Annotated in this window: 382 protein-coding genes, 5 tRNA genes, 1 other RNA gene, 2 pseudogenes and 1 riboswitch; of the genes and pseudogenes, 194 read left to right on the top strand and 196 right to left on the bottom strand. The window is 66.4% G+C overall.

What is annotated here, in order from left to right; translation table 11 throughout:
- Positions 1-76 precede the first annotated feature (76 nt).
- From AC3FJ6_RS06800 to AC3FJ6_RS06785, 4 genes are all read right to left on the bottom strand, one after another.
- Positions 77-1,081: an NAD(P)H-quinone oxidoreductase gene (locus AC3FJ6_RS06800; protein ID WP_488771224.1), complete on the bottom strand. Its 1,005-nt coding sequence runs from the start codon at positions 1,079-1,081 to the stop codon at positions 77-79.
- A gap of 157 nt (positions 1,082-1,238) precedes the next feature.
- Complete coding sequence (pnp, locus tag AC3FJ6_RS06795; RefSeq protein WP_488771223.1) at positions 1,239-3,407, bottom strand: polyribonucleotide nucleotidyltransferase; 2,169 nt, start codon at positions 3,405-3,407, stop codon at positions 1,239-1,241.
- Between the two features lie 444 nt (positions 3,408-3,851).
- Entirely contained in the window at positions 3,852-4,115 is a 264-nt protein-coding gene (gene rpsO, locus AC3FJ6_RS06790; protein WP_153947581.1) for a 30S ribosomal protein S15, read from the bottom strand.
- Between the two features lie 166 nt (positions 4,116-4,281).
- Positions 4,282-5,550, bottom strand: coding sequence for a branched-chain amino acid ABC transporter substrate-binding protein (locus tag AC3FJ6_RS06785; protein ID WP_488771222.1), 1,269 nt, complete (start codon positions 5,548-5,550; stop codon positions 4,282-4,284).
- Between the two features lie 126 nt (positions 5,551-5,676).
- Here AC3FJ6_RS06785 and AC3FJ6_RS06780 point away from each other — a divergent pair, with 126 nt between their 5' ends.
- Entirely contained in the window at positions 5,677-6,216 is a 540-nt protein-coding gene (locus AC3FJ6_RS06780; RefSeq protein ID WP_488771221.1) for a hypothetical protein, read from the top strand.
- A 118-nt stretch (positions 6,217-6,334) separates the two neighbouring features.
- Here the strand turns inward: AC3FJ6_RS06780 and AC3FJ6_RS06775 are convergent, their stop codons facing one another.
- The 7 genes from AC3FJ6_RS06775 to AC3FJ6_RS06745 form a co-directional block, all read right to left on the bottom strand.
- Positions 6,335-7,876: a 2-isopropylmalate synthase gene (locus AC3FJ6_RS06775; RefSeq protein ID WP_488771220.1), complete on the bottom strand. Its 1,542-nt coding sequence runs from the start codon at positions 7,874-7,876 to the stop codon at positions 6,335-6,337.
- A 288-nt stretch (positions 7,877-8,164) separates the two neighbouring features.
- Positions 8,165-8,668 (bottom strand): peptidoglycan-binding protein LysM, encoded by a 504-nt coding sequence (gene lysM, locus AC3FJ6_RS06770; protein WP_400393471.1) that lies wholly within the window; start codon positions 8,666-8,668, stop codon positions 8,165-8,167.
- Positions 8,669-8,739: 71 nt separating this feature from the next.
- Positions 8,740-9,642: a CDP-diacylglycerol--serine O-phosphatidyltransferase gene (pssA, locus tag AC3FJ6_RS06765; protein ID WP_488771219.1), complete on the bottom strand. Its 903-nt coding sequence runs from the start codon at positions 9,640-9,642 to the stop codon at positions 8,740-8,742.
- A gap of 31 nt (positions 9,643-9,673) precedes the next feature.
- Positions 9,674-10,327 carry a phosphatidylserine decarboxylase gene (locus AC3FJ6_RS06760; RefSeq protein ID WP_066738990.1) on the bottom strand — a complete coding sequence of 218 codons (654 nt, stop codon included), beginning with the start codon at positions 10,325-10,327 and terminating at the stop codon, positions 9,674-9,676.
- 277 nt (positions 10,328-10,604) lie between these two features.
- Positions 10,605-11,621, bottom strand: coding sequence for a ketol-acid reductoisomerase (gene ilvC, locus AC3FJ6_RS06755; RefSeq protein ID WP_029050863.1), 1,017 nt, complete (start codon positions 11,619-11,621; stop codon positions 10,605-10,607).
- A 129-nt stretch (positions 11,622-11,750) separates the two neighbouring features.
- A complete protein-coding gene (gene ilvN / locus AC3FJ6_RS06750) occupies positions 11,751-12,242 on the bottom strand; it encodes an acetolactate synthase small subunit (protein WP_008643328.1) in 492 nt (163 codons plus the stop codon).
- The gene (locus tag AC3FJ6_RS06745; RefSeq protein WP_029050864.1) at positions 12,242-14,005 is read right to left on the bottom strand and encodes an acetolactate synthase 3 catalytic subunit; all 1,764 of its coding nucleotides are present in this window, start codon (positions 14,003-14,005) and stop codon (positions 12,242-12,244) included. Before AC3FJ6_RS06745 ends, ilvN begins: the two co-directional genes overlap by 1 nt.
- Positions 14,006-14,391: 386 nt before the next feature.
- Here AC3FJ6_RS06745 and AC3FJ6_RS06740 point away from each other — a divergent pair, with 386 nt between their 5' ends.
- From AC3FJ6_RS06740 to AC3FJ6_RS06705, 8 genes are all read left to right on the top strand, one after another.
- Positions 14,392-14,958, top strand: a complete 567-nt coding sequence (locus AC3FJ6_RS06740; RefSeq protein ID WP_153947577.1) for an RNA polymerase sigma factor — start codon at positions 14,392-14,394, stop codon at positions 14,956-14,958.
- A complete protein-coding gene (locus tag AC3FJ6_RS06735) occupies positions 14,955-15,398 on the top strand; it encodes a DUF3619 family protein (RefSeq protein ID WP_153947576.1) in 444 nt (147 codons plus the stop codon). The genes AC3FJ6_RS06740 and AC3FJ6_RS06735 overlap by 4 nt, the downstream gene beginning before the upstream one ends.
- A gap of 1 nt (position 15,399) precedes the next feature.
- A complete protein-coding gene (locus AC3FJ6_RS06730) occupies positions 15,400-16,197 on the top strand; it encodes a DUF3106 domain-containing protein (protein WP_488771218.1) in 798 nt (265 codons plus the stop codon).
- Between the two features lie 169 nt (positions 16,198-16,366).
- A complete protein-coding gene (locus AC3FJ6_RS06725; RefSeq protein WP_488771367.1) occupies positions 16,367-16,906 on the top strand; it encodes an RDD family protein in 540 nt (179 codons plus the stop codon).
- The gene (locus AC3FJ6_RS06720) at positions 16,903-17,901 is read left to right on the top strand and encodes an esterase/lipase family protein (protein WP_488771217.1); all 999 of its coding nucleotides are present in this window, start codon (positions 16,903-16,905) and stop codon (positions 17,899-17,901) included. The genes AC3FJ6_RS06725 and AC3FJ6_RS06720 overlap by 4 nt, the downstream gene beginning before the upstream one ends.
- Before the next feature lie 109 nt (positions 17,902-18,010).
- On the top strand, positions 18,011-19,006 hold the full coding sequence (locus AC3FJ6_RS06715) for a UDP-2,3-diacylglucosamine diphosphatase (RefSeq protein WP_488771216.1): 996 nt from the start codon (positions 18,011-18,013) through the stop codon (positions 19,004-19,006).
- 128 nt (positions 19,007-19,134) lie between these two features.
- Positions 19,135-20,253 carry a glycosyltransferase family 4 protein gene (locus AC3FJ6_RS06710; RefSeq protein WP_488771215.1) on the top strand — a complete coding sequence of 373 codons (1,119 nt, stop codon included), beginning with the start codon at positions 19,135-19,137 and terminating at the stop codon, positions 20,251-20,253.
- Positions 20,180-20,677, top strand: a complete 498-nt coding sequence (locus tag AC3FJ6_RS06705) for a diacylglycerol kinase (protein WP_488771214.1) — start codon at positions 20,180-20,182, stop codon at positions 20,675-20,677. The genes AC3FJ6_RS06710 and AC3FJ6_RS06705 overlap by 74 nt, the downstream gene beginning before the upstream one ends.
- A gap of 106 nt (positions 20,678-20,783) precedes the next feature.
- Here the strand turns inward: AC3FJ6_RS06705 and AC3FJ6_RS06700 are convergent, their stop codons facing one another.
- The 7 genes from AC3FJ6_RS06700 to AC3FJ6_RS06670 all read right to left on the bottom strand — a co-directional run bounded on the left by AC3FJ6_RS06700 (position 20,784) and on the right by AC3FJ6_RS06670 (position 27,487).
- Positions 20,784-21,368 carry an LOG family protein gene (locus AC3FJ6_RS06700; RefSeq protein WP_488771213.1) on the bottom strand — a complete coding sequence of 195 codons (585 nt, stop codon included), beginning with the start codon at positions 21,366-21,368 and terminating at the stop codon, positions 20,784-20,786.
- Positions 21,365-22,075, bottom strand: coding sequence for a TetR/AcrR family transcriptional regulator (locus AC3FJ6_RS06695; protein ID WP_029050993.1), 711 nt, complete (start codon positions 22,073-22,075; stop codon positions 21,365-21,367). Before AC3FJ6_RS06695 ends, AC3FJ6_RS06700 begins: the two co-directional genes overlap by 4 nt.
- Before the next feature lie 96 nt (positions 22,076-22,171).
- The gene (locus AC3FJ6_RS06690; protein WP_488771212.1) at positions 22,172-22,774 is read right to left on the bottom strand and encodes a DUF924 family protein; all 603 of its coding nucleotides are present in this window, start codon (positions 22,772-22,774) and stop codon (positions 22,172-22,174) included.
- Positions 22,761-23,180: a group II truncated hemoglobin gene (locus AC3FJ6_RS06685; protein ID WP_153947570.1), complete on the bottom strand. Its 420-nt coding sequence runs from the start codon at positions 23,178-23,180 to the stop codon at positions 22,761-22,763. The genes AC3FJ6_RS06690 and AC3FJ6_RS06685 overlap by 14 nt, the downstream gene beginning before the upstream one ends.
- A gap of 6 nt (positions 23,181-23,186) precedes the next feature.
- Entirely contained in the window at positions 23,187-25,742 is a 2,556-nt protein-coding gene (locus AC3FJ6_RS06680; protein ID WP_488771211.1) for an ABC transporter permease, read from the bottom strand.
- Positions 25,743-25,787: 45 nt separating this feature from the next.
- Positions 25,788-26,396, bottom strand: a complete 609-nt coding sequence (locus tag AC3FJ6_RS06675; RefSeq protein WP_488771210.1) for a DUF4126 domain-containing protein — start codon at positions 26,394-26,396, stop codon at positions 25,788-25,790.
- 134 nt (positions 26,397-26,530) lie between these two features.
- Positions 26,531-27,487, bottom strand: a complete 957-nt coding sequence (locus tag AC3FJ6_RS06670) for a LysR substrate-binding domain-containing protein (RefSeq protein WP_488771209.1) — start codon at positions 27,485-27,487, stop codon at positions 26,531-26,533.
- 278 nt (positions 27,488-27,765) lie between these two features.
- Here AC3FJ6_RS06670 and xdhA point away from each other — a divergent pair, with 278 nt between their 5' ends.
- The 7 genes from xdhA to AC3FJ6_RS06635 all read left to right on the top strand — a co-directional run bounded on the left by xdhA (position 27,766) and on the right by AC3FJ6_RS06635 (position 37,477).
- Positions 27,766-29,262: a xanthine dehydrogenase small subunit gene (gene xdhA, locus AC3FJ6_RS06665; protein WP_488771208.1), complete on the top strand. Its 1,497-nt coding sequence runs from the start codon at positions 27,766-27,768 to the stop codon at positions 29,260-29,262.
- A gap of 11 nt (positions 29,263-29,273) precedes the next feature.
- Entirely contained in the window at positions 29,274-31,652 is a 2,379-nt protein-coding gene (gene xdhB / locus AC3FJ6_RS06660) for a xanthine dehydrogenase molybdopterin binding subunit (protein ID WP_488771207.1), read from the top strand.
- A gap of 33 nt (positions 31,653-31,685) precedes the next feature.
- The gene (xdhC, locus tag AC3FJ6_RS06655) at positions 31,686-32,690 is read left to right on the top strand and encodes a xanthine dehydrogenase accessory protein XdhC (RefSeq protein ID WP_488771206.1); all 1,005 of its coding nucleotides are present in this window, start codon (positions 31,686-31,688) and stop codon (positions 32,688-32,690) included.
- Between the two features lie 43 nt (positions 32,691-32,733).
- Entirely contained in the window at positions 32,734-33,798 is a 1,065-nt protein-coding gene (locus tag AC3FJ6_RS06650; protein ID WP_400391574.1) for an adenosine deaminase, read from the top strand.
- Positions 33,799-33,882: 84 nt separating this feature from the next.
- The gene (guaD, locus tag AC3FJ6_RS06645) at positions 33,883-35,226 is read left to right on the top strand and encodes a guanine deaminase (protein WP_488771204.1); all 1,344 of its coding nucleotides are present in this window, start codon (positions 33,883-33,885) and stop codon (positions 35,224-35,226) included.
- 174 nt (positions 35,227-35,400) lie between these two features.
- A complete protein-coding gene (locus AC3FJ6_RS06640) occupies positions 35,401-36,582 on the top strand; it encodes a fatty acid desaturase (RefSeq protein WP_488771203.1) in 1,182 nt (393 codons plus the stop codon).
- A gap of 67 nt (positions 36,583-36,649) precedes the next feature.
- Positions 36,650-36,871: riboswitch (yybP-ykoY riboswitch) on the top strand.
- Between the two features lie 30 nt (positions 36,872-36,901).
- Complete coding sequence (locus AC3FJ6_RS06635) at positions 36,902-37,477, top strand: TMEM165/GDT1 family protein (RefSeq protein WP_153947560.1); 576 nt, start codon at positions 36,902-36,904, stop codon at positions 37,475-37,477.
- Positions 37,478-37,599: 122 nt separating this feature from the next.
- Here AC3FJ6_RS06635 and AC3FJ6_RS06630 read toward each other — a convergent pair whose 3' ends face one another.
- Both AC3FJ6_RS06630 and uraH read right to left on the bottom strand, forming a co-directional pair.
- Positions 37,600-38,811 (bottom strand): urate hydroxylase PuuD, encoded by a 1,212-nt coding sequence (locus AC3FJ6_RS06630; RefSeq protein WP_153947559.1) that lies wholly within the window; start codon positions 38,809-38,811, stop codon positions 37,600-37,602.
- 31 nt (positions 38,812-38,842) lie between these two features.
- Positions 38,843-39,196 (bottom strand): hydroxyisourate hydrolase, encoded by a 354-nt coding sequence (gene uraH / locus AC3FJ6_RS06625; protein WP_153947558.1) that lies wholly within the window; start codon positions 39,194-39,196, stop codon positions 38,843-38,845.
- Between the two features lie 346 nt (positions 39,197-39,542).
- Here uraH and AC3FJ6_RS06620 point away from each other — a divergent pair, with 346 nt between their 5' ends.
- The 6 genes from AC3FJ6_RS06620 to AC3FJ6_RS06595 all read left to right on the top strand — a co-directional run bounded on the left by AC3FJ6_RS06620 (position 39,543) and on the right by AC3FJ6_RS06595 (position 45,351).
- Entirely contained in the window at positions 39,543-40,286 is a 744-nt protein-coding gene (locus AC3FJ6_RS06620; RefSeq protein WP_153947557.1) for a GntR family transcriptional regulator, read from the top strand.
- 208 nt (positions 40,287-40,494) lie between these two features.
- Positions 40,495-41,901, top strand: coding sequence for a nucleobase:cation symporter-2 family protein (locus AC3FJ6_RS06615; protein WP_488771201.1), 1,407 nt, complete (start codon positions 40,495-40,497; stop codon positions 41,899-41,901).
- Between the two features lie 219 nt (positions 41,902-42,120).
- Positions 42,121-43,065 (top strand): allantoinase PuuE, encoded by a 945-nt coding sequence (gene puuE / locus AC3FJ6_RS06610; protein ID WP_488771200.1) that lies wholly within the window; start codon positions 42,121-42,123, stop codon positions 43,063-43,065.
- Entirely contained in the window at positions 43,062-43,583 is a 522-nt protein-coding gene (gene uraD, locus AC3FJ6_RS06605) for a 2-oxo-4-hydroxy-4-carboxy-5-ureidoimidazoline decarboxylase (RefSeq protein WP_488771198.1), read from the top strand. Before puuE ends, uraD begins: the two co-directional genes overlap by 4 nt.
- Positions 43,584-43,787: 204 nt before the next feature.
- A complete protein-coding gene (locus AC3FJ6_RS06600) occupies positions 43,788-44,864 on the top strand; it encodes a porin (protein ID WP_488771197.1) in 1,077 nt (358 codons plus the stop codon).
- A 241-nt stretch (positions 44,865-45,105) separates the two neighbouring features.
- Positions 45,106-45,351, top strand: a complete 246-nt coding sequence (locus tag AC3FJ6_RS06595) for a hypothetical protein (protein WP_029051014.1) — start codon at positions 45,106-45,108, stop codon at positions 45,349-45,351.
- A 172-nt stretch (positions 45,352-45,523) separates the two neighbouring features.
- On the opposite strand, the gene AC3FJ6_RS06590 is transcribed toward AC3FJ6_RS06595, so the two are convergent.
- Positions 45,524-47,845: an NADP-dependent malic enzyme gene (locus AC3FJ6_RS06590; RefSeq protein WP_400395114.1), complete on the bottom strand. Its 2,322-nt coding sequence runs from the start codon at positions 47,843-47,845 to the stop codon at positions 45,524-45,526.
- Between the two features lie 210 nt (positions 47,846-48,055).
- Positions 48,056-48,727, bottom strand: coding sequence for a DUF4136 domain-containing protein (locus tag AC3FJ6_RS06585; protein WP_488771196.1), 672 nt, complete (start codon positions 48,725-48,727; stop codon positions 48,056-48,058).
- Between the two features lie 182 nt (positions 48,728-48,909).
- Between AC3FJ6_RS06585 and pepN the strand changes: the two genes are divergently transcribed.
- Together pepN and AC3FJ6_RS06575 are read left to right on the top strand one after the other, a co-directional pair.
- On the top strand, positions 48,910-51,603 hold the full coding sequence (gene pepN, locus AC3FJ6_RS06580) for an aminopeptidase N (RefSeq protein ID WP_488771195.1): 2,694 nt from the start codon (positions 48,910-48,912) through the stop codon (positions 51,601-51,603).
- An 88-nt stretch (positions 51,604-51,691) separates the two neighbouring features.
- On the top strand, positions 51,692-52,708 hold the full coding sequence (locus tag AC3FJ6_RS06575; RefSeq protein WP_400395670.1) for a class 1 fructose-bisphosphatase: 1,017 nt from the start codon (positions 51,692-51,694) through the stop codon (positions 52,706-52,708).
- 102 nt (positions 52,709-52,810) lie between these two features.
- On the opposite strand, the gene AC3FJ6_RS06570 is transcribed toward AC3FJ6_RS06575, so the two are convergent.
- From AC3FJ6_RS06570 to AC3FJ6_RS06545, 6 genes are all read right to left on the bottom strand, one after another.
- Positions 52,811-53,734 (bottom strand): aldose 1-epimerase, encoded by a 924-nt coding sequence (locus AC3FJ6_RS06570; protein ID WP_488771194.1) that lies wholly within the window; start codon positions 53,732-53,734, stop codon positions 52,811-52,813.
- Positions 53,735-53,791: 57 nt separating this feature from the next.
- A complete protein-coding gene (locus tag AC3FJ6_RS06565) occupies positions 53,792-55,075 on the bottom strand; it encodes a TRAP transporter large permease (protein ID WP_488771193.1) in 1,284 nt (427 codons plus the stop codon).
- Positions 55,066-55,638, bottom strand: coding sequence for a TRAP transporter small permease (locus AC3FJ6_RS06560; RefSeq protein ID WP_488771192.1), 573 nt, complete (start codon positions 55,636-55,638; stop codon positions 55,066-55,068). The genes AC3FJ6_RS06565 and AC3FJ6_RS06560 overlap by 10 nt, the downstream gene beginning before the upstream one ends.
- Before the next feature lie 31 nt (positions 55,639-55,669).
- Complete coding sequence (locus AC3FJ6_RS06555) at positions 55,670-56,620, bottom strand: TRAP transporter substrate-binding protein (RefSeq protein WP_488771366.1); 951 nt, start codon at positions 56,618-56,620, stop codon at positions 55,670-55,672.
- A gap of 127 nt (positions 56,621-56,747) precedes the next feature.
- The gene (locus AC3FJ6_RS06550; protein WP_488771191.1) at positions 56,748-57,641 is read right to left on the bottom strand and encodes an SMP-30/gluconolactonase/LRE family protein; all 894 of its coding nucleotides are present in this window, start codon (positions 57,639-57,641) and stop codon (positions 56,748-56,750) included.
- A gap of 15 nt (positions 57,642-57,656) precedes the next feature.
- The gene (locus AC3FJ6_RS06545; protein WP_488771190.1) at positions 57,657-58,493 is read right to left on the bottom strand and encodes an NAD-dependent epimerase/dehydratase family protein; all 837 of its coding nucleotides are present in this window, start codon (positions 58,491-58,493) and stop codon (positions 57,657-57,659) included.
- A gap of 689 nt (positions 58,494-59,182) precedes the next feature.
- On the opposite strand from AC3FJ6_RS06545, the gene AC3FJ6_RS06540 reads away from it, so the two are divergent.
- Entirely contained in the window at positions 59,183-60,244 is a 1,062-nt protein-coding gene (locus AC3FJ6_RS06540; protein ID WP_488771188.1) for a porin, read from the top strand.
- Positions 60,245-60,552: 308 nt separating this feature from the next.
- A tRNA-Thr gene (locus tag AC3FJ6_RS06535) sits at positions 60,553-60,628 on the top strand.
- A 79-nt stretch (positions 60,629-60,707) separates the two neighbouring features.
- Here AC3FJ6_RS06535 and AC3FJ6_RS06530 read toward each other — a convergent pair.
- The 4 genes from AC3FJ6_RS06530 to AC3FJ6_RS06515 all read right to left on the bottom strand — a co-directional run bounded on the left by AC3FJ6_RS06530 (position 60,708) and on the right by AC3FJ6_RS06515 (position 63,961).
- The gene (locus tag AC3FJ6_RS06530; protein WP_488771187.1) at positions 60,708-61,091 is read right to left on the bottom strand and encodes a hypothetical protein; all 384 of its coding nucleotides are present in this window, start codon (positions 61,089-61,091) and stop codon (positions 60,708-60,710) included.
- A 2-nt stretch (positions 61,092-61,093) separates the two neighbouring features.
- Positions 61,094-61,480 (bottom strand): hypothetical protein, encoded by a 387-nt coding sequence (locus tag AC3FJ6_RS06525; protein ID WP_488771186.1) that lies wholly within the window; start codon positions 61,478-61,480, stop codon positions 61,094-61,096.
- A 129-nt stretch (positions 61,481-61,609) separates the two neighbouring features.
- On the bottom strand, positions 61,610-62,041 hold the full coding sequence (locus AC3FJ6_RS06520; RefSeq protein ID WP_488771184.1) for a response regulator: 432 nt from the start codon (positions 62,039-62,041) through the stop codon (positions 61,610-61,612).
- A 306-nt stretch (positions 62,042-62,347) separates the two neighbouring features.
- A complete protein-coding gene (locus AC3FJ6_RS06515) occupies positions 62,348-63,961 on the bottom strand; it encodes a flagellar assembly protein A (protein ID WP_488771183.1) in 1,614 nt (537 codons plus the stop codon).
- Between the two features lie 227 nt (positions 63,962-64,188).
- On the opposite strand from AC3FJ6_RS06515, the gene AC3FJ6_RS06510 reads away from it, so the two are divergent.
- Positions 64,189-65,046, top strand: a complete 858-nt coding sequence (locus AC3FJ6_RS06510; RefSeq protein ID WP_488771182.1) for a class I SAM-dependent methyltransferase — start codon at positions 64,189-64,191, stop codon at positions 65,044-65,046.
- Between the two features lie 33 nt (positions 65,047-65,079).
- On the opposite strand, the gene AC3FJ6_RS06505 is transcribed toward AC3FJ6_RS06510, so the two are convergent.
- The 3 genes from AC3FJ6_RS06505 to AC3FJ6_RS06495 are packed head-to-tail and all read right to left on the bottom strand — an operon-like array spanning position 65,080 to position 67,653.
- Positions 65,080-65,652, bottom strand: coding sequence for a DUF1415 domain-containing protein (locus AC3FJ6_RS06505; RefSeq protein WP_488771181.1), 573 nt, complete (start codon positions 65,650-65,652; stop codon positions 65,080-65,082).
- A gap of 2 nt (positions 65,653-65,654) precedes the next feature.
- On the bottom strand, positions 65,655-67,277 hold the full coding sequence (locus AC3FJ6_RS06500; RefSeq protein WP_488771179.1) for an NAD(P)/FAD-dependent oxidoreductase: 1,623 nt from the start codon (positions 67,275-67,277) through the stop codon (positions 65,655-65,657).
- On the bottom strand, positions 67,261-67,653 hold the full coding sequence (locus AC3FJ6_RS06495; RefSeq protein WP_488771178.1) for a hypothetical protein: 393 nt from the start codon (positions 67,651-67,653) through the stop codon (positions 67,261-67,263). The genes AC3FJ6_RS06500 and AC3FJ6_RS06495 overlap by 17 nt, the downstream gene beginning before the upstream one ends.
- Positions 67,654-67,832: 179 nt before the next feature.
- Between AC3FJ6_RS06495 and AC3FJ6_RS06490 the strand changes: the two genes are divergently transcribed.
- Positions 67,833-69,320, top strand: coding sequence for an aminotransferase-like domain-containing protein (locus AC3FJ6_RS06490; RefSeq protein WP_488771177.1), 1,488 nt, complete (start codon positions 67,833-67,835; stop codon positions 69,318-69,320).
- 121 nt (positions 69,321-69,441) lie between these two features.
- Positions 69,442-70,974, top strand: coding sequence for a sensor domain-containing diguanylate cyclase (locus AC3FJ6_RS06485; protein WP_488771176.1), 1,533 nt, complete (start codon positions 69,442-69,444; stop codon positions 70,972-70,974).
- A 127-nt stretch (positions 70,975-71,101) separates the two neighbouring features.
- On the opposite strand, the gene lpxO is transcribed toward AC3FJ6_RS06485, so the two are convergent.
- The 3 genes from lpxO to AC3FJ6_RS06470 form a co-directional block, all read right to left on the bottom strand.
- On the bottom strand, positions 71,102-72,004 hold the full coding sequence (gene lpxO, locus AC3FJ6_RS06480) for a lipid A hydroxylase LpxO (protein WP_400395854.1): 903 nt from the start codon (positions 72,002-72,004) through the stop codon (positions 71,102-71,104).
- Between the two features lie 146 nt (positions 72,005-72,150).
- Complete coding sequence (locus AC3FJ6_RS06475) at positions 72,151-72,462, bottom strand: hypothetical protein (protein WP_488771174.1); 312 nt, start codon at positions 72,460-72,462, stop codon at positions 72,151-72,153.
- Positions 72,463-72,508: 46 nt separating this feature from the next.
- Entirely contained in the window at positions 72,509-73,939 is a 1,431-nt protein-coding gene (locus AC3FJ6_RS06470; protein WP_488771173.1) for a DUF2252 domain-containing protein, read from the bottom strand.
- A 237-nt stretch (positions 73,940-74,176) separates the two neighbouring features.
- Here AC3FJ6_RS06470 and AC3FJ6_RS06465 point away from each other — a divergent pair, with 237 nt between their 5' ends.
- A complete protein-coding gene (locus tag AC3FJ6_RS06465; RefSeq protein WP_153947534.1) occupies positions 74,177-74,464 on the top strand; it encodes a hypothetical protein in 288 nt (95 codons plus the stop codon).
- 75 nt (positions 74,465-74,539) lie between these two features.
- On the top strand, positions 74,540-74,803 hold the full coding sequence (locus AC3FJ6_RS06460) for a hypothetical protein (protein WP_153947533.1): 264 nt from the start codon (positions 74,540-74,542) through the stop codon (positions 74,801-74,803).
- A 231-nt stretch (positions 74,804-75,034) separates the two neighbouring features.
- On the opposite strand, the gene AC3FJ6_RS06455 is transcribed toward AC3FJ6_RS06460, so the two are convergent.
- From AC3FJ6_RS06455 to AC3FJ6_RS06440, 4 genes are all read right to left on the bottom strand, one after another.
- Positions 75,035-75,111, bottom strand: a tRNA-Met gene (locus AC3FJ6_RS06455).
- Between the two features lie 127 nt (positions 75,112-75,238).
- Positions 75,239-75,484: a hypothetical protein gene (locus AC3FJ6_RS06450; protein ID WP_487523198.1), complete on the bottom strand. Its 246-nt coding sequence runs from the start codon at positions 75,482-75,484 to the stop codon at positions 75,239-75,241.
- A gap of 188 nt (positions 75,485-75,672) precedes the next feature.
- The gene (locus AC3FJ6_RS06445; RefSeq protein WP_487523199.1) at positions 75,673-75,951 is read right to left on the bottom strand and encodes a hypothetical protein; all 279 of its coding nucleotides are present in this window, start codon (positions 75,949-75,951) and stop codon (positions 75,673-75,675) included.
- A gap of 193 nt (positions 75,952-76,144) precedes the next feature.
- Positions 76,145-76,221: transfer RNA gene (locus AC3FJ6_RS06440), tRNA-Arg, on the bottom strand.
- 124 nt (positions 76,222-76,345) lie between these two features.
- Between AC3FJ6_RS06440 and greB the strand changes: the two genes are divergently transcribed.
- Positions 76,346-76,903: a transcription elongation factor GreB gene (gene greB, locus AC3FJ6_RS06435; RefSeq protein WP_153947530.1), complete on the top strand. Its 558-nt coding sequence runs from the start codon at positions 76,346-76,348 to the stop codon at positions 76,901-76,903.
- A gap of 51 nt (positions 76,904-76,954) precedes the next feature.
- Here greB and AC3FJ6_RS06430 read toward each other — a convergent pair whose 3' ends face one another.
- The 4 genes from AC3FJ6_RS06430 to AC3FJ6_RS06415 form a co-directional block, all read right to left on the bottom strand.
- Positions 76,955-79,378, bottom strand: coding sequence for a RelA/SpoT family protein (locus AC3FJ6_RS06430; protein WP_488771171.1), 2,424 nt, complete (start codon positions 79,376-79,378; stop codon positions 76,955-76,957).
- A 313-nt stretch (positions 79,379-79,691) separates the two neighbouring features.
- Positions 79,692-79,895, bottom strand: coding sequence for a DNA-directed RNA polymerase subunit omega (rpoZ, locus tag AC3FJ6_RS06425; RefSeq protein ID WP_092594707.1), 204 nt, complete (start codon positions 79,893-79,895; stop codon positions 79,692-79,694).
- 85 nt (positions 79,896-79,980) lie between these two features.
- Entirely contained in the window at positions 79,981-80,631 is a 651-nt protein-coding gene (gmk, locus tag AC3FJ6_RS06420; protein WP_153947529.1) for a guanylate kinase, read from the bottom strand.
- Between the two features lie 4 nt (positions 80,632-80,635).
- A complete protein-coding gene (locus AC3FJ6_RS06415) occupies positions 80,636-81,571 on the bottom strand; it encodes a YicC/YloC family endoribonuclease (RefSeq protein WP_153947528.1) in 936 nt (311 codons plus the stop codon).
- Positions 81,572-81,793: 222 nt separating this feature from the next.
- Here AC3FJ6_RS06415 and AC3FJ6_RS06410 point away from each other — a divergent pair, with 222 nt between their 5' ends.
- From AC3FJ6_RS06410 to hemW, 5 genes are all read left to right on the top strand, one after another.
- Positions 81,794-82,882: a serine/threonine protein kinase gene (locus AC3FJ6_RS06410; RefSeq protein WP_153947527.1), complete on the top strand. Its 1,089-nt coding sequence runs from the start codon at positions 81,794-81,796 to the stop codon at positions 82,880-82,882.
- 27 nt (positions 82,883-82,909) lie between these two features.
- Positions 82,910-83,824: a PP2C family protein-serine/threonine phosphatase gene (locus AC3FJ6_RS06405; RefSeq protein WP_153947526.1), complete on the top strand. Its 915-nt coding sequence runs from the start codon at positions 82,910-82,912 to the stop codon at positions 83,822-83,824.
- A gap of 84 nt (positions 83,825-83,908) precedes the next feature.
- Complete coding sequence (rph, locus tag AC3FJ6_RS06400; protein WP_488771170.1) at positions 83,909-84,625, top strand: ribonuclease PH; 717 nt, start codon at positions 83,909-83,911, stop codon at positions 84,623-84,625.
- A 19-nt stretch (positions 84,626-84,644) separates the two neighbouring features.
- The gene (gene rdgB, locus AC3FJ6_RS06395; protein ID WP_400393133.1) at positions 84,645-85,259 is read left to right on the top strand and encodes an RdgB/HAM1 family non-canonical purine NTP pyrophosphatase; all 615 of its coding nucleotides are present in this window, start codon (positions 84,645-84,647) and stop codon (positions 85,257-85,259) included.
- Complete coding sequence (gene hemW / locus AC3FJ6_RS06390; protein ID WP_153947523.1) at positions 85,256-86,506, top strand: radical SAM family heme chaperone HemW; 1,251 nt, start codon at positions 85,256-85,258, stop codon at positions 86,504-86,506. The genes rdgB and hemW overlap by 4 nt, the downstream gene beginning before the upstream one ends.
- A 106-nt stretch (positions 86,507-86,612) precedes the next feature.
- On the opposite strand, the gene AC3FJ6_RS06385 is transcribed toward hemW, so the two are convergent.
- Positions 86,613-87,152 (bottom strand): outer membrane lipoprotein, encoded by a 540-nt coding sequence (locus AC3FJ6_RS06385; protein WP_488771169.1) that lies wholly within the window; start codon positions 87,150-87,152, stop codon positions 86,613-86,615.
- Positions 87,153-87,448: 296 nt separating this feature from the next.
- Here AC3FJ6_RS06385 and AC3FJ6_RS06380 point away from each other — a divergent pair.
- A tRNA-Ser gene (locus tag AC3FJ6_RS06380) sits at positions 87,449-87,538 on the top strand.
- A 103-nt stretch (positions 87,539-87,641) separates the two neighbouring features.
- Here AC3FJ6_RS06380 and AC3FJ6_RS06375 read toward each other — a convergent pair.
- The 5 genes from AC3FJ6_RS06375 to gudD form a co-directional block, all read right to left on the bottom strand.
- The gene (locus AC3FJ6_RS06375) at positions 87,642-88,298 is read right to left on the bottom strand and encodes a DUF799 domain-containing protein (protein WP_488771168.1); all 657 of its coding nucleotides are present in this window, start codon (positions 88,296-88,298) and stop codon (positions 87,642-87,644) included.
- Positions 88,295-88,741 (bottom strand): DUF4810 domain-containing protein, encoded by a 447-nt coding sequence (locus tag AC3FJ6_RS06370; RefSeq protein WP_400397123.1) that lies wholly within the window; start codon positions 88,739-88,741, stop codon positions 88,295-88,297. Before AC3FJ6_RS06370 ends, AC3FJ6_RS06375 begins: the two co-directional genes overlap by 4 nt.
- A gap of 30 nt (positions 88,742-88,771) precedes the next feature.
- Complete coding sequence (locus tag AC3FJ6_RS06365; RefSeq protein WP_488771167.1) at positions 88,772-89,455, bottom strand: CsgG/HfaB family protein; 684 nt, start codon at positions 89,453-89,455, stop codon at positions 88,772-88,774.
- A gap of 305 nt (positions 89,456-89,760) precedes the next feature.
- Complete coding sequence (locus tag AC3FJ6_RS06360) at positions 89,761-90,789, bottom strand: Bug family tripartite tricarboxylate transporter substrate binding protein (protein ID WP_488771166.1); 1,029 nt, start codon at positions 90,787-90,789, stop codon at positions 89,761-89,763.
- A gap of 64 nt (positions 90,790-90,853) precedes the next feature.
- Complete coding sequence (gene gudD / locus AC3FJ6_RS06355) at positions 90,854-92,230, bottom strand: glucarate dehydratase (protein WP_488771164.1); 1,377 nt, start codon at positions 92,228-92,230, stop codon at positions 90,854-90,856.
- Positions 92,231-92,507: 277 nt separating this feature from the next.
- Between gudD and AC3FJ6_RS06350 the strand changes: the two genes are divergently transcribed.
- Both AC3FJ6_RS06350 and AC3FJ6_RS06345 read left to right on the top strand, forming a co-directional pair.
- Entirely contained in the window at positions 92,508-93,257 is a 750-nt protein-coding gene (locus AC3FJ6_RS06350) for a FadR/GntR family transcriptional regulator (protein WP_488771163.1), read from the top strand.
- Positions 93,258-93,402: 145 nt separating this feature from the next.
- Complete coding sequence (locus AC3FJ6_RS06345; RefSeq protein WP_488771162.1) at positions 93,403-94,980, top strand: aldehyde dehydrogenase (NADP(+)); 1,578 nt, start codon at positions 93,403-93,405, stop codon at positions 94,978-94,980.
- Between the two features lie 87 nt (positions 94,981-95,067).
- On the opposite strand, the gene AC3FJ6_RS06340 is transcribed toward AC3FJ6_RS06345, so the two are convergent.
- The 4 genes from AC3FJ6_RS06340 to AC3FJ6_RS06325 are packed head-to-tail and all read right to left on the bottom strand — an operon-like array spanning position 95,068 to position 98,612.
- On the bottom strand, positions 95,068-96,288 hold the full coding sequence (locus tag AC3FJ6_RS06340) for an osmoprotectant ABC transporter ATP-binding protein OsmV (protein ID WP_488771161.1): 1,221 nt from the start codon (positions 96,286-96,288) through the stop codon (positions 95,068-95,070).
- A complete protein-coding gene (locus AC3FJ6_RS06335) occupies positions 96,285-96,935 on the bottom strand; it encodes an ABC transporter permease (RefSeq protein ID WP_153947516.1) in 651 nt (216 codons plus the stop codon). Before AC3FJ6_RS06335 ends, AC3FJ6_RS06340 begins: the two co-directional genes overlap by 4 nt.
- Positions 96,936-96,945: 10 nt before the next feature.
- Positions 96,946-97,887: a glycine betaine ABC transporter substrate-binding protein gene (locus AC3FJ6_RS06330; RefSeq protein ID WP_488771160.1), complete on the bottom strand. Its 942-nt coding sequence runs from the start codon at positions 97,885-97,887 to the stop codon at positions 96,946-96,948.
- A gap of 8 nt (positions 97,888-97,895) precedes the next feature.
- Entirely contained in the window at positions 97,896-98,612 is a 717-nt protein-coding gene (locus tag AC3FJ6_RS06325; RefSeq protein ID WP_400393768.1) for an ABC transporter permease, read from the bottom strand.
- A gap of 673 nt (positions 98,613-99,285) precedes the next feature.
- Here AC3FJ6_RS06325 and AC3FJ6_RS06320 point away from each other — a divergent pair.
- From AC3FJ6_RS06320 to AC3FJ6_RS06295, 6 genes are all read left to right on the top strand, one after another.
- Positions 99,286-100,194: a pirin family protein gene (locus tag AC3FJ6_RS06320; protein ID WP_488771158.1), complete on the top strand. Its 909-nt coding sequence runs from the start codon at positions 99,286-99,288 to the stop codon at positions 100,192-100,194.
- A 301-nt stretch (positions 100,195-100,495) separates the two neighbouring features.
- The gene (locus AC3FJ6_RS06315) at positions 100,496-102,064 is read left to right on the top strand and encodes an ABC transporter ATP-binding protein (RefSeq protein ID WP_488771157.1); all 1,569 of its coding nucleotides are present in this window, start codon (positions 100,496-100,498) and stop codon (positions 102,062-102,064) included.
- Positions 102,057-103,151: an ABC transporter permease gene (locus AC3FJ6_RS06310; RefSeq protein ID WP_488771156.1), complete on the top strand. Its 1,095-nt coding sequence runs from the start codon at positions 102,057-102,059 to the stop codon at positions 103,149-103,151. Before AC3FJ6_RS06315 ends, AC3FJ6_RS06310 begins: the two co-directional genes overlap by 8 nt.
- Positions 103,152-103,169: 18 nt before the next feature.
- Positions 103,170-104,090 (top strand): ABC transporter permease, encoded by a 921-nt coding sequence (locus AC3FJ6_RS06305; protein ID WP_488771155.1) that lies wholly within the window; start codon positions 103,170-103,172, stop codon positions 104,088-104,090.
- 92 nt (positions 104,091-104,182) lie between these two features.
- Positions 104,183-105,325 carry a BMP family ABC transporter substrate-binding protein gene (locus AC3FJ6_RS06300; RefSeq protein WP_153947509.1) on the top strand — a complete coding sequence of 381 codons (1,143 nt, stop codon included), beginning with the start codon at positions 104,183-104,185 and terminating at the stop codon, positions 105,323-105,325.
- A 137-nt stretch (positions 105,326-105,462) separates the two neighbouring features.
- Entirely contained in the window at positions 105,463-105,756 is a 294-nt protein-coding gene (locus AC3FJ6_RS06295; protein ID WP_153947508.1) for a YkvA family protein, read from the top strand.
- Positions 105,757-105,846: 90 nt separating this feature from the next.
- On the opposite strand, the gene AC3FJ6_RS06290 is transcribed toward AC3FJ6_RS06295, so the two are convergent.
- From AC3FJ6_RS06290 to AC3FJ6_RS06280, 3 genes are read right to left on the bottom strand one after another with little or no spacing between them, the layout of a single operon-like run.
- Positions 105,847-106,266, bottom strand: a complete 420-nt coding sequence (locus tag AC3FJ6_RS06290; RefSeq protein ID WP_488771154.1) for a methylglyoxal synthase — start codon at positions 106,264-106,266, stop codon at positions 105,847-105,849.
- On the bottom strand, positions 106,266-107,054 hold the full coding sequence (locus AC3FJ6_RS06285) for an SDR family oxidoreductase (RefSeq protein WP_488771152.1): 789 nt from the start codon (positions 107,052-107,054) through the stop codon (positions 106,266-106,268). The genes AC3FJ6_RS06290 and AC3FJ6_RS06285 overlap by 1 nt, the downstream gene beginning before the upstream one ends.
- Positions 107,055-107,099: 45 nt before the next feature.
- Entirely contained in the window at positions 107,100-107,987 is an 888-nt protein-coding gene (locus AC3FJ6_RS06280) for a DMT family transporter (protein WP_249640954.1), read from the bottom strand.
- Between the two features lie 263 nt (positions 107,988-108,250).
- Here AC3FJ6_RS06280 and AC3FJ6_RS06275 point away from each other — a divergent pair, with 263 nt between their 5' ends.
- The 3 genes from AC3FJ6_RS06275 (at position 108,251) to AC3FJ6_RS06265 (ending at position 110,314) form a co-directional block, all read left to right on the top strand.
- Positions 108,251-109,267 carry a Bug family tripartite tricarboxylate transporter substrate binding protein gene (locus AC3FJ6_RS06275; protein ID WP_488771150.1) on the top strand — a complete coding sequence of 339 codons (1,017 nt, stop codon included), beginning with the start codon at positions 108,251-108,253 and terminating at the stop codon, positions 109,265-109,267.
- Positions 109,268-109,368: 101 nt separating this feature from the next.
- Positions 109,369-110,019 (top strand): uracil phosphoribosyltransferase, encoded by a 651-nt coding sequence (upp, locus tag AC3FJ6_RS06270; RefSeq protein WP_153947501.1) that lies wholly within the window; start codon positions 109,369-109,371, stop codon positions 110,017-110,019.
- Positions 110,020-110,143: 124 nt separating this feature from the next.
- The gene (locus tag AC3FJ6_RS06265) at positions 110,144-110,314 is read left to right on the top strand and encodes a DUF3149 domain-containing protein (protein ID WP_092594764.1); all 171 of its coding nucleotides are present in this window, start codon (positions 110,144-110,146) and stop codon (positions 110,312-110,314) included.
- Positions 110,315-110,364: 50 nt separating this feature from the next.
- On the opposite strand, the gene AC3FJ6_RS06260 is transcribed toward AC3FJ6_RS06265, so the two are convergent.
- Positions 110,365-111,903: a helicase HerA-like C-terminal domain-containing protein gene (locus AC3FJ6_RS06260; protein ID WP_488771147.1), complete on the bottom strand. Its 1,539-nt coding sequence runs from the start codon at positions 111,901-111,903 to the stop codon at positions 110,365-110,367.
- Between the two features lie 279 nt (positions 111,904-112,182).
- Between AC3FJ6_RS06260 and AC3FJ6_RS06255 the strand changes: the two genes are divergently transcribed.
- From AC3FJ6_RS06255 to phnE, 11 genes are all read left to right on the top strand, one after another.
- The gene (locus tag AC3FJ6_RS06255) at positions 112,183-112,908 is read left to right on the top strand and encodes a YebC/PmpR family DNA-binding transcriptional regulator (protein ID WP_092594768.1); all 726 of its coding nucleotides are present in this window, start codon (positions 112,183-112,185) and stop codon (positions 112,906-112,908) included.
- An 85-nt stretch (positions 112,909-112,993) separates the two neighbouring features.
- Positions 112,994-114,262 carry a phosphoribosylamine--glycine ligase gene (gene purD / locus AC3FJ6_RS06250; protein WP_488771145.1) on the top strand — a complete coding sequence of 423 codons (1,269 nt, stop codon included), beginning with the start codon at positions 112,994-112,996 and terminating at the stop codon, positions 114,260-114,262.
- A 146-nt stretch (positions 114,263-114,408) separates the two neighbouring features.
- Positions 114,409-115,320 (top strand): oxygen-dependent coproporphyrinogen oxidase, encoded by a 912-nt coding sequence (gene hemF / locus AC3FJ6_RS06245; protein ID WP_488771143.1) that lies wholly within the window; start codon positions 114,409-114,411, stop codon positions 115,318-115,320.
- Between the two features lie 5 nt (positions 115,321-115,325).
- Complete coding sequence (locus AC3FJ6_RS06240) at positions 115,326-116,060, top strand: nicotinate-nucleotide adenylyltransferase (protein WP_400392166.1); 735 nt, start codon at positions 115,326-115,328, stop codon at positions 116,058-116,060.
- A gap of 20 nt (positions 116,061-116,080) precedes the next feature.
- Complete coding sequence (rsfS, locus tag AC3FJ6_RS06235; protein ID WP_488771140.1) at positions 116,081-116,872, top strand: ribosome silencing factor; 792 nt, start codon at positions 116,081-116,083, stop codon at positions 116,870-116,872.
- 47 nt (positions 116,873-116,919) lie between these two features.
- Positions 116,920-117,399, top strand: coding sequence for a 23S rRNA (pseudouridine(1915)-N(3))-methyltransferase RlmH (gene rlmH, locus AC3FJ6_RS06230; protein WP_153947490.1), 480 nt, complete (start codon positions 116,920-116,922; stop codon positions 117,397-117,399).
- A gap of 123 nt (positions 117,400-117,522) precedes the next feature.
- A complete protein-coding gene (locus tag AC3FJ6_RS06225) occupies positions 117,523-118,125 on the top strand; it encodes a Maf family protein (protein WP_488771138.1) in 603 nt (200 codons plus the stop codon).
- Between the two features lie 106 nt (positions 118,126-118,231).
- Complete coding sequence (rng, locus tag AC3FJ6_RS06220) at positions 118,232-119,689, top strand: ribonuclease G (RefSeq protein WP_153947648.1); 1,458 nt, start codon at positions 118,232-118,234, stop codon at positions 119,687-119,689.
- Positions 119,690-119,909: 220 nt separating this feature from the next.
- The gene (gene phnC / locus AC3FJ6_RS06215; protein ID WP_488771137.1) at positions 119,910-120,764 is read left to right on the top strand and encodes a phosphonate ABC transporter ATP-binding protein; all 855 of its coding nucleotides are present in this window, start codon (positions 119,910-119,912) and stop codon (positions 120,762-120,764) included.
- 62 nt (positions 120,765-120,826) lie between these two features.
- Positions 120,827-121,816 carry a phosphonate ABC transporter substrate-binding protein gene (phnD, locus tag AC3FJ6_RS06210; protein ID WP_488771135.1) on the top strand — a complete coding sequence of 330 codons (990 nt, stop codon included), beginning with the start codon at positions 120,827-120,829 and terminating at the stop codon, positions 121,814-121,816.
- A gap of 78 nt (positions 121,817-121,894) precedes the next feature.
- Entirely contained in the window at positions 121,895-122,707 is an 813-nt protein-coding gene (gene phnE, locus AC3FJ6_RS06205; protein ID WP_488771133.1) for a phosphonate ABC transporter, permease protein PhnE, read from the top strand.
- A 262-nt stretch (positions 122,708-122,969) separates the two neighbouring features.
- Here phnE and phnN read toward each other — a convergent pair whose 3' ends face one another.
- From phnN to phnF, 4 genes are all read right to left on the bottom strand, one after another.
- Positions 122,970-123,536 carry a phosphonate metabolism protein/1,5-bisphosphokinase (PRPP-forming) PhnN gene (gene phnN / locus AC3FJ6_RS06200; protein ID WP_488771131.1) on the bottom strand — a complete coding sequence of 189 codons (567 nt, stop codon included), beginning with the start codon at positions 123,534-123,536 and terminating at the stop codon, positions 122,970-122,972.
- A complete protein-coding gene (locus AC3FJ6_RS06195; protein ID WP_488771129.1) occupies positions 123,533-124,282 on the bottom strand; it encodes a DUF1045 domain-containing protein in 750 nt (249 codons plus the stop codon). The genes phnN and AC3FJ6_RS06195 overlap by 4 nt, the downstream gene beginning before the upstream one ends.
- Positions 124,279-125,481, bottom strand: coding sequence for an alpha-D-ribose 1-methylphosphonate 5-triphosphate diphosphatase (locus AC3FJ6_RS06190; protein WP_488771127.1), 1,203 nt, complete (start codon positions 125,479-125,481; stop codon positions 124,279-124,281). The genes AC3FJ6_RS06195 and AC3FJ6_RS06190 overlap by 4 nt, the downstream gene beginning before the upstream one ends.
- Before the next feature lie 127 nt (positions 125,482-125,608).
- Complete coding sequence (gene phnF / locus AC3FJ6_RS06185; protein WP_488771125.1) at positions 125,609-126,343, bottom strand: phosphonate metabolism transcriptional regulator PhnF; 735 nt, start codon at positions 126,341-126,343, stop codon at positions 125,609-125,611.
- Positions 126,344-126,526: 183 nt separating this feature from the next.
- On the opposite strand from phnF, the gene phnG reads away from it, so the two are divergent.
- The 8 genes from phnG (at position 126,527) to AC3FJ6_RS06145 (ending at position 133,247) form a co-directional block, all read left to right on the top strand.
- Positions 126,527-127,015, top strand: a complete 489-nt coding sequence (gene phnG / locus AC3FJ6_RS06180; protein WP_488771123.1) for a phosphonate C-P lyase system protein PhnG — start codon at positions 126,527-126,529, stop codon at positions 127,013-127,015.
- Between the two features lies 1 nt (position 127,016).
- Complete coding sequence (phnH, locus tag AC3FJ6_RS06175; RefSeq protein WP_488771122.1) at positions 127,017-127,652, top strand: phosphonate C-P lyase system protein PhnH; 636 nt, start codon at positions 127,017-127,019, stop codon at positions 127,650-127,652.
- A gap of 1 nt (position 127,653) precedes the next feature.
- Complete coding sequence (locus AC3FJ6_RS06170) at positions 127,654-128,805, top strand: carbon-phosphorus lyase complex subunit (RefSeq protein ID WP_488771121.1); 1,152 nt, start codon at positions 127,654-127,656, stop codon at positions 128,803-128,805.
- The gene (locus AC3FJ6_RS06165) at positions 128,802-129,713 is read left to right on the top strand and encodes an alpha-D-ribose 1-methylphosphonate 5-phosphate C-P-lyase PhnJ (RefSeq protein ID WP_488771120.1); all 912 of its coding nucleotides are present in this window, start codon (positions 128,802-128,804) and stop codon (positions 129,711-129,713) included. The genes AC3FJ6_RS06170 and AC3FJ6_RS06165 overlap by 4 nt, the downstream gene beginning before the upstream one ends.
- Positions 129,710-130,486: a phosphonate C-P lyase system protein PhnK gene (gene phnK, locus AC3FJ6_RS06160; RefSeq protein ID WP_153947472.1), complete on the top strand. Its 777-nt coding sequence runs from the start codon at positions 129,710-129,712 to the stop codon at positions 130,484-130,486. The genes AC3FJ6_RS06165 and phnK overlap by 4 nt, the downstream gene beginning before the upstream one ends.
- 5 nt (positions 130,487-130,491) lie before the next feature.
- A complete protein-coding gene (gene phnL, locus AC3FJ6_RS06155; protein ID WP_488771119.1) occupies positions 130,492-131,217 on the top strand; it encodes a phosphonate C-P lyase system protein PhnL in 726 nt (241 codons plus the stop codon).
- A gap of 75 nt (positions 131,218-131,292) precedes the next feature.
- Positions 131,293-132,504, top strand: a complete 1,212-nt coding sequence (locus tag AC3FJ6_RS06150; protein WP_488771118.1) for an alpha-D-ribose 1-methylphosphonate 5-triphosphate diphosphatase — start codon at positions 131,293-131,295, stop codon at positions 132,502-132,504.
- Positions 132,505-132,722: 218 nt separating this feature from the next.
- Entirely contained in the window at positions 132,723-133,247 is a 525-nt protein-coding gene (locus tag AC3FJ6_RS06145) for a hypothetical protein (protein WP_488771365.1), read from the top strand.
- A 54-nt stretch (positions 133,248-133,301) separates the two neighbouring features.
- Here AC3FJ6_RS06145 and AC3FJ6_RS06140 read toward each other — a convergent pair whose 3' ends face one another.
- Positions 133,302-133,907, bottom strand: coding sequence for a peroxidase-related enzyme (locus AC3FJ6_RS06140; RefSeq protein WP_488771117.1), 606 nt, complete (start codon positions 133,905-133,907; stop codon positions 133,302-133,304).
- Positions 133,908-133,990: 83 nt separating this feature from the next.
- Complete coding sequence (gene msbA / locus AC3FJ6_RS06135; protein WP_283780787.1) at positions 133,991-135,760, bottom strand: lipid A export permease/ATP-binding protein MsbA; 1,770 nt, start codon at positions 135,758-135,760, stop codon at positions 133,991-133,993.
- An 89-nt stretch (positions 135,761-135,849) separates the two neighbouring features.
- Between msbA and AC3FJ6_RS06130 the strand changes: the two genes are divergently transcribed.
- Entirely contained in the window at positions 135,850-136,620 is a 771-nt protein-coding gene (locus AC3FJ6_RS06130; RefSeq protein ID WP_488771363.1) for a glycosyltransferase family 2 protein, read from the top strand.
- Here AC3FJ6_RS06130 and AC3FJ6_RS06125 read toward each other — a convergent pair.
- Both AC3FJ6_RS06125 and dnaE read right to left on the bottom strand, forming a co-directional pair.
- A complete protein-coding gene (locus tag AC3FJ6_RS06125) occupies positions 136,565-137,809 on the bottom strand; it encodes a glycosyltransferase (RefSeq protein ID WP_488771116.1) in 1,245 nt (414 codons plus the stop codon). The two genes, AC3FJ6_RS06130 and AC3FJ6_RS06125, sit on opposite strands and share 56 nt — an antisense overlap.
- A complete protein-coding gene (gene dnaE, locus AC3FJ6_RS06120) occupies positions 137,802-141,314 on the bottom strand; it encodes a DNA polymerase III subunit alpha (protein WP_488771115.1) in 3,513 nt (1,170 codons plus the stop codon). The genes AC3FJ6_RS06125 and dnaE overlap by 8 nt, the downstream gene beginning before the upstream one ends.
- A 217-nt stretch (positions 141,315-141,531) precedes the next feature.
- Here dnaE and AC3FJ6_RS06115 point away from each other — a divergent pair, with 217 nt between their 5' ends.
- The gene (locus tag AC3FJ6_RS06115) at positions 141,532-142,383 is read left to right on the top strand and encodes a sulfurtransferase (RefSeq protein WP_488771114.1); all 852 of its coding nucleotides are present in this window, start codon (positions 141,532-141,534) and stop codon (positions 142,381-142,383) included.
- A gap of 3 nt (positions 142,384-142,386) precedes the next feature.
- On the opposite strand, the gene AC3FJ6_RS06110 is transcribed toward AC3FJ6_RS06115, so the two are convergent.
- The 5 genes from AC3FJ6_RS06110 to rpsP form a co-directional block, all read right to left on the bottom strand.
- On the bottom strand, positions 142,387-143,067 hold the full coding sequence (locus AC3FJ6_RS06110; protein ID WP_153947463.1) for a CoA pyrophosphatase: 681 nt from the start codon (positions 143,065-143,067) through the stop codon (positions 142,387-142,389).
- Positions 143,068-143,215: 148 nt separating this feature from the next.
- Positions 143,216-143,608, bottom strand: a complete 393-nt coding sequence (rplS, locus tag AC3FJ6_RS06105) for a 50S ribosomal protein L19 (RefSeq protein ID WP_400392921.1) — start codon at positions 143,606-143,608, stop codon at positions 143,216-143,218.
- A 66-nt stretch (positions 143,609-143,674) separates the two neighbouring features.
- Complete coding sequence (gene trmD, locus AC3FJ6_RS06100; protein ID WP_488771362.1) at positions 143,675-144,457, bottom strand: tRNA (guanosine(37)-N1)-methyltransferase TrmD; 783 nt, start codon at positions 144,455-144,457, stop codon at positions 143,675-143,677.
- Between the two features lie 31 nt (positions 144,458-144,488).
- On the bottom strand, positions 144,489-145,157 hold the full coding sequence (gene rimM, locus AC3FJ6_RS06095; RefSeq protein ID WP_488771113.1) for a ribosome maturation factor RimM: 669 nt from the start codon (positions 145,155-145,157) through the stop codon (positions 144,489-144,491).
- 61 nt (positions 145,158-145,218) lie between these two features.
- Positions 145,219-145,473: a 30S ribosomal protein S16 gene (rpsP, locus tag AC3FJ6_RS06090; protein ID WP_092594826.1), complete on the bottom strand. Its 255-nt coding sequence runs from the start codon at positions 145,471-145,473 to the stop codon at positions 145,219-145,221.
- A gap of 463 nt (positions 145,474-145,936) precedes the next feature.
- Between rpsP and AC3FJ6_RS06085 the strand changes: the two genes are divergently transcribed.
- The 3 genes from AC3FJ6_RS06085 to AC3FJ6_RS06075 all read left to right on the top strand — a co-directional run bounded on the left by AC3FJ6_RS06085 (position 145,937) and on the right by AC3FJ6_RS06075 (position 147,306).
- Positions 145,937-146,350 (top strand): hypothetical protein, encoded by a 414-nt coding sequence (locus AC3FJ6_RS06085; protein WP_488771112.1) that lies wholly within the window; start codon positions 145,937-145,939, stop codon positions 146,348-146,350.
- Positions 146,351-146,587: 237 nt separating this feature from the next.
- Complete coding sequence (locus AC3FJ6_RS06080; protein WP_487523206.1) at positions 146,588-146,737, top strand: hypothetical protein; 150 nt, start codon at positions 146,588-146,590, stop codon at positions 146,735-146,737.
- A gap of 65 nt (positions 146,738-146,802) precedes the next feature.
- Positions 146,803-147,306: an NINE protein gene (locus AC3FJ6_RS06075; RefSeq protein WP_487523207.1), complete on the top strand. Its 504-nt coding sequence runs from the start codon at positions 146,803-146,805 to the stop codon at positions 147,304-147,306.
- A 285-nt stretch (positions 147,307-147,591) separates the two neighbouring features.
- Here the strand turns inward: AC3FJ6_RS06075 and AC3FJ6_RS06070 are convergent, their stop codons facing one another.
- Both AC3FJ6_RS06070 and AC3FJ6_RS06065 read right to left on the bottom strand, forming a co-directional pair.
- Entirely contained in the window at positions 147,592-148,734 is a 1,143-nt protein-coding gene (locus AC3FJ6_RS06070; RefSeq protein ID WP_488771111.1) for a PA0069 family radical SAM protein, read from the bottom strand.
- 69 nt (positions 148,735-148,803) lie between these two features.
- Positions 148,804-149,319, bottom strand: a complete 516-nt coding sequence (locus AC3FJ6_RS06065) for an Lrp/AsnC ligand binding domain-containing protein (protein ID WP_153947457.1) — start codon at positions 149,317-149,319, stop codon at positions 148,804-148,806.
- A 108-nt stretch (positions 149,320-149,427) separates the two neighbouring features.
- Between AC3FJ6_RS06065 and AC3FJ6_RS06060 the strand changes: the two genes are divergently transcribed.
- Positions 149,428-150,732 carry a D-amino acid dehydrogenase gene (locus AC3FJ6_RS06060; RefSeq protein ID WP_488771110.1) on the top strand — a complete coding sequence of 435 codons (1,305 nt, stop codon included), beginning with the start codon at positions 149,428-149,430 and terminating at the stop codon, positions 150,730-150,732.
- A 75-nt stretch (positions 150,733-150,807) separates the two neighbouring features.
- On the opposite strand, the gene AC3FJ6_RS06055 is transcribed toward AC3FJ6_RS06060, so the two are convergent.
- From AC3FJ6_RS06055 to AC3FJ6_RS06025, 7 genes are all read right to left on the bottom strand, one after another.
- Entirely contained in the window at positions 150,808-152,592 is a 1,785-nt protein-coding gene (locus tag AC3FJ6_RS06055; RefSeq protein ID WP_488771109.1) for an acyl-CoA dehydrogenase, read from the bottom strand.
- Positions 152,593-152,709: 117 nt separating this feature from the next.
- Complete coding sequence (locus AC3FJ6_RS06050) at positions 152,710-153,645, bottom strand: electron transfer flavoprotein subunit alpha/FixB family protein (RefSeq protein WP_488771108.1); 936 nt, start codon at positions 153,643-153,645, stop codon at positions 152,710-152,712.
- A 19-nt stretch (positions 153,646-153,664) separates the two neighbouring features.
- Positions 153,665-154,414 (bottom strand): electron transfer flavoprotein subunit beta/FixA family protein, encoded by a 750-nt coding sequence (locus AC3FJ6_RS06045; protein ID WP_066739205.1) that lies wholly within the window; start codon positions 154,412-154,414, stop codon positions 153,665-153,667.
- A 209-nt stretch (positions 154,415-154,623) separates the two neighbouring features.
- Positions 154,624-155,418: a MetQ/NlpA family ABC transporter substrate-binding protein gene (locus tag AC3FJ6_RS06040; RefSeq protein WP_488771107.1), complete on the bottom strand. Its 795-nt coding sequence runs from the start codon at positions 155,416-155,418 to the stop codon at positions 154,624-154,626.
- Positions 155,419-155,472: 54 nt separating this feature from the next.
- On the bottom strand, positions 155,473-156,126 hold the full coding sequence (locus tag AC3FJ6_RS06035; protein WP_092594846.1) for a methionine ABC transporter permease: 654 nt from the start codon (positions 156,124-156,126) through the stop codon (positions 155,473-155,475).
- Complete coding sequence (locus AC3FJ6_RS06030; RefSeq protein ID WP_400393254.1) at positions 156,116-157,150, bottom strand: methionine ABC transporter ATP-binding protein; 1,035 nt, start codon at positions 157,148-157,150, stop codon at positions 156,116-156,118. The genes AC3FJ6_RS06035 and AC3FJ6_RS06030 overlap by 11 nt, the downstream gene beginning before the upstream one ends.
- 170 nt (positions 157,151-157,320) lie before the next feature.
- Positions 157,321-158,244 (bottom strand): histone deacetylase family protein, encoded by a 924-nt coding sequence (locus tag AC3FJ6_RS06025; RefSeq protein ID WP_400393256.1) that lies wholly within the window; start codon positions 158,242-158,244, stop codon positions 157,321-157,323.
- A gap of 152 nt (positions 158,245-158,396) precedes the next feature.
- On the opposite strand from AC3FJ6_RS06025, the gene mltB reads away from it, so the two are divergent.
- On the top strand, positions 158,397-159,500 hold the full coding sequence (gene mltB, locus AC3FJ6_RS06020; RefSeq protein WP_153947444.1) for a lytic murein transglycosylase B: 1,104 nt from the start codon (positions 158,397-158,399) through the stop codon (positions 159,498-159,500).
- A gap of 90 nt (positions 159,501-159,590) precedes the next feature.
- Here mltB and cysM read toward each other — a convergent pair whose 3' ends face one another.
- From cysM to cmk, 11 genes are all read right to left on the bottom strand, one after another.
- Entirely contained in the window at positions 159,591-160,493 is a 903-nt protein-coding gene (cysM, locus tag AC3FJ6_RS06015; RefSeq protein ID WP_092594854.1) for a cysteine synthase CysM, read from the bottom strand.
- A 96-nt stretch (positions 160,494-160,589) separates the two neighbouring features.
- Positions 160,590-161,915, bottom strand: coding sequence for a solute carrier family 23 protein (locus AC3FJ6_RS06010; protein WP_488771106.1), 1,326 nt, complete (start codon positions 161,913-161,915; stop codon positions 160,590-160,592).
- A 220-nt stretch (positions 161,916-162,135) separates the two neighbouring features.
- Positions 162,136-162,585 (bottom strand): ComEA family DNA-binding protein, encoded by a 450-nt coding sequence (locus AC3FJ6_RS06005; RefSeq protein WP_488771105.1) that lies wholly within the window; start codon positions 162,583-162,585, stop codon positions 162,136-162,138.
- Between the two features lie 227 nt (positions 162,586-162,812).
- Positions 162,813-163,805, bottom strand: a complete 993-nt coding sequence (gene rfaD, locus AC3FJ6_RS06000; RefSeq protein WP_153947441.1) for an ADP-glyceromanno-heptose 6-epimerase — start codon at positions 163,803-163,805, stop codon at positions 162,813-162,815.
- A 26-nt stretch (positions 163,806-163,831) separates the two neighbouring features.
- Positions 163,832-164,776 (bottom strand): D-glycero-beta-D-manno-heptose-7-phosphate kinase, encoded by a 945-nt coding sequence (gene rfaE1 / locus AC3FJ6_RS05995; RefSeq protein ID WP_400391713.1) that lies wholly within the window; start codon positions 164,774-164,776, stop codon positions 163,832-163,834.
- Positions 164,777-164,846: 70 nt separating this feature from the next.
- Complete coding sequence (locus AC3FJ6_RS05990; protein ID WP_488771104.1) at positions 164,847-166,220, bottom strand: UDP-glucose dehydrogenase family protein; 1,374 nt, start codon at positions 166,218-166,220, stop codon at positions 164,847-164,849.
- 39 nt (positions 166,221-166,259) lie between these two features.
- Positions 166,260-167,492 (bottom strand): lipopolysaccharide assembly protein LapB, encoded by a 1,233-nt coding sequence (lapB, locus tag AC3FJ6_RS05985; RefSeq protein ID WP_488771103.1) that lies wholly within the window; start codon positions 167,490-167,492, stop codon positions 166,260-166,262.
- Between the two features lie 3 nt (positions 167,493-167,495).
- Complete coding sequence (locus AC3FJ6_RS05980; RefSeq protein WP_153946793.1) at positions 167,496-167,819, bottom strand: LapA family protein; 324 nt, start codon at positions 167,817-167,819, stop codon at positions 167,496-167,498.
- Between the two features lie 226 nt (positions 167,820-168,045).
- The gene (locus AC3FJ6_RS05975; protein ID WP_092594867.1) at positions 168,046-168,459 is read right to left on the bottom strand and encodes an integration host factor subunit beta; all 414 of its coding nucleotides are present in this window, start codon (positions 168,457-168,459) and stop codon (positions 168,046-168,048) included.
- A gap of 30 nt (positions 168,460-168,489) precedes the next feature.
- Positions 168,490-170,184 (bottom strand): 30S ribosomal protein S1, encoded by a 1,695-nt coding sequence (gene rpsA, locus AC3FJ6_RS05970; protein ID WP_092594869.1) that lies wholly within the window; start codon positions 170,182-170,184, stop codon positions 168,490-168,492.
- 143 nt (positions 170,185-170,327) lie between these two features.
- Positions 170,328-170,987 (bottom strand): (d)CMP kinase, encoded by a 660-nt coding sequence (gene cmk, locus AC3FJ6_RS05965; protein ID WP_400391700.1) that lies wholly within the window; start codon positions 170,985-170,987, stop codon positions 170,328-170,330.
- Positions 170,988-171,135: 148 nt separating this feature from the next.
- Between cmk and AC3FJ6_RS05960 the strand changes: the two genes are divergently transcribed.
- Positions 171,136-171,372 (top strand): DUF2061 domain-containing protein, encoded by a 237-nt coding sequence (locus AC3FJ6_RS05960; RefSeq protein ID WP_488771102.1) that lies wholly within the window; start codon positions 171,136-171,138, stop codon positions 171,370-171,372.
- A 27-nt stretch (positions 171,373-171,399) separates the two neighbouring features.
- Here AC3FJ6_RS05960 and aroA read toward each other — a convergent pair whose 3' ends face one another.
- From aroA to gyrA, 7 genes are all read right to left on the bottom strand, one after another.
- A complete protein-coding gene (aroA, locus tag AC3FJ6_RS05955; RefSeq protein WP_488771101.1) occupies positions 171,400-172,710 on the bottom strand; it encodes a 3-phosphoshikimate 1-carboxyvinyltransferase in 1,311 nt (436 codons plus the stop codon).
- A 44-nt stretch (positions 172,711-172,754) separates the two neighbouring features.
- Positions 172,755-173,654 (bottom strand): prephenate dehydrogenase, encoded by a 900-nt coding sequence (locus tag AC3FJ6_RS05950; RefSeq protein ID WP_092595513.1) that lies wholly within the window; start codon positions 173,652-173,654, stop codon positions 172,755-172,757.
- A gap of 20 nt (positions 173,655-173,674) precedes the next feature.
- Positions 173,675-174,823 (bottom strand): histidinol-phosphate transaminase, encoded by a 1,149-nt coding sequence (gene hisC / locus AC3FJ6_RS05945; protein WP_488771100.1) that lies wholly within the window; start codon positions 174,821-174,823, stop codon positions 173,675-173,677.
- An 18-nt stretch (positions 174,824-174,841) separates the two neighbouring features.
- On the bottom strand, positions 174,842-175,987 hold the full coding sequence (pheA, locus tag AC3FJ6_RS05940) for a prephenate dehydratase (protein WP_153946789.1): 1,146 nt from the start codon (positions 175,985-175,987) through the stop codon (positions 174,842-174,844).
- 91 nt (positions 175,988-176,078) lie between these two features.
- The gene (serC, locus tag AC3FJ6_RS05935) at positions 176,079-177,242 is read right to left on the bottom strand and encodes a 3-phosphoserine/phosphohydroxythreonine transaminase (protein WP_153946788.1); all 1,164 of its coding nucleotides are present in this window, start codon (positions 177,240-177,242) and stop codon (positions 176,079-176,081) included.
- Between the two features lie 146 nt (positions 177,243-177,388).
- Positions 177,389-177,955: a DUF2059 domain-containing protein gene (locus AC3FJ6_RS05930; RefSeq protein ID WP_092594880.1), complete on the bottom strand. Its 567-nt coding sequence runs from the start codon at positions 177,953-177,955 to the stop codon at positions 177,389-177,391.
- Positions 177,956-178,037: 82 nt separating this feature from the next.
- Positions 178,038-180,752, bottom strand: a complete 2,715-nt coding sequence (gene gyrA, locus AC3FJ6_RS05925) for a DNA gyrase subunit A (RefSeq protein WP_488771098.1) — start codon at positions 180,750-180,752, stop codon at positions 178,038-178,040.
- A gap of 446 nt (positions 180,753-181,198) precedes the next feature.
- Here gyrA and ompA point away from each other — a divergent pair, with 446 nt between their 5' ends.
- From ompA to ssrA, 4 genes are all read left to right on the top strand, one after another.
- Positions 181,199-181,855, top strand: coding sequence for an outer membrane protein OmpA (ompA, locus tag AC3FJ6_RS05920; RefSeq protein WP_066739225.1), 657 nt, complete (start codon positions 181,199-181,201; stop codon positions 181,853-181,855).
- Between the two features lie 173 nt (positions 181,856-182,028).
- The gene (ubiG, locus tag AC3FJ6_RS05915; RefSeq protein ID WP_488771097.1) at positions 182,029-182,766 is read left to right on the top strand and encodes a bifunctional 2-polyprenyl-6-hydroxyphenol methylase/3-demethylubiquinol 3-O-methyltransferase UbiG; all 738 of its coding nucleotides are present in this window, start codon (positions 182,029-182,031) and stop codon (positions 182,764-182,766) included.
- Positions 182,767-182,768: 2 nt separating this feature from the next.
- On the top strand, positions 182,769-183,425 hold the full coding sequence (gene gph / locus AC3FJ6_RS05910) for a phosphoglycolate phosphatase (protein ID WP_400391719.1): 657 nt from the start codon (positions 182,769-182,771) through the stop codon (positions 183,423-183,425).
- Positions 183,426-183,515: 90 nt separating this feature from the next.
- Positions 183,516-183,874: a transfer-messenger RNA gene (ssrA, locus tag AC3FJ6_RS05905) on the top strand.
- Between the two features lie 90 nt (positions 183,875-183,964).
- On the opposite strand, the gene AC3FJ6_RS05900 is transcribed toward ssrA, so the two are convergent.
- Both AC3FJ6_RS05900 and AC3FJ6_RS05895 read right to left on the bottom strand, forming a co-directional pair.
- Positions 183,965-184,300: a hypothetical protein gene (locus AC3FJ6_RS05900; RefSeq protein WP_488771096.1), complete on the bottom strand. Its 336-nt coding sequence runs from the start codon at positions 184,298-184,300 to the stop codon at positions 183,965-183,967.
- A 136-nt stretch (positions 184,301-184,436) separates the two neighbouring features.
- Positions 184,437-185,633 (bottom strand): lytic polysaccharide monooxygenase, encoded by a 1,197-nt coding sequence (locus AC3FJ6_RS05895; RefSeq protein WP_488771095.1) that lies wholly within the window; start codon positions 185,631-185,633, stop codon positions 184,437-184,439.
- A gap of 211 nt (positions 185,634-185,844) precedes the next feature.
- Here AC3FJ6_RS05895 and AC3FJ6_RS05890 point away from each other — a divergent pair, with 211 nt between their 5' ends.
- Positions 185,845-186,252, top strand: coding sequence for a hypothetical protein (locus tag AC3FJ6_RS05890; RefSeq protein ID WP_153946783.1), 408 nt, complete (start codon positions 185,845-185,847; stop codon positions 186,250-186,252).
- Between the two features lie 62 nt (positions 186,253-186,314).
- Here AC3FJ6_RS05890 and AC3FJ6_RS05885 read toward each other — a convergent pair whose 3' ends face one another.
- Both AC3FJ6_RS05885 and AC3FJ6_RS05880 read right to left on the bottom strand, forming a co-directional pair.
- A complete protein-coding gene (locus AC3FJ6_RS05885; protein WP_488771094.1) occupies positions 186,315-186,785 on the bottom strand; it encodes a cyanophycin metabolism-associated DUF1854 family protein in 471 nt (156 codons plus the stop codon).
- 22 nt (positions 186,786-186,807) lie between these two features.
- The gene (locus AC3FJ6_RS05880) at positions 186,808-189,108 is read right to left on the bottom strand and encodes a cyanophycin metabolism-associated ABC transporter (RefSeq protein ID WP_488771093.1); all 2,301 of its coding nucleotides are present in this window, start codon (positions 189,106-189,108) and stop codon (positions 186,808-186,810) included.
- A 274-nt stretch (positions 189,109-189,382) separates the two neighbouring features.
- Between AC3FJ6_RS05880 and cphA (AC3FJ6_RS05875) the strand changes: the two genes are divergently transcribed.
- From cphA (AC3FJ6_RS05875) to AC3FJ6_RS05865, 3 genes are all read left to right on the top strand, one after another.
- Positions 189,383-192,034, top strand: coding sequence for a cyanophycin synthetase (cphA, locus tag AC3FJ6_RS05875; protein WP_488771092.1), 2,652 nt, complete (start codon positions 189,383-189,385; stop codon positions 192,032-192,034).
- Positions 192,035-192,067: 33 nt separating this feature from the next.
- On the top strand, positions 192,068-194,638 hold the full coding sequence (gene cphA / locus AC3FJ6_RS05870) for a cyanophycin synthetase (RefSeq protein ID WP_400393485.1): 2,571 nt from the start codon (positions 192,068-192,070) through the stop codon (positions 194,636-194,638).
- A 161-nt stretch (positions 194,639-194,799) separates the two neighbouring features.
- A complete protein-coding gene (locus tag AC3FJ6_RS05865) occupies positions 194,800-195,300 on the top strand; it encodes an SRPBCC family protein (protein ID WP_488771091.1) in 501 nt (166 codons plus the stop codon).
- Here the strand turns inward: AC3FJ6_RS05865 and AC3FJ6_RS05860 are convergent.
- The gene (locus AC3FJ6_RS05860; RefSeq protein ID WP_092594902.1) at positions 195,294-195,953 is read right to left on the bottom strand and encodes an amino acid ABC transporter permease; all 660 of its coding nucleotides are present in this window, start codon (positions 195,951-195,953) and stop codon (positions 195,294-195,296) included. The genes AC3FJ6_RS05865 and AC3FJ6_RS05860 overlap by 7 nt on opposite strands.
- A gap of 117 nt (positions 195,954-196,070) precedes the next feature.
- On the opposite strand from AC3FJ6_RS05860, the gene AC3FJ6_RS05855 reads away from it, so the two are divergent.
- Together AC3FJ6_RS05855 and AC3FJ6_RS05850 are read left to right on the top strand one after the other, a co-directional pair.
- Positions 196,071-196,538 carry a hypothetical protein gene (locus AC3FJ6_RS05855; protein WP_488771090.1) on the top strand — a complete coding sequence of 156 codons (468 nt, stop codon included), beginning with the start codon at positions 196,071-196,073 and terminating at the stop codon, positions 196,536-196,538.
- Positions 196,535-197,023 (top strand): RES family NAD+ phosphorylase, encoded by a 489-nt coding sequence (locus AC3FJ6_RS05850; RefSeq protein WP_488771089.1) that lies wholly within the window; start codon positions 196,535-196,537, stop codon positions 197,021-197,023. Before AC3FJ6_RS05855 ends, AC3FJ6_RS05850 begins: the two co-directional genes overlap by 4 nt.
- On the opposite strand, the gene AC3FJ6_RS05845 is transcribed toward AC3FJ6_RS05850, so the two are convergent.
- The 3 genes from AC3FJ6_RS05845 to AC3FJ6_RS05835 all read right to left on the bottom strand — a co-directional run bounded on the left by AC3FJ6_RS05845 (position 197,016) and on the right by AC3FJ6_RS05835 (position 200,338).
- Positions 197,016-197,828, bottom strand: coding sequence for a transporter substrate-binding domain-containing protein (locus tag AC3FJ6_RS05845; protein ID WP_488771088.1), 813 nt, complete (start codon positions 197,826-197,828; stop codon positions 197,016-197,018). The two genes, AC3FJ6_RS05850 and AC3FJ6_RS05845, sit on opposite strands and share 8 nt — an antisense overlap.
- A 207-nt stretch (positions 197,829-198,035) precedes the next feature.
- Positions 198,036-198,944, bottom strand: coding sequence for a glutamate/aspartate ABC transporter substrate-binding protein (locus AC3FJ6_RS05840; protein WP_153946775.1), 909 nt, complete (start codon positions 198,942-198,944; stop codon positions 198,036-198,038).
- Positions 198,945-199,060: 116 nt separating this feature from the next.
- Positions 199,061-200,338: a D-amino acid dehydrogenase gene (locus AC3FJ6_RS05835; RefSeq protein ID WP_488771087.1), complete on the bottom strand. Its 1,278-nt coding sequence runs from the start codon at positions 200,336-200,338 to the stop codon at positions 199,061-199,063.
- Positions 200,339-200,521: 183 nt separating this feature from the next.
- On the opposite strand from AC3FJ6_RS05835, the gene AC3FJ6_RS05830 reads away from it, so the two are divergent.
- Both AC3FJ6_RS05830 and paeA read left to right on the top strand, forming a co-directional pair.
- Entirely contained in the window at positions 200,522-201,484 is a 963-nt protein-coding gene (locus AC3FJ6_RS05830; protein WP_488771086.1) for a LysR substrate-binding domain-containing protein, read from the top strand.
- Between the two features lie 97 nt (positions 201,485-201,581).
- Positions 201,582-202,907, top strand: coding sequence for a polyamine export protein PaeA (gene paeA, locus AC3FJ6_RS05825; protein ID WP_488771085.1), 1,326 nt, complete (start codon positions 201,582-201,584; stop codon positions 202,905-202,907).
- Between the two features lie 30 nt (positions 202,908-202,937).
- Here the strand turns inward: paeA and AC3FJ6_RS05820 are convergent, their stop codons facing one another.
- The 4 genes from AC3FJ6_RS05820 to AC3FJ6_RS05805 form a co-directional block, all read right to left on the bottom strand.
- Complete coding sequence (locus AC3FJ6_RS05820; protein WP_488771084.1) at positions 202,938-203,390, bottom strand: hypothetical protein; 453 nt, start codon at positions 203,388-203,390, stop codon at positions 202,938-202,940.
- 153 nt (positions 203,391-203,543) lie between these two features.
- Positions 203,544-203,633 (bottom strand) — tRNA-Ser (locus AC3FJ6_RS05815).
- 85 nt (positions 203,634-203,718) lie between these two features.
- Complete coding sequence (serS, locus tag AC3FJ6_RS05810; protein WP_153946823.1) at positions 203,719-205,026, bottom strand: serine--tRNA ligase; 1,308 nt, start codon at positions 205,024-205,026, stop codon at positions 203,719-203,721.
- Between the two features lie 144 nt (positions 205,027-205,170).
- Positions 205,171-206,526 (bottom strand): replication-associated recombination protein A, encoded by a 1,356-nt coding sequence (locus tag AC3FJ6_RS05805; RefSeq protein ID WP_488771083.1) that lies wholly within the window; start codon positions 206,524-206,526, stop codon positions 205,171-205,173.
- A 230-nt stretch (positions 206,527-206,756) separates the two neighbouring features.
- Between AC3FJ6_RS05805 and AC3FJ6_RS05800 the strand changes: the two genes are divergently transcribed.
- Together AC3FJ6_RS05800 and AC3FJ6_RS05795 are read left to right on the top strand one after the other, a co-directional pair.
- A complete protein-coding gene (locus AC3FJ6_RS05800) occupies positions 206,757-207,440 on the top strand; it encodes a hypothetical protein (protein ID WP_488771082.1) in 684 nt (227 codons plus the stop codon).
- Between the two features lie 160 nt (positions 207,441-207,600).
- Positions 207,601-207,771, top strand: coding sequence for a hypothetical protein (locus tag AC3FJ6_RS05795; RefSeq protein ID WP_194946480.1), 171 nt, complete (start codon positions 207,601-207,603; stop codon positions 207,769-207,771).
- A 49-nt stretch (positions 207,772-207,820) separates the two neighbouring features.
- Here the strand turns inward: AC3FJ6_RS05795 and AC3FJ6_RS05790 are convergent, their stop codons facing one another.
- From AC3FJ6_RS05790 to AC3FJ6_RS05780, 3 genes are all read right to left on the bottom strand, one after another.
- Positions 207,821-208,255 (bottom strand): hypothetical protein, encoded by a 435-nt coding sequence (locus AC3FJ6_RS05790; protein ID WP_488771081.1) that lies wholly within the window; start codon positions 208,253-208,255, stop codon positions 207,821-207,823.
- Positions 208,256-208,316: 61 nt separating this feature from the next.
- Positions 208,317-208,952, bottom strand: a complete 636-nt coding sequence (gene lolA / locus AC3FJ6_RS05785) for an outer membrane lipoprotein chaperone LolA (protein WP_488771080.1) — start codon at positions 208,950-208,952, stop codon at positions 208,317-208,319.
- 128 nt (positions 208,953-209,080) lie between these two features.
- Positions 209,081-211,414 carry a DNA translocase FtsK gene (locus tag AC3FJ6_RS05780; RefSeq protein ID WP_488771079.1) on the bottom strand — a complete coding sequence of 778 codons (2,334 nt, stop codon included), beginning with the start codon at positions 211,412-211,414 and terminating at the stop codon, positions 209,081-209,083.
- Between the two features lie 181 nt (positions 211,415-211,595).
- Between AC3FJ6_RS05780 and trxB the strand changes: the two genes are divergently transcribed.
- From trxB to AC3FJ6_RS05765, 3 genes are all read left to right on the top strand, one after another.
- Positions 211,596-212,549 carry a thioredoxin-disulfide reductase gene (gene trxB, locus AC3FJ6_RS05775; RefSeq protein WP_488771078.1) on the top strand — a complete coding sequence of 318 codons (954 nt, stop codon included), beginning with the start codon at positions 211,596-211,598 and terminating at the stop codon, positions 212,547-212,549.
- 115 nt (positions 212,550-212,664) lie between these two features.
- Entirely contained in the window at positions 212,665-213,330 is a 666-nt protein-coding gene (locus AC3FJ6_RS05770; protein WP_400393241.1) for a Smr/MutS family protein, read from the top strand.
- Positions 213,331-213,338: 8 nt separating this feature from the next.
- Positions 213,339-213,986 carry a trimeric intracellular cation channel family protein gene (locus AC3FJ6_RS05765; RefSeq protein ID WP_153946764.1) on the top strand — a complete coding sequence of 216 codons (648 nt, stop codon included), beginning with the start codon at positions 213,339-213,341 and terminating at the stop codon, positions 213,984-213,986.
- Between the two features lie 60 nt (positions 213,987-214,046).
- Here AC3FJ6_RS05765 and glnK read toward each other — a convergent pair whose 3' ends face one another.
- The gene (gene glnK, locus AC3FJ6_RS05760; protein WP_006162803.1) at positions 214,047-214,385 is read right to left on the bottom strand and encodes a P-II family nitrogen regulator; all 339 of its coding nucleotides are present in this window, start codon (positions 214,383-214,385) and stop codon (positions 214,047-214,049) included.
- Positions 214,386-214,501: 116 nt separating this feature from the next.
- Positions 214,502-216,592, bottom strand: coding sequence for an NAD(+) synthase (locus AC3FJ6_RS05755; protein WP_488771077.1), 2,091 nt, complete (start codon positions 216,590-216,592; stop codon positions 214,502-214,504).
- Between the two features lie 165 nt (positions 216,593-216,757).
- Here AC3FJ6_RS05755 and AC3FJ6_RS05750 point away from each other — a divergent pair, with 165 nt between their 5' ends.
- On the top strand, positions 216,758-217,957 hold the full coding sequence (locus AC3FJ6_RS05750) for a GNAT family N-acetyltransferase (protein WP_488771076.1): 1,200 nt from the start codon (positions 216,758-216,760) through the stop codon (positions 217,955-217,957).
- Between the two features lie 24 nt (positions 217,958-217,981).
- Here the strand turns inward: AC3FJ6_RS05750 and AC3FJ6_RS05745 are convergent, their stop codons facing one another.
- On the bottom strand, positions 217,982-218,557 hold the full coding sequence (locus AC3FJ6_RS05745; RefSeq protein WP_488771074.1) for a cytochrome b: 576 nt from the start codon (positions 218,555-218,557) through the stop codon (positions 217,982-217,984).
- A 137-nt stretch (positions 218,558-218,694) separates the two neighbouring features.
- Entirely contained in the window at positions 218,695-219,222 is a 528-nt protein-coding gene (ppa, locus tag AC3FJ6_RS05740) for an inorganic diphosphatase (RefSeq protein WP_066739261.1), read from the bottom strand.
- 184 nt (positions 219,223-219,406) lie between these two features.
- Between ppa and AC3FJ6_RS05735 the strand changes: the two genes are divergently transcribed.
- The 4 genes from AC3FJ6_RS05735 (at position 219,407) to AC3FJ6_RS05720 (ending at position 223,281) form a co-directional block, all read left to right on the top strand.
- Positions 219,407-220,843 (top strand): aldehyde dehydrogenase family protein, encoded by a 1,437-nt coding sequence (locus AC3FJ6_RS05735; RefSeq protein WP_153946760.1) that lies wholly within the window; start codon positions 219,407-219,409, stop codon positions 220,841-220,843.
- Positions 220,836-221,075 carry a hypothetical protein gene (locus AC3FJ6_RS05730; protein WP_153946759.1) on the top strand — a complete coding sequence of 80 codons (240 nt, stop codon included), beginning with the start codon at positions 220,836-220,838 and terminating at the stop codon, positions 221,073-221,075. The genes AC3FJ6_RS05735 and AC3FJ6_RS05730 overlap by 8 nt, the downstream gene beginning before the upstream one ends.
- Positions 221,076-221,150: 75 nt before the next feature.
- A complete protein-coding gene (locus AC3FJ6_RS05725) occupies positions 221,151-221,912 on the top strand; it encodes an SDR family oxidoreductase (RefSeq protein ID WP_400394205.1) in 762 nt (253 codons plus the stop codon).
- A gap of 55 nt (positions 221,913-221,967) precedes the next feature.
- Positions 221,968-223,281, top strand: a complete 1,314-nt coding sequence (locus tag AC3FJ6_RS05720; protein ID WP_488771073.1) for an MFS transporter — start codon at positions 221,968-221,970, stop codon at positions 223,279-223,281.
- 58 nt (positions 223,282-223,339) lie between these two features.
- Here AC3FJ6_RS05720 and AC3FJ6_RS05715 read toward each other — a convergent pair whose 3' ends face one another.
- The 6 genes from AC3FJ6_RS05715 to AC3FJ6_RS05690 all read right to left on the bottom strand — a co-directional run bounded on the left by AC3FJ6_RS05715 (position 223,340) and on the right by AC3FJ6_RS05690 (position 233,776).
- The gene (locus AC3FJ6_RS05715; protein WP_488771072.1) at positions 223,340-229,390 is read right to left on the bottom strand and encodes an Hpt domain-containing protein; all 6,051 of its coding nucleotides are present in this window, start codon (positions 229,388-229,390) and stop codon (positions 223,340-223,342) included.
- A gap of 38 nt (positions 229,391-229,428) precedes the next feature.
- On the bottom strand, positions 229,429-231,624 hold the full coding sequence (locus AC3FJ6_RS05710; RefSeq protein ID WP_488771071.1) for a methyl-accepting chemotaxis protein: 2,196 nt from the start codon (positions 231,622-231,624) through the stop codon (positions 229,429-229,431).
- Positions 231,625-231,679: 55 nt separating this feature from the next.
- Positions 231,680-232,231 (bottom strand): chemotaxis protein CheW, encoded by a 552-nt coding sequence (locus AC3FJ6_RS05705; RefSeq protein ID WP_488771070.1) that lies wholly within the window; start codon positions 232,229-232,231, stop codon positions 231,680-231,682.
- A gap of 119 nt (positions 232,232-232,350) precedes the next feature.
- Positions 232,351-232,719, bottom strand: coding sequence for a response regulator (locus tag AC3FJ6_RS05700; RefSeq protein WP_092594954.1), 369 nt, complete (start codon positions 232,717-232,719; stop codon positions 232,351-232,353).
- A 33-nt stretch (positions 232,720-232,752) separates the two neighbouring features.
- Positions 232,753-233,247, bottom strand: a complete 495-nt coding sequence (locus tag AC3FJ6_RS05695) for a response regulator (RefSeq protein WP_153946821.1) — start codon at positions 233,245-233,247, stop codon at positions 232,753-232,755.
- Positions 233,248-233,605: 358 nt separating this feature from the next.
- Positions 233,606-233,776: a rubredoxin gene (locus AC3FJ6_RS05690; RefSeq protein ID WP_011298773.1), complete on the bottom strand. Its 171-nt coding sequence runs from the start codon at positions 233,774-233,776 to the stop codon at positions 233,606-233,608.
- Between the two features lie 255 nt (positions 233,777-234,031).
- On the opposite strand from AC3FJ6_RS05690, the gene hemL reads away from it, so the two are divergent.
- A complete protein-coding gene (gene hemL, locus AC3FJ6_RS05685; protein WP_488771068.1) occupies positions 234,032-235,324 on the top strand; it encodes a glutamate-1-semialdehyde 2,1-aminomutase in 1,293 nt (430 codons plus the stop codon).
- A gap of 117 nt (positions 235,325-235,441) precedes the next feature.
- On the opposite strand, the gene dapA is transcribed toward hemL, so the two are convergent.
- A complete protein-coding gene (gene dapA, locus AC3FJ6_RS05680; protein ID WP_488771066.1) occupies positions 235,442-236,320 on the bottom strand; it encodes a 4-hydroxy-tetrahydrodipicolinate synthase in 879 nt (292 codons plus the stop codon).
- 368 nt (positions 236,321-236,688) lie between these two features.
- Here dapA and AC3FJ6_RS05675 point away from each other — a divergent pair, with 368 nt between their 5' ends.
- The 3 genes from AC3FJ6_RS05675 to AC3FJ6_RS05665 are packed head-to-tail and all read left to right on the top strand — an operon-like array spanning position 236,689 to position 238,760.
- A complete protein-coding gene (locus tag AC3FJ6_RS05675; RefSeq protein ID WP_488771065.1) occupies positions 236,689-237,306 on the top strand; it encodes a LemA family protein in 618 nt (205 codons plus the stop codon).
- 37 nt (positions 237,307-237,343) lie between these two features.
- Positions 237,344-238,183: a TPM domain-containing protein gene (locus AC3FJ6_RS05670; protein WP_488771064.1), complete on the top strand. Its 840-nt coding sequence runs from the start codon at positions 237,344-237,346 to the stop codon at positions 238,181-238,183.
- A 40-nt stretch (positions 238,184-238,223) separates the two neighbouring features.
- The gene (locus AC3FJ6_RS05665; RefSeq protein ID WP_488771063.1) at positions 238,224-238,760 is read left to right on the top strand and encodes a TPM domain-containing protein; all 537 of its coding nucleotides are present in this window, start codon (positions 238,224-238,226) and stop codon (positions 238,758-238,760) included.
- Positions 238,761-238,790: 30 nt separating this feature from the next.
- Here the strand turns inward: AC3FJ6_RS05665 and AC3FJ6_RS05660 are convergent, their stop codons facing one another.
- Positions 238,791-240,053 carry an MFS transporter gene (locus AC3FJ6_RS05660; protein WP_488771062.1) on the bottom strand — a complete coding sequence of 421 codons (1,263 nt, stop codon included), beginning with the start codon at positions 240,051-240,053 and terminating at the stop codon, positions 238,791-238,793.
- A gap of 90 nt (positions 240,054-240,143) precedes the next feature.
- On the opposite strand from AC3FJ6_RS05660, the gene AC3FJ6_RS05655 reads away from it, so the two are divergent.
- The 4 genes from AC3FJ6_RS05655 to AC3FJ6_RS05640 all read left to right on the top strand — a co-directional run bounded on the left by AC3FJ6_RS05655 (position 240,144) and on the right by AC3FJ6_RS05640 (position 245,293).
- The gene (locus AC3FJ6_RS05655) at positions 240,144-241,067 is read left to right on the top strand and encodes a LysR substrate-binding domain-containing protein (RefSeq protein WP_488771061.1); all 924 of its coding nucleotides are present in this window, start codon (positions 240,144-240,146) and stop codon (positions 241,065-241,067) included.
- Positions 241,068-242,094: 1,027 nt separating this feature from the next.
- On the top strand, positions 242,095-243,471 hold the full coding sequence (locus tag AC3FJ6_RS05650) for a sigma-54 dependent transcriptional regulator (RefSeq protein WP_488771359.1): 1,377 nt from the start codon (positions 242,095-242,097) through the stop codon (positions 243,469-243,471).
- 168 nt (positions 243,472-243,639) lie between these two features.
- Positions 243,640-244,017 carry a GtrA family protein gene (locus AC3FJ6_RS05645; RefSeq protein WP_488771060.1) on the top strand — a complete coding sequence of 126 codons (378 nt, stop codon included), beginning with the start codon at positions 243,640-243,642 and terminating at the stop codon, positions 244,015-244,017.
- A 55-nt stretch (positions 244,018-244,072) separates the two neighbouring features.
- Positions 244,073-245,293 carry a glycosyltransferase family 87 protein gene (locus tag AC3FJ6_RS05640; RefSeq protein WP_488771059.1) on the top strand — a complete coding sequence of 407 codons (1,221 nt, stop codon included), beginning with the start codon at positions 244,073-244,075 and terminating at the stop codon, positions 245,291-245,293.
- 47 nt (positions 245,294-245,340) lie between these two features.
- On the opposite strand, the gene AC3FJ6_RS05635 is transcribed toward AC3FJ6_RS05640, so the two are convergent.
- From AC3FJ6_RS05635 to AC3FJ6_RS05625, 3 genes are read right to left on the bottom strand one after another with little or no spacing between them, the layout of a single operon-like run.
- A complete protein-coding gene (locus AC3FJ6_RS05635) occupies positions 245,341-246,357 on the bottom strand; it encodes a glycosyltransferase family 2 protein (protein ID WP_488771058.1) in 1,017 nt (338 codons plus the stop codon).
- A complete protein-coding gene (locus AC3FJ6_RS05630) occupies positions 246,350-247,636 on the bottom strand; it encodes a glycosyltransferase family 87 protein (protein WP_488771057.1) in 1,287 nt (428 codons plus the stop codon). The genes AC3FJ6_RS05635 and AC3FJ6_RS05630 overlap by 8 nt, the downstream gene beginning before the upstream one ends.
- Before the next feature lies 1 nt (position 247,637).
- Positions 247,638-248,906 (bottom strand): glycosyltransferase family 87 protein, encoded by a 1,269-nt coding sequence (locus AC3FJ6_RS05625; RefSeq protein WP_488771056.1) that lies wholly within the window; start codon positions 248,904-248,906, stop codon positions 247,638-247,640.
- 1,076 nt (positions 248,907-249,982) lie between these two features.
- On the opposite strand from AC3FJ6_RS05625, the gene AC3FJ6_RS05620 reads away from it, so the two are divergent.
- The 20 genes and pseudogenes from AC3FJ6_RS05620 (at position 249,983) to AC3FJ6_RS05525 (ending at position 266,641) form a co-directional block, all read left to right on the top strand.
- Complete coding sequence (locus tag AC3FJ6_RS05620; protein ID WP_488771054.1) at positions 249,983-250,159, top strand: Flp family type IVb pilin; 177 nt, start codon at positions 249,983-249,985, stop codon at positions 250,157-250,159.
- A gap of 93 nt (positions 250,160-250,252) precedes the next feature.
- The gene (locus tag AC3FJ6_RS05615; protein WP_487523224.1) at positions 250,253-250,429 is read left to right on the top strand and encodes a Flp family type IVb pilin; all 177 of its coding nucleotides are present in this window, start codon (positions 250,253-250,255) and stop codon (positions 250,427-250,429) included.
- Positions 250,430-250,470: 41 nt separating this feature from the next.
- Complete coding sequence (locus AC3FJ6_RS05610; protein ID WP_488771053.1) at positions 250,471-250,644, top strand: Flp family type IVb pilin; 174 nt, start codon at positions 250,471-250,473, stop codon at positions 250,642-250,644.
- Positions 250,645-250,679: 35 nt separating this feature from the next.
- Positions 250,680-251,183: an A24 family peptidase gene (locus tag AC3FJ6_RS05605; RefSeq protein WP_488771051.1), complete on the top strand. Its 504-nt coding sequence runs from the start codon at positions 250,680-250,682 to the stop codon at positions 251,181-251,183.
- A 74-nt stretch (positions 251,184-251,257) separates the two neighbouring features.
- On the top strand, positions 251,258-252,670 hold the full coding sequence (locus AC3FJ6_RS05600) for a DUF8689 domain-containing protein (RefSeq protein WP_488771050.1): 1,413 nt from the start codon (positions 251,258-251,260) through the stop codon (positions 252,668-252,670).
- 45 nt (positions 252,671-252,715) lie between these two features.
- Entirely contained in the window at positions 252,716-253,564 is an 849-nt protein-coding gene (cpaB, locus tag AC3FJ6_RS05595; protein ID WP_487523227.1) for a Flp pilus assembly protein CpaB, read from the top strand.
- A gap of 66 nt (positions 253,565-253,630) precedes the next feature.
- Positions 253,631-255,502 (top strand): type II and III secretion system protein family protein, encoded by a 1,872-nt coding sequence (locus AC3FJ6_RS05590; RefSeq protein WP_488771049.1) that lies wholly within the window; start codon positions 253,631-253,633, stop codon positions 255,500-255,502.
- 26 nt (positions 255,503-255,528) lie between these two features.
- On the top strand, positions 255,529-255,876 hold the full coding sequence (locus AC3FJ6_RS05585) for a hypothetical protein (protein ID WP_488771048.1): 348 nt from the start codon (positions 255,529-255,531) through the stop codon (positions 255,874-255,876).
- Positions 255,877-255,910: 34 nt separating this feature from the next.
- Complete coding sequence (locus AC3FJ6_RS05580; RefSeq protein ID WP_488771046.1) at positions 255,911-257,218, top strand: pilus assembly protein TadG-related protein; 1,308 nt, start codon at positions 255,911-255,913, stop codon at positions 257,216-257,218.
- Positions 257,219-257,227: 9 nt separating this feature from the next.
- The gene (locus AC3FJ6_RS05575; protein WP_488771045.1) at positions 257,228-257,749 is read left to right on the top strand and encodes a TadE/TadG family type IV pilus assembly protein; all 522 of its coding nucleotides are present in this window, start codon (positions 257,228-257,230) and stop codon (positions 257,747-257,749) included.
- Positions 257,746-258,204: a TadE/TadG family type IV pilus assembly protein gene (locus AC3FJ6_RS05570; protein WP_488771044.1), complete on the top strand. Its 459-nt coding sequence runs from the start codon at positions 257,746-257,748 to the stop codon at positions 258,202-258,204. Before AC3FJ6_RS05575 ends, AC3FJ6_RS05570 begins: the two co-directional genes overlap by 4 nt.
- Positions 258,205-258,253: 49 nt before the next feature.
- Complete coding sequence (locus tag AC3FJ6_RS05565) at positions 258,254-259,447, top strand: CpaE/TadZ family protein (protein ID WP_488771042.1); 1,194 nt, start codon at positions 258,254-258,256, stop codon at positions 259,445-259,447.
- A 70-nt stretch (positions 259,448-259,517) separates the two neighbouring features.
- Positions 259,518-260,888 carry a TadA family conjugal transfer-associated ATPase gene (locus tag AC3FJ6_RS05560; RefSeq protein WP_488771041.1) on the top strand — a complete coding sequence of 457 codons (1,371 nt, stop codon included), beginning with the start codon at positions 259,518-259,520 and terminating at the stop codon, positions 260,886-260,888.
- A 42-nt stretch (positions 260,889-260,930) separates the two neighbouring features.
- Positions 260,931-261,908 (top strand): type II secretion system F family protein, encoded by a 978-nt coding sequence (locus tag AC3FJ6_RS05555; protein ID WP_488771039.1) that lies wholly within the window; start codon positions 260,931-260,933, stop codon positions 261,906-261,908.
- A gap of 52 nt (positions 261,909-261,960) precedes the next feature.
- The gene (locus AC3FJ6_RS05550) at positions 261,961-262,932 is read left to right on the top strand and encodes a type II secretion system F family protein (RefSeq protein WP_488771037.1); all 972 of its coding nucleotides are present in this window, start codon (positions 261,961-261,963) and stop codon (positions 262,930-262,932) included.
- Between the two features lie 221 nt (positions 262,933-263,153).
- Positions 263,154-263,942, top strand: coding sequence for a metallophosphoesterase (locus tag AC3FJ6_RS05545; protein ID WP_488771036.1), 789 nt, complete (start codon positions 263,154-263,156; stop codon positions 263,940-263,942).
- 216 nt (positions 263,943-264,158) lie between these two features.
- Positions 264,159-264,470 (top strand): annotated as a pseudogene (locus AC3FJ6_RS05540) (type VI secretion system tip protein VgrG); the annotation flags it as partial.
- 50 nt (positions 264,471-264,520) lie between these two features.
- Positions 264,521-265,420, top strand: coding sequence for a T6SS immunity protein Tli4 family protein (locus tag AC3FJ6_RS05535; protein ID WP_488771034.1), 900 nt, complete (start codon positions 264,521-264,523; stop codon positions 265,418-265,420).
- Positions 265,421-265,550: 130 nt separating this feature from the next.
- Positions 265,551-265,742, top strand: coding sequence for a hypothetical protein (locus AC3FJ6_RS05530; RefSeq protein WP_488771032.1), 192 nt, complete (start codon positions 265,551-265,553; stop codon positions 265,740-265,742).
- Positions 265,739-266,641: a T6SS immunity protein Tli4 family protein gene (locus AC3FJ6_RS05525; protein ID WP_488771030.1), complete on the top strand. Its 903-nt coding sequence runs from the start codon at positions 265,739-265,741 to the stop codon at positions 266,639-266,641. The genes AC3FJ6_RS05530 and AC3FJ6_RS05525 overlap by 4 nt, the downstream gene beginning before the upstream one ends.
- Positions 266,642-266,971: 330 nt before the next feature.
- Here the strand turns inward: AC3FJ6_RS05525 and groL are convergent, their stop codons facing one another.
- Together groL and groES are read right to left on the bottom strand one after the other, a co-directional pair.
- Positions 266,972-268,615 carry a chaperonin GroEL gene (groL, locus tag AC3FJ6_RS05520; protein ID WP_092595012.1) on the bottom strand — a complete coding sequence of 548 codons (1,644 nt, stop codon included), beginning with the start codon at positions 268,613-268,615 and terminating at the stop codon, positions 266,972-266,974.
- Between the two features lie 88 nt (positions 268,616-268,703).
- Positions 268,704-268,994 (bottom strand): co-chaperone GroES, encoded by a 291-nt coding sequence (groES, locus tag AC3FJ6_RS05515; RefSeq protein ID WP_008644494.1) that lies wholly within the window; start codon positions 268,992-268,994, stop codon positions 268,704-268,706.
- A gap of 352 nt (positions 268,995-269,346) precedes the next feature.
- On the opposite strand from groES, the gene AC3FJ6_RS05510 reads away from it, so the two are divergent.
- Positions 269,347-271,674, top strand: coding sequence for a patatin-like phospholipase family protein (locus AC3FJ6_RS05510; RefSeq protein ID WP_488771029.1), 2,328 nt, complete (start codon positions 269,347-269,349; stop codon positions 271,672-271,674).
- Positions 271,675-271,693: 19 nt separating this feature from the next.
- Here AC3FJ6_RS05510 and AC3FJ6_RS05505 read toward each other — a convergent pair whose 3' ends face one another.
- The 5 genes from AC3FJ6_RS05505 to AC3FJ6_RS05485 form a co-directional block, all read right to left on the bottom strand.
- A complete protein-coding gene (locus AC3FJ6_RS05505; protein WP_488771028.1) occupies positions 271,694-272,917 on the bottom strand; it encodes an alpha/beta fold hydrolase in 1,224 nt (407 codons plus the stop codon).
- Positions 272,914-274,203, bottom strand: coding sequence for an MASE1 domain-containing protein (locus AC3FJ6_RS05500; protein ID WP_400395072.1), 1,290 nt, complete (start codon positions 274,201-274,203; stop codon positions 272,914-272,916). Before AC3FJ6_RS05500 ends, AC3FJ6_RS05505 begins: the two co-directional genes overlap by 4 nt.
- A 112-nt stretch (positions 274,204-274,315) precedes the next feature.
- Positions 274,316-274,600: an ArsR family transcriptional regulator gene (locus AC3FJ6_RS05495; RefSeq protein ID WP_400395069.1), complete on the bottom strand. Its 285-nt coding sequence runs from the start codon at positions 274,598-274,600 to the stop codon at positions 274,316-274,318.
- Positions 274,601-274,862: 262 nt separating this feature from the next.
- Entirely contained in the window at positions 274,863-275,207 is a 345-nt protein-coding gene (locus tag AC3FJ6_RS05490) for a cupredoxin domain-containing protein (protein WP_488771358.1), read from the bottom strand.
- 83 nt (positions 275,208-275,290) lie between these two features.
- Positions 275,291-276,184 carry a metallophosphoesterase family protein gene (locus AC3FJ6_RS05485; RefSeq protein ID WP_488771027.1) on the bottom strand — a complete coding sequence of 298 codons (894 nt, stop codon included), beginning with the start codon at positions 276,182-276,184 and terminating at the stop codon, positions 275,291-275,293.
- A gap of 178 nt (positions 276,185-276,362) precedes the next feature.
- Here AC3FJ6_RS05485 and AC3FJ6_RS05480 point away from each other — a divergent pair, with 178 nt between their 5' ends.
- A complete protein-coding gene (locus tag AC3FJ6_RS05480; protein WP_488771026.1) occupies positions 276,363-276,992 on the top strand; it encodes an RNA polymerase sigma factor in 630 nt (209 codons plus the stop codon).
- The gene (locus AC3FJ6_RS05475) at positions 276,979-277,767 is read left to right on the top strand and encodes an anti-sigma factor family protein (protein ID WP_488771024.1); all 789 of its coding nucleotides are present in this window, start codon (positions 276,979-276,981) and stop codon (positions 277,765-277,767) included. Before AC3FJ6_RS05480 ends, AC3FJ6_RS05475 begins: the two co-directional genes overlap by 14 nt.
- A gap of 176 nt (positions 277,768-277,943) precedes the next feature.
- Here the strand turns inward: AC3FJ6_RS05475 and AC3FJ6_RS05470 are convergent, their stop codons facing one another.
- The 4 genes from AC3FJ6_RS05470 to AC3FJ6_RS05455 all read right to left on the bottom strand — a co-directional run bounded on the left by AC3FJ6_RS05470 (position 277,944) and on the right by AC3FJ6_RS05455 (position 282,261).
- Positions 277,944-280,196, bottom strand: coding sequence for a xanthine dehydrogenase family protein molybdopterin-binding subunit (locus tag AC3FJ6_RS05470; RefSeq protein WP_488771023.1), 2,253 nt, complete (start codon positions 280,194-280,196; stop codon positions 277,944-277,946).
- Positions 280,197-280,205: 9 nt separating this feature from the next.
- Positions 280,206-280,673, bottom strand: coding sequence for a (2Fe-2S)-binding protein (locus tag AC3FJ6_RS05465; RefSeq protein ID WP_066739323.1), 468 nt, complete (start codon positions 280,671-280,673; stop codon positions 280,206-280,208).
- 163 nt (positions 280,674-280,836) lie between these two features.
- The gene (locus AC3FJ6_RS05460; protein WP_488771022.1) at positions 280,837-281,715 is read right to left on the bottom strand and encodes a c-type cytochrome; all 879 of its coding nucleotides are present in this window, start codon (positions 281,713-281,715) and stop codon (positions 280,837-280,839) included.
- A gap of 135 nt (positions 281,716-281,850) precedes the next feature.
- Entirely contained in the window at positions 281,851-282,261 is a 411-nt protein-coding gene (locus AC3FJ6_RS05455; protein WP_400395272.1) for a nuclear transport factor 2 family protein, read from the bottom strand.
- A gap of 329 nt (positions 282,262-282,590) precedes the next feature.
- Between AC3FJ6_RS05455 and AC3FJ6_RS05450 the strand changes: the two genes are divergently transcribed.
- The 5 genes from AC3FJ6_RS05450 to AC3FJ6_RS05430 all read left to right on the top strand — a co-directional run bounded on the left by AC3FJ6_RS05450 (position 282,591) and on the right by AC3FJ6_RS05430 (position 292,180).
- Positions 282,591-285,962 (top strand): diguanylate cyclase, encoded by a 3,372-nt coding sequence (locus AC3FJ6_RS05450; RefSeq protein WP_488771020.1) that lies wholly within the window; start codon positions 282,591-282,593, stop codon positions 285,960-285,962.
- Between the two features lie 303 nt (positions 285,963-286,265).
- Positions 286,266-287,570, top strand: coding sequence for a dicarboxylate/amino acid:cation symporter (locus AC3FJ6_RS05445; protein ID WP_400393869.1), 1,305 nt, complete (start codon positions 286,266-286,268; stop codon positions 287,568-287,570).
- 253 nt (positions 287,571-287,823) lie between these two features.
- Positions 287,824-289,716, top strand: coding sequence for a sensor histidine kinase (locus AC3FJ6_RS05440; RefSeq protein WP_488771019.1), 1,893 nt, complete (start codon positions 287,824-287,826; stop codon positions 289,714-289,716).
- Positions 289,706-291,082 (top strand): sigma-54-dependent transcriptional regulator, encoded by a 1,377-nt coding sequence (locus AC3FJ6_RS05435; protein WP_488771018.1) that lies wholly within the window; start codon positions 289,706-289,708, stop codon positions 291,080-291,082. Before AC3FJ6_RS05440 ends, AC3FJ6_RS05435 begins: the two co-directional genes overlap by 11 nt.
- Before the next feature lie 498 nt (positions 291,083-291,580).
- The gene (locus tag AC3FJ6_RS05430; protein WP_153946709.1) at positions 291,581-292,180 is read left to right on the top strand and encodes a helix-turn-helix domain-containing protein; all 600 of its coding nucleotides are present in this window, start codon (positions 291,581-291,583) and stop codon (positions 292,178-292,180) included.
- 71 nt (positions 292,181-292,251) lie between these two features.
- On the opposite strand, the gene ocd is transcribed toward AC3FJ6_RS05430, so the two are convergent.
- Positions 292,252-293,355: an ornithine cyclodeaminase gene (gene ocd, locus AC3FJ6_RS05425; protein ID WP_488771017.1), complete on the bottom strand. Its 1,104-nt coding sequence runs from the start codon at positions 293,353-293,355 to the stop codon at positions 292,252-292,254.
- Positions 293,356-293,367: 12 nt separating this feature from the next.
- Positions 293,368-294,270: a dimethylarginine dimethylaminohydrolase family protein gene (locus AC3FJ6_RS05420; RefSeq protein WP_488771016.1), complete on the bottom strand. Its 903-nt coding sequence runs from the start codon at positions 294,268-294,270 to the stop codon at positions 293,368-293,370.
- A gap of 159 nt (positions 294,271-294,429) precedes the next feature.
- On the opposite strand from AC3FJ6_RS05420, the gene AC3FJ6_RS05415 reads away from it, so the two are divergent.
- The 7 genes from AC3FJ6_RS05415 to AC3FJ6_RS05385 all read left to right on the top strand — a co-directional run bounded on the left by AC3FJ6_RS05415 (position 294,430) and on the right by AC3FJ6_RS05385 (position 301,110).
- Entirely contained in the window at positions 294,430-294,852 is a 423-nt protein-coding gene (locus tag AC3FJ6_RS05415; protein WP_092595042.1) for an Lrp/AsnC family transcriptional regulator, read from the top strand.
- 145 nt (positions 294,853-294,997) lie between these two features.
- Positions 294,998-296,158 carry an HPP family protein gene (locus AC3FJ6_RS05410; protein ID WP_488771015.1) on the top strand — a complete coding sequence of 387 codons (1,161 nt, stop codon included), beginning with the start codon at positions 294,998-295,000 and terminating at the stop codon, positions 296,156-296,158.
- A 121-nt stretch (positions 296,159-296,279) separates the two neighbouring features.
- Positions 296,280-297,383: an AI-2E family transporter gene (locus tag AC3FJ6_RS05405; RefSeq protein WP_488771014.1), complete on the top strand. Its 1,104-nt coding sequence runs from the start codon at positions 296,280-296,282 to the stop codon at positions 297,381-297,383.
- Positions 297,380-298,057, top strand: a complete 678-nt coding sequence (locus tag AC3FJ6_RS05400; RefSeq protein ID WP_488771013.1) for a paraquat-inducible protein A — start codon at positions 297,380-297,382, stop codon at positions 298,055-298,057. Before AC3FJ6_RS05405 ends, AC3FJ6_RS05400 begins: the two co-directional genes overlap by 4 nt.
- 59 nt (positions 298,058-298,116) lie before the next feature.
- On the top strand, positions 298,117-298,824 hold the full coding sequence (locus tag AC3FJ6_RS05395) for a paraquat-inducible protein A (protein WP_488771356.1): 708 nt from the start codon (positions 298,117-298,119) through the stop codon (positions 298,822-298,824).
- On the top strand, positions 298,811-300,442 hold the full coding sequence (locus AC3FJ6_RS05390; protein ID WP_488771012.1) for a PqiB family protein: 1,632 nt from the start codon (positions 298,811-298,813) through the stop codon (positions 300,440-300,442). The genes AC3FJ6_RS05395 and AC3FJ6_RS05390 overlap by 14 nt, the downstream gene beginning before the upstream one ends.
- On the top strand, positions 300,439-301,110 hold the full coding sequence (locus AC3FJ6_RS05385) for a PqiC family protein (RefSeq protein ID WP_488771011.1): 672 nt from the start codon (positions 300,439-300,441) through the stop codon (positions 301,108-301,110). The genes AC3FJ6_RS05390 and AC3FJ6_RS05385 overlap by 4 nt, the downstream gene beginning before the upstream one ends.
- Before the next feature lie 4 nt (positions 301,111-301,114).
- Here the strand turns inward: AC3FJ6_RS05385 and AC3FJ6_RS05380 are convergent, their stop codons facing one another.
- Positions 301,115-301,666 (bottom strand): nucleoside 2-deoxyribosyltransferase, encoded by a 552-nt coding sequence (locus AC3FJ6_RS05380; RefSeq protein WP_488771010.1) that lies wholly within the window; start codon positions 301,664-301,666, stop codon positions 301,115-301,117.
- Positions 301,667-301,763: 97 nt separating this feature from the next.
- Positions 301,764-302,057 (bottom strand): hypothetical protein, encoded by a 294-nt coding sequence (locus tag AC3FJ6_RS05375; protein WP_488771008.1) that lies wholly within the window; start codon positions 302,055-302,057, stop codon positions 301,764-301,766.
- Between the two features lie 78 nt (positions 302,058-302,135).
- Between AC3FJ6_RS05375 and AC3FJ6_RS05370 the strand changes: the two genes are divergently transcribed.
- The 5 genes from AC3FJ6_RS05370 (at position 302,136) to AC3FJ6_RS05350 (ending at position 308,515) form a co-directional block, all read left to right on the top strand.
- Positions 302,136-302,714: a fimbrial protein gene (locus tag AC3FJ6_RS05370; RefSeq protein WP_488771007.1), complete on the top strand. Its 579-nt coding sequence runs from the start codon at positions 302,136-302,138 to the stop codon at positions 302,712-302,714.
- Positions 302,715-302,811: 97 nt separating this feature from the next.
- Complete coding sequence (locus tag AC3FJ6_RS05365; protein WP_488771006.1) at positions 302,812-303,585, top strand: fimbrial biogenesis chaperone; 774 nt, start codon at positions 302,812-302,814, stop codon at positions 303,583-303,585.
- Positions 303,586-303,587: 2 nt separating this feature from the next.
- A complete protein-coding gene (locus tag AC3FJ6_RS05360; protein ID WP_488771005.1) occupies positions 303,588-306,155 on the top strand; it encodes a fimbria/pilus outer membrane usher protein in 2,568 nt (855 codons plus the stop codon).
- 35 nt (positions 306,156-306,190) lie between these two features.
- Positions 306,191-307,207, top strand: coding sequence for a fimbrial protein (locus AC3FJ6_RS05355; RefSeq protein WP_488771004.1), 1,017 nt, complete (start codon positions 306,191-306,193; stop codon positions 307,205-307,207).
- A 255-nt stretch (positions 307,208-307,462) separates the two neighbouring features.
- Positions 307,463-308,515, top strand: coding sequence for a fimbrial protein (locus AC3FJ6_RS05350; protein WP_488771003.1), 1,053 nt, complete (start codon positions 307,463-307,465; stop codon positions 308,513-308,515).
- A 37-nt stretch (positions 308,516-308,552) separates the two neighbouring features.
- Here the strand turns inward: AC3FJ6_RS05350 and AC3FJ6_RS05345 are convergent, their stop codons facing one another.
- Both AC3FJ6_RS05345 and AC3FJ6_RS05340 read right to left on the bottom strand, forming a co-directional pair.
- Complete coding sequence (locus AC3FJ6_RS05345; protein WP_488771002.1) at positions 308,553-309,407, bottom strand: tetratricopeptide repeat protein; 855 nt, start codon at positions 309,405-309,407, stop codon at positions 308,553-308,555.
- 10 nt (positions 309,408-309,417) lie between these two features.
- Positions 309,418-311,490 carry a bifunctional 2',3'-cyclic-nucleotide 2'-phosphodiesterase/3'-nucleotidase gene (locus tag AC3FJ6_RS05340; protein WP_488771001.1) on the bottom strand — a complete coding sequence of 691 codons (2,073 nt, stop codon included), beginning with the start codon at positions 311,488-311,490 and terminating at the stop codon, positions 309,418-309,420.
- Between the two features lie 275 nt (positions 311,491-311,765).
- On the opposite strand from AC3FJ6_RS05340, the gene modA reads away from it, so the two are divergent.
- The 3 genes from modA to AC3FJ6_RS05325 are packed head-to-tail and all read left to right on the top strand — an operon-like array spanning position 311,766 to position 314,052.
- Entirely contained in the window at positions 311,766-312,545 is a 780-nt protein-coding gene (gene modA / locus AC3FJ6_RS05335; RefSeq protein ID WP_488771000.1) for a molybdate ABC transporter substrate-binding protein, read from the top strand.
- Between the two features lie 60 nt (positions 312,546-312,605).
- Complete coding sequence (gene modB / locus AC3FJ6_RS05330) at positions 312,606-313,322, top strand: molybdate ABC transporter permease subunit (RefSeq protein WP_488770999.1); 717 nt, start codon at positions 312,606-312,608, stop codon at positions 313,320-313,322.
- A gap of 7 nt (positions 313,323-313,329) precedes the next feature.
- Positions 313,330-314,052 (top strand): sulfate/molybdate ABC transporter ATP-binding protein, encoded by a 723-nt coding sequence (locus AC3FJ6_RS05325; protein WP_488770998.1) that lies wholly within the window; start codon positions 313,330-313,332, stop codon positions 314,050-314,052.
- A gap of 3 nt (positions 314,053-314,055) precedes the next feature.
- Here the strand turns inward: AC3FJ6_RS05325 and AC3FJ6_RS05320 are convergent, their stop codons facing one another.
- The 5 genes from AC3FJ6_RS05320 to AC3FJ6_RS05300 form a co-directional block, all read right to left on the bottom strand.
- The gene (locus AC3FJ6_RS05320) at positions 314,056-314,574 is read right to left on the bottom strand and encodes a class IV adenylate cyclase (RefSeq protein WP_488770997.1); all 519 of its coding nucleotides are present in this window, start codon (positions 314,572-314,574) and stop codon (positions 314,056-314,058) included.
- A gap of 3 nt (positions 314,575-314,577) precedes the next feature.
- Positions 314,578-315,381 carry a TOBE domain-containing protein gene (locus AC3FJ6_RS05315; RefSeq protein ID WP_488770996.1) on the bottom strand — a complete coding sequence of 268 codons (804 nt, stop codon included), beginning with the start codon at positions 315,379-315,381 and terminating at the stop codon, positions 314,578-314,580.
- Positions 315,382-315,458: 77 nt separating this feature from the next.
- Positions 315,459-315,701: an RNA recognition motif domain-containing protein gene (locus AC3FJ6_RS05310; RefSeq protein WP_153946688.1), complete on the bottom strand. Its 243-nt coding sequence runs from the start codon at positions 315,699-315,701 to the stop codon at positions 315,459-315,461.
- Between the two features lie 91 nt (positions 315,702-315,792).
- The gene (gene fabI, locus AC3FJ6_RS05305) at positions 315,793-316,572 is read right to left on the bottom strand and encodes an enoyl-ACP reductase FabI (protein WP_488770995.1); all 780 of its coding nucleotides are present in this window, start codon (positions 316,570-316,572) and stop codon (positions 315,793-315,795) included.
- 84 nt (positions 316,573-316,656) lie between these two features.
- On the bottom strand, positions 316,657-318,993 hold the full coding sequence (locus AC3FJ6_RS05300) for a DUF3141 domain-containing protein (protein ID WP_488770994.1): 2,337 nt from the start codon (positions 318,991-318,993) through the stop codon (positions 316,657-316,659).
- A 270-nt stretch (positions 318,994-319,263) separates the two neighbouring features.
- Between AC3FJ6_RS05300 and AC3FJ6_RS05295 the strand changes: the two genes are divergently transcribed.
- Both AC3FJ6_RS05295 and AC3FJ6_RS05290 read left to right on the top strand, forming a co-directional pair.
- Positions 319,264-320,211 carry a bifunctional enoyl-CoA hydratase/phosphate acetyltransferase gene (locus AC3FJ6_RS05295; RefSeq protein WP_487523258.1) on the top strand — a complete coding sequence of 316 codons (948 nt, stop codon included), beginning with the start codon at positions 319,264-319,266 and terminating at the stop codon, positions 320,209-320,211.
- Between the two features lie 12 nt (positions 320,212-320,223).
- Entirely contained in the window at positions 320,224-321,447 is a 1,224-nt protein-coding gene (locus AC3FJ6_RS05290; protein WP_488770992.1) for an acetate/propionate family kinase, read from the top strand.
- 15 nt (positions 321,448-321,462) lie between these two features.
- On the opposite strand, the gene AC3FJ6_RS05285 is transcribed toward AC3FJ6_RS05290, so the two are convergent.
- Positions 321,463-322,239, bottom strand: coding sequence for a tyrosine-protein phosphatase (locus AC3FJ6_RS05285; RefSeq protein WP_488770990.1), 777 nt, complete (start codon positions 322,237-322,239; stop codon positions 321,463-321,465).
- Positions 322,240-322,408: 169 nt separating this feature from the next.
- Between AC3FJ6_RS05285 and AC3FJ6_RS05280 the strand changes: the two genes are divergently transcribed.
- Positions 322,409-323,104, top strand: a complete 696-nt coding sequence (locus AC3FJ6_RS05280) for a transglycosylase domain-containing protein (protein ID WP_488770989.1) — start codon at positions 322,409-322,411, stop codon at positions 323,102-323,104.
- A gap of 86 nt (positions 323,105-323,190) precedes the next feature.
- Positions 323,191-323,661 carry an MgtC/SapB family protein gene (locus AC3FJ6_RS05275; RefSeq protein WP_488770988.1) on the top strand — a complete coding sequence of 157 codons (471 nt, stop codon included), beginning with the start codon at positions 323,191-323,193 and terminating at the stop codon, positions 323,659-323,661.
- 21 nt (positions 323,662-323,682) lie between these two features.
- On the opposite strand, the gene AC3FJ6_RS05270 is transcribed toward AC3FJ6_RS05275, so the two are convergent.
- The 5 genes from AC3FJ6_RS05270 to AC3FJ6_RS05250 form a co-directional block, all read right to left on the bottom strand.
- A complete protein-coding gene (locus AC3FJ6_RS05270) occupies positions 323,683-323,925 on the bottom strand; it encodes a formate dehydrogenase subunit delta (protein WP_488770987.1) in 243 nt (80 codons plus the stop codon).
- 9 nt (positions 323,926-323,934) lie between these two features.
- The gene (gene fdhD / locus AC3FJ6_RS05265; protein ID WP_488770985.1) at positions 323,935-324,783 is read right to left on the bottom strand and encodes a formate dehydrogenase accessory sulfurtransferase FdhD; all 849 of its coding nucleotides are present in this window, start codon (positions 324,781-324,783) and stop codon (positions 323,935-323,937) included.
- A gap of 13 nt (positions 324,784-324,796) precedes the next feature.
- Positions 324,797-327,670 (bottom strand): formate dehydrogenase subunit alpha, encoded by a 2,874-nt coding sequence (fdhF, locus tag AC3FJ6_RS05260; protein ID WP_488770983.1) that lies wholly within the window; start codon positions 327,668-327,670, stop codon positions 324,797-324,799.
- 73 nt (positions 327,671-327,743) lie between these two features.
- A complete protein-coding gene (locus tag AC3FJ6_RS05255; protein ID WP_488770981.1) occupies positions 327,744-329,300 on the bottom strand; it encodes a formate dehydrogenase beta subunit in 1,557 nt (518 codons plus the stop codon).
- The gene (locus AC3FJ6_RS05250; RefSeq protein ID WP_488770979.1) at positions 329,297-329,815 is read right to left on the bottom strand and encodes a formate dehydrogenase subunit gamma; all 519 of its coding nucleotides are present in this window, start codon (positions 329,813-329,815) and stop codon (positions 329,297-329,299) included. Before AC3FJ6_RS05250 ends, AC3FJ6_RS05255 begins: the two co-directional genes overlap by 4 nt.
- A gap of 136 nt (positions 329,816-329,951) precedes the next feature.
- Between AC3FJ6_RS05250 and AC3FJ6_RS05245 the strand changes: the two genes are divergently transcribed.
- Positions 329,952-331,043 carry a substrate-binding domain-containing protein gene (locus AC3FJ6_RS05245; RefSeq protein ID WP_488770978.1) on the top strand — a complete coding sequence of 364 codons (1,092 nt, stop codon included), beginning with the start codon at positions 329,952-329,954 and terminating at the stop codon, positions 331,041-331,043.
- Between the two features lie 45 nt (positions 331,044-331,088).
- Here AC3FJ6_RS05245 and AC3FJ6_RS05240 read toward each other — a convergent pair whose 3' ends face one another.
- The 3 genes from AC3FJ6_RS05240 to AC3FJ6_RS05230 all read right to left on the bottom strand — a co-directional run bounded on the left by AC3FJ6_RS05240 (position 331,089) and on the right by AC3FJ6_RS05230 (position 335,098).
- Positions 331,089-332,795 (bottom strand): M30 family zinc metallopeptidase, encoded by a 1,707-nt coding sequence (locus AC3FJ6_RS05240; protein ID WP_488770976.1) that lies wholly within the window; start codon positions 332,793-332,795, stop codon positions 331,089-331,091.
- Positions 332,796-332,991: 196 nt separating this feature from the next.
- The gene (gene ppk2, locus AC3FJ6_RS05235) at positions 332,992-333,942 is read right to left on the bottom strand and encodes a polyphosphate kinase 2 (RefSeq protein ID WP_488770975.1); all 951 of its coding nucleotides are present in this window, start codon (positions 333,940-333,942) and stop codon (positions 332,992-332,994) included.
- Positions 333,943-334,042: 100 nt separating this feature from the next.
- Positions 334,043-335,098 carry a transporter gene (locus AC3FJ6_RS05230; RefSeq protein ID WP_488770974.1) on the bottom strand — a complete coding sequence of 352 codons (1,056 nt, stop codon included), beginning with the start codon at positions 335,096-335,098 and terminating at the stop codon, positions 334,043-334,045.
- A gap of 245 nt (positions 335,099-335,343) precedes the next feature.
- Here AC3FJ6_RS05230 and adh point away from each other — a divergent pair, with 245 nt between their 5' ends.
- On the top strand, positions 335,344-336,864 hold the full coding sequence (gene adh, locus AC3FJ6_RS05225) for an aldehyde dehydrogenase (RefSeq protein ID WP_488770973.1): 1,521 nt from the start codon (positions 335,344-335,346) through the stop codon (positions 336,862-336,864).
- A 34-nt stretch (positions 336,865-336,898) separates the two neighbouring features.
- Here adh and AC3FJ6_RS05220 read toward each other — a convergent pair whose 3' ends face one another.
- Positions 336,899-338,797 (bottom strand): sigma-54-dependent Fis family transcriptional regulator, encoded by a 1,899-nt coding sequence (locus AC3FJ6_RS05220; protein ID WP_488770971.1) that lies wholly within the window; start codon positions 338,795-338,797, stop codon positions 336,899-336,901.
- Between the two features lie 69 nt (positions 338,798-338,866).
- The gene (locus tag AC3FJ6_RS05215; RefSeq protein ID WP_488770969.1) at positions 338,867-340,375 is read right to left on the bottom strand and encodes a sigma-54 interaction domain-containing protein; all 1,509 of its coding nucleotides are present in this window, start codon (positions 340,373-340,375) and stop codon (positions 338,867-338,869) included.
- Positions 340,376-340,649: 274 nt separating this feature from the next.
- Between AC3FJ6_RS05215 and AC3FJ6_RS05210 the strand changes: the two genes are divergently transcribed.
- From AC3FJ6_RS05210 to AC3FJ6_RS05200, 3 genes are all read left to right on the top strand, one after another.
- On the top strand, positions 340,650-342,041 hold the full coding sequence (locus AC3FJ6_RS05210) for a GntP family permease (RefSeq protein ID WP_488770967.1): 1,392 nt from the start codon (positions 340,650-340,652) through the stop codon (positions 342,039-342,041).
- Positions 342,042-342,060: 19 nt separating this feature from the next.
- Entirely contained in the window at positions 342,061-342,837 is a 777-nt protein-coding gene (locus AC3FJ6_RS05205; RefSeq protein WP_488770966.1) for a 3-hydroxybutyrate dehydrogenase, read from the top strand.
- A 173-nt stretch (positions 342,838-343,010) separates the two neighbouring features.
- Entirely contained in the window at positions 343,011-344,579 is a 1,569-nt protein-coding gene (locus AC3FJ6_RS05200) for a diguanylate cyclase (protein WP_488770965.1), read from the top strand.
- Between the two features lie 10 nt (positions 344,580-344,589).
- On the opposite strand, the gene AC3FJ6_RS05195 is transcribed toward AC3FJ6_RS05200, so the two are convergent.
- The 6 genes from AC3FJ6_RS05195 to AC3FJ6_RS05170 all read right to left on the bottom strand — a co-directional run bounded on the left by AC3FJ6_RS05195 (position 344,590) and on the right by AC3FJ6_RS05170 (position 348,967).
- Positions 344,590-345,333, bottom strand: coding sequence for a response regulator transcription factor (locus AC3FJ6_RS05195; protein ID WP_488771355.1), 744 nt, complete (start codon positions 345,331-345,333; stop codon positions 344,590-344,592).
- A gap of 153 nt (positions 345,334-345,486) precedes the next feature.
- A complete protein-coding gene (locus AC3FJ6_RS05190) occupies positions 345,487-345,894 on the bottom strand; it encodes a cupin domain-containing protein (RefSeq protein WP_488770964.1) in 408 nt (135 codons plus the stop codon).
- A gap of 4 nt (positions 345,895-345,898) precedes the next feature.
- A complete protein-coding gene (locus AC3FJ6_RS05185; RefSeq protein WP_487523267.1) occupies positions 345,899-346,378 on the bottom strand; it encodes a carboxymuconolactone decarboxylase family protein in 480 nt (159 codons plus the stop codon).
- Between the two features lie 196 nt (positions 346,379-346,574).
- Positions 346,575-347,075, bottom strand: a complete 501-nt coding sequence (locus AC3FJ6_RS05180) for an Ohr family peroxiredoxin (RefSeq protein WP_487523035.1) — start codon at positions 347,073-347,075, stop codon at positions 346,575-346,577.
- 15 nt (positions 347,076-347,090) lie between these two features.
- On the bottom strand, positions 347,091-347,840 hold the full coding sequence (locus AC3FJ6_RS05175; RefSeq protein WP_488770962.1) for an SDR family oxidoreductase: 750 nt from the start codon (positions 347,838-347,840) through the stop codon (positions 347,091-347,093).
- Positions 347,841-347,995: 155 nt separating this feature from the next.
- Positions 347,996-348,967 (bottom strand): GlxA family transcriptional regulator, encoded by a 972-nt coding sequence (locus AC3FJ6_RS05170; RefSeq protein WP_488770960.1) that lies wholly within the window; start codon positions 348,965-348,967, stop codon positions 347,996-347,998.
- Between the two features lie 521 nt (positions 348,968-349,488).
- Between AC3FJ6_RS05170 and AC3FJ6_RS05165 the strand changes: the two genes are divergently transcribed.
- The 3 genes from AC3FJ6_RS05165 to AC3FJ6_RS05155 are packed head-to-tail and all read left to right on the top strand — an operon-like array spanning position 349,489 to position 352,282.
- A complete protein-coding gene (locus tag AC3FJ6_RS05165) occupies positions 349,489-350,316 on the top strand; it encodes a sensor histidine kinase (RefSeq protein ID WP_488770958.1) in 828 nt (275 codons plus the stop codon).
- A 23-nt stretch (positions 350,317-350,339) separates the two neighbouring features.
- A complete protein-coding gene (locus AC3FJ6_RS05160) occupies positions 350,340-351,389 on the top strand; it encodes a LysR family transcriptional regulator (protein ID WP_488770956.1) in 1,050 nt (349 codons plus the stop codon).
- Positions 351,386-352,282 carry a DMT family transporter gene (locus AC3FJ6_RS05155; protein ID WP_488770955.1) on the top strand — a complete coding sequence of 299 codons (897 nt, stop codon included), beginning with the start codon at positions 351,386-351,388 and terminating at the stop codon, positions 352,280-352,282. Before AC3FJ6_RS05160 ends, AC3FJ6_RS05155 begins: the two co-directional genes overlap by 4 nt.
- Positions 352,283-352,382: 100 nt before the next feature.
- Here AC3FJ6_RS05155 and sodB read toward each other — a convergent pair whose 3' ends face one another.
- Entirely contained in the window at positions 352,383-352,961 is a 579-nt protein-coding gene (sodB, locus tag AC3FJ6_RS05150; protein WP_066739371.1) for a superoxide dismutase [Fe], read from the bottom strand.
- 184 nt (positions 352,962-353,145) lie between these two features.
- Entirely contained in the window at positions 353,146-354,531 is a 1,386-nt protein-coding gene (gene xseA / locus AC3FJ6_RS05145; protein WP_488770954.1) for an exodeoxyribonuclease VII large subunit, read from the bottom strand.
- 1,006 nt (positions 354,532-355,537) lie between these two features.
- Between xseA and AC3FJ6_RS05140 the strand changes: the two genes are divergently transcribed.
- From AC3FJ6_RS05140 to AC3FJ6_RS05110, 7 genes are all read left to right on the top strand, one after another.
- Complete coding sequence (locus AC3FJ6_RS05140) at positions 355,538-356,158, top strand: MotA/TolQ/ExbB proton channel family protein (protein ID WP_400395938.1); 621 nt, start codon at positions 355,538-355,540, stop codon at positions 356,156-356,158.
- 18 nt (positions 356,159-356,176) lie between these two features.
- The gene (locus AC3FJ6_RS05135; RefSeq protein WP_400395937.1) at positions 356,177-356,608 is read left to right on the top strand and encodes an ExbD/TolR family protein; all 432 of its coding nucleotides are present in this window, start codon (positions 356,177-356,179) and stop codon (positions 356,606-356,608) included.
- A gap of 128 nt (positions 356,609-356,736) precedes the next feature.
- Positions 356,737-357,852, top strand: a complete 1,116-nt coding sequence (gene lpxK, locus AC3FJ6_RS05130; RefSeq protein WP_153946656.1) for a tetraacyldisaccharide 4'-kinase — start codon at positions 356,737-356,739, stop codon at positions 357,850-357,852.
- Complete coding sequence (locus AC3FJ6_RS05125) at positions 357,833-358,033, top strand: Trm112 family protein (RefSeq protein ID WP_153946655.1); 201 nt, start codon at positions 357,833-357,835, stop codon at positions 358,031-358,033. The genes lpxK and AC3FJ6_RS05125 overlap by 20 nt, the downstream gene beginning before the upstream one ends.
- A 44-nt stretch (positions 358,034-358,077) precedes the next feature.
- Complete coding sequence (gene kdsB / locus AC3FJ6_RS05120; protein WP_487523275.1) at positions 358,078-358,887, top strand: 3-deoxy-manno-octulosonate cytidylyltransferase; 810 nt, start codon at positions 358,078-358,080, stop codon at positions 358,885-358,887.
- 398 nt (positions 358,888-359,285) lie between these two features.
- Positions 359,286-359,951: an adenylate kinase gene (gene adk / locus AC3FJ6_RS05115; RefSeq protein WP_488770952.1), complete on the top strand. Its 666-nt coding sequence runs from the start codon at positions 359,286-359,288 to the stop codon at positions 359,949-359,951.
- A gap of 190 nt (positions 359,952-360,141) precedes the next feature.
- The gene (locus tag AC3FJ6_RS05110) at positions 360,142-360,900 is read left to right on the top strand and encodes a 3-hydroxyacyl-CoA dehydrogenase (RefSeq protein WP_066739379.1); all 759 of its coding nucleotides are present in this window, start codon (positions 360,142-360,144) and stop codon (positions 360,898-360,900) included.
- A 12-nt stretch (positions 360,901-360,912) separates the two neighbouring features.
- Here the strand turns inward: AC3FJ6_RS05110 and AC3FJ6_RS05105 are convergent, their stop codons facing one another.
- Complete coding sequence (locus tag AC3FJ6_RS05105; protein WP_488770950.1) at positions 360,913-361,707, bottom strand: helix-turn-helix transcriptional regulator; 795 nt, start codon at positions 361,705-361,707, stop codon at positions 360,913-360,915.
- 132 nt (positions 361,708-361,839) lie between these two features.
- On the opposite strand from AC3FJ6_RS05105, the gene AC3FJ6_RS05100 reads away from it, so the two are divergent.
- On the top strand, positions 361,840-362,610 hold the full coding sequence (locus AC3FJ6_RS05100) for a class I SAM-dependent methyltransferase (protein WP_488770948.1): 771 nt from the start codon (positions 361,840-361,842) through the stop codon (positions 362,608-362,610).
- Positions 362,611-362,646: 36 nt separating this feature from the next.
- Here AC3FJ6_RS05100 and AC3FJ6_RS05095 read toward each other — a convergent pair whose 3' ends face one another.
- The gene (locus tag AC3FJ6_RS05095) at positions 362,647-363,552 is read right to left on the bottom strand and encodes a LysR family transcriptional regulator (protein WP_400393042.1); all 906 of its coding nucleotides are present in this window, start codon (positions 363,550-363,552) and stop codon (positions 362,647-362,649) included.
- Between the two features lie 94 nt (positions 363,553-363,646).
- Here AC3FJ6_RS05095 and AC3FJ6_RS05090 point away from each other — a divergent pair, with 94 nt between their 5' ends.
- Complete coding sequence (locus AC3FJ6_RS05090) at positions 363,647-364,672, top strand: bile acid:sodium symporter family protein (RefSeq protein ID WP_153946648.1); 1,026 nt, start codon at positions 363,647-363,649, stop codon at positions 364,670-364,672.
- A gap of 66 nt (positions 364,673-364,738) precedes the next feature.
- Here the strand turns inward: AC3FJ6_RS05090 and AC3FJ6_RS05085 are convergent, their stop codons facing one another.
- Positions 364,739-366,250, bottom strand: coding sequence for an N-acetylmuramoyl-L-alanine amidase (locus tag AC3FJ6_RS05085; RefSeq protein WP_488770946.1), 1,512 nt, complete (start codon positions 366,248-366,250; stop codon positions 364,739-364,741).
- On the bottom strand, positions 366,244-366,777 hold the full coding sequence (gene tsaE / locus AC3FJ6_RS05080) for a tRNA (adenosine(37)-N6)-threonylcarbamoyltransferase complex ATPase subunit type 1 TsaE (RefSeq protein ID WP_488770944.1): 534 nt from the start codon (positions 366,775-366,777) through the stop codon (positions 366,244-366,246). The genes AC3FJ6_RS05085 and tsaE overlap by 7 nt, the downstream gene beginning before the upstream one ends.
- A gap of 16 nt (positions 366,778-366,793) precedes the next feature.
- On the opposite strand from tsaE, the gene queG reads away from it, so the two are divergent.
- Positions 366,794-367,987, top strand: a complete 1,194-nt coding sequence (gene queG, locus AC3FJ6_RS05075; protein ID WP_488770942.1) for a tRNA epoxyqueuosine(34) reductase QueG — start codon at positions 366,794-366,796, stop codon at positions 367,985-367,987.
- Between the two features lie 46 nt (positions 367,988-368,033).
- Here queG and AC3FJ6_RS05070 read toward each other — a convergent pair whose 3' ends face one another.
- Complete coding sequence (locus AC3FJ6_RS05070; protein WP_488770940.1) at positions 368,034-368,927, bottom strand: AEC family transporter; 894 nt, start codon at positions 368,925-368,927, stop codon at positions 368,034-368,036.
- Between the two features lie 153 nt (positions 368,928-369,080).
- Here AC3FJ6_RS05070 and AC3FJ6_RS05065 point away from each other — a divergent pair, with 153 nt between their 5' ends.
- The 6 genes from AC3FJ6_RS05065 (at position 369,081) to plsY (ending at position 373,686) form a co-directional block, all read left to right on the top strand.
- Positions 369,081-369,698 (top strand): chalcone isomerase family protein, encoded by a 618-nt coding sequence (locus AC3FJ6_RS05065; RefSeq protein WP_400393052.1) that lies wholly within the window; start codon positions 369,081-369,083, stop codon positions 369,696-369,698.
- Positions 369,699-369,803: 105 nt separating this feature from the next.
- The gene (locus AC3FJ6_RS05060; RefSeq protein WP_488770937.1) at positions 369,804-370,793 is read left to right on the top strand and encodes a tripartite tricarboxylate transporter substrate binding protein BugE; all 990 of its coding nucleotides are present in this window, start codon (positions 369,804-369,806) and stop codon (positions 370,791-370,793) included.
- A 270-nt stretch (positions 370,794-371,063) separates the two neighbouring features.
- On the top strand, positions 371,064-371,543 hold the full coding sequence (locus tag AC3FJ6_RS05055; RefSeq protein ID WP_488770935.1) for a methylated-DNA--[protein]-cysteine S-methyltransferase: 480 nt from the start codon (positions 371,064-371,066) through the stop codon (positions 371,541-371,543).
- Complete coding sequence (gene xerD, locus AC3FJ6_RS05050) at positions 371,540-372,448, top strand: site-specific tyrosine recombinase XerD (RefSeq protein WP_488770933.1); 909 nt, start codon at positions 371,540-371,542, stop codon at positions 372,446-372,448. Before AC3FJ6_RS05055 ends, xerD begins: the two co-directional genes overlap by 4 nt.
- Before the next feature lie 22 nt (positions 372,449-372,470).
- Positions 372,471-372,962: an aminoacyl-tRNA deacylase gene (locus AC3FJ6_RS05045; protein ID WP_488770931.1), complete on the top strand. Its 492-nt coding sequence runs from the start codon at positions 372,471-372,473 to the stop codon at positions 372,960-372,962.
- A 115-nt stretch (positions 372,963-373,077) separates the two neighbouring features.
- Entirely contained in the window at positions 373,078-373,686 is a 609-nt protein-coding gene (gene plsY / locus AC3FJ6_RS05040) for a glycerol-3-phosphate 1-O-acyltransferase PlsY (protein ID WP_153946639.1), read from the top strand.
- Positions 373,687-373,692: 6 nt separating this feature from the next.
- Here plsY and AC3FJ6_RS05035 read toward each other — a convergent pair whose 3' ends face one another.
- Positions 373,693-374,976, bottom strand: coding sequence for an ATP-binding protein (locus tag AC3FJ6_RS05035; protein WP_488770929.1), 1,284 nt, complete (start codon positions 374,974-374,976; stop codon positions 373,693-373,695).
- Between the two features lie 36 nt (positions 374,977-375,012).
- Complete coding sequence (locus AC3FJ6_RS05030; RefSeq protein ID WP_066739401.1) at positions 375,013-375,747, bottom strand: response regulator; 735 nt, start codon at positions 375,745-375,747, stop codon at positions 375,013-375,015.
- 308 nt (positions 375,748-376,055) lie between these two features.
- Between AC3FJ6_RS05030 and AC3FJ6_RS05025 the strand changes: the two genes are divergently transcribed.
- Genes AC3FJ6_RS05025 through AC3FJ6_RS05010 form a run of 4 tightly spaced genes read left to right on the top strand, consistent with a single transcriptional unit; the run spans position 376,056 to position 385,582 of the window.
- On the top strand, positions 376,056-377,585 hold the full coding sequence (locus AC3FJ6_RS05025) for an MdtA/MuxA family multidrug efflux RND transporter periplasmic adaptor subunit (protein ID WP_488770927.1): 1,530 nt from the start codon (positions 376,056-376,058) through the stop codon (positions 377,583-377,585).
- A gap of 22 nt (positions 377,586-377,607) precedes the next feature.
- Entirely contained in the window at positions 377,608-380,787 is a 3,180-nt protein-coding gene (locus tag AC3FJ6_RS05020) for an MdtB/MuxB family multidrug efflux RND transporter permease subunit (RefSeq protein WP_488770926.1), read from the top strand.
- Positions 380,787-384,083: an efflux RND transporter permease subunit gene (locus tag AC3FJ6_RS05015; protein WP_488770925.1), complete on the top strand. Its 3,297-nt coding sequence runs from the start codon at positions 380,787-380,789 to the stop codon at positions 384,081-384,083. Before AC3FJ6_RS05020 ends, AC3FJ6_RS05015 begins: the two co-directional genes overlap by 1 nt.
- Positions 384,084-384,097: 14 nt before the next feature.
- Positions 384,098-385,582 (top strand): efflux transporter outer membrane subunit, encoded by a 1,485-nt coding sequence (locus tag AC3FJ6_RS05010; RefSeq protein ID WP_488770924.1) that lies wholly within the window; start codon positions 384,098-384,100, stop codon positions 385,580-385,582.
- Here AC3FJ6_RS05010 and AC3FJ6_RS05005 read toward each other — a convergent pair.
- Both AC3FJ6_RS05005 and AC3FJ6_RS05000 read right to left on the bottom strand, forming a co-directional pair.
- The gene (locus AC3FJ6_RS05005) at positions 385,567-387,210 is read right to left on the bottom strand and encodes a hypothetical protein (protein WP_488770923.1); all 1,644 of its coding nucleotides are present in this window, start codon (positions 387,208-387,210) and stop codon (positions 385,567-385,569) included. The genes AC3FJ6_RS05010 and AC3FJ6_RS05005 overlap by 16 nt on opposite strands.
- 137 nt (positions 387,211-387,347) lie before the next feature.
- Positions 387,348-388,247 (bottom strand): LysR family transcriptional regulator, encoded by a 900-nt coding sequence (locus AC3FJ6_RS05000; RefSeq protein ID WP_153946632.1) that lies wholly within the window; start codon positions 388,245-388,247, stop codon positions 387,348-387,350.
- Positions 388,248-388,369: 122 nt separating this feature from the next.
- Between AC3FJ6_RS05000 and AC3FJ6_RS04995 the strand changes: the two genes are divergently transcribed.
- Positions 388,370-388,831: a PACE efflux transporter gene (locus AC3FJ6_RS04995; protein WP_488770922.1), complete on the top strand. Its 462-nt coding sequence runs from the start codon at positions 388,370-388,372 to the stop codon at positions 388,829-388,831.
- Between the two features lie 93 nt (positions 388,832-388,924).
- Complete coding sequence (gene dacB / locus AC3FJ6_RS04990; protein ID WP_488770921.1) at positions 388,925-390,514, top strand: D-alanyl-D-alanine carboxypeptidase/D-alanyl-D-alanine endopeptidase; 1,590 nt, start codon at positions 388,925-388,927, stop codon at positions 390,512-390,514.
- Between the two features lie 141 nt (positions 390,515-390,655).
- Here dacB and AC3FJ6_RS04985 read toward each other — a convergent pair whose 3' ends face one another.
- From AC3FJ6_RS04985 to AC3FJ6_RS04955, 7 genes are all read right to left on the bottom strand, one after another.
- Positions 390,656-391,648, bottom strand: a complete 993-nt coding sequence (locus AC3FJ6_RS04985; protein ID WP_488770920.1) for an L-threonylcarbamoyladenylate synthase — start codon at positions 391,646-391,648, stop codon at positions 390,656-390,658.
- A 6-nt stretch (positions 391,649-391,654) separates the two neighbouring features.
- A complete protein-coding gene (locus tag AC3FJ6_RS04980; RefSeq protein WP_488770919.1) occupies positions 391,655-392,899 on the bottom strand; it encodes a 5-(carboxyamino)imidazole ribonucleotide synthase in 1,245 nt (414 codons plus the stop codon).
- A 27-nt stretch (positions 392,900-392,926) separates the two neighbouring features.
- A complete protein-coding gene (purE, locus tag AC3FJ6_RS04975) occupies positions 392,927-393,424 on the bottom strand; it encodes a 5-(carboxyamino)imidazole ribonucleotide mutase (RefSeq protein ID WP_400393818.1) in 498 nt (165 codons plus the stop codon).
- Between the two features lie 18 nt (positions 393,425-393,442).
- Positions 393,443-394,351: a phosphoribosylaminoimidazolesuccinocarboxamide synthase gene (locus tag AC3FJ6_RS04970; RefSeq protein ID WP_153946626.1), complete on the bottom strand. Its 909-nt coding sequence runs from the start codon at positions 394,349-394,351 to the stop codon at positions 393,443-393,445.
- 107 nt (positions 394,352-394,458) lie between these two features.
- Positions 394,459-395,523, bottom strand: coding sequence for a class II fructose-bisphosphate aldolase (fba, locus tag AC3FJ6_RS04965; RefSeq protein WP_488770918.1), 1,065 nt, complete (start codon positions 395,521-395,523; stop codon positions 394,459-394,461).
- Between the two features lie 112 nt (positions 395,524-395,635).
- Positions 395,636-397,081, bottom strand: a complete 1,446-nt coding sequence (gene pyk / locus AC3FJ6_RS04960; RefSeq protein WP_153946624.1) for a pyruvate kinase — start codon at positions 397,079-397,081, stop codon at positions 395,636-395,638.
- A 102-nt stretch (positions 397,082-397,183) separates the two neighbouring features.
- Entirely contained in the window at positions 397,184-398,380 is a 1,197-nt protein-coding gene (locus tag AC3FJ6_RS04955) for a phosphoglycerate kinase (protein ID WP_488770917.1), read from the bottom strand.
- A gap of 370 nt (positions 398,381-398,750) precedes the next feature.
- On the opposite strand from AC3FJ6_RS04955, the gene AC3FJ6_RS04950 reads away from it, so the two are divergent.
- Both AC3FJ6_RS04950 and AC3FJ6_RS04945 read left to right on the top strand, forming a co-directional pair.
- Positions 398,751-399,860 (top strand): helix-turn-helix transcriptional regulator, encoded by a 1,110-nt coding sequence (locus tag AC3FJ6_RS04950; protein WP_488770916.1) that lies wholly within the window; start codon positions 398,751-398,753, stop codon positions 399,858-399,860.
- A gap of 146 nt (positions 399,861-400,006) precedes the next feature.
- On the top strand, positions 400,007-401,164 hold the full coding sequence (locus AC3FJ6_RS04945) for a helix-turn-helix transcriptional regulator (RefSeq protein WP_488770915.1): 1,158 nt from the start codon (positions 400,007-400,009) through the stop codon (positions 401,162-401,164).
- Here the strand turns inward: AC3FJ6_RS04945 and AC3FJ6_RS04940 are convergent.
- From AC3FJ6_RS04940 to AC3FJ6_RS04920, 5 genes are all read right to left on the bottom strand, one after another.
- Positions 401,161-401,484: an AzlD domain-containing protein gene (locus tag AC3FJ6_RS04940; RefSeq protein WP_092595218.1), complete on the bottom strand. Its 324-nt coding sequence runs from the start codon at positions 401,482-401,484 to the stop codon at positions 401,161-401,163. The genes AC3FJ6_RS04945 and AC3FJ6_RS04940 overlap by 4 nt on opposite strands.
- Positions 401,481-402,278, bottom strand: a complete 798-nt coding sequence (locus AC3FJ6_RS04935; protein WP_153946620.1) for an AzlC family ABC transporter permease — start codon at positions 402,276-402,278, stop codon at positions 401,481-401,483. The genes AC3FJ6_RS04940 and AC3FJ6_RS04935 overlap by 4 nt, the downstream gene beginning before the upstream one ends.
- A 240-nt stretch (positions 402,279-402,518) precedes the next feature.
- Positions 402,519-403,850, bottom strand: coding sequence for an MFS transporter (locus tag AC3FJ6_RS04930; RefSeq protein ID WP_488770914.1), 1,332 nt, complete (start codon positions 403,848-403,850; stop codon positions 402,519-402,521).
- 66 nt (positions 403,851-403,916) lie between these two features.
- A complete protein-coding gene (locus AC3FJ6_RS04925) occupies positions 403,917-405,368 on the bottom strand; it encodes an amidase (protein WP_488770912.1) in 1,452 nt (483 codons plus the stop codon).
- Positions 405,369-405,808: 440 nt separating this feature from the next.
- A complete protein-coding gene (locus tag AC3FJ6_RS04920) occupies positions 405,809-408,739 on the bottom strand; it encodes a DEAD/DEAH box helicase (RefSeq protein WP_488770910.1) in 2,931 nt (976 codons plus the stop codon).
- 243 nt (positions 408,740-408,982) lie between these two features.
- On the opposite strand from AC3FJ6_RS04920, the gene AC3FJ6_RS04915 reads away from it, so the two are divergent.
- The 5 genes from AC3FJ6_RS04915 to AC3FJ6_RS04895 all read left to right on the top strand — a co-directional run bounded on the left by AC3FJ6_RS04915 (position 408,983) and on the right by AC3FJ6_RS04895 (position 412,391).
- Positions 408,983-409,177: a zinc-finger domain-containing protein gene (locus tag AC3FJ6_RS04915; RefSeq protein WP_029051276.1), complete on the top strand. Its 195-nt coding sequence runs from the start codon at positions 408,983-408,985 to the stop codon at positions 409,175-409,177.
- A gap of 129 nt (positions 409,178-409,306) precedes the next feature.
- The gene (gene waaF, locus AC3FJ6_RS04910) at positions 409,307-410,329 is read left to right on the top strand and encodes a lipopolysaccharide heptosyltransferase II (protein WP_153946617.1); all 1,023 of its coding nucleotides are present in this window, start codon (positions 409,307-409,309) and stop codon (positions 410,327-410,329) included.
- A gap of 10 nt (positions 410,330-410,339) precedes the next feature.
- Positions 410,340-410,780 carry a YybH family protein gene (locus AC3FJ6_RS04905; protein WP_153946616.1) on the top strand — a complete coding sequence of 147 codons (441 nt, stop codon included), beginning with the start codon at positions 410,340-410,342 and terminating at the stop codon, positions 410,778-410,780.
- Positions 410,781-410,794: 14 nt separating this feature from the next.
- Complete coding sequence (locus AC3FJ6_RS04900; protein ID WP_488770908.1) at positions 410,795-411,811, top strand: YheT family hydrolase; 1,017 nt, start codon at positions 410,795-410,797, stop codon at positions 411,809-411,811.
- Positions 411,812-411,821: 10 nt separating this feature from the next.
- Positions 411,822-412,391 (top strand): DUF2946 family protein, encoded by a 570-nt coding sequence (locus AC3FJ6_RS04895; protein WP_488770906.1) that lies wholly within the window; start codon positions 411,822-411,824, stop codon positions 412,389-412,391.
- A gap of 37 nt (positions 412,392-412,428) precedes the next feature.
- Here AC3FJ6_RS04895 and AC3FJ6_RS04890 read toward each other — a convergent pair whose 3' ends face one another.
- Positions 412,429-414,177 carry a beta-barrel assembly-enhancing protease gene (locus AC3FJ6_RS04890; RefSeq protein WP_488771353.1) on the bottom strand — a complete coding sequence of 583 codons (1,749 nt, stop codon included), beginning with the start codon at positions 414,175-414,177 and terminating at the stop codon, positions 412,429-412,431.
- A 263-nt stretch (positions 414,178-414,440) separates the two neighbouring features.
- Between AC3FJ6_RS04890 and moaC the strand changes: the two genes are divergently transcribed.
- The 4 genes and pseudogenes from moaC to AC3FJ6_RS04870 all read left to right on the top strand — a co-directional run bounded on the left by moaC (position 414,441) and on the right by AC3FJ6_RS04870 (position 417,556).
- Positions 414,441-414,923, top strand: a complete 483-nt coding sequence (gene moaC, locus AC3FJ6_RS04885) for a cyclic pyranopterin monophosphate synthase MoaC (protein ID WP_488770904.1) — start codon at positions 414,441-414,443, stop codon at positions 414,921-414,923.
- Between the two features lie 140 nt (positions 414,924-415,063).
- Positions 415,064-415,876, top strand: coding sequence for a tyrosine-type recombinase/integrase (locus tag AC3FJ6_RS04880; RefSeq protein WP_488770902.1), 813 nt, complete (start codon positions 415,064-415,066; stop codon positions 415,874-415,876).
- A gap of 254 nt (positions 415,877-416,130) precedes the next feature.
- Positions 416,131-416,334: pseudogene (locus AC3FJ6_RS04875) on the top strand (cyclic pyranopterin monophosphate synthase MoaC); the annotation flags it as partial.
- Between the two features lie 697 nt (positions 416,335-417,031).
- Positions 417,032-417,556, top strand: a complete 525-nt coding sequence (locus AC3FJ6_RS04870) for a hypothetical protein (protein ID WP_488770900.1) — start codon at positions 417,032-417,034, stop codon at positions 417,554-417,556.
- 8 nt (positions 417,557-417,564) lie between these two features.
- Here the strand turns inward: AC3FJ6_RS04870 and AC3FJ6_RS04865 are convergent, their stop codons facing one another.
- From AC3FJ6_RS04865 to AC3FJ6_RS04855, 3 genes are all read right to left on the bottom strand, one after another.
- Complete coding sequence (locus tag AC3FJ6_RS04865) at positions 417,565-419,403, bottom strand: PglL family O-oligosaccharyltransferase (RefSeq protein ID WP_488770898.1); 1,839 nt, start codon at positions 419,401-419,403, stop codon at positions 417,565-417,567.
- Positions 419,404-419,546: 143 nt separating this feature from the next.
- Entirely contained in the window at positions 419,547-420,032 is a 486-nt protein-coding gene (locus AC3FJ6_RS04860; protein WP_488771351.1) for a pilin, read from the bottom strand.
- 266 nt (positions 420,033-420,298) lie between these two features.
- On the bottom strand, positions 420,299-420,739 hold the full coding sequence (locus tag AC3FJ6_RS04855) for a pilin (RefSeq protein WP_228770830.1): 441 nt from the start codon (positions 420,737-420,739) through the stop codon (positions 420,299-420,301).
- Positions 420,740-420,922 lie beyond the last annotated feature (183 nt).

Genomic DNA, 420,922 nt, shown 5'->3' with positions numbered 1-420,922 from the left:
TCCTTTGGCCCACCTCTTTGGGTCGCCCCCCAACTTTTGCCTCCGGTTGGGTGGTTTGGGGCCCCCACGAAACCCGTTACCAGGTCAGCACGATCTTGCCGGTGTGCTCGCTCGATTCCATCAGGCGATGGGCATCGGCGGCCTGCGCGGCAGGGAAGACCTTGTAGATCACGGGCTTGATCTTGCCCGAAGCCAGCAGCGGCCAGACGTTCTGGTGCAGCGCCTGCGCAATCGCGCCCTTGAACGATGCCGGACGCGGACGCAGTGTCGAACCTGTCACGGTGATGCGCCGGCGCAGGATATCGCCCAGCGGAATTTCGGCCTTGCCGCCGCCCAGCAGCGCGATGATGACGATGCGGCCGTCGTCAGCGATGCACGACAGTTCCCGGGCCAGGTACGAACCGGCCACCATGTCGAGAATCACATCAACACCCTTGCCTTCGGTCAAAGCCTTGACCTCGGCGACGAAGTCCTGCGTCTTGTAGTTGATCGCACGGTCGGCGCCCAACGCCTCGCAGGCCTTGCACTTGTCGTCGCTGCCCGCCGTCACGAACACCTTGAAGCCCATCGCCTTGGCGATCTGGATGGCCGTGGTACCGATGCCGCTCGACCCGCCCTGGATCAGCAGCGTCTCCGCCGCTCCGCGCGGGCCCTTGCCCAATTGGCCACGATCAAACACGTTGCTCCACACGGTGAAGAATGTCTCCGGCAGCGCGGCAGCTTCGATATCGCTGAGGCCGTCGGGCACCGGCAGGCATTGTTCGATCGGTGCCGTGCAAAGCTCGGCGTAGCCGCCGCCCTGCACCAGCGCGCAAACCCGGTCGCCCACTTTCAAGCCAAAACGGTTCGCCGGATTCGACAGGTCGCCGCCCACCACCACGCCGGCCACCTCCAGGCCCGGCAAGTCGGACGCACCCGGCGGCACCGGATAATTGCCGGTACGCTGGAACACATCGGGGCGATTGATGCCCGCTGCCGCCACGCGGATCAGGATCTCTCCGGCCTTCGGCTCCGGGTCGGGACGCTGCGTTTCCTGCAGGACTTCAGGGCCGCCGTATTCACGGATTTCGATGGCTTTCATGATCGCTCCTCATCAATGTCGTATGTCGCATGGCGCGCGGCAAGCATGCGCGCGCCCAAGGCAGGTAAAAGACTGACCGGCAGTGTAAACAAAAAAGCGGCTGGACATCGCCAGCCGCTTTTGCAGGTACTGCTATCGGTACCGCCTGCCGTTCAGCTTACTGCTGCTGTTCCGGCGAGGTCGATGCCGCCGGCGCATCGCCTTGCGGGGCGATCGGGCTGATGCTGCCGCCCTCTTCAGCCAGCGCAGCCTTCAGCGACAGACGCAGACGACCCTTCTCGTCGGCCTGGATCAGCTTCACGCGCACCTGCTGGCCTTCCTTCAGCCAGTCCTTGATGTCCTTCACGCGCTCGTTGACGATCTCGGAGATATGCAGCAGACCGTCCTTGCCCGGCAGGATGTTCACGATGGCACCGAAGTCCAGCAGCTTCAGCACGGTACCGGCGTAGATCTTGCCCACTTCGGCTTCGGCGGTGATGCCTTCGATGCGGCGCTTGGCTTCGGCCATGCCATCCGTCGAGGTCGAGGCGATCGTGATCGTGCCGTCTTCCTGGATGTCGATGGTCGTGCCCGTTTCCTTGGTCAGCGCCTGGATGGTCGAACCGCCCTTGCCGATCACTTCACGAATCTTGTCCGGATGGATCTTCATCGTGATCATGCGCGGCGCGTGCTCCGACAGCTCGGTGCGGGCGTGGCCCATCGCTTCCTGCATCTTGCCCAGGATGTGCATACGGCCTTCACGGGCTTGCGCCAGTGCCACCTGCATGATTTCCTTGGTGATGCCCTGCACCTTGATGTCCATCTGCAGTGCCGTGATACCCGTATCGGTACCCGCCACCTTGAAGTCCATGTCGCCCAGGTGATCTTCGTCGCCCAGGATGTCGGTCAGCACGGCAAACTTGTTGCCTTCCAGGATCAGGCCCATGGCCACGCCGGCCACGTGCGCCTTCACCGGCACGCCAGCGTCCATCAGTGCCAGGCAGCCGCCGCACACCGATGCCATCGACGACGAGCCGTTGGATTCGGTGATTTCCGAAACCAGGCGGATCGTGTAGGCGAATTCGTCTTCCTTCGGCAGCACCGGGATCAGTGCGCGCTTGGCCAGACGGCCGTGGCCGATTTCACGGCGCTTCGGGCTGCCCACGCGGCCCGTTTCGCCGGTGGCGAACGGGGGCATGTTGTAGTGGAGCATGAAGCGGTCGCGGTACTCGCCGGCCAGCGCGTCGATGATCTGCTCGTCGCTCTTGGTGCCCAGCGTGGCCACTGCCAGCGCCTGGGTTTCGCCACGCGTGAACAGCGACGAACCGTGGGCGCGCGGCAGCACCGACGAACGGATCTCGATCGGGCGCACGGTGCGCGTGTCGCGGCCGTCGATACGCGGCTCGCCGGCCAGGATCTGGCCACGCACGATCTTGGCTTCCAGGTCGAACAGGACGTTACCCACTTCCACCTTGTCGGCTTCCACGCCGGCTTCGGCCAGCTGGGCCTGCACGGTTGCGTAGATTTCCTTGAGCTTGGTGCTGCGTGCCGACTTCTGGCGCAGTTGGTAGGCTTGCTGCAGCAGCGGCAGGCCGATCTCGCTGACCTTGGCGATCAGTGCCTCGTTCTTGGCGGCAGGCGCCCAGTCCCATTCCGGCTTGCCGCCTTCACGGACCAGTTCGTGGATCGCGTTGATGGCGGTCTGCATCTGCTCGTGGCCATACACCACGGCGCCCAGCATCACGTCTTCCGACAGCTGGTTGGCTTCCGATTCCACCATCAGCACGGCACGCTCGGTACCGGCGACGACGAGGTCCAGTTCCGACGCGGCGATCTGCGAACGGTTCGGGTTCAGCAGGTACTGGCCGTCCTTGTAGCCAACGCGGGCGGCGCCCACCGGGCCGCTGAACGGGATGCCCGACACGGCCAGCGCGGCCGACGAGGCGATCAGGGCCGGGATGTCGGCCGGCACTTCCGGGTTGATCGACAGGACGTGGATGACCACCTGCACGTCGTTGTAGAAGCCTTCCGGGAACAGCGGGCGCAGCGGACGATCGATCAGGCGCGAGGTCAGCGTCTCGTTTTCCGACGGACGGCCTTCACGCTTGAAGAAGCCACCCGGGATCTTGCCGGCGGCGTAGGTCTTTTCGATGTAGTCGACGGTCAGCGGGAAGAAGTCCTGGCCCGCCTTCGGGCTCTTGGCTGCCACCACGGTGGCCAGCACCACGGTGTCTTCCACGTCGACGATCACGGCACCCGATGCCTGACGGGCGATTTCGCCGGTTTCCATGCGGACCGTGTGCTGGCCCCACTGGAATTCCTTGACGATCTTGTTGAACATGGTCATGAGCGTTCCTTGATTCATGCTTGCCTGCCGTAAACAGATACAGCGGGCCGACGCCTGCGCTCGCAGCGGCAGGCGGACTGCCGGAAATTTGCCCGGTCCGCAGTCTCAGGGAAGTGCTATGCCATTCCATCGCGCCACCGTCCGGCCCACATGAGGACGATGCGATACGCGATGGAATGACACAAAACCCCGTTTCCTTGGCCAGTTCCGGTGTCAGAAAGAGCGAGGTAACTTACTCCGTCGCACGGCGTGGCGCAACGGCGTACGGGCAAATTCGCCCGCGTTTAGTGTGAAACAAACATCACATCCATCACTGCCCGGCTAAAATTCGCCGGTGCAGAAAAGCAAAATGCCTGCCCCAGCAGTGCTGGCGCAGGCATCGTGGCCTCACGTGAAATCGTGCTTGAACAACGCTTGCAGGACCCGTGCTGCCATCCGCAGACCTTACTTGCGCAGGCCCAGGGCTTCGATCAGGGCGCGGTAACGGTCAGCGTCGTTGGACTTGAGGTAGTCCAGCAGGCGACGACGACGGCTCACCATGCGCAGCAGACCGCGGCGGCTGTGGTGATCCTTCATGTTGGCCTTGAAGTGCGGGGTCAGTTCGTTGATGCGGGTGGTCAGCAGTGCGACCTGGACTTCGGGGCTACCCGTGTCGTTGGCGCCGCGGGCGAACTTCTGGATGACTTCGGACTTGTTGGCAATTGCCATGATGTTTTCCTTTCACTTGCGAACGCTGCAGCACGGGATGCGCCGCCTGCGTCGTGCCTTGCTTTTTGACTCGGCATCCGCCGTCCGCAGCCAGATGACTTGCGGACGACAGCCGCGGATTATAGCCGAATTCCGTCCGGCGGCGAAGCCCATCCCCGGCATTGGCTCAATTTCGCGCCGGGCGCTCCATCCGGCACGTGGTGGGCAGCGTGGTCTGGGCCGTCTTGAGCTTCTTGATGGTCCGGAAGCCGTAGCCCGAACCCTCGTTGTCGAAACGCACCTCGCCGCCCTGCCTGGCCATCATCGAGACATAGAGCGGCTGCAGCACCTGGTGGTCGTCCGCCCGCACCGTGGCCTCGTGGAAACCGTTCGTGAAACGCATGTTTTCGAGCGCGTAGGCCACCGCCACGGCGTCGGTGCTGCCAGCCTGCTCGATCGCGCGAGCCAGCATTTCGACCATCATCTGCATGCGCAGATGCACGTAGTCGTCGCGCGGATCGGGATAGCGGGTGCGGAACGCCTGGTAGAACGCGTCGGACGCCGCGCCGCCCACGTTCGGATGCCATTCCGCCACGGCCAGCACCCGGCCCACGCCGGCATCGCCCATGGCAGCGGGCGCGCCCAGGCCGTTGCCATAGAACGTGTAGAAGCGCGCGTTAAGGCCGCCCTCGCGCGCGGCCTTGACCATCAGCGTCAGGTCGTTGCCCCAGTTGCCGGTAATCACGGCGTCGGCGCCGCTGGCCTTGATCTTGGCGATATACGGGGCAAAGTCCTTGATCTTGCCGATGGGATGGAATTCGTCGCCCACCACCTGGATATCGGGCCGCTTGGCCGCTAGCATTTCGCGCGCGGACCGGGCCACCTGATGCCCGAAGCTGTAATCCTGGTCGATCAGGTAGACCTTGCGCACCGCGTGTTCGCTGCGGATGGCCTCGGTCAGCGCCTGCATGCGCATATCGGCACTGGCGTCGAAGCGAAAATGCCAGAAACTGCAATTCTCGTTGGTCAGCGTGGGGTCCACCGCCGAATAGTTCAGGAACAGCACGCGCGCGTCGGGCTGGCGCTGGTTCTGGCGATTGATCGCGGCCACCAGCGCGCTGGCCACGGCCGAACTGTTGCCCTGCAGGACGAACGGAATGCGTTTGTCGACCAGGCTGCGGAACTGGATCAGGCTCTCGTCGACATTGCCCTTGCTGTCGAACGTCACCAGTTCCATCGGATGGGCGCCATCGGGCAGTTTCACTCCACCCCGGGCATTGATGCGATCGATCGCGATCCGCAGGTTGCGCACCACGGCCTCGCCTGCATTGGCGAAGGGGCCGGACAACCCGTCGATCATCCCGAGCCGGATCGGCGCGCCAACCGGCTGCTGTGCCGCAGCGGCCGTCGCCACGCAGCACAGCGTCGCGGCCAGCCACGCCCGCAGCCGGGCCATGCGCCCGCTTGTTCGGATTCCGCCCATTCGACTTCCCTTCTCTGCGCAAAAGCCGCGATGGTACACACATTGCGCCGGGGCCCGCTACACTACGACTCGTGCACTTTTTGCTGCAAATCACTGAACATGACGACATTTCCGACAGTCGCCCGGCACTGGATCGCCGCCGCGACACTGGCTGCCGGGGCCCTGGCCGGCTGCAGCAGCCTCGGGCCCGCCCTGACCCCCGTCAACACCGGCCTGAAGCTCGTAGGTCAACCGCAAAGCGCCGTGGCGGCAACCTTCGGCAAACCCACCGATGTGTACCGGCTCGACGAAGGCACCACCCGCTGGTTCTACTCGAAACAACCGCTTGGCGAATATTCCTATGCCGCCGATTTCGATCGCGACGGCAAGCTGACCAATTTCCGGCAGATGCTGACCACGACCGAGCTCTACAAGGCCAAGGTCGACGCGTGGACGAAGAAGGATGTGCTGGAACACTTCGGTGCCCCGCGCGAGCCGATCGAGTACTACCCGCGCCTGAAACAGGAAGCGTGGAGCTACCGCTTCCTGCATGAAGACCAGTGGTACTCGATGTTCAACTTCATGTTCGACGACGCGGGCGTGCTGCGCCGCACGCTGATCACCCCCGATCCGCTGCGCGACCGCCCGGACCCCCGCTGAACGCGCACAAACGACAAACCGCCCGGCCCTGCGGGATACGCATCGGGGCGGGCGGTTCATGACAGCCGGGGCCTTGTGAGCCCCGCCATCGCATCGCAGGAATCAGGTCAGATAAAGGTCAGATCTGCGGATTGATCTTCTGCACGGCCTTGTCGTGCAGCTTGTTCAGTGCAGCCAGGTAGGCCTTGGCCGATGCGGCGACGATGTCCGGATCGGTACCCACGCCGTTGACGATGCGGCCGGCCTTGGACAGGCGCACGGTCACTTCGCCCTGGGCCTGCGTACCGGCCGTGATGGCGTTCACCGAATACAGCACCAGTTCGGCACCGCTGTTCACGCGCCCTTCGATGGCGTGCAGCGTCGCATCCACCGGACCATTGCCTTCGGCCTCACCAGCCTGCTCGGCGCCATCGATGTTGAACACCACGCGGGCGTGCGGACGCTCGCCGGTTTCCGAGCGTTGCGACAGCGACACGAAGCGATAGTGCTCGTTGGCGTTTTCCTGCTCTTCGTCGGAAACGATCGCCAGGATGTCTTCGTCGAAGATCTCGGCCTTCTGGTCGGCCAGTTCCTTGAAGCGGGTGAACGCGGCGTTGATTTCGGCTTCGCTTTCGAGCTCGATGCCCAGTTCCTGCAGGCGCTGCTTGAATGCGTTGCGGCCCGAGAGCTTGCCCAGGACGATCTTGTTGGCGGTCCAGCCCACATCTTCCGCGCGCATGATCTCGTAGGTGTCGCGCGCCTTGAGCACGCCATCCTGGTGGATGCCCGAGGCGTGGGCAAACGCATTGGCGCCCACCACGGCCTTGTTCGGCTGCACCACGAATCCGGTGACTTGCGACACGAGCTTGGAGGCCGGCACGATCTGCGTGGTATCGATGCCAACGTCCATATTGAAGTAGTCGCGGCGCGTCTTCACGGCCATCACCACTTCTTCCAGGCTCGTGTTGCCGGCGCGCTCGCCCAGACCGTTGATCGTGCACTCGATCTGGCGCGCGCCGCCCAGCTTCACCGCCGCCAGCGAGTTGGCCACGGCCATGCCCAGGTCGTTATGACAATGCACCGACCAGACCGCCTTGTCCGAATTCGGAATCCGCTCGCGCACCGAACGGATCAGCTCCGCATAGCCTTCCGGCACGGCGTAGCCCACGGTATCCGGCAGGTTGATCGTGGTTGCGCCCTCGGCAATCACGCCTTCGAGCACGCGGCACAGGAAGTCCATGTCCGAACGGCTGCCGTCTTCGGGCGAGAACTCGATATCGTCCGTGAACTGACGCGCAAAGCGCACGGCCAGGCGGGCCTGCTCGTAGACCTGGTCCGGCGTCATGCGGAGCTTCTTCTCCATATGCAGCGCGGACGTGGCGATGAACGTGTGGATACGGAACGAGTTGGCCGGCTTCAGGGCCTCGGCGGCACGCGCGATGTCCTTGTCGTTGGCGCGGGCCAGCGAGCAGATCGTAGAATCCTTAACAACCTGGGCAATGGAGCGGATCGCTTCGAAATCGCCATTGGAGCTGGCCGCGAAACCGGCCTCGATCACATCGACCTTCAGACGCTCCAGCTGACGCGCAATGCGGATCTTCTCCTCGCGGGTCATGGACGCACCGGGCGACTGCTCGCCGTCGCGCAAGGTGGTGTCGAAAATGATGAGTTTGTCAGACATTTTGTGGAGCTCCTGGGCTGTGCCTTATGTACTGGTCCGCCGTCCCGCAATCGCGACACCGGGCATTCGGATCGGAATGCAAAACGCCCCGGCGTGCATGAATGCAGGCCGGGGCGTTTTCAAAAATCCTGGTGATTTCCGCGCCAGGGGGAGGTAACCGAGTCCCTTAGCGCGCGCGCGTCCCGACCTGATGGCCTAGTAGGCCACCTAGGGTGGTGCGGGCGATCTGGGTCTGGTGCGAAATCATGTCGGCGACTATAGCTCGTTTGCTGCGGCGGCGCAACCGGGTTATTTCGGAGGAATGCGCAGTTTTTGCCCCGGGTAGATCTTGTCCGGGTGCGTCAGCATCGGCTTGTTGGCCTCGAAGATCTTGTTGTATTCGGCGCCATTGCCGTACGCGGCCTGGGAAATCGCCCAGAGCGTGTCGCCCTTCACCACGGTGTGCCACTGCGACTCGTCGCTCTCCACGTTGACCGACATCTTGTCCTCGACCGAATCGACCCCCTCCACATTGCCGCAGCACAGGATGATCTTCTCGCGCGTGGCCTGGTCGGGCGCCACACCGAATACGGTGACCTTGCCCTGCGATCCGTCCACGGTCACGGTCAGGCCCGTGGCGGACAGTCCCATCTGGGCGATATAGGCCTCGATCGCGTCGCCGGCCGCGCGGTTGGCCGCCTCGGCCTTGTCGCTTGCGGACGGATCGGCCGCGGCAGCCTCCTGTGCCGCCTTCGCCTCGCCCTTGCCGAACAGTTTCTCTCCCGCTTCCTTGATGAAGTCGAACATGCCCATGACACTCTCCTGAGGTTGTGGAACGGAAAAACAAAGGGCGCCCGATGAGCGCCCTTTTCTTCAAGATCCGGTCAATTGCCGCTGCCCGCGCCGTTGCCGTTGCCGCCGGCACGCGCCTTGGCCACCCCGCCGGGCTGACCATGCACCGCACGCCAGGCCCATAGCACGTAGCCCGAGATCGCATAGGCCACGAACAGGCCAAACAGTGCAACCGGCGGGTCGGACGACACGATGACGAACAGCACCAGCACCAGCACCATCATGCCGAACGGCACGCGGTAGCGCACGTCGAGCGCCTTGCCGCTGTAGAACGGCGCGTTCGACACCATCGACAGGCCCGCATAGAGCGTGATCGCAAAGGCAACCCACGGCATCCACAGCTCCTTCACGGGCAGCTTGTTGTCGATGGCCAGCCAGACAAAGCCGGCCACCAGCGCGGCCGCGGCCGGGCTCGGCAAACCCTGGAAGAAGCGTTTGTCGACCACGCCGATATTGGCGTTGAAACGCGCCAGCCGCAGCGCGGCACAGGTGCAATAGACAAAGGCTGCAATCCAGCCCCACTTGCCCAGGTCGTGCAAGATCCACTCGTACATCACCAGCGCCGGCGCCACGCCGAACGATGTCATGTCCGACAGCGAATCGTACTGTTCGCCAAACGCGCTCTGCGTATTGGTGATGCGCGCGACGCGGCCGTCCATGCCATCGAGCACCATGGCCGCGAAGATGGCGATGGCCGCCACGTCGAAGCGCATGTTCATGGCCTGCACGATCGCGAAGAACCCCGCGAACAGCGCCGCCGTGGTGAACGCGTTGGGCAGCAGGTAGATGCCGCGCCGGCGCGGACGCACGTACTCGATGTCGTGCTCGTCGGCCTCGTAGGCGGCGTCGTTGCGCAGCTGGTTATGGCGGAACGGACGCAGATGCGTCACGTTGCCATTGCTCACGCGCTTGTTGCGTCGGTTGAAGGCACCCATGCCAGGTCTCCTGTCGCTGACCGATCCGGCCTCAGGCCTGGACGTCCAGCTCGGCGAGCACGGTGGACGAGGCCGACACCTTCTCGCCGATCGTCACGCGCGGGCGGGCATCGACGGGCAGATACACGTCGACACGCGAACCAAAACGGATGAAGCCGTAACGCTGGCCGCGCGACAGCGTGTCGCCGACCCGCGTGTAGCACAGGATGCGGCGAGCCACCAGGCCGGCCACCTGCACCAGCGTGACCAGCTGGCCGTCCGCCGCGCGACGGATCACCACCGCGTTGCGCTCGTTTTCCAGCGATGCCTTGTCCAGATCGGCATTGACGAACTTGCCCGGGAAATACTCGAGCTTCTCGACCTTGCCATCCAGCGAAGCGCGGTTCGAATGCACGTTGAACACGTTCATGAACACGCTGATCTTCAGCGCCTCGCGGCCGGCATACGGGTCCTGGGTCTTTTCTACCACGACGATGCGGCCGTCGGCCGGCGCCAGAATGGCATTGGGGGCCGACGGAATCGGCCGCGGCGGGTCGCGGAAGAACTGCAGCACGAAGATCGTGATGATCCACAACGGCAACGCCCACCAGAAGCCCGCGCTGACATGCACCAGCAGCGAGATGATGAAAGCGCCGGCCAGGAACGGCCAGCCTTCACGGGCGATAAGCGGATGAGGATAGTTCATGCAAGCGTTGTTCTGTTGTTCGCGCAGACGGTGCACATCATGTCGAATAGCCAGCCCGCAGCGTACCGCGTGGCATGCCTTCAGGATATGTCGGCGCGAGAGATAAGAAAAAATTCAGGCCAGCGCCTGAAAAAGTCCGACAAGGATAACAAAAAGCCGCCCAGTCACCGCCGAAATGTCTTGTGCAATCACAAAAGACCGGCGGCCGACTGGGCGGCTGCGGCACTGGCGAGGCACCTGGCCGCATCGGCCCGGTGCCCGCTTCTGCCCGTACTGCTTAGTTCTTCGACTGGTCGACCAGCTTGTTCTTGGCGATCCACGGCATCATCGCGCGCAGCTTCGCACCCACTTCCTCGATCTGGTGCTCAGCCGTCAGGCGGCGGCGCGAGATCAGCGTCGGGGCGCCCGCCTTGTTTTCCAGCAGGAAGCTCTTGGCGTATTCGCCGGTCTGGATGTCGGTCAGGCACTGCTTCATGGCCTTCTTCGTCTCTTCCGTCACGACGCGCGGGCCAGTGACGTACTCGCCATATTCGGCGTTGTTCGAGATCGAGTAGTTCATGTTGGCGATACCGCCTTCATAGATCAGGTCGACGATCAGCTTCAGCTCGTGCAGGCACTCGAAGTAGGCCATTTCCGGCGCGTAGCCGGCTTCCACCAGCGTCTCGAAGCCAGCCTTGATCAGCTCGACGGTACCGCCGCACAGCACGGCCTGCTCGCCGAACAGGTCGGTTTCGGTTTCTTCGCGGAAGTTCGTCTCGATGATGCCGGCACGGCCGCCGCCGTTGGCGGTGGCGTACGACAGCGCGATGTCACGGGCGGCGCCGGACTTGTTCTGGTGCACGGCGATCAGGTGCGGCACGCCGCCACCTTGCGAGTACGTCGAACGCACCGTGTGGCCCGGCGCCTTCGGGGCGATCATGATCACGTCCAGGTCGGCACGCGGAATCACGGCACCGTAGTGCACGTTGAAGCCGTGGGCGAAGGCCAGGGCGGCGCCTTCCTTGATGTTGGCGTGCACTTCGTTCTTGTACACGTCGGCGATCTGCTCGTCCGGCAGCAGGATCATGACCACGTCGGCGCCCTTCACGGCTTCGGCCACTTCCTTGACCGTCAGGCCGGCGTTGACGGCCTTGTTCCACGACGCGCCGCTCTTGCGCAGACCGACCGTCACGTTCACGCCCGATTCCTTCAGGTTCAGCGCGTGGGCGTGGCCTTGCGAGCCGTAGCCGATGATGGTGACATTCTTGCCCTTGATGAGGGAGAGGTCGGCGTCCTTGTCGTAAAACACTTTCATGATATTTCCTTCAATTTCTCAAATCTTCGTATTGGGGTGGCGGCGCAACACCTGACTGTTGGGGTCGTCGCGCCGCTTCGGGATACTGCGTGTCGGCTTGTGGCCGTGCTCTGTTGCCGGGGGCGCCGGTCAGACCTTCAGGATGCGCTCGCCACGGCCGATGCCGGAGCCGCCCGTACGGACGGTTTCCAGGATCGCGGTGCGGTCGATGGCATCGAGGAACGCATCCAGCTTGCCGCCGTTGCCGGTCAGCTCGATGGTGTACGTCTTTTCGGTCACATCGATAATGCGGCCACGGAAGATGTCGGCGGTGCGCTTCATTTCCTCGCGCTCCTTGCCCACGGCACGGACCTTGACCAGCATCAACTCACGCTCGATATGCGCGCCTTCGGTCAGGTCCACCACCTTGACCACCTCCACCAGGCGGTTCAGGTGCTTGGTGATCTGTTCGATCACGTCGTCCGAGCCGGTGGTGACGATGGTCATCCGCGACAGCGACGCATCTTCGGTGGGAGCCACCGTCAGCGTCTCGATGTTGTATCCACGGGCCGAGAACAGGCCCACCACGCGCGACAGCGCGCCGGGTTCGTTTTCCAGCAGGACCGAGATGATGTGACGCATTACAGGTCCTCCGCGCCGAGCAGCATTTCGGAGATCCCCTTGCCGGCCTGGACCATCGGCCACACGTTTTCAGTGGGGTCGGTCTGGAAGTCCAGGAACACGGTACGGTCCTTCAGGCGGAATGCCTCGCGCAGGGCCGGCTCGACATCGGAAGACTTCTCAATGCGCATGCCCACGTGGCCATACGATTCGGCCAGCTTCACGAAGTCGGGTAGTGCCTGCATGTAGGAATGCGAATACCGGTTGTCGTATTCGATTTCCTGCCACTGGCGCACCATGCCCAGGTAGCCGTTGTTCAGCGAACAGATCTTGACCGGGGTGTCGTACTGCAGGCAGGTCGACAGTTCCTGGATGCACATCTGGATCGAGCCTTCACCCGTGATGGTGACGACTTCCTTGTCCGGGAACGCCTTCTTGATGCCCATCGCGTACGGCAGGCCCACGCCCATCGTGCCCAGGCCGCCCGAGTTGATCCAGCGGCGCGGTTCGTCGAACTTGTAGAACTGCGCGGCCCACATCTGGTGCTGGCCCACGTCGGAGCAGATGAACGCGTCGCCCTTGGTCAGTTCCCAGATCTTTTCCACCACGTACTGCGGCTTGATGATCTCGGAACTGCGGTCGTACTTGAGGCAGTCCACCGAACGCCATTGTTCGATCTGGTCCCACCACTTCGCCAGCGCCTCGCGCTTGGGCTTGACGTCGCTGGCCTTGATCTGGGCGATCAGTTCCTGCAGCACGTCCTTGACGTTGCCGACGATGGGGATGTCCACCTTGACGCGCTTCGAGATCGACGACGGGTCGATGTCGATATGGATGATCTTGCGCGCCTGCGCCGTGAAGTGCGACGGATTGCCGATCACGCGGTCGTCGAACCGGGCGCCGATGGCGATCAGCACGTCGCAGTTCTGCATGGCCATGTTGGCTTCATACGTGCCGTGCATGCCGAGCATGCCGACGAACTGCTTGTGCGTGCCGGGGAATGCACCCAGGCCCATCAGCGTGTTGGTCACCGGATGGCCGGTCAGCGCGGCCAGCTCGCGCAGCTCGTCGCTGGCGTTGGCCAGCACCACGCCGCCACCCGAATAGATATACGGACGCTCCGCGGCCTGCAGCAGCGCCACGGCCTTGCGGATCTGGCCCGAGTGCCCCTTGTTCACCGGGTTGTACGACCGCATGTCGACGGCCTTCGGGTACTCGAATTTGCAGGCGTTGCGCGACACGTCCTTCGGGATGTCGACCACCACGGGGCCGGGACGGCCGGTGGCGGCAATGAAGAACGCCTTCTTGATCGTCGCGGCCAGGTCGCGCACGTCCTTCACGAGGAAGTTGTGCTTGACGATCGGGCGCGTGATGCCGACGGTGTCGCATTCCTGGAACGCATCCTGGCCAATGGCGTGGGTCGGCACGTTGCCGGTGATCACCACCATCGGGATCGAATCCAGGTAAGCGGTGGCGATGCCGGTCACGGCGTTGGTCACGCCCGGGCCCGAAGTCACCAGTGCCACGCCCACCTTGCCGGTCGCGCGGGCATAGCCGTCAGCGGCATGCACGGCGGCCTGTTCGTGGCGCACCAGGATATGTTCGAATTTCGTTTGCTTGTGAAGCTCGTCGTAGATATAGAGCACTGCGCCGCCGGGATAGCCCCAGACGTATTCGACGCCTTCTTCGGCAAGTGCGTTGACGAGGATTTCCGCTCCGATCATTTCCCGACCGGAGGATGAATTGCTGTCTGCGTGGGAGAATTCCGCGCTGGGCATGTTCATTTCTGTCCTTTGCAATTTTCGGCAAAAAATTGTTTGGATGCTCTCTGCCGGGCTTGTGGCTCGGGTTCAAGCGGTGCGCGTCTGCATGAAGAGACCGCCTTATAAGCGGTCTGATGAGACAACCACTGATGTCGTGAACCGTCGATGATACTGCAATGCACCAGCGCGGTAAATGTATCAGCGGAACTTTTTGCACGGTCGCCCCGGTCCAGGTCATCCGCGCGACGATCGTGCGTTGCGCAGTCAAGCGAGCATGTCTGCACTTGAATACAGGAGTGGCAGAGGGCAGGTGTTTTTTGTTAGGATCGCAGACATTTCCGGGGTGCCACAGGACGAGTCCGGCACATTCGGCCTGGCCTGACCGCCCAACTGCTGTTTTCGCCTGCATGGCCACCGACAAGGAACTCTCAGACTTTCTCGCCAGCGTCGAACGCCGCGCCTTCAAACAGGCCGTGTTCGCCGTGCGTGACGACGAAGCTGCGCTGGACATCGTGCAGGACGCCATGATCAAGCTGGCGGAAAAGTACGGCGACAAGGGGCCGAACGAACTGCCGCCCCTGTTCCAGCGCATCCTGCAGAACACCATTCACGACTGGTTCCGGCGCCAGAAGGTGCGGAACACCTGGGTCACCCTGTTCTCCAACCTGCGCGACGACCGCGAAGGCGACGACAGCGACCTGCTGGACACCCTGGAAGCCGAAAGCGGCACGGAGATGGCCGAAAGCAGCGCCGACAAGGTCGAGCGGGCCCAGGTCATGCATATCATCGAGCAGGAAATCCAGCGATTGCCCACGCGTCAACGCGAGGCTTTCCTGATGCGTTACTGGGAGGATATGGACGTAGCCGAAACCGCAGCCGTGATGGGCTGTTCGGAAGGCAGCGTCAAGACGCACTGTTCCCGCGCCACGCATACGCTGGCGCAAGCGTTGCGTGCGCGGGGAGTCCGACTATGAGCAGAAACGAACGAGATATCCAGGAACGGCGCTTCGCCCATGAGATCCGGGTGGCACTCGATGCCTCCGCGGAGGCGCTGCCGCGGGACATTTCCGAACGGCTGGCCGCCGCGCGGCGCATGGCGCTGGCCGCCAAGAAGGCTGAAGTGCGTGCTCACGTGCCGCAGCTCGTGCTGCCCAATGCACCGCACGGCTACGCCTTCGACGACGAGGATGACACCCCGCTGCACCGCGCCGGTGCGTGGCTGCGCAAGCTCGCCCTGGTGTGGACGCTGGTCGCGCTGGGTGCCGGCCTGATGGGCATCTACCACTGGCAGCAGCAGAAGCGCGTCGAGGAACTGGCCGATGTCGATGCCGCGATGCTGCTCGACGACCTGCCCCCGACGGCCTATGCCGACCAGGGCTTTCACGTGTTCCTGAAGCGGGACCGCGACCAATAAGATGGCCTGCGCACCTTCCCGTACCGACGCACTCCGTCGCCGGCTTGCCGCGCTTTGCGCCGCCGGCGCAACCCTGGCTGCACTTTCGATCGATGTCGCGACGGAAGAGGCGCACGCCCAGGGCCAGCAAGCGCAGTCGGCCAGCCAGCCGGCAGCGCGGCCCGTCATCAACGCCCATCCCACCTGGCAGGAACTGTCTGCGCCGCATCGTCAGATTCTGGCGCCGCTGCAGCCGCTCTGGGACACCATCCCGGAACTGAACCGCCGCAAGTGGCAGCGCATTGCCGACCTGTACCCCACGCTCAAGCCCGAGGAACAGCAGCGCCTGCAGGAGCGGATGGCCGAGTGGGTCAAGATGACGCCGCAGCAACGCCGTCTGGCCCGCGAGAACTACCAGATCACGCGCCAGTTGCCGCCGGAAAAGAAAGCGGAAGCGTGGGATCGCTACCAGCAGCTGCCGGAAGAGCAGAAGAAGAAGCTGGCGGCCGCCGAAAAGGTACCGCGCCGTCCGGGTGCTGTCAGCGCGCTGCCTTCGGGCAAGCGCCCGCCGGCCGATACGAGCCGGCAGCTCCACCATCAGGGCCGCCCGGCCAGCGCACCGGAAGCCTCGCCGGCATCCGCGCCCGGGGCGCCCGCCTTGGCGGGTAGTGCGGCAGCCACCGCCCCGGTGGCCCCGGCACCTGCGCCGGCCGCGCCGGCTGCGGCAATGCCGGCCTCGCCCGCCCAGGCACCGACGCTGTCGCCGCCGGTGACGGGCGAAGCGGCCACTGACTTCAACCAGACCGAAACGCGTCCGTAACACCCCCTCCGGCAGAGCCACCTCTGCCCACCCGATCTTCGGCAGCCTTGCCGGATTGCCCCACCGGAACGTCAGCGATCCACCGCGACCCCGCATCCCGGGAATTCCGGCAATGGCCCCCTGTGCGCCGTTTGGCATAATGGCCGCTTCCCCCGATCCGCCACGCGCCATGCCTGCCGCCACGCCAGCCGCCTCCGCCCAGAATCCCGCCACGCCGCCGCGCGCCCCCACGCTGGGCCGTCGCCTGCTTTGCATGCTCTACGAAGGCGTACTGCTGTTTGGCGTGCTGATGCTCGCCAGCGCCGTCTCGGTCCTGGCCCGTCCGCTGATCCAGCAGCTTGGGCTTCCCCACGTGTACGTGGATCAGGTATGGATGTTCATCGTGCTTGGCGTCTATTTCTCGTGGTTCTGGCAGCGTAACGGCCAGACGCTGGCGATGCAGACCTGGCGTATCCGCCTGGAGACGACCGCCGGCCAGCCGCCGGGCTGGTCCAAGGCGCTGCTGCGCTACGTGCTGGCCTGGCTGTGGCTGCCGCCTGCGGCCGCCGTGGGGCACGCGATGGGCCTCACGCTGTGGCCGTTTATCGGCGTGTTGACCGTCGGGCTGCTGATCTGGATGTCGCTGGCATGGCTCGATCCGCGCCGCCAGTTCCTGCATGACCGACTGGCCGGCACCCGCCTGACCGACCTGCGCCCGCAGCAGCCATGAGCCTGACGGCCGCCGCCCTGCGTCGCGTCGCCGTGCTGGTACAGACGGCGGCGGCGGGCGGATTGGCGGCCTGGCTGGCGCTGGGCCACGGTTGGGCATGGATGCCGGCACTGGCCGCAGGCCTGGCCATCGTGCTCCTGACCTTCGGCGCCAGCGTCGCCTGGGCGTTCGGCGCGACACTTGGCGGTCTGGGCATCCCGCGCCGGAACCGGCCGCCGCTTCCCGATCAAGCGCCATCCCGGCAACGTCTTGACGCCGGCGCAGCACTGCGCTGCTTTCTGGCCGAATGCCGCGCCGTCTTCCGGATGTTCAACTGGCTGCAGCCATTCCGGTCACGGCTGAGCCTTGCCCAGCCCACACGTCCGCTGCCCGATGCCCCTCCCGTACTGCTGGTACACGGCTACGGCTGCAACCACGCGGTCTGGCTCGACATGGCGCCGGCGTTGGCCGCCGCCGGCTACCGTTGCGAAGCCATCGACCTGACACCGGTGCTTGGCGACATCGACGACTACGCCCCGCAACTGCTGGCGCGCATGCGCGAGATGCAGGCGCGTACGGGCCGGGCCCCGCTACTGGTGTGCCACAGCATGGGCGGACTGGCCGCGCGCGCCGCGCAGGCGCTGGCCGCGCAGGCTGGCGACACGCTCTGCGCGGGCATCGTTACGCTGGGCAGCCCGCACCAGGGGTGCGCGCTCGCGCGCTTCGGCAGTGGACGCAATGCAGCGCAGATGCGATGGCAGAGCCCGTGGCTCGCCGCGCTGGCCGCCGCGGAGACTCCGCCGATGCGCGCGCGCATCGTATCGGTCTTCAGCTGGCATGACTCCATCGCCGGCCCGCCGGGCACGTCGTGGCTTGACGGCGCACAGCATCTGGCGCTCGACGGCATCGGCCATGTGTCGCTGCTGCGCGACCCGCGTGCCGTGCAGGCCACGCTCACGGCGCTGGCCATGCTCCAGCGACAGCCCGCCTCCCCCGCCATCGTCACGCCCCACTAGCCATCGCGCCGCGCCGCGGCCGGCAACCTTCATGTGACATTCATGTTTCCGTCACGGCTCCGTCATGCGGCACTGGCTCAATGCAGCCATCGCCGATACCGGGGCCACCATGGTTCAAGCCATCCGATCTGCACGCGTGAGTTTGTCGCGGGTTGCGCAGCGCCTGCGCGGCAAGCCTGACACGACGCTCTCGATGTCTGCCGCCTACGCGGCGTTCATGCCACCGCAGGCCGATCTGTCCCCTGCCCGGGCCATCCCCCCGCGCGACCCCGCCGACGCCGGCCAACGCCCGCCGGCCTCCGCCGAACCTTCTGCGCAACGCTACCGCGCCATCTGGCTGTCCGATATCCACCTGGGCACGCCGGGCTGCCAGGCCACCTACCTGCTCGACTTCCTCAAGCACAACGATTCCGACGTGCTTTACCTGGTTGGCGACATCATCGACGGCTGGCAACTGCGCCGTGGCTGGTACTGGCCGCAGAGCCATAACGACGTGGTGCAGAAGCTGCTGCGCAAGGCGCGCAAGGGCACCGAGGTGATCTACATCCCCGGCAACCACGACGAAGGTGCCCGCCAGTTCGACGGCCTGGCCTTCGGCGACGTCAGCGTGCGTGAGGACGCCGTGCACGTCACCGCCACCGGCAAGCGCCTGTGGGTCGTGCATGGCGACCTGTTCGACGGGGTGGTGCAGCATGCCAGATGGCTGGCCTACCTTGGCGATTCGCTCTACACGATGATCCTGGCGCTGAACCGCCACTTCAACCGCGTACGCGCCCGACTCGGATTCGACTACTGGTCGCTGTCCCAGTACCTGAAGCACCAGGTCAAGAACGCGGTGAGCTACATCAATTCCTTCGAACACGCGATGGTGGACGAGGCGCGCCGCCGTGGCTGCGACGGCGTGGTCTGCGGCCACATCCACAAGGCCGAGATCCGCGAGGTGGACGGCCAGCTCTACTGCAACGACGGCGACTGGGTGGAAAGCCTGTCGGCGCTGGTGGAAACCATGGAAGGCGAGTTGAAGATCGTCTACTGGACCACGCTGATCGATCCGCCAGTGCCTGCCACCCGCCGGCGCCGCCGCACCGCCGAGATCGCGGCCTGAGAAGGCCCGGGCCACCGCCTGGCCGGGCCCGCGAGCCAACGCCCATCGGCTGGGCCCGCCCCGGCCCGCCCGGCGCGGACCCGCCCCTCCCCCACAACACCACGGCGCTGCCGTCCCAAGGAGCCTCAATGAGAGTCATGATTGTCACCGACGCATGGGAACCGCAGGTCAACGGCGTGGTTCGCACGCTGAAGTCGACCCGCCGCGAACTCGAAGCCATGGGTCACACGGTGGATCTGCTCACCCCGCTGGAATTCCGCACGGTGCCGTGCCCGACCTATCCGGAGATCCGCCTGTCGATCCTGCCGGCCGCCAAGGTGCGCCGCCGCATCGATACGTTCCGGCCGGACGCCCTGCATATCGCGACCGAAGGCCCGCTGGGGCTGGCCGCGCGCGCCTATGCCCTGAAACACAAGCTGCCCTTCACCACCGCCTACCACACGCGATTTCCGGAATACGTGCAGGCGCGCTTCGGCGTGCCGCTGGCCTGGACCTATCGCTTCCTGCGCTGGTTCCACGGCCCGGCGCGCGCCGTCATGGCCCCTACCCCGGTGGTGCTGAAGGACCTGCACGACTACGGCATCACGCACGGCGTGCTGTGGACGCGCGGCGTGGACCTCGACGTCTTCACCGCGCAGCGAGCGAACGTTTTAAACACCGCCCATCCGATCTTCCTGTACGTGGGCCGCGTGGCCGTCGAGAAGAACGTCGAAGCGTTCCTGCAGCTCGACCTGCCCGGCTCCAGGTGGGTTGTTGGCGATGGCCCGGCACTGGCCACGCTGAAGGCGCGCTATCCGACGGCCAACTACCTCGGGGTGCTCAAGCAGCCGGAACTGGCGAAGGTGTATGCTTCGGCAGACGTCTTCGTGTTTCCCAGCAAGACCGATACCTTCGGGCTGGTCCTGCTGGAAGCACTGGCCAGTGGGCTGCCGGTGGCAGCATACCCGGTGACGGGTCCGATCGACGTGCTTGGCGACAGCCCGGCCGGCGTGATGCACGAAGACTTGCGGGAGGCCTGCCTGGAGGCGCTGCGCATCGACCGCGCCACCGCCCGTGCCCACGCGGAGAAATTCTCGTGGCGCGCGGCATCCGAGCAGTTCCTTGCGCATCTGCGTCCGCTGCCCAGCGCGGCTGGCGGATCCGATCATCCGGAATCTTCCGTCGCACCCGATCATGGCCAAGCCCCAACCCACGCTACCGCCCGATCCGTCGCTGCACCGGTCGACCGCCACCCGGGTGGCGGCTGAGGTGGAAACCGATTACTCGATCGCCAACAATCCGCACAAGGGCAACCGTGGCCTGACGCGCGCCTGGCACGCGGCGATCAACTCGCTGTCGGGCCTGCGCTATGCCGTGCTGGAAGAAAGCGCGTTTCGCCAGGAACTGACGCTGGTCGTTATCCTGACGCCCTGTGCGTTCATCCTGCCCGTGTCCGTGGTCGAGCGCGTGATGCTGCTGGGCACGCTGTTGCTGGTGCTGATCGTGGAACTGCTCAATTCGAGTGTGGAAGCGGCCATCGACCGGATTTCGCTGGAACGCCACAGCCTGTCCAAGCGCGCCAAGGATTTCGGCAGTGCGGCGGTGATGCTGGCGCTGATTCTCTGCGGCGGCACATGGATGGCGATCGGCGGCCCGCACGTCCTCCGGTGGATCGGGATGCTGATGAACTAGGCCCCTGAACTTGCCGCTTCGACTCGCCCGTTCGGCTAGTCGTTTCGCCAGAAAGCAGAACGCCGCCATCGCTGGCGGCGTTTTCCATCGCGGCAGGCTTTCCGGCTTACGTCTTCTCGCGGCCTTGCTGCCACTTGTCCACGCGCACGCGCGGCGCGGCGGCCAGCTGGCCGAGCAGGTCCTGCGGCGACGTCGATACGTGCAGCATGTCGGCGTGTACCTGCTTCAGGAACCCCTCGCCCACGGCGTGATGCAGGAACGCCAGCATGCCGTCGTAGAAGCCGGCCACGTTGAGCAGGCCCACCGGTTTGTCGTGATAGCCAAGCTGCGCCCACGTGAACGTCTCGAACAGTTCCTCGAACGTGCCCACGCCGCCGGGCATGGCGATGAAGGCGTCGGACCGGTCAGCCATCATCTGCTTGCGTTCGTGCATGTTGCGCACCACGTGCAGTTCGGTCAGACCGCGATGACCCACTTCCTTCTGCATCAGCGCGTCGGGAATCACGCCGATGGCCGTGCCGCCGTGCGCCAGCACGCTATCGGCCACGATCCCCATCAACCCCACCTTGCCGCCGCCATAGACCAGCGCCAGGCCCTGCTCGGCCATGGTCTGGCCCAATGCCTTGGCCGCTTCGGCGTATTCCGGCCGGAAGCCGGGACTCGAACCGCAGTACACGCAAACCGATTTCACTTTTTGTCCTTTTCGGCCTTGGCCGCCTCGGCCGCCGCCTTTTCCGCGGCGTACTCGCGCGCCAGCTGGTCGAACGCCTCGCGCGCCTTGCCGCGCAGGTAGGGCGCCAGGATCGAGAAGATGTGATAGCTCGACCCATGCAGATAGCCGCGGATCTGCTCGGGATCGTTGTACTGGCGCGGATGCTGCACGAACTGGAACGACAGCCAGTAGGTGGCAATGACAACAATATTGGTACACACCGCATCGACCTGCTCGGGCGTGGCTTCCATGTCGCCGTCTTCCTGGAACTGGCGGCAGATTTCCAGCGCGAACCGCTTCTTCTGGTCGACGATGCGCTTGAAGTTGGTCTCCAGCATCCGGTTGCGCGCCAGCAGGTCGTTGATGTCGCGATACAGGAAACGGTAGTTCCACAGGAACTCGGACATGTACTGCAGGTAGCCCCAGCTCTCCCCCAGCGTGGCCTTGTGGTCTTCCGGCATCTTCAGGCGGCGCTCCATCTCCTGCTCGAAGCGCACGAAGATCGAGTTGATGATGTCGTCCTTGTTGCGGAAGTGGTAGTACAGGTTGCCAGGGCTGATTTCCATGGCTTCCGCAATCGTCGTGGTGGTGACGTTGGGCTCGCCAAGTTCATTGAACAGGCGCAGCGACACGTCGAGGATGCGGTCTCGGGTACGGCGCGGACCGGCTTGCGGTTTGGCTTCCATGGGTATCGGAAAGACTGTGTAACGGCAGGATTGCGATTATAAGCACACCGGGCCGGGCACCCCGGCCCCAAGCGGCGTTTTCGGCACAGGAAGTGCCTAGAAGCGCGATCCGGGCTGTTTCAGGAAGGCCAGTTCTTCGGCGCTGCTCGCGCGGCCCAGCACCGCATTCCGGTGCGGGAAGCGGCCAAAGCGCGCGATGATCTCGTGATGCTTGATGGCCCATTCCACGACATCGACCCGGCCGGCCGTGTCCTGGCGCAGCGCCGTGGTTTCGCGCACGGAGATATCCTGGTCGGCCAGCGACTCGGCATGCTCGAACGGCAGATAGCAGAACACGCGATGCCAGGCCGTCGGCAGTTGCCGGTCCCAACCTTCGGCCAGCATGCGCCGCGCCACGGCCAGCGCCTGCGCATCGGTGGCAAAGCTGCGCGCATCGCCGCGGAACATGTTGCGGGGGAACTGGTCCAGCAGCACGATGCGCGCGCAGGCGCCCTCGGGCGTCACGGACCAGTCATCGTCGGCGCCGTCGTGCGCGGCCTGCCAGAGCGGCAGGAACTGTTCGCGGATGCTGGCATCGAAGTCGTCCGACTTGGCGAACCACTCGCGCCGTGACCCATCCCATTCGGGCGATCCCGGCGTGCCGAACCAGAACGCGAGCACGGCCTGCGCCGCCGCCGGCAACAGCTTAGCGCTGGACATTGCGCATCCAGTCGGCGGTCTGGAACAGCGCCTGCATCAGGCGCATCTGCAGCGACTCGGGCAGCCCCACGTCCTGCATGGCCAGCGCCATGCAGCGCATCCACTGGTCGCGCTCGCTGGTGCCGATTTCGAACGGCAGGTGACGCGCCCGCAGGCGCGGATGCCCGAATCGCTCGATAAAGTAGTTCGGGCCGCCCAGCCAGCCGCACAGGAACCAGAACAGCTTGTCGCGCGAGCCGTCCAGTGTGGGCGGGTGCAGCGCACGCAGCCCGGCGAATTCGGCTTCCAGGTCCATCAGGTCGTAGAAGCGGTCGACCAGCTCGCGCACGCGCCCTTCCCCGCCAATCAGTTCGTAGGCGGTGATGTCGTCGCGGTTGTCTTCGGGTTCTGCAGGTTCGGTAATCATGGCCAATCAGTTCACATCGCGCAGCGTGGCCAGCGCCGGCTGCCGCAGCACCTCGCGCAAGCCGAGCCAGCCGCCGGCAAAAGCGCACAGCATGCCAGAAACCACGCCGACCGGCACAATCCACGCATTGAAGCGATACGGAAAGTCGAACACGAACTGCGACAGCCCCCAGCCCACGCCGATCGCGCCCAGGCCGGCCAGGAACCCGGCCAGCCCGCCCACCACCAGGAATTCCGCATACTGGGTCTGCCGCACCAGCGACGCCGGCGCGCCCAGCGCCTTGAGCAGGCCGGCATCGCGCTTGCGCTCGTCGCGCGCACCCGACAGTGCAGCATAGAGCACTGTCACGCCGGCCAGCAGCGTGAAGACGAACAGAAACTCCACCGCCGCGATCACCTGGTCCAGCACGTTCTGGATCTGGCGCAGGATCAGGTCGGTGTTGACCACGGTGATGTTCGGGAACGCGGCGGTCAGCTGGTTGCCCAGCGCCGCCTTGGCCGGCGGCAGGTAGAACGACGTGATGTAGGTCTCGGGCAGCCCCTGCATCTTTGCCACCGGGAGGATCACGAAGAAGTTGACGCGCATCGAGCCCCATTCGAGCTTGCGCAGCGATGTCACCGGCGCCTCGACGATCTGGCCGGCCACGTCGAAGCGCAGCGTATCGCCCAGCCGGATATGCAGCGTCTTGGCGATGCCTTCCTCCACCGACGCGCCGCCTTCCCACCGGCCAGCCACCACCTCGTTGCCGTCAGGCATCTTGTCCATGTACGACAGGTTGAACTCGCGCTCCACCAGGTTGCGCGCGCGCCCGTCGGGGTAGCTGCTGGCCTGCACCGGCCGGTCGCCGATCTGGATCAGGCGTCCGCGCACCATCGGGAACAGCAGGTCATCGACCCCGCTCCTGGCCAGCATGGTTCGCAGCGGTTCGCGCTGGTCGGGCTGGATATTGATGATGAAGCGGTTCGGCGCGTCGGCCGGCGTGGCGTTGCGCCAGGAATCGATCAGGTCGTTGCGCGTCATGCCCAGCAGCAGCAAGGCCATCAGCCCCACCGCCAGCGCCACGGTCTGCAACACGGTCACCCCGCGGCGCCGCTCCAGCACCGCCAGCGCAAAGCGCCAGCCCACGCTGCCGCTGGCGCGCCCGCGCATGGTGCGCGACAGCGCCATCAGCAGCCCCAGGGCCAGCAGCGCAAACACCACGCCGGCGCCAGCAAATCCGCCCGCCGTGGTCAGCCCGAGCTTGAGATCGCGGGCCGCCACCATCAGCAGCGCAACGAACGCCCCCAGGCCCAAGGCATATGCCACCCAGGCGGAAATGGGCGGCACGCCCACGTCGCGCCGCAACACGCGCAGCGGCGCGATGCGCGTCAGCGCCAGCAGCGGCGGCAGCGCAAACCCGGTCAGCAGCACCAGCCCGGCCGCCACGCCCACCACCGCCGGCACCCACGACGGATGCGGCAGCGACACCTGCAGCAGGCCGCCCAGCGACATCAGCAGCCCGTAGTGCGCCGCGTAGCCCAGCGCCACGCCCACGAGCGCGCCCCCCAGGCCCAGCAGCAGGAACTCGATGCCGAAGGCCGCCAGGATCTGGCCGCGCGACAGTCCCATGCACTTGTAGACCGCGCACGCATCGGTGTGGCGCTGCATGTAGCGGCGCGCGGACATCGCAATGGCCACCGCCGCGATCATCGACGACAGCACCGCCACCAGCGACAGGAACCGCTCGGCGCGGTCCAGCGTCGCCCGCATCTGGGGCTGCCCCGACTCCAGCGATTCCACGCGGGTATTGCGCAGGTGGCGCTGTTCGATTTCGGCCGTGGCCCATTTGCGGTAGGCCTCGCCGGCGGCATCGGGGCCCGCCACCAACAGGCGGTAGGTCACGCGGCTACCCCAGCCGATCAGCTTCGTGGCATCGAGATCCGACATCGGCAGCAGCACGCGCGGCGCGAAGTTCATGAAGCCGGCGCCGCGATCCAGTTCCTGGGTGATGATCCTGTCGATACGGAACGTCTTGCTGCCAAGCTGCAGCCCGTCGCCGACCCGCAGGTTCAGGGCGGTCAGCAGCGCCTCGTCCACCCACACCGTGCCGGGGGCCGGAATGCCTTCGGCGTTCGATTCCGGCCCGCCGGGCGTCTGCGCGACCTTGAGCCGGCCGCGCAGCGGATAGCCGTCCGTCACGGCCTTCAGCGCGCCAAGCTGGCTGGGCGCCTCGCCCTGCGCCGGCGCGCCATGGGCCCGCGCCGTGGCCATGCTCGGAAAGGTCACCGTCTGCGCCACTTGCAGGCCATCGCGCCGGGCGCGGTCGCTGAAGGCGGCGTCGAACGGCTGGTCGGAGATCAGCAGCACGTCGGCGGCAATCATCTGCCTCGCGTCGCGCTCCAGCCCCAGGCGCATGCGGTCGGCCAGGAAGCCCACGCTGGTCAGCGCGGCCACGGCCAGCACCAGCGCAAACAGCAGCAGCGTCAGCTCGCCGGCCAGCCAGTCGCGGCGCGCCATGCGAAGGGCCTGGCGCCACGCGGAAAACCTTGCTTGGGGAACAACGGGATCGGAGGCAGTCGACATGTTCGGCTGACGGTTGGCAAAAGGGTCTCAGGGACGATGCGGCGGCTACTTTGCCGGCGGCCGGGACGCCGGCTGTGTCTTGTCGCGCAGGCTGGCATGCAGCCGTCGCGCGCCGCGCCACAGTTTGGGCACCAGCCACGCGGCAAGCACCAGGAACAGCACCAGCAGGATCAGGAACACGACCGGCAGGAAGAACGCCAGCAACAGCCCGCCCACCGTGCCGATATCCTCGGTGAATGAGGCCACCCAGTTCGAAAAAGGTTCGGGCGACACATTGATCAGCGCCCGCGTGCCCGCCTTGGCGGCATGGGCGGTGCCGGCCAGCGTCCCGCCGATCAGGCCGGCCGCCACGGTCCACTGCGGGTCCATGTGGCCAAACGCGGCGGCGGCCAGGATCGCCCCGGCCGGAATGCGGATAAAGGTCTGGATGCCGTCCCAGACGGTGTCGAAGCCGGGCACCTTGTCGGCCACGAATTCGGCCACCGTCATCGCCGCGGCCACACCGATCACCCACCACGACGACAGCACCTGCAGCCCCGATGGCAGGTCAAGCCAGCCCAGGCGGGCCAGCACGCCCGCCGTCAGCACGGCCAGGTACAGGCGCAGGCCACTGGCCCAGGACATGCCCGCAGCCAGCGCAGCGGTTTCCAGCATGGGAGCTCCTCGCGACCGAGCGCGCGTTCAACGTCCGGTGAGTGTACCGCCAGCGGCGGTCAAGGGGCCTCCCGGGGCGTCAGGACGGCGGTCGGCGCAAGTACGGCGCGCAAGTAAAGCGCACGACACATCGGTCAGGCCTGGCTGGCCGGTGCCGGTTCCAGGCGGGGAAGCTGAGGCAGGTCGGAGGCCACTTCGGCGATCATGCGGCGCAGCCACATCACGTCCGGGGCGGCATGGCAGCGTTCGTGCCAGAGCTGGTAGAAGCGCATGCGCGGGAACGTCACCGGCGACGGCACCATGCGGATGGGCAGGTACTGCGCATAGTGGGCGGCAAACTGGCGGCCCGTGGTGAATACCATGTCGGTCTTCATCAGCACGTAGGGCACCAGGCCGAAATACGGCAGGGTGACCTGGATATTGCGCTTGTAGCCCTGCTCGGCCAGCGCCTGGTCGATCATGCTGCGCTGCATCGACGCATACGGCGCGGGCGCCAGATGCGGCATTTCCAGGTAGTGGCGCAGGGTCAGGCCATGGCGGGCCAGCGGGTGCTGGGCGCCCAGCATGCAGACCACCTCGTCGTCGAACAGCGGCGAGATGTGCAGGTGCTCGGGCGGCGACAGCCAGTTGCCGACCACGATGTCCAGATGGCCCTGCTCCAGCGCGTCCAGGAAATCCGTGGACTGCGTCATCGGATGCACGAACAGCTTGGCGCCCGGCGCCAGCCGGCGCACGCGCTCGACGATATTGGGCAGGAAGAAGGCGTCCAGGTAGTCGGGCGCGCCCAGGTGGAACGTCCGCGTGGTGGTGGCCGGATCGAACTGCTGCGGCGGACGGGCGATGCGATCCATCGCCGCCAGGCTCTGTTCGGCCAGCAGCAGCAGTTCGCGGCCGCGCTCGGTTGGCACCATGCCGCTCTTGCCGCGCACCAGGATGGCGTCTCCGGTGATTTCGCGCAGCCGCTTGAGCGTGTTGCTGATGGCCGGCTGCGACTGGCCCAGGCGGACGGCGGTGCGGGTCACGCTCTGCTCGGTCAGCAGGGTGTGCAGTACCCGCAGCAAATAGGTATCGAGATGGTCGCGTCCGTGCATGGCAGGTGCCACCTGGCTCTTTTGGCGGGCGTGGGTGGCGTGGGGGAAGGGAACGGCGCATAGTGTAAGACAGCCACCGGGGATGCGGTCAAATCCGGCCAGTCGTCCCGATGCACTACGGGTAGACCCGTAGATCGGCGCTAGGCCGCCCCGGGGCAGCGATGGCGGGCACGGGCCGCCCACTGGCACGCGCCTTGATGGGGCATATCACATGGGCCAAATATTGCAGGAAAAGGCCTGATGCTATGTTTGCAGCCATCCCCGAAAGAGAGAAGACCATGGAGACGCAAACCATCCGCTTTTTCCACCGCGGCCAGGTCCAGGAAGTATCCGACGCCCCCGTAACCCGTACCGTGCTGCAGTACCTGCGTGAAGACGTGCGCTGCACGGGCACCAAGGAAGGCTGCGCCGAAGGCGACTGCGGTGCCTGCACCGTGGTGATCGGCGACCTGCAGGCCGACGGCAACGTCGAATTCAAGGCGGTCAACGCCTGCATCCAGTTCCTGCCCACGCTCGATGGAAAGGCCCTCATCACGGTCGAAGACCTGCGCCAGGCCGACGGCGCCCTGCACCCGGTGCAGGAAGCGATGGTCGAGTGCCATGGCTCGCAGTGCGGCTTCTGCACGCCCGGCTTCGTGATGTCGCTGTGGGCGCTCTACCAGCAGCACACGCCCGGCGGCGAACCGCCCGCGCGCCAGGACATTTGCGACGCACTGACCGGCAACCTGTGCCGCTGCACCGGCTACCGCCCGATCGTCGATGCCGGCCAGCGCATGATGGCCCTGCCCGCCCCGACCGCCAGCCGCCTGAACCCGAAGCAGATCGCCGACACCCTGCGCAACCTGAAGCGTGGCGAGACGTTCCATTACATCGCGGGCGGCCAGCACTTCTACGCCCCGCGCACCGCCGCCGAGTTCGCCGCGATCAAGGCCGCCGAGCCGAATATCCGCATCCTGGCCGGCAGCACCGACGTGGGCCTGTGGGTGACCAAGCAGTTCCGCGAACTGGGGAACCTGCTCTACGTCGGCCAGGTGGAAGACCTGAACACGGTCACCGAGCGCGATGGCTTTATCGAGATTGGCGCCGCCGTGACGCTGGAAAAGGCTTATGCCGCCCTGAATGCCGTCCATCCCGAGCTCGAAGAGCTGTGGAAACGCTTTGCGTCGCTGCCGATCCGCAATGCCGGCACCCTGGGCGGCAACGTCGCCAACGGGTCGCCCATCGGCGATTCCATGCCCGCGCTGATTGCGCTGGGCACCGAAGTGGTGCTGCAGCACGGGAACGTGCGCCGCGCGATGCCGCTGGAGGATCTCTATCTGGCCTACCAGAAGACAGCCATGGCCGAAGGCGAATTCGTGGCCGCGCTGCGCGTGCCGGTGAAGGGGCCGCAGCATTTCCGCACCTACAAGCTGTCGAAGCGGTTCGACGAGGACATTTCCGCCGTGTGCGCCGCCTTCGGCATCACGGTCGAGAACGGCATCGTCACGGCCGCGTGCATCGCCTTCGGCGGCATGGCCGCCACGCCCAGGCGCGCCGCGCTGGCCGAGGCCGCGCTGACCGGGCAGCCCTGGAACGAGACCACCGCGCGCGCCGGCATGGCCGCGCTGGGCCAGGACTACACGCCGCTGACCGATATGCGGGCCACTGCCGCCTACCGCAGCCGTGGCGCCGCCAACCTGCTCTATCGCTTCTGGCTGGAAACGCGTGATGGCGCGCTGCCCGCCGCCATGGTCAACGTCCGCGCCGTGGGCGCCGGTGAAACCGTGAGCGCCTGAGGAGAGCCCCCATGAACAAGCAAACCGAACCCTTCCTGCTCGACGCCAGCGTGGCCGCCGAATCCACCCCGGTGGTCGGCATTTCGCGCCCGCACGAATCGGCCCACCTGCACGTGGCCGGCACCGCCACCTATACCGACGACATCCCCGAGCTGGCCGGCACGCTGCACGCCGCCCTGGGCATGAGCACCAAGGCCCATGCACGGCTGAAAAACGTCAACCTGGACCGCGTGCGCAAGGCGCCCGGCGTGGTGGCCGTGCTGACCGTGGACGACATTCCCGGTGTCAACGACTGCGGCCCGATCATCCACGACGATCCGATCCTGGCGAAGGACGTGGTGCAGTTCATCGGCCAGCCGATCTTCGTGGTGGTGGCGTCGTCCCACGACGCCGCGCGCCGCGCCGCCCGCCTGGCCGATATCGACTACGAAGACCTGCCCCCGGTGCTGACGCCCGAGGCCGCGCACGCGGCCGGCAGCTACGTACTGCCGCCGATGCACCTGACGCGCGGCGAACCGGCCAGGCACATCGGCGCCGCGCGGCACCGCGACCACGCGAAGATCCAGCTCGGGGGCCAGGAACAGTTCTATCTGGAAGGCCAGATCGCCTACGCCGCCCCACGCGAAAACGACGGCATGCATGTCTGGTGCTCGACCCAGCACCCGACCGAGATGCAGCACGCCGTGGCCCACATGCTGGGCTGGCATGCGCACCAGGTGCTGGTGGAATGCCGCCGCATGGGTGGCGGCTTTGGCGGCAAGGAATCGCAGTCGGCCATGTTCGCGTGCTGCGCGTCGCTGGCGGCCTGGAAGCTGCTGTGCCCGGTCAAGCTGCGTCCGGACCGCGACGACGACATGATGATCACCGGCAAGCGCCACGACTTCACGTTCGATTTCGACGTGGGCCATGACGACGATGGCCGCATCGAGGGCGTGCGCGTGGAAATGGTGTCGCGCGCCGGCTTCTCGGCCGACCTCTCCGGCCCGGTGATGACGCGCGCCATCTGCCACTTCGACAACGCCTACTGGCTGCCGAACGTGCAGATCGACGGCTATTGCGCCAAGACCAACACGCAGAGCAATACCGCCTTCCGCGGCTTTGGCGGCCCGCAGGGGGCGTTCGCGATCGAGTACATCCTCGACAACGTGGCGCGCAACGTGGGCAAGGATTCGCTCGACGTGCGCCGCGCCAACTTCTACGGCAAGGGCGAGCGCAATGTCACGCCGTATGGCCAGACCGTGGAAGACAACGTCATCCACGAGCTGATCGACGAACTCGTGGCCACGTCCGAATACCAGGCCCGCCGCGCCGCCACGCGCGAATTCAACGCCAGGAGCCCGGTGCTGAAGAAGGGCATCGCCATCACGCCTGTCAAGTTCGGCATCTCGTTCAACGTGGCGCACTACAACCAGGCCGGCGCGCTGGTGCACGTCTACAACGACGGGTCGGTGCTGGTGAACCACGGCGGCACCGAAATGGGCCAGGGCCTGAACACCAAGGTGGCGATGGTGGTGGCGCACGAACTGGGTATCCGCATGGAGCGCGTGCGCGTGACGGCGACCGATACCAGCAAGGTGGCCAACACGTCGGCGACTGCGGCATCCACGGGCGCCGACCTGAACGGCAAGGCCGCGCAGGACGCCGCGCGGCAGATCCGCGAGCGCCTGGCCACATTCGCCGCCCGCAAGGCCGGCGTGGAGCCCGATGCGGTGCGCTTCAACGACGATCTGGTGATCGCCGGCGAACTGCGCCTGCCGTTTGGCGACCTGGCCCGCGAGGCCTATGTGGCGCGCGTGCAGCTGTGGTCGGACGGCTTCTACACCACGCCGAAGCTGTACTGGGACCAGAAGGCGCTGCACGGCCGGCCGTTCTACTACTACGCCTACGGTGCCGCGTGCGCCGAGGTGATCGTCGACACGCTGACCGGCGAATGGAAGCTGCTGCGCGCCGATGCGCTGCATGACGCGGGCAAGTCGCTGAATCCGGCCATCGACATTGGCCAGGTGGAAGGGGCTTTCATCCAGGGCATGGGCTGGCTGACCACCGAGGAACTGTGGTGGAACCAGAACGGCAAGCTGATGACGCACGCACCGTCCACGTACAAGATCCCGACGATCAACGACTGCCCGGAGGACTTCCACGTGCGGCTGTTCCAGAACAGCAACGTCGAGGACAGCATCCACCGGTCGAAGGCCGTGGGCGAGCCGCCGCTGCTGCTGCCGTTCTCGGTGTTCTTCGCGATCCGCGACGCGATTGCCGCCGTGGGTGACTACCGGGTCAACCCGCCGCTGCGCGCGCCCGCCACCAGCGAAGCCATCCTCGATGCGGTGGAAGCCGTGCAGGCCGCGATGGCCACGCAGGCCGCCGGCACCGAAGCCGTACCCGCCTGACGCCAGGCACGCAAGACAGCAAGAGAGACCACCATGCAGGACGCCCCGCTCAAACCGTTCCGCTTCGCCGATGCCGCCCGCTGGGTGCGCGCCGGCGTGCCCGTGGCGATGGTCACCATCGTCGACGTCAAGGGTTCCGCGCCGCGCGAGCCCGGCATCCGCATGCTGGTCACGGCCACCGACCTGGTGGGCACCATCGGCGGCGGCCATCTGGAATGGCGCGGCATGGATATCGCGCGGGCGATGCTGGCCAACCGTCATGTGCGCGGCAATCCCCATCGTCGTATCGAGCGCATTCCGCTGGGCCCGGCCCTGGGCCAGTGCTGCGGCGGCGTGGTGAAGCTGGCCTTCGAGGTACTGGGCGAAGCCGACCTGGCGTGGCTCGATGCCGTCGAGACCGTGTTCCGGGCCGGTCGGGCGTTGCAACGCACGGTGCCGCCGGACGGCGCGATCACGGTCGAAGCCAGCCGCGCGATGCTGCATACCGCTGTGCTGCACGCAGACGGTACGTGGACCGACACGCTGGTGCCGGACGACATGCACGTGGTGCTGTTCGGCGCCGGGCACGTGGGCCACGCGCTGGTCAAGGTGCTGTCGACGCTGCCGTGCCGCGTGCACTGGGTGGACGAACGCGACACGCTGTTCCCGGGCGGACTGCCCGACAGCGTGGAGGCCGAGGCCACCGATACGCCCGAGTCCGTGGTCGACCAGGCGCCGCCCGGCGCGTACTTCATCGTCATGACGCACAGCCACGCGCTGGACCAGCAGCTTTGCGAGCGGATCTTCCGGCGCACCGATTTTGCCTATTTCGGCCTGATCGGATCGAAGACCAAGCGCGCCAGGTTCGAGCACCGTATGGTGGAACACGGCGTGGACCCGGCGCGCCTGCCGGAAATGACGTGTCCGATGGGGGTGGCGGGCATCACCGACAAGGCTCCGGCTATGATTGCGGTTGCCATCGTCGCCCAGCTGTTGCAGGTTCGCGAGCAGCGCATCGCCGCGCTGCGTGCCAACCGGCTGGAGGCGGTGCTTCCGTAACAGCACAGCCGTGATCCGGCTGTCAGCATAGAAAAGAGGCCCCATGACCATCGATGCCGCGCTGGCGGACAAGATCCGCCGTACCCCCAAGGCCGAACTGCACGTGCATATCGAAGGCACGCTCGAACCCGAGCTGATCTTCCGGCTGGCCCAGCGCAACCACGTCAAGCTGGCCTACGCCGACGTGGAGGCGCTGCGCGCGGCCTACGCGTTCACCGACCTGCAATCGTTCCTGGACATCTACTACGCCGGCGCCAGCGTGCTGCTGACCGAGGAAGATTTCTTCGACATGACGATGGACTACGTCAAGCGCGCCGTGGCCGACAACGTGCGCCATGCCGAGATCTTCTTCGATCCGCAGACCCATACCGAGCGCGGCGTGCCGATCGGCACCGTGATCGACGGCATTTCCGACGCACTGGCGCAGGCCCGCACCGAATACGATTTTTCCAGCAGCCTGATCCTGTGCTTCCTGCGCCACCTTTCGGAGGAAGACGCGTTTGCCACGCTGGAGGCCGCACTGCCCTACCGCGACCGCTTTGTCGGCGTGGGCCTGGATTCGTCCGAACGCGGCAACCCGCCCGAGAAGTTCGCGCGCGTGTTCGCCAAGGCGAAGACGCTGGGCCTGCACCTGGTGGCGCACGCCGGCGAAGAAGGCCCGGCCCAGTACGTGACCGACGCGCTGGACATCCTCAAGGTCGAGCGCATCGACCATGGCGTGCGTGCCATCGACGATGCCGCGCTGGTAGCGCGGCTGGCGCGCGAACGCATTGCGCTGACCGTGTGCCCGCTGTCGAACCAGAAGCTGAAGGTGTATCCGGACCTGCGCGACCATTCGCTCAAGCAGCTGCTCGATGCCGGCGTGGCCGTGACGCTGCACTCGGACGATCCGGCCTACTTTGGCGGCTACATGAACGCCAACTGGGAAGCCACGTTCGACGCGCTGCCGCTGGATGCGGCCGACGCCCACAAGCTGGCGCGCAACAGTTTTGAAGCGGCCTTCCTGCCTGCCGTGCAGAAGGCCGAATTCCTGGCGGAGGTCGACCATTTCTGGTCGGCCGCGCCCATGACCCCGCCCGCGACGGCCCACGTGACTTCCACGAGCTAAAGCGGGCGCATACCCAGAACGCCGGATGCCGCGCCCGCTGCCAGCCAGGCACGGGCGGGGCGCCGGCCGCCCCGAGACAAGACGATGACGACGACTTCCCCCGCCTCCGGCACCCATGGTGCCGTCACCCGCGCCATCCGCGGCCGCATCCTTCATTTCCTGCGCGACCCGCAGTTTCATGACGATGCCTATCAGTATTGGGAAGACGGCCTGCTGATCGTGACGGCCGGCCACGTTGCCGCCGCCGGATCGTACGACAGCCTGGCGGGCGAGATTCCCGCCGGTGCCGAGGTGATCGACCATCGCGGCAAGCTGATCGTGCCGGGCTTCATCGACACGCACATCCACTATCCGCAGACCGACATCATCGCGTCGCCGTCGCCGGGCCTGCTGCACTGGCTCGACACCTACACGTTCCCCGAGGAACGCCGCTTCAGCGACGCCGCCTATGCGCGCGGCGTGGCCGACTTCTTCACCGACGAACTGCTGCGCAACGGCACCACCACGGCCATGGTCTGGAGCACCGTGCACGCCGCCTCGGCCGACGGCCTGTTCGCGGCCAGCCAGGCGCGCAACATGCGCATGATCACGGGCAAGGTGCTGATGGATCGCAACTGCCCCGACTTCCTGCGCGACACCGCCGAGTCCGGCGCGCGCGAATCGGCCGACCTGATCTCGAAGTGGCACGGCAAGGACCGCCTGGCCTATGCCATCACGCCGCGCTTTGCGCCGACATCGACCGAAGCGCAACTGGCCGCCTGCGGCGAACTGGCCCGCGCCCACGACGACGTGTTTATCCAGACGCACGTGGCCGAGAACCGCGACGAGGTGAAATGGGTGGGCGAGCTGTTTCCCGACGCCCGCAGCTACCTGGACGTCTACGACCGCTACAACCTGCTGCGTCCGGGTGCGTTCTACGGCCACGCAATCTACCTGGACCCCGAGGACCGCCGCCGGCTGGCCGACAGCGGCGCGGCCGTGGCGCACTGCCCCACGTCGAACCTGTTCCTGGGCAGCGGGTTCTATGACTTCCACCAGTCCGACGCCAACCGCCTGAACGTGACGCTGGCCACCGACGTGGGCGGCGGCACGTCGTTCTCGATGTTCCGCACGATGAACGCGGCCCACAAGGTGGCCCGCATGGGCGGCTATCACCTGACCGCGCTGCGCATGTTCTACCTGGCCACGCGCGCCGCCGCCGAGGCGCTGGGCTGGCAGGACCGTATCGGCAGCTTCGAGCCGGGCTGCGAGGCGGACTTCGTGGTGCTGGACCCCGAGGCCACGCCGCTGATCGCGCGCCGCAGCCATCGCTCTGCATCGCTGGAGGAGCAACTGTTCGCGTTTGCGATGCTGGGCGACGACCGCGTGATCGACAGCGTCTACATCATGGGCGAGCAGGCTACGGCCGATGCGCCACTGGCAGCCTGACGACGGCTCGCCACTTCGACAAGGGGCTTTTCGGTCGCATGCGAACGAAAAGCCCCTTTTAGAGGTCTTGTATTGACTGGAATCAACACAACCGTCATCAAACCCTTCTAGCCTGTCGCATCCGTGCGCCCTCGAAGACTGGGCGCCACCGCATTCCGACTCGCTGGACCATCGATGACTGCCCGATCCGACACCATTTCCCCTGCCGATGCCCAAGACATCGGCACGGCGGCCGCACCCGGCCCCTCCCGACAGACCCGCCCTTCCGGCGACGTTCCCCTGCCGGAACCGATCGCCTTCGAGGCACCATTTCCCAATCGCAAGACCATCCGCGGCTGGCTGATCCCGCTGGGCCGGCGCAGCACGTCGCGCGCGCTGTGCCTGTTCGCGTTCGACTACGCGCTGTTCGCGGCCGTGCTGGCCGGCGTGGTGCTGCTGTCGGCATGGTGGGCCAAGGTGGGCCTGGGCGTGCTGGCCGGCCTGATCATCGCGCGGCTGTTCATCATCGGCCACGATGCCTGCCACCAGAGCCTGACGGACCATCGCGGCCTGAACAAATGGCTGGGCCGGCTGACCTTCCTGCCGTCGCTGACGCCATACAGCCTGTGGGAAGTGGGCCATAACGTCGTGCATCACGGCTACACGAACCTGAAGGGCTTCGACTTCGTCTGGGCGCCCTACTCGCTCGAGGAATTCCGCGCGCTGCCGCGCCGTCGCCGCGTGATGGAACGCATCTACCGCAACGGCTTCGGCGCCGGGCTGTACTACCTGATCGAAATCTGGTGGTTCAAGCTGTTCTTCCCGAGCAAGCGCCAGATGGCCACGCGCCGGGCGGTCTTCATGTGGGACTGCGCGCTCGTCGCGGCCTTCGGCGCGCTGTGGATCGGCGCGCTGGCGTGGCTGGCCATTGCCACGGACCAGTCCGTGCTGCTGATGATCGGCACCGGCTTCGTGCTGCCCTTCCTGGTCTGGAACACCACGGTCGGCTTCGTGCTCTATGTCCACCACACGCATACGAGCGTGGCTTGGTACGACACCAAGCCGATGTGGGCCAAGGCCCAGCCGTTCGTGTCGACCACCGTGCATCTGCGCTTCGGCATGGGGATTGGCGCGGCACTGCATCACATCATGGAGCACACGGCACACCACGTGGACATGAGCGTGCCGCTGTACCAGCTCAAGCGCGCCCAGGCGCTGCTGGAGCACGCGCTGCCGGGACGCATCATCATCGAGAACTTCTCGTGGCGCTGGTACTTCCAGACCGCGCGGCGCTGCAAGCTCTATGACTTCAAGGCACTGTGCTGGACCGATTTCCGCGGTCGGCAGACCAGCGAGAACAGCCCGGTCCCGACCTGAGAATCATTCGCAAAGTATCGTAAAAACGCCAGATTGATGGACATCATCCTTCGGTCTGGCTACAATGCGGGCTTCCATTGGGGAGTAGCCGCCCTGATCTCACCGCGCCGCGCAATGCGGCACCCGGAAGACAGGGGCGTACGTCAACAGACTTGACCAAATGCCGACATGGCAGGCGGTTATGGCGTGCGCAGCCAAGGACCTTGTGTCCGACGCCTGGCGAGACCGATGACCATACCTTTCTGGCCGGGCCGGGAAAGGTGTGTGTCATTGGCATCTCGCGAGATGCGTTTGCGGCCCGGTTCATGCACCAATAAAAATGGAATCGTTCCTCGTCTCCACAGGTATCGTCGCGCTCGCCGAAATGGGTGACAAGACGCAGCTGCTGTCGCTCGTGCTGGCCGCACGGTATCGCAAGCCCCTTCCCATCATTCTCGGCATCCTGATCGCCACGCTGGTCAACCACGGCTTTGCCGGCGCGCTGGGCGGCTGGATCACCGGCATGCTGGGCGCCAACCTGCTGCGCTGGATCCTTGGCCTTGGCTTTATTGCGATGGCAGGCTGGATGCTGATTCCGGACAAGCTCGACGACGCCGAGGAAGCCAAGCCGGTCAAGGGCGCGCTGGGCATCCTGGGCACGACGATCGTGGCGTTCTTCTTCGCCGAGATGGGCGACAAGACGCAGATCGCCACGGTGGCCCTGGCGGCGCGCTTCCATGGTGAAGTGCTGGCTGTGGTGGCGGGCACGACGTTCGGCATGATGCTGGCCAACGCGCCGGCCGTGCTGCTGGGCGACCGCTTTGCCAACAAGATGCCAATCGCGCTGGTGCACAAGATTGCCGCGGCGATCTTCCTGGTGCTGGGCCTGCTGGCGCTGTTCAACGTGGGCGGCTGACCCACATCGGCAGCAGACATAAAAAAACGGGGCCGAAGCCCCGCTCAAACCCTCGCCGGTCCGGTACAGCCGGCTGCCGACTGCGCAGCCTCCGGACCGTCGATCACCGATGCCCGGTCAAATCAGTTGGTCGTCTTGGCGCCGCCCTCGAACCACTGGCCCAGCAGCGCGCGTTCGTCGTCCGTAATCTGGGTCACGTTGCCCAGCGGCATGGCCTTCTGCTGCACGGCCTGCTGGTAGATCAGCTGGGCGTGCGACTTGATACCGTCGACGCTGTCGAGCTTGATACCCTTGGCGGCCGTCGGCATCATCTTCGGCTGCTCGGCGTGGCACTGCACGCAGCGCGTGTTCATGATTTCCTGAACCTTCACGAAGCTCACGGCCGTGGCAGCGGCGTCGCCGTCGGCGCCCTTCGCCACTTGCTGGCGCGGCTGCGGGGCGATCAGGAATGCCACCAGGCCCAGGCACGCCACACCGGCCGTCGGCCACGCGAAGTTGATCTTGCCCTTGTGCTTCAGGATGAAGAACTGACGGATCAGTACACCGGCCAGCATGACCAGGATCAGCACCAGCCAGTTGTTCTTGGCCGCATACGTCATGCTGTAGTGGTTCGACAGCATCGCGAACAGCACCGGCAGCGTGAAGTAGGTGTTGTGCACGCTGCGCTGCTTGCCGCGCTTGCCGTGGATCGGGTCCACCGGCTGGCCGGCCTTCAGTGCCGCCACCACCTTGCGCTGGCCCGGGATGATCCAGAACAGCACGTTCGCGCTCATGATCGTGGCGATCATCGCGCCGGTCAGCAGGAATGCCGCGCGGCCCGAGAAGATATGGCAGGCCGCGAAGGCTGCCACGGCCACATACACCGCCACCAGAATGCCCACGGTCCGGTCGCTCTTGCCGAAGATGCGGCAGATCGCGTCGTAGACCACCCAGCCGACGATCAGGTACGTCACCGCAAAGCCGACGGCTGCGCCAGGCGACATGTCGTAGACGTTCTTGTCGATCAGGAACGTGCTGGCGTTGAACAGGTACAGCACCACCAGCAGCGCAAAGCCGCTCATCCACGTGGAATACGACTCCCAGTAGAACCAGTGCAGGTTCTCGGGCAGCGACTTGGGCGCGGTCAGGTACTTCTGCGGATTGTAGAAGCCGCCACCGTGCACGGCCCACAGCTCGCCGTCCACGCCCTTGTCCTTCAGGCCGGCATCGGTGGGGCGCGTCAGGCTGTTATCGAGCCAGACGAAGTAGAACGACGAACCGATCCAGGCGATCGCCGTGATGACGTGCAGCCAGCGCAACAGCAGATTGGCCCAGTCGAGAATGTAGCCTTCCATGACTTGTCTCCTTGTTCCCGTCCGCCTTGACTCAGCTGCCGCGGTAGGTCGAATACGACCACGGCGACACCAGCAGGGGCACGTGGTAGTGCGCGTTCGTGTCGGCAATGCCGAAACGCAGCGTCACCACATCAAGGAATGCCGGCTCGGGCAGCTTCACGCCCTGGGCACGGAAGTAGGCGCCAGCGCCGAAATCGAGTTCGTAGACCCCGGGCTGCAGGTCGGCGCCTTCCAGCAGGGGCTGGTCGGCACGGCCGTCGTGGTTGGTCTGGATCGACTTCAGGGTCTCGCGACGATTGTCGACAATTTTATGCAGGGTAACCGACATGCCGGCACCGGGCGTACCGGCGGCAGTGTCGAGAACGTGAGTGGTCAAGCGTCCCATCCTGTTCTTCCTTTGGAGTGTGGGTTGTGAGGGGCGCCGCTGCCTTCACTAGCACCATTTGTGGGAAATGGTGCCCGCTCGGTACGTGTTTCAACGCATCCCGGCGCTGGATTGGTGCGAGGCGACAATGCGCCCGCCCTATCCTGATGACAACTCGGTAAATACCCGTAGTTGTCGAAAACCTGAGTTGGTTTTGTTGACAATGGTGCTTGCATATCCAAATAATTGTCAACAATTTTTAGATCGGCGAAGCCAAATGATCGATATCAAGACCCTTGATGTTGATGCCTGCACGGCTCGCTACGATCGCTGACCATCGCCTGTCCCGCTTCCACGAGTGCCCAGCATGTCCAAGAATCTCAAGCTGATTGCCGCCGCCGACGCCCTGCCCGCGTCCACCGATAACAAGCCCGCCCGCAAGGGGTCGGTGGAAGAGCGCATGTATCACGAGATCTACGACGCGATCATGGAGCACCGGCTGCCGCCCCGGACGAAGCTGACCGAGCATTCGCTTTGCGAAATCTATGCCACCGCACGTCACACGGTGCGCAAGGTGCTGTCGCGCCTGGCCGCCGACGGCATGGTCGATCTGGAGCCGAATCGCGGCGCGTTCATCGCCAGCCCGTCCACCGACGAGGCCCATGACATGTTCGAACTGCGCCAGATGCTGGAGCGCGCGGTGCTGGAAAAGCTGGCCGCCATGCCGAACGTGCGCACCGTGATCGCTCCGCTGCGCAAGATGGTCAACGACGAGCGCCAGGCCTTCCTGACCCACGAGCGTCCCACCTGGATCCGCCTGTCCGCCGAATTCCACACCGCACTGGCCGACCTTTCCGGCAACGAACTGCTGGTGACGATGATGCGCCGGCTGGTGTCGCGCACCACGCTGATGATTGCCAGCGTCGAAGCCCCCGGCCACAACGCCTGCTCGTTCGACGAGCACGACGACATTCTCGACGCACTGGAACAGGGCGATGCCGCACTGGCCCAGTCGCGCATGGCGCACCACCTTGGCGCCTGCGCGGACCGCGTACAGCCGGACGAACCCGGCAACTTCGATCTTCGCACCGTGCTGGGCCGCTCCACCTAGCACGATGTTCCCGCCGCCGGGCAACAGAGACCCCCTGTTGCCGATGCCATCCCGCCGGTTTTCCGTCGCTGATCAAGCCCGCCAGAGGCGCGACTGAAACCGGACAAGAACCGCCAACAAACGCCCTCGACAAAAGGCGACGACAAGGCGGTCAAGGGTGGAACCCGGCGTGCGTTCCCATCGAAACCAAAGGAGAGGAGACACACCCATGAATTCCGCAAGCACCACGGTCCCCACGGATCTGACAAACGAGCGGCTGCCCTCCGGGCGGTTGCTGGCGCTGGGCCTGCAGCACGTGCTGGTGATGTATGCCGGCACGGTTGCCGTCCCGCTGATCGTTGGCGGGGCGCTCAAGCTCCCGAAGGACCAGCTGGCCTTCCTGATCAACGCCGACCTCTTCGCGGCCGGCCTGGCCACGCTGATCCAGGCCATCGGCTTCTGGAAGTTCGGTATCCGCATGCCGGTGATGATGGGCGTCACGTTTGCGTCGGTAGCGCCGATGATCGCCATCGGCAACGATCCCAACGTCGGCCTGCTGGGCATCTACGGCGCGGTGATCGCTTCCGGGGTGTTCGGCATACTGATTGCGCCCATGATGGGGCGCATGCTCGGACTCTTCCCACCCGTGGTCACGGGCACGGTGATCACCCTGATCGGCGTGTCGCTGATGCGCGTGGGCATCAACTGGGCGGGGGGCGGCCAGCCCACCACGCGCGCGGTGATCGACGGCGTGGTCAAGGACGTGCCGAACCTGGCGTATGGCGACCTGGGCAACCTGGCCATCGCCGGCCTGACGCTGCTGGTCATCCTGGCGCTCACCCGCTATGGCCGTGGTCTGGTGGCCAACTGCGCCGTGCTGCTCGGCATCATCATCGGCACCTTCGTGTCCATGGCGTTCGGCAAGGTATCGTTCGACGGGCTCCATGACGCCAGCTTCGTGGCCGTCATCACGCCGCTGCACTTCGGCATGCCGACGTTCCAGCTGACCGCCGTGCTGTCGATGTGCATCGTCATGCTGATCACGCTGGTGGAATCGACCGGCATGTTCCTGGCCTTGTCCGACATCACCGGCCGCAAGCTGAGCACGAAGGACCTGACGGCCGGCCTGCGCGCCGACGGCCTGGGCACGGTGATCGGCGGGGTGTTCAACACGTTCCCGTACACGTCGTTCTCGCAGAACGTGGGCCTGGTCACGGTGACCGGCGTGCGCTCGCGCTACGTGGCGGCGGCCGGCGGCCTGATCCTGATCGCGTTCGGCCTGTTCCCGAAGATGGCGCACGTGGTGGCCTCGGTGCCGCAGTTCGTGCTGGGCGGCGCCGGCATCGTGATGTTCGGCATGGTGGCGGCCACCGGCATCCGCATCCTGGGCGGGTGCGATTTCAACCGCAACCGCCACAACCTGTTCATCGTGGCGATCTCGATCGGCTTCGGCATGATCCCGACCCTGTCGCCCACGCTGTTCCAGTACCTGCCCAAGTGGACCGACCCGTTCACGCACAGCGGCATCGTGCTGGGCACCATCGTGGCGGTGGCGCTGAACCTGTTCTTCAACGGCATCCAGTCGGCCGAGGAAGCCATGCGCAACGCCGCCGCGAACAGCCACGGCACGGAGTAACGCCACACGCCAACGACGAACAATCGACGCTGACAATCGGACTCGACAATTGCGCACGGACAATCCACGGCACGTTGCGCACGGTTGTCAAGTCTTTCGCCGGAAATCTGGCACGCGCTTTGCGTAAGCCAGTGCGCTCCAGGTTCCGGCCAGGCCCTCGCCCGAACAGCGGGTCGGGGGCAGCAGTTTGGATTTCTCTCCTGAAGCAGACACAACGAGATGACACACGATAACTATCCACGCGATCTCATCGGCTATGGCGCCCAGCCACCGCACGCCCGCTGGCCGGGCGGTGCGCGTATCGCGCTGCAGTTCGTGCTCAATTACGAAGAAGGCGGCGAGAACTGCGTGCTGCACGGCGACGCCGCGTCGGAGCAGTTCCTGTCCGAGATCGTCGGTGCCGCGGCTTACCCCGCGCGGCACATGAGCATGGAAGGCATCTACGAGTATGGTTCGCGCGCCGGCGTCTGGCGCATCCTGCGCGAGTTCGAGCAACGCAAGCTGCCGCTGACCATCTTTGGCGTGTCGATGGCCCTGCAGCGCCATCCCGAACTGACGCGCGCCTTCGTGGAACTGGGCCACGAGATCGCCTGCCACGGCTGGCGCTGGATCCACTACCAGAACATCGACGAGGCTACCGAGCGCGAGCACATGCGCATCGGCATGCAGATCATCAAGGAACTGACCGGCGACATGCCGCTGGGCTGGTACACCGGCCGCGACAGTCCCAACACGCGCAAGCTGGTGGTCGAACACGGCGGCCTGCTGTACGACGCCGACTATTACGGCGACGACCTGCCCTTCTGGACCGAGGTGGAAGTCACCGGGGGCGAGAAGAAGCCACACCTGGTGGTGCCGTACACCCTCGACTCCAACGACATGCGCTTTGCCACGCCGCAGGGCTTCAACACGGGCGAGCAGTTCTTCCAGTACCTGAAGGACGCGTTCGACGTGCTGTACGCCGAAGGCGATCCGCGCGGGCTCGATCAGCCGAAGATGCTGTCGGTGGGCATGCACTGCCGCCTGCTGGGGCGCCCGGGACGCTTCCGCGCACTGCAGCGGTTCCTGGACTACGTGCAGTCGCACGACAAGGTATGGATCTGCCGGCGCGTGGACATCGCGCGCCACTGGATCGACACCCACCCGTACCGGAGCCAGGCATGAGCCAGAACCCCTACACCATCACCCAGCTGAATGCGATGCCCGAAGCCGAGTTCGTCCAGGTACTCGGCGGCATCTACGAACACTCGCCGTGGTTTGCCGAAGCGGCCGCGAAGCAGCGCCCGTTTGCCAACGCGGCCGAACTGGCTGCCGCGCTGCGCGGCGCCGTTGACGCGGCGGGCCAGGAAGCCCAGATCAAGCTGGTGCGCGCCCACCCGGAGCTGGCCGGCCGCGCCGCCGTCCGGGGCGAGCTGACCGCCGAATCCACGCGCGAACAGGCCGGAGCCGGCCTGGACCAGTGCACGGCCGAGGAATTCCAGCGCCTGCAGGACCTGAACGCGGCCTACAACCGCAAGTTCGGCTTCCCGTTCATCCTGGCCGTGCGCGGCTACGACCGGCACGGGATCATCGACGCTTTTGCAAGACGTATCGAAAACGAGCCGGCGGTGGAGTTGCAAACATGCATCAACCAGATTCATCGCATTGCGCAGTTCCGCCTGAACGACTTAGTATCCGCCTGAAAAAAATCCACGGCAGTCAAGAGAGAGAAATTCAGGAACGTTCAGCGACGCAGCATCGCTGTAAAAAAGGACCCGGCCGCGCCGGTGCCAACTGCCACTGGCAGATACCGTGCGCGGCCGAGGGACAAAGCAGAAGAAGACCCCGCCAGGGTCCCGGCACACAAGAAAACGTTCTGAGCAGCATCACAACCACGGAGGTCTTACATGACGAAGCAGTACAAGCCGGCTCTCAAGCTGGCGGCAATCGCGGCCACCCTTTTCTCCGGCGCAGCCATGGCCCAGTCCAGCGTGACGCTGTACGGCATGGCCGACGCTTTTGTCGGAGGTGTCAAGGCACCGGGCTCGGGCGACCGTGCCTACGTTGTCAATTCTGGTGGCATGCAAACCTCGTACTGGGGCATCAAGGGTACCGAGGACCTGGGCATGGGCACGAAGGCCATCTTCGACCTGAACGGCTTTTTCCGCCCGGACACCGGCAGCACGGGCCGCTTCACCGGCGACTCGATGTTCAGCCGCAACGCGTTCGTCGGCCTGACGAACGACAAGTACGGCACGCTGAAGCTGGGCCGCAACACGACGCCGTACTTCGTGTCGACGATCCTGTTCAACCCGCTGGTGGACTCGTACACCTTCAGCCCGATGATCTTCCATACGTACTTCGGTACGCCGGGCACGGGCCTGTACGATCCGGGCATCATCGGTGACTCGGGCTGGAACAACTCGCTGGTCTACTCGACGCCGACCTTCGGCGGCCTGACCGCCAACCTGATCTACGGCATGGGCGAGTCGGCTGGCAGCAACAGCAAGAACAAGTGGGGCGGCAACCTGACCTACTTCTCGGGCAACTTCGCCGCCACGGTGGCGTTCCAGCAGGTCAAGTTCGACGTGGCACCGTTCGACCCGCAGAACCCGGCGCTGGCCAACCTCGACAAGCAGTCGGCCGTCCAGGCTGGCGTGACGTACGACTTCAAGTTCGTGAAGGCGTACCTGCAAGGCCAGTACATCAAGACGAACTTCACGACCAGCACCACGGGCGACATCAAGCACATCGACGGCCAGGCCGGTGTGTCGGTGCCGGTCGGCGCGGGTAACGTGCTGGCGTCGTACACGTTCGGCCGCGTGCTGAACGAAGTGACCAGCATCAAGCGCAATACGTTAGGCGTGGCCTACGACTACAACCTGTCGAAGCGCACCGACGTGTACGCCGCGTACTACTACGACAAGGTCACGGGCGTAGAGCACGGCGACACCTTCGGCGTCGGCGTTCGCCACCGCTTCTGATCACGGCAGTCGGCTACACCCGCAGCACTGAAGCCTGCCCGCGCGGCAGGCTTTTTTCTTGCGCGCGGCAGTCACCGTTGCGCCACAATGCTGCGCCGCAGCGCGATCTTGCGCCAATGCAGCAGGATCGGAAGCCATTGCTCCATAGGGCGATTCAATTGGCGGCGCCCCCCTGTTCTACCTAGATTGGTCTTCCGGACTGTGTGCCGGACCACGTAAACCAGGACGAGTGAGGTGACGCATGCGGCGCTATGTGAAATCCCGATCGGAACTGATGGCCATCCTGAGCCAGTGCCTGGACAACAACCCGGAATGCGGCGAGGTGGAGTTGCATGCGATGCGCGTGCATTCGCCGGACCACACAGGTTGCAACTGGAGTGCTGAGGTCGATTTTCGCCAGGACACCTTCGACGATTTGGCACAGCAGATGGCCGCGGCCCGTTCGATCATCGTGGTGATGCGGGAGCAGTACAACGTGCTGCAATAGCCAAGGTCTTGGCTGGGCACACGCCACCCGTGCGTACTGACCCGCCGACGCGCTGACACCCCGGCAGACGTGCCAGCGCACCGACAAAAAACCGGGCCGCGAGAATCTCTCGCGGCCCGGTTTCCTTTTGCGACCATCAGATCTGCAAAACTCTCAGATCGGGTGCAGGTGCTTAGCGGATCGCGCCAGCCTCCGCAACGGCCACGGCCGTCATGTTGACGATGCGGCGGGTGGTGGCCTGCGGATTCAGGATGTGAACCGGCTTGGCGGCGCCCAGCAGGATCGGGCCCACCGTCACGCCCTGGCCGCCCGTCATCTTGAGCAGGTTGAACGCGATGTTGGCCGAATCCAGCGTCGGCATGACCAGCAGGTTGGCGCTGCCGGCCAGCTTGGTGCCCGGCAGGAAGTGGCGGCGCACGTCTTCATCGAGGGCGGCGTCGCCCTGCATTTCGCCTTCCACTTCGAGTTCCGGTGCCACGCGGGCCAGGATCTCCGCCGCTTCGCGCATCTTGCGCGCCGACGGACGGTTCGACGAACCGAACATCGAGTGCGACATCATGGCCACCTTCGGATGCAGCCCGAAGCGGCCGATTTCCTTGGCCGCCAGTTGCGCGATCGCGGCCAGTTCCTCGGCGCTCGGATCATCGTTGACGAACGTGTCGGTGATGAACAGCGTATGTTTTTCCAGCATCAGCGCGTTCATCGCGGCAAAGACCTTGGCGTCCGGCGCCAGGCCGATCACGTCACGCACGTGTTCGAGATGAGCCTCGAAGCGGCCGACCGTGCCGCACAGCAGCGCGTCGGCATCGCCCATGTGCATCAGCATCGTGCCGATCAGCGTGTTGGAGCGGCGCAGCGCCACCTTGGCCATGTCCGGCGTCACGCCATCACGGCCACGCAGCGCGTGGTATTCCTCGTGATAGGCGCGGTAGCGCGGATCGTCTTCCGGGTTGATCAGTTCGAAGTCCGCACCGGCGCGCAGGCGCAGGCCGGCCTTTTCGATGCGCATCTGGATCACGTGCGGGCGGCCGATCAGGATCGGACGGGCCAGGCCTTCGTCCACCACACCCTGCACGGCGCGCAGCACGCGCTCTTCCTCGCCTTCGGCGTAGGCCACGCGCTTCGGCGCGGCCTTGGCGGCCGAGAACACCGGCTTCATGATCAGGCCGGTGTGGTAGACGTAGCTCGACAGCTGCTGGCGGTAGGCTTCCAGGTCCTTGATCGGACGCGTGGCCACGCCCGACTCTTCCGCAGCCTTGGCCACGGCCGGCGCGATCTTCTCGATCAGGCGCTGGTCGAACGGCGTCGGGATGATGTAGTCGGGGCCGAACTTCAGTTCGCGGCCGCCGTAGGCCGCGGCAACGGCATCGTTCAGTTCGGCTTCGGCCAGCTCGGCGATGGCCTTCACGCACGCCAGCTTCATTTCCTCCGTGATCTTCGTGGCGCCGCAATCGAGCGCGCCACGGAAGATGTACGGGAAGCACAGCACGTTGTTCACCTGGTTCGGATAGTCCGAACGGCCGGTGGCGATGATGCAGTCCGGACGGGCGGCCTTGGCCACTTCCGGGCGGATTTCCGGTTCCGGGTTGGCCAGCGCCAGGATGATCGGCTTGTCGGCCATGGTCTTGACCATGTCGCCGGTCAGCACGCCCGCGGTGGAGCAGCCCAGGAAGACGTCGGCATGCTTGACGATGTCGGCCAGCGTGCGGTCCGCCGTGTCCTGCGCGTAACGGGCCTTGTTGGCTTCCATGTTCGCGTCGCGGCCCTGGAAGATCACGCCCTTCGAGTCGACCACATACACGTTCTCGCGCTTCACGCCCAGGCTGACCATCGTGTCCAGGCAGGCAATGGCTGCAGCGCCCGCGCCCGACACGGCCACCTTGACCTTGCCGATTTCCTTGCCCACCACCTTCAGGCCGTTCAGCAGTGCCGCGGCCGAGATGATGGCGGTGCCGTGCTGGTCGTCATGGAAGACGGGGATGTTCATGCGCTCGCGCAGCTTCTTCTCGATGTAGAAGCACTCGGGCGCCTTGATGTCTTCGAGGTTCACGCCGCCCAGCGTGGGTTCCAGCGCGGCGACGATCTCGACGATCTTGTCCGGGTCGCGCGCATCGAGTTCGATGTCGAACACGTCGATGCCGGCGAACTTCTTGAACAGGCAGCCCTTGCCTTCCATCACCGGCTTGCCGGCCAGCGGACCGATGTCGCCCAGGCCCAGCACCGCCGTCCCGTTGGTGATCACCGCCACCAGGTTGGCGCGCGAGGTGTACTCGGCGGCCATCGCGGGGTCCTTGTGGATCTCTTCACAGGCGTAGGCCACGCCCGGCGAATAGGCCAGCGACAGGTCGCGCTGGTTCGACAGCGCCTTGGTGGCCGTTACCTGGATCTTGCCCTTGGTCGGGCTGCGGTGGTATTCCAGCGCGGCCAGACGCAGTTGCGCTTCGGGGCTGTTCGGGGCGTGTTGCGGTGCATCACCGCTGGTCTTGCTGCTCATTCTGCTTGTCCGGGAAGAGAAGGCGAAAAAAATCGAGCAGCCATTCTATGCCCACCCATCCCCTGCCGGAAGGGCTTTGCCTGGGTCCGGACAGTGTTTTTACGGCGCAGCGTCGAAAAAACTCCTTTTACTTCACGGTAGCCAGTGCGATTCGTCCACCCGCGAAACAAGCCGGTGGACGAATGTCGACGAATGCATGCCGGTTTTTCGCTACTTCTGGTCCTTCTGGACTTCCAGCGTGATGCGCCGCGGTCGTCCGCTTTCGCCCGGGAAATCAGTGAACGCGCTGCGGATCATGTAGGGCATCACGGCCGCCAGGTCGCCGCCCTCGGTGGTATTGCGCGCCGTCACCTGGTAGACCCGCTTGCCGCTGGCGGCATCCTTGAAGAAGACCCGCAGGTTCGAGAACGTCACCGGCACATCGCGCACCACGGTCTGCGGCGGCCAGTAGCCCGGGCCCCAGCCATACGGGCCCCACGGGCGATACCCGCCGTACGGCCCCCAGTACGGGCCCCACGGGCCATACCAGGGATCGGGATAGACGGTTTCCGCCACCCGCACGAAGCCGGGCGCGGCGTCATAGTCCATCGTCACCAGGTACCGGGCCTGTCTGGGGGGCGCCTGCTCGAAGCCGACGCCGGACAGGGCCTGGGACAGCCACAGTTCGTAAGTCTGGCGATCGAGCTGCGCATCCTGCTGCGGTGCGTGGTCGAATGCGTAGGTACGCGGCGCGTCATTGGTCCAGGCCGCGTCGCGGAACGCGGTCACCTCGGTGGTGACGGTACTGGCGCAACCGGCCAGCCATAGCGCGGCGAGCGCCGCCAGCACCCCCAGGCCCCCCCGCCCACGCCGTTTTCCCCATGAAACCGCTGCTTGCCACATCGTCACACCTCGTTATTCTTGATTCGGTCACGTTTCCTCAGACACGATCGGGGCAGCCGAATTCCCACGCCGGCACCAACGCGACGCAGGCCTGAAACCGCTTGGCTACAATGGGGGCTTCAGGGCCGGTTGTCACCGTTCACGGCCCGCCGCCCCCGGTCACCCGAAGACAGGATCTCCCCATGCTGCGTACCGACACGCCCGTTACCGTCTATCGCAAGGACTATACTCCGCCCGCGTTTGCCATCGATCATGTCGATCTGGTGCTCGACCTCGACCCGCAGCGCACCCTCGTCACCAGCACGCTGAAGCTGCAGCGCACCGGCGCCGCCGATGCCCCGCTGGTACTCAGCGGCGAAGCACTGGAACTGATCGGTATCACCCTGGACGGCCAGCCGCTTGCCACCTACCACGCCGAAGCCGACACGCTCACGCTGACCGGCCTGCCGGCGCAGGGCACGCTGCAGATCACGGTGGCCTGCAACCCGGCCGCCAACACCACGCTATCGGGACTCTACGTCTCCAATGGCAATTTCTTTACGCAGTGCGAAGCCGAAGGGTTCCGCCGCATCACGTATTTCCTTGATCGCCCGGACGTGATGACCACGTACCGCGTGACGCTGCGCGCCGACCGCGCCGCCTGCCCGGTGCTGCTGTCCAACGGCAACCTGCTGTCGCAGGCCGACCTGCCGGACGGCCGCCACGAAGCCGTCTGGGAAGACCCGTTCCGCAAGCCGTCCTATCTGTTTGCGCTGGTGGCGGGCAAGCTCGAACGCATCGAAGAGAAGATCGTGTCGGCGTCGGGCAAGGAGAAGCTGCTGCAGGTCTGGGTGGAGCCCCAGGACCTGGACAAGACGCGCCACGCCATGGATTCGCTGATCCATTCGATCCGCTGGGACGAGCGCCGCTTTGGCCTGGAACTGGATCTCGACCGTTTCATGATCGTCGCCGTCAGCGACTTCAACATGGGCGCGATGGAGAACAAGGGTCTGAACATCTTCAACACGAAGTACGTGCTGGCCAATGCGCAGACCGCCACCGACGTGGATTTCGCCAATATCGAATCGGTGGTGGCGCACGAATACTTCCACAACTGGACCGGCAACCGCGTGACCTGCCGCGACTGGTTCCAGCTGTCGCTCAAGGAAGGCCTGACCGTGTTCCGCGACCAGGAGTTCTCGGCCGACATGATGGGCTCGGAATCGGGCCGCGCGGTCAAGCGTATCGAGGACGTGCGCGTGCTGCGCCAGGTGCAGTTCCCCGAGGATGCCGGCCCGATGGCCCATCCGGTGCGTCCCGACAGCTACGAGGAAATCAACAACTTCTACACGGTCACGGTCTATGAGAAAGGCGCCGAGGTCGTGCGCATGTATCAGACCCTGCTGGGTCGCGACGGCTTCCGCCGCGGCATGGACCTGTACTTCCAGCGCCATGACGGCCAGGCCGTGACCTGCGACGACTTCCGCGCCGCCATGGCCGACGCCAACGGCCGCGACCTCACGCAGTTCGGCCTCTGGTACAGCCAGGCCGGCACACCGGTGGTGACCGCCCGGACGCAATGGGATGGCGCCGCCGGCACGCTGGCGCTGACGCTGACGCAGAGCTGCCCGAAGGTGGGCATCGAAACCAAGGCCGGCACGCCGGACAAGCAGCCGTTTCACATCCCGTTCGCACTGGGCCTGATCGACGCCCAGGGCAACGACCTGCCGCTGCAGCTCGACGGCGAAACCCAGGCGGCCGGCACCACGCGCGTGCTCGATTTCACCCAGGCCGAGCAGACCTTCCGCTTCGTCGGCCTGCCCAAGGGCGCCAGGCCCCCGCTGCCGTCGCTGCTGCGCAATTTTTCGGCCCCGGTGATCGTCGACTACGAATATTCCGATGCCGAGTTGACCTTCCTGCTGGCGCACGACAGTGACGCGTTCAACCGCTGGGAAGCCGGCCAGCGCCTGGCCACGCGCGCCCTGCTGCAACTGGTGGGCGACGTGCAGGCCCAGCGCGAACTGAAGCTGGATCCGGCGCTGGTGGCGGCCTTCCGGACCGTGCTGACCGATGGATCGCTGAACCCCGCATTCCGCGAGCAAGCCCTGATGCTGCCGGCCGAAGCCTATCTGGCCGAGCGCATGGGCGTGGCCGATCCGGCCGCGATCCATCGCGCCCGCCTGTTCATGCGCGAAGGCCTGGCCCGCGCGCTCAAGGCCGAATGGCTGGCTGCGTACCAGGCCAATGCCACGCCAGGCGACTACAGCCCCGATGCCGCGTCCATGGCCAAGCGGGCACTGCGCAACCTGGCGCTGGGCTACCTGGCCGACAGCGGCGACGCCGACATGCAGGCGCTGGCCGACCGGCACTACCAGCAGAGCGACAACATGACCGACCGCTTTGCCGCGCTCTCGGCGCTGGTCAACAGCTTCGCGCCGGGCCGCGAGCACGCCCTGGCCGATTTCTACGAGCGGTTCGAGGACGACGCGCTGGTCATCGACAAGTGGTTCTCGCTGCAGGGCATGCAGCGCGGCGAGGTGGGCCCGCACGCCGGCAAGCGCACGATCGACACGGTGCGTGCGCTGATGGAGCATCCGGCCTTCAACCTGCGCAACCCGAACCGGGCACGGTCGCTGATCTTCAGCTTCTGCTCGGGCAATCCGGCCCAGTTCCATGCCGCCGATGGCTCGGGCTACGCGTTCTGGGCCGACCAGGTGCTGGCGCTCGACGCGATCAACCCGCAGGTGGCCGCTCGGCTGGCGCGGGTGATGGACCGCTGGCAAAAGTACGAGATCCCGCTGCGCGACCGCATGCGCGCGGCGCTGGAACGGGTGGCGGCGGCGCCCACGCTGTCGCGCGACGTGCGCGAGATCGTCGGCAAGGCGCTGGCAAGCTGATGTGCCTGCGAAGGCGCTCGACGGGCCGAAAACGGCCTGTTCGCAGCGCCGGCCCTGTAGAATGGCGGCCATCCAAGGAGAACCCACCATGACACGCATCAGCCTCACCCGCTATCTGGTCGAGGAGCAGCGCAAGCACAACACGATCCAGCCGGAACTCCGGCTGCTGATCGAGGTGGTTGCGCGCGCCTGCAAGGCCATTTCCAACGCCGTCAGCAAGGGCGCCCTCGCCGGCGTGCTGGGCTCGGCCGGCACCGGCAACGTCCAGGGCGAAACGCAGCAGAAGCTCGACGTGATCGCCAACGAAGTGCTGCTGGACGCCAACGAATGGGGCGGCCACCTGGCGGCCATGGCATCCGAGGAAATGGATTCGTTCTACGAGATCCCGAACCGCTACCCGAAGGGCGAATACCTGCTGCTGTTCGATCCGCTAGACGGCTCGTCGAACATTGACGTGAATGTGTCGATCGGCACGATCTTCTCGGTGCTGCACATGCACAAGCCGGGCGAGACCGTCACCGAGAGCGATTTCATGCAGCCCGGCACCCACCAGGTGGCGGCCGGCTATGCCGTGTACGGCCCGCAGACCACGCTGGTGCTGACCGTGGGCAACGGCGTGCACATGTTCACGCTCGACCGCGAGGCCGGCAGCTTCGTGCTGACGCAATCGGACGTGAAGATCCCGGAAGACACCAAGGAATTCGCGATCAACATGTCCAACATGCGCCACTGGGCACCGCCGGTGCGCCAGTACATCGACGAATGCCTGGCCGGCGAGGATGGCCCGCGCGGCAAGAACTTCAACATGCGCTGGATCGCGTCGATGGTGGCCGATGTGCACCGCATCCTGACGCGCGGCGGCATCTTCATGTATCCGTGGGACAAGCGCGAGCCCGAGAAGCCGGGCAAGCTGCGCCTGATGTACGAAGCCAACCCGATGGCGTTCCTGGTCGAGCAGGCCGGCGGCGCGGCCACCAACGGCCACGAGCGCATCCTGGACGTGACGCCGACCAAGCTGCACCAGCGCGTTTCGGTAATCCTGGGCTCGAAGAACGAAGTGGAGCGCGTGACGCGCTACCACCAGGAAGCGGCCAGCAAGGCCTGATCCGCCGCATCGCGGCGGAAACTTCCACGCAAACTGGGCGCCCCGGCGCCCTGTTTGTCTTTTGCTTTTCCGCACCCCTCTGCCCCTGGCTTCCGGCGGCGGTCAGAGAGCAACCTGCCACTGCATGCGCCATGCGACCGTGTCGCCCGGCGCCAGGCGACGTAGCCCCGTGCCCTCCCAGCCACGCGCTGACAGGTTGACCGCATCTGCCACGTGCGACACCGGCTCCACGCATACGAAATCGCAGCCGCCCGGTGCGTGCAGCACCAGGTGATCGAGCCCATCGCCGGCGCGCAGCGTCAGCGCGGCGCCATCGGGCCGCTTCAGCGTCGCCGCACGCCTCCAGCCACTGTAATAGACGCTCAGATCGGCATCGGGCAGGTGGCGCTCGCGCAGGAACCGTTCGCGATTCCCCACCACGGTACGCCCTGTGGCCACGCCACCGGCATCCGCCGGCCACCTATGCATGGCATCGAACTGCAGCCGCATGCCGGGCAAGCGCGCGAAGAACGGGTGAAAGCCGCCGCCCACCGGCATAGCCGTTTCGCCATCATTACGGATGGCCAGCTCGGCATCGAGGCCATCTTCGGTCAGCCGCAACGTCTGGCAGGCAGTGAGCGCCCAGGGCCAGTCACCGCCCGCTGGCGCATGTACCAGCGCCATGACGATGCGGTCGCGACCCTGTTCGACGACGGTCCAGGGGCGCGCATGACCGAACCCGTGCATCGCATGGGCCTGCCCCGGATGCGCGGGCAGATCGATATCGCGCCCGTCCCAGCGGAAACGGCCCTCACGAATGCGGTTCGAGAACGGCAGCAACGGATAGCTGCCGGCCTTGGGCCACTGGAACCCGTCAAAGCCTTGTTCCAGCGCCTGCCAGGGCATGGGCGCCAGCCAGTCGATGACATGGCCGTCGGCCCGCGCGGTACTGAATGTTGCCATGCGCCCGCCGGCGGCGGGCGCCACCGTCAGCGTATGCGCGCCCGCGTGCAGCGTATGAAGGGGGCCAGGTGCAAGCCAGGGCATGTCAGTCCTCAACGTCTCGACTCCCCACTCCTGCGCGCAGGAGTGGGGAAACACCGCCTACTTCAGCAGCACGTCGGGCAGCCATAGCGAGAACGCCGGCACATAGGTCACCAGCAGCAGCGCAGCCACCAGCGCACCGTAAAACGGCCAGATCGTGCGCATGACCTGCCCCACCGACACCCCGCCGATCGCACAACCCACGAACTGCGTGGTGCCCACGGGCGGCGTGTTGAGCCCCAGCGCGCAGTTGATCAGCATCAGCATGCCGAACTGCACCGGGCTCATGCCGTAGTGCATGCAGATCGGCAGGAAGATCGGCGTACAGATCAGGATGGTGGCCGCCATGTCCAGGAACGTGCCCAGGACGAACAGCATCAGGTTCACCATCAGGAAGATCACCCATGGGCTGGTGGACACCGAACTCAGGAACTGGCCGGTCAGTTCCGCCACGCCGTAGAGGCTGATCATGTACCCGAACGTGGCCGAAATGCCAATCAGCAGCAGCACCACGCCGGTGGTCTTCACCGCCTTGGCCGCGGCCTTGACGAACTGTTCCTTCGTCAGCGAGCGGTACAGGAACACGGTCAGCGTCAGCGCATACAGCACGGCAACCGCGGCCGATTCCGTGGCCGTGAACACGCCCGACAGGATGCCGGCCAGGATCAGCACCACCACGAACAGGCCCGGCAGCGCGGCGGCCAGCGAATGCCCCACGATCTCCCAGCCCGGGAACTTGCCGGACGGATAGCCGCGGCTGCGCGCCACGAAGTACGCGGCGGCCAGGTTGCAGATCGTCAGGATCAGCGCCGGCAGCACGCCCGCCAGGATCAGCGCGGCAATCGACACCTTGCCGCCCGCGGCCAGCGTGTAGATGATCATGTTGTGGCTGGTCGGCATCAGCGCGCCCACCAGCGCCGCGTGGGTGGTCACGTTGACGGCGTAGTCGGCGTGATAGCCCTCGCGCTTCATCATCGGGATCATCACCGCGCCCATGGCCGACACGTCGGCCACCGGCGACCCGGACACCCCGCCGAACAGCGTGCAGGCCACCACGTTGGACATGCCCAGGCCGCCGCGCACATGGCCGGCCATCGACTTGGCGAAGTTGACGATGCGGTCGGCAATGCCGCCGTACAGCATCAGCTCGCCGGCGAAGATGAAGAACGGGATGGCCAGGAACGAGAACGCGTTCATGCCCGAGGTCATCTGCTGGAACACCACCGCCAGCGGCAGGCCTTCGTAGAGGATGGTGGCCACGGCCGACAGGCCGATGGCGAATGCCACCGGCACCCCCAGGATCAGGAAGCCGAAGAAGCAGACGGTAAGAATGATCAGTGCCATGCCGGCTCCACTTCCGTGCCTTTCAGCACTGCAATGATGTGTTCGATCGAAAACAGCACGATCAGCGTGCCGGCAATGACCGGCGGCAGATAGCGCCAGCCTTCGGAAATGCCCAGCGTCGGCAGCTTGTAGTCCGCCACCGAATGCGCCAGGAACGCGCAGTTGTAGGCCATGACGGCACCGAACACGCCCACCAGCACATGGATCAGGATCTCCAGCCTGGTGCGCAGCCGATCGGGCAGCAGGACCAGCAGCGATTCCAGGCCGATGTGGCCGGCATCGCGCACGCCCACGGCGGTGCCCAGCATCGTCACATACAGCACCAGCAGCATGGCGATGGATTCGGCCCAGGTGGGCGTGTCGTTGAGCACGTAGCGGCCGAAGACCTGGTACAGGACGGCGACCACGAGCAGCAGCAGGCCGAACACGCCCAGGCCCAGGCAGGCACGGGCCAGGGCGGCGCAGAACCGGGTGTAAACAGGGGCGCGCACGGCGCCCGCGTCAGCGGCGGGCTCGCGCACGCCATCCGCCGGCGTGGCCGGCGTGGGAGATGGCGAAAGCATGATGGACTCCCTGCAACCTGAGGTCGGCGGTCTACTTCGTTTCCTGCGTGCGGCGCACCAGGTCCTTCATCTGCGCGCTGGTGATGAAGCGGTCGTACACGGGCTTCATCGCGGCCTGGAACGAGGCCTTGTCCACCTGGATGATCTGCACGCCCGAAGCCTCGACGAGCTTGCGCGACTTCTGCTCGCGCTCGTCCCACAGCTTGCGCATGTAAGGCACCGAATCCTTGGCGGCCTGGCGCACCATGGCCTGGTCTTCCTTCGACAGGCGATCCCAGGCGACCTTCGAGAACATCAGCATTTCAGGCGCCATCGAGTGCTCGGTCAGCGAGTAATACTTGGCCACTTCGAACTGGCGCGAGCTTTCGTAGCTGGGCCAGTTGTTCTCGGCGCCATCGACCAGACCGGTCTTCAGCGCGGTGTAGACCTCGCCCCACGGCATCGGCGTGGCATTGGCATGCATGGCTTCGAGCAGCGACACCCAGAGGTCCGACTGCTGCACGCGGATCTTCATGCCCTTGGCGTCGGCCAGGGTCTTGATGGGGCGCTTGGTGGTGTACATCGAGCGCGAGCCGCTGTCGTACCAGGCCAGCCCGATAAAGCCGTTCTTTTCGCACGACTTCAGGATGTCTTCGCCGACCGGGCCGTCCAGCACGTGGCGCATGTGGTCGGTGGACCGGAACAGGAACGGCATCGTCGGCACGATGGTGGCTTCGCAGATGTTGTTCATCGCGGCCGAGTTCACGCGCACCATCGCCAGCGCGCCAATCTTGGTCTGTTCGATGGCGTCCTTCTCGCTGCCCAGCGCGCCCTGCGCGAAGACCTTGATCGACATCTTGCCGTTCGATCGCTGCTTGAGCAGGTCGCCCATGTAGCGCACGGCCTGCACGGTCGGGTAGTCGTCGGGGTGAATGTCGGCGGAGCGGAAATCCGCGGCGTGCGCCCCGACCGGCAACGCCACGGCTGTCGCAAGTGCGGCCATCAGGGTACCCAGGCGGGTACGTGCGAAGTGTTTTTGAAACATGTGTCTTGCCTCCAGCGTTATCAGTTATTTGTCGTTCAAGTCAACACATTGCCCGGCCCGCCCGGCTCGACGCGCCGTCTTCGGATCAGGAGCCGTCACGCAGCACGGGCTCGGGCGTGCCGAGCACGCCAGGGCGCAGCGCCACCACCGCGCCGGACAGCGGATCGGTGTCATCGGTGCGGATCGACGTCACATAGAGCGTATCGAGGCCGCTGCCGCCGAACGCACACATGGCGGGCTTGGCGAACGGCACCGCCAGGCTGCGGTCCAGCCGGCCATCGGGCGTGAAGCGATGCACCTGCCCGGCATCGTTGCCGCAGATCCAGTAGCAGCCATCGGCATCGACAGCCGCGCCATCGGGCCGTCCGGGGTAGCGGTTCATGTCGATGAACACCCGGCCGTTGGACGGCGCGCCGGTGTCGATGTCGTAGTCATAGGCCCACACGGCCTGCCGGGCCGGATGCGAATCCGACACGTACATCGTGCGGCCATCAGGGCTGAAGGCCAGGCCGTTCGGCGTGATCATCTCGTCGCGGATCACGTCCAGCGCGCCGGTGCGGGCGTCGAAGCGATACAGCTTGCCGTCGGTGGCGGCCAGCGACATGTCCATCACCATCGTGCCGGCCCAGAAGCGGCCCTGCCGGTCGCAACGGCCATCGTTGAACCGCATGCCCTCACGCGCATGCGCCACGGCTGCCACGCGCCGGGCCTCGGGTGCAGGCTGCCCCGCCACCAGCCGGCCCATCCGGAAAATGCCGGTCTCCATCGCCAGCAGCCAGCCGCCGTCGGCGGTCATGGCCATGCAGCCGGCCATCTCGGGCACGGCCCACTGGTCGATGCGGCCGCTGGCCGGATCGAAGCGCCACAGCGAGCGATTCGGGATATCGGTCCAGTACAGGGCGGCTTCCGATGCATGCCAGACGGGGCTTTCGCCCACGCCGCAGCGCATGTCGCCAATCCGCTCAAAGGTGTCGGTCATCGCGTGCGGGCCCCCTCAGTCGCCGAACGGGCCGGCCTTGACGAAGGCCCCGCCCTGGTACCAACCGGCCGGATCGTCGGCCGGCAGCGGCGGCACCGATTCCACCTTGGCGCGGAACTGCTCGGAAGACTCCACGGGCTTGAATCCCAGACGCGCGGCCTTGCTGTTGTCCCACCAGCTGTCGCGATTGGCCGAAGCGCCATAGACGATCAGGAAGCCAACCTTCGGCACGAAGATGGCGCGCTTGATCAGCTGTTCCAGGTCGTCGTAGCCCAGCCACGTCACCATCATGCGGCGATCCTTGGCCTCGGGGAACGACGAACCGATGCGCAACGCCACGGTGTCGATGCCGTAGCGGTCGCTGTAGAAGCTGCCCAGCTGCTCGCCGAACGCCTTGCTGACACCGTAGTAGCCATCGGGCCTGGGCGGCGTATCGGCATCGAGCACTTCGCCCTGCCTGTAGTAGCCGATGACGTGATTCGAACTGGCAAACACGATGCGGCGCACGCCGTGGCGGCGTGCCGCTTCGTAGAGGTTGTACGTGCCCTGGATGTTGGCGGGCAGGATTTCCTCGAACGGCCGCTCCACCGACACCCCGCCAAGGTGGACGATCGCATCGACGCCTTCCACCAGCGCATGCACAGCCTTGGAGTCCGAGAGGTCGCACGTCACCACCTCTTCCTGCTCGCGGGCGTCGCCCAGGCTGGCGATATCGGACACGCGCACCACATCGGCATAACGCTTGAGCCGATCACGTAGAACTTTTCCGAGATTTCCAGCGGCGCCGGTCAGCAGAAGGCGATGGCAACGGGTGGTGACGCCGTCGAGCGGGTCTTTGGAGGTCTGAGACATGGTGTCGGGCGGCACAGGTGCGCGGGATCCAACTCAACGCGCGCCAATGACTGATTAGGGTGTTATTGATCTGTCGTCATACAACGCAACTGGAATCTAATCGTCTGCCCGATTGGGGTCAAGGTAATATCGTCTCGGTAAAATCCCTAGAAGTTTTAAGCTCCATACATGCAGACGTTAATTGCTGCTGTGCGGGTTCTTTTCACGCAAACGTGTGAAAACCAGTTTTCCAGCGCATCAATATCGCCCCGCCGGATTTGCCTCGTGCGGCTATAGCAAACGCTTTCCCGTTGAACGTGAATAACTTGCGTGAAACGGACAGCGATTTGCTGCAATGCAAATTAAGCCAATACATAAATCTGGACTGCACCCCCATTGCAACCGATTGAACGGGTATTTGATATGGCGCGCCAGTGTTGCTGATCCACCCAATGTCTGGTCGTATGTCTTGCTTCGTTATTTTTCTGTAAGGTACGATGTCATAGGACATCAGATCACCGATTGCCTTTCCCAATCGATCTGGACTGCCTGTCCCGGCGCCCGGCGCGTGACTTCCCTGCGCGCCTCCCATGCCAGCCGGTGAGGGCAATGCACGAGCCGATCCACTTCGGCCAGAAGTCGAACAAGCATTTGGCACCGGCTCTTCCGCAGCAAAAACGAAATCAATAGCCAGGATGGAGACACACATCATGAAGCGAGCCCTTGCGCCCTTCGTCACGACAGCAGCCCTAGCCGCCATCGGTGCCGCATCACCGGCCCAGGCCCAGTCGAACGTCACGCTTTACGGCATCGTCGACACCACGATCCGCTACACCTCGAACGAAAGTGCTGCCGGCAACGGCAAGGTGCAGATGACCGATGGCGTGCTGACCGGCAGCCGCTGGGGCCTCTACGGCGTGGAAGACCTGGGGCGCGGCTACCAGGCGCTGTTCGTGCTGGAATCGGGCTTCTCGCCCGATGCCGGGCAGAGCCTGCAAGGCAACCGCCTGTTCGGCCGCAAGGCTTATGTCGGCATGCAGGGCGACTTCGGCACCATCACGCTGGGTCGGCAATTCACGGTGATCCACGAGGTCATCGCCAGCTACGACGCCATGGCGCTGGCCAACCTTGCCATCGTTGGCTTCCAGGGCGGCAACTACACCGGCGGCGTCCGTCAGGACAACATGGTCAAGTACGCCGGAAAATTTGGCGGCTTTACGATTGCAGCCCAGCACGCCTTCGGCGAGCAACCGGGCAGCGTGGCGCGGTCGTCGTCGACAGGCGGCAGCCTGACGTACGCGACGGGTCCGTTCATGGTGGCCGGCGGCTACCAGATCATGAAGGACACCACGAGCTACTACGGCGTGACCGTGCCGAACAGCGACCAGAAGGTCTGGACGCTCGGCGGCACCTACACCGCAGGTCCGGCCACGATCTATCTTGGCTACACGAACAGCAACGTCGACAACGCCGGCTACAAGAACCAGGCCGGCTACCTGGGCGCCAAGTACCAGTTCAATCCGGCATGGTCGCTGATCGCCCTCGGCACCTACGACCACCTCAAGCATGCCGGCGATTCGGGCAACCGCTTCACCGGCGCGATGATGCTCGACTGCGCGTTCAGCAAGCGCACCGACGTCTACCTGGAAGCCGACTACACGTCGCTGACCGACGCGTGGCGCACGCTGGGCGCGCAGCCGACGTTCCAGACGCCGTTCTACGGCCACGGCAGCCGCGTGGGCGTGATGGCCGGCCTGCGCCACAAGTTCTGATCGCCCGGTCGCCGCCGGTCGCCGCCGGGTGCCGGGTCAATCGGGAACAGGGGGCAGCTTCGCCCCTTTTTTGCGCCAAGCCATCGGCCGCGCCTGTGCGATCCTTGCGCCTGTTGTCGCCGCGCACTGCCGGCTGCGACAGCGGCGTACCGGGCAGCCCCCGCTGGCAGGATTCGATAAAAAACCTGCACAAGGGGCTTCACAAACCCGGGAGTCGCTGATATTATCGCTGGCTCTATCCGATTCGACGCAAACGCAGCAACAGCGCGAATCGCAGCGATAGGAACAGGTTTTACAAGTCAGGATTCGCCGGTGTAGCTCAGTTGGTAGAGCAGCGCATTCGTAATGCGAAGGTCGTAGGTTCGACTCCTATCTCCGGCACCATCACTTGAAGTAGGAAGGGCAACCCATTCGGGTTGCCCTTTTTGCTTTGGCTTTCGCTTTGGGGCTTGCCGCGCCGCCGTCACCCGCCGCACTGCCTGACGATCATCGACGCGTTGGCCACAGCCCCCATCATCTGCTCACGATCCACATTGGATTCGATCCGGTAGTCCGCCTGCAGGCGCAGCAGCCTGCCGCGATTAAGCATCCGCGCCAAGGCGATCGATCGCCAATAGCCCGGGTGCTCACGGCGCACACCCGGATGGTATAGCTGATTGACCAGCGTCTCGTGCTTGCCAGTCTTGCGGAAGCCGCCGCTACCCGGCGCAGGCAACGCGCAATGCCATGCATAGGCAGCGTGATAGGCCGCGAAGTAGCAGCGGCTGATGGCCGACCGGAAATTGGCTTCGCCATGCGCGGCTTCGGCGATGACACCCGCGCACCGGAGCATGTCGCCCGCCACCACACTTATGGCTGAAATACGACGTCGAGTTGCGCGGAAGGCGTAAGGCCGCGCGCCAGTTGCAGCGCGGTCAGTGTCTCGTTCAGCGTGTAGGTATCAATGCCCTCCCCCACTTGCACCACGTAGAGCACCGCATCGTCTTCCGCGTCCAGGCCGGCGCATTCGCGCGATACCTGACAATCCGACAGCGCGCGCCCGTGTCGGCGCAGCAGTGCATCCGCGGCATCGAGATGCAATGCCTCCAGCGCCGCCGCGTCGCGCGGATTGCCGCGCCGGGGTTCGCGCGGCGCGTCACCATGCAGGTAAGACAATGCGGACGACCGCGTCACGGTGCCGGCCGCATCCACATCCGCTCTTGCAGCCACCGCTGCGTCCCTCACCATTCCCGTCATCGCGTCCTCCTTGTCGCTGGCTATCCGGATTGGATGACCGAAATTCTAGGCACGAAACGCCACGAAAAACCGGGGCGTCAGTGAAATCGGATTCGTCTCAATAACATTTCGAGCGACGCTGCCGGCCTGTTACGACGCCACGCGCGGATGGTAGGCCGGTTGCCATGCGTCACGAAGGCTGCCGCGCATCGGCAGGAATCCATCGCAGCCCAGCATCTGCAACACTACTGCTTCCATGCGCTCGATCGACGCCGACTTGGGCAGGTGCTCCACAACGCCGCACGTTTCCAGCGATGCGGGCACGCGCAGCCACATGTTGTCGGACAGGAGCAGGATGCGCGCGTGGGGCAGCGCCTGATGCAGCTGGCGCAGCAGGTACCAGTTGTCGCTGCTGTCGCCGGACATGCCATAGACCACGATGGACGTCTCCAGGCCTGACTCCAGCGCCAGGATGCCGGCCGGGTCCAGGGCCCGCACGGCGCCGACGCCCGGTATCCGTTCCAGCAATCCCTGCATGCCCAGACGTACCAGCGGCTGGTCTTCGATCACGAGTGCGGTCATGTTGCGTTTCCCCCGGTGTCTAGTTTTGATATGGGAGACCGAGCAAACGGCGTGCCAGACAATATCTGTCCGTCACGGCGCCGCACGTGCAACTGCAAAATTGGCTGAAATGCTACGCGCGGCAAGGATTCGGCGGCAGTGCGCGCCATCGCACGGCATTCAAGGCGCCCTGTGTGATGGCGCCACGATGTTACGGGCAACGTAACGTGTCACGCCTCACCGTAACGACACCCGTCATATCCGGCCCCCGGACCGCAATGCCGAACCGGCGGCCAGCCCTCGGCAACCGGCCCGCTTTCCGCAGGATCAGGTCACCGTGATCCGGTCTTCGATGACCCGCACCTGGCCGCCGGTCTTGTCTTCCATGACCTTCAGCACCTTGTGTCCCACCTGCAGGGTCACGCCGCCATGGATGCGGCGGCCCACGGCGATCACGGCGTCGTCCGACGGCTTGATCTGCTCGGCCAGCCTGGCGATGTCGGCATCGAGTTCGAACAGGTCGCGGTTGATCTTGTACATCGTGGCGCGTGCCTTCTCGCGGACGTCGCCCTGCGCGCGCTCGGGATTCTTGGCAAAGAAGGCCACCAGCTGCTGCAGCTTGGCCTGGTCGTCCAGCACCTTGCGGCGGCGCGCTTCCAGTTCGCCCTTCTGCTGGTCCGCAAACGGGTTCAGGCCAACCTGCACGGCGGTGGCAGATCCTGCCGGGGCGCCCAGCGTGGCCACGCTGACGGACTGCAGCGCGCGCGTGCGGCCGCCGCTGATGCTGCCCTGGGACGTGGGCGTGCCCACCACCACGCGCTGGCCCGCCGACACATCGCTCTGGCGGATGCCGCTTTCGACCACGACCTCGGTCGCGGCCTCGACGATCGCATTCTGGATATAGCGCGCGTGCACCGCACCCCTGGTACGCACGCTGGCCACCTCGTTGGGGTCGCCGCCATGAGCAGAGTCGGCCTTGCCGATGATGCCGCCCTTGACGATCACGTCGCCCCCGGCTTCCACATGGGCCGCCTCGATCGTGCCCTGCACCACCACGTCGCCCGTGACACGCACCGACATGCCGGTGCGGATATCGCCCGACACACGCAGCGAGCCATCGAAATTGACGTTGCCCGAATGCAGGTCCACCGCATCCACATCCACCACCGGGCTGACGATCACGCCATTGGGCAGCACGCGCGGCGATCCGGCGATGACCGCCAGCAGCAGGTTCGGGTCGTTGGGGTCGGCGGCCACACCGGTCAGGTCCGCCGCATAGGGCGTGTCCACCACGGGCTCGGCCGCAATGGGCTTGCCCAGCACGTCCATGCCGTCCTTGCCGGACCTGGCCGGGGTGCGACGCATCAGCGCCGTGCCGGGATTCACCAGCAGCAGGTTGCCAAGGTCGCGCAGATCGACGCGCTCGTCCTCGTTGTCGGCCTGTGCCGGTCGTTTCTGCTGCACCAGGCTGTCGAAGCGCGCCATTTCGCCCTGCACGGGCGCCACGCCGCGTGCGATCTCGCGGCCTTCGCAACTGCCGGCCTCCAGCGCCACGCCAATGGCTGCGGAATCCAGCAGCGCCACCACGCCCATCGATGCCGCAGCGGCGGCGATATCACTTTCCTCGATGCTGCGGCCGCCTTCGGGCGGCATCAGCGTCAGCAGGAGCTGCAGCTTGTCGGCGGAGATCTCCAGTTCGAACGCGCCATCGAGCACCGTGCCGATCACCGCGTCGATTTCGCGGTCGGTCAGCTGGCACTGGGTCAGAAAGCCGGTCACGGCCGCCTGGTCCAGGCGCGCCCCCTGCCAGCCGTGCTCGGCCAGCGATGCTTCCAGCGCCGCCCGGTCGGGCGGCAGCCGGCCCGGTTCCGGCGTAAAGCAGGCCCTCACCTGATCGCCCGGCTGGTTGAGTTCCAGGCGTAATCCCACGTCCGCGTTCATGGCTCCCCGCTTTCTCGTTCTGCATGGCGCCATGCCGGCTGGGTTTCGTGCCCCGGGTCCTTCCGCTTGGACGGCCGTACCTGCGCCAACTCTGCTTGTCGTGATCGAAGGTTTAACGGCAGGCGCGCGAGTGAGCTTTAGCCCACAAAAGTGGGGTGCGGGTGTTTCGACGGTGTTTTCGGTAAACTGTCGGCCTTTCCGCAGCCTCCACAGCCCCAGTTCCCCCGATGTCCAGCACCCACGAAGTCCGTCCCGGCCAGTCCATCGAGCTGCTCAAGGAACTCCATATCCTGACGCGCGACGGCAAGATGAACCAGGACAGCCGCCGCAAGCTCAAGCAGGTCTACCACCTGTTCCAGTTCATCGAGCCCCTGCTGCGCGAGGTAAAGGACGCCAAAGGCGCCGTGTCGCTGGTGGACCACGGCGCCGGCAAGTCTTACCTGGGCTTCATCCTTTACGACCTGTTCTTCAAGGATCTGAAAGACAGCTCGCATATCTACGGCATCGAGACGCGCGAGGAGCTGGTCACCAGTTCGACCGAGCTGGCCAGACGCCTTGGCTTCCCGGGCATGTCGTTCCTGAACCTGTCCGTGGCCGATTCGATCACATCGCCGGCGCTACCGGAGACGGTCGACGTCGTCACGGCGCTGCACGCATGCAATACCGCCACCGACGATGCCATCCGCTTCGCGCTGGCCAAGCGCGCGCAGCATATCGTGCTGGTGCCGTGTTGCCAGGCTGAAGTGGCAGCGGTGCTGCGCAAGCACAAGGGCCGGCTGCTTGCGGGCAATCCGATGACGGAAATCTGGCGCCACCCGCTGCACACGCGCGAATTCGGCAGCCAGCTGACCAACGTGCTGCGCTGTCTGCAGCTGGAAGCGCACGGCTACCAGGTCAGCGTGACGGAGCTGGTGGGCTGGGAACACTCGATGAAGAACGAACTGATCATTGCCCAGTACAAGGACCTGCCGCGCCGCCGGCCGGCCGAGCGGCTGCAGCAGGTGCTGGAGTCCGTCGGGCTGGAGGAACTGAGCGACCGATTCTTCACCCCCGACACGTCCGCCACGCCCGCCACGTCGGAGTAAGCGGGCGCGCGCAACGCCGCGACGATTGCCCGCTCAGAGATCGCTCTGGCCCGCCATCCACTTGAGCCACCCCGCGTGGCCAAGCTGGCGCAGGGTTTCCATGTTGCGCTCGTAGATGTCCTCGGCCTCCGGGAAAGCCTCCGCCGCGCGGGCGATGCTGTCCTCGCGCAGCAGATGCAGAATGGGATACGGCGCCCGGTTCGTGTAGTTCTCGATATCGTCCGGCGCGGTGCCCTCGAACTGGTATTGCGGGTGAAAGCTCGCGATCTGCAGCGTGCCTTCCAGCCGGAGGCTGCCGAGCAGCCGGTCCGCGAAATACAGGAAGTCGTTGTAGGCCAGGAAATCGGCCAGCGCGTGCGGCACGATCAGCAGCGTGGTATCCACCTGCTCCGGATCGGCCTCGGCCAGCGCCCGCAGTTCGCGCTCCAGGTCGTCCAGCACGTCCTCGTCGCGCGTGGCCTGGCTGACCACATACCGCACCTGCCCCTTCACATGCACGCTCTTGGCGAACGGGCACAGGTTCAGGCCGATCACGGCACGCGTGAGCCAGTGGCGCACGTCGGCGACGACGCGCTCGTCTTCGGGGCCGACGGCCTGCCCGGGCATCGTCACTGTCCGTTCTCGATGTGCAGCGCCACGGCCTCGGCCACTTCGATGCCGTCGATGGCCGCCGAATAGATGCCGCCCGCATAGCCGGCGCCCTCGCCGGCCGGATACAGGCCGCGCACGTTGATGCTCTGGTAGTCGTCGCGATTGCGCCGGATGCGCAGCGGCGACGACGTACGCGTCTCCACGCCCGTCAGCACCGCATCGTGCATGGCAAACCCGGCAATTTTCTTGTCCAGCTCGGGCAGCGCCTCGCGGATCGCGTCGATGACGTAGTCCGGCAGCGACGTGCTCAGGTCCGTGGGCGTCACGCCCGGCTTGTACGACGGCTCGACCGATCCCAGCGCCGTGGACGCACGCCCGGCAATGAAGTCGCCCACCAGCTGGCCCGGCGCGCGGTAGTCGCCACCGCCCAGCGCGAACGCGCGCTCTTCCCACTTTCGCTGAAATGCGATGCCAGCCAGCGGGCCGCCCGGGAAATCCTGCTCGGGCGTGATCCCCACCACGATGCCGGCGTTGGCGTTGCGCTCGGCGCGGTAATACTGGCTCATGCCGTTGGTCACCAGGCGCCCCGGCTCGGACGCCGCGGCCACCACGGTGCCGCCCGGGCACATGCAGAAGCTGTACACGGCACGGCCGTTGCTGGCGTGATGCACCACCTTGTAGTCGGCCGCGCCCAGCAGCTTGTTGCCCGCGAACTTGCCGAAGCGGCTGCGGTTGATCAGGCCCTGCGGGTGTTCGATGCGGAATCCCAGCGAGAACGGCTTGGCTTCCATGAACACGCCCCGGTCATGCAGCATGTGGAACGTGTCGCGTGCGCTGTGGCCCACGGCCAGGATCACGTGGTCGCACGGCAGGTAGTCGCCGTTGGACAGCTTGAGCCCGCGCACCTGGCCGTTGTCGATGTCGATATCGTCCACGCGCGTCTCGAAGCGGATTTCCGCGCCCAGTTCCAGCATCTCGGCGCGCATCTTCTCGACCATGCTCACCAGCCGGAACGTGCCGATGTGGGGCCGCGCCTTGTAGAGGATGTCCTCGGGCGCACCGGCACGCACGAATTCCTGCAGCACCTTCCGGCCGTAGTGCTTCGGGTCCTTGATCTGGCTGTACAGCTTGCCGTCGGAAAACGTGCCGGCGCCGCCCTCGCCGAACTGCACGTTCGACTCCGGATTCAGCACGCTCTTGCGCCACAGGCCGAAGGTGTCCTTGGTGCGTTCGCGCACTTCCTTGCCGCGTTCCAGGATGATCGGGCGATAGCCCATCTGCGCCAGCAGCAGTCCGGCCAGCAGCCCGCACGGCCCCAGGCCGATCACCACCGGACGCGACTTCGGGCCGCCTTCGGGCGCCCTGGCCACGAAGTGATACGCCATGTCCGGCGTGACGCTCCAGTTCGGTTTGCGCTGCATGCGCTTGACGGCGGCGGCCTCGTCCTTGACCTCGATGTCGATGATGTAGGTCAGCTTGATATCGTCGCGCTTGCGGGCATCGTGCGCACGGCGGAACACCGTGAATCCGACAAGGCCGTCGCCCTTGACACCGATCTGGGCCAGATGGCTGCGCACGGCAGCCTCGAGGTCGCTCTCGACGTGGTCGAGCGGCAGTTTGACTTCACTGAGACGTAGCATGGGGTACCGATTCTTCTGCGGCCTGGATGTCTGGTGGCCGGGCGTTACCCAGCAGGAGGCCAGAACGGCCGAGCCGCGATTTTAGCAGCGACCATAGGCCCGGGCGCGGCGCCGGCGTCATGATCCGCAACTGCACCGGCCCCTGCGCCACCAGTTGGTGCCAACCTGCCGCATCCGTCACACAGACACCGCCGGGGCACAGATGCCGGGGCACCCGGCACACCTGTTCGGCCAGCCAGCGCGGCGCGCCCGCCATGGCCACCCGGCCTTGCTGGACATGCACCACCGCGCCGGCCTTCAGGTGCAGGCTCAGGCACTGGCCGGCAGCCAGGAAGAGGGTCTGGACGTCTCCGGAAATCGTCTCGGGGGATGACATGGCGGCACTCCTTGGCAAATGAAGAACGTGCCACCAGCGTATCGGCGCGCCTGCCGGGCCAACAGGCACAAGCGTCCGCCCCCTCGACCAGAACAGATGCAAAACTTTGGCGCTGTTACGATACAGCGGCGTACCATCTGTATCTGTTCCAACCGTCGCGCCCGCGCGAAGATGCCGCCATGTCCATCGTTGCCCCTGCCATCGCGCCAGCCTCCGCTGTCCGCCCCGTCCCGCCGCACGCATCCGGCCCGCTCTACCAGCAGCTGGCGGGCCACTATCGCCAGGCGATCTCGGCGGGCACGCTGGTGCCGGGCGATCGCATGCCGTCGGTGCGGGCGCTGATGGGGCTGCACGCGGTCAGCCTGTCCACCGCGCTGCAGGCATGCCGCGAACTGGAGGCGGCCGGCCTGCTCGAAGCGCGGCCCCGGTCGGGCTACTTCGTCTGCGCGCCGGCGCAACCGGCCCTGGCGCCTATCGAGGAGCCGGTGCCCGGCCTGCCCGATCCGGCGCAGTACGTCGGCATCCACCAGCGCATTTCTGCCATCCTGGCCCGCAGCAAGCATCACCGGATCAACCTGGGCGGCGCCTGCGGGGCGCCCGAGCTGTACCCGACCGATGCGCTGCGCAACGCGGCCACGCGGGCCCTGCGCCGCTACCCGGAACTGTTCGGCACATCGGTCGATTCCGATGGGCATCCGGCCTTCCGGGCGGCGCTGGCCCGTCACGCGCTGCGGTCGCGCATCAACGTCTCGCCAGAGGAAATCGTAGTCACGCACGGCGCCACCGAGGCGCTGACGCTGGCCCTGCGCGCGGTGGCCGGCCCCGGCGACGTGATCGCCGTGGAATCGCCCACCTATTACGGTCTATTGCAGATCCTGGAAAGCCTGGGCATGCGCGCGCTGGAGATCCCGTGCAGCCCCCAGACCGGCATCTCGCTCGAGGCGCTGGAACTGGCCGCCCAGACCTATGCCAACATCAAGGCCGTTTGCGTGGTGCCGAACCTGCAGAATCCGCTCGGCTGCGTCATGCCCGACGCGCACAAGCAGCGGCTGGTGGCGTGGTGCGCCGCGCGCGGCATCGCCATGATCGAGGACGACTGCTGTTCGGCCACGTTCGACGACGATGCCCCGCTGCCAGCGGCCAAGGCGTGGGACACCACCGGCACGGTGATCCACTGCGCGTCGCTGCACAAGGTGCTGGCCCCCGGCATGCGGCTGGGCTGGATCACGGCCGGCAAGTGGCAGGCGCGCGTGGAAATGCTGAAATTCGGCCTGTCGCGGCCCAACGAGATGCTGACGCAGATCGCGGTGGCCGAGTACATGGGCACCGGCGCGTTCGACCGCCACCTGCGGCGGCTGCGCACGCAACTGCGCGTGCAGCGCGAATGGATGGCGCAGCGGGTAGCCACCACCTTTCCGGCCGGCACGCGGCTCACGCTGCCGCGTGGCGGCCTGCACCTGTGGGTGGAAATGCCGGGCGGCGTGTCGTCCGAGGCCGTATTCGAGCAGGTGATCGGCGACGGTATCCGCGTGATGCCGGGCGCCATGTTCTCCAATTCGAACCGCTTCAACCATTTTCTGCGGCTGAACTGCGGCAACCTGCGCACGCCGGAACTGGAGCGCGCGCTCGACACCGTGGCCGCGGCGGCGCGCCGGCTGGCGGGCTGACAGCCTGGGTGGCCGACTGGCTGGGCGGCAGCCGCCGGCGCCTGGCGCGCGCCAGCCACATCCACATCGGATACATCGCCGTTTCTTTAGATTTCTCCCCACAAGCGGTGCGCGCTCGCCTATGCTAGTGCGCGGTACGCCATCCATCACAAAAAGGGAGAACAACTTGGGGCACGCAACCGCCGCCTCGCGGCTCGACAACGACTATCAAACCCTGTTCCAGCTGGCGCCCGTGTCGCTCTGGCTGGAAGACTTCAGCGCGGTGCGCCGGGCGTTTGAACAACTGCGAGCCGATGGCGTGACCGACCTGCGTCGCCACCTGCGCGACAACCCCGCCGAAGTGGCGCGCTGCTCGGCGCTGATCCGCGTGCTCGACGTGAACCAGCGCACGCTGGACCTGTTCCGCGCCAGCGACCTGGCCGACCTGGTGGCCAACCTCGACAGCGTGTTCCGCGACGACATGTTCGACCAGCACGTGGAGGAACTGGGCCAGCTCTGGGACGGCGGCAACCACTTTTCCAGCCAGACCGTCAACTACACGCTGGACGGCGAACGGCTCGACATCCGCCTGGAAGCCACGGTCATGCCCGGCCACGAGGCCGACTGGTCGCGCGTGCTGCTGTCGATCGAAGACATCACGGCCCGCGTGCGCACCGAGCGCGACCTGCGCCGCGCCCAGCAATATGCGGTGGGGCTGTTCGAGCATTCGCCCGTGTCGCTGTGGGTGGAAGACTTCAGCGCCGTGAAGATGCTGCTGGACGAAGTGCGCGCGGCCGGCATCACCGATTTCCGCACCTTCCTGAACGTGCATCCCGATTTTGTCTCGCGCTGCATGCAGGAAATCCGCGTGCTCGACGTCAACCAGCAGACGCTGACGATGTTCGGCGCGCCCAGCAAGGAAATCCTGCTGTCGCGCCTGGGAGACGTGTTCCGCGACGACATGCGCATCCACTTTGCCGAGCAGCTGATCGACCTGTGGCACGAAAAGCTCTGGCAGCAGCGCGAGGTCATCAACTACGCGCTGGACGGCCGTTCCGTGGACGTCTTCATGCAGTGGTCGGTGTTCCCGGGCCGCGAGGCCGACTGGGACCAGGTGCTGGTGTCGCTGACCGACATCACTGCGCGCAAGAAGGCCGAGGCGTATGTGGAGTTCCTGGGCAAGCACGACGTGCTGACCAAGCTCTACAACCGTGCCTATTACGAGGACGAACTGGCCCGCCTGGGCCGCAAGGGCCCTTGGCCGGTCAGCGTGGTGGCGGTGGACCTGAACGGCCTGAAGGCCATCAATGACCAGTTTGGCCATGGCGATGGCGACGCGCTGCTGCGCCGCACCGGCGAGGTGCTGAAGAAGGCGGTGGGCGAGCAGGCCTGCGTGGCCCGCACCGGCGGCGACGAATTCATGGTGCTGCTGCCTGGGCGCGACGAACGCGGCGCGGCGACCGTGGTCGAGCAGATCCAGGAAGTGGTGGTCCTGAACAACCAGTTCTACCCCGGTGCGCGGCTGTCGTTCTCGATCGGCACGGCCACGTGCGCCCAGGGCGACCGGCTGACCGACACGGTCAAGCTGGCCGACCATCGCATGTACGAGGCCAAGCGGGCGCACTACGCGGAACTGGGCAACGAGCGGCGGCAGCCCGAATCCGATCTGCACTGACGGCTGCGGACGACAAACCCCAGGACGAAAAAAAACCGGCAGTCATCTGCCGGTTCCTGTTTGCGCGGTTTGCGCGGTTTGCGAGGTTGGCGCGGCCGCCAGTTCGGCGGCAGCGGCAAGCCGGGGATCAGAGGAACACGATCAGTGCCACCCCGCCGATGATCAGGCCGAACTTGGTCACGTAATACAGGTTCTTGTTCCACGACTTGAAGCGGCGGCGATACTGGCCGCCCAGCCACACGAAGCGGAACAGCTTGTTGATCGCGCCGGTCTGGTCGTTTTCGTCGTTCGGCGAGCTGGCGGCCGTCATCACCTTGCGGCCCATCCAGTGGTTGACCGCGGCGGCCCAGCGATAGCGCATCGGGCGCTCGATGTCGCAGAACAGGATCAGGCGGTCTGTCTCACTCTTGTTTTCGGCCCAGTGCAGGTAGGTCTCGTCGAACACCACGCCCTGGCCGTCCCGCCAGCTGTGGCGTTCGCCGTCCACTTCGATGAAGCAGCGGTCGTCGTTCGGCGTGGACAGGCCCAGGTGGTACCGCAGCGAACCGGCGAACGGGTCGCGGTGCGGGTTGAGCTTGCCGCCCGGCGGCAGTTCGGCAAACATCGCCGCCTTGACCGACGGCATCTCGCGCAGCAGCGCCACGGTGTTCGGGCACAGCGTTTCCGCCGACGGATGCTGGGCCTCGTACCACTTGAGATAGAACCGCTTCCAGCCGTACTTGAAGAACGAATTGAAGCCAGCGTCATCGTTCTTGTCGGCGGCCTTGATCTTGCGCATGGCGATCAGGGCGAGGCCCTCGTCGCGAATCTGCGGCCACGCGGCACGCAGTTTCTCCAGTTCAGGAAAGCGGTCGACGTCGATGTACGGCGTGCGCGGCACGCCCGAGAACATGTACATGAAGCAATTGACCGGCGCCACCAGTGCCGAATGGTCAAGCACCTGGCGCATGAACGGCAGCCGTACCTTGCCGCGGAAATGCACATACAGGATGGCACCCACGTAGGCGGCGACGATAATCCATTTGATCACCCGAAATCCCTCCAGGACAAACCCCGCCCCCGGGTGTGACCAGTTGGCCGTCGGGGACGGCCTGAGAGCGGAAAACGCGCTATTTTAGCCAAACGGCGACGCTCACGCATCGTGTGATGCATGAGCCTCGCCGCAGGCTGGTGCGTTCAGGGCGTGCCGCGCGATTGCCGGGCGATCCGGTCGATCAGTACGCGCGCATCCTCGGCCTTGCCTTGCAGGGTCAGCAGCCGGGCATTGAGCACGATGTTCTCCAGCACCAGCTTGGCCGTGGACGCCCACAGCGTGGCCAGCAGCGCCTCGTGGGACAGGCCCGAGGTTTCCAGTTCGGTGGAGCGTTCGGCAATGATCCTGCAGGCCAGGGCGCGCAGCTTTTCGTCATCGAAAGGCAGGTTCGCGTAGTCGATGGGATCGGCCTTTTCCACTTCCACCATCAGTTGCAGCAGCAAATCTTCGGTCATCGGCGCACTCCTGGGGGCAAACGGGTCCGGTCGGGTCCGGACCAGGTCAAACGCGGAAATCGGCGGCCATGTCGGCGTCCGTGCGGGCTTCGAGCCGGCCAGAGCGGCACGCCTTGACGAAGACGTCGTAGTCGCGCTCCACCTGGTCGGCGTAGGCATTCGAATAGGCGATCATCGATTCGGCCATGCGGTCGTTGTTGCCCAGGTAGCCGCTGACCTCGGCGGCCAGCCCGCCGGCCTTGGCATGGGCACGCGCCAGCACCCAGCCGCACACGCGGGCATAGGCGGTCAGCACATTGACGTCCATCAGTTCGATGTCGGCCGAGAACTTCATGTCGCGCAACTGGCGGATGTAGAAATGGCGTCCGAACGGCCCTTTCGACCAGCCCAGGAACAGGTCGCTCGCGGCTTGCATCAGGCGCTGCCCCTCCACCACGCGGCGTCCCTCATGCGCGACCGCCGCCGACTTGAAGTAGCGCGCCACCACCGACCGGGTGGCCTCCTTGACCTGCAGGAACAGCGGCTTGCCATGACTGTCGATCATCAACTGGATCAGGCAGCGCGTGCCGACGCTGCCGACGCCCACCACCTTGAAGGCCATGTCATGCAGCTTGAAATGCGACAGCAGTTCGCGCCGGTCGCGGGCAAGCGTCGAGACGTAGTCGGCAAAGCACTTTTCGACGATCTCGCGCGGATTGTCGACGGCCAGCCAGTCGTCCTCGGCACGGAACAGCGTCTGCGCGCCCCGCACATGGAACACGGCGGGCGGCGCGTCGAGAATGCGCCAGCGCTCGCCATCGTGTTCGGACAGCTTGGGCAGCAGGGTTTCGTGCGTGCGCTCCGCGGCCCGCTCCATGGCGCGCCTGACGCGCTTTTGAATATCGGGATCGTCCGTGCTTTCCAGCAGCCGCTCGAACGTGATGCGGTCGTACCAGGTTTCCAGGATGCCCATCTCCGCGTACTCCGCCATCCGTTCGCGATAGCTGGTCACCACCTCGTAGACCAGGTTGTCGGCAACCTGGGTGCCGTGGCGCAGATGGCGCGCCGCCACCACGAAGCTGGCGGTCAGGCGCTTCAGATCCCATTCCCACGGGCCCGGACTGGTCTCGTCGAAATCGTTGACGTCGAACAGCAGCGCACGCTCGGGCGTCGCGAATCCGCCAAAATTCGACAGATGGCAATCGCCGCAGATCTGGTGGATCAATCCCGTGTTCGCCGTGCCGGCCAGGTCGTGGGCCTGGATGATGGCACTGCCACGGTAGAACGTGAATGGCGACGCGATCATGCGCCCGTAGCGCAGCGGGATCAGACGCTCCACCCGACCGGCGCTGCTTTCCTCCAGCAGACGAACCGGATCGCGATCGACATTGCCGATCGATTCCTGTGTGCGTCGCGGCACCTTCTGACGCAGGGCCTTGCCGCTTTCGAGCCGCTTTTCGAGCTCTGCCACCGTTTCCACACTTGCCTCCACGCCCATCGGGCCCAGGACAACGTTAGATTTTGTGCAGCATATGCAACCACGCTAAGACAACTGTTACAGCTTGTCAATTTGCCAGCGTACATCCCAGAAGCGGCGTCGGTGTCACGATGCATCGCAGCCGTCACATGTCATCGTGCGCGGAAAGAAAATCAGACGCTAGCCTACAAAACCGTCACAACTATCCGTGTAAGCTGTGGTCTCAATTCCGCATCGCCAACGAGAAGAGCAGCATTCATGACCAAGCGATTTCTTGCTGCCATGCGTCAATACGTGTGGTTCAAGGGGGTAAAGCATCATGTGGTCCAAGGCGTCGAAGCCTTGGCCGACCTGCTGAAATCCCCATCTGTCGCGGCCCGTGCAGTGGCCGCCATCGTGTCCGAAACCGAACACGGCGTGCAGGTATGGGTATCGTATTTCGGCAAGCCGATGGATCCGCACACCAACTACGTGCTGTGGCCTTCGCGCGTTCTGAAGCCGGCCCGACGACGCATCGCACCGCCGCAGTTGCCGCCGCGGCATTGATCCGCACGGCCGGCATCGGTCCGGACGTGCCGGCATTCCTATTTCAGTGTTTTCGTTGTTCGCCAAGGAGCCACCATGCCCGAACCGCAACATGATGAAGCACTGGTCAACAGCTTTCTGGAGCGCGTGTCGGCCCTGTCCGTCAGTGCTTTCGATGGCGCCGACGTGAACCAGGAACTGACGCAGCTCATGAACGAGGCCGCACGCGCATGCGGCGGCGGCGGCAACCTTGCCGTACTGACGTCCCGACTCAAGGCCCGCGCCGAAGCCGCCGAACGCGAAGGCCAGCCGCAGGTACGCGATACGTTCCAACGCGCCGCCTCGCTGATCAAGGCCTGATCCCCTGCCCCTGACAAACAACGCCCCCGCCGGCAACATGGCTCGCGGGGGCGTTGCTCGTCCGCATACGTCGCATCATCGTGTGCGAAAAAGACGAGCGCACGCTGCCTCGCGCCGGATGCGGTGCACGGAATAAAAAGGAAACGGGAAGCGAACAGCAGGAGGGGAAAACAGCGGAAACGCAGAGGAAAACAAAAGGGCTACACATCATGTGTAGCCCTTTCGAGTATCTGGTTGCGGGGGCAGGATTTGAACCTGCGACCTTCGGGTTATGAGCCCGACGAGCTGCCAGACTGCTCCACCCCGCGTCTGAAGAAAGAGATTATGCAGCAATCTGGGGCGCGTGGCAAGCGTTTCATGCACCAGCACGAAGAAAAAGGCCTCCAACATCTTGGAGGCCTCTGTTCATCACCGCGCATCCTCCGATGACAACGCCTATGCGCGACGTTGCAACGGCTTCACGTTGTCACCTTCCAGGCCCTTCACGGCCTGCGCGACATAGCGGTTCACATGATCGAGCGCCTCGAGTTTGGTATCGAAGGGCTGGCGCGGAAACGGATTGTGACGCGCCATCAGAACCTCGCCATCCTCGCGACGAATGATCTCGATCATGATGGCCCACTTGTCCTTGGGCAGCATGATCACTTCGTAGACGATCTTTAATCCTTCGTATTCGGGCATGGCGCGCTCCTGGTTTTCTACTGCTGGCGCGCACCGCGGCGCGCCTCAGTACCAGACTAGGAGCCATCCCCCGATCCACGAATGACCTGGATCAAGTCAAAACCAATGAGGCCGGTATCGGCGTGTGATACGCCATTGCACGTATCGCAAGGAACTTTGCGGCCAGGAACCGCCAGACAGGCCCAGCGCTATCGCGCCGGGACCACCAGCTTGTCGATCAGCGCATAGGCTGCGGCGAATGCCGCCACTTCGGCCGCATGGCGGGTGGCATAGACATGCGCGCCACTGGCAAGCCGCTCGGTGTCCCCGGCATCGGCCGGGTCCATGCCCTCCTGCGCCACCCGGACTTCGTAGCCCCATGTCTGCGTATCGCCCACGCTGCCGGCGACAGCATCGTGATGCGAGGTCACCAATACGTATGCGTCCATGCCGCGATAGCCTTCCACGCGCCAGTCGTCCTGTTGCATGTGTTGCCTCCGTGAGTAGCGATCAGGATTGAAATTGGAGCCAGCCAGCGCGCAGGCGTTCCGCGCCGACCATGCATACAGCATAGACAGCGAACGCGGCGCGAACGAAAACAAAGGGGGAAAGGAAGAAGCGGGAGGGGAACGGGAATGAAAAAAGGGCTTCCGTCTCCGGAAGCCCTTCTCTCGTATAGGTTGGCGCGGCTGGCAGGATTCGAACCCACGACCCCTTGGTTCGTAGCCAAGTACTCTATCCAACTGAGCTACAGCCGCAACCGAGAAAAGAGATTATATAGAAGTTTTCAGTTTTGTGAACCCCCTTCGCGCATTTTTTTCATCGACGGGGGTCGATGAGCGCAACTTCCTATAATTGAAGCTTCATGAAGTGATCCGGAACATGAACAAGGCATTTGTCAAAGAGTCGTCCAACGATGACGACGACGATCTTCCCGAGGGCGCGACACCGCTGCCCGCCGGCACCAAGAACTACATCACCGCCGCCGGCTACAAGCGGCTGCGCGACGAATTGATGCACCTGATCGATGTGGACCGTCCAGATGTCGTCCAGATCGTGTCATGGGCCGCGTCCAATGGCGACCGCTCGGAAAACGGCGACTACCTCTACGGCAAGAAGCGCCTGCGCGAGATTGACCGGCGCATCCGCTTCCTGACACGGCGGCTGGACAAGGCCGAGGTGGTGGACCCATCGCTGCAGGGCGATAACGACCAGATTTTCTTCGGCGCCACGGTCACGTACGCGAACCAGTCAGGCGAAGAAACCACGATCACGATCGTCGGCATGGACGAGGTGGACCTGGACAGCAACCACGTCAGCTGGATTTCACCGATCGCCAAGGCCCTGATCAAGGCGCGCGAAGGCGACACCGTGCCGCTGCGCACGCCGGCCGGCATCGAACAGATCGACATTCTGGAAGTGAAATACCCGGCGAAATAACAAGGAGACGCCGCGAAAACGATGCCGGCGTCGTTGCGCGGCCTCGGGTCTCTAACCGTCGTTCCGGTCGCGGAAGATGCGGATCACATCCGGGTTCCGACGCAGTGCGCGCATGACGTTGGCCAGGTGCAGGCGGTTTTGCACCTGGATCACGAACTGCATGTACGTGGCTTCCTGATGCCCCGCCACCTGCTGCTGCTCCATCGCCACGTGGGCCACGTTGGCGTCGGCGGCGGTCAGGTCGGCGGCCACACGCGCGACGATGCCTTTCACGTTGCGCACCATGACCTTGATCGACACATCGAAGGCCCGGGTCGTCTTCTTGGCCCACATGACCTCGATCCAGTGCTCGGGGTCCTTGCTGTGCAGGCGCTTGGCCACCTTGCAGTCCTGCACGTGGATCTGCAGGCCTTCGCCCTTGCCCAGATAGCCAACGATCGAGTCGCCCGGGATCGGACGGCAGCACGCCGAGAAGATCATCGACATGCCTTCGTCGCCGGTGATCGGCACGGCCGGGGCTTCCTCGCCGGCGAATGTCTGCACCGCGGCCAGCAGCGCGCTGTCCACATCACCAGACAGCTCCTGCAGCAGGATCTCCATGCGCCGGGCCACCACGGCCGGCACACGCCGGCCCAGCGCCAGGTCGGCGAAGATGTCCTCGCGCACCTTGTTGCCGGTCCACTGGATCATGCGCTCCCACACCGACTGCGGCACCGCCTTCAGTTCGATGCCGAGCTGGCGCGCGGACTGGTCCAGCAGGCGCTCGCCCAGCTGGATGGCCTCGTCGAGCTTGGTGGTCTTGAGGTAGTGGCGGATCGCCGCGCGCGCCTTGCCGGTCCGCACGAACGCCAGCCAGGCCGGATTCGGCTTCGAGTACGGCGCCGTCACGACTTCGACGATATCGCCGCTCTTGAGCTCCGTGCGCAGGGGCAGCAGCTCGTTGTTGATCTTGACCGCCACGCACTGGTTGCCCAGGTCGCTGTGCACCGCGTACGCAAAGTCCAGCGCCGTGGCGCCACGCGGCAGCGCACGGATATGGCCTTTTGGCGTGAATACGTAGACGGCATCCGGGAACAGGTCGATCTTGACGTGCTCCAGGAATTCCTGCGAATCGCCGGTCTGACTCTGGATATCGAGCAGCGACTGCAGCCACTGGTGGGCCTGCTGCTGGATATCGTTGGCATGGTCGGCCTGGTGCTTGTACATCCAGTGTGCCGCCACGCCGGCCTCGGCAATCTGGTGCATGCCGCGCGTGCGGATCTGAAACTCCACCGGCGTGCCGAACGGACCCACCAGCGTCGTGTGCAGCGACTGGTAGCCGTTGATCTTCGGAATCGCGATGTAGTCCTTGAACTTGCCCGGCATCGGCTTGTACAGCCCGTGCAGCGCGCCCATCGCCATGTAGCAGTGCATCTGCGTTTCCACGACCACGCGGAACCCGTAGACGTCAAGCACCTGCGAGAACGACAGCTGCTTGTCATGCATCTTGCGATAGATGCTGTACAGGGTCTTCTCGCGCCCCGACAGCTCGGCCACGATACCGGCGTCGCCGAGCGCGCCCTGCGCCGCCTCCAGGATGCGGCGAACCACCTCGCGGCGATTGCCGCGCGCGGCCTTGACGGCCTTCTCCAGCGTGGCGTAGCGGAACGGCGAGCCAACCTTGAACGACAGTTCCTGCAGCTCGCGGTAAATCGTGTTGAGACCCAGCCGGTGCGCGATCGGCGCGTAGATCTCCATCGTTTCCAGCGCGATCCGGCGCCGCTTCTCGGGCGGCACGAAATCGAGCGTGCGCATGTTGTGCGTGCGGTCGGCCAGCTTGACCAGAATCACCCGCACATCGCGCGCCATCGCCAGCAGCATCTTGCGGAAGCTTTCCGCCTGCGCCTGCTCGCGGCTCTGGAATTCGAGCTTGTCCAGCTTGGTCAGGCCATCGACCAGTTCCGCAACCTTTGGCCCGAACTTCTCGGCCAGCTCGCTCTTGGTGATGCCCTGGTCTTCCATCACGTCATGCAGCAGCGCCGCCATGATGGATTGCACGTCGAGCTTCCAGTCCGCGCACAGTTCGGCCACGGCCACCGGGTGCGTGATGTACGGCTCGCCGCTCTGGCGGTACTGCCCCAGGTGCGCCTCGTCCGAGAACTGGAAGGCCTCGCGCACCACCGCCTGGTCAGCCGGCTTCAGATAAGCCAGCTTCTCCATCAGCCGCGCGATCGAGATGACCTGCTGCCTTGGCGGCACCGCCGGCTGCGACGTCGGACCAAAGAAATGCCGGTATGACTGCGCCAGCACCGCATCGATGAACAGGTCGCCGCCCGGCGTGGCCGGCACGGTGCCAGCCACGGGTTCGGCTACCAGTTCATTGGCCAGGGCCGCGCGCGCCTTGCCCTGCTGGATCGGCGGCACGACGGCACGCTCGCCGACGACGTTGTCGCCGAGCGGATCGGGCAAATTGGGAGCACCGGTACGGGCTGTCACGGGAAGAATTCCGGGACGCTTACGGCCGGCAGGCGCGGAAGGCGCCGGAGGCAGGGATGTGGAAACCGGTACGACACCGGGCAGCGGTGCGCCGGGCGCCACAGGCGTGGCGACCGCACCGGCCGGAGCCGGCACGGCGCCAGGAGGCTTCGCCGCCGGCAATGCACGCGAATGCCCGACCCCGGCGTTGGCCGGGGGAGCAATGGCGGGATCGGTCGGCGACGAAGGCATGGCAGCCCCTGGAATTCAACCGGATGCGCGGCGGGATGCGTACGCACGCGAAGCATGAATGAACCACGGGCCGCCCTGGCAATCAGGTCGGTACCTTCTTGAGCATCTCGATACCCACCTGGCCAGTCGCGATTTCGCGCAGCGCCACCACGGTGGGCTTGTCCTTCGCCTCGACCTTGGGCGTATGGCCTTGCACGAGCTGACGTGCCCGGTAAGTCGCGGCGAGCGCGAGCTCGAAGCGGTTCGGGATGTGTTTCAGACAATCTTCGACGGTAATACGCGCCATATCAAATCCACCTTGGGATAAAACCTGTTCGACAGGCCGGTATTTTACAGCACGCCGCCGGAACCTTCCGGCGACGGGCCTGCAATCAATGAATGCCGAGCTCGATAAACAGCTCGGCGTGACGGGCCTTCTGCGACGAAAAGCGCAAACGGGTCGCGTGAACGACGTTCTGCAGCTGCTTCAGCGCATCCTCGAAAACCTCGTTGATGATCACGTAATCGGACTCCGAAGCATGGGCCATTTCGCTACCGGCCGCCAGCAGGCGCCGCACGATCACGTTCGGCTCGTCCTGGCCCCGCTTCTTGAGGCGGTCTTCCAGGGCGGTCAGGGACGGCGGCAGGATGAAAATCTCCACCGCATTGGAAAAACGCTTGTGGACCTGCTGCGCGCCCTGCCAGTCGATCTCCAGCAGCACGTCGTTGCCCTGGGCCATCTGTTGCTCGATCCAGACGCGCGAGGTGGCGTAGTAGTTGCCATGCACTTCGGCCCATTCCAGGAATTCGCCGCGATCGCGCGCGGCACGGAATTCCTCGACCGTGGTGAAGTGGTACTCGCGGCCGCTCTGCTCGCCGGGGCGCGGCTTGCGGGTGGTGTGCGAGATCGACAGGCGGATGGACTGGTCCTGCGCCAGCAGCGCATTGACCAGCGTGGATTTGCCGGCCCCTGACGGTGCCACCACCATGAACAGGTTGCCGGGATAGGCGGTATCGATGGCGGTGTGGGTGGTGTCGCTCATGATCTTATTCGAGGTTTTGAATCTGTTCGCGCATCTGCTCGATCAGGAGCTTGAGCTCCATCGACGCATCGGCAAGTTCCTTGGCAGCGGCCTTCGAGCCCAGCGTGTTGGCCTCGCGGTTGAGCTCCTGCATCATGAAATCCAGGCGCTTGCCGACCTGGCCGCCCTTCTTCAGGATATGCCGCGTTTCGTTGAGGTGGGCCTGCAGGCGCGACAGCTCTTCGGCGATGTCGATGCGGATGCCGTAGACCGTGGCTTCCTGGCGGATACGCTCGGCCACTTCTTCGCGGCTCATCGACGGCATGCCGTTCGGCGCGGCCAGGTTGAAGGCCTCCTGCAGGCGCTCGGTCAGCTTTTCCTGATGGTGGGCGATCAGCTGGGGAATCATCGGCGTCAGCCGCTCGACGATGGCCAGCATGGCGTCGATACGCTCCTCCAGCGTGGCCTTGAGCGCGGCGCCCTCGCGGCCGCGGGCCTCCAGCAGTTGCTTCAGGGCGTCGCGCGCGGCACCGGTCACGGCTTCGCGCAGGGCTTCCTGCGACAGTTCGGGTTCCACCAGCACGCCCGGCCAGCGCAGGATCTCGCCCATGCGCATGGTACCCGCGCCGGCGAAGGTGCCGGCCACGGTGGATTCCAGCGCGCGGATCTGGTCCAGCAGGCCCTGGTTCAGCGCCAGCGTGGCGCCGCCGGTGTCGGTGCGCTGCAGGTTGATACGGCATTCGAGCTTGCCGCGCGACAGCTCGCCCATCAGCATTTCGCGCAGCGCCGGCTCGAAGGCGCGGCACTCTTCCGGCGCACGGAACAACAGGTCGAGAAAACGCGAATTGACAGTGCGGAATTCCACGGAAACCGAAGCCGTGCGGCCGCTGGGTTCGCCCTGGGCGTTGGTCAGCGGTGCCTGGCGGGTGGCCAGGCCATAGCCTGTCATGCTGTGGATCATCGTCGTTAATCTCGCGAAAGAGTCGAAAAATCAGGATTCGGCACGAAAACCGGGGCCGGCGGCCCGGCCAGCGCGGCCGTACAGGCGCTAAAACGCCCGAAAAATCAATGGGAAAGCGGCGGTCGGAAAGCGCGGAGTTTTGGCAACACTCCCCGCTAATGATTTCTTTACAAGTGACCGATTAGACCGGAGAATCCGGGAGCAAATGAGGTCCCGAATCCTATGACAGAGTCCAAGGGCGCCAACCAACCCAAGAGCGCGCCGCTCCCTATCGGCACGCTGCTTGCCAACTACCGTATTGTAAAGAAGTTGGCCAGCGGGGGGTTCAGTTTCGTCTACCTCGCCACCGACGAGACCGGCGCCCCGGTTGCCATCAAGGAATACCTGCCGTCTTCGCTGGCGCGCCGCAATCCCGGCGAACTGATTCCGGTCGTCCCCGACGAAAACGCCGCCTCGTTCCGCCTTGGCCTGAAGTATTTCTTCGAGGAAGGCCGCTCGCTGGCGCGTATTTCGCACCCCAGCGTGGTTCGCGTGGTGAACTTCTTCCGCGAGAACTCCACGGTCTACATGGTGATGAACTACGAGCTGGGCAAGACGCTGCAGGAGCATATCCTGCAGGCCCGGCAGCAAGGCAAGTCGAAGGTGCTGCGCGAACGGTTCATCCGCAAGGTCTTCCACGACCTCATGAGCGGCCTGCGTGAAGTGCATATTCACAAACTGCTGCACCTGGACATCAAGCCCGGCAACATCTATCTGCGCGAGGACGAATCGCCGATCCTGCTCGATTTCGGTGCGGCCCGGCAGATCCTGACCATGGAAAACGCGCGCTTCCAGCCGATGTACACCCCCGGCTTCGCGGCGCCCGAACTCTATGGCAAGCATTCCGAGCTGGGCCCGTGGACCGACATCTACAGCCTGGGCGCCACGCTGTACGCGTGCATGGCCGGCATGCCGCCGCAGGAGGCCAACCAGCGCGAGAAGGAAGACCGCATGGCTGAATCCTTCACGCGGCTGCGCGCCACCTACACCAATGGCCTGGTCGACCTGGTCGAGTGGTGTCTGCGCCTGACGCCGTCCGAACGGCCGCAGAGCGTGTTCCGGCTCCAGAAGGAGCTGCGCGACCAGAGCAATGCGCTGGGCGAGCAATCGGCCGCCGCGGCAGCCAGCGCCCCCGCCGCGACGACCGGCGAACGCGTCAATGCCACCAGCCGCTTCATGACGCTGCTGCGCCGCCGCGAAGACAAGAGCATCGACAAGCCGACCGCCGCCAAGCCCGTTCACGCCGAAGAAACCGGCCGAAGCGGCGACTAACGCACGAACCCGACACGAATTACCGCAATGCGATTCTCCGTCTATCAGGAAAGCCGGAAAGGCGGCCGCCGGATCAACCAGGACCGCATGGGCTATTGCTTCACACGCGATGCCCTGCTCATGGTGCTGGCCGATGGCCTGGGCGGCCATGCCTTTGGTGAAGTCGCCGCGCAGCAGGCGCTGCAGACGCTGGCACGCCAGTTCCAGTCGCAGGCCCGCCCGTCGATCCGCAACCCTGCAGACTTCCTGCAGGACACGGTCATGCTGGCGCACCGCGAGATCCATCGCTACGCCGAAGCCAACAAGCTGCCCGATGTGCCCCGCACCACGGTGGTCTGCTGCCTGATCCAGAACGGCCAGATCCACTGGGCCCACGCCGGCGATTCCCGCTTCTACCTGATGCGCAAGGCCGCGCTGCTGACCCGCACACGCGACCACTCGAAGATCGAGAACCTGCTGCAGCAGGAACGGGTGCTGCCCATGGAAGTGGCCAACCACCCGGAGCGCAACAAGCTCTACAACTGCCTCGGGTCGCCCAACCTGCCGCTGATCGATATCGGCGGCCCGGTGCGGCTGGAGCCGGGCGATGTGGCGCTGCTGTGCTCGGACGGACTGTGGGGCGTGCTGGACGAAAAGGTCATCGTCGACAAGGTGACCCACCTGTCGGTCGTCCACGCCATCCCGGACCTGATCGAGCAGGCCCTGGCCAACGCCGGCGAAGGTGCCGACAACACCACAGCGATTGCCATGATGTGGGAAGCGGATGCCACCGTGCCGAACGAGGACGCGGTGCTGACCGACACGCTGCCGCTGAACGCGTTCACCACGTCGATCCTGGAACGCACCGGCACCGACACCGACCTGCTGTCCGAGGAAGAAATCGAACGCTCGATCGCGGAGATCCGCGCGGCCATCGACAAGACCTCGAACCTGATGCGCTGACGCGCCAGGCAGCCCCCAAGGACGCAAGATCGCCCCGCCGGCGTTAGAATCGCGGTCTTACCCGATTCCAACGAAAGACTCCCCATGCGACCCAGCGGACGCGCGGCCGACGCGCTGCGACCCATCAGCCTGACCCGTCACTACACCCGACACGCCGAAGGTTCGGTACTGAGTGCCTTTGGCGATACCAAGGTGCTGTGCACGGCCAGCGTGCTGGCCAAGGTGCCGCCGCACAAGAAGGGCAGCGGCGAAGGCTGGGTCACCGCCGAATACGGCATGCTGCCGCGCGCCACGCATACGCGGTCGGACCGCGAGGCCGCACGCGGCAAGCAGACCGGCCGCACCCAGGAAATCCAGCGCCTGATCGGCCGGGCCATGCGCTCGGTGTTCGATCTGTCCGCGCTTGGCGAATATACGATCCACCTTGATTGCGACGTGCTGCAGGCCGACGGCGGCACGCGCACGGCCGCCATCACCGGCGCCTTCGTGGCCGCCCATGACGCCATCGGCACCATGCTGCGCAGCGGCGTGATCCAGGCCAGCCCGATCCGCGACTTCGTGGCCGCGGTGTCGGTCGGCATGGTCGATGGCGTGCCGGTGCTGGACCTCGATTATGCCGAGGACAGCACGTGCGACACCGACATGAACGTGGTGATGACGGGCAGCGGCGGTTTTGTCGAAGTCCAGGGCACGGCCGAGGGCGCGCCGTTCAGCCGGGCGGACCTCGACGCCATGACGCGTCTGGCCGAAGCCGGCATCGCCGAACTGGTGCGCCACCAGAAGCAGGCGCTTGGGCTCTGACGCGCGGGAGGGAATGACGATGCAACGGCTGGTCCTGGCCTCCAACAACGCCGGCAAGGTGCGCGAATTCAGCGCGCTGCTGTCGCCGCTCGGATTCGACGTCGTGCCGCAGGGCGAGCTGGGCATTCCGGAAGCCGAAGAGCCGTTCGTCACGTTCGTCGAAAACGCGCTGGCCAAGGCCCGCCATGCCAGCCGCCTGTCGGGCATGCCGGCGCTGGCCGACGACTCGGGCATCTGCGTGGACGCCCTCGATGGCGCGCCCGGCGTCTATTCGGCCCGCTACGCGCAGATGGTCGGCAAGCCGAAGTCCGATGCCGCCAACAACGCGCACCTGATTTCGCAGCTGGCGGGCAAGCTGAACCGCCACGCCCACTATTACTGCGTGCTGGTGCTGGTGCGCCATGCCGACGATCCGCGCCCGATCATCGCCGAAGGCACGTGGGCGGGTGAAGTGGTGGACGCCCCGCGCGGCGCGGGCGGCTTTGGCTACGACCCGCACTTCCTGCTGCCCCGGATCGGCAAGACGGCCGCCGAACTGAGCGCGGACGAGAAGAACAGCATCAGCCATCGCGCGCTGGCCCTGCAAGGGCTGGTGGCACGGTTGCAGGCCGCCAGTCTCAAGGTAGGCGCATGATCCCGATCATCCCCGCCGGCAGCGGCAAGCCGGCTGACGTGTCGCCGGCCGGCAATCAGCAGCTCTGGCTCAAACCGGGGCAGATCGCCCTGCCCGGCTCGCCGCCGCTGTCGCTGTATGTCCATATCCCCTGGTGCGTGCGCAAATGTCCGTACTGCGACTTCAACTCGCATGCGGCACCGGGCAAGAACGACAGTCACGACATCCCCGAGGACATGTATCTCGATGCGCTGCGTGCCGACCTGGAGCAGTCGCTGCCGCTGGTGTGGGGCCGCCCGGTGCATACGGTGTTCATCGGCGGCGGCACGCCCAGCCTGCTGTCGGCGGCGGGCATGGACCGCCTGCTGTCCGACATCCGCGCGCTGCTGCCGCTCGATGCCGACGCCGAGATCACGATGGAAGCCAACCCGGGCACGTTCGAGGCCGAACGTTTCGCGAGCTACCGGGCCAGCGGCATCAACCGGCTGTCGATCGGCATCCAGAGCTTTGACGACCGGCACCTGCAGGCGCTGGGGCGTATCCACGGCGAGCGTGAAGCGCGGGCGGCCATCGACATCGCGCTGAAGCACTTCGACAACGTCAATCTGGACCTGATGTACGCCCTGCCCGGCCAGACCATCGACGAATGCGTGCGCGATCTCGAAGCCGCGCTGTCCTATGGCACCACGCACCTGTCGCTGTACCACCTGACGCTGGAGCCCAACACGCTGTTCGCGAAGTATCCGCCGGCCCTGCCGGACGAGGACATCGCCTACGAGATGCAGGACATCATCGAGGCCCGCACGGCACAGGCGGGCTTTCGCCATTACGAAACGTCGGCCTATGCCCGCCCGCATCGCGAGGCCAGGCACAACCTCAATTACTGGCGTTTCGGTGATTACCTGGGGATCGGCGCCGGCGCGCATGGCAAGCTGTCGTTTCCGAACCGTATCCTGCGCCAGATGCGCCACAAGCATCCGGCCACGTATATGGAACAGGCCATGGCCGGCAACGCCGTGCAGGAGGCCCGCGAAGTTGGCGCGGACGAACTGCCGTTCGAGTTCATGCTCAACGCACTGCGGCTGACCGACGGCGTGCCGGCATCGAGCTTCCACGACTACACCGGCCTGCCGCTGCACACGATCGGCAAGCAACTGGCCGCGGCGGAGAAAAAAGGGCTGCTCGAAGCGGACCCCACCACGATCAAGCCGACCGAACTGGGCCGCCGGTTCCTCAACGACCTGCAGGAGATGTTCCTGAAGGATTGAGCCGGCATGGCTCATGGTCGTTCGATGAAGGTGAATCCAAAGCAAAAGCGCCACACCCTGATCAGGTGTGGCGCTTTTGCTATGTACTGCGTTGGCTGACCGACGATCAGTACGGCGTCGCCATGTCGTTGGCCACGCGTGCGCGGTCACCCACGCGCAGATTGCCCAGATTGCTCTGCGTCACCGTGGCCACGCGGCCATCGTCAAGCCGCACGTTCACGCGGTAGGCGGTCGACGTATTGCTGCCGGCGCGCTTTTCGATCTGGTTGCCGGCCACGGCGCCACCCACGGCACCGACGATCGTGGCCGCGGTCTGCCCGCGTCCGCCGCCGACCTGGTGGCCCAGCAGGCCGCCCGCCGCGCCGCCGATCACGGTGCCCAGCAGGCCCGAACTGCCCTGCGTCGTCTGGATCGGCTCGATCGATTCCACGCGTCCGGTAAAGACCGAACCGCTCGGCGCCTGGTAGCTGTTGGTGCCCGGCTGCTGATAAGGCTGCGGAGGCGGGGCCGTGTTGTAGTTGCCGTAGCCGCCGTAACCGGGCTGCGCGCAGCCGGCCAGGCCAGCGGCCAGCGCCAGTGCGCCGAGGCTGCCAAGCGCCAGCCACGACCTGGGCGTGTCCTTGTTGTCCTTGTGTTGTCCCTGCATGATCAATGCTCCTCTGATAGCGGATTGAGGCGTTTGGAAAGGTGGACCTGCGCGGCAAGCGCCCGCAAATCGACCTTTCTAGGAACCTTACAGCCCCAACATGGTTCCGCGCTGTCCGACAAAGACCGACAAATGCGCCAGTGCCCGACCCATTCCGGGCCGAAGCCGTCATGGCCCCGTCAACCATGCGACCTGTCGTGCGCCCATCAAGCCGCACACTGCCAGGCCCTGCGACCTTGTATAATGCGCGGCCGGGCATGACGGATGACACGCCGCGCCCGGTATCCAACCTGAAAGGAAGCGTGGCCGAGTGGTTTAAGGCAGCAGTCTTGAAAACTGCCGATGGGGTGACCCATCCGTGAGTTCGAATCTCACCGCTTCCGCCAGACAAATGAAAAATGCCGCGGCACCGCTCCGATCTGGAGCCAGTGCCGCGGCATTTTTTGTTGGCCGCCCGCAGGCGGCCAGATCGGTCCGACTCAGTCCGCCTCAGTCAGATTGATACTTCGGCGAACGCGGGCCGTACAGGATGCCGTTGGGCATCCCGGCCGACAGCAGGCGTGCGCTCGCGGTGCCGGCCACGGGATAGCTGGCGTCGGTCAGGTGGTTCATCGCCTGGTTGATGGCTGCCGTGACCAGCATGCCGATCAGGCCGCCGCCGCTGCTGCTGCTGTCCTGCGCCGCCACCGCCCTGCCGCTCCAGAGTTCATCGCCGGTCTTCAGGTCCACCAGCGTCGCTTTCGCGGCCACGCGGGTCACGCTGCTCAGCACCTGGTAGCGCGAGCCGTAGTCGGTCACGGTCACATACAGCGCCGCGTCGGCCCCGAAGATCTCGCGCAGCTTGGGCACCGGCACAGTATGGATATCACCGGGCACGGTCAGGCCGTTCTGGCGGAACGTTTCGTCGACCAGCGCCACCGGCAACACGTAGTAGCCCGATTCGGCCAGCGGATACGTGGCCTGCGCCAGCATCGCGTAGGTGGCCTTGATGTCGGGCGACTCGTTCAGCGGCGGCAGCACCACGATCGAACGCGGGCGCGCTTGCTTGAACGCGGCGTAATTCACTTGCGTGGTCGGCACGGCGCAGCCGGCGAACAGCGCGGCCGTGCCCAGGGCGGCGATACAGGTCAGAATGCGGCGCATCATTTGGTGCTCCCTGCGGTGACGTCAGACCTGGCGGCGGCCGTGGTTTCCGCCCTGGCCTGCGGTGCGGTGGCGGCCCCCGCTTCCTTGCGTTCGTCGGTCTTCATGTTGCGCATCAGGAAGTCCATGTACGGCGTGGACTCGGGGAACAGCGTCTTTTCGGTCTGGAATTCCTTGACCGTCTGCTCGCCCTTGCCCACGTTCAGGTAGAGCATGCCAAGCTGGGCGTGATAACCGGGCGGCACCGAACCGCCCTTGGCCTTGATCTTTTCCAGGCCGCTTTCCAGCGCGGTGATCTGCGCTTCCTTCGACTCACCCTTGAAGTACTCGTAGACCTGCGACTGGTAGCCTTCCCACTGGTACATCGACTGCGGACCGGCGCAGCCAGCCAGCAGGCCGGCCGCCGACAAAAACGCCGCGTTGCGCAGCGTGACCCATTGCTTCATGTTTTTCTCGCTTCTTTTGTTGGTAACGACTTACTGCTGAACGGGCTTCCAGGCCCCGCTTTCGATCGCGTTCACCAGGTTGTTCACGGCTTCGCGCATGGCCAGGTCCATTACCTTGCCGTTGAGCGTCGAGTCGAAGCTCGCCGTTCCGCCAAAACCGATCACCTCGCGATTCGACAGCTTGTATTCCCCCGCGCCCTGCGTGGCGTACACGACTTCGGACGTGCTGATATTGACGATATTCAGGTTGACCTTCGCGTAGGCCACCTGCTCGCGGCCGCGGCCCAGGATGCCGAACAGCTGCACGTCGCCCACTTCCTTGCGGCCGAACTCGGTGATATCGCCGGTGACCACGAAATCGGCACCCTTGAGCTTCTGGGCCTGGTTCTTGATGGCGGCTTCGCGCTTGATCTCGTCGAGATTCTCGCGCTCCAGCACGTTGAAGCGGTTGGTCTGCTGCAGGTGCGTCACCAGGCTGGTCTTGGCCTGGCCGCTCAGGCGGTCGATACCGTCCGAGAACACACCGCGCATGTAGTTCGAGCGGTTATCGAACTTGCCCACCGCGATCGGTGTGCGCACGCCGTTGAACGGGCGGCTCGCGCTTTCCACCTTCTGCACCGGCAGGGCCGTCGACGTTTCGGTCGCGCAACCGGCCAGGCCCATGGCGGCCACGATCCCGGCCAGGCAGCAGCTCTTCAGATTCCTCACTTCCATTTCTCCAGATAGCGTCAAGGGTCGGCGATTTGCCGACCCGGCAACATGGACCAGCGGCCCAGATTCATCAATAGCAAAAGGGCGAAATACTACTGACACAGATCAAATTTGTCAGATTTTTGGCATGCCGCTGGCCTGGCACTGCCCAAATCGTTATCGGACATGTCCCGCGATTGTTGAGGCCGAGGCTGGGGTACCCCCACTTCAGGCGGGGCTTGGCGGCAATCCCTCGCCAGCCATCGGGCGCGCAAAGAAAAACCCCGCCATGCAGGCGGGGCCAATGTCCAGCAACTTCCGTGGAGGCATTACTCGGCGGTGATCCTGCCTTGCTCGATCACGGTCTTCCAGCGTTTGAGTTCCTGGTTCTCGAACTCCGCGAACTGTTCCGGCGTGTTGGCGACGACCTCGAAGCCCTGCTCGCTGAGCTTCTTCTGCATGCCAGGGTCCTTGAGCGCGCCGACGATGGCGCCGTGCAGGCGGGTTTTCACGTCAGCCGGGAGCCCCTTGGGCGCGGCCACGCCCTGCCACGAATACACATCCACGTCCTTGACGCCACCCTCGGTCATGGTCGGTACGTTCGGCAGCACCGACGACCGCTTGTCCGAGGTCACGGCGAGTGCCTTGAGCTTGCCGGTACGGATATGCTGCAGCACCGCGTTGATGTTCTGGAACGACACATCGACCTGGCCCGCCAGCAGGTCGGAGATGGCCGGCGCACCCCCCTTGTACGGGACGTGCAGGCCTTCGGTACCGCTCTTCTGCCAGAACAGCGCGGCGGTCAGGTGATCGGACGAGCCCGCACCCGAACTGGCAAACGACACCTTGCCGGGGTTCTTCTTCATGTAGGCCACCAGTTCCTGCAGCGACCTGGCCGGAAAGTTCGGGTTCGCCACCAGCACGTTCGGTGCGCGCACGGCCACCGTCAGCAGGTCGAAATCCTTGGCCGGGTCGTACTGCAGGTTCTTCTGGAGGAACGGATTCACCGCAAAAACGCCAATCGAGGCCACCAGCATCGTGTAGCCATCGGCCGGCGCACGCTTGACGAACGTGGCACCGATGGCGCCGGTGGCGCCCGGCCGGTTATCCACCACGAACGGCTGGCCGAGCTTCTCGTTGAGCGGCTGGGCCAGCAGGCGCGCGATGGTGTCGGTGGACCCGCCAGCCGGGAACGGCACCACGACCGAGACCGCACGTTGCGGCCAGGCGGTGCCCGAAGCCATGGCGGCGGTGCTGACCGTCATGCCGGCCGCCAGCGCAACGGCCACGCCGGCAAGGCGGCGCAGCCACGTGGAAGCGAAAGCCCCGCGCGGGGCGGCCGTGAAGGTGTACTTCATGTTGTTGTCTCCTGCTTTGAACGAAAGCTGTGCGGCTTCTCTGAATAGGTGGCCGATACGTCGATCAGCGCACCATGCAAGGCATCTTGTTGTTGAACTTCCAGTTGGGGATCAGGAACTGCATGGCGACGGCGTCGTCGCGCGCGCCCAGGCCCTTTTCCTGATAGAGCCGGTTGGCGCGCGCCAGCGCGTCCATGTCCAGTTCCACGCCCAGGCCCGGGGTCTTCGGCACCTGCACCAAGCCGCCTTCGATCTTCAGCGGATGGCGCGTCAGGTGTTCGCCGTCCTGCCAGATCCAGTGCGTATCGATGGCAGTGACACGGCCCGGCGCGGCGGCGGCCACGTGCGTGAACATCGCCAGCGAGATGTCGAAGTGGTTGTTCGAATGCGAGCCCCAGGTCAGGCCCCATTCCGAGCACATCTGCGCCACGCGCACCGAACCCTGCATGGTCCAGAAGTGCGGGTCGGCCAGCGGAATGTCCACCGACTGCAGGCGCACCGCATGCCCCATCTGGCGCCAGTCGGTGGCCACCATGTTGGTGGCGGTCGGCAGGCCGGTGGCGGCGCGGAATTCGGCCATGATCTCGCGGCCCGAATAGCCGTCCTCGGCGCCGCAGGGGTCTTCGGCGTAGGCCAGGATGCCGTGCTTGTCGCGGCACAGGCGGATCGCGTCCTTCAGCAGCCAGCCGCCGTTCGGGTCCAGCGTGACGCGGGCCTTGGGGAACCGCTCGTGCAGGGCGATGATCGCTTCCATTTCCTCGTCGCCGCTCAGCACGCCGCCCTTGAGCTTGAAGTCGTTGAAGCCGTATCGCTCATAGGCCGCTTCGGCCAGGCGCACCACGCCCTGGGCATCCATCGCCACTTCGTTGCGGATGCGGAACCACGCGTTGTCGGCGCCGGGTTCGGTGCGGTAGTCGAGCGTGGTCTTCCTGCGGTCGCCCACATAGAACAGGTAGCCCAGCATTTCCACGGCATCGCGTTGCTGGCCTTCGCCCAGCAGCGCGGCCACGGGCACCTGCAGGTGCTTGCCCAGCAGGTCCAGCAGCGCGGCTTCCAGCGCGGTGACGGCGTGGATGGTGATGCGCAGGTCGAACGTCTGCAGGCCGCGCCCGCCGGCATCGCGGCTGGCAAACTGTTCGCGCACCTTGTTCAGGATGGCCAGGTAATGGCCAATGCCCTGCCCCACCACGAGCGGGCGCGCGTCTTCCAGCGTCTGGCGGATGCTTTCGCCGCCGGGCACCTCGCCCACGCCGGTGTTGCCGGCGCTGTCCTTGAGGATCACGATGTTCCTGGTGAAGTACGGGCCATGCGCGCCCGACAGGTTCATCAGCATGCTGTCGTGGCCAGCCACGGGCACCACGGTCAGCTCGGTCACGACGGGCGTGACCGACGTTAGAGGCGTGGCGGGCAAGGCGCCCGGAGCTTGGGAAGTTGCGTTCATGTGGAGGGTCTCCGATTCCTGGTGTCTGGGCCGCCGGGTTCGCGCTTCCTCGTGGGTGTGCGGAAATGCGCCCTGCTGTCTGTTGCTCATACGCTAATATATTAGTCGACCTGTGCGGCGGCGCGGTCGTGCTGCCACAACGGGTTCGTGGCGGCAAGTTCCTGTGCGTTATCGGTCGTCGTATGACTTATGACGCAGTATAATGAGCCCGTACCTGCGCGGTCAACATTGCCGCCGTCAGGGTCATCCCCACAATGGTTCCAACACCTGCCCGCCCATGTCCAACGCTTCGATGACTTCGCCCGCTCCCCTGCGCCGCCGTGGCCGCACGCTTGCTGAAGAAGTAGTCGGCAACCTGACCGAGAGCATCCAGCAAGGCCAGCTCAAGCCGGGCGACAAGCTGCCGACCGAATCCGAAATCATGGCTACCCTCGGCGTGAGCCGCACCGTGGTGCGCGAAGCCCTGTCGCGCCTGCAGGCCAGCGGCCTGGTGGAAACGCGCCACGGCATCGGCACCTTCGTGCTGAACCGGCCCATCGAGACCCATTCGCCGTTCCGCATCGACCCATCGGCGATGGTCACGGCCATGGACGTGCTGGCCATGCTCGAATTCCGCGTGAGCCTGGAAGCCGAGGCTGCCAGCCTGGCCGCCACGCGCCGCAGCGATGACCAGCTGCGCGCCATGCGCCGCGCGCTGGACGACCTGAAGCGCAACGCCGCCGAGGGCAGCGACGCGGTGGGTTCGGATTTCGAATTCCACCTGTCGATTGCCCGCGCCACCGGCAACCGCTATTTCACCGACATCATGGGCCACCTGGGCACCATGGTGATCCCGCGCAGCCGGCTGCAGGTGAGCCAGCCCGAGCGCGAACAGTATCTGGAGCGCGTGAGCTTCGAGCACGAGAGCATTTTCGATGCGATCGAGCGACGTGATCCTGAAGCCGCCAAGGCGGCCATGCGCATGCACCTGACCAACAGCCGCGAACGCCTGCGCAAGGCGTCGGCGGCAGCCGGTTCCTCGACCTGAACCCCATGCGTCGCCTGGCCGCTTCCCCGGCAGGCGACGCGGTTGCGAGGCGCCCCGTGATGTCATATGATGTCTTACGACGATGCTTTGACAACGTGACGGTGTTCTGGCCGTCCTTTCCCAATTTCCCGCAGGACCCAAGATCATGACGATGACTGGCGAAATGCTGATCGGCGCCTCTGCCGTTCGCGGCACCGAATCCACCTTTTACGGCATCAATCCGGCCACGGGCGAAAGCCTCGAACCGGCCTACCAGGGCAGCACGTCGGCCGATGTGGACCGTGCCTGCGCGCTGGCCGAAGCCGCGTTCGACACCTATCGCGCCACGTCCCCCGAGCAGCGCGCCACGTTCCTGGAATCGATCGCCGCCGGGCTGGAAGCCTTGGGCGACGCCCTGATCCAGCGCGCGCATCTGGAAACCGCCCTGCCGATCGCCCGCCTGCAAGGGGAACGCGGCCGCACCGCCGGTCAGCTAAGGCTGTTCGCACGCGTGCTGCGCGATGGCCGCTGGCAAGATGCCACGCTCGACAGCGCCCTGCCCGAGCGCACCCCGCCGCGCCCCGACCTGCGCATGCAGCGCATCGCCGTCGGCCCGGTGGCCGTGTTTGGCGCCAGCAACTTCCCGCTGGCCTTTTCGGTGGCCGGTGGCGACACCGCCTCGGCGCTGGCCGCTGGCTGCCCGGTCGTTGCCAAGGCACACCCTGCACACCCGGGCACGTCGGAACTGGTGGGCCGCGTGATCCAGAAGGCCGTGGCCGATGCTGGCCTGCCCGAAGGCGTGTTCTCGCTGGTGCAAGGGGTGGGCAACGCCATCGGCACGGCGCTGGTGGCGCACCCGGTCATCCAGGCCGTGGGCTTCACGGGTTCGCGCGCCGGCGGCCTGGCCCTGATGAACGTGGCCAACAGCCGCCCGGTGCCGATCCCCGTCTATGCCGAAATGAGCAGCATCAACCCGGTGTACCTGCTGCCCGAGGCGCTGGCCGCCCGCGGGGAGCAAATTGCCCGTGACCTGGTCGATTCGCTGGTGATGGGCGTGGGCCAGTTCTGCACCAACCCCGGCCTGCTGCTGGCCATCGAAGGCCCGGCGCTGGAGACATTCCGCGCCGCGGCGCATGGCGCGCTGACCGGCAAGCCGGCCGCCACCATGCTGACCCCGGGCATCCACGCCGCCTTCGAGCGTGGCGTGGCCCAGCTGTCGGAAATCTCGGGCCTGACTCGCGCCGCCTGCGGCGTGGATGCCACGGGCCCGAACCAGGCCCGCCCGGTGTTCTTCGAAACGTCGGCCGACAAGTTCGTGGCCGACCACCGCATGCATGCCGAAGTGTTCGGCCCGTCCACCGTACTGGTGGTCTGCAAGGACGCCGACGCGCTGGTGGATGTCACCCGCATCCTCGAAGGCCAGCTGACTGCCACGGTCCAGGCCGATGCCGGCGACCATGCCGTTGCCGCCAGGCTGCTGCCGGCCCTGGAGCGCAAGGTGGGCCGTATCCTGTTCAACGGCTTCCCGACCGGCGTGGAAGTGTGCTTTGCGATGGTTCACGGCGGCCCGTTCCCGGCCACCTCGGACACGCGCACCACGTCGGTGGGCACCACGGCGCTGGACCGCTTCCTGCGTCCGGTCTGCTACCAGAACTTCCCGGCCGCCCTGCTGCCGGACGCGCTGAAGGACGGCAATCCGCTGAACGTGTGGCGCCTGAAGGACGGCGAGCTGGGCCACGCGTGATCGGTTTTGCTGGATGAATGAAAAACGGCCGCTCGTCACAGAGCGGCCGTTTTTTATGGTGTCGCGGGGGATGCGCTTGCCAGCCGTTCAAGCCGCAACACGATCCTTCTGCGGCGCCACTACCGGCGCCGGCCCGATCGTCGTCACCGGCGAACTGGCGGGCGGCTGGATCACCGGCGCGGTGCCGCGCGAGCGGCCCGAGCTCAGGTAGTCGGCAATCGATTCCTGCGTGACTTCGCCCAGGTAGACGCCGTCCCCGTCGATCACCGGCAGCCAGCTCGTGTTGTGCTGGTACATGCGAGACAGCACGATGCGCAGGTGCTCGTCGAATGCGGCCGTGGTGGTGAACGGGCGCATCACGTCCGCGCACTGGCCGCCCTTGGCCAGCGCGTTGCGCACGTCGCGGCGCGTCACGTAGCCCAGCGCCCGCTGGGCGTCGTCCACCACGGGCAGGTGGCGCACGTCGGCATCGTCCATCACACCGAACGCTTCGGCCAGCGTCATGTCGGGGCGGCAGCTTGGCGGCAGCGTGGCCGCGTCGCCGGCGCGCACCAGCAGCAGGCGCTTGAGCGTGTTGTCGTGGCCCACGAAGGCCTGCACGAAGTCGTCGGCCGGATGGGCCAGCAGCGCGTCGGGATGGTCGAACTGCACCAGCCGGCCGGCGCGGAACACGGCCACCTTGTCACCCAGCTTGATGGCCTCGTCGATATCGTGCGACACCATGATCACGGTCTTGCCCAGCTGGCGCTGCATCTGGAAGAACTCGTTCTGGATGCTCTCGCGGTTGATCGGATCCACCGCGCCGAACGGCTCGTCCATCAGCAGCACGGGCGCATCGGCGGCCAGCGCGCGAATCACGCCGATCCGCTGCTGTTGCCCGCCGGACAGCTCGCGCGGATAGCGTTTGAGCATCTTGTCCGGGTCCAGCTGCACCATGCGGATCAGCTCGCGCGCCCGTTCGCGGCATTGCTTCTTGTTCCAGCCCAGCAGGCGCGGCACGACCATGATGTTCTCTTCGATGGTCATGTTCGGGAACAGGCCGATCTGCTGGATCACGTAGCCGATCTTGCGGCGCAGCGTGACGCCGTCGATGCCGGTGGTGTCCTCGCCGTCGATGCGCACGGTGCCCGACGTCGGCTGGATCAGCCGGTTGATCATCTTCAGCGTGGTGGTCTTGCCGCAGCCTGACGGGCCCAGGAACACGCAGATCTCGCCGCGCGGCACGGTCATGCTGACCTCGTTGACGGCGCGCACTTCGGTGCCGTCCTTCTGCGGGAAGGCCTTGGTGAGTTTGTCGAGTTCGATCATTGTCGGATTCCTTTCGGTGTCAGGGCACGCTGCAGGCTTTGCAGCGCGACGTCGGCCACGATGGCGAGCAGGCTCACGAGAACGGCGCCCACGGCAAGCTTGCTCATGTTGCTCTGGCTGATGGCCTGCAGGATCAGCACGCCCAGGCCACCGGCGCCGATGATGGCGGCAATGGTGGCCACGCCAATATTCATGACCACCGCCGTGCGCACGCCGCCCAGGATCACGGGCACGGCCAGCGGCAGGTCCACCAGGCGCATGCGCTGCCACGTGGTCATGCCGATGCCGCGCCCCGCTTCCTGGATGCCGTCATCGATATGGGTCAGCGCGGTGTACGTGTTGCGCATGATCGGCAGCAGCGAGTACAGGAACACCGCCGTCACGGCCGGCACGTAGCCCAGCGCGTGGCCGAAGCGCGCGAAGATCGGGATCATCAGCCCGAACAGCGCGATCGACGGCAGCGTCAGCACCACGGTGGCCAGCGCCAGCAACGGCGTGGCCAGGAAACGGTGGCGGGTGATCAGGATGCCCAGCGGCACCCCGATGACGATGGCCATGCCCACCGCCGAGCCCACCAGCGCGAGATGCTCGCCGGTGAGCCGCAGCAGCGTCGGCCAGCTATGGTGAAGGTAAGTCAGCAGATCCATGCGGCGCTCCTCAGATCAGGCCGTGGGTGCGCAGGAAGTCGCCTGCCACCTTGTCCACGGGTTGCTGGTCGATGTCGACCTTGTAGTTCATGTCGGTCATCGCCGCGTTGTCGAGCTTTGCTGCCAGCGCGTTGAGCAGCCCGCCCAGTTGCGGATGCGCGTCGAGCACGGCGCGGCGCACCACGGGCACCGCGTTGTACGGCGGGAAGTAATGCAGGTCGTCCTCCAGCAGTACGAGGTCGAAGCCCTTCACGCGGCCGTCGGTCGTGTAGACCAGTCCCAGGTCCACCTGGTTGTTCTTGAGCGCGGTGTAGACCAGGCCCGGATCGAGCTGGATCACGTCCTTGCGCGTGAACGGCAGCTTGTACGCGGCCTTCAGCGGCTCCAGGCCGTCGGGGCGCGCGGCGAATTCCATGTCCACGGCCAGCGGATGCTTCGTGCTCTCGCCCTCGGCGCGCATTTTTGCGGCATAGGCCGACAGCGTGCGGATATCGCCGGCGCGCTCCTTCGGCATGGCGAATGCGTAGGTGTTGTTGACCTGCGAGGCATCGAGCCAGACCAGGCCCTTCGCGGCATCGAGCGTCTTCACGCGCTTGTAGCTTTCCGGGCCGTCGAGCTTTTCCTCGACCTTGTTGAACACGATCAGCGCGGTGCCGGTGTAATCCCACACCACGTCGAGCTGGCCCGATTCCAGCGCCTGGCGCATCAGCGTGCTGCCCAGCCCCGAGGTCAGCGTCGTGTCGATGCCCTTGGCCTTCAGGTACTGGGTGGTCATCGACGACAGGATCAGCTGCTCGGTGAAGTTCTTGCCGCCCACCCGCACCGGGCCCGCGCCTTCCTGCGCGCGCGCCGGGGCCGTGGTCAGCAGCAGCACGGCCAGCGCGATGCCGATGGCGGCGGCCAGCCAGAACACGCGGCCTTCCACCAGACGATTCACGGATTTGGATTTCATACGATTCCTCACTGCGCCAGACCGCGGCGACGCAGGTAGATCTGGCCGGCGGCGGCGAACAGCGCGTCCAGCACCAGGGCCAGCAACGCGGTAGCGGCGGCGCCCAGCAACAGCAACGGCTGGTTGTTCAGGTAGATGCCCGGGAAAATCAGTTCGCCCAGGCTGTTCGCGCCGATCAGGAACGACAGCGGCACGGTGCCCACATTTATCACCAGGCTGATGCGCACGCCGGCCAGGATCACGGGCAGCGCGTTGGGCAGTTCCACACGCACCAGGCGCTGGCACGGCGTCATGCCGATGCCCCGCGCGGCTTCCTTCAGGGCGGGCGACACGGTGCGCAGCCCTTCGTAGGTGTTGCGCACGATCGGCAGCAGCGAGGCCAGCCACAGTGCCAGGATCGCCGGACGCTCGCCGATGCCCAGCACGGCCAGCGCCAGGGCCAGCACCGCCAGCGACGGCACGGTATTGCCGATGTTGAAGACCTGCATGAGCCGGTCGGCCCAGCGGCGCATGCACGGGCGGCTCAGCGCGATGCCGGCCGGCACGCCGGTCAGCAGGGCCAGTGCCATCGAGATCGCCACCAGGCGCAGATGGTCGGCCACGTCGTAGAACAGGCGGTCCTGGTACTGGTGGATGACGTCAACGCCGATCCACGCGACCAGTCCGGCCAGCGCAACGGCAACGACGCCCCCCCAGGCCAACGCCCGGATGGTTCGTTTTGACATATTTCCCCTCTCCAACCCCGGTGCGGCCAACCATGCCAATGCCAATGCAAATGCATGAATCACCACATCCCGGATGCGGAAAACAAAAGGGCCAGCGGAAATGTCGATGGGGTGCCCGCCGGGGCCCTGGTTCAGATTGCCTTGCCGCCATGACCGGCACGATTGCCAGCGGACGGACTATTGGGTGCGGCACCGGCCTGGAGACCGGCGAAACACCCGATTGATGGGGTCCAGGCATGAAGCCCAAACCCGCAGGAGCGGCGCAACCCGGAAAGGTTGGCCAGTGGCGGCGATTGATGCCCGACAGATGTCGTGTCGGTATGGCGCCGCCGGTCAATCGGCCGTTGCCAGACAACGGATTGCGGGGTTCGGGGTGCAGCCCCGACCACAGCAATTTTTGGCAACGGATGACAAAGAGACCGCTATTCTACACAACTTCTGCGATCCTGTCATCTTCACCGTTTCCGTCTCCGAAATAACCGGGTTTCGCGCGAAATTTCCGAACCCAGCTTCGTTGCATTCATGCGATCGATCGATGCCTCTCCGTTCCATCAGCGGAACAATCTGTTGCCTGTCGGCCCTCTACCGCTTTCTGGCCAAACCCTTACATTGAGGGGGTAGACACGACGGCCGGAAGCCAGGGTTTCCAGGCCGTCCCAACCGGAGATTTCACATGACCACCCGTATCGCCACCGTTCCGGCCACCGCCACGGAAACCGTGCAGCGTTCGCGCGCCGTGGATCGCGTGGTTCGCGGCATCGCCACGTCCGACGGCGCCGGCGTGAAGCTGACCCGCGTGCTGACGCAGAACCTGCAACGCCGGCTCGACCCGTTCCTGATGCTCGACGCCTTTGGCACCGACAACAAGGACGACTACATCGGCGGCTTCCCCGATCACCCGCACCGCGGCTTCGAGACCATCACCTATATGCTGGCCGGCCGCATGCGCCATCGCGACAGCGCCGGCCACGAAGGCCTGCTGGAAAACGGCGGCGCGCAGTGGATGGTGGCCGGCTCCGGCGTCGTGCACTCGGAATTGCCGGAGCAGGAAGACGGCCGGATGGAAGGCTTCCAGCTGTGGCTGAACCTGCCGGCGGCGGACAAGATGACCACGCCCTGGTATCGCGACATGCCGGCGGCGGCAATTCCAACCGTGGCACTGCCGTCGGGCGGCACGGTGCGCGTGCTGGCCGGTGCCTCGCATGGCGTGGCCGGTGCCGTGACGCGTCCGGTCACCGAACCGCTGTACCTGGACGTGCATCTGCCGGCTGGCCAGTCGTTCACGCAGGCCCTGCCGGCCGGGCATAACGCGTTTGTCTACGTCTATCGCGGCGCCGTGACGATCGGCGACGCGGTGGTGGAAGCGCAGCGCATGGGCGTGCTGGACAACGCGGGCGGGTCCGACGGCGTGGTGGTCACCGCGAACGAGGACACCCGCTTCCTGCTGATCGCGGGCCAGCCGCTGAACGAGCCCATCGCGCAGTACGGCCCGTTCGTGATGAACACGCAGGACCAGATCTACCAGACCCTGGCCGATTTCCGAGACGGCCGGTTTGCGACGATCCCCGCCAGCGCCGCCTGACACGCGCAACTGATCCGGGTCAACCCTGACCGCCGCCCTCCCTAGCCGGCAGCGCGGCGGTTTTTCTTTGCGGCTGTGGCCGGCACGCGACTTGCAACCTCCCGGTACCCGTTGTGGGGCATGGCTGGAGGGCCAAAGTGGTCCGCCCAGCCCCCACGCACTTATATAATCCACCCCAAATTCCGGGCATCACGCAATCATGATGATGACGACCTGCCTCGCGGCGATGCTGCGCCACGCACAGCCGTCGTCACGTGCTTAAAAACAGAACGTTGCTGCCACAACAATTCGAGCCGCCTCAGTGACATCACAATCCCCCCCCAGGCTGGCGCTTGCGCATATCACCAAGCGTTATCCCGGCGTGACCGCCAACGACGACGTCAGCCTGACGGTCGCGCCCGGCGAGATCCACGCCGTCCTTGGCGAAAACGGCGCCGGCAAGTCCACCTTGATGAAGATCATTTTTGGCGCGGTACGTCCCGACGCCGGCGAGATGCACTTCAATGGGGCGCCGGTTTCCATCGCCAGCCCCCACGACGCCCGCAACCTGGGCATCGCCATGGTGTTCCAGCATTTTTCGCTGTTCGACACGCTGACCGTGGCCGAGAACATCGCACTGGGCCTGTCGCCCGCCGATGCCGGCAATATGAAGCAGCTATCGGAACGCATCCGCGCCACGGCCGAGCGGTATGGTCTGCCGCTGGAACCGCAACGCCACGTGCATACCCTGTCCGTGGGCGAGCGCCAGCGCGTGGAGATCGTGCGCGCGCTGCTGGCCAACCCGCAGTTGCTGATCCTGGACGAACCCACCTCGGTGCTGACGCCGCAGGCCGTGGAAACGCTGTTTGTCACGCTGCGCCAGCTGGCGTCCGAAGGCACCAGCATCCTCTATATCAGCCACAAACTGGACGAAATCCGAGCTCTCTGCCACCACGCCACCGTGATGCGCATGGGCCGGGTGACCGGCAATTGCGACCCGCGCCAGCAAAGCGCGGCCGAGCTGTCGCGGCTGATGATCGGTGGCGAACCGCCGCGCGAAGCGCGTGTGGCCACCCAGCGCGGCGCGGTGAAGCTGTCGGTGCGCAACCTGTCGATGCCGCGCGCCCACCAGTTCGCCACGGAACTGCAACACATTGCACTGGACGTGCACGCCGGCGAAATCGTCGGCATCGCGGGGGTATCGGGCAATGGCCAGCAGGAGCTGCTGGCTGCGCTGTCCGGCGAGGATGCGCGCACGGCCGGCGCAGCCATCGATCTGGACGGCAAGCCCGTGGGCCGGCTCGATGCCCGCGGCCGCCGCCGTGCGGGGCTGGCGTTCGTGCCCGAGGAACGGCTCGGCCGTGGCGCGGTGCCAGGCATGAGCCTGGCGTCGAATGTGTGGCTGTCGCACCAGACGCCGCCCTACGTGCAGGGCGGCATGGTGTCGCCCAGGGCAGCCGAAGGCCTGGCCGCCAGCATCATCAGCCGGTTCCGCGTCAAGGCCAGCGGGCCTGCGGCACTGGCGCGCAGCCTGTCGGGCGGCAATCTGCAGAAGTTCATCGTCGGCCGCGAGATCGAGGCCGGCCCGAAGGTGCTGATCGTGGCGCAGCCCACGTGGGGTGTGGATGTCGGCGCGGCCGCGCAGATCCACAACGAGATCCTGTCGCTGAAGGCCGCCGGGTGCGCGGTGCTGGTGGTATCCGAAGAACTCGACGAACTGTTCGCCATCTGCGACCGCCTGCACGTGATCGCCAAGGGCCAGCTGTCGCCGTCGATCCCCGTGGATATCGCCACGCGCGAGCAGGTGGGCCTGTGGATGAGCGGGCTGTGGGAAGGCGGGCCGGCCAGCCGGCGCGACAACGCCGACGTGGAGGTGCCGAGCCATGGCTAAAGTGCTATCTCCCGTTGTGCTGGCCCCGCGCGGCGTGCCGTCGCGCCCGATGGCCTATGCCTCGCCCGTGTTCGCGCTGGTGCTGACGCTGCTGTTCGGCGCCCTGCTGTTCGTGGCGCTGGGCAAGGACCCGGTGGCGGGCCTCAAGGTATTCCTGGTCGATCCGCTCAAGGACACGCGCGCGATTGGCGAGGTGCTGCTCAAGACCGTGCCGCTGGTGCTGTGTGCGCTCGGGCTTTCGGTCTGCTATCGCGCCAACGTCTGGAATATCGGCGCCGATGGCCAGCTGATTGCCGGGGGCATCCTGGCCGGCGCCACGGTGCTCTGGTTCGATACGCCCGGCAGCACGTGGAGCGGCCCGGTGGTGCTGGTGCTGGCCGCGCTGGCCGGCTGCGTCGGCGGCATGTTGTGGGCATCGCTGACGGCGCTGCTCAAGGACCGCTGCAATGCCAACGAGATCCTGGTGTCGCTGATGCTGACCTATATCGCCCAGCAGTTGCTGCTGTGGGTGGTCAACGGTCCGCTGAAGGACCCCAACGGCATGAACTTCCCGCAGTCGAAGGTGTTTTCGTCGATGTTCCTGCTGCCCAACCTGCTGCCCGGTTCGCGCCTGCACATGGGCTTTGCCGTGATGCTGGTGCTGGTGGTCGTCATGACCGTGTTCGTGTTCCGCAGCTTTGCCGGCTACCGCCTGCAGGTGGGCGGCACCGCGCCGCTGGCCGCTCGCTATGCCGGGTTCTCGTCGCGCAGCGCGCTGTGGACGGCGTTGATGATCTCGGGCGCCTTCGCGGGCCTGGCCGGCGCGTTCGAGGTGACCGGCCCGATCGGGCAGCTGCTGCCGTCGATCTCGCCCGGCTATGGCTTTACCGCGATCATCGTGGCCTTCGTGGGGCGGCTGCATCCGGTGGGCGCCGTGTTCGGCGGCATCGTGATGTCGCTGTTCTATATCGGCGGCGAAATGGCGCAGTCCCGGCTGGGCCTGCCGTCGGCGCTGGGCTGGGTCTTCCAGGGCATGCTGCTGTTCTTCCTGCTGGCCTGCGACACACTGATCGACAACCACCTGCGCTGGCGCGCGCGTGCCGCCTGATCCGGAGCTGACAACAAAATGGAACAACTTGCTCCCCTGATCGCCACCGCGATCAACGCCGGCACCCCGCTGCTGCTGGCCGCGCTGGGCCTGCTGGTCAACGAGCGCGCCGGCGTGCTGAACCTGGGTGCCGAAGGCATGATGCTGGTGGCCGCCGCCTTCGGCTTCATGGTCGGGTATCAGACCCAATCCCCGCTGCTGGGCTTTGTCGCCGGCGCTGGTGCCGGCATGCTGATGGCCACGCTGTTTTCGTGGCTGGCGCTGGTGCTGGCCACCAACCAGGTAGCCACCGGCCTGGCGCTGTCGATCTTCGGCACCGGCTTGTCCGCGTTCATCGCACAGCGGTTCGTGGGCTACGCCATGCCGGCCAAGGCCAGTGCCGTCCCGGGGCTGGCCGACATCCCGTTCATCGGCCCGGCATTCTTCCAGCATCACTGGATGGTGTACGTCAGCCTGCTGCTGTGCTTTGCCATCATGTGGTTCCTGTTCCGCACGCGCGCCGGCCTGACGCTGCGCGCCATCGGCGAATCGCCAGAATCGGCGAATGCGCTGGGCTATCCGGTGCGCTGGATCCGCTTTGGCGCGCTGCTGTTCGGCGGTGCCTGCTGCGGGCTGGCCGGGGCCTACCTGTCGCTGGTGTACACGCCGATGTGGGTGGAAAACCTCGTGGCAGGCCGTGGCTGGATCGCGCTGGCGCTGACCACGTTCGCCACGTGGCGGCCGGGCCGCGTGCTGGTGGGCGCCTGGCTGTTCGGCGGCGTGACCATCCTTCAGTTCTACCTGCAGGGCATCGGCGTATCGGTGCCGTCGCAATTTCTGTCGATGCTGCCGTACGCCGCCACCATCGTCGTGCTGGCCCTGATCTCGCGCAACCCGGCCTGGATTCGCCTGAACATGCCCGCATCGCTGGGCAAGCCGTTCCGTCCGGGCAACGCCTGAACACCCCTGTACCGCATCACCGAAGTCTTAAAAAAACAGCAGTATCCGAAGTACAACCTCATCACAGAAGACGTCTTACTAGGAGAGATCGAATGATCGTGACACGCAGGACCACGCTGGCTGCCCTGGCCGCCACCGCCGTGCTGGCCCTGGCCGGATGCGGCAAGAAGGAAGCCGAGAAGCCGGCCGGGACCGCCGCGCCGGCATCCGCCCCCGCTGCTGCCGCCAGCGAACCGCTGAAGGTGGCCTTCGTCTACATCGGGCCGGTGGGCGATGCCGGCTGGACGTACGCCCACGACGCGGGCCGCAAGGCCGTGGAAGCGAAGTTCGGCGACAAGGTCAAGACCACGTACGTGGAAAACGTGCCCGAGTCCGCCGCCGACGCCGAGCGCGTGTTCCGCGACCTGGCCAGCCAGGGCAACAAGCTGATCTTCGGCACCACGTTCGGCTACATGGAATCGATGCTGAAGGTGGCCAAGGAATTCCCGGACGTGAAGTTCGAGCACGCCACGGGCTTCAAGACCGCCGACAACCTGGCCCAGTACGACGTGCGCACCTATGAAGGCGCGTACCTGGCGGGCGTGGTGGCTGGCAAGATGAGCAAGACCGGCAAGATGGGCGTGGTGGCATCGGTGCCGATTCCCGAGGTGATCCGCAACATCGATTCGTTCACGCTGGGCGCGCGCTCGGTGAACCCGAAGGCCACGGTCAAGGTGGTGTGGGTCAACAAGTGGTTCGACCCGGGCAAGGAACGTGAAGCCGCCACGACGCTGATCGGCCAGGGCGTGGACATGCTGATGCAGAACACCGACTCCGCCGCCGTGGTGCAGACCGCGCAGGAAAAAGGCGTGTACGCGTTCGGCTGGGACAGCGACATGAGCAAGTTCGGCGAGAAGGCGCACCTGGCGGCATCGGTGATCTCCTGGGGCGTCTACTACACCAAGGTGGTGGACGACGTGCTCAACAACCAGTGGAAGAACAGCACCATCTGGTGGGGCCTCAAGGAAGGCATGATCGACCTGAAGGGCTTCAACGCCGCGGTGCCGGAAGACGTCAAGGCGCTGGTCGAGGAGCGCAAGAAGGGCATCGTCGACGGCAGCGCGCCGATCTGGAAGGGTCCGATCAAGGACAACGCCGGCAAGGAACAGGTCGCCGGCGGCGCCGTGGCCGACGACGCCTTCCTGCACAACGTGAAGTTCTACGTCGAAGGCGTGGAAGGCAACGTGCCGGGCTGATCTTTCAAACCCACCAGCCGGCTCCCCTCTTCCGCCCGCCGGGAGAGGGGAGAAAACCCTCAGGAACTTGAATCCCCCCTGATCGGCCCAAGCTACTCGTTCATGTCCTGCTGAACGTGTGACCAAGGAGGCCCATCATGTGGAAGCGACTGTCAGCCCTGTGGACGCTGGTACGGCGCGACGGCCGGCTGTTCTGGTTTGCCCTGCGCCACCCCGACGCGCCGCCGTGGCTCAAGCCGGCCGCGTTCGGCCTGCTGTGCTACGCGATCTCGCCCATCGACCTGATCCCCGACGTGATTGCCGGCCTTGGCATCGTGGACGACGTGGTCATCATTCCGCTGGCCGTTCATCTGATTCTAAAGCGCCTGCCGCCGCACATCCTGCGCCAGGCCGAGATGCGCGCCACCGCCACCACGGTCAGGCCGCGCTGACGCTGGCGCCCCCCGGCGTCACCCAAAGAGCCAAAGAAAAACCGCTGCGGAAAGCAGCGGTTTTTTCATGGGCGCGTGGCTGGCCGGCGATCAGGCCTTCGGCACGAAGCAGTGCCGCGCCAGTTCCACCACCAGCAACTCGGCCGTGGCCAGATTGGTGGCGCATGGCACATTGTGGACGTCGCACGCACGCACCAGCGCGTTGATGTCCGGTTCGTGCGGCTGCGGGGTCATCGGGTCACGCAGGAAAATCACCGCCGTGACGCGCCCCTCGGCCAGTTGCGCGCCGATCTGCAGGTCGCCGCCCCAAGGGCCCGACAACATGCGGGTGACCTCCAGCCCGACCTCGGCCGCGATACGGCCGCCGGTCGTGCCGGTGGCGAGCAGGTCGCACCGCGCCAGGAAGTCGCGATGGCGGCCGGCAAAGGCCACGATGTCGTCCTTCTTGTGATCGTGGGCAATCAGCGCGATACGCGGCCGGGGCTCCGGCATGATTTCCGATGGTCCCATCAGAACGTCCCCGGGTAGGCGCCGCCGTCCAGCAGCACGTTCTGGCCCGTCATGTAGGCGGCCTGCTTGCTGCACAGGAACGCGCAAGTGGCGCCGAACTCGGCCGGATCGCCGAAGCGGCGGCTCGGGTTGGCGGCAGCGCGACGCTTGGCCATTTCCTCGATGCTGATGCCGGCCTTCTGCGCGCCGCCTTCCATCGTCTTCTTCAGGCGGTCGGTGTCGAACGGCCCCGGCAGCAGGTTGTTCACGGTCACGCCATGCTGCGCCACTTCGCGCGCCAGGCCGGCCACGAAACCGGTCAGGCCCGAACGGGCACCATTGGACAGGCCCAGCACGTCGATCGGCGCCTTCACGGCACCGCTGGTGATGTTGACGATGCGGCCCCAGCGGCGCGCGATCATGCCGTCGATGGTCGACTTGATCAGTTCGATCGGCGTCAGCATGTTGGCGTCCAGCGCGGCGATCCACGCGTCGCGGCCCCAGTCGCGGAAGTTGCCCGGCGGCGGGCCGCCGGCGTTGTTCACCAGGATGTCCAGGTCGCCCAGCTTGGCCACGGCGTCCAGGGCCAGCTTGCGGCCTTCCGGCGTGGTGATGTCGGTGGCCACCGCGATCACGCGGCGGCCATGGCGGGCGCGCAGGTCGGCGGCGGCCTTCTCCAGCGCCTCGGCGCCACGGGCCACGATCACCACATCGACACCTTCCGCCGCGAGCGCATCGGCACACGCCAGCCCAAGCCCCTTGCTGGCGCCGCACACCAGCGCATGCTTACCGCGCAGTCCAAAATCCATGGCTTCCCTCTCCTTCCTTGGTTGGTTCTCTTCGAATGACTTGTTTCAGGCCTTCCGGCTCGACAGCAGATACATACCACCCAGCACCAGCGCGCTACCGGCCAACTGCACGCCCGTGACCGGCTCGCCCAGCAGCCAGAACGCCAGCGCCAGCGTGGACACCGGGCCGATCATGCCGGCCTGCGATGCCAGCGGCGCCCCGATGCGCGACACCGCGATCATCGTCAGCGACACCGGCAGCACGGTACAAAATACCGCGTTGATGACCGACAGCCACAGCACGGGCGCCGGCTGCGCCAGTTCGGCCAGCGGCCGGCCCAGCACCACGTACTGGATCACGCAGCACAGCGTGGAGACGCACATCGCATACGCCACGAGCCGCAGCGACCCCACGCGCTTGACCAGTTCGCCGCTCAGAATCAGATACACACCATACGACATCGCGCTGGCCAGCACCAGCGCGCCGCCCAGCCAGACCTGGCCGCCGCTGACATCGAGGTCGTGCGCGAACACCAGCACGATGCCGGCATAGGCCAGCAGCAGCGAAATCCACTGGCGGGCATGAATATGGCGGCGGAACACCAGCGCCGTGACCAGCAGCACGAACGACGGCGTCAGGAACAGGATCAGCCGCTCCAGCCCGGCCGTGATGTACTGCAGGCCCAGGAAATCCAGAAAGCTCGACAGGTAATAGCCGATGAATCCGAGGAACACCACCCGGCCGCGATCGGCCCATGACAGCGCCGGCAGCTTGCGTGCCTGCCACCACCCGATGGCCATGAACAGCGGCACCGCAAAGAGCATGCGCAGCGTGATGACCATCACGGCATCCACGCTGTAGCGGTACATGAGCTTGGCCACGATGGCCTTGGCGGAAAACAGCACGGCGCCGACGGCCGCGGTGGCAAGTCCGACGCGCTGTGCGACAGGCACTTCGGCGGACGGGGAGAGGGACTTCTGGGAAGCAGGCACGGGGACGCTGGAATCTTGACGCCGGGCCGCGCCCACGCTCAACGCAGGCGGCACGGCGGAACCCGCCGATTGTATGTCAAAAGCCGCCAGTGCTCGGGGCGCCGGCCCGGCGCCGGGGCATCCGGCGGCAATGCCTGCTTTCCCATACAATGGGTCGCGCCGGGCCACGCACCGTCATGGTGCGTGCACTGGCCATATAACAACATTTCGGAGATTCCCGAGCCATGCCGCTCCATCGCCTTGCCGCGCGCCGTCGCGTTTTCCTGTCCGCCACCGTTCGTACCGCACTGGCCGCATCCGTCCTGCCGATGCTGGCCGGCGCCGGCAGTGCCCTGGCCGCCGACGCCTTCCCGAGCAAACCCATCCGCTTCGTCGTGCCCTACGCGGCGGGCGGCACCACCGACCTGGTGGCGCGCACCGTCGGCCAGCGCGTTGCCGAGAAGCTGGGGCAGCCCGTGGTCATCGAGAACCGGCCCGGCGCGGGCGGCAACATCGGCATGGAAGCCGTGGCCAAGGCGCCTGCCGATGGCTACACGATCGGCTTTGGGGCCATTTCGACCAACGCGCTGAACCCGCATATCTACAAGCACGTACCGTTCGATCCGCGCCGCGATTTCACGGCCATCAGCCTGCTGGGCACCTCGACCATCGTGCTGGAAGTGAACAACGACCTGCCCGTGAAGACGGTGCCGGAACTGATCGCCTATGCCAAGGCGCATCCGGGCCTGACCTATGCCACGGCGGGCACCGGCACGTCGATGCACCTGGCCGGCGCGATGTTCTCGCAGATGACGCAGACCGGGCTGGTCCATGTGCCTTACAAGGGCAGCAGCCCGGCCATCAACGACATGCTGGGCGGTCATATCCAGGTGATGTTCGACAACCTGCCCGCGTCGCTGCCCCATATCCAGGCCGGCAAGCTGCGCGCGCTGGCCGTGGCGGGCAAGACGCGCTCGCCGTCGCTGCCCAACGTGCCCACGCTGGCCGAAGCCGGCCTCCCCGGCTACGCCGTGGAACCGTGGTTTGGCGTGTATGGCCCGGCCAACCTGCCCGCGCCGGTGACCCAGGCCCTGAACGCCGCCTTCGTCGAAGCCCTGGCCCGTCCCGACGTGCGCGACAAGCTGGCCCAGGCCGGTTTCAACCCGAAGGGATCGAGCGCCACCGAGCTGCAGGCGCTGACGCAAACCGAGTACGAGCGGTTCGGAAAGGTCGCAAAATCGGCGGCCATCACGGTGGACTGACCGCCGAGCCGCCTCGCTCGGCCCGGCGCGCATCCATTACAATCGCGCTGCATCGGGCCCTCTCGCCTCAGGGAGGGCCCCTACCGTTTGCCGAGCCCGCCATGAAACAGGATCCCCGCTTCCCCAACCTCTTCATCCTCGATCACCCGCTGATCCAGCACAAGCTGTCGCACATGCGCGACAAGGAAACGTCGACACGCACGTTCCGCGAGCTGCTGCGCGAGATCACGCTGCTGATGGGCTACGAGATCACGCGCAACCTGCCGCTGACCACGCGCCGCATCGAGACCCCGCTGGTGGAAGTGGACGCCCCCGTCATCGCCGGCAAGAAGCTGACGATCGTGCCGGTGCTGCGCGCCGGCGTGGGCATGAGCGACGGCCTGGTGGAGCTGATTCCGTCGGCGCGGATCGGCCACATCGGCGTGTACCGCGACGAACAGCACCGCCCGGTGGAGTATCTGGTGCGCCTGCCGGACCTGGAAGACCGCTCGTTCATCCTGTGCGATCCGATGGTGGCCACCGGCTACTCGGCCGCGCATGCGGTGGACGTGCTCAAGCGCCGGGGCGTCCCCGACGAAGCCATCACGTTCGTGGCGCTGGTCGCCGCGCCGGAAGGCGTCGAAGTGTTTCAGAAGGCGCATCCGGGCGTGAAGCTGTTCGTTGCGTCGCTGGACAGCCATCTGGACGCGCACGCCTATATCGTGCCGGGCCTCGGCGATGCGGGCGACCGCCTGTTCGGCACCAAGAACTGAGTGCCTGTGACGCCGGCTGGCGTTGTCCGAGCCGGCGGCATTTGATGCGCCTCAATGTTGATGGGGGCGGGCTGATCCAGACTGGAATGCCGTCTACGGCATATTCCAAGCAAGGAGCCACCCCATGGAAGCACTGAAAATCCTCACCTCCACGGCGACCGGCCTGGCCAGCCTGGCCGTCATCGCATTCATCATCGGCATGGCCGCCTTCTATGCCTGCCTGTTCGCCCGCAAGGCGCGCGAGGATGCGGAAGCGGCCAGGCGCGGCTCGGAATCATCGGGTCGCCCGCAATAAAAGACGCCCGCGCAATGCGGGCGTTTCCACATGGCGGCCCTGGCGGATGATTACTTTTTCTTGCCGCCGCCCAGCAGGCTGCCCAGCACACCGCGAATCAGTTCGCGCCCGACCTGCGACCCCACCGTACGGGCCGCCGACTTGGCCACCGACTCCAGGATCGAATCGCCACGCCCGGTCTTGCCCGTGCCGCGCGTGAGCGAGCCCCAGACTTCACCGACCCAGCCGCCCTCTTCCTGTGCCGGGGCGCCGCCCGGCTGGGCGCCAGGCTTCGGGGGAACCTTCGCATCGGCCGGCGTGCCGTTGGAGGCCTGCGCCACGGCGCCACGCAGTTTTTCGTAGGCCGATTCGCGGTCGATGGTCTGCTCGTACGTGCCGGCCACCAGCGAACTGGCGATCAGCGCCTTGCGTTCGTCGTCGTTGACCGGACCGATCCGGCTGCCCGGCGCCAGCACCCAGGCGCGCTCGGTCACGCCCGGCGTGCCCTTGGCATCGAGGCACGACACCAGCGCCTCGCCCACGCCCAGCTCGCCGATCACCTGTTCCAGATCCAGCTTCGGATTGGCCCGCATGGTCGTGGCCGCCACCTTGACCGCCTTCTGGTCGCGCGGCGTGAAGGCGCGCAGCGCGTGCTGTACGCGGTTGCCCAGCTGGCCCAGCACGGTGTCGGGGATATCCACGGGATTCTGCGTCACGAAATACACCCCCACGCCCTTGGACCGCACCAGCCGCACCACCTGCTCGATCTTGTCGAGCAGCGCCTTGGGGGCGTCGTTGAACAGCAGATGCGCCTCGTCGAAGAAGAACACGAGCTTGGGCTTGTCGAGATCGCCGGCCTCGGGCAGCTTTTCGAACAATTCCGATAGCATCCAGAGCAGGAAGGTGGCATAGAGGCGCGGCGCGTTCATCAGCTTGTCGGCCGCCAGGATATTGACGACGCCCTGGCCCTTCTCGGTCTGGATAAAGTCGTCCAGGTTCAGCATCGGTTCGCCGAAGAACCTGTCGGCGCCCTGCGATTCCAGCGCCACCAGGCCACGCTGGATGGCGCCGATCGACGCCGACGAGATATTGCCGTACTCGGTGGTGAACTGGCTGGCGTTGTCGCCCACGTACTGCAGCATCGCGCGCAGGTCCTTGGCATCGAGCAGCAGCAGGCCGCCGGCATCGGCAATGCGGAACACCAGGTTCAGCACGCCCTGCTGGGTGTCGTTGAGTTCCAGCATGCGCGACAGCAGCAGCGGGCCCATGTGCGACACCGTGGCGCGCACCGGATGGCCTTTTTCGCCGAACACGTCCCACAGCGTGGTCGGGCATCCGCCCCACACCGGCTCGGGCAGGCCGTGTTCCGCCAGGCGGGCCTTCAGCTTGTCCGATGGCTGGCCCGGCTGGGAAATGCCGGTCAGGTCACCTTTGACGTCGGCCATGAAGACCGGCACGCCCAGCCGCGAGAAGCCCTGCGCCAGGGTCTGCAGCGTGACGGTCTTGCCGGTGCCGGTGGCGCCGGTGATCAGGCCGTGCCGGTTGCCCATTTCAGGCAGCAGCACCATTTCGTGGTCGGCGTTCTTGGCGATAAGGATGGGATCGGCCATGGCGGGGTCTCGTCGGTCGGCGGTCGGGGCAGGAAACAGGTGCGCTGCGGATAGGGAACGGGTACGGGCAGGGCAAACAACCCATACATGGCACTGCGGCGGCAGGGGCGCGTGATAAAATCCTGCGCTGATTATAGCCAGCAGATTGGCACATCAATCACATGGCGTGGCCGCCGGATCGTCAGGATTCGTCCCAGAGACCCATCCGGCCCGGCCCCGCCGGCGCAATGCCGCCGGGTTCCCACACCACACGACACGTTTTCCGCTTCGGAGAGAAACATGGCCGGTCATTCCAAATGGGCCAACATCAAACACAAGAAAGCTGCCGCTGACGCCAAGCGCGGCAAGATCTGGACACGCCTGATCAAGGAAATCACCGTGGCCGCCAAGCTCGGCGGCGGTGACATCGATTCGAACCCGCGCCTGCGCCTGGCCATGGAAAAGGCCATGGACGCCAACATGCCCAAGGACAACATCCAGCGGGCGATCCAGCGTGGCGTGGGTGGCCTGGAAGGCGCCAACTACGAAGAAATCCGCTACGAGGGCTACGGCCTGGCCGGCGCCGCCATCATCGTCGACTGCCTGACCGACAACCGCACCCGTACCGTGGCCGAAGTGCGCCACGCGTTCTCGAAGCACGGCGGCAACATGGGCACCGAGGGTTCGGTGGCGTTCATGTTCACGCACTGCGGCCAGTTCCTGTTCGCGCCGGAAACGCCCGAGGACAAGCTGATGGACGCCGCGCTCGAAGCCGGCGCCGACGACGTGGTGACCAACGACGACGGCTCGATCGAAGTCACCTGCCCGCCCAACGATTTCGGCGCGGTCAAGGCTGCCCTGGAAGCGGCCGGCTTCAAGGCCGAACTGGCCGACGTGGTGATGAAGCCGCAGAACGAGGTCAGCTTTACCGGCGACGACGCCGTCAAGATGCAGAAGCTGCTGGACGCGCTGGAAAACCTGGACGACGTACAGGAAGTCTTCACCAACGCGGTGATCGAGGAATAAGCCCTCACGCCGCGCCCCACGGCGGCAGCCCGGATCCCGGTCCAGCTGCCGCTTTTCGCATGCGTTTCTTTTCTGGCAGTGGATCATGAAAGTTTTGGTTGTCGGTTCCGGTGGGCGTGAGCACGCACTGGCCTGGAAATTGGCCCAGTCGCCCAAGGTGCAGGTCGTCTACGTGGCGCCGGGCAACGGCGGCACGGCGCTCGACAAGCGCCTGCAGAACGTGCCGCTGACCGATCCCGAAGTGCTGGCCGCCTTTGTGGAGCGTGAAGGCGTGGCCTTCACCGTGGTGGGCCCCGAGGCCCCGCTGGCCGCCGGTATCGTCGATGTGTTCCGCGCCCGCGGCCTGCGCATCTTCGGGCCGACCAAGGCTGCCGCGCAGCTGGAATCGTCGAAGGACTTCGCCAAGGCGTTCATGCATCGCCACGGCATCCCGACCGCCTTCTACAAGACGTTCTCGGACGCCGCCGGCGCCCACGCCTATATCGACGCGCAGGGCGCGCCGATCGTGATCAAGGCCGATGGCCTGGCCGCGGGCAAGGGCGTGGTGGTGGCGATGACGCTGGAAGAAGCGCACGGCGCCGTGGACATGATGCTGGCCGACAACAAGCTTGGCGATGCCGGCGCCCGCGTGGTGATCGAGGAATTCCTGGAAGGCGAGGAAGCCAGCTTCATCGTGATGGTGGACGGCAAGAACGTGCTGGCCCTGGCCACCAGCCAGGACCACAAGCGGCTGCTGGACGCCGACGCCGGCCCCAATACGGGCGGCATGGGCGCCTATTCGCCGGCCCCGGTGGTGACGCCGGCCCTGCACGCCCGCGCGCTGCGCGAGATCATCCTGCCGACCGTGCGCGGCATGGAAAAGGACGGCATCCCGTTCACGGGCTTCCTCTACGCCGGCCTGATGATCGACAAGGACGGCAACCCGAAGACGCTGGAATTCAACTGCCGCATGGGCGATCCGGAAACGCAGCCGATCATGGCGCGCCTGAAGACCGACCTGGTCGACGTGATGGAAGCCGCCGTGGATGGCAAGCTGGACCAGATCGAGCTGGACTGGGACCGCCGCACCGCGCTGGGCGTGGTCATTGCCGCCTACGACTACCCGGAAAACCCCCGCAAGGGTGACGTCATCACCGGCATCCCGGCCGAAACCGACGACGCCGTGACGTTCCACGCGGGCACCACGCTGCAGGACGGCACGCTGCGCACGTCCGGCGGCCGCGTGCTGTGCGTGGTGGGCCTGGCCGACACGGTCAGGGCCGCGCAGAAGAACGCCTACGCCGCCGTGGAGCAGATCCACTTCGACGGCATGCAGTTCCGGACCGACATCGGCTACCGCGCCATCAAGCGCTGACCGCGCCCACAGCCGTCGTCAGGCCGGTTTTTCCCGGATTCGCCCCGGACCCCGTGGGGCGAATCCAGCCGGTACAATCGTGACACCGCGATGACGGCCGGCCCCGCCCGGCCGTCTTTGCCACCGGCCACCCTCACCCGCCCATCATGATCGATTCCCAGGCAGTCCGTGACTATCTGCTCGGCCTGCAAGACCGCATCACCGACGCCGTTGCCGCCATCGACGGCCAGGCGTTCCTGACCGACAGCTGGGAGAAGCCCCCCACCGAACGCCTGCGCGGAAGCGGCCGCACGCGCATCCTGGAGGGCGGTGCGGTCATGGAACGGGCCGGCGTGGGCTTTTCGCACGTGCGCGGCGACACGCTGCCGCCATCGGCCAGCGCCAACCGGCCCGAACTGGCGGGGCGCAGCTTCGAGGCCCTGGGGGTGTCGCTGGTATTCCATCCGCGCAACCCGCATGTGCCTACCGTGCATATGAACGTGCGCTGCTTCATCGCCGTGAAGCCCGGTGCCGAGCCGGTCTGGTGGTTTGGCGGCGGCATGGACCTGACGCCCTACTACGGCGTCGCCGACGACTGCGCGCACTTCCACCGCACGTGCAAGGCGGCGCTGGCACCGTTTGGCGATGACCTGTACCCGCGCTTCAAGCAGTGGTGCGACGAATATTTCTTCCTCAGGCATCGCGGCGAGGCGCGCGGCATCGGCGGTATCTTCTTTGACGATGTCTCCGCCCCGGGCTTCGACCAGAGCTTTGCGATGATGCGCTCGGTGGGCGATGCCTTCCTGGACGCCTACCTGCCGATCCTGCGCGCGCGCAAGGACACGCCCTATGGCGAACGCGAGCGCGACTTCCAGGCCTATCGTCGCGGGCGCTACGTCGAATTCAACCTGGTGTTCGATCGCGGCACGCTGTTCGGGCTGCAGTCGGGCGGCCGTGCCGAGTCGATCCTGATGTCGATGCCCCCGCAGGTGACCTGGCGCTACGACTGGCAGCCCCAGCCGGGCACGCCGGAAGCGGCGCTCTATACCGATTTCCTGCCGGCGCGCGCGTGGGCCTGAACCTGATGACCGAAGCCCCCCAAGCCGCCGCCCGGCTCGACGACCCGCAGCGCCCCTACCGCCTGGGTATCCTCGGCGGCACCTTCGACCCGCCCCACCGCGGCCATGTCGCGCTGGCGCAACTGTGCATCGACCACCTGGACCTGGACGAACTGGTCTGGATCCCGACCGGCCATTCGTGGCAGAAGGGCGACCATGTGACCCCGGCCGCCGACCGCTTCGCCATGACCGAACTGGCGGCCGCATCGCTGGTGCCGGGCCGCGCCAAGGTACGTGTCAGCCGCATGGAAGTGGACCGCGACGGCCCGAGCTACACGATCGACACCGTACGTCACCTGCGCGACGCATACGGCCCGCATACGTCGATGGCGTGGCTGATGGGTGCCGACCAGTTGCTGCGGCTGCACACCTGGCACGGCTGGGAGGCGCTGTTCGAACAGGTGCACCTGTGCATCGCCACGCGGCCGGGCTTTCACCTGGAAGAACTGGGCGGGCCGGTGCTTGCCGCGCTGCAGGAACGCCTGGCGGACACGCACCTGATACAATGCTCGCCCTCCGGACATATGTGGATCGACCAGACGCTGGCCGTCGACCTGTCGTCCACCGGCCTGCGCGAGCACCTGGCCGAAGGCCTGTTGCCGGACCAGACGGATGACCGACTGCCGGCCGGCGTGGCACACTACATCGCGCGTCACGGGTTGTACCGACACCCCTCGCCCGACGCGCCCCTACCCGAATGAAGCTGAACAAGAAAGACACCATGGATATTCGTAAACTGCAGCGCGCGATCGTCGACGGGCTCGAGGATGTGAAGGCGCAGGACATCAAGGTGTTCGACACCACTCACCTGACCGAACTGTTCGACCGGGTGGTGATCGCCAGCGGCAATTCGAACCGCCAGACCAAGGCCCTGGCGGCATCGGTACGGGAAACGGTCAAGGACGCCGGCGGCCATATCGTGGCCGTGGAAGGCCTGGAGACCGGCGAATGGGTGCTGGTGGACTGCGGCGACGCCGTGGTGCATATCCTGCAGCCCCAACTGCGCCAGTACTACAACCTCGAGGAAATCTGGGGCGACAAGCCGGTCCGCGTGAAGCTGGCCGCTGCCAAGGGCCTGGCCAAGGCCAGCGAGCCGATGGACGACGAGGACGCCGAACCGGCCCCGCGCGTGCGCCGTGCGTCGAACCTGCGCCCGGCACTGGCCCGCCTGCCCGAAGGCATGAAGGAGCCGTCGCCGCCGATGGGCCACGAGGACACCGATCCGGACGCCATCGCCACGATCCGCAAGCCGGTCCGCAAGACCACCAGCACCGGCACCGGCACGGCCGCCAAGGCGCCGGCGCGCAAGACCACCACGGCGCGCAAGACGTCGGCCGGCACGGCCGCGAAGACGCCGGCCCGCAAGACGGCCGCCGGCACCGCCGCCAAGGCCCCGGCACGCAAGACCGCCACCGGCACGGCCACCAAGGCCCCGGCACGCAAGACGGCCGCCACCAAGACCGCAGCCGCGAAGACCGCCGCGCCGCGCAAGCGCGCCACGCGCTCGGCCTGAGCGCAGTCGGCCCGCTGTCCTGAAGGTATTTCCACCGGGCATCGCACATGCAACTCGTGATCGTGGCGGTTGGCCACAAGATGCCCGCGTGGATCGAATCCGGCTTTGCCGAGTACACCAAGCGGATGCCGCCCGAGCTGCGCATCGAGCTTCGCGAGGTCAAGCCCGAAGCGCGGTCGTCCAGCAACAACGCCGCCACGGTGATGCAGCGTGAAGCGGCGCGCATCGAGGCCGTGCTGGGTTCGCTGTCGAAGCAGTTGCGGATCGTCGCGCTTGACGAGCGCGGCAAGGACTGGACCACCGTGCAGCTGGCCGAGCAGTTGACCGGGTGGCAGCGCGAAGGCGGCGACGTCGCCTTCCTGATCGGCGGTGCCGACGGGCTCGATCCCGCGCTCAAGGCGCGCGCCCAGACGCTGGTGCGCCTGTCCAGCCTGACCCTGCCGCACGGCATGGTGCGCGTGCTGCTGGCCGAACAGCTATACCGCGCCTGGTCGGTCACGCAGAACCACCCGTACCACCGCGCCTGATCCAATCCCCCCCTGGTTCGCTCCCCTCTCCCGCTTGCGGGAGAGGGGAACCAGGCCCACACGGGCCGCGGAAGCCGATGCCGAGCCGGTACAATCGTCGCCAACAACTGCTGGCCGATTTCCGTGACCTCCATCCTCTATCTTGCTTCCCAATCTCCCCGCCGCCGCGAACTGCTGACCCAGCTTGGCGTCCAGTACGAACTGCTGCTGGCCGATGCCGGCGAAGACGCCGAGGCGCTCGAAGCCATACTGCCCGGTGAATCGCCCGACGCCTACGTACAGCGGGTCTGCGCGCTCAAGGCCGATGCCGCACTGCAGCGCCGCGTGCGGCGCGGCCTGCCCGATGCGCCGATCCTGACCTCCGATACCACCGTCTGCCGGGGTGGCGACATCCTCGGCAAGCCGATTGACGCCGCCGATGCCGCGCGCATGCTGGCCACGCTGTCCGGCACCACGCACCGCGTGCTGACGGCAGTGACCGTGGTGTCGGCGCTGGGCCCGCGCCATGCGCTGTCGATCTCGCACGTCACATTCCGCGCCATGGGCGCCGCCGAGATCGACCGCTACGTGGCCAGTGGCGAGCCGCTCGGGAAGGCCGGCGCCTATGGCATCCAGGGGCGCGCAGCCGAGTTCGTCGAGCGTATCGACGGGAGCTATTCGGGTATCATGGGCCTGCCCTTGTTCGAGACGGCGGCGCTGTTGCGCGAGGCGGGTCTGCGCTTCTGACCTCGCCCCCTCCGCCGCATCCGGCCAGGGCATGCAGGGGTCAGATGCCCGGTCTCCCCGGGCGACAACAACAAGCGCCGGCAGACCGGCGACGGCATCCATGGCTATGACCGAAGACATCCTCGTCAATATCACGCCGCAAGAGACCCGTGTGGCCATCGTGCAGCAGGCGGCCGTGCAGGAACTGCACGTCGAACGCACGCTCACGCGCGGGCTGGTCGGCAACATCTATCTGGGCAAGGTCGTGCGCGTGCTGCCGGGCATGCAGTCGGCATTCATCGATGTCGGCCTGGAGCGCGCGGCGTTCCTGCACGTGGCCGACATCTGGCATCCGCGCGACGGCGAGAAGAACGGCCACCTGGCCATCGAGAAGACGCTGTTCGAAGGCCAGGCGCTGATGGTGCAGGTGATCAAGGACCCGATCGGCACCAAGGGCGCGCGGCTGTCCACGCAGGTCAGCATCGCGGGCCGCACGCTGGTGTACCTGCCGCAGGACCCGCATATCGGCATCTCGCAGCGCATCGAAGGCGAAATCGACCGCGAGGCGCTGCGCTCACGCGTGCAGGGCCTGGTGCCGGGCGACGAGCGCGGCGGCTTCATCGTGCGGACCATTGCCGAGGAAGCCAGCGACGAGGAACTGAGCAACGACATCGCCTACCTGCGCAAGATCTGGGCGTCGATCCGGCTGAACGCCACCACGCAGCCGGCGCCGAGCCTGCTGTACCAGGACCTGAACCTGGCCCAGCGCGTGCTGCGCGATTTCATCAACGACGCCACGGGCGTGATCCAGGTGGACTCGCGCGAGAATTTCGTGAAGCTCGTCGAGTTTGCCCAGGAATACACGCCGGCGGTGCTGTCGCGCCTGTCGCACTACACCGGCGAGCGCCCGATCTTCGACCTGTTCAATATCGACGCCGAGATCGAGAAGGCGCTGTCGCGCCGGGTGGACCTGAAGTCCGGCGGCTACCTGATGATCGACCAGACCGAGGCGATGACGACGATCGACGTCAATACCGGCGGCTACGTCGGCGCGCGCAACTTCGACGACACGATCTTCAAGACCAACCTCGAAGCGGCGCACACCATCGCGCGCCAGCTGCGCCTGCGCAACCTGGGCGGCATCATCATCATCGACTTCATCGACATGGAGAACGTGGAGCATCGCGACGCGGTGCTCTCGGAGCTCAAGCGCGCGCTGTCGCGCGACCGCACGCGCATCACGGTGAACGGCTTCTCGCAGCTGGGCCTGGTGGAGATGACGCGCAAGCGCACGCGCGAATCGCTGGCGCATGTGCTGTGCGAGCAATGCCCGGTCTGCACCGGCAAGGGCCAGGTCAAGACCGCGCGGACGGTCTGCTACGACGTGCTGCGCGAGATCATGCGCGAATCGCGCCAGTTCAACCCGCGCGAATTCCGCATCCTGGCCTCGCAGGAAGTGATCGACCTGTTCCTCGAAGAGGAAAGCCAGCACATGGCCATGCTGGGCGACTTCATCGGCAAGCCGATTTCGCTGCAGGTGGAATCGACGTTCCACCAGGAACAGTACGACATCATCCTGATGTAAGGCACAGCCCCGGCTCCTGCATGGCGCCGGGCGCTGAACCACGGGCCTGACATCGGTTGCACGGCCTGCCGCGCGCCGCTCGGCCATCTGCCCCGTCCCACCCCCGCCCTGCGCCCCATCGCGCACTCGCCTCCCCGCATCGAAAAACCTCTGCCTCACGTCATCGTTCTGTCATCCGCCCTCGCCAGAATGCGCAGGTCATTCAAGCAAGGGAGTCGACATGACGCATGCAATCGAAGTGCGCGGCCTGAGAAAGTCGTTCCGCGCGGACCGCAAGGCGCTTGACGACGTCACGCTGCACATCGCCCCCGGCGAGATGGTTGCCCTGCTGGGCGCCTCGGGTTCGGGCAAGTCGACGCTGCTGCGCCACATGGCCGGCTTTGTCGCTGGCGACACCGGTTCGGGCGAGATTCTCGTCAACGGCCGCACGGTGCAGCGCAACGGCCGTCTGGCGCGCGATGTCCGCAAGGTGCGCGCAGAGATTGGATTCGTGTTCCAGCAGTTCAACCTGGTGGGCCGCCTGCCGGTGATCACCAACGTGCTGGTCGGCCTGCTGACCCGCGTGCCCAAGTGGCGCAGCCTGATCCGCTATTTCAAGGCGGACGAAGTGCAGACCGGCCTCGATGCATTGGCCCAGGTTGGTATAGACGACTATGCGTTTCAGCGCGCCTCGACGCTGTCGGGTGGCCAGCAGCAGCGCGCCGCCATCGCCCGCACGCTGGTGCAGAACGCCCGCGTGATCCTGGCCGACGAGCCGATTGCGTCGCTGGACCCCGAATCGTCGCGTCGCGTGATGTCGCTGCTTGCCCAGATCAATCGCACCCGCAAGGTAGCCGTGGTGGTGTCGCTGCACCAGGTGGATGTGGCCATGCGCTACTGCCCCCGTGTGGTGGCCCTGCGCCACGGGAAGGTGGTGTACGACGGTCCCTCGGCCGCGCTGACGCCGAAGATGCTGCGCGACCTGTACGGCACCGAGGCCGACGAGCTGCTGCACGACAGCGTGCCCGACGCGCCGGCGCCGGCCGCCGGCGTACCCGTCCCGGCCATGGTCCGGATGGACCTGGCCACCGCCTGATCGCATTTTTACGAATTACCCAGACCGCGTTTCCCCATCAGTCTTTCCAAACGGAGTTTTCGATGCTTCGCAGAACCTTCCTCGCCGTGGTGGCGTCGGGTGTCGTGGCGCTGCCCGCCTTTGCCCAGGATGCCAAGACCCTGAACATCGGCTTCATCTCGACCGAATCGTCGTCGAACCTGAAGAATGCGTGGCAGCCGGTCATCGACGACCTGAGCAAGACGCTGGGCGTGCCGGTCAAGCCGTTCTTTGCCTCGGACTACGCCGGCATCATCGAAGGCATGCGCTTCAACAAGGTGCAGATCGCCTGGTTCGGCAACAAGTCGGCCATGGAAGCCGTGGACCGCGCCAATGGCGAAGTGTTCGCGTCGGTGATCGACAAGGACGGCAACCCGGGCTACTGGTCGCTGCTGATCGTGCGCAAGGACAGCGACCTGAAGTCGGTCGAGGACGTGATCAAGCGCGGCCGCGATCTGTCGTACGGCGCCGGCGACCCGAATTCGACGTCGGGGACGGCCGTACCGGGGTACTACCTGTGGGCCGCCAACAAGGTGGAACCGAAGACGCTGTTCAAGGCCGTGCGCATCAGCAACCACGAAACCAACCTGCTGTCGGTGCTGAACAAGCAGGTGGATGTGGCCGTGAACAACACCGAAAACTTCGAACGCTACCGCATCAACACGGGCAAGAACGCCTATGACGAAGTGCGCGTGCTGTGGAAGTCGCCGCTGATCCCGGCCGATCCGCTGGTCTACCGCAAGGACCTGTCGCCGGAGATGAAGAAGAAGATCCAGACCTTCTTCGTCAACTACGGCAAGGGCGCCAACGCCGCGCGCGAGAAGGAAACGCTGGCCGCGCTGACCTACCAGGGCTTCCGCCCGTCGAGCGATGCCCAGCTGGTGCCGATCCGCCAGATCGAGCTGGCCAAGGAAAAGGCCAGGATCGAGACCGATACCACGCTGGCCGCCGCCGACAAGGAAAAGAAGCTGGCCGACGTGACGCGTCGCCTGGCCGACCTGGACAAGGCGGCCGCCGCCACCGTGCAGCAGTAAGCCGTACCGGAGACCGGCGATGCCCGATGCGGGCGCTGCCGGTCTTCCCTGTTTCCCGCCTTCCCTTCCGGATTCCCCATGACCGCCACCGCCAAGCCTGGCCTGCCCCCTTCGCCCCAAAGCCATGTTCGGCCGCCGCGCACGTCCCTGTCCGTGATGCTGATCTGGGCAGTGCTACTGGCTCTGCTCGCCATGTCGTGGCAGGGCGCCGACATGCGCCCGCTGGACCTGTTGCGCGATGCCGGCAACATGGCAAAGTTCGCCGCCGATTTCTTCCCGCCCAACTTCCGCGACTGGCAGAACTATCTCGACGAGATGCTGGTGACGGTACAGATCGCGCTGTGGGGCACCGCACTGGCCGTGCTGATGGCCGTGCCGCTGGGGCTGCTGTGCTCGGCCAACATCGTGCCGGTATGGGTGTACCAGCCCGCCCGGCGCATCATGGATGCCTGCCGCGCCATCAATGAAATGGTGTTCGCGATGCTGTTCATCGTCGCCGTGGGCCTGGGTCCGTTCGCCGGCGTGCTGGCCATCTGGATCCACACCATGGGCGTGCTGGCAAAGCTGTTTGCCGAAGCCGTCGAGGCCATCGACCCGCGCCCCGTGGAAGGCGTGCGCGCCACCGGCGCCGGCCCGATCGAGGAAATCGTCTACGGCGTGATCCCGCAGGTGCTGCCGCTGTGGCTGTCGTTCGCGCTGTATCGCTTCGAATCGAACGTGCGCTCGGCGTCGGTGGTGGGCATCGTCGGTGCCGGTGGCATCGGCACCGTGCTGTGGGAGATCATTCGCAGCTTCCAGTACGCCCAGACCTGCGCGGTGATGATCATCATCATCCTGTTCGTGGTGGCCATCGACATGATGTCGGCCCAGATCCGCAAGGTGCTGGTATGACATCCGGCGGCGCGCTGCGTGCGCCACGTGTGAGGCGCGATGCCTGACGCGGGGCGCGCCAGGGATTGAGACGCTGGCCCTCTCCCCCGCCCCTCTCCCGCCACGCGGGAGAGGGGAGAAAACCACGGGATATCAGCCGCGCTCTGGTTGCTAACCCCTCCCGCCACGAGGAAGGGGGAGAAAACCACGGGACATCAGCCGCGCTCTGGTAGCTCCCCTCTCCCGCCACGCGGGAGAGGGGCCGGGGGAGAGGGTCAGCCGGTCAACCGGCGATCAGGCTGGCAAACGCGTCAGCCGAATCCTTCAGTTCACCGCTGTTGTCGATTTCGACCAGCCGGCAGCCAGCCGGCACATCGAACGGTTGCGTGGCCCGTGCCAGGCGCCCGGCAATCGCCGCTTCGGTTTCGCGGCCACGATTGCGCAGGCGCACCGCCAGCGTCTCGGGTTTCACGCGCACATGCACGGCACAGAGCTTCGGATAGCGCGCCGCCGCGTCGGGCAGGTATTCGCGCGATCCATTGACGATGACCTTCAGGCCCTGCGCCAGCCACTGCTCGATCTCCACGCCGATACCGTAATGCAAGCCGTGGCTCTGCCAGTGCATGGCCAGGCAGCCCAGCCCGACGCGGCGCGTGAACTCATCGGCGGTCAGCGCCACCGACGCCTCGTTGGCATCGGCGGCGCGCGTGATATAGCGATGGGCGATGACCACCGGGTCGGCCGGCTTCAGCCGTTCGTGCAGGGCCCGCAGCAGTGAATCCTTGCCGCTGCCGGACGGGCCCATCACGTAGAACAGGCCATTGCCGTCGGTCTCAGGGCGGAGACTCATGCCAGCCAGCCCGCGCCGGCACCGTCCACCGTGGTGCCGTCGAAGCGATAGTGACGCGCGGCGACGAAGTCGGCGCCGGCCTCGGGTTGCACATAAAGACTGATGCTGTCCACGTGCAGCGGCTGCTCCAGCAGCCGGGCGCCCGCCGCCGACAGCCTATCGAAGGCCGCGGCCTCGTCGGCCGCGTCGAGCATGCCGGTCAGCGTGATGTGGAAAGTGAACGTGTCGAACACGTACGGATAGCCCCATGCATCGAGATGCCGCCGTTGCGCCGGACTCAGCCGGTCCGGGTTGCGGCGCGCGATCTCGGCTTCGGTGGGCGGCGCGCGGAAACGATCGAACCCGGTGACGCAGGCATCGGCCAGCGCATGCATCCGCCGGCCGCCCTCGCCGTCGGCATCGTCCAGACACCAGGCCAGGAAGCCGCGCAGCGCACGCAGCGTCAGCGGGGCGTCGAACGGCTGGCGCCCCGCAGCGAAGGCGCGCATGGCGCCATCGAGCATGGCCGCGTCCGTGCCTTCGGCCAACCGGAATGGCGGTTTCAAGGTCGCGTGCAGCGCGTAGTGCGCGGGGGCCTTGACCCACTCGGCGGGCCGCTGTGCGATGCCCGGGGGCAGCGGCAGCGCGGCACCCGTATCGGCATCGCGGCCCAGCCATTGCGCGCCGAAGCTGCGGAATGGCTCGGCAGGTGCCAGGTAGATCGCATAGCGATGGGCCGATCGGGAGGGTCGGGTCGCCTGGCTCATGCGGCCAGGCTGGCCTGGTTGGCCAGGTCGATCAGCGGCAGCGCCACGGCGGCGTGGCGCAGTTCGCCATTGACGATGGTGCCGCACACGCGCGGCAGGCCCGGCAGGCTGTCGTCGATCAGCACCGCATCGGCACGCATGCCCGGCACCAGCGCGCCACGGTCGCGCAGGCCGGCCGCGCGTGCCGGGTTACGCGACACCAGATGCCAGGCCTCGGGCAGGCTGCAGACACCCAGTTGCACGAGCTTGAACGCAGCCTGCAGCGGCGCGGGATAGTAATAATCCGAAGCCAGCACGGTACAGAGGCCAGCGGCAATCATTTCGGTGGCATTGGGCGCGCCGGTGTGGCTCTGGCCGCGCAGCACATTGGGGGCACCGAACACGGTCTCGTCGCCGATCTGGCGCGCCAGCCTGGCCACTTCCACGGTCAGCGGAAATTCGGCGATGGCGCAGCCCTGGCGATGGTAGTGCTGGCGCGTGGCCACATCGGGATCGTCGTGCGACGCCACCGGCAGGCCAGCCTCGCGCGCGGCACTGATCAGTTGCGAAACGGCGGCCGGCACGTCCTGCGCGTGGCGGCTGGCCGCGCGCAGGCGGCTGCGGAATGCCTCCATGTCGCACTCGGCGCGCTCGGCGTATTGGGCCAGCTTGCGCTCGTCGTTCATGCGGCGCGCCATGGTCGGCAGATGGTCGTTGATGGCCAGCAGGCTCACGCGGCCATCGGCCATCCATTGCAGGGCCGTCTCCACGCCGGCCAGGTGGTAGGCCTCGAAGCGCAGGTGCACCTTGTGCGACGCACCGAGCACCGGCGCCAGTTGCGACAGCGCCTCGAACATGCGCACCGCGTAGGCTTCACCGCGCAGCCCCCCTTCCCAGGACAGCGTCACGCCGTGGAATTCGGTCGTGATGCCATGCGCCAGCAGCTGGCGGTCCACATCGAGCAGCGCCGGGCCATATGGAAAGCTGACGCCGGGACGCGGCATCACCGACCGTTCGAACGCATCGCCATGGATATCGACGATGCCGGGCAGCACCAGCAGGTCTCCGGCGTCGATGCAGGGGCCGCTGCCGCCGGCCTGCTGCGCGATGTTGCCTTGCTCGAAGCCCAGCGTGGCGGGGGCGATGGTACCGGCACCCAGCACACGGCGGCCAGTGATGCCGTGCAGCGGGAGCGAACAGGTTTGTATTGTCGTTTGCATGATGGGCGTTACGGGTTCGCCAGCAAGTTAGCGCCGGCACATGACATACATATGTCTAGACCAATAGGGTCGCATGCCGGATCAAGCCATGAGGCCGACTGTGCCGCCAGGGCAAGCGGCCCGTCTGTCAGTCGTTGTCGGACACCGTAAGCTGCACCCAGTCGCCAGCGAATCGGGTCATGCTGTACTGCACGGGCACGCCGTCGATATCGACGTTGAGCGCCTCCACCTGCAGCACGGGGCGCGTCTTGGGCTGGTTCAGCAGCCGCGCCACCGGGGCGCTGGGCATGGCCGCGGTGATGCGCGACCACTTGCGCGTGTAGTCGGCAATGCCGAACTGCGCCAGCGCACGCGAAATGGACTGCGTCTCGCGCACGGCATCTTCCAGGCCCGGAAACCGCTTCGGATCGAAATAATGCTCGGCGACGTCGATGGTGCGCGCTTCGGCCTTGCCCACCATCTGGATATGCAGGATATCGGCCGTGCGCGGCAGGCCCAGGTGCCTGGCAATCTCCGGCGCGCGCAGCGTCTGGCTGTCGACGATCTCCAGATGCCCGCGCATGCCCTGCGCGGCCAGGTTCTGCGAAAAGCGCGTGCGGCGGCCGATCGCGTAGTCGATCGCATGCTCCTGCACGAAGGTACCGCGGCCCTGCTCGATGCGAACCAGACCGCTCAGTTCCAGTTCGCCCATCGCGCGGCGGATGGTGTGCCGGTTCACGGCAAAGCGCGTGGCCAGTTCCGGCTCCGGCGGCAGCTGCTCGCCGGGACCATAGAGTTTGTTGCGGATGTCCTCCGCCAGCGCCTCGCCAATCTGGCGCCACACCGCCACGCCGGAGCCCCGTTCCACTTCCCGATCAGACATCTTCGCTCTGCCCTGTGTCATCAAGCCTTAATGGTTGCCGTGCGATTGTGCCCGAGTCCCGGTGCGCCGGTCAGGTGTCCGAGCAAAGTCCCCGACCCGTCACGAAACGTTCATGTGGCTGTGGTCTAGTATCGCCGTGTTGTGGTAGTTTACATCTAAACGTATAGACGTATAGGGGTGATCATGCAAAGTGAAACCGCCAACCAGGCCAATGCGGCACGTGCCGCCTGGCTGCGGGTGCTGGCGCTGGCCCAGTCGGATGCGCTCGATGCGGCGTACACCCGGCTGCAGGAACAGGCCACCCTGCCGGGATATCGCCTGTTGCGCAAGCCCGAATCGGGCATGGCCATGGTGCGCGCCCGGGCGGGCGGCACCGGCGCCCAGTTCAACCTGGGTGAAATGTCGGTCACACGCTGCGCCGTGGTGCTGGACGAATCCGGCGATGTGGCGGCCACGGCCGGCGTCGCGTATGTGCAGGGTCGCGGCCAGCGCCACGCCGAACAGGCCGCCGTGCTCGATGCCCTGCTGCAACGGCCGTCCTGGCACCAGCGCGTGCAGGACGTGGTCGTCGCCCCGCTGGCGCAGGCCCTGACCGAACGCGCCGCGCGGCAGGCCGCCACCGCCGCGCAAACCCGCGTGGAATTCTTCACGATGGCCCGCGGAGAAGATTGAGATGTCGCCCCCCCAGAATACGATGCAGGCCTTCGCTCCCAGCCCCACCCCGGCCACCTCGCTGCTGCCCGGCTTCGACAATCCGGTCGATGATGCACAGGCCGTGTTCCGCGCCACGCTTGAAGCGTTCGCGCATCCGGGCCGCCTGGAAGTGCTGCCCGTCGGCAGCGGCCAGCCCGAAGGCCTGTCCCCGGTACTGGCCGCGCTGCTGCTGACGCTGGCCGATCCGGATACCCCCGTGTGGCTGCCTGCCGGCGTGCCGGCCGCCGCGCGCGCTTTCCTGCGTTTTCACTGCGGCTGCCCGCTGGCCGATGCCCTTGCCGACGCCACCTTCGTGTGCGTGCCCGCCGGGCATGCCATGCCCGCGCTGGCCGACTGCGCGCAAGGCCTGCCTGCCTATCCGGACCGCTCCGCCACGCTGATCGTCGAGGTCGATTCGCTGCGCGACGGCGACGCGCTGACGCTGACCGGCCCCGGCATCGAGACCACGCAGGCGCTGCACGTGCGCGGCCTGCCCGCCGATTTCCGGCCGGCCTGGCGCGCCAACAATGCCCGCTTTCCGCTGGGCGTGGACCTGCTGCTGGCCAGCGGCCAGCAATTCTGCGCCTTGACGCGCACGACACGCGTGGAGGACTGACATGTACGTAGCCGTCAAGGGTGGCGAGCGCGCCATCCTCAATTCGTACCAGATGCTGGACAACTACCGCCGTGGCGACACGTCGGTGCCCGAACTCACGCTGGCGCAGATCCGCGAGCAGATGCCGCTGGCGGTGGCCCGCGTGATGGCCGAGGGCTCGCTCTACGACCCGCACCTGGCCGCGCTGGCCATCAAGCAGGCCGCCGGCGACCAGATCGAGGCCATCTTCCTGCTGCGCGCCTATCGCACCACGCTGGCCCGCTTCGGCTACACCCAGGCGATCGATACCGGCACGATGACGCTGCAGCGCCGCATCTCGTCGACGTTCAAGGACGTGCCGGGCGGCCAGGTGCTGGGCCCGACGTACGACTACACGCAGCGCCTGCTCGACTTCACGCTCGAAGCGGGCCGCGACCCGGCCCCGCTGGCGCCGTCGCCTGAACCGCTGGCGTCGAACATGCCGCGCGTGACCGGCCTGCTCGAAGCCGAATCGCTGGTCGAAGCCGACACGATTCCCGCCGGCGACCCCGCGCCGCCAGACCTCACGCGCGAGCCGCTGACCTTCCCGGCCGAGCGCCCCGCGCGCCTGCAGAACCTGGCCCGCGCCGACGAAGGCTTCCTGCTGGCCATGGGCTACTCGACGCAACGCGGCTACGGCAATTCGCACCCGTTCGCCGCCGAGATCCGCTACGGCAGCACCGAAGTGGAAATGTTCATCGAGGAACTGGGCTTCGCCGTGACCATCGGCGAAGTGGAACTGACCGAATGCCAGATGGTGAGCCAGTTCGCCGGCAACGCCGACGAGGCGCCACGCCTGACGCGCGGCTACGGGCTCACGTTCGGCTACAACGAGCGCAAGGCGATGTCGATGGCGCTGGTGGACCGTGCCATGCGCGCCGAAGAGCTTGGCGAAGCCGCCGACAACCCCGCCAACGACATCGAATTCATGCTGTACCACAGCGACAACGTGGAAGCGTCCGGCTTCGTGCAGCACCTGAAGCTGCCCCACTACGTGGACTTCCAGGCCAACCTGGAACTGCTGCGCCGGCTGCGCGCCGAGCAGGCAGGCCAGGCCACACCGCCCACCGCATCCACCGGCGCGCCGCAGCCGTCGCCTTCGCCATCGCCATCGCAAGAGGAGTCGCTGGCATGACCATCGCCAACGCCAACCCCGGCGCCGCCACCGCAACCATTGCGCGCGACGACCACTACAACTTCGGCTACCTGGACGAATCCACCAAGCGCATGCTGCGCCGCGCGCTGCTGAAAGCGGTGGCCATCCCTGGCTACCAGGTGCCGTTCGGCAGCCGCGAAATGCCGCTGCCGTATGGCTGGGGCACGGGCGGCATCCAGGTGACCGCCGCCATCATCGGCCGCCACGACGTGCTCAAGGTGATCGACCAGGGTTCGGACGACACCACGAACGCCATCAACATCCGCCGCTTCTTCGGCCGCGTGACCGGCGTGCAGACCACGGAGCGCACCGCCGAGGCGACCATCATCCAGACGCGCCATCGCATTCCGGAGACGAAGCTGCGCGCGGGCCAGACCATGGTGTACCAGGTGCCCATCCCCGAGCCGCTGCGCTGGCTGGAGCCGAGCGAGACCGAAACGCGCACGATGCACGCGCTGGCCGAATACGGATCGATGCACGTGAAGCTCTACGAGGACATCGCGCACCACGGCCACATCGCCACCACGTACGACTACCCGGTGATCGTCAACCAGCGATACATGATGCGCCCGTCGCCAATCCCCAAGTTCGACAATCCCAAGCTCGACCGCAGCCCCGCGCTGATGCTGTTCGGCGCCGGCCGCGAGAAGCGCGTCTACGCCGTGCCGCCGTACACGTCCGTCAAGAGCCTGGACTTTGTCGACCACCCGTTCACCGTCGAGAAATGGTCGAGCTGCTGCGCGCAATGCGGCGCCACCGACAGCTATCTGGACGAGATCATCACCGACGATGCCGGCACGCGCATGTTCGTGTGCTCGGACACCGAGTACTGCGCCGACCGCCAGGCGGCCCAGGCCGTCAAGACCGCCGCCGGAGGCCAACCATGAACGCCACGCCACTGCTTTGCGTCCGGCAGCTCACGCACACCTGGGACGGCGTGCACGGCTGCCACGACGTCACTTTCGACCTGTACCCTGGCGAAGTGCTGTGCGTGGTCGGCGAATCGGGCTCGGGCAAGAGCACGCTGCTGCAGGCGCTGTCGATGCAGGTGCGCGCGCAGCGCGGCAGCGTCAGCTACGACATGCGCGAAACCGGCCTGACCGACCTGGCCTCGCTGTCCAGCGCGCGCATGCGCCTGCTGGCGCGCACCGACTGGGGCTTCGTGCGCCAGCATGCCCGCGACGGCCTGCGCATGCAGGTCAGCGCCGGCGCCAACATCGCCGAGCGCCTGATGGCCGTGGGCAACCGCCACTACGGCGACCTGCGCGAGATCGCCGGTGCCTGGCTCGAAAAGATGGAAATCGACCTGGGCCGCCTGGACGATGTGCCCAGCACGTTCTCGGGCGGCATGCAGCAGCGCCTGCAGATCGCACGCAACCTGGTCACGCATCCGCGCCTGGTGTTCATGGACGAACCCACCGCATCGCTGGATGTCTCGGTGCAGGCCCGCCTGCTGGACCTGATGCGCCGGCTGGTGACGGACCTGGGTCTGGCCGCCGTCCTCGTCACGCACGATCTGGCCGTGGCGCGCCTGCTGGCCCACCGCACGTTGGTGATGCAGGGCGGCCGCGTGGTCGAACAAGGCCTGACCGACCAGATCCTCGACGACCCGCAGCATCCGTACACCCAGCTGCTGGTTTCCTCCATCCTGCAGGGCTGATCACGATGCAAGCAGATTCCCGGAAGCTGATCGAGGTCCGTGGCCTCGGCAAGATGTTCACGTTGCACAACCAGGGCGGCATCCGCCTGCCCGTGCTCCAGGCGATCGACTTCGACGCGTCGCGCGGCGAATGCCTGGTGCTGTCGGGCCGCTCGGGCACCGGCAAGAGCACGCTGCTGCGCTGCCTGTACGGCAACTACCTGGCCACCGAAGGCACCATCCGCCTGCGCGATACCAGCGAAGCGGGCGAGCCGTGGGTGGAGCTGACCCATGCGTCCGAACAGCGCGTGCTGAAGCTGCGCCGCGACGTGATCGGCTATGTGTCGCAGTTCCTGCGCGCCATCCCGCGTGTCTCGGCGCTCGATGTGGTGGCCGATCCGATGCAGCAGCGTGGCGCGAGCCACGAGGAAGCCCGCGCCCGCGCCGCCGTGCTGCTCGAACGCCTGAACCTGCCGCGCCGCCTGTGGGACCTGCCCCCGGCCACCTTCTCGGGTGGCGAGCAGCAGCGCGTGAACATCGCGCGCGGCCTGATCGGCGGCCATCCGATCCTGCTGCTCGACGAGCCGACCGCTTCGCTCGATGCCGACAACCGCGCGGTGGTGATCGCACTGATCCGCGAGGCGCTGGCCGAAGGCCGCGCGCTGATCGGCATCTTCCACGACGAAGCCGTGCGCGATGCCGTGGCCACACGTGCGCTGCCGCTGCAGCCGGTGGCGGCCGCCAACGCCTGACACCCGGCGCCCAACGCATGCCAACATCGGCACCGCCCCCGACAAACCTGCCCTGAGCCCGACACGGAACCGGACATGTCCACCACCTACCTGACGCACGCCACGCTCGTTCTGCCCGACGCCGTGCTGCACGACAGCGCCCTGCTGATCGCCGACGGCCAGATCGCCGCCATCGAACCCGAGTCGGTTCCCGCCCATGCCGCGGTGATCGACCTGCGCGGCCATACCGTGATGCCGGGCCTGATCGACGTACATTGCGATGCCATCGAAAAGGAAGCCGAGCCGCGCGCCAACGTCCTGTTCCCGCTCGACTTTGCCGTGGCGCAGGTTGATCGCCGCAATGCCGCCGCCGGCATCACCACGCCGTACCACGCGCTCTCGTTCGCCAGCAACCAGTTCGGCGTGCGCAACAACGACACCGCCGCCACGCTGGTGCGCACGGTGGCCCAGTACCGCAAGCACAGCCTGGTCGACAACCGCATCCACTGCCGCTACGAAGTGACCGATGCGGCTGCCGTGCCGGTGCTGGAAATGCTGATGGCCGAAGGCGTGGTGGACCTGCTGTCGGTGATGGATCACTCGCCCGGCCAGGGCCAGTTCAAGACGCTCGACGCCTACCTGTCGTACATGATGGGCAACCATGGCATGAGCCGCGACGAGGCGGCCAACGCCGCCGCGAAGAAGACAGCCGAACTGGACGGTGCCACCGAGCGCGTCAACCGCCTGGTGTCGAAGGCCCACGCGCTGGGGGTGCCCACGGCCAGCCATGACGACGATTCGCCACAGCGCATCGCCGCCATGCATGCGCTGGGCGTGCGCATGAGCGAATTCCCGATCAACCTGCAAACGGCGCAGGCCGCCGCCGCGCATGCACTACCGACCATCCTGGGCGCGCCCAACGTGCTGCGCGGCAAGAGCCAGAGCGGATCGATGCGGGCCATCGACGCGATCCACGCCCGGGTCGGCAATATTCTCTGCTCGGACTACCAGCCATCGACGCTGATCGCCGCCGCCTTCGCCGCCGCGCGTCTGGCCGAGCTGCCGCTCAACGACGCGCTGGCGCTGGTCAGTGCCAACCCGGCCGACGCGTGCATGCTCGACGACCGTGGCCGGCTGCTGCCCGGCAAGCGCGCCGACGTGATCGCCGTGGCCAGCGTGGCCGGCCAGCCGCTGGTCACGCATACGTGGTCGGCCGGCCGTCTGGTGTTTGCGGCAGGCTATCCGGCCGTCCATCCTGCGGCCTCCCATACCGCCGCGCGCGCGGCCGAAGCGCCTGCCGTGGCCTGACCCTGCGCACCGGCGCGCGATCAAACGCGCGTTCGGCAATGTCGCCCGCCCAGCCATGAAAAAGGCCGCGCATCGTCGCGCGGCCACATTTATTGACTATAGGCGCTACGCGCGGCGCTGGCACGGTAGGACTAGTCCTCATCACTGGCGGCTGGCCTTTGCACCGCTATCCCCTACTCTGGAGATGCAGGTGGCGGGAGCTTGAAGGGGTCGACATGATGTCAATGCGGATCACGGTGCCAGCGATGCTGGCCATTTTTTTATGTGCGGGATGCGCGGACCTGTTGCCGCAGAAGGTCGATCGATCGCCGCCGCTGGCGGGCCCGCAGGTCAATGCCGACACGACTTACCCACCTGCCCCGCTCGCGCGCCCCACGCCAATCCCGCCGCACGAGATCAACATGACAGGCACCTGCAAGCGCACCGAGGAGGACGGCTTCCGGGAAGATGCCGTGGTACGCGTATCCCACAATGCCGTGCAGACGCTGACCTGGAAACTGTGGGTGTCGCGCAAGGGGTCGTGCCACTTCGACCTCGATGAATTCAAACAGGTGCAGCAAACGCCGCATATCGAACTGCATGCCATCGACGGCAGCGGCTGCAAGCTTATGGTGTGGCAGGACCCGCGCCGCATCACGCTAGCCCACGCACGGTGCGAGAAGCACTGCACGCCGGGCATCTACGAGCAGGCCTGGCCGGTGCTGTTCGATCCACGTAACGGCAACTGCGCGCAGATCCGCTGAAGATCGGCGGCCGGGGCACCGCGCCGGCCTGCCTGCCGGCGCGCCTGGGTGCGGCTACTTCGCCTTGGGCACGCGGCCCATCAGGAAGAACTCGTCGTTCGGACGCATGCCGATGGTGTTCGCCATGCGGTTCGACAGGCCAAAGAACGCCGTGATGGCGGCGATGTCCCACGCGTCCTCGTCGTCAAAGCCATGGACGCGCAGCGCGTCGAAATCGGCCTCGCCGATCGTATGCGACGCCTCGCACACTTTCATCGCGAAATCGAGCATGGCGCGCTGCCGCGGCGCGATATCGGCCTTGCGGTAGTTGACCGCCACCTGGTCCGCCACCAGCGGCTTCTTTTCGTAGATGCGCAGGATGGCGCCGTGCGCCACCACGCAGTACAGGCACTGGTTGGCGCCCGAAGTGGCCACGACGATCATCTCGCGGTCGCCCTTGGTCAGGTTGCCGCTCTCCTTGAGCATCAGCGCGTCGTGGTACGCAAAGAAGGCCCGGCATTCGTCGGGCCGGTGCGCCAGCGCCAGAAACACATTGGGAACGAAACCCGCCTTTTCCTGCACTTCCAGCACGCGCTGGCGCAGGTCATCGGGCAAGCCGGCAATCTCCGGGACGGGATAGCGGCTGATCGGGGGTCGGGTGGACGGTGATGCCTGGGTCATGTCTGTCTCCTCCGGGTAGGTTTCCCGTGTGTGTACATGCCCGGCCATGGCAGGGCACCATGGCCGTCGAAACCGTGTGTCGCTTACTCCGCCGCCGTGGCGAACTGAATGCGGTGCAAGCCGGCGTACAGCCCGTTGGCGGCCAGCAGCGCACCGTGGCTGCCCGCCTCGGCCACGCGGCCATGTTCCAGCACCACGATGCGGTCGGCGTTTTCAATCGTAGACAGCCGGTGGGCAATCACCAGCGTGGTACGGCCTACCATCAGCGATTCCAGCGCCGCCTGCACCTGGCGCTCCGATTCGGAGTCCAGCGCCGACGTGGCTTCGTCCAGGATCAGGATCGGGGCGTCCTTGTAGATGGCCCGCGCAATCGCCAACCGCTGGCGCTGGCCACCGGACAACTTCATGCCGTTGTCACCGATATTGGTTTCCAGCCCTTCCGGCAGGCCCTTGACCACATCGGTCAGGTAAGCCGCCGCCAGCGCGCGCTCGACGCGCGCCATGTCGATCTTCTCGCGCGGATGTACGCCATACGCTACATTGGCAGCCACCGTATCGTTGAACAGCACCACGTCCTGGCTCACGAAGGCGATCTGGCGGCGCAGGTCGTTCAGGCCGAACTGGTCGATCGGCTTGCCGTCGAGCATGATGCGGCCTTCGGTCGGGTCGAAGAAGCGCGGTAGCAGGTTCACAAGCGTGGTCTTGCCACTGCCCGACGGCCCCACCAGCGCCACCACCTCGCCCGGTGCGGCGTGGAAGTTCACACGGTTCAGCGCCGGACGGGCGGCATCGCCATAGCGGAAGCCGACGTTTTCGAACACCAGGTCACCCCGGGCGCGCTCCAGCGGCAGCCCGCCGGTCTGCGGCTCGATCGGCTCGTCGATCAGCCCGAAAATCATCTCGGCGGCGGTCAGGCCCCGCTGCAGCGGCTGGTTCAGGTCGGTCAGGTGCTTGAGCGGCGAAATCAGCAGCAGCATGGCCATCACGAAGCCGGTGAACCCGCCGATGGTGGTCTGGTTGCCCTGGGCCTGGATCATCGCGATGGTCAGGATCACCGACAGCGCCAGCGACGCCAGGAACGCCGTCACGGGCTGGTTCAGGCCACCGGCCACGGCCATGCGCATCGAATAGCCGCGCAGGCGCTCGGCCATCGTGGCAAACCGCGCCGTTTCGTATGCCTCGCCGCCGTGCAGCTTGACGACCTTGTAGCCGCCAGCCGCTTCCTCGACCACGTAGGCCGCGGTGTTGGTCAGTGCCTGGTGCTCGCGGTTCAGCCGGCGCAGCCGGCGGTTCACCTTCGACATCACGAAGCCGATGGTCGGCAGCAGCACGGCCACCACCAGCGTCAGGCGCCAGTTCGTGTAGAACAGGTACACCAGCAGCGCCAGCACGGTCAGGGAGTCGCGCACCAGCGTGATCAGCACGCCGGTCAGGATCTGCATGACCTGGTTGACCTCGAAGATCACGGCGTTGATCAGCGAGGCGGCGGTGTTGCGGTGATAGAACAGCGCCGGCGCGTGCAGCATGCGCTCGAACATCTGCATGCGCATCTTGAGCAGCACCTTGTTCGAGATCAGCGACAGCAAATATCCGGACGCGAACTGCGCCACGCCGCGCACCAGCGCCACGCCGACCAGCAGCGCCGGCACGTGCCAGAGCTTGCCGGCGTAGCTGCCGCCAAAGCCCTTGTCGAGCAGGTCGTTGACCACCTTCGGGATAATGCCCTCGCTGGCCGCCACGAGTGCCATGGCCAGAATCGCCAGCACGAAGTTGCGCATTTCGGGCTTCAGGTATGCCCAGACGCGCTTGAGGGTGTCGGTTTCCTGGGGCGTTTGCTTTTTGCTGTCTTTCACGTTGGCTCCACTTGCCGATCGGGGCCCGCACCGACTGCCGCTAGAATGGCGGGCAAATCCGGTCTGCGGGATCCATCGCAAGCATGTCTATGAAAATCTCTGTCGTACTGATTACAAAGAACGAGGCACACAACATCCGGGACTGCCTCGAAAGCGTCTCCTGGTGCGACCGCGCGATTATAGTGGACTCCGGCAGCACGGACGGCACGCTGGAGGTTGCCCGCGCCATGGGTGCCGAAGTTCATGAAACGGCTACCTGGCCCGGTTTCGGCCCCCAGAAGAACCTCGCCCTGTCCAAGGTCCAGAGCGAATGGGTGCTGTCGATCGACGCCGACGAGCGCGTCACGCCCGCCTTGCGCGACGAAATCCTGGCCGCCATCGACTCCGGCCGCGCCGACGCCTACGACATGCCGCGCCTGTCGCGCTTCTGCGGCCGCTTCATGCGCCACAGCGGCTGGTATCCCGACCGCCTGACACGCGTGTTCCGCGCCGGCCGCGCCCGCTTTACCGACGATATCGTCCACGAGAACGTGGTCACCGACGGCCCGGTCGGCCATCTGCAAACCCCGCTGCTGCACTACACCTACGATGATTTCTCGCAGGTGCTGCGCAAGATCGACCAATACTCCACGCTGGGCGCCAGACAGGCATTCCAGCGCGGCAAGCGCGCCACCGTGTTCAGCGCCTGGACCCACGGCAGCTGGGCGTTCCTGCGCACCTGGCTGCTGCGGCGCGGCTTTCTGGATGGCCCGCAGGGGCTGGCCGTCGCGCTGATGAACGGCCAGGCCAGCTATTACAAGTACATCAAGCTCTGGCTGCTGCACCAGCAGGCGAAACATCCGCCTGCGTCAGCCGATTGACCAGCGCGCCGAACGCCTGAGCCGTCGGGCCGAAACCCATCTGTTCGATGTGGCGGGCGGCGTGGGCCAGCAGCGACTGGCGCAGCGCGGCATCGTGCAGGCCACTGCGGATCGCCGCGGCCAGCCCTTCCACATCGCCCACCGGCACCAGCAGGCCGGCGCGGCCATCGTCAAGAATCTCGCGGGGGCCAGTCGGGCAATCGGTGCTCACCACCACCTGGCCCACCGCCAGCCCTTCCAGCAGGACGTTGGGCAGGCCTTCCATCTTCGAACTGAACGCCATCAGGCGCGCCTGGCGAATCCAGGCGTAGGGGTTCGACTGGAAACCGGCGAACGTCACGCGCCCGGCCAGGCCCAGCGATTGCGCCAGGGCTTCGAGCCTGGGTCGTGACGCGCCATCGCCAACCAGCACCAGTCGCTCGTCAATCCCCTGTTCGACCAGCCGCGCATAGGCATGCAGCAGCGAAGTAAAGTCCTTCTGGCTTTCCTCCAGCCGGCCTATCGAGACGATGAACGGCTCGGCGGGCGCCAGCCCCGGCTCCAGCGGCTGCGCGGCCCGGGCGCGAATATTGTCGAGGTCGATGGCGTTGTACAGCCGCACCAGCCTGGGCGCCGCGTCGGGCATCAGTTCGCGGGCATCGGCCAGCATGCTGTCGGTCAGCATGACCACCGCGTCGTAATCGACCTTGCACTGATGCCGCAGCTTGCGCAGCTTGCGGCCATGGCCGCGCGCCAGGTGCGCCACGCTGAAATGCTGGTAGCCGATCATCGGCACGGGTAGCGGCCCGGTAATGCGCGATAGCGACATGTCGTAGTCCACGACCATGTCGAAGCCCTGCTCCAGGATCGCCATGAAGCGGCGCCGGACGATCGGCTTGCGCACCGGGGGCAGCAGGGCTTCCTCGTAGATCTTGCCCAGCACGCCCAGCTTGCGCTGCTTCTTCAGCTGGCGGCAATGCGACAGCCAGCGCTCGGGCGCCAGCACGTGGACATCCACGCTGGCGGGCAGCCGGGCCCGGAAGTGCGACGCCAGCTCCGGCGAGGGATAGGTGACCGTCAACGCCAGATCGAACCTGTCCTGCAGCGATGTCAGCAGCGAGACCAGCGAGGTCTCGATGCCACCATGCAGGAAATGGGTGACGTGAAACAGGATGCGTTGCCTGCGGCCCACCGTCGCTCGCTCAGGCATATAGCATGCGCACACTGTCGCCCAGCGCATCGCGCAGGGTGGTCAGCGCCTCCTCGGAGGGGGTGATCTGCCACTGGTCGCCCAGCGTGGCCTCGCACTGGGCCGACTTGTTGACATAGCGGATGCGCACCGGCACGCCCGGCACCTGGGGCCCCTGGGCCCCATTGGCCAGGAACGGCGTCAGCAGTTCCCGCAGGCGCTCGGTCGAGGCATTGCCGTTGAAACCCAGGCACACCGCATCGGCGTACCGGGCGCGCGCGGTCACCAGGTCCATCACCGACTCGGCCGTGAAGCGCACGCCGCCCGTGAATGTATCGTGCCGCGCATTGCCCTGGGCGATGATCAGCTCGTCCTCGCGGAACATGTGGCGGTTGGCATCGTACAGTTCGTTGAACACGGTCATTTCGATCTGGGCCGTGCCGTCGTCGATCATGACGATGATCAGCTTGCCGCGCTGGGTCATCTGCGTGCGCACGCCCATGATGACGCCGGCGACCACCTTGCCGCGCACGTCGCGGCCGTAGCCGCCGCCGTTGCCCTGCACTTCCTTTTCCAGCGCGGCCAGCGTGCCCTTCACGAACTTGCGCACCTCGTCGCGCGAGGCGTCGAACAGGTGGCCCGAGAAGTAGTAGCCCAGCGCCTGCTTTTCTTCCTGCAGCGTGCGCTTGGCCGTCCAGCGCGGTTCGTCGATCAGTGCCGGGCGATGGGCGTCGCCGGCATCGTCCATGAGATCGAACAGCGACACCTGGTTGGCCGACTCGGCCTTCTGCTCGGCCGCTTCCATCGCGATCGACACCGAGGCCAGCAGCTGGGCGCGGTTGTCATTGAGGCTGTCGAACGCGCCGGCGCGGATCAGCGCCTCGATCGTGCGGCGGTTGACCTGGCGGCGGTCCACGCGCTCGCAGAAATCGAACAGGTCCTCGAACGGCTTTTCTTCGCGCGCGCGCAGGATGTCCTCGATCGCGCCCTGGCCCGATCCCTTGATGCCGCCCAGGCCGTAGCGGATGGTCTTCGCATCGGTCGGGGCAAAGCGATATTCGCTGGCATTGACGTCCGGCGGCAGGACCACGATCTTGTTCAGGCGGCAATCCTCGTAGAGGATCTTGACCTTGTCGGTGTCGTCCATGGCCAGCGACATGTTGGCTGCCATGAATTCGGCCGGATGGTGCGCCTTGAGCCACGCCGTGTAGTACGCCAGCAGCGCGTAGGCGGCCGCGTGCGACTTGTTGAAGCCGTAGCCCGCAAACTTCTCCATCAGGTCGAAGATGTCGTCGGCCTGCTGCGCGCTCAGCCCGTTCCTGGCGGCCCCCTCGCGGAACAGCTCGCGATGCTTGGCCATTTCCTCGGCCTTCTTCTTGCCCATGGCCCGGCGCAGCAGGTCGGCGCCGCCCAGCGAGTAGCCGCCGATGATCTGCGCCATCTGCATCACCTGCTCCTGGTAGACCATGATGCCGTAGGTCTCCTTGAGCACCGGCTCGACGCGCGGGTCCGGATATTCCACCTTCTCGCGGCCGTGCTTGCGGGCGCAGAAGCTGGGGATCAGGTCCATCGGGCCCGGACGGTACAGCGCCACCAGCGCGATGATGTCCTCGAAGCGGTCAGGCTTGGCGTCCTTGAGCATGCCCTGCATGCCGCGGCTTTCCAGCTGGAACACCGCCACCGTGTTGGCGCTCTTGAGGATCTCGAACGCGGGGCCGTCGTCGAGCGGGATCTGGCTGCAGTTCCAGTCGGTCTTGCTCGGGTCCAGGCGGCGGATGTAGCGTTCGGCCCAGTCCAGGATCGTCAGCGTGGTCAGGCCCAGAAAGTCGAACTTGACCAGGCCAGCCGCTTCCACGTCGTCCTTGTCGTACTGGCTCACCACACCGCTCATGCCGTCGGTGCCCTGCGTGTACAGCGGGCAGAAATCGGTCAGGCGGCCCGGCGCGATCAGCACCCCGCCGGCGTGCATGCCGACGTTACGCGTCATGCCTTCCACGCGCTGGGCAAGCTCCAGCAGCTGGCGGACTTCTTCCTCGTTGCGTTCGCGCTCGGCCAGCGCCGGCTCTTCCTTCTTGGCTTCCTCCAGCGTCACCAGCTTGCCCGGCTTGAACGGAATCAGCTTGGCCACGCTGTCGACAAAGCCGTAGCCCAGATCCAGCACGCGGCCCACGTCGCGCACCGCCGCCTTGGCGGCCATCGTGCCGAAGGTGGCGATCTGCGACACGGCTTCCTTGCCGTACTTTTCCTTGACGTACGTGATCACGCGATCGCGGCCGTGCTGGCAGAAGTCGATATCGAAGTCGGGCATCGACACCCGCTCCGGATTCAGGAAACGCTCGAACAGCAGCGCGTACTTGAGCGGGTCCAGGTCGGTGATGCCCAGCGCGTAGGCCACAAGCGAGCCAGCACCCGACCCCCGGCCCGGCCCCACCGGCACGCCGTTGTTCTTGGCCCAGTTGATAAAGTCCGCCACGATCAGGAAGTAGCCCGGGAAGCCCATCTTGATGATGGTGCCGGTCTCGAATTCGAGCCGTGCGTAGTACTCGGGGCGCTTGCTCTCGCGCTCGGCCTCGTCGGGGAACAGCACGGCAAGGCGCTTTTCCAGCCCGTCCTTGGCCATGAACACGAGGTAGTCGTCCAGCGACATGCCATCGGGCGTCGGGAACAGCGGCAGGCGCGGCTTGCCCAGTTCCAGCGTCAGGTTGCATCGCTTGGCGATCTCGACCGAGTTCTGCAGCGCCGACGGGATGTCGGCAAACAGCGCGCACATCTCGTCCTGCGTCTTGAAGTACTGGTCGGTCGTGAACTTGCGGGTGCGGCGCGGGTTGGCCAGCAGCTCGCCTTCGGCGATGCACACGCGTGCCTCGTGCGCGGTGAAATCGTCCGGCGTCATGAACTGCACCGGATGCGTCGCGACCACCGGCAGCTGCAGCGCGGCGGCCAGTTGCACGGCCTGCTGCACATAGGCGTCGGTGCCGGGATGCCCGGCGCGCTGCAGTTCGATATAGAACCGCTGCGGGAACACCGTGGCCCAATGGCGTGCCGCGCGGCGCGCCGCGTCGGGATTGCCGTTCGCCAGCGCCAGGCCGACGTCGCCGCCCATCGCGCCGGACAGCGCGATCAGCCCGGTGGCCAGCGGCAGGCCTTCCTCGCCCGGCTCCTCGAACCAGCCCGGCTCCAGCTCGGCACGGCCGCGATACTGGTTGCTCAACCAGGCGCGCGACAGCAGCGTGCAGAGGTTCAGGTAGCCGATGCGGTCCTGCACCAGCAGCTGCATGCGTGCCGGCTTGTCGCGGTCATCGGCGTTGGTCAGCCACACATCGGCGCCGACCACGGGCTTGATCCCGCTGCCACGGGCTTCCTTGTAGAAGCGGATCAGCCCGAAGGCGTTGGCCAGGTCGGTCAGCGCGAGCGCGCCCATGCCGTCCTTGGCAGCAGCCTTGACGGCGTCATCGAGACGGACGATGCCGTCCACCACCGAGTATTCGGAATGGAGGCGAAGGTGTACAAAGCGGGGTGCAGACATAGGGCGCCATTGTACCGGCTCCCCCCGCCGCTCACTCTGAGAGTTTTCGCAAAGTAACACCTCGGCATGCCCCGCGCGCCACTCACCGGACCCGCACGCGGCGGGTTTCGGGGGCGGCGCCAAGCGGCTATAATTTCGCCTTTCCAATCAGGCAGTTACCAAGCGCGCTGGCGCGCCCTGCAGCCACCCTGCAGCGCCCGGCCGGCGGCATTATTCCATGCAGATCGTCAACATTTCGGCTTACAAGTTCGTCACGCTCGACGATATCGAGACCCTGCGCCCCGCCATGCGCGAGTGCTGCGAGGCGGCGGGACTGAAAGGCACGATCCTGCTGGCGCCGGAAGGCATCAACATGTTCCTGGCCGGCACCCGCGAGCAGATCGACGGTTTCATGGCGTGGCTGCACGCCGATGCCCGCTTCGCCGATATCGTCCCCAAGGAAAGCCTGTCGGAAAACCAGCCCTTCAAGCGCATGCTGGTGCGTGCCAAGAAGGAAATCATCACCATGAAGATGCCGCTGATCCGACCGGAAGCCGGCCGTGCGCCGTCGGTGCGCCCGGTGGATCTCAAACGCTGGCTCGACCAGGGCCATGACGACGAAGGCCGCCCGGTGGTGATGCTCGACACGCGTAACGATTTCGAAGTCGCGGTGGGCACGTTCGACGATGCGGTCGAATACAACATCACGAAATTCAGCGAGTTTCCGTCCGCCGTGGCCGAAAACCGGGCGGCGCTCGACGGCAAGACCGTGGTGTCGTTCTGCACGGGCGGCATCCGCTGCGAAAAGGCAGCCATCCACATGCAGGAAGTGGGTATCGAGCGCGTGTACCAGCTCGAAGGCGGCATCCTCAAGTATTTCGAGGAAGTCGGCGGCAGCCACTACCACGGCGACTGCTTCGTGTTCGACTACCGCACCGCGCTGAACCCGAACCTGGAGCCGGCCGGTCCGGTGCAGTGCTTTGCCTGCCGCGCCGTGGTGACGCCCGAGGAGCAGCAGCACCCGAAGTATGTCGTGGGCCAGAGCTGCCCGCACTGCGCCGACACTGCCGTCGCCCCTGCCGCTGCCTGAGCCTCAGGCGGCCAGCAAGTGGTAGAGATTGCGTAGCATGCCGGCCGTCGCGCCCCAGATGAAGCGATGGCCGCCGCCCTCGCGCGGATACGGCATCGAATAGAACTGGCGCTCGCCGCCTTCCCAGCGCAGCAGGCGGCGCTCGTGGCGGGCAGGGTCCATCAGGAACGCCAGCGGCACCTCGAAGATTTCGGCCACCTCGCCCGCATCGGGCTGCAGCGTAAAGCCGGTATGAACCAGGCCCACCACCGGGCTCACGTGGAAGCCCGTGCCGGTGATGTAGTCCGGCAACGATCCCAGAACCTCGATGAAGTCCCGCTTGAGACCGATTTCCTCCTCGGTCTCGCGCAGGGCCGTGGCGATGCGGTCGGCGTCGAAGGTTTCCTGGCTGCCGCCCGGAAAGCTGATCTGGCCGGCATGTGCGTTCAAATTCGCATTGCGCTGGGTCAGCAGCACGGTCAGGCCGTCCGGGTGTTCGACCAGCGGCACCAGCACCGAAGCTTGCCGCAACCCGCGCGTGCGATCGTAGACGCGCGACTCGTCGGTCAGCTCGGGCTCCCACGCCGGCGGCGACAGCAGCCGGTGCCGGATGAAATCGGGTTGCATGCGCGGCGCACTGAGCGGCGCGCGGCGGCTGTCGGTCTCGATAACCGGCAGCGCCTCGGGATCGAATTTGGGGCGCATAACGTCGTCAAGTATGACAGAACGTCAGAATGTTGCATCGCAGCATACTCGTTCATCGCGCATCGCCGGAAATGCAAAAAGGACACCCGAGGGTGTCCTTCGCAATGCCGGCTGAGCACCGGTTGCCCGGTGCGTGGCGCGGAAAAGCTTATTCTGCGGCGACGGCAGCGGCCTTGGCCTTCGTCACCAGCTTTTCCTTGATACGTGCCGACTTGCCCGAACGCTCGCGCAGGTAGTACAGCTTCGCGCGACGGACGTCACCGCGACGCTTCACTTCGATGCCGGCGATCAGCGGCGAGTACAGCTGGAACGTACGTTCCACGCCTTCACCCGACGAGATCTTGCGCACGATGAAGGAGCTGTTCAGACCACGGTTACGCTTGGCGATCACCACGCCTTCGTAAGCCTGCACGCGCTTGCGGTTACCTTCCACCACGTTCACGTTGACGATCACGGTGTCGCCAGGTGCGAATGCGGGGATGGTCTTGTTCGCGGTCAGACGCGCGATCTCTTCCTGCTCGATTTGCTCGATGAGGTTCATCGTTTTCTCCTTAACCATCTTACCGGCGTTAATACCCATATTCGGGCCCCGGCAGAGGATGGGGTTTCACTTGGCAGGAGCGAACTCCTGCCCTGCTTTCGCCGCCAGGGTCGACAGGTATTTCTCGTCGGCCTTGGACAACAACCCTTGCGCGCGCGCCGCCACGATCAGATCGGGACGCTTGCGCGCGGTATTGGCCAACGCCTGCTGGCGCCGCCATTTTTCAATCTCGGCATGATGGCCCCCGAGCAACACATCGGGCACCCGCACACCTTCATATTCTTCCGGCCGCGTGTAATGCGGACAGTCGAGCAGGCCATTGACGAAGCTGTCCTGCACCGCCGACTGCGCATCGCCCAGCACACCGGGCAGATGCCGCACCACCGCGTCGATCAGCGCCATCGCGGGCAGTTCGCCACCCGACAGCACAAAATCGCCGAGGCTGATTTCCTCGTCCACGCGACGGTCGATCAGGCGCTGATCAATCGCCTCGTAGCGCCCGCACAGCAGCACCAGCCCCGGGCGCTGCGCCAGTTCCATGACCTTGCCATGGCTCAGCGTCGCGCCTTGCGGCGACATCAGCACCACGTGCGGCCGCTCGACACCAGCGTCCGACTGTGCCGCGCTGGCGGCATTGATCGCATCTTCGAGCGGCTTGCCCAGCATCACCATGCCAGGCCCGCCGCCGTAGGGGCGATCGTCGATCGTACGGTAATTGTCGACCGTGAAGTCGCGGGGATTCCAGGTGCGCAGCGCATAACGCTGCTGCTTCGCCGCCCGGCTGGTGATACCCCAGTCGGTCAGCGCGCGAAACATCTCGGGAAACAGCGTGATTACATCGAACTGCATCAGCGCCTCCCTCGACGGCAATTCAGGAACGTCAGTAGTCCAGCCCCCAGTCGACCACGATGCGCCGGGCCGACGTATCGACCGCGCGCAGGAATGCGTCGACAAACGGGATCAGCCGCTCAGCGGCCTTGCCGTCCGGCAGCTGGTATGCCACCTGTAGGATCTGGTGGGCGCCGTTGTCGATCAGCCCGGTCACGTCGCCGAGCGATTCGCCCTGCTCGTTGACCACGGCGCAACCGATCAGGTCGACCCAGTAAAACTCACCTTCTTCCGGCGCGGGAAAATCCGCACGCCGGATCCAGACGCGGCGGCCCTTGAGCATTTCCGCCACATTGCGATCCGAAACGCCGGTGGCTTGCGCCACCACGGTACCGCTATGTTCCCGCGACTGTGAAATCTTGACGCTGACAGCTTCCGCCGCCTCGGCAGGCGCCGTGACCACACCGGCAGCCGGCGCACGCAGCAGCCACCAGCGGCGGGCATGCAGCAATGCGGAGGCGTCGTCCGCATGCGGCTGGACCTTGATCCAGCCCCGGATGCCGTATGCGGCGCCCACGTAGCCAACCTCGACGAGATCGTCGGGCAAGCTATCCGTGAACAGCAGCGAGGCAGGCAGCTTGGCTGGCCGGCCGGCGGCACCACCTTGCGTGGCGGCAGTCGACAGGTTCAGCGGCTTGCGGCCGGTGGCGTTGCCAGTCACGTTGGCGGAGCGTCTTTACGCGTCAGCGCGCACCGCCCGAGCGGTTGCGCCTGAACAACTATCAGGCAGCAGCCTTGACGGCGGCTTGCTTGACCAGGCGGGCAACGGTCGGCGACAGTTGGGCGCCAACGCCTTGCCAGTAGGCCAGACGGTCTTGCGCAACGCGCAGGCCTTCTTCCTTGTCGGAAGCCAGCGGGTTGTAGAAGCCAACGCGCTCGATGAAACGGCCATCGCGACGGTTGCGCGAATCGGTAGCAACGATGTTGAAGAACGGGCGCTTCTTGCTGCCGCCGCGAGCCAGACGGATTACGACCATGTTAATTCCTCGAAAAAACGGGGTGTGCGAACACGAAACGCAAGAGTATAGCCCACTTCCCGAGTCCAAACAAACACTTAGGGCTTTCCAGCACGATACCGTCCCCGCGGAGCGCCGTTGACGCAACAATTGCGGGATGACGTCGTGGCGAAATCGCGAACCGGCGGTATGGCGCGAGCCCGAATCGACACTTTCGTGGCCGGAAGGGGCCTGTACCGCTGTTGATCGCCCTCGCCCTGGCATTTTCGCCTGCTGCTCGCATTCCCGCACGCCTTGAAACAGGCCTCTAATCGCCGTCAGCCGAGGCGCCACGCGGGGTTTCGGCGGACGCGACAAACGTGGCAAAAATGACGAAACAATCCGTTACACCAGTAACGGGTTTCGCATAGGCCATCACAGCCCCGCTGCGTACCATGAACCCAACGCCTGACTCATCACCTGCTACAGGACATTGGGATTCCGCATGCTTACACGCCCCCACCTGCGCCATCTGGTGGCTGGTGCCGTGGCCGTCATCGGCCTGGTTGGCACAGTTGCCACCAGCCACGCACAAGTCGCCTTCTGGCAGCGCGCCTTCGCCGAGCATCCGGTTCGTATGGGCCGGGTGGGCGCCGGGTGGGACGTTGCCAGCGTGCGCGCGGAAAACCGCGATCACGTCCAGGCGCAGATCGACCGGATGGAACAGCGCGCGCGCAACGACGACCGGCTGAGCGGCCGCCCGCCCGGCCCTGGCGGCCAGAGCGATGAACGGTCCGCACGCCAGTCTGGCGGCGCCGATCGCAACAACGGAGGCGACGCGTCGATGCGCGGCAACGAGATGCGCCCCGCCCATGTCGGCCCCGGCTGGCAGGCGCGCGGCCGCGACGGCGGACGCTGACGCACTTCCCGGGGAAGCCCACCCCAAAGGCCGGAACTTCCGGCCTTTTTTCATGGTCAGTCTTGACGTGCGTGCCAGAAAACGCCGCACAGGCTGCCGCCCGGCGCTGTCCGGGATCTCCAGCGTGCCGTTGTTGCGCGGACGGCAATCAAACTGACCTGCCTCTGCCCGGCACCCACTGTCCGGGTCCTGGAGGCTGGGCGCGGCCTCCACAAGAACGATCTGTCGAGGTTCATCATGTCTCCCCTTCTTCACGACCTGGCCCGACACGCGGGCCAGTTGTCATTGTCGCTGCTGTTCATGCTGATGCTGACCCTGGTGCTGTACAGCGAAACGCATATCTCCCAAATGGTGGCCGGCGCCCTGGCGTCGATCTGGCCGTCCTGACGCTACAATGGGCGCCGATGCCGCCGGCATCGAAGGGATTTTCCGTTCGCCTAGTCTCGCCTACGATGCCTGCCGCCAGCCAAGCCCCCGCCATTGCCCGTGAACCCGCCAGCCCACCCACAGCGCGTGGCGGAAAATCCAAACTGATCACCGTCGCGCTGGCCTTCCTGCTTGGCAGCCTCGGGGCACATCGCTTTTATCTGAAGGGTCTGCGTGACCCGTTCGGCTGGGCCCATCTGCTGGCCACGGCAGCGGGTGCCATCGGCGTGACCTCGCTGATCGTGGGCGCCGGCAATCCGGCCCTGAACTGGATGTTTGCCGTGGCGGGTGGCGTATCGGTCATCGGCGCCTTCCTGACCGCCATCGTGTTCGGCCTGCGGCCCGACGACAAATGGGATGCCCGCTATAACGCGCACGGTACGCCCACGCGCTCGGGCTGGCCGGTGGTGATTCTCGTCATCCTGTCGCTGATGATCGGCACGGGCCTGCTGATGGCGGGGCTGGCGATCAGCTTCCAGACCTTCTTCGAATCGCAGGTCGAAGCCGCCAAGGCGCTGTCACAGGAATAGCGCCCCTTGACCGACCGCAAGACTCCACGCAATAAGCCTGTCGATAACTCGTAAAACGACCATACTGCTTAGGTCCAAATGACAGGCGGCACTGCACCGCTGCAGGGCTGCGAAGGAGACGCTGATGGAACATCCCAGCTACGAGGAAGGACGCCTGGCGGCGATTGCCGTGCGCCTGGCCATGTCGTCGGGCTTGCCGCCCGCCAGTGCCCGGACGGCACTGGAACTGGCCTGCCGCATGATCGGCGACAGCCTGGATGCACCGGCGACAGCACGCAAGGAAACTCAGAAGAGCGAGCCTTGCCTGTCTTCGCCGCCGCACGGCCGCATCGATCGCGTCGGTCTGGGCGGTGGCCTGAACCGCGACGTATCGAGCTCGAAGCGGTTATAGCGAAATCCGAGACGATCCGCGGCCTTGTAGAACCGCTGCCGGATCAGATCGGCCCAGATCCCCGTGCCGCGCATGCGCGAAGCGAAATCGGCGTCGTAATCCTTGCCGCCACGCATGTCGCGTACGCGGTTCATGACCCGCTCGGCACGGTCGGGAAAATGCGCCTGCAGCCATTCCTGGAACAGCGGGCGCACTTCCCACGGCAAACGCAACACGACGTAATTGGCGTAGACCGCCCCCGCGTCATGCGCGGCTTCCAGAATTCTTTCCAGATCGGGCTCCGTAATGAACGGGATGACCGGGGCCACACTCACGCCCACCGGAATCCCGGCATCGGTCAGTTCCCGAATCGTGCGCAGCCGGCGCGACGGCGTAGCGGCGCGGGGCTCCAGCGTGCGCGCCACGTCGGCATCGAGCGTGGTGATGGTCACCGCCGCCACCGCCACCCGCTGTGCGGCCATCGGCGCCAGCAGGTCGATGTCGCGCTCGATCAGCGATGACTTGGTGATCAGCGCCACCGGGTGGTCGGTCTCGTGCAGCACTTCCAGAACGCCACGTGTGATGCGCTGCTCGCGCTCGATCGGCTGATAGGCGTCGGTATTCACGCCCAGCGCAATCGTCTCGCAGCGATACGATGGCCGGGACAATTCGTCACGCAGGCGCTCCGCGGCGTTGGCCTTGGCGTACAGCTTCGTCTCGAAATCGAGCCCCGGCGACAGGTCCAGGTAGGCGTGCGTCGGGCGCGCAAAACAGTAGATGCAGCCATGTTCACAGCCGCGATACGGATTCAGCGACGTATCGAACGGAATATCGGGCGATGCATTGCGCGAGAGGATCGACCTGGCCTGCTCGCGCGTCACCTGCGTGACCAGCCGGGGCGGCAGCGCCGCGTCTGCACCCGTCCCGTCGCCGGATGGGGATTCCTCCGGCGCCAGCCACCCATCGTCGAACGCCTCGCGCTGATCGCGCTCGAAGCGTCCCTGCAGGTTGCTGACAGCACCGCGGCCCTTTCGGGGCGGCATGGGAATCGGGGGCATGGGGTGGGTCTTGGGGCGATAGGTACTGTACAAATATACAGTATCGATGACCGTGATCCAAGCCCGAATTCAGGTCGTGCCGGATACGCTACTTTCCTTGGCGTCCACCGCGATCGCCAGCGTTTCCTTGATTTCTTCCATCACGACATAGCTCTTCGACTGCGCGGCGCCGGGCAGTTGCAGCAGGATGTCCCCCAGCAGCCGGCGGTACTCCCCAATCTCCCGGATGCGTGCCTTGATCAGGTAATCGAAATCGCCCGACACCAGATGGCACTCCAGCACCTCGGGGATGCGCAGAACCTCGCGCCGGAACTGTTCGAACATGTTGCCCGACTTGTTGTTCAGCGATATCTCGACGAACACCAGCAGCGCGCTGCCCAGCAGGGCCGGATTCAGCCGCGCGTAGTAGCCCATGATGACGCCGTCGCGCTCCAGCCGCTTCACGCGCTCGATGCAGGGCGTGATCGTCAGCCCCACGGCTTCCGCCAGGTCTTTCATCGATATCCGGCCATCGCCCTGCAGCACCCCAAGGATCTTGCGATCCAGGCGGTCCAGCGAGCGGACCGGCTGGCGGCTTGTTCTCATGAATCTTTCCTGTTTTTATAAGAAATTCGCGAACTAACACTGCTTCGAAGTCAATAGTATAGAAGCGAATTCTTCTATAGCCTTGGTTGGCAGTACGGAGCCCCGAAAATGCGCGTTCTTGTTCTTGGCAGTGGCGTGATTGGCGTCACCAGTGCGTGGTATCTGGCCCGCGCCGGTCACGAAGTGACCGTGGTGGACCGCGAAGGCGGCCCGGCACTGGGCACCAGCTTTGCCAATGCCGGCCAGATCTCGCCGGGCTATGCGTCGCCGTGGGCCGCTCCGGGCGTGCCGCTGAAGGCGATCAAGTGGATGTTCCAGGAACATGCGCCGCTGACCATCAAGCCTGATGGCTCGCTGTTCCAGCTGCAGTGGATGTGGCAGATGCTGCAGAACTGCACGGCCGACCGCTATGCCGTGAACAAGGAACGCATGGTGCGGCTGGCCGAGTACAGCCGTGACTGCATCCGCACGCTGCGCGCCGAGACCGGTATTGCCTACGAAGGCCGCCAGCAGGGCACGCTGCAGGTGTTCCGTACCGATGCGCAGATGGAAGCCGCGTCGCGCGACATCGCCGTGCTGGAAGAAGCCGGCGTGCCCTACGAATTGCTCTCGCGCGACGAACTCGGCGCGAGCGAACCGGCGCTTGCCGCCGCCGGCCAAAAGCTGGCGGGTGGCTTGCGCCTGCCGAACGATGAAACCGGGGACTGCCAGCTGTTTACCGAACGGCTGGCAGCCATGGCTGCGTCGATCGGCGTGCAGTTCCAGTACAACCGGTCGATCGACGGCCTGCTGACCCAGGGCGATGCCGTGACCGGCGCCATCGTCGGCGGCGAGCCGATGCTGGCCGATGCCGTGGTGGTGGCGCTGGGCAGCTGGTCCACGCCGTTCGTGAAGCCGGTGCTGCCGGGCCTGTCGAATCTGCCGGTCTATCCGCTCAAGGGCTTCTCGATTACGGTGCCGCTGCGCGATGCCGACAAGAGCCCGGTGTCGACGGTGCTGGACGAGACCTACAAGGTGGCGATCACGCGCTTCGACGATCGCATCCGCGTGGGCGGCATGGCACAGATCGTCGGCTACGACCGCTCGCTCGATCCGAACAAGCGCCGTACGCTCGAACACGTGTTGACCGACCTGTTCCCGGGTGCCGGCGATGTGAGCCGCGCCACGTTCTGGACCGGCCTGCGTCCGATGACGCCGGACGGCACGCCCGTGGTGGGCCCTGCCGGCATTCGCGGCCTGTGGCTCAACACCGGCCACGGCACGCTGGGCTGGACCATGGCTTGCGGCTCGGGCCGGTTGCTGTCCGACCTGGTATCGGGCACGCGCCCGGCGATTCGCGCCGACGACCTGTCGGTGGATCGCTATCGCAAGCCGCCGCGCACGCACCACGTGCCGCGTCCGGTGGCGGCATGATTGCCAGCGCTGCAGAAACAGGAAGGGCGACCCGCGGGTCGCCCTTTTCGCATTGTTACGATGGCGTGACGCGCATCAGAACTGATCGGCCATCATGGCCTTGACCGGCTCCGCGCCTTCCACGATGGCCGCGCGCAGCGACGAGGCCTGCGACAGGATGTGCTGGCCAAAGAAATACGCGGTCGCGATCTTGGCGTCGTAGAACGCCGGATCTTCCGCACGCTTCGCGTCGGCCACCAGCATGGCGCGGCCCAGTTGCCAGCCCGACAGCACGATGCCGCAGAGCTTCAGGTAAGGCACGCTGCCGGCAAACACGGCGTTCGGATCGCCCTTGGCATTTTCCACCACGAACTGCACCACGGCTTCCAGCGCCTCGCGGCCCAGCTTCAGCTGCGTCTGCACGGCCTTGAACGACGCGCCGCCGTGCTTGCCCAGTTCGGCTTCGGTTTCGGCGATCTTCGCGCAGATGGCACGCGCGACGGCGCCGCCATCGCGCACGGTCTTGCGACCGACCAGGTCGTTGGCCTGGATAGCCGTCGTGCCTTCGTATATGGTCAGGATGCGGGCGTCGCGATAATGCTGCGCCGCGCCCGTTTCCTCGATGAAGCCCATGCCGCCGTGCACCTGCACGCCCAGGCTCGTCACGTCGATCGACAGCTCGGTGCTCCAGCCCTTCACCACTGGCACCAGGAACTCGTAGAGCGCCATGTTCTCGCGGCGCACGGCTTCGTCGGGATGCTGGTGGGCGATGTCGCTGGCCGCGGCGGCCACGTAGGCCACGGCGCGGGCGCCTTCGATCAGCGCGCGCATCGTCATCAGCATGCGCTTGACGTCCGGATGATGGATGATCGTCACCGCCTCGCGCGCCGATCCATCCACGGGCCGGCTCTGCACGCGGTCCTTCGCGTACGCCACGGCCTGCTGGTAAGCGCGCTCGGAAATCGCAATGCCCTGCATGCCCACCGCGAAGCGCGCCGAGTTCATCATGATGAACATGTACTCGAGGCCGCGGTTCTCCTCGCCCACCAGCGTGCCGATGGCACCGCCGTGGTCGCCGAACTGCAGCACCGCCGTGGGACTGGCCTTGATGCCAAGCTTGTGCTCGATCGACACGCACTGCACGTCGTTGCGTTCGCCCAGCGACCCATCGGCGTTCACCTTGAACTTGGGCACGATGAACAGCGAGATGCCCTTCACGCCCTCGGGTGCGGTGGGTGTGCGCGCCAGCACCAGGTGGACGATGTTGTCCGCCATGTCGTGCTCGCCATACGTGATGAAGATCTTGGTGCCGAAAATCTTGAACGTGCCGTCGCCCTGCGGCTCGGCGCGCGTGCGCACCGCAGCCAGGTCCGACCCGGCTTGCGGCTCGGTCAGGTTCATCGTGCCGGTCCACTCACCCGAGATCAGCTTGGGCAGGAAAGTTGCCTTCTGGTCATCGCTGCCCGCCGTCAGCAGGGCCTCGATGGCGCCGTCGGTCAGCAGCGGGCACAGCGCGAACGACAGGTTCGCACTGTTCAGCATCTCGATGCACGGCGTGGCCACCAGCTTGGGCAGGCCCTGGCCTTCGAATTCGGCCGGATGCAGCACACCCTGCCAGCCGCCTTCGCCAAACTGCCGGAACGCATCCTTGAAGCCGGCCGTGGTGGTGACCACGCCATCCTTCCAGCTGCTGGGGCTGAGGTCGCCCGGACGGTTCAGCGGCGCCACCACCTGTTCGTTGAACTTGGCGGCTTCTTCGAGCACGGCCTGCGCCGTATCGGGGGTTGCCTCTTCGTAGCCGGGCAACTGGCTGATCTGTTCAAGCCCTGCCAGTTCGTTCATGACGAACTGCATGTCCTTGAGTGGTGCGCGATAGGTCATCGTATGTCTCCACGATCCTGCAAAAAAGCCGCTCGCGGGAAGCTACCCGGAACGGCTTTATAGTAGTTCTGCGTGCGGCCGGTTCAATGCGATGTCGAACCGGCCGGTCGGGCTTTATCAGCCCAGTGCTGCCACCAGCTCGGGCACCACGGTGTTCAGGTCGCCCACCAGGCCGTAGTCCGCCACCGAGAAGATCGGGGCTTCCGCGTCCTTGTTGATCGCGACGATCACCTTGGAGTCCTTCATGCCGGCCAGATGCTGGATCGCGCCCGAGATACCGACGGCGATGTACAGCTGCGGGGCGACGATCTTGCCGGTCTGGCCCACCTGGTAGTCGTTCGGCACGAAGCCGGCATCGACTGCGGCGCGCGATGCGCCCAGCGCCGCGCCGAGCTTGTCGGCCAGCGGGGTCAGCACCTTGGTGTAGTTCTCGCCCGAACCCACGCCACGGCCACCCGAAACGATGATCTTGGCGGCGGTCAGTTCCGGACGATCGCTCTTGGTCACTTCGCGCGACACGAATTGCGAGATGCCCGCGTCGGCCACGGCCGGCAGCGTTTCCACCGCAGCCGAGCCACCTTCGGCGGCGGCCGGGTCGAATGCCGTGCCACGCACCGTGATCACCTTGATCTTGTCTGCCGACTTGACCGTGGCGATGGCGTTGCCGGCGTAGATCGGACGCTCGAACGTGTCGGGCGAATCCACCTTGGTGATGTCCGACAACTGGGCCACGTCCAGCTTGGCAGCCACGCGCGGCAGGATGTTCTTGCCCGAAGCGGTCGCCGGGGCAACGATGTGCGAATAGTCGCTGGCGATGGCCAGGATCTGTTCGCCCACGTTTTCGGCCAGGCCGTCGGCAAAGTACGGTGCGTCGGCCAGCAGGACCTTCGACACGCCGGCGATCTTCGCGGCGGCATCGGCCGCGGCGCGGGCGTTGGAACCGGCCACCAGCACGTGGACGTCGCCGCCGCACTGGGCAGCAGCCGTCACGGCGTTCAGCGTGGCGGCCTTGATCGATTGATTGTCGTGTTCAGCAATGACAAGTGCAGTCATGTTCTTTTCTCCCCCGCGCTCAGATAACCTTGGCTTCCGACTTCAGCTTTTGCACCAGCGTGGCAACGTCCGGCACCATCACGCCGGCGCTGCGCTTGGCAGGCTCGACAACCTTGACGGTCTGCAGGCGCGGCTTCACGTCGACGCCGAGGTCTTCCGGCTTCACGGTATCCAGCGGCTTCTTCTTCGCCTTCATGATGTTCGGCAGCGTCACGTAGCGCGGCTCGTTCAGGCGCAGGTCGGTGGTCACCACGGCCGGCAGCTTGACCGACAGCGTTTCCAGACCGCCATCCACTTCACGCGTCACCGAAGCCTTGCCGTCGGCCACCACCACCTTCGAGGCGAACGTGGCTTGCGGCAGGCCGGCCAGCGCGGCCACCATCTGGCCGGTCTGGTTCGAGTCGTCGTCGATGGCCTGCTTGCCCAGAATTACCAGGCTCGGCTGTTCCTTGTCGATCAGTGCCTTCAGCAGCTTGGCCACGGCCAGCGGTTGCAGGTCTTCGTTTGACTCCACCAGGATGCCGCGGTCGGCGCCAATGGCCATCGCGGTACGCAGGGTTTCCTGGCACTGGGCCACGCCGCACGACACGGCGATGACCTCGGTGACGACGCCGGCTTCCTTCAGGCGCACGGCCTCTTCGACGGCGATTTCGTCGAACGGGTTCATGCTCATCTTGACGTTGGCCAGGTCAACGCCCGTGCCATCCGACTTCACGCGGACCTTGACGTTGTAGTCCACCACCCGCTTGACTGCGACGAGTACTTTCATGCGCTCACTCCACTGATAGCTGATAGTTCCAAAGTTTTTGAATCGCTCGCCATTATAACCACCGGGGTGGCGACTCTCTTGTTTTTCGAACGATCGTACTATTTTATCGACAAAGAATTGCCGGGCATAGCCGGCAATCCAAAAAAATTATCGCGATTGTGCCGCAGGATGCCCTGCCGGCGCACGGTTTGGATGAAAACCTCCAGAAATTACCAGGCGGTAATCACGGATTCCTTAAAAGTGCTCTGCACGTACTGCTTGATTTCAGGCGAGTGATACGCCTTCACCAGCTTGGCCACCCAGGGCTTGTCCTTGTCGGCGGTACGGATGGCGATCAGGTTGGCGTAAGGACCCTTCGGGCCTTCCATGGCGATGGCGTCACGCGTAGGCGACAGGCCGGCCGATTCGGCGTAGTTGCCGTTGATGGCAGCGGCGTCCAGGTCGTCGAGCGAACGCGGCAGCTGTGCGGCGTCCAGTTCCACGATCTTGATCTTCTTCGGGTTCTCGACGATGTCCAGCGGCGTGGCCTTCAGGCCGGCGTCCGGGCGCAGCTTGATCAGACCCTTGGCCTGCAGCAGCAGCAGACCGCGGCCACCGTTGGTGGGGTCGTTCGGCACACCCACGCGGGCGCCCTGCTTGATCTGGTCGAGCGACTTGATCTTCTTCGAGTAGACGCCCATCGGGAACGTCACCGTGAAGCCGACATGCGTGAACTTGTAGCCGCGATCCTTGATCTGGGCTTCCAGATACGGCAGATGCTGGTAGCTGTTGGCGTCGAGATCGCCGGCGGCCAGCGCCGCGTTGGGCTGGATGTAGTCGCTGAATTCCACCACCTGGATATTCAGGCCGTCCTTGGCCGCCACCTTCTTCACCTGCTCCATGATCTGGGCGTGCGGCCCCCCCGTGACGCCGATCTTGATCGGCTTGTCCTGCGCAAACGCGCCGGCCGACACCACCACACCCAGCGCGACGATGGCGCTCTTGATCACACTACGACGTTGCATTGCGATTTACCCCTGAGTTTCCCTGCGTAGAAATTGTTATGGCTCAACGATGGCTCACCGATGGCTGATCCGGCGCACCAGCCAGTCACCAAAGCTCTGCACTGCCTGGACGAACACGATCAGGATCAGCACCACGGCCACCATGATCTCGGTGATGTACCGCTGGTAGCCATAGCGAATGCCCAAATCCCCGAGTCCGCCGCCGCCGATGGCGCCGGCCATGGCCGAATAGCCAACCAGGCTCACGAACGTGATCGTCAAACCCGCCACGATGCCGGGCATGGCTTCCGGCAGCAGCACCTTCCAGACAATCTGGCCGGTGGTGGCGCCCATCGATTGCGCGGCCTCCACCAGGCCCTTGTCCACCTCGCGCAGCGCGGCTTCCACCAGGCGCGCGATGAACGGCACGGCGGCGATCGTCAGCGGCACGATGGCCGCCGTGGTGCCGATCGACGACCCGACGATAAAGCGCGTGAACGGGATCACCACCACCAGCAGGATGATGAACGGGATCGAGCGCACCGCGTTCACGACCACGCCAATCGTGCGGTTGAACAGCGGATGCGACAGCACGCCGCCACGATTGGTCAGGTGCAGCAGCACGCCCAGCGGCACGCCCAGCAGCGATCCGACCACGCCCGAGATGGCCACCATCAGCAAGGTCTCGCCGAACGACGACAGGAACAGGTCAAACATTTCAGACCACATGTTCGATCTCCTCCACGACCACGCCCTGCGTCTGCAGATAGTCCATCGCCGCGCGCACCGCGGCAGGTTCGCCCGTGGCCATGATCGCCAGCGAGCCAAATGCCTGGCCCTGGATCTCGTCGATATGGCCGTGCAGGATGTTGAAGTCCAGACCGTGCTGGCGAATGGCTTGCGCCAGCACCGGCTGGTCCACGTTGTCGCCGGTGAATGCCAGGCGGTAGACATGGTCGCGGCCATTGCCCAGGCGGCTTTCCACACGCTTGAGCACGCTGGCCGGCAATTCCTGCGCAATCACGTCGCCGATCATCGCGCGGGTGACCTCATGCTGCGGGCGCAGGAATACGTCGATCACGCGCCCCGATTCCACGACCTGCCCGGCTTCGAGCACGGCCACGCGGTCGCAGACCTGCTTGATGACCTCCATCTGGTGCGTGATCATCACGATGGTCAGGCCCAGTTCCCGGTTGATCTGCTTGAGCAGTTCCAGGATCGAGCGCGTGGTCTCCGGGTCCAGCGCCGACGTGGCTTCGTCCGACAGCAGCACCTTGGGCTTGCTGGCCAAGGCGCGGGCGATGCCCACACGCTGCTTCTGCCCGCCGCTGATCTGCGCGGGATAGCGGTCGCGCAGCTTCGACAGGCCGACCAGTTCCAGCAACGGCTCGACGGTCGCGGCGATGTCCTGCTTCGACTTGCCCGCCAGTTCGAGCGGCAGCGCCACGTTGTCATACACGGTGCGCGACGACAGCAGGTTGAAGTGCTGGAAGATCATGCCGATCTCGCGACGCGCCTCGCGCAGCGCGCCGTTGTTCAGCGCGGTGAGATCCTGGCCGTCGACGATCACGCGGCCGCTGGAAGGCCGGTTCAGCAGGTTGATGGCACGCACCAGCGTGCTCTTGCCGGCGCCGCTTCGGCCGATGATGCCGAAGATCTCGCCGGCGGCGATGGAGAGGCTGACATCGCGCAGGGCATGCACTTCCCCCGACCCGCCGGGGAACCGCTGCGAGAGTCCTTGCAGTTCGATCATGAAGAGAAAAGAAAACGGCAACAGCGCGGGGTCTCCTGCGGTGTTGCCGGGTCTTATTTTTGTGAAGCCCGCATTTTATGCGATCCGCTTCATACCTCAAACGAGATTTTTCCGATGCCTTTATGCGCTCACGTCATATAGGGCGTCATTTTGGGCCGAATAAAGCATATTCAGGCTTCCATTAGCACCTTGAGATGGGCGAAGACACTACGCGCGAGCGCGCTGAGGTTATAGCCGCCCTCCAGACAACTGACGATGCGGCCCTGCGCGTGGGTCTTGGCCACCTGCACCAGTTGCTCGGTGATCCAGGTGTAGTCCTGCTCGACCAGCCCCATCTGGCCCAGGTCGTCCTCGCGGTGCGCGTCGAAGCCCGCCGAGATGAAAATCATCTCTGGCTTGAACTCGTTCAGACGCGGCAGCCAGATGGTTTCCACCACCTCGCGCACGGCCATGCCGTTGGTGTACGCCGGCAGCGGAATATTCGACATGTTCGCCGCCAGGTGCTCGGTGCCGCTGTACGGATAGAACGGATGCTGGAAGAAGCTGCACATCATGACCTGCGGGTCGTCGCGGAAGGCCGCTTCGGTGCCGTTGCCGTGATGTACGTCAAAATCGACAACCGCCACGCGCTGCAGGCCGTGGGCCGCGATGGCGTGCCTGGCCGCAATGGCCACGTTGTTGAAGAAACAGAAACCCATCGCATGGTCGGGCTCGGCGTGATGGCCCGGTGGACGCACGCAGCAGAATGCGTTTTCGAGCTGGCCCGCGATCACCGCGTCGGTGGCGGCCACGGCTGCACCGGCCGCATGGGTGGCGGCGGTGAGGGTGTGGCAGTTCATGGACGTGTCGGGGTCGATCGGGTAGTAGCCGGTCGATGGACTGTTGGCGCTCAGGCTGGCAACGTAGTCGTGCCGATGCACGCGCTCGATCTGCTCGTCGGTGGCGGCCGGGGCATCGCGCCGGTCGAGCAGGCCGTCCATCCCGTGCGAAATCAGATGGTCTTCGATGGCCTGCAGGCGTTCCGGGCATTCGGGATGGAAAAACCCCATCTCGTGCTGCAGGAACGACGGATGCGTGTAATAACCCGTTGGCATTTTGGATTGTGGGTCAAGTTTGTCTCCAGCCATTACGTTAGCACAGGACGTACCCGGACTCGGCGACGCCCGAACTTCGTAACCAATCCCCCCGGAACGGGGCGTCGCGTGTATCGCATCCGCTATACTCGGTGCGACTTGCAAAGGACATCATGACCGACCAACAGCGTTCCTTGCGCCGCCCGCTATTGGGCGCCGCACTCACCGCTGCCGCATTGGGCCTGTGCGGCGTTTCTCCAGGACTCCTGGCCGCCGGCCGACGCGTAAGTGTCCGGGAAGAGGAAATCGAACCGGGCCGCTACCGGAATCATCCGAAGACGCAGGCATTCATCGACGAGATGGTGGCGCGCAATGGCTTTCAGCGGGCCGAACTGGAATCGTATTTCAGCCAGGCCGTGTATTCGGCCACGGTCTCGCGGCTGATCATGCCGCCGACCACGCCGGGCAAGAAGAGCTGGCGTGCGTACCGGTCGCGCTTTATCGAGCCGATCCGCATCAATGCCGGTGTCCGCTTCTGGCAACAGAACCGCGAGGCGCTGCGCCGCGCGGAGGCCGAGTTCGGCGTGCCGGCATCGGTCATCGTCGGCATCATTGGCGTGGAAACGATCTACGGCCGCGACATGGGCACATTCCGCGTGCTCGACTCGCTGTCCACCCTGGCGTTCGACTACCCCGACACGCCGAATCGCGACGCCCGCACGACGCTGTTCCGCAACCAGCTTGCCGATTACCTGGTCTGGTGCCGCGACACCAGGACCGACGTGTACTCGGTCCTGGGCTCCTACGCCGGTGCCGTGGGCATCCCGCAATTCATGCCGACCAGCCTGCGCGAATACGCCATCGACTACGACGGCGACGGCCATGTCGATCTGCGCAACAGCCCCACCGACGCCATCGGCAGCGTTGGCCGATTCCTGCAACTGCATGGCTGGGAACAGGGCCGGCCCGTGGTCTGGCGGATCGCCGGCGACGCCGGCAGCCTTGGCGTGGCCACGGCCGCGGCCGACGGCGAACCCTGGCCGACGCGCACGCTGAACCAGCTGACCAAGGCCGGGCTGCGCGTGGACGAACCGATCGACGTGCAGCGCGAAGGCGAAACAGGGGTGCTGGTCGTCGATTTGCCGACGCCGGACCAGCCGACCGAGTACATGATCGGCCTGCGCAACTTTTATGTCCTGACGCGCTACAACCGCAGCTTCTTCTATGCGCTGGCGGTGTATCAGCTGGGCGAAGCCGTCAAGGCCGCCATGGGTTGAGCGCCAAGGCCCCTGTCAGGCAAAAAGCCCCGCGGCGATGCCGGCGGGGCTTTTTGTTGGGTGGCGAGTCCCTGGGGTCAGGCGCTGGATTCAGGCCGGGAAGACCCCGGTCGACAGGTAGCGGTCGCCACGATCGCACACCACGAAGACGATCGTCGCATTCTCCACTTCCTCGGCAATGCGCAGCGCCACGCACAGGGCGCCAGCGGCCGAGATTCCACAGAAAATGCCTTCCTCGCGGGCCATCCGGCGTGCCATGTGTTCCGCATCGGCCTGCGTGACAGGCTCCTGGCGATCAATGAACTTCGGATCGTAGATCTTCGGCAGATACGCTTCGGGCCACTTGCGTATCCCCGGAATGCGCGACCCTTCAGCGGGCTGGGCACCGATGATCTGGATGGCGGGGTTCTTTTCCTTGAGGAAGCGCGAAACACCGGTGATGGTGCCGGTCGTGCCCATGGCCGAGACGAAGTGGGTAATACGGCCCTCGGTGTCCTGCCAGAGCTCCGGTCCCGTGGACTCGTAGTGTGCCAGCGGATTGTCCGGGTTGGCGAACTGGTCCAGGATCACGCCCTTGCCCTCGCGCTCCATGGCATCGGCCAGGTCGCGCGCATACTCCATGCCGCCCTTGACCGGGGTCAGGATGATTTCCGCGCCATAGGCCGCCATGCTCTGGCGACGCTCCAGGCTCAGGTCCTCGGGCATGATCAGCACCATGCGATAGCCGCGGATGGCGGCTGCCATGGCCAGTGCGATGCCCGTGTTACCCGACGTGGCTTCGATCAGCGTGTCGCCAGGCTTGATGCGGCCACGCTCTTCTGCGCGGCGGATCATCGACAGCGCGGGGCGGTCCTTGACCGAGCCGGCCGGGTTGTTGCCCTCGAGCTTGCCAAGGATCACGTTGCCGCGCGCTTCGATGGCAGCGCCGGGAATACGCTGCAGTCGTACCAGCGGCGTGTTGCCAATGGTGTCTTCAATCGTTTTGTAGGCCATGGTGCGGGGAGGTCGGTTTTCGTCGGCCATTGTAATGCACCAACCTTACCCGCACCGGCGGCCGGGCCATTCCGCCCCGTGCCGGCGCGCGCCGGTTCAGTGCGTCAGACCCTGGTCTTCCGGATGACGGCTGCCCAGCAGGTGGTACAGCAGGATCGCGCCGAACGTGGCCGTCCCGATGCCGCCCAGCGTCATGCCGCCGAATTTCAGCGTCAGGTCGCCAGCGGCCACGGTCAGCGTCGCACCGACCGTGATCAGGTTGCGCGAGCTGGAAAAATCCACGTGGTTCTGCACCCAGATGCGCCCCGCCGTGGCCGAGATCAGGCCGAACACGACGATGGTCAGCCCCCCGATGACCGGACCGGGAATCGTCAGGATCAGCGCGCCGAACTTGGGCGAGAAACCGAGCAGGATCGCCACCGCCGCGGCCACCACGAAGATCAGCGTCGAGTAGATGCGCGTGACAGCCATCACGCCCATGTTTTCGGCGTACGTGGTCACGCCGGTGCCGCCGCCGGATGCCGACAGCATCGTGGCCACGCCATCGCCGATGAATGCGCGGCCGATGTACGGATCGAGATTGCGACCCGTCATCACGCCAATGGCCTTGATATGGCCCAGGTTCTCGGCCACCAGCACGATGGCCACCGGCGCGATCAGCAGCATCGCGTTGGCCTGGAAGACCGGCGTGGTGAACGCCGGCATGCCGAACCAGCTGGCTGCGGCCACGCCGGAAAAGTCGATGGGGTGGCCCAGGCCCATCAGGTTGGTCGCCACGAAATACGCGAGGTAGCCCGCCAGGCCGCCAAGCAGGACCGGCAGGCGCCCCAGCATGCCCGGCGCCCGTACCGCGATCAGCCCCACGGCCAGCACCGTCAGCAGGCCCACCCAGGTATCGAGCGCCGCCCCGCTGACCGCCTTGACGGCCACCGGCGCCAGGTTCAGGCCGATGGCAGCGACGATGGCACCCGTCACCACCGGCGGCATCAGTTTTTCCACCCACGCATAGCCCACGGTCTGCACGATCAGTCCGATGATGGTGTACACGGCGCCCGCGGCGATGATGCCACCAAGGGCGACCGGGATATTCGCGTTCGGGCCGCTACCGCTGTAGCCGGTCGCCGCGATCACCACCGCGATGAACGCGAAGCTCGATCCCAGGTAGCTGGGCACGCGGCCGCGCACGCACAGGAAGAACAGCAAGGTGCCGATGCCGGAGAACAGGATCGCGATATTGGGAGGAAAGCCCATCAGGATCGGGGCAATCGCCGTGGAGCCGAACATCGCCACCACGTGCTGAATGCCCGCCAGAATCGTCTGACCTGCCGGCAGGCGTTCGTCGGGAGCGATCACCCCCTCGGTCTTGAGCCGCCATTTCGGCAGGAAACTCCCGTCGTCAATGCTGTCCTGGCCATTCGCCATGTTGTTCTCTCCCTGTCAGCGGCACGGCTGCGTTGCCGGTTGAATGATCGGTATGGAATCTCGGGTTGCGGGCCGGCGCCAGGCGTCGGGCCGCAACGGCGATGCGCATGATACCCCGCACCCCCGGTGGTGCAAATCGGGGCTGCGGCGCGCATGCCACGCCAGCGAAGCACAACGCATACCAGCCCCGGGCTGTTGACCCGGGGCGCGAGCGCCGGCCTCAGCGCGCTGGCGTGGTCTTCGGCGCGGCCTGCGGCGACGGCTTCGGCGCGGGCTTGCCATCCTTGCGGGCGCCCGCCGTGTTAGCGGACGGCTTGCCGAACGTCAGGCCCGCTTCCTGGAGATTGGCCGCCGATTTCGCCCCTACTCCCGGCACGCGGTCTGCAAGGTCAGCCGCGTCCTGGAACGCCCCGTTCTTGTCGCGCTCCGCCAGAATCCGCTTGGCCGTTGCCGGGCCAATGCCCTTGATCGTGGTCAGCGCCACCTCGTCGGCGCTATTCACGTCGACCTCGGCGTGCGCCGGCCCCATGCCAGCCATGGCCAGCGTGAACGCAAGGGCCAGGCTGGCGCGCCGCCACGCGCGGTGCGCGCTTCGGGATGTGCTGGTCAGAAAGTTGCCGGTCCGGGCCGCCGGCGCATTTGCCTGGGCAGCGTCGTACGTCTTGTGCATCGATGAAACTCCTTTCCTTTCGGGTTGCTGTCCGCCGCCGGATGGCAACGGAAGCGGTCAGGATAGGAGTCCGATCGGACGTCAGAAATGGCTGGACACATGAGTTCACAATATCCGCGCGTTTGTGTGTCCAAGCGCAATATTGGTGATGTACTGCCGGACTTCTACGAGTCCGGCCAGGTTGGACCGTGGCGCGGGCGCGACACGGCCATGCGCGGCCGCGCGCTTCAGCTACGGTCGAGCAACCACTTGCAGTAGCGGCTCACGCCTTCCTGCACCGTCAGGAACGGCGCCTCGTAGCCGGCCGAGCGCAGGCGCGAGACGTCGGACTGCGTGAAGCACTGGTACTTGCCGCGCAATGCATCGGGAAACTTCACGTATTCGACCAGCCCTTCCTGCACCATGTCTTCCAGCGACAGGGGTGGCTTGTCCTCGGACTCGCGCAATGCATTCACCACCGACACCGCAATATCGTTAAACGGCTGCGAGCGGCCGGTGCCAAGGTTGAAGATGCCGGACTTTTCCGGATGATCGAGGAAGTACAGGTTGACCTTGACCACGTCTTCCACCGACACGAAGTCGCGGCTTTGCGTGCCCGGCGCGTAGCCGTTGTACTCGCCGAACAGCTTGACCGAGCCTTCGGCGCGGAACTGGTTGAAATGGTGGAACGCCACCGACGCCATGCGGCCCTTGTGGAATTCGCGCGGGCCGTAGACGTTGAAGTAGCGGAAGCCGACGATCTGGGAATGCGCGGACGGCAGCCGGCGGCGCACCACCTGGTCGAACAGGAATTTCGAATAGCCGTAGACGTTCAACGGTTTTTCGTACTCGCGATCCTCGCGGAACATCGTAGAAGCGCCATAAGTGGCGGCCGACGACGCATAGAGGAACTGGGTGCCCTGCTCCAGGCAGGCTTCCATCAGCGCCAGCGTGTAGCGGTAGTTGTTCTCCATCATGTAGCGGCCGTCCGTTTCCATGGTGTCGGAGCAGGCGCCCTCATGGAATACCGCGCGCACATGGCCGAAATCGCCGCGCTTGAAACGCTCGACGAACTCGGCCTTGTCCAGGTAGTCGGCAATCTCGCAGTCCACGAGATTGTTGAATTTCTCGGCTCGCGTCAGGTTGTCGACGGCGACGATATGCGATTCGCCGCGTTCGTTCAGGCCCTTGACGATGTTGCTGCCGATAAAGCCGGCAGCGCCGGTCACGATGATGGTCATGGCGGATTCAGGCTGGCAGGCGCGCCTCAGGCAGCGCCAAACAATTCGGGATAAGTGACAACAGCGGTACCCAGCTTGCCGACGACGATGCTGCCGGCGCGGTTGGCATGCTGCACGGCTTCCTTGAGCGGCACACCGGCGCCCAGCATGGTGGCCAGCGTGGCAATTACCGTGTCGCCGGCCCCCGATACATCATAGACTTCGCGCGCCTGGGCCGAGACATGCAGCACTTCGGCCTCGGTATAGAGCGTCATGCCCTCTTCCGAGCGCGTCAGCAGCAACGCTTCGAGCTGAAGCGCGCGGCGCAGGTTCTGGGCGCGGATGGTCAGGTCGGCCTCGGTCTTCCAGGCACCGACCACGGCGCGCATTTCGGCGCGGTTCGGCGTGATCAGCGTGGCGCCGCGGTAGCGCGAGTAATCGTCGCCCTTGGGGTCGATCAGCACGGTGCGGCCGGCCGCGCGGCCCGCGTCGACCATGCGGCCGACATGGGTCAGGCCGCCCTTGCCGTAGTCCGACAGCACCAGCACCTGGTAGTCGTTGACCAGGGTCTGGTAGCGGTCCTGTACCGAAGCCAGCACTTCGCTGGCCGGCGCGTTCTCGAAATCCACCCGCAACAGCTGCTGCTGGTGTGCCACCACACGCAGCTTGATGGTGGTGTTCAGGCTGGCGTCGCGATGCAGGTACGGCTGGACGTGGCTCTCGTTGAGCAGCGCCTCCAGCGTGCGGCCGGGCTCGTCGTCGCCCACCACGCCGAGCATGCCCACGCGGGCGCCCAGCGCGGCGGCGTTGCGGGCCACGTTGGCGGCGCCGCCCAGGCGCTCGTCGCTGCGCTTGATCTGCACCACGGGCACGGGCGCTTCCGGCGAGATGCGCTCCACATCGCCGAACCAGTAGCGGTCCAGCATCATGTCGCCCACCACCAGCACCTGAGACTGGCGGATCTGGTCCTGCGGAATCGTGTTCTTGCTCATGAACTTCCCTTTGCGACGCGCCGTGCCGGGACGGTGCGGCGGGTCGGTCTGGTTACGCGGTTGAAACGAATCAGTGCGCGGCGGTGGAGCGCCCGATCGCGTGATATTCGATGCCGGCCTGCGCCATGGCATCCGGTTCATAGAGGTTACGGCCGTCGATGATGACCGGCGTCCTGAGCAACGCGCGGATCTGCGTGAAATCGGGGCTGCGGAACACTTTCCACTCCGTCACGATCACCAGCGCATCGGCGTCCTTCAGCACGTCCATCTGGGCGTCGCAGAATTGCACGCGATCCATGCCGCCGGGGATGTCGGCCAGGTCGGTCTCCAGCACGCGGCGGGCCTCGTGCATCGCCACGGGGTCGTGCACGCGCAGCGACGCGCCGCGCGATACCAGTTCACGGGCCAGCACGCGGGCCGGCGCCTCGCGCATGTCGTCGGTATTGGGCTTGAATGCCAGGCCCCAGATGCCGAAAGTCTTGCCGCTCAGATCCTCACCAAAGCGATTGACCACCTTGCGGCCCAGCACCTGCTTCTGTGCATCGTTGACGGCCTCCACGGCCTCCAGCACCCGCATCGGCTTGCCGTAGGCGCTGGCCGTGCGCATCAACGCCTGCACGTCCTTGGGAAAGCAGGAGCCACCGTAGCCGGCGCCCGCGTACAGGAAGCTGTAGCCAATGCGAGGGTCCGAGCCGATGCCCATCCGCACCAGTTCGATGTCGGCGCCCACTTCGTCGGCCAGGTTGGCCAGTTCGTTCATGAACGAGATACGCGTGGCCAGCATCGAATTGGCCGCGTACTTCGTGAACTCGGCCGAGCGCACGTCCATGTAGAACGTGCGCTCGTGGTTGCGGTTGAACGGCGAGTACAGCTGACGCATGATGGCCTGCGCGTGGCGGCCGGCGACGTCGGGCGCGCAGCCCAGCACGATGCGGTCCGGACGCATGAAGTCTTCCACGGCCGCGCCTTCCTTCAGGAACTCGGGGTTGGATACCACCGAGTACTGCAGGTCTTCCAGCCCGCGCGCCGTCAGTTCCTCGCGGATCACGGCGGCCACGCGGTCGCCGGTGCCCACGGGCACGGTCGACTTGTCCACCACCACCTTGAAACCGGTCATATGGCGGCCGATGTTGCGCGCGGCGGCCAGCACGTACTGCAGGTCGGCCGAGCCGTCCTCGTCGGGCGGGGTGCCCACGGCGATGAACTGGACGTCGGCATGTTCGACGCTGGCGGCGACATCGGTGGAAAACGTCAGCCGGCCCGCCGCGCGATTGCGGTCGATCAGTTCCTTCAGGCCCGGTTCGTAGATGGGCACGCCACCGGCGTTCAGCAGGGCGATCTTCTTTTCGTCGACATCGAGGCAGAACACGGAATTGCCGAGTTCGGCCAGACAGGCACCGGTCACCAGGCCAACATAGCCGCTGCCGATAATCGTAACTTTCATTGCGGAAGCTCCAGGGAATTCAGGGTCGCTTGAGATGGATTAGCCAAGCGCTTCGGAGCGGCGCGGCGCATAGGTCTCCCAGCGGTTGCAGCCGGGGCACTGCCAGTAGAAGAGCCGGGCGCGGAAGCCGCATTCGCGGCAGGTATAGCGCGCCAGGTTACGGGTGCGAAGTTGCAGCAGATCGCGGATCGCCTCGATTTCCTTCGTCTGGTCGTCCGGATCGGTGTCTGCATCCGCGCCATCGGCCGGCGCCGCGCCATCGGCACCGACAGGCTGCTGCGCCTTGGTCTCGGCCGCCTGCGCCTCGAAATACCGGGTCAGGGCCAGCAGCGTCGGCTGGCGGCGCAACTGGTCGCGCATCAGCGCGGTGGCGGCCACCGGGCCGTTCGCTTCGAGTTCGGTGCGATAGGCGGTATCGAGCAATTCCGGCGCCAGCTTGGTCTTGAGCAGGTCGCGCAGCCACTGCAGGGCCTTGCCCTGCTCGCCCAGCGTCGCGTAGGCCTTGACCACCCGGTCAGCCACCAGCGGCAGATAGGCCGCATCCTGGCTTTCGATGCCGAGCCAGTGCTCCAGCGCGCCGGTCTGGTCGCCGGCCGCGGCGGCCACATCGCCCAGCAGGATCGGCGCACGTACGTTGGCCGGGTTTTCCTCGCGGGCACGACGCAGCCATTCGACGGCTTCCTCGGGCTTCTTCTTCTGCAGCGCGTCCTGCGCCAGTTCACAGCAGAACTGAGCAATCTGCACGCGGTAGTCCTTCTGGTCCAGCGTCTGCAGTTCGCGTGCGGCGTCGATGGCCTTGGACCATTCCTTCTCGACTTCGTACAGTTCCAGCAGCACGCGCTTGGCCGATGCCGCGTATGGGCCCGACATCAGCCGGCGCAGCGACTCCTCGGCACGGTCCAGCAGGCCGGCACGCAGGAAGTCCTGCCCCAGTTCATAGAGTGCGTGCTCACGTTCGGGCTCGGGGAGGTCTGGCCGGGTGGCCAGGTTCTGATGCACGCGGATCGCGCGTTCGGTCTCGCCGCGTCGGCGGAACAGCGCGCCCAGCGCAAAGTGCAGCTCGGTGGTCTCGGGGTCGAGACGCGCCACCTCGACAAAGGCGTCGATGGCCTTGTCGGGTTGCTCGTTGAGCAGGAAATTAAGGCCCTTGAAATACGAACGCGGCAACGCGCCCTGTTCGCTCATCAGCTGGCGCAGGTCGAAGCGCGCAGCCATCCAGCCAAGGCCAAATACAAGTGGCAGCGCCAGCAGCCACCAGGTTTCAAACATCATGGGTCAGACTTTCGGACCGACTACGTTATAAGGTACGCCCGGCTTGGCCTCGGGCGGCACGACATCCACCGCCGGCGTGGCCCGCACCGCGCCCAGGGCACGACGCAGGCGCGACGCTTCCATGCGCTGGCGCATCAGCCCCGGCGCCACGGCAGCCAAGGCAGCCACGATGCCCAGCCCGAACGCGGCCAGCAGGATCAGGATCAGCGGGGCATGCCAGACCGCCCCGAAGAACAGCTGCAGGTCGGCATCGCCGGTATTGCGCAGTGCCAGCACGAACAGCAGCACGAACAGGACGATGCGGAAGATCCAGGTGATGAGTTTCATGCGGTGAATGCCATCGGATCAGGGGTGCACAACCGGTCACACAGCAGCGATCCGGCGCACCCGGCCAAGGATTCCCGGCATTGTAGCGGAATCACTTCTCGCAAACGGTAACGATTGGTCGCTTGGGCGCGCCGCCCACCGCGGGAGGCGGCCGTCATCCGCGCGCAAACAAAAACGCCCCCGAAGGGGCGTTTTTGCACAAACTTGCCAGTATGGCGAGCATGCATCAGGAACGGACCAGATTGAGCTGATTGTCCTCGTGCAGGCCGGCCGGAGCCGGTTGCGACGGGGCCAGCGACTGCCCTGCCTTGCCGTGCGGCGCCTGACCGTTGACGGTCGCGACGCCACCCTGTGGCGATACAGGGCGGTCTACCCGCTCCCGCAACTCCTTGCCCGCCTTGAAATGCGGCACCCGTTTTTCGGGCACCAGCACACGTTCGCCGGACTTGGGGTTGCGGCCCACGCGAGGCGGCCGCCGGTTCAGACCAAAGCTGCCGAAGCCACGGATCTCGATGCGATGGCCATCGGCCAGGGCTTCGGACATCGCGTCGAGTATCGTTTTTACCGAGATGTCCGCATCCCGCAGCAGCAACTGCGGAAAACGGGCAGCCAGTTTTTCGACGAGCTCGGACTTGGTCATGGGCGGTCTCGCTTCGCGCGGCGCTCTAAATTACTGGTTTTCCTGGCCCAGCTTGGCCTTCAGCAGCGCGCCCAGGTTGGTCGTGCCAGCCGTGCCGGTGTCAGCCTGGAACTTCTGCATCGCTTCCTGCTGCTCTGCGCTGTCCTTGGCCTTGATCGACAGGTTGATGTTGCGCGACTTGCGGTCGACGTTCACCACCAGGGCGGTGATCTGCTCGCCTTCCTTCAGCACGTTGCGGGCATCTTCCACGCGGTCAGCGGAGATTTCCGATGCGCGCAGGTAGCCTTCGACGTCGTCAGCCAGTTGCACCACGGCGCCCTTGGCATCCACAGCCTTGATCGTGCCGTTGACGAGCGAACCCTTGTCGTTGGCCGAGATGAAGTTGTTGAACGGATCGCCCGACAGCTGCTTGATACCCAGCGAGATGCGTTCCTTGTCGACGTCGATGCCCAGGACGACAGCTTCCACTTCGTCGCCCTTCTTGTACTTGCGCACGGCTTCTTCGCCCGACTCTTGCCACGACAGGTCCGACAGGTGCACCAGGCCGTCGATGCCGCCCGGCAGACCGATGAACACGCCGAAGTCGGTGATCGACTTGATCTGGCCCGTCAGCTTGTCGCCCTTCTTGTGGTTGCGGCTGAAATCGTCCCACGGATTGGCCTTGCACTGCTTCATGCCCAGGCTGATACGACGCTTGTCTTCGTCGATATCCAGAACCATGACTTCGACTTCGTCGCCCAGCTGGACAACCTTCGACGGGGCCACGTTCTTGTTGGTCCAGTCCATTTCCGACACGTGGACCAGGCCTTCGATACCGGCTTCGATTTCCACGAATGCGCCGTAGTCGGTCAGGTTCGTCACCTTGCCGAACAGACGCGTGCCTTGCGGGTAGCGGCGCGAGATGCCCACCCACGGATCTTCGCCCAGTTGCTTCACGCCCAGCGAGACGCGGTTCTTTTCCTGGTCGAACTTGAGGATCTTGGCGGTGATTTCCTGGCCAACCGACAGCACTTCGCTCGGGTGACGCACACGACGCCATGCCAGGTCGGTGATGTGCAGCAGGCCGTCGATACCACCCAGGTCCACGAACGCGCCGTAGTCGGTGATGTTCTTGACGATACCGTTGACGATCGCGCCTTCCTTCAGCGTTTCCATCAGCTTCTGACGCTCTTCGCCCAGCGTGGCTTCCACCACGGCGCGGCGCGACAGCACGACGTTGTTACGCTTGCGGTCGAGCTTGATGACCTTGAATTCGAGGGTCTTGCCTTCGTACGGCGTGGTGTCCTTGATCGGACGCACGTCGACGAGCGAACCGGGCAGGAAGGCACGGATGCCATTGACCATGACAGTCAGGCCGCCCTTGACCTTGCCGGTCACGGTACCCGAGATGATCTCGCCGTCTTCCAGCGCCTTCTCGAGGTTCAGCCACGATGCCAGGCGCTTGGCCTTGTCGCGGGACAGGATGGTGTCGCCATAGCCGTTCTCGAGCGCATCGATGGCCACGGAGACATAGTCGCCGGCCTGCACTTCGAGCTCGCCCTGGTCGTTCAGGAACTCCTCCACCGGCACAAATGCTTCGGACTTGAGGCCGGCGTTGACGACCACGAAATTGTGGTCGATGCGCACGACTTCAGCGGAAATCACTTCGCCAGCTTTCATATTGGAGCGGGCGATCGATTCCTCGAACAGTGCGGCAAAGGATTCGTTAGTTTGCAGGTCGGACATAAACGTAAAGTAGCAATCCGCAGTACGTAGGCCGGCACGCGTATCGTGCACAGTCTGCCTTACGCAGCGGGGTCAGGTTGAACAACCTGTACCGGACGGGTTGGGTTCCGATACAGGCCCGGTTCGGCGCCTCATGGTTTTACTCACCGCACCGCGGCGAACCACTCCAGCACCTGCGCCACCGCCTCGTCCACCGTCATTTCGGAGGTGTCCAGGCGTTGCGCGTCTTCCGCGGGACGCAACGGTGCGGCGGCACGGGAACGGTCCCGCGCGTCGCGCGCCTCGAGGTCACGCAAAAGGTCTTCGATATTAGCAGAAATTCCCTTATCAATCAATTGTTTATAGCGCCTGCGGGCGCGCGCCTCGACACTCGCCGTCAGGAACACCTTGAGGCGGGCCTCCGGGAAGATCACCGTGCCCATGTCGCGGCCGTCCGCCACGAGGCCAGGCAGCTTGCGAAAGCCGCGCTGAAGTGCGGTCAACGCATCACGCACGGGCTGATGGACGGCCAGCGCCGACGCCCGGTTGCCGATCGCCTCCTGGCGAATCAACTGGCTGACCTCTTCGCCTTCGAGCCAGACCCGGTCCGGGCCGAACTTCACATCGAGGCGCAAGGCGATCTTTGCAAGGGTATCGACGTCGCCGATGTCCACGTCGGCACGGTCGCTGGCCAGCGCCACCAGCCGATACAGCGCGCCGCTGTCCAGCAAATGGAAGCTCAGGGCATCTGCCACCTTGTGGGCCACCGTTCCCTTGCCGGAAGCGGTTGGTCCATCTATGGTGATGACGTCAATGATAGTCATTCTTAATTGGTTAGCTTGAAACTATTGATTTTCGACTTTGATTGAGAGTCGTTATCATTTGATCCATGGTTGCGCGGCTGCAGCGTTCCCGTTCCCCACAAAAGGCGCTGCGCGACCATCCCGACATTTTTCGAGCGAGCAATCCACCATGGCCAAAACCCTGACCTTCGGCATCATGCACCTGGGCATCGCCTTCAGCGTGACCTACGCGCTGACCGGCAGCCTGGCCATCAGCGGCGCCATCACCTTCATCGAACCGGCCGTCAACACGGTAGCCCACTATTTCTTCGACAAGTACTGGGAGCGCCGTGAACGTCGCGGAAATCCCGCAACGGCCGAAGCCAGCCATGAAGCGCCGGCGGCGCCCCACCTGGCCGCCGCCTGAACACTGCTATTGAACCGGAGTGGCCGCTTACCGCGCCACCCCGGCAAACACCGAGAAATACTCCGGGAACGTCTTCGCCACGCAGCCCGGATCGTTGATCCGCACCGGCAGCGGCCCAAAAGCGGCCAACGAGAAACACATGGCCATCCGGTGATCATCATAGGTGCCAATGCCTTCGGCCGGGGTCTGCCACGCGTTTGATGCCGGAGGCGTCACTTTGAGGTAGTCGGCGCCTTCTTCCACCGTGGCGCCCAGTTTGCGCAGCTCCGCCGCCATGGCGGTAATACGATCGGTTTCCTTGACGCGCCAGCTGGCGATATTGGTCAGCGTGGTCGTGCCTTCGGCGAACAGTGCCGCCACGGCCAGCGTCATCGCGGCGTCGGGAATATGGTTGCAGTCGAGTTCGATGCCATTGAGCCGGCCGTCGTCGCGCTCGGTGCCGCGAACCTCGATCCAGTTGTCGCCGGCCATCACGTTGGCGCCCATCCGGTTCAGCGCATCGGCAAAGCGCACATCGCCCTGGATGCTCGACAAACCCACGCCTTCGACCCGCACCGGACCGCCGCCAATCGCACCGGCAGCCAGGAAATACGATGCGGTCGAGGCATCCCCCTCGACGTAGATCTCGCCCGGCGAGCGGTACTGGGCGCCGGCCGGCAGGATGAATCGTTCCCAGCCCTGCCGCTCGACCACGATGCCGAAGCGCGCCAGCAGGTTCAGCGTGATCTCGATGTACGGCTTCGAGATCAGCTCACCCACCACTTCGATCTCGATCCGCCCCGACGGCGCCGACGCCATCGGCAGCGTCATCAGCAGCGCGGTCAGGAACTGGCTCGACACATCGCCACGCACGCGGATCGGCGTTTCGATGCGGATCTGCGCGGGCTTGATCTCCAGCGGCGGATAGCCGGGTGTGCCCAGGTATTCGATCGCGGCGCCAACCTGCCGCAGGCCGTCCACCAGATCGCCGATCGGCCGCTCGTGCATGCGCGCCACGCCGCTGAGCTTGTAGGCGCCGCCCTGCAGCGCCAGCGCCGCTGTCAGCGGACGAATCGCCGTACCGGCATTGCCCATGAACAGGTCGGCGGCCTTGTTCGGAAAATGGCCACCCACGCCGGTCACGATGCAGTCGCCGCCTTCACGGCGCCAGGTCACGCCCAGCACCTTCAGTGCTTCGAGCATGACCTGGGTGTCGTCGGAATCGAGCAGATCGCGAACGCGTGTCTCGCCGGTTGCCAGTGCGGACAGCAGCAGCACGCGGTTGGAGATGCTCTTCGAGCCGGGCAGGCGCACGGTGCCCGATGCGCGGGTCAGCGGGCCGAGGGTCAGATGTTCCATGGTCTTTGCAGCGTCGGCCTGGCGCCCGGAAAGGCGCCACGGCATCAGGGTTCTACGTTATGGGTGGCGGCGCGCGCCGCGCCCCACTTCAGGCGCGTGTCGCTGGCGCGCGCGAAGATCCGCTCCAGCGCGGCACCATCGCCCGCCTTGATCTGGGCCTTCAGGTGACCCAGCACGGCTTCGTACGTGTTGATCTCGCGCAGCAGCGCCTCCTTGTTGGCGATGCAGATGTCGCGCCACATCTCCGGCGACGACGCGGCAATGCGCGTGAAGTCGCGGAAGCCACCGCCGGCGAAATCGAGCTTCAGCGCCGCGTCCTCGGCATTGGCCACCTGCGCCACCAGCGCATACGACAGCACGTGCGGCAGATGGCTGACCGATGCGAACACGGCGTCATGCTGCACGGCCGACATCACGTGGACATCGGCACCCGTGGACTCCCACATGGCGCGCACCGCCGCCACATCGACGCGGCTGTTTTCCTGCAGCGGGCACATCACCACCTTCTTGCCCAGGTACAGGTCGTTCAGCGCGGCCTCCACGCCGTGCAGCTCGCGGCCGGCAATCGGGTGGGCGGGCACGAACTGCGCCACCTTGTCACCGAGCGCCGTCTTGGCGGCCATGATCACGTCGGACTTGGTGCTGCCGGCATCCGTCACGATGGTGCCGGGCTGCAGATGCGGCTCCAGCGCATGGAGCAGCGCAAAGTTCTGCGCCACCGGCGCGCACAGCACGATCAGGCTGGCGCCGCGCGCGGCTTCGGCCAGCGATTCGGCGGCCTCGTCGATGACGCCCAGCATCTTGGCCTTTTCGAGCGACGCCGCCGACCGGCCCACCCCCACCACGGTGCCGACCACGCCGGCACGCTTGAGCGACAACGCCAGCGATCCGCCAATCAGGCCGACGCCGACAATCACAACACGGGAAAAATGCAGAGCACTCACGGCTTCAGATCGATTCGGTTTCACATCAATGCCTGTTCGAGCGCCGCGATGCAGGCGGCGTTCTCGTCAGGCAGGCCAATCGTGATACGCAGCCACTGCGGCAGACCGTAGTTCGCCACCGGGCGCACGATCACGCCCTGCCTGAGCATGGCCAGGTTCACACGAGCGCCGGCACCGTCGTCCGTGCCCACGCGGACCATGACGAAGTTGCCCGACGACTTCACGTACTCCAGCCCCATGCGTTCGAAAGCGGCCACCAGCTGGGCCTTGCCGGCACGATTGAGTTCGGCGCTGCGCTGCAGGAATGCCGCGTCGCCCAGCGCCGCCACGGCTGCGGCCTGCGCCAGGCTGTTGACGTTGAACGGCTGCCGCACGCGGTTGAGCAGGTCCGTCAGCGGCAGCTGGGCCACGCCATACCCGACCCGCAGCCCGGCCAGCCCGTAAGCCTTCGAGAACGTGCGCGACACCATCAGGTTCGGATACTTGCGCACCCAGGCAATCGATTCGTACTGCTGGCCGGCGTCCAGATATTCGTTGTACGCCTCGTCCAGCACCACCACCACGTGCGGCGGCACCTTGGCCAGGAACGCCTCGATCTCGGCGGCCGACACGAAGGTGCCGGTCGGGTTGTTCGGATTGGCGATAAACACGAGCTTCGTGTCCGGCGCAATCGCGGCGGCCATCGCGTCGAGGTCATGGCCGTACTGGCGCGACTTCACCTCGATGGCGCGCGCGCCCACTTCCTGCGTGGCCAGCGCGTAGACCGCGAACGAGTATTCGGCGTAGACGATCGACTCGCCGGCACGCACCAGCGCATGCGCGGCCAGCTCCAGAATGTCGTTGCTGCCGTTGCCCAGTGTCAGCCACTCGGCCGGGACATCGAATTTTTCCGAAAGCTTGGCCTTCAGTTCGAAGCCGTTGCTGTCCGGATAGCGCCCCAGGTCTGCCGTGGCCGCCGCGATGGCGGCCCTGGCCGATGCCGGCATGCCGAGCGGATTCTCATTCGAGGCCAGCTTGACGATGCGTGCTTCGTCGAGCCCGAACTCGCGTGCCACTTCCGAAATTGGCTTTCCTGCGATGTACGGAGAAATCTTGCGGACGTAGGTCGGGCCGAAATAATCGGCCACATTGGCCGCCATATTCGCCGCCCCGCTTTCCTGTTGTGCCATGCGTGTCTCCTGCCTGCGTTATTTGCTCGACGGGTAGGACCCGAGCACCTTCAGGTACGCGGCGTTGGCGCGCAGCGCCTGGATTGCGCGTGCCACGGACGGGTCGTGCTGATGGCCTTCCACATCGACATAGAAGTAGTACTCCCACGCGCCGCTACGCGCCGGCCGCGACTCGAACCGGCACATCGACACGCCGTTGTCCGCCAGCGGCGCCAGCAGCTGGTACACGGCACCGGCCTTGTTCGGCACGGACAAGATCATCGACGTCTGGTCGCTGCCCGACGGCTCGGTCTCGTAGCGGCCGATCACGGCAAAGCGCGTGCGGTTGTGCGGATCGTCCTGGATGTTCGCCCGCACGATATGCAGGTGATAGCGGTTGGCGGCCGTTTCGCCGGCAATCGCCGCCACCGTGGGGTCCTCGCTGGCCATGCGCGCGGCCTCGGCATTGCTGGACACGGCCTGGCGCTCCAGATGCGGATAGTTGGCGGTCAGCCAGTGCTGGCACTGCGCCAGCGCCTGCGCATGCGCGCGCACCACGGTCACGCCCTTCATGTCGGGCGACGATGCCATCAGGTTGTGATGGACCTTCAGCGCGATCTCGCCGCTGATCTTCAGCGACGTCTGGAGGAACAGGTCCAGCGTGCGCGACACGGCGCCCTCGGTCGAATTCTCGACCGGCACCACGCCGTATTCCACCGTCCCGGATTCCACCGACCGGAACACCTCGTCGATGCTCGGGCACGGCACGCCCGAGACCTCGTGGCCGAAGTGCGCGTACAGCGCCTGCTCGGAAAACGTGCCGGCCGGGCCGAGGAAGGCAATCTCCAGCGGCTTTTCCAGCCCGCGACAGGCGGACATCACCTCGCGCCAGATCGACGCCACGCTTTCGCCAAGCAGCGGGCCCGGATTGGCGCCCTGCACCTTGCGGATTACCTGCAGCTCACGTTCGGGGCGAAACACCGGCGCGCCGTACTTCTTCTTGACCTCGCCCACGTCGAGCGCCAGCTGCGCGCGACGGTTCAGCAGGGCCAGCAGTTCGCGGTCGACGGCATCGATCTGGTCGCGCAGCGGCGCCAGGTCGGCGGACAGCGCCTGCTCCTGAGGGCTTGGTGCGGCATTGTCATGGCCGGAGGCGGCCACCCCCGGCTTGTCTTGCTGTGTCATAGGCCTGTGGGCCGCGCATCGCGCAGCCGCGAAAAGTCTGGGCTGATGCCGGGCCCCAGCGCTGCAAGGGCCGCGACAGAAAGCACCACCGTCAGGCGGCGGTGCGCTCGAACTCGCGCATGAATTCCACCAGCGCGGTCACACCTTCGAGTGGCATCGCGTTATAGATGCTGGCGCGCATGCCGCCCACGGACTTGTGGCCCTTGAGCTGTACCAGGCCATTCGCGCGCGCCTGGGTCAGGAACGCTTCGTTGCGCGATTCATCGCGCAGGAAGAACGGTACGTTCATGCGCGAGCGGCTGCCGGGATCGATTTCGTTACGGTAGTAGTCGCTTTGGTCCAGGAAGCTGTACAGCGCGCGCGCCTTGGCAATATTGCGCTGTTCGATCCCGGCCACGCCGCCCTGGGCCTTGAGCCACTGGAACACCAGCCCGGCGATGTAGATCGCATAGGTGGGCGGCGTGTTGTACATCGAGTCGTGCTCGGCCACCAGGCGCCAGTTGAACGCCGAAGGGCAAAGCGGATGCGCGAAACCGATCAGGTCTTCGCGCACGATGACGATCGTCACGCCGGCCGGGCCGATGTTCTTCTGTGCGCCGCCGTACACCACCTGCACGCGCGACCAGTCGATGGGGCGCGACAGGATATGGCTCGACGCGTCGGCCACGACGATGCGGCCCTTGTCATGCGTGCCGGTCTGGCCGATGTCGGGAATGTCCTGGAATTCCACGCCGACGATGGTCTCGTTCGTGCACAGGTGCACATAGGCGGCATCGTCCGACAGATTCCACGTCTTCACGTCGGGAATCTTGTGCCACTTCTGGTCCTTGCTGGACGCGGCGATATTCACCTCGCCATAGCGGCGCGCTTCCTGCTCGGTCTTGACCGACCACGTGCCGGTCACCACGAAGTCGGTCTTCGGCTTGGCGGCATTGACGCGATTGGCCAGGTTCAGCGGCACGATGCCGTTCTCGCCGATGGCGCCACCCTGGAGGAACAGAATCTTGAAGTTCTTCGGCACATGCAGCAGTTCGCGCAGATCCGTCATCGCTTGATGATGGATGCTCTCGAATTCCTTGCTGCGGTGGCTCATCTCCATCACCGAAACGCCAGTTCCGCGCCATGACAGCATTTCCTCGGCGGCCTGCTGCAGGACTTCGGTCGGCAACGCGGCCGGGCCAGGCGAGAAATTGAAGACGCGCTCGGCCAGGGAACGTTGCAGGCCGGCGAGGGCGGGGTTCTGGGGATCGTTCATGGAGGGAGAAAAGAAAAATGGCTGCCGGATGGAACCAGGCAGCCATTATCGCCCAAAACCCGCGCCCCTTGGACACCCAGGGCATCCGGAGCGGGTCTGGACCTGCGACCTCCCCGGCACGAAGGGCCCGAGAGGTCAGCCGTCGATCACTTCGAAGCGGCGGCGATTTCCTTCTCGGCGGCGTCGCGCATCGACTTGCCAACCTGCGGGCCGTACTTCTGCATCATCGAACCCCAGATTTCCTGGGTGGCCTTGCCCTGGTTGGCCATGAACTTCTGGCCCGTCGGCGACTTCAGGAACGTGGTCAGATCCTTGATTTCCTGAGTCGAGTAGTACTTGCCGAAGGCATCGTAGTGCGCCTTGATGGCGTCCTGACGGAAGCCGTCGGTGTTGAACGCCGTACCGGCGCCGTCGACCATGCGCTGCACGGCACCGTTCTTCTTGAGCTTGTCGACAGCGGCCTGCTTCTGCTTGTCGTTCAGCGTCTTGTTCTCGACAAGAACCTGCTCCAGCACCAGCGGCGCTTCCTGCTTGGCGCCCTGTTGCCAGTTGTCGGCCTGACCCTTGACAGCCTGGTCGGCCTGCATGACGGTCAGCAGTTCCTTGATGGCCGCGGTCTTGTCCTTGTCTTCCTGAGCGTGCGCGCCTTGCGCCAGCATCATCATCGGAGCGAAAGCAGCCAGAACAGCGATACGTCGATAGGTTTTGAGCATTATGACTCCCTGGTAAATACGTCCGGATTAGTCCGAACGGCCGTCTGGCGAGTTCCGGCCGTCGTCCCGTTGTTGCAACAAATTACGAATTCGCGTCCGCGTCGGCGGCGCCCGCTCCGGTATCGCCATCGGCATTGGCCGCGCCGCTGGCATGGTCCGCCACGTCTTCGTCTTCGCCGTTGCTGCTGTTATCAGCATCTGATTCGACGATGCGCTGCAGGCCCGACAGCTTCGTACCCTCGTCCACGTTGATCAGCGTCACGCCCTGGGTGGCCCGACCCATCTCGCGAATCTCGGCCACGCGGGTGCGGATCAGCACGCCACCCGTGGTGATCAGCATGATCTCGTCTTCGGGCGAAACCAGCGCCGCGGCCACCACCCGGCCATTGCGCTCGCTCGTCTGGATCGCAATCATGCCCTTGGTGCCACGGCCGTGTCGAGTGTACTCGGAGATCGGCGTGCGCTTGCCGTAGCCATTCTCGGTGGCGGTCAGCACGCTGCCCACCGCGCTGATCGAAACGCCGTCGGCCGCCGCGCCCTCGCCCTCTGCCGTTTCGGCCGGGGCCACGAGCATGGCGATCACAGCCTGGCCTTCGTCGAGGTTCATGCCACGCACGCCACGCGCCTGACGGCCCATCGGACGCACGTCGTTCTCGTCGAAACGCACCGCCTTGCCGGCATCGGAGAACAGCATCACGTCGTGCTGGCCATCGGTGATGGCGGCGCCGATCAGGAAGTCGCCCTCGTCGAGGTCGACCGCAATGATGCCGGCCTTGCGCGGATTCGAGAAATCGGTCAGCACCGTCTTCTTGACCGTGCCGCGAGCGGTAGCCATGAAGATGAAGTGCTCGGCGTCGAACTGGCGCACCGGCAGGATCACGTTGATCTTCTCGCCGTCGGCCAGCGGGAACATGTTCACGATCGGACGGCCACGCGAATTACGCGACCCTTGCGGCACTTCGTAGACCTTGAGCCAGTACAGGCGGCCGCGATTCGAGAAGCACAGGATGTAGTCGTGCGTGTTGGCCACGAACAGCGTGTCGATCCAGTCGTCTTCCTTGGTCGCCGTGGCCAGCTTGCCGCGGCCGCCGCGCTTCTGCGCGCGATATTCGGAAATCGGCTGGCTCTTCATGTAGCCCGAGTGAGACAGCGTCACCACCATGTCCTGCGGGGTGATCAGGTCTTCCGTGTCGAGTTCGGTCGCGTTGTGCTCGATCTGCGAGCGGCGCTCGTCGCCGAACTCGGCGCGGATGGCGCCCAGTTCCTCGGTGATGATCGTGGTGATGCGCTCCGGGCGGGCCAGGATGTCGAGCAGGTCGGCAATCAGGCCCATCACTTCGCGGTATTCCTGGACGATCTTGTCCTGCTCCAGGCCCGTGAGGCGTTGCAGGCGCATTTGCAGGATTTCCTGCGCCTGGCCGTCGGACAGGCGATACAGGCCATCGGGCTGCATGCCGAACACGGCCGGCAGGCCATCCGGGCGATACGAGGCGCGGCCGCCTGCAGTGTCGCTCTCGGCACGCGACAGCATTTCGCGCACCAGGCCCGAATCCCAGGGCTTGGCCATCAGTTCCTGCTTGGCCAGCGGCGGCGTCGGCGCAGCCTTGATGATCGCGATGAACTCGTCGATGTTCGCCAGCGCCACGGCCAGGCCTTCCAGCACGTGCCCGCGCTCGCGCGCCTTGCGCAGCTCGAACACCGTGCGGCGCGTCACCACTTCGCGGCGATGCGACAGGAAGGCATCCAGCATCTGCTTCAGGTTCAGCAGGCGCGGCTGGCCATCGACCAGCGCCACCATGTTCATGCCGAACGTGTCCTGCAGCTGGGTGTTCTTATATAGGTTGTTCAGCACAACCTCGGGCACTTCGTTGCGCTTGAGCTCGATCACCACGCGCATGCCTGACTTGTCAGACTCGTCGCGGATGTCCGAGATGCCCTCGATCTTCTTCTCGGTCACCAGCTCGGCAATGCGCTCGAGCAGGGTCCGCTTGTTCACCTGGTACGGCAGTTCGTCGACGATGATCGCCTGGCGCGCGCCACGGTCGATATCCTCAAAGTGCGTGCGCGCGCGCATGACCACGCGGCCCCGGCCCGTTCGGTAACCCTCACGTACGCCCTGGATACCATAGATAATGCCGGCCGTCGGAAAATCAGGCGCCGGTACCAGTTCGATCAGTTCGTCGATCGTGGTATCGGGATTACGGAGCAGATGCAGACAGGCGTCGACAACCTCATTGAGGTTATGCGGCGGGATATTGGTTGCCATACCCACGGCAATACCCGACGAACCATTGATCAGCAAATTCGGGATTCGCGCCGGCAAAATACCGGGCTCTTTCTCCGAACCGTCATAGTTCGGTTCGAAATCGACAGTTTCCTTGTCGATATCGTGAAGCATTTCATGGGCGATCTTCGCCAGGCGGATTTCGGTATAACGCATCGCCGCAGCGTTATCTCCATCCACCGAACCGAAGTTACCCTGGCCGTCGACCAGCATATAGCGCAGCGAGAAATTCTGCGCCATGCGGACGATCGTGTCGTAGACAGCAGTATCACCGTGCGGGTGATACTTACCAATCACATCACCGACGATACGCGCCGATTTCTTGTAGGCCCGGTTCCAGTCGTTATTCAGCTCATGCATCGCAAAGAGCACGCGCCGGTGTACCGGCTTCAGGCCGTCCCGGACGTCGGGAAGCGCGCGCCCCACGATAACGCTCATTGCGTAATCGAGGTAAGAGCGGCGCATTTCCTCTTCCAGCGAGACCGGAAGGGTTTCTTTGGCGAATTGATCCATTGCGGCGTGGTTTATGCGGCGGGTTTAAGCAAATGAAGCCCGTGAATCTGACGGCATGAAGTGACCATGCCGGCGACGGGCGAACATGGCATTCTATCACGCGCGGAACCCCTTCCCGCCCCCGCCGGAACCACCCCTCCACCGCCCCCGCCGACGCACCACCCGTCCACCCCCGATGCCCTGCAACCCATACAGGACAAGGGTTTGCAGGCGCCGCAAGACCGATGTTGCACAAACACCACAGGCCTAAAACCACGTGGTTGAATCGAATATATTTACTTCTTAGGAAACGAGCCTTGTGGCACAATTCCCCAGCGAAGAGCCAGACATTGTTCGAAGTGGAGCATCCACCACATCGAGAATGTTATACTCCGAAGAATGTATGACTTGTTTTCGTCCATTTGCTCGCAGTAACCCTGCGGTGATCTCATCCTGAGAGGAGAAATATGAAAAAATTTGCCAAGCTCGCGCTCGTTGCAGCTACCGCAGTAATGGCTGCATCCGCTCAAGCCCAGTCCGTCCCCTACGAAAAGAAGGCCGTGAACGATAACTGGGGCAACGGTACGAGCGAGTACGTGTGGAAGAATGGCACGAACGAGCTCTGCTGGCGCGACAGCTCCTGGACCCCGGCAACGGCCAATGCCCTGTGCGATGGCGCACTGGCTCCGGCTGCTGCTCCGGCTCCGGCACCGACCCCGGTCGCTCCGCCGGTTGTGTCCAGCGAGAAGGTCACTTTTGCTGCTGACACCCTGTTCGACTTCGACAAGGCTGTTCTGAAGCCCGAAGGCAAGGCCAAGCTGGACGACCTGGTCTCGAAGCTGCAAGGCATCACGCTGGAAGTCATCATCGCCGTTGGCCACACCGACTCGTTCGGTTCGGACAAGTACAACGATCGCCTGTCGATCCGTCGTGCCGAATCGGTCAAGGCTTACCTGGTGAGCAAGGGCGTCGAAGCCAACCGCGTGTACACGGAAGGCAAGGGCAAGCGTCAGCTGAAGGTGGATCCGAAGTCGTGCAAGGGCAACCGCACCGCTCAGATCGCCTGCCAGCAGCCGAACCGCCGCGTGGAAGTCGAAGTGGTCGGCACCCGCAGCGCACGTTAATCGGATCCTCTCCGATGAAGAAAAGCCCAGCGTATGCTGGGCTTTTTTTTCGCCCGGCCTCCGGCGGTTTTCGCCGGCAGCGCGTCAGACCCGCCATATTCGGCGCGGCACCGTTTTTTTGGTAAAGTTGCCGCAGCCTTCTCATCAGACCTGCCGCCTGCGCGGCGCCAACGATGTCGCATTCGACCACCCTCAACGTCTCGCCCCAAACCGGCCGCAATGCCGATCCGAAAGAGATCGACAAGTTCAGCGAGCTGGCCCACCGCTGGTGGGATCCCAACAGTGAATTCAAGCCGTTGCATGATCTGAATCCGCTCCGCCTGGGCTGGATCGACGGTATCGCGCACCTGTCGGGCAAGCAGGTCGTCGATGTGGGTTGCGGCGGCGGCATCCTGTCGGAAAGCATGGCGCGCCTTGGCGCCACGGTCAGGGGCATCGACCTGTCCAGCAAGGCCCTGAAGGTGGCCGACCTGCACAGCCTGGAATCGGGCGTGGCAGTGACCTACGAGGAAATCGCCGTGGAAGACCTGGCGGCCCGCATGCCAGCCAGCGTCGACGTGGTGACCTGTATGGAAATGCTCGAGCATGTGCCCGATCCGCAATCGATCGTTCGCGCCTGCATGACGCTGGTCAAACCGGGCGGACACGTGTTTTTCTCGACGATCAACCGCAACCTGAAAGCCTACCTGCTGGCTATCGTCGGCGCGGAGTACGTACTGAACATGCTGCCGCGCGGCACGCACGACTATCAGAAATTCATCACGCCCTCGGAGATGGCACGCTTCGCGCGCAACGTCGGCCTGGAGATGGTCGAGATGCGCGGCATGACCTTCAATCCTTTGACGCAGATCTATTCGCTTAGCCGCGATACCGACGTCAACTACATGATGGCGTTCCGGAAGGTGGCATGACGATGGCGAAGTTCGACGCGGTTTTCTTTGATCTCGACGGCACGCTGGCCGATACGGCCCCCGACCTCGCGGCAGCGGCCAACCGGCTTGTCGTGGAGCACGGCATGGCACCCGTCGCCTACGAAAAGCTTCGGCCCGTGGCCTCGCACGGCGCGCGCGGGCTGATCGGCGCGGCCTTCGGCAAGCGTCCGGAAGACCCCGAATTCCCCGCGCTGCGCGATACCTTCCTCGATTACTACGAGGCCGACATCGCGGTGCATACCCGACTGTTCGAGGGCATGGATGCGGTGCTGGCCAGGCTCGAGGCCGATGGCGTGCCCTGGGGCATCGTCACGAACAAGATCGCGCGCTTCACGGTGCCGCTGGTCCGCGCCATCGGTCTGGCACCGCGCGCCTCGGCCGTGGTCAGCGGCGACACCACGCCCCACGCCAAGCCTCACCCTGCCCCCCTGCTGCACGCCGCCGAACTGAGCGGCGTGGCCGCGGCGCGCTGCCTCTATGTCGGCGACGACCTGCGCGACATCCAGGCCGGCAAGGCCGCAGGCATGGCGACGGTCTCCGCCGCCTACGGCTACTGTGGCGACGGTGAGCCGCCCGAAACCTGGGGCGCTGACTACCTGATCCATCACCCGGCCGAACTGCTTGAATTGCTGGGATAAGCCCCCAGCTTGGCACTACGGAACCGGACGCACGCCATGGGCGTCGAAACCGGGTACAATCCGTTTTCTTCGCGTTTCACAGCGCACATTGGGGCCGACCTGGTTTCGACGTGGGTTACGAAGCAGTGAGGGCATACCGAGGACCCGTCACCTCGTTAATCAATGGGAATGCAATAACTGCTAACGACGAACGTTACGCACTGGCAGCCTAAGGGCCGCCGTCCTCGCACTGGCTCGCTGACGGGCTAGGGTTCGCAAGAACCAGCGAGGTCATTTACGTCAGATAAGCTTCGGGAGTGTCACGGGCCCGAGGACGAAAACCTAGTGACTCGCCGTCGTAGAGCGTGTTCGTCCGCGATGCGCCGGTTAAATCAAATGACAGAACTAAGTATGTAGAACTCTCTGTGGAGGGCTTGCGGACGCGGGTTCGATTCCCGCCGGCTCCACCAGTACACCGCACCGCTCCGGGCACGCAGGACGTCCGGGGGCAAAGAAAAACGGGCCTTGCGGCCCGTTTTTTTAATGCTCTGCGGTGCCGTTCAGTGCACCACCACGCCGTCGACCGGCATGCTTTCGAGTCGGGCGGCGTAGTAGCGGTCCACGGGCAGGCTGACGCCCAGGTGCAGGTACAGGCTTTTCGCGTAATCCACCGAGCCGATCATGCCTGGCATCCATAGCCGCTGCAGCCGCGCGTGCGACTCCCCCGAGTGTGCCGCGAAGGCCTCGACCCCGAATTCCTGGATGGCCTTGAACAGCACCAGCCCAACCAGGTACATGTCGCCCGTATCCAGCGCGATGGCTGCCTGGGCAGCCCAACGCTCGGCGCGATCTTCGATTTTTTCCGCCTCGGCAAACCGTTCCGTCATGGTCGGCATGAATACGTCGCCTGGCGGGAGAAAGGTAAAACTCATCAGACGGCTCCTAACCCCGTATGCCAACAATGACGGCCAATTTCGCCGAAAACTGAAGCGATCGGAACAGATTCGAACAGTTCCGGCGAAAAAACAACACTTAGCGGATCAAACGCCACAGGGCCGGTGTCACGGCAGGGGTCCATCCTGCACCGCGCCAGGCGGTATGACGTTGCAGGCAGACGTAGCGTTTGCCTTGGTACGTGACGGCCTGACCGATTTCATAGGCCGGCCCCTCGCGCCACGTATCAAGCGTGCTCCCGTCCGGCTGGCCCGTCGAAGCGGCGCCACCGCCGCCACTGCCCGAACGGCCGCTTGCGCTGGGCGCCTCCTTGTCGATCTCGAAGCGGTATCCGGGATACGACTTGCTCAGGTAGACGCGGTTGGCCGTGGTGGAACTCAGCGGCACGATACTCGACGCGCCATTGCGCGCCTGCAGCTCGCCGATGCGGAAGATCTGGGATTCGACATTGACCTTCTGCGCCAGCTGATACGCCCACGTGCGCGCCCTGGCATTGGCGGCGTTGATCGTCAGCACATGCTTGCCTGCATCGCGCCCCATGGCGTCCATGGCCCGGAACGTCAGCTTCGTGCCCACCACCAGGTCGCCCTTGGCTGCCAGCACACCTTGATCCTCCCAGCCAATCTCGCGCACCGCCAGACCGTCTCCGGGGAACTTGACGTCGGCGCACGCATAGAACGCCTCGGGGCTGTCGCCGCGCTGCCAGATGCTGTAGAGGATGTGGCTGCCCTTCTTGCCCGCCGGCAGTTGCACTTTCATGCGGTACTTGCCGCTTTCCTGCACAGCCTGCGCGCCAGACACCGTCGCAAATTCTTCAAGATCGGCCCAGCGCAGCGGCATGCCGGGGTCCCAGTCATCGCGGGTGATGTAGTACTTGAAATACTGCGTGGCATGCGGCGCGGAAGCTCGCCAGACGAATGTGTAATCACCGCTGGCAGTGGGCACGATCGAGGTTTGCGGCCAGTCGAGCCGCGCAAGGTCCAACCCGCGGAAGCTTGCCGATCCGCCCGAGCAAAGCTCGCCATCGGCGATCAATGCGCGGTGATTGCCGGCGGCATTGCCCTGGCGCACGCCGTTCCAGTCGTAGAACTGCTGCGCACCGCCGACCGCGCGAGCCGCCTGGCAGGCTCCCGATTTCGGTTGCTCGGCACCTTCGTTGTAGCAGGTCAGCACCCGGCTGGCGGGCAGCTCCATCGTGCCGTGTGCTTGGGCGGAAAGCGGCACAGCGGTCGCGGCAAGCGCCAGACAGGCGATACCGATTGCTTTATGGGACATCGCGATTTTCCTAGAAGACGTGGTTCAACGTCCTCGCCCGGGGCGAGAACGGCTGCGCGATTTGACGCGCCACAAAACACGTTGGAAATCGGAATCGTCCTAAAATGGCCAGTGCCATGCCGACGATCAATCCGTCGGCAAAATCGAATCCATGCGGTTGCCGCCGGCATGAACGCTACAATAGGCCGTCGCTGTCCTACGCCCTGCCCTCATGTCCGACCACCCCCGTTTCACTGTCAGCCGATCCATGGTCATGCTCCTGCCCGAGCAACCCTTTCTTGACTGGATCCAGGCGGTGGACCCCGACCCCGTCCCCACGCTGACGCTCAGTGACGTGCGCGACGATGCGAGCGTTTTCCTGTTGCCCGCGGAGGTGGCCGACACGCCCGAGAATGCACTGCGCTGGGTGGAAAAGCGGTGGCGTCCGTTTTTCGAATTCATGCTGGGCGAGTGGTTCGACGATTCGGTCTGGCCCGAAGCGCTGTCGCTGGCCATGTTCCGCGACTGGTTCACGGTCCGCTTCCACTCGATGGTCTGGGACATGGCACCCGATGCGCCGCTCGAATACGAGGACTGGGACGACGAGGAAGACGACGACGCGCCCACGGTCCTGCACTGACCGCCCGCAAACAACAACGGCACGCCCAGGCGTGCCGTTGTTGTTTGCGACCGTAGGTGCGATCAGAGGAAGCGATCCAGAATCTTCCGGCTGTGCTTGTCCAGCGCGAACTGGTCGCGGATCAGGTAGTGAATGCCATGGCTGTCCGAAATCAGCAGCGTGGTACCCGTCAGCCGCCGGATGTTCTCTTCGCCGCGCAATACCAGGTCGGTCTGGCCGCGATCGGTCTGTACGGTCCACACGCTGGGCGTGGCGTAGGTCGATACACCCAGAATCTTCTGAATCTCGGGCATGAACTCGCGCGATGCCAGCTCGGCTTCGATCAGCTCACGGGTCTGCGCCGGCAGTTTGTCCAGACGAGGAATCCAAGCCAGTTCCTTGCCATCGGTGCTCATCATCCCCACGCCATCGTCGGCAGCGGAAATCGGAAACGCGCGCACGGGCACCACGCCCTCGTGCTGCGCACCGTCACCCGTTGTCAGCACGAGCTTGCCGAGGCTGTTGCGGGACAGGTGGAATTCGGGCGTTTGCATAGCCGTTTCTTTCACTGATGGATTACTGGGCACTGACGGCCTCCGCCACTTCGGCACGGTTGCCGGCGCTGGTGTCATCGGGGTCGGTATCGACATTGCGCGCCTGCGCCTGATACAGCCTGTAGTACGCACCCTCGCGCGCCAGCAGTTCGTCGTGGCTGCCCACTTCGACGATCTGGCCGCGGTCCATCACCACGAGTCGATCGGCCTTGCGCAAGGTGGAGAGCCTGTGCGCAATGGCGATGGTGGTGCGACCCTGCACGAGGTTGTCCAGCGCCTTCTGAATCTCCTTCTCCGTGGACGTATCCACCGACGACGTGGCCTCGTCCATGATCAGGATGCGCGGATCGATCAGCAGCGCGCGGGCAATCGAAATACGTTGCCGCTCGCCGCCGGACAGCGCCTGGCCGCGCTCGCCGACGAGCGAGTCATAGCCGTGCGGCAGCCGCAGGATGAACTCGTGCGCATGCGCGGCGCGTGCGGCGGCGATGATCTCCTCGCGCGTGGCCTCGGGCTTGCCGTAGGCGATGTTGTCGGCAATCGTGCCGAAGAACAGGAACGGCTCCTGCAGCACCAGGCCAATGTTCTGGCGAAAATCCGATACCGGCAGCGAACGGATATCGACACCGTCCACCCGGATCGCGCCTTCCGAGACATCGTAAAAACGGCAAATCAGGTTCACCAGCGTGCTCTTGCCCGATCCGCTGTGGCCGACCAGGCCGATCATCTCGCCTGGCTCGATGGTCAGGTTCAGGCCGCGGATCACGGCGCGATTGCCATAGCGGAAGCCGAGGTCGCGCATCTCGATGGCGCCTCGTACATTCTCCAGGCGCACGGGTTTCTGCGGCTCGGGCACGCTCGACACGTGGTCGAGGATATCGAAGATCCGCTTGGCGCCGGCGGCGGCTTTCTGGGTCACCGACACGATCCGGCTCATCGAATCGAGGCGCGTATAGAACCGGCTGATATAAGTCAGGAACGCCACCAGCACGCCGACGGTGATCGCGTTGTGGCTGACCTGCCAGATACCGAAGATCCAGACCACCAGCAGGCCCACTTCGGTGAGCAGCGTCACGGTTGGCGTGAACAGCGACCACACGGCGTTCACCCGGTCATTGATCGCAAGATTGTGACGATTGGCCTCGCGAAAGCGCACCACCTCGCGCTTTTCCTGCGCGAACGCCTTGACCACGCGGATGCCCGGAATCGTATCGGCCAGCACGTTGGTGATTTCGGACCAGATGCGGTCGATCTTCTCGAATCCGTGACGCAGGCGGTCACGCACCATGTGGATCATCCACGCGATGAACGGCAGCGGCACCAGCGTGACCAGCGCCAGCCACGGATTGATGGAAATCAGGATGATCGACGTCATGGCGATCATCAGCACATCGGTGGCGAAGTCAAGCAGATGCAGCGACAGGAACACGCTGATGCGGTCACTCTCGGACCCGATGCGGGCCATCAGGTCGCCAGTGCGCTTGCCGCCGAAGTATTCGAGCGACAGCTTGAGCAGGTGTTCGTACGTGGTGGTGCGCAGGTCGGCGCTGATGCGCTCCGACACGCGCGCCAGCAGGTAGGTACGGGCCCAGCCCAGCGCCCAGGCCACCAGCGCGGCGCCTAGCAGGCCGGCCAGATAGAGCTTGACGAGGTGGTAGTCGATCGGCACGCCGTTCTGATACGGGATCAGCACCTTGTCCATCAGAGGCATGGTCAGGTAAGGCGGCACCAGCGTGGCGGCCGTACCCAGCAGCAGCAGCGCGAAACCGCCCAGCAGTTCCCAGCGGTAGGGCCGGGCAAAACGCCACAGGCGCAGCAGCGCCCAGGTGGAGGGCGGGGTCTCCAGCTCCCGGCTGCATTGCGGGCACTGCTCTTCTCCCGGCGGGATGGGCGCCTTGCAGGTCGGGCAGATCTCGGCATCGGGCTCGGCGGAATGGCCGGTGGCCACCAGATTGCGGCGTGCATCGAACTGGTCGGCCAGCCGCAATGCGTCAGGATTGTAACCAAGCGTGTAGCGCCAGGTGGCCAGGCGCTCCCGGCCATCGCCCAGTTCCAGCGTGCCCACGCCGGCATGGTCGCCGTGGGCAAGCGTCAGGTCAGGCGTGATGTCCCAGCTTCGCAGGGCGGTTTCGCCGGGGGCGCGACAGATCAGACGACGATCCGTCACAACCAGCCACCCTTGGGTAAAATGCAGCCTTGCGTCCAGGTCCAGCATGAGCCCGGCCAGGACGATTTCCCGGGGCAGCAGGCCGGCGCCGAGTTCGGCGGCCCAGGGACCTTGCGGGCCGGGGTGGTTGGAAGCAGACGGGGAGGACTGGGTCATTATTGGCGCAAAAAGCGATAAAAGCGCGTCCGCAGACCCAAAAACAGATCAAATACGGACATAACTTGAAACAATTAAGCGGTTCGCCAGGCTGGCGGCCCGCAATTTTGCCCGCAAGTATACATAACGCAAACAGGCGGGCACCTTGGTGCGCTGCACAATGCGTTGCCGGTCTCGAAGGGTAATGACGGGTCAACCCTGAGGCTACAGTAACGTTAACGAAAGATTAGCTTTCCATTTCCCGGGCACTCGCCCACAGCCTCAAGCAAATTCAATGAAAAAGAAGGACATTGAGATTTTCGATGTCATGTCGCTACGCGGCCCGAATATGTGGACATATCGGCCAGTGCTGGAGGCATGGGTCGATATCGGCGAACTGGAGGATTTTCCCTCCAACAAGATTCCGGGGTTCTACGAGCGCCTGTCGGCGTGGCTGCCCACGCTGATCGAGCACCGCTGCAGCCCGGGCGTGCGCGGCGGCTTCCTGATGCGGTTGAAGGAAGGCACCTGGCCCGGCCATATCCTGGAACACGTCACGCTTGAGCTGCAGAACCTGGCCGGGATGCCCGGCGGCTTCGGCAAGGCGCGCGAGACCCCGGTCCGTGGCGTCTACAAGGTCATCGTGCGGGCCTGGCACGAGCAGGTGACGCGCGCCGCGCTGTTTGCCGCGCGCGACCTGGTCATGGCCGCCATCGAGGACCGCCCGTACGACGTGGACGCCGCCGTGGAAACGCTGCGCGACCTCGTCGACGAACACTGCCTCGGACCCAGCACCGCCTGCATCGTCGATGCCGCCGACGACCGCGACATTCCGTCGATCCGCCTGTCCGACGGCAACCTGGTGCAGCTTGGCTACGGTGCGCGCCAGCGCCGCATCTGGACGGCCGAGACCGACCGCACCAGCGCCATCGCCGAATCGATCTCGCGCGACAAGGACCTGACCAAGTCGCTGCTGGAATCGTGCGGCGTGCCCGTGCCGGAAGGCCGCATGGCCGATAGCGCCGAAGACGCCTGGGACGCCGCCGAAAGCATCGGCCTGCCGGTGGTGGTCAAGCCGTACGACGGCAACCATGGCCGTGGCGTGTTCACCAACCTGATGACGCGCGACGAAGTGCTGACCGCCTACGCCGTGGCCATCGAGGAAGGCAACGGTGTCATCGTCGAGCGCTTCGTGCCCGGCAACGAGCACCGCCTGCTGATCGTGGGCGGCCGCATGGTGGCCTGCGCGATGGGCGAGACCGCCTCCGTGGTGGGCGATGGCAAGCAGACCATCGACGAACTGATCGAATCGCAGATCAATTCCGACCCGCGCCGTGGCAGCACCGAGGATCATCCGCTGAACCGCGTGCGCCTGGATTCGGCTGCCCGCCTGGAACTGAAGCGCCAGGGCTATGCCGATGGCAGCGCGGTACCGCCCGAGGGCCGCACCGTGCTGATCCAGCGCAACGGCAACGTGGCCTTCGACGTGACCGACCGCGTGCACCCGAGCGTGGCCGCGCATGCCGCGCTGGCCGCGCGGATCGTTGGGCTCGACATCGCCGGCGTGGACCTGGTGGCCGAGGACATCTCGCGCCCGCTCGCCGAGCAGCGCGGTGCCATCGTCGAGGTCAATGCCGGCCCCGGACTGCTGATGCACATCAAGCCCGCCGACGGCGAACCGCGCCCCGTGGGCCCCGCCATCGTCGAGCACCTGTTCCCGACCCGCAACGGCGTGGCCGACGACGGCCGCATTCCCGTGGTGGGCATCACCGGCACCAACGGCAAGACCGTGGTGGCCAAGCTCGTGGCGCGCCTGCTGCAGTTGTCGGGCAAGCATACGGGCCTGTCGTGCAGCGATGGCCTGTTCCTGGACCGCCGCCAGGTGGAAAAGGGCGACCGTGGCGAAAAGGCTAACTGGGACGCCGGCCACCGCATCCTGATGAACCGCGCCGTGGAAGCCGCCGTGTTCGAGAACGACAGCGGCATGATCCTGTCGCAGGGCCTGCCGTACGACCGCTGCCAGGTAGGCGTGGTCACGAACTTCGGCCAGCCCGATCACCTTGGCGACTACTACGTCGAGGATGAAGACCGCATGTACAACGTGCTGCGCACGCAGATCGACGTGGTGCTCAAGACCGGCGCGGCCGTGCTCAACGCCGCCGATCCGCGCCTGGTCGAGATGGCCGAACTGTGCGATGGCGACGTGATCTTCTTCGGCCTGTCCGCCGACCTGCCCGCCATCGTCGAGCATCGCGCGGCCGGCCGCCGCGCCGTGTTCGTGCGCGATGGCAAGGTGGTGATGGCCACAGGCGCCAGCGAAAGCGCGCTGACCGACGTGTCGGCCATCCCGCTGACCTACGCCGGCCGGGTCGCCTTCCAGATCGAGAACGTGCTGGCCGCCGTGGCCACCGGCTGGGCACTGGGCATTTCCAACGACCTGATCCGCGCCGGCATCGTCACCTTCGACGTGGGCCAGGTGGATGTGCCGGGCCGCTTCACGTTGTTCGAGCGCCAGGGCGCCACGGTGATCGTGGACGACGCGCACAACGCGCCGGCGCTGGAAGCCATGGCCGCCGCGCTGGACCGCTTCCCGGCCGAGCGCCGCATGCTGGTGTTCGGTGCCGGCGTGCAGCGCCGCGACGAAGACCTGGTGCAGCAAGGCAAGGTCATCGGCAAGACGTTCGACCGCGTGTTCCTGTGCGAAGACCACAGCGTGCGCCGCGACCTGCCCGACGCCGAAGCCCGCGCGCTGCTGAAGAAGGGCCTGTACGAAGGCCGCCGCGTGACGAAGATCATCGACGAAGCCGGCCGGCGCGAAGCGGTGGAAGCCGCGTTGTCGCAACTGGTGGCCGGCGACCTGCTGGTCCTGCAGTGCGACGAGGCCTCGACCGAGAGCACCGTCGAGCAGGTACACCAGTGGATGGGCCGCAGCGGACGCCGCGCGTAATCCCGCCCGGAAGAACAACGGACAAACGATTCTATGGAAGTCTCTCGTATCCGGGCTCTGCGTGGCCCGAATCTCTGGTGCCGGCATACCGCCATCGAAGCCATCGTGGCGTGCTCGGACCAATCGCATCTGCTGGCCGAACTGCCGGGCTTCGAGGATCGGCTGCGCGCCCGCTTTCCGGCCATCCCCCCGATGCGCCCCGACGACGAGGCCGGCTCGCCGTCGATGGCCCACGCGCTGGAAGCCGCCGCGCTGGGCCTGCAGGCTGCCGCCGGCTGCCCGGTGACGTTCAGCCACGCCGCGCCGACGCTGGAACCGGGCACCTACCAGGTGGTGGTGCAGTACAGCGAGGAAGAAGTGGGCCGCCTGGCCTTCGAACTGGCCGAGCAGCTTTGCCTGGCCGCGCGCGACGACAAGCCCTTCGATCTGGACGATGCGCTGCACCGCCTGCGCGAACTCGACGAAGACGTGCGGCTGGGGCCCAGCACGGGCTCGATCGTCTACGCCGCCGTGGCGCGTGGCATTCCGTATCGCCGCCTGACGCAGGGCTCGATGGTGCAGTTCGGCTGGGGCAGCAAGCAGCGCCGCATCCAGGCCGCCGAGACCGACATGACGAGCGCGGTGTCCGAATCGATCGCGCAGGACAAGGAACTGACCAAGGCGCTGCTGCATGCGGCAGGCGTGCCTGTGCCGCTGGGCCGGTCGGTGCGCAGCGCCGAGGAAGCCTGGGCCGCCGCGCAGGAGATCAACGGCCCGGTGGTGGTGAAGCCGCGCGACGGCAACCAGGGCAAGGGCGTGGCGGTGCGCATCCGCACGCGCGAGGAAGTGATGACGGCCTACGAAGTGGCCGCCGACATTTCGTCTGACGTGCTGGTCGAACGCTATATCCCGGGCCACGACTTCCGTCTGCTGGTGGTGGGCAAGCATCTGGTGGCTGCGGCGCGCCGCGATCCGCCGCAGGTCATTGGCGATGGCACGCATACGGTGCGCCAGCTCGTGGAGGAAGTGAACCGTGACCCGCGCCGCGGCGAAGGCCACGCCACGTCGCTGACCAAGATCCGCTTCGATGACATCGCGCTGGCCACGCTGGCCAAGCAGGGCCTGAGCGCCGATGCCGTGCCGGCCAAGGGCGCGCGCGTGGTCCTGCGCAACAACGCCAACCTGTCCACTGGCGGCAGTGCCACCGATGTGACCGACGACGTCCACCCGGACATCGCCGCGCGCGCGGTGGCCGCCGCCCAGATGGTGGGGCTGGATATCTGCGGCGTGGACGCCGTGTGCGAGACGATGCTCAAGCCGTTCGAGGAACAGGCCGGCGGCATCGTGGAAGTGAACGCCGCGCCGGGCCTGCGCATGCACCTGCAGCCGTCGTACGGCAAGGGTCGCGCGGTCGGCGAAGCCATCATCTCGACCATGTTTGCCGATGGCGACGATGGCCGCATTCCCGTGGTGGCCGTATCGGGCACCAACGGCAAGACGACCACCGTGCGCCTGATCACCCATATCCTGGCCTCCAACGGCCTGCGCATGGGCATGACCGGCACCGACGGCGTGTACATCCAGGGCCAGCGTATCGACACCGGCGACTGCAGCGGCCCGCGCAGCGCGCGCAACGTGCTGCTGCATCCCGACGTGGACGCCGCCGTGTTTGAAACGGCCCGCGGCGGCTTGCTGCGCGAAGGCCTGGCCTTCGACCGCTGCGACGTGGCCGTGGTGACCAACGTGGGCGAAGGCGACCACCTGGGACTGTCGTACATCAGCACCGTGGAAGACCTGGCCGTGCTCAAGAGCGTGATCGTGCAGAACGTCGCGCCGCATGGCATGGCCGTGCTGAATGCGGCCGACCCGATGGTGGCGCGCATGGCCGATGCCTGCCCCGGTTCGATCACGTTCTTCGCGCATGATGCGGGCCTGCCGACCATGGCGTTGCACCGCGCCCAGGGCAAGCGCGTGGTGTTTGTCGAGGGCGCCGAGATCGTGGCCGCCGAGGGTGACACCAGCGTGCGGTTTGCGCTGGCCGACATCCCGCTGACGCGCAACGGCTCGATCGGCTTCCAGGTGGAAAACGCCATGTCGTCGATTGCCGCCGCCTGGGCGCTGGGCATCGACTGGAACGTGATCCGCCGGGCGCTGACCACGTTCGTCAACGACGCCGCCACCGCGCCGGGCCGCTTCAACGTGTTCGACTACAAGGGCGCCACGCTGATTGCCGACTACGGCCACAATCCCGATGCCATCCAGGCGCTGTGCAACGCCGTGGAGACCATGCCGTCGAAGAAGCGCGTGGTCGTCATCAGCGGGGCGGGCGACCGTCGCGACGAGGACATCCGCAAGCAAACCCAGATCCTGGGTGGCGTGTTCGACGACGTGCTGCTGTATCAGGACCAATGCCAGCGCGGCCGTGAAGACGGCGAAGTGCTGGCGCTGCTGCGTGAAGGCCTGGTCGGTGCGCAACGCACCAGCCATACCGAGGAAATCCGCGGCGAATTCCTGGCCATCGACACGGCGCTGGCACGCCTGCAGCCGGGCGACCTGTGCCTGATCCTGATCGACCAGGTCGAGGAAGCGCTGGACCACATCGCCAAACGCGTCGCCGGGCAGTAATCCGGCCCGCCCTCTCCGCCCTCTTCCGCCCGCCGGGAGAGGGTTTTCTCCCCCGCCTCGCCCCTTGCCGTCCACCCTCATTCGGTGCGACAGTATCCCGTACCGACTCCCCATCGCCACGCCCACGGCCGCCGCCCCGCCCGTCGAAGAGGAGACCCCATATGTCTACGCCGCAAACCGTTGTCGTCACCTATATCGCCGCGACGGCGGAACAGGTATGGCAGGCCCTGACGGACCCCGTGCTAAGCGTGAAGTACTTTTTCGGGCGCCGCGTCGAATCCGACTGGCAGGTGGGCAGCCCGTTCGTGCTGCGCATGGACGACGGCAAGGTCGATTCGCAGGGTGTTGTACTGGCCGCCGAGCCGCCCTACCGGCTGTCAGTCACGTGGCGCGTGGAATGGCTCGAAGCGTTCCGTCAGTTGCCCGAGGTGGTCGTCACCTGGCAGATCGACGCGCTTGGCGACGAAGCCGTGCGGCTGACGGTCAGCGAACGGCATCAGGAACCGGTGGACGAGCAGATCCTGCAGGGCGGGCGCAACGGCTGGCCGCTGATCCTGGCCGGGCTGAAGACGCTGCTGGAAACGGGGCGCCAGCTCAATGTCGAGGCACCCAAGCCGCCGCCGGCCCCCTCGGCGAAATCGCCGGCGATGCAGGATCAGTGACGCGTCGGCAGCGACAGGCGCCGTTCCAGCACGTGCTGGAATGCCGATAGGGCCGTACTGAGGATCCAGTAGATCGCGGCGGCCGCCAGATACAGCGGCAGCGGCTGGTAGGTGGCCGCAATGATCTCCTGCGACGTGCGCAGCAGTTCCGTCACGGTGATCACCGACACCAGCGACGTATCCTTGATCAGGCTGATAAGGCTGTTCGACAGGCTCGGCACGGCCAGCCGCAAGGCCTGCGGCCCCACCACGTGGCGCAGCGTCTGCACCGGGGTCATGCCCAGGCTGTAGGCGGCCAGCCACTGGCCGCGCGGCACGCCCAGGATGGCCCCGCGCATGCTTTCCGACAGATAGGCGCCTACGTTGAGGCTCAGCGTCAGCACGCCGGCGGGCGTGGGCTCCAGCGCAATGCCGATGCCCGGCAATCCGTAATAGACGACGAAGATCTGCACCAGCAGCGGCGTGCCGCGCATGATGCTGACGTACACGCGCGCCATCACTTTGAGAATCCGCTGATTTCCAATCCCCATCAGCGCCACCAGAATGCCGATTACCAGGCCGAAAGCCATCGACAACACGGCGAACTTCAGCGTGAGCAGCGTGCCCTGCAGCAATACGGGAAGCGAATCAATGACGAGCTGGAGGGCGGACATGGCTGGGCTGGGATCGGTCAATCTGGGGCCGGAATGCCGCGATCATACGTGAAACGCGGCGCCGGGCGACAGGTTGGCAGTTTTCGTCTTACGGGAATGATGCAGACGGAGGTGGTCATGAAGATGAAGGAAACGTACCTGCAGGTCGACGACCTGTCGGGAAACGGCGGCTACGCGCCGGGGGCAGGCGCCATGCAGGACGACGTCCCGGTGCCGCGTATCAAGGCAAGCGAAGTCGTGGCGCTGGCGCGGGACATGGGGGTATCGAAGAAGAAGCTCATCCGGGCGCTGGGGTTCGATCGGGGGGAGATCCTCCACAAGGCCTATAGCGACGGCTATCTCGATTCAACGCAGAGCGAGCTGGTGATCCACTTCCTCGGGATTATTGCCAAGGTCAATGAGCTCTACTTCGACGGGACACCTGACGCCCTGTCATTGGTGGCTCGCCGCGAGATGGCGAGATTTCTTGACTGGCGGCCATTCACTCTGGGATGTCGGCGGGCGTCAAGTTACTTCAGCTCGCTGGAAGGCCAGGCGCTTGTCAAACAGGAAATCGTTGCTGATTTTTTCGGAGTCTGCCCATGATCACGGCATGGAGAATTGCCTCGGAAACTCCGTCCTACACCGCGGACGACATCAGCGGCGCGGGTGCCTCCATGGACGGCGGGCGCTGGAATAGAACGGGATCAGCGGTGCTCTATTGCACCAGCTCTGTGGCGCTGGCCTGCCTGGAAACGCTGTCGCGTGCGGGAGAAGGACAGATTCCAGCAAATCGGTATCTCGTACAAATCGAAATACCCGACGACATCTGGCATCAGGCACACCACTTCCCGGCCGACACCATCCCGGTCGGCTGGGACGCCGTGCCGCCAGGCAAGACCAGCCACGACTTTGGCGAACAATGGATTGCCGAGGCGCGGTCGGCAATCCTGGTCGTGCCGTCGGTGATCGCGCCAGAGGAATGCAACATCCTCATCAACCCGTATCACGTTGACTGGCAGCGCATCCGGAGCCGGAAGCTCCGCAAGTGGGTCTATGACTTCCGGCTGTTGCGGCGGCTCTTTACTTGAGCGGCCTGGTCACGTCCGAGCCGAACCACTTGTTCGAGAGCTTGGCCAGCGTGCCATCCTTGCGGAGGTCGTCCAGCGCCTTGTCGATGGCTGCGGCGAACTTCGGGTTGTCCTTGCGGAACGGGATGGCCACTTCGCTGTTGGCGCCCGGCAGCACGGCACCGGGGCGCAGCGGCAGGTTGGCCTGCTTGATCAGGTAGTTGACCATCAGGCGGTCATTGAGCGCAGCGTCCACGCGCTGGGCGGCCAGATCGCGCAGGTATTCGGGGGCGCCCGGGTAGGTCTTGACGTCGATGCCCGGCACGGACTTGGCCAGGTCGTTGTAGTTGCTGCCCAGGCTCACGCCCAGCTTGTGGCCCTTGAGCGCGTCCAGCGATGCAAACTCGCGCTTGTCGTCCTTGCGCTGGATCAGTTGGGCGGCCGAATAGACGTACGGCGTCGAGAAGTCCAGCACCTGCTTGCGCTGGGGCGTGACCGAGACCTGGTTGACGATGATGTCGAACTTGCCGGCTTGCAGGCCAGCGATGATCGCGCTCCATTCGGTCGTCACGAATTCGGGCTTGACGCCGAGCTTGCCGGCCACGGCGCGCGCGACTTCGACATCGAAGCCGTCCAGTTCATTGTTGGCGCCGCGATATCCGAACGGCGGGTAGGTTCCTTCCAGGCCGACCTTGAGCACGCCCGCCTGTTTGACCGTGTCCAGCAGGTCGGCAGCTTGCGCGGCCGTCGCGGCCAGGCCAGTGGCGCCAGCTACCAGGGCGGTAGCCAGCAGGGACTTGAACCAACCCGATCGAATCGTTCGCATATGTTCTCCAGTGGGATGCGGTTTGCGTGCCGGCGCCCCTTTTGAGGGAAATCCGACGGCTCTATGAGCCTATAACGGGCTCCAAGGTACCGCAAATACTATCGATGGAGAAATAACGATTCGATATGGCTATATAACCAATTCTGCACAGCGGGCAGCCCGCCCCCCTGCGAAAGGCGGGAGGCGGGCCACCGGCTGGCTGGCGACTTACTGGAATGCCTTGTCGTTCGGCTCCGCAAACAGCTGCTTCATTTCCGGCGACAGCGCGTAGTTCATATTGATGTTGCGCGGCGGGATCGGCTGCAGGAACCACTTGGTGTAAAGCTTTTCGGCACGGCCGCTCTTCTGGATATCGCTCACCACGCCGTCCACGAGCTTCTTGAACGACGGATCGTCCTTGCGGAACATGCAGGCATAGTTCTCGGTCTGCAGCGGTGTACCGGCCACGACCCAGTCGGCGGCGTTCTTGGCCTTGGTGCGTTCGCCGTACAGCAGCGGTTCGTCCATCACGAACGCCACGGCGCGGCCCGATTCCAGGATCAGGAAGGCCTGGCCATGGTCCTTGGCGCTGGTCAGGTTCATGTTCATGCCTTCGCCGTTCATCTTCACCAGCAGGCGCTCGCCGGTGGTGCCAGCCGTGGTCACCACGTTCTTGCCCTTGAGCTGCGGGAAATCCGTCACGCCGGAGTCCTTCTTCGTCAGCATGCGGATGCCGTAGATGAACAGGCTGTTCGAGAAGGCCACCTGCTTCTGGCGCTCGGTGTTGTTGGTGGTGCTGCCGCACTCGATGTCGATCGTGCCGTTCTGCACCAGCGGGATGCGGTTCTGCGACGTGATCGGGGTCATCTTGACCTGCAGGTTCGGCATGTTCAGCGTCGATTTCACCTTGTCGACGATGGCCAGCAGGTAGTCGTGCGAATAGCCCATCACCTGGTTGCCATCCGAATACGAGAACGGAATGGACGATTCACGATATCCCAGCGAAATCACACCGCTGTCCTTGATCTTCTTGAGCGTGTCGCCATCGGCGGCGTGGGCGCCGGCGGCGGCACCGGCCAGCACGGCGGCAGCCAGCAGGCGGTGGATGGGGGTCGAACGGACAGACAGTGACTTCATGGTTCGCTCCTTCAAGGGGCTTGGTTTAATAGACTTCAGATCGAGGCAATCTCACTACCCAACGTACTGCTCAACTTCCAGCACAACCCGTGTTGCGTCCGCCTGGCCCCAGGGCCTCAGGCCGCCGCTGCACTGAAATCTTCCGCGTCGATGGCCGGCGTGCGGCCTGCCAGCCGGTCGGCCAGCAGGCCCGCGCTGCCCATGGCCAGCGTAAAGCCGAGCGCGCCATGGCCAAGGTTCAGCCACAGGCCGCGCAGGCGCGATTCGCCGATCATCGGCAGGCCGGTCGGCGTGGCCGGGCGCAAACCGGCCCAGGGCTGCAGCCCATCGAGGTCGGCGCCGTTCATCACATTGCCGAACACCGAGCGCGTCTGCGTGACCAGCGTCTGGGCCCGCTCGCGGTCGATGACCGCGCCGCCGCGCACGATATCGGCCATGCCTGCCACGCGCAGCGTATTGCCGATGCGCGCGTAGACGATCTTGTTGGCGAAGTCCGTCACGCTGATGTGGGGAGCCCGCGCGCCATCGGCAATCGGCACCGTGATGCTGTAGCCCTTGAGCGGCCACAACATCGGCCGGATGCCGGTCGGCCTCAGCAGCGGCACGCTGCCGATACCGCCGGACACGATCACCACATCGGCGACGATATCGCCATGATCGGTGCGCAGCCCTGTCACCCGGTCGCCGCTGCGCACCAGTTCGGTCACCCGCGTGCCAAACTTCAGCGTCACGGCCGGGTTGCCTTGCAACAGATGGGCCAGCGACACGCAGAACAGGTGGCAATCGCCCACTTCCTCGCTTGGCGTATAGATGGCCCCGGCGATGTCCTGACGGATGCCCGCCAGCGCCGGCTCCAGCGCCACGGTGGCATCACGGTCCAGCGCCTGCTGCTCGCAGCCCAGGCTGGCCTGGTAGTCCAGCAAACGGCATGCCGACGCGTACGCTGCCGCGTCGCGATGCACCACCAGCTTGCCGCGCCGCGCAAAATCGAATCCGCCCCCCTCCTCGCGCGCCTCGGGCCGGTTCACGAACGCCTGCATCAGGTCGCGCGAATAAAAGGCCAGCCGCAACAGCTTGCGCGTGGTGGCCTCGCTGGTCGTGGCATTGCACGCCTGCACGAAGGCCATCAGCCAGCGCCATTGGTCCGGGTCCATCGACGGCCGGAAGCGCATCGGCGAATCGCGGTCGAGCAGCCACCCCGGCACCTTCGACAGCACGCCCGGCCCGGCCAGCGGCGCCACATAGCTGTAGCTGAGCTGGCCACCGTTGGCAAAGCTGGTTTCCTCGCCGGGACCGTCGTGGCGTTCGACCACGGTCACCTCATGGCCATCATTGGCCAACCGCCACGCGGTAGTCATGCCCACCACCCCGGCACCCACGATCGCTACGCGCATCTGACTTCGCCCTTGCCTTCCCTTTCAAACGATGGGGCAGAGCGTAGAACACTGCGCACGGCTTGCCCAATGCCAATACGTGCCAGAATATGTCTCCAGGCTATAGGTAGCGCCACCCGGGTCTACCCGTAGTGCAAAGCACCATTTTTCGCACCAAACCGGTCATTTTCGGGCACTACAACGATGCGTTTGCGTCAGATCGAGGTTTTTCGCGCCGTCATGCTGACCGGCACCGTCAGCGAGGCTGCGCGCCTGCTCCATGTCTCGCAACCCGTGGTGACGCGCGTCCTGCAGCATGCCGAGGCCTCCCTGGGCTTCCGGCTGTTCGACCGGCAGCGCGGCCGGCTGCAGCCTACCCCCGAAGCCCAGGCCCTGTATGGGGATGTCGAAAGGCTATATGGCGAGATCGAACGGGTGCGGCGCGTGTCCGAAAGCCTGCGCCACAAGGGCGCGGGGCGCCTGCGCGTGGCCGCCACGCCCAGCCTGGCCAACCCGCTGCTGGTGCCCGCCGTGCGCCGCTTCTGCGCGCGGCACCCCGACACCCAGGTGCAGGTGCTGACCCACCACACCAATGAAATCGTGGCGGCGCTGCTGGCCAACCAGATCGACGTGGGTTTCGCGTTCTCGCCGCCCCGGCACGAGGCAATATCGAGCGTGCCCGTGGCCACCGGCCGTATGCTGCTGGCCGCGCCGCGCGCCCAGCCGCTGCCGGCCGGCGGCAAACGCGGCGTGGTGCCGATCCGCAAGGTGCTGGAGCGTCCGTTCATCGGCTATGACGACGACAGTTCGCTTGGCCTGCTGGTGCGCCAGACACTGGCCCGCCATGCGCTGGAGCCCCATTCGACGCTGGAGGTGCAAACCTATTCGCTGGCGCTGGCCCTGGTGGACGCCGGCCTGGGCCTGACGTTGCTGGACCAGTACACGGCGCTCAGTGCCAATCCGGCCCACGTGGCGCTGCACGATGTCCAGCCCGAGCTGGGTTTCGAGATCCAGATGCTGCGCGCCAGCCATCGTGGCGCCTCAAGCCTGGTGGACGATATGCATGCCCAGTTCGCCGCGGCGGCCCAGGCCCTGGATGCCACGCTGGATCACAGGCTGGAAGCCCCGGCCGCGCAGTTCGACGCGACGGTCCGGCAGGCGCCATGACATCGAGCAAACGCCGGACAGGCATTGCGCAGACAATTGACAGCGCACCACGGCGTACACCATCATTAATCCGCCCCGACGGGCGCGTGACCTTCCTATGTTCGTCCTGACCCTAGTCCTGCTGGTGCTGGTGAGCGCGTTCTTCTCGATCTCCGAGATCGCCCTGACCGCAGCCCGGCGTACCAAGCTCCAAGTCCTCTCCGATCGCGGCGATCGCCGCGCCACCAAGGTATTGCTGCTCAAGGAAGAGCCCGGCAACTTCTTCACCGTCGTGCAGATCGGCGTGAACAGCGTGGCGATCCTGGCCGGTATCCTGGGCGAGAAACACGTCTCCGACCTGCTCTTCGACGCCCTGCTGCCCTGGCTCAGCCCCGACATCGCCCAGCGCGTGGCCAATATCGGATCATTCCTGGTGGTGACGCTGCTGTTCATCCAGTTTGCCGACCTGATTCCCAAGCGTGTGGCCATGACCTTCCCCGAGACCTGCGCGGTCCATGTGATCGGTCCGATGCTGACGATGCTGAGGCTGTTCAAGCCCGTGGTGTGGGTGTTCAACGCGGCCGCCGACGCGATGCTGAAGCTGCTGGGCATTCCGACCAAGCCCGTGGACCAGATCACGACCGAGGACATCGCGGCCATGGTCGATGCCGGCGCCGAGGCCGGCGTGCTGCACAAGCACGAGCTGCACCTGATCGAAAACGTGTTCGAACTGGACTCCAAACCGATCACCGCGATCATGACCCCGCGCGACGACGTGGTGTTCCTGACGCTCGACGAATCGGCCGACAGCGTGCGGCGCAAGCTGGTCAAGCAGCCGCACGCGCAGTACCCGGTCTGCGGCAAGACCATCGACGACGTGCTAGGCTGCATGGATTCCAAGGACATCCTGCAATTGCTGCTGGCTAACGAAAACGCGTCGGTGCTGGACGACATCGGCAAGCACTACGACAAGAACGTGCTGGTGATCCCGGACACGCTGACGCTATCCGAGTCGCTGACGCGCTTTCGCGAGATGCACGAGAGCTTTGCCGTGGTGATGAACGAATACGGGCTGGTGGTGGGTATCGTCACGCTGGACGATATCGTCGGCGCGGTGATGGGCGACATCCTCTACTCGGCCGAGGACGAACAGATCGTCCGGCGCGACGCCACGTCGTGGCTGGTGGACGGCCTGACGCCGCTGGTGGACCTGAAGAAGGCGCTGGAACTCGATACGCTGCCCGGCGAGGACTACGTCGACACCGCGGCCGGGCTGGTCATCTATTCGCTGAAGCGCATCCCGAAGAAATCGGAGTCGATCAGCGTGGCAGGCTTCCGCTTCGAAGTGCTCGACATCGACCATCACAAGATCGACCAGTTGCTGGTGTCGCGGATCGGTGCAAAGCAGGGTCAGGCCCCAGAACTGCCGCGGGGCCTGCCCTGACCGGGCAGCCTGCCCCTTGCCGTGCCAGGCTCAGCACTGGCCGCGCAACTGCTGTTCGCGCAGCCGCCGGTACTGGTCACTGGCCTGCTCGATCGACTGCCGCGTGTGGCGCTGCTGCATGTCGGTCTCCAGCGCACGCATCTGGTCGGCAATCGCACCGCACATCAACGCTTTCGAGGCGGGCTGCTGCTGGGCGGCGGCCTGATCGGACTGCGCGGCCCTGGCCTTGTTGGCAGCCCGTGCCTGGGCGCCGCTGTCGAGAATCGACTGCTCCTGCTGAAGCACCGAGTCATCCTTGCCAATCGTGGAGAAATTGCCACCCATCGAGCTGGTGACGTTGGCATAGCCGGCCGGGCAGGCGGCCGACTCGGTATAGAGCGTGCTGGCGCCCTTCTGGCATTTGGTCGTGGCAAGCGCCTCGCCGCCGGCAAGCGCAGCCAGCATGGCGATGACCATCACGAAACGTCCCCGAACCGCGTGCATGTCGTTACCTCTGTTGTTGTTTGCACGCAAGGTAACACGGCGGATTCGAACGCACAAAAACAAAACCGACGTCTGTTTTCACAGTACGTCGGCTTGAGTTTTACTACGCTGTTTTTGTCTGCCGGTGGTCGAATCAGTCAGCAGCTTCTTGTTTGGCGGAGAGGGTGGGATTCGAACCCACGGTACCGTTGCCGGTACGCCTGATTTCGAGTCAGGTACATTCGACCACTCTGCCACCTCTCCGGTAACTTGGTCGTTGCGTTAGCAGCGAAACCAAGATTATAGGGACATTGCCATCTGCTGCGCAAGCCCCTATGCACAAATTTTTTTACGCTTCCGGCTCCAGGCGCTCGATCCCGCCCATGTACGGCTGCAGCGCCTTGGGCACGGTGAGCGAACCATCGGCGTTCTGGTAGTTCTCCAGAATGGCCACCAGCGTGCGGCCCACGGCCAGGCCGGAGCCGTTCAGCGTATGCACCAGTTCCGGCTTGCCCTGGCCGGCGCGCGCACGGGCCTGCATGCGGCGGGCCTGGAAATCGCCCATGCTGGAGCACGAGCTGATCTCGCGGTAGGTGTTCTGCGCCGGGATCCACACCTCGATGTCATAGGTCTTGGTGCTGCCGAAGCCCATGTCGCCGGTACACAGCACCACGGTGCGGAACGGCAGTTCCAGCTTCTTCAGGATCGCCTCGGCGTGGCCGGTCATCTGCTCCAGCGCGTCCATCGACTGGTCGGCCGGCACCACCTGCACCATCTCGACCTTGTCGAACTGGTGCTGGCGGATCATGCCGCGCGTGTCCTTGCCGTACGAACCGGCTTCCGAGCGGAAGCACGGCGTATGGGCCACGAAGCGCAGCGGCAGCTTTTCGGCCGCGACGATCGCATCGCGCACGATGTTGGTCAGCGGCACCTCGGCAGTCGGGATCAGGTAGAAGTTCTCGATCGTGTCCTGGCCGTCCTCGCCACCCACCTTGCGCGGCACCTTGAACAGGTCGTCCTCGAACTTCGGCAGCTGCCCCGTGCCACGCATCGACGCGGCATTGACGATGTACGGCACGTACATCTCGGTGTAGCCGTGCTCCAGCGTGTGGGTATCCACCATCAGCTGCACCAGCGCGCGATGCATGCGCGCCACGCCGCCGCGCAGGAACGAGAAGCGCGAGCCGGTCACCTTCGACGCCGTTTCGAAGTCAAGACCCAGCCGGGCGCCGACGTCGACGTGGTCCTTCACCTCGAAATCGAACGTGCGCGGCGTGCCGACGCGGCGCACTTCCACGTTCTGGGTTTCGTCCTTGCCCACCGGCACGCTCTCGTGCGGCAGGTTCGGGATCGACATCATCGCGTCGTTGAGCTGGCTCTGGATCTGCGCCAGGCGCTCGGCCGACGCCTTCAGCGTGTCACCGATGCCGGCCACTTCGGCCATCGGGGCCGAGGCGTCCTCGCCCTTGCCCTTGAGCATGCCGATCTGCTTGGACAGCGTGTTGCGGCGGGCCTGCAGGTCCTCGGTCTGGGTCTGCAGCTGCTTGCGTTCGGCCTCCAGGGCCTGGAACGTGGCCACGTCGAGTTGAAAGCCGCGCGTGGCCAGGCGCTGGGCCACGGCGTCGATGTCTTTACGGAAAAGCTGGATGTCGAGCATGTTGCAATCGGTGTGCAGTGCCGGCGACATGCCGGCGAACGCGACATTTTACTGCACCGGCATGGCCGCACAGCACCGAATCTGCCCGGATTTCCTGTGCTTTTCGGGCGTTCGGCGGCGGATCCTGCCCGTGAACGGCCCGCATCAGCCCTTGTTGCCGTCTTCCGGCTTGCCCCGGCTGTCCCGATTATCCCGGTGCCAGGCGGCGTCCAGATCGCGCAGATGGCGCAGCTTGTCGCCAATTTTGCCCTCCAGCCCGCGCGGCGTGGGCTGGTACCAGTCCTGGCGGCGCAGGTCGTCCGGCAGGTAGTGCTCGCCGGCCGCATAGGCCTCCGGTTCGTCGTGCGCGTAGCGGTAGGCGTGGCCGTAGCCCAATTCCTTCATCAGCTTGGTCGGCGCGTTGCGCAGATGCACCGGCACCGGGCGCGACTTGTCCTTCGACACAAAGGCGCGCGCCGCGTTGTAGGCGTTGTAGCCGGCATTCGACTTGGGCGCCACCGCCAGATAGATCAACGCCTGGGCCAGCGCCAGCTCGCCTTCGGGTGAGCCCAGCCGTTCGTAGGTTTCCGACGCGTCCAGCGTGATGCGGGCGGCGCGCGGATCGGCCAGGCCGATGTCTTCCCACGCCATCCGCACGATGCGGCGCGCCAGGTAGCGCGGATCGGCGCCGCCATCGAGCATGCGGCAGAACCAGTACAGCGCGCCATCGGGGTCGGAGCCACGCACCGACTTGTGCAGCGCGCTGATCTGGTCGTAGAACGCGTCGCCACCCTTGTCGAAGCGCCGCAGGTTCTCGGACAGCGCGCTGCCCAGCAGGGCCGTGTCGATCGTCTGCACGCCGGCATTGCGCGCGGCGCGCACCACGATTTCCACGTTGTTGAGCAGCTTGCGCCCGTCGCCGTCGGCCGACCCGACGATCAGGCCCATCGCCTCGTCATCCCACTGCACACCGCCCAGTTCCTCGCTGGCGCGCTGCACCAGCTGCTTCAGCTCGGCCTCGTCCAGGGTCTTGAGCACGTAGACCGCGGCCCGCGACAGCAAGGCACCGTTGACCTCGAACGACGGGTTCTCGGTGGTCGCGCCGATAAACACGAACAGCCCGCTTTCCACATGCGGCAGGAACGCGTCCTGCTGGCTCTTGTTGAAGCGATGCACTTCGTCCACGAACACCAGCGTGCGGCGGCCATGGGCGCGGTACTGTTCGGCACGCTCCACCGCCTCGCGGATGTCCTTGACGCCCGACAGCACGGCCGACAGCGCGATGAATTCCGCGTCGAACGCATTGGCCATCAGCCGCGCCAGCGTGGTCTTGCCCACGCCGGGCGGACCCCACAGGATCATCGAATGCGGTTCGCCCGAGGCAAAAGCCACGCGCAGCGGACGGCCTTCGCCCAGCAGGTGCTGCTGGCCGATGACTTCGTCGATATTGCGCGGGCGCAGGCGCTCGGCCAGCGGCTGTCGGGAACGTTCAGGAGGGTCGGAAAACAGCGAATCCGCCACGGTACGGGAGCCTTTGTCGTGTGATAGCGCCGCCACAGGCGGCACGGAACGCCACAGTGTAGACGATCGGGGCCGGCGCGATCGGATTGCGTCAGCCCCTAAAGTCGGCTCCGGATCTGCCGATAACGTCCAATGGCCCGCGTTTCATGCACGCGGGAAGGTCGACGCCGGCACAACGACCGGCGGCTCACTTCAGAACCACTCACTGTTTGCGAAATTCGGGGATTTGTATGCTGCGATACCGCATGCTGATGTTCAAGCTGAACCGGCTGGCGAACAAGAACAAGCTCAACGGCGTGGAAGAAATCTCGCTGGCTGGCCAGTTTGCCGAACTGATCGAATCGCAGGAAGAGGCCGATCAGGTCATCACCGACCTGTTCGAGCATGAAAACGCGCACGTGCGCCGCATCGGCCTTGCCGCCATCCGCCGGTCCCGGCGCTACGGCGGCCGCCTGCTGCAGGGGGCGCTGCTGCGCCGCATGATCGACGTGGAAGGCTGGATTCGCCACGACGCGGTCTGGATTGTCCAGGAAGCCGACATGGACGGCGCCGAAGTGCGCGCCTCGCTGCGCCGCATCGCCGCCAATGTCAAGCTGCCGCAGGACGCCGTGCGCGCCAAGCAGAACCCCGCCGACGGCATGCTGCACGCCGCCGTGCGCGCCCGCCAGTACCTGGATGTGCTGATCGCGCGCTCAGCCGCCGCTCACAACGAGGCGCTCGCCGCTGGCGGTGGTCTGGCCGGCGCCACCGATGGCAAGCCGTACGCCCAGGATTCGGTCGGTCATATCCGCGCCGTCCACCGCCAGTTGCAACGCAAGCTGGCCGGCCGCAAGCTAAAAAGCAGCACCAAGCTCAAGTTCCGCAAGGTGGAACCTCGTTACGACGAAAACGACAACCGGCGCTTCCTGCTGTGACGGGCTCGCGGTGGCGTCATTGCGCGGTGCAGCAATGAGCGCGCTCGTGGTCCGATCTGAATTCTTTTGAAATGGGGCGCGCCGGGATGGGGGCGCCGTACCATGGCTGGCAGCCGGGGCGACCGCACCGGCCTGACCGGATCAGGAGGACACCACTGCCATGGCCATCACCACCCGCATGCGCAAGAAGAAGCAGTACAAGAAAGCCGTGCTGAAGCTGCGCGCCGCCATCAAGCGCGGCAACGAAGAGGCGATCCGCATCCGGCGCGAACAATTGCAGGCGCTGCCCAAGCCGCGCCAGCGTTACGCCCGCGAGTCATTGTCGGCGTAGGGGCCAGCCTCACGGGCTGACCTGGCGCGTCAGCGGTGCGCGTCGCCCGTCAGCCCTTGGCCCGTTCGGTCAGGGTCTTCATCGCATCCGCGGGCAGCGGCCCGTGGCAGCTGCGCTCGCCATTGGCTTGCCCAACGATCAGCCAGACCTTGTCGGGGGAGCCCGCTGGGTGCAGCACCCATGCCGGGCCGCGCGCCGTGTTGCTGGCGGGCAGGTCTTCCAGCACGCCGTTGTGCGGAGACTGCAGCAGCGTGGCACATTCGCCCTGCCCGATGCGCGTGGCCTTCAGGAAGTCGGCATTGCCCAGCACTTCGGGCAGCGCAGTGTCCGAGCCGCGCAGGAACGCATCGACGTCGAACTTGCTGGCCTGGCTGTGCGCGCAGGCGGACAGGACCAGCGCGGCGGCCAGCGCGCCACCCGGGGCGGCCAGGCGGGATACCGGGCGCAGGCTCGGCAGTCGGGGGAAGGCGGGGGCGTCTTTCATGGCTGTCCTCTGGCGTCTTTCTGGCTCTGTTTCGCGCTGTCTCGCTTCTCGGGTGCGCGCCTTACTGCTTCATCACGTCGGCACCCTTGGGTACCGTGAAGCGGAAGGTATCCGCCGGCAGCGACGGATTCTTCTGGATGGCCGTGAACGTCAGCAACGTGGTATTGCCGAACGCGTCGCGCAGCTCCATCGCCTCGAGGTTGCCGCTCTTGAAGCCAATGCCGATACGCTCGAACTGCGTGTCCTTCGACTTCGGCGTCAATTCCAGCCATTCCACGCCATCGCGCGTGGCGCCGTTCTTCACGTCGAAGTTCTTCGACAGGTCGTTGCTGCCGAACAGGATGGCCGCCGGGCTGGAGCCCAGCGCGTTGTCCAGCTTGCGCTCGGTGACCTGGTTCAGGTCCTTGTCGTAGATATAGAGCGTCTGGCCGTCGGCCTGCAGCAGCTGGTCATAGGGCTTGGTATAGCGCCAGGTGAACTTGCCCGGGCGCGAGAAAGCGAAGGTGCCGCTCGACGTGCCGGCCACCTTGGCATCGCCCCCCTGCCCCTTGATCTGCTTCTGCGTGAATTCGCCCCGGGCGCTCTTCACACTGGTCACAAAGGTCTGCAGCTGGTCGGTGGCGGCAGCGTGCGCGACCGGCACGGCGGCCAGCAACGCCAACGACGCGCACAGCGGCGCGAGAATGCGATGTCGCATGGATCGTTCCCTTACGATTTGGCTGATGTCCGATTAGAGCACGCCCCGGATTGGCAATTCCGCGACAGGCTGTGACGGGCGTAACGGTATATTACCCGTCACTTCAGTCTGTGCGGAATGCTGCGGCGTCAGTCGTCGGCCGTGGCGCTGCTGCCGGCCGGCACCAGGATGTCGCGGTTGCCGTTGCCCGACATGGCCGAGACCAGACCGGCCTTTTCCATATCTTCCAGCAGCCGTGCGGCGCGGTTGTAGCCGATGCGCAGATGCCGCTGCACCAGCGAAATCGACGCCCGGCGGTTCTTGATCACCACTTCCACGGCCTGGTCATAGAGCGGATCGGCCTCGCCACCGCCTGCGCCGCCGATGCCGGCGCCACCGCCCAGGCTGTCGCCCGCGCCATCGCCATCGACCAGCCCGCCTTCGAGGATGCCTTCGATATAGTTGGCCTCGCCGCCCTCCTTGAGCTTCTCGACCACGCGGTGGACTTCATCGTCGGACACGAACGCGCCGTGCACCCGCACGGGCATGCCAGTGCCGGGCGCCAAATAGAGCATGTCGCCCATGCCCAGCAGCGCCTCGGCGCCCTGCTGGTCCAGGATCGTGCGGGAATCGATCTTGCTGCTGACCTGGAACGCGATACGCGTCGGCACATTGGCCTTGATCAGGCCGGTAATCACGTCCACCGACGGCCGCTGCGTCGCCAGCACCAGGTGCAGGCCGGCGGCACGGGCCTTTTGCGCGATGCGGGCGATCAGCTCCTCGACCTTCTTGCCCACCACCATCATCAGGTCGGCCAGTTCGTCGATCACAATGACGATCGTCGGCAGCTTGTCCAGCGGCTCCGGGGCGTCCGGCGTCAGGCTGAACGGGTTCGGAATCTTCTCTTCCTTTGCCGCGGCCTCGTCGATCTTCTTGTTGTAGCCGGCCAGGTTGCGCACCCCCAGCTTGCTCATGAGCTTGTAGCGGCGCTCCATCTCGCCCACCGCCCAGTTCAGCGCGTTGCCGGCCTGGCGCATGTCGGTCACCACCGGGCACAACAGGTGCGGAATGCCCTCGTAGACGCTCATTTCGAGCATCTTCGGGTCGATCAGGATCAGGCGCACCTGGTCGGCGCGGGCCTTGTAAAGCAGCGACAGGATCATCGCGTTGATGCCCACCGACTTGCCCGAGCCCGTGGTACCGGCCACCATGCAGTGCGGCATCTTGGCCAGGTCGGCCACCATCGGCTTGCCGGCAATGTCCTTGCCCAGCGCCATGGTCAGACTCGACACGCTCTCGTTGTAGACCTGCGAGCCCAGGATTTCCGCCAGGCGCACGGTCTGGCGCTTCGGATTCGGCAGTTCCAGGCCCATGTAGTTCTTGCCCGGGATCGTCTCGACCACGCGGATCGACACCAGCGACAGGCTGCGCGCCAGGTCGCGCGCCAGATTCACCACCTGGCTGCCCTTCACGCCCGTAGCCGGCTCGATCTCGTAGCGCGTGATCACGGGGCCCGGATAGGCGGCCACGACCTTGACCTCGACGCCAAAGTCCTTGAGCTTCTTCTCGATCAGGCGCGACGTGTATTCCAGCGTCTCGGCGCTCACCGTTTCCTGCTGGGTCGGCACGGCGTCCAGCAGCGACAGCGGCGGCAGGTCCGTATCCTGGATATCGGCAAACAGCGGCTGCTGTTTCTCGCGCTCCACGCGCTCGTGCTTGGGCACGGCCTGCTGGCGCACGATCTGCACCGGCGCAGCTTCTTCGTGCTTCACGCGCTGCACTTCAACAGTTTCGGTACGTTCCACCTTGGCGGCCGCGCCGATGATGCGGTCCTGCTTCTTCTCGCGGCGGGCCTTGAAGCCCATGAACAGCGTCTCGACAAAGCCGCCCACGTGCTCGGCCACCGACAGCCACGAGAAATGGAAGAACAACGACAGGCCGATGGCAAACATCAGCAGCAGCAGCAGCGTGGCGCCCGAGAAACCCAGCGCCAGCTGCAGCCAGCCGCCGAGCAGGTCGCCCAGTACGCCACCGGGGGCGCGCGGCAGGGCCGAGCGCAGCGGGTACATGCGGATGGCTTCCAGGCCCATGCTGGACACCAGCGTCAGCGCAAACCCGATCCAGCTGACGGCGGTGCTGTGCTGGGGTTCTGGCATGCGCTCGGGCAGTTCGGCGGTCAGCACGCGCCAGCCGCGCCAGCAGCGGCGCATCAGCAGCACGCTCCACCAGTAGGCCGAAAAGCCGAAGATGAAGAAGAGGATATCGGCCACCCAGGCGCCCACGCGGCCGCCAAGGTTGCGGATATCGGACACCTGGCTGGCATGCGACCAGCCGGGGTCCGCCTTGCTGTAGCTGGCCAGCACGCACAGGAAGCCGAGCGTCACGGCAAGCAGCAGGAACCAGCGCACCTCGCCAAGCAGCTTGCCGATGCGCGATGGAAGTGCCGACGGGTCGGTCCGGGTAGTCGTGGTAGCGCGAGCCATGCGTCAGGGTCTGTTCGATCGTGCGAAGTGGACGATGGCGGCCATTTTAACCTCGCCCGCCCCTATCGCCTTCATTGGAATTTGCAACAGTCGGCAAACGCCGCGCCACATATAATGGCGGTTTCGAGTGACACCGGGGCGAATGCCGCACCGGCTCACTTGCTGTCTACAGGAACGCATCATGTCCGCAAAACACGCAAAAGTGCTGATTCTCGGGTCCGGCCCGGCCGGCTACACCGCCGCCGTCTACGCGGCCCGCGCCAACCTGAACCCGGTGCTGATCACCGGCCTGGCCCAGGGCGGCCAGCTGATGACCACGACCGACGTGGAAAACTGGCCCGCTGACGCTAACGGCGTCCAGGGCCCGGACTTGATGCAGCGATTCCTGGCGCATGCCGAGCGTTTCAACACCGAAATCATTTTCGATCACATTCATACGGCCAACCTGACCGAGAAGCCGATCCGGCTGATCGGCGACGCCGGCGAGTACACCTGCGACGCACTGATCATCGCCACCGGCGCCTCGGCACAGTACCTGGGCCTGCCGTCGGAAGAAAGCTTCATGGGCCGCGGCGTGTCCGCCTGCGCCACCTGCGACGGTTTCTTCTACAAGAACCAGGAAGTGGCCGTGATCGGCGGCGGCAATACGGCCGTGGAAGAGGCGCTGTACCTGTCGCATATCGCCAGCAAGGTTACCGTGATCCACCGCCGCGACAAGTTCCGCGCCGAGCCGATCCTGGTGGACCGCCTGCTCCAGCGCGTCAAGGAAGGCCGCGTGGAACTGCGCTACGACCATACGCTCGACGAAGTGCTGGGCGACCAGTCCGGCGTGACCGGCCTGCGTATCCGCAGCACCAAGGACACCACGAAGACCGAGGATCTCAAGCTTTCGGGCGTGTTCGTGGCCATCGGCCACAAGCCGAACACCGACCTGTTCGTGGGCCAGCTGGAAATGAAAAACGGCTACATCGTGACCAAGAGCGGCCTGTCGGGCGATGCCATGGCCACCAGCATCCCGGGCGTGTTCGCCGCCGGTGACGTGCAGGATCACGTCTATCGCCAGGCCATCACCAGCGCCGGCACGGGCTGCATGGCCGCGCTGGACGCCCAGCGTTATGTGGAAGCACTGAAGTAACTTCCCGCCGGTCGGCCGCTGGTCGGCCCCGGCGCGACGCCTACGGGGACGCCCGCCTTGCAGCGGCCGTCCCCGATTTCCTTATAATCGGTGCCGAGATTCCAGAGATTCTGCTATGTCGCAAGGCGCCAAAACCCCACCCAAGCGATTCGGCCTGCACGACCTGGCCGTGGTGCGTGACGGCCTCAAGGCCGATGCCGAGCGCCGCGAGGCCGAACGCAAGGCTGCCGAGGCCGCTGCGCGGCGGGCCGAGGAAGAGGCCAATGTCTTCCGGTCCAGTATCGGCTCGGTCAGCTCCCTGCGCGACCGCAATCGCGTGCAGCATGCCGCCAAGGCGCCTGCCCCCATTCCGGTACAGACCCAGCTCAATGACAAGGCGGTGCTGGCAGCGTCGCTGTCGGACGAGTTCGACGTCGAGAACCTGCTCGATATCGACGAAACCATGTCGTTCCGCCGGCCCGGCATCGGCGAGGATGTGATCAAAAAGCTGCGCCGTGGCGAGTGGGTGCCGCAGGACAAGGTGGACCTGCACGGCCTGCGCAGCGACGAAGCCCGCGAGGCGCTGGCCAGTTTCCTGCGCCGCTCGGTACGCAACGGCGTGCGTTGCGTACGGGTGATCCACGGCAAGGGCATCGGCTCGCCGGACAAGCTGCCCGTGCTCAAGGGCAAGGTCCGCAGCTGGCTGGTGCAGAAGGAAGAAGTGATCGCTTTCGTCCAGGCCCGCGAGTCGCAAGGCGGCGCGGGCGCCCTGATGGTCCTGCTGCGCCAGCCCAAAGCCTGACGCCCCCTATGCACCTTCACCTGCCGTTCGATCTGCTGATGGGGCGGCTGCCCCTGATCCTCCATGTCATGGAGATCACCGGGGTACTGGCGTTCGCCGTGTCGGGCGTGGTCGATGCCCGCAAGCAAAGGCTGGACGCTGTGGGCACGTTCATCGTGGCCTTCGCCACCGCCTTTGGCGGCGGCACCGTGCGCGACGTGCTGCTGGACCGGCGGCCGTTCTACTGGGTCGAGCACGAATACTACGTGCTGCTGATCTTTGCGATGTCGATTGGCGCGGCGATGGTGTTCCGGGTGGTCAGCACCGTGGCGTCCGACCGCGCGATGCTGGTGGCCGATGCCATCGGCCTGGGGCTGTTCTCGGTCACGGGCACGTCGCTGGCGCTGGTGGCGCAGATGACCCCGACCGTGGCCGTGATGATGGGCATCATCTCCGCCGTGTTTGGCGGCGTGCTGCGCGACGTGCTGTGCAACGAAGTGCCGATGATCCTGCGCGACCGCTCGCCCTATGCCAGCTGTTCGTTCGTGGGCTGCTGGGTCTACGTGGGGCTGACGTGGCTGCGCGCCGACCAGGAGGTGGCGCTGCTGTCCGGAGCGCTGGTGACGATGGGAATGCGGCTGCTGTCGGTCCAGTTCGGATGGAAGCTGCCGAGTTAGCCGCGCACAGGCATAAAAAAACCGGCCCATAAGCCGGTTTCTCTTCAAACGTGGTGTCGCTCAGACCGCCGCTTCGTCCTGTTCGCCGGTACGAATGCGGATCACGCGTTCGATTTCGGTCACGAAGATCTTGCCGTCGCCAATCTTGCCCGTGTGGGCGGCCTTGACGATGGCATCGAGCACGGTGTCCAGCTGGTTCTCAGCCACCACCACTTCGATCTTGATCTTCGGCAGGAAGTCGACCACATACTCGGCGCCGCGGTACAGCTCGGTATGACCTTTCTGGCGGCCAAACCCCTTTACCTCGGTCACCGTCAGACCGGTCACGCCCACGTCGGCCAGTGCTTCGCGCACTTCGTCAAGCTTGAACGGTTTGATGATGGCGGTAATCTGCTTCATGGCTGGCCTCTGTCTCTAAAGGTGTCGGAAGATGTCAGATTCTAGCCCGAAACACCACACGCCGATTGCGAGAAGTCCCACATTGCCCGCAATCGGCGTGCCAGACGCCAGGACAATTAGTCCGCCTGATCCGGAATCCGGGCCAGATCCCGGACCCACACGACCGACTCGCCGTCGCTGGGCGCCCGCCAGTCGCCGCGCGGCGACAGCGATCCGCCCGACCCCACCTTGGGCGCGTTCGGGATGCACGACCGCTTGAACTGGCTGGTCCGGAAGAACCGGTCGACGAAAATCCCGAGGATGCGCTTGATTTCCGGCAGTTGATAGCTGTTACGGGCGACATGCGGCCCGTTCGGCCACGTGCCGCGCGCCACGTCGCCCCACGCGTGCAGCGCCAGGAATGCGACCTTGGACGGCGCATAGCCATAGCGCAGCGTGTAGTACAGGTTGAAATCCTGCAGTTCGTACGGCCCGATGATCTGCTCGGTCTTCTGCCCAGGCGCCTCGTCCTGCCCGTTGGCGGCGGGGGCGCCCGGCACCAGTTCGGGGCTGATATCGGTGTCCAGCACCGCCAGCAGCACGTCCTCGCCGCCCTTGCCGATCTGGCTGGTCTCGGCCACCCAGCGCACCAGGTGGCTGATCAGCGTCTTGGGCACGCTGGCGTTGACGTTGTAGTGCGACATGTGGTCGCCCACGCCATAGGTGCACCAGCCCAGCGCCAGTTCGCTGAGATCGCCGGTGCCGATCACGATCGCGCCGTTATGGTTGGCCAGCCGGAACAGGTGGTTGGTGCGCTCGCCGGCCTGCACGTTCTCGAACGTGACGTCATAGACCGGCTCGCCCCGAGCATAGGGGTGATCCAGATCCTTCAGCATGGCCAGGCAGCTTGGCCGGATGTCGATCTCGCGCGCCGTGCAGCCCACGGCCTGCATCAGTTCGCGCGCCTGCTTCAGCGTGCGGTCGCTGGTGGCGAACCCAGGCATCGTATAGGCCAGGATATTGGCGCGCGGCAGGCCAAGGCGGTCCATCGCCTTGGCGCAGACCAGCAGCGCATGCGTGGAATCGAGCCCGCCCGACACGCCTATCACCACTTTCTGGATGCGGCTTGACGACAGCCGTTGCACCAGCGCCTGCACCTGGATGTTGTAGACCTCCATGCAACGTTCGTCGCGGCGGCGCGGGTCGGCCGGCACATAGGGGAACCGCTCGACCTTGCGCTCCAGCGGCAGCGCCTGCGCGGTCGGCAGTGCCACCTGGAAAGCCACCACGTCGAACTTCTCGACCTCTTCCTTGTGCCGGCGCACCGACTGGCCGAACGACGTCTGGTGCATGCGCTCGCGCGACAGGCGCTCCAGGTCGATATCGGCGAACAGCAGGTGCGAGGTGTCGGCAAAACGCTCCGATTCGCCCAGCAGCTCGCCGTTTTCGTAGATCAGCGCCTGGCCGTCCCAGGCCAGGTCGGTGGTCGACTCGCCCTTGCCGGCCGACGTGTAGAGGTAGGCCGCCAGGCAGCGCGCCGACTGCTGCGACACCAGCTGATGGCGGTAGCCCGACTTGCCGACCACGATATTCGACGCCGACAGGTTCACCAGCACCGTGGCGCCGGCCAGCGCCGCAAACGACGACGGCGGGATCGGCACCCAGACGTCCTCGCAGATTTCGGCATGGAAGCGGAAGAACGGGATATTCTCGATCTCGAACAACAGGTTCGCCCCGAACGGCACTTCGGCGCCCAGCAGCGACACCGTGTCGACGGCCGCACAGTCGGCACTGCTGAACTGGCGCGCCTCGTAGAATTCCCAGTAGTTCGGCAGGTAGGTCTTCGGCACCACGCCCTGCACCACGCCGTTGGCCACCACCACGGCGCAATTGAACAGCTGGTGCTCCACCAGCACCGGCATGCCGACGATCATGGCGGCGCCGATGCCGGCCGAGGCTTCGACGATGGCCTGCAGCGCCAGCTCGCATTCGCGCAGCAGCGCGCGCTGGTGGAACAGGTCGTCACAGGTATAGGCCGGCAGGCCCAGTTCGGGAAACGCCACCAGCACGGCGCCGCCGTCGGCGGCCTGGCGCGCCAGGGCAAGGGTCTGTTCGGCGTTGTAGGCGGGATCGGCCACGCGGCACTCGGGCACGCCAACGGCCACGCGCGCAAAGCCGTGGGAATAGAGGTTGAAGAAGGGGTGCGTGGGGTGCGTGGGGTGCGTCATGTCTGGACCCGTACCGGGAAGGCACGTCGGGGGAGTGGACATCGGAAAACGGATATGCGCATTCTACGACGCCCTGCGCCAGGCCGGCGTCAGCGTCACGCTGACGACGCCTGCAGCACAATTTCAATTCCGGTAGACTCGCCCGGCACCTATGCCCACCCGTCCATGAGTGATTCGCGCCCCAACTACCGCACGGAAATCGTGCTGGACCTTGCCGAAATCGATGCCGCCGCCTGGGACGCGCTGCTGGCCGCACAGACCGAACCCACGCCGTTCCTGCGCCACGCCTTCCTGCACGCCCTGCACGCCAGCGGCAGCGCCACCGACGCCACCGGCTGGTCGCCCCGCTTCCTGACGCTCTGGGTGCCCGACGGCAACGGCCCGGGGCGCGACCGCCTGGCGGCGGCCATGCCGCTCTATGCCAAGTCCCACTCGTATGGCGAATACGTCTTCGACTGGGCCTGGGCCGACGCCTATCGCCAGCACGGGCTCGACTACTACCCGAAGTGGCTGGCGGCGGTGCCGTTCACGCCGGTGCGCGGCGCCCGGCTGCTGGCCGAGGACGACCTGGCGCGCACGGTGCTGCTGCGGTTCGCGCTGGCGCTGGCCGAGGAAAGCCAGCTGTCGTCGCTGCACATCCTGTTTCCGTCCGACCACGAGGCCGACCTGATGCAGGAGGCCGGCATGATGATGCGCCACGGCGTGCAGTTCCACTGGACCAACCCGGGCTACGCGGACTTCGACGCCTTTCTGGCCACGCTGTCGCAGAAGAAGCGCAAGAACATCCGCGCCGAGCGGCGGCGCGTCGCCGAGGCCGGCATCACGTTCCGCCAGTTGCGCGGTGCGGCGATCGACGACGCGGCCTGGAAGTTCTTCAACGGCTGCTACCGGCAGACGTACCGCGAGCACCATTCCACACCCTACCTGAACCTGGATTTCTTCCGGCGCATTGGCGAGGCGATGCCGGAGAACCTGCTGCTCGTCATCGCCACGCGCAACGGCGCCGATATCGCCAGCGCCCTGCTGGTCTACGATGCCGATCCGGCGGTCAGCACACTGTATGGCCGCTACTGGGGGGCGCTGGAACACCACCCCTGCCTGCATTTCGAGACAGCCTACTACCAGCCGCTGGAGTTCTGCATCGCCGAGGGCATCGGCACGTTCGAAGGCGGGGCGCAGGGCGAGCACAAGATGGCGCGCGGCTTCCTGCCCGTGGCCACCCGTTCGGCGCACTGGCTGGCCCATCCGTCCTTTGCCGACGCCGTGGAACGCTTCCTGGAGCGCGAGCGCCAGGGCATGGATGCCTACCTGGACGAGCTGAACGACCGCAATCCGTTTGCGCGGCCGGCGGGCGGCGGCGACTGAGGCACACCGGGCCCGCCTGCCAGCCTATCGGCGCGGCAGCATCCGCCGCATCGTGTTGTCGCCGAGCATGTAGTGGTGGAACAGCGCGGCCATCGCGTGCAGGCCGATCACCAGATAGAAGGCGTTGCCTATCGTCTCGTGGATCTCGCCCAGCCAGTCCTTGCGCGCGGCGTCGGGCGCGATCAGCGGCGGCAAGCCGATGTCCGTGCCCGGCAGCATCAATTCGCGTCCGGCCGCGTTCATCATCAGGATGCCCAGGATGGGCTGCGCCACCAGGAACAGGTACAGCAGGCCGTGCACGGCCGCCCCGGCCAGCTGGCCCAGGCGCGGATACGCTTCGGGCGCCGGGGCACCGCGCACCGCACGCCAGAGCAGGCGTGGCACGATCAACGCCAGCACCAGCGCGCCCGACCACTTGTGGACTTCCATGGCCACCATGCGCGCGGCGGTGCCCTTGTCGGTAAAGCCGCGCAGTTCGATCGCGGCGTACGCCACGGCCACCAGCACGAACATCAGCCAGTGGAACGCGATGGCCACCGCGTCATAGCGGGCGAATGTGGCCGCGTCGGGCGCGGTCGCGGTGCCTTGTTGGACAGGCATCGGTACTCCATTTGGTTGTGGGGATCGGCCGGAAGCTTAGGGCCTGGTCCGGTGCCTCGCCTTGCCGCCGATCATCGCCCCAACAAAAAACCCCGCCGTGAAGCGGGGTTTTCCTCGGACCATCGGCAGCGACGCGATTACTTCTTGAAGTTCGCCACGCCGTCGGTGATTTCCTTGTGGGCTTCCTCGATGCCGGCCCAGCCTTCGACCTTGACCCACTTGCCTGCTTCGAGTGCCTTGTAGTTCTCAAAGAAGTGCTTGATCTGGTCGAGCGTATTTTGCGCCACATCCGACAGGCCCTTGATGTGGGCGGTGGCAGGGCTCAGCTTGTCCACCGGCACGGCCACCAGCTTGGCGTCCACGCCCGACTCGTCGGTCATCTTCAGCATGCCCAGGGCGCGGCAGCGCACGACGGCACCGGCCAGGATCGGGAACGGGGTCAGCACCAGCACATCCACCGGGTCGCCGTCGCCCGACAGCGTCTGCGGGATGAAGCCGTAGTTGGCCGGGTAGCGCATGCCCGTGCCGATGAAGCGGTCCACGAACAGCAGGCCGGTTTCCTTGTCGGCCTCGTACTTCACCGGATCGCTTTGCGCGGAGATCTCGATGATGACGTTGAAATCGTTGGGAAGGTCCTTGCCCGGGGAGACGAGGTTGAAGCTCATGCGAGTTCTCCGAATACCTGTGGAATGGGATGGGCGGCATTATAGCGGGTCGGCCCTGACCGCAGCCTGACACCCGCCGCCACGCCGTGTGGCGCTTGATGCCTTGCACGCCCGGCGCGGTGCGCGATAATGCGGCATTCCCGATTTCAGCATTTGCTCCATAACCGGAGCCGTGGAGACCTGCATGCATGCCCAGCATTTCGTCGCCAATCGCCTGATCGCCCCCGATTCCGGCCTGCGCATCAAGGTGTTCGACCCCTCCAACGGCGAGCCGTTCGCCGAGATCGCCCGCGGCAACGCCACCGATATCAGCGTGGCCGTCCGCGCCGCCCGCCAGGCTTTCGAAGGCCAGTGGGGCGCGATGAACCCGGCAGACCGCGTGCGCCTGCTGAACCGCGTGGCGCTCAAGCTGATCGAGCACGAGGACGAACTGGCCGCGCTGGAAGCGCGCGACACCGGCAAGCCGCTGCGCCAGGCCCGCGCCGACGCCCGCGCCGTGGCCCGCTATTTCGAGTTCTACGCGGGCGCGGCCGACAAGCTGCACGGCGAGACCATTCCCTACACCACCGGCTACACGGTACTCACCGTGCGTGAACCCCATGGCGTGACCGGCCACATCGTCCCCTGGAACTACCCGCTGCAGATCTTCGGCCGCAGCGTGGGCGCGGCGCTGGCCACCGGCAACGCCTGCGTGGTGAAGCCCGCCGAGGACGCCTGCCTGTCGATCCTGCGCGTGGCCGAACTGGCTGCCGAAGCCGGGCTGCCCGAGGGCGCGCTGAACATCGTCACCGGCTACGGCCACGAGGCGGGCGCGGCGCTGGCCCGCCATCCGGGGATCAACCATATTTCGTTCACGGGGTCGCCGGACACCGGCAAGCTCGTGTCGCAACTGGCCGCCGAGAACCATGTGCCGGTGACGCTGGAACTGGGCGGCAAGTCGCCGCAGGTGGTGTTTGCCGATGCCGACCTCGACGCGCTGCTGCCCGTGGTGGTCAACGGCATCGTGCAGAATGCCGGCCAGACCTGCTCGGCCGGCAGCCGCCTGCTGGTGGAGCGGCCCGTCTACGAGGCCCTGCTCGACCGGCTGTCGGGCGTGTTCGAGTCGCTGCGTGTCGGCCCGTCGGCGCTGGATCTGGAATGCGGCCCGCTGATCAGCCGCAAGCAGCAGCAGCGCGTGTGGGATTTCGTATCCGATGCCCAGCACGACGGCATTGCCGTGATGGCCCAGGGCCAGATCGTGGGCGAGGCGCCGGAGTCCGGCTACTACCAGGTGCCGATGCTGTTCCGCGACGTGCCCGCCACGCACCGGCTGGCCCAGGAAGAAGTGTTCGGGCCGCTGCTGGCCGCCATGCCGTTCGATACCGAGGACGAGGCCATCCGCCTGGCCAACGGCACCGCGTATGGCCTGGTGGCCGGGGTCTGGACGCGCGACGGCGGCCGCCAGATGCGGCTGGCGCGCAAGCTGCGGGCCGGCCAGGTCTTCATCAACAACTATGGCGCCGGCGGCGGCGTCGAGCTGCCGTTCGGCGGCACAGGCCAGTCGGGCTATGGCCGCGAGAAGGGCTTCGAGGCCCTGTACGGATTCACCACTCTGAAAACCATCGCCATTCAACATGGGTAGCATCAACTTTCTATCGGTCGCCTTCGCCATCTTCTTTTTCTGGATGGCGTGGCATGTGCGAAACAAGCGCGCCACCAATCCGTCCGGCATGCCCCGCCTGCAGGTGTTCAAGCGCAAGTGGGGCGACACCGTGGGCGACCGCGTCCACTGGTGCATGTACGTGGCCCTGCCCTTCCTGCTCGGCATCATGATGGTAGCCAACGCCCTGCAGAACAAAGGCCCCTTCCACTGATTAAGACAATTCCGATGTTCCGCCCGTAGTGCGGCAACAGACCGCGCCGGGCTTCACCCAACTGGAGACAAGGCAATGACCAGACTGGCTGGCAAGGTAGCGGTAGTGACGGGCGGCGGCTCGGGCTTTGGCGAAGGCATCGCGCAGACATTCGCGCGCGAGGGCGCCAGCGTGATGGTGGCCGACCTGAACCTCGACGCCGCGCATCGCGTGGCGGCGGCCATCCGCGACGCGGGCGGCAAGGCCGACGCGGTGCGCGCCGACGTATCGCGCGGCGACGACGTGGCTGCCATGCGGGATGCCACGCTGGCCGCCTTTGGCGACGTCCACTGTGTGGTCAACAATGCCGGCACCACCCATCGCAACAAGCCGATCCTGGAAGTCACCGAGGAAGAGTTCGACCGTGTCTACGCGGTCAACGTAAAGAGCATCTACTGGTCGGCGCACCATTTCATCCCGCACTTCCGCCAGCGTGGCGGCGGCAACTTCGTCAACGTGGCCTCGACGGCCGGCATCCGGCCGCGCCCCGGCCTGGTCTGGTACAACGGCAGCAAGGGCGCCGTGATCGTGGCCAGCAAGGCCATGGCCGCCGAACTGGGCCCCGACAACATCCGCGTCAACTGCGTGAACCCGGTGATCGGCGCCACGGGCCTGCTGGAGCAGTTCATGGGCGTGCCCGACACCCCCGAGAACCGTGCCCGGTTCCTGGCCACCATCCCCATGGGGCGCATGTCCACGCCGCAGGACGTGGCCAATGCCTGCCTGTACCTGGCGTCGGACGACGCCAGCTTCATCACCGGCACCTGCATCGAGGTGGATGGCGGCCGCTGCGTCTGACCATCCGCGGGCATCCGCAACACAACTAGAACCACATCCCAACGAGGAGACACCGATGACAACCACCGCAGTCAACGCCGGCGCGCGCGACGCCGGCTTCGAGGACGCCACTTACCGCAAGGTGACGTGGCGCCTGGTGCCGTTCCTGCTGCTCTGCTACGTCGTGGCCTACCTGGACCGCGTCAACGTGGGCTTTGCCAAGCTGCAGATGCTCAACGACCTGCAATTCAGCGAAACCATCTACGGGCTCGGCGCCGGCATCTTCTTCATCGGCTATTTCCTGTTCGAAGTGCCGAGCAACGTGATCCTGCACAAGGTGGGCGCACGGCTCTGGATCGCCCGGATCATGATCACGTGGGGCCTGATCTCGGCGGCCATGATGTTCGTCACCACGCCGACGATGTTCTACGTGCTGCGCTTCCTGCTGGGTATCGCCGAAGCCGGCTTCTTCCCGGGCATCATCCTGTACCTGACCTACTGGTATCCGGCCAGCCGGCGCGGGCGCACCACCACGTTCTTCATGACGGCCATCGCGCTGTCGGGGGTGATCGGCGGCCCGCTGTCGGGCTGGATCATGCAGTCGTTCGACGGCCGCAATGGCTGGGCCGGCTGGCAGTGGATGTTCCTGGTCGAAGGCATCCCGTCGATCCTGGTGGGCATCTGCGTGCTGCTGTACCTGGACGACCGCATCGCCCACGCCAGGTGGCTGAGCGACGACGAAAAGGCGCTGCTCCAGCGCAATATCGCGGCCGAAGACCAGCACAAGGAAGATCCGCCCGTCACGCAGGTGCTGTCCAGCCCGCGCGTCTGGCTGATGAGCGCGATCTACTTCAGCTTCGTGATGGGCCTGTACGGCGTGAGCTTCTGGCTGCCGACGATCATCAAGCAGACCGGCGTCAAGGGCGCGCTCGACGTGGGCCTGCTCACCGCCATTCCGTATGGCTGCGCCGTGGTGGGCATGATCCTGTTTGCCTATAGCGCCGACCGCCGCGGCGAGCGCCGCTGGCATATCGCCGTGCCGGCACTGCTCGGCGCGCTCGGTCTGGTGCTGTCGGTGCAGTGGCATGGCGATACGACGATGGCCATGGTGGCGCTGACGCTGGCCACCGTCGGCATCCTGACCACGCTGCCGCTGTTCTGGAGCCTGCCCACGGCCTTCCTGGCCGGCACGGGCGCCGCCGCCGGCATTGCACTGATCAACTCGCTGGGCAACCTGGCGGGCTTTATCAGCCCCTACGCGGTCGGCTGGCTCAAGGACATGACGCACAGCACGGACTCGGGCATGTACCTGCTGGCCGCCTGCATGGTGGTGGGCGCGGCACTGACGCTGTCGGTGCCGGTGCGGATGGTGAATCAGAAGCAGGATTGAGTTTGCACCTCCCCTCTCCCGCCGTGCGGGAGAGGGGCGCCAACACAGGCTGGGCGGCTTACGCCTCGCCCAGCATCTGCGCCACTGACGATGCGGTGGCGGCGGCCTTCTCGCCGATCAGCTGCTGCAGCGTGCGCAGCAGTTCGTCTTCGTTGAACGGCTTGCCCAGGTAGACGTTCACGCCGATCTCGGCCGCATAGCGGCGATGCTTCTCCGCCGTACGCGACGTGATCATGACCAGCGGCATGCGGCTGGTGCGGGCATCGGCCCGCACGTTGCGCGTCAGGTCGAAGCCGTCCATGTTCGGCATCTCGATATCGACCAGCATCGCGTCGGGCATCACTTCCTGCAACTGGCGCAGCGCGTCCACGCCATCGCGTGCCAGCACCACCTGGTAGCCGGCGCGCGTGAGCAGGCGCTGGCTGGCCTTGCGCACGGTCAGCGAATCGTCCACCACCATCACGGTCGGCTGCGTCATCAGCCCCGGCACGGGCACCGCCGCGCCAGCGTCGATGAACTCGGCCACCGCGCCGGTCTGGCCGCCGTGTTGCAGCGCGGCCAGCACCGGCCTGGCCGGCGCCGTGGCGCCGCGCTCGCGCTCCCAACGCTGGGCCAGCACCACCGGGTTGTAGATCAGCACGATCTCGCCATCGCCCAGCGTAGTCGCGCCGGCAATGCCTTCCATCCGGGCCAGATGCGGGCCGATGTGCTTCACCACCACTTCCCGGTTGCCCAGCACGTCGTCCACGTGCACGGCCACGCGCTCGGCACCCGAGCGCACCACCACCACCGGGGAATACTTGCGGCCCGACGCCATGCCGGCGGTTTCCTCCAGCAGCGCGCCAAAGTAGAAGAACGGCACCTCGATGCCGGCGGCGCTGAAGCGCCCGGCGTTGTAGGCCTCCAGCAGCGGCTTCTCGCGCAACTGGTGGACCTGGTCGATCATGCCGCTCGGCATGGCGAACAGGCGTCCGCCCAGCGACACCAGCAGCACCTGCGTGATCGCCGTGGTCAGCGGCAGGTGCACCGTGAAGCTGGTGCCACGGCCGGCTTCGGTCGACAGTGTAATACGGCCGCCCAGTGCCACCGTTTCGGCCCGCACCACGTCCATCCCGACGCCACGGCCAGCCAGTTCGGACACCGCGTCGGCAGTCGAGAAGCCCGGCGCGAAGATCATTTCGGTCAGGCGGGCCTCGCTGGCGTCTTCGTCGGGGGCCATCAGCTGGCGCGCCACGGCACGCTCGCGGATGCGCGACAGGTTCAGGCCGCCGCCGTCGTCAAAGAACGTCAGCACCACCTCGTTGCCTTCCTGCTGCACTTCCAGCGTCAGCGCGCCGGTGGCCGACTTGCCCGCCGCTCGCCGCACGTCGGCCGGCTCGATGCCATGCACCACGGCGTTGCGGATCAGGTGCTCGATCGGCCCGGCCATGCGGTCCAGCACCGAGCGGTCGATTTCCACGGTACCGCCCTTGATCAGCAGGCGCACTTCCTTGCCGGTCTCGGTGGCCGACTGGCGTGCCACGCGGTACAGACGTTCGGCCAGCGCATCGAACTGCACCATGCGCGCCTGCATCAGGCCGCGCTGCAGGCCACGCGTCAGCCGCGCCTGCGCCGCCAGGTCGCCCGACGCGCGGTCGAAGCCGCGCTGCAGGTTCTGCTCCACGGTGGCCACGTCGTTGACCGACTCGGCCATCATCCGCGTCAGCTCCTGGAAGCGCGTGAAGCGGTCGAATTCCAGCGGATCGAATTCCTGGTTGTGCTGCTGGTCGGCGATCCGCGACGCCATCTGCGTTTCGGCCTGGATCTCGATCTCGCGCAGCTGCATGCGCAGACGGGCGACGTTGTCGTTCAGTTCGCCCAGATAGCTGCGCAATGCTTCCAGTTCGCTGTCCAGGCGGGCGCGCGTCGCGCTCACTTCGCCGGCGTCGTTGATCAGCGTGTCCAGCGCGCGGGCCTGCACGCGCACCAGTGCCCGCTGGCGGTCGGCGTCGGTCGGCAAGGCGGCCGGGGTAGCCGACATCAGCGGCGCCACCGGGGCTACCGCGTGCTGCGGCGCGCCTTGCGTCGCCGCATGGCCCAGGGCCTCCGGCGTCGCCAGCGCGGCGGGGCCGGCGGGCGCGGCGACCAGGCCGTTGACCACGTCGGCATCGTCCACCGGCAGTAGGCGGCCGTTCTGCAGCGCGTCCACGTGCGCCAGGATGCGGTCGTACCACGCGTACAGCTTGCCGAACAGCTCCGGCGACACGCGCTGGCCGCGCACGCTGGCTTCGAGCAGCGTTTCCATTTCGTGGGCCGCCTGGCCCAGCGCCATGGCCCCGGCCATGCGCGCACTGCCCTTCAGCGTGTGCAGGCCGCGCAGGATCAGGCCGCCGTGCTGCGCGTCGTCGGGCGAGGCTTCCCACGTGCGCACCAGCTTGCCGAGATCGGGCAGCGCGCCATGGGCTTCTTCCAGGAAGATCTCGACCAGCGCAGGGTCCAGCGCCGATGCGTCGGTCGAGGTGTCCTCGGGCGGCATACCGGCCATGTCGGGCGCGTCGGGGGAATGCGGCGTGACGTGCGCCACCGCGATCGAATCATGGCGCGGCGCGGTCGGCAGCGAAATCACCACGGCGTCCTGCACCGGGGTGACGGGTGTCAGTACCGGGCCCGCCGGCGCCGACACCGGCGGCAGCGACGTGATCGGCGTCAGCTTCACGGGCGGCAGTTCCGCCTCCCGCGCCTGCACATCGGCGTCGATCTCGGGCAGCGGCGTCGTCGAATTCTGACCAAACAGTTGCGACACCGAGCCTTCCTGCCCGGTGGACTGGGCGGCCGGCAGCGCGGCGCGCGGACGCACCAGCGCGCGCTCGCCGAAATCGTTCAGGTCGCGGCACAGCGAGGCATCGGCATCGGGCCAGATGCCGGCGGCAAACTGATGCAGCATCGCGCGCAGGCGGTCCACGGCCATGTCCAGCAGGCGGAAGTCGGCCGGATGCATGACCACCGGATGGCGGCCCAGCAGCAACAGCAGATGTTCGAGCGCCTCGGCAATCTCGCGTACCGGCTCCAGCCCGACCGTCGATGCGCTGCCCTGCAGCGTGTGCGCCACGCGCATTGCCAGCTCGCTCGGACACGGATGGTTCTCGTGCCGCCACTCGGACAGGTCCGTGGCGAACTGGCGCAGCAGGTCGTCGGCTTCCTGCAGGTAGACGTTGTACAGCGCCAGGCCAATGCGAACCGGACCGATGACCTTGTAGCCCTCGTCCTCGTCGGCCAGCCCGCCGGACAGCCGGAACGGCAGCACGTTGTCGTCGGCCGGCGCGGCCTCGTCGGCGCCGTCCAGCGCGGCCGTCTCCCCGCCGGTTCCGGCGGGCTCGGTCATATCGATGCCATCCGACACGTCCGCAGGCTCGGCGGACGTGAATCGCGTGTCCACCGATGCCGGCGGCGCCGATGCCTGCGCCAGCAGCGCATCGAGTGAATCGATCGAGCCGAACGGGTCGGCCTCGGCCGCGTCCTTTGCCACGCCGCCCGGCTGGCGCAGCGCCTGCGCGGCATCCACCAGCGGATCGATCTCGCGCAGCGTCGAGGGGTCCTCAAGCAGGGCCAGCGCCCATTCGCGCAGCAGGTCGTGCGCCTGTTGCAGCAAGGCGGGTAGTGCGGGCACCGGCTCGCGCGCCTCGGCAATCCACAGGTTCATCACCTGCTCGACGGCCCATGCGGCTTCGCCGTAGCGGTTCAGGCCGACCATGCGGCTCGATCCCTTGAGCGTGTGGAAGGCCCGGCGCAGACGGCTCAGCACGTCGGTATCGCGCAGGGCATCCAGGCCGCCGGCCAGGTCGGTGGCGATATTGCCCAGCACCTCTTCGGCTTCGGACAGGAAGATTTCCAGCAGTTCGGCGTCGATCGCGGCGGCATCGGACGGCATCGACGCGGCGGGCGCGGCCGCCACTGGCGCGACGGCGGCAGGCAACGGATCGGCCAGCGCCACCACCATGCGCTCGGCCGCCGATTCGCTGCCGGCCAGCCAGGCGTGCAGCTGCGTGGTGGCCTCGCTGGCCTGGCGGCGCAGCGCGGCATCGTCGTCGATGGCAGCCTGGTCGGCCACCGCCTGCAGCGCGGCACGCAGCCGCTGGATCTCGGGAGCGTCCGCAGTCGCCGCCACACGGATGGCATCCATCGCGGCACTGCGCGCCGCGCCCAGCGCGCCTTGCGGGGCGGCGTCCTGGCGTTGCGTGTGCAGCGCGAACGGATCGTCGCTGGCGGCATCGTTCTGCTTGCGGCCAAATTCGAGCAGGTCGGCAAACGCATGGACCGCGCCCAGTTCGGCAGCGATATCCGACAGCTGCCCGATACGCGCGGCGTGGTCGGTAGTCTCACGCAGCACGCCAAGGCGCTGCAGCACCGAGCGCACCGACGCCAGCGCGGCTTCGGTCTCGACGTCGATGCCCTCGGGCAGCGCGGCGCTGCCGTGGATGCGTTCGACCGAGGCCAGCAGCGCGCCAAAGGCTTGTGCGGCATCGTCCAGGGCATTGCCCGCATCGGCCCGTGCCGCATTGCGGTCATAGGTATCGAGCCACGATTCGCCGCTGTCCAGCTGGGCACGCACCTGCGCCACGGCTTCGGTGCGCTGCGCCTGGGCGCCGGCGGACTGCACCAGTTCGGCCAGCCAGGCGGGCGCTTCCGCCTCGGCGTCGGCCAGGCAGGCGGCCAGCGCCTCGCAGCGCGCGGCGAACTCGGCCGCCGATGCGTGGCCGGACTTGCCGTGGACGCGCCACGGCATGGCCAGCGCGCGCGACAGGAACAGCGCCACGCCGCCACGGCCCAGCGCATCGCCCGTCGGCCGCTGGCCCGCGTACGCGGCGGCGGCGGTCAGGCATTGCTGCAGCGCCGGCTGCGCCAGCGGCATGGCGGCCTCGGCCAGCGATGCCAGCGCAAGCTCCCAGTCCGACTGGTCGTCGGCAGCGGCCCGCTCGATGGCGGTGGCGGCATGCTGCAGGTTGCGGGTATCGATCGGATCGAGCCAGCCGTAGTAGCGTTGCCGGTAATCGGCCCGTGCCACCACGTGCGCCGGGTCTACCCGGTACGCCTGCAGGCTGCGCGCGATATCGACGCGCAGTACCTGCACGGCGGCCTGCACCACGGGCGGCGTGGTGTCCTCGGGGCCGTCGGGGGTCAGGCCGGTGCTGACCAGCAGGAAGACGGCGTCGTTGAGCAGCGCCTGCGGCACACGCACCTGGCCCTGCAGGTACTGGCGCACCAGCAGGTGGGTGCGGGCGGCAAAACGCTTGGCCAGCAGATCGGACGGCAGCAGGCCGTGGGCCAGCGCACGGAACACCAGGGCCAGCGTGTGCCAGATGCCGCGGTCGGGCGTGTCGGTGGTGCGGCGCGCGTCCTGCTCGTGGTTGCGCACATCGTCGAGCACCGACTGCAGCGGCAGCCAGGCCTCGCGCAGCAGCGACGTTTCGGTGCACGGCGTGGGCAGGCGCAGCGCCTTCAGCAACGCGGCCTCGAAACGCTGGCGCGCGCGCGTCACGGCGGACGCCGAGCGCGTGGGCAGCAAGATGCCGGGCAGCATCTGCAGCTCGTCCAGCCACAGGTCGGCCGGATGCACGCGCTCTTCCTTCATCAGCGAGAGCGCGGCGGCATAGGGCTGGAACAGGCGCAGCGGGTCTTCCGCGTCGCCCGTCATCAGGTCGTCGACGTATTCGGCCAGGGCCTGCACGCCGGTGCGGAATACCGCCAGCATGGCGGCGTCGGCGGCCACGGTGCCGGCATCGACGGCTTCCAGCAGGCGGCGCAGCGCCTGGCAATAGGCATCCACCCCGCGCAGGCCGACGATATGCACGGCGCCGGCGGCCTGGTGCAGGTGCTGGCCGGCCAGGCGCAGCGACGTGGTGTCGCGGGCGCCCAGTGCTTCCGGCGTTTGCCGGATCTCGTCGACATAGTGGCCCAGCTCGCTGGCGGCGTCGTCCAGCGCGGTGCGCAGGCTTGGCGCGAGCCAGGCCAGCACCGACAAGTCGCGCTGGGGGGCAGCCGGCACCCCGGCTGCGGCCGTATCCGGCGTGGCATGCGGTTGCGACGCGGCCATGGGGGCCTCGTCGCTGGTAAGGATGGAATTCAGGGACATGACCAGTTCCGGTGCGGCCGTCAACGTACGGGCGGGCGTCAGGCGATCTTGAATCGCGACACCGAGTTACGCAGTTCTTCGGTCAGCGCGGTCAGCTGGCGCACCGACGTGGCGGTGTGGCGCGTGCCGGCCGTCGTCTGGGCGGTCACCTGCAGGATGCCTTCGATGTGATGGGCCACGTTGGTGGCCAGGCTCGCCTCGTGCGACGTGGTCTGCGCGATCTGTTCGATCAGCTCGGCCAGCTGGCGAGACACGCGTCCGATCTCCACCAGTGCGGCGCCGGCGTTGTCCGACAGCCGCGCCCCTTCCACCACGCCCGCCGTGCTCTGCTCCATGGCGTGCACGGCGTCCTGCGTGTCGGTCTGGATCGTGCGGATCAGCGCGCCAATCTGCTTGGTGGCCTCGCCCGAGCGTTCGGCCAGGCGCTGCACTTCTTCCGCCACCACCGAGAAGCCGCGACCCGCTTCGCCTGCCGAAGCCGCCTGGATGGCGGCGTTCAGTGCCAGCACGTTGGTCTGTTCGGTAATGTCCGAGATCAGCTCGACGATTTCGCCGATCTCCTGCGACGATTCGCCCAGGCGCTTGATGCGCTTCGAGGTTTCCTGAATCTGGTCGCGAATGTCGTTCATGCCCGCGATCGCGTTCTGCACCGCCTGCTGGCCCTGTTCGGCCGCCGACAGCGACGCACGCGCCACGTTGGCGGATTCGGCCGCGCCGCGCGATACCTGCGTGATGCGGTCCGCCATCTCCACCACCGACTCGCCGGTCTGGCGGATCTGGCGCGACTGCTCTTCGGTCGTGGCCGCCAGCTGCACCGAGGTGTCCTGCACCTGCGACGAAGCGTGCTGCACCTGCCCGGCGGTCTGCTGCACGCGGCCCACCAGCTCCTTCAGTTCTTCCACCGTGTAGTTCACCGAATCGGCGATGGCGCCGGTGATGTCCTCGGTCACGGTGGCCTGGCGCGTCAGGTCGCCGTCGGCGATGTCCTGCAGCTCGTTCATCAGCTGCAGAATGGCCTTCTGGGTGGCGTCGTTGTTGCGCTTTTCCTCCAGGCGGCGCGCTTCGGCTTCGCGCTCGCGCGCTTCCGCTTCCAGCGCACGCACGCGCGAATCGCGCAGGTACAGCGCCGCCAGCCCGGCCAGGCACAGCAGCGTGGCCACGGCCGACACCACCATCGCGCCAAAAGTCCACGGGCGGAACCGCGCCCCTTCGGCGTACGACGTCTGCAGTTCGGCCAGCTCGGCGCGCAGCGCCTCGTTGTCGTTGAAGATCTGCTGCTGCGCGCGCTTGGCGGCGATCAGGCCCGGCAGGTTCTGCAGGATGGTCTGCGTGGTCTTCTGCACCGCCTCGAACCGCTGCGACAGCTGCTGCAGGTAGTTGCGCGTCTCGGCGTCGGTGGCCGGCGCCAGGCGCAGGGCTTCGGAGCCATTGGTCAGCCCGTCCAGCGTTTCGCGAAAGGTGTTGGTGTCCTTGCCCAGCAGGAACGCGGTTTCGGGGTTGACGCCTTCGCCCGAGAGGAACTCGTTCAGGTTTTTACCCAGGCGCTGCGTCAGCATCACCAGCTGCGCGGACGCGGCCACCTCGCGGGTGTTCGATCCGGCCTGCAGCTTGATGGCGGCCACCTGTTCGGCCGCTTCGAGCAGTTCGGGGTTCGACGCGTTGAAGATCTGCAGCGTCTGGCCGATCGTGGTCAGGATGGGCTGCTGGGCCAGCACGTCGGCCGCGCTCTTTTCCGATCGCTTCCACGATCCGAACGCCTTTTCGAGCAGCGGCTCGGCCGGGCCCGACGTGGCACGCACGTGCTTTTCGTCGCTGCCGTTCTGCAGCGCCAGCAAGTCGGCGGTCAGCTGTTCCTTGGACTGGCGCAGCTGCGTGAACGCCTGTGCGTTGCCGAGCAGCGCCACCGGCACCGCTTTACCCAGACGCTGCGAGTGCATCAGCATGTTACCGGCGATCTCGATCTGCGCCGCGCCGTTGTTGGCCTGGCGGTTATCAAGATAGACCGATGCCAGCAGCGCCAGCAGCGACGCCACCACGCCGCCGGTCAGCAACCGTTGCTGGGAAGAGAACGGCATGCGCGTCAGCCAGCCCGACATCCTCTCCACCGGCGTCTGGCCCGCGCCACCCTTGCCCGCGCCGGCCTTGGCGAATACCGATGCGCGCGGCGCCGCCGCGTCGGCAGCGGCACCGGCGGTAGCGGTGCGACGGCCCAGGCTGATCTTCTTGATTCCCATGGCAACCCTCTGTTCGTTCGTTTTCTGTTTGGTTCTTGTGCCCGGACGTCAGGCCTCAGGCCGCATCGCGGCCGGCCTGCAGGAAGGCGGGCGCATCCAGCAACTGGCGGATGTCCAGCACCTGCCAGTCGCGCCCGTCCCGGTCCGCGAAGGCGGCACCGCGCCAGGCTTCGGGTTCGGCGCCACCGGCCGGCGTCAGGTCCACGGCGTGCCGCAGCCCCACCACGCGCGTGGCGATGATGCCGCAGGCACGTTCGACATGGCGCGACAGCACCACGATCTTGCTGCCCGGCTGCAGCGGGGTCGGACCGTCGCCGCAGAACATGCCGAAATCGATCACGCCCAGCAGGTTGCCCCGCGCGTTGACCAGGCCGCGATACCACGGCTGCGTCAGCGGCACGGGCGCCGGCGCGCGCATTTCCAGCACCTCGCCGGTGTCCATCAGCGGCAGCAGCCAGTTGCGCTGGCCCACCAGCACGCCCAGGTAGCTGTCGACGGCGGGCAGGTTGCGCGCCTCGCGCAGGCGCCGTGCCAGCATGGCCTGATAGTCATGCAGGCGGGTCTGGCGAGTCTGGCGGGTTCGGATGTCTTGGCGCGGCGCGTTCATGATCGGATACCGGTGAAACCTGGAAACCAGTGGTGAGACCAGTTGTCATGGCCGTGCGCGGGCACCGCCGGCGTCCCAGGACACCCGCGCCCACTGCGGCCCCTTGGCTGCCGCGGCGCTCAGTGCGCCAGCGCGGCGATCTTCGAAAGCAGTTCCTCGCCGTCCACCGGCTTGACGATGTAGTCGGACGCGCCCTGGCGAATGCCCCAGATGCGGTCCGTCTCCAGGCCCTTGCTGGTGCACATGATCACGGGGATGTCCTTGAAACGGTCGTCGCGCTTGATCGCGCGGGTGGCCTGGTAGCCGTTCTGGCCCGGCATCACCACATCCATCAGGATCAGGTCGAAGGTTTCGGCCTCGAGGCGCGTCATGGCCTGTTCGCTGTTGCCGGCCACCGAGACCTTGAAACCCTTCTTGCCGAGCAGATCGGACATGAACAGGGCTTCGGTGGGCGAATCGTCGACGATAAGGATTTTGCTGATGGTCATTGTTTCATTCCTGGATACTTCGGGCGGCATGCGTCATGCCGCCACGGCCGCACCCTCTTCCGGCACGCAGCCCGCCAGGCAGGTCTGCACCGCCTGTAGCAGGGCTTCGCGGGAAAACGGCTTGGCCAGATGGTTGTGCGCGCCGACGAGCTTGCCGCGCGAGCGGTCGAACACGCCGTCGCGGGACGACAGCATGATCACGGGGATGGCGTGGAAGCGTGGGCTTTTTTTGATCAGGGAGCAGGTCTGGTAGCCATCGAGCCGCGGCATGAGGATGTCGCAGAAGATGACGTCCGGATGGAGGTCGCCCACCTTGGCAAGCGCCTCGAAGCCGTCCTCGGCCAGCATGACCTGGAAGCCTGCCTGCGTCAGAAAGATCTCCGCCGTCCGGCGGATGGTGCTGGAGTCGTCGATCACGAGCACCTTCACAGCGGCCTTGCGCGCTGTGGATGCCTCGCTGGCACCGGCGGTGGCGCCGGCGTTGACCCCATCGACAGACGTGTCTTGTTCTGTTTGAGTGACCCGCATCTTGTTCCCGCGACCCACGTCCTGCGTGACACAACAGGCGTAGGCATTCACTTGAGAACTTCCGCACGGCGCCATGAACGGCTGGCCGGCGGCCCCCGATTTTCCATTTCCCAGTCAAAAAAATACCCGGCAACCCGGCCGGTGGCGGCGCGCTTCTTGTCCGCGCCTGCCCGTTACTGCCATGTTCTTGTGCCGCGGCACCCTGTCTTCAGCCTGCCAGTGGGGCGCGGCCGGACGGATGTTCAGTTTTGCCGCAGAGTGTGACAACTCGTGGGGGGGCCGTCAATCCGGACACCCCGCTGCCACGGGCCGTTCTGTCGCTTTGGCGCGACGCACGGCCATTTCCGGACGACAGGCCTCAGATGGCCACCATCTCGAAATCTTCCTTGCGTGCCCCGCATTCCGGGCAGGTCCAGTTGATGGGCACGTCCTCCCATTTGGTACCCGGGGCGATGCCGTCTTCCGGCGCGCCGGTGGCCTCGTCATAGATCCAGCCACAAATCAGGCACATCCAAGTCTTGTATTCCATATGCAGGCTCTTGCCAGTCTCCATTAAAATCCAGCGCATGATGGTACCCAATCGGCGCCGATGACGCCACCCATGGGCCTGCGCAAATGGCCCAATATCGCCGCGTTCGTGCAATTTGACGTGCAGATGCCGCCTGAACGGCACCCTTTCGGCCAGGATTGCCCCCATTTCGGGCAGACCGCGGCTTGAGGCACGAGCAAGCCGCCCCCGGCCGGACGCCTGTCTTACCCAGTCTTCTCTTTTGGCCAGATTCCCATGTCCCGTAACCAGCAGCTCTTCGACCGCGCCCAGCAGACCATTCCCGGCGGCGTCAACTCGCCCGTGCGCGCCTTCCGTTCCGTCGGCGGCACGCCGCGCTTCATCACCCGTGCCGAGGGCGCGTACATGTGGGACGCCGACGGCCAGCAGTACATTGACTACATCGGCTCCTGGGGTCCGATGATCGTCGGCCACGCTCACCCGGACGTGGTGCGCGCCGTGCAGGAAACCGCCGTGCAGAGTTTCTCGTTCGGCGCCCCCACCGAGGCCGAGATCGTGATGGCCGAGGAAATCTGCAAGCTCGTGCCGTCGATCGAGCAGGTGCGGCTGGTGTCGTCGGGCACCGAGGCCACCATGAGCGCGCTGCGCCTGGCGCGGGGCTTCACGGGCCGGGACCTGATCATCAAGTTCGAGGGCTGCTACCACGGCCACGCCGACAGCCTGCTGGTCAAGGCCGGCTCGGGCCTGCTGACGTTTGCCGATACCACGCAGAACGCGCCGTCGTCGGCCGGCGTGCCCGCCGACGTGACGCGCCATACGATGGTGCTCGAGTACAACAACGTGACCCAGCTCGAAGAAGCGTTCGCGCGCCACAAGGGCGAGATCGCGGCGGTCATCGTCGAGCCCGTGGCCGGCAACATGAACCTGGTGCGCGCCAGCGAGGCCTTCCTGAAGGCGATGCGCAACCTGTGCAGCGAACACGGCAGTGTGCTGATCTTCGACGAAGTGATGACTGGCTTCCGTGTGGCGCTGGGCGGCGCGCAGTCGCACTACGGCATCACCCCGGACATGACCTGCCTGGGCAAGGTCATCGGCGGCGGCATGCCAGCGGCGGCGTTTGGCGGCCGGCGCGACATCATGGCCAGGCTGGCGCCGCTGGGCGGGGTCTACCAGGCCGGCACGCTGTCGGGCAACCCGCTGGCCGTGGCCGCGGGCCTGGCCACGCTGAAGCTGATCCAGGCACCGGGCTTCTACGACCGCCTGGCCACCCAGACGCGCAAGCTGACCGACGGCCTGACCGCCGCCGCCCGCGCCGCCGGCGTGCCATTCTCGGCCGATGCCATCGGCGGCATGTTTGGCCTCTACTTCACCAACGCCGTGCCGGCCAGCTTTGCGGAGGTCACCCAGGCCGACGTGGGCCGCTTCAACCGCTTCTTCCACGCCATGCTGGCCGAAGGCGTCTACCTGGCGCCGTCGGCCTTCGAAGCCGGCTTTGTCTCGGCAAAGCACGACGACGCCATCATCGACGCAACGGTCAAGGCCGCCGAAAAGGCATTCAAGGCGGGCTAACACCCCGGAACCAGAAAGAAGCCGCCGGTTGGATCCAGCCCGGCGGCGCCTGATTCGCCCGCCCTCTCCCCCAACCCCCTCTCCCGCCTTGCTGGAGAGGGGAGCAAACCCGTGGCGTCAAGCAGGGAGCCTCTCGAACATCTCCGCGAGCTGGTTCGCCAGTTCCGGCGATGCGCTGGTCATCGGCGCGCGCAGTTCGTCGCGCAACCAGCCAAGGCGGGCCAGCAGCGCCTTGGCCGGCCCCGGGTTGGGCTCGGCGAACAGGGCCTGGACCAGCGGCATCAGCGCATGGAACAGGCGGCGCGCCTCGGCGAGCCGCCCTGCTTCCACCGCGCGCCAGATCTCCACGAACAGTTCGGGCCGGAAATGCGCCGAGGCGATGATCGCCCCGCGCCCGCCCAACGCCAGCGTGCCCAACAACTGGTGATCCTCTCCCGCCAGCACTGATAGCCTGCCATCCGCGATCAGCGCCTGGGTAGTCTGCGCATTGCCGCCGCAATCCTTGATGGCGACGATATTGTCATGGTCAGCCAATGCCAGCAGCGTGTCCAACGTCAGCGTGGCGCCGGTGCGATAGGGAATGTCATAGAGCACCAGCGGTGCCCGGGCAGCATCGGCCAGCCGCATGAACCAGTCGCGCAATCCCGCCTGCGACGGGCGGATGTAGTAAGGCGCGGGCGCCAGCACCCCAGCCAGCGGACGGCTGTCCAGCTGTTCCAGCCGCGCCATGATATGCCCCAGGTGGTTACCGGCCAGACCCATCATCACCGGCAGGCCGGCGGCCGCTTCCAGCACGGTATCGAGCACAGCCAGTTGCTCGGATGCGTCGAGCGCGGCCGCCTCGCCCGTGCTGCCGCAGACCACAAAGCCGGCCAGCCCGGTGGCGCGGTAGTGCATCACCAGGCGGCGCAGTGCGGCATGGTCGACGGCATTGTCGATAAATGGGGTCACCAGCGGCAGCCAGATGCCCTGGAAGGAAGTTTGCGTGGTTTGCATCCATACACTCCGGATCGACCGGTTGAGAAAACCGTCGATACGCGACGAGGCAGGACTTGCGGCAAGGGGAAGAAAAACCAGGCGGCTACGCCCTCTCAGCCGGTGGGTGCTGTTCCGTCGCCCATCTGACGGAACAGCGCGCTCCGGTCAGACGAGCGACTGTTTTTTGGCTTTGGCGCGCGCAGCCTGGTCCACCGTGCCCAGGACGGGTACGGACAGGACGAAGGAAAGGCGGTGGGCGCACGGCATGGGCATGCAATCTACCGGCCGGCAGCGACCATCGTCAAGCGGCACGTACTTTGCCCGGCGGCTTGACCACGCTGCGCTACACTGCAGAATTGCCATTCCGGAGATCGAGGAGTCCCTTGATGCGCACTGCCACCGCCCCTGCTGCCACCACCCCCGCCCTGTTCCGCTGGCTGCTGCTCGGCCTGCTGGCCAGCCTGCTTTCCGCCTGCGGCTACAACGATTTCCAGAAGAAGGACGAGGCCGTCAAGGCCGCCTGGGGCGAAGTGGTCAACCAGTACCAGCGGCGCGCCGACCTGATTCCGAACCTGGTGGCCACCGTTAAGGGCTACGCCAGCCACGAGCGCGAGACGCTGGAAGCCGTGACCAAGGCCCGCGCGCAGGCCACCAGCATCCAGGTCACGCCGGAAACGCTGAACGACCCCGAAGCGTTCGCCCGCTTCCAGCAGGCGCAGGGCCAGCTGACCAACGCGCTGTCGCGGCTGCTGGCGGTGTCCGAGAACTATCCGAACCTGAAGGCCGACGCGTCGTTCCGCGACCTGCAGAGCCAGCTGGAAGGCACCGAGAACCGCATCACCGTGGCCCGGCAGCGATATATCGCCGCCGTGCAGGACTACAACGTGCTGGCGCGCAGTTTTCCGACCAACGTGACGGCGATGGTCTTCAAGTATCCGGTCAAGCCATCGTTCACCGTGGAAAACGAGAAAGCCATTTCCACCCCGCCGGCCGTGAAGTTCTGAGCGCCCGGCACTGAAACGCAAAACCCGAAAGGCCATCATGCGAAGACTGGTCACGCTCTCGTTCCTGGCATGGATGCTGGCCATCGTGCTGGCAGCGCCGGCCCGGGCCGCCGACGGCTTCGTGGCCGTGCCGCCGCTGATCGCGCGCGTGACCGACCTGACCGGCACCCTGAGCGCCGATCAGCGCAACGCGCTGGAAAACGTGCTGGCCGAATACGAGCAGCAGCGCGGCAGCCAGATCTTTGTGCTGATGCTGCCCACCACCGACCCCGAGACCATCGACGCGTACAGCATCCGCGTGGCGGACGCGTGGCGCGCGGGCCGCAAGGGCATCGACGACGGCGTGATCGTGATCGTCGCCAAGGACAATCCGCCCGGCCTGCGCAAGATGCGCATCGAGGCCGGCCGCGGCGTGCAGGGGTCGCTGACCGACGCCATGTCCGGCCGCATCCTGCGTGACGTGATGGCACCGCATTTCCGCCAGAACGACTTCTATGGCGGGCTGGCCGCCGGCATCTCGGCCATCCAGGCCGCCATCGACAAGGAAGGGCTGGCCGCGCCGGACCGCCGCAAGCCGCAGGGCAATGTCGATATCGGCGACTGGCTGCCGGTGCTGTTTCCGCTGGCCATCATCGTGTTCTTCTTCCTGTCGGCCATGCTCCGGCGCGGCGGCAGCCCGCACGTGGTGACGGGCCGCCGCGGCTGGCCCACCGGCACGGCCGGCGGACTGGGCGGCATGACCGGCTACGAGATCGGACGCCACTGGGGTAGCGGCGGTGGCTTTGGCGGCGGCGGCTTTGGCGGCGGGGGCGGTGGCGGCTTTGGCGGCGGCGGGGGCGGCGGCTTCGATGGCGGCGGCGCGTCCGGCAACTGGTAACGGTGGATAACGGTGGCTAATCGTGGGTAACGAAGATCCGATGCACAAACCCCAGGCGTCGCACCCCGCGTCCAGACGGTCGCTCAGGCGCGTCCTGCGCCATCTGGGCACCGGCCCCGGCACGGCCCGCAAGGCCTTTCCCGACCAAGCGCGCCATCAGCTCCAAGTGGCCGTGCACAAGGGCGAGCAGCATCACCGTGGCGAAGTGCGCGTGGTGATCGAAGCCAGCCTGCCGCTGGCGCTGGCGTGGCGCGGCACCTCGGCGCGCGAACGCGCGCGGGCGCTATTTGGCGCGCTGGAGGTCTGGAATACCGAGGACCATACGGGCGTGCTGCTGTATATCAATCTGGCCGACCATGCCGTGGAACTGCTGGCCGATCGCGGCATCGACGCCTGCGTCACGTCCCGGCAATGGCAGCAGATCTGCGCCCAACTGGCGCAAGGGCTGGCCAGCGACCTGTCGGTCAAGCCCGTGCTCGACGCGATCGCGCAGATCCACGCGCTGCTGACCACGCATTTTCCCACCCACGGCGGGCGCAACCCCAACGAACTCGACGACCGGCCCATCGTTCTGTGACCGGGCGGGCCGCCACGGCCTGACGGCGCCCTAGGGCTGCTTCTCCATCAGATACCAGATCGCCGCCAGCACCTGGACCGCCACCAGTCCGGCCCAGACCCACAGATGGGCCGCCGCCGGATAGTGGCCGCCCGTGGCCGGAAAGAAATCGAGCACGAAGCCGATGCCGACCTGGAACACGAAGGTGGCCAGGAACACGGTCAGCGTCATGGCCGTGGTGGCGCGGCCGATCAGCGCATCGGGGAACCGCCGGGCCAGCAGCGCGTAGGTCAGGATGCCGCTGGAGCCGAACACCCCATAGGCACCCCACAGCACGGCAAGCGGGATAAACGGCAGGCGGGCCATCAGCAGTAGCTGGACCACGATAAAGCCGATCATGCCGAAACCGGCGAAGGCATAGAGGCTGATGCCGCGCCGCTCCAGATGGCGGGCCGCCCAGCCCGCGCCCACGCAGCCGGCCATCATCGCGATACCGATTACCGACACCAGCCGCGCGCCCGCGCCTGCGGTCAAGCCTTGCACATCGCGCAAATAGGCGCTGACCCACAGCGTCTGCACGGCCAGGAAGATGCCCTGGTTCAGCAGGGTCAGCGGCACCACGCGCCAGAAGCGTTCGCTGCTCAGGATCGTCCGCGTACCGCGCAGCTGCTCGGCAAAGCTCTCCTTGCCCACGCGCTTGACGTCGGGCACCCCGAACCAGAGCAAGACGGCCATGCCGAACGAAATCGCGGCCAGGCCGGCGCTGAGCGTGCGCCAGTCCGTCCAGGACAGCAGCCACGACAGCGGGGCGCCCACCACCACGGCGCCCAGGCCGCCAATGGCCATCACCAGCCCGTTCAGCAGCGGCATGCGCGATAGCGGAAACCACATCGACAGCGCCTGGATGGCGGCGCCCAGGCACACCGACACCCCAACGCCGATCATCGCGCGGCCCACGGCCAGCCCGACCATGCCCGGCGCCCAGGCAAACACCAGCGATCCGGCCACCGCCAGCATCAGCAGCGCAGCCTCGGTGCGGCGCGGGCCGAAACGGTCCAGCAGGATGCCGGCGGGCAGCTGCGCGCAGGCGAAGCCAAGGAAGTAGAAGCTCGTCAGCAAGCCCAGGTCGCCGGCGGTCAGCCCCAGCTCGCGCGTCAGGAACGGCGCGAAACCGAGGTTCACGCCACGGAAGATATACGACACCAGAAATCCGAGCGAAAAGAACGCCAGGACACGCCAGCGCGCCGGCGCGGCATGATTAGGCTGCGCCGCGGCGGCAGCCGGTCGGGTGGGATGAGCGGTGGAAGTGTTCATGCCCTGCATTGTGATCACCAGCTTGGTGCAAGACCAGCGAAAGATACCCGCGGCAATTGTGAGTAAAATTTGACGACATTCCGCACCGCCATGGTCAACAGTCGCCCCCCTCACCTGCCCCCGCTCCAGGCGCTGCGCGCGCTGGAAGCCGCCGCGCGGCACCGCAGCTTCTCGCGTGCCGCCGAAGAACTGGCGCTGACGCACAGTGCCATCAGCCATCACATTCGCGCGTTGGAAGACAACCTCGGCACCAAGCTGTTCCGGCGCACCGGGCTGACGATGACGCCCACCAGCGCCGGCGCCCGGCTGGCCGAACAGGTGCGCGGCGCGCTGGACCAGCTGGAAGTGGCCCTGCGTGAGGCCAGCGACGTGGCGGCCCCGCCCGTGGTCCGGCTGCAGGTCAGCGTCATGGCCGACCTGGCCAACGCCTGGCTGATCCGGCGCCTGCCGAGCCTGCATGCGCAGGCACCCGAACTGGATTTGCATCTGCGCCTGCATGCGGAGATTTCGCCACCTGACCCGTACTCGGTCGATGTCGGCATCTGGCACCAGCGCGTGGACCTGCCCGGCTTCGAGTGCCACAACCTGATTGAAGACCATGTGATTGCCGTCGCCAGCCCGGCCTTGCTGGCCCGGTACCCCGGCTTTACCGTGGCCGATCTGCCGCGGCTGCCCATGCTGCGCTTTGCGCTGCGCCCGTGGCGCGACTGGCTGCTGATGGCCGGGCTGCCGCCCGAGGAACCCGAACGCGGCCCGATCTTCCAGGACGCCGGGCTGATGCTGCAATCGGCAGTGGCCGGGCTAGGCGTGGCCACGGCCCGGGCGCAACTGGCGCAGGACTATTTGGTGAGCGGCCAGCTGGTGCAGATCGGCACCACGCGTATCCCGTCGAGCCTGCATTACTGGGTGACCTGGCGCGAAGGGAATCCGCGCGAAAAGGCCATCCATCGCTTTCACGCGTGGCTCAAGGAGCAGATTGCCGGCATTGCGCCTGCGGAGGTACTACAGCAGTGAAACAGACTGCGCATACCGTCTGACGGCTTGTTTCACGTTTGCAACCATTTAGAGCAGGGGTTGGAGGTCAAGTGCAAATCCCCTCCAAACTCATCCGTACAGGCGAGGCCAAACCGCAGAATTCGACCAAATGACGGACGGAAATCGGCATGCCATCCCGTGCGGAGGACGAGTATCGATAATGATTTTCAACCCCCCAGCGGTTTCTTCAGCCTTCGTTAAGGTAACCGACCGCAGCGCAGCAATGTCTGCGACCCCAAGTATCAAAAGAGAGACATCCTTCCACCGAAATATCCGTAAGGGATCGGCCCCCGGGAAGTGGCGTAGACATTCCCTGTCCCCCCTTGCGTGGGGAGAAAGATGCCATACGGTATATCTGCGTTTGTCACCGATGGGCGGTGCTCCCCGGATATGGCAGGCCCTTCCACCCTGCCGCCCCAGGGCAAAGTTTCATAAATGGAACACTTTTGCCGCAGCCAGCGGCCGCAAATTTGGGTCAATGAAAAAATACAATTTAAATCAATGACTTAACATAGGCCAACGATGGATGACTATATTGCCATCAACGGGCTGATTCCAGGGACGGGTCGGTCTTGCGGAGCTGGAGCGTTCCCAGGCGAGCCAAATCCGCAACCAGTGATGGACTGACGCAGCAATGTGCAGATCCAATCCGCGTGGCGGCATCCGGGCAATCAGCCGGATTGCCGCCACGACATATATGCCCAGGGTTTTTTCTTCTGTTGCACGCGGCCGAATGGGGTGAACAGCGTATCCGGCGGGCCGACCGGAAAGTTTGCGGGAAAACGGGAATCGGCGAATTCAGAGCCGGACCGGGGGAATACACTCATCACGAAGCAGCGGCACGGGTCACGCATCACTGCCGCTACGCTCGGTCAGGCGCAACCGCGCCGGATGGGCTTGCCTCCAGCGATTCAACGTTTCCTTTCTCCCGCAAGCCAGGTGGTGGAGTCCGTATTTGACTCGTCGCCACGGCAGTTGGAAAAAACAAAAAATGCTGGGGGAAATCATGAGCTATTACGTCAACCGCCCGTTGCTGTATCTGTCCAGGCATCACGATGCGTCGTTGTGCCGCTTTCTGTCCGGCCAGGGATGGAAGCTGGTATTTGCCAACAGCCTTGAGGACCTGGCCGGTCTGCCGCTGGACGGACCGTTCTCGGCGGGCCTGCTCGATTTCCACAGCGGCTTCAGCGACGTCGAAATCGAGCTGATGGAGCCGTGGCTGGCTGCGCGCCACATCGGCTGGATCGGCGCGATCAGCAGCTCTGACGCACTGACCGACACCACGCGCAAGCTGCTGACGCTGTACTTCATCGACTACTACACGGCGCCGTTCAACACGGCCGATCTGAGCCGGGCGCTCGGTCACGCGGTCGGCATGGCCGCCCTGCGTCCGGGGCGCGAGCAGCCAACAGTGCCCGAGGCGCGTCCGCACGGCATCATCGGCGAATGCCACGCCATGCAGGCGCTGTACCGCAGCATCGACAAGGTGTCCAGGTGGGACACGCCGGTGCTGATCTCGGGCGAGTCCGGCACCGGCAAGGAACTGGCGGCACAGGCCATCCACCGTGCGTCGCGCCGCGGCAGCCAGCCGTTTGTCGCGGTCAACTGCGCGGCCATTCCGCCCACGCTGCTGATGTCCGAACTGTTCGGCTACGAGCGCGGCGCCTTCACCGGCGCCACCAAGCGCAAGCCCGGCCGGATCGAGATGGCGCAGGGCGGCACGCTGTTCCTCGACGAAATCGGCGACATGCCCCTAGAAAGCCAGACCAGCCTGCTGCGCTTCCTGGAAACCGGGCGTATCGAACGGCTGGGCGGCACCGAATCGGTGGCGGTCGATGTCCGGGTCATCTCGGCCACGCACGTCGACCTCGAAGCGGCCGTGGCGGCCGAGCGGTTCCGTGGCGACCTGTATCACCGCCTGTGCGTGCTGCGCGTCAAGCAGCCGCCGCTGCGCGAACGCGGCTCCGATGTGCTGCTGCTGGCCGAACATATCCTGGAGACCGTGCGCAAGGATTCGCCCGAGCATATCCGCGGCTTTTCGCCGCTGGCCTTGCGCGCCATCACCGCCCACTCCTGGCCGGGCAATGTGCGCGAACTGCTGAACCGCATTCGCCTGGCCGCCGCCATGTGCGAGAACGGCGTGATCCAGCCGTCCGATCTCGAACTCGGCGCGCCCGTGGAGACCAAGCCGCTCACGCTGGCGGCTATTCGGGAAACGGCCGAACAGAACGCGATTGTCGAAGCCCTGCAACGGCACCACGAGCGCCTGATCGACGTGGCGGCCGAGCTTGGCATCTCGCGCGTCACGCTGTTCCGGCTCATGCGCGACTACAAGCTGCAGGTGCGCAAGGGCAACGTGGGACTGGTCTGCGTCCAGAACTGAACTGAACTGACCAGATCGGCCGATCAGCGGATCAGCCGGCAGCCGACGCGGAGCCCGACCATGCAGCACGCCCAGTCTCCATCCCGCCTGCGCGACAGCGGCGCGCCAGGCCAGACGACGGACAGGCCGACGGACAGGCCGACGGACAGGCCAACGATATGGCAGCGCATGCCGTCGCGGGACACCTTCGTGCGGCTGGTTCGCTTCGGCGTATCGGGCGTCATCGCCACGGGCATCCACGTGGCGGTGGCCACGCCGCTGATCTACCTGCTGCATGCGTCGCAGGTGAGCGCCAACGGCGTGGCGTTCGTCGTCGCCAATATCGCGTCGTACCTGCTCAACACGCTGTGGAGCTTCGGCGCCACGCCCTCGCGCGACAGCTACGTGCGCTTTCTGATCGTATCGCTGCTGGGCCTGGGCCTGACGCTTGCCATATCGGCCGGCGCGCAGGCGCTGGGGCTCGGCTACTGGGCCGGCCTGGCGGTGATCCTGTCGGTGGTGCCGGCCGTCACCTTCGTATTTCACCGGACCTGGACGTATCGCTAGCCGGGCCGGCCTTCACTTCCAGCGGGCCGGACCGGCCCATCAAGAGGAGCCCCCCATGCCAGCGGTCACCGACATGCCCACGCCCGCGACACACGGCGGCGCGCAACCCGCCCGCTGGCTGACGCCCGGACGGATCTGCCTCTATGCGGCCACCTTGCTGGCCCTGGAGTGCATCGTGATTGGCGCATGGTGGTACAGCCACGCGATCATCGCCAATCCAACCGTGCCGGGGATGGGCTGGGATTTCGTGGTGTACTGGTGCGCGTCCTCGCTCGCGCACCTGCATGGCGCACCGGCCGCCTATGACTGGGAACTGCTGCGCGCCGCCGAGCGCCCGCTGCTGCAGACCGCCTTCGGCCCGTTCGCCTATCCGCCGACGTTCCTGCTGCTGATCTATCCGCTGGCCCTGCTGCCGTTCGGGCTGGCGCTGGTGCTGTTCTCGCTGGCCGGCGTCGCGGTGTATCTGGGCTACCTGCGTACCGTGATTGGCCGGATACACCGCTACTGGTTCGTGCCGGCACTGGCCTTCCCCGGCGTCTGGGTGGCGCTGATCGCGGGGCAGAACTCGCTGTTCACCGCCGTGGCCGCCGGCGGGGCACTCTGGCTGCTGCGGCGCCATCCGATTGCCGCTGGCGCCTGCATCGCGCTGCTGTGCGTCAAGCCGCAACTCGGCGTGCTGTTTCCGCTGATGCTGCTGTGCGAGCGGCGCTGGGTAGCCTTTGTGGCGGCGGCAGGCGGTACGGCGCTGTTCGTCGGCCTGACCACCGCTGCGTTCGGCGTGGACGTCTATCCGGCGTTCTTCCGCAGCATGGCGATGTTCCGTGAGGCGGTGGCAATCAACAGCGGCGTCCTGCGTGGCGCGCCGACGCTCTTCGGCATGTTGCGCGTGGCCGGCATCGACGTGCCGCTGGCCTACGCCGTACATGCCGCCGTGGCGCTGTGCGCGGTGGCCGCATGCGTGTGGATGTGGAGTGGCCGGGCGCGGCTTGCCCTGGGTGCGTCGGCATTGGTGGTCGGCACGCTGATCGTCCAGCCCTATCTGATCTACTACGATCTGGCCTGGCTGGCGATACCGCTGGCCCTGCTGTGCGTGGACATGGTCCGGCATGGCAGTCGTGCGTGGGAGCGCCTGCTGCTGGCGATCACGTGGCTGGTACCGGCGCAGGCGATGAGCCCACTGGTGATCGGTGGCATGCCGCAGATCACCCCCTTCGTGCTGGCCGGCCTGCTTGCGCAGATCGTGGCGCGCCATCAAAACAACGCCGCCCGATCCTGACCGGACCGGGCGGCGTCCCACCCCTCGGAGAAATCCCCCGGAAAAACCTATTGCCGCTTGCCGCCCGCCGCGATCGAGATCACCCGGCCGCCGCTGCCGAAGCGCCCTTGCGGCCGGCGGTCCTGATAGCGGCGCTTGACCAGGTAGATCGGGCGCGCCTTCGATTCGTCGTAGATGCGGCCGATGTACTCGCCCAGCACGCCCAGCCCGATCAGCTGCAGCCCGCCGAAGAACAGCAGCAGCGACAGCACCGACGCATAACCGGGCACATCGACACCAAGGACAATCGTCCGGGCCACGATGAACGAGCCGTAGCAGAACGCGACCATGGCGACGATCGAGCCGACGTAGGTCCAGCTGCGCAGCGGCAGCGTGCTGAAACTGGTGATGCCCTCCAGCGCCAGGTTCCAGAGCCGCCAGCCGGAAAACTTGGACTCGCCGGCGCTGCGCGGGGCCCGTTCGTACTGGACGATCGCCGTGGTGAAGCCCACCCAGGCAAACAGGCCCTTCATGAACCGGTGCCGCTCGGGCAGCTGCTTCAGCGCGTTGACCACGGTGCGGTCCATCAGCCTGAAGTCGCCGACATTCTCGGGGATCTTCAGGTCCGACAGCCAGTTGTGCACGCGGTAGTAGGCGGTGGCGGTCACGCGCTTCAGGAAGGTATCGCTGGCGCGGCTGGCGCGTTGGGCCAGCACCACCTCGGCACCAGCGCGCCATTTCTCGACCAGCGCGGGAATCAGCTCGGGCGGGTCCTGCAAGTCGGCGTCGATCGGGATCACCGCGTCGCCAAACGCCTCGTCGATGCCGGCGGTCAGTGCCGCCTCCTTGCCGAAGTTGCGCGTCAGGTCGATCACGCGGACACGTGCGTCGCGTCGCGATACCGCGATCAGGCGCGCCAGCGTGTCGTCGCTGCTGCCGTCGTTGACACAGACAATCTCGAAGCGCGTCCGCGGCACCGATTCCAGCACCGGCACCACGCGTGCGAAGAAGGCCTGCAAGGCGTCCCCCTCGTTGTAGAACGGCACCACCAGCGACAAGAGCTGGTTTTCGTCATAGTCAGCCATGATCTCTTTCCTCCCGGCGCGTCTGGTCGCGCGCCATGTCTGCCGGCATCAGGCGATGCCCCTCCATCCTTTCCATCCGGATTCGCCACACGCCAAGCCCGAGTGCAAGCATCAGCCCGAGCGGCAGCGGCTGCAATCCAATCCCCGCATCGGTCACGCGGGTCCACAGCGGCATCAGCCACAGCACGGCCAGCAGTTCCCGCTCGCCACGCAGCCAGCCCACCCGATGCGCATGCGCGCCAAGCCACGCAATGGCCAGCCCGAGACACACCAGGTCGTAGTCGTACAGGTAGGCAGGCAGCAGCAGCCCGCCCGTGACAAGCACCGCCGCACGCAGCGCGAAGCTGCAGGGCCCGGTCCACGCATACATGACCGATGCCAGCGCAGCCGCCGCCACCACGCCGTGGATGGCATAGGGCAGCAGCACACCGCCACTGATCAGCTTCACCGCCGCAAACACCGTGGGCATGCGCGCCAGGAGCGCGGCGCCCTGCTCCACCGATTCGCGCGCCATGGCGGCGTTGCGCAGGAACGCAGCGAACGGCTCGGTGCCAAACGCGAGCAGCGAGATCAGCGTCAGCAACAGCGTCGTGGCGACCATGGCGCCTAGCGCACGCCAGGCACGCGCGCAAAGCAGGGCCACCGGGAACATCAGCGCAAGCTGCGGTTTCATCGCCACCGCGCCCAGCAGCACGCCCGCGAGCACCGGACGCCGTTGCAGGCAGGTCAGCGCGAGTCCGGCGCACCCCGCCAGCCACAGCGCGTTCTGTCCGGTAGCCAGTACGACGACGATGCCCGGAAACGCCACCGCCGCCAGACGCGCGTCACGCCAGGGCAGCGTGCGGTGCATCGCCCACGCGTACCAGGCCGCGCCCCCCGCCAGAAAGACAAAGGTGGCGAGCCCATAGGGCAGCAACCCGAACGGCAGCACGAACCACAGCGATGCGGGCGGATACAGCCACGGCAGCACCCCGTCGCCAATGGCAAGACCAGGCACGGCGGACAGTTCCATCTGCCGCAGCGCGGCGAAGTCGTAGGGTGCGGCCGCCCCGCTGGACAGCGCCAGCTTTGCCGCGCTCCAGAACACGACAAAGTCGCCGCCCGGCGCAAACACGCCAGGGCTCTTCAGCACGCAGGCGCGCAGCAGCCAGATGCCGAAATACAGCGCGTAGCACCCCAGCGCCACGCTTGCGTAGAGACGCAGGCGCCGCTGGTCGAGCCAATGCGCTGGGGACGCAGCGGCCCCGCTGCGGTGGGCGGCGGCGTGTACCGTGGCCATGTCAGGTTCCCACCGGCGCCGCAACCGGCGCGCAAGCGGTGCGGGCCATCGCCCGGCGCACGGCCACCAGCACCAGCAATGCCGATACGACCGGGCCGATCTGGGGCATGCCAAGCTTGGGATTCAAGTGCTCAAAGACCGGCAGCCACCACACCACCAGCAGCAGCGCGCGCTCGCGGCCGGCCAGCCCGTGGCGGATGCCGTCCCCGACCAGTCCAGCCGCAGCAAGCCCCATCCATGTCAGTTCATAGTGGCGAACGTACGGCGTGGCCAGCAGCGCGGCGGCGGCGAGTACCGCCACGCACAGCGGCACCTCGCGCGTGCGGGACCAGACGTAGGCCACGGACGCCGCGGCCGCCACGGCAGCCATCGCCTGCACCGCATAGGCCGCGGAAGCACCGAGCCCGGCCAGCTGCGCGGCCGCCAGGACGGACGGCATGCAGTACCACCCCTCGGGCGTGCCTTCCACGAGATTGGCGCGGGCCCACGCGATGCTGCGCAGGAACGCCGGAATGGTCTCCCAGCCGCAGATGGCCACGCTGACCGCCGCAAAGATCGCGGCCGTGGCCGCCGCGCTGGCCAGTGTGCGCAGATGGCGCCCCGCGATCAGCGCCACCGGCACCAGCAGCGCGAGCTGGGGCTTGATGGCCAGCAGCCCGATCAGCACGCCGGCGAGCACCGGGCGGCTGCCCATCAGGCACACCGCGCCGCCGATCAGCGACGCCGTCAGCAGCGAGTTCTGGCCCAGGATGACGGAAATCAGGACGGCCGGCGATGCCAGCACCGGCAGCCACAGGCCACGCCGCAGCAGCGATCCGGCGCCCACCAATCCGCCGATCGCCCGCAGGTAGGCGTAGGCGCCTGCCATTGCGAACAGCACATAGCTGAACGCGAGCGGCAGTGCCGCCAGCGGCAGCACGACCAGCAGGAACGTGGGCGGATACAGCCAGGGCAGCACGGCTGTGCTGTCGGCGCCGAGCGGCCCATAGGCCGCCATCACATCGAGGTGCCGGGCCACGTCGTAGGCATGCACCGCGCCTTCGCTCAGTGCCAGGTACGACGCGCTCCAGAAGACGGCAAAGTCGGCGCCGGGCCGGCTGACGTGGCTGTCGGTGAAGCCCCGGCTGTACCAGGCCCAGGTCGCCATCAGGAGCACGAACAGGAGCAGCACCGCCGCGCTGTAGACGCGCGCCCGGTCCAGATCCAGCCATGCGCGACCGGCGTGCTGGCCATGCTTCCCGGTGTCTGTCCGGACTGCTTCCTGATTCATGACTTGCCCCGTTCCGTTGTTGTCCTGCAGGCCGCTTGTCGCCGCTCCATGAACCTCGGCAATGCCTGGCGTTGCCTAAGTCTTGTCATGCGACGACGTTTGCGCAAGACACGCCAGGCCGCAAAAACAGGCCGGAGACCGCCTGCGGCCCGGTTGGCGCCGACAACGTTTCGGTTCTGAATCACGGGTGGGTTCCCGACCGGAAATGGCGCCACGCAAGCGTTTGCGGGCCACGCGGGAAAGCCGGCGCGCGCGTCGGCCTGCACACGACGACGCCGTGGATGATTCCATTCGGAAACGTCGCCCCCGCGGCCGGGCCGTTCATCCATCAGACGGGCCATGCCAAGCGCCGCATGGATCCACCCGGGCGGTTGTCATCCAACGGCGTGACCAGGCCCGGCCACCGGCTTCGTCCGCCTCATGCTTTCGGATGAGCGCGGCCGCCGTGCAGCCGCGTCACCCCGGAACGGCGGTCGGATAGGCCCTCATCCCTGGGTGGCCTCATCCAAAAAAAATCGCCTCGGCAGCGTTTCCGGCTGGCAACGACGAAGGCCCGAAACGGCGTCAGCAGCACGCATCGCCTCGCCCGCCGTCGGACACACCTGCCCGCAAAGCCTTGCGGCACAAGGGTCCTGGCGTGGCTGGCCCGCGGTTTGCCTATGCCTGGCATGCGGCACCGATTCACCGGACTGCCGCACTGCCCGCGATGACTGTGATTGCAGGCAGACGACCACAACGATTCGGGGAGCCGCACCATGCCAGCTATCGGTCCGCTCGTGAGATTGCATCGGGCACAGGGTCGCACCGTCTCCGCCCGCGGCGGCGGCAGCGTGCCCTTCCGATGCATGGCACGCGCCAGCCACGCCCAACATGCGGCACGGTGCATCCATGCGTCCGCCGAACGCCGTCTGCAGGCACGCAGCCCGCAGGGCCCCGGCACGGGCGCCGGCCGATGGCCATTCCACTGCTGCGCCATCTGCGCGCCGCCGCACTGTTGCCGTGCCCGCATCTGAATGTCGGATTGTCCTTACGTAGTTCCCATAGAAGCGTTTGTTCCACAACACAAGGAGCTTGCCATGCAACAACTGACCCAAAACCTGACGCGTTTTGTCCGTGACGACGACGGCGTGACCGCCATCGAATATGGCCTGATCGCCGCGCTCATCGCCGTGGTGATCATCGCCACGGTGCAGACCGTCGGCACCAACCTGAGCAAGGTGTTCAGCTTCATCGGCGCCGAGCTCGCCGCCTGATGGGACCGCAGGTTCCGCGGCGTAAAGCGTGCGTGCCCCACGCCGCGGAACCTGCGACGCCCCGCCTCACGGACCCCACCCAGGAGAGCACCCATGCGCAACCCCATTGCCAGCCTGAAGACGTTTCTTCGCGACGACGACGGTGTCACCGCCATCGAGTACGGCCTGATCGCCGCGCTCATCGCCGTGGTGATCATCGCCACCGTGCAGACCGTCGGCACCAACCTGAGCAGCGTCTTCAGCTTTATCGGCGCGGAGCTGGCCGCCTGACGGACCACTCACCAAGCTACGGCCCCACTGAGGAGACCACCATGCGCGGCATCCAAGCCCTGTGCCGGAACTTCCGCTGCGATACACGCGGTGTGACGGCAATCGAATACGCATTGCTGGGCGCATTGATCGCGATGGTGATCATTGGAGCCGTGAGCGTCCTTGGCAGCAACGTCAAAGCGCTCTACGAACTCATTGCAGCGGAGATGCCCTGAAACGGCCACGCCAATCCAGACGAACCGAGCCCGCCATGTCCACGATCCCGTCGCTCTCGCCCTTTGTCGGCCCCATCGCCATCGTGGTGGTACTGACTGCCGCCGCCACGGACCTGCAGCGCCGCCGCATTCCGAACTGGCTGACGTTCGGCGCATGGCTGGTGGCGCTGCCGGTCCAGATGATGGTGCACGGGCCGGCTGCAGGCACCTCCGCATGGGCGCTCGGCTGGCTGACCGGCTTCGGCATCTTCCTGCCCGTTTATCTGCTCCGCGGCATGGCTGCGGGCGACGTCAAGCTGATGGCCGCCGTGGGCGCCTGGCTGGGCGCCAGTCTTGCCGCATGGATCGCCCTTGCGTGCTTCGTGATCGGCGGCGCCTGGGCGCTGATGCTGGTACTCGCGACCGGCAAGGGCCGGCAGTTGCTGCGCAACCTCGGCGGCATCGCGCTTACCGGCCAGGCGGGCCCGTCGGTGGGCTCGCTGCCCTACGGCGTGGCCATCGCCGCCGGCACGCTGACCATGCTGTTCGCCCGGACATGACGGGCCCATCGATGTCTCCGGGCGGCGCCATGCAACGCCACGGCAATGCAGACCAACATTCAAGGGGAATGGCAATGTCAGAACACCACGACGACCAGGCGACACAACTGCCCGAGGCGCTCGCCTCGGTGGTCCGGCACGCCCAGATCGACCAGGCGCCGCCACCCGCCTGGGCCGTGCCGCCGCGCACCATCGCGGATACCGGGCTCGAGGTGTCGCTGCTGCTGGGGCTGCTGCTGAAGGCCGCCTACCTGCACCGCAGCGTCTCGCTGGCCATCCTGATGGATACGCTGCGGCTGCCCGCTTCGGTGGTGAACGAGATCGCGGCGCTGGGTGTGCGCGAACGGCTGCTCGAGGTGGCGCATCGCGGCGCCAGCGACATCGACGTGCGATTCCGCCTCACCGACGCCGGCTATGCCCGCGCCGCCGAGACCGCCGCGCGCTGCAGCTACACGGGCGCCGCGCCGGTCACGCTGCAGGCGTACATCGACGCCATCGCCCTGCACTCGATCCACCATACGTCGGTGACCAAGACCGAAGTGACCCGTGCCTTCCAGGAACTGGTGGTGCCGGGGGCGCTGCTCGAATCGATCGGCATGGCCCTGAACACCGCGCGGGCGCTGATGATCTACGGTCCGCCGGGCAGCGGCAAGACCTACCTGGCGCAGCGCCTTGGCGCGCTGCTGCCCGGTGCCGTGCCCGTGCCGCACGCGATCACGGTGGCAGGCGAGATCATCCAGGTGCTGGACCCGCTGGTGCACACGCCGGTCGCCACCGGCGACGCACCGGGCTCCCACCGCGCCATGGACCGCCGCTGGGTGGTCTGCCATCGGCCCGTGGTGCTGACCGGCGGCGAACTGACGCTGTCGATGCTGGACCTGCGCTACGACAGCGCCTCTGGCTTCTACCAGGCGCCACCGCACATGAAGGCCAACAACGGCATCTACATCGTGGATGACCTGGGCCGGCAGATGGTGGGCGTGGAACAGCTGCTGAATCGCTGGATCGTGCCACTGGATCGCGGCATCGACATGTTCACGCTGCACAGCGGCGTGCGGTTTTCGGTGCCCTTCGACGTATGGCCGGTGTTCTCCACGAACATGGAACCCGGCCAGCTCGGCGACGACGCCTTCCTGCGCCGCCTGGGCAGCAAGCTCTACGTGGGGCCGCTGTCGGTCGACCACTATCGCGAGGTCTGCCTGCGCACGGCCGCCGACCTGGGCCTCGCCTGGCCGGAACCGGCCTTCGAATTCCTGCTGGAGAGCCTGCACTTTTCCAGCGACATCCCGTTGCTGGCCTGCATTCCGCGCGACCTGCTGCGGCTCGTGGCGTCGCACCTGCGCTACCACGACGATGCCCCGCACGTGACCGCAGAGGGGCTTTGCCGGGCCTGGCAGAGCTACTACGGCCTGCGCGCCAGGCCGGAAGTGTCGTCACCCGTCACCAGCGAACACTGCTGGCCAGTCGGCCATCCTGAAGCGGGCTGAACCGGCCCGGCCAGGAAGCACGTACCTACGTAGGGGAGAGTCATCATGAAGAACACGCGAGCAATCCTGATGCTGCTGGTTGCGCTGGTCGCCGGCGCGGCAGCGGTGGTATCCGCATCCCGATGGCTGCTCCAACAGTCGTCGAGTTCGACCAGGCAGGTGGTGGTGGCCGCCAACGACCTCGACCTTGGCCAGCCGCTCAACGGCAGCCAACTCAAGCTGGTGAGCTGGCCGGCCGCCAGCGTGCCGCCGGGCGCATTCGAGGACCTCAAGGCCCTGGACGGGCGCGTGGTACGGACCAGCCTGCAGCGCGGCGAGCCCATCCTCGACGCCAAGCTGGCGCCCATCGGCACCAAGGGCGGCCTGTCGGCGGTCATCAACGACGGCAAGCGCGCCATCACGGTTCGGGTCAACGACGTGGTCGGCGTGGCGGGCTTCGCGCTGCCCGGCAACTACGTCGACGTGATCGTCAACACGAACGAGGAAGCCAGAAGCACCCAGAACGGCAACATCTCGAAGATCGTGCTCGAGAAGATCCTGGTACTGGCGGTGGCCCAGCAAGTGAGCCGCGACGACACGCAGCCCAAGGTGGTCAACGCCGTGACGCTGGAAGTCACCCCCGACCAGGCCGAAAAGCTCGATGTGGCGCGCAGCGTGGGCACGCTGTCGCTGGTACTGCGCAACCAGATGGACGTGGCCGACATCAACACCGGCGGCGCCACCAAGCACACGTTGCTGGGCCGCGCCGATCCGCCCGCGCCGGCTCCGGCCGCCACGCCGGCCGCTGCGCCGCGCACCGTGGTCAAGACCCGCACCATCGTGGCCGCGCCGGCGCGGCCGGGCAATTGCGTCGGGGTGCTGGCAGGTGTTCAGGGCAGCCTTGAGTGCTTCTGAACACGGACGGTGACGAACGAGACGCGCAACGCATCCATCCGAATCATTCTCCGGGGGGAGATCATCATGAAAAAGAAGACATCCGAAGCAGCACGCGGCACACGCCTGGTCGTGCTGGCGGCCATCCTCTGCACTCCGCTGGCCGCCGCGGCCCAGGTTGCCGTCGATGCCGGCAACATCGCCAAGGCCACCACGCCGGCGGCATCCGCGGCGCCCGGGGTCAAGGTCCCGGCAACGGGCGGCCCCGTGCAGATGACCATCAGCATGACGCCGGTTCCGGCCGCGCCGTCGAACGCCGCCGATGTGCGTGGCCCGAGCTGCTCCGGCGCCATCCGCAATGAATCGAGCGTGATCGTGCCGGTGGGCAAGTCGCAGCTGATTCCGCTGCCTGAGCCCATTCGCAACCGCACGCTGGGCAACCCGAACGTCGTACAGGCCACGATGGTGTCTCCGCAAACGCTCTATGTGCTGGGCCGCACCGTGGGCACCACCAACATGATCGTGCAGGGCCGCAGCGGCGCCTGCAGCATCATCAACGTGGTGGTCAACGCGGACGCGAACGGTCTGCAGACATCGCTGGCTCAGCTGCTGCCCGGCGAATCGGGCATCCGCGTGATGACCGCCGCCGATAACCTGGTGCTGACCGGCAGCGTGTCCAGTTCGCAGGCGGCCCTGCAGGCCATGGACATCGCCCAGGCCTATGCCAACGCGGCCCAGGGCGACGGCGGCAATGCCAGGAAGGGCGGCGTGCTCAACATGATGTCGGTGGATACCCCGCAGCAGGTGATGCTGGAAGTGAAGGTTGCCGAAGTCTCCAAGACACTGCTGAACCAGCTGGGATCGGCCGTCAACATCCAGGGCGGCTTCGGGTCGTGGACCGGTGGCGTGCTCACCAACCTGCTCACGGGCGCGGCGGCCGGCTTCTTCGGCAGCAAGGCCAACAACAGGCCGTTCAACCTGGCCATCGACGCGCAGAAGAACGACAGCCTGGTGAAGGTGCTGGCCGAGCCGAACCTGGTGACCATCAGCGGCCAGGAAGCCAGCTTCCTGGCGGGCGGCAAGATCTACATCCCGGTGGCACAGAGCAACGCGCTGGGCGGTGCCTCGACCATCACACTGCAGGAAGAGGAATACGGCGTGGGGCTGAAGTTCACGCCCACGGTGCTGGCCAATGGCCGCATCCACCTGAAGGTGTCGCCCGAAGTGTCGGAACTGTCGCCCACGGGCGCCACGGTCAGCGGCAGCAGCCTGACCGGCCAGACCATCCTGCCGCTCATCACGACGCGGCGTGCATCCACCACCGTGCAGATGCGCGATGGCGAGAGCTTCGCGATCGGCGGCCTGCTGCAGGACAGCGCACGGGGCGCGTTGAAGGCCCTGCCCGGCGCGGGCGAAGTGCCGGTGCTTGGCACGCTGTTCCGCAGCACGCAGTTCCAGCAGGACCTGACCGAGCTGGTGTTCATCATCACGCCGCGCCTGGTCAAGCCGATGACGAACCAGAACTACCCGCTGCCGACCGATGGCTTTACCACGCCTGACCCGCTGTCGCTCTACTTCATGGGCAACATGGAAGGCCGTGGCAAGCCGCCGCAGCAGCCCGCCCCGGCCCCTTCGCAACCGGCCGCACCGGCCACGGCCCCGGCACCCGCCCCTTCGGCACCGCGCACCGAGACCACGCCGGGCACGTCGGTCCCGACGGTTCCGGTCGGCAAGGTCCTGGACGAACCGGCGCCGTCGGGCCCCGCGTCTCCGGCCGCACCCGTGGCTGCCGCCGGATCACGGCCACCCCGGGCGCCCGTAACGGGCACCGTGTCGACCATCACGAGCGAGGACCACAGCGCGCGCGTCGCACGCATCGAAGCCACCGCGCAGCGCCTGGCCCAGGCCCGCGCGGCGACGGCCGCCGCCACCGGCCCCGGCACCACGGGCAGCAACTGATCCGCCGCGCCACCAGGAGAACGATCATGAACAAGACACACAAGCTTTCGCGCAGCGCCGCCACGCTGGTAGTCGGCACCCTGACCTGCCTCGGGCTGTCGGCCTGCATGACCTCGACCCCCGTGTGGGACCACCACCGGGGCGAGGCGCTAGCCGCCATCAAGCAGCAGCAGATCATCAACCCCGAAGCGCCGGCCGGACTGCCCACCGTCGAAGGCACCGACGGCAAGACGGCCGTGGCCGCGATGCGCAATTTCGACCGCTCGCTGATGCGGATGCAGCAGGGCAGCGGCGCACCCAGCGTCTTCGGCATCGATTTCGGTGCGGGCGGCGGCTACGGTGGCGTCGGCATGGGCGGCGGCGGCCAACGCTGAAGCCAACGCAACGCTTTCCGGGGAGGGTGCCATCATGTCCAGAACCAGGCCTCGCGGCAAGCCACTGCCTTGCATTCATGCGCGGCAGCGCGGCGCCGTCGCCATCATCGTCGGCCTCATGATCGCGGTGCTGGTCGGGTTCATCGGCCTGGCACTGGATCTGGGCAAGCTGTACGTGAGCAAGAGCGAACTGCAGAACCGGGCGGACGCGTGCGCGCTGGCCGCGGCGCGCGACCTGACCGGCGCCACCCCGCTCACGGTTTCCGAGGCCGCAGGCTTTACCGCCGGGGCCCGCAACCTGGTGCTGTTCCAGGGCAAGCTGGAACAGCAGCCGGGTATCACGTCCACCGAGGCCGTGACCTATACCGATTCGCTGGCCAACCCCTTCCTGGACAGGAACTCGGTCACGTACCCGCTCAACACCATCAAGTACGTGAAGTGCGAGGTCTCGCGCGCCGGCATCGCCAACTGGTTCGCACAGGCGCTCAATGCCCTGCCCGGCACGCACATCGGCCCAAGCACGGTAGCCGCCTTTGCCGTGGCCACGACCACGTCGGCGCAAACCACCTGCGCGATTCCGGTGTTCGTCTGCAAGGCCGACACCGCCACGCCGCCCGTGCCAGGCGGCTACACCATCGGGCAGTGGCTGACGACCAAGGCGGGCACAGCGGACGTTCAGGATTTGTCATACGGAGGCGGAAACTTCGGCTGGGCGGACCTGAGCGGCGGCACCAGCGCCAAGGACCTGGCCAACCAGCTCAAGGGCGCCGGCCAATGCAACCTGCCGGCCACGGGCGCCGAGATCGGCACGACCGGCAACAAGGCGTCGATCTCCGACGAATGGAACAGCCGCTTCGGTATCGTCAAGGGCAGTACCGTGGGCGTGACCGACTTCACGGGCTTCGCCTACACCCCCACGTCGTGGAAAGCGCAAAGCAACGCCTACAGCGGCACGTCGACCGACACCAAGGGGGCGACGCAGTCCAACTTCCTGGCCAACCGCAAGGCCTACGCGCCCTATCAGGGCGACACGGCCGCCGGGCTGACCACGCAGGGCACCACGGCGAGCGGCCCCACCTACCAGGCCGGCGCCGACCGCCGCCTGGTGCTGGCACCCATCGTCGACTGCTCGCCGCTCGGCACCCCGGGCGCGCACAAGGTGACCGTGACGGGCTGGGCCTGCCTGCTGATGCTCGACCCGATGCAGAAGGGGGGCGCCAACGACACGGTGCATCTCGAGTATCGCGGCGATTCGAGCATGCCGGGCAGCCCCTGCGCCACGCAGGGCATGCCCGGCGCCAGTACCGGCGTCGGCCCGCTCGTTCCCGTGCTGGTGCAATAGGAGTCGATCATGAAACCGCTGACACACTCCCGACCCCACACCCGCAGGTACCAGCGCGGCGTGGCCGCGGTCGAGTTCGGCATCCTGCTCGTACCGATGGTGCTGATGGCCTGCGGCGTCACCGAATTCGGACGCGCGGTCTATCAGTACGACACGCTGACCAAGGCCACGCGCTCGGCGGCCCGCTACCTGTCGCAATTCTCGCCCGACGACGTCACCTACCCGACGGCGGCGACCAAGTGCCTGGCCGCCTATGGGAACACCGGCTGCTCCGGCCAGCCGCTGGCGCCGGGACTGACCACCGCGATGGTCGTCATCTGCGATCGCGTCGATGGCACCGGATGCCCGGGTCAAGCCTTCAGCAACGTCGCCACCTACGACAACCCCTCAGGCACCGGCACGCAGGCCGGCACCGTGAACCTGGTGGCCGTCCGGATCAGCGGCTTTGCCTACTCGCCGCTGCAGTCGTTCATCAATCTTTCCGGGCTGAAGTTCGGCGATATCACCACCGTCATGAGGCAAGTGCTATGACACATCGTGCCCACCCCCTCGGGCTTGCCCGGCAGCGCGGCGTTGCCGCGGTGGAGTTCGCGCTGATCGCGGGCGTGTTCTTCACGCTGCTGATCGGCATCTTCGAATTCTCGCGGGTGCTCTTCTATTGGAACACCGCCGCGGAGGTCACGCGCCTGGCCGCGCGGTCGGCCGTGGTGTGCGACTCCAACGCCAGCATCATCAAGACGAAGATGGAGAACATGCTGCCGCTGCTGCAGAACTCGAACATCAGCGTGGCCTACTCGCCCACGGGCTGCGACAGCGATCCGGCCACCGCACGCGCCAGCTGCCAGTCCGTGACCGTCAGCGTGACCAATGTGACGATTGCCACGGTGATCCCGGTGATGCGCCTGCGTATCGGCATGCCGGCGTTCACCACGACCATGACGCGCGAAAGCATGCAGACATCGACCGGCGGGTCGGTGTGCAGCTGACGCGCAGGCACCCATTCGCTCCATCCGACCCGAACATCGCGAGGACACCATGCTCAAGATCCTGATCGCATCCGACGACGCCGAACGGCTGGCTGAGATCAACCGGCTCACGGCCAACGCCGGCAACTTCCAGACCATGTCGATGCAGGAAGGGCTGGCCCGCCTGCCACTGCAGGCGAGCCGGCTGCGCATGGCGGACCTGCTGATCCTGGAGTTGCCCGATATCGCACCCGCCCAGATGTTCGCGGTGGAAACGCTGCGCCAGCAGCATCCCGACCTGCCCTGCATCCTGATCACGCAGTCGCACGATTCCAGCGTGCTGATCCAGGCCATGCGCGCCGGCGTGCGCGACGTGCTTTCCTGGCCGCTGGACAAGAGCCAGCTGGCCGAAGCCCTGAAACGCGTGGAAGCCACGCATGTGCCGCGTTCGCACGACGTCGCGCAGGTGGTGTCGATGATCTCCTGCAAGGGCGGCGCGGGCACCAGCTTCATCGCCGCGAACCTGGGCGATGCGCTGTCGCGCCACTTTGGCAAGCGCGTGCTGGTGGTGGACCTGAACCGGCACTTTGGCGATCTCACCTATATCGTGACCGACAAGGCCCCCCCCAGCACGCTGTCGGAAATCTGCAGCCAGATCGATCGCATGGACGCGGCGTTCCTGGAGGCTTGCCTCGTGCATGTCAGCGACGGCCTGGACATGCTCGCGGGTGCCGCAGACCCGGTGCGGGCCAGCCAGATCCAGAAGGAAAAGCTGGAGTGGATCCTGTCGGTCATGCAGCCCAACTACGACTACGTGATCTTCGACGTGGGCCAGAGCATCGATCCGCTGTCGATCAGCATGCTCGACCACAGCGACCGCATCTGCGTGGTGACCGAACCCAGCATCGCCTTCGGGCGTCCCAGCCGCCGGCTGCTCGACATCCTGCGCGCCCTGCACTATCCCGACGACAAGATCCGGGTGGTACTGAACCGCACGGGCCGCAAGAACGAACTGCCGCGCGCCACGATGGAAGAGATCTTCGGCATGAAGGTGGCGTTCACCCTGCCGGACGACCCGGCCACGGTGGACGAGGCCGTCAGCCACGGCGAGCCGGTGGCCAAGCTGAGCAAGCGCAGCAGCATTGCGCGCGCACTGCAGTCGATGGCCATGCAGCTGGCCCCGAGCCAGGAAGCCGAGCGCCGCAGCCGGCAGGAAAGCGTGTCGCCGCTGCGCAAGCTGATGCTGCGCGCGCGCAGCACCTGAAGCCGCTTGTCCCAATCAGACCGATCCGCCCGAACACCCGGAACCGAATCCGCCAAGCCAGGAGTCCATCATGTCGATCCGCGAACAGCTCGCCAATGCCGGGGCGCCCTTCACGGCGAACGGCCATGCCACGATCCACTTTGGCACCGCCGCCGGCACGAACACTGCCGGATACCACGCGCTCAAGCGCGATGTCCACGAGTCCGTGCTCGACCGGGTGGAACTGGAGCGTCTGGCGCACTTTCCCCAGGAGCAGGTGCGTCAGGAGATTTCCACACTGGTGAACCTCATCATCGAGGAGCAGAAGGTGCTGCTCAACGACAACGAGCGTCGCCAGCTGACCGTGGAGATCTACGACGAGATGTTCGGCTTCGGCCCGCTGGAGCCGCTGCTGAACGATCCCACCGTGTCTGACATCCTGGTCAACACCGCGCGGCAGACGTATGTGGAGCGGCGCGGCAAGCTCGAACTGACGAACGTGGTGTTCTACGACGACGCCCATCTGATGAAGGTGATCGAGAAGATCGTGTCGCGCGTGGGTCGCCGGATCGACGAAACCAGCCCCATGGTGGATGCCCGGCTGCCGGACGGCTCCCGCGTCAACGCCATCATTCCGCCTTCTGCCATCGACGGGCCGCTGCTGTCGATCCGCCGGTTCTCGGTGAATCCGCTGCAAGTGTCGGACCTGGTGGCGCTGAAGAGCCTGACGCAACCGATGGCCCAGTTGCTGCAGGCGCTGGCGCATGCGAAGGTGAACGTGCTGGTCTCGGGCGGCACGGGCAGCGGCAAGACCACGCTGCTGAACATCCTGTCCGGCTTCATCCCCGAAGACGAACGCGTGGTGACCATCGAGGACGCCGCCGAACTGCAGCTGCGCCAGCCCCATGTCCTGCGCCTGGAAACCCGGCCGCCCAACATCGAGGGCAAGGGCGAGATTACGCAGCGCGCCCTGGTGCGCAACGCGCTGCGGATGCGGCCCGACCGCATCATCCTTGGCGAAATCCGCGGCGGCGAGGCGCTGGACATGCTCAACGCGATGAACACCGGCCACGAAGGTTCGCTGACCACCATCCACGCCAATACGCCGCGCGACGCGCTGACCCGGCTCGAGAACATGGTCAGCATGGCCGGGCTGACCATGCCCGCCAAGGCCATGCGGCAGCAGATCGCCTCGGCGATTACGGTCGTGGTCCAGGCCGCGCGCATGACCGACGGCAGGCGCAAGATCATCAGCATCCAGGAAATCACCGGCATGGAAGGCGACATCATCAACACGCAGGAGATCTTCACCTTCCAGCGCACCGGCGTGGCCGAGGATGGCGCAGTCAAGGGTCACTTCAAGGCCACCGGCGTGTATCCGAAGTTCGCCGAGCGGCTGCGTGTATTCGGCGTCGGCCTGCCGGACGAGATCTACGACCCCGCGCGCCGCTTCGAAGTCTGAACCCGTGCACGCGCCAAACGACAACATCCCCGGGGGTCACACATGAGCACGATCTTTTATGCCTTTGGCATCCTGCTCTTCGTCGCCGTGGTGCTCGGCGTCGAAGCCATCTACCTATGGTGGAACAACGCCCACGGGCCCGCCGCCAGGCGCATCGAGGCGCGCCTGCGGGCGCTGTCGGCCGGCGGCCATGTCAGCGCCGAGCGCCTGTCCATTCTCAAGAAGCGGCTGCTCAGCGATTCACCGCGCATGCAGCGCTGGCTGATGAACGTGCCGCGCATCGGCGCACTGGACCGCTGGCTCGAACAGTCCGGCAGTTCGTGGTCGGTGGCCCAGTTGCTCGGCTACTGTGGACTGGTGGTGCTATGCGCGGTGGCCCTGATTCCGGTCGCGCCCTTGCCGATGCCCGTCATGCTCGGCGGCGCGGCGTTCGCGTGGACCCTGCCCTTCCTGCACGTCATGCGGCAGCGCGCCAAGCGGCTCAAGCAACTGGAATTGCAACTGCCAGACGCGGTGGACATGATCAGCCGGGCGCTGCGTGCCGGCCACTCGTTCTCCGGCGCGCTGGGCATGGTTGGACAGGAAATCAAGGCGCCGCTGGGCCCCGAGTTTCGCATCACGTTCGAAGAGATCAACTACGGGGTTGCGCTTGACGAGGCCATGACGAACCTGGCCATTCGCGTGCCGGTGGCCGACCTCCGCTACTTTGTCATCGCCGTGCTGATCCAGCGCGAGAGCGGCGGCAACCTGGCGGAGATCCTCGACACCATCGCTACGATGGTGCGCGAGCGGCTCAAGCTCTTCGACAAGATTCGGGTGTTGTCGGCGGAGGGCCGGCTCTCGGCCTGGATTCTTGGCCTGCTGCCTTTCGGCACGGCCGGCATGATCCTGGTCGTCAACCCCGACTTCATGAAGGTGCTCTGGGAAGACCCGCTTGGATGGCGAATGATTGGCGGCGCCATCACGTCGATGATCTTCGGTGTGGTGTGGATGCGCAAGATCATCCGCATCCGGGTATGAGTCGGATAACAACAGCCGGCCTTGGACGGTCAACCTGAGGGGGAGTTCGATCATGCAAGACATCATGCAGGGCTTTCGGATAGATCAGTGGATCGTGCTGGCACTGATCTTCGTCGCAGCGTTCGGCACCGTGTTCGGCGTGCTCTACGCGTTTTCGCCCGACCGGATGCGTGGCCGGATGGAACGGATTGCCACCGAGACGGGCGGCGTCACCGGCGACGCCGGGCAGCGCCAGGCCCTGATCGATACCATCGTCCGATGGGCCCAGCCTGTGTCGCGGCTGTCGCTGCCCAAGGAGGGCTGGGAACATTCGCAGCTGCGCATCCGCTTCATGAACGCCGGATGGCGCAACGCGAATGCCGCCCCGCTGTACTTCGCGGCCAAGACGCTGCTGGCGGTGGCGCTGCCGATGCTTGGACTGGTGGCAACGGCCAGCACCCCGGCATTCCAGCAGGAAAGCGCGATGTTCGCGACGCTCGCGGTGCTGGCCGCCATCGGCTACTACATTCCGAACATCCTGCTCTCGCGCAAGGTCGCCACGCGCCAGCGGACGGTCTTCGAGGAATTTCCGGACGTCATCGACCTGCTGACCGTCTGCGTGGAAGCCGGCCTGGGGCTCGACGCCGCGCTGATGCGCGTGGCCGACGAACTGGCGCTGCGTTGCCCCGTGCTTGCCGACGAGCTGCAGCTGATGCTGCTGGAACTGCGCTCCGGATTCTCGAAAGAGAAGGCGCTCGGCAATCTGTCGCTGCGCACCGGCGTGGAAGATGTCGACAAGTTCGCATCGATGCTGGTCCAGGCCGACCGCTTCGGCACCAGCCTGGGCGAGTCCCTGCGGGTGCTGTCCGACATGCTGCGCACCAAGCGCCGCATGCGCGCCGAGGAACAGGCCGCGAAGATCGCGCTGAAGCTGCTGTTCCCGCTGATCTTCACGATTTTCCCCACGCTGCTGCTGGTCCTGCTGGGGCCGGCGTTCATCCAGATCTACCGGGTTCTGCTGCCCACCATGGCGGGCAACAACTAACGCCACATCAAGCGGCGCATCGTCATAACGGTTCCCCCGGCTGTCCTCCCCTGGTGCAATGCCAGGCAGACAGTCTTGCCCGGACAAGTCCGGGCTTTTCTGCTTGGTGCACCACCGGCGCGCCGCCCAGGCAACCTTGCAGCTTGACGGGAGGCCCAAGTCTTCTTAAGAATGCTTGCAGACCAATTCGCGCCCGTATGCAGATACGGAGGGCCAGTCCCATGAAAATCCGCATCCTCAGTGATCTCCACATCGAACACCACATGCCCGAGGATGTCCCCGGCTGCAGCGCCGATCTGACGATCCTGGCCGGCGACATCGCCAACGGCCGCGACGGTATCGACTGGGCCGCCCGTACCTTCGCGGGCCCTGTGCTCTACATCCCCGGCAATCACGAATACTACGAAAGCGCGTTCGATCCGGTGGACCAACAGATGGCGGACGGCGCCGCCGCGTCCGGCAATGTGACGCTGCTCAATGGCGCGGTAGCGGAATTTTCCGACGCCCCGGGCGGCCCGGTGCGGGTGATCGGCACCACGTGGTGGACCGACTATGCGTTGTACGGCGAGAACCGTATCGACGAGGCCATGGCGGCCTGCGCCAAGGTAATGGTCGATCACCGGCTGATCTCCACCACTGGCGACGACGGCCTGCCCCGCCCGTACACGCCCGCCGACGCCCTGGCGCGCCACCGCGCGGCCACGGCGTGGCTGGCCGACACACTGGCACAGCCGTTCGCCGGGAAGACCGTCGTGGTCACCCACCACGGCCCGGATCTCGGCAGCCTCGATGCGCGCTACGCCCACGACATCGTCTCCGCCGGCTTCATTTCACGGCGTCCCGACCTCGTGGCCCAGGCCGATCTCTGGATCCATGGCCACACGCACACCAGCTTCGACTACTGGATCGACGACACGCGCGTGGTCTGCAATCCGCGCGGCTATATCTCGCGCAGAACCGGCGCGCCCGAGAACGCCTTTTTCGACTGGGGCAAGGTCGTGGAAGTCTGAGGCAATCTCGGATTTCTCTGATCCGAGGAATTGGTCGGTCCGATCGGTACGTCGGCGCTATCGCAGGTCATCGTTTCGCGCACGCCATTGTCAATCGCAAAGCCGCGATTGTGACGACGGCTTGCGTCGGATTAGTTGCCTGCTGATTCGTTGACGCACTCGGCAGCCAGTCGGTGTAGCGTGCCACCCACAGCAAACAGCATGTGGCGCGAACCGATGATCGACAAGGACGCTCTGGTATCCGGCGGGCAGTGGTTTCTTCAGAATGCGGGTCTGAAGTCCTACCGCCTCGAAGTCCCCGCCGCGCCCACCGCCATCGCCCTGTCGGTGGTCTCGTTCAAGGCCGTTGAGACCCTCGGCAAGCCTTACGAGGTCACCGTCCAGCTGACCCACCCGCTGGAACTGGACCGTGCCGACTACCTGAATCGTCCGGCCACCTTCGTCATCGACCCCGGCGATGGCAGCGAGCCGCGCCGCTTTGCGGGATGGATTCCGGCGTTCTCGAAGACCCGTCAGACGCGCGACTTCCAGATCGCCCAAGACGCCGACTGGTATCCGACGTTTGAACAGGAGTCCGCATGAGCAGCTCGAAGACTATGGCCATCGGACGTCATTTGGTAGATGTGCCCGACAATGCCGTGATTGTTCCTCAGTGGAGATTCAATAACAGCCCGCTGGCTTTTCGCGACGACATTCGTACAGATGTAGCGTATGACGCCATGATCAACCAGCGTGAGCAGGCCCTGCGTGCCGCTCCGCACGAGCAATACGGCAGTCTGTTCGTTAAACGAGTGGACCATTCGGCCCATCGCGGCGTGACATTGGTTTCCTGGAATCGTCCGAGCGGCACGATCATGTACCAGTTCGACTCATACTTCCGCATTGGGGGCCGGACATTGTCGTATCTGATGAGAGTGTCGAACGACCGTCGCGACTCTCAGCTGAAGCTTTGCGCGGAGATTGCCGATAGGCTGCGGCCGGTGGATGACGCGTCGGTGCCTCGGCGAAAAGGCTTTGTGGCGGGCAGCGTCATTCTGGAAGACACCCGATTCAACCGCGAAAGCTGGTCCTTGACCATCAAGCTCCCCAACAAGCCCGACGCATGGATCCAGGTGTCGGCCTTCGCTCAATATCGCGTAGAGCCCGGCCTGCGCAAGCGGGCTGGCGGCTTGCTGACCAGCTTGCTGGGCTCGATTGCCGGGATGCATCAACTGCGCAACCGTGAGCGGCCCGTTGGCCCCATCGAGGCCGACGAGATCCTCATCGCGGGGACGGAGAAGGGAAAGCGACTCTACGCCTTCAAATGGGAAGCCTCCGGCAAGGAATACTCGCTCGCCGAGCCGCAGCTCAATGCCGAGCTCGACGTCATCGAAAGCGTCTACAAGACCAACAACGAATCATTCGCCAGCGACGAGGAAGCCCTGGAGCTATGGGACAGGCTGATCGATTCCATCCGCCTGCGGCCGGGAGCCGTCTGATCACGGATACAGCCCAACCCATTACACCCATGACAAACACGAACCGCTCACGCCGGCGGGTGCTGCTCGCACTCGCCCCGGCATACTGCTTCACGATACCCCGGATGGCAAAGGCGCGGACCGCAGAGGCATGCCGCGCAAGTGGCCGTCGCGCATCGTGGCCGAGAACGTGATTGTGGTTACGCATTCCATGGGCGGCTTCGTCAGCCGGGCACTGACCGAGATCCACGGCTGCGACAAGGTACTTCGGGGTGTCTCACGGCGTGCCACGATCGCTCAGGATGCCCAATGGTATCCGTTACTCGAACAGGAGTCCGCATGACCCCAAGTTGGATAACCACGTCCATCGGCCGACACCTCGTGGACGTGCCGGAGGATGCAACGCTCGTACCGCAATGGCGGTACAACACTGACCCTCTAGTCTTTCGCAACGACATCCGCACAGACTTGGCGTATGACGCCATGATCAACCAGCGTGAGCAGGCCCTGCGTGCCGCGCCGCACGAGCAATACGGCAGTCTGTTCGTTCGGCGGGTGGACCATGGCATCAATCGCGGCGTCACGCTTGTGTCATGGAATCGGCCTGGGGGCACAATCATGTATCAGTTCGATTCGTACTTCCGCGTGGGCGGCCGGACTCTAACCTATCTCAGGGAAGTGTCGAACGACCGTCTCGATTCGCAATTGGAGTTTTGCGCGGAGATTGCCGACAAGTTGCGGCCGGTGGATGACGCGTCGGTGCCTCGGCGAAAAGGCTTTGTGGCAGGCAGCGTCATATTGGAAGACACCCTTTTCAACCGCGAAAGCTGGTCCCTGACCATCAAGCTCCCCAACAAGCCCGACGCATGGATCCAGGTGTCGGCCTTCGCTCAATATCGCGTCGAGCCCAGCCTGCGCAAGCGGGCCGGCGGCTTGCTGACCAGCTTGCTGGGCTCGATTGCCGGCATGCATCAACTGCGCAACCGTGCGCGGCCGGTCGGCCCCATCGAGGCCGACGAGATCCTCATCGCGGGGACGGAGAAGGGCAAGCGGCTCTACGCCTTCAAATGGGAGGCCTCCGGCAAGGAATACTCGCTCGCCGAGCCGCAGCTCAATGCCGAGCTCGACGTCATCGAAAGCGTCTACAAGACCAACAACGAATCATTCGCCAGCGACGAAGAAGCGCTAGAGCTATGGGACAGACTGATCGATTCCATCCGCCTGCGGCCGGGAGCCGTCTGACCATGGATACAGCCCAACCCATGACACCCATGACAAACACGAGCCGCTCACGCCGGCGGGTGCTGCTTGCACTTGCGTCGGCTCCCCTGCTTCCCCACGCCGGCCTTGCGCACGCCGGCGGGTGGCAACGGCACGCTGCCGTATCGACTGGCGCGGCATTGCAATGGCTGAGGGCGGAATTGCTTCCGTCCTTGCGCCAGCGGCAAGACGCCGCGCACGCGATTGTGGCGCGCGCTCGCTGAAGGCCGCACAAAACAAAAACCCCCGAGGGCTCGCACCCTCGGGGGTTTTTTGACAGTCAGGCCGTCTGGCCCGGCAGTCCGGCGCGATTTACATCATGCCGTCCATGCCGCCCATGCCGCCCATGCCGCCCGGCATTGCCGGAGCCGACTCTTCCTTCGGCGTTTCGGCAACGGCGCAGTCGGTCGTCAGCATCAGCGAAGCCACCGAAGCGGCGTTCTGCAGCGCGGTGCGGGTCACCTTGGTCGGGTCCAGCACGCCCATTTCCACCAGGTCGCCGTACTCGCCCGAAGCGGCGTTGTAACCGTAGTTACCCTTGCCTTCGATGACCTTGGCCACCACGACCGACGCTTCTTCACCAGCGTTCAGCACGATCTGGCGCAGCGGCTCTTCCATGGCGCGCAGCACGATCTTGATGCCGGCGTTCTGGTCGGGGTTGTCGCCTTGCAGCGCCGAGATGGCAGCGCGGGCGCGCAGCAGGGCCACACCACCGCCGGGGACGATACCTTCTTCCACGGCAGCGCGCGTCGCGTGCAGTGCATCTTCCACGCGGGCCTTCTTTTCCTTCATTTCGACTTCGGTGGCAGCGCCAACCTTGATCACGGCAACACCGCCGGCCAGCTTGGCCACGCGCTCTTGCAGCTTCTCGCGGTCGTAGTCCGAGGTCGCTTCTTCGATCTGGGCGCGGATCTGCTTCACGCGGCCTTCGATCGCAGCTGCGTCACCGGCGCCGTCGATGATGATGGTGTTTTCCTTGCCGATCTCGATGCGCTTGGCCTGGCCCAGGTCCTGCAGCGTGGCCTTTTCCAGCGTCAGGCCGATTTCCTCGGCGATCACCGTGCCGCCCGTCAGGATGGCGATGTCTTCCAGCATGGCCTTGCGGCGGTCGCCGAAGCCCGGAGCCTTCACGGCGGCGGTCTTCAGGATGCCACGGATGTTGTTCACCACCAGCGTGGCCAGGGCTTCGCCTTCCACGTCTTCGGCGATGATCAGCAGCGGGCGGCCAGCCTTGGCCACTTGCTCCAGCACCGGCAGCAGGTCACGGATGTTCGAGACCTTCTTGTCGAACAGCAGAACGAACGGGTTGTCCAGCTGAACAACCTGCTTTTCCGGGTTGTTGATGAAGTACGGCGACAGGTAGCCGCGGTCGAACTGCATGCCTTCCACGACTTCCAGCTCGTCGGCCAGCGACTTGCCGTCTTCCACCGTGATCACGCCTTCCTTGCCGACCTTGTCCATGGCTTCGGCGATGCGCTCGCCGATCGAGGCGTCGCTGTTGGCCGAGATCGCGCCAACCTGGGCGATTTCCTTGCTGGTCGTGGTCGGCTTGCTCAGCTTCTTCAGCTCTTCCACGGCCGAACCCACGGCCTTGTCGATGCCGCGCTTCAGGTCCATCGGGTTCATGCCGGCGGCCACGAACTTCATGCCTTCGCGCACGATCGACTGGGCCAGGACCGTAGCGGTGGTGGTACCGTCACCGGCGTTGTCGCTGGTCTTGGAAGCCACTTCCTTGACCATCTGGGCGCCCATGTTCTGCAGCTTGTCCTTCAGCTCGATTTCCTTGGCCACGGACACACCGTCCTTGGTCACGGTCGGGCCGCCGAAGCTGCGCTCCAGCACCACGTTACGGCCCTTCGGGCCCAGCGTCACTTTCACTGCGTTGGCGAGAATGTTCACGCCTTCAACCATCTTGGCACGTGCGGCGTCGCCGAACACTACGTCTTTTGCTGCCATGTTCTGAATCTCCGAATCTGGGAAGACCGCCCCGCGCATCGGGCTGGGCGGTCAGGAATCTGGGTATGTCTGGAAGGACGGGCGTCGATTACTTGTTGACGACAGCCATGATGTCTTCTTCGCGCATGACCAGCAGCTCCTGGCCATCCACCTTCACGCCCTGGCCGGCATACTTGCCGAACAGCACGCGGTCACCCACCTTCACGTCGAGGGCAATGTTGTTGCCCTTGTCATCCTTCTTGCCCGGGCCAATGGCGAGCACTTCGCCTTGATCCGGCTTTTCGGCTGCATTGTCGGGAATCACGATGCCGGAAGCGGTCTTCGTTTCATTGTCCAGACGCTTCACGATCACACGGTCGTGCAGAGGACGCAGGTTCATACGGACTCCTAAATACAAAAAAAGTGAGTTTTAATTCACAAAACGGCCGTTATCAGGGGGTGCCCTGGCACCGGTCGGCAACGGCCATCGGGTTTTCGGGTATACCGCAGGGAAGGGGCAACAGCTGGCTGTTAGCACTCTCCCCCAGCGAGTGCTAATTATAGGGACGGGGTATTTCGTTTTCAAGACGCGGGCTGAATGGGGGTTTTCCCGTACCCTGCGGTTTTTTTCTTCGCCGTGCGCCAGATCGCCACTTTCTGGCCGCATCCCCTGACAATGTCCACGAAAAGTTCCGCTGCCACGTTGGCAGACGGGTTCCCCACCGTTGTCAGCCCTTTCCGAAGTGACCGTCATGTTTCGCCAAGCCATTGCGCCGCACCGAGCCCCGCCGGGGTGGGCTGTCCTGTTCGGTCTGTTCCTGCTCGGCTTGCTGTCGTGGCAGCACGCCCATGCGGCATGCGCCGCCGGGCCGGCCAGTGGTCCCGACGGTGCAAATGGCGCCCCGTCCGCCCGGCCGCGCATCGGCCTGGTGCTGTCCGGCGGCGGCGCGCGGGGCTACGCCCATATCGGCGTGCTCAAGGCGCTGGAGCAGATGCATATCCCCGTGGACTGCATTGCCGCGACCAGCATGGGCGCGGTGGTCGGGGGGCTGTACGCGAGCGGCATCGGCGCCGACGAACTGGAAACCCGGCTGTCCCGGGTGAACCTCAGCGACATCGTGTTCGACCGCAACGAACGCGCGCAGCTGCCGCAGACGCTCCGGGAGGACAGCTTCCAGTATCCGATCGGCATTTCGGCGGGGCTTGGCAAGGATGGCGTCAAGCTGCCGATCGGCCTGGTGCAGGGCAACAAGCTGCTGACGCTGCTGCAGGACTGGACGTCGGCATGGCCCGGCGACGTCGATTTCAATACCCTGCCGGTGCCGTTCCGCACGATCGCCACCGACCTCGGCTCCGGCGCGCCCGTGGTGCTGGACCACGGCTCGCTGCCCCGTGCCATCCGCGCCAGTGCCGCCGTGCCCGGCCTGTTCGCGCCGTTCGCCGTGAACGGACGCACGCTGGTCGATGGCGGGCTGGTCAGCAACCTGCCGGTGCAGATGGCGCGCGACATGGGCGCCGACATCGTGATTGCCGTCAACGTGGCCACCCCGCTCGACGATCCGGCCACGCTGGACTCTCCGGCAGCCGTCACCCAGCAGATGGTGACGATCCTGACCAACCAGAACGTAGCCACGCAAAAGGCGCTGCTGGGCCCGCGCGACGTCCTGCTGGAGCCCGATCTGGGCAAGCTGTCCTTCACCGATTTCTCGCACGCCGGCGACGGTATCGGGCTGGGTTATGCCGCCACCACCGCCATCGCGCCCCGGCTGGCCGGGCTGGCCCTGCCGCGCGAGGCCTGGGACCAGTACATCGCTTCGCGTGCCGCGCACGTGGCCACCGCGGAACCGCGCCGGGTGGACGCGATCGAGGTACACACCTCGGGCCGCATTCCGGCGTCGTACGTGCGCCAGTACCTGCGCGTGCGCGAAGGTGACCGCTACGACACGGCCGCCGTCAACCACGACCTGACCCAGTTGTCGACCAGTGGCGATTTCGAGAGCGTGACGCAGGAACTGGTGACCGAGGACGGCCGCTCGGTGCTCAAGGTCGATGCGCACGAAAAGTCATGGGGCCCGCAGTTCCTGCTGTTCGGCTTCGGACTGTCCACCACGTTCGATGGCAAGGGCGCCTTCAACCTCCAGCTCGGCCACCGCTACCCGTGGCTGACCCAAGGCGGGCTCGAATGGCGCAATGACATCGTGCTGGGCAGCAACCAGGCGAAATGGCATACCGAACTGCGCCAGCCCGTGTTCGACCGGCTGGGCTTCTATATCGCGCCCTATCTGGAATACGCCCGCAAGCACGTGGACATCTACCCGGACAATGGCGACAAGCGCAATGCCACGCCGCTGACGGCCGTGCGCGTGGACACCGCTCAGGCCGGTATCGACTTCGGGCTGCCCATCGGCCGCCTGGGCGAGTTCCGCCTCGGCGCGAACTACCAGCAGGTGCGCTACGCCTCGGATTACCTGCTCGCCGGCGCGCCCAACGGCCGGTTCAGTGCCCGGGTGCGCCAGCCCGTGGTGCGCGCCCAGCTGACCATCGACCAGCTCGACGACCCGCTCTTCCCGCGCAAGGGCTATTACCTGTACGCGGTGAACCAGCTGTCGTTCGGCGGGGCCGACAACAGCTTCGACGACGTCCACGCCAAGGCGCTGTGGGCTGGCAGCTACGGCCGCCACACGCTGAACCTGGCCGCCGAAGGTGCCATGACGTACAACGACCACCGCTCGAACAACAGCGTCAGCGGCGGCCTGGGCTTCACGCTGGGCGGCTTCCAGCGGCTGTCGGCCTATGCGCCGGACCAGTTCTCGGGCAACTACCTGCTGTATGGGCGGCTCACCTATCTGAACGAACTGCGCGAGTTCACGCTGCCGGGGCTGCGCAGCACGGTCTTCGGCACCAGCCTCGAAATCGGCGATGTCTGGCTCAGGCGGCGCAACTTCGGCAGCGGCCCGTACAAGTCCAGCGCCAGTGCGTTCATCGGGGGGAACAGCGTGATCGGCCCGCTTTACTTCGGCTTCGCGGCGGCCCCGAAGGGCGTCTGGAACCTCTATCTGCAGCTGGGCCGCGTGTTCTGACGGGTGCCTCCCGGCATGCTCAGACGGCCTGGCCCGCCAGCGCCGCCGGGCTGGCGACCGCCATCGCCGAGCGGTATTCGACGGCCGCGATGCGGCCATTGCGCAGCTGCAGCGTCTGGGTGCCATGGCCCTGCATCGGCGTGCCGTCGAACAGATACGACACGCTGATATCCACCTCCACGGTCTGCCCGTCGATACGCGGCGCGCCCGCCACGTCGATGCGGATCGTGTCGCCAGCCAGTTGCGCCAGGCGCTGGAACAGGCCGATCACGGCATCGCGGTCGCCATACTCGCCGGCCAGCGGGTGGTCGCCCACGTGCCGCCAGACGATGGCCGGATCGAGCTGCGGATAGATGGCCTCGAAATGGCGCGACGTCAGCGCGGCCAGGTAATCCTGCACCAGCGCCTGCACGGCCTCCGCTGCCATCGGCGCCTCGACGGCGCGGCGCGTGCGCGCGCGGCCGGCGCCAGCGTCGAGCCCGAGGAATCCGGCCACGCTGGCCATCACCTGCTCGCGGTCGTTGTCCACGCAGATCATGTGGTAGCTGTTCTCGACCACCACGCCTTGCACCTGCGGCACGTTCGCCAGCAGGAAGTCCGCCGACCGCACCGACGTCAGTTCGTCCTCGCGGGCATGCACCACCAGCGTCGGGCAGGCCACGCGCCGCGCGCCGTCGAGCACCCAGCGCCGCAGGCGGTCCACCTGGCGGATGCAGGTCAGCGGCACCCATCGGTAGTGGAAATTGTCGCCGCGCTCGAACTTGGCCTTGACGATGGCGCGCACCAGATCGTTCTTGATGCCGAACGGCTCGTTTTCCTCGACCTTGATGCGGCCCGGCAGCACGGGCAGGTGGTAGACCACGTGCCGCAGCCAGCGGTACGGCGGGGTTGACCAGCCGTCGATATAGACCGGCGCGGACAGCGCCACGAGCTTGCCTTTGCGGTGCTGGCGCCGTTCGGCCAGCGCCACCGCCAGCAGCGCCCCCATGCACATGCCGATCACGTGGAACGTGTCGTACTGGTCGACCAGCGCGTCGTAGGCCTGCGTGACCGACGCCATCCACTGCTCGGCCCGCACGTGCAGCAGGTCTTCCGGCGTACCGCCGTGGCCCGGCAGCGTCACGGCGTGGGTTTCCACGCCGCCGCGCCGCAGTACCTTGTGCATCGGCCCCAGGTCATACTGGGTGCCGCCCAGCCCATGGATCAGCAAGGCCCCGACGCGCGGTGCCTGTTCGGTCGTCATGCTGCGCGCCGCCCCTCGGTGTCGTGGCTGGCGACGATGCGCCAGGCCCCGGCGATCAGCGCCACGGAGTCGTCGCCGTCCAGCAGCGGGCCGCTCATGTCCACCACCGTGGTGGTGGCGCCCGCCGGCAGCAGCAGCCGGAAGGTCAGATCCCCGCGCACTTCCCCATCGCTTTCGCGCAGCCAGCGCCGGCGTACCTCGGCGCGGTCGTCGGGATGCACGCAGGCCAGCACGTCGTCCAGCGTGGAGAAGGCCGGCTCGGCCATGCCAAACGCCTGTTCGACACTGCCGCTCCAGCGCAGGCGGCCGCTATGCGGGTCGAGGTTGTACACCAGCTGCCCGCTGGCGGCCAGCGCCAGTTCCACGTCGTTCTGACGGCTCGCCGCCGCCTCGTGCAGCTGCTCGCGGGCCGTGCGCAGCGTGCTGATCAGCAGCGTGAGCAGCGCCGCCACGGCCAGGTAGAGCTGGGCCACCAGCAGCGAATTGCCGTGGTAGACCGCCGTGTCGGCGAACGGGCCGTCGCCCTGGGCGGTGTTGACCAGTACCAGCGCCGACAGCAGCGCCACCGCCACCGAGCCGCCCCGTCCGCCCAGCAGCAGCGCCGCGATCGCCACGAAGAACAGCGGGATATAGGTCAGCGCATAGGCCACGTCCAGCGACAACTGCACGATGCGGGTGCCGTCGAACACCACTGCGGCGGTCACCAGCACGGCCAGCAGCGCGGCGATACCGGCCAGGAATTCGCCCCGGCGCCGGCCGCCAGAACGGGCCGCGCTGAAGCGCGCCCAGCCCGCGAATACCGGTGTGACGATCAGTACACCCACGAAGTCGGCGGCGGCCCAGACCTTGGCGGTGGCCCAGAATGGCACGTCCAGGAACAGCCAGAACCAGCCCGCCCCGAACACCGCGCCGCCCACGCTGCTGACCACGGCGGCCACCAGCACGCCGCGCAGGAAGGCCAGTCCTTCGAGCGAGAACCGCATCATGTGGACCAGTGCCACGGCCAGCGCCGCAAAGCCGATCTCGTCCAGCGAGAACAGCACCATGCGGAACGGATCGCGTCCTTCCACCACGCCCAGCAGCATCTGGGCGGCCAGGAAGGCCAGCCCCAGCGGCACCCAGCGGCGGGCCGGCGCCAGCATGAAGGCGGCCACGGTCACGCCGGCCGGCAGCCAGATATAGCCGGTGGCAGAGAACGGCCCGTTGATCTGGTGCGACGCGTAGCCGAAGACGAAATACAGGATCGCCCACAACGGCAGCGTCACGATCCGGTTCGAAAATTTCACGGTGGATTCCTGATGCAAGGCGCAACCGGCAACGGCCGGTCGCCCTGAATGAACGGAGAACCACGCCGGCCAGTTGACCGGCGCCCTCAAAAAAGCGCCTGAAGCAGCACAGTCAGTTCAGGCCGCTGCGATCGACGAATTCCAGCGCCTCACGCACCGCCCGGCGCGCCTTGAGCGCATAGCAGACCTGGTGGTCGCGGATGACCAGCGCCAGCACCTCGGCCTGGACCATCTCCTGGAAATGGTGGGCAGCGCGGCGCAGTGTCACGCCGGACGCTTCGGCCAGCGCAATGGCGGGCAGGCAATCGTCGCCGGCCTCCAGCAGCGCGCGGCAGATGGCCGCGCGGGCCGGCACCGTCAGCAATGCGAGGGTCAGGGTGCTTTCCTGGGTTTCCATGGTGGTCTGCCTGAGAGAAGTTGGCCGCAAGCCCGATGATGCACGACTGCCCTGGCATCGTACGCTGAAACAGGCAGTCATACGCCCTTCGTATCCCCGCATGTCGCGGGGCAAGGTGCGCATCGTATCCTTGTCGAGTCAGGCGGTGGATGTCCCACCCAGGCCTGCAATGGTCCCGCCCCGCCGCCAAACGTGCGGCGCCGCGCGGGGGGTACGACGACGCCCGGGCGCTCTCCCTCTCTCCCGTCCCGGCTCCCGACCGCTACGCCACGCTGATCGTGCCGCTCATGCTCTCGTGGCCCGAGCCGCAGAAGATGTCGCACAGGAAGGTGTAGGTGCCGCGCTGCTTCGGCGCGGTCATCCGCACCTCTACCGCCTTGCCCGGAGGGAGATCGGCACGGACCGAGAAGTCCGGGGCCGAGAAACCCATGATGACGTCCTCGGCGGTCACCGCCAGCACGACGGTCTCGCCGGGCTTGAGCGTCAGCTTGTCGGGGATGAACACGAAGCGCCGCGCGCGCATCGGAATCACGCGCGGCGCGGCGGCCCCGCCCATCGCGGGCACGACGGCGGCGGCCAGCACCAGGCCCATGACCTGTGCCAGCATCCGGCGCCGGCCCGCGACGGCGGGCGGGGCGGCCTGGGCGGCCTGGTCGGTCGGCTCCGCCGGATCGGTCGGATGGTTCGTCATCACGCGCTCCCGATTACCGGCTGCTCGGCCAGCTGGAATGCATCCTTGCCCGGCGACGCCGTGGCGTTCACCTCGCGCCAGCCAAGGCCCTGGTACGGATGCGCGGCATCCCAGGGCACCGGCAGCCGGCGCGGCTGCGACCCCGCCACCGGCAGCGGAAACATCAGCGAGCGCGCCGCGTGGTGCGCGATATGCCCGGTCATGCGGTGATGTTCCTGGTGGATATGCCCGTAGAACACCGTCACGTTCTGGTACGGCATCAGCTGGTCGATCACCTTGGCGCCGTCGCGCGTGGCCCAGTCCCACTGTGGATACAGGTCGAACAGCGGCCGGTGCGTGAAGAGCACGATACGCGCGTCGCGCGGCTGCCTGGCCAGGTCGGCGGCCAGCCAGGCCAGCTGGGCCTCACCCACCTGCCCGGCCGGGTCCGACACGTTGTCCAGCACGATTGCGTGCAGGCCCTTGTGGTCGAACGTGTAGTGCGTGGGCCCGAACAGCTCCTGGTAGGCCGCGCCGTTGTCCAGGCTGGCATCGTGCTCGCCCGGCATCAGGTGGACGGCCCCGGCGCGCAGCGGGGCGATGAGGTCGCGGAATTCGCGCATGCGGCGGCGGCGCTCGGCCGGGTCGTCGGTCGTGTGGGTCAGGTCGCCCGTGAACATCACGAAATCGGGCGGCTGCGGCAATGCGTTGACCGCCGCCACGGCCTTGGGCAGCGTGCCGCGCGCATCGGGATTGGGCGGCCCCTCGAACCCCCAGTGCGCATCGGACAGCTGGACGAACACGAAGTCGTCATCGCGCCCGGCTGCCCAGCCCGGCAGGGCCGATGCGAACACGGCGCCGCCGGCCGCACCCGCCAGGCGCAGGATGTCGCGCCGGCTCCAGTTTCCATTCATGACCGTCTCCGTTGGGTGGATGGTGACTGTCATACCGGCGCGGCCCGGCGTTTATTCCCTGCGGGTCTGCCCCGTTGGCGCGCGGCGGCCGGCGGGAATAGAATCGGCCCAGCGCCGGTAATACACGGGAGACGCCCCATGCCGCAGTGCCCTGCCGATCCGCCCCTAGAGGACTGACTTGGACGCCGCCAACACGCGCCGCAGATTCGACACCCTGGTGCTGCCGCACCTGGATGCCGCGTACAACCTGGCCCGCTGGCTGTGTGGCAATGCGGGCGATGCCGACGACGTGGTGCAGGAGGCCTTCCTGCGCGCGTTCCGGCTGTTCGGGGGCTTTCGCGGCGACCAGGCCCGGCCATGGCTGCTGGCCATCGTGCGCAACACGTGGTTCACCACCTGGCAGAAGCGCCGCGCGGCGGCGGAAACGGGCTACGACGAATCGCTGGTCGATGCCGACCTGCCCGACTGGCACGGCGCGCCGGGCGATCCGGAACAGTGGCTGCTGCGCGACGAGGACGTCCGGCTGGTCCACGCGGCGCTGGAGCGGCTGCCGGTGGCGTTTCGGGAGGTGCTGGTGTTACGCGAACTTGAGGAACTGCACTATCGCGACATCGCGCGCATTGCCGACATTCCGGTAGGCACCGTGATGTCGCGGCTGGCGCGCGGCCGCCGCATGCTGGCCGCCGCCGTGGTGGCGCTGCGCGATGGCGCGCCGCAGCCGGCGGCCAGCGGCTTGCCGGCCGCCACCGGCCTGAACCCCGACGACCCCATTCCCCCCGCAGGAGACCGGCGCCATGGATTGCAATGAAGCCCGCCAGCTGCTGCACGCCACCGCCGACGGCGAGGTGGGCGCGGCCGACAGCGTGCGGCTGGAACGGCATCTCGAAGACTGCGACGGTTGCGTGGACGCGCTGAGCCACCTGCAGGCGCTGCACCGTGCCACGCGGCGCGGCGCCACCTACCACCGCGCCCCGGCCGAACTGCGCGCCCGCATTCTCGACGCCCTGCCCGACTCCGCCGACAGCGCGCCCGCCGATCCGTCATCCGACGCACCGGCCGGCTGGCGGCGCTGGTTCGCGTGGTCGCCGCCGGTCAATGCCGCGCTGGCCGCCGTGACGGCGGCGGCCGTCGGCCTGAGCCTGTTTCAGTACAACACCGCGCCGTCGCCGGACGACCTGCTGGCCAGCAGCATCGTCGCCAGCCATGTGCGCGGGCTGATCTCGAACCGGGCCAGCGATGTGGTCTCGACCGACCAGCACACGGTCAAGCCGTGGTTCAACGGCCGCATCGACTACGCGCCCGATGTCCGCGACCTGGCTTCGGCCGGTTTTCCGCTGGTCGGCGGCCGGGTGGACTTTGTCGACGGGCAGCGCGTGGCCGTGCTGGTCTATCAGCGCCGCCAGCATCCGGTGGACGTCTTCGTGATACCGGGCGCGGGCGCCCGCGTGGAGGAACGGGTGCGGCAGGGATACCAGCTCGAAAGCTGGACGGCCGGCGGCATGCGCTACGTGGCGATCACCGACGCGTCGGCCGGCGACCTGCGCAAGTTCGTGCAGGCGTGGCGCAATGCGGGGGATCAGTAGTAGCTCGAATCACCGCTATCCGGCTCCCCTCTCCCACGCAGTGGAAGAGGGGTTGGGGGTGAGGGCAACGCGGCTCATCCCGCGACACAACGCAATTTGAATCGCTGCGCCCTCTCCCCCTGCCCCTCTCCCGCCTTGCGGGAGAGGGGAGCACACAAGGGCAGGAAGAACCCGCCTCAGGCCATCACGAACGGCAGCTGACGCTGGCGCTTGCCCGTGAGGCGGAACAGCGCGTTGGCCACGGCCGGGGCAATGCCGGGCGTGCCCGGTTCGCCAAGGCCGGTCGGGTTGTCGTTCGACGGCACGAAGAACACGTCCACCACCGGCGCGTCAGGCATGCGCGGCGGCGGATAGTCGGGGAAGTTGCTGTTCTTGACCATGCCGTTTTCCATCTCGATGGCAAAGCCCGGCTTGATCATCGACAACCCGAACACGCAGCCGCCCTGGACCTGCGCCTCGGCGGTCAGCGGATTGACCACGCGGTTCGCATGCACGCCGGCCGTCACGCGATGCACGCGCGGCTCGCCCTTCACCACCGACACGTCGACGATATAGGCCACCACCGAGCCGAACGACTCGTGCACGGCCACGCCCCAGGCATGCCCCTTCGGCAGCTTCGTCTTGCCATAGCCCGACTTGTCCACGGCCAGCTGCAGCGCGGCGCGATGGCGCGCGTGCTTCTTCTCGTCCAGCCGCGCCAGGCGCCAGGCCACCGGGTCCTGCCTGGCGGCCGTGGCCATCTCGTCGGCCAGCGTTTCCTTGACGAATGCCGTGTGCGTGTTGCCCACCGAGCGCCACCACAGCACCGGCACATCCACCTTCGGATGATGCACGTGCACCTGCAGCGGCAGGTCATAGTCGTTCTCGACGATGCCTTCGGTCATCGTGGCGTCCACGCCGTTCTTGACCATCATCGGCTCGAACGGCGTGCCGGTGATGATCGACTGGCCGACGATGGTGTGCTGCCAGCCCACGACCTTGCCCTGGGCGTCCACGCCGATGCGGGCGCGATGCACGTGCAGCGGGCGGTAGTAGCCGCCCTTGATGTCGTCCTCGCGGCTCCACATCACCTTGATCGGCTCGGTATGGCCGTTGGCGACCCAGGCGCGCAGCACGTTGGCCGACTCCACGAGGTAGTCCGACGTCGGCACGGCGCGGCGGCCAAAGCCACCGCCGGCCATCATCGTGTTCAGCGTGACCTTTTCCGGCGTCAGTTGCAGCGTGCGCGCGATGGCGCCCTGGTCGATGGTCTGGAACTGCGAGCCCACCCACACCTTCACGGCGGTCACCTTGTTGCCGGCCACCTCGGGCTGCAGCGTGCAGTTCAGCGGCTCCATCGGCGCGTGGGCCAGGTACGGCACGCGATACTCGGCGTCGATGACCTTGGCCGCGCCCGACAGCACGGTGTCGATATTGCCGCCTTCGAGCGGCCTGGCCACGATACCCGGCTGCGCGGCCAGCTTGCTGAACTGGTCGAACAGCGCGGCCGTGCTGACCGTCGAACCGGCGTCTTCCCAGACGATCTCCAGCGCGTCGCGCGCGGTCTTGGCCGGCCAGTAGCCGTCGGCCACCACCGCCACGCCCGAACCGCCGCGATCGGTGTTCACCAGCATCACATCGGCCACGCCCTTGATCTTGCGCGCGCGGTCCGCGTTAAACGACTTGACCTTGCCGCCGAAGCGCGGCGGGTGCGCCACCACGGCCACCTTCATGTCCTTGAGCCGGACGTCCATGCCGAACACCGGGTCGCCGTGCAGCTTCGATGCGGCGTCCAGGCGCGGCGTGGGCTTGCCGACGATGCGGAACTGGGCCGGGTCCTTGAGCTTGACCTGGGCCGGCACCGGCAGGCCCATGGCCGCCTGCGCCAGTTCGCCGTACGTGGCGCGGTTGTTGCCCGACGTGACCACGCCCATCGACGCGGTGCAGCTGGCCGGATCGACCTCCCACTTCTGCGCGGCGGCGCCGATCAGCATGGCCCGCGCCCGGGCGCCCAGCTCGCGGTACTGCTCGAACGAATGGTTCAGCGCCGTCGAGCCGCCGGTCATCTGGATACCGAACATCGGGTCCTTGTACGCATCGCCGGCCGGGGCCAGGATGGCGCGCACGTTCTTCCAGTCGACGTCCAGTTCCTCGGCCAGCGCCATCGGCAGCGCCGTATGCACGCCCTGGCCGAATTCGAGCCGGTTCACGGCGATGGTCACCGTGTTGTCCGGCGCGATGGTCAGGAACGCCTGCGGCGGTGCCGCCGGCCTGGCCGGCGCCTGCTGGGCCAGCGCGGCATCCACGCCGACGATGCCGAGCGCAAACCCGCTGCCCGCCAGGCCCGATATCTTCAGAAAGCTGCGCCGCGACAGCGTGGCCGCCGCTTCCGGTTGCGCAGCGGGCACGCCGCTGCCGCCCGCCAGGGCTTCAATCCCTCGAATACGCATGGCAGCCCCTTATGCCTTGACAGCGATGGCGCGCGAGGCGTCCTTGATCGCCGCACGAATCCGTTGATAGGTGCCGCAGCGGCAGACGTTGCCGGCCATGGCCTGGTCGATATCGGCATCGGTGGGCCGCGGCTTGCTGCGCAGCAGGCCCACGGCGCTCATCACCTGCCCGTTCTGGCAGTAGCCGCACTGGGCCACGTCGTGCTTGAGCCACGCCGCCAGCACGGCCTTGCCGACCGGGTCGTCGCCCATGCTTTCAATGGTGTTGATCTTGCTGCCGGCCGTGGCCGAGATCGGCATCACGCAGCTGCGCGTGGCCTGGCCGTTGATATGGACGGTGCAGGCGCCGCACGCGGCCATGCCACAACCGAACTTGGTGCCGGTCATGCCGAGGTTGTCGCGCAGGGCCCACAACAGTGGCGTGGACGGATCGGCGTCCACCTCCACGGTCTTGCCGTTGAGGGTGAGGGTCGTCATTTGGGGGTGCTCCTTGGGTGCTTGGCCCAGTCGGTTATTCGCGCGTCACGCCGGGTCAATGGCAAAAGATCCCTGGCCACCCGGCGAACCCGTGGAGCATAGTAGAAATATGAAAAGCTTGCGCAGTCCCGCTCACATCATGCGGTGCGCACCATAACCGGGATTATTTCTGGCTCAGGAACAGATAGAGCGCCTGCAGGTCGGTGTCGTTCATTTTGGCGAAGGCGGTGAACGGCATCACGCGGCTCACGTCGGTGCCGTCGGGCCGTTTGCCTGTGCGCATCATGGTCACGAACTGGTCGGCTGCGGGGTAGTGCTTCATCGCCCCGCCCGGCTGCAGGTTGGCGGCAGGCGGCCAGTCGGGCGGCGCGCCGGGGATATGGCCGCCGCGCAGTTGGGTCCCGTGGCAGCCCTTGCACGAATTGGCCACGTATGCGCCGTACTGGGCGTTCACGGCGGCCACCACCGGCGCGGCCGGCGGCAGGCTGTGGTCGATCTTCCCGGCGGCGTCCTGGATCACGCCGGCGCCATACATGCCCCGGATGAACCATGGCAACTGCACCTCGCCGGGACGCCCCGGGCCGGGTGGCAGGCTCTGGACATAGGCCACCAGCGCGCCAAAGTCTTCGTTGGACAGCCGGTTGTAATCCTCGCTGGGCATCACCAGCAGCGGCCGGCCCGACGGCGCCACGCCATGCCGGATGGCACGGTCCCAGTCCTGGGGCTGGAATCTGGCGATATCGGGGTTGGCGCGGGTCAGGTCTGGGGCGAATACCCGGAATCCGTTGGATTCATCGAACACCTGGCGGCCGTTGCCCTTGGCGCCGTGACAGTCCGCGCAGCCGCGCGACTCAAATAGATACCTGCCATGGGCGATGGCCGTGGCGTCGGTCGGGATCGTCACCGGCTGCACGGCCACGTCGATCTTGCGCTGGAGCTTGCGGCCGCCCCACCAGTACGTGCTGCCCACGGCCAGCACCACGAACACCACGAAGGCAACCAGCGCGGCGCTGGCAATGCGGAAGAATCGCTTGACGTCCATGGGTATCCCCCGTGAGCGGCCATCGAGAAAGCGCAGATTGCGCCGCCCGATTGAAACGGGCGCGCGCTTCGCGTTCCGTGCGGGATCGTACAGAAGCTGCGCCGGCGCCGCCAGTCCGGGGGATACGCGCGGCGGTCAGCCCGCCAGGCCGGCCGGGGCGCGGTCGATGAAGCCGGTCATGCCGGCCAGGCGGCCATCGTCAGCAATCGTGGCAAAGTCGGTGCCCACCACCAGCGCGGCTTCGCCGGCCGGCCCCAGTTCCCAGGTAAAGCGCAGGTTGGCGCCGTGGGCGTCCACCGGCGATACGCGGCGGAACACGAAGCCGGGGAAGCGGGCTTGCACGCCGGCAATCATGGCGTCGATGCCGGCGTGGCCGTCGCCGCGCATCAGCGGGTCCACGTATACAGCCGACTCGGTCCAGGTCCGGCCGATCAGGGCGCGGCGGCGGACGGCGTCGGTTTCGTTCCAGGCGGCCAGGTAACGGTCGGCCAGTTCTGCCAGGTCGGTCGTGGCGGCGCTGGCGTTCGGGGCGATGGTGGCGGTCATGGCGTTGCTCCTTGTGGTTGAGGACCTGCAGGGGGTTGATCACGTCATGGCCTCATCATGGATGCCCGCCGGCCGCAGCACGATTACGCCTCAGGTAATCGCCACGATTCCTCCGCCAGGCGCCGCCCACGCCGCAAGGCGCCGCCCGCCATACCAGCTTTCGGCCTGCGGCGCCAGTCCCAACAAAGCCATGCAGATGCCCCTATCCCGGCCGTCAGATTCCGCCTGGCGCGACTACAGTGCCACCTACGCTGGGCAGGGTGCGGCCATTGCATTCCTGCCGGCATGGCTTTCGGCGCGCCAGGCGCGCCCCAGGAAACCCAAATCTGATGACGCCTGACAGGGCCGCGCCCCCTTCGAACCTTCCGTCCATCGCACGCCTCGGCAACTGGCGTCCGCTGCTGCTGGCGGCTGCAGGCTACTTCGTGCTGGCGCTGGCCGGCCTGTGGCTGGCGCGCGTTCCGGGTCACGCGGCGGCCGTGTGGCTGGCCAACGCCTTTGGCCTGGGCATGCTGCTGCACCGCCCGACCCGCGAGGCGCCGGCGCTGCTGGCAATCATGCTGGCTTCCAATATTGCCGCCGACATCGTCGTCGCCGGGCATCCGCTGGGCGCCGCGCTGCTGCTGTCGGCCGCCAACCTGGCCGAACTGGCCGGGTCGGCCGTGCTGCTGCAGGTCATGGTCGGCCGCCATGCGCTGGCCCGTCCCGGACAACTGACCACTTTTGCATTGACGCTTGGCATTGCCTCGACCGTCGGGCCGGCCCTGAGCGGGCTGCTGGGCGCCTCGGTCATCTCGGCGCGCTATGGCACGCCGTTCCCCACGGTCTGGTGGAACTGGTGGAATGCCGGCGCGGTCGGCATGGTGATGCTGCTGCCGCTGATGGTGTCGCTGTCGCGCGAACGCGTGCGCGCCACCTGCCAGCGCCCGATGCTGCTGCGGCTGGCCGGGCTGTTCGCGCTGTGCGTGGGCATCGGCGCCGGCGCCATCCGCGCCGGTCACGACCCGTTCGTGGTGATGTCGTTGCCGCTGGTCATCGTCGCGCTGGCCAGCAACCCGTTTGCCACGGCCCTGCTGGCGCTGCTGTCGGCGGTGGCCGCCGAATGCATCGGGCTGGTCTCGGGCACGGAATTCCTGGCCTCGCGCTCGGTGCCGTTGTCGGGGGCGCTGGTCATGGTGTTCCCGGTCTGCATTGCGTTCATGACCGAGCAGAACCGCAAGGGCCGGCTGGAACTGCGCAGCAGCGAGCGGCGCTTTCGCCAGGCGCTGGAGCATTCGGCCATCGGCATGGCGCTGGTGGGCATGGACGGGCGCTGGCAGATGGTCAACCGCGCCATGGTGGACCTGCTCGGCTACAGCGCCGACGAACTGCGCGACCTGCCGTTCCAGCTGATGACCCACCCCGACGACCTCGCGGCCGACCTCAGGCTCGTAGAACGGCTATTGGCCGGCGAGATCGACTCGTATCGTCTGGAAAAACGCTACCGCCACAAGAGCGGCCATTACCTGTGGACGCTGCTGGCGGTGTCGCTGGTGCGCGACGACAACACCGGGCGGCCCGACCATTTCATCGCGCAGGTGGAAGACATCCACACGCGCAAGCTGGCGCAGGAACAGCTGGAACAGCTGACGCGCCGCACCCAGCTGGCCGTGGAAGCGGGCGGCGTGGGCATCTGGGAATGGGATTTCACGCAGGCGGCGATCACCTGGGACACCCGCATGCACGCGCTGCACGGCACCGCGCCCGAGCTTGGACCGCCCACGCTGGCCCAGTGGATCGCGATGGTCCACCCCGAGGACGTGAGCCGCGTCAGCACCGAAATGCGCCAGGCCATCCGCGGCGTGCGCCGCTTCGACACCGAATACCGCGTGGTGCGGCCCACCGGCGAGATCCGCCACGTGCGCGCCATGGCCACCATCTCGCGCCACGAGGACGACACCACGCGGGCGCTGGTGGGCACCAACTGGGACATCACCGAGCAGCGCAACCTGAACCGGGCGCTGTTCGAGGAGAAGGAACGCCTGCAGATCACGCTGCGCTCGATTGGCGATGCCGTGATCTGCACGGACCGCGTGATGCGCGTGACCTTCATGAACCCGATTGCCGAGCAGCTGACCGGCTGGAACCTGGACGCCGCCATGGGGCAGCCGCTGGACCAGGTGTTCCGCATCGTCGACGAAGACACCGACCTGGCCATCCCCAGCCCGGTCGAGCAATGCCTGGAAACGCTGCGTCCGGCCTATCTGCAGGAAGGCGCGGTGCTGCAGAGCCTGACCGGCGAACGCCATGACGTGCAGGATTCCGCCGCGCCGGTGCTGGCCAACGACGGCAGCGTGCTGGGCGCCGTGCTGGTGTTCCAGGACATCACCACGTCGCGGGCGCTGCAGCGCGAACTGGCCCACTCGGCCACGCACGACGCGCTGACCGGCCTGCCCAACCGTGCCTGGTTCGAAAAACGCCTGCGTGAAGCCTGCGAGAGCGCCCGGCTGCACGGCCATCGCGCCGCACTCTGCTTTATCGACCTGGACCGTTTCAAGATCGTCAACGACACGGCCGGCCATGGTGCGGGCGACGTGCTGCTGCGCGAACTGGGCTACGTGATCCGCCACCAGGTGCGGCCCGACGACCTGCTGGCCCGCCTGGGCGGCGACGAATTCGCGTTGCTGCTCAAGGACTGCAGCATCGAACACGCCGAGCAGGTCTGCATGAAAGTGATCGACGCCGTGCGCGAGCGGCGCTTTCCATGGAACGGCCGCGTCTACGACGTGGGCGCCAGCATCGGCATCGCCGCCATCGACAGCGACGTGCCGCCTGTCAGCGAACTGATGAGCCGTGCCGATGTGGCCTGCTACGCCGCCAAGGCGGCCGGGCGCAACCGCGTGTCGGTCTATCGCCGTGACGAAAGCGACGCACGCCGCCATCACCGCGAACTGGAGGTGGCCGCCGGCATCCATTCGGCGCTGGAAGCCAACCGCTTCCGGCTGTACGCGCAGGAAATCTGCTCGCTGCGTCCGGGCGAGGACGATTCGCGCCACGTGGAAATCCTGGTGCGGATGGTGGACGAACAGGGCACGCTGATCATGCCGGGCGCGTTCATCCCGGCTGCCGAACGCTACGACCTGATGGGCCATATCGACCGCTGGGTGATCCGCAACGTGCTGCAGCAGTACGGCGACCGCCTGGCCAGCGTGCCGGGGCTGTCGGTGTCGATCAACCTGTCGGCCAATTCGCTGGGCGAGCCGTTCCTGCTGCCCTTCCTGCACGCCGCGCTGGAAGACTCGGCACTGCCGGCCGACCGCATCCGGCTGGAAATCACCGAGACCGCGCTGATCAACAACATGACCGCCGCCAGCCGCGTGGTGGCCGACATGCGCAGCGCGGGCTGCACCGTCGCGCTGGACGATTTCGGCGCCGGCCTGTCGTCGTTTGCCTATCTGAAGCAGTTCCCAGTCGACTATCTCAAGATCGACGGCAGCTTTATCCGCAACCTGGCCAAGAACGCCGTGGACCGCGAGATCGTCAGCTCGATCAACGACATCGGCCATCGGCTCGGTGTGCGCACCGTGGCCGAATGGGTCGAGGACGAAAGCACGCTCCATACACTGCGGGCCATCGGGGTCGATTACGCGCAGGGCTACGCCATCGGCAAGCCGATGCCGCTGGAAGCCTTTCTCGACACCTGCGAGGGCCTGCCAGCCTGATCCTTCCCGCGCACGGCCCGGAGCTTGCGCACTGCAGCATGCGCCGGACACCACATTCACGCGCAACGCCGTTCGGAAATCCGGACGGTGTTTTGCGCCCGGCGTTCGGATTCCCGAACCGTGCGCCGGCGTCGCTTCAAAAATCCCTTTGTATTCATCGTTTTACATCTGTATCCAAGTGCAACCGGGCTGGCACGGCTCGTGCAATCTAGCCGCCGCCGTATGACATCCGGTCCCGGGTGCGCAGCCCTCCCCCAGGGCCGTTCGTGCGCCCGGTCCGGCACAAAGGAGGATGTACCCACGATGACAAAACGACTGCCAACCCTGATTTTCGTTGCGATGCTGCTCGGCGTGATCGTCGGCAGTGCCGCGCACAACATGGCCCCGGACGCGGCCATGGCCAAGTCGATCGCCGATCACCTGTCGATCCTGACCGACGTGTTCCTGCGGATGATCAAGATGATCATCGGCCCGCTGGTGTTTGCCACGCTGGTGTCGGGCATTGCCAGCATGGGCGACGGCAAGACCGTCGGCCGCATCGGCCTGAAGGCCATGGCGTGGTTCATGGCCGCATCGATCACGTCGCTGCTGCTGGGCCTGCTGATGGCCAACGTGCTGGCCCCGGGCCATGGCATGAACCTGCCGCTGCCGGCCGCCGACGCCGCGTCGAACCTGAAGACCGGCGCCCTGAACCTGCGCGACTTTGTCGCCCACATGTTCCCGAAGAGCTTTGTCGAGGCGATGGCCACCAACGAGGTGCTGCAGATCGTGGTGTTCTCGCTGTTCTTCGGCTTCGCGCTGGGCACGCTCAAGGACGGCGTGGGCAAGCCCGTGCTGGCCGCCATCGACGGCCTGGGCCACATCATGCTGAAGGTCACCAACTACGTGATGGCGTTCGCGCCGCTGGGCGTGTTCGGCGCCGTGGCGGCCGTGATCACCGCGCAGGGCCTGGGCGTGCTGGTGGTGTACGCCAAGCTGCTGGGCAGCGTGTACCTGTCGCTGGCGCTGCTGTGGATCGCGCTGATCGCCGGTGGCTACTACTTCCTGGGCCGCGACATCTTCAAGCTGATCCGCCAGCTGCGCGCGCCGCTGATGATCGGCTTTGCCACGGCCAGCAGCGAATCGGCCTATCCGAAGGTCATCGACCAGCTGAACCGCTTTGGCGTGAAGAGCCGCATCACCAATTTCGTGCTGCCGCTGGGCTATTCGTTCAACCTCGACGGCTCGATCATGTACACGTCGTTCGCCGCGCTGTTCGTGGCGCAGGTGTACGGCATCCAGCTGTCGCTGTCGCAGCAGATCACGATGCTGCTGGTGCTGCTGGTGACCAGCAAGGGCATCGCCGGCGTGCCCCGCGCATCGCTGGTGGTGGTGGCCGCCGTGCTGCCGATGTTCGGCCTGCCAGAGGCCGGCATCCTGCTCGTGCTGGGCATCGACCATGTCCTGGACATGGGCCGCACCGTGACCAATGTGCTTGGCAACGCCATTGCCACAACCGTTGTCGCCAAAAGCGAGAACGCGATTGGCGCGCCGGAACTGTCTGACGAGGCAGATACCTCGGCTGACGACGCCGGCCTGACACCCGTTCAGGCCCTGGCCAGCAAGTAAGCTGGCTGGAGGCGTGCCAGGGGCCCGGCTGCCGATCAGGCGGCCGGGCCTTTTTGCGTTTACGGATGCCGGCACGGCGGCAGGCAGCGTGACCCGAACGGGTGAACCCTCGGGGCGCCGCTTCGGACGGCGTGGCTGCCGGCTGTGGTAAAACGTCGCCTTGCCGAACCGCAGCGGGCAATTCGCGAGTGGCCCTCCGATCACATGCCCCGCCCCATACGCTACACGGCAACGTCCGCATTCCCGAATCCGCATGATCGTGTCCCCCTCCGACGGCGACCAGGCGTCCCTCTCGCCCTGGCGCCGCATGGCTCCCTTTGTCGCCCTGCTTGCGCTGGCCGTGCTGGTCACCGGGGCCGGCTGGCTGGGCTATCGCTATACCTACGATGCCGCGCTGACCCGCCAGGCCGAGCGCGGCCAGGTGCAGATGCGGCTGTACGCCCAGGCGCTGGAAAGCGAACTGGCCCGCTATGACTACGTGCCCAGCCTGCTGTCGCTGGACGCGCGCATCGACACCCTGTTGCGCCATCCCGGCTCGCCCGAGCGCGTCTCGCAGGCCAACGCCTACCTGGCGGCCCTGAACGGCCGCGCCGGCACCCGGGTCATCTATCTGCTCGACGCCCGCGGCAAGGTGCTGGCCACCAGCAATTTCCAGCGGCCGGACAGCTATCTGGGCGAAGACCTGAGCTTCCGCCCGTACTTCCGCACCGCGATCGAAGGCCAGCTGGGGCGCTTCTACGGCGTGGGCACCACGCGCAGCGAGTCGGGGTACTACCTGTCGGCGCCGCTGGGCGACCGCGATCATCCGGTGGGCGTGGCCGTGGTCAAGATCGGGCTGGAACCGCTGGAAAACCGCTGGCAGGGCAACGACAGCCAGATGCTGCTGGCCGACGAGAACGGCGTGGTGATCCTGGCATCGGACCCGTCGTGGAAGCTTGCCGCGCTGCGGCCGCTGTCGGACGACCAGCGCGCGCGGCTGGACCGCAGCCTGCAATACAACCGCGCCCCGCTGCCGCAACTGGCGCTCACCACGGTGCGGCCGCTGGCCAATGGCCCGTCGCAGGGTGGCGACGCGCTGGTGCGGCTGCGCCAGGGCCCGCCGATGCTGGCCCAGCACCTGGCCCTGCCGGGCACCGACTGGGACCTGACCCTGCTGACCAATACGTCCCAGGCGCGCGTGGCCGCGCTCAACAGCGCCGCGCTGGCCGGCGTGCTGGCCGCCTTCGTGCTGCTGCTGGGCGCCGCCTGGAATGTGCGGCGGCGCATCGTGGGCGAGCGGCTGGCGGCGCGCGCCGCACTGGAAGCCGCCAACAGCGAGCTGGAACGCAAGGTGGCGGAGCGCACCGCGGACCTGTCCGCCACCAACCAGCAGTTGCAGGCCGAGGTTGGCGAGCGCATCCGGACCGAAACCTACCTGCGCCAGGCTCAGGACGGGCTGATGCAGGCCGGCAAGCTGGCTGCCGTGGGACAGATGTCCGCCGGCATCGCTCACGAACTGAACCAGCCGCTGGCGGCCTTGCGCACGCTGTCGGGCAACACGGGCAAGTTCATCGCCCAGGGCGACTATGACACCGCGCAAGGCAACCTCGAACGGATCATCGGCCTGGTGGAGCGCATGGGCCGTATCACCGGCGCGCTGAAGTCGTTTGCGCGCAATCCCGCCGCTGGCCAGGGCCACAGCGCCCGGCTGGCCGATGCCGTGGACAACGCGCTGTTCCTGCTGGAAACGCGCGTGGCCGACGTGGGCCCGCGCATCGAGCGCGATATTGACGCCTGCCTGACCGTGCGCTGCGACCCGAACCGTCTGGAGCAGGTGCTGGTGAACCTGATCGGCAATGCGCTCGATGCGCTGAAGGGCCGGCGAGACCCGCGCCTGTCGCTGCACGCCTACGCGTCGGGCGGCATGATCCACCTGACCGTGCGCGACAACGGGCCGGGGCTTTCGGAAACCGCGTTCGCGCGGTTGTTCGAGCCGTTCTTCACCACCAAGCCCGCCGGCGAAGGCCTGGGGCTGGGGCTGACGCTGTCGGCCGGCATCCTGAGCGAAAACGGCGGCACCCTGACCGCGATCAATCACCCCGACGGCGGCGCCTGCTTCACGGTCGCCCTGCCGCGCGTTACCGAGGAACTGCGCCATGTCGGCTGAACCGGGCCACGTCATCGAAACGGCCGGCGCCCACGCCGCGCTGACGGTGCTGATCGTCGAAGACGATGCCGACGTGCGGCTGGGCTGCGAACAGGCGCTCAGGCTCGAAGGTATCGCCACGCGCGCCGTGGGCAGCGCGGAAGCGGCGCTGCGCGAGGCAGAGGCCGGTTTTGCCGGCATCGTCGTCAGCGACATCCACCTGCCCGGCGCCGATGGGATGGCCCTGCTGCGCGAACTCGGCGCACGCGATGCGGCGTTGCCGGTGATCATGATTACCGGCCATGGCGACGTATCGCTGGCGGTACAGGCCATGAAACAAGGCGCCTACGACTTTCTTGAAAAGCCGTTCTCGCCGGAGCGGCTCGTGGCCACCTGCCGCCGTGCGCTCGACAAGCGCCGGCTGGCCCTGGAAGTGGCCGACCTGCGCGCCCGTCTGGCAGGCCGCGAGGGCCTGGCCGCGCGGCTGATCGGCCATTCGCCGGCCATCGAGCGGCTGCGCCAGATGATCGCCGGCATTGGCGACACGGCGGCCAACGTGCTGATCCACGGCGAAACCGGTACCGGCAAGGAACTGGTGGCGCGCTGCCTGCACGAAGCCAGCGGGCGCCGGGCAAAACACTTCGTGCCGATCAACTGTGGCGGCCTGCCCGAACAGCTGTTCGAGTCGGAGATCTTCGGCCACGAGGCGGGCGCGTTCACGGGCGCGGCCAAGCGCCGGATCGGCAAGATCGAGCACGCCGAAGGCGGCACGCTGTTCCTCGACGAGATCGAGAGCATGCCGATGCCGATGCAGATCAAGCTGCTGCGTGTGCTGCAGGAGCGCGTGGTGGAGCGGCTTGGGTCAAACCAGCCGGTGCCGGTGAACACGCGCGTAGTGGCAGCCACCAAGGCCGACCTCCGCGCGCTGGCCGATGCCAGTCAATTCCGCGCCGATCTCTACTATCGCCTGAACGTGGTCACGCTCGAACTGCCGCCGCTGCGCGAACGCCGCGAAGACGTGCCGTTGCTGTTTGAACACTTTCTGGCGCAGGCCGCGTTGCGCTTCGAGCGCGAGGCCGTTCCGCCCACGCCGGCCGAAATGGCGGCCCTGGTGGCCTACCCGTGGCCCGGCAACGTGCGCGAACTGCGCAACCTGGCCGAACGGCATGTGCTGGGACTGGGCTGCGATCCCGCCCAGGGCGGCGCCGCCCCCGAGGCGCTGCCATTGCCCCAGGCCGTGGAGCAGTTCGAACGTGCGTTGATCGCCGATGCCTTGCGACGTCACGCTGGCAACCTGACGCGTGCCGGCGAAGCCCTGGGCGTGGCCAAGACCACGCTGTTCGACAAGGTGCGCAAGTATGGCCTGTCGAGCGGCGGCGCAAGCTGAGTACAACGCCACCGGCGCAAATGTGTCAAATGTATATAACCAGGGAACCTGAACGTCGCGTGCGCAGTCTGTTGATCCGGTACGCGACGCCTGCGGCATAAATGTCGGGCGTCATGCCGTTTGTCCATCGCTGTCTACCGAATTGCAACGATGTTCGTTAAACAACAAAAGTGTGACGCCAATCATTGCTTTCCCTGTAGCAACGAATCATCTTGAAGCCATACTATTGGCATCCGGCAATCGGGCGGCGCCACAAGCGTCGCGGCGATGACTGGCCAGGCGACAAAGATCGCCACTGCAGCAAGCGGGCAACGGCTACCTGAAGCCGTTGCTACGTCAACAGCAACAAAGCAACAAAGACCGGCCGGGGAGCGGGTCGACAGCAATCAGGGTCAGTAAAAACAGCAGCCCGGTCATTTGACCGACGTGGCGTGTCCGAGGACGCCCGTGCGGCACGCGCGTCGTGCTGTGCTGCTGATCGACACTACGGGTGATTGGATGAAACTGGATCCAGAACTGGCTGAAAAGCCGTACTACAGCACGCGAACCGCTGCAAAACTTCTCAACGTATCGCTGGGCACCGTCCAGAAAATGGTGGAACGCGGTGAACTTGGCGCCTGGAAAACCAATGGCGGCCACCGGCGCATCCACAAGGAAACCGTGCATCGCCTGCTGGCAAACCGTGCCATGCCGGATGTCGGCATCGAGCACAATCTCGACCTCGTGGTGTTCCACCCGAACCACACCGAAGCGCAGCGTATCAGTGCCCAGCTGGGCAAATGGTCGCTGCCGCTGAAGACCCAGGTACTGGAGGACGTGGTGGACACCGTCATTACTTCGGTCGATGCGCGACCTCGCGTGGTGCTCTACTACGTGGAGGAACTCAACGACGCGGAATCCGCCACGATCGAAAAACTGCAGAACTTCTTCTCGCGGCAGCGCGTGATCTTCGCGGTCATCACCAACCGCCAGGCCTACGACGGCGTGGCGGACGCCCTGCAGCAATGGGGCATCATGGTGTTCCTGAAGACACCGTCGCTGGAGGAAATCAAGGGCTTCCTGCGTGCCCAGCTGATGATGGGGCGCACCGGCGCTTAAGGTTTCATTAAGGTTCGACGTGCAACGGCCCGGACACACCGCGTCCGGGCCCTTTTTTTATGACGCGGCCATCAGGCGGATGCGACGGCCTCGCTCGGCTGCACAGACATCGCCCCGCTATCGGCCTGCATCATCCACCCATAGAGATCGCGCGGGTCCGGAGGCATGGCCACAAGCGCCACGAAGCGGCCCGCATCGCGCTGCGCCGCGGCCGCATGCAACCACCGCAGCGCCGCATAATCCTCCAGCGCAAAGCCGACCGAATCGAAAACGGTCACCTCCCCGGCATGCGCGCGGCCGGGCGCCGCACCCGAGAGCACCTGCCACAGCTCGCTGACGGGCGCCTCGGGCCACTGCTGGATCTCGCCTTCGATGCGTGACTGCGGCGCATACTCCACCACGATGCGCGCGCCACGCAGGATATCGACGTGCAACTCGGTCTTGCCCGGACAGTCGCCGCCCACGGCGTTCAGATGCATGCCCGGTTGCACCATGTCAGGCGTCAGGATGGTCGCGCGCGTCTTGTCGGCGGTGACCGTGGTCACGATGTCGGCACCGGCCAGTGCATCGCGCACCGATCGTACTGGCACGATCTCCAGACCTGGCACTTTCGCCAGATTGCGCATCAGCCGCGCCGTGGCCGACGGATCGATATCGAAGGCCCGCACGGTCGTGATGCCCGCGATGGCGTGAAATGCCAGCGACTGGAACTCGGCCTGCGCACCGTTGCCGATCAGTGCCATGGTGCGTGCCCCCGGCCGGGCCATGGCCTGTGCGGCCAGCGCGGAAGTGGCTGCGGTGCGCAGCGCCGTAGCCAGGGTCAGATCGGCCAGCAGCAGCGGAAAGCCGGTCTGCACATCGGCCAGCATGCCGCACGCCATGACCGTGGGCAGCGCGAACCGTGCATTGCGCGGATGCCCATTGACGTACTTGTACGCGAACCGCGTGCCATCGCTGACCGGCATCAGTTCGATCACGCCCACTGCCGAATGGCTCGCCAACCTCGCAGATTTCTCAAATTCGTGCCAGCGCAGGAAGTCATCGCGCACACAGCCGGCCATCTGCACGATGGCTTGCGGGACGCCCACGCCGCGCACCAGCGCCGCGACATCGTCTGCATCGAGAAAGCGCGTCAGCACGTTCGCTTCCCGGGTCAATTCCGTGTTCGTTCTCATGGCGGATCTCCTTCAGGCCGCAGCGGCACGCCGCATGGGCGTGCTGGCGCGGTCGAGCCGCAAGGTCATGCAGTACGCGCCGCCGCCCGACAGCATGTACGGCGTCAGGTCCACCTCGTGCAGCCGATACCCGCGCCGACCCAGTTCATGGCGTAAATGCGATGTGGTGCGCGTCATCACCACGTGGTCGTCCAGATTGACCGCGTTGACGCTGAAGTGGCGCAGGTCGTCCTCGGTGGCCTCGATGCGCTGGGCCATCGGGACGCGTGCGCGCAGCGTGCGCAGCGCGTTCTCGGTGAAGGCCGGCGGGTAGTACAGCACTTCGCCACCCGATAGCGGACAGAAGCACACGTCGAGGTGATAGCTCTGCTCGGTGGCCAGTTCCAGCGCCACCACCTCCTGGTCGAATTCGCGCGCCATGGCGTCGGCTGCCTCGCGCGACGAGCGCGGCCCGTAGCCGGCCCAGAAATGGCCGCGCCGCGCATCCCAGATGCAATCGCCGGCCCCTTCCTGAAAACAGCCGTCGGGCAGCAGCGCCACGCTGTCGATCAGGCCGCGCGCGCGCAGGTCGTCGAAGATCGCCGCGAACGGCTGTTCCTCGCCGCGCCGCTGCGGATAGCGAAAGCGCGCCAGCACCGCCTTGCCATCGAGCACCACGGCGGCATTGGCCGGGAACACCATGTCGGGCTGGCCCGCCACGCCCTCGGCCACTTCCACGGCAAACCCGGCACGACCCAGCGCATCGTGCAGCGCGTCGAACGACGCCAGCGCGCGCCGATGCATGCCGCCGGGGTCGCGCGCCCAGGCGTCGGGGTCCATCCACGGATTGATGCTGTATGACACGTCGTAGAACGTGGGGGCCACCAGCAGGATGGTCGGGCGCATAAGGGGGCGGATAGTCGGGGGATGTGTCATGGCGGCTCTCCTCTGTTCTGGATGAATGGCGATGTCGTGAGTGCATTGTCCTGCCCGTTGGCGCCAACGAATAGTTAGCAAACTGGACAAATCGCTATGTACGTTTGACAATTTGTCGGCATTGGATGGCAATCTGCCAAGACCTGCCGGAGAGACGCCATGGACGCGACCGATCGACAACTGCTGGGCCTGCTGCGCGACAACGCCCGCACGCCGGTGACGGCGCTGGCCCGCGCCCTGCGCGTCTCGCGCGCCACGGTGCAGAACCGGATCGAGAAACTGGAGAAGGAAGGCCAGATCGTCGGCTATACGGTGCGGCTCAAGCCGGAGGCCGAACCGCACCGCATCCGCGCATGGATGACGGTCGCCGTGGAGGGCAATAAGGCGCGCCAGGTGCTGCAGGCGCTACGTGGCGACCCCAACGTACAGACGCTGCATACGACCAACGGCCGCTGGGACATCATTGCCGAACTGCGCGCCGATACGCTGGAGCAGTTCGACCGCACGCTCGACCGGATCCGGCTGGTCGATGGCATTTCGGCCACCGAGACCAGCATCCTGCTGTCGAGCTACAAGCTGTAGAGCCGGATCAGGAATCCCGACGCACCGGTGGCTGCGCCGAATATCATGCCGTGATACATTGCGGGCTCGGCCAATGCGCCACGACGCGCCCGCTCGGCCAATGCGCCGTGTCGCCCCCAACCCTCCAAAGCCGCCCCCGCTTTCGATGCCCGCTGCATTCGACCCGACCTCCACCGTCGCCGAGGCCCGTGCCTGGCTGCGCACTTTTGTCCCGATGCCGATCGCCGCCAACTGGCGCGAGCGGCTAAAGAGCTGCCTGGGCGCCCTGATCGGCCTGGCGCTGACTGAATGGATCTGCCGCCAGTTCCTGCTGGGATTCAACCCATGGTTTATCGCGCCGATGGGTGCGTCCGCCGTACTGCTGTTCGGCGTACCGTCCAGTCCACTCGCCCAGCCGTGGTCGATCATCGGCGGCAATATGGTGGCGGCTACCGTGGGCGTGGCCTGCGCGAAATGGATACCGGACCCCGGCCTCGCGGCGGGCGTGGCGGTGGCTGGCGCCATTGCCCTGATGTTCCAGCTGCGCTGCGTACACCCGCCCAGCGGTGCGGTGGCCGTCACTGCCGTATTTGGCGGGCCTGCGGTGCAGGCGCTGGGCTTTGGCTTCGTGGTGATTCCGGTGGCCGTCAATTCGATGCTGCTGCTGCTGACCGCCCTGGCCTTTAACAACCTCGCCCGGCGCCGCTATCCGCACCGCCCACCCGAGCCGGCGGCGCAGCACCACACCCGGGACGTGCCGCCCAGCAAGCGCGTGGGCTTCACCCGGGCCGACCTCGATGCGGTGCTGGCCGCGCGCGGTGAATTCCTGGATATCGAGGAAGACGACCTGGAGGCCATCCTGGTGGCGGCCGAGCTGCGCGCCCATTCGCGCCGCTTTGGCGAGGTGCTGTGCGGCGACATCATGTCGCGCGACGTGGTGGCGGTGCGGCCGGGCCAGCTGGCCGCCGATGCGTCCGCGCTGATGACGCGCCATCACATCAAGGCGCTGCCCGTGGTGGATCGCCAGCGCCGTCTGCTTGGCATTCTCACGCAAAGTGACTTTTTCCGCGCCTATCGCGTGAACTCGCGCCGCGTGAATGGGGCGGTGCGCGACCTGATGACCCGTGCCGTGATCACCGCGCGCGCCGAGCATCCGATCGTCAGCCTGGCCCAGGCGTTCTCCGACGGCGGCCTGCACCATGTGCCGGTGCTGGACGAACGCAACCGCGTGGTGGGCATGGTCACGCAATCGGACCTCGTGGCCGCGCTGCTGCGCCAGAGCGACCGGGCCATGGACATGGCCGAAGCCGGCAAGCCAGCGGGGTGATTCGCCGCCGGGCGCCTCGCCCGGCAATCGTTGACCCGGCAAGGGATTACCCGGAACCCGCATCGAATTCCGCTATGCTTACGGCGTTCTCGCAACATGGGCGCCGGACTGGCGTGCAACGATGAGTTCCGGACAACTGATTGAAAAGCTCGCCGCGGTCTTTGCGCTGATCGCCCTGATCGGCGGGTCCCTGCTGGTACTGGCCCCGTTTGCCACCGCGCTGGTCTGGGGCGCGATCCTGGCCTACAGCTCGTGGTATCCCTACACCGTGCTCACGCGGTGGCTGGGCAACCGGCGCGGACTGGCCGCGCTGATCTGCGTGCTGATCGCCACGATCATCGTGCTGGGCCCGTTCGTCTATGCCGGCGCCAGCTTCTCGGCCCATATCGACGAACTGACCGGCCTGGTCAACCGCTACGCCGAACGCGGCATCCCGCAACTGCCTGAATGGCTCAGCAGCCTGCCCTATGTGGGCCCGCAGCTGCAATCGAACTACGACCAGATCATCCACGCCGACTCAGAAATGGTGGCCAACCTGCGCAAGCTGATCGCGCCGGTGGGCCATGCGGTGCTGGGTGCGGGGCTGTCCATCGGCGGCGGCCTGGGCCAGCTGGCCCTGTCGATCATCCTGGCGTTCTTCTTCTATACCGGCGGCGAACTGGCCGTGGACTGGCTGCGTGGCGGCATGCGCCGGGTGGCCGGCGAGCGCGCCGACCACCTGATGGCGCTGGCCGGCGGCACCATCAAGGGCGTGGTCTACGGCGTGCTGGGTACCGCGTTCGTGCAGGCCGTGCTGGCCGCCATCGGCTTCTGGATCGCGGGCGTGCCCGGCGCGGCCATCCTGGGCCTGATCACGTTCTTCCTGTCGGTGGTGCCGATGGGCCCGCCGCTGGTGTGGATTCCGGCCGCGCTGTGGCTCTATCACAGCGGCGACACCGGCTGGGCCATCTTCATGGTGGTCTGGGGCGGCGCGGTGGTGGGCATGGCCGACAACGTCATCAAGCCGCTGCTGATCAGCAAGGGCACCAGCCTGCCGCTGATCTGGATCATGATGGGCGTGCTGGGCGGCGCACTGGCGTTCGGCTTCCTGGGCGTCTTCCTGGGCCCGACCGTGCTCGCGGTGGCCTACGCGCTGCTGCGCGACTGGACCATCGGCTCGCAGGAACGCCCCGGCGTGACCGACGTGACGCCGGCGCCGCCCTCGCAATTGACGCCGGACGCATGACGCCGGACGCGCACGTCTCGTCCCCGCCCCCGGCGCAGGACCTGCACCGGCTTGTGGCCTGCGAGTATTGCGACGCGCTCTACGAGCGCACCGCGCTGGCGCCGGGCGAGCGCGCCACCTGCCTGCGCTGCGGCGGCGTGCTGTACCGCGAGAGCAGCCGCGCCTACCAGCGCCTGCTGCCGCTGGTGGTCACCGCGCTGATCCTGTTCCTGGTATCGAACACGTACCCGATCGTCGAGATGGACCTCAAGGGCGTGCGCACCGAGACCACGCTTTGGGGGGCGGTGCAAGCGCTGCACAGCGACCACATGACGCTGGTGGCGATGCTGGTGTTCGGCACCACGATCCTGTTCCCGCTCGCCGAGATGCTGATGATGTGCTACCTGCTGGTGCCGATGGCGCGCCATCGCATGCCGCCCGGCTTCGACCGGATCGTGCGCGGCATCCGCCAGACGCGGCCGTGGGGCATGATCGAGGTCTTCATGATCGGCGTGCTGGTGACCGTGGTGAAGCTGTCGACCATGGCCCAGGTGATTCCGGGCGTGGCGCTGTGGTCGTTTGGCGCGCTGGTGGTGGTGCTGGCCGCAATGCTGTCGTTCGATCCGCGCGACCTGTGGCACTACCTTGAGCCGGCCGGCGCCGACGAGGCCCCGCCCCGGGAGGACACCGCGTGACCGGCCCGCGCCCCTCGCGCACGGCCCAGGCCCGCGAACAGCTGGCCCGCTCGCGCCGCATGGCCGCCGACGTGGTGGCCGAGCTGACCGACGACGACGAACGCACGCCCCTGGCGCAGGTGCCCACGGCGACATCGCGCGGCCTGCTGTCCTGCCACGCCTGCGACCTGGTCAGCCCGATCGCGCTCGCGGGCCAGCCCTGCCCGCGCTGCGGCGCCACGCTCCACCAGCGCAAGCCGGCCAGCCTGGCCCGTACCTGGGCCTTCCTGCTGTCGGCGTTCATCCTGTATATCCCGGCCAACCTGCTGCCGGTGATGGTGACCGAATCGATCCTGGGCACGCAGCGCGACACGATCATGTCCGGCGTGATCTACCTGTGGCTGTCGGGCTCGCACATGCTGGCCGGCGTGGTGCTGATCGCCAGCATCATCGTGCCGCTGCTGAAGATGCTGATCCTGACGCTGCTGCTGGCATCGGTCCATTTCAAATCGACATGGCGCATCCGCCAGCAGACCCGGCTCTATGGCCTGGTCGAAATCATCGGCCGCTGGTCGATGCTCGATATCTTCGTGGTGGCCCTGCTGGCGTCTCTGGTACGCGCCGGCGCGCTGGCCACCATCATTCCCGGGGGCGGGGCGCTGGCCTTTGCTTCCGTCGTGGTCATGACCATGCTGGCGTCGCTGTCGTTCGACCCACGCCTGCTGTGGGATTCGCTCGACCCGTCCGCCCCTTCGAAATTGCCGGAATCCGACAATGCCCGATCCTGATACCCCTACCCCATCGCCCGGCGTACCCCAGCCCGCACGCAAGCGCCGCGCCCCGTGGCTGCCATCGCTGGTCTGGCTGATCCCGATCGTGGCGGCCGTGGTGGGCATCTCGCTGCTGGTCAACACGCTGACGTCGCGCGGCCCCGAGATCACCGTCACCTTCCGCACCGCCGAGGGCCTGACCCCGGGCAAGACCGCCGTGCGCTACAAGGACGTGGACATCGGGCTGGTCAAGTCGGTACGGCTCGCGTCCGACCGGTCTCACGTGCTGGCGTCGATCGAGCTGACCAAGGACGCCGAGAACTTCGCCGTCAAGGACACGCGCTTCTGGGTGGTGCGGCCGCGCTTTGCCATCAGCGGCGTGTCGGGGCTGGAAACCCTGCTGTCGGGCGCCTATATCGGCGTGGATGCCGGCAAGTCCCCGGAAAGCCGGCGCAGCTTCACGGGCCTGGAAGTGCCGCCGGTGGTCACCGCCGATGCGTCGGGGCGGCAGTTCGTGCTGCGTGCGCAGGACCTGGGATCGCTGGATATCGGCTCGCCGGTCTACTACCGGCGCGTGCCGGTCGGCCAGGTGGTGGCCTACCAGCTCGAGCCCAACGGGCGCGATATCACGCTGCGCGTGTTCGTCAACAAGCCCTACGACAAGCTCGTGACGGCCGATACCCGCTTCTGGCACGCCAGCGGCGTGGACCTGAAACTCGATGCCGGCGGCCTGAAGCTGTCCACGCAATCGCTGGTCACCGTGCTGCTGGGCGGCGTGGCATTCCAGGCGCCCGAGAACACCAGCGCGCATGAAGCGGCCGCCGAGAACACCCAGTATCTGCTGGCCGCCGACCAGGCCGAGGCGATGAAGGAACCCGAGGAACTGGCGCCGACGCTGGCCGTGCTGAACTTCGACCAGTCGGTGCGCGGGCTGTCGCCGGGCGCGCCGGTGGACTTCCGGGGCGTGATCGTGGGCCAGGTGCGCTCGATCGGCATCGAATACCAGCGCGACAGGAAGGCGTTCCGCATGCCGGTGGTGGTGGAGCTCTATCCCTCGCGCATGGGCTTCCGCGAACGCGACGTGGCCGACGAGGCGCGCAAGCGCACCATCGTGCAGGCGCTGGTCAAGCGCGGCATGCGCGCGCAGCTGCGCACCGGCAACCTGCTGACCGGCCAGCTGTACGTGGCGCTCGACTTCTTCCCGAAGGCGCCGCCGGCCAAGGACATCGACCTCGAAGCCCCGATGCCGGAATTCCCGACCACGCCGGGCACGTTCGACGAACTGCAGGCCAAGCTGGGCGATATCGTCAACAAGATCGACAAGGTGCCGTTCGAGCAGATCGGCCAGGATGCGCGCACGGCCATCGTGTCGATGAACAAGATGCTGGAAACGGCCGACAAGCTTGTGGCGCAGCTCAATGGCGACGTGGCGCCGCAGGTGCTGGCCGCGCTGCAGGATGCGCGCCGGACCCTGACGGCGGCCAACGGCACGCTGGCGTCGGATGCGCCGCTGCAGCAGGACACACGGCGCATGCTGCAGGAACTGACGCGCACGGCGGTGTCGCTGCGCGCGCTGACCGATTATCTGGAACGCCACCCCGAGGCGCTGCTGCGCGGCAAGACGGAGGACAAATGATGAAACGTTCGCTGACACTCGGCGCGACGCTGCTGGCGGCGGCATGGCTGGCCGGCTGCGCCTCGCCCGAGCCCCGCTACTACACGCTGGCGACCGGTGCCGCGGCACCGGCCGGCGCGCCAACCCCGGCCGCCAATGCCACCGCCACGCAGCCGGTATGGATAGAGGTGGCGCCGGTGCGCGTGCCCGAGCGCCTGAACCGCGCGCAACTGGTGGTGACCGATGGCAATACGGGCAATGTGAAGCTGCTCGACCAGTCGCGCTGGTCGTCACCGCTGCCTGACGAACTGCGCGATGCGCTGTCGCAGCAGTTGCAGGGCAACCTGGGGGCCGTGGACACGTACCAGCAAGGGATCTCGGATGTCTCGCCGGTGTTCCGCATCACGACCGAAGTGGTGCGGCTGGACGCCGATCCGGGCCAGCGCGCGGGGGCATCGATTGCATGGACGGTGCGCCGCCTGCCCGATGGCCGCGTGCTGAGCGGGCGCACCGAAGCCGACCTGCCCGCGCCGGGCCAGGTCGATGGCGTGGTGGGCGCCTATCGCCAGATCGTGGCCACCACGGCATCGGATATCGCTGCCGGCGTGCAATCGCTGCGCGTGCAGGGCGGCACGGCCGCATTTTCGGCCCCCGCCCCGGCCTCACCGGCCCGCCAGGCGGGCAAGTAGGCAGCTAGTCCTCCGCGTCGCCATTGGCCTGCGCCTGCGCACGACGCGCGGCGCGGCGCCGGTCGGCCCCGGCCATCTCGGCCAGACAGGCCTCGGCATCGCCCTTCACCAGCCGCACGCTGCAGGCCAGCATCAGGTTCATCGGCAGGCCGAAGTTCTCGACCACGTAGTCGTTGGCGTCGCGCGCATCGCCATCGTCGTCGGTCGACACGCGCACGCGGTCCAGCAGCGTGCCGGCATCGGCCGCGTAGCCCCACACCGGTTTCTGTAGCGCCACGGCAAAGCCGACCTCGAAGGCCGTGCCGCTGTCGGGCTCCCCGGGGCCGCGAAAGTCGTCCAGGTTCGCCATCACGATATCGGCCCGCCGGATCAGCGCGATATTGGCCTCGTAGATCCATTGCGCGGTGTCGGGCCCCGACAACCCCTTCGGGGCCGCCTTGTCCAGCGGATAGCACCCTTCGAAACCATACCGGGCGCAAAGCGCCTTCAGATGCTCGCCCCAGGCGAGCGCATCCTTGCGAAATACGTCGAAACCGGCGAGGTAGACGGTCTTCATGGCAGGTCCTCGGTTGGGGCACGCCGGAAGCATACCGCAGGCGGCATCGCCGTTTCGTTGGGTTGCCTCCTTCGTTGCGAACTAAGGAAATTTCTGATCATATATCGGCATCCCATTCAATGCCGGACGATGAATACGGCCATGGCAATTGGTTATCCGCCCAGGCCCGTAAAACCACGGCACGTTGTCCGCTCGGACGCTTCCGAAAATCAATAGAAATAGCCCCAAAAATCAAATAAATGTTTTCGGCAAATTCCAGAAAATAACGATTCAGCAGGATTATCCGTATCGGTACTGTTTGCTCCGTCAGGAAAGCGCGATGCGCAAGCCGCGTCATGCGCGCCGTGCCGGGGCGGATGCCTTGTGCATGGTTGCGCCTGATTCGCGGCATGGCTGTCCTTGCGTTTCGCCCGACCTTCCCGGTCCGGCCTGGCAGCGATCCCTCTCAACCCATGACATGAGGTCCACAGTGAACCACCATCGAACGAAAATCCTCGCAGCGTCCCTACTGCTTGCCGTGTTGAGTCCGGCCGCGTCCGCCTCTGACGGCACCATCACCTTTACCGGCCGGATCACCTCGAACACCTGCACGATCTCCGGCAATGGCGGGGGCACCGACTTCACGGTGGCCTTGCCGCCCGTTTCGGCGTCGACCCTGGCGACCGCGGGCAATATCGCCGGCCGTACGCCGTTCAACTTCCAGCTCACCGGCTGCACCCCCGCCACCGGCGACGTGGCGGTCTACTTCGAGCCGGGCGCCGCCGTGGACCTGGCCACCGGCCGCCTGATCAACACCACCGTCAGCGCGCCAGGAGTCGGCGACACCCCGGCGGTCGTGGCCGCCACCAACGTGCAGATCGGTGTGCTGAATGCCGACCTGACGAACGTCGCCGTGGGCGCTGCGTTTGCCTCGCAGAACACCCAGCAAGTGGCCATCACGGGCGGCACGGCTTCGCTGCAGTACTACGCGCAGTACGTGGCAACGGGCGGTGCGGCCACCCAAGGCACTTTCACCTCCGCGTTGACGTATTCGGTCGTGTACCCGTAACCAGCGGCGCCATCCGTGCTCGCGTCCGCCGGCATGCCCTCCCGCATGCCAGCACTACCGGCCGGCCTCGTGCCGGCCTTACTGCCCGCCGTTCATCATGCTCAAGACATCCCGCCACCGCGCAGCCATGGCTGCCGTTTTCCTGGCCTTGGCCGCGCCCGGCGCCCTTGCGTCCGTGGTCCTGAACGGGACCCGCGTCGTCTATCCGGAATCGGAACGCGAAGTCACCCTCAAGGTCACCAACGAGGGCGACACGCCATCGCTGGTGCAGGCATGGATCGACGACGGCGACGCGAACGCCTCGCCGGAGGAAGCGAAATCGCCCTTTACGCTGACGCCCCCGCTGTTCAGACTGGATCCGAAGAAGGGACAGACGCTGCGCATCATCCACCTGCAGCAGCCCCTGCCCGGTGATCGCGAGTCGCTGTTCTGGCTGAACGTGCTCGATGTCCCGCCGGTGGCGTCGGGCGCCACCGCGCAGCAGAACTCGCTGCAGTTCGCATTCCGGACGCGCATCAAGCTGCTGTTCCGCCCCGCCGGCCTGCCCGGCGACGCGTCCAGCGCGCCCGCGCGGGTCGCCTGGCGCCTGGTGCGCAAGGACGACGGTAGCCAGGTGCTGACCGCCCTGAACCCCACGCCCTATCACATCACCTACACCAGGGTGGAGGCCACCGCGCGCGGCCATGTGTACGCCGTTGACGCCGGTGCCATGGCGAAGCCCGGCGCGACGGTGGAGCTCCCGATCGACGGCACACACCCCGCCTCTGGCGAGCCGGACCAGGTGCACTACACGTTCATCAACGACTTTGGCGCCGCCGTCACGGGCACCCACAGGAAGCGGCCGGCCGCGCCAGCTGTCACGGGGCAATGACGATGCACAAGCCAAGACCAAGGCCGTCGCGCGTGCTGGCCGCGCACTGGGTACTGGTCACGTCGCTGCCGGCGGCGGCACTGGCTGGTGAGTCCGGCAAGGCGGCCACGGTCGCCACGGTGCAGTTCAACGCGCAGTTCCTGAAGCGGTTGGACGGCTCCACGGTCGATGTCAGCCGATTCGCCAACGGCAACCCGGTCTCGGCCGGCGACTATCCCGTCGACATCTACCTGAACGGCGCGTGGATTGCGCGCGAGACCGTGCGGTTCCGTCCGCAGGACACCGGCGTCGCGCCCTGCATGGACGGCGCGGTCATTGCCCGGCTCAACCTCGACGAGCAGGCGTTGCCGTCCACCAGCCGCAACGCCATTGCCCGGGCCATCCGGGGCCAATGCACCCAGCCCTCGGCGATCTCGGAGGACATCGGCTGGTCGTTCAACCTCAACGATCTGCGCCTGGACCTCAGCATTGCCCAGGCCCTGCTGCGCCGCACGCCGCGCGGCAGCGTCAGCCCCGAACTGCTTGACGATGGCGTGCCGTCGGCCACGGTTGCCTACAACCTCAACACGTTCCACACCACCGGGCATGGCGGGGGCACGTTCACTTATCTGGGTCTCGATGCAGGTCTGAACATCGGGCCCTGGCACTTGCGCCAGCGGTCGTCGATGAGCTGGCAGTCGGTCGGCAAGGACAGCTACAACTACCAGAACATCGCCACCTATGTGCAGCGGGACATTTCCGCCTGGCGCAGCCAGCTCACGCTGGGCGACGCCTATACCGATGGTGCCGTCTTCGACAGCTTCTCCGTGCGCGGCGCGAACCTGGCCAGCGACGACCGGATGCTGCCGGACTCGTCGCGCGGCTATGCGCCGCTGGTACGCGGCGTGGCACGCTCGAACGCGCGCGTCACGGTCACGCAGAACGGCAACAAGCTCTACGAGACGACCGTCGCCCCCGGCCCGTTCGAGATCAGGGATCTCTATGCCACCGGCTACGGCGGCAACCTGCTGGTCACGGTGACCGAGGCCGATGGCAGCCAGAGCAGCTTTACCGTGCCCTATGCGTCGGTCGTGCAATTGCTGCGCCCCGGCATCACCCGCTATTCGGCGGCGGCAGGCGAATACCGCACCGAGTCGAGCCTCCAGAAAAAGCGCGAGAAGCTCGTGCAGGGCACGGTGCAGCACGGCTTCAACAATCTCGTCACGGGCTACGCGGGCCTGGTGCTCTCGGAGGGATACCAGGCGGGGCTGCTTGGCGCGGCCTTCAACCTGCCCGTGGGCGCCTTCGCCCTGGACGCCACGCATGCGCGCGCCATGATCCCCGGCTTCGAGGACAGCAGCGGGCAGAGCGTGCGCATCAGCTATAGCAAGTTCGTGCCGACGACCAGCACCAACATGACCATCGCGGCATACCGCTACGCGACCCGCGGCTTCTGGACGATGCGCGATGCATTTGCCGCGCGTTCCAGCGGTGGCAACGCCCGCGCGGTGGACCGCCAGCGCAGCCAGATCCAGCTCACCTTGAACCAGGGCCTGGGCGATCGATGGGGCAGTCTCTATCTGACCGGCACGTCTGCCGAGTACTGGAACCGGCGCGGCACGGCGCTGATGTTCCAGGTGGGCTACAGCAACGCAGCCAACCTGTTGGGGCTGCCGATGACCTACAACATCGCGGCGTCGCGCCAGCGCGAACTACTGACCGGGCGGTTCAGCACGCAGGTCTTCGCCAGCCTGACCGTCCCCCTGGGAAAGGGCAGCCATGCCCCGATGCTGTCCTTCTCGGGGACGCACAACAGCGGCAACGAGTCGTCGCAGCAGATGCGGCTGAGCGGCACGGCGCTGGAAGACAACGCGGTGACCTACGGCCTGAACGTCGACCGGATGCCGCACGCGACCACGGGCGGCGGCAATGTCCAGTACCGCACGCCGTACACCACCGTATCGGCGTCGGTCAGCGGCGGCAGCCAATACACCCAGTACTCGGGCGGGCTGCAAGGGGCACTCGTGGCGCACCCGGGCGGCGTCACGCTGGCCAACTACCTCGGCGACACCATCGGCATCATCGAGGCCAAGGGCGCCTCGGGCGCGCGGGTTGCCAACGCGCCGGGCGTCAGGATCGACGCGTTCGGCTACGCCATCGTGCCGTACCTCCAGCCCTACAACATGAACACGATCGAACTGAACCCGAAAGGCCTGCCGCTGGACGTCTCGCTGGACGCAACCAGCACCCAGGTGGCACCCCGTGCGAACGCCGCAGTGAAGATCACGTTTGCGGCGCTGACCGGCCGTTCGGCCATCGTGTCCGCCACCCTGCCGAACGGCAAGCCGCTGCCGTTCGGGGCGACGGTGTCGGACGACAAGCAGGCCGATATCGGCGTGGTGGGCCAGAGCGGCATCATCTTCGCGCGCGGCATCGAGCAGGCCGGACAGTTGCAGGTGACATGGGGCACGGAGAGCAGCCAACGCTGCACCATTGCATACGAACTGCCACCACGGGACAAGAACGCCACCACGTATGCCCAGGTGCGCGCCGTATGCCAGCCTCAGCCCGATACGGAGGTCAAAGCGTGACAAGCGTGATGCCACACCCGCACCGCAGCCCATGCGTGGGCAGAGTCATCGCGTCCGGACTGCTGGCCTGCCTGCCGGCCATCGTCCACGCGCAGGATCGACCGGTTCGACAATGCACAATCCAGTCGGATGTGGCCTCCATCGCGTTCAGCGGCTTCAGCATCCCCAGGGACGCCGTGGTGGGCACCGCATTGAGCGAAGTCGTGACCACCGCTGCACACGTGACGTGCCCTGCCAATCCCGCTGACTATGGCGGCCCGTCCGTCGGCGGCCCCGGCTTCTATCTGCAACTGTTTCCCAGCCTGCGGCTTGCCACCGGCGTGACAGGGGTGTGGGCCACGGGCACGCAGGGCGTCGGCGTGCGCGTGATCTCCGTGGATTTCCGAAACTCGGTGGTGTCCAGTGTCGGCACAGGCAGCAAGACCGATTTCGGGCCACGCGTCGCGCGTCGGGCCCCCTACACGGGGACTTACCGCTTCTCGTACCAGTTGATCAAGACGGGGCAGATCGTCGGCACGGGGCATATCTCCACGGGCAACATGTTCGCCCTGCGCAGCCACAACATCCCCGCCAACACCACCTCGGCCGCACAGGCACAGGTGTTCCTGCGCGACTCGGCGTTCAACGCACTGACTTGCCGGGTTACCACGCCCAGCGTCGATGTGCCGCTGCGCAATGTCAATGTGACGGAACTCCGGACCCGGGGCGACAGTGCCGGTAGAACCAACTTCCTCATCGCGCTGCAATGCGATGCCGGCTCGGACGTCCATATCACGCTGACCGACGCGACAAGACCTGCCAACCGCACCAACCTGCTCACGCTCACCAGCGCCTCCACGGCACGCGGTGTCGGCATCCGCATCCGCAACCCTGACGACAATCCCGTGCGTTTCGGGCCGGACTCGCCCGTCGCGGGCAACACGAATCAATGGCGGGTGGGCACGTCGGACGCCACCGACAGCATCGCGATGAGCGCCGAGTACGTGGCCAGCGGCACAGTCAGCCCGGGCACGGTCCGGGCGCTGGCCACCTTCACGATGAGCTACCAGTGATTGGGGAGTAGATGCCCGTCCCGCCGGGGCGGCAACGCTGCCGATGGACGAGGGGCATTGCCCGATGGGGGTTTCAGCGCCCCCCTGTTCTTCGGTGACCGCCGAGCTGAAAACAAACAGACGTGCCGCCCCAACAGGGTCGATGTGGGGCATGGCACGCGGGCGGCGGCACCACACCTGCTGCAACTTTGCTCGATGGATTTACTGCTACCCAGCCGCTCTCCAGCGGGCGGAAGCCAGTACATGAGGGATAACATGGCAACACTTCAGACCTGTGCGCGTCGTTCTGGACGACTTCTCTTCGCAATGCTGCCGGGGCTCGTCGGTGGCCTGCTCGGCCTGACGCCGGACCGCGTCCTCGCCCAGCAGTGCACGCTCGGCCCCCAATCGTCCAGTTTCGCCTTTTCGAATATCAACGTTTCGCGCGATGCGCCGATCGGGGCCACGATCAGCGAACAAAGAACGCTGACGATTTCAGTCGGATGTCCGCGCATGAGATACAACAGCCAGGGCGTATCCGTCCAGCTGATGCCCACGCTGAATGTATCCACCACGGTGCTGGACGTGTGGGAATCCGGCATTCCAGGCATCGGCATCCGCGTCAACGCGCGCCGAACCGGCCGGGGCGGCGCGGGTGGCTATGGCGCGGCTTCCGACACGTCCGCAGGCACTTACAGGACGCTCTCCACGTACGCTTACTCGCTGACGAACGGCTACACGGGAACCTTGATCATGACGCACCAGCTGGTCAAGACCGGGCAGATCAACACCAATGGCCAGATCAACATCGGCCCCATCTACTCGCTTCGCAGTCTCAACCGGGACAACGGCAGCGCGTCGGGCACACAGGCAACCGTTTCGATGGGCAACAGCACCGTGGCATCGCGCTCCTGCCGCGTCACCACGCCGAGCGTTGCGGTTCCCATGGAACCCGCACATGCCATGGCACTGGAGGAAGCTGGCGCCACCACGGGACGCACTGGCTTCTTCATCGGCCTGCAGTGCGATACCGACACGAACGTCTTCATCACCCTGACAGACGCCACGATGCCGGGCAACCGGACCGACCTGCTTACGCTGGCCAGCGATTCCACGGCGCAAGGCGTGCGCCTGCGCATCCGGAATCCGGACAACGAGCCTGTCAGGTTCGGTCCCGACTCGGCCACGGCAGGGACGGTGAACCAGTGGCGCGTCGGTCAATCCAGCGGCGTCACGAACATCCGTATGAGCGCCGAATACGTCTCCACCGGCAACGTCATGGCCGGCACCGTCCGTGGCCTGGCGACGTTCACGATGAGCTATCAGTAGCGGGGGCCGGCGGCGGAGCGCCCGGGTGGGCGGGCCATCAGGGATTGATGGCCGGATGCTTGAGCGCGTGCGCCGCCTCGGCCATGTGCTGGCGGTAACTGCGGTCGTCCTGCACGAGCCCTAGTTCGCCGTTGCGATAGGCCATGGCGAGCGTCTGGATCGACGCGGGATGCTCGCGTTCGGCCGCCGCTTCGTACCACGCCACCGCACGGGCATCGTCCTGCGCCACGCCCTCGCCTTCGCGATAGGCATTGCCGAGCAGGAACATGGCCTGCGCCACACCGCCATCGGCGGCCACCTTGAACCAGCGTGCCGCGCTGGCCGGATCGGGCGTGCGGCCATGGCCGCCGCGATACAACAGGCCCAGGTAGTAGGCCGCGCCGATGTCGCCACCATTGGCCGCCGCATCGAGCAGGCGCCAGGCCAGCGGCAGGTCTGCCCGGCCGCTGGCCAGCGTGCCGAGCATCGCCGCCTTGCCGAGCACGAACCGGGCATGCACATGGCCGCTGTCCGCCGCCATGCGCAGCCAGCGTTCGCCCTCTGCACGCGTGGCCGCGTCGGTGCGCGACATCATCGTTTCGCCAAGTGCGGCCCGCGCGGCGGTTTCGCCGGCGCGGGCGGCCTGCTGCAGCTGATCCAGCGCGCCGGCATCGTCAGCCGATGTCGCCAGCCACTGCCACTGCGACAGTTCGGCGTGGCGCGTGTCGGACTGGTGCCGCCACATCGCTGCGCCGGCCACGCCGGCTGCGGCCACCGTCACCGCCAGTGTGGCGGCCACGAACAGCGGATGGATGCGCAACAGGCGACGCAACAGGCGGCGCGATGCGGCGCGCGCGGGCGCGGGCGCGGGCGCGGGCGAGGGCGTGGCGGAGGCGGTAGCAGAAGCTGGCATCGTGGATGGATTACTGGTTCAGATCGATCTTGTACTTCGACAGGTTCTTGCCCGAGCCGTCGTCGGCCGCGACCAGGGACACGCCGGCCACGCCGCCCGCCGCTGCCTGCGCCAGCATGCCCACGCCCGAGCTGAACACCACGTCGCCGGCTGTCGCCACTTTCGTGAAGTGCCAGCTGCGGGCGCTGCCGTTGGCGGCGCGGGTCACGTTGGCGACGGCCTTCACGTACTGGATCAGCACGTCGCGGTTGGCGTCCGGCGACGCGTAGACCGTTTTGGTACCGTCCAGGCCCGGGAAGTTGCCGCCACCGCTGGCGCGGTAGTTGTTGGTGGCCACGATGAAGTCCATGGCCGACGTGACCGGCGCCCCCTTGTAGGTCAGGTTCTTGATGCGGTTGCCCACCGTCTGCGTCACGTCGATCTCGTACTGCATGTCCGCGTCGGTGAACATGTCGAAGTTGTAGCCCGGGAACGAGCTGATCAGCGGCTGCTCGGCGGCCAGCGCCGGGTTGATCTGGTTGAATCGCCTGGCCGCGGTTTCCAGCCAGGCCTTCAGTTCGTCGCCATTGACCTTCACCGCGTAGACGGTGTTCGGATACAGGTAGAGATCGGCCGCGTTGTTGATGGCCAGGTTGCCGGACGCCACGTCGGTATAGTCGTTGCCGCCGCCGAAACCGCTCTTGAACGGTGCCGACACCGACAGCACGGGCAGCGAGGCCAGCGCCGGCAGGTTGGCGGCGATGTAGTCCTTCACGTACTTCGCCTGCGCCTGGTTCACGATCTGGATCGCGCCCGGGTCGCCCACATCGGCAAAGTAGCTGGTCATGCGGTAGTTCGTGCTGCCGATCGGCGTCTTCACGTACTGGATGGTGGCCTGGTGTTCGGTGTCGATGGCCGGTGCCACGCTGGCGTCGGCGGCCACGTAGGTCTTGTCGGCATTCTGGATCGAGCGGGCCTCAACCCTGGTGTTGGCACGGTCCACGCTCCAGTTCTTGCCGTCGTAGTTCAGCGCCAGGTTGACCACGCCCAGGTGCTTGCCCCAGTAGTTGGCCATCACGGTCGGCACGCCGTTGACCGTGCCGCGGGCCTTGTCCACGCCCGGCAGGTTGAACTGGGCCACCGTACTGGTGGCATCGGGGAAGATCTGGTGCGAGTGGCCAATCAGCATGGCGTCCACGCCCTCCACCTTCGACAGGTGATAGCTGCCGTTCTCCATCGTCGGCGAGTACGTGGAATTGTCCAGCCCGCCGTGCGAGATCACCACCACCAGGTCGGCGCCCTTGGCGCGCATTTCGGGGATGTACTTCCTGGCAGTCTCGACCACGCCTTCGGTGTAGACCTTGCCGTCGAGCCAGCGTTTGTCCCAGCTCAGGATGGCCGGCGGTGCAAAGCCGATGATGCCGACCTTGATCGGTGCCGACACGGTCTTGCCGTCCGGGCCCGTCGCCGTGATCGTCTTGTTCAGGATCGCGTACGGCTGGAACAGCGGCTGGCGCGTCTTCACACTGTAGACGTTGGCCAGCACCTGCGGAAACTTCGGCCCGGCGCAGGTCTGCTGCGCGGACGGGTCCGGCAGCCCATCGACCTGGAAGCGGTTGCCCGTGACCTGGCTCAGGTATTGCAATCCGTAGTTGAATTCGTGGTTGCCGATGCCGCCGCCGTCGAACCCGGCCGCGTTCATCACCTTGTACATGGCCAGCGTCTCGCCGCAGCCGATCGGCTTGACCAGCGCCTGGTAGTCGGACAGCGCGGTGCCCTGGATGGTGTCGCCGTTGTCCAGCAGCATGCTGTTCGGGAATTCGGCACGTGCCGCCTTGATCAGCGTGGCCACGCGCTCGAAACCAATCGACTTGTCCTCGGCGAGCTTGAAGTAGTCATAGCTGAGCACATTGGTGTGCAGATCCGTGGTTTCCAGCAGCGCCAGCGTGGACTTCGTACCGGCCGGGATCGACGTGTTGCCGTTGCCGCGGTTGCCGCCGCTGTTGCCGCTGTCCGCGTTGTTGTTGTCGTCGGCGCCGCAGGCGGCCAGCACGGCGGTGGCCACGGCCGCCAGCATGGCGGCGCGGATGCGATGGTTTTGCATGGTCTCGGATTTCCCTGTCGTGTTCTGTTTATGGTGCAGCCAGGGGAATTGTCGGAAGCCGGGATGGCAGGGAAGTGGCGAAATCGCGTCACTACCGTGACAATCCGCGCACATATGCCAAAAACGTCATATTTATACGGCACCCGGGAGCTGCCAGGACGATTTCGATCCGCTGAAGACCCTTATTCGTTGGCGCAATTGACGCTGCGTTATATAGGCGCTTATATTGCGGATGCAAACCATCGAGCACTCCACACCCTTCCGCCGCATCTGCCATGAGCCTCTATCCCTTTGCTCCCCTTGCGCGCCGCGCGGCCGCCGGCGCCGCCCTGCTTGCCCTGACCCTGGCCGCGCCGTCGGCCTTTGCCGCCGATCTGGTGGTGTCTGCCGCTGCCAGCCTGACCAACGCGTTCAAGCAGCTGGGCGAGCAATTCGAGCGCGCCCATCCCGATACCAGGGTGGTGCTGAACTTTGGCGCGTCGGACGTGCTGATGCAGCAGATCGTCAAGGGCGCGCCGGCCGACGTGTTCGCCTCGGCCGACCAGAGCGCCATGGACAAGGCCGAGACCGAAAAGGTCGTGCAGGCCGCCACGCGCAAGGACTTCGCGGCCAATGCGATCGTGCTGATCGTGCCCCATGACAGCAAGCTGAACATCGCCGCGCCGAAGGACCTGACCCGCGCCGATATCAAGCGCGTTGCCTATGGCAACCCGTCGTCGGTGCCGGTGGGCCGCTACACCAAGGGCGCGCTGGCGTCCCAGGGGCTGTGGGATGCCGTCGAGGCCAAGGGCGTGCCGGCCCAGAACGTGCGCCAGGCGCTGGACTATGTGGCGCGCGGCGAGGTCGATGCCGGCTTCGTGTTCGCCACCGACGCCGCCGTGATGCCGGAGAAGGTCAAGGTCGCCGCGCGCGTGCCGGCCGCCACGCCGGTGACCTATCCGATCGCCGTGACCACGCAGAGCAGGCAGGCGCCCCAGGCCAATGCGTTCGTGCAGTACGTGCTGTCGCCGGAAGGCCAGGCCACGCTGGCGCGGTACGGTTTCCAGAAGCCCTGAGTTTCCACGGCTTGCCCCGGGTCACCCGGTTCCCCCCAATCACCGTCTGAAATCATCGCCATGGATGCTGTCTGGGTTCCGCTGCTGCTGTCGCTCAAGGTGGCGGGGTGGGCCACCTTGCTCAATGCCGTGCTCGGCGTGGCCGCCGCCTATGCCATCGCGCGCTGGCGCTCGCGGGCGCGCGATGTGGTCGATGCCATCCTGACGCTGCCGCTGGTGCTGCCCCCTACCGTGCTGGGCTACTACCTGCTGGTGCTGGTGGGACGGCGGGGCGTATTCGGGGCCTGGCTGGAAAACCTGGGCATCGAACTGGTGTTCACCTGGCAGGGCGCGGTCCTGGCTTCGACCGTGGTGGCGTTTCCGCTGGTGCTCAAGTCGGCACGCGCCGCGTTCGAGGGCGTCGATCACCAGCTTGAAAATGCGGCCCGCGTGCTGGGCGTCTCCGAATCCGCCATCTTCTTCCGCGTAACGCTGCCCATGGCGTTGCCCGGCATCGTGGCCGGTGTGCTGCTGGCCTTTGCGCGGGCGCTGGGCGAATTCGGTGGCACGCTGATGGTGGCCGGCAACCTGCCGGGCCGCACGCAAACGCTGTCGGTCGCCATCTACGAGGCCGTGCAGGCCGGCAACGACGACACGGCGAACCTGCTGGTGCTGGTGACGTCGCTCACCTGCATCGTGCTGCTGGTAGTGGCCGCGCGGCTCGTGCCGCCGGCCCAGCGCGGCACCGGCGCCGTGTTCGAGCGCCGCAGGTTCCGGCGCGACGCCATCAGCGGGTGAGATCGACATGAGCATGCAGATCACCGTCCGGAAACGCATGGCATCGCAAGATCGCCAATTCGCGCTCGATATTTCGTTCGAATCGGATAGCCGGCGCATTGCGCTGTTCGGCCCGTCCGGCGCCGGCAAGAGCCTGACGCTGCGGGCCATTGCCGGTTTGATGGCGCCCGACAGCGGCCGCATCGTGCTCAATGGCCGCACGCTGTTCGACAGCGACACCGGCATCGACGTTCGGCCGCAGGAGCGCCGCGTGGCCTACCTGTTCCAGGATTACGCGCTGTTCCCGCACCTGACCGTATCGCAGAACATTGCGTTCGGGCTCAGGCGGGGCTGGCGCAATCCGGCGCGCCGCGCGCTGCCGCCCGAGGCCGCGCGCTGGGTCGAGGCATTCGGCCTGGAGGAGATCGTCAACCAGTATCCGTCGCAGATTTCAGGCGGGCAGAAGCAGCGCGTGGCGCTGGCCCGCGCCCTGGTGGCACGGCCCGACATCCTGCTGCTGGACGAACCGTTTTCGGCGCTGGACCCCGCCTTGCGCACGCGGATGCGCGAGGAACTGCGCGCGCTGCAGGAAAGCCTGGATGTGCCGATGCTGATGATCTCGCACGACCCCGAAGACGTCGAAGTGCTGGGCGACCACGTGCTGGAAATCCGCGAAGGCCGCATCCACGCCAGCGGCCGCGCGCACCGGCACCCGCAGGTCTACGCGCCCGCGAGCACCCACGCTGTGTAGCGGTCAGGCACCCTGCTGGCGCAGCAGGTCAAGGTAGGCGCCCTCGATAAGCGCATCGGGCGCCACGCCCAGCCGGGCCATCAGCGCGTGGGCCTCCGCCACGCCGGCATCCACCGCCTCGCCGTCGCGCAGCACCACTTCCAGCTCCAGGAAATCGCCCAGCCCTTCCACGCGGTCCAGATGCACGCGGGTGCGGCCCACCAGAAACAGCGTGCGCACCTTGCGCACCCGGCCGATAGTGCCGTGCGCAGCGGTCAGCGCGTCGCGCAGCGTGTCGGGCGATGTGGTGGGCGACAGGATATAGAAGCTCTCCTTGGGCCCGGCCTGATCGGGCCGCGCGTAGAAGATCAGCTGGCCCGACGTTGCGTCGAACGCGCGCAGCTTCAGGCGCCCGTTCGGGCAAGGGAAGAAGGTGTCGTCCTGCTCGATACGTTCCGGGCCCTCGGTGGCGATGGCCGCAGCACGCGGCACCAGCGCGCCGACGCTGCCGATGCGCGCCTTGATTTCCACATTGCGTGCCATGGCTCAGATCATCGTCCCAAGTATCACGCTCGATGCCTTGAAGATCGCCAGCGCGCGCACGCCTTCCTTCAGGTCCAGGTCGGCCAGCGCCCCGTTGTTGATGATGGCCGCCACGGTGCCGCCGCCATCGAGTTCGAGTACCACCTCGGCATTGACGGCGCCGGGCACCACACGGGCGACCGTGCCGGGCAACTGGTTGCGCGCGGAGAGCCGCGCGGCGGGGTCCGGCAGCCCGATCAGCACCGACGACGCCTTGACCAGCGCGAACGCCTCGGCGCCCGGCGCCAGGCCCAGTGTTTCCACGCTCTCGTGCGTGATCGTGGACACGATACGCAGGCCGCCCGGCAGCGCCAGCGTGACTTCGTCGTTGACGGCGCCGGCCCGCACGGCCTCCACGCGGCCGAACAGCTTGTTGCGCGCACTGGTCTGAATCATCATGCGTTGGATCAGATGGATATCTTCGGGATTGGCGTCGGACATCGCCCCGGCCCGCTCCAGGTGAGCGATGAACCGGGCGTGCTCGGCTTCCATTGCGCGGTAGGTGGCGATCAGGCGCGCGGCCCGCTCGGTCAGCCGTGTGCCGCCGCCGCCCTTGCCGCCGGCGGCGCGTACGACCAGTGGCTCGCCAGCGCTGTTGTTCATGGCATCGATGGCATCCCAGGCACCCTTGTAGCTGATGCCCACTGCACGCGCGGCGGCCGTGATCGAGCCGTGTTCACCAATGGCCGCAAGCAGCGCGATGCGGTCGCGGCCGCCCCAATCCTGCTTGCCGGCACGAAACCAGATGGCGCCCTGGAGTTCGAGCATGCGCTGACCTGTGTGTAATGAAGGGAACGCGTATGGTACCGCCAGAAGCACCCGGTGCGGCCTGCCAGCGGTCCGCGTCAACTCTGGTGGGCCGGGATGTACCAGCGCATGATGCTGCCGGCAAAGTACTGCTTGTCGAACTGCCGCAGCAGGCGCCAGCAGGTGAACGGGTCGACCGCCAGGTCCACCCACGCCCAGGGGTGATCGGCGTCGCCGTCGCGCACGATCTCGACGGAGTTCACCGTGGCGTAGTCCTTGAGTTTGTCCCGCAGCATTTCCTCGGTCACATCACGATGCAGCCCGCGGATCAACACCTGCATGGCAGCCTCTCCCGCATTGGAAAGTGGTGATGCATGTATTCTAGGCCGCGCTTTGCCACGTGGCGGCCGGCCGATGCGGCAATCGCACGTTTCACGCCATGATGTGTACGCCACCGTCCACGTACACCGTATTGCCCGACACGCGGCGGGCATACGGCGTGGCCAGGTACGCGGTGGTAAAGCCCACATCCATGATGTCGACCAGTTCGCCCAGCGGCGCACGGCCGGCTGCCTCGGCCAGCAGGACATCGAAATCCTTGAGCCCGGACGCCGCGCGCGTCTTGAGCGGCCCTGGCGAGATGGCATGCACGCGGATGCCCTTCGGCCCCAGCTCGTAGGCCAGGTAGCGGCAGGTGGCCTCCAGCGCGGCCTTGACCGGCCCCATCAGATCGTAGTTCGGCACCACGCGGTTGGCGCCGTCATAGCTCATCGCGAACAGCGTGCCGCCCTGCCCCATCAGCGGCACCGCCCGGCGCGCCATGCGGATGAACGAATGGCATGACACATCCATGGCCCGCGCGAAGCCGGCGGCCGACGACTGCAGCAGCCCGCCCTGCAGGTCGGCCTTGGGCGCGAAGGCGACCGAATGCACGACCGAATCGAGATGGCCCCAGACTTCGCCGATGCGCGCGAACAGCGCATCCATCTGCGCGTCGTCTTCCACGTTCAGCGGCATCAGGATCGGCGCCCCGATCTGCTCGGCCAGCGGCGCCACATGCGGGTAGGCCTTGTCGTTCAGATAGGTCAGGGCCACTTCGGCGCCCATCTCGCGAAACGCACGTGCGCAGCCCCACGCGATGGAATCCTCGTTGGCAACGCCAACGACGAGCACGCGGTTGCCGGACAGCGGGGGACTAGGGACCTGGAGCATGCGCAAACCTCCCATTGTTTGCTCTTTCTGCTGGCTTCGCGGCCGCGCCTTTCGCGGGCAAGGCAGGAAGCCAGCGACATACCGCTACGCCCGCGCTTCCTGCGTGGCCTTGCCGTTGCCGTGGTCGGTGCCGAATATCTCGGCAACCTCGCGGTAACGGGCCAGCCATTCGGCATCGAGCGGCCCACCCACGGTCAGCACGCGATGCGCCAGCACCATGATGCGGCGGCGTTCCTTCATCTCGGGTACCAGTGCCGGCAACGCCCGGATGGCCCCTTCGGGGTCGAGGCTGACGATATAGCTTTGCCGGCGCACGGCGTCCTTGAATTCCGCCAGCGTGATGCGCTGCTCCGGCGGGTTCTCGCGGGCCAGCTTGCGCAGCAGGTTGAACGGCCGCTCCTCGATGGCCGAGCGGCCCTGCGTCACATAGGACAGCACGCGCAGGAAGGCATCGAGCGGCGTACCGGTGTCGATCTCGCGTTCTGCCTCGCGCCGCCGCAGTTCGGCCACCTCCTTGCGCAGGGCCGTGATGGCGGGCGACTCCGGGGCCTTTGGCGTGGCCGTCATGCCCAGCATCGCCGGCAGCCACGGCGTGGCGTAGAGCGATTCGAACACGCGCTCCTGCCAGGCATCGCGCGCATCGCGATACTGGTCGAGCGAGCGCACGATCTGGTCGGACACGGTCTGCTGCATCGCCAGGAACGGGTTGTCGGCGGACACCGGCTGGCGCGCGTCACGCACCGCCGGCGCCATCGTCGCAACCCACTGCATCCATGGGTTGCTGTCGGCAAACAGCGAGCGTTCGAGCCGCGACGGGTGAATCGCACGGATACCCTCGGCCGTGGCCTCGTTCGAGATGGCGCGTACGAATGGCGATGCGTAGGTATCGTAAAGATGCTGGTTGATCTCGGCCACGCGGCGCACCACTTCGAACGGCTGCTCGTCCTCGCGGCCGTCGTCCAGGGCCAGGATGTCGTCGATGGTCCGACGTTCGAAACGCACCAGGTAGCGGCCTTCGATCAGGTCGGTGTGCGGGGACCCGGGTGCAACGTCCTCGATCTTCGCTTCATACAGCCCCGGGGGCAGCACGTCGATCAGGTCGAGCGCGCAGAACAGCTCCGAGTGCTCCTTGTTGGCCACGCTGCCCGAGACAAAGATGCCCAGGTGACCGATGGACGGATGCAGGCAATAGACGATGGTCTGATCGTTGGCCACCAGTTCGTCCACGCTCGCGTAGAGATCGGGAATCCAGTTCAGCGCCTGCTGCGGCGGCGTGATGTTGTCCCCCCAGGAGGCGAACACAATCACCGGCGAGCGCACGTTGCGCAGGTCGATCACGGTCTGGCCGTCGCTGCTGCGCACCTCGCCCGCCGTCAGGTGGTTGCCGACAAACAGGTTCTGCACGATCCAGTCGATTTCGCCGCGGTTCATCAGGAAGTGGCCGCCCCACCAGCGTTCGAACTCCAGGAAGCGGGGTCCTTCCGTATCGACCTTGGCATAGACGTTGTACAGCTTTTCCCAGAGCGTGTTCGACGGGTTCAGCTTCTCGAAATTCTGCACCAGCCAGGCGCCGTCGAAACGGCCATTGCCCAGGTCGGCCGCCAGCGACGACAGCCACGTGCCACCGAGCAGGCCGCCCGAATAGCGCATCGGATTCTTGCCGCGCACGCCCGACCAATAGGCCACGGGCGCGCCGGCCAGCAGGATCGGGCCCGTCGCTTCCGGCGATGCGGCCGCCAGGATCAGCAGCGCCCAGCCCGCCTGGCAATTGCCCACGACGAACGGCTTGCCCGGCGCATCGGGATGCCGCTCGGCCACGGCCTGCAGGAACTTGCCCTCGGTACGCGCCACATCCTCGATCGTCTGGCCCGGGCACGGGTCGCGGAAGAACGTGATGAAGTAGCACGGATGGCCGGTGCGGATGGCGTTGCCGATCTCGCTGTCAGCCTTGAAGCCGCCGATGCCGGGGCCGTGACCCGCGCGCGGGTCCATCACCACGAACGGGCGCCGGGTCATGTCCGTGGGATGCGCGGCCGGCGGCACGATGCGCAACAGCGCGTAGTTCACCGGCCGGGGCAGATCGCGCCCGTCCATCAGCACCTCGTAGTCGAAGACCAGCACGGGCGGCATGCCACCGCGCTCGTGCTCCGCGGTCTCGTTGCCCCGCTGGCGCAGCACGTCGAGAAACAGGATGGAACGCTGCCAGGCGTCGAGCCCGTATTCCCAGGCGGCCTGCGCCACCGGATTCATCGGCACCGGCGGGAACATGGCGGACGGGAACATCGCGGAAGGAAAGGGGGAACCGGGGAGGGTGGCCTGGGCAGCCGATGCGGCTGGATCAGCCGGCTTGCCCTGCGGGGCGGCCTGGGCGGGGGCGTCCTGTCCGGATGCTTGCCCCGGAACAGGTTGGCGTGCATTCATTTCCGTTTCTCCTTGGGGATTGGCGGAGTCAGATGGCATGCAGCGTGGCGCGAACATCGCTTGCTGCGATGCAACAGTAAAAATCTACCAGCCCCGGGGCGCGCTGACAACCGTTACCAAAGTCCAATGCGTCGGACCGCTTCGCCCGTGACAGAACCAAGTCATCGATACGGCGCCCGCGTTGGCCTATACTGGCTCGGAACGTTTGCGCAACGCAGCATCCGCATGCCCTGCCGGGTGCTGTCCCGATGGCTCACCAGGTACCTGCCCATGCCGACCCCATCGTCCGACGACAAGTACGCCCGGCTGCTCGCACGTTGCGAGGGCCTTCCGCCCATCCCGACCGCCGTGGCGCATCCCTGCGACTATTCTTCGCTCGATGGCGCGCTGGAAGCGGCGCGCCTCGGGCTGATCGTGCCTATCCTGTGCGGCCCCGCGGCCCGCATCCGCGCCGTGGCCGAGGAGCATGGGCTGGCGCTGGGCGACACCGAGATCATCGACGCGCCGCACAGCCATGCGTCGGCCGATTGTGCGGTCGAAGCCGTCCGCACGGGGCGGGCCGAACTGCTGATGAAGGGCAGCCTGCACACCGACGAATTGCTGCATGCGGTGGCGCGCAGCGCCAGCGGCCTGCGCACCGGGCGGCGGCTGTCGCACGTGTTCGCGATGGATGTGCCGAGCTATCACAAGCCGCTGTTCATTACCGACGCCGCCGTCAACATCTTCCCCACGCTGAACGAAAAGGCCGACATCGTGCGAAATGCCATCGACCTGGTGCGCGTGCTCGGGGTCGAGCGGCCCAAGGTGGCGATCCTGTCCGCCGTGGAGACCGTCACCGACAAGATCCCCTCGACGATCGAAGCCGCCGCGCTGTGCATGATGAGCCTGCGCGGGCAGATCGAGGGCGGCCTGCTCGACGGGCCGCTGGCGTTCGACAACGCCATCAGCAAGGCCGCCGCCGATACCAAGGGCATCAAGTCGGAGGTGGCGGGCGACCCCGATATCCTGCTGGTGCCGGACCTGGAAGCCGGCAACATGCTGGCCAAGCAGCTGACGTTCCTGGCCGGCGCCGAGGCCGCGGGCATCGTGCTGGGCGCGCGTGTACCGGTCATCCTGACCAGCCGCGCCGACAGCGTGCGCGCCCGCATCGGCAGCTGCGCCATCGCGGTGCTGCTGGCGCATTCGCGGCGCACCGCGCAAACCGCCGTACCGGCCTGAGGAGACCCTGGCGTGAGCACACCACATCCCGTCATTCTCGTCGTCAACGCAGGTTCGTCGAGCGTCAAGGTATCGATCTACGTGGTGCCCGACGCGGCGCACGAGAACGTCGATATCCAGCCGTCGCTGGCCGCGCATGGCCAGATCGAAGGCATCGGCGTGGCACCGCGCCTGGTGGCGCGCATGGCCGACGGCCGCGAAGTGACCGATCAGAAATTTCCCGTCGAGCAGGTGCCCGACCACGACGCCGCCTTCCGGCTGATCCAGCTGACGCTGAGCGTGGCGCTGCGCGACACGCCGCCGGTGGCCATCGGCCATCGCGTCGTGCATGGCGGCGGCGACTTTGCCGATGCGGTGCGCATCGACGACGCGGTGATCGCCAGGCTGGAAACGCTGGTGCCGCTGGCGCCCTTGCACCAGCCCCACAACCTGACGGCGATCCGTGCCATCCGCGCCGCGGCACCCGACCTGCTGCAGGTGGCCTGCTTCGACACGGCGTTCCACGTCGGCCGCGACGAGCTGGCGCAGCTGATGGCGCTGCCCTATGAATACTACGAGCAGGGCGTGCGGCGCTACGGCTTTCACGGGCTGTCATACGCGTATATCGCGCGCCGCCTCAAGCAGGTGGCGCCCGATTTGGCCGAAGGCCGTGTCATCGTGGCGCACCTGGGCAACGGTGCCAGCCTGTGCGCGATGCACGGCGGCAAGAGCGTGGATTCGACCATGGGCCTGACCGCGCTCGACGGCATGCCGATGGGCACGCGCTGCGGGTCGATCGATCCCGGCGCGGTGCTGTACCTTGCCGCGCAGGGCATGAGCCCCGATGCGATCCAGTCGATGCTGTACGGGCAGTCAGGCCTGAAGGGCATCTCCGGCATCAGCAGCGACATGCGGGCGCTGCTGGCCAGCGACAGCCCGCGTGCGAAGCTGGCCGTCGATTTCTACGCGTATCGCGCGGCCCAGGAAATCGGCAAGCTGGCGGTCACGCTCGGCGGCCTGGACGCCCTGGTCTTCACGGCCGGGGTGGGCGCCAACTCGCCCGACATTCGCGCCCGCATCTGCGCGCACCTGACCGAACTGTTCGGCGTTTCGCTGGACCCCACCGCCAACGGCGACAACTGCCAGCGCGTGAGCCGCGATAGCAGCCGCATCCCGGTACTGGTGTTGCCGACCGACGAGGAAGGCATGATCGCGCTGTCTACGGCGCGCATCCTGCGCGAGAGCGGCGGACCCTGAGACTGGGGGGTTGGCCTATGGCGCGAGGTAGTGGGCCCGCAGCAATGCGGTGTCCACGCCGAGGTCGTCGGAAAGAAAGCGCTCCAGGCTGCCGTATGTCGCGGTGATCGCATCCATCGATGCCTCGATGTACTCGGGGCGCACTTCCAGCAGCGGCAGCATCGCCTCGGCCGTCACGCCGATCTGCGCGACGCCGGCCAGCATCTTTTCATTGAATCGCTGGTTCCAGTGGTTCGACTCGAGGTAGTTGGCCACGATATCGTCCTGGGACACGCCGAGTGCGCCCAGCAGCAGCAGCGACGCAAAGCCGGTGCGGTCCTTGCCAGCCGTGCAGTGGTAGTAGAGCGTCTTGCCCGCTTCCGCGTGCCGCAGGAACGTGCGGAAAGCGTCGCGGTAGCGCACCGGAAAATCGCGATACACGTCGAGCATGAAGCCGTGCATCTGCGCGGCGTTGCTCGCACGCAGTCGGGGCAGCAATACGTCCATCGACATCGCGCCATCGAGTACCGGCACCGCCAGCCACGCGAAACGCTCGCCAAATGCCTGCTCGCCCGGTGACTTCTCGCCGGACGACCGGAAATCGACAACGATGTCGAGCTGCAACGCGTGCAGCTTGTCGAGATCCGCGGCGCAACCGAGTGCCGGATTGGCGCTGCGGTACAGCTTGTTCTGACGAATCCGGCGCCCGGCATGTCCGGTCAGCCCGCCCAGGTCGCGAGCGTTGGCGATGGTTTCCAGGTCCAGACAGGGCCGCATTGTGGCGGCCGCGCTATATAGGTTATCGGTCTGCATGGCTCTTGAAAATGTTCGGCATTGGCGTCGATTATTTCAGATCGCCAACGGCGACGACACCCTGATTATCACCAGATACCCTCGGCGCGGGCGCGCGGGCGCCCCTGGCCCTCACCCGGGAGCGGCCGGAAAATCGGGTATCGCGCCTGGCAATGGCACAATACGCGCCATGCAACGTATCTGGTCCGCCTTCGTCAAGTTCGTGCTGCTCGCCGTGGTGGGCGGCACGTTGCTGGGTGCATTCGCCGTATTGATGGCCAACCGGCAGTTGCCGTCGCTCGACGCCATGCTGGCCTTCCGGCAGACGCCGGGCTACGTCAGGCTGGCGGACTTTCCCCACACGCTGCCCGAAGCCGTCGTGGCCATCGAGGATGACCGCTTCTACCTGCATGATGGCGTCGACTATGTGGGCGTGATGCGCGCCGGCATCGCCAACCTGTCGGACGAACTGTCGCAGGGCGCATCCACCATCACCATGCAGGTGGCCCGCAACTTCTTCCTGTCGCGCAAGAAGACCTACACGCGCAAGCTCTACGAAATCCTGCTGGCGTACCGCATCGAAAACGCGCTGAGCAAGGACGAGATCCTAGAGCTCTACCTGAACAAGATCTACCTGGGCCAGGGTGCCTATGGCTTCTCGGAAGCCGCCGACACCTACTTCGGCAAGCCCGTGGACCAGTTGTCGCTGGCCGAATGCGCGATGCTGGCCGGTCTGCCCAAGGCACCGTCGGCCAACAATCCCGTGGTGAACCCGCGCCGGGCGCGGCAGCGGCAGAGCTACATCCTGCTGCGGATGATGGAACTGGGCCGGATCACGCGTGCCCAGTACGACGCCGCGCTGCTGGAGCCGCTGCGTCTGCGCTGACCGTCTTGTCAGCGCGCGCCCGACGGCGCCGCCCTGCCCCCGCATGCTAGCCTGCCCCAGCCAAACACGCCTGGGTGGAGACAGCCATGGAAGGACTCTGGGGCGATATCTACGGTACGCTGCGCTCGGAATTTGCCGACGTGCCGGACATCAAGGAACTCACGCGCATCCTGCTGCGCCTGACGCTGGCCGTGCTGCTGGGCGGGCTGATCGGCTACGAGCGCGAAGCGGCGGGCAAGCCGGCCGGCCTGCGCACGCACATGCTGGTGGCCATGGGCTCGGCGCTGTTCGTGCTGGTGCCATTGCAGGCCGGCGTGCCATTGCCGGACATGAGCCGCGTGCTGCAGGGCCTGATGTCCGGCATCGGCTTTCTGGGCGCCGGCGCGATCATCAAGCTGAACAGCGAGGAAGATGTGCGCGGCCTGACCACGGCAGCCAGCATCTGGACCGTGGCGGCCATCGGCGTCGCCTGCGGGCTGGGCCGCGAAGCGACGGCCGTGATCGCCACCCTGTTCGGGCTGGCGATCCTGCAGCTGCTCTACCGGCTGAGGAAGTAGAAAGCGCCGCGAAGACGAACCTCAGGCCGCCGCCCGCAGGACGATCTGGAGCATTTCGGGATGACGCGCCACAGCTTCCACGACGATGGGGTGCACCCCCTCGCCGCCGGCTTTGATATGCGCCAGGAACGCCCGCTTCATGCGGGGCTCCCAGAACTTCTTGATATGCGAGGCGATATCGGCCAGCGCCTCTTCGCGATCGGGCATCGCCTCGAAAAAGCTGCCGATCTGGTTGGCCATCTTGACCAGGTTCTCGATATGCATGCCAGACCCTTATCCAGTATGTAGTCGTTGAGGATGGCTGTAGACCACCATGGTGCCGCCCCGCACGAAGCCGGCCAGCGTGATGCCTGCCGTCTCGGCCAGGCGCACCGCCATGGCCGTGGGGCCGGACACCGCCGCCAGAACGCCGGCGCCGATGGCGGCGGTCTTCTGCACCATCTCGTAGCTCGCGCGGCTGGTCACGATGACCGCGCCGCGCGCAATGTCTTCCTGGCCGCCGCGGGCCAGTGCGCCGGCCAGCTTGTCCAGCGCGTTGTGCCGGCCCACGTCCTCGCGCACCAGCGCGACCTCGCCATCAGGCCGCATCCACGCCGCCGCATGCGTGGCACCGGTGTCGCGCAGCAACGCCTGGCGCTTGTGCAGCACCGCGAACGCATGCTCGAACACGCGCGGATCGAATTCGGCCTGGCTGCGCACCGGTTCCGGCATGCGCATGACCTCGTCCAGCGATTCGGTGCCGCAAAGTCCGCAACCGGTACGCCCGGCCATGGCCCGCCGGCGGCCCTTGAGTTCGACGAAGGCGCCCGTGGCAATCTCCACCTTGACCGTGATGCCCTGCGCGCCGGCCTCGACGTCAACGCCGTAGATGTCGCTGGCGGCCGCCACAATGCCTTCGCTGAGGCTGAAGCCGAGCGCAAAGTCCTCCAGATCGGCCGGCGTGGCCAACATCACCGCATGCGAGATGCCGTTGAACTCCAGCGCCACCGGCACTTCCTCGGCCAGATGATCGACCTCGGTCGTCAACACCCCATGACGCCAGCGGCTGACCGGGAACGTGCGCTGCGCCGGCACCTCGTCGGTGCCGGCCGCGCTGTCCGGAGATGGCACGTCGCGTTTCATCGCCGCTCCCGGGTCAGCCCGCCTGCGCCGTCTCGCTGGCGGCGCGCAGGTGGCCAAGCTGCTCTTCGTTGAACGCCTGGTAGTTGCGCTGCCAGGTGGACGGCTGCGCCACCGGCATCACCTGCACCGCCGTCACCTTGTACTCGGGGCAGTTGGTGGCCCAGTCCGAGTTGTCGGTGGTAATCACGTTGGCGCCCGACTCGGGGAAGTGGAAGGTCGTGTAGACCACGCCCGGCTGCATGCGCTGGCTGACGATCGCCCGCAGCACGGTCTCGCCGGCCCGGCTCTGCACGCCCACCCAGTCCCCGTCCTTGATGCCACGCTCCTCGGCATCATGGGGATGGATTTCCAGCCGGTCCTCGTCGTGCCAGTGCACGTTGTGCGTGCGCCGCGTCTGCGCGCCCACGTTGTACTGCGACAGGATGCGGCCGGTGGTCAGCAGCAGCGGGTACTTCTGCGTCACCTTTTCGTCGGTCGGCACGTACTTGGTGATGATGAACTTGCCCTTGCCGCGCACGAATCCGTCGACGTGCATGGTCGGCGTGCCCTGCGGCGCCTCGGCGTTGCACGGCCACTGCACGCTGCCCAGCTCGTCGAGCTTCTGGTAGCTCACGCCCGAGAACGTCGGCGTCAGGCGCGCGATCTCGTCCATGATCTCGGACGGATGCTTGTACTCCATCGGATAGCCCAGCGCCTTCGACAGCAGCAGCGTCACTTCCCAGTCCGAATAGCCGGCCTGCGGCGGCATCACCTTGCGCACGCGCGAGATGCGACGCTCGGCGTTGGTGAACGTGCCGTCCTTTTCCAGGAACGACGAACCGGGCAGGAACACGTGCGCGTACTTGGCCGTCTCGTTCAGGAAGATGTCCTGCACGACGATGCATTCCATTGACGACAGCGCCTCGGCCACGTGCTGGGTGTTCGGGTCCGACTGGACGATATCCTCGCCCTGGCAGTACAGGCCCTTGAACGTGCCGGTCAGCGCGGCCTCGAACATGTTCGGAATCCGCAGGCCCGGCTCGGGGTTGATGCCCACGCCCCACGCGGCCTCGAAGCTGCTGCGCACGGTCGAATCCGACACATGGCGATAGCCCGGCAGTTCGTGCGGGAACGATCCCATGTCGCACGAGCCCTGCACGTTGTTCTGGCCGCGCAGCGGATTCACGCCCACGCCTTCGCGGCCGACGTTGCCCGTGGCCATGGCCAGGTTGGCGATGCCCATTACCGTGGTGGAGCCCTGCGCGTGTTCCGTCACGCCCAGGCCGTAGTAGATGGCTGCATTGCCGCCGGTGGCGTAGAGCCGCGCGGCGCCGCGCAGCGTTTCGGCCGGCACGCCGGTGGACGCCTCCAGCACTTCCGGCGAATTCTCGGGCAGGGCCACGAAGTCGCGCCATTGCTGGAACGCGCGGTCCTCGCAACGCTCGGCGATGAACTGCTCGGCCAGCAGGCCTTCGGTGACGATCACGTGGGCCATCGCCGTGACCACGGCAACGTTGGTGCCCGGGCGCAGCTGCAGGTGATAGTCGGCACGGATGTGCGGCGAATCCACCAGATCGATCTGGCGCGGATCCACGACGATCAGCTTGGCGCCTGCCCGCAGGCGGCGCTTCATGCGCGAGCCGAACACCGGGTGGCCGTCGGTCGGGTTGGCGCCGATCACCATGATCACGTCGGACTTGGCCACCGAGCGGAATGTCTGGGTGCCCGCCGATTCGCCCAGCGTGGTCTTCAGGCCATAGCCGGTGGGCGAATGACAAACCCGAGCGCAGGTATCGACGTTGTTGTTGCCGAACGCCGCCCGCACCAGCTTCTGCACCAGGTAGCCTTCCTCGTTGGTGCAGCGCGACGACACGATGCCGCCGATCGAATCGGTGCCGTGTTCGGCCTGGATGCGCCTGAACTGCGACGCGGCGTAGCCGATGGCCTCTTCCCACGACACTTCGCGCCAGGGATCGGTGATCTTCGCGCGGATCATCGGCTTGAGGATGCGGTCCTTGTGCGTGGCATAGCCCCAGGCGAAGCGGCCCTTCACGCAGGCGTGGCCTTCGTTGGCGGCGCCGTCCTTGTGCGGGACCATGCGCACCACCTCGTTGCCCTTCATCTCGGCCTTGAACGAGCAGCCCACGCCGCAGTACGCGCAAGTGGTCACCACGTTGTGCGACGGCTGGCCCAGCTGGATCACCGACGTCTCGGTCAGCGTCGCGGTCGGGCAGGCCTGCACGCACGCGCCGCACGACACGCAGTCCGATTCCATGAACGGCTGGCTGGTGCCGGCGGACACGCGCGAATCAAAGCCCCGGCCGCTGATGGTCAGCGCGAAGGTGCCCTGGGTTTCCTCGCAGGCCCGCACGCAGCGGTTGCAGACGATGCACTTGGACGGGTCGTACGTGAAGTACGGGTTCGACTCGTCCTTCTTCATGTGCGTGTGCGTGGCGATCGGCGCGGCACCGCCGGCGCCGTCCGCGTAGCGCACTTCGCGCAGGCCCACCACGCCGGCCATGTCCTGCAGTTCGCAGTTGCCGTTGGTCGGGCAGGTCAGGCAGTCGAGCGGGTGATCGGAGATATAGAGCTCCATCACGCCACGGCGCAGTTCGCCAAGCTTGCCGCTTTGCGTGCGCACCTTCATGCCCGGTTCCACGGGGGTGGTGCACGAGGCCGGATAGCCGCGCCGGCCTTCGATCTCCACCAGACACAGCCGGCAGGAGCCGAACGGTTCCAGGGAATCGGTGGCGCAGAGCTTGGGCACGCCAATGCCGGCTTCGGCAGAGGCGCGCATGACAGAGGTGCCGGCCGGCACGGTGACGGATACCCCATCGATCTCCAGCGTGACCAGAGTGTCGGAATCGATGGCCGGGGTGCCGTAGTCGAAATCGTCGCGAGCGTTCAAGGGATGTCTCCCGTAATGCACTGCTTTTTGTGGATGCGCGCCCCTGAGGGGCACGTCGGTTCTGGAATACCGTTCAGGCGGCGCGGGCCGGCTTGGCCGACAAGCCGAAGTCCTCGGGGAATTCGTTCAGCGCGGACAGCACCGGGTACGGCGTCATGCCGCCCATCGCGCACAGCGAACCCGCCAGCATCGTGTCGCACAGGTCGCGCACCAGCGCCACATGCTTCACGGGCTGGTCGCCCGCGATGATGCGGTCGATCACCTCGACACCACGCGTCGATCCGATCCGGCACGGCGTGCACTTGCCGCACGACTCGATGGCGCAGAACTCCATGGCATAGCGGGCCATCTTGGCCATGTCCACGGTCTCGTCGAACACAACGATACCGCCGTGGCCCACCACCGCGCCAAACGCGGCATAGGCCTCGTAGTCGAGCGGCGCATCGAAGCGCGACTCGGGCAGGTAGGCACCCAGCGGGCCGCCCACCTGCACGGCCCGGATGGCCCGGCCGCTGCGGGTGCCGCCGCCGAAGTCGAACATCAGCTCGCGCAGCGTCACGCCGAACGCCTTTTCCACCAGACCGCCCTGCCGGATATTGCCGGCCAGCTGGAACGGCAGCGTGCCACGCGAGCGGCCCATGCCGAAGTCCTGGTAGAACCTCGCGCCGCGCGCCAGGATCACCGGCACCGTGGCCAGCGAGATCACGTTGTTGATCACGGTGGGCTGGCCGAACAGCCCCTTCAGCGCCGGCAGGGGCGGCTTGGCGCGCACCACGCCCCGCTTGCCCTCCAGGCTTTCGAGCAGCGCGGTTTCCTCGCCGCATACATAGGCGCCGGCGCCCTTGCGGACTTCCAGCGTGAACCGCTTGCCGCTGCCCCGGATGTTGTCGCCCAGCCAGCCCGCCTGCGTGGCGGTGGCGATGGCGGCCTCGGTGGCAGCAATCGCGTGCGGGTATTCGGATCGCGTGTAGATGTAGCCGGACTCGGCGCCCACGGCCAGGCCGGCGATCGTCATGCCCTCGATCAGCATGAACGGGTCGTCTTCCATGACCATGCGGTCGGAGAACGTGCCCGAGTCGCCTTCGTCGGCGTTGCAGACGATGTACTTGACCGGCGACTGCGCAGCCAGCACGGTCTTCCATTTGATGCCGGTCGGAAACGCCGCGCCGCCCCGGCCGCGCAGGCCGGAGTCGAGCACCTCCTGCACGATCTGCGCGGGCTCCATGGTCAGCGCGCGGGTCAGGCCGGCATAGCCCTCGTGGGCGATGTAGTCGTCGAGCGACAGCGGATCGGTGATGCCCACGCGGGCAAAGGTCAGGCGCTCCTGCTGCTTCAGGAACGGAATCTCGTCGGTCAGCCCGAGCGACAGCGCATGCTGGCCGCCGGTCAGCAAGCCGGCGTCGAACAGCCCAGCGACGTCGTCTTCCGTCACCGGGCCGTACGCCGTGCGCCCGGCAGCGGTCTGTACCTCGACCAGCGGTTCCAGCCAGAACATGCCGCGCGAGCCGTTGCGCACGATACGCACGTCGGCGCCGCGCCGTGCGGCTTCGGCGGCGATGGCCTGCGCCACCTCGTGGGCACCCAGCGCCAGCGCGGTGGAGTCGCGCGGAACGAAGATGGTGGTGGTCATGCGCGGGCCTCCTGGTCTTCACGGACGGCATCGACAAGCTTGTCGAACCGTTTGGCATCGACGCGCGCGTGAATGCGGTCGCCAATCATCATCGACGGGCCGGTGGCACACTGCCCCAGGCAGTAGACCGGCTCCAGCGTATATTGGCCGTCGGCCGTGGTCTCGTGGAAGTCGCAGCCAAGCTTGCGGCAGGCGTGTTCGGCCAGCGCGTCGGCACCGACCGACTGGCACGCTTCGGCACGGCACACCTGCACGACGTGGCGTCCAGCCGGCTGCTCGCGAAAATGGTGATAGAACGTGATGACGCCATGCACTTCGGCACGCGACAGGTTCAGGGCCTTGGCGATGACCGGCACGGCATCGGCCGGGATATAGCCCCGGGTGTCCTGGATCTCGTGCAGAATCGGCAGCAACGCGCCGGGCATGTCACGCCTGGCCGCGACGATGCGCGCGATATCTGCGGAATCCGTCCGGCCATTGCCGGCTGGCGCCGTGGGGATGGCGGTGTCTGGCATGCTGTCTCCATTTTGTTCTGTCGGTTCCGAAATCGGCTTTTTTATTCATATTCCGGAACATCACAACGGGCTTTTTGGCCTCTTTATGCGACTATAGAACCGTGTTTTGCCCCGTTCAATATGCTATTTTCCGCATATGCTACGCATTTCGATCCTTCCGCACCTGCAGATCCGCGACGACGCCGCCCCGGCACCCGCGCCAGCACTGGATGTGTCGCGCCTGGTGGCCCTGCTGGGCCTGATCGAATCCACGGGAAATATCGCCCAGTCGGCCGAGGCCATGGCGTTGTCATACCGCTACGCCTGGGGCATCTTGCGCGATGCCGAGACGCTGTTCGGCGGCGCGCTGATCGCCAAGACCCGGGGCCGAGGGTCTACCCTGACGCCGCTGGCGCAACAACTGGTGTGGGCCAGCAAGCGCATTGCCGCGCGCCTGTCGCCCACGCTCGACAGCCTGGCCTCGGAACTGGAGATCGAACTCAAGAAGCTGATGGCGGCCAGCGATCCGGCCGTGCGCATCCACGCCAGCCATGGCTTTGCCGTGGCGGCGCTGCGTGACTTCCTGGACGAACAGAAGGTACGCCACGACCTCAAGTACTGCGGCAGCCTGGAGGCCGCCGCCGCGCTGTCCGAGGGCGCCTGCGACGTGGCCGGCTTCCACGTGCCGGTTGGCGAGTTCGAGGAAGAGACGCTGCGCGGCTTCTCGCGCTGGCTGCACCCCGAAAAGCATTGCCTGATCCACCTGGCCACGCGCCAGCAGGGGCTGTTCGTGCGCCCCGGCAATCCGCTGAACATCCGCTCGCTGGAAGACCTGACGCGTGCCGACGTGCGCTTCGTCAACCGCCAACTGGGGTCCGGCACCCGCCTGCTGCTGGACTTGATGCTGGCGCGGCGCGGCATCGACAGCAGCCGCATCGAAGGCTTCAACAACGGCGAATTCACGCACGCGGCCGTGGCCGCCTACATCGGCAGCGGCATGGCCGACGTGGGATTCGGCGTGGAAACGGCGGCCAGGCGCTTCAACCTGGAGTTCGTGCCGGTGCTCAAGGAACGCTACTTCTTCGCGCTGGAAACGGACGCCCTGCACAGCCCGGCGCTGCAGGGCGCGGTATCGGCGATGAAGAGCGGCAGCTTCCGCGAACGCGTCAACGCCCTGCCCGGCTACGACGGCGAACTGACCGGCACGGTGCAGACGTTCGCCGAGGCGTTTCCGGGGGTGGTGCTGTAGGCCGCAAGGCGCAGCCCCCGGCAATCGCCAACGCACCGCCTCCGCTCAATACACCACCACCGACAGCGTCACGCCGGCCGGCACGCGCACCTTGTCGCTGTACACGCCGTTGCTGCCGCTGCGCGGTGCGATGTAGCTGCCGTAGCCCTGGAGCATCGACGGTGCGGTGGCCGGCAACTTGCGCAGCGCGGTGTACGCGGCGCCGGACGGATCGATTTCCGGCAGGGTGTACGTGCCGTCAGACCACTGCGGATAGCCGAAGCCCTGCGGCGTGAGCGCCAGCGGCATGTTGCTGTTGGTGCTGGTGCGCCAGTTGGTCAGGGCCCGATCGAAGGTCCAGCCGCCGCCAGAGATTGCGGCGGCGAGCACCGCCTTGGAGCCCACCTGCGGGCGGGTCAGCAGGTCGCGGAAGAAGCCGATGCCCAGCTGGCGGTTCAGGAAGCCGCCGAAGCTGCCCGACACCGCATAGCTCTCGCACGACACGCCGAAGCCCGTGAACGCCGTCAGGTTGCAGTTGTAGTCGCTGTAGCGGTAGTAGTCCGGCAGGCGGACGTCGCGGATCGGGTTGTAGTTCGACAGGATGACGCCGCTCAGGAAGTCCTCCATCTGCATCGCCGTCATTTCCTCGAGCCAGGTGTCGTAGGCGTAATCGGCGCCCATGCTGATTTGGCGGCGATAGAAGTTCTGCATGTGCGTGCCTTCGTGCGCCATCGTGGTCTTGACCGACCGCAGGCCAGCCGCATTGCCCAGCGACAGCGTTTCGCTGTCCAGGTACAGCGACACCGACTCGTTGCTGTTCGGTTCCTTGGTCTTCAGGAAGTTGTGCAGACCCCAGAAGTAACCCACGGTGCCGTAGGGCTTGCCGTCGCGGTTGAAATTGAGCACGACGATATCCACCGGCACGCCGGCCGGCAGCATTGACGTGCCGTACGAATTGGGACCCCAGACCCGCCCGCCCACGTTGAGCAGCCGATCGTAGATCATGCTGCTGCCGGCAAAGGCGGTGGCCAGTTCGAGAACTGTCGGATCCGGCACATTGGCAGCCTCGGCGGTCTCCACCCAGACGTTAACGATGGTGCCGTCGCTGGCGGCCACCTGCTTGCGCAGCGTGGCAGCACGCTGGGTACCGTCCGTGTGATACCAGTTGCGGGTGGCGCCTTCCGCCAGGCCCGCGGTGCCGATCGACGCGGCCAGCGGCGCCGGCACGCCCAGCGTGCTGAGCATCGGATCACCCGACGTGCGCGTGGCATCGACCCAGCCCCTGCGGTTGTACTCGCCAATGGCCCGCTGGGTCGTTTCGTCGGCCGACGCCTGGCTCAGCGCCTGCGGCGCGATCATCTCTGCCGCCACCTGCGATGACAGCCCGGCCGGCATGGCCACGGCGGCATCGCCCTGATTGGACAGTTGCAGCCAGATCGTCTTGCCGGCCACGCCGGAAATTGCGTACTGCGCGTCGACCGCCGCGCCAGTGTTGTTCTGGTAGCCCCAGATTCCCGCACTGGAACCCGCGTAACTGCTGACGCTTGCGGCGCCACAGGCGTCGCAGGCCAGGTTCAGGCCGGTGACTGGCACGGGCTGCGTGGTGGGGGTGGTGCCGGTGGCCGTGCTGGCGGCCTGGCCGGCGGCGGCGCTGTCGCCCCCATCACCGCCCCCGCCGCAAGCGGCCAGGGCAAACGCGGCCAGGGCCGCAAGGCCGGTCAATCCGGCGGGAAAACGATGGCGCGTGCCGGCACGCGGGGTCATGCGACGCATTGGGTGGCTCCGAAACTAAGCGGTCTCCGGGGCCGGGCGCGCGCATCGCGCCCGATCGGAGTGGTCACCCAATAACGACGCGGAACGCAGCAGGTTTAGCGCCATTACATCGCTTTTCCGCGATGGTTGGCGCCAACAACCGTTTCAATCTGTCGTGATACGCACGCAGGCCCGCTGCGGGCGCCGACACCGTTCGCTAGTAAATCTCCGGAATGATCATGTTGTCCGGCACGGGCTGGCGGACATAGTCGGCATGCCGCTCGCGCTCGGGCAGGACGATGGACGGCTGCGCCGGCTCCACGTAGGGCATCTGCTGCAGCAGGTGGTGGATGCAGTTCAGCCGGGCGCGCTTCTTGTCCACGGCCTGCACCACCCACCACGGCGCCTCGGAGATATGCGTGCGCTCCAGCATGATTTCCTTGGCGCGCGTGTAGTCTTCCCAGCGGCGGCGTGACTCCAGGTCCATCGGGCTCAGCTTCCACTGCTTGAGCGGGTCGTGGATGCGGCTCAGGAAGCGCATGTGCTGTTCGTCGTCGGTGATCGAGAACCAGTACTTGATCACCTGGATACCCGAACGCACCAGCATCCGCTCGAACTCGGGCACGGAACGGAAGAATTCCTCGTACTGCTCGTCGGTGCAGAACCCCATCACGTGTTCCACGCCGGCGCGGTTGTACCAGCTGCGGTCGAACAGCACCATTTCGCCAGCGGCGGGCAGATGTGACACATACCGCTGGAAGTACCACTGGGTGCGCTCGCGGTCGTTCGGCGCCGGCAGCGCGGCCACGCGGCAGACGCGCGGATTCAGCCGCTGCGTGATGCGCTTGATCACGCCGCCCTTGCCGGCCGCGTCGCGCCCCTCGAACAGGATCACCACCTTGTGGCCCGTGGCCACCACCCAGCTCTGCAGCTTTACCAGTTCGCCCTGCAGGCGGAACAGTTCGCGGAAGTAGAGACGACGCTCGGCGCGCTCGGCTTCGTCGCCGTTGAGATTGGTGTTGTCGCCGGGGCCGCCTGCCTCGCCCGACAGCACGCGCTGCACCACCAGCGGATCGCGGTCTTCCAGCTCCAGTTCGAGCTCTTCGTCGTAGTAATCCGCCACCTCGCGGTGAATGCGCCGGATCAGGGCTTCGTCGTTGTAGTCCATGGCTTTCCTCCATTGCGCGCGCCGAACGGCGGGCGCCTTGGTGACTCATCGTACGCCTGCAATATGGCAATTTTACGAATTGTCATAGAGGCATCATGCATCACATCATGCCGCTTTCCTGCTTGCGGAACGCCCAGCGCCCGGCCAGCACCGTGAAGCTGGCCACCAGCACCACCAGCACCCAGAAACCGTGCGGATGTTCGGCAAGCGGAATCCCGCCCACATTCATGCCGAAAAAGCCGGCCACGATGTTGATCGGCAGCGCCAGCACCGTGACCAGCGTCAGCGTGAACAGCGTGCGGTTGGTCTGTTCGTTGAGCTTGGCGGCGATCTCTTCCTGCAGCAGCTTGATGCGTTCCACGAGCGCGGCCAGGTCATTGAGCACCAATGAGAATTCTTCGGTCGATTCGCGCAATTCCTGCAAATCGGTTTCGAGCAGCCACGCGGGCGGCCGGTTCAGCAGCCGGAACAGCGCGCCGGGCTCGGGCGCCAGCAGCCGCTGCAGGCGCACCAGGCCTCGCCGCATGGCGCCCAGGTCCGCGCGGTTCGACTGCAGCCGCTGCGACAGCAGCTGGTCTTCGATCTGGTCCACGCTGACACCCGTCTCGCGCACGATCTGTACCAGCACGTCGGCCTGGTCCTGCAGCAGGTGCACCACCAGATTCAGCGGCGACCGGAACCGCTCGCCACGCCGCACGGCGGCGCGCAGCCGGTCCACCGACCGCAGCGGGCGCGCGCGGGCGGTGACCACCAGCCGGTGGTCGGCATGCGCCCAGAGCGTTGAAATATCGGTCGAGGCCACGCCGAAGTTGTAGATCACGTCGTTGACCACGGCCAGCAGCGCGGCGTCCTGGCGTTCGATGCGGGTCGAATGGGAACCCTGCCGCAGCGCCTCGAAGAAATCGTCGGGCAAGCCAAGCTGGCCGCGCATCCAGCGTTCGCAGGCGCTGTGCGACAGATTGAAGTGCAGCCAGACAAACGGGCGCTCGGTCTGCGCCACCGCGTCGTCCGGGCCCGCCGCCGGATGCGCGCGAAGCCAGGCGGCCGCGGCACTGGAATCGATCTCGCGCCCCGGCTGCCCCGGTTCGAACAGGAAACCGCTGACCAGACCGACCGGGTCGGAACCATAGCCGGCTTCGACAATGCCCGATTGCATGCAAACTCCCTTCACGTTGCCTCGCGTGACGTTATCACGCCGCCATGACGCCCGGTGCGGCGGCCGCACCCTTTGTACCAGCCTGCAACACCTGCTCCATTCTGGAACACCCCGCCGCCCCTGCCCCCGCGCCCGCCGGCCGCCATCCCGCATGGCAGCGTCGGGCGCGGGCCCGGCACGGCGCTTGCAGTCGGTCCCGGCGTGCCCGATGGCACGACCAACGATATCGACAAGTGGAGCGAGACATGAACATGGCTGAAATTGCCCAGCTGGGCGTGCCCTACCCGTTCAAGGAACAGTACGACAACTACATTGGCGGCGCCTGGGTGCCGCCGGCTGACGGCCAGTACTTCGAAGCCGTCACGCCACTCACCGGCAAGCCGTTCACGCGCGTGCCGCGCTCGAACGAAAAGGATGTGGAAGCCGCGCTGGATGCGGCCCACCGCGCCCGCGCCGCGTGGGGGCGCACGTCCACCGCCGAGCGCGCGAACCTGCTGAACCGCATCGCCGACCGGATCGAGGCCAACCTGACGCTGCTGGCCGTGGCCGAGACCATCGACAACGGCAAGCCCGTGCGCGAGACCTCCGCTGCGGACCTGCCGCTGGCCGTCGACCATTTCCGCTACTTCGCCGGCTGCATCCGCGCCCAGGAAGGCACCATCTCGGAAATTGACCACGACACCATTGCCTATCACTTTCACGAGCCGCTAGGCGTGGTGGGGCAGATCATCCCGTGGAACTTCCCGCTGCTGATGGCCGTGTGGAAGCTGGCCCCGGCGCTGGCGGCCGGCAACTGCGTGGTACTCAAGCCGGCCGAGCAGACGCCCGCGTCGATCCTGGTGCTGATGGAACTGCTGCACGACCTGCTGCCCCCGGGCGTGATCAACGTCGTCAACGGCTTCGGCGTGGAAGCGGGCAAGCCGCTGGCGTCGAGCCCGCGCATCGCCAAGGTGGCCTTTACTGGCGAAACGACGACGGGCCGGCTGATCATGCAGTACGCGTCGCAGAACCTGATCCCGGTGACGCTGGAACTGGGCGGCAAGTCGCCAAACATCTTCTTCGAGGATGTGATGGCTGCCGACGACGCCTACTTCGACAAGGCGCTGGAAGGCTTTGCAATGTTCGCGCTGAACCAGGGCGAAGTCTGCACCTGCCCGTCGCGCGTGCTGATCCAGGAGTCGATCTACAAGGCGTTCATGGCGCGCGCGGTCAAGCGCGTGGAGGCGATCCGCCAGGGGCATCCGCTGGACAAGTCGACGATGATCGGCGCGCAGGCCTCCGAAGAGCAGCTGCAGAAGATCCTGGCGTATATCGACATCGGCAAGCAGGAAGGCGCCCGCGTGCTGACCGGCGGCGAGCGCAACGCGCTGGGTGGCGATCTGGCGGGCGGCTACTACGTCAAGCCGACGATCTTCGAGGGCCACAACAAGATGCGCATCTTCCAGGAGGAAATCTTCGGCCCGGTAGTTTCCGTCACGACCTTCAAGGACGAGGAAGAGGCGCTGGCGATTGCCAACGATACGCTCTACGGGCTGGGCGCCGGGGTGTGGACGCGCGACGGCGCACGCACGTTCCGCATGGGCCGCGGCATCGAGGCCGGCCGCGTGTGGATCAACTGCTATCACGCCTATCCGGCCCATGCCGCGTTCGGCGGCTACAAGCAGTCGGGCGTGGGCCGCGAAAACCATCGGATGATGCTGGACCACTATCAGCAGACCAAGAACCTGCTGGTCAGCTACAACCCTAATCCGCTCGGATTCTTCTGACCCGCCAGGCGCAACGGCGCCGGCCAGGCCGGTGCTAGCGCCGCCGGTAGATGGTATTGCGCGACACGCCAAGCTCGCGCGCCGCGGCACTGACGTTGCCGCCGTGGCGCGCCAGGGCTTCCCGAATGCGCGCCGCTTCCCAGTCGCGCATGCTGCCCGTTACGGCATCGGCATCGTCATCACCCGTGGCCCGGGCGGCCGGCGTGGCCGGCATTGCCGGCTGCGCGGCAAAGTCGTCCGGCAGGTGCTCGACGTCGATCCGCGCCTCGCCTTCGGCCATCAACGCAGCGGTACGCAGCACGCTGGCCAGTTCGCGCAGGTTGCCCGGCCATGCATGCCGGCGCAGCAGCGCCAGCGCCGGTGCGGAGATCGCCTGCGGCCCGTGTGCGCATTCGTCCTGCAGGATGCGCGACACCAGCGCGTCGAAATCGCTGCGCCCGGCCAGCGTCGGCAAGGTCACCGCCAGCCCGTGGATGCGGTAGTACAGATCTTCGCGGAACGTGCCGTCGGCCATCTGCGCGCGCAGGTCGCGGTGCGTGGCGCAGACGATGCGGATATCGACCGGCGTGCTGTGCGTGCCGCCCAGCGCGGTCACCGCGCGCTCCTGCAGCACGCGCACCAGCCTCACCTGCTGCGCCAGCGGCATGTCGCCGATCTCGTCCAGGAACAGCGTGCCGCCGTGCGCCTGCGCGATCTTGCCGGCGTGGCCGCGTCGCCGCGCGCCCGTGAATGCGCCTTCTTCGTAGCCGAACAGCTCGGCCTCGATCAGCGTCTCGGGAATGGCCGCGCAGTTGACGGCCACGAACGGGCCGCTGGCCCGAGGCGAATCGGCATGCACGGCCCGCGCCAGCCATTCCTTGCCGGACCCGGTGCGCCCCAGGATCAGCAGCGGAATATCGCGCCCGCGCAGGCGCGCCACGCGCTGGAGCACGGCGGCCATGCGGGCGTCGCCGGTGTCCAGGCGCGCCAGCGCCGACGACGGCTGGACCGCCGGCTGCGGCACGCTCAGCGAGGCGGCAGCTTCCGCCCGATGCGACAGCCGCGCGTAAATGCGCACGCCGCCCGGCAACGCCAGGTCGCGCAGCAGCGTATCGGCGGTGCCGGACGGCGGCATCGGCAGCCCGAACAGTTCGGTGAAGGTGGCACCGGCCAGCACATCGGCGCGCATGCCAAGCTGGAACCAACCGCTGCGATTGGCGGCCAGGAACGTGCCATCGAACGCAAACGCGGCCATGCCCTCGAACAGGGTGCCGACCAGTTCGGGCCGGCCGTGAAAGCGCACCAGCAGTGCATCGGCAAACTGGGCGGCGAACAACTGGTTCTCGATGGTCTGCGCCGACATGCGCACCAGCGCCATCGTGTGCGGATGAAAACCGCGCGGGTCGCCACTGACGTCAAGCGCGCCCAGCCAGTCGCCCGTCGGGCTGGCAATCGGCGTACAGGAACAGGTGAGCTGGCGATTGGCGTGCAGGAAGTGCTCGTCGCCATGGATGATGGCGGAGCGTCCCTCGGCCAGCGCGGTGCCGATGGCGTTGGTGCCCTTGCTGGCCTCGGACCACGATACGCCGGGCGCCAGCGCCACGTCGCGCGCACGCGCGGCAAAGCCGCTGCCATCGCCGTCGCCCACGCTGTGCAGGATGACGCCGCCGCTGTCGCTCAGCAGCACCAGGCTGTCGGTACCGGCCACCTGCCGGTACAGGCCTTCCATCACGGGCAGCGCCAGGCGGTACAGCGCGCGGTTGCGCTCGACGCGTTCGCCCAGCGCGCGGCGGCTCAGTGGTTGATAGTCGGGAACTTGCGCGGCGTCGAGCCCGAAACCGGCCGAGCGGCGGTGGGCACGGCGCAGCAGTTCGCTGCGGTCGGCCACCTCATCGTGTCCGGCGGCAAGCACGTCGGCCTGCAGGGCATCCTGGAATGTCAGCGCATTGCGCATCGGCGGTCTCCTGGCTGGCGCTCTCGCCGCGATCAACACCAGGGCGGAGCGTCTCTGCCGGCGACCTTATCACAGCCCGCCGCGCGTGGCGGCCAACTTCTTGTAGAAGGCCGCCCGGCTGATGCCGATGCGCGCGGCGGCCTCTGCGACGCGTCCGCCACATGCATCGAGCGCCTGGGCCAGGAACGCGGCTTCGAATTGCGCCATGGCCTCGGCGTAGGTCTGCGCGGGCGCTGCCGGCGCCGGCCCGGGCACGGCGGCCTGCGGGGTCTGCGCGACAGGTGCGGAGGCTTCTTCCCTGGGAACCTCCGGTTCGGCCATCGGCGCCGGGCCGGTGCGCCGCGTGCCAAGCAGCGGCGCCAGCGTGGCCGCGTCCACCGAATCCTCGTCGCACAGCATCACCACGCGCTCCAGCACGTTGCGCAGTTCGCGCACGTTGCCGGGCCAGTCATAGTCGTGCAGCAGCCGCAGGGCATCGTCGCGCAGGCCCATCGGGTGGCGCTCGGCCTTGATGCTAAGTTCCTCGACGATGGCGTACACCAGCGGCAGCAGGTCGGCCCGGCGCTCGCGCAGCGGCGGCAGGTCGATCGACAGCACATTGAGCCGGTAATAGAGATCGGCGCGGAAGCGGCCTTCGGCGACCAGCGCGGGCAGGTCCGCGGACGTGGCCGCGATGATCCGCACGTCGCTGCGCACGATGCGGTTCGACCCCAGCGGCTCGAATTCGCGGTCCTGCAGGGCGCGCAGCAGCTTGCTTTGCAGCGCCAGTGGCATCTCGCCGATTTCGTCGAGGAACAGCGTGCCGCCATCGGCCAGCTCGAACTTGCCGACGCGCCCCTTGCGGTCCACGCCCGTGTAGGCGCCCGGCGCGGCACCGAAGAACTCCACTTCCAGCAACGTATCGGGAATGGCCGCCACGTTGACGGTGACCAGCGGCCGCTCGGCACGCGCCGAACCCGCGTGGATGCCGTGCGCCAGCAGTTCCTTGCCCGTGCCCGTTTCGCCCAGCAGCAGCACCGGCGACTCCACCAGCGCGGCCCGCCGGGCCTGGCGCTTGACCTCCTGGGCCGCCGGGCTGGCACCGACGAAACTGGCGAACGTGTACTTGGCCCGGCGCGCATGATCGAGCGAGCGGCGCGCCGCTGCCAGCTCGGCCTGGGCCCGCGAGTAATGCGCAAAGATCGGCGTCAGCGCCTTGAGTTCGTCAAACAGTGCGAACCCGACCCCGCCGATGGTGCGCCCGTTGTCGTCCTTGATCGGCAGGCGCGTGACGATCATCGGCTCGCGGTCGGTTTCGAGCAGGTCCAGCAGGATCGGCTTGCCCGTGGTGACGACCTCGCGCATCAGGCTGTTCGGAATCACCTGCTCGCAATCGAGCCCGATCGCGTCCTGCGGGTTGGTGAACCCGAAGCGCGCCGCATAGCGTTTGTTGATCCAGACCACGCGCGCGTGCTCGTCCACCACGAACGTGCCTTCGCTGAAGTTTTCAAAGGTGCGGAACAGCGACTCCATGGCACGCCGCGCCACGTAGTCGTAGTCGAACAGCAGGGCGCCACCTGGGTCGGCGATCTTGTGCATGGCTGCGGGTCCGGGGATGGTTGTCTCGATTTGTAGACGCGAAGTGTCTCATAACGGAGACTTCAACGCCGTGCGCATCGCTTGCTTTGTCTCAATGAAGAGACAACGCGAGCCAGACTACACTATTTGCGCCTTATCCTTAACTTTTGGATGTGGCACGGAGCCTGCTAATCAAGCGGTCCCCTGTCATCTGCGCAGGGGACTCTCGCATTACACGGCACCGGGGTAACCTGCCACGGCTCGACCGCATTCAAGAACAAGCAATGGAGACCTCATGTCTTTTGTCATAGTGCTCGCCGCACTGGCCTTTCTCATGTTCGCCGCCTATCGCGGCTACAGCGTGATCCTCTTCGCGCCGCTGGCTGCGCTGGGCGCGGTGCTGCTGACCGACCCGTCGGCGGTGGCGCCCGTGTTTTCCGGCATCTTCATGGAGAAGATGGTCGGCTTCGTCAAGCTGTACTTCCCGGTGTTCATGCTCGGTGCCGTGTTCGGCAAGGTCATCGAACTGTCGGGCTTTTCCGAATCGATCGTGGCCGCGGCCATCCGCTACATCGGCCGCTCGCGCGCCAACGCGGTGATCGTGGCGGTCTGCGCGCTGCTGACCTACGGCGGCGTGTCGCTGTTCGTGGTGGTGTTCGCGGTCTACCCGTTTGCCGCCGAGCTCTACCGCCAGAGCAACATCCCCAAGCGCCTGATGCCGGGTGCCATCGCCCTGGGCGCGTTCTCGTTCACGATGGATTCGCTGCCGGGCACGCCGCAGATCCAGAACATCATCCCGACCACGTTCTTCAAGACCACCTCGTGGGCCGCACCGGCGCTGGGCGTGGCGGGCTCGCTGTTCATCATCATCGTCGGCCTGTCGTATCTGGAATGGCGCCGCCGCGCGGCCGCCGCCCGTGGCGAGGGCTACGGCACGAACCTGCTGAACGAGCCGCAGCGCGTGGAAGGCGGCAAGCTGCCGCCGCCGCTGCTGGCCATCCTGCCGCTGGTGGTGGTCGGCGTGTCCAACTTCTGGCTGACGCGGATGATCCCGCTCTGGTACGGCCAGTCCAACAGTGTGTCGCTGCCGGGCCTGCCCAAGCCGGTGGAAACCAAGATCGCCAGCGTGACCGCCATCTGGGCCGTGGAAGGCGCCCTGCTGCTGGGCATCGTCATCGTGCTGCTGACTGCGTTCGGCGCCGTCAAGGCGCGCTTTGCCGAGGGCACCAAGAGTGCCGTGTCGGGCGCGCTGCTGGCGTCGATGAACACGGCGTCGGAATACGGCTTTGGCGGCGTGATCGCCGCGCTGCCGGGCTTCCTGGTGGTCAGCGATGCCCTGCGCAGCATTCCGGACCCGCTGGTCAACGCCGCCGTGTCGGTCAGCACGCTGGCCGGCATCACTGGCTCCGCATCGGGTGGCATGAGCATTGCGCTGGCCGCCATGTCCGACGTGTTCATCCAGGGCGCGCAGGCCGCGCAGATTCCGCTGGAAGTGCTGCACCGCGTGGTGTCGATGGCCAGCGGCGGCATGGACACGCTGCCGCACAACGGCGCGGTGATCACGCTGCTGGCCGTGACCGGCCTCACGCACCGCGAGTCGTACCGCGACATCTTCGCCATCACGCTGATCAAGACGCTGGCCGTGTTCTTCGTGATCTTCGTGTTCTACACGACCGGTCTGGTCTGACCGCACCCAGGGAAGCATCATGGTCAATCTGCATGGCAAGACCGCGCTGGTCACCGGCTCCACGAGCGGTATCGGCCTGGGTATCGCCCAGGCGCTGGCGCAGGCCGGTGCCAATATCGTGCTCAACGGCTTCGGCGACATCGAGGCCGCCCTGGCAAGCATCCGCACCGTCGGTGCCGAGGTAATCCATCACGCCGCCGACATGCGTCGCCCCGACGAGATCGACGCCATGTTCGCGCTGGCGACCGCGCGTTTCGGCGGGGTCGATGTGCTGGTCAACAATGCCGGCATCCAGCATGTGTCGCCCGTAGAGGATTTCCCGGTGCAGAAGTGGGACGACATCCTGGCGATCAACCTGACCTCTGCCTTCCATACGTCGCGCCTGGCGCTGCCGGGCATGCGCGCCGCCAACTGGGGCCGCATCGTCAACATCGCCTCAGTGCATGGGCTGGTCGGCTCCGCCGGCAAGTCGGCCTATGTGGCCGCCAAGCACGGGCTGGTGGGCCTGACCAAGGTCACCGCGCTGGAAACGGCCGCCACCGGCATCACCTGCAACGCGATCTGCCCGGGCTTCGTCCTGACGCCGCTGGTCGCCGCCCAGATCGACGCGATTGCCCAGCGCGACGCCATCACCGCCGAGGCCGCGCAGGCCCGCCTGCTGTCCGACAAGCAGCCCTCCGGGCAATTCGTCACGCCCGAGCAACTGGGCAACCTGGTGCTGATGCTGTGCTCGCCGTTCGGCGACCAGGTGCGCGGCGCCGCCTGGGCGATGGACGGGGGCTGGACGGCGCAATAGCCGTTTCCTTCCCCTTGTCGCCTGCTCGATGGCCCTGGCACCCGCCGGGGCCATTTTTTTCGCATAAACCGCGGCCAGCTTGTATGCTCTGGGCGTCAGTCTCCCCCGTCGGCCGCTAGCCTGCGCAGGCTGCGGCAAACGCTTCCCGCCCGGAACGCAACCTCCGCACGCTCATGGCACGCCAGAAAATCGACCTGCGAACCCTGATTCTGGGCCTGACGCTGACAGCGTGCATCGTCACGCTGGGCAACTGCCTCTACGCCGCGTACCGGATCGAGCGGCAAACGCTGGTGGAGCGGTCGCTGGAAGCCAACCGGGCCTACAGCGCGCGCGTTGCGTCCTCGATCGACGGGTTCCTGCGCGAGGCGCAGTTTCGGTTCCAACAAGCCGGCGACCGGCTTGCCGATCACTTCGACGACCCCGCGGCCCGCCGCGACGCCGTGGAGCGGCTGACGTCGCTGGGCCGGGATTTTGACGCCGTCGCCATCGTCGACGCCAACGGCCGCATCGTCGCGGCCCTGCCCGAGGCACTGCACCTTGAGCAACGCACGGTCGAGTCGCCGGAACAGATCGGCGCGGTCCGTGGTCGCAAGCCAGTCGTCAGCAACGCGTATCAGTCGCTTGCCGGCAACCTGGTGATCTTCGTCTCCGTGCCGATCTTCGACCGCCATGGCACGTATCTGGGACTGATCGGCGGATCGCTCCATCTGCTGAAGGATGGCCGCCTGCATGAACTGATGAGCCAGCATTTTTTCCTCACCGATTCTGAAGTCTACGCGGTCGATGGCCGGCACCAGCTGCTGTTCCATCCGGTCAAGGCGCGGATCGGCGCCGTCGCCGCGGCCAATCCGGCCACCGAACATGCGCTGGGCGCCCGACAAGGCAGCATCGAGATGGTGGACGCCGACGGCCGCGCGATGCTGGCGGGCTATGCCAGCATCCCCACCGCGCACTGGGCCATCGTGAGCCAGCAGCCGCTGGCTTCGGTGCTGGCACCGATCGACACGCTGATGAAGCGGTTTGTTGTCGCCAGCGCGCCGATTGCCGTGATCGGCTTCGTGCTGATCTGGATCCTGACACGGTACATTGCCAGGCCGCTCAGGCAGCTGGCCGACAGCACCACGTCCACGGGTCTGATCGAAAGCACCGGCTCCGTGGCGCAGGTCAATGCCTGGTACTTCGAGGCCAGCCATCTGAAGCAGGCGCTGCTACACGGCATCGACCTGGCCAGAATGCAGGTGATGGGGCTCGAAATCGCGTCGCAGACCGATCCGCTGACCGGCCTGCTCAATCGCCGCGCGCTCGACGCCAGCTTGGCGGCGCTGGAGGCCAGCGGCCAGCAGGTGGCCGTGATTGCGCTCGACATCGACCACTTCAAGCGGGTCAACGACACCTATGGCCATGATGTTGGCGACATCGTGCTGCAGCGGCTGGCGGAGATGATGCGCCAGGTGTGCCGCGCCACCGACCTGGCGTTCCGGGTGGGCGGCGAGGAGTTCCTGATGCTGCTGCCCGACATGCATGCCGGGTCGGCGGGCGAAGCCGCGGAACGCCTGCGGCGGCTGGTCGAGCAGACCGCCATCGCACCGGTCGGTCACATCACCATTTCGCTTGGCGTCACCACGTGGCCGCGCGACGCCGCGTCGCTGGCCGAAGCCCTGAAGGACGCCGATACGCTGATGTACCAGGCGAAGCAGGCCGGCCGGAACCGCACGGCCGTCGCTGGGCAGGCGTCGGCGTAGGTCTGCGTTGTCAATGCGCGACCATCGGCTGGTCCACCGCGCCCAGGCCGGCGCGCGGCGCCTGGGCGGCCGGCGGCGCGGCCAGCGTCGCGGCCATACGGGCGGTGTCGGCATCCAGTCGCAGATCGAGATCGATCGCCATCTTGACCAGGTCGGCAAACGTGCGCGCGGCCATCTTGCGCATGGCGCGGCTGCGGTGGATCTTGATCGTGACCTCGCTGATGCCGATCTTGCCGGCAATCTGCTTGTTCATCAGACCCGACACGGCCAGTGCCATCACCTCGCGCTCACGGCCGCTCAGCGTCGCAAAGCGCGCGCGCAGATCGTCACCGCATTGCAGTGCCTGCCGGTTGCAGCGGTCCACGGCAATCCCCTCGGTCACCGCGTCCAGAAAGTCCTGGTCGCGGAACGGCTTGGACAGGAAATCGAGCGCGCCGGCCTTCATGGCGCGCACCGTCATCTCGATATCGCCATGGCCGGTGATGAACACCACCGGCAGGCAGATGCCGCGCCGGATCAGCTCGCGCTGGACCTCCAGGCCATTGGCGCCACGCAGCCGCACGTCCATCACCACGCAGCCGGGCACCGGTTCGAGCGGCGCTTTCAGGAACGCGTCGGCCGACAGGAACGAACGCGCCCGCAGGCCGACCGACCGCAGCAGGTCCGCCAGCGCGTCGTTCAGGTCCACATCATCGTCGACGATATAGACCACGGGTTCGGTGGCCTCGCGGCGGCCGCCGGGCGTTGACGTCATCGCGTTCACGATGGGACTCCGGTATCTCTGCGGTGGCCTGGCGGGACGGAACAACGATCGATACGCATGGCGGAGGGATGGGTGAAACCGAGGGGGGAACGGGTGCGGCAGGCGCGCACGGAACTGGCGCGCCTGCCGGCCCGATGGCACCGGCTACTTCACGGGTGTCAGGATCGGCGCGCCCTGATTCTTGATCAGGAACACGATAAACCTGGCCGGCTTGGTGGTGCTGGCGTTGCGCCCGACCGTATGGATGTCGTCGGGACCTTCATGGAAGGTCTGGCCCGGCTTGAGCGTGACTTCCTTGCCGCCCTTCACGCCCATGATGATGGTGCCCTCGAGCACGTAGATGAAGCCGTGGGCATCGTGGCGATGCACCGGATCGTAGCCGCCCGGCGGGTATTCCACCATGACCATCTGCACCTCCTTGCCCGGATACTCGGGCAGCGGTTCGGTGGCCAGCGGCGTGACCTTCGCGTCGGCCGCCGCGGCAAAGGCCGGCGGTGCCAGCAGCGCACATGAGGCAGCCAGCATGGCCGCGATGGACAGGACGCGTCTCATGGCCTTACTCCAGTCCGGCCTTGTCGAGACCGAACATCTTGTCGGCCGAGCCCGGCACCATCTGGAATGCCACGTTAAGCCGGTTCCACGCATTGATGGCGCCGATCTGGAACGTCAGGTCGGACAGCTCCTTCTCCGAAAACTGCGTGCGTACGTGCTCGAACACCTCATCGGGCACACCGTGGGCGGGCAGCTGGGTCAGCGCCTCGGTCCAGGCCAGCGCGGCGCGTTCGCGCGGCGAGAACAGCGTGGACTCGCGCCAGATGGCCACGTGATGCAGGCGCAGTTCGCGCTCGCCGTGGATCTTGGCCTGCTTGACATGCATATCGACGCAGAATGCGCAGCCGTTGAGCTGCGACGCGCGGATTTCCACCAGCTCGCGGATGTGCTGCTCGAGCGTGGTCTTCTGGAACAGGGCACCGAGTTCGACGAGCTTCTTCGTCAGTTCCGGCGATTGTTGGAAGTAGTTCAAACGTTGTGACATGTGTCGCTCCTGCGGAACCAAGGGGAATACGTTCGCCGACCCGCCGCCGCGCGTTGCGCAACGGGATCGGCTTGATATGGATCGTAGTGCGCGGCCCGCCGTGCCGGTAGTACCGCCAAGGTGCGCAGTCTGTTGCCGACCCGGCACCAATGGCGCACTGCCCGGCACGGCGGGCCCTCATGCACCGGTCAGTGGCTCAGTCGATCACGCGCACGATGCTGTAGATGCCCCCGCGGGCCATCTTCGCGTACGGGCACAGCCGCTCGGTGTCACGCACCAGTTCCTCGGCCACGTGCCGGGCCACGCCGGGCATGCGGATGCGGATCTCGGCAATCAGCGCGTAAGCGCCGTCAACGGGATCGCGGCCAAACGAAACTTCGGCTGCAACGGTGGCGTGGGCCATATCCACCTGCGCGCGCCTGGCCAGCAGGCTTAGCGCACCGTGAAAGCACGCAGCGAAGCCAGCGGCGAACAACTGCTCGGGGTTGGTTCCGCCGCCAGGGCCACCCATGGCCACCGGCAGCCGAAGTTCGAGGAAGAGACTGCCATCGTCGGACCTGGCGACGCCGGAGGCGCGGCCATGCGCGGTCTGGCCCCCGCCGACCGTGACGGTCGTCGTGTACAGCGCCGTGAAGCCCTGGCCCCGGTATCTGTCGAGCAGCGTCAATGGCGGAGGCTGCAACCTCTCGTTCTCCATCGCGTCGTCTCCAGACTATTTCTGCAGTTGACGAATCCAGTCTTCGAAATGCATGTGGCCCAGACGCGCCTCGCCTTCGGGCACGAGCGTGCCTTCCTGCAGGTCGGCGCCGAAGTAACGCGCGGCGGGGTCGGCCACGACCGTGCGGCGGTCGCCGGTGGCCTGCAGGTAGCGTTGCACCAGGTCGCTCATGCGGAAGCGTTCGGGCCCGGCGATGTCGATCGTGCCGTTGACGGGGGCGGCCAGCGCGGCATCGGCTACCGCATCGGCCACGTCGTCCGACGAGATCGGCTGGATCAGGGCCGGGGTGAGGCGGATCGTGTCCGCCTGCCCCGCCGACTGGGCAATGCCGGCCAGGAATTCCAGAAACTGTGTCGAGCGCACGATCGTGTACGGAATGCCCGCCTGACGGATCAGGGCTTCCTGGGCGATCTTGGCGCGGAAGTAGCCGCTTTGCGCGAGCTTGTCGGTACCCACCACCGACAGCGCCACGTAGTGCGCCACGCCGGCTTCCTTCTCGGCGGCCGCCAGGTTGCGGCCCGAAGTCTCGAAGAAGTGCAGCACCGCCTGATCTTCGAACGATGGCGAATTGGCCACGTCCACCACCACCTGGGCCCCGGCCAGAGCCTGTGTCAGGCCTTCGCCCGTCAGCGTATTGACGCCGGTGCCCGGCGACGCGGCCAGCACGTCATGCCCCTGCGCGGCCAGCCGCGCCACCACCTTCTTGCCGATCAGGCCGGTGCCCCCTACGACTACGATCTTCATGATGCGTCTCCATGCTCGAAAAGTGGAACGGGTCCACGTGTCTTGCATGCTAGATGCGGCCGGGGCGGCTCACCAGACCGACGCCCGGCGCACGGTGTTTCCCGATTTGCACCAATCGGATCGAAAAAGAACGCAGGGGCGGACGGCGCGCGGTCCTAGCGATTGACCTTGAGCCGGTATTCGCTCGGCGACAGCCCGAAATGGCGCTGGAACGTCACGCGCATGCGCTCCTCGCTGCCAAAGCCGCACTCGTGGGCGATCACGTCGATGGGCCGGCCCGGGTCCTGCAACTGCCGCCGCGCCGCTTCCAGCCTGAAGTGCTCCACGCCCTTGGCCGGCGTACGGCCGGTCTTTTCCTTGTAGACCCGCGCAAAGTTGCGCGGACTCATGCCGACGTACCCGGCCAGCTGCTCGACGGACAGGTCCTGCGTGGCCAGGTTCTGCACGATCCACAGGTGCAGCGCCTCGAACACCGGCACCTGCCGGCTCTGGGAGATCAGGATCTCGCTTAGTTGCGGCTGCGCGCCGGGCCGCTTCATGTACACCGCAAGTTCCTTGGCGGCATTGAGTGCCACCTCGTGGCCATAGTCGGCCTCCACCATGGCCAGCGCCAGGTCGATGCCGGTGGTGACGCCGGCCGACGTCCACAGGTTTTGCTGCCGCACGAAGATCGCGTCGGGATCGAGGTCCACCGTGGGAAACAGTTCGCGGAAGCGATCGAGCATGGCCCAGTGCGTGGTGGCACGCTTTCCGTCGAGCAGGCCCGCGAATGCCAGCAGGAAGGCGCCGCTGCACACCGACGCCATGCGGCGGATCGTGCCCGACGCATTGGCCAGCCAATCCAGCAGCGCGGTCTCGTGCTTCGCCACCTCCAGGATGATGGGCGACCCCGGCACGATCACGGTGTCGATCATCCGCAAGTCGAACGATGCCAGCGACACCGAATCCATCGTGGTGCCCTCCACCGTCGCCACCATGCCGCCGGCAAAGCTGGTCGTGTAGCAGCGATAGCCGGGCAGCCCACGCGCACGTGCGTAGTTGGACGCGGCCCAGAACACGGTCTGGGGCCCGGCAAGGTCGAGCAGGCTGACATCGGGGTATGCCACGAACAGGATGTTGCGCGGCATGTCTTCAATGTTTCCGGCGGAGGGAGGCGGCTGGTGCTGAAGCATGAGGGGGATTGCGGTAGACGACCGATGCTATGCCAACGGGACGATCCCTTGCAAGCCGGCGCCCCGGCCGGGATGGGGCGCGCCGGCGGCACGGCCGTTTCACCGCCGGCACACCCGGGACGATGCGCGTGAGCGTTGGCAAGGCGGTCATGGTTCGTCTCCTCCCGTGTGTCGCGGGCTCGGTGTCACGTATGGGACCTGGCCGGCGCCCGGGCATGGGCCGGGCATCCCCGCGACGGCTCGGGCCGGCGGGGTCGTGGCGGCAAGGCAAGTTGGGCGCGAGTCTAGGGAGTGCGAGGGCCCGTCACAAGCCCGCGCCCCGCGCAGGGCTGTTTCCACAAATGCACCAATTGCACAGGACGTTTGCCCGACGTGCCGGGAGCGGCCGGCAGTCTGGCAGAAAAAACGGGAACGCTGTCATTTACGGTCAATTCACCGGTTATTAACATCAAGTCCAGGTCGGCAAGGGGGTGGGCATGAGTGCCGGCGGTCATATCGACAGCGAGAAGGACATGACGGAACCAGTTCGCGGCGCCCCGGCGTGCAGGGGCGACCATGGACACGTGCGCCTGCAGGCGCCGTCCGTGCACGCGGACCGGCTGGCGCTACTGGGTCGGTGCGTGGCAATGGTCGTCCACGACGCCGTGCAGCCGGTGGCCTCGGTGGTGACACGGGGCCAGTCGGCGCTGCGCTGGCTGCGACACGACCCGCCCGACGTGGAGGCGGCCATCGCGTCGCTCGAACGCCTGGTGGCCGACGCGCAGCGCGCGGGCACGCTGCTGGGCCATCTCAGGGCGCTGGCATCGCCCGTCGTACGGCCACGGCAGCCGGTGCTGCTCCACGCGGTGCTGCGCGACACGCTGCACTGGCTCGACGACGACCTGCGGCGTGAAGGTATCCACGTGACGGCGAACGCGCGCCACGATGACATCGTCGTCATGGCCGAACCCGCGGCACTGCAGCAACTGTTCGGCAACCTGATCGTCAACGCAATGGAAGCCATGGCCGAAACGCCAAGACAGGGCCGCCAACTGACCGTGGATCTGTCGGCGGACGGCCACGATGCGGTGGTGGCCATCCGCGACCGGGGTTGCGGCATCGCGGCCGACGACCTGCCGCGCCTGTTCGACGCGTTCCATACCACCAAGGACCATGGGCTGGGCGTCGGGCTGGCCATCTGCCATCGCATCGTGACCGACCACGGCGGCAGCATCCGCGCGCAAAGCCGCCCCGAAGGCGGCGCGTGCTTCGAAATTCGCCTGCCCCGGCAGGATCAAACGGCTTCCCGCGCGGCACCAAGGTAGCGCCGGGAAGCGCAGGGGAAATCATGAAACCGATACAACCGGCCGACGCGCCGGACCGCAATTTCAGGCTCAGCCTGCCAAACCGCGCCGACGCACTATCGACCAGCTTTGCCGCCAGCTACGCCGGCATCATGGCATTCATGGCCGTGGCCAGCGAAGGCAGCTTCGCCAAGGCCGGCGAGCGCCTGGGCATCGGCCGCTCGGCGGTCAGCCGCAACGTACAGAAGCTGGAAACCCAGTTGAGCACGCGGCTGTTCCTGCGCACCACGCGCACCACGCAGCTCACGCGCGAAGGCCAACGCTTCTTCGAAAACTGCCATCAGGGCGTCACGCATATCGTGGAGGCCATGAATGACATGCTGGAACTGCGCCAGGGCCCGCCACGCGGCCTGGTGCGCATCAGTGCCACCGTGGGGTTCGGCCGCAAGATCGTGGCGCCGCTGCTCGACAAGTTCGTCCAGCTCTACCCGGACATCGCCATCGACCTGTTGCTGGACGACCGGCCCACGGACTTCGCGTCGGAACAGATCGACGTCGCCTTCCGCAACGGGCGGATCGAGGATTCGAGCATCATCGCCAAACAGCTCATCCCGATGCAGATGGCGCTGTGCGCCGCGCCGTCTTACGTGGCCCGCCACGGGCTGCCGCAGACGCTGGACGACCTGCCGCAGCACGAATGCATCAACTTCCGCTTTTCCAGCGGGCGCATCTTCGAATGGGAGTTCAAGGCCGACGGCATCGTACGCAAGTTCCTGCCCCGCGCGCGCATGACGTTCAACGACGCCGACCTGGTGCTGCACGCGGTGCTGGCGGGTTGGGGTGTCGCGCAGATGGCCGGCTACCAGATCTGCGACCACATCGCTCGTGGGGAACTGTTGGTGGCGCTTGCGCGCCATGCGCCCGACGATCGGGGCCACTACATCTGCTACCTGAGCCGCCAGCATCTGCCCACGCGCATCCGCGTGTTTATCGATTTCATGACCGAGCAGATCCGCGCCATGAAGCTGAACTGCCTGACGGACTTCAACGTGGCGGACGACTGCGAAGGCACCGCCCTGGGAGCGGCGGCATGAGGCTCGCCGCATGGCTGTGCGCCGCCGGCGCGATCCTGCTCTGGGCGTCGTTTGCAACGCTGGTGTCCCACGCACCCGACGTACCGCCGCTACTGCTGACGGGCCTGGCGCTGTGCCTGGGCAGCGCGACCTGCCTGCACCGCGTACGCGAGTGGCGTGTGCCCCCGCGCACGCTGGCGTTCGGCGTGACGTGCCTGTTCGTGTACAACGCGGGCCTGGTCATGGCGTTCAGGCTGGCGCCGATTGCCCACGCCAACCTGATCAACTACCTGTGGCCGTTGATCCTGGTGCTGCTTGGCACCACGGTCTGGCGCGGCATCGACGGCATCACCAAGGTCGCCGGCGCGCTATGTGGCTTTGGGGGCTGCATCGTTGCCATCACGGCGGGATCGGGCGCCGGCGCATTCGGCGCGGACGCAGGCGGGCCGGACGGCACGCACATGGCAGGCTATGCGCTGGCGCTGCTGGCCGCCATCGTCTGGGCGGTCTATTCGCTGGGCGCGCGTTGGCTGCCGCCGTTCTCGTCGTGGGCCGTCGGCGGATTCTGCCTGGGGGCCGGGCTGCTGGCCATTGCCAGTCACCTGCTGATCGAGCCGCGCTTCGTGCCATCGGCCAGCGACCTGGCGTGGGTCGCGGCGATCGGGCTGGGGCCGCTAGGCATCTCGTTCGTGCTGTGGGACTACGCCATGCGGCATGGCAACGCCGCGCAGATCGGCATCCTCGGCTACGGCACACCCGTGTTGTCGATGCTGTGCCTGGCGCTGGCCGGCAAGGTCACCGACCGCGACGGGTCGATGATCTTTCTGGCCTGTGCGCTGATCGTGGCAGGCGTGACGCTGGCGTCGATGGGGCCCGTGGCATGGCGGCGCACGGGCTGGGCGCGCGAACCGTAACCCTGCGCGCCGTTCCGAGCGCAAAAGAAAAAGCCCCGGAATTTCCGGGGCTCTTTGCTGGGGACTGCACCTGGCCGCCTGATGCGGCCAGCGCAGGCGCTCAGGCGAAGTTCTTCGAAGCGAAGTCCCAGTTCACGACGTTCCAGAATGCCTCGACATACTTCGGACGGGCATTGCGGTAGTCGATGTAGTAGGCGTGTTCCCACACGTCGCAGGTCAGCAGCGGCTTGGCGTCGGTGGTCAGCGGCGTGGCGGCGTTCGAGGTGGACACCAGGTCCAGCGAGCCGTCGGTCTTCTTGACCAGCCAGGCCCAGCCCGAACCGAAGGTGCCAACGGCCGTCTTCGTGAATTCTTCCTTGAACTTGTCGAACGAACCGAACTTGGCGTTGATCGCGTCAGCCAGGGCACCGGTCGGCTGGCCGCCGCCGTTCGGCTTCATCGATTCCCAGTAGAACGTGTGGTTCCACACCTGGGCAGCGTTGTTGAAGATGCCGCCCGACGACTTCTTGACGATCTCTTCCAGCGAAGCGTTCTCGAACTCGGTGCCCTTGATCAGGTTGTTCAGGTTCGTGACGTACGTCTGGTGGTGCTTGTCATGATGGAACTCCAGGGTCTCCTTGGAGATGTGCGGAGCCAGGGCGTCATGCGCGTACGGGAGAGGAGGGAGCGTGTGTTCCATTGTTCTGTCTCTACGGTTTTGGTGGGGAGAATGGCCGATTGTAGGTGACTTGCCAGACCCGCGCAAACGGCCCCGGAAAGCCCCCTGACCTCATGTTAGTTTCCCCTGCGGCCGCTCAGGGAAAGCCATTGCAATCGACTGAGAATCAGTCGCAACCAGGGCGGCCAGCGCGCCTCGGAAACCCTCAGAACGCCGCCAGTTTGGCCTGTACATTGGCGATTTCCAGGTCCGCCGTGCCGTCCGCCAGATGCGCCTCGACAATGCTGCCGGCGCGCAGGTCGCTGGGCGACCGCAGCGCCCGCCCGCGATTGTCGAGCAGCACCGCGTACCCCCGTTCCAGCGTGCGCTGCGGGGCCAGCAGTTCCAGCGCCCCGGCCGCGCGTGCCAGCCGCTGTGTTTCACGTTCATGACGGCGTTCCAGCGCGGCGTCCATGCGCGCCGCCATACGGTCCAGCGCCGCCTGTGCCGCACCGGTATCCGGCCGGCAGGCCCGCCAGCGCATGGCCAGCACGTCATGCCGATGGCGCTGCGCGGACACCGTATCGCGCAGTGCCGCACGCAAGTGTCGGGCCAGATTGTCGACCTGCGCGCGCCGTTCCTGCACTTGCGCCTGCGGGCTGCGCAACTGGCGCGACAGCCACTGCAGATGCTGCGCGCGACGTTCGAGCTGACGGTCCATGCACTGCGCCAGCGCCTCGCGGGCGCGGCGGGCGGCCTGCAGCAGATGCGCGCGGTCCGGACTGACCATTTCGGCTGCGCCGGTCGGCGTGGGGGCGCGGACATCGGCCACGAAATCGGCAATCGTGAAATCGGTTTCGTGACCCACCCCGGACACCACCGGTACGCGGCTGCGCGCGATGGCCTGCGCCACCACTTCCTCGTTGAACGACCACAGGTCCTCGATACTGCCGCCGCCGCGACACAGGATCAGCACATCGCATTCGTCGCGTGCGCTGGCCGTATCGAGCATGGCCGCGATCTTGTCCGCCGCGCCGGCGCCCTGGACCGGCACGGGGTATACGATCACGTTGACGTGGGGCGCACGCCGCTGCAGCGTGGTCAGTACGTCGCGCATCGCGGCGGCCTGCAACGACGTGATCACGCCGATGGTGCGCGGATGCGACGCGATCGGCCGCTTGCGTGCGGGATCGAACAGACCCGCCTGTGCAAGTTTTTCCTTGAGCCGCAGGAACGCTTCGTAGAGATTGCCCAGGCCGGCGCGGCGCATGGCTTCCACGCCCAGCTGCAGTTCGCCGCGCGCCTCGTACATCGACACCACGGCGCGCACTTCGACGGCCTCGCCCTCGCGCGGCGCGAAGTCCACGTGCTGGTTACGTCCCCGGAACATCACGCAGCGGATCTGCGCGCGGGCATCCTTGAGCGAGAAATACCAGTGGCCGCTGGCCGCCCGGGTGAAGTTCGAAATCTCTCCCCTGACCCAGGCCAGAGGAAAGCTGCGTTCGAGCACGCCGGCAATCGCATGGTTGAGTTCGCTGACCGGAATCACGTCGCGCGTGCGCGAGGGCGGCTGAGACGGCGCAAAACGCGAAAGGTTCTCGTTCTCTGGCATGGTGCACAACCGCGCAGGCGGCGTGAGATGGACATGTCCACAGCATAACCGCTATGTCAAGAGGCACCGGGCAGTCCCCCTGTGTTCGCCGGCAGTCCGCATGAGTCGGTACAAGCTATTGATTCGCTTGAGGTTTCTGGCGGGACCAAAAAACAGGCAATGTAAGAGAAAGCCTTACGCGTCAACCACTTAGAAAATCGGGCCGGCGCTTGTTCACAAAGTTATCCACAGAAGCTTTGGATAATGGATTTGTCAAGGGTCTGGCCTGTGGACAACGTATACGTTGCGCATCGAAGCGCGCTGTGGCAACGCATGCGCGAGCGGGAAGTCGACCGTGCCGCACGGCACGCTTGGGCACCAGGACTGCCCATTTTTTAGGCAGAGACGTATACCGTCATATGGATCAAGGGGTTAGCCGGCTTCTCCCGGCCTTATCCACAACCGATCCACAATCCTGTCCTGTGCGGATGTGGAAAGTTAACGGCCCTTAGGCGGACAGCAACGGGTGCGCGCCGCGCCAAAGCGTTGACCGTTTTTTAGGCACAACAACGCTTTCCCTTTCCGGTCAATGGGTTAGCGCCACTCTTCGACGGCTTTCCACAGCCGATCCACAACACTGTCCCGCCAGCGTGTGGAAAGCTGCGACGGAAACGCCCGATGGCGCTGGTCGAACTGACAAACCCCATCGATTCCGTGTGCTTTGCCCTTACTGCACAAAAAACAGGCAATAGGCCAGCAATTCTTTCAAATCAACGGGTTAGCCCGTTTTTCCGAAGGCTTTCCACAAGTGGTCCACAATGCTGTCCCGCGTCAGTGTGGAAAGCCGCAGACAGCGGCATCCCACGCGGCTTGCCGGGCTGGCCGGGAGCGGGTTAGAGTGGCGCCTGCAATTTTTCGAGCATTGCCGGTGCGCACGGGAGCCAGCGCGCATCAAAGGCTGCCGCGCAGGTTGTCGTCACGCCGTCCATTTCGGGTCTGTCGCTTTCGTAGAATTTCGGGGGTCCACGTGTTTTCCATCATTCAAGCGGCCGGCTGGCCGATCTGGCCGCTGCTGCTGGCCTCGGTCATTGCGCTCGCGCTGATCGTCGAACGCTTCGTTTCCCTCAAGCGCAGCAAGATCCTGCCGCCGAAGCTGTACGAGGAGGCGCTCTCCGCCGCCCAGCAGCGCAAGGCCACGCCCGAGGTCGTCAACAATCTCGAAAAGAACTCCCCGCTGGGCCGCGTGCTGGCCGCCGGCCTGCGCCATGTGGTGCTGCAGCCGCAAACGTCGCGCGACGCCGCCAAGGACGTGGTGGAAGAAGCCGGCCGCATCGTGGCGCACGACCTGGAACGCTACCTGAACGCACTGGGCACGATTGCCTCGGTGGCGCCGCTGATGGGCCTGCTGGGCACGGTGATCGGCATGATCGAGATCTTCGGCAACCAGGGCGGCACGGGGGCCAACCCCGAGCAGCTGGCGCACGGCATCTCGGTGGCGCTCTACAACACGGCCTTCGGCCTGATCGTGGCGATTCCGGCCCTGATCTTCTGGCGCTACTTCCGGCGCCTGGTGGACGACTACGTGGCCGAGCTCGAATTCCGCGCCACCGCGTTCCTGGACGCCATCCTGCCGCAGCGCAGGGCCTGACGCGGCCGGGAGCACGCCATGCGTTTCCGTTCCCGCCAGCGGCGCGAGGAGCCGGAGATCAACCTGATCCCGCTCATCGACGTGCTGCTCGTGATCCTGATCTTCCTGATGATCACGACCACGTACTCGCGCTTTACCGAACTGCAGATCCAGCTGCCCACGGCCGATGCCGACCGCGCGCAGCAACACCCGACCGAGATCGTCGTATCGGTGTCGGCGCGCGGGGTCTACTCCGTCAACAAGCACGTGCTGGAGCAGAAGGACGTCACCAGCCTGGCCGACCAGTTGCGCAGCGCCGCCGGCCCGGCCGGCAGCGGGCAGCAGCCGGTGGTCATCGTCAATGCCGATGCCCAGGCCACCCACCAGGCCGTCATCAACGTGATGGAAGCGGCCCGCGTGGCGGGCCTGTCGCGCCTGACCTTCGCCACGCAGACCGCGCAGCAACGCTGACCCCCGCACCGGGCACGCAGGGCCGGACGGGCGGCAAACTTGCCGCATGCGCTGCGCAATGCCCATAATGTCTGCATCGGGCCGATGCCACCCCAGGGTGGCATCGCCTTTTTCCATCCGTCCCGCTCATGCCCGCTCCCCGACACGCCCTTGCCGACTTCGTCACCGCCCAGTGGCAGCGCCGCGGCTGGTTCGCCTGGCTGATGTGGCCGCTGTCGCTGCTGTTCGGGCTGATCGCGCGCATCCGGCGCCACGGCTACCGCCAGGGCTGGTTTCAGTCGACGCGCCTGCCGATGCCGGTGATCGTGGTCGGCAACGTGACGGTGGGCGGCACCGGCAAGACGCCGGCCGTGATCGCCCTGGCCCATGCGCTGTGCGAGGCCGGGCTGCGCCCCGGCGTGGTATCGCGGGGCTACGGCGTGGCACTGAAGCACCCGCGCCGGGTCAAGCCGACCTCGAAGGCCGTGGACGTGGGCGACGAACCGCTGCTGATCGCGCGTGCCACCGATGTGCCCGTCTGGGTGTTCCCCGACCGCGCGTTGTGCGCGCAGACGATGCTGGTGTCGCATCCGGGCGTGAACGTGCTGCTGCTCGACGACGGGCTGCAGCATTACCGGCTGCAGCGCGACTTCGAGATCGTCATGTTCGATGCACGGATGGGCGGCAACGGCATGCTGTTGCCGGCCGGGCCGCTGCGCGAGCCGCTGAGCCGGCCGCGAGACGCCACGCTGATCAACGACCCGAACTTCAAGGCCACGCCGGACAAGCCCGACGTCTATGGAATGCGGCTGGAGCTCGATGACGCCTGGCAGCTCAACGACCCCACCATGGCGCGCCCGGTCGCGCAGTTCGCGGGCAAGCGCGTGCTGGCCGCGGCCGGCATCGGCAATCCGGAACGGTTCTTTGCCAGCCTGCGCCGCGCGGGCCTGACGCCCACGGCGACGATGCCGCTGCCCGACCACTACGATTTTGCCGACGACCCGTTCGCCGGCAACGACGATGCGCTCCATGCGGACGTGATCCTGATCACCGAGAAGGATGCCGTAAAATGCGAGCGTTTTGACGACCCGAGGATCTGGGTCGTCCCCACCACGCCCGTGATCGACGCGGGCCTGATCGACAAAATCCGGCGCGTCGTACTGGCGCGCAACCCGGCCGTCGCCACCCCCGTTACCACGGGGCAATCCTCCGGCGCGGCGACCGGACTCGACAAGGAACACCAGGATGGACAACCGGCTGCTTGAAATCCTCGTCTGCCCGCTGTGCAAGGGCAAGCTGGAGTACGACCGCGCCGCCCAGGAACTGATCTGCCACGCCGACAAGCTGGCCTACCCGATCCGCGACGGCATCCCGGTCATGCTGGCCGACGAAGCGCGCCAGTCGGTACCGGGCCGCGTGGTGCCCGTGGAACCGTCCGACCACTGAGCGGACCCCCGCGCCACCCGCGTCGGCGCGATCCGGCAATCATCATGAGCATTCCCGCATTTACCGTCGTCATTCCGGCGCGCCTGGCTTCCACCCGGCTGCCGAACAAGCCGCTGGCCGATATTGGCGGCCATCCGATGATCGTGCGCGTGGCCGAACGCGCGCACGCGTCGTCGGCGCAACGCACCGTGGTGGCCACCGATGCGCCCGACGTGGCGGCCGCCTGCGCCGCGCGCGGCGTGGAGGCCGTGATCACGCGCGCCGACCATCCGTCGGGCACGGACCGTCTGTCTGAAGTTGCCGCCCAGCTGGGCCTGGCGGACGACGCCATCGTGGTCAACGTGCAGGGCGACGAGCCGCTGATCGATCCGAACCTGATCGACGAGGTGGCGCTGCACCTGGCCGCGCACCCCGATTGCGCGATCGCCACGGCCGCGCATCCGCTGGACGATGTGGCCGAGGTCTTCAATCCCAACGTCGTGAAAGTGGTGTGCGACAACGCGGGCCGCGCGCTGTACTTCTCGCGCGCGCCGATTCCATGGGCACGCGACGCCTGGGCCGCCGTGCCGACGCAGCCGGCCGCCACCGCGCAGGTGCCGATGCCGGCCATGCCCGTGCTGCGCCATATCGGCATCTACGCCTATCGTGCCGGCTTCCTGCGGCGATTCCCGACGCTGGCGATCTCGCCGGTCGAACAGGTGGAGGCGCTGGAACAGCTGCGCGCCATGTGGCATGGCGAACGTATTGGCGTGATGGTGACGGCTGCGGCGCCAGCGCCGGGCGTGGACACGCCGGCCGATCTGGAGCGCGTGCGCGCGCTCTGGGCGCAGGGCATGGCACAGGACGGTCCCTGAGCATCACTCGGCCGGTGCCGTAGACCCCGGTTTCCCGCTGGAGTTCATACTGCTGCAACCTGGACGAAGGCCGAACCGGCATTGCCCATGGCATAATGCCTGCCGATACAGAGCCCGCAGCCGTGCGCGACACGGCGGCAAAGGCTCGGTGGGGAGATAAAGATCGAGCCGCCCGGATGCGCGCCGCTGGCCAGTCGCCGCGAATTGCAGGACTTTCGCACGACAGCCGGACGACGCCGCGCTTCGGGCGCCGCGCATGAGCGGACGCCGGCATATGCCTTGACCTTCACGTAGCGACGTCGAGGCATGGCCGGACGTAAGTCCCGCGTCAAGTTGCAGCGGTACCCTCCTTCCATAGATCCCGCCAGACCGAATTCAAATACCTTGAGGACCCGTAAATGCGTTTGATCCTGTTGGGCGCGCCTGGCGCCGGCAAAGGCACGCAAGCCAAGTTCATCTGCGAGAAGTTCGGCATTCCGCAAATCTCCACCGGCGACATGCTGCGCGCCGCGGTGAAGGCCGGTACGCCGCTGGGCATCGAAGCCAAGAAGGTGATGGACGCGGGCGGACTGGTGTCGGATGACATCATTATCGGCCTCGTGAAGGACCGTCTTAAGCAGCCGGACTGCGCAAAGGGCTATCTGTTCGACGGATTCCCGCGCACGATTCCGCAGGCCGAGGCCATGAAGGAAGCCGGCGTGGCCATCGACTACGTGCTGGAAATCGACGTGCCGTTCGATGCCATCATCGAGCGCATGAGCGGCCGCCGTGTCCACGTGGCGTCGGGCCGTACCTACCATGTGCGCTACAACCCGCCGAAGGTGGACAACGTCGACGACGAAACCGGCGAACCGCTGATCCAGCGCGACGACGACAAGGAAGAGACCGTGCGCAAGCGCCTGGAAGTCTATTCGCAGCAGACCCGCCCGCTGGTGGACTACTACTCGGACTGGGCCACCAAGGGTGACGCTTCGGCCAAGGTTGCGCCGCCGCAGTATCGCAAGATCTCGGGCGTGGGCGACGTGGACAAGATCACGGCAAGCGTGTTCGAGGCGCTGAAGTAAGCCGCTGAAGTCAGCCGCCCTGCGCTGCAGGACACCGGAAACGGCCCAGGCATTCCTGGGCCGTTCTTGTTTTTGGGGCTGACCCGGCTTACGTGAGGCGGCGGTTTACGTTAACGTAAACGGCAGCAATGCGCGGCACTCAACTTGCGGCACCCGGATCGCCGCATTTCAAGAACAAGGAGACAGACCGATGGACATCCAGGGCAACGTATTCATTGTTACCGGCGGCGCGTCGGGGCTGGGCGCGGGCACCGCGCGCATGCTGGCGCAGGCGGGCGGCAAGGTCGTGATCGCCGACCTCAACGAGGCGGCCGGCACGGCGCTGGCCCAGGAACTGGGCGGCCAGTACGTGAAGTGCGATGTCACGTCCGAGGCCGATGGCCAGGCCGTGGTCGATGCGGCCCGCAAGCTCGGCCGGCTGTCGGGCCTGGTCAACTGCGCCGGCATTGCGGTGGCCGCCAAGACCGTGGGCAAGAATGGCCCGCATCCACTCGACGCGTTCGAGAAGACCATCCGCGTGAACCTGATCGGCACGTTCAACATGATCCGGTTGGCGGCGGCGGCGATGGTGGAAAACACGCCCGATGCCGAAGGCGAGCGCGGCGTGATCATCAATACGGCGTCGGTGGCGGCCTTCGATGGCCAGATCGGCCAGGCGGCCTATGCGGCGTCCAAGGGTGGCGTGGTGGGCATGACGCTGGCCATCGCCCGCGATCTGGCCCGCGACGGCGTGCGCTGCATGACCATCGCGCCGGGGCTGTTCGAAACGCCGATGTTGCTGGGCATGCCGCCCGAAGTGCAGGACGCGCTGGGCAAGATGGTGCCGTTCCCGCCCCGCCTGGGCCGTCCGACGGAATTCGCCAAGCTGGCACAGGCCATTATCGGCAACACGATGATGAACGGCGAAGTGATCCGCCTGGACGGCGCGATCCGCATGCAGCCGAAGTAAGGCAACCCCGGCCTACGCCGGCGGCAGCAGCATCGCCAGCATCAAGCCCGGCACGGCTGGCGGCACCAGCGTCAGCTGCTCCAGATAGATCAGGCCGTGCGCGGGATGATGAAAGCCGCGCCGGCCGCCCTGCCGTTCCTCGACATCCTGCGACCGCCAGGCGTTGGCAAATGCCGGACTGTCCGCCATCAACTGCTCCACCAGCCCGCGCGTGGGCGGGTCTTCCGCATGGCGCAGGCTGTGCACGCGAAATTCCGCCACCAGCCGCGCCGCCCGGTGCGGCCAGTCTTCCACCAGCGTCTGCAGGCCGGGCGACAGGAACATGGCCCGCAACAGATTGCGCTCGGTGCTGGCGTCGTCGAGCCATCCCACGAACAGATCGGCCGCAGCATCGTTCCAGGCCAGGGCGGTCCACTGCCGATCGAGCAGATAAGCCGGTGCCGCAATCGCCTGCACGCTGGCCAGCAGCGCCGGGGGGACCATCGGCTCGGCGTCGTGCCGGGGCTCGGGCTTGCCGGCCAGCGCAAACAGATAGGCGCGTTCCGCGCGCGACAGGCGCAGGGCCTGCGCCAGGCTTTCCAGCGCACGCACCGACATCGCCACCGGACGCCCCTGCTCCAGCCACGTGACCCACGTGGCGCTGAGCCCGGCCAGTTGGGCCACTTCCTCGCGGCGCAGACCCGGCGTGCGGCGCCGCCGGCCAGGTGGCAGGCCGACATCGGCCGGGTTCAGCCGTTCGCGATGATTGCGCAGGAAGGCACCCAGTTCGGATTCGCGTGAGGGGGCGGGAAGGGGCTCGACGGACATGGCTGGTGGCGCTTATACCAGGATAAAAGAGTGACTTGTACCGGGAAAACACCGCGTCTACAGTACGTGAACCCCCGGGCCCGGGCAATCCCCCCTTCCTTTCATCCTTCCAAAAAGAACGAGGCACCCCTCATGCAACAGCAGGAACTCGTCGCCGCCCAGTTCGGCGCCACCGCCAGTGCATATCTCACCAGCACCGTCCACGCCCAGGGCGCGGATCTGGAACAACTCAGGCAGGCGCTGGCACACCTGAAGCCCGTGGCGCACAGCCGCGTGCTCGACCTGGGCTGCGGCGCCGGCCATGCCAGCTTTGCCGCCGCAACGGTTGCCAACGAAGTGGTGGCTTACGACCTGTCGGCCGACATGCTCGAGGTCGTGGCCGGCGCCGCCCGGGACCGTGGCCTGTCCAATATCACCACCCGGCAAGGCGCCGCCGAACGGCTGCCGTTTGACGATGCCAGCTTCTGCGCCGTGGTCTCCCGCATGAGCGCGCATCACTGGCGCGACGTGCCGGCCGCGCTGCGCGAAATCCGCCGCGTGCTCAAGCCCAACGGCAAGGTGGTGCTGATCGATATCGTCGGCGCCGAAGACCCGCTCTGCGATACCTGGTTGCAATCGGTGGAACTGCTGCGCGATCCGTCGCATATCCGCGATTACACGCCGGTGGGCTGGGCGCGGCTGTTCGGGCAGGCGGGATTCGAGGTAGAGGTGTCGCCGGTGTGGCGCATCGAGATCGAATTCCAGAGCTGGGTGGCCCGCATGCGCACGCCCGAGGTAGCGCAGGCGGCCATCCGCCACCTGTGGGACAAGGCGCCAGCCGAAGTGCGCGACCGCTACCGCGTGCAGGCCGATGGCAGCTTCGCGCTGGAGGCCGCGCTGGTCACGGCCGTGCCGGCGCGCTGATGCCCGGCAGCTTCGGAACGATGGCGGCCTGGTGACTTAGTCAGTCACCACTTCTGCCGGAATCGGCATGGTCTGGACCATTTCCCAGACCGCGGCGGCGGCCGGCGACAGCGATCTGTCTTCGCGCCGCACCATGACGATGCGGCGTTCCTCGCGCGGGGTCAGCGGCCGGGACACCAGCGGCGACGCCGCCGGCAACGGCAGCGAGAACGACGGCAGCACCGAAGCACCGATCCCCGCCTCCACCATCCCGAACACGCTGGCCGAGTGGCCCAGTTCCTGTACCACCTGGGGCGCCACGCCGTGGCGCGCCAGAATGCGGTCGATCAGCGGCCGGCTGCCCGACGCAAAGTCCAGCAGCACCAGGCGCTCGCCGTGCAGGGCGCTCCAGGGCACGGAATCGGCGCCGGCCAACGGATGGTCGCGCCGGCATACGAAGCAGAACGGATCGGTGGCCAGGGGTGCAATCGTCAGCCCTTCCCGTGCCAGCGGATCGATCAGCACGCCGAAGTCCACCGCCCCGGCCCGGATCTGTTCGAGCCCGTCGGCCTGCACGTTGTCGCGTACAAACAACCGGATCTCGGGGTACCGGCTGGCGCAGGCCGCCACATACATCGGCATCAGCCGCGCCGAAATGGTCGGCGCGCTGGCTATCACCACCCTCCCCCGATAGCGCTCACCTAACTGCCGGGTTTCTTCGAGCGTGTCGTCGAGCTGGCCCAAAAGTCGCTCCAATGCCGGGACCAACGCGGTGCCGGCGTCAGTCAGCACCACTTCACGCGTGGTGCGGTCCAGCAAACGGACGCCAAGCGCCTCTTCCAGTTCGGCCACACCCCGGCTGACGGCCGGCTGGGTAAGGCCGACGGCATCCGCGGCCCGGCTGAAACTGCCGTGCGCCGCCACCGCAAGAAAGACCCGTAACTGCCGGAGTGTGTAATTCATGCAACTAAAAAATGAATAAATACGATAAATGAATTTGCATTCTAAGCAAGACAAGCGTCCAATACCAAGCGGAAACCCTTACGCACTATCCCCAATGGCTACCCTTCTCGCCCCTTTCAAAAAGATCTACGACCTGATTGACGGGTTCGTCCTCATCATGCTGTGTGCGATCGGCATTGCGCTGGTGGCACCGGAGATTGGCGCCGGCAATGGCCCGCTGCATCTCGGCATCGTCACCAGCCTGGGTGTCGCGCTGGTGTTTTTCCTGCACGGCGCCGCATTGTCGCGCGACAAGCTCGTGGCCGGGGCCAAGCACTGGCGCCTGCACGTCTTCGTGCAGTCGTTCACGTACATCGTGTTTCCGATCGTGGGTGTACTGCTGATGCTGTCGCTGCGCAACACGCTGCCGGCCGAACTGCTGCTTGGCGTGTTCTACCTGTGCGCGCTGCCGTCCACGGTATCGTCGTCGGTAGCCATGACGTCGATGGCGCGCGGCAATGTGCCGGGCGCCATCTTCAACGCCACCATCTCGGGCCTGATCGGCATGGCGCTGACCCCGCTGCTGATGGGCCTCGTGATCAGCGCCAGCGGTGCCTCGATGCCGCTGGGCCGCGCGCTGACGGGCGTGGCGCTGCAACTGCTGCTGCCGTTTGCACTGGGCCAGGCATTCCGCCCGCTGATCGGCAACTGGCTGGCCAGGAAGAAGCAGATCACCAACAAGATTGACCGGGGCGTGATCGTGCTGATCGTATATTCGTCGTTCTGCGATGCCACCGCCGCCGGCCTGTGGCACCAGTACTCCTGGCAGACCATTGGCGCGGTGATGGGTATCGCCGCCGTGATGCTGTTCGTGATCCTGGGCACCACCACGTTCACGGCGCGTCGCCTGGGCTTCTCGGTCGAGGACGAAATCACGGCCGTGTTCTGCGGCTCGAAGAAGAGCCTGGCCAACGGCATCCCGATGGCCAAGATCCTGTTTGCCGGCCATCCGGCGCTGGGCCTGCTGGTGCTGCCGCTGATGGTCTACCACCAGCTGCAACTGATCGTCTGCTCGGTCATCGCCGCGCGCTATGCCAGCCGCGACGAAGTCAAGGAAGCCCGCAACGCGGTGCGCGCCTGATCGTAGCTCGTCCAGTCCAACAAAAAACGGCGCTTCGGCGCCGTTATTTTGTTGAGATGCGGCGTGTTACACCGACGGATTCCTCGACAGCGGCGGGTTCTTGGCGAAATACGCCTTGATACCGCGCAGAATCGCATTGGCCAGTTGCTCCTGGTGTGCGTCGTCGTTGAGCTTGCGCTCCTCTTCCGGATTGGAAATGAACGCGGTCTCGATCAGGATCGACGGGATATCGGGCGCCTTCAGCACGGCAAACCCGGCCTGCTCGACGCTGCCCTTGTGCAGCCGGTTGATGCCGCCGATTTCCTGCAGCACCGACTTGCCCACCTGCATGCTGTCGTTGATCTGCGCCGTGGTGGACAGGTCCAGCAGCACGCGCGACACCTGGGCGTCCTTGTTGCCCATGTTGGTGCCGCCGATCAGGTCGGCATTGTTTTCCTTGTTGGCCAGCCAGCGCGCGGCCGAACTCGACGCGCCGCGCTCGGACAGCGCGAACACCGACGCGCCGCGCGCCTCCGGCGACACGAAGGCATCGGCGTGGATCGACACGAACAGGTCGGCCTGCACGCGGCGCGCCTTCTGCACGCGCACGTTCAGCGGCACGAAGAAGTCCGAATCGCGCGTCATCATGGCGCGCATATTGGGCTCCGAATCGATCTTCTTGCGCAGGCGCGAGGCAATCTGCAGCACCACGTCCTTCTCGCGCGACCCGGCCGCGCCAATGGCGCCCGGATCTTCGCCGCCGTGGCCGGGGTCCAGCGCCACGGTCAGCAGCCGGCGCATCTTGAACTGGCTGGGCGGCGGCACATTGGTCTGGGCGATCGGCGGCGGCACGGGCGGCGCGGCCGGCTTGTCCACCGTGGACGGCGCCGACGGCTTCGGCTTCACGGCAGCGATGGCGGGCGGCGGGGCCGTGGTGGCCGGCGGCAGCTGGCCGCGGTCCTCGAACTTGCGAACGATGGCGCCGATGGCGTCTTCCTCGGCCCCGGCGGGCGCGCCGGCAACCGGGGCGTCACTGCCCGCGGGCGGCGTGGTCGAGGCAAAACGGCGCTGCTTGTCTTCGGTGTCGCGCACGAGCTTCCAGAGCGGATCGGGCGGATTGACCGGATACAGGTCGAACACAAGCCGGTTCTTGTACTCGGCAATCGGCAGCAGCGTGAACACCTGCGGAGACACGTCTTCCTTCAGGTCGAACACCATCCGCACCACGCGCGGCCGGTTCTGGCCCACCCGTACCGACTGGATATAGGGATCGTTCGGCGTGATCTTGGCGACCAGCTCGCGCAACGTGGGCGAGAGGTCCAGGCCATCGATGTCCACCACCAGGCGGTCCGGGTTGCGGATCATCTGGTGGACGGCCACGAGCTTCTCGTCCGATTCGATCGTGACGCGGGTGTAATCCTCGGCGGGCCAGACACGCACGGCAACGATGCCGGCGCCAAAGGCGATCTGCGGGCCGCACAGCGACAGCACCACCGTCCCGGCGCCGGCCTTCAGGGCCTGCGCCATCCATTTGCGGCGGGCCTGGAGCAGTCCGTCGGGTCCATCGGGTCGGTCGGTGGCAAGTCGTTTGATCAGCATGCGTTCAGCAGGGTAAGTCCAGTGGGAGTATAGGCGCGCAGCGTTGCCATGCGGCGATCCGCGCCATCTTCATTCCCATTAACGGCAATTTGTGGCACGCGGTTGTCCGATTGGAGCAACACGTGCAGGTCGGGTTCCCCAAGCAGGCGTCCGGCTTTCTCCGGCCACTCCACCAGGTTGAACGCAGGCTCGGCAAAACAGTCGCGAAAACCGGCGTCGATCCATTCCTCGGGATCGGCAAAGCGGTACAGGTCGAAGTGGTAGACGGTCAGCGGCGAGCCGTCGGCGCGCTGCACGTCGTACGGCTCGCACAACGTGTAGGTGGGGCTGCGGACCTTGCCGGCATGCCCCAGCGCACGCAGCACGGCGCGCGTCAGTGTGGTCTTGCCCGCGCCAAGGTCTCCGGACAGCTGGACATGCACCGTGCGCGGCGGCATGTGGCGCACCGCGCCGGCCAGCGCCGCGCCAAACCGTTCGGTGGCGATTTCGTCGGGCAGCGGCAGGATGCGTTCTTCGAGCAGGGGCATTGCGTACAATTCAGGGATGATCGACCGTGCAGTACCCGCCCCGACCCCCGCGCAACGCGCGCATCCCGCAGAAGATTCCGCTCCGGCGCGCCCAGATTCCGCCTCCGTCACCACGGACGTGGACCTGGCATCGCTGGCGGCGTCCCTGCGCGGCTGGGGCCGCGCGCTCGGATTCGACGACATCCGTATCGCCGATGTCGATCTGCGGCACGCCGAGGCGGGCCTGCTGGCGTGGTTGCAGGCGGGCTACCACGGCGACATGGATTATATGGCCAACCACGGCGCAAAGCGCGCCCGGCCGCATGAACTGGTGCCCGGCACGGTGCGCGCCATCGTCGCCCGCATGCCCTACCTGCCGGCGCAGGGGCCCGACGACTGGCGCCGCCACGAACTGGCGCGGCTCGACGATCCCGCCACCGCCGTGATCTCGCTCTATGCGCGCGGCCGCGACTATCACAAGGTGCTGCGCAACCGGCTGCAGCAGCTGGCGGCGCGCATCGAGACGGCCATCGGCCCGTTCGGCTACCGCGTGTTCACCGATTCGGCCCCGGTCATGGAAGTGGCGCTGGCCAGCCAGGGCGGCCTGGGCTGGCGCGGCAAGCACACGCTGCTGCTGGACCGCGACGGCGGGTCGATGTTCTTCCTGGGCGAGATCCTGGTCGATATCCCGCTGCCGGCGGACCCGGCAGAAGCGCCCCATTGCGGCAATTGCCGCCGCTGCATCGACATCTGTCCCACCGGGGCCATCCTGGAACCGTTCCGGCTCGATGCGCGCCGTTGTATTTCTTACCTGACGATCGAGCACAAGGGCGCGATTCCCGAGCCATTGCGCGCGCCGATGGGCAACCGGGTCTACGGCTGCGACGACTGCCAGCTGGCCTGCCCCTGGAACAAGTTCGCGCACCGGGCCACGCTGCCCGATTTCGACGTGCGCAATGGATTCGACGCCCCCGACATGGCCGACCTGTTCGGCTGGACCGAAGCCGAATTCAACCAGCGGCTCGAAGGCAGCCCGATCCGCCGCATCGGCCATGAACGCTGGCTGCGCAACCTGGCGGTGGGGCTCGGCAACAGCCTGCGCGTGGCATCGGCCAGCGATCCCGCCCTGGCCCAGCGCATTCGCGCCGCGCTACTGGCCCGGCGCGACGCCGCCACGCCGCTCGTGCGCGAGCACATCGACTGGGCCCTGGCCCAGGACACCGCCGTCTGAACCGTCTGAATGGCACGAGGGGCCTGAACCGCCTGACGCCCGAAACCTAGCTGACCAGCGACAGCCAGACCGGCGTGGTCACCACCGCCGCCACCGTCATGGCGGAAATGGTGGCGGCCACCATTGGCCCGTTGCCGCCCATGCGCACGGCCAGGATATAGGCGCTGGACGCCGTCGGCAGCGACGCATAGATGACCACGATCTGGTACTGCAGCGCGGTCAGCGGCAGGTATTTTCCGACCAGCCACGCAAAGCACGGCATGGCCAGCAGCTTCACGCCGCTCCACCAGGCCATCGGGCCGGCCGTGCCGGTGGCACCGCGCATCTGCAGGCCGGCGCCCACGGTCATCAGGCCCAGCGCGGTCGATGCCGAACCCAGGCGGCCCAGCGTCATGCCGATCACCTCGGGCGGATGCAGGCCCAGCAGGTTGGTGGCCAGGCCGACGGCCGTGGCCAGGATCAGCGGATTGCGCGCCAGTTCGCGCAGCAGCGTCGATTCGCCATGCCGCGCCAGCGCCCAGACCGCCGCCACGTTGCACAACGGCACGGTCACGCCCACCAGCAGCGCCATCAGCGCCAGCCCTTCTCCGCCACCGAGCCGCGCCGCCAGGGCCAGCCCGATATAGGAATTGAAGCGGAAAGCGGTCTGGAAGCCCGACGCGAAGTCGATCGGGGCGGGCCGCAGCACGTAGCGCACCAGATAGCCGGTGGCCATGCCGAAGACCATCGTGGCCAGCGCCAGGCCGAGCATCGCCGAGGTCGACGAGACGTCGAACTTCGCACTGTTGGTGGATTGCAACAGCAGCGCAGGGAACAGCACGAAATAGACCAGGCGTTCCACGCTGGCCCAGAACGCGCGGTCAAAGGGGGTAAATCGAACCAGCAGCCAGCCGATGAGGATCAGGCTGAAGTCCGGCACCAGCAGCAGGGCGGCAGACATGTCTCGAATGCTTTGTCGTTATCGTGGCGCCCGACGGCCGGCTTCGCGAAAAGTGAAGCCTAGGGCAGATCCGGATGGGTATTTTTTCAGAATTCCACGAACATGGCACGCTGAATCTGCCTTGCCCGCGGCTTTGCCGCCGCCTGCCGCACCATGAAGTCCACGCCGTCTTCGTTCCGCCGAGCCACGCCTGCCCGCCGCCTTGCCGTTTCGCTGTGCGCGACGCTGGCGCTCGGCCTGCTGTTGCCGTCGGTATCGGCGATGGAGATCGACGGCGTGCGATTCGACGACATGGCACGCCTGGGCGGCCGGCAGTTGTCGCTCAACGGCACGGGCCTGCGGCAGGTATTCGTGATCAAGGGCTACGCGGCCGGGCTGTACCTGCCCGAGCGGGCCCGCAACGCCACCGTGGTGCTGGGCTCGCCGGGCCCGAAGCGGCTGCAGATCCGCCCGCTGCGCGAGGTGGAATCGGCGCAGTTCGTGAAAGCCCTCAACGAGGGGCTGCGCGAGAACCACTCCGAGCTGCAGATGCAGCTGCTGTCCGAGCGCGTGACGCAGCTGGAACGCACGATGAGCCAGCTGGGCACGGCCCAGCGCGGCGACATCATCAATTTCGACTTCACGCCCAATGGCGGCACCGCCGTGACGCTGAACGGCATTCCGCGTGGCCAGGCCATTCCGGGCGAAGACTTCTACCAGGCGGTGCTGCGCATCTTCCTGGGCGAACACCCGGTGGACCGCAACCTGAAGCGCGGCCTGCTGGGCGGCTGATTCCGAAGCACGCCGGCGCACCGCCGCAACCGCTGCGGCACGCCGGTGTTTCATGACCTCCCCGGGCGCGATCCGCCCGGCTTCAACGACGGGAGACTCTCCTCAATGCAAGCTCACAAGAAAGCACTGATCCTGGCTTCGACGGTCTTCATGGCCGCCGGCTCCGTGGCATCCGTAGCACAAGCACAGAGCAACTATCCGACCAAGCCGATCCGCCTGATCATTCCGTTCGCGCCGGGTGGCACGACCGACATCGTCGGCCGCGGCGTGGCCGATCAGATGAGCCGTATCCTGGGTCAGCCGGTGGTGGTGGAAAACCGCGCCGGTGGCGGCGGCTCGATCGGCGCCGACGCCATCGCCAAGTCGGCCCCGGACGGCTACACGATCGGCATTTCCACGGTGTCGACGATGGCCGTCAACCCTGCCTGCAACCCGAAGCTGTCGTACGACCCGATCAAGGACTTCAAGCCCATCGCCAACGTGGCGAACGTGGCCAACGTGATCGCGGTGAACCCGAACTTCCCGGCCAAGGACTACAAGGAATTCCTGGCCGTGCTGAAGGCCAACCCGGGCAAGTATTCGTATGCGTCGTCGGGCACCTGCGGCTTTGGCCACATGCTGGGCGAGCAGTTCAAGGTGTCGACCAAGACGTTCATGGTGCACATTCCGTACCGTGGCGCGGGCCCGGCGCTGAACGACGTGCTGGCCGGCCAGGTGCCGATCATGGTGGACAACCTGCCCTCGTCGATGCCCTACATCAAGGCCGGCAAGCTGCGCCCGATCGTGGTGGCCTGGAACAAGCGAGTGGACGGCCTGGCCAACGTGCCGACCTTCGGCGAAATGGGCCTGAAGGAGCCGAACGACCCGGCCTGGTACGGCCTGGTGGCCCCGGCCGGCACGCCTGACGACATCATTGCCAGGCTGAACGGCGCGGTGGTCAAGGCGCTGCAGGACAAGGGCTTCGTGGAGCGCCTGCAAGCCGCCGGCGCCGAGCCGTCGGGCAACACGCCGGCCCAGCACGCCGCCGAAATCAAGAAGGAATTCGACAAGATGAAGAACCTGGTGAAGGTTCAGAACATCAAGCTGGAGCAGTAATCCGTTTGCCAGGCCCTGGTCTCCCCTCTCCCGCTTGCGGAAGAGGGGTCGGGGGAGAGGGTGAAGCGCCGGATTTCCCGGCAATTTCCGTCAAGGACCACTTCGCGTGGTCCTTCTTGTTTTGTGGTGCGGGTTCCGGCGTGGAAGGTGGCTGACGCGCCTTGCCCGCTCCCCCGCCCCTCCCCGGCGCCCGGGAGAGGGCAGAAAACCCGGGGTGTGCAAGACAAATAGGCATAAAATCCGGCCTAGCCCTCTCAACCGCCATCCTTCATGCCACATCCCTTCGATGCCGTCCTGCCCGCGCCATTCGGCAAGGTCGGCGTACGTATCGATGGCGCGCAGGTCCACGAGATCGTCTATCTGCCCGACAGCTTTGCCGAAATTGCGCCAACCAGCGCATTGACGCAGCGCGTGGCCGAGCAGCTCGCGGCCTACTACGACAACCCGGACATGGTCTTCGACCTGCCGCTGGCCACGCGCGGCACCGACTTCCAGCGCAAGGTCTGGGATGCCATCCGCGCCGTGCCGCGCGGCGGGCTGACCACCTACGGCACCATCGCCAGATCGCTGCAGAGCATGCCGCGCGCGGTGGGCCAGGCGTGCGGGCAGAACTGGTTACCGATCGTGATCCCGTGCCACCGGGTGGTGGCGGCCAACGGGCTCGGTGGCTTCGCCCATCACGGCGAGGAAGGCTTCCACCTGGGCGTCAAGCGATGGCTGCTGCGCCATGAAAGGGCGATGCTCCTATGAGCGCGGGGCTGGCCGAAGACCTGGCGCTGGTCGACCGCTTCTGCGATGCGCTGTGGCTCGAAGACGGGCTGTCGAAAAACACCATCGACGCCTATCGGCGCGATCTGGCGCTGCTGGCGCGCTGGCTGCACGAAAGCGACACCTGCGCGCTGCTGGCCGCCGACGACACGGCGCTGTCCGCCTACTTCGCGGCACGCCACGCCGCCACCCGCGCGTCGTCGGCCAACCGCCGCCTGACGGTGTTCCGCCGCTTCTACCAGTGGACGCTGCGCGAGCACATGATCGACGCCGATCCCTGCCTGCTGCTGCGCCCGGCCAAGCAGCCGCCGCGCTTTCCGAAGACGCTGTCCGAAGGCCAGGTCGAGGCGCTGCTGGAAGCCCCCGACGAGGACACCCCGCTGGGCCTGCGCGACCGCACCATGCTCGAATTGATGTATGCCAGCGGGCTGCGCGTGTCCGAGCTGACGAACATGAAGACGATCGAGATCGGGCTCAACGAAGGCGTGGCGCGCGTGGTGGGCGGCAAGGGCAACAAGGAACGGCTGGTGCCGTTTGGCGCCCAGGCCGGCGACTGGCTGCGCCGCTACCTGGCCGAAAGCCGCCCAGCGCTGCTGGCCGGCCGCGCCTGCGACGCACTGTTCGTCACCCAGCGCGGCGAAGGCATGACGCGCCAGACGTTCTGGCACCTGATCAAGAAGCATGCGCGCGAGGCCGGCATCCACGCCCCGCTGTCGCCGCATACGCTGCGGCATGCCTTTGCCACGCATCTGCTGAACCACGGCGCCGACCTGCGCGTGGTGCAGCTGCTGCTGGGCCATGCCGATATCTCCACCACGCAGATCTACACGCACGTGGCGCGCGAGCGCCTGCGCGAGCTGCACCAGCATCACCATCCGCGCGGCTGAGCCGGCGCTGACATTCCGTTCCATGAGCAAGCAGAAACACGTCTCCGAGACACCGGCCACGCAGATGCTGCGCAAGCAGAGTGTGGCGTTCGGCGAGCATACCTACGACTATGTCGACCACGGCGGCACCGGCGAATCGTCGCGCCAGCTTGGCGTGCCCGAGCACAATGTGGTGAAGACGCTGGTGATGGAGGACGAGGCCGCCAGGCCGATGATCGTGCTGATGCATGGCGACTGCTCGGTATCGACCAAGAACCTGGCGCGGCAGATCGGCGCCAAGAGCGTGCAGCCGTGCAAGCCCGAGGTGGCCCAGCGCCACAGCGGCTACATGGTGGGCGGCACATCGCCGTTCGGCACGAAGAAGCGCATGCCGGTCTACGTGGAAGGCACCGTGCTGGCGCTGGACACTATCTATATCAACGGCGGACGGCGCGGCTACCTGATCAGCATCGCGCCGGGCGTGCTGACCGATCTGCTGGACGCCAGGCCGGTGGCTTGCGCGTTGCCCGACTGATGGCGACCAGGCCACCCGCCCGATTGCCGGACGCTGGGGAAACCACGGCGTGCGCCGGCGCCGTGCCGCGCTACAATCGCGCCAGCCTGAAATTCCTTGTCTTTATTCCCACACAATGGTCAACCTGATATTTGCCGTCATCGCCTACCTGATCGGATCGGTGTCGTTCGCCGTGGTGGTCAGCAAGGTCATGGGCCTGCCCGATCCGCACAGCTACGGCTCCGGCAACCCCGGCGCCACCAACGTGCTGCGCACCGGCAACAAGAAGGCCGCGATCCTGACGCTGATCGGCGATGGCCTGAAGGGCTATGTGGCGATCATGCTGGTCAAGCACCTGGGCCCGGGCTACGGCGTGGACGATACCGGCATCGCGCTGGCCGCGCTGGCCGTGTTCCTGGGCCACCTGTTCCCGGTATTCCACCGCTTCGCGGGCGGCAAGGGCGTGGCCACCGCCGCGGGCATCCTGTTCGCGATCGACCCGCTGCTGGGCGCCGGCACGCTGGCCAGCTGGCTCATCATCGCGTTCTTCTTCCGCTATTCGTCGCTGGCCGCCCTGGTGGCCGCGATCTTCGCGCCGTTCTTCTACGTGCTGATGTTCGGCGTGGATATCATTGCCGGCGCCGTGCTGGTCATCGGCATCCTGCTGATTGCCCGCCACCGTAGCAATATCGCCAAACTGCTGGCCGGCAAGGAAAGCCGGATCGGGGAAAAGAAGAAGGTTTGAGCGCGATCAGGCCGCCTGGGCCATCGCCGTGAACGGGAACACCATCTCCACGCGCAGGCCGCCTTCGTCGCGGTTGCTGATCGTCAGCCTGCCGCCGCCCTGCCGGACCAGACGGTCGACAATCGCCAGGCCCAGCCCGGAATGCGCATTGCCGCCGCGTGCCGGGTCGAGCCGCACGAACGGCATGGTCACACGCTCGATGGCGTCGGCCGGGATGCCCGGGCCCTGGTCTTCCACGGTCAGGCACCAGCCCTCGGTGGTGCGCGACGTCGCCACATAGACCGGCGGGGCCCCGTAGGCATACGCGTTGTCCACCAGATTGCCGATGATGCGGTCCAGCTGGGTGGCGATCATGCGGAAGCCGTCGCCGGCGGTCAGTTCCAGCACCACCTGCCTGTCCTGCTCCTGCAGCGACGCCGCCAGTTCTCCAATGCGCTTGTCCACCGGCACCGGCCGGGCCGTGGACTCGCTGCTCTGCGCAAAGGTCAGGAACTGCTCCACGATGGCCGACATCGAGTCCACGTCGCGCGTCACACCGGCCGCCGCCTTGGGATCCGACAGCATCTCGGCCCGCAGGCGCAGCCGCGCCAGCGGCGTCTTCAGGTCGTGCGCGATGCCGGCCAGCATCGTGTTGCGCTCCTGGTCGATACGGAACAGGTCGGCCACCATGCGATTGAAACGCACGATCAGCTGGCGCAACTCGTGCGGCCCGCGCTCGCGCAGCGGCGGCACGGCCTGCTGGCGCGACAGCTTTTCGGCCGCCTCGGCCATATCGCGCACCGGCCGCTGGATCTGCCACGCCACGAACAGCGCGAAGACGATGGCCACCCCTACCACCAGCACCACGCCCGGAATCAGCCGGTTGTCGGGCGGCGGGTTATGCACGAAGAGGATCGGCATGGCGATCCAGCGATTGCGGTTGGGCAGCTTGATCCAGAGCCGGGGCGTGGACAGTTCGTCCTCCAGCCGCACTTCGGACCCCGGCGGCAGGCGGCGCGTGAACTGGTCCACCAGGCGGCGCGGCCGCCCCCCTTGCGGGCGGCCGGCGTGCTCGTCCGCCGCGGCGGTATCGGCCACTTCGACCAGGCTCGGCAGCGGCACGGGCGGCCTGGCGTCGAGGGCGCGCTGGATGCTGTCCAGCTGGAACAGCATCTGTTCGACCGAATAGTCGATCTGCTGCTGGCGCCGATCCATGCGCAGGATGGCAAGCCACGAGAAATGGCTGATCATCAGCACGGCGGCGATCAGCAGCGCCATGCGGCCGAACAGGGTGTCGATTCTTAGCTTCATGCCTTGGCTTCATGCGGAGGCTCCGTGACGGGAGCCTTATTGCGGAACGCTGTCCTCGGCTTCGTCAGGCACAAAGGTGTAGCCCCGGCCACGTACGGTCTGGATATAGCGCGGGCGCTGCGCGTCTTCATCGAGCAGCCGGCGCAGGCGCCAGATCTGGACGTCGATGCCCCGGTCGCTGATGCCGTTGGCGGTGCCATACATCAGCTCGACGATCCGCTCGCGCGACAGCACTTCCAGCGGATGCATCAGCAACAGCTTCAGCAGCGCGAATTCGGTATCGCTGATCGACACGGCCTGGCCGCTGCGTTCCAGCGAGCGCTGGCGGAAATTGACCCGGAACGGCCCGAAGGCGATCGATTCGCGGTCTTCCGGCGCGGCGGCCGGCCGGGCCAGCTTGCGGCGCAGCACGGCGTTGATGCGGGCCAGCAGCTCGCGCGGCGAGAAAGGCTTGCCCAGGTAGTCGTCGGCGCCAATCTCCAGCCCGACGATGCGGTCGATCTCGTCGCTGCGCGCGGTCAGCAGGATCACGGGGATGTCGTCGTTCTTGGCCCGCAGGTTGCGCAGGGCGGTCAGGCCATCGACCTTGGGCATCATCAGGTCCAGCACGATCAGCGCCGGGCGCTCGCGCTCCAGCCGGGCCTGCAGGCCATCGCCATCGTGCAGCACCGACACCGCAAAGCCTTGCGAGGTCAGGTATTCGCGCAGCAGGTCGCGCAATTCGGGATCGTCGTCGACGACGAGAATCTGTGTGGGCTGGTTTGTACGCATAGGCACATGATAGTCAGGACGGGCATGCAACCTTGCAAATGCCCGGGACGGTTTTGTTTCTGGACGTTACACCCAAGCCGCCCGTAACCCACTGTAATAAAAGCGGGAAACCGCGAAATACGTGGGATCACGGCTGCACATTATGCTTGCATCCATGACGCGCCCCGCCGGGCGCCATCCCACCTGACGGCGGGTCGCCCTGCCCTCGCGATGCGGCATACTGCTGCCACTTCGCCGTCACAGTCGCTGTGCGAATACCGTTTGGCACGCGCGCCTTTTATGTCGTGCCGGTTCCCAGGATTCCGTTCATGTCCCACCCAGAACAAGGTCAACCTATTCCCCCCACCCCGCCACGCGGCCCGGTCCGTTCGCGCCGCCGCACCTGGATTGCCGTCGCCGTCATGGTCGTGCTGGCGGGCGCCGGCTGGTACTGGCACAGCCACCGCAAGGCGGCGCAGGAGGCCGCGGCCGGCACACCCGGCGCCGCCAGCGGGGCGGCGGGCATGGGGGCAGGCCGGCGCGGGGCAGGCGGGCCCGGCGGCCAGGGCGGGCCGAACGCCATGCCGCGCTCGCCCGTGGTGGTCAATACGGTCAGCAAGCGCAACATGGATGTGGTGCTCAATGGCCTGGGCAACGTGACGCCGGTGGCCAACGTCACCGTGCGCGCGCAGGTGTCCGGCCCGCTGCTGAAGGTGTTGTTCAAGGAAGGCCAGATGGTCAAGGCTGGCGACGTGCTGGCCGAAATCGATCCGCGCCCGTTCCAGGCCGCGCTGGACCAGGCCGTGGGCCAGCTGGCCCGTGACCAGGCGCTGCTGCAGAACGCCCGGCTGGACCAGCAACGCTACAAGACGCTGCTGGCGCAGGATTCGATCTCGAAGCAGCAGGTGGACACGCAGGACGCGCTGGTGCGCCAGTACGAAGGCGTGGTCAAGACCGACCAGGGCAACGTCGACAACGCGCGGCTGAACCTGGGCTACACGCGCATCGTGGCGCCCACCTCGGGCCGCATCGGCCTGCGCCAGGTGGACCCCGGCAACATCGTCAGCACCGGCGACACCAATGGCATCGCCCTGATCACGCAGATCCAGCCGATCACCGTGCTGTATACGATTCCCGAGGACAACCTGCCCGCCGTGCTCAGGAAGCTGAACGCCGGCGAGAAGCTCCAGGTGCAGGCGTGGGACCGGCAGATGCGCAACCAGCTGGCCGAGGGTTCGCTGCTGACCACCGACAACCAGATCGACACCACCACCGGCACGGTCAAGCTCAAGGCCATCTTCCAGAACACCGATGGCATGCTGTTCCCGAACCAGTTCGTGAACGTGCGCACCCGCGTGGATACCATGGAAGACGCCACCGTGATTCCGGTGGCCGCCATCCAGCGTGGCCAGCAAGGCACCTTTGTCTACGTGGTGGGCGACGACAACACCGTGAAGGTTCAGGTGGTGACGCTGGGTCCGAGCGATGGCGCCCGCACCGCCGTGCTCAAGGGCGTGGAGCCCGGCCAGCGCGTGGTGGTGGACGGCGCGGACCGCCTCAAGGAAGGCATGGTCGTGGAAGCGGTGGACCCGGCCGCGCGCGCCGCGCAGCTGCAGCCGTCGAGCGCCGCGCGGGCGCGCGGCCGCCGTGGCAACTGGGGCGGCGCCAGCGGCGCGCATGGCGGTGCAAGCGGCACCCACGCGGCACCGGGCGCGGCCGGCGACGGGGCGGGCGCTTCGGCAGCGGCTGGCGCACCGGGCGAACGCCGACGCATGCGCGACGCGGACACCAGCCCGAATCCGGCCACCAGCACGCCGGCGAACCCGGGCGCCAGCGTGGGCCAGCGGCCGCAGCAGTAAGAGAAGAGGACAGGGAAGCGGCATGAATCCTTCACGCATCTTTATCGAGCGGCCGGTGGCGACGGCCCTGCTGATGCTGGCCATCCTGCTGTCGGGGCTGGTCGCATTCAAGCTGCTGCCGCTCTCCGCCCTGCCCGAGGTCGACTACCCGACCATCCAGGTCACCACGCTGTACCCCGGCGCCAGTCCCGACGTGATGACGTCGTCGGTCACGGCGCCGCTGGAGCGCCAGTTCGGCCAGATGCCGGGCCTCAAGCAGATGTCGTCGTCGTCATCGGGCGGCGCGTCGGTCATCACGCTGCAGTTCGAGCTGACGCTGTCGCTGGACGTGGCCGAGCAGGAGGTGCAGGCCGCCATCAACGCCGGCGGCAACCTGCTGCCCGCCGACCTGCCGATGCCGCCCGTCTACAGCAAGGTCAATCCGGCCGACGCGCCGATCATGACGCTGGCGATGACGTCCGACACCCTGCCGCTGCCCAAGCTGCAGGACATGGTGGACACCCGCGTGGCCGCCAAGATCTCGCAGATCCAGGGCGTGGGCCTGGTCACCATCAGCGGCGGCCAGCGCCCCGCCGTGCGCATCCAGGCCAACCCGACGGCGCTGGCCAACCTGGGCATGTCGATCGACGACCTGCGCACCGCCATCGGCAGCGCCAACGTCAACGGCGCCAAGGGCAGCTTCGACGGCCCGTCCCGCGCCTCGACCATCGACGCCAACGACCAGCTCAAGTCGGCCGACGAGTACCGGCAGATCATCATCGGCTACCAGAACGGCGCGCCGATCCGCATCACCGACGTGGCCGACATCATCGACGGCCCCGAGAACAGCCGCCTGGCCGCGTGGGCCAATGCCAAGCCGGCCATCGTGGTCAATATCCAGCGCCAGCCGGGCGCCAACGTGATCGAGGTGGTGGACCGCATCAAGACGCTGCTGCCGCAGCTGCAGTCGGCGCTGCCGGCCTCGGTCCATGCGCAGGTGCTGACCGACCGCACCACCACGATCCGCGCCTCGGTCAAGGACGTGGAGTTCGAGCTGCTGCTGGCCATCGCGCTGGTGGTGATGGTGATCTTCGTCTTCCTGCGCAACCTGTCGGCCACGATCATCCCGGGCGTGGCCGTGCCGCTGTCGCTGGTGGGCACGTTCGGCGTGATGTACCTGGCCGGCTTCTCGATCAACAACCTCACGCTGATGGCGCTGACCATCGCCACGGGCTTCGTGGTGGACGACGCCATCGTGATGATCGAGAACATCATGCGCTACATCGAGGAAGGCGATTCCCCGATGGAGGCCGCGCTGAAGGGGTCGAAGCAGATCGGCTTCACGATCATCTCGCTGACGTTCTCGCTGGTGGCCGTGCTGATTCCGCTGCTGTTCATGGGCGATGTGGTCGGGCGGCTGTTCCGCGAGTTCGCGATCACGCTGGCGGTGTCGATCCTGATCTCGGCGGTGGTGTCGCTGACGCTGACGCCGATGATGTGCGCCCGCCTGCTGCGTCATGTGCCGGAAAGCGAACAGTCGCGCTTCCACCTGGCCACGGGCCGCTTCTTCGACAATGTGATCGACCGGTACGGCCGGGCGCTCGAATGGGTGCTGGCGCGCCAGACCGCCACGCTGGTCGTGGCCGTCGGCACGCTGATGCTGACCGGCCTGCTCTATCTGGTGGTGCCCAAGGGCTTCTTCCCGGTTCAGGACACCGGCGTGATCCAGGCCATCACCGAGGCCGCGCAGACCAGTTCGTTCCAGTCGATGGGACGCAAGCAGGAAGCCGTGCAGAAGGTGATCCTGGCAGACCCGGCGGTGGCCAGCGTGTCGTCGTTCATCGGCGTGGATGGCACCAACCAGACCATCAACGCCGGGCGCATGCTGATCAACCTGAAGCCCAAGGGCGAGCGCGATTCGATGGCCGGGGTGACCGACCGCCTGCAGCAGGCGGTGCACAAGCTTGGCGGCGTGTCGCTCTACATGCAGCCCGTGCAGGACCTGACGATCGAAGACCGCGTGGCGCGCACCCAGTACCAGTTCACGGTGGAAGATCCCGACCCCACCGTGCTGGCCGAATGGGTGCCGAAGCTCGTCGAACGGCTGCAGCGCGAGCCCGAACTGCGCGACGTGGCCAGCGACCAGCAGAACAACGGCCTGCGCGCCTTCGTGGAGATCGACCGCGACGCCGCCGCGCGTTTCGGCATCACCACGGCGGTGATCGACAGCGCGCTGTACAGCGCGTTTGGCCAGCGCCTGATCTCGACCATCTTCACCCAGTCCAGCCAGTACCGCGTGGTGCTGGAAACCATGCCGGAATTCCGCACCAGCCCCGCATCGCTGGCCGAACTGCGGCTGCCGTCGTCGTCGGGCGGACAGGTGCCGCTGGGCTCGATCGCGCGGATTTCCGAACGCACCGGCCCGCTCGTGATCAACCACCAGGGGCAGTTCCCGGCGGCCACGATCTCGTTCAACCTGGCGCCGGGCGAATCGCTGGGTGCCGCTGTCGACAAGATCACCAAGGTGGAACAGGAAATCGGCCTGCCGATCTCGATGTCCACCGAATTCCAGGGCGCTGCGCTGGCCTTCCGGGCCTCGCTGTCGAACACGCTGTGGCTGATCCTGGCCGCCGTGATCACCATGTACATCGTGCTGGGCGTGCTGTACGAGAGCACCATCCACCCGGTGACGATCCTTTCCACGCTGCCGTCGGCGGGGGTCGGCGCGCTGCTGGCGCTGCTGGTCTTCCAGCAGGACCTGGGCATCATCGCGATCATCGGCATCATCCTGCTGATCGGCATCGTCAAGAAGAACGCGATCATGATGATCGACTTCGCGCTCGAAGCCGAACGCGAGCATGGCATGAAGCCGTACGACGCCATCTTCCAGGCCTGCCTGCTGCGCTTCCGGCCCATCCTGATGACTACCATGGCGGCGCTGCTGGCGGCGCTACCGATGATGCTGGGCTCCGGCATCGGCTCGGAACTGCGCCGGCCGCTGGGTATCACGATGGTGGGCGGCCTGCTGGTCAGCCAGGTGCTGACGCTGTTCACCACGCCGGTGATCTACCTGGCGTTCGACCGCGTGGCATACCGCCTCAAGGACTGGCGCGTCCGCAGGTTCGGCAATCCGAACGGCGGCGACGATGACCGCGGCGACGGCGACGATGGCAGCCACGGCGGCCACCGCGTGACGCCGCGTCCGCAGGAGCCGAACGCCTGATGAACCTCTCGGCCACCTTCATCCACCGCCCGGTCGCGACCGCGCTGCTGACCATCGGCATCCTGCTGGCCGGCATTGCCGCGTTCCGGCTGCTGCCGGTGTCGCCGCTGCCGCAGGTGGACTTTCCCACCATCTCGGTCTCGGCTTCGCTGCCCGGCGCCAGCCCCGAGACCATGGCCGCCACCGTGGCCACGCCGCTGGAGCGTGCGCTGGGCGCCATCGCGGGCGTGACCGAGATCACGTCGAGCAGTTCGCTGGGCTCCACGCGCGTGACGCTGCAGTTCGACCTGTCGCGCGACATCGACGGCGCCGCCCGCGACGTCCAGGCGGCCATCAATGCGTCGCGCGCCACGCTGCCCACCAGCCTGCCGAACAACCCCACCTACCGCAAGGTGAACCCGGCCGACGCGCCGATCATGATCATCGCGCTGACGTCGCCGACGATGACGCGCGGCCAGCTGTACGACGCGGCGTCGACGATCCTCGCCCAGAAGCTGTCGCAGGTGGAGGGCGTGGGCCAGGTGACGATCGGCGGCTCGTCGCTGCCGGCCGTGCGGGTGGAGCTGAATCCGACCGCGCTGAACCACTACGGCATTTCGCTGGAGGACGTGCGCAACACGATCAGCGCCACCAACGCGAACCGGCCGCTGGGCATCCTGGACAACCCCAGCACGGCATGGCAGGTCTATGCCAACGACCAGGCGATGGCGGCCAAGGATTACATGCCGCTGATCATCCGCTACGCCACGCCGGGCACCTATTCGTCGACATCGGCCGGCGCGCTGATCGCCAGCACGGCCAACGCGGCCGCGGGCGGCAACGTCAGCACCAAGACCGTCAACGGCGTCACCACCACCACGATCACCACCAGCAGCGGCACCACCACCATCAGCACGGGTGCCACGGGCGGCAACGTCAACAGCGGCGGCCCGAACTCGTTTGCGGTGCCGGTGCGGCTGCAGGACGTGGCCAATGTGGAGGATTCGGTGCAGGACATCCGCAACGCGGGCTCGGCCAACGGCCAGCCGTCTGTGCTGCTGGTGCTGAACCGCTCGCCGGGCGCCAACATCATCGAGACCGTGGACCGCGTCAACGACCTGCTGCCGCAGTTGCGCAAGATGGTGCCGGCCACGATCTCGCTGGACGTGATGATGGACCGCACCCCCACCATCCGCGCGTCGCTGCGCGAGGTGGAGCACACGCTGATGATCTCGGTGGCGTTGGTCATCATGGTGGTGTTCGTGTTCCTGCGTAACGTGCGCGCCACGCTGATCCCGAGCGTAGCCGTGCCGGTGTCGCTGGTGGGCACGTTCACGATCATGTACCTGGCCGGGTTCTCGCTGAACAACCTGTCGCTGATGGCACTGACGATCGCCACGGGCTTCGTGGTCGATGACGCCATCGTGGTGCTGGAGAACATCTCGCGGCACATCGAGGAAGGCATGAAGCCCTTGGCCGCCGCGCTGCGCGGTGCGCGCGAAGTGGGTTTCACGGTGCTGTCGATGAGCCTGTCGCTGATCGCGGTGTTCATCCCGCTGCTGCTGATGGGTGGCATCGTGGGCCGGCTGTTCCAGGAATTCGCAATTACGCTGTCGGTGGCCATCCTGGTGTCGCTGGTGGTCTCGCTGACCACCACGCCGATGATGTGCGCCCGGCTGCTGCGCCCGGTGCATGAGGAGACGCAGGGCCGCTTCCACCGGGCCACGGAACACCTGTTCGTGCGCCTGCAGAACGGCTATGCGCGCACGCTGGGCGTGGCGCTGCGCCATGGCCCGGTGGTCTGGATCGTGCTGCTGCTGACCATTGCGCTGAACGTCTACCTGTACGTGATCGTGCCCAAGGGCTTTTTCCCGCAGCAGGACACCGGGCGGCTGATTGGCTTTATCCGTGCGGACCAGGCCACGTCGTTCCAGCTGATGCGCACCAAGCTCGACAACTTCATCAAGATCGTGCAGTCGGACCCGGCCGTGGTCAACGTGACGGGCTTCACGGGTGGGTCGCAGCGCAACACGGGCCAGATGTTCGTCACGCTCAAGCCGCTGTCCGAGCGCAAGGAGACAGCCGACCAGATCGTGGCGCGGCTGCGCGGCAAGCTGGCCAGGGAGCCCGGCGCGAGCCTGTTCCTGACGCCGGTGCAGGACATCCGCATCGGCGGCCGCCAGAGCAGTTCGGCCTACCAGTTCACGCTGCAGTCCGATGACCTCGATGTGTTGCGCGCATGGGAACCCAAGGTGCGCGCGGCGATTTCGAACATCAAGGGCCTGGAGGACGTGGACACCGACACCAACGACAAGGGCCTGCAAACGTCGGTCATCATCGACCGCGATACGGCATCGAAGCTCGGCGTCACGGCCCAGCAGGTCGATGCCATCCTGAACGACGCGTTCGGGCAGCGGCTGGTGTCGACGATCTATCACCCGCTGAACCAGTACCGCGTGGTCATGGAGCTGAGCCCGGAATACCTGCAGGGCCCGCATGCGCTGCAGGACATCTACGTGGTCACCGGCGGCGGCAAGCGCGTGCCGCTATCGGCCTTCGCGCGCGTGACGCCCACCAGCACGCCGCTGGGCGTGAATCACCAGGGCCAGTTTGCCGCGTCCACCATCTCGTTCAACCTGGCCGAGGGCTATTCGCTGTCGCAGGCCACCGACGCCATCAAGCTGGCCATGGCGCAGATCGGCGCACCCGAGACGCTGCAGGCCAACTTCGCAGGGGGCGCCAAGGCCTTCCAGGATTCGCTCAAGAGCCAGCCGCTGTTGATCCTGGCCGCCATCATCACGATCTACATCGTGCTGGGCATACTCTACGAGAGCTACGTTCACCCACTGACGATCCTGTCGACGCTGCCGTCGGCGGGCGTGGGCGCGCTGCTGGCGCTGCTGCTGTTCAAGACCGAGTTCAGCATCATCGCGCTGATTGGCGTGATCCTGCTGATCGGCATCGTCAAGAAGAACGCCATCATGATGATCGACTTCGCCATCGACGCCGAACGGCGCGACGGCCTGAGCCCGCGCGACGCCATCTACCGCGCCTGCCTGCTCCGTTTCCGGCCGATCATGATGACCACGGCCGCCGCGCTGCTGGGCGCGGTGCCGCTGGCGCTGGGTCGCGGCGATGGCGCCGAACTGCGCGCGCCGCTGGGTATCTCGATCGTCGGCGGCCTGGTGGTCAGCCAGTTGCTGACGCTCTACACGACGCCGGTGGTCTACCTGACGCTCGACCGCTGGCGCCTGAAGGTCAATGCCTGGCGCACACGCCGGCAGCAACGCGGCGCCGCGCCGCAACTCGAACACTGAAGAATTCATCCGCCATGTTCCAACGCTCCTATTCATTTTCGGTGGTGGCCCTGGCCTGTGCCCTGCTGGCCGGCTGCGCGGTCGGCCCCGACTACAAGCGTCCCGACGCGCCCGTCCCCAAGGCTTTCAAGGAAGCCAGCGACGCCATGCCCGCCTGGACCGGCGACTGGAAGACCGCCGAGCCGCAGGACGCCGCCGGCCGCCCCGACTGGTGGCGCGTGTTCAACGACCCCACGCTGGACGACCTGATATCGCAGGTGCAGGTGTCGAACCAGAACATCAAGGCAGCCGAGGCGATCTACCGCCAGGCCACCGCATCGCTGGCGGCCGCACGCGCCGGCTATTTCCCGACGGTGGGCGCCAATGCCGGCGTATCGCGCGGCAAGTCCAGCGCGGCCGGGCATGTGGTCGACGGCCAGAACGCCACGCTGTCGGCCAGTTGGGAAATCGATATCTGGGGCCGCATCCGCCGCCAGGTGGAAAGCGCCGAAGCGGGCGCGCAGGCCAGCCAGGCCGACCTGGCATCGACGCTGCTGTCCACGCAGGCCACGCTGGCGCAGAGCTACTTCTCGCTGCGCGTGGCCGACGCCCAGCGCGCGCTGCTCGATCGCACCGTGGCCGACTACGCCAGGTCGCTGCAACTGGTGCAGAACCAGTACAAGGCCGGCACCGCGCAACGCTCTGACGTGCTGCAGTCGGAAACACAGCTCAAGTCGGCCCAGGCCCAGCAGCTCGATATCCAGATCAGCCGCGCGCAGCTCGAACATGCCATCGCCATCCTGGTCGGACGGCCGCCTTCGGAACTGAACATCGCGCCGGCCGATTTGCAGACACCGGTGCCCGTGGTGCCAGTGGCCGTGCCTTCGCAAATGCTGGAACGCCGCCCCGACATCGCCGCGGTCGAACGCCGCATGGCGGCGGCCAATGCCGATATCGGCGTGGCGCAGGCGGCCTACTATCCCACCCTGTCGCTGTCGGCCACGGGCGGCCTCACGGCCAGCACGCTGGCGCGCTGGCTGTCGCTACCCGACCGCGTGTGGTCCGTCGGCGCCGGCCTGGCCGGCACGGTGTTCGACGGCGGCCTGCGCAGTGCCGCCAAGGCGCAGGCCGTGGCCGCCTACGACCAGACCGTGGCCAACTATCGCCAGACCGTGCTGAGCGCCTTCCAGGAAGTCGAAGACAACCTGGCCTCGGCACGCGTGCTTGAGCAGGAAGCCGTGGTCCAGGGCGACGCCCTGCGCTCCGCGCGCGAGGCGCTGTCGCTGGTCAACAACCGCTACAAGGCCGGCACCGCCGGCCTGCTCGACGTGCTGACCGCCCAGACGGCGGCCTACACCGCCGAAACCACGACGCTGCGCATCATGGATCGCCAGTACACGGCCGCCATCACACTGATCAAGGCGCTGGGAGGCGGATGGCATGGGTATGACGCCGAGGCGGCGCAGCAACAGCCCGCGCCGCCGTCATCGGCGTCCGCCCCGGATCAGCACTCGTCGTAGTCCGGGAGGTAGGTCCAGTCGGCGTTGCTGCGCTGGTTGGCCGGCATCGGGCCATAGCTGCTCTTGTTGAGCTGGTAGTACTCGCGCAGCCCGGACGTTGCCTCGACCTGGTAATAGACCGTGCCGATCAGGCCGCGATTGTTCGGGGCAGGCTGCCAGGTATTGGGTACGGGCTTGTAGCAGGCCCGGATGCTCGAGATATTGTCGTTCATTCCCAATCGGCTCAAATCTGTCTGACTCGCGTCGCCTCTCAGGATATGGCATCGCCCGGCAAAGCCGGCGTCTTCGCAGATCTTGTAGGCATGATCGGCAGGCGCCTCGATGGAGCTGATCGCATTGTTGCTGCGGCCTTCCAGCCGGGCAACAATGCCGCTCGGCGGCAGACACAGCAGCAAGGTCTTGTGTCCGGCCGCGTCATAGGCACACACGCCCGATTCGGTGTACGGCAGATCGGGGTAAAACGGCCGTACCGTCAGCCCCGACCACCAGTTGCCGGTGGTATTGCTGAAGACGTCATAGATCGAATAGCCGTAGTCGGCCAGCGTGTAACGCGTATTGACGACCGGAATTTCCGAGCTTTTGCGACCCCACCATTCGCCCTCGACCCCATCGTCGAAGCTTTTGTCCACCCATGTGTTGGCCTTACCTCCTGCCCCGATGGAAACCCGGAATCTTCTGACATTCCGCAGGCCATCACACTTGACGGCGACCAGATCGGCCAGCGGTGCGTCGCCCGTCACCGTCTGACACCCCAGAGGCGTCTCGATGCTGGAATAGCCATTGCGCTTGACGCGCGTCTGCCACGGCACATAACGCTTGACTTCCTTGCCGGTGATCGGATCGACAACCGACGCCGGCGAGTCGTCTTCGCGAATCGAAAAGTAATTGCAGGCCTTGGCCTGGGTGGAAGCGTCCGCCGACCGCTTGCGGCGGCGATCCTCCTCTTCTTCCTCGGTGATGTTGCAGAGCGAACAGACCGAAGCAAGCGCACCCGATGTGCCGGGCAACGCGGGGGTTACAAGCTGCACCGTACTGGTCGGGGCCCTGCGAATAAAGAACGGATGCTGGTTCGCCACTGTGTTCCCCGCGACGTAAGCCGGATTCCGCTGCTCGGCGACGACTTCCATTTGCCCCGTGTCGGCATTGCGCTCGAATATCTGGACGGATTCCACCAGGTTGTTCGGCACGCCGCTGTACGCCATCCATTCGTCCTCGTGCCGGAAACGCTCGGCGGTGGTCCGGAAAATCACGTTCCCCAGTCGCGTGTACGCGTCCCGCAACGACGCATAGGCGCTATAGAACCTCGCCGTGGCCCGAATGCGATACACATAACTGCGGCTGCCGCGCCCGACCAGCCATCGGCTGGCAAACTGATGCGCAACGGATTCCTGTGCCGACGTCGGAACGAACGCGGAGGTCCTCTCCATGCATGAGCTGCCGCCCACGTGGTCGTACACGTCGTTGTTGGTTCCCGGGCTCGGGAAGCCATTGTGGAACACCTGTTCCGGCGGCACATTCGAACCGCGATAGACAAAGGCTGGCGGCGTGGCGAATGCCGACCCCACTACCAGCATCAACATCGCCGCCAGCATGGCCGCGCGCATGTACGACAAGACAGATACCCGCATCGTTACCTCCTTGCGTTGAAATGCAAGTATCTATATCGATGCGGCGACCTTCCGTCTGCCGTAGACCATCCAAATGCAGCGTTTCATGCGAATCATCAAATATGGCGTGATCGGCAATGCGTTTCTCCCGCGCGCGTCTACCGCCCCTCCGGCACCGGTAACGCCTGCTGGCTGACCCGTTCCTTCAGCCACGTGGCGGCCTTGCCCAGGGGTCGCTGCTTGTGCCAGACGATTTCCATGGCGACGGGCCAGTCCTGGTCCTGGAATGTCAGTTGCGGCGACACCAGCCCGGCTGCCGCCGGCGAGTTGGCGGCGACGTGCCAGGGCACGAACGCCCAGCCCAGGCGGCGCTTGACCAGTTCGACGATGACCCACTGGCTTTCCACCCACCAGACTTCGGCGGCCACGCGCAGGCGTTTCTTTTCCTCGCTGTCGCTGCGCGTGGCCACCATCAGTTGGCGGTAGCGTTTCAGTTCCTCGAAATCCACGCGCGGCTGGGCGGCCAGCGGGTGGTCGGGTGCGCAGATGATCGGCATCGGCACCCAGCCGAGCGCGTGAAAGCCCAGTTCCGGCGGCAGGATTTCCTGGCGCCACATGATGCCCAGGTCCGCGCACTGGCTCAGCACCAGGCGGCTGACGTCCTCCATCAGCGGGAACAGGATTTCGAGTTCGACCGAGGGGAATCGCTCGGAAAACTCGGTCAGCAGTTCGCCCAGCGTTTCTTCGGGATACAACTCGTCCACGGCCAGCGTGAGGCGCGACTCCACCCCCTCGCCCAGGCTCTTGGCCACGCCCCGGAAATGCTCGCAGCGTTCCAGGATCACGCGCGCTTCCAGCAGCAGCCGTTCGCCGGCCGGTGTCAGCACCGGGTAGCGGGCGCTGCGGTCGAACAGCGTGGCGTCGAGATCGACTTCCAGATTGGCCACGGCGGCGCTGATGACCGACTGGGCCTTGCCAAGCTGGCGGGCGGCGGCAGAGAACGATCCGGTCTCCGCGGCGGCCGCAAACGCCTGGAGTTGGTCGAAGGAGAGAGACATGGGGAAATGCGGCGCGTTTCGCCGCCATCTATCGTATTTTCAGATGGTATCCAACTTGCGATCAGCTGTCTCGCCGATAGAATGCCGTCTATCGTTGAAATTCGCTGAAATTGGAGAGCCTCATGCGTACCACTGCAGACCGTATTCGTCACACCGTCGGTTTCGAGGTGATCGGTCTGATCGCATTCGCGCCGCTGGCCAGCCTGGTGTTCGGGTACGAGTTGCACCAGATGGGCATCGTTGGCGCGGTGGCGGCCCTGATCGCCGCCACGTGGAACTACATCTACAACATCCTGTTCGACCGCGCGATGCTGCGCTTCACGGGCCAGCTCAAGAAGTCGACGCCGATCCGCGTGCTGCACGCGATCCTGTTCGAAGGCGGGCTGCTGATCGTGTTCCTGCCGTCGGTGGCGTGGTACCTGAAGATCGGCCTGGTGGAAGCCTTCATCATGGACATTGCCGTGGCCGGCTATTACATGGTCTACGCGTTCTTCTACAACTGGGCCTACGACGCGATCTTCCCGATTCCGAATGCCACGCCGTCGGCGTCTCCGTCGGCACCCGATTGTCAGTCGGCCAACTGAGCGTACCGAGCGCCGCGTAGTCGACCTCGCTCACGAAATGCGGCCTGAAACGGCCGCATGACGTCTCCCGGCACGCATGGGCCATGCGTTAACATGCTCGCCATGCCCATCCGCCCGCCCCTGCTCCGTCGCAGCCTGTCGCCCGCCGTCGTCGCGGCCACGCTGCTCATCCTCGGTCTGTCCGCAGCCCAGGCCAAACCCGTCAAGAATGCCAAGGCCGCCCGCGCCGCCACAGCCGCCACGGCCGTCGCCGCGACAGCCGGTGCCGCCCGTGCCAAGGCCGAACCCGCCGATCCCGCCGCCGCGCGCAGCGGCCTGCCGGCCACCGTGACCGCCGCGCTGCGCCGCGCCCATGTGCCGCTGTCCGCCGCGAGCTTCTACGTGGTCAAGGTGGGCGCCCCGCAGGCGCGCGTGAGCTGGAACGCCGAGACGCCGATGAATCCGGCCTCGACGATGAAGGTGGTCACCACCTTCGCCGGCCTGCAGCTGCTGGGGCCCGATTTCCGCTGGCTGACATCGCTCTACGCCGACAACCAGCCCGGCCCCGATGGCACGATCAACGGCAACGTCTATCTGCGCGGCCGGGGCGACCCCAAGCTCGTGCCCGAGGAAATGGCCAAGCTGGTGGCCACGGCCCGGTCCGCTGGCGCCACCACCATCAACGGCGACGTGGTGCTCGACCGCAGCTTCTTTGCCGACGGCATGGACGGCAGCTACACCATCGACGGCGAGACGCAGCGCGCCTACAACGTGAATCCGGACGCCCTGCTCTACGCGTTCAAGACGCTGTCGTTCACGATCACCCCGGACGCCGCCAACCGCACCGTGGACGTGGCCGTCACGCCCGCGCTGGCGCAGTTGCGCGTGGACAACCGGATGACGCTGGCCAACGGCCGCTGCGGCGACTGGAAGTCGCGCGCCACGCCCAGCATCATGCCCCAGCCGGACGGCACGGTCGTGGCATCGTTCGATGGCAGCTACGCGGCCGATTGCGGCGAGCACATCGTCAACCTGGCCACGCTGAGCCACAGCGACTTCATCTGGGGCGGCTTCGTCGCCGAATGGCAGAACGCCGGCGGCCGCTTCGCGCGCCCGCCCGGCCTGCGCAGCGGCCCGGTGCCGCGCAACGCCTTCCTGCTGGCGCGCCACTACGGCCAGCCGCTGGGCGATATCGTGCGCGACATCAACAAGTTCTCGAACAACGTGATGGCCCGCCAGCTGTTCCTGACAATTGGCGCGGAAATGGATCGCAAGGGACCGGCCAGCACCGACAAGTCGTCGCGGGTGATCCACCAGTGGCTGGCCAGGCAGGGCCTGGACATGCCGAACCTGGTGCTCGAAAACGGCTCCGGACTGTCGCGCGACGAGCGTATCAGCGCCTACGACATGGCCCGCCTGCTGCAGCAGGCGCTGGCCAGCAACGTGGGGCCGGTGCTGATCGATTCGCTGCCGATCCTCGGCGTGGACGGCACGCTGCGCAACCGCCTGACACGCGCCAATGCGGCAGGCAACGCCTACCTGAAGACCGGCACGCTGGCCGATGTGCGCGCGTTGGCCGGCTATGTCGATGCGCTCAATGGCGAGCGCTATGTGGTGGTGGCCTATATCAACCACCCCAACGCCTCGGGTGCCCAGGAAGCACACGATGCGCTGATGCAGTGGGTTTACAAGGGCGCGCCTTGAGGTTGGATCCGGGCGTGGCGAGGATTTGACACGCCTGCCCTCTCCCCCGCCCCGCTCCCGCGTGCGGGAGAGGGGAGAAAACCAGGGGGCATATAAGAGCTTTCGGTTTGCGGGCCGGGGGAGAGGGCCAGCGTCTACATCTCAGCTGTCTTCAAACGCCGCCGCGGCGCGGCCCAGGCGGTCGCGCACACCGTCCCATTCGTGCGAATCGGGCACCGGCTCGAACACCAGCCGCTGATAGCCTTCCTTGTCGAGCTTGCGCAGCAGGCCGTACAGCGCCTGGGCATAGGCGTCGGGCGTGGCCGGTGCGGCCACGAACACGCAGCGCGGATCGGCGCTGGCGGACGTCTTGCCGACAAATGCCAGCCGTCCGCCCTCGGGCAAGCCATGCAGCAGTTGCGGCAGGGCCTCGGCCTGCGCCAGCGTCAGCGTGGTGCGCGGCGCGTAGTGGGCCTTGAGCGTGCCCGACGCGCGCGGTGCGGCGGCATCGGGCGGTAGCGGCAGCGTGCCCAGCACGTCGGCCATCATTGCCGCCGTGATCGCGCCGGGGCGCAGCAGCACGGGGCCCAGCGTATCGAGACGCGACAGGTCAACGATCGACGATTCGATGCCGACATCCACGCCGTCGCCTTCCAGCACGTAGACCGTGCCGCCGAATTCGTCGCGCACGTGCTCGGCCGTGGTCGGGCTGACCTGGCCGAACTTGTTGGCCGACGGCGCGGCAATGCCGCCCCGGCCTCGCCTGAAACGCGACAGCAGCGCCTGGGCCACGGGGTGCGACGGGCAGCGCAGGCCGATGCTGTCCTGCCCGCCCGCCACGGCTGCCGGAATATGCGCGGCGCGCTTCAGGATGATCGTCAGGGGACCGGGCCAGAAGGCGTCGATCAGCTTCTGCGCGGCCTCGGGCACCTCGTCGGTCCAATAGCTGACGTCGCCGCCATCCACCACATGCACGATGACCGGATGGTTCGACGGGCGGCCCTTGGCGGCGAAGATGCGCGCCACGGCCTCGGGGTTCTCGGCGTCCGCGCCCAGGCCGTAGACGGTCTCGGTCGGAAACGCCACGAGCTGGCCGGCTTCGAGCAGGCGAACTGCCTCGTCAAGCTCGGCGGCCGTGGGCATGCGTGAAGACATCGAATCTCAGAGCGGGATATGCAGGGCGGTGGCGGCGGCGTCGAACGCGGCGGCCGCGGCCTCCGCCCGGTCGCCCACGCAGTTCACGTGGCCCATCTTGCGCGACGGGCGCGCGTCGTTCTTGCCATACAGATGCAGCTTGGCGCCGGGCTGCACCAGCACCTCGTCCCAGGCGGGCGTGCGCTCCAGGCCGAACTCGAACCAGCAGTCGCCCAGCAGGTTCAGCATCTTGCCGGCCGAATGCTGGCGCGTGCTGCCCAGCGGCAGGCGGGCCATGGCGCGCACCTGCTGCTCGAACTGGCTCGTCTCGCAGACATCCATCGTGATATGACCGGAATTGTGCGGGCGCGGGGCCATCTCGTTGGCCACCAGCGTACCGTCGGTCAGCACGAAGAACTCGATGCACAGCACGCCGACGTAACCCATTTCCGAGGTGATGGTGGCGGCGGCGGCGCGGGCGCGCGTGGCGATGTCGTCTGACACGCTCATCGACGGCATCGTCGTGGAAAACAGGATACCGTCGCGATGCACGTTCTCGGCCAGCGGCCAGGTGGCCGTGGTGCCGTCGGCGCCGCGGGCCGCCAGCACGGAGACCTCGTAGGCCAGCGGCAGCATCTGCTCCAGCACGCAAGGCACATGCTGCATGGCCTTCCAGGCGGCGCGCACGTCCTCGCGGGTCTTCACGCGGGCCTGGCCCTTGCCGTCGTACCCCATGCGCGCCGTCTTGAGGATGCCGGGCAGCACGTTGTCGGGCACGTTGTCCACGTCGGCGTCGTGCTGGATCACCCAGTGCGGGGCCGGCGGCACGCCCGTACGCTCGGCGCACGAGGCAAAGAACTTCTTCTCGCCAATACGGTTCTGCGCAATCGACACGCAGTAGCCGCGCGGCGCCACGAACACGCCGGCCTGTTCCAGGCGGTCCAGCGAGATCGACGGCACGTTCTCGAACTCGGTACTCACGGCCTGGCACAGGCTGGCCAGCTCGGCCAGCGCGGCGTCATCGGTGTAGGTGGCGCAGATATGGCGGTCGGCCACGTTGCCGGCCGGACTGTCCTGGTCGGGGTCGAGCACGCAGACGCGATAGCCCATCGACTGCGCCGCGTGCGTGAACATGCGGCCCAGCTGGCCGCCGCCGAGCATGCCCAGCCAGGCGCCGGGCAGGATGGGCGCGCCGGGGGCGTCCACGCCAAATTCGGCGCGCGACTCCGGCGTATGGGCTTCGGACAGGTAAGGATGGATATCGGTCGGCATGGCTCGGGCTTTTGTTACGGCTGAAACTTAGACAGGCAGGGTCATCGCGCGCGCGGCGTCGGTCTGCCTGGCGCGGAACGCTTCCAGTGCGCTGGCCAGCGCATCGTCGGTGGTGGCCAGCGTGGCGATCGCATGCAGCGCCGCGTTGGCGGCACCGGCTTCGCCGATCGCGAAGGTGGCCACGGGCACGCCCTTGGGCATCTGTACGATCGACAGCAGCGAATCCTCGCCGCGCAGGTACTTCGACGGCACGGGCACGCCGAACACCGGCACGATCGTCTTGGCGGCGATCATGCCCGGCAGGTGCGCGGCACCGCCGGCGCCGGCGATGATCGCGCGGATGCCGCGGCTGCGCGCCGACTCGGCGTAGCGGAACATGTCGTCGGCCATGCGGTGCGCCGACACGACCTGCGCCTCGAACGCCACGTTGAAATCCTTGAGCATGGCCACGGCGTGCTGCATCACGTCCCAGTCGGAACTGCTGCCCATCACCACGCCCACCACCGGCTTTGCTGCATTGCTCATGTTCTTGTCCCTTGCGCCTTACTGCAGCTGCTCGCCGGTCAGGCGGGTCAGTGCTTCCTTGTACTTGTCGGCGGTCTTCTGCACCACGTCATCGGGCAGCTTCGGCGCCGGCGCGGTCTTCGGCCACGGCTTGCCGTCGATGCGCACGGCTTCCAGCCAGTCGCGCACGAACTGCTTGTCGAACGACGGCGGATTGGTGCCCACCTGGTACGAATCGGCCGGCCAGAAACGCGACGAATCGGCGGTCAGCACCTCGTCCATCAGCGTCAGCGTGCCGTTTTCGTCCAGGCCGAACTCGAACTTGGTGTCGGCGATGATGATGCCGCGCGTGGCCGCGTACTCGGACGCTTCCTTGTACAGGCGGATCGAGATGTCGCGCATCTTTTCGGCCAGTTCGCGGCCGATGCGCTGCACCACCTCGTCGAACGAGATGTTCTCGTCGTGCTCGCCCATCTCGGCCTTGGCCGCCGGGGTGAAGATCGGCTCGGGCAGCTTCTGCGCGTTCTGCAGGCCGGCCGGCAGTGCGATGCCGCACACCTTGCCCGTGGCCTGGTAATCCTTCCAGCCGCTGCCAGCCAGATAGCCGCGCACCACCGCTTCCACCAGGATCGGCTTCAGGCGCTTGACCACCACGGCGCGGCCCTTGACCTGCGCCACTTCGTCGGGCGCCACCACGCTTTCCGCCGTCACGCCCGTCTCGTGGTTCGGCACGATGTGCGCGAGCTTCCGGAACCAGAAGTTTGCCATCTGGTTCAGCACGCGACCCTTGGCCGGAATCGGCTCTCCCATGATCACGTCGAAGGCCGACAGGCGATCGGTCGTCACGATCAGCAGCTTGTCGTCGCCGACGGCGTAGTTGTCGCGGACCTTGCCGTGGCCGAGCAGCGGCAGGGACTGGATGGAGGATTCGTAGAGGGCGTCAGACATGGTGTGAAAGCGGCTGCGGCTGAAAACAAGCGGGGCTTCGTGCGGTTGGCGAAGCCCCATGAAGTACGAACGCCCCGCGCGCCGGGCGGGCGGGGCGGTGAAACGATTTACTGCACGACCTGGGCGAGCTTGCCCGACGCGTACTGGCCGGCGATATCGGCCAGCGACACGGCCTTGATCTTGCTGGCCTGGCCTTCGCAACCGAAGGCGATGTAGCGCGCCTTGCACACCTGCTTGGCGGCTTCGCGGGCCGGCTTCAGGTATTCGCGCGGGTCGAACTTGCTCGGGTTTTCCGCGAAGAAGCGGCGGATCGCGCCGGTCATCGCCAGGCGGATGTCAGTGTCGATGTTGATCTTGCGCACGCCGTACTTGATGGCTTCCTGGATCTCTTCCACCGGCACGCCGTACGTTTCCTTCATGTCGCCACCGAACTGGCGGATCTCGGCCAGCAGTTCCTGCGGCACCGAGGACGAACCGTGCATCACCAGGTGCGTGTTCGGAATGCGGGCGTGGATTTCCTTGATGCGGCCGATGGCCAGGATGTCGCCCGTGGGCTTGCGCGTGAACTTGTAGGCGCCGTGCGAGGTGCCGATGGCGATGGCCAGGGCGTCCAGCTGGGTCGCCTTGACGAAGTCGGCCGCCTGCTCCGGATCGGTCAGCAGCATCGAGTGGTCGAGCTTGCCTTCGGCGCCGATGCCGTCTTCCTCGCCCGCTTCACCGGTTTCCAGCGAGCCCAGGCAGCCCAGTTCGCCTTCCACGGTCACGCCCAGCGCATGGGCCATCTGCACGACCTTGCGGGTCACGTCGACGTTGTATTCGTAGTCCGCCGGGGTCTTGCCGTCTTCCTTCAGCGAGCCGTCCATCATCACCGACGAGAAGTTCAGGTCGATGGCGGCCTTGCAGATCGCCGGCGACTGGCCGTGATCCTGGTGCATCACCACGGGGATGTGCGGATAGGCTTCCACGGCGGCTTCGATCAGGTGACGCAGGAAGTGCTCGCCAGCGTATTTGCGCGCGCCTGCCGAGGCCTGCATGATCACCGGGGCGTTGACCTCGTCGGCGGCCTGCATGATGGCCTGGACCTGTTCGAGGTTGTTCACGTTGAAGGCCGGCAGACCGTAGTTGTTCTCGGCGGCATGGTCCAGCAGCTGGCGCATGGATACGAGTGGCATGTCTAACTCCTGAATAAAAAAACGGTATCTGGTATTTTTTCGATGCTGCGCCGGGCAGGTTCGCGCATCCGCGGTGCGCCGTCCGTGCAGCGCACCACATCGGACGTCATCTTTACTTGAACTTGCTGCCGACCCTCACGATCTTCAGCGTGTTCGTGCCGCCGGCCTGGCCCATCGGCTCGCCGATCGTCAGCACAATGAAATCGCCATGCTGCACGGCGCCCTGCGCCAGCAGCAGTTCCTCGGCCTGTTCCAGCGCCTCGTCCCGGTCGGTACTCGACTGCAGCGGCAGCGGCACCACGTTGCGGTACAGCTGCATCTTGCGCTGCGACGCCAGATTGGGCGTCATGGCATAGATCGGCACATGAATGCGGTGACGGCTCATCCACAAAGCGGTGGCACCCGAATCGGTCAGCGCGGCAATGGCCTTCACGCCTAGATGATAGGCCGTGAACAGCGCACCCATGGCAATCGACTGGTCGATGCGCGAGAACGTCTGGTTCAGGAAATCGGTGTCCAGCTGCACGACCTCGGACTTTTCGGCCTCCAGGCAGATCGCGGCCATGGCCTCGACCGTTTCCACCGGATAGCGCCCGGCGGCGGTCTCGGCCGACGTCATCACGGCGTCGGTGCCGTCCAGCACGGCGTTGGCCACGTCCGACACCTCGGCGCGCGTCGGCACCGGGTTGACGATCATGCTCTCCATCATCTGGGTGGCCGTGATGGTCAGCTTGTTGGCCTCGCGGGCCAGCCGGATCATGCGCTTCTGCAGCGCCGGCACCGCCGCGTTGCCCACTTCCACGGCCAGGTCGCCACGGGCCACCATGATGCCGTCCGACGCGTTCAGGATTTCCTCGAGCACGCCCGGGCGGATGGCCTCGGCGCGTTCGATCTTGGCAATCATGCGCGCCTTGTGGTTGTGCGGCTGGCCGGCCACGTTGGCCAGCTGGCGCGCCATTTCCATGTCGGTGGCGTTTTTCGGGAAGCTCACGGCCACGTAGTCGGCGTGCAGGGCCATGGCGGTCTTGATGTCCTCCATGTCCTTGGCGGTCAGCGCCGGCGCCGACAGCCCGCCGCCCTGGCGGTTGATGCCCTTGTTATTCGACAGGTCGCCGCCAACGCGCACCGTGGTGAAGATCTCGGTACCGATCACGCGGTCCACCACCAGCACGATCAGGCCGTCGTTGAGCAGCAGTACGTCGCCCGGGCCCACGTCGCGCGGCAGGTCCTTGTAGTCCAGCCCCACGCGGTCCTGGTTGCCGGTCTCGCAGTTCGAGTCCAGCACGAACGGGTCGCCGGCCTTCAGCGTGACCTTGCCGTTCTCGAACCTGCCGACGCGGATCTTGGGGCCCTGCAGGTCGGCCATGATGGCCACCTCGCGGCCGCAGGCCGTGGCGGCCTCACGCACCAGCGCGGCGCGGTCGATATGGTCCTGCGCCGTGCCGTGCGAGAAGTTCAGGCGCACCACATCGACACCGGCCCCGATCATGCGGGTCAGCACTTCCAGCGAACTGGACGCGGGGCCAATCGTGGCGACGATCTTGGTGGAACGGGTCATGCGGGCGGTTTCCTGGGGTTAGCTGGCGGGGGGCCTGGGGGCAACTGGCAACTGGCAACTGGCTATGGGCCGGCCGGCTCGCGCCGCCAGCCCGCACGGGCTTCAGCCGGCAGCGCGTTGTTCCAGCACTTCGAACGCCGGCAGCTGCTTGCCTTCCAGGAACTCCAGGAAAGCGCCGCCGCCGGTGGAGATGTAGCCGATGCGGTCGGCGATGCCGTACTTGGCGATGGCGGCCAGCGTGTCGCCGCCACCGGCGATCGAGAACGCCTTCGACGATGCGATGGCGTCGGCCAGCACCTTGGTGCCGTTGCCGAACTGGTCGAACTCGAACACGCCGACCGGGCCGTTCCAGACGATGGTGCCGGCGGCCTTGAGCTGGTCGGCCAGCATGGCGGCCGTCTTCGGACCGATGTCCAGGATCATGTCGTCGTCGGCCACGTCCTTGACGTCCTTGACCGTGGCGGCGGCCGTGGCGCTGAATTCCTTGGCGCAGACCACGTCCACCGGAATCGGCACCGATGCGCCGCGCGCGGCCATGATGTCGATGATGGCGCGGGCGTCGCCCACCAGGTCGGGTTCGGCCAGCGACTTGCCGATCTTCAGGCCGGCGGCCAGCATGAAGGTGTTGGCGATGCCGCCACCGACCACCAGACCGTCCACCTTGTCGGCCAGCGCCTTCAGGATGGTCAGCTTGGTCGATACCTTCGAACCGGCCACGATGGCCACCAGCGGACGGGCCGGCTGGCCCAGCGCGCGGCCCAGCGCGTCGATCTCGGCGGCCAGCAGCGGGCCGGCGCAGGCGATGGGGGCGAATTTGGCGATACCGTGGGTGGTGGCTTCGGCGCGGTGCGCGGTGCCAAAGGCGTCATTGACGTAGACGTCGCACAGCCGGGCCATCTTCTGGGCCAGTTCGTCGCTGTTCTTCTTCTCGCCCTTGTTGACGCGGCAGTTTTCCAGCAGGACCACCTGGCCGGGCGCCACTTCCACGCCATCGACCCAGTTCTGTACCAGCTTCACCGGCTTGCCGAGCAGTTCCGACAGGCGCGTGGCGATGGGGGCCAGCGAATCCTCGGGCTTGAATTCGCCCTCGGTCGGGCGGCCCAGATGTGACGTCACCATCACGGCAGCACCGGCTTCCAGGCAGGCCTGAATGGCCGGCACCGACGCGCGGATGCGCGTGTCCTCGGTGATGTTGCCTGCGTCGTCTTGCGGCACGTTCAGGTCGGCGCGGATAAACACACGCTTGCCGGTGAGTTTGCCTTGGGAAATGAGATCGGTAAGACGCAGGACAGAGGTCATGGCGATAAGAGCGGGGACGGGGACGGCATACAACCGTCCACAGAAGTCTGGAAAACCGCCATTTTACCTGATCGCCGTGACGGATTTGCGCCTTGCCGCGGGGGTGCCGCAGGGGCATCACACGGCGGGCCGGCAAAGACCCTACTTAAGGAGGGGATGTTGTCTTAACAACTTCTGCCCCGTATGCGGTAATGTACGCCCTAAATGTACTAAACGTATGCATAGTCAGACACTCGAACTATTTTTGATAGTTTTAGTACATCATGACACCAGACGACAGCCGGCAAAGACTGGCTATGCCATTTCCACGGACGTGCACGACGGATAAGTGGAAAGGAACCGATGTTGGCGAATGCAAGGGGGTAGTCAGATGGAACAAGCCGCCGCCATTCACGGCGCTATTCGCGGGTTGTATGAAGGCGTCCTCGATCCCGCCGCGTGGCAGCAAAGCCTGCGGACGCTGACCGAGATTGCCGACACGGCGCATGCGTCGATGATGGTGTGGGACACGGTGCGCGACCAGGTGACCGTCAACGAAGTGGTCAACCCGGTGGCGGAGCTGTTCACCACCTATGAGAACGATTTCCAGTCCATCGATCCGGCCAAGGCCTTCGCGCCCCGGCTGGTGCCGGGCGCGTGGTACATCGACGCGCGCGACCTTGGCCCGCAGGCCATGGCGCGCCATCCGTTCTATCGCGATTTCTTCAACCGGTTCGAACTGCGCTCGTATGTGGCCTGCCTGGTGGAACGGCAGCCGCATTACGAGGTGTATTTCTCGATGCAGCGCGCGCTGTCGCAGGACGCCTTCTCGGGCGAGGACACGCGCCGGCTCGACTGGGTCATCCCGCACATGCGCAGCGCCATTGCCATGCGCGACCGCACGCTGGCGCTGTCGACCATGGCCTCGATGTCGGCCCGCCTGCTCGAACGGCTGGCCTTCGCCGTGGGCGTCTACACGCCGGACCGGAACCTGCTGCTGGCCAACACGGCTGGCGAACGCTGGGCGCGCCGCCTGGAACCATCGGGCAAGACCACGACGTGGCACCTGTCGCGGCCGTTTGCCGAGATGGTGCAGGCGGCCTGCGACCCCGGCAATCCGCTAGGCGCGCAGGCCGCGCGCGCCAGCGACGATCACGGCAACCATGCCGAAGTGCTTGTCCTGCCGTTGCCGCCCACGCACGCGTTTGCGTCGCAATGGCAGCAGCCGGCGGCGCTGGTGGTGGTGCACGAGGCGGGCGCCCCGTCCGTCCTGCTCGACACCGTGCTGCGCAACCTCTACGGCCTGACCCCGGCCGAAACGCGGCTTGCAGCGCGGCTGGCGACGGGCGAACGCTTGCCCGAGGCGGCGCAGCACATGCGGATTCGCCACGAGACCGCGCGCACCCAGCTCAAGGCCGTCTTCCTCAAGACCGGCTGCACGAGCCAGGCGCAGTTCACCCACCTGCTGACGAAGCTGTCGGCCACGCTGGACGGCGGCTGACGCCCCTTCCGCCCTCCACCGCAGGCAATTCCGCGCCCCAGCCCTGGCACGCAAGGACCACGTCGCCCCTTTTCGCAGGGTCGCGATGCACGGCGGCACCCTTCGCTCGCGCGCTCGCCGTCGAACAGGACAAAGGAAGTAACGTAATGAACGCATCTGACATGCACGAGACCATTCGCGGTCTCTATCTAGGAGTCTTCGACCCCCTTGCGTGGCAACGCAGTCTGCACGCGCTGTGCGAACAAAGCGGCAGCCTCCAGGCATCGCTGCTCGTGCTGGATACCGCGCAGCAGACCGTACAGGTTCGCCATCTGGTCAACCGCGCCCCCGACAACCTGGCCATCCTGCCGCCGCCCTACCGGCTGCACGGCGGCATGCCGGCGTCGGGGTCCATGGCGGTGGGCGGCTGGTATATCGACCAGCGCGACACCGCCGGCGCCACGGCCCAGCACCAGACGTTTCGCGGCGAACCGTTCGACGACGTGGCGCTGACATCGGTCATGGCCTGCCTGGTCGACCGCCGTCCGGCGCATGAAATCTACCTGGTGCTCCAGCGCCCGGCCAGCGAGGACGGCTACGCGGAGACCGACGCACGCGCGCTGGATTGGGTCATTCCGCACCTGCGCGAAGCCATGGCCCTGCGAGACCGCACGCATGCCGTCGCGGCGCGCGGCCACGTTTCTGCCGACCTGCTCGACCGGCTGCCTTTCGGGGTGGTCGTCTTTTCGGAATCGGGCAAGGTCCTGCTGGCCAATGCCGCCGGGCAGCCCTGGACGCGCCGGCTGCAGTCCGGCGAGGCCGCCGACCCGCACGCCGGCATCCAGGGCAACGGCAATGGCTGGCGCCTGTCGCGGCCGTTTGCCGATGTCGTGCGTGCGCTGTGCGACCCCAACACGCTGCAGCCGGCGCAGGCCATCCACGCCACCGGCGCCGATGGCCGCGGGGCACAGATCGTGGCCGTGGCGCTGACGCCGGCGCTCTACCTGTCGTCGGAATGGGAAGGACAGCCCATCCTGGTGGCCATCCACGAGACGAATGACCCGCCGCGTGCGGTGCCCGCCGTGCTGCGCGATCTCTACGGCCTGACGCCGGCCGAAAACCGGCTGGCCATGCTGTTGGTCACGGGCATCGGCCTGCCCGATGCGTGCATGCAGCTCGGGATCAAGCGCGAAACCGGGCGTTCGCAGCTCAAGGCCATCTTCACCAAGACCGGGACCAGCACCCAGGCCCAGCTTGCCCACCTGCTCACCCGCCTGGGCAGCATCCTGGCCGAGCCGGCCCATCGGGAAGCGCAGCCCGTCTAGCCCAGCAGGCGCAGGGCGGTGTACACCGCCATGCCCACCACGATCATCCCGACCATGCGTTTGGTCAGCACATAGCAGACCGTGGCGGCGATGCCCGCCATGAGCTTGTCGTTGCCGGGGCCGATCGTGAAATGGCCTTCGAAGGTCAGCAGATCGGGCAGGATGATGGCCGCCAGCGCGGCGGCCGGCGCGTAGCGCAGCGCGCGCTGGATGCGGTCGGGCACCGTGACGCGCTCGCCCGCCATCAGGAACAGCGCCCGCGAGAACACGGTCACCACGGTCATGCCGAGGATGGCGATCCAGGTATCGAGATGGCTCATGCCTGGTCTCCGGTCGGCTGGCGGCCCTTGCGGGCGCGGATACCACGCAGCGTGGCGCGCGCCGCCATCTCGTCGCTGGCCATGCCGGCGGCAATCGCGGCCACCACGGCAATCACCAGCGCCAGACGGTACGGCAGGTCGAAGCACAGCAGCGCCACCACCGCCGCCACCACCACGGCCATCAGCGTCGAGCGCGAGTTGATCGTCGCGATCATCACCGGGATCAGCGCCAGCGTGCCGGCCAGCGCCAGGCCCCAGCTGTCCGGGAACAGGCTCGCCAGCACGATGCCGATGATCGACGACACCTGCCATGTGGCGCAGTTGATCAGCGCCATGCCCCAGAAATACCCCTCCTTGCCCGGCGCGTAGCCCGGCTCGGCGTACCGTTGCATGAAGTAGACAAAGTGCAGGTCGCCGTTGAAGAAGCCCAGCAGCGTACGGCGCCAGCCCGGCAGATAGTTGAAATGCGGCTGCAGCGCGGCGCTGAAGATCACGAAGCGCAGGTTGACGACGGCGGCCGTGAGCCAGACCGTCCAGATCGGCATGCCCGCCGCGAACAGCGGCAGCACGGCCAGTTGCGCGGACCCGGCATAGACCAGCAGCGACATGCCGATGGCCTCGGGCACCGTCAGCGCCGATTTGCTCATGGCCACCCCGGTGACCAGGCCCCACGAAAATACCGCGGGCAGCGAGGGCGCGAAAAATCGCGCGCCGTCGAGAAAGGCGTTGCGCTCCACCTCGGCAAAGCGATGCCAGAGGCGCAACCACACCGGGGACGACTGTCGGGGTGTCATGGCGAGATGAGAAGAGACGGTACGGCAGGCCGTCTTGTGCGGCATTGCCGTCAGGAAGGACCATCGGCCACGCGCGAAACGCGTGGCCGATGGCGGAGCAGCCATTATAGGGCCGCCGGCGCCGCTGGTAAGCAGCGGCTTAATTGCGCCAGGGGCGACTGTTGTTTCGAGGTCAAAACGCCGCCGTCACATGGCGAACCGGCCGCCTCCTGCCGCACTCGCTGGCGAATCCCGTCCGGTTCAGGCCGGCTTGCTCGCCGGCGCGGCAGGCGCCAGCGGCGCCGCGGTGGCGCCCACGGGCTCGGCGGCATCGTCGTGGTCGCCGCCGCCGGCCTGTCCCAGGTCGATGCCCGACGTTTCGGGCAGCAACGCCGCCGATACCATCACCAGCGCGTAGCCGACGCCGGCCACCATGGCGATGGCCAGCGCCAGCGACGTGCGCCCGCTGTTGAGCCAGCCCACGGCCAGCGGGAAAAACGACCCAATCACCCGGCCCAGGTTGTACGCCACGCCGTAGCCGGTGGCCCGCACGCTGCTCGGGTACGACTCCGAGATCGTGGCGCCGATGCCCGAGAACACGCCCTGCATCAGCACCCCGAGCGGAAAGCCCAGGAACAGCATCGACGTGTTCGATACCGGAATCACCATATAGACCATGGCCATCACGAAGGCGCCCGCCGCAAAGGCGATGTAGGTCAGGCGCCGGCCCCAGCGATCAGTGGCATAGGCGCCGGCCACGTAGCCGACCAGCGAGCCCAGGATCGTCACGGCCAGATAGGAACTGGTGCCGAATACCGACAGGCCGCGCTCGGTCTTCAGGAACGTCGGCAGCCACGTGGCAATGGCGTAGTAGGCACCGAGCATGCCGCCCGACAGCAGGCTGCACAGCAGCGTCTTCTTCAGCAGCGGCTTGCGGAACACGCGCGCCAGGTCGGCAGTGGCCGAGGCCCTGCCGCGCTCGGCCCGGCTCTTCAGGAAGACTTCGGGTTCGTCCAGGTTGCGGCGCAGGTAGACCACCACCAGCGCGGGCAGGATGCCCAGGAAGAAGCAGACCCGCCACGCCGTTTCGGGCTCGAACAGGTTGAACGTGATGGCATAGGCGATGGCCGCGCCGCCCCAGCCGAACGAATAGCTGCTGGCCGTGAAACCCGAATATTTGCCGCGATGCGCCGGATTGCGGATCAGTTCGGTCACCAGCACCATGCACAGCGACGATTCCCCGCCAAAGCCCAGGCCCTGCAACATGCGGAATACCATCAGCTGTTCTGGCGAATTGGCGATGCCGCACAGGAAGCAGGACACCGCGAACACCAGGATGGTCCAGCGCAGCACGCGCACGCGGCCAAAGCGGTCGGCCAGCAGGCCCGCGCCGACGGCGCCCACCAGCGACGACACCAGCGTCCACGTGACGATGGCGCCGGCCATCGACTTGCTCATGCCCCATTGCGCCAGCAGCGTCGAAATCAGGAACGAATAGATCATGAAGTCGAACACATCGACCGCATGCCCCAGGAACGCCCCGTAGAACCCCTTGCGCTCGGCGCGCGACAACTCCTTGAACCAGTCCAGCATGATCGCCCTCCCCTTTTAGCGATGTTGCGATGTTGCGATGTCGTAACTTGTTGGTGATTTAGCGATTTAGCGATTTAGCGATTCGGCGATGCGCGGGGGCCGGAAGCCATGGCCGGCGTCTTCCAGCAACTGCGCGAGGCGCAACGATGTGAGATCGCCGTAGCGGCGCGCCACGATCTGCACGCCCACCGGCAAGCCGTCGCGCGCCGGGCCGATCGGCGCCACCGTCGAGGGCAGACCGCACAGCCCCGAATGGCCGGCCCAGAACAACTGCGACGTCAGCGGCCACGGCTGGCCATTGACCGTGATCGTGCGTTGCCACGGCTCCCCGCCTTCGTCGAGTGGAAAGGCCGTGGTGGACGCGGCCGGGCATAGCAATACGTCGAAATCGCAGAAGAAGCGATTCCAGGCACGGGCAAAGGTCTCGCGCGCATGCTGCATCAGCAGCCAGTGCCGATGGCTCAGCGCGGCACCAGTGAACTGCAGCGACGCGTAGTCGGCGTCGTCGCCGTTGGGGTCGCGGGCACGTGCCAGCGCATCGGCAAATGCGGCGTCATCCATATGCAGCGACGTGGTGGCGCGCAACAGCAGCACGTAGATGCGCCACAGTTGCGCGGCATCGAAGTCTGGTCGGACATTCCAGGCCACCTGCGCGCCGGCTGCCGCCAACTGGTGCCCCAGCTGCTCGATGGCGCTGCTGACGGTGCCATCGACCTCGGCCAGCGGGTGGGTCGGCAGCACGGCCACGCGGAAATCGGACAGACGGGTGTGATCGCACGGCGGCAGGTCGAGCCGCCATGCCGGGGCGTCGGCGGCATCTGGCCCGACGATGGCGCGCAGCACCAGTTCCAGGTCGCGCGCGCTGCGGGCCACGGGGCCGGCCACGTTGATGTCCTGCGCGGCAAACCCGGCCCGCGCATTGCCATGGCCGCGCAGCGGCACGATGCCGTGGCTGCTCTTGTGCGAGAACACGCCGCAGTAATGCGCCGGATTGCGCAGCGACGAGCCGATGTCCGAGCCGATATCGAAAAAACTCATGCCGGCGCAGACCGCCGCCGCGCTGCCGCCCGACGACCCGCCCGGCGTGCGCGACAGGTCGTGCGGATTACGGGTGGTGCCGTAGACCGCGTTGTAGCTCTGCCAGTCGCGCAGGCCTAGCGGCACGTTGGTCTTGCCCAGCAGCACGGCGCCGTGCGCGCGCAGGCGCTCGACCACCACGGCGTCGGCCCCCGCGCGATGCGTGGCGCGCGCCGGCACGCCGCACGTGGTCGGCCAGCCGGCCACATCGAACGATTCCTTGATCGAGAACGGCACGCCGTCGAGCGGCCCGCGCGAACGACCCGCGTGCCGGCGCGCATCGCTTTGCATGGCGGCCTCGCGGGCCGCCTCGAAATCGGCCAGCACGATCGCATTGACCTGACCGTGATGGGCGTCCCAGGCCGCCTGGCACGCATCGACCAGCGCCAGCGCCGTGGTCTCGCCGCGTGCCAATTGCGCGGCAGCAACGTGGGCGGGCATCCAGCGGACATCTGGCCGGGGCGGATCGGCCGGCATGGGGTCAGGCAGGGTCACAGTGGCTCCGTTGTTGTCGTGGGCGCGGCGCAAAAGGTTGGCCGAACCTGTGGGGGGCGTGTCGGAAGCTGGACGTCGTATCTCGACGATTCGGTATACTATATTCCGCATTCGCAGAATCTCAAGGCAGTATTTGTGCCAAGGCCCGATGCACCGCAGCAAGGACGCGGGACCGCCATGAATTCCCCTCTCCCGCTTGCCGGAGGGGGACCGGGGGAGAGGGCAGGCGCCTGACACCCGGTCACGCCGCAAAAAACGCACCTTGCCAAGAAGACCTGAGATTGTGCGTCCGCACCAAATGCGTGACGATTTTGTATACCGTTTGGTGCAATCCCTCAGGCCCCTCTGCCGCAGGCGGAGAGGGGAGACAAACATCAGGAGCGAGTTCAGCGCCGCAGCAAGCCCACCAGTTCGTCGATATCGGGCAGCGGCACGTCGCGGCCGGTGGCTTCATCGGCGGACGCATCGAGCACCCCTTCGGCCAGGGCGCGCTTGCCCTGGTGCAGATCGACGATGCGCTCCTCGATCGTGCCGGCCGTGATCAGGCGGTAGACCGTGACCGGCCGCTGCTGGCCGATGCGGTGCGCGCGGCCCATCGCCTGGTCTTCGGCGGCCGGGTTCCACCACGGGTCCGCGATCACGACGTAATCGGCCGCGGTCAGGTTCAGCCCAAAGCCACCGGCCTTCAGGCTGATCAGGAACACATCGCCCTCGCCGGCCTGGAAAGCCGCCACGCGCCGGGTGCGTTCGGCGGCGGGCGTGGCGCCGTCCAGGTACTGGCAGGCCAGCCCGGCCTCGTCCAGTGGCTGGCGCAGCAACTGCAGGAAATCGACAAACTGGCTGAACACCAGCGTCTTGTGGCCATTGGCCGCCAGCGTGGCCGCCAGTTCGGCGAAGGCGCGCACCTTGGCGCCGGGATGGCCGGTCTCGGGCGTGACCAGGCGCGGATCGCAGGCCGCGCGGCGCATGCGCATCAGTTGCGCCAGCACGTGGATGCGCGCCTGCGGCTCGGGCAGCGTGGCGCGCGCCTTGCGGTCCGTCTTCGGCCGGAACAGCGCGCGTTCGGCCTCGGACAGCGCCTGGCGGCGCAGCGCCTCGTAATGCGCGGCCTCGGCCGGTTCAGGGGCCACGCGGATCACCAGCTCCGTGCGGGATGGCAGTTCGTCCAGAACTTGCGCCTTGGTCCGGCGCAAGACGAATGGCGCGATCATCCGGCGCAAGCGGGCGCGCGGGTCGCGGGCGCCGTTGCGCTCGATCGGATTCGCGAAATGCTCGTTGAAGCGCGCCAGCGATCCCAGCAGGCCGGGATTGCAGAAGCGCATCACGGCCCACAGTTCCGCCAGGCGGTTTTCCACGGGCGTGCCGGACAGCGCGATACGGCCGTCGGCCTGCAACGCGAACATGGCCTGCGCGCGTCGCGACGACGGGTTCTTGAACGACTGTGCCTCGTCGGCCACCACGGTGTGCCAGGACCGCTCGCAGAACGCGCGGCGCGCCTGTTGCAGCAGGTTGTACGAGACGATCACCAGATCGTGCGCGCCAGCCTGTTCGACGATGGCCGACCGGTCGCCTTCGGCATAGACATGCACCCGCAGCGCCGGGGCAAAGCGTCGCGCCTCGGCCGCCCAGTTGCCGCAGACCGACGTGGGGGCCACCACCAGCGCCGGGCCGCCCGCCGCGCGCGCCAGCAGCACGGCCAGCGCCTGCAGCGTCTTGCCCAGGCCCATGTCGTCCGCCAGACAGGCGCCGAAACCGGCCTCGGCCAGCGACATCATCCAGCGATAGCCCTCCACCTGGTACGCGCGCAGGTCGGCCGCCAGCGTGGCGGGTACCGGCGCATCGGCCGCCCGCGCGGTGTGCAGCCGCTTCACGCGCGTGCGGAAGTGGGCGTCGGGATCGATGCCCACGCCGGCCAGCACGTCGTCGAGCCACGGCGTGGCCACCAGCGGCACGCGGATGCCATCGCGCACGCCGTCGCCCACGGCGGCCAGGTCGCGCAGGCGCTCACGCAGCTGGCGGGTCAACGCCACGTACACGCCGTGGTCCATCGCGATAAAGCGGCCTGCATGGCCATGGGCCCAGGCCACGAGCTTTTCCAGCGACAGCACCAGTCCTTCGGCCACGTGCAGTTCGCCCACCAGCTTGAACCATTCGCTGCCGGTTTCCACGCTGACCGCCAGTTGCGGCAGATCGGCCGACAGCACGCGCAGTGCACGGCCGCGCGGCCATTCGAGGTCGATCACGCCGGCCAGGCCCGGCAGGGTCTCGATCACGGTCAGCGCGTCTTCGGGGTCGTCCAGCGTCCAGCTATGCTCGCCGCCGGCGGGCGCCTGCTGCACCAGGAACGGCAGCGCATCGAACACCTCGGCCACATGGGCCTGCTCGGCGGCCAGGTCGCGATGGGTGACCAGCGTGTCGCCGCCAATCGTCGCCATCAGCTGCGCGCGGCCATGCGCCGGGGCCATGCGCGGGCCAAGGGGCCCGAGCGGCGTCACCACCAGGCGCAGGCTGATGCCGCGCCCGACCGGCGCCACTTCGGCCCGCAGCCGCGATTCGGGGTCGCGTTCGCGCGCTTCGCCCGAACTGTCGGCGTGGATCTGGAAGTGGCCGGCCAGCGCGCGCAACGTGCTGTCCAGCCGCGCCTGCGCGGTGGCCGGCACGGTCAGGCCTCCGGCGATCAGCCTGGCCGCCTCCTGCTGGGCCGGGGTGAAGCGGATCACGCGCAGGCGGCGCGCGCCGTCCTGCAGCACCGTCACCTGGCGCAGGGCTTCGGCTTCCTGTTTCGCGGCGGCCGGCAGGAAATCCTCCATCGACTTCGGCGCACGCATGGGCGGCACGATGCGCAGCGCAAAGCGGTCGCCTTCGCGCACGGCCTCCAGCGCGGGTGCCGCCTCAAGCACCTCCATCGGCACGGTGGGCGCGTGCGCCAGCACCACGGCAGGATGGCCGACCATCGCCATGATGGCGGCGGCGCGGTCCAGCACCAGACGGCGGTTGCGTGAACTGTCGCGCCGGATGGCGCGCGCCACGCGGGCATCCCAGGGCGGCAGGGAGTCGTCGTCGGCCACGCGCGCCAGCGTCACGGGGCGCGGGCGCGTCCAGCCCCGCGCGCCCCAGCTTTGCTCCATCGGCTCGATGGTGCCGATCTCGCCGTCCGCATCGAGCGTCAGCGCCCACAGCAGGCGGCGGCCCGTGCCGGTGGCGTCCTGGGCCGGTTCGCCACCGGCCAGTGCCTCGAGCGCGCCCAGCGCGTCCTGCCAGCGGTCGCCGCGGGTGGGATCGTCAGGTTCGGGGGAGGCGGGATCGGGCTGGGACACGGGTAGCGGGCGGCGCGCGGGTCGGATCGAAGGTGCGATTGTAGAACGCTGTGTGTGCCGCGCCGCGTTGGCACGCAAGGCCCCCCGGCTTACAATGGCGCCTTTACGGCTTTTGTCTGTGCCACGCGTGCGGCTCGGCCGTGGGCGGTACCGACGAGAAGTACAGGAAGTGGCTGACGCCGGTCTGATCCGGTGCCATCCGCAAACAATCCGCATCCATCCCTGCAACACAACCGCAAGACCATGACGCAAACCGCAACCGTCGTCGAAATCGGCGCAGAAGACATTCCGCTGCATTGCCCCACCGGCAACACCCCGGCCTGGAACTACCACCCGCGCGTCTTCCTGGACGTGGTGGACACTGGCGAAGTGAAGTGCCCGTACTGCGGCACCGTGTACAAGCTCAAGCCCGGCACCGTGCTGAAGGGTCACCACTGACCTGCCCGGCCCACGCCATTTCCTGCCGTTTCGACCTGACGCCCCGGGCCGCCCAGCGCCCCGGGGCGTTGACATGCCCGGGCAAGCAAAACAGGGCCACGCAACAAAGGGCCAGCAATACCCACAGACATGAAAAAAGCCCTAGTCATCGCCCCTAACTGGATTGGCGACGCGCTGATGGCGCAACCGCTGTTCGCGCTGCTCAAGGCACGCCATCCACGCCTGGTCATCGACGCCCTGGCGCCCAAATGGGTAGCCCCGGTGCTGGCGCGCATGCCCGAGATCAGCAAGGTGTTCCCGAGCGATCTGGCGCATGGCAAGCTGCAGCTCAGCGCGCGGCTGATGTTCGCGCAGCAGCTCAAGCACGAAGGCTACGACGTGGCGTACGTGCTGCCGAATTCGCTGAAGTCGTCGCTGATCCCGTTCCTGGCCGGCATCCCGCTGCGCGTCGGCTATCGTGGCGAAGCGCGCTTCGGCATGCTCAACGTGCGCCATGCCAACCCGCCGCGCGACAAGCGTCCGCCGATGGTGGAGCACTACGCCCGCCTGGCGCTCAAGCCCGGCGCGCGGCTGCCCGAATCGATTCCCGATCCGCGCCTCAAGGTGGACCCGGCGCGCATGGCCACCACGGCCGCGCGCTTCGGCATCGCGCCGGGCACGCGCGTGATCGCGTTCTGCCCCGGTGCGGAATACGGCCCGGCCAAACGCTGGCCCGCCGCGCACTTCGCCGCGCTGGCGCAGATGCTGCGCCGGTCCTATCCGTATGCACAGATCGTCACGCTGGGGTCCGGCAAAGATGCCGAGATTGCCGAAGAGATCGTGCAAGGCGCGCCGTTCGTGCGCAACCTGTGCGGCCAGACATCGCTGGACGATGCGGTGGACCTGCTGGCGCTGTCCGAGGCGGCGGTCTGCAATGACTCGGGCCTGATGCATGTGACCGCCGCGCTGAACCGGCCCCAGGTGGCCGTCTACGGTTCCAGCGACCCGCGCCATACGCCCCCACTGTCACAGGCAGCGAGTATCATGTGGCTGCAACTTGAGTGCAGCCCCTGCTTCAAGCGCGAGTGCCCGCTGGGCCACCTGCGCTGCCTGAAGGAAATCGAACCCGAAATGGTGTTCGTCGAGTTGCGCAAGCTCCTGCACCGTCCCTGACCCAATCAACATGCCCCGTTTCGCCCGTCTGTTCGATTCCGCCGAAGACATCGTCGAGGCCTTCCGTGAAGCCATGAAGCTGCGCGACGCCGATGGCGCGCTGCGCCTGTGGCTGGACGAGGATTCGGTCACCTGCGTCATGCCCGACGGCCAGCGCCTGATCGGTCATGAGAACCTGCGCCAGGCCTTTGCGCAATTGCTGGAAGAGCAGCCCGTGCTGATCGACGCCATCGAGACCAGCAGCCATGCGTCGCTGGGCGTGTCGATCTTCGACGTTACCGAGGCGCTGCGCTTTGGCGAAGGCCGTGTGGAAGCCGACCTGTTCGTCCACACCACCTATGTGCTGATGCAGAACCACGAAGGCTGGCGCCTGGCCCATATCCACTGCAGCCCGGCCAACGCCGTGCAGGTGGCCGCCGTGGCCACCGCACCGGGGCAGGCCCTGCATTGACGGCTGCGCGGGCCATGCTGTTCGGCGACACGTTCCAGACACCGTGGTGGCTGCGCGGCGGGCACGCCCAGACCATCCTGCCGGCCCGCTTCACGCGGCACCGCCGCATCGCGTTCCGCCGCGAACGCTGGGCCACGCCGGACGGCGACTTCATCGACCTCGACTGGACCACCCACCCCACGGCGCCCGGCGCGCCGCTGGTGGTGATGTTTCACGGCCTGGAGGGCGACTCCAGCAGCCACTACGCGCAGACGCTGATGACGGCGCTGCAAGACCGTGGCTGGCAAGGCGTGATTCCACACTTCCGGGGCTGCTCGGGTGAACTGAACCAGGCACCGCGCTTCTATCATTCGGGCGATTCGGCCGAGATCCGCTGGGTACTGCACCGGCTGCGCGACCAGCAGCAGGCCACCGGGCCAGGCCGGCCGATGCTGGCGGTGGGCATCTCGCTGGGCGGCAACGCGCTGCTGCGCTTCCTGGGCGAGGATGGCAGCGGAGCCGGCTTCCTGCGCGGCGCGGCGGCCATCTCGGCGCCGCTGGATCTGGCAGCCGGCGGCGCCGCGCTTTCCAGCGGCTTCAACATGCTCTACACGCGCATGTTCCTGCAGACGCTCAAGCGCAAGTCGCTGGCCAAGCTCGACCAGTTTCCGGGCCTGTTCGACCGCGAAGCCATGCTGCGCAGCCGCGACCTGTACGCGTTCGACAATGTGGTGACCGCGCCGCTGCACGGCTTTCGCGATACCGACGACTACTGGGCCCGCGCCGCCAGCAAACCCATCCTGGGCGAGATCCGCATTCCAACGCTGGTGCTCAATGCCCGCAACGACCCGTTCCTGCCCGCCCGGCACCTGCCCGGCCCCGCCGATGTCAGCGCGGACGTGCTGCTGGAGCAGCCCGAGTACGGCGGCCACGTCGGCTTCATGACGCCTCGCGGCGGCCTGCTAGGCCAACTGCCGCTGCTGCCCCGAGCCGGCCACATCGAATGGCTGCCCGAGCGGATCCTGGGTTTCTTCGACGGCATCGGCAAATAAAGGAGACACCATGGATGAAGTGGTCAAGCAAGCCATGGCCCGCTGGCCGAACGTGCCGAACTGCTTCGGCTGGCTGGCGCTGGACCGGCGCGGCCAATGGCGCATGCGCAACGAATTCGCGCAGCAGCACGGCCTGTCCGGCGACCCGATCCGCCATGAGGCGCTGATCGGCTTTATCGAACGCAACTACACGCACGACGGGCGCGGCGCCTGGTATTTCCAGAACGGCCCGCAGCGCGTGTTCGTGTCGCTGGCATATGCGCCATGGATCGCGCGCCTGCACAACGGCGCGCTGGCCACGACCACCGGCCGGGCGTTCACGCCAGCCGCGTGCTTTGCCGACGAGCACGGCAACGTCGTGCTGTCCGGTACCGTGGAAGGGGTGGAAGGCGAGCAGGCGGTGCTGCTGCACGATCACGATCTGGACGCCTTCAGCACGGCCAGCGACTGGCATGGCGACGCATGCGGCGCGGTACTGGGTATTTTTCACCACGCCGGGCGCAATCTCGACATCGAGCCGATCGTGGAAGCGGAGGTGCCGAAGCGGTTCGGCTTCGTGCGGACGCCGGCGGCGGAGTAAGCGCAACAAGGCGGAGTCAGCCCCCGCCCCCCGGGCGCTAGTTCGGCATGCCCTTGTTGTCCTGCCGGTCTTCCTTGAACTGAAGCTGCAGCTGGTGCAGGCGCGCGTCGACTTCCGACAGCGTATAGAAATCGCCGTCCCCGGCCTTGCGCGCAATCTGCAGCTGTTCGATGGCCGCCTGGTACGAGCCGTCCATCGCGTATTTCTCGGCCAATGCCTGATGCTGCTGCAGCCGCTTGCCCTGCGCGGCATAGGCGCGCGCCAGCAATTCCCACCATTCCGACCGGCCCGTTTCCTCGCGCGTGCGCGCGCGCAGGAAGGTCACCGCGTCGTTCAGCCGGTTGGTGGCCAGCAGCGTGTCGGCATAGGTCAGCGCGGCCGCGTGCGAGAGCGGGAAGGCCTTCAGCGTGGCGGCCGCCTGCGTGAGCGCATCCTGCTGGCGGCCTTCGCTGCGCGCCAGTTCCACCGCCATCACATCCAGCATCGGCGTGCCCGACGTGGCGCCCGGAATCGTGCCGTAAAGGCGACGTGCCTCGGCCAGCGCCTTGTCGGCCTCCACAAAACGGCCCAACTGCTGGTTGGCGAACGCGATGCCGTAATACACCGCCGGCAGCCGGACAGGCGGGGCCTTGGATACCTGGGCCTGGAACGAGGCCAGCAGGTTGCGCAGGTCGTTCGGCGTGGGCGACTGCAACACCGCCGCGCGCACGCGGGCAAATTCATAGTCCGGGGTATTGCCAACCTTGTGCGCGGCCACGTGCCGCACGCGATCCTGCATGTCCGCGATACGCTCGGAAGTCAGCGGGTGGGTACGCACGTAGGCGGGCACGGAATTGTCCGAAATCCCCATCACGCGCTGCAGGCGCTGGAAGAAATCAGGCATGCCCTGCGGGTCGAAGCCGGCTGCGGTCATGATCTGGAAGCCCACGCGATCGGCTTCGCGCTCGGCGCCCCGCGAAAACGACAGCTGGTTGGCGATGGCCGCGCCCTGCCCGCCCATGGCCAGGGCCGCCGCCGCGTCACCGCTCTTGGTGGCGGCCAGGCCGGCCAGCACCATCGACGCCAGAGCAATCCACATCGACTGGTCCTGGCTGGTGATGCCGCGGGCGATATGCCGCTGCATGACGTGGCCGATTTCATGGCCCAGCACCGACGCCAGTTCGGATTCCGTATCGGACTGCACCAGCAGCCCCGTGTGCACGCCGATATAGCCGCCCGGCATGGCGAACGCGTTGATCGACCGGTCGCGCACGCCGAACAGTTCGAACCCGGTGGCAAAGGTGCCGGCGCCGTTCGAGCCCGCGATGTTCATGCGCCGCGCAGCCTGCACCAGACGGTAGCCGAGCGCGTTCAGGTAGTCATTCAGCAAGGCATCCGACACATAGTCCGGATCGCGCCGGATGCTGCGCATGATGCGGTCGCCAAGCCGCTTTTCCATGTCCGGCGACAGCGATGCCGTCGACGGATCGCCCAGGTCCGGCAACTGGATGCCGGCGCTTTCCACCACCGTGTTGCCGCTGCGCAGGCCGAATTCCGACTTCTGGCCGGCGCGAACGCTGCGGTTGAGGTTGTCATAGACCTGGTCGCTGACCGCGCCGTTCAGCGTGGGGACCGGCGCCGGGACCGCCGCGGATGGCGTTGCCGTGGCCGGGGACGCGGACACCCCCGGTGTTGCCGTGGCCAGCTTGGCATTGGCGGCCGCCGCGGCGCTGGTCCGCCCCGGCTGCGCCGTCGTCGCGGCAGGGGCCGTCGTGGACGTGCTCTGCGGCCATGCCGGGGCCGCCATGGTCAGCACGAGCGCGGCCGCGACGGCGCGCGTCAGAAGTGACGCACGGACGGCAGGCACGGTGGGCGCCGGGGCGCGGGCACTCGACCGGACGGGCAGGCGGCGAGGCCATGATGTCTTGGGCATGTTGCTATGATAGCGGCCTCTGCAACCCGTTCCCATCGGGCTGGCCCCGGCGCGGGCCACCGTTGTGTTGCGCCACGTTCCGGCCCGGTGCGATCAGGCTGCCCGCCCACCTTTGTGCATATCTTCCTTCGCCGCCCATGAGTCAGCTCACCCACTTCGACACCGCCGGCCAGGCCCACATGGTCGACGTCGGCAACAAGACCAGCACCCATCGCGTGGCCGTGGCCACCGGCACGATCACGATGCTGCCCGAAACGTTCGCGCTGGTCCGCGACGGCACCGCCAAAAAGGGGGACGTGCTCGGCATTGCGCGCGTGGCGGCCATCATGGCCACCAAGCGTACGGCCGACCTGATCCCGCTGTGCCACCCCATCGGCCTGACCCGCGTGGCCGTCGACTTCGCGCTCGACGAACCGAGCGCCACCATCGCCTGCGTGGTGCGCACAGAGACACACGGCCAGACCGGCGTGGAAATGGAAGCCCTGACCGGCGTGCAGGTGGCGCTACTCACCATCTACGACATGTGCAAGGCCGTGGACCGGGGCATGGTGATGGGCAACGTCAAGTTGCTGGAAAAGCACGGCGGGAAGTCGGGGGACTGGGTGGCGGGAGGCGTGTAACACACTGATTTTCATAGGAAAACAGCGTTTCTGCCCAAGCTGCTTGATTCGCCGGCGGGCTACCGTTGTTCTCTGTCATTCGGCTGAAAAGTCGCGGCTCATTAAGGTCTTGTCCAACGCCTGTCCAATTAGGAAGGCGCATGGCATCTATTCGACAACGAGGCTCAAAGTGGCAAGCTAGGATCGTTAGGAAGGGGTTCCCGGCCGAAGTCCGATCGTTCGACACCAAGAGCGAGGCGGTTAGGTGGGCTCGAAGCATCGAGGCGCAAATGGAGCTTGGCGGCTATCAGAGCCCGGCTCGAAACAACGATCTTCTATTGAGGGATCTTCTCGGGCGCTACGCTCAAGAGGTCACCCCTTCAAAACGCGGGGCCAAGGACGAACTCATTCGCATCCAGGCTCTGCAGCGAAGTCGTTTGGCAGACTTCAGCCTGGCAACGCTGACCCCTGCTGTTCTCGCCAATTTCCGTGATGAGCGTCTGAGAAAGGTCTCAAGCGCAACTGTGGTGCGAGACCTATCCCTGTTGTCAGGCGCTATCAACCATGCCCGAAGGGAATGGGGAGTTTCAGTCTCTAACCCCTGCCAGCTTATCCGGAAGCCTAGCGTTCCTCCCGGTCGTGCTCGGACACTCACACCGGACGAGGAAAGCCGGCTCATCGCCGCACTAGCCCCGGTTGGCAGAAGAAGTCCCTGGATGGCCCCGCTGGTCTCCATGGCGCTCGAAACAGCCATGCGCAGGGGCGAGCTACTCGCCTTGAAATGGGAAAATGTGCAGCTTGAAAGCCGGACTGCCTACCTTCCGATGACAAAAAACGGTCACCCTCGAACCGTTCCCCTCTCTACACGCGCAATTGGAGTTCTAGCCGGGCTACCACGAGATCCTAGTGGAATGGTGTTTCCCATCACTGACATGGCGATGGAGGCCGCCTTCCGGAAGCTGCCAATGGGATGACAAGGGGTTGATCGGCTCTTCGGACAACGGTTGCAAATTCGTCGCAGCGAGACATGGCCGCTTGATTTTTGGACGCTCTACTGATACGTGCGGCGGCGTATCGCTATACTCGCCCGCACCTCGGCGTAGGACATGTCATTTGGTCGGACGAAAGCTTGGCAACCCCGATGAAAGGCCGTATCGTCGACCATGGATGGGGATCTGCCCTGTCCAAATTTCTGTCCAATTGCGTTGGACAAGACCTAAGCAGAACCGAACCCAGTTCCACCATCGCCTGCATCGTGCGCACTGAAACCCACGGCCAGACCGGCGTGGAGATGGAAGCCCTCACCGGCGTGCAGGTCGCCCTGCTGACCATCTACGACATGTGCAAGGCCGTGGACCGGGGCATGGTGATGGGCAACGTCAAGTTGCTGGAAAAGCACGGCGGGAAGTCGGGGGATTGGGTGGCGGCATAAGTCGGCGGTGTCGCGCCCTGGTCGCGCGCCCGTGCCGCTGCGTTCGCTGTCTTCGTCCCGCCCGTAATAAAGGTAACGCCACATTTCCGGATGCGCCGAAATGCCCCTGCCGGCGGCAAATTGATATTCAATGCAAGACATGGCGGTTGCCGCCAGTCGTCCGGGCGCCAGGTTCGGACGTTAAGCACAGGCAGGGACTCGAGGTACACATCATGAACGGGCGCAAGCTCTGCCAGATCGTTCTGGCATTGGCCGCGATGGGCGCGGCGGGGTACAGCACGACATCGCTGGCCCATGGGTATTACCGTGGCGGGCACGGGCATGGTCACGTGGGCGTAGGTGTCTACGTGGGACCGGGCTGGGGATGGGGGCCGGGATGGGGTCCCGGCTGGTATCCATATGGACCGTATTACGCGCCGGGCTACTACCCTGGTTACTATCCTGCGCCTGCCGTCGTGGCGGCGCCTCCGGCGGAACCGCCGCAATACATCGAACAGGGCAGCGACGGCAATCCCACCATCACCGATGGGTCGTCGCCCAACGCGTGGTGGTATCACTGCGCCCGGCCCGAAGGTTACTTTCCGTACGTGAAGGAATGCCCGGGTGGCTGGCAGCGCGAGCAGCCCCATGCGCCGTCGTCCGCTGCCCCTATCCCTGCCCCTATCCCTGCTCCTATCCCTGCTCCTGGAGCCACCTCATGAGAATGCGCTCACTGAGTCTGCTGATGGCCGCGTCGCTGGGCCTCGGTGCCTGCGCAGTGATGCCGTCGGGTCCGAGCGTGATGGCGCTGCCGGGCACCAACAAGACGTTCGACCAGTTCCGTGGCGACGACTACAACTGCCGGCAGTTCGCTTTCGGGCAGGTGGGCGGCACCACGCCGCAGCAGAACGCCAACACAGCCGCCGTGGGCAGCGCCGTGGTGGGCACGGCACTGGGCGCGGCGGCAGGTGCGGCATTCGGTGGCGGCGAGGGCGCCGCCGTGGGTGCCGGGGTCGGCTTGCTGACCGGCTCCGCAGTCGGGGCCGGCAATTCGTACAACGCCGGATACGGCTCGCAGCGCGCCTATGACGCCGCCTATGTCCAGTGCATGTACGCCAGCGGCAATCGCGTACCGGTCTATGGACAAATGGTGACGGCACAGCCGCCGGCGCGCGCCGCGATGCCGCCGTCCAACTACCAGCCGTACTATCCGCCCCCGCCTCCGCCGGGCTACGTACGCTGATTCCTGCCTTAGTTGTCCTGTGTCTTGCCCTGTGTCTTGCCCTGCGTCGCCTGGTGCTGACCGCGCTGGGCGCGCAGGCGGACCCACGCGCAGAATTCGCGCGGCCGGCGATCGGCGCCCAGTGCATCGCAGTCGCGCGACAGCACGCCAAACTGTGCCGCCTCATCCCCTTGATAGTAATAGCGCAGGCGCTCCATCCAGAGCCGCGCCCGGTCCTGCTCGCCAGTCAGCGCAAGCAGCCACGCACTGCGGCGGATCAGGTTGGGCGTGGGCAGCAGGTGTAGCGCGTCGATATGGGCCGGCAGCAAGCCGGCTGCGCTGTCGGGCGTGATGGCCGCCTGCTCGGCGACGTCGGATGCCGCATGCTGACGGAACCAGACACGGGGCATCGGCAAGGCATCGCGATGCGCTTCACTCGCGTACTCGCGCGCCTCGACACGCTTGTAGTCCTGCCACAGCGTGACAAGCGCCACCGCCGACACAGCCACGAACGCCAGGCTCGCCAGCATCGCGCCGGCCCGAGGCCATGGGCGACCAAAGCCCGACGGCTCCAGCCAGGCCAGCAGAAAACAGAACGGCAGGAAGAAGTACAGATAGTGCAGCGGATACTCGAGCATCGAGTGCGCCACGAGCATGGCCAGCCAGACCAGCACCGGCACCGCCATGCTTCGCTCGGCCGGGGTGCCGCGCCAGACGCGGTCGCGGATCACGCGCCAGAACCAGGCCGCCAGCACCACGACGACGCCCACCGTGCCGACCGCACCCGTCTTGGCCAGCAGGTCGAGCATCGCATTGTGTGCATGCAGCGACATTTCCGCGACGACCTGCACTTGCGATGCCACCTGGAACTGCGCCCAGCCGAATTCGCCGTAACCGACGCCGAGCCACGGATGCGCGTGAAACATCGCCAGCGCCTGGGACCACAGCGCGCCGCGATACGAAATCTGATTGCCCGACTGCAACTGCGACACGGTATCGAACAGCCGCCAGTCGAACGCCTGCCCCGCCATCTTGATGGCCGGCTGCAGCGCCACGATGCCCACGACCAGCAGCACGGCAGCGGCGACCAGACCGGGCGCCCGGTGCATCGGGCTGGCGCCGCGCGGCGTACCGCGCGCCATGGCGGCCGCCAGCAACGCGTAGACCGCAGTCAGCCCGACATGTACCAGGCCGGTCCGCGACCCGGACAGCACGATGCCGCTTTCCAGCAGCATCGTCGCCATCAGCCACGACGGAAACTGCAGCCAGCTGCGCGTCGCCAGCCAGATGGCGGCGGCCAGCGCCAGCCCGTTGAGCGTCGCCTGATGATTGGGCTGGTTCAGGTTGCCCCAGAGCCGGCGATTGGTGTCATAGAAATATTCCGAGACGAGCCCGAATGCCTGGTCCTCCAGGTGGAAGACCTGTATCCACTGCGCCAGCGTGCCAAGCAGCCCGGCCACCAGAAAGGCGATGGCCAGCGCATCGACGATGCTGGCCCGGCGATCGACCGACGACGCCTGCCCCATGCGCCAGGCGCCCAGCATCACAGCCGTGCCCAGACCCAGCACCAGCTGCGTGGTCAGACGGCTGCCGGAGACATCGGCCATGCCCGAGGCCGCCTGCAGCACCGTGGTCGCCATCAGCCAGAGTGGGAACGCCGCCACCCACGGAAACGCCTTGCGTGGCCGCGAGCCCGACACATCGACGCGCACCAGGGCCAGTACGGCCACTAGCGCCACGCCGAGCAGCGCCGCCGTCCATTCGCCAAAGAACGTCGCCAGCGGCAGGGTATGCCGCGACACCAGAAACGGAAGGGTAAAGGCGACGACAATCGCCGTAGCGGGAAGCGTGGCTCGGTGCAGCGGCATGCGCGCAGGGGCTCAAGGGGGCAAAGGCGCCATGATAGCGTGGCGGCCTGCGCCGATGGGGCAGAACCACTCAGACACCCATGCTGCGGGACGAAGGTCCGATTGGAAACGTTCGACCCGCAATGCCGACGATAGCGTCCAGATCAGGACTTCTTGATTTCCCCCGTGCATGCTTGCGGCAGGAAACGCTGCGCGATCTTGTCTGCCGAGCATACCCACTTGATGGAACCTTTGTCGGCATTGTCCATCATCAGCGTCATGGCCTTGCCTTTCAGTTCCTTGGAAACGCCGTTCTGCCGGAATGTGGAGATGATGGTGCAGTTGCCGCTGTCATTGGCCGTGCCGCCAACATTCACGCGCTCCACGTACTTGCCATTGATATCGGCTGCAGCCGGAATGCCATTGGCCATCGCGTTTGCATTGTTCGGGCAAGTCCCGGTTTGCGAGAATGTTTCCGTGACCGACGCCTTCTGTCCCGACGCCAGCGTCAGCCCTTCGGATACCTGCGCCCGTGCGATGTAGTCCTGGTACTGCGGAATGGCAATCGCCGCCAGAATGCCGATGATTGCGACCACGATCATCAGTTCGATGAGCGTGAAGCCGGCCTGGCGACCATGTTGGTAGTGCATGTTGACCCCCTTCTGAAGAACTTGTTGGAATGGCGATGCGCCGACAGCCGCCAGGGCCATCGGCACGGCAATCTTCAGGGGAGTGGCGGCGCCTACGGATTGATGCAGGGCAAAGCGGCAGGCAATGTCGCAATTGCGGACAGGCGCGATAAACATGTTACGTATTGCCACGGCCAGCCTTTTCCGAGAGGCGGCTCGGATCGCTCCGAGCCGCCTTCGGGGCTGGCACCGCTAGCGGCCACGGGCGCTGCATGCCCGCCAGACGCTCAGCCAGCTGTCGACTTAGCGAGCTGCGTGCACGCTTGCGGCAGGTACTTCTTGTCGGCCGACGATTCGCACTTCCACGTCACCGAGCCCTTGTCGGCGTTGCCCATCGTCAGCGTCACGTACTTGCCGGTCAGGCCTTTGGCGATACCACTATCCTTGAAGTTCGCGGTAATCGTGCAGCCGCCCGCTTCGGTCGCGGTGCCGCCGACCTGCACGCTGTCGATGTAACTACCGGAAATGGACGTTGAAACTGGAATGCCACTGGCGGCGCCACTGGTGTTGTTGGGGCAGCTGCCCGTGTTGGAAAACGCCTCGGTCACCGGCGCCTTCTGCCCCGATGCCAGATTGACCCCTTCGGAGAACTGCGAGCGCGCCACGTAGTCCTGGTACTGCGGAACCGCGATACCGGCCAGGATGCCGATGATGGCCACCACGATCATCAGTTCGATCAGCGTGAAACCTTGTTGTAATGCGGGCGTGGCATGGCCGCTGGTGCGGCGCGCGCCGCGATGGATGGCGTTGAGTGTGCGTTGCATATTGACCCTTTCGTTTTCGTCGTCGAGCCGACGTGTTGGATTGGAAGTTCAGCCACGTGCCGCGTGCCCGAAGGCCTGTGGCGCGTG

This window comes from Cupriavidus sp. 94F1 (assembly GCF_057798875.1).
This window is presented reverse-complemented; position numbering and strand designations above follow the sequence as displayed.

Coding starts and splice junctions, on each gene's coding strand:
- AC3FJ6_RS05055 (WP_488770935.1), top strand. CDS start 371,064: ATGCCACATCCCTTCGATGCCGTCCTGCCCGCGCCATTCGGCAAGGTC.
- mltB (WP_153947444.1), top strand. CDS start 158,397: ATGACCGACCAACAGCGTTCCTTGCGCCGCCCGCTATTGGGCGCCGCA.
- AC3FJ6_RS06040 (WP_488771107.1), bottom strand. CDS start 155,418: ATGCAACGTCGTAGTGTGATCAAGAGCGCCATCGTCGCGCTGGGTGTG.
- fba (WP_488770918.1), bottom strand. CDS start 395,523: ATGCCACTCGTATCCATGCGCCAGCTGCTGGACCATGCCGCCGAGAAC.
- AC3FJ6_RS05530 (WP_488771032.1), top strand. CDS start 265,551: ATGCCGCGCAAGTGGCCGTCGCGCATCGTGGCCGAGAACGTGATTGTG.
- AC3FJ6_RS06080 (WP_487523206.1), top strand. CDS start 146,588: ATGTCTCCCCTTCTTCACGACCTGGCCCGACACGCGGGCCAGTTGTCA.
- AC3FJ6_RS05465 (WP_066739323.1), bottom strand. CDS start 280,673: ATGACGACCCTCACCCTCAACGGCAAGACCGTGGAGGTGGACGCCGAT.
- AC3FJ6_RS04950 (WP_488770916.1), top strand. CDS start 398,751: ATGGAACAAGCCGCCGCCATTCACGGCGCTATTCGCGGGTTGTATGAA.
- AC3FJ6_RS05185 (WP_487523267.1), bottom strand. CDS start 346,378: ATGTCACAACGTTTGAACTACTTCCAACAATCGCCGGAACTGACGAAG.
- AC3FJ6_RS06275 (WP_488771150.1), top strand. CDS start 108,251: ATGCCGCTCCATCGCCTTGCCGCGCGCCGTCGCGTTTTCCTGTCCGCC.
- AC3FJ6_RS06615 (WP_488771201.1), top strand. CDS start 40,495: ATGAATTCCGCAAGCACCACGGTCCCCACGGATCTGACAAACGAGCGG.
- AC3FJ6_RS05430 (WP_153946709.1), top strand. CDS start 291,581: ATGAAACTGGATCCAGAACTGGCTGAAAAGCCGTACTACAGCACGCGA.
- AC3FJ6_RS06075 (WP_487523207.1), top strand. CDS start 146,803: ATGCCTGCCGCCAGCCAAGCCCCCGCCATTGCCCGTGAACCCGCCAGC.
- AC3FJ6_RS04985 (WP_488770920.1), bottom strand. CDS start 391,648: ATGTCTTCACGCATGCCCACGGCCGCCGAGCTTGACGAGGCAGTTCGC.
- upp (WP_153947501.1), top strand. CDS start 109,369: ATGAAACAGGATCCCCGCTTCCCCAACCTCTTCATCCTCGATCACCCG.
- AC3FJ6_RS06295 (WP_153947508.1), top strand. CDS start 105,463: ATGTGGAAGCGACTGTCAGCCCTGTGGACGCTGGTACGGCGCGACGGC.
- AC3FJ6_RS05545 (WP_488771036.1), top strand. CDS start 263,154: ATGAAAATCCGCATCCTCAGTGATCTCCACATCGAACACCACATGCCC.
- kdsB (WP_487523275.1), top strand. CDS start 358,078: ATGAGCATTCCCGCATTTACCGTCGTCATTCCGGCGCGCCTGGCTTCC.
- AC3FJ6_RS05630 (WP_488771057.1), bottom strand. CDS start 247,636: ATGGCCACGGTACACGCCGCCGCCCACCGCAGCGGGGCCGCTGCGTCC.
- AC3FJ6_RS06350 (WP_488771163.1), top strand. CDS start 92,508: ATGTCCAACGCTTCGATGACTTCGCCCGCTCCCCTGCGCCGCCGTGGC.
- AC3FJ6_RS05990 (WP_488771104.1), bottom strand. CDS start 166,220: ATGAAAGTTACGATTATCGGCAGCGGCTATGTTGGCCTGGTGACCGGT.
- dacB (WP_488770921.1), top strand. CDS start 388,925: ATGCTCGCCATGCCCATCCGCCCGCCCCTGCTCCGTCGCAGCCTGTCG.
- AC3FJ6_RS06685 (WP_153947570.1), bottom strand. CDS start 23,180: ATGATTACCGAACCTGCAGAACCCGAAGACAACCGCGACGACATCACC.
- AC3FJ6_RS05550 (WP_488771037.1), top strand. CDS start 261,961: ATGCAAGACATCATGCAGGGCTTTCGGATAGATCAGTGGATCGTGCTG.
- AC3FJ6_RS05315 (WP_488770996.1), bottom strand. CDS start 315,381: ATGCTCGAACTCCAGGGCGCCATCTGGTTTCGTGCCGGCAAGCAGGAT.
- AC3FJ6_RS06165 (WP_488771120.1), top strand. CDS start 128,802: ATGACCATCGCCAACGCCAACCCCGGCGCCGCCACCGCAACCATTGCG.
- AC3FJ6_RS05230 (WP_488770974.1), bottom strand. CDS start 335,098: ATGCAATCGGGCATTGTCGAAGCCGGCTATGGTTCCGACCCGGTCGGT.
- AC3FJ6_RS04860 (WP_488771351.1), bottom strand. CDS start 420,032: ATGCACTACCAACATGGTCGCCAGGCCGGCTTCACGCTCATCGAACTG.
- serC (WP_153946788.1), bottom strand. CDS start 177,242: ATGAACGATCCCCAGAACCCCGCCCTCGCCGGCCTGCAACGTTCCCTG.
- AC3FJ6_RS04915 (WP_029051276.1), top strand. CDS start 408,983: ATGACGCAAACCGCAACCGTCGTCGAAATCGGCGCAGAAGACATTCCG.
- AC3FJ6_RS05590 (WP_488771049.1), top strand. CDS start 253,631: ATGAAAAAGAAGACATCCGAAGCAGCACGCGGCACACGCCTGGTCGTG.
- AC3FJ6_RS06150 (WP_488771118.1), top strand. CDS start 131,293: ATGTCCACCACCTACCTGACGCACGCCACGCTCGTTCTGCCCGACGCC.
- AC3FJ6_RS05580 (WP_488771046.1), top strand. CDS start 255,911: ATGTCCAGAACCAGGCCTCGCGGCAAGCCACTGCCTTGCATTCATGCG.
- gmk (WP_153947529.1), bottom strand. CDS start 80,631: ATGAGCGACACCACCCACACCGCCATCGATACCGCCTATCCCGGCAAC.
- AC3FJ6_RS04955 (WP_488770917.1), bottom strand. CDS start 398,380: ATGACCTCTGTCCTGCGTCTTACCGATCTCATTTCCCAAGGCAAACTC.
- AC3FJ6_RS05895 (WP_488771095.1), bottom strand. CDS start 185,633: ATGTCCCATAAAGCAATCGGTATCGCCTGTCTGGCGCTTGCCGCGACC.
- AC3FJ6_RS05855 (WP_488771090.1), top strand. CDS start 196,071: ATGAAGATGAAGGAAACGTACCTGCAGGTCGACGACCTGTCGGGAAAC.
- AC3FJ6_RS05125 (WP_153946655.1), top strand. CDS start 357,833: ATGGACAACCGGCTGCTTGAAATCCTCGTCTGCCCGCTGTGCAAGGGC.
- AC3FJ6_RS05420 (WP_488771016.1), bottom strand. CDS start 294,270: ATGACACATCCCCCGACTATCCGCCCCCTTATGCGCCCGACCATCCTG.
- cphA (WP_488771092.1), top strand. CDS start 189,383: ATGAAAAAGAAGGACATTGAGATTTTCGATGTCATGTCGCTACGCGGC.
- AC3FJ6_RS06050 (WP_488771108.1), bottom strand. CDS start 153,645: ATGACTGCACTTGTCATTGCTGAACACGACAATCAATCGATCAAGGCC.
- AC3FJ6_RS05240 (WP_488770976.1), bottom strand. CDS start 332,795: ATGCGTCGCATGACCCCGCGTGCCGGCACGCGCCATCGTTTTCCCGCC.
- AC3FJ6_RS06345 (WP_488771162.1), top strand. CDS start 93,403: ATGACGATGACTGGCGAAATGCTGATCGGCGCCTCTGCCGTTCGCGGC.
- AC3FJ6_RS05720 (WP_488771073.1), top strand. CDS start 221,968: ATGACAACCACCGCAGTCAACGCCGGCGCGCGCGACGCCGGCTTCGAG.
- AC3FJ6_RS05765 (WP_153946764.1), top strand. CDS start 213,339: ATGCACCTTCACCTGCCGTTCGATCTGCTGATGGGGCGGCTGCCCCTG.
- AC3FJ6_RS06505 (WP_488771181.1), bottom strand. CDS start 65,652: ATGCCCGGGCAGGCCGTCGGCCCCGAAGACGAGCGCGTCGTCGCCGAC.
- AC3FJ6_RS05105 (WP_488770950.1), bottom strand. CDS start 361,707: ATGTCCGTCGAGCCCCTTCCCGCCCCCTCACGCGAATCCGAACTGGGT.
- AC3FJ6_RS05435 (WP_488771018.1), top strand. CDS start 289,706: ATGTCGGCTGAACCGGGCCACGTCATCGAAACGGCCGGCGCCCACGCC.
- gyrA (WP_488771098.1), bottom strand. CDS start 180,752: ATGGATCAATTCGCCAAAGAAACCCTTCCGGTCTCGCTGGAAGAGGAA.
- AC3FJ6_RS06060 (WP_488771110.1), top strand. CDS start 149,428: ATGCGCGTTCTTGTTCTTGGCAGTGGCGTGATTGGCGTCACCAGTGCG.
- AC3FJ6_RS06690 (WP_488771212.1), bottom strand. CDS start 22,774: ATGTCCAGCGCTAAGCTGTTGCCGGCGGCGGCGCAGGCCGTGCTCGCG.
- AC3FJ6_RS06460 (WP_153947533.1), top strand. CDS start 74,540: ATGCCCGAACCGCAACATGATGAAGCACTGGTCAACAGCTTTCTGGAG.
- AC3FJ6_RS06450 (WP_487523198.1), bottom strand. CDS start 75,484: ATGCCCGAATACGAAGGATTAAAGATCGTCTACGAAGTGATCATGCTG.
- rpoZ (WP_092594707.1), bottom strand. CDS start 79,895: ATGGCGCGTATTACCGTCGAAGATTGTCTGAAACACATCCCGAACCGC.
- AC3FJ6_RS06325 (WP_400393768.1), bottom strand. CDS start 98,612: ATGTCAAAACGAACCATCCGGGCGTTGGCCTGGGGGGGCGTCGTTGCC.
- AC3FJ6_RS06520 (WP_488771184.1), bottom strand. CDS start 62,041: ATGACCGCACTCGTGATCGAAGACCAGCCGCTGGTACGTCTGGGCATG.
- hemF (WP_488771143.1), top strand. CDS start 114,409: ATGATCGATTCCCAGGCAGTCCGTGACTATCTGCTCGGCCTGCAAGAC.
- AC3FJ6_RS05180 (WP_487523035.1), bottom strand. CDS start 347,075: ATGGAGAACGAGAGGTTGCAGCCTCCGCCATTGACGCTGCTCGACAGA.
- AC3FJ6_RS06310 (WP_488771156.1), top strand. CDS start 102,057: ATGGCTAAAGTGCTATCTCCCGTTGTGCTGGCCCCGCGCGGCGTGCCG.
- AC3FJ6_RS05325 (WP_488770998.1), top strand. CDS start 313,330: ATGAGCATGCAGATCACCGTCCGGAAACGCATGGCATCGCAAGATCGC.
- AC3FJ6_RS05245 (WP_488770978.1), top strand. CDS start 329,952: ATGCTACGCATTTCGATCCTTCCGCACCTGCAGATCCGCGACGACGCC.
- AC3FJ6_RS06385 (WP_488771169.1), bottom strand. CDS start 87,152: ATGCAGGGACAACACAAGGACAACAAGGACACGCCCAGGTCGTGGCTG.
- queG (WP_488770942.1), top strand. CDS start 366,794: ATGATCGACCGTGCAGTACCCGCCCCGACCCCCGCGCAACGCGCGCAT.
- AC3FJ6_RS04890 (WP_488771353.1), bottom strand. CDS start 414,177: ATGGCGGCCCCGGCATGGCCGCAGAGCACGTCCACGACGGCCCCTGCC.
- AC3FJ6_RS05570 (WP_488771044.1), top strand. CDS start 257,746: ATGACACATCGTGCCCACCCCCTCGGGCTTGCCCGGCAGCGCGGCGTT.
- xdhC (WP_488771206.1), top strand. CDS start 31,686: ATGCAGGACGCCCCGCTCAAACCGTTCCGCTTCGCCGATGCCGCCCGC.
- AC3FJ6_RS05555 (WP_488771039.1), top strand. CDS start 260,931: ATGAGCACGATCTTTTATGCCTTTGGCATCCTGCTCTTCGTCGCCGTG.
- AC3FJ6_RS05030 (WP_066739401.1), bottom strand. CDS start 375,747: ATGCGTACAAACCAGCCCACACAGATTCTCGTCGTCGACGACGATCCC.
- AC3FJ6_RS06780 (WP_488771221.1), top strand. CDS start 5,677: ATGACGACATTTCCGACAGTCGCCCGGCACTGGATCGCCGCCGCGACA.
- pyk (WP_153946624.1), bottom strand. CDS start 397,081: ATGACCCGTTCCACCAAGATCGTCGCCACGATTGGCCCCGCGTCCAGT.
- pnp (WP_488771223.1), bottom strand. CDS start 3,407: ATGACCATGTTCAACAAGATCGTCAAGGAATTCCAGTGGGGCCAGCAC.
- AC3FJ6_RS06340 (WP_488771161.1), bottom strand. CDS start 96,288: ATGATCGAACTCGACAAACTCACCAAGGCCTTCCCGCAGAAGGACGGC.
- AC3FJ6_RS05020 (WP_488770926.1), top strand. CDS start 377,608: ATGAATCCTTCACGCATCTTTATCGAGCGGCCGGTGGCGACGGCCCTG.
- AC3FJ6_RS05975 (WP_092594867.1), bottom strand. CDS start 168,459: ATGACCAAGTCCGAGCTCGTCGAAAAACTGGCTGCCCGTTTTCCGCAG.
- rpsA (WP_092594869.1), bottom strand. CDS start 170,184: ATGTCCGACCTGCAAACTAACGAATCCTTTGCCGCACTGTTCGAGGAA.
- AC3FJ6_RS06490 (WP_488771177.1), top strand. CDS start 67,833: ATGTCCATCGTTGCCCCTGCCATCGCGCCAGCCTCCGCTGTCCGCCCC.
- phnE (WP_488771133.1), top strand. CDS start 121,895: ATGACCGCCACCGCCAAGCCTGGCCTGCCCCCTTCGCCCCAAAGCCAT.
- uraD (WP_488771198.1), top strand. CDS start 43,062: ATGAGCCAGAACCCCTACACCATCACCCAGCTGAATGCGATGCCCGAA.
- AC3FJ6_RS05090 (WP_153946648.1), top strand. CDS start 363,647: ATGGCTACCCTTCTCGCCCCTTTCAAAAAGATCTACGACCTGATTGAC.
- AC3FJ6_RS06125 (WP_488771116.1), bottom strand. CDS start 137,809: ATGCCTGAGCGAGCGACGGTGGGCCGCAGGCAACGCATCCTGTTTCAC.
- AC3FJ6_RS06415 (WP_153947528.1), bottom strand. CDS start 81,571: ATGATCCACAGCATGACAGGCTATGGCCTGGCCACCCGCCAGGCACCG.
- AC3FJ6_RS06140 (WP_488771117.1), bottom strand. CDS start 133,907: ATGACCCAGGCATCACCGTCCACCCGACCCCCGATCAGCCGCTATCCC.
- purD (WP_488771145.1), top strand. CDS start 112,994: ATGAAAGTTTTGGTTGTCGGTTCCGGTGGGCGTGAGCACGCACTGGCC.
- AC3FJ6_RS05205 (WP_488770966.1), top strand. CDS start 342,061: ATGGTCAATCTGCATGGCAAGACCGCGCTGGTCACCGGCTCCACGAGC.
- AC3FJ6_RS05880 (WP_488771093.1), bottom strand. CDS start 189,108: ATGACCCAGTCCTCCCCGTCTGCTTCCAACCACCCCGGCCCGCAAGGT.
- AC3FJ6_RS04895 (WP_488770906.1), top strand. CDS start 411,822: ATGGATGAAGTGGTCAAGCAAGCCATGGCCCGCTGGCCGAACGTGCCG.
- phnK (WP_153947472.1), top strand. CDS start 129,710: ATGAACGCCACGCCACTGCTTTGCGTCCGGCAGCTCACGCACACCTGG.
- AC3FJ6_RS06585 (WP_488771196.1), bottom strand. CDS start 48,727: ATGTGGCAAGCAGCGGTTTCATGGGGAAAACGGCGTGGGCGGGGGGGC.
- rpsO (WP_153947581.1), bottom strand. CDS start 4,115: ATGGCAATTGCCAACAAGTCCGAAGTCATCCAGAAGTTCGCCCGCGGC.
- AC3FJ6_RS06320 (WP_488771158.1), top strand. CDS start 99,286: ATGACCACCCGTATCGCCACCGTTCCGGCCACCGCCACGGAAACCGTG.
- AC3FJ6_RS05390 (WP_488771012.1), top strand. CDS start 298,811: ATGCCCGATCCTGATACCCCTACCCCATCGCCCGGCGTACCCCAGCCC.
- AC3FJ6_RS06725 (WP_488771367.1), top strand. CDS start 16,367: ATGCCTGCCGCCACGCCAGCCGCCTCCGCCCAGAATCCCGCCACGCCG.
- AC3FJ6_RS05900 (WP_488771096.1), bottom strand. CDS start 184,300: ATGCCGACCATGACGGAACGGTTTGCCGAGGCGGAAAAAATCGAAGAT.
- AC3FJ6_RS06335 (WP_153947516.1), bottom strand. CDS start 96,935: ATGGATCTGCTGACTTACCTTCACCATAGCTGGCCGACGCTGCTGCGG.
- AC3FJ6_RS04930 (WP_488770914.1), bottom strand. CDS start 403,850: ATGCTGGACTGGTTCAAGGAGTTGTCGCGCGCCGAGCGCAAGGGGTTC.
- purE (WP_400393818.1), bottom strand. CDS start 393,424: ATGAGCAATGCAGCAAAGCCGGTGGTGGGCGTGGTGATGGGCAGCAGT.
- groL (WP_092595012.1), bottom strand. CDS start 268,615: ATGGCAGCAAAAGACGTAGTGTTCGGCGACGCCGCACGTGCCAAGATG.
- AC3FJ6_RS05010 (WP_488770924.1), top strand. CDS start 384,098: ATGTTCCAACGCTCCTATTCATTTTCGGTGGTGGCCCTGGCCTGTGCC.
- phnH (WP_488771122.1), top strand. CDS start 127,017: ATGTCGCCCCCCCAGAATACGATGCAGGCCTTCGCTCCCAGCCCCACC.
- AC3FJ6_RS06785 (WP_488771222.1), bottom strand. CDS start 5,550: ATGGCCCGGCTGCGGGCGTGGCTGGCCGCGACGCTGTGCTGCGTGGCG.
- phnC (WP_488771137.1), top strand. CDS start 119,910: ATGACGCATGCAATCGAAGTGCGCGGCCTGAGAAAGTCGTTCCGCGCG.
- AC3FJ6_RS05645 (WP_488771060.1), top strand. CDS start 243,640: ATGCCGTCGCGGGACACCTTCGTGCGGCTGGTTCGCTTCGGCGTATCG.
- AC3FJ6_RS05085 (WP_488770946.1), bottom strand. CDS start 366,250: ATGCTGATCAAACGACTTGCCACCGACCGACCCGATGGACCCGACGGA.
- AC3FJ6_RS05565 (WP_488771042.1), top strand. CDS start 258,254: ATGCTCAAGATCCTGATCGCATCCGACGACGCCGAACGGCTGGCTGAG.
- AC3FJ6_RS05635 (WP_488771058.1), bottom strand. CDS start 246,357: ATGGCTGACTATGACGAAAACCAGCTCTTGTCGCTGGTGGTGCCGTTC.
- dnaE (WP_488771115.1), bottom strand. CDS start 141,314: ATGTCTGCACCCCGCTTTGTACACCTTCGCCTCCATTCCGAATACTCG.
- AC3FJ6_RS06195 (WP_488771129.1), bottom strand. CDS start 124,282: ATGAGCCAGGCGACCCGACCCTCCCGATCGGCCCATCGCTATGCGATC.
- AC3FJ6_RS06290 (WP_488771154.1), bottom strand. CDS start 106,266: ATGGGACCATCGGAAATCATGCCGGAGCCCCGGCCGCGTATCGCGCTG.
- fdhD (WP_488770985.1), bottom strand. CDS start 324,783: ATGAAACGCGACGTGCCATCTCCGGACAGCGCGGCCGGCACCGACGAG.
- AC3FJ6_RS06005 (WP_488771105.1), bottom strand. CDS start 162,585: ATGCACAAGACGTACGACGCTGCCCAGGCAAATGCGCCGGCGGCCCGG.
- AC3FJ6_RS05585 (WP_488771048.1), top strand. CDS start 255,529: ATGAACAAGACACACAAGCTTTCGCGCAGCGCCGCCACGCTGGTAGTC.
- AC3FJ6_RS05070 (WP_488770940.1), bottom strand. CDS start 368,927: ATGTCTGCCGCCCTGCTGCTGGTGCCGGACTTCAGCCTGATCCTCATC.
- AC3FJ6_RS06560 (WP_488771192.1), bottom strand. CDS start 55,638: ATGCTTTCGCCATCTCCCACGCCGGCCACGCCGGCGGATGGCGTGCGC.
- AC3FJ6_RS05510 (WP_488771029.1), top strand. CDS start 269,347: ATGTTTCGCCAAGCCATTGCGCCGCACCGAGCCCCGCCGGGGTGGGCT.
- hisC (WP_488771100.1), bottom strand. CDS start 174,823: ATGGCACAACAGGAAAGCGGGGCGGCGAATATGGCGGCCAATGTGGCC.
- AC3FJ6_RS04900 (WP_488770908.1), top strand. CDS start 410,795: ATGCTGTTCGGCGACACGTTCCAGACACCGTGGTGGCTGCGCGGCGGG.
- AC3FJ6_RS04945 (WP_488770915.1), top strand. CDS start 400,007: ATGAACGCATCTGACATGCACGAGACCATTCGCGGTCTCTATCTAGGA.
- rfaD (WP_153947441.1), bottom strand. CDS start 163,805: ATGACCATCATCGTGACCGGCGCTGCCGGCTTTATCGGCAGCAACATC.
- AC3FJ6_RS06145 (WP_488771365.1), top strand. CDS start 132,723: ATGTCAATGCGGATCACGGTGCCAGCGATGCTGGCCATTTTTTTATGT.
- AC3FJ6_RS06170 (WP_488771121.1), top strand. CDS start 127,654: ATGTACGTAGCCGTCAAGGGTGGCGAGCGCGCCATCCTCAATTCGTAC.
- AC3FJ6_RS05345 (WP_488771002.1), bottom strand. CDS start 309,407: ATGCCAGCTTCTGCTACCGCCTCCGCCACGCCCTCGCCCGCGCCCGCG.
- AC3FJ6_RS06410 (WP_153947527.1), top strand. CDS start 81,794: ATGACAGAGTCCAAGGGCGCCAACCAACCCAAGAGCGCGCCGCTCCCT.
- adh (WP_488770973.1), top strand. CDS start 335,344: ATGAACATGGCTGAAATTGCCCAGCTGGGCGTGCCCTACCCGTTCAAG.
- xdhA (WP_488771208.1), top strand. CDS start 27,766: ATGGAGACGCAAACCATCCGCTTTTTCCACCGCGGCCAGGTCCAGGAA.
- AC3FJ6_RS05930 (WP_092594880.1), bottom strand. CDS start 177,955: ATGCTCAAAACCTATCGACGTATCGCTGTTCTGGCTGCTTTCGCTCCG.
- AC3FJ6_RS05485 (WP_488771027.1), bottom strand. CDS start 276,184: ATGAATGGAAACTGGAGCCGGCGCGACATCCTGCGCCTGGCGGGTGCG.
- lapB (WP_488771103.1), bottom strand. CDS start 167,492: ATGATGTTTGAAACCTGGTGGCTGCTGGCGCTGCCACTTGTATTTGGC.
- AC3FJ6_RS05360 (WP_488771005.1), top strand. CDS start 303,588: ATGCACAAGCCAAGACCAAGGCCGTCGCGCGTGCTGGCCGCGCACTGG.
- AC3FJ6_RS06575 (WP_400395670.1), top strand. CDS start 51,692: ATGACACGCATCAGCCTCACCCGCTATCTGGTCGAGGAGCAGCGCAAG.
- AC3FJ6_RS05170 (WP_488770960.1), bottom strand. CDS start 348,967: ATGCCGCGCAACATCCTGTTCGTGGCATACCCCGATGTCAGCCTGCTC.
- AC3FJ6_RS06375 (WP_488771168.1), bottom strand. CDS start 88,298: ATGATGCGCCGCATTCTGACCTGTATCGCCGCCCTGGGCACGGCCGCG.
- AC3FJ6_RS06640 (WP_488771203.1), top strand. CDS start 35,401: ATGACTGCCCGATCCGACACCATTTCCCCTGCCGATGCCCAAGACATC.
- AC3FJ6_RS06265 (WP_092594764.1), top strand. CDS start 110,144: ATGGAAGCACTGAAAATCCTCACCTCCACGGCGACCGGCCTGGCCAGC.
- AC3FJ6_RS05960 (WP_488771102.1), top strand. CDS start 171,136: ATGGCCAAAACCCTGACCTTCGGCATCATGCACCTGGGCATCGCCTTC.
- AC3FJ6_RS05270 (WP_488770987.1), bottom strand. CDS start 323,925: ATGCATATCGAGAACCTGGTCAAGATGGCCAACCAGATCGGCAGCTTT.
- AC3FJ6_RS05155 (WP_488770955.1), top strand. CDS start 351,386: ATGAGGCTCGCCGCATGGCTGTGCGCCGCCGGCGCGATCCTGCTCTGG.
- AC3FJ6_RS05450 (WP_488771020.1), top strand. CDS start 282,591: ATGACGCCTGACAGGGCCGCGCCCCCTTCGAACCTTCCGTCCATCGCA.
- xseA (WP_488770954.1), bottom strand. CDS start 354,531: ATGCCAGAGAACGAGAACCTTTCGCGTTTTGCGCCGTCTCAGCCGCCC.
- ompA (WP_066739225.1), top strand. CDS start 181,199: ATGAAAAAATTTGCCAAGCTCGCGCTCGTTGCAGCTACCGCAGTAATG.
- AC3FJ6_RS05280 (WP_488770989.1), top strand. CDS start 322,409: ATGCAACGTATCTGGTCCGCCTTCGTCAAGTTCGTGCTGCTCGCCGTG.
- AC3FJ6_RS05470 (WP_488771023.1), bottom strand. CDS start 280,196: ATGCGTATTCGAGGGATTGAAGCCCTGGCGGGCGGCAGCGGCGTGCCC.
- puuE (WP_488771200.1), top strand. CDS start 42,121: ATGACACACGATAACTATCCACGCGATCTCATCGGCTATGGCGCCCAG.
- AC3FJ6_RS06565 (WP_488771193.1), bottom strand. CDS start 55,075: ATGGCACTGATCATTCTTACCGTCTGCTTCTTCGGCTTCCTGATCCTG.
- AC3FJ6_RS06525 (WP_488771186.1), bottom strand. CDS start 61,480: ATGACGGGAATGGTGAGGGACGCAGCGGTGGCTGCAAGAGCGGATGTG.
- plsY (WP_153946639.1), top strand. CDS start 373,078: ATGGTCAACCTGATATTTGCCGTCATCGCCTACCTGATCGGATCGGTG.
- rpsP (WP_092594826.1), bottom strand. CDS start 145,473: ATGGTCGTAATCCGTCTGGCTCGCGGCGGCAGCAAGAAGCGCCCGTTC.
- AC3FJ6_RS05535 (WP_488771034.1), top strand. CDS start 264,521: ATGAGCAGCTCGAAGACTATGGCCATCGGACGTCATTTGGTAGATGTG.
- rfaE1 (WP_400391713.1), bottom strand. CDS start 164,776: ATGAGCAAGAACACGATTCCGCAGGACCAGATCCGCCAGTCTCAGGTG.
- lpxK (WP_153946656.1), top strand. CDS start 356,737: ATGCCCGCTCCCCGACACGCCCTTGCCGACTTCGTCACCGCCCAGTGG.
- trxB (WP_488771078.1), top strand. CDS start 211,596: ATGTCCGCAAAACACGCAAAAGTGCTGATTCTCGGGTCCGGCCCGGCC.
- AC3FJ6_RS05095 (WP_400393042.1), bottom strand. CDS start 363,552: ATGAATTACACACTCCGGCAGTTACGGGTCTTTCTTGCGGTGGCGGCG.
- rdgB (WP_400393133.1), top strand. CDS start 84,645: ATGCAACGGCTGGTCCTGGCCTCCAACAACGCCGGCAAGGTGCGCGAA.
- AC3FJ6_RS06255 (WP_092594768.1), top strand. CDS start 112,183: ATGGCCGGTCATTCCAAATGGGCCAACATCAAACACAAGAAAGCTGCC.
- AC3FJ6_RS06515 (WP_488771183.1), bottom strand. CDS start 63,961: ATGAACGCGGACGTGGGATTACGCCTGGAACTCAACCAGCCGGGCGAT.
- groES (WP_008644494.1), bottom strand. CDS start 268,994: ATGAACCTGCGTCCTCTGCACGACCGTGTGATCGTGAAGCGTCTGGAC.
- AC3FJ6_RS05160 (WP_488770956.1), top strand. CDS start 350,340: ATGAAACCGATACAACCGGCCGACGCGCCGGACCGCAATTTCAGGCTC.
- AC3FJ6_RS05860 (WP_092594902.1), bottom strand. CDS start 195,953: ATGTCCGCCCTCCAGCTCGTCATTGATTCGCTTCCCGTATTGCTGCAG.
- AC3FJ6_RS05065 (WP_400393052.1), top strand. CDS start 369,081: ATGAAGTCCACGCCGTCTTCGTTCCGCCGAGCCACGCCTGCCCGCCGC.
- rng (WP_153947648.1), top strand. CDS start 118,232: ATGACCGAAGACATCCTCGTCAATATCACGCCGCAAGAGACCCGTGTG.
- AC3FJ6_RS05045 (WP_488770931.1), top strand. CDS start 372,471: ATGAGCAAGCAGAAACACGTCTCCGAGACACCGGCCACGCAGATGCTG.
- AC3FJ6_RS06070 (WP_488771111.1), bottom strand. CDS start 148,734: ATGCCCCCGATTCCCATGCCGCCCCGAAAGGGCCGCGGTGCTGTCAGC.
- AC3FJ6_RS04980 (WP_488770919.1), bottom strand. CDS start 392,899: ATGCCGACCGATATCCATCCTTACCTGTCCGAAGCCCATACGCCGGAG.
- AC3FJ6_RS06470 (WP_488771173.1), bottom strand. CDS start 73,939: ATGGGCGTGGAGGCAAGTGTGGAAACGGTGGCAGAGCTCGAAAAGCGG.
- cpaB (WP_487523227.1), top strand. CDS start 252,716: ATGAAGAACACGCGAGCAATCCTGATGCTGCTGGTTGCGCTGGTCGCC.
- AC3FJ6_RS05440 (WP_488771019.1), top strand. CDS start 287,824: ATGATCGTGTCCCCCTCCGACGGCGACCAGGCGTCCCTCTCGCCCTGG.
- AC3FJ6_RS05460 (WP_488771022.1), bottom strand. CDS start 281,715: ATGGACGTCAAGCGATTCTTCCGCATTGCCAGCGCCGCGCTGGTTGCC.
- AC3FJ6_RS05295 (WP_487523258.1), top strand. CDS start 319,264: ATGCCGACCCCATCGTCCGACGACAAGTACGCCCGGCTGCTCGCACGT.
- AC3FJ6_RS05755 (WP_488771077.1), bottom strand. CDS start 216,592: ATGACGCACCCCACGCACCCCACGCACCCCTTCTTCAACCTCTATTCC.
- AC3FJ6_RS06305 (WP_488771155.1), top strand. CDS start 103,170: ATGGAACAACTTGCTCCCCTGATCGCCACCGCGATCAACGCCGGCACC.
- AC3FJ6_RS05845 (WP_488771088.1), bottom strand. CDS start 197,828: ATGCGAACGATTCGATCGGGTTGGTTCAAGTCCCTGCTGGCTACCGCC.
- AC3FJ6_RS04865 (WP_488770898.1), bottom strand. CDS start 419,403: ATGCCGCTGCACCGAGCCACGCTTCCCGCTACGGCGATTGTCGTCGCC.
- waaF (WP_153946617.1), top strand. CDS start 409,307: ATGAAAAAAGCCCTAGTCATCGCCCCTAACTGGATTGGCGACGCGCTG.
- AC3FJ6_RS05835 (WP_488771087.1), bottom strand. CDS start 200,338: ATGCGCGTAGCGATCGTGGGTGCCGGGGTGGTGGGCATGACTACCGCG.
- AC3FJ6_RS05600 (WP_488771050.1), top strand. CDS start 251,258: ATGTCAGAACACCACGACGACCAGGCGACACAACTGCCCGAGGCGCTC.
- AC3FJ6_RS05000 (WP_153946632.1), bottom strand. CDS start 388,247: ATGTCTCTCTCCTTCGACCAACTCCAGGCGTTTGCGGCCGCCGCGGAG.
- rlmH (WP_153947490.1), top strand. CDS start 116,920: ATGCAACTCGTGATCGTGGCGGTTGGCCACAAGATGCCCGCGTGGATC.
- AC3FJ6_RS06620 (WP_153947557.1), top strand. CDS start 39,543: ATGTCCAAGAATCTCAAGCTGATTGCCGCCGCCGACGCCCTGCCCGCG.
- AC3FJ6_RS05190 (WP_488770964.1), bottom strand. CDS start 345,894: ATGAGACGCGTCCTGTCCATCGCGGCCATGCTGGCTGCCTCATGTGCG.
- paeA (WP_488771085.1), top strand. CDS start 201,582: ATGTTCGTCCTGACCCTAGTCCTGCTGGTGCTGGTGAGCGCGTTCTTC.
- phnD (WP_488771135.1), top strand. CDS start 120,827: ATGCTTCGCAGAACCTTCCTCGCCGTGGTGGCGTCGGGTGTCGTGGCG.
- AC3FJ6_RS05705 (WP_488771070.1), bottom strand. CDS start 232,231: ATGAACGCGCCGCGCCAAGACATCCGAACCCGCCAGACTCGCCAGACC.
- AC3FJ6_RS05605 (WP_488771051.1), top strand. CDS start 250,680: ATGTCCACGATCCCGTCGCTCTCGCCCTTTGTCGGCCCCATCGCCATC.
- AC3FJ6_RS05640 (WP_488771059.1), top strand. CDS start 244,073: ATGCCAGCGGTCACCGACATGCCCACGCCCGCGACACACGGCGGCGCG.
- guaD (WP_488771204.1), top strand. CDS start 33,883: ATGACGACGACTTCCCCCGCCTCCGGCACCCATGGTGCCGTCACCCGC.
- AC3FJ6_RS05560 (WP_488771041.1), top strand. CDS start 259,518: ATGTCGATCCGCGAACAGCTCGCCAATGCCGGGGCGCCCTTCACGGCG.
- AC3FJ6_RS05275 (WP_488770988.1), top strand. CDS start 323,191: ATGGAAGGACTCTGGGGCGATATCTACGGTACGCTGCGCTCGGAATTT.
- AC3FJ6_RS05730 (WP_153946759.1), top strand. CDS start 220,836: ATGGGTAGCATCAACTTTCTATCGGTCGCCTTCGCCATCTTCTTTTTC.
- AC3FJ6_RS06635 (WP_153947560.1), top strand. CDS start 36,902: ATGGAATCGTTCCTCGTCTCCACAGGTATCGTCGCGCTCGCCGAAATG.
- greB (WP_153947530.1), top strand. CDS start 76,346: ATGAACAAGGCATTTGTCAAAGAGTCGTCCAACGATGACGACGACGAT.
- AC3FJ6_RS05285 (WP_488770990.1), bottom strand. CDS start 322,239: ATGCAGACCGATAACCTATATAGCGCGGCCGCCACAATGCGGCCCTGT.
- AC3FJ6_RS05320 (WP_488770997.1), bottom strand. CDS start 314,574: ATGGCACGCAATGTGGAAATCAAGGCGCGCATCGGCAGCGTCGGCGCG.
- AC3FJ6_RS05700 (WP_092594954.1), bottom strand. CDS start 232,719: ATGACCATCAGCAAAATCCTTATCGTCGACGATTCGCCCACCGAAGCC.
- AC3FJ6_RS05015 (WP_488770925.1), top strand. CDS start 380,787: ATGAACCTCTCGGCCACCTTCATCCACCGCCCGGTCGCGACCGCGCTG.
- AC3FJ6_RS06595 (WP_029051014.1), top strand. CDS start 45,106: ATGCGGCGCTATGTGAAATCCCGATCGGAACTGATGGCCATCCTGAGC.
- AC3FJ6_RS05250 (WP_488770979.1), bottom strand. CDS start 329,815: ATGCCAGACACCGCCATCCCCACGGCGCCAGCCGGCAATGGCCGGACG.
- AC3FJ6_RS06025 (WP_400393256.1), bottom strand. CDS start 158,244: ATGCCAACGGGTTATTACACGCATCCGTCGTTCCTGCAGCACGAGATG.
- cmk (WP_400391700.1), bottom strand. CDS start 170,987: ATGACTATCATTGACGTCATCACCATAGATGGACCAACCGCTTCCGGC.
- AC3FJ6_RS05890 (WP_153946783.1), top strand. CDS start 185,845: ATGTCCGACCACCCCCGTTTCACTGTCAGCCGATCCATGGTCATGCTC.
- dapA (WP_488771066.1), bottom strand. CDS start 236,320: ATGCAAACCACGCAAACTTCCTTCCAGGGCATCTGGCTGCCGCTGGTG.
- pepN (WP_488771195.1), top strand. CDS start 48,910: ATGCTGCGTACCGACACGCCCGTTACCGTCTATCGCAAGGACTATACT.
- AC3FJ6_RS06710 (WP_488771215.1), top strand. CDS start 19,135: ATGAGAGTCATGATTGTCACCGACGCATGGGAACCGCAGGTCAACGGC.
- phnG (WP_488771123.1), top strand. CDS start 126,527: ATGCAAAGTGAAACCGCCAACCAGGCCAATGCGGCACGTGCCGCCTGG.
- AC3FJ6_RS06760 (WP_066738990.1), bottom strand. CDS start 10,327: ATGAACTATCCTCATCCGCTTATCGCCCGTGAAGGCTGGCCGTTCCTG.
- AC3FJ6_RS05215 (WP_488770969.1), bottom strand. CDS start 340,375: ATGCACAAGATCGCCGACCCAGGTGGCGCCCTGCTGTTCGACTACGAC.
- AC3FJ6_RS06110 (WP_153947463.1), bottom strand. CDS start 143,067: ATGCGCCCCAAATTCGATCCCGAGGCGCTGCCGGTTATCGAGACCGAC.
- lysM (WP_400393471.1), bottom strand. CDS start 8,668: ATGGGCATGTTCGACTTCATCAAGGAAGCGGGAGAGAAACTGTTCGGC.
- AC3FJ6_RS06030 (WP_400393254.1), bottom strand. CDS start 157,150: ATGATCGAACTGCAAGGACTCTCGCAGCGGTTCCCCGGCGGGTCGGGG.
- AC3FJ6_RS05455 (WP_400395272.1), bottom strand. CDS start 282,261: ATGACCGCCACCATCGCCCCGAACGCCAGCGCCGCCACGACCGACCTG.
- AC3FJ6_RS06680 (WP_488771211.1), bottom strand. CDS start 25,742: ATGTCGACTGCCTCCGATCCCGTTGTTCCCCAAGCAAGGTTTTCCGCG.
- AC3FJ6_RS06370 (WP_400397123.1), bottom strand. CDS start 88,741: ATGAAGCAATGGGTCACGCTGCGCAACGCGGCGTTTTTGTCGGCGGCC.
- AC3FJ6_RS06670 (WP_488771209.1), bottom strand. CDS start 27,487: ATGCACGGACGCGACCATCTCGATACCTATTTGCTGCGGGTACTGCAC.
- AC3FJ6_RS05200 (WP_488770965.1), top strand. CDS start 343,011: ATGGCACGCCAGAAAATCGACCTGCGAACCCTGATTCTGGGCCTGACG.
- rplS (WP_400392921.1), bottom strand. CDS start 143,608: ATGAACCTCATCGAGCAAATCGAGCAGGAAGAGATCGCGCGTCTGACC.
- rsfS (WP_488771140.1), top strand. CDS start 116,081: ATGGATATTCGTAAACTGCAGCGCGCGATCGTCGACGGGCTCGAGGAT.
- AC3FJ6_RS05725 (WP_400394205.1), top strand. CDS start 221,151: ATGACCAGACTGGCTGGCAAGGTAGCGGTAGTGACGGGCGGCGGCTCG.
- AC3FJ6_RS06085 (WP_488771112.1), top strand. CDS start 145,937: ATGCTTACACGCCCCCACCTGCGCCATCTGGTGGCTGGTGCCGTGGCC.
- AC3FJ6_RS05735 (WP_153946760.1), top strand. CDS start 219,407: ATGCATGCCCAGCATTTCGTCGCCAATCGCCTGATCGCCCCCGATTCC.
- AC3FJ6_RS05380 (WP_488771010.1), bottom strand. CDS start 301,666: ATGAAGACCGTCTACCTCGCCGGTTTCGACGTATTTCGCAAGGATGCG.
- ilvN (WP_008643328.1), bottom strand. CDS start 12,242: ATGCGTCACATCATCTCGGTCCTGCTGGAAAACGAACCCGGCGCGCTG.
- AC3FJ6_RS05665 (WP_488771063.1), top strand. CDS start 238,224: ATGCACAAACCCCAGGCGTCGCACCCCGCGTCCAGACGGTCGCTCAGG.
- ocd (WP_488771017.1), bottom strand. CDS start 293,355: ATGAGAACGAACACGGAATTGACCCGGGAAGCGAACGTGCTGACGCGC.
- AC3FJ6_RS05405 (WP_488771014.1), top strand. CDS start 296,280: ATGAGTTCCGGACAACTGATTGAAAAGCTCGCCGCGGTCTTTGCGCTG.
- AC3FJ6_RS06285 (WP_488771152.1), bottom strand. CDS start 107,054: ATGGATTTTGGACTGCGCGGTAAGCATGCGCTGGTGTGCGGCGCCAGC.
- AC3FJ6_RS05690 (WP_011298773.1), bottom strand. CDS start 233,776: ATGGAATACAAGACTTGGATGTGCCTGATTTGTGGCTGGATCTATGAC.
- xdhB (WP_488771207.1), top strand. CDS start 29,274: ATGAACAAGCAAACCGAACCCTTCCTGCTCGACGCCAGCGTGGCCGCC.
- AC3FJ6_RS05445 (WP_400393869.1), top strand. CDS start 286,266: ATGACAAAACGACTGCCAACCCTGATTTTCGTTGCGATGCTGCTCGGC.
- fabI (WP_488770995.1), bottom strand. CDS start 316,572: ATGCTCCAGGTCCCTAGTCCCCCGCTGTCCGGCAACCGCGTGCTCGTC.
- AC3FJ6_RS05745 (WP_488771074.1), bottom strand. CDS start 218,557: ATGCCTGTCCAACAAGGCACCGCGACCGCGCCCGACGCGGCCACATTC.
- AC3FJ6_RS05980 (WP_153946793.1), bottom strand. CDS start 167,819: ATGAAACTCATCACCTGGATCTTCCGCATCGTCCTGTTCGTGCTGCTG.
- AC3FJ6_RS05300 (WP_488770994.1), bottom strand. CDS start 318,993: ATGAATGCACGCCAACCTGTTCCGGGGCAAGCATCCGGACAGGACGCC.
- AC3FJ6_RS05110 (WP_066739379.1), top strand. CDS start 360,142: ATGGACATCCAGGGCAACGTATTCATTGTTACCGGCGGCGCGTCGGGG.
- AC3FJ6_RS05840 (WP_153946775.1), bottom strand. CDS start 198,944: ATGAAGTCACTGTCTGTCCGTTCGACCCCCATCCACCGCCTGCTGGCT.
- AC3FJ6_RS05475 (WP_488771024.1), top strand. CDS start 276,979: ATGGATTGCAATGAAGCCCGCCAGCTGCTGCACGCCACCGCCGACGGC.
- AC3FJ6_RS05005 (WP_488770923.1), bottom strand. CDS start 387,210: ATGCGGGTATCTGTCTTGTCGTACATGCGCGCGGCCATGCTGGCGGCG.
- AC3FJ6_RS06695 (WP_029050993.1), bottom strand. CDS start 22,075: ATGGAAGCCAAACCGCAAGCCGGTCCGCGCCGTACCCGAGACCGCATC.
- AC3FJ6_RS05490 (WP_488771358.1), bottom strand. CDS start 275,207: ATGCTGGCACAGGTCATGGGCCTGGTGCTGGCCGCCGCCGTCGTGCCC.
- AC3FJ6_RS05750 (WP_488771076.1), top strand. CDS start 216,758: ATGAGTGATTCGCGCCCCAACTACCGCACGGAAATCGTGCTGGACCTT.
- AC3FJ6_RS05525 (WP_488771030.1), top strand. CDS start 265,739: ATGACCCCAAGTTGGATAACCACGTCCATCGGCCGACACCTCGTGGAC.
- AC3FJ6_RS05655 (WP_488771061.1), top strand. CDS start 240,144: ATGGTCAACAGTCGCCCCCCTCACCTGCCCCCGCTCCAGGCGCTGCGC.
- AC3FJ6_RS05220 (WP_488770971.1), bottom strand. CDS start 338,797: ATGCGCAATGCGCTGACATTCCAGGATGCCCTGCAGGCCGACGTGCTT.
- modA (WP_488771000.1), top strand. CDS start 311,766: ATGAGCCTCTATCCCTTTGCTCCCCTTGCGCGCCGCGCGGCCGCCGGC.
- AC3FJ6_RS04970 (WP_153946626.1), bottom strand. CDS start 394,351: ATGTCTGACGCCCTCTACGAATCCTCCATCCAGTCCCTGCCGCTGCTC.
- tsaE (WP_488770944.1), bottom strand. CDS start 366,777: ATGCCCCTGCTCGAAGAACGCATCCTGCCGCTGCCCGACGAAATCGCC.
- AC3FJ6_RS06590 (WP_400395114.1), bottom strand. CDS start 47,845: ATGAGCAGCAAGACCAGCGGTGATGCACCGCAACACGCCCCGAACAGC.
- AC3FJ6_RS06360 (WP_488771166.1), bottom strand. CDS start 90,789: ATGAAGTACACCTTCACGGCCGCCCCGCGCGGGGCTTTCGCTTCCACG.
- AC3FJ6_RS05400 (WP_488771013.1), top strand. CDS start 297,380: ATGACGCCGGACGCGCACGTCTCGTCCCCGCCCCCGGCGCAGGACCTG.
- AC3FJ6_RS06260 (WP_488771147.1), bottom strand. CDS start 111,903: ATGGCCGATCCCATCCTTATCGCCAAGAACGCCGACCACGAAATGGTG.
- AC3FJ6_RS06465 (WP_153947534.1), top strand. CDS start 74,177: ATGACCAAGCGATTTCTTGCTGCCATGCGTCAATACGTGTGGTTCAAG.
- AC3FJ6_RS05695 (WP_153946821.1), bottom strand. CDS start 233,247: ATGCGGGTCACTCAAACAGAACAAGACACGTCTGTCGATGGGGTCAAC.
- AC3FJ6_RS06715 (WP_488771216.1), top strand. CDS start 18,011: ATGGTTCAAGCCATCCGATCTGCACGCGTGAGTTTGTCGCGGGTTGCG.
- AC3FJ6_RS06475 (WP_488771174.1), bottom strand. CDS start 72,462: ATGACCGAAGATTTGCTGCTGCAACTGATGGTGGAAGTGGAAAAGGCC.
- AC3FJ6_RS04995 (WP_488770922.1), top strand. CDS start 388,370: ATGCGTACCACTGCAGACCGTATTCGTCACACCGTCGGTTTCGAGGTG.
- AC3FJ6_RS06190 (WP_488771127.1), bottom strand. CDS start 125,481: ATGCAAACGACAATACAAACCTGTTCGCTCCCGCTGCACGGCATCACT.
- AC3FJ6_RS06650 (WP_400391574.1), top strand. CDS start 32,734: ATGACCATCGATGCCGCGCTGGCGGACAAGATCCGCCGTACCCCCAAG.
- AC3FJ6_RS05770 (WP_400393241.1), top strand. CDS start 212,665: ATGTCGCAAGGCGCCAAAACCCCACCCAAGCGATTCGGCCTGCACGAC.
- AC3FJ6_RS05865 (WP_488771091.1), top strand. CDS start 194,800: ATGTCTACGCCGCAAACCGTTGTCGTCACCTATATCGCCGCGACGGCG.
- AC3FJ6_RS06510 (WP_488771182.1), top strand. CDS start 64,189: ATGTCCAGCACCCACGAAGTCCGTCCCGGCCAGTCCATCGAGCTGCTC.
- aroA (WP_488771101.1), bottom strand. CDS start 172,710: ATGGAACATCTGACCCTCGGCCCGCTGACCCGCGCATCGGGCACCGTG.
- AC3FJ6_RS06720 (WP_488771217.1), top strand. CDS start 16,903: ATGAGCCTGACGGCCGCCGCCCTGCGTCGCGTCGCCGTGCTGGTACAG.
- AC3FJ6_RS05715 (WP_488771072.1), bottom strand. CDS start 229,390: ATGTCCCTGAATTCCATCCTTACCAGCGACGAGGCCCCCATGGCCGCG.
- AC3FJ6_RS06570 (WP_488771194.1), bottom strand. CDS start 53,734: ATGCCCTGGCTTGCACCTGGCCCCCTTCATACGCTGCACGCGGGCGCG.
- AC3FJ6_RS05885 (WP_488771094.1), bottom strand. CDS start 186,785: ATGCAAACGCCCGAATTCCACCTGTCCCGCAACAGCCTCGGCAAGCTC.
- AC3FJ6_RS06010 (WP_488771106.1), bottom strand. CDS start 161,915: ATGGCGAATGGCCAGGACAGCATTGACGACGGGAGTTTCCTGCCGAAA.
- AC3FJ6_RS06115 (WP_488771114.1), top strand. CDS start 141,532: ATGCAGATCGTCAACATTTCGGCTTACAAGTTCGTCACGCTCGACGAT.
- AC3FJ6_RS05505 (WP_488771028.1), bottom strand. CDS start 272,917: ATGACGACCGAACAGGCACCGCGCGTCGGGGCCTTGCTGATCCATGGG.
- AC3FJ6_RS06675 (WP_488771210.1), bottom strand. CDS start 26,396: ATGCTGGAAACCGCTGCGCTGGCTGCGGGCATGTCCTGGGCCAGTGGC.
- modB (WP_488770999.1), top strand. CDS start 312,606: ATGGATGCTGTCTGGGTTCCGCTGCTGCTGTCGCTCAAGGTGGCGGGG.
- AC3FJ6_RS06405 (WP_153947526.1), top strand. CDS start 82,910: ATGCGATTCTCCGTCTATCAGGAAAGCCGGAAAGGCGGCCGCCGGATC.
- AC3FJ6_RS05620 (WP_488771054.1), top strand. CDS start 249,983: ATGCAACAACTGACCCAAAACCTGACGCGTTTTGTCCGTGACGACGAC.
- cphA (WP_400393485.1), top strand. CDS start 192,068: ATGGAAGTCTCTCGTATCCGGGCTCTGCGTGGCCCGAATCTCTGGTGC.
- AC3FJ6_RS06630 (WP_153947559.1), bottom strand. CDS start 38,811: ATGGAAGGCTACATTCTCGACTGGGCCAATCTGCTGTTGCGCTGGCTG.
- AC3FJ6_RS05575 (WP_488771045.1), top strand. CDS start 257,228: ATGAAACCGCTGACACACTCCCGACCCCACACCCGCAGGTACCAGCGC.
- ppk2 (WP_488770975.1), bottom strand. CDS start 333,942: ATGGACTACAACGACGAAGCCCTGATCCGGCGCATTCACCGCGAGGTG.
- ppa (WP_066739261.1), bottom strand. CDS start 219,222: ATGAGCTTCAACCTCGTCTCCCCGGGCAAGGACCTTCCCAACGATTTC.
- AC3FJ6_RS05415 (WP_092595042.1), top strand. CDS start 294,430: ATGGACGCGACCGATCGACAACTGCTGGGCCTGCTGCGCGACAACGCC.
- AC3FJ6_RS06045 (WP_066739205.1), bottom strand. CDS start 154,414: ATGAAAGTACTCGTCGCAGTCAAGCGGGTGGTGGACTACAACGTCAAG.
- ubiG (WP_488771097.1), top strand. CDS start 182,029: ATGTCGCATTCGACCACCCTCAACGTCTCGCCCCAAACCGGCCGCAAT.
- AC3FJ6_RS06540 (WP_488771188.1), top strand. CDS start 59,183: ATGAAGCGAGCCCTTGCGCCCTTCGTCACGACAGCAGCCCTAGCCGCC.
- serS (WP_153946823.1), bottom strand. CDS start 205,026: ATGCTCGACATCCAGCTTTTCCGTAAAGACATCGACGCCGTGGCCCAG.
- AC3FJ6_RS04935 (WP_153946620.1), bottom strand. CDS start 402,278: ATGACACCCCGACAGTCGTCCCCGGTGTGGTTGCGCCTCTGGCATCGC.
- AC3FJ6_RS05610 (WP_488771053.1), top strand. CDS start 250,471: ATGCGCGGCATCCAAGCCCTGTGCCGGAACTTCCGCTGCGATACACGC.
- AC3FJ6_RS05060 (WP_488770937.1), top strand. CDS start 369,804: ATGCAAGCTCACAAGAAAGCACTGATCCTGGCTTCGACGGTCTTCATG.
- AC3FJ6_RS05625 (WP_488771056.1), bottom strand. CDS start 248,906: ATGAATCAGGAAGCAGTCCGGACAGACACCGGGAAGCATGGCCAGCAC.
- hemW (WP_153947523.1), top strand. CDS start 85,256: ATGATCCCGATCATCCCCGCCGGCAGCGGCAAGCCGGCTGACGTGTCG.
- AC3FJ6_RS04880 (WP_488770902.1), top strand. CDS start 415,064: ATGGCATCTATTCGACAACGAGGCTCAAAGTGGCAAGCTAGGATCGTT.
- AC3FJ6_RS05195 (WP_488771355.1), bottom strand. CDS start 345,333: ATGACGTCAACGCCCGGCGGCCGCCGCGAGGCCACCGAACCCGTGGTC.
- AC3FJ6_RS06775 (WP_488771220.1), bottom strand. CDS start 7,876: ATGTCTGACAAACTCATCATTTTCGACACCACCTTGCGCGACGGCGAG.
- xerD (WP_488770933.1), top strand. CDS start 371,540: ATGAGCGCGGGGCTGGCCGAAGACCTGGCGCTGGTCGACCGCTTCTGC.
- AC3FJ6_RS05710 (WP_488771071.1), bottom strand. CDS start 231,624: ATGGGAATCAAGAAGATCAGCCTGGGCCGTCGCACCGCTACCGCCGGT.
- AC3FJ6_RS06705 (WP_488771214.1), top strand. CDS start 20,180: ATGGCCAAGCCCCAACCCACGCTACCGCCCGATCCGTCGCTGCACCGG.
- AC3FJ6_RS05165 (WP_488770958.1), top strand. CDS start 349,489: ATGAGTGCCGGCGGTCATATCGACAGCGAGAAGGACATGACGGAACCA.
- AC3FJ6_RS05820 (WP_488771084.1), bottom strand. CDS start 203,390: ATGCACGCGGTTCGGGGACGTTTCGTGATGGTCATCGCCATGCTGGCT.
- AC3FJ6_RS05025 (WP_488770927.1), top strand. CDS start 376,056: ATGTCCCACCCAGAACAAGGTCAACCTATTCCCCCCACCCCGCCACGC.
- AC3FJ6_RS06065 (WP_153947457.1), bottom strand. CDS start 149,319: ATGAGAACAAGCCGCCAGCCGGTCCGCTCGCTGGACCGCCTGGATCGC.
- AC3FJ6_RS06545 (WP_488771190.1), bottom strand. CDS start 58,493: ATGTCTCAGACCTCCAAAGACCCGCTCGACGGCGTCACCACCCGTTGC.
- AC3FJ6_RS05310 (WP_153946688.1), bottom strand. CDS start 315,701: ATGCAGGTGTTGATCCGCGGGCTGCATCGTGATGTGACCGAGGAAATG.
- AC3FJ6_RS05035 (WP_488770929.1), bottom strand. CDS start 374,976: ATGAAGCTAAGAATCGACACCCTGTTCGGCCGCATGGCGCTGCTGATC.
- AC3FJ6_RS05790 (WP_488771081.1), bottom strand. CDS start 208,255: ATGAAAGACGCCCCCGCCTTCCCCCGACTGCCGAGCCTGCGCCCGGTA.
- AC3FJ6_RS06800 (WP_488771224.1), bottom strand. CDS start 1,081: ATGAAAGCCATCGAAATCCGTGAATACGGCGGCCCTGAAGTCCTGCAG.
- AC3FJ6_RS06485 (WP_488771176.1), top strand. CDS start 69,442: ATGCTAGTGCGCGGTACGCCATCCATCACAAAAAGGGAGAACAACTTG.
- ilvC (WP_029050863.1), bottom strand. CDS start 11,621: ATGAAAGTGTTTTACGACAAGGACGCCGACCTCTCCCTCATCAAGGGC.
- AC3FJ6_RS06740 (WP_153947577.1), top strand. CDS start 14,392: ATGGCCACCGACAAGGAACTCTCAGACTTTCTCGCCAGCGTCGAACGC.
- AC3FJ6_RS05100 (WP_488770948.1), top strand. CDS start 361,840: ATGCAACAGCAGGAACTCGTCGCCGCCCAGTTCGGCGCCACCGCCAGT.
- AC3FJ6_RS06550 (WP_488771191.1), bottom strand. CDS start 57,641: ATGACCGACACCTTTGAGCGGATTGGCGACATGCGCTGCGGCGTGGGC.
- gph (WP_400391719.1), top strand. CDS start 182,769: ATGGCGAAGTTCGACGCGGTTTTCTTTGATCTCGACGGCACGCTGGCC.
- AC3FJ6_RS05340 (WP_488771001.1), bottom strand. CDS start 311,490: ATGCAAAACCATCGCATCCGCGCCGCCATGCTGGCGGCCGTGGCCACC.
- AC3FJ6_RS04905 (WP_153946616.1), top strand. CDS start 410,340: ATGCCCCGTTTCGCCCGTCTGTTCGATTCCGCCGAAGACATCGTCGAG.
- AC3FJ6_RS06600 (WP_488771197.1), top strand. CDS start 43,788: ATGACGAAGCAGTACAAGCCGGCTCTCAAGCTGGCGGCAATCGCGGCC.
- AC3FJ6_RS05210 (WP_488770967.1), top strand. CDS start 340,650: ATGTCTTTTGTCATAGTGCTCGCCGCACTGGCCTTTCTCATGTTCGCC.
- AC3FJ6_RS05850 (WP_488771089.1), top strand. CDS start 196,535: ATGATCACGGCATGGAGAATTGCCTCGGAAACTCCGTCCTACACCGCG.
- sodB (WP_066739371.1), bottom strand. CDS start 352,961: ATGGAACACACGCTCCCTCCTCTCCCGTACGCGCATGACGCCCTGGCT.
- AC3FJ6_RS06735 (WP_153947576.1), top strand. CDS start 14,955: ATGAGCAGAAACGAACGAGATATCCAGGAACGGCGCTTCGCCCATGAG.
- pssA (WP_488771219.1), bottom strand. CDS start 9,642: ATGGGTGCCTTCAACCGACGCAACAAGCGCGTGAGCAATGGCAACGTG.
- AC3FJ6_RS06130 (WP_488771363.1), top strand. CDS start 135,850: ATGAAAATCTCTGTCGTACTGATTACAAAGAACGAGGCACACAACATC.
- AC3FJ6_RS06555 (WP_488771366.1), bottom strand. CDS start 56,620: ATGGCCGCACTTGCGACAGCCGTGGCGTTGCCGGTCGGGGCGCACGCC.
- AC3FJ6_RS05660 (WP_488771062.1), bottom strand. CDS start 240,053: ATGAACACTTCCACCGCTCATCCCACCCGACCGGCTGCCGCCGCGGCG.
- phnN (WP_488771131.1), bottom strand. CDS start 123,536: ATGAGTCTCCGCCCTGAGACCGACGGCAATGGCCTGTTCTACGTGATG.
- pheA (WP_153946789.1), bottom strand. CDS start 175,987: ATGACACAGCAAGACAAGCCGGGGGTGGCCGCCTCCGGCCATGACAAT.
- AC3FJ6_RS04870 (WP_488770900.1), top strand. CDS start 417,032: ATGAGAATGCGCTCACTGAGTCTGCTGATGGCCGCGTCGCTGGGCCTC.
- moaC (WP_488770904.1), top strand. CDS start 414,441: ATGAGTCAGCTCACCCACTTCGACACCGCCGGCCAGGCCCACATGGTC.
- AC3FJ6_RS06300 (WP_153947509.1), top strand. CDS start 104,183: ATGATCGTGACACGCAGGACCACGCTGGCTGCCCTGGCCGCCACCGCC.
- AC3FJ6_RS05255 (WP_488770981.1), bottom strand. CDS start 329,300: ATGACCACCACCATCTTCGTTCCGCGCGACTCCACCGCGCTGGCGCTG.
- AC3FJ6_RS05375 (WP_488771008.1), bottom strand. CDS start 302,057: ATGCCGCGAATCAGGCGCAACCATGCACAAGGCATCCGCCCCGGCACG.
- phnL (WP_488771119.1), top strand. CDS start 130,492: ATGCAAGCAGATTCCCGGAAGCTGATCGAGGTCCGTGGCCTCGGCAAG.
- AC3FJ6_RS05135 (WP_400395937.1), top strand. CDS start 356,177: ATGCGTTTCCGTTCCCGCCAGCGGCGCGAGGAGCCGGAGATCAACCTG.
- AC3FJ6_RS05780 (WP_488771079.1), bottom strand. CDS start 211,414: ATGGCTCGCGCTACCACGACTACCCGGACCGACCCGTCGGCACTTCCA.
- phnF (WP_488771125.1), bottom strand. CDS start 126,343: ATGTCTGATCGGGAAGTGGAACGGGGCTCCGGCGTGGCGGTGTGGCGC.
- AC3FJ6_RS06495 (WP_488771178.1), bottom strand. CDS start 67,653: ATGTCATCCCCCGAGACGATTTCCGGAGACGTCCAGACCCTCTTCCTG.
- AC3FJ6_RS05350 (WP_488771003.1), top strand. CDS start 307,463: ATGGCAACACTTCAGACCTGTGCGCGTCGTTCTGGACGACTTCTCTTC.
- AC3FJ6_RS04940 (WP_092595218.1), bottom strand. CDS start 401,484: ATGAGCCATCTCGATACCTGGATCGCCATCCTCGGCATGACCGTGGTG.
- AC3FJ6_RS05495 (WP_400395069.1), bottom strand. CDS start 274,600: ATGGAAACCCAGGAAAGCACCCTGACCCTCGCATTGCTGACGGTGCCG.
- hemL (WP_488771068.1), top strand. CDS start 234,032: ATGTCCCGTAACCAGCAGCTCTTCGACCGCGCCCAGCAGACCATTCCC.
- AC3FJ6_RS04855 (WP_228770830.1), bottom strand. CDS start 420,739: ATGATCGTGGTGGCCATCATCGGCATCCTGGCCGGTATCGCGGTTCCG.
- cysM (WP_092594854.1), bottom strand. CDS start 160,493: ATGGCCTACAAAACGATTGAAGACACCATTGGCAACACGCCGCTGGTA.
- AC3FJ6_RS06365 (WP_488771167.1), bottom strand. CDS start 89,455: ATGGAAGTGAGGAATCTGAAGAGCTGCTGCCTGGCCGGGATCGTGGCC.
- AC3FJ6_RS05365 (WP_488771006.1), top strand. CDS start 302,812: ATGCTCAAGACATCCCGCCACCGCGCAGCCATGGCTGCCGTTTTCCTG.
- AC3FJ6_RS05175 (WP_488770962.1), bottom strand. CDS start 347,840: ATGAAGATCGTAGTCGTAGGGGGCACCGGCCTGATCGGCAAGAAGGTG.
- AC3FJ6_RS06240 (WP_400392166.1), top strand. CDS start 115,326: ATGACCGAAGCCCCCCAAGCCGCCGCCCGGCTCGACGACCCGCAGCGC.
- rph (WP_488771170.1), top strand. CDS start 83,909: ATGCGACCCAGCGGACGCGCGGCCGACGCGCTGCGACCCATCAGCCTG.
- AC3FJ6_RS05385 (WP_488771011.1), top strand. CDS start 300,439: ATGATGAAACGTTCGCTGACACTCGGCGCGACGCTGCTGGCGGCGGCA.
- AC3FJ6_RS05830 (WP_488771086.1), top strand. CDS start 200,522: ATGCGTTTGCGTCAGATCGAGGTTTTTCGCGCCGTCATGCTGACCGGC.
- AC3FJ6_RS06330 (WP_488771160.1), bottom strand. CDS start 97,887: ATGAAATCCAAATCCGTGAATCGTCTGGTGGAAGGCCGCGTGTTCTGG.
- AC3FJ6_RS05675 (WP_488771065.1), top strand. CDS start 236,689: ATGCGCACTGCCACCGCCCCTGCTGCCACCACCCCCGCCCTGTTCCGC.
- uraH (WP_153947558.1), bottom strand. CDS start 39,196: ATGGGACGCTTGACCACTCACGTTCTCGACACTGCCGCCGGTACGCCC.
- AC3FJ6_RS06035 (WP_092594846.1), bottom strand. CDS start 156,126: ATGTGGTCTGAAATGTTTGACCTGTTCCTGTCGTCGTTCGGCGAGACC.
- gudD (WP_488771164.1), bottom strand. CDS start 92,230: ATGAACGCAACTTCCCAAGCTCCGGGCGCCTTGCCCGCCACGCCTCTA.
- lolA (WP_488771080.1), bottom strand. CDS start 208,952: ATGCGACATCGCATTCTCGCGCCGCTGTGCGCGTCGTTGGCGTTGCTG.
- AC3FJ6_RS06445 (WP_487523199.1), bottom strand. CDS start 75,951: ATGCAACAGGACGACTGGCGCGTGGAAGGCTATCGCGGCATGGACGCA.
- AC3FJ6_RS05795 (WP_194946480.1), top strand. CDS start 207,601: ATGGCCATCACCACCCGCATGCGCAAGAAGAAGCAGTACAAGAAAGCC.
- AC3FJ6_RS05670 (WP_488771064.1), top strand. CDS start 237,344: ATGCGAAGACTGGTCACGCTCTCGTTCCTGGCATGGATGCTGGCCATC.
- AC3FJ6_RS06730 (WP_488771218.1), top strand. CDS start 15,400: ATGGCCTGCGCACCTTCCCGTACCGACGCACTCCGTCGCCGGCTTGCC.
- adk (WP_488770952.1), top strand. CDS start 359,286: ATGCGTTTGATCCTGTTGGGCGCGCCTGGCGCCGGCAAAGGCACGCAA.
- AC3FJ6_RS04925 (WP_488770912.1), bottom strand. CDS start 405,368: ATGCCCGCCCACGTTGCTGCCGCGCAATTGGCACGCGGCGAGACCACG.
- AC3FJ6_RS05410 (WP_488771015.1), top strand. CDS start 294,998: ATGCCCGCTGCATTCGACCCGACCTCCACCGTCGCCGAGGCCCGTGCC.
- AC3FJ6_RS05800 (WP_488771082.1), top strand. CDS start 206,757: ATGCTGCGATACCGCATGCTGATGTTCAAGCTGAACCGGCTGGCGAAC.
- AC3FJ6_RS06055 (WP_488771109.1), bottom strand. CDS start 152,592: ATGACCTATCGCGCACCACTCAAGGACATGCAGTTCGTCATGAACGAA.
- AC3FJ6_RS06500 (WP_488771179.1), bottom strand. CDS start 67,277: ATGCTACGTCTCAGTGAAGTCAAACTGCCGCTCGACCACGTCGAGAGC.
- AC3FJ6_RS06745 (WP_029050864.1), bottom strand. CDS start 14,005: ATGAACATGCCCAGCGCGGAATTCTCCCACGCAGACAGCAATTCATCC.
- AC3FJ6_RS05615 (WP_487523224.1), top strand. CDS start 250,253: ATGCGCAACCCCATTGCCAGCCTGAAGACGTTTCTTCGCGACGACGAC.
- glnK (WP_006162803.1), bottom strand. CDS start 214,385: ATGAAGCAGATTACCGCCATCATCAAACCGTTCAAGCTTGACGAAGTG.
- AC3FJ6_RS05395 (WP_488771356.1), top strand. CDS start 298,117: ATGGCCGCCGACGTGGTGGCCGAGCTGACCGACGACGACGAACGCACG.
- trmD (WP_488771362.1), bottom strand. CDS start 144,457: ATGCAGTTCGATGTAATCACGCTGTTTCCCGAGATGTTTCGCGCGCTG.
- AC3FJ6_RS05650 (WP_488771359.1), top strand. CDS start 242,095: ATGAGCTATTACGTCAACCGCCCGTTGCTGTATCTGTCCAGGCATCAC.